The sequence below is a fragment of the Agreia sp. PsM10 genome (assembly GCF_030433855.1).
GTDB lineage: Bacteria > Actinomycetota > Actinomycetes > Actinomycetales > Microbacteriaceae > Agreia.
Window position 1 is genome coordinate 56,420 of the sequence record NZ_JARUXC010000001.1, and the last position, 389,029, is coordinate 445,448.

The window sequence follows — 389,029 nt, forward strand, 5'->3', positions numbered from 1 at the left end:
CAGGCCATCAACGCCGACGCTCCGCACCCGGCCGCCGCGCGCCTGTGGCAGGAGTTCCTCTACAGCGACGAGGCCCAGAACCTGTGGCTCGCCGGTGGCGCACGTCCCGTTCGCGCGGAGGCCATGGCCGAGGCCGGAACGATCGACGAGAAGCTCTTCGACGCCCTGCCCGAGACCCCGGACGAGACCGTCGTACCCTCGGCGAAGGAGTCCGAGGACGCCGCTGCGCTGCTCGGCAGCAACTGGGCCGCAGCGGTTCAGTAGCCCGGTAGAGACGATCATCTGATGGCTGACACCCTCGTGTCGGTCGTCGCTCCCCTCGAGGGCGTCGAGCCTGCAGCAGTGCGGGCTCGACGCCCCGAGTCGTCGCGACGGGCAGCCTTCACCGTGCCGAGTTTCCTCGGCCTCGTTCCCTTCGCGGCGTACATCCTCCTGTTCCTCGGGCTGCCCACCGCGATCGCCCTGTTCACCGGATTCCTCGACGGCAGCGGCTCGTTCTCGCTGACCAACATCGAGGCCCTCGCCGACCCTGTCGTGCTGAACACCTTCGGCAACTCGATCGGGCTCTCCGCTCTGACGGCCGTCATCGGTTCGGTCGTCGGCGCCGCCTGCTGCTACGCGCTCATCGGCACGAACCCCACCGGCCTGCTGCGCTCGGTCGTCGACTCCGCGAGCGGCGTGCTCGCCCAGTTCGGCGGCGTGATGCTGGCGTTCGCGTTCGTCGCGACCATCGGCATCCAGGGCATGGTCACCGTCTACCTGCGCGATTCGCTCGGCATCGACATCTTCGCCGACGGCGTCTGGCTCTACGAGCTGCCGGGCCTCGTCCTTCCCTACATCTACTTCCAGGTTCCGCTGATGATCATCACGTTCCTCCCCGCGCTCGAGGGCCTGAAACCCCAGTGGGCCGAGGCCAATGCCAGCCTCGGCGGATCGCGGGCGACCTACTGGTGGCGCATCGGCATCCCGGTGCTCACCCCGTCGTTCCTCGGCTGCCTGCTGCTGCTCTTCGCCAACGCGTTCTCGTCGTTCGCGACGGCGGCCGCCCTCACGAGTCAGGGCTCGCAGATCGTTCCGCTGCAGATCCGCGCCGCCCTCACGAGCGAGACCGTGCTCGGCCGGGAGAACCTCGCCGGCGCGCTCGCCCTCGGAATGATCGTGGTGATGGTCATCGTGATGACGCTCTACTCACTGCTGATGAAGCGGTCTGCGAAGTGGCAGCGATGATCGAGCCGCGGCCCCTCACCCGGTGGCTCATCCTCGGCGTCGTCGGGCTCGTGTTCCTCGTGCCGATCGTCGCCATGGGGGAGTTCACGCTGCGCCGCGGGCTCGAGGGCGGCTACGACTTCAGCCGGTGGATCGCCGTCTTCTCCGGGGGACTGACGGGGGAGTACAAGGGCGTTCTCACCGCGCTCGGCAACTCCGTCGTGCTCGCGGTCGTGACGGTGGCCGTGATGCTCGTCATCCTCGTTCCGACCATGATCCTGGTGCAGTTGCGCTTTTCGTACCTGCGTCGAGCCATGGAGTTCCTCTGCCTGCTGCCCATCACCATCCCGGCCATCGTGCTCGTCGTGGGCCTCGCTCCCGTGTACTCCGTGGTGGCGAAGATGTTCGGCAGCGGCGTGTGGACCCTGTCGTTCGCCTACGGGATCATCGTGCTTCCCTTCGCGTATCGCGCCATCCAGGCCAATCTCCAGGCGATCGACGTCGTGACGCTCAGCGAGGCCGCGCGCTCTCTCGGCGCCGGGTGGGCGACGGTGCTGGTTCGGGTCCTCCTGCCCAACCTGCGCCGCGGAATCCTCTCGGCGTCGTTCATCTCGGTCGCCGTCGTGCTGGGCGAGTACACGATCGCGGCGCTGCTGAACCGGGTCAACCTGCAGACCGCGCTCGTCATCGTGTCGAAGTCCGACCCCTTCGTCGCGGTGATCTTCGCCCTGCTGGCCCTCGTCTTCGCCTTCCTGCTGCTGCTCGCCATCGGCAGGGTCGGCGCACCCCGTAGAAAACGATCCCTTACCGGAGCATCCTCATGAGTCTCACCACCAGACCCGCCGCCCGAACCGACACGACATCACGCGGAGCCGGCGCCACCGTCGAGTTCCGCTCCGTCGTCAAGGAGTTCCCGGGGCACCGGGCCCTCGACGGCGTCGACCTCACGCTGCAGCCCGGCGAGTTCGTCGCGCTCCTGGGCCCGAGCGGCTGCGGCAAGACCACGGCCCTGCGCGTGCTCGCCGGCCTCGAAGACGCGACCGGCGGCAGCATCACGATCGACGGCGCCGACGTCTCGGGCCTGCCCGCGAACAGACGCGACATCGGCATGGTCTTCCAGTCGTACTCGCTCTTTCCTCACCTCACCGTGCGCTCGAACGTCGAATTCGGGCTCCGGATGCGCAAGGTTCCGAAAGACGAGCGGCGCACGCGTGCGCTGGCCGCCCTCGACATGGTCGGCCTCGGCGTGCACGCCGACCGCTACGCGCACCAGCTCTCCGGCGGGCAGCAGCAGCGTGTGGCGCTGGCCAGGGCCCTCGTGACGGAGCCGCGCGTGCTGCTGCTCGACGAGCCCCTGTCGGCACTCGATGCCCGCGTGCGGGTGCAGCTCCGAGACGAGATCCGGCGCATCCAGATCGACCTCGGAATCACCACCCTTTTCGTGACGCACGATCAGGAGGAGGCCCTCGCGGTCGCCGATCGGGTCGCGGTGATGCGGGCGGGCACGATCGAGCAGATCGGTGCTCCCGAGGAGCTGTACACCCGGGCGAGAACGTCGTTCGTGGCCGAGTTCGTGGGGCTCAGCAACCGTCTCGACGGCGTGGTCGACGAGTCGGGAGTCGTCGTCGTCGAGGGCGTACGGCTGCCCCTGATCGACACGACGACGCCCCTCGGCCCGGTCTCGGCCTACGTGCGTCCGGAGGACATCGTCTTCGCCGCCGAGGGAATTCCCGCCGAGGTCGTGTCGAGCAGCTTCCTCGGCAGCTTCCGCCGCACCACGGTGCGACTCTCCTCGGGCGCGCTGGTGCGCATCCAGCATGGCGCGACAGCGCCGGCGGCGGTCGGCGACAGCGTCTTCCTCGCACTCACCGGAGCGGCCGTGGCGGTGCAGCAGCGCGCCTAGAATGAGGACATGTCCGAGCCCGACGTGAACGATGCCGCAGTGCCTCCCGGACTCCGCATCGCGGGGGCCTGGTCGTGGCGACTGCTCGCCATCGTCGGCGCCCTCGGCGTGCTGTTCTTCCTGGTCTCCTACCTCAGGCTCCTCGTCATCCCGCTTCTCGTGGCGACCCTGCTGTCCGCGCTCCTCGTTCCCCTGAAGAACTGGCTCGTCGCGCATCGGTGGCCCAAGTGGCTCGCGATCACCGTGGCGGAGCTGGGAACGCTGGTCATCGTGGCGGCCCTCATCTTCCTCGTGGTCGCCCAGGTGCGTGCCGGTTTCGGCGACCTGCGCGATCAGACCGTCGCGAGCGTCCACGACCTCCGGGACTGGCTGACGCAGCCGCCGTTCAACGTCTCCGACAGTGATCTCTCCGCCTACCTCTCCCAGGCGCTCTCGTTCCTCCAGGCCGACTCGTCGGTGCTGCTCTCGGGAGCCGTGTCGGTGGGGTCGACGGTGACGGAGCTCTTCGCGGGCGTGCTGCTGACTCTCTTCTCGACGCTGTTCATCCTGATCGACGGGAAGGGAATCTGGGCGTGGATCGTGCGCGTCTTCCCGCGACGCGCACGCGCGGCACTCGACGGGGCGGGCAAGGCCGGATGGCTGACGCTGCAGAACTTCATCAAGGTGCAGATCCTCGTCGCCACGATCGACGCCATCGGCATCGGCGCGGGAGCCGCGATCCTCCAGCTGCCCCTGGCCATCCCCATCGCCGTCCTGGTCTTCCTCGGATCCTTCATCCCCGTGATCGGCGCCGTCGCCACCGGGGCACTCGCGGTCTTCATCGCGCTGGTCTACAACGGCTGGGTGGTCGCGCTCATCATGCTCGGCATCGTCCTGCTCGTTCAGCAGATCGAGGGCCACGTGCTGCAGCCCCTCGTCATGGGCACCGCGGTGAAGGTGCACCCCCTCGCCGTCGTCCTCGCCGTGGCCGGCGGGTCGGTCGTCGCGGGAATCCCCGGGGCCCTGTTCGCCGTTCCGATCGTCGCCGTGCTCAATGTGATGATCGGCTACATCGCCCGGGGTGACTGGCGACCTCCCCTCTCCACACCGAAAGACATCGTTCTCGAATGACTGACTCACTCACGCAGCCCGTGATCACCGCGGTTCCGACGCTCGACGACATGATGGATGCCCGCGAGCGGGTGTCCCGCATCGTCGACCCCACTCCGATGGAGACGTCGCGCTTCCTCAGCACGGAACTGGGTGCTCCTGTCTTCCTCAAGTGCGAGAATCTGCAGCGCACGGGGTCGTACAAGATCCGCGGGGCCTACAACCGGCTCTCCCGTCTCTCGCCCGACGAGCGGGTGCGCGGAGTCGTCGCGGCATCGGCCGGCAATCATGCCCAGGGTGTGGCCTTCGCCGCGCGCGAGCTCGGCATCTCGGCGACCATCTTCATGCCTCTCGGCGTTCCGCTGCCCAAGCTGCAGGCCACGAAGCAGTACGGCGCCGATGTCGTGCTGCGCGGCCACAGCGTCGAGGAGGCACTGCGGGCGGCGGCCGAGTTCGCCGAGACGACGGGCGCCGTCTTCATCCCGCCGTTCGATCACCCCGACATCGTGCTCGGACAGTCGACCCTCGGGCTCGAGATCCTCGATCAGGTTCCCGACGTCGAGACGGTGATCGTTCCCATCGGTGGTGGCGGCCTCATCTCGGGCGTCGCCTCGGCGCTCAAGCGGCGTGCAGAACTCGAGGGGCGCACGATCCGGGTCATCGGCGTGCAGGCGGCCAACGCCGCGGCCTACCCTCCCTCCCTGGCGGCGGGCGAGCCCACGCAGATCACGACTTCGCCCACCATGGCCGACGGTATCCACGTCGCCAAGCCGGGCCTGCTGAACTTCGCCATCGTCAAGGAGCTCGTCGACGAGGTCGTCACGGTCTCCGAAGCCGACATGGCGAAGGCGCTGCTGGTGCTTCTCGAACGCGCCAAGCAGGTCGTCGAGCCCGCGGGCGCCGTCGGTGTGGCCGCGATCCTGTCGGGCCAGGTCACGGCCACGGGGCCGACCGTGGTCATCCTCTCGGGCGGCAACATCGACCCGCTGCTGATGCTGAAGCTCATCAACTACGGTCTCGCCGCATCAGACAGATACCTGAAGATGCGCATCATGCTTCCCGACCGCCCCGGCCAGCTGGCGCGCATCTCCGAGCTGCTCGCCGGGGCCAATGCCAACGTGCTCGAGGTGCTGCACACCCGTCACGGCAAGGGACTGCAGATCAGCGAGGTGGAACTGGAGCTGAGCGTCGAGACACGCGGGCCCGAGCATCGGCAGCAGGTTCTCGACATGCTCCGCGACGCCGGATTCGACCCGCGCATCAGCGACGACTGATCAGGCGCGGTAGGTCTCGACCTTGACGATCTCGACGTCGATGTTGCGGCCGGTCGGGCCGACGAACGAGGTCTTGTCGCCGACCTTGAGTCCGAGGATCGCCTGGCCCAGGGGGCTCGACTCGCTCCACACGTCGAGGTCGTTGTCGCCGGCGATCTCGCGGTTGCCGAGAAGGAAGACCGTCTCGTCTCCCGCGACGAGCGCGGTGATGACGGTGCCGCCCTCGACGACGCCGTGGCTCTCGGGGATCTCTCCGACCTCGGCGGTGCGCAGCAGCAGGGTCAGCTGGCGGATGCGGGCCTCCATCTTGCCCTGCTCCTCTTTGGCGGCGTGGTAGCCGCCGTTCTCCTTCAGGTCGCCCTCTTCGCGGGCCATCTCGATCTTCTTGGCGATGTCGGTGCGGCCGAACCCACTGAGCTCCTCGAGCTCATTCGTGAGGCGGTCGTAGGCCTCCTGGGTCAGCCATGTGACCTGGGCTGCTTCGTCTGCCATGGGAACTCCCTCGTACAAATCAATATGGCCCGGGAAATCTCCCGGGCATCGAGGAAGAGCCTAGGTGAGCCAGCAGCGGTAAATCAAACCTGTGACCGACTGCTCGGTCGTACGGATCGTCTCCGTGATGCCTCGCGTCGCCTCGTCGGATGCGGGGATGTCGACGATCTTCCAGCCCACGATAGCGAATTTCGCGCTCTGCGCCTGCAGCGCGCAGCTCGCCGTGGAGCCCTTCGGAACGGTGAGCAGGAAGTCGATCGAGACCGAGTGCTCGTCGATGACCGTGTGCCCCGTGTCCTTCGCCTCGAGCTCCGCGCTGGAGTTGTCGAGCCCTGCCCACACCACCCAGCCGACCAGCACGACGGCGAACACGGCCGCCGTCACGAGCGCGATGAGGCGTGTGCGTCGCGAATGGGCGCGCGTTCGCCCGTAGCGGATGGCAAGGTCGTCACGCGTCACGGAATGGGTGCCTCTCGAAGCAGCGATTAGTCTTAGGTGTTGGTTAGATGTCTAGGCTAATCGGCAAAGCTGTGGAGATGAGACCGATGACGCTGCGCCTGATGGCCGTGCACGCCCACCCCGACGACGAATCGAGCAAGGGCGCGGCGACGTACGCCTACTACCTCGATCGCGGGGTCGAGGTCATGGTGGTGAGCTGCACCGGGGGAGAGCGCGGCAGCATCCTGAACGAGTCGCTGGCAGAGCGTCGTCACGCCGAGAGAGACATGGCGGGCCTGCGTCGTTACGAGATGCAGGCTGCCCAGAAGGCCGTCGGCTTCGAGCACCGCTGGCTGGGCTACGCCGACTCGGGGCTGCCCGACGAGGGCGAGCCGCTTCCGGCGAACGCGTTCGCGGCGATCCCCGTCGAGATCTCGGCCGAGCCTCTCGTGCACCTGATCCGCGAATTCAAGCCGCAGGTGCTGATCACCTATGACGAGAACGGCGGCTACCCGCACCCCGACCACATCCGGTGCCACGAGATCTCGGTGCGCGCGCTCGAGGCGGCATCCGATGCCGCGGCCTACCCCGACGCGGGAGAACCGTGGGGCGTCTCCAAGCTCTACTACGACCGCATCTTCAGCTACCAGCGCATGCGTGCCGTCTACGACGAGATCGTCGCGACAGACCCCGAGAGCCCGCTCATCGCATCCATGACCGAGATGCGCTCGTGGATGACGGAGAGCCCGTTCCTCGCCACGACCCAGGTGCCGGCCGGCCCCTTCTTCGACGTGCGCGACAACGCATTGAGGGCACACGCCAGCCAGGTGTCGCCCGACAGCCCGTTTTTCTTCTGGCCCAATGAGCTGCAGCAGAAGGCCTGGCCGTTCGAGGACTACCAGCTGGTGAGATCGACCGTCGAGACGACCATGCCCGAAGGCGACCTGTTCGCCGGAATCGAGGACGACGATGTACGGCTTTGATCACCTCGCTGCGACGGTCACGACCGCTCTGCTGAGCGCCGACGACCAGCCGCAGTTCGACCCCGACACCGTGACTCCCGGGTTCATCGGGTTCATCGCCACGTTCGGCGTGGCCGCCATCGTGATCCTGCTGGTGATCGACATGGTGCGCCGCGTGCGCCGGGTGAACTACCGCGAACAGGTGCGCCAGCAGCTCGAGCAAGAGGCTCGGGATGCCGACGGCACGAGTCAGCTGCCGTAGGCGGGCTTCAGCACGATCAGCAGGATCGCTGTCCAGTGGCAGAGGAACGCCACCAGGGTGAGCGCATGGAAGATCTCGTGGAAGCCGAACCGGCCGGGGAACGGGTTGGGCCGCTTGAGCGCGTAGACCACGGCGCCCACGGTGTAGCAGACGCCCCCGATGAGCACGAGCAGCATCATGGCGGCATTCGTGGCGAGCAGGTCGCCCAGATACATGACCGCGGCCCAGCTCAGCACGAGGTAGAGCAGCACGTACAGCCACCGGGGGGCGTCGATCCAGAACACCCGGAACCCGATGCCGAACAGCGCGCCCGCCCACACGAGGCACAGAAGAAGGATGCCCTTGTCGGGCGGGAGGGCCAGAACGGCGATCGGGGTGTAGGTTCCGGCGATCAGCAGGAAGATGTTGGCGTGGTCGATGTGCTTCAGGAGCCGCTTCATGCGCGGCTGCCAGTTGAAGCGGTGGTAGAGCGCGGAGTTTCCGAACAGCAGCAGTGACGTCGCCATGAACACGGCGCTGGCCGTCTTCGCCGCCGCTCCGTCCGCGAGCACGATGAGAACGATGCCGCCCACGATGGCGAGCGGGAAGGTGCCCGCGTGGATCCAGCCGCGCCACGTGGGTTTGATTTCGACGGGGTGTTCGAGGGCGTCGTCGAGAAGGGGAATCCTCGGAAGGTCGGGCTCGGGCATGGCACCAGCGTACGCGCCGGAAGACGGGTAGCGTATCCGTGTGTCCATCGAAGAGAATCCCCGGGGCAGCGGCTTTCTCTACGGCCTCTACCAGAAGCGGCTGCGGCGTGAACTCGCCGTCGAGGCCCTGCCGCACCACGTCGCGATGATCATCGACGGCAACCGCCGCTGGGCCAAGCAGCGTCTGCTCGGCACCGCTGCCCACGGGCATCGCGCCGGTGCCGCCAAGATGCGCGAGTTCCTCGTCTGGTGCGACGACCTCGGAATCAAGGTCGTGACGCTCTACCTGCTCTCGACGGACAACCTCACCAGTCGCAAGAAAGACGAGCTCGACGAGCTCGTCGACATCATCGCCGAGCTGGCCGGTGCCCTGTCGCACTTCAGGGACTGGCGGATCAAGCACGTCGGCAGCGATCTGGGCCTTCCTCCGACACTCGTCTCCGCCCTTGACGAGGCCGAGGAGCGTACCGCGGGCCACACGGGTCTCCACGTGAACCTCGCCGTCGGCTACGGGGGCCGCACCGAGATCGCCGATGCCGTGCGCAGCATCATCCGGGCCCACCAGGAGCAGGGCCACACGCTCGAAGACCTGGCGGAGAGCATCGACCAGGAGCTCATCGCCGAGCATCTCTACACCGGTGGCCAGCGCGATCCCGACCTGGTCATCCGCACCTCCGGCGAACAGCGACTCAGCGACTTCATGCTCTGGCAGAGCGCGCACAGCGAGTTCTACTTCATGGAAGCGCTCGGACCGGACATCCGCGAGGTCGATTTCCTGCGCGCCCTGCGCGACTACTCGCGCAGGCACCGCCGATTCGGCGGCTGAGCCCACGGCATCCGGCCCCCTTCGTTTACATGAACGTAACCGAACTCGGGGCGTGTCGTCACCTCTCGAAACACATCGGCACGTAGCGTCAAGTTTCATCAGGTATGGCACCTGGTCGAGTCGGCCACATAAGTACGACTCGAGGAAAACCTGAGACTTGAGAAAGGCTTAGGGGCCGACTCGCCACAGTGATCCGAGTGCATCGCGCTCGGGGTTGGAGTAGTCGTGGCCGATCGCAATTCCCACCAGTCAGCCGACACCGGAGTCCGCACGCGGACAACCGATGCGGCGCCGGCAGCCGTGAACCAGAAGGAACGCACCTACGTTCTTGACACCTCGGTTCTGCTGTCCGATCCCAAGGCGATCTTCCGTTTCGCGGAACATCCGGTCGTTCTGCCGGTCATCGTCATCACCGAGCTCGAATCCAAGAGGAACGACCCGGAGATCGGATACTTCGCCCGCCAGGCGCTGCGCAACCTCGATGAACTCCGCGTCCTGCACGAGCGGCTCGATTTCCCGATCGCCGTGGGCGACGGAGGAAGCCTCCGAGTCGAACTGAACCACTCCAACATGTCGGTGCTCCCGTCGGGGCTGCAGCTGAACGACAACGACTCGCGCATCCTCGCCGTGGCCCTCAACCTGGCCAACGACGGACTCGCCGTGACGGTGGTGTCGAAAGACCTGCCGCTGCGCGTCAAGGCCGCCTCCATCGGCCTCGCCGCCGAGGAGTACCGGGCCGAGCTCGCCGTCGACTCAGGCTGGACGGGGCTCGCGGACATCACCCTCGGATCGGACCAGATGTCGTCGCTCTACGACGCGGAGTCGATGGAGACCGACCTCGTCGACGGCATCCCCGTGAACACGGGTCTCGTCATCCACTCGGATCGGGGTTCGGCGCTCGGACGCGTCACCGGCAAGCGGAGCTTCCGTCTCGTGCGCGGCGATCGCGACGTGTTCGGACTCCACGGCCGTTCCGCCGAGCAGCGGGTGGCCATCGACATGCTGCTCGACCCCGAGGTCGGAATCATCTCGCTGGGAGGTCGAGCCGGAACGGGAAAGTCGGCTCTGGCCCTCTGCGCGGGACTCGAGGCCGTTCTCGAGAAGCAGCAGCACCGCAAGATCATGGTGTTCAGGCCCCTCTACGCGGTCGGTGGGCAGGAGCTCGGCTTCCTGCCGGGAGACGCGTCCGAGAAGATGAACCCGTGGGCGCAGGCGGTCTTCGACACCCTCGGTTCGATCGTGTCGCAGAACGTGATCGACGAGGTGATCGAGCGCAACATCCTCGAGGTGCTTCCGCTCACCCATATCCGTGGTCGTTCGCTGCATGACGCCTTCGTGATCGTCGACGAGGCGCAATCGCTCGAACGCAACGTGCTGCTCACCGTTCTGAGCCGCATCGGCCAGAACTCGCGAGTGGTGCTCACCCACGATGTGGCCCAGCGCGACAACCTGCGTGTCGGGCGGCACGACGGCGTCGCGTCGGTGATCGAGACGCTGAAGGGGCATCCGCTGTTCGGGCACATGACCCTGACGCGATCGGAGCGGTCGGCGATCGCCGCGCTCGTGACCGAGATGCTGGAGTCGAACGAACTGGCCTGACGGCCCTGACGCGGGGCGGTGCCCACGCGGAGTCGTCCCCTGTGGATAACTCCCGTCGGCCCGCCCCGCACCTCGTTACCGTGGGGGCCATGACAAGGACCCCCGCCCACGTTCTGGTCGTCTGCGTCCTGGGTATCCTCGCGTGGGCGGCCCTCGGCGGTGGTCCTGGATCGATCACCGCCCTGTGGCTCGCCCTCGTCTCCCCGAGCCTCGTGGTCATCGATGTGCGCCTGAGGCGCCTGCCGAACGTGCTCGTCGTGCCGGGCCTGGGGGCTGCGCTCATCGATGCCGGCTGGTTCGCCGTCGAATCCGGCCGATTCCCCGCCGCGGCCGTCCTCGCGACGTCGATTCTGGTCGCGGCGATGCTCGCCCTGAACCTCCTCGGCGGGCTCGGCATGGGCGACGTCAAGTTGACGGCGGTGATCGCCGGATGCCTGTCGCTCTTCTCGCCCTGGACTGCCGTCGCAGCCGTGCTGCTGGCTTTCATGCTGGGCGGCGTGTACTCGGCCGCGCTCCTGATACGACGCCGAGAAGGCAGGGCCGCACGCATCGCCTTCGGGCCCGTGCTCCTGCTCGCATTCTGGGCTGTGATCACGGCCCTTGCCGCGCAGGCTGCTTCGGTAGTGTCGGTGTCGTGACAGACCACTCGATGCCGATGCGTCGCCAGACCGTTCACCGCAACCCGTGGTTCGAGGTCGAGCACACCGAGGTCGGTCCGCTGGACTGGTTCGAGGTCACGCGTGCAGACAGCGCGATGGTGATCGCCGTCACCGAGGCCGGCTCGCTCGTGATCGTGCGAGGCCCTCGGCACACCACCGGAACCGACGCATTCGTCGAGCTGCCGTCGGGTGCCCTCGAGCCGTCGGAGAAGGCAGAGGCCGCGGCCCGCCGGGAGCTGCTCGAGCAGACGGGCTACTCAGTGGGCGAGCTGAGGTCGCTCGGCTGGTTCTTCGAATGCCCGGGCATCACGGAATCGAAGTGCTTCGTCTTCGCCGGCCCCGTCACAGGGTGGAGCACGGCGACCCTCGAGCCGGCGGAGCATTGGACGAGCGGCCTTGCGTCCCCCGACGAGGTACGTGCCGCGATGGCCTCAGGAGCAATCCGCGACGGGGGAACGCTTGCCGCGCTGGCCCTCTACTGGAACTAGGCCGCGGGCGGCGTGGTCATCGAGAGCACGTCGAGCGCGGAATCGAGCTGGTCGAGCGTGACCTCGCCCCGCTCCACGAATCCGAGTTCGATGACGGCCTCGCGAACCGTGACCTTGTTCGCGACGGAGTGCTTGGCGATCTTCGCTGCGGCCTCGTAGCCGATGATGCGGTTGAGCGGGGTGACGATCGACGGCGACGACTCGGCGAGTGCGCGGGCGTGCTCGAGGTTGGCCTCGAGGCCCGCCACGGCCTTGTCTGCCAGAAGCACGGATGAGCTCGACAGCAGGCGGATCGACTCGAGGAGCGCGGTGCCCATGATCGGGATTGCGACGTTGAGCTCGAATGCACCCGACGCGCCCGACCATGCGATGCTGGCGTCGTTGCCGATGACGCGGGAGCAGACCATCAGTACGGCCTCGGGGATGACGGGGTTGACCTTGCCGGGCATGATCGACGATCCGGGCTGCAGGTCGGGGATGTGCAGCTCGCCCAGGCCCGCGTTCGGGCCGGAGCCCATCCAGCGCAGGTCGTTGCAGATCTTGGTGAGGCTCACCGCGAGCACTCGCAGGGCACCGGATGCCTCGACGAGCGAATCCCGTGCGCCCTGGGCCTCGAAATGGTCGCGCGCCTCGGTGATCGGCAGGCCGGTCTCCTCTGCGAGCAGCCGGATGACCAGCTGGGGGAATCCGGCCGGCGTGTTGATGCCCGTTCCGACCGCGGTGCCTCCGAGGGGAACCTCGGCGACGCGGGGGAGCGCGGACTGCACACGCTCGATGCCGAGTCGGATCTGACGGGCGTAGCCGCCGAACTCCTGACCGAGGGTCACGGGGGTGGCGTCCATCAGGTGCGTGCGTCCGGCCTTGACCGCGGTCTTCCACAGCTCGGCCTTCGCCTCGAGGGCGACGGCCAGGTGCTCGAGGGAGGGAATGAGCTGCGTGATGAGCGCACCCGTGACGGCGATGTGCACAGAGGTGGGGAAGACGTCGTTCGACGATTGCGATGCGTTGACGTGGTCGTTCGGGTGGACCCGGCTGCCCAGGCGAGCCGAGGCGAGGGTGCTGAGAACCTCGTTCATGTTCATGTTCGACGAGGTGCCGCTGCCGGTCTGGTAGACATCGATCGGGAACTCGTCGTCGAGCGACCCTGTGATGACCTCGTCGGCTGCAGAGGCGATCGAGTCGGCGATGGCCTGGTCGAGTACGCCGAGCTGCGCGTTCGCCAGGGCGGCCGCCTTCTTGATGCGGGCGAGAGCCGCGATCTGGGCCGACTCGAGTCGGTCTCCGGAGATCGGGAAGTTCTCGACGGCACGCTGCGTCTGCGCGCCGTACTTGGCGTCGACGGGCACGCGAACCTCGCCCATCGTGTCGTGCTCGATCCGGAACTCGTCGGTTCCGTGCGTTCCGGTTGCTGTGTCCACCACTGTGTGGCCTGCCTTCCTGTGGGTTTCGCCCGGGTGGGCGGTGATTCGGAGTGTGGTGCCGAGGGTCAGACGGAGCCGATCACGAGATCGGCTACAGCCCTGCCCTCAGCCAGTCTGTAGTTCGCGCCGACGATGGCGAGCCGGCCGTCTGCGACGGCCTCGCTGATCATCTCGGAACTCTCGAGCAGTTCTCGCACGGTGTCGCGCAGGTGCAGGCGACCGACCTCGTGCGGGTCGACCGCTGCGGTCGCGTCGTCGCCGTGGTGTTCGGCGGCGTGCACGGCGGGCGTGATCTTCTCGATGATGCCGCGGATGTGCACGGGCAGCAGCGGCGCATCCGGACCGACGGATTCGATGGCTGCTGCGACGGCACCGCACTCGTCGTGGCCGAGGACCACGATCAGCGGCACGCCGAGCACGGCCACGGCGTATTCGAGGCTCCCGAGCACGGAGTCGGAGATGACCTGACCCGCGTTGCGCACGACGAAGAGGTCGCCGAGGCCTTTGTCGAAGATGATCTCGGCTGCGAGACGGGAATCGCTGCACCCGAAGAGCGCGGCTCGGGGAGCCTGCCCGGCGGCGATCTGGTGCCTGCGCTCGACGTCTTGCCGGGGATGACGCGGCGTGCCGTTGATGAAACGCTCGTTGCCGCGCACCATCTCGCCCCAGATCTTGGCCGGTGTTCGTGGTGAATCGCTCATGGTGTCGCCCCTGTGGTCTGTTGTTCGATCGCGTCGGTGATGGTCGACGCCAGCGCCTCTGCTTCTTCGGGTGTCGCCGTTCCGGCGACGATGAACGTGCTGCGGCCCGCTTCGGTGGTGAGAGCGTATTTCACATTCCCCACGTCACGGTCGGAATCGCGGTTGTCGTATACGGTCCACTCGATGCCGTCGATCGTGGCGGTGCCGGTCGGCGACGTCTGCTTCAGTTCGGTGACGAGCCAGCTCGGATTCGCGTCGATTCCCTGCGTGATCGACAGGAACTGCTTCGACGGCGTGATGAGTCCGACGAACCACGAGGTCACTCCGTCGAGGCTCGCCGTCCGGATCTCCGCGACGTTCGAGGTCCACGTGTCGGGGAGCTCGGGCACCGCGAGGGGCACGGGGAGCGTGCGCTGGGCGCTGACCGCCACCGCACGGTAGTCGACGGCCTGCAGCCGCGACGAATCGTCTCTCGGAACGAGGAGGACGATGAGGGCGACGATGCCGACGGTGACGCCGACGGCGACCCAGAGGTTTCGGATCGTCTTGCTGTCGCGGTAGTTCTTGGAGTTCTGCGCCTTCCGGGCTGCCTCTTCCTCGGGCGTCTCGGGTCGTCCGAGTTCCGCCACGATGGGGCGGGGTTTCGGGTCGCGGCGGGCCACCTCGTGCTACTCGGAGACCGACTGGCGGGCGGCGTCGAGCCGGGCCTTGGCGCCGATCAGCCAGTGCTCGCATCGCCGCGCGAGCGCCTCGCCGCGTTCCCAGAGGGCAAGCGACTGCTCGAGGGTCGACGAACCCTGTTCGAGTTCGGTGACGACCCGCACGAGTTCGTCGCGAGCCTGCTCGTAGCTGAGAGCATCGATGTCTTCTGTCGACGGAGTCGTCGCGGAGGAGGGCATGGTTCCAATCTTATTCTGCGGTGGAGGATGTGGCGGCGGCGAGTGGGCCTCGGGAGCCCGTGGACGTGGCGCCGATCGCCCCGTCGGAGACCGTGATCGTGAGACCGGCACCGCTCGGCGCGTCGTCTCGGCCGCGCACGATCGACCCGCCGTCGCGCTGCACGATGGCGTATCCCCGATCGAGGGTGCGTTGCGGCGAGAGCGCCCTCAGGTGGGCGACCAGCTGCCGGGTGCGGTCGTCTGCCCGCTCGACGATGCGTGAGGCGAGCTCGCTGCCCCGCGCCACGTAGCGGGTGAGTTCTTCGCTTCGCACGTCGATCAACCAGCTCGAGTCGGCGAGCACGGGGCGGCTGCGCAGCTGACCGAGCCTGTCGATCTCGTTCTTGATCACGTGGTTGATGCGCACGCCCAGTCTCGCCCTGGCCTGGAGAACGCGGGAGAGCTCCTCGGCCACGTCGGGCACGACGCGCTTGGCCGCGTCGGTGGGTGTGGAGGCGCGAAGGTCGGCCACCTCGTCGAGCAGGGGGCGGTCGGCCTCGTGGCCGATGGCACTGACGATCGGGGTGGTCGCGGCAGCGGCGGCACGCACGACGCCCTCATCGCTGAACCCGAGGAGGTTCTGAAAGTCACCGCCGCCTCGGGCGATGATGATGACGTCGACCTCGGGGTCGGCGTCGAGCTGTTGGATGGCGGCGGTGATCTCGCGGGGCGTGCGGTCACCCTGCACGGCCGCGTGCACCACGCGGAACTCGACCGACGGCCACCGGAGCTGCGCATTGCGCAGCACGTCTTTCTCGGCGTCGCTGTCTTTGCCGGTGATCAATCCCACGCAGTGAGGGAGAAATGGCAGGCTCTTCTTTCGCGAGGCGTCGAACAGGCCCTCGGATGCCAGTTGCCGCCGCAGCCGTTCGAGTCGCTCGAGCAGGTCGCCGAGCCCCACATGCCGCATCTCGAACACCTGCATCGTGAGCGTTCCGCCCTTGAGCCAGTAATTCGGTTTGACAAGGGCCACGACCCGGTCGCCCTGCTTGAGGTCATCGGGAATCCGGCCGCGCACGCTCGACCAGATGGTGAAGCCGATCGTGACATCGTCGGTGACATCGCGCAGTTTGCCGTAGACGTTCGCACCCGACACGCCCCACTGCGTGATCTGCCCTTCGACCCACGCGGTGCCGAGCCTGTCGATGTAGCCCTTGATCTTGCTGGAGAGGAGGGCGACCGGCCACGGATTCTCGAGAGTCGCCGGCGCGCCGGCCTGCGGGGCGTCTGTCATGCGGGTGCTCCCTGCGCGTGGATCTGTCGACGGCCGACCTCCCGGTTTTCACGGTTACCATGGAGGAGTGAGCCAAGCCACTATAAGTCTGCCGATGCCGAGGATTCCCGGCGTACGAAACAGGCTAAAGGATACCCCCGTCACCGGGGAGAAGAAGGTGCTGCTCGCAGCGCCCCGAGGCTACTGTGCAGGAGTGGACCGCGCGGTCGTCGCAGTCGAGAAAGCGCTCGAGCACTACGGCGCCCCGGTGTACGTGCGCAAGCAGATCGTGCACAATATCCACGTCGTGCAGACACTCGAGAAGCGCGGCGCGATCTTCGTCGAGGAGGTCGACGAGGTTCCGCCCGGCGCCCACGTGGTGTTCAGCGCCCACGGTGTCTCGCCGGCAGTCGTGCAGGGAGCCGCCGATCGCGGCCTCCAGGCCATCGATGCCACGTGCCCCCTCGTCACCAAGGTGCACCGCGAAGCCGTGCGCTTCGCCCGCGACGACTTCGAGATCCTTCTCATCGGGCACGAGGGCCACGAAGAGGTCGAGGGCACGGCCGGAGAGGCGCCCGAGCACACGACGCTCGTCGGCAGCCCCGACGAGGCCGACACCGTCGTGGTCCGCGACCCCGACAAGGTCGTCTGGCTTTCCCAGACCACGCTGTCGGTCGACGAGACCATGGAGACGGTGAACCGCCTGCGTGCGCGCTTCCCGAATCTCCAGGACCCGCCCAGCGACGACATCTGTTACGCGACCCAGAACCGCCAGGTGGCCATCAAGAAGGTCGCCAAGAATGCCGACCTCGTCATCGTGGTTGGCTCGGCGAACTCGTCCAACTCCGTGCGCCTCGTCGAGGTCGCGCTCGAGTACGGCGCCAAGGCCGCCTATCGCGTCGACTACGCGCACGAGGTCAAGCAGGAGTGGCTCGACGGCGTCAACACCGTCGGGGTCACGAGCGGCGCATCCGTGCCCGAGGTTCTGGTGCAGGATCTGCTCGATGAGCTGGCCGGAGCCGGCTACGGCGACATCGAGACGGTCATCACGGCCGAGGAAGACCTGATCTTCTCCCTGCCGAAGGAACTCCGCAAGGACATGACCGGCAAGAACGACGCCCGGGCCCTCGGCGGTCGGATCAGCTCGAACTGATCGACGTCAGGAGGCCGGGGTCCGCGACCAGGGCCAGCACGAGGCATCCGAATGTCACGATGAGGGCGAGTGCGCCCATCAGCAGCGGAACGGGCCACGATCGGCGGCGCTGACCGATCAGCCTCACCGTGATCCAGATGGTTGCCGCGAGAAGCACGAGCTGCGCGATCGCGGCTACGGCACCCGCGATGTCGACAGCCGATCCGCCGCCGTATTCGCCCAGACCTCGGTCTGCGTAGAACATGTCGATCGTGCTGCGCAGACCGAACAACGACGGAACGCTCGACGAGCTGAACATCACCGCAGTCACGAGCAGGAACACAGAGATCGATGCGTCGACGACGCGGTAGGGCTTAGCCGGAGTGCCCTCTGTGGCCTGCGGATCAGGGTCTTCCTGCTGAGTGTCATCGACCTCTGCAGCGTGCGGATCGGCTGGAGGCGACCAGACCCACCCCTCGGGTGCGAGTTCGCCGTAGCGAGGAGTGGGCCGGTCGTCTGCCATCGTTCGGGTGTCTACTTTCCCGAGTTGCCGGCGGAGCCGAGCTGGTGGGTGGACTCGATGACGCGGGCGGCCATGGCCGTCTCGGCCAGCTTGCCCCACGACCGAGGGTCGTAGACCTTCTTATTTCCGACTTCTCCGTCGACCTTGAGGAAGCCGTCGTAGTTCTTCAGAACGGTGTCGGCCACCGAACGGCTGAACGCGTACTGCGTGTCGGTGTCGATGTTCATCTTGATGACGCCGTTGGCCACAGCCTCCGAGATCTCCGCATCCGTCGATCCCGAACCGCCGTGGAAGACGAGGTCGAAGGGCAGCGGGCCGGTGCCGTACTTGGCCTGCACGCCGTCCTGGATCTCCTTCAGGAGTTCCGGACGGAGCTTCACGTTGCCGGGCTTGTAGACGCCGTGCACGTTGCCGAAGGTGAGAGCGGCCATGTAGCGACCCTTGTCTCCGAGTCCGAGGGCCTCGACCGTGGCGATCGCGTCGTCGACCGTCGTGTAGAGATGCTCGTTGATGTCGTGGCTGACGCCGTCCTCCTCGCCACCGACGACCCCGATCTCGACTTCGAGGATGGCGTTGATGGCGCGGGTGCGAGCGATGATGTCTTGGGCGATCTCGAGGTTCTCTGCGAGGGGAACGGCCGATCCGTCCCACATGTGCGACTGGAAGATCGGGTTGCGGCCGGCCTTGACCTCGGCCTCGGACGCGGCGATCAGCGGCAGGACGAAGCTCTCGAGCGCGTTCTTCGGGCAGTGGTCGGTGTGCAGTGCGACGGTGACCGGGTAGTTCTTGGCCACCTCGTGGGCGAACGCGGCGAAGGCGAGTGCTCCCGTGGCGCGAGCTCCGGTGCGCGTGTGGCCGGCGAAGTAGTCCGCGCCGCCTGTCGTGACCTGGATGATGCCGTCGGATTCGGCCTCGGTCAGTCCCTGGAGGACGGCGTTGAGGGTCTGCGACGACGACACGTTGAACGCGGGATACGCGAACCCCTTCGCTTTCGCGGTGTCGAGCATCTGGGCGTACTGGTCAGGCGTTGCGATGGGCATGGTTTCTCCTTGTGTCTACGCGACTTCATCCTAGGGGAGAGACCCACCGGTACTCTGGAGTAGCCAGGCGATGACGCGCGACAGGAGCCGTCACGTGGCCACGATTCAGTGAGGTCTGCAATGACGAATACCGATACCGACGCCCTCTACCTTCACCCCGATCGCAACCTGGCCATGGAACTGGTTCGCGCGACCGAGGCTGCCTCCATCCGTGCATACCCCTTCATCGGTCGTGGCGACAAGCTCGCCGCCGACGGCGCCGCCGTCGACGCCATGCGCGCCTTTCTCACCACGGTCAACTTCGACGGCGTCGTCGTGATCGGCGAGGGCGAGAAGGACGAGGCCCCCATGCTGTTCAACGGAGAGCACGTCGGCAACGGTCGCGGGCCGGCCTGCGACATCGCGGTCGACCCGATCGACGGAACCAGCCTCACCGCCGCGGGGCGCCAAAACGCTCTCTCCGTCATCGCCGTCTCCGACCGTGGCACGATGCTCGACGCGTCGAGCGTCTTCTACATGGACAAGATCGTCACCGGACCCGAGGGCATCGGCGTGATCGACATCGACCGCCCGATCGGCGACAACATCCGCGCCCTCGCCAAGGCCAAGGGCAAAGACGTCTCCGACATCAAGGTCGCGGTGCTCGACCGGCCGCGGCACGTCGGTCTGATCGAGGAGATCCGCGCCGCCGGTGCCGGCACCCGTCTGCTTCTCGACGGCGACGTCGCCGGCGGCATCAACGCGGCCCGCTACGAGACGCGAACAGACATGTGCGTCGGTGTGGGCGGGAGCCCCGAGGGCATCGTCACGGCGTGCGCCATCAAGGCTCTCGGCGGCCTCATCCAGGGGCGCCTGCTGCCGAAGACCGACGAGGAGCGCCAGCGTGCGATCGACGCGGGCCTCGACGTGGACCGCATCTACGAGGCCGACGATCTGGTCAGGGGCAACAACACGATGTTCGTGGCGACGGGTGTGACGGATGGCGGCCTGGTCGCGGGGGTGCGCAAGAAGGGCCCGATCATCCGCACGGAGAGCCTGGTTCTGCGCAGCCGCTCGGGCACCATCCGACGCATCGTCGCCGACCACATCGCTGACAAATGGTTCTAGGCCTTCGACGGTTCTAGGCCTTCGACGGTTCTAAGCCCTCGCCTCGGTCCTCTCCAGTTCGGCGACCAGTTCGAAGCTCGACAGCTCGCGGCGCTGCTCCTCGATCGTGGGGAGCACGCCGAGCACGGTCGACTCGTCGAGTGCGTTGAGCTTGCGCGCTGTCGGAAAGACCTGCCGTTCGAGCGATCCGACGAACGAGTTGTAGTCGCGCACACTGCGTTCGATCGATCGACCGAGCTTCTCGGCGTGCGTGGCGGTGGTGGCCAGGCGCGTGTACAGCTCCCGGCTCAGGTCGAAGAGCACCTTCGCGTCGTGCGTGAGCACGTCTTGCTGCCAGCTGTAGGCGACGGTCTTCAGCACCGACCAGAGCGTCACGGGGGAGGCGAGGGCCACTTTGCGTGAGAACGCGAACTCCATGATGCTCGGATCGGCCTCGAGCGCGCTCGACACGAGGGATTCGCTCGGGATGAAGGCGATCACCAGTTCGGGGGAGGCCTCGAGGCCGGACCAGTAGCTCTTGTTGCTCAAGCTGATGATGTGGTCGCGAACCGCTTTGACGTGGCGTTTCAGCAGGCGGTCTCGTTCTGCACCGTCGGCCCCGGTGGCCGTGGCCGGAATGAGGCTGGCCTCGAGATATGCGTCGAACGGAACCTTCGCGTCGACGGCGATGTTCTTGCCGCCGGGCAGATGCACCACCATGTCGGGCCGACCCGCGCCGCTCGACGAGACGATGCTGGTCTGAACGTCGAAGTCGACGCGTTCGATCAGGCCGGCCGCTTCGACGACGCGTCGCAGCTGCGTCTCTCCCCAGACGCCCCGGGTGCTGTTGGAGCGAAGCGCAGAGGCGAGCGACTCCGCAGTGCTGCGCAGGCGTTCTTCGGATTCGGTGGCGTGGCGCAGCTGTTCGCTCAGTTCGCCGTGCTGCTTCTGTCGCTGCTCCTCGAGCTCCGACACCTTGCGCTGAACCAGCCGCAGGCTCTCGGCGACCGGGCTGAGGGCGACCAGAACCCGCTCGTCCGAGCTGACCCTCTCTGCCTCTGCCTCGCTCATCTCACGGATTCGCTGTTGGAATTCTGTGATGCGCCCCAGCTGCAGCTCGAGCTGCTCGCGTAGTCCTGCGTTTGTGGCCTCGGCTGCAGCCGATCGAGCCTGCAGCTCGGCCAGCGGCCTCGGGTCGAAGGCCGGAATCCTGCTGGCGCGGAGCATCCAGCCGATGGTGCCGCCGAGCGCCACGCCGATGAGCAGACCGAGCACGAGAGCGAGTATGGGATCCATGCCGGAAGTCTCGCACCGGCCCCCGACATCGCCGGAAGGATCGGCCGCGCGTCAGATAACGGGTGCGACGACCGCCGGTCGCAGCTGCGAGATCTTCACGCCCGCGGCCCCGGCGAGGGTCTCGATCGAGTTCACCTCGTGACGGTCGGCCGCATGGATGATGATCGCCGCGCACGCCTCGGCATCCGCCAGCGCGTCGTGGTGCCGGAAGTCTTCGAAGCCCGCCGCCATGGCTGCCACCGGCAGACGATACGAGTCGAGCGAGTAGGTCTTGCGCGCGATCTGCAGGCTGCAGGCGTAGGCGTTCGGCGGGCACTCCACGCGGGCCGCCGCGCTCGCCGCGCGGATGACGGCCATGTCGAATGCCGCATTGTGCGCCACGAAATGATCGTCTCCGACGAAGTCGACGAGCTCGTCGAGCTGCTCCTCCCAACCACGGGCGTCTTCGACGTCTTCGCGGTAGATGCCGTGGATCTTCGTGTTCCACGGCAGGAACTCGTCGAACCCGATCTCGGGCTTGATGAACCACGAGGCCTCGTCGACGACGACGCCGTCGCGCACCTTGACCAGACCCACCGAACACGCGGACTCGCGATAGGAGTTGGCGGTCTCGAAGTCGATGGCAGTGAAATTCAGGGGCACATGTCGATGCTCTCACGGGGTACCGACCCCGGTTCCGAAGAGAGCCCGCGCGCCGGGCAAGTACGATGGATGCTCGTGGCTCTCACTATTGCAATCGTCGGTCTGCCCAATGTCGGCAAGTCCACCCTGTTCAACGCCCTGACAAAGAACCAGGTGCTCGCAGCGAACTACCCGTTCGCCACGATCGAGCCGAACGTGGGTGTCGTCAACCTTCCCGATGCGCGCCTCGCCGCCCTGGCCGAGATCTTCGGAAGCGAGCGCATCCTGCCTGCCCCCGTGTCGTTCGTCGACATCGCGGGCATCGTGAAGGGCGCGAGCGAGGGCGAGGGCCTCGGCAACAAGTTCCTCGCGAACATCCGTGAAGCGGATGCGATCGCGCAGGTCGTGCGCGGATTCACCGACGAAGACGTGGTGCACGTCGACGGCAAGGTCGACGCGGCCAGCGACCTCGAGACCATCAACACCGAGCTGATCCTCGCCGACCTGCAGACCCTCGAGAAGGCGGAGGCCCGCTTCGAGAAAGAGGTCAAGGGCAAGAAGGCCGACCCCTCGACTCTGGTGGCCGTCAAGGCTGCACGGGAGTGGCTCGACACGGGCAAGCCGCTCTCAGCGTCGACGATCGACCTCGAGCCGATCCGCGAGCTCGGACTGCTGACCGCCAAGCCCTTCATCTATGTCTTCAACATCGACGAGGGCGTGCTGAACGACAAGGCGAAGCTCGATGAGCTCGCGGCTCTCGTCGCCCCCGCCCACGCGATCTTCCTCGACGCCAAGCTGGAGTCGGAGCTGATCGACCTCGACCCGGCCGACGCCGCCGAACTGCTCGAGTCGACCGGACAAGAGGAGAGCGGCCTCGACCAGCTCGCCCGCATCGGCTTCGACACGCTCGGACTGCAGACCTACCTCACCGCCGGCCCCAAAGAGACCCGCGCCTGGACCATCCCGAAGGGCGCCAAGGCCCCGCAGGCCGCCGGCGTCATCCACACGGACTTCGAGAAGGGCTTCATCAAAGCCGAGATCATCGGCTTCGACGACCTCGTGGAGACCGGCTCGATCGCCGAGGCGCGCGCCAAGGGCAAGGCGCGCATCGAGGGCAAGGACTATACGATGCAGGACGGCGACGTCGTCGAGTTCCGCTTCAACGTCTGAGTGCCGTGATGTGCCTCGGTCGGCGAAGATGCTGAACAACCGAGGAAGGTTAGGCATGACAATCGAGTTCGAACGGTGAGCTCCGACGCGACGGTGGTTGCGCGCTACGACGAGGCCAAGCGAGCCGCCGGCGAGCAGACCCTACGAAGGCTTGTGCGCAAGCAGGGAATCCTTCTGCTGATCCTCGGGATGTTGTTCGGGCTCATGGCGCTGGCACCGTTCGTCGGCGTGGTTACCGACGGGTGGAGCGTCACCGCGGCCTTCGTCCTCGGCGAGATCGTGATGCTCGTGGTTCCCGTCGCAATCGGTGCGCTGGGAGTGCGACAACTTCGGCGGAAGGTGCACCTGCCCGAGGTCGCGGTCACGATCACTCCCATCGCCGTGCTGTTTCCTGCCATCGACCGGCCATCGGCGTTGGCACCTCGGATCCGTGCCGAGGAGTGGGCCCGGAGCGGAACGAGCGCCGAGATCTTTGCGGCGTCCGGCCTGGAGGCGGCACACGTGGTGTTCACCCGGCACGACGGAGGCAAGCGGCGCCGACGCATGATCGCCGCCGGCAACCTCGATCTCGACCCCCGGGTCCTCGTCGATGCACTGAGGAGCCCGTACACCTCATAGCGATGGCGAGCGGCGCCCCCTCGATGGCTGCGCCGCTGACGATCACACGATTTCCCTTTCTCCCTCCAGTAGGGTGTCGGAGGCGAGCGGGAGCTTCGCCGTCGTACGAAAGGGAGCCCAGACCATGACCGATAACCAGATCTTCGAACCCGATGCACGCGCGATCTCGTACGCGGTCGAGGGGAACGGCCCCGCGGTCGTTCTGGTCGCCGAGAAGGGTCTTCCCATCGACTACCTCGGCACGCTCGCCCACATCCTCGTCGAAGAAGACTTCCGCGTTCTGCGCATCGCCGCAGGCAGCGCCTCGGCGCACGAACTGGCTCAGGCCGTCGTCGACATCATGGATGCCGTGGGCGTCAAGGACGCCTGGCTGGGTGGCCACGGGTTCGGCGGCTCCGTCGCTCGCGCCGTGGCTCTGGACTTTCACGACCGCGTCAACGGCGTGCTGCTGCTCGGCGTCGAGGCGGGAGACCTGACGCTCGCCGAGGGCCTGCCCGTGCTGGTCATCCAGGGATCTGCCGACGAGACGACCCCGCCCGCGAACGGCGAGGCGCTGCAGGCTGCCGCTCCCGACCGGGTGAGCATCGTGTCGATCGATGGCGGCGGCCACATGTTCCCCTCGGAGAACGTGGGCGCGACCTCGTGGGCCATCGAGGACTACCTCGACTGGGACTGACCTTCTAAGTGCTGAACGCGCTGATTGCCGACCAGCGCGGTGGCCGCGCCACCGCGGTCGGCGAGAACTCCCGCGCTCGGCGCAAGGCAGAAAAACTCAGCCGAGCGCTCGTTCACTGTGCGGGGTCGGGCGGCACACCAGCACGGGGCACGGCGCGGAGTGCTGCACACGCGCGGCCGTGCTGCCGAGCAGGATCGTGCGGCTGAGGCCACGGCTGCCGGCGGCCATCGAGATCAGGTCGGCATCGAGATCCTCGGCCGCCCGGATGATCTCCTGGGCCGGTGATCCGCTGCGCACCTCCTTGTGGACCCGCGGCCCCCAGCCGTCGAATTCCGCTGCGACGATGTCGACGGCGGTCGAGGCATCCTGTCGAAAGCTCAGTTCGGTCTGGGCGGGTGGATGCTGTGGGCCCAGTTCATTGGCGAAGGGTGCGGCCGCGTAGGGACTCACCACGGCGAGAACGGTCACATCGGTGATCTCGCGACTGTCTGCGATCCACTTGAACTGGCGGGCGCCGACAAGGCTCGCCTGGGACCCATCGGTTGTGACGATGACATGCATTGGCTCAGACCGCCTTTCTCTTGCCGAAGAAGTTCTGCACGAGGTAGAGAACCAGCCCGACGGCCAGCAGCCCGGCGACCCAGAAGAGCGCATCCGGGTCATCGATGAGCGTGTAGACCAGCACCGCGAGGTTGCCGACGATGCCGATGATCAGCAGCGGGGTGTTCGCCCGGTAGGTGTCGTCGGTCTCATCCTTCCCGCGCAATTTCAGGCATGCCACGATCACCAGGGCGTAGATGAACAGAAGGAACACGACGGTGATCGTGGCCAGCCTGTCGACGATGTCGAGCTGCTCCTCGGCGGGAATCCCCGCCTGGCTCGACCTGATGATGGCACCGGCGACGAGAAGGGCTCCCACGACAACGGAGCCGAAGAGCAGGGCAACATACGGGCTGCGTCGGGTGGGATGCACCTTCGCGAAGACGGCGGGCACGACCTTTTCGCGAGCCATCCCAAAGAGGATGCGCGACTGTGCAACAACAGTGACCAGGGCGGTGTTGCTGATGGCGACCATCGCGATGAGGCCGAACACGACCAGCATGATGGCCGCGGGAATGAAGAAGAGGTCGGCCTCGATCACCACGAGCAACGTCTTGTCGGCCAGGTCCTTGATCGGCACGGCCAGAGCCGCGGAGATCGACACGAGCACGTAGACGACCCCCGCGGTGGCCATGCCGCCGACGAGAGCGCGGGGAAATGCGCGGGACGGGTTGATCGTCTCTTCGGCCACATTCGCCGCGTTCTCGAAACCCGTCATGGCGAAGAACGCCAGGGAGACCCCGGCAAGAATGGCCAGGACGGCCGAACCGGCGCCTCCTTCGGTGTTGAACTGCAGGAGGACCGACGGATCGTTGACTCCCTCGACCAGGGCGATGACGCCGATGATCACGACGATGACGAGCCCGCTGATCTCGACGAAGGTCATCACGACGTTGGCGACGACGGACTCGGTGATGCCGATGAGGTTGATCACGGTGATGAGGGCGACGAACGCCAAGGCGATGCCCGTGCTCGCCCAGATCGCGTCTTCGGGCAGGCCCACGAGGCCGCTGAAGTACCTTACGAAACCCGCGGCGAGCGATCCGACCGCCGCCATGTTCGCCGACAACATGCAGATAGTGATGAAGAACGTCAGCACCGGGCTGCGGAAGGCCTTGTTGATGTAGAGAGACGCTCCGGCGGCCTGCGGGTATTTAGTCACCAGTTCCGCATAGGCGAGCCCGGTGATGAGGGCGATGGAGACGCCCGCGAGGAATGCCATCCAGAAGGCACCACCGACGGCTGCTGCGACCAGACCGACGAGAACGTAGATGCCGGAGCCGAGCACGTCACCGACGACGTAGAAATACAGCTGTCTGGCCGTGATCGAGCGCTTCAGCTCGCTCCGGCTGCCGACGGGTTCTTCTGTTGTCGTCCCCATTTCGACACAGTACGGCAATCGCGTCGCGTTTCCACGAAAAACTTCGATCCGGGGCGGCGGGTAACCTTGAGGGTCGCTGGGCCGCCCGAGGCGCATCGCCGTCGAGAGGAACCCCCAATGAGCCTGATCCGCCTGAACGACGTGAGTGTGAAGTTCGAGAACACGCAGATTCTGCGCGAGGCGTTCTTTCGCCTCGAGCCGAAAGACCGGGTGGGGCTCATCGGTCGCAACGGGTCGGGCAAGACCACGCTGCTCAAGCTCGTGCTCGACCAGGTGCAGCCCGATCAGGGGACGGTGACGGTCGAAGCCGGAGTGAAGATCGGTTACTTCTCGCAGTTCTCCGAACTGGATGGAGAGCAGACCATCTCCGAGGTGCTCGACGCCTTGTTCGTCGAGGTGCACGCCGTCGAGGACGAGCTCGCGGCGATCGATGCCTCGATCGCCGCCGATCCTACGGGGGGAGCCGCGCTCGACGCGCTCATCGAGCGTCAGTCCGAGCTCTTCGGCGAGATGGAGAGGCTCGACGGCTGGGACTACACCCGCAAGATCGACCAGGCGCTCACGACCCTCGGCTTCGACGAACCGCATCGCACGTGCCCGATCGATGACTTGTCCGGCGGATGGCGCAACCGTGCCGCGCTCGCGAAGATCCTTCTCGAAGATCCCGACGTGCTGCTGCTCGACGAGCCCACGAACTTCCTCGACGTGGCCGGAGTCGAGTGGCTCGAGTCCTGGTTCCGCGACTTCAAGGGCGCCGCCATCATCGTGTCGCACGATCGCGCCTTCCTCGATGTCGTCGTGACCCGCATCATCGAACTCGAGAACTTCCACCTGCACGAGTACCCCGGGAACTTCGGCGAGTACATCGTGCAGAAGCAGTTCCGCTTGAAGACACTCGAGGCCCAGTTCGTTCACGAGAACGAGCTGCTTGCCTTCGAGGCCGAGGGCATCGCCGACCGACGTGAGGCGGCGAAAGCCTCGAGCAGGAAGCTCGACAAGCAGTTGTCGGGAATCAAGAAGTCTCGGGCGCCCCGCCCCGTCGACCAGATCATCACCGAGATCTACGGCGGCCTGCATATCAAAGACGTACTGTGCCGCGTCGAGGGACTCGAGAAGTCCTACGGTGACAAGATGCTGTTCTCCGGTCTCGGCTTCGAGATCCGTCGCGGCAACCGCATCGTGGTGCTCGGCGCGAACGGCAGCGGCAAGAGCACGCTGCTTCGCGTTCTCACCGGCGACGAGAAGCAGGATCACGGCCACGTGGACTGGGCCTCGGGCGCGAAGGTCGTTTCGTACAACCGGATGCTCGACGAGCTCGACCTCGACGACACGGTCACGCATGCCGTCAACGCCCTGCCCGACAGCCTCGCCCTCACCGCGACGCGCAAGTCGGTGGGACGGTTCCTGGCCATGTTCCAGTTCTCGGAGGCCGACCTGAAGAAGCGCATCCGCGAACTCTCGGGAGGGCAGCGCGCCCGCGTCGCCATGGCCCAGTGCCTGCTGTCCGGCGCATCCGTTCTTCTGCTCGACGAGCCGACGAATCATCTCGACCTCGCCAGCACCCAGGTGATGGAGCGCGCCCTCGTGCACTTTCCCGGCGCCGTTGTCGTGGTCAGCCACGACCGGTTCTTCACCGACAAGATCGCCACCAGGATGCTCGTGTTCGGAGCGGCGGGCGCGGAGCCCGGCGAGATCGACGTCACCGCCGCGTAAGTGCGCGTGTGTCACCCGATCATGTAGATCAAACCCCACCCGCGTTTCATCATGCTCGCGACGAACTGCTGAGCATCACCGAGAAGGTCAAGGATGTACTTTCTTTCCCCGTCGTCGTCGTCACGGCAGAGCTCAGGGTGCTCCTCGAGCAGGTGATCGACATCGGCCGCGGTCACCTGGTCGATGTTCTGGGCCACGGCTGTGACTTCGTCGGCATCGAGTACTCCAAAGTATGGAATCCATCCGCGGGGAGTCATCGTGACCGCTCCCCGAACCAGGTCGAATGAAGTGCGGAAGGGGCCGTCCTCGTCGCCGAACAACAATTGCAGCTCGCGCCAGCATTTGTCGAGGTAGAGCACCTCAGGCTGGGGCCGAGGTTCTGAATCGATAGGTTGACCAGTCTCGTAATCGACTTCGATCAGGCCCCACGCGTCTGCGAGGGGATCTCGAGACATGAAGGCTTCAGGCTCGAGGCGAGCGAACATGACTTGCGAATCGGGCAGTGGACAGGCGTAATAGCGGATTCCCATAAGTCCGAATAGTGCAGCACCCGCGCCCGTACCTGCTCGTGTTGTCAACAATGACCATCGCTCGTCCTCCACAGACCCTTGGTTGCTGACACCCACGTCTCAGAAAGGCGGCGCGTCGGTATCAGTCACCGGTGAGCCGGGTGCTCCTTCGTCGACCGTGCCGCGGTACCAGTTGCGGGCCGGTGGGTCGGCGTTGTCAGGTGCGTCGGGGAAGCTGATGCGTCGGGGCGCGGGCTTCGCCAGGGGTGGAGGTTCGTGCTGCCTCGTGCGGCCCGATGGCGATATGGAGACCAGGGTTCCGTCAGCTCGAGTGATGAACTGCCACGCTGTCTTGTGTTTGACCTTGTGGTGGGGCGCGCATTGCGGAACGAGGTTCGTGATCGACGTTTCACCCTGGGGAAATGGCACGTTGTGGTCTGCGTCGCAGTCGCGGGCGACTCGTGTGCACCCCGGGAATCTGCAGGTGACGTGGATGAGGTCGACCAGTTCACGCATCTTCGGGTCGGGTTTATAGCGGGTGATGCCGGCGGTGAGGACGGCCCCGGTGGCGGGATCGGTCAACACCCGTGAGAAGTAGGGTGCGTTGACGGTCAACCGGGTCGCGGTCAGCGCGTCGATGGGCCCGTATCCCTCGAGAGACGCGCTCTCATCGCTGAACCCCAGCAGCGAGAGTGCTGGAACGGTGACATAGATATGCGCGCGGACCGCGTGTGCCGGAGCGCCCGGCATGCTGAGATGACCGTTCAGGAGCAGATCCGATGCCACATCCGCGTGAAGCTGCGCGATCGTGCGGGGATCGCCCGCGGCCTTGAGTGCGAGCGCCAAGCGGTGGACGCGGTCGCGGATGGCCTCGTTCTCAACAGCGGGCTGCCTGATTCCGAAGACCGACATTCCGTCGTCGTCGTCGGCTGTGTCGACGAACGTGTTGCGTGTCTTGGCAGCATGCAGATGACGCTCCACCGCGTCCTCCATCGTGGCGGCTTTGGCTTCTCGACCGGCTCTCGTGCGAAGGATGTGCACGGGCTGCTTCTTGGCGAGCTCGAGCATGCGCAGTTCGAAGTCGAGTTGCTTCTCGTCGGGGAGGCAGCCGCCGAATTGCACGATGATCTCGGCGTGGCGGAGAGAGATGTCACCGGAATAGAGTGCGCGGTGAGTGTGCACGAATGTCTCGGCGAGTTCGGCACTGGTCTCGATGAGGGCGTAGGCCGCTCGCTCGCTGAGATTCTCTGAGGAGGCGAGTTCTGTCGTGAACTCGCGTCTCGCGACGGCCTCTGCCGACCACTGCGGGCCCCCGCCAGACCGGTCGACCGGGTTGAGCGCCTGACCGGCGGCCCGTGCAACGGTGACCAACCTCGCCCGCTCTGCCTGCAGCGAGGCGATCTGCCGGGACATCTCGTTCACGTCGTCGATCGCCGCGCGAAACGAGCTGACGAGGCGCGAGTCGGGCTCGGTGATCACGGCGTGCCTTTCGCGCGGTGTGCAATGTATTTACCACTCAAGTATAACATTGCGCGTCGAAAAGTCGAATACATGTTCGAGACTTTGTCGGCCGCGATGAACCGTCCGCATCACTGCCGACTCACTACGCTGTGTAGCACTACGCGTGACTCATCGATGCTGTCCGAAAGGCTGTCCATGAAAGCGACCCGCCCCCGCCCGCTCGACCGTGTGCGGGTGACCGTACTCCTCTGTGCAGCGGCCTTCGCGATGTCGGCGTGCTCCACGACAACCGACGCCACATCCGCGACACCATCCGCGACCGCCACCGAATCGCCCGCCGAGACGCACGCTCCCGTAGAGGCCGTCGATCTCGCGGCCGGCGAGCAGGATGCCCCTGTCGAGGTCTCCGTGTCGGGCGACCACGGCGTCGGGGTCACCTTCAGGGAGATAACGCTGGAGCCGGGTGCGACCACGGGTGTGCACTGCCACTACGGGCAGCTCGTCGCCGTGGTCGCCGAAGGGTCGCTCACCCACTACGCCGACATCTATCCGAGTGGCGTGCACGTCTACGAGACGGGAGACAGCATCATCGAAGGGGCGGGATACCGCCACGAGGGGCGAAACGAAGGCGATGAGAGCGTCGTTCTCTGGGTGACGTACATCATTCCCGAGGGCAAGCCGCTCGCCGAGACCGACCTGTCCCACTGCGACGCCTAGGCAGAACAGACAAGACAGAGCACATCAGGGGGAGACCGCACCATGACGCATCATCCGCACAGAAAGCTCATGCCTGACGTCAGGCTGTGGACGGGAATCGCGGCGATCGCCGTCGCGATCCTCACGGCCACCGAGTTCTCGGTGCAGGTCTTCGTGGTGGGTGCGCGTCCCAGCCTCGACGACGAAGTCGCCCTCGTCGACTTCATGACGCGCACGAGCGGCGGCACCCTGCTCACGATCCTCATCGATACCATGCTGATGGCCGCGCTCATCGTGTTCCTGGCCGGGTTCCGCCAGCTCATCACGCACGCCGAGGTGGCATTGCAGTGGGTCGCCGACCTGGCCTATGGCGCGGGCCTCGTCTTCGTGGCGGTCACCCTCGTCGGAGACGCCATGGAGGCCGGCACCGCGCTCGACGTCACGGGCATGACCGGCGACTACTCTGTGCTTCGCGCCCTGACCGTGGGGCACACGATTCTCTTCGGCTCGATCGGATGCGTGTTGACGGCTCTCGTCGCGGCCGCCAGCGGGTACGTGACGCTCGGCTCCGAGGCCCTGCCCCGGTGGACGGGCTGGCTCGCCTACGCGGTGGCGGCGTTGAACCTCATCGCCGTTCCCACGATGTTCGGGGGAACCGACCCCGCTTCATTCTTTGCCGCCGGCGGAGCGGGAACGGCGCTCTTCGCGACCTTCCCATGGCTGGTCTGGGTGACGGCGATTGGAGTCGTGACGATTCGCGACCGACGCCGGCCCTACGACGTTCCTGCCGAGGGCACTGCCGCGGCGACCTGAAGCGATGCGCGAGGTCGGGGCGCTGAGTGGCCAGGCACGTGGCCGCTCAGAGCAGCTGTCCTAGACCGAGGTCGTCGAATGGCGCCTCACGTATGTGCAGTCGAAGCTGGTGCCGATGATCGTTCCCTCGTTGTAGTACTCGGCGACATCGAGCATGACGTCGACGGTCTCGTCGATCATCCTGTCGGCCTCCCGCGGCGAGAGAGATCGCAGCCAGCCGCCATCGGAGAGGCTCGACTCGACAGCCAGTCGGACATCGTCTTCGCTCAGAGCCGTGTCGCGTACGAGCGCCGTGGTCGTCGCACGATGCGACGCGAGACCGGAGAAGCCTCGACTGCACCCGCACCCGTTGTCAGGGTCGCGCCGATCTCGATCGCAGATGAATCCGAAGGTGACGATCTCGCCCTCGAAGCACCAGTTGTAGTCGTCGCCACGCGCCCCGTTGTCGAGACTCGTCGCACACAGTATTTTCATTCGTCATCCTCTCAATCGATGTGCTGAGACCGTAGACGGAGCCTCCGACACCGCAGATCCGCAGGTCGGTCGGCTATCGTGAGGCGGGTGACTCGACGCCTTCTCGCCCTTCCCTCCGCGCTCGCCGCGACCGCCGTTCTCGGCGCGGCACTCGTGCTCGCCGGCGCATCCAGTGCCTCGGCGCACGACGCGCTCGAGTCGTCGGCCCCCGCGGCCGGCGAGGTGGTGACCGCCGACCCCACCGTCGTCGCGTTGACCTACAGCGACGACCTCCTCACGCTGGGCGGCGACACGAGCGCCTTCGCGATCCAGGTGACGGATGCGTCGGGCGCGTTCCACGAGAACGGGTGCGTCGTCGTCGACGGCCTCGTCGCATCCACCGGAGTCGCCCTGGGCGATCCGGGAACGTACACCGCGACATGGCAGGTCGTCTCGAGCGACGGACATCCGACGTCGGGCAGCTATACCTTCGAGTACCAGCCCGTCGACACCGCGAACTCGCTGCCCGGCATGACGGCGGCGCCCGTGTGCGGAGACCAATGGGCCGGCTCGCCGCGCGAGGGCTCCGCCCCGGTGGCGACGCCCGAGCCCTCGATGACGACGATGGCGGAGGCGCCGGTGCAGACCCTGTCGGCGACCGCCGACCCCGCTGTCGACGGCGACACGAGCGACGACGGCGGACGCATCGGTGTGGCCATCGCGGTCTCGATCGGAGGTCTGGCCTTGATCGTCACGGTCATCGTGCTCACCCTTCGGCGCACCCGGCGCGACCCGTTCGACAAGCCCGAGGGGCCGTCGAAGGAGGAGTAGCGGCTTCGACGGACTCAGAGCTTCGACGGGCTCAGCGAACGGTGTTCAGCGGCTCTGGCGACGCTTTCCGACCCGCGGCGCGCCTTTGACAGCGGGGGCGCGCCCCTTGCCCTTCGACGCCTTCGCCTTGCCTCCGGCCTGCGGAGCGGTGATGGTCGAATTGCCCGTCGACTTGGCGAGATCGGCCGCCGCCTTCTCCGCGAAGGCGACGCCCTCCGGCGTCAGCACGGTCGTCTCGGCGTCGTAGTCGAACAGGGGGTAGCCGAGGTTCTGCTCGAGCTGCTTGACGGCCGCGATCATGCTCGAACGCGGAATGCCCTCGAGCTTCGCCGCCTTGGCGAAGTGCAACTCCTTCGCGGCGGTGATGAAGAGCCTGTTCAAACGATGGTCCACGGGATCCGTTCTGACTGCGCGGTGCGCCCGGTCACTTCCGAGGTTACGCGCTCGCGCGGCACCCGTGCTCGCGACGTTGTTGCTAGGCTGGCCGCACAATCGAATATCGGGCCGACATCACGCGATGCGGGAGAGCCCGCCGGTCACCCCGGCAGGCACCGAAGGAGCAATTCTCCCCACCAATCTCTCAGGTACGTGTACCGCATCGAACAGGCCACTCTGAAAAGAGATCGCGAACGTTCGTTCGTTCGATCCGCCCACGGTGAAAGCCGCTGCCGATGCGCAGCGTCGAAGCTCTCAGGCACCGATGACAGAGGGGGAGTTCTTGACCGCGCGGCTTCGTACGCGCGCTTCGCAATACACACTGCGCACTGGAGAACTCGTGACCGATAGACATTCCCCGCTCAACGCCATCCACGTGGCCGCCGGAGCGAGTTTCACCGACTTCGCCGGCTGGCAGATGCCCGTGCGCTATTCGAGCGATCTCGCGGAGCACCACGCCGTGCGCACCGCCGCAGGCATCTTCGACCTCTCTCACATGGGCGAGATCTTCATCGTCGGCCCCGAGGCTGCTGACGCCCTCGACTACGCACTGGCGGGCAAGCTCTCGGCCACCACGATCGGCCAGGCCAAGTACAGCCTGCTGCTCGACCGGTCGGGCGGAATCATCGACGACGTCGTCGTGTACCGCACGGGAGACGACCGGTTCATGGTCGTGGCCAACGCCTCGAACAGAGAGGTCGTGGCCGCAGAGCTGACAGACCGCACAGCCCCGTTCGAGTGCGAGGTGTTCGACGAGAGCGATGAGCTCGCCCTCGTCGCCGTGCAGGGTCCGCGTTCACGCGAGATCCTCATCGCGACCGACGGTTTCGCCATCGAAGGCGGCCATCCCGACGGCCGCGACGTGGGCGAGAAGCTCTCCGAGCTCAAGTACTATCGCGCCCTGTCGGGCTCGTTCCGCACGCAGCCCCTGCTCATCGCCCGCACGGGCTACACCGGTGAAGACGGATTCGAGCTCTACGTGAGTCCGGATCACGCGGCGGAACTCTGGGACGCCTTGACCGAGGCAGGCGCTCCGCTCGGACTCGTTCCGGCGGGTCTCGCGAGTCGCGACACCCTCCGGCTCGAGGCGGGCATGCCGCTCTACGGTCACGAACTCGGCACCGAGACCTTCCCCGTGCAGGCGGGCCTGGGCCGCGTCGTCGTCACGGCGACGAAGGGCGACTTCGTCGGTCGCGAGGCCGTCGAGGCCGGTCCTGCTCCGGATGCGCGCACGCTGGTCGGCCTGGTCGCCGACGGCAAGCGGGCCGCGCGGGCAGACTACGAGGTCTTCGCCTCCGACGACTCGAGCGAGGTGATCGGCGTCGTGACGAGCGGCGCGCTGTCGCCGACCCTCGGCATCCCGATCGCCATGGCCTACGTCGACGCCGCCTTCGCTTCCCCCGACACGACCCTGAGCATCGACATCCGCGGCAAGCGCCTGAGCTACCGCGTCACCCCCCTCCCGTTCTACCGCGCGAAGAAGGACTGACCCATGGCTACCGAAAGCGAACTGCAGTACACGAGCGAGCACGAATGGGTGCTCGTCGACGGCAACACCGCCACCGTCGGCATCACCGCGTATGCGGCCGAGAAGCTCGGCGACGTCGTCTTCGTCGACCTGCCCGACGTGGGCACGACCCTGGCCAGCGGCTCGATCGTCGGAGAGATCGAGTCGACCAAGTCGGTGGGCGAGCTCTTCGCCCCCGTCGACGGAATGGTGCTCGAGAAGAACTCCGCCGTCGAGGACACGCCCGAACTCGTCAACAGCGACCCGCTAGGCGAGGGCTGGCTCATCAGGATCGAGTTCACCGAGCTGCCGCCGCTGCTGTCGTTCGACGAGTACACCGCACTGCTGGGGGAGTAGCACACCGATGTCGCTTCCCTTCACCGCGCGCCACATCGGCATCGATGACAGCGCGCAGGCCGTCATGCTCGCCCGCCTCGGCTACGACTCGGTCGATGCGCTCGTGCGCGCCGCCATCCCGGGCTCGATCCAGCTGAGCGAGACCCACCGCGCCGAGGCCATACCGGCCGCCGCCACCGAGCGCGAGACCATCGCGGAGCTGCGGGCGCTCGCCTCGCACAACACCGTGAACCGCTCGATGATCGGCCTCGGCTACTACGACACCATCACGCCCGCCGTGATCCGTCGCAACGTGCTCGAGAACCCCAGCTGGTACACGGCCTACACGCCGTACCAGCCCGAGATCTCGCAGGGCCGACTCGAGGCGCTGATCAACTTCCAGACGATGGTCGCCGACCTCACCGGCCTCTCGACGGCGAACGCATCCATGCTCGACGAGGCCACGGCTGTCGTCGAGGGCATGCTGCTCGCCCGTCGCGCGTCGAAGTCGACCTCGAACATCTTCCTCGTCGACGCCGACGCGCTGCCGCAGACGAAGGCGCTGCTGCGCTCACGCGCCGACGCTGTCGGCATCGAGATCGTCGAGCTCACCCTCGACAGGGTCGATCACCCGGCATCGCACGACCACCCCCTCGCCACCGGATTCGGCGCGTTCATCCAATACCCCGGCGCATCCGGCCGTGTCTGGGACCCGCGCGACGTGATCGAGGCGGTCCACGCATCCGGCGGCCTGGCCGTCGTCGCCGCAGACCTGCTCGCCCTCACGCTCATCACCTCGCCTGGCGAGCTCGGGGCCGACGTCGCCGTCGGCACGAGCCAGCGATTCGGCGTGCCCATGGGCTTCGGCGGGCCGCACGCCGGGTACATGGCCGTGCGCGCAGGGCTCGAGCGTCAGCTTCCGGGCCGCCTGGTGGGCGTCAGCCAGGATGCCTCGGGCCACCCCGCCTACCGGCTCAGCCTGCAGGCGCGCGAGCAGCACATCCGCCGCGAGAAGGCCACGTCGAACATCTGCACCGCCCAGGTGCTGCTCGCCGTGATGGCCGGAATGTACGCGGTCTACCACGGCCCCGAGGGCCTGCAGAGCATCGCCCTCGACGTCAACTCGATCGCGCGCCGGCTCGCCAGCGCACTCGAGGCGGCCGGCGCGGAGCTCGTTCACGAGGACTTCTTCGACACGATCCAGGTGCGCGTTCCCGGACGAGCGGCCGAGATCGCCGCCAAGGCCCACGCGGGCGGCTACCTGCTGAACGTCGCCGACGACGACACCATCGGCGTCTCGGTCGACGAGACGACCACGGTCGCCGACATCGACACCGTGCTCGCCCTGTTCGACGTCGCGCCCACGAGCGACGCCGAGCAGCTCGCCGAGAGCCTGCCCGAGCACATCCTGCGCACGAGCGACTACCTCACCCACGAGGTCTTCAACACGCACCGCTCGGAGACCTCGATGATGCGCTACCTCAAGCGCCTCGCCGATTACGACTACGCGCTCGACCGGGGCATGATCCCGCTCGGCTCGTGCACCATGAAGCTCAACGCGGCCACCGAGATGGAGGCCGTGACGTGGCCGGAGTTCGGTGCGCTGCACCCCTTCGCTCCGCGCGCCGACGTCGAGGGCTACCTCACGCTCATCTCGCAGCTCGAGACGTGGCTGGCCGAGGTCACGGGCTACGACTCCGTGTCGCTGCAGCCGAACGCCGGAAGCCAGGGCGAGCTCGCGGGGCTTCTCGCGATCCGCGGATACCACCACGCGAACGGCTCGTTCGACCGCACGGTCTGCCTGATCCCGTCGAGCGCCCACGGCACGAACGCCGCGTCGGCCGTGCTCGCCGGCATGAAGGTCGTGGTCGTCGCGTGCGACGAGAACGGCAACGTCGACGTCGACGACCTGCGGGCGAAGATCGAGCTGCACGCCGAGTCGCTGGCCGCCCTCATGATCACCTACCCGTCGACCCACGGGGTCTACGAGCACGAGGTCGCCGAGATCTGCCGCCTGGTGCACGCCGCCGGGGGACAGGTCTACGTCGACGGAGCCAACCTCAACGCGCTGCTGGGCTTCGCGCGCTTCGGCGACTTCGGTGGCGACGTGTCGCACCTCAACCTGCACAAGACCTTCTGCATCCCGCACGGCGGCGGAGGTCCCGGTGTCGGGCCGGTCGCGGCGAAGGCGCACCTCGCACCCTTCCTGCCGGGCCATGCCCAGGCGCAGGAGGCGTCGCATCCGCTCGCCGGAGGCGGCACCGTGGTGCACGCCGGCGGGCCGATCTCGGCCGCGCCCTACGGCAGCCCGAGCATCCTGCCCATCAGCTGGTCGTACGTGCGCATGATGGGCTCGCAGGGCCTCGCGGATGCGACGGGTGCGGCCGTCCTGTCGGCCAACTACGTCGCGGCCCGGCTCTCGGAGCACTTCCCTGTCTTGTACGCCGGCGACAACGGACTGGTGGCGCACGAGTGCATCATCGACATCCGCCCGCTCACCGCGTCGACCGGAGTCTCGGTCGACGACGTCGCCAAGCGCCTGATCGACTACGGATTCCACGCGCCCACGATGAGCTTCCCCGTGGCGGGAACCCTCATGGTCGAGCCGACCGAGAGCGAAGACCTGGTCGAGATCGACCGGTTCATCGACGCGATGATCGCCATCAAGGGCGAGGCCATGCAGGTAGCCGAGGGCGTCTGGCCCGCCGACGACAACCCGTTGCGCAACGCTCCCCACACGGCGCAGTCCGTCGTCGAGGGCGAGTGGAGCTACCCGTACGACCGCGAGACCGCCGTCTATCCGGTGCGATCGCTGATCCGTCACAAGTACTGGCCCCCGGTCAGGCGCATCGACCAGGCGTGGGGCGACCGCAACCTGGTCTGCTCGTGCCCGCCGCCGGAGGCGTTCGAGTAGCAGACAGCAACCGGTTCCTCGCGTGGGGTACCCTCTCAGCATGGCGAGACGAATTGCGATACAGCGCGGCCGAATGTCCCTGATTCTTGCGGCCGCGGGCGTTGTCGCTCTCGTCGCGGCTCCCGCCGCGTCCGCAAGCGCCGAGGTCTTCTACGACGAGGGCGGCTGCGTCGTGCAGCAGGTCACCGACGGTGCGCCGGCGGGCGGCAGCCAGTGTGCCGGCGTCGACTTCGGTGGCACGAGCATGGGCCAGGCCGCCTTCATGGACGCCAATCTCGTGGGCGCGAACCTGTCGGGGTCGAAGCTGCAGGCGGCGAACTTCACCGGGGCGAACATCGAGGGTGCGAACTTCACCGACTCGCAGGTCGAAGGCGCCGACTTCACCGATTCGGGAATCCTGCCGGGCACGATCACGGCGGAGGCCCCCGACGCGAACGGCGCTCCGATCGAGTTCGCGCCCGTGGTGCCGCTCGGTCTCACCGCGGGCGACTGCATGATCGTCGACGTTCCCGTCGTCTCGGGCACGGTCTTCCCCGTCGGGGACTCGGGCATGGTGTGCAAGTTCTCGTCGTCGAACGGCACCGCCATCGCGGTCGTCAAGATCCAGGTCACTCCGCACCCCGAGGCGACCGAGGCACCGGCGCCCCTGTTCACGGACGAGCCGACGACGACTGCAGGCGGAACGACGGCGTCGACGAGGCAGCCGACGGATTGGGGACTCATCGCGCTGGTCGGCGGCGGCGCCGTCGTCGTTCTGGCCCTCGGAGTCGTGGCCATGGTGATCTCCCGCCGCCGGCCGGCGATCGTCGGCGGCGAGGACCCCGCCGACGACACTGCGAAGTCAGCCGACTAGGGCAGCCGGAAGAGGTCGGGGAACGTCGCCACGGCCCAGGCGTAGCCGACGAACGACGCGATGTCGATGATCCAGTGGGCGATCACGAGAGGCATCGTGCGCCCCCAGCGGGTGTAGCACCAGCCGAAGACGATTCCCATGACGACGTTTCCGAAGAACGGCCCGATGCCCTGATACAGGTGGTAGCTGCCGCGCAGCACCGCCGCTGACAGGATGATCTGCCAGGTCTGCCATCCGAGCTGCCTGAGCCGCGTGAAGAGGTAGCCCACGACGATCAGCTCTTCGGTGAGTGCCGCCCTGAGCGCGGAGGCGATGAGCATGGGCACCGTCCACCAGTAGGCGTCGATGGGTGCGGGCACGACGTTCACGGTGATTCCGGCGGCGCGGCCGACGAAGTAGAGGGCGATTCCGGGTATGCCGATGACGAGCACGAGCAGCAGGCCGCGGCCGGTGTCCTTCACGGGGCTGTGCAGATCGAAGCCGAGTCGTCGGAACGGATTGCCCCCGGAGATCGCCAGGAGGTAGAAGACCAGAAGCACCGGCACGAGATCGAAGACGATCGCCAGGGCTTGATAGGTGAAGTCGAGCCACTCCCGAGTGCTCTGGGCGGCGTTCAAGCTGGTGGACTGGCTTGCGAGCGAGGTGTCCGCGGTGAGCTTGGCCACGAGACTCACGATCGAGTAGACCGCGGAGGCCCCGAGGGACAGGCCGAGCACGATCGCGATCTCCCCACCGAGGCGCCTTCGGCGGAGAGAGGGCCAGTCTGTCGGGGGAGCCTGAACCATGACTGCACTTTCTTGCGTCGGACGGCGCATTCATAGGGAATTGTGTGCGTTTCGCACAACGAATGCGGATTTTACGTTTCTAGTCTGTAACTTTTTGCCGGTGAATTTGGTCAGAATCCGGCCCCCTTTTAGGGTACTGGTTAGTCAGCCACGCGACTGATCACCTTTCGGGTGCCCCGTGCAGCAGTTCAACGGGGTCTCCGGCAGCCCAGGAAAGTCCTCAGGAGGAAAATTGAAAATCAGACGCATTGGCATCGGGGCTCTCGCCCTTGCCGCGGCGAGCACGCTTGTGCTCGCAGGATGCTCGTCGAGCGAAAGCCCGGCATCGACCAGCAGCAGCTCCTCGATCATCACCACCAACGGCTCTGAGCCGCAGAATCCGCTGATTCCGACGAACACCACCGAGACCGGCGGTGGAAAGATCGCCACGTCGATCTTTGCCGGCCTCGTCTCGTACGACGCTGATGGTGCGATCGAGAACGACGTCGCTCAGTCGATCGAGTCCGATGACAAGCAGCTCTGGACGGTCACTCTGAAGGATGACCAGAAGTTCTCCGATGGTTCGGCTGTCACAGCCAAGTCCTTCGTCGACGCCTGGAACTGGGGTGCCAACCCGAAGAACGCCCAGGGTGCCGCCTACTTCTTCGACAACATCGAGGGCTTCAGCGCCGAAGAGGGAGCAGACGTTCCCGAGCTCTCCGGCCTCAAGGTTGTCGATGACAAGACCTTCACCGTGCAGCTCAGTGCGCCCGAGGCCGACTGGACTCAGCGCCTCGGCTACACCGCCTACATGCCCCTGCCCGAGTCCGCGTACGACGACATGGACGCCTTCGGCGAGAACCCGATCGGCAACGGCCCGTACATGATCGACGGTGCCGACGGCTGGCAGCACGACGTGCAGATCGCACTTGTGACCAACCCCGAGTACAACGGCGTGCGCAAGCCCGTCAACGGCGGACTCACGATCAAGTTCTATACCACCCTCGACGCGGCGTACGCCGACGTTCAGGGCGGCAACCTCGACGTGCTCGACCAGATTCCCGACACGGCCTTCGAGACCTACGAGTCCGAGTTCGGCGACCGGGCCGTCAACCAGCCCGCCGCGATCTTCCAGTCGATCACGATTCCGCAGTACCTGCCGCACTGGACGGGTGAAGAGGGGGCCCTTCGTCGCGCCGCCATCTCGCAGGCGATCAACCGCGACGAGATCACCAAGGTGCTCTTCCAGGGAACCCGTACGCCCGCGACGGACTTCACCTCGCCCGTCATCAAGGGCTACTCCGACTCCCTCAAGGGCGCCGACGTGCTGAAGTTCAACCCCGACGAGGCAAAGAAGCTGTGGGCTCAGGCCGACGCTATCGCGCCCTACGGCGACACCGTGTTCGATATCGCCTACAACTCGGACGGCCCGCACCAGGCGTGGGTCGATGCTGCTACGCAGAGCATCGCCAACACCCTCGGCATCAAGGCGCAGGGCAAGCCGTACGCCACGTTCGCAGAGGCGCTCGCCGACCGCGATGCCGACAAGCTCACCGGTGCCACCCGTTCGGGATGGCAGGCGGACTACCCGTCGCTGTACAACTTCCTCGCTCCGAACTACCAGACCGGCGCCGGTTCGAACTACGAGGGCTACAGCAGCCCCGAGTTCGACAAGCTGCTCGAAGAGGGAAGCACCGCCACCGACGTCGACTCGGCGACCGCGAAGTTCCAGGAAGCGCAGGAGGTTCTGCTGAAGGACCTGCCCGCCATTCCGCTCTGGTACCAGAACGTCAACGGCGTCTCGTCCGAGAGTGTCTCCAACGTGGTCTTCGGCTGGGATTCTGTTCCGCTGTACTTCCAGATCACGAAGAACTAGTCACAAATAGAGTTCACTGAATTACCAGCCATTCGGCCCGGGGTCAGCGTAAGCTTCCCCGGGCCGAATGCTGGCTCGACACTGCAGCGTTCAACCGAACCCTCGACGATTGTGATTGTTTTGTTCCCGACCTCAACCACGACAATCTGATGTTCCGTTATATCGGACTGCGATTGCTCCAGCTGATTCCCGTCTTCTTTGGCGCGACTCTCCTCATCTACTTCATGGTCTTCTCCCTTCCGGGCGACCCCATTGCCGCCCTGTTCGGAGAGCGTCCTCCGCCCCAGAGTGTGATCGACACCATCCGTGAGCAGTATCACCTGAACGACCCGTTCATCGTGCAGTACCTCTACTACGTCGGCGGCATTCTCACCGGTGATCTCGGTACCACTTACTCAGGACGGCCAGTGTCGGACCTCCTGGGTCAGGCATTCCCCATCACGTTCCGGCTTGCGATGCTCGCCCTGTTCTTCGAGGCTGTCGCCGGCATCGCCGTGGGCTTGATCGCCGGTCTCCGTAAGGGCAAGTTCTTCGACGCGTCTGCACTCGTGGTCAGTCTCCTTTTGATCTCGGTACCGACCTTCGTGGTCGGATTCATCCTGCAGTACGTGTTCTCGATCCAGCTCGGACTTTTCCGAACCACCGTGGGCCCCGGAGCCCCGATCCAGGATCTGATCCTTCCGGCGATTGTTCTCGCGACGGTTTCGTTCGCCTACATCGTTCGATTGACGCGGGCTAGCGTTGCCGACAACATGCAGGCCGACTTCGTTCGCACCGCGACGGCGAAAGGCCTGACCCGTGGTCGCGTGGTCCGGGTTCATATCCTGCGGAACTCGCTCATCCCGGTCGTCACCTTCCTTGGAGTCGACATCGGCTCCCTCATGGTGGGCGCGATCGTGACAGAGGGAATCTTCAACATCAATGGCGTCGGTGGAACCGTTTACCAGGCCATTAAACGAGGCGAGGGTCCGACTGTGGTCTCCTTCGTCGCCGTGATGGTGATCATCTACATGCTGGCGAACCTTCTGGTCGACCTGCTCTACGCCGCCCTGGACCCGAGGATTCGATATGCAAAATAGTTCTTCAGGCCCAGGCCACTTCGTCGCACAACTCGACGACACCCCCCTGGCCGCCGTCGACAGCGTCGATGAGAGTGAGAAGGCACGAAGCTCCTTCGCCGACGCATGGGATGCCATGCGTGGCCGGCCCATGTTCTGGATCTCGCTCGTGATGATCGCGCTGATCCTCGTGGTGGCCGCCTTCCCCAATCTGTTCACGCAGACCAAACCGAACCTCGGCTGTCTGCTTCCAGACAGCAACGGGGGTCCGGAGGCAGGGCACCCGTTCGGCTTCACCAGGCAGGGTTGCGACATCTACTCTCGGGTGATCTTCGGAGCCCAGGCCTCCGTCACCGTCGGAATCCTCGCGACCGTGCTCGTCACGGTCTTCGGTGGCATCATCGGTGCTCTCGCGGGCTTCTATGGCGGTTTCCTCGACGCTGTCGTGTCGCGTATCGGAGACATCTTCTTCGCGATTCCGACCGTTCTCGGAGCAATCGTTCTGATGTCGGTGCTGCCGACCAGAACTCCGGTGACGGTGGCCTTGGTCCTGGCACTGTTCGCGTGGCCGCAGATCGCGCGCATCATGCGCGGATCCGTCGTGGCGGCGAAGAACGCCGACTATGTGACGGCATCTATCGCGTTGGGCGTTTCTCGCTTCCGCATCCTGGTGCGCCATGTCGTTCCGAACGCCATCGCTCCCGTCATCGTGGTCGCGACCACGTCACTCGGAACGTTCATCGTGGCGGAGGCGACGCTGTCGTTCCTCGGAATCGGCCTGCCGCCGGACGTCATGTCCTGGGGTAATGACATCGGCCAGGCTCGCGCATCAATCGCGACGGCTCCTATGGTGTTGTTCTACCCCGCGGCCGCCCTGTCGCTGACCGTCCTGTCGTTCCTCGTCCTCGGTGACGTGGTGCGCGACGCACTTGACCCGAAAGCGAGGGCCCGACGATGAGCAACGCCCCCAGCACGTCCCCGGCTGTCGATTCGAAGACGACGGAGAACCAGCCCCTTCTGCAGATCCGCGATCTCCAGGTCGGATTCAAGACCCAGCGCGGTTTCATTCCTGCGGTCAAGGGAGTGGATCTCACCCTCAACGCGGGTCAGACCCTCGCGATCGTGGGAGAATCCGGTTCGGGCAAGTCGACGACGGCGCAGGCCATCATCGATCTGCTGCCCGGGGCCGGCAAGGTCACCGGCGGCGAGATCCTGTTCGAGGGCCGCGACCTCACCAAGCTCTCTGCCAAGGCGATGCAAGACGTGCGTGGTCGTCTGATCGGCTATGTTCCCCAAGACCCGATGTCCAACCTGAACCCCGTGTGGAACATCGGATTCCAGGTCGAGGAGGCTATCCGAGCCAACGGAGTCGCCCAAGGCAAAGACGCGCGCAAGCGCACGATCGAAGTTCTGCAGGAGGCGGGGCTGAGCGACGCGGGTGATCGGCTCAAGCAGTATCCCCATCAGTTCTCCGGTGGAATGCGTCAGCGGGTCCTCATCGGCATCGGTTTGTCCGCACGGCCGAAGCTTCTCATCGCCGACGAGCCGACCTCGGCACTCGATGTCACCGTTCAGCGCACGATCCTCGACCACCTCGCCACGCTGACTCGCGATTTCGGCACGTCGGTGCTCTTCATCACGCACGACCTCGGTCTCGCGGTCGAACGTGCCGAACAGCTGGTCGTCATGTACAAGGGGCGGGTCGTCGAGGCAGGGCCCTCCGCCGAGATCCTCGCCAATCCGCTTCACCCCTATACGCAGAAGCTGGTGGCCGCGGCGCCGAGCCTCGCGTCACGTCGAATCCAGTCGGCTCGTCGTCCCGACACGACCAAAACGCTGGACATCTCCTCCGTCGGTGCCGCCGACAATGAGCTGATCGCCCGAGCGGATGCGCGCGAGAACACCCCTCAAAAGAATCTGATCACGCTGGAGTCGGTCTCGAAGATCTACAAGATCAGACAGGGCGGTTTCAAGACCAAGGAGTTGAAGGCCGTCGATGACGTGTCCTTCGCAATCCCTCGGGGCACCACGCGTGCGTTGGTGGGCGAATCAGGCTCGGGCAAGTCCACGGTCGCCAAGCTTGTGCTTCAACTCGAGGACATCACGTCTGGGCGAATCGACTTCGAAGGAAACTCTGTTGCAGACATCCGCGGCCGTGACCTTCTCGCTTTCCGACGACGAGTTCAGCCGGTGTTCCAAGACCCGTACGGTTCGCTCGACCCGGTCTACAGCGTCGGCGACACCATCGCCGAGCCGCTGGTTGCCCACCGTGTCGGCGATCGCAAGTCTCGTCAGGCTCGCGTGCGGGAGCTGCTCGACCAGGTCGCGTTGCCCCTGTCGACCGTGAACCGCTACCCGAACGAGCTGTCGGGAGGCCAGCGTCAGAGAATCGCCGTGGCCCGGGCCTTGGCGCTCAAGCCCGATGTGATCGTGCTCGACGAGGCGGTCTCCGCTCTCGACGTGCTCGTGCAGGGGCAGATTCTGACGCTGCTCACGGATCTGCAGGCCGAACTGGGGCTGACCTACCTGTTCATCACTCACGACTTGGCGGTGGTTCGGCTTGTAGCCGACACGGTGAGCGTGATGCAGAAGGGCAAGATCGTGGAATCGGCGACCACAGACGAGGTGTTCGACAATCCGCAGAACATCTACACCCAGAAACTGCTCGAGGCGATCCCTGGAGCGCACTTCAGCTTCGGCCGTTAGCCCGTCTGAGGAGAATGAGAAATGCGCCCGGCGACAACGCCGGGTGCATTTTTTTGAGTCAACCCACACAGTGGACGCCGAGTGTCATGGCGCGGACCTGAGCCCTGGGCCCATCCTTGGGGCCGCGACAACCGATGAGGTGTCCGAAAACCCGCGTGAGGAATATACTAAAGAGTTGCTTGATGCCATTCCCGGGGCGAACATACCCCTGGGCGTCTAGCCGTTCTGGGCGTTGTCGCCCGATATCCCACGCTGATAAGAGCCCGTAGAACTCCGGGTTCATCCCGATCCTCAAGGACTTTTTTCATGGCTGAAGCCACCCGCGCCGACCTGCGCAACGTCGCAATCGTCGCCCACGTCGACCACGGCAAGACGACTCTCGTCGACGCCATGCTCAAGCAGACCAACTCGTTCGACGCCCACTTCGAGGGCGACGACCGCATGATGGACTCGAACGACCTCGAGCGCGAAAAGGGCATCACCATCCTCGCGAAGAACACCGCGGTCACCTACAACGGCATCCACGCCGCCGAACACGGCGCCGGCGGACCGATCGTGATCAACGTGATCGACACCCCGGGTCACGCCGACTTCGGTGGTGAGGTCGAGCGAGGCCTGTCCATGGTCGACGGCGTCGTCCTGCTCGTCGACGCGAGCGAGGGCCCGCTGCCGCAGACCCGCTTCGTGCTCCGCAAGGCCCTCGAGGCCAAGCTGCCCGTCATCCTGCTCGTCAACAAGACCGACCGTCCCGACGCGCGTATCGACGAGGTCGTGGCCGAGAGCCAGGACCTGCTGCTCGGTCTCGCCAGCGACATGGCCGACGACGTTCCCGACCTCGACCTCGACGCGATCCTCGACGTTCCCGTCGTCTACGCGTCCGGTCGTAACGGAGCCGCCAGCATCAACAAGCCCGCCAACGGCGAGCTGCCCGACAACGAAGACCTCGAGCCCCTGTTCGAGGCCATCCTCACCCACGTGCCCGCTCCGAAGTACGACGACGAGCACCCCCTCCAGGCTCACGTCACCAACCTCGACGCGTCGCCGTTCCTCGGTCGTCTCGCCCTGCTTCGCATCTTCAACGGCAACATCAAGAAGGGCCAGCAGGTCGCGTGGGTACGCCACGACGGCTCCGTGCAGAACGTGAAGCTCACCGAGCTGCTCATGACGAAGGCGCTCACCCGGTACCCCGTCGACAGCGCGGGCCCCGGTGACATCGTCGCCGTCGCCGGCATCGAGGAGATCACCATCGGTGAAACCCTCGCAGACCCCGACGACGTGCGCCCGCTTCCGACCATCACGGTCGACGACCCGGCCATCTCGATGACCATCGGAACCAACACCTCGCCTCTCGTCGGCAAGGTGAAGGGACACAAGCTCACCGCACGCATGGTGAAGGACCGTCTCGACCGCGAGCTCGTCGGTAACGTCTCCCTCAAGATCGTCGACATCGGAAACCCTGCAGCCTGGGAGGTGCAGGGCCGTGGGGAACTGGCCCTGGCCATCCTGGTCGAGCAGATGCGTCGCGAGGGCTACGAGCTCACCGTCGGCAAGCCGCAGGTCGTCACCAAGCAGGTCGACGGCAAGACGTACGAGCCGATGGAGCACCTGACCATCGACGCGCCGGAAGAGTACCTCGGCGCGATCACGCAGCTCCTCGCCGCTCGCAAGGGCGTCATGGACGGCATGTCGAACCACGGCACCGGTTGGGTTCGCATGGAGTTCATCGTTCCTTCGCGCGGCCTGATCGGATTCCGCACGGAGTTCCTCACCACCACGCGCGGCACCGGCATCGCCAACGCCATCTCGCACGGCTACGGCCCGTGGACCGGACCGATCGTCACCCGTAACAACGGCTCGATCGTGGCCGACCGCTCCGGCGTCGTCACTCCTTTCTCGATCGTCAACCTGCAGGAGCGCATGAGCTTCTTCGTGGAGCCGACGCAGGAGGTCTACGAAGGCATGGTGATCGGTGAGAACTCTCGCGCCGACGACATGGACGTGAACATCACCAAGGAGAAGCAGCTCACCAACATGCGCCAGTCGACGTCTGACACGTTCGAGCGCATGACTCCGTCGCGCAAACTCACACTCGAGGAGAGCCTCGAGTTCGCCCGCGAAGACGAGTGCGTCGAGGTCACCCCCGAGTTCGTGCGCATCCGCAAGGTCGAGCTCGACGCCAATGCGCGCGCTCGCGCCACGGCGAACCTGAAGCGCGCCAACCAAGGCAAGAACTAAGAGCTAACGCGACGAACGGGCCGGTGGACAGTGCCACCGGCCCGTTCGCCTAGCCGAGGTTTCTACTGGTACAGGAAGACCCAGCCTGGTCCGAGGCCTTTGAGCCGGCAGGACTCAACGATCAGGTACCCCGCTTGCTGATACTGCCTCTGGGCTGCGGCGCACGCGGAGCCAGAGCCGTACACTCCTGAATACGTCGCGGCCTGCGCCGGAGCTGCCCCCGCGAGGACGCCACCGCCCACGACGAGTACTCCGAGAACTCCGGCCAACAGGCGAGATTTAATGGGTTTGTTCATTACAAGCTCCTTGCGTTATACGTGCTTAATGTACGTGCTTGCTTGCGTCGCCAGACTGCTTGGAACGGACTGCAGACAGTCCGTATACCGGCAGTCACTCTGGCGCTCGAGCGAGGATTGCAACCTCAACGTAACCCATTCACGGGGTGCTGAGCGCAATGAATGCTTCGTTTTTTGGCACTCGGAGTCTCTTCTTCTTGAGCCGCTCTTACGATATTGATGAGATTCTCGCCTCGCTTCTCGGCGAGTGTGAGGTGGGCGCACGGCCTGAAGCGTCGCCTGCGCCTCCTCTGGATCGGTTGGCACATACTTTGAGCGATTATGGCGCCTAGGCAATCACGACGTCGAAGCTGAGTAGCGAACACTCACGAGCGCTCGGACGCCGATCTCTACTGTCGGAGGTACCAGCAGATCTGCTGGTGGAACCTGACTCTGGAGAAAACAATGACTTTGTCACGCGCACGAATCGCCGTCCCCTTCCTCGCGCTCGCCCTGCTCGCGGGCCCCGCTCTGACCGGATGCTCGCCCCAGTCACTGACGGAAGGCATCGCCGAAGGGGTCGCCGGCGAGAACGGTCAGAAGATCGATCTGAACACCGATGGCGGACTGCCCGACGGTTTTCCCGAGAACATCCCTGTCGTCGACGGTGAGGTGATCTCCGGTGTCTCCGTGGGCGACGGAGAGACGCAGACCTGGACCGTGCAGATCGCCATCACCGATGCCGAAGCGGCATACAACGAGGTCAAGAGCGGTCTCGAGAAGGCCGGATTCACCTCGGACTTCACCGGGATGACCGACGGGCAGGGCTACGGCACCTTCGACGACGGAGTGCACTCGGTGGTCATCTCGACCGGCGACAACGGCACGGAGGTCATGGCGGCGACGTACATCGTGTCACAGACGATGCGCTGATCCATTGCTCAGGAGAAGAGTCCGGCGCCCACGTAGGAGCCCTTCTTGGCGCCGGGGGGAACGGCGAACAGGCCTGACCCGACGTGCCTGATGTACTCGTTCATCAGATCGTTCTTCGCCAGGTTCATCTGGATGTCGATGAACTGGGCGGGGGACCGCTGATAGCTGATGAAGAAGAGGCCGGCGTCGAGTCGTCCGAGGTTGTCGTTGCCGTCGACGAAGTTGTAGCCGCGGCGCAGGATCTCGGAACCCGCATTCGAGTCGGGATGCGCGAGCCGCACGTGCGAATCCGTGTCGATGAGCGGCTTGTCTGCGCGACCGAGCACCGAGAAGTCGGGGGCCGTGAACTCCGTTCCCCCGGAGAGAGGAGCCCCTTCGCCCTTGGTGCGCCCGATGATCTTCTCCTGCTCGCTGAGGGCTGTTCGGTCCCACGTCTCGATGGTCATTCGGATGCGCCGGGCCACGAGGTAGGAGCCGCCGGCCATCCAGGCGGGCGCGTCTGCCGAGTTCACCCACACCGACGTCGACACCTTGCCGGGCTCCTCGGCCTTGATGTTCGCGGTGCCGTCCTTGAACCCGAACAGGTTTCGCGGAGTGACCTGCGACGTGCTGGTCGACGAGGTGCGGCCGAAGCCCAGCTGCGACCAGCGAAGACTGGCCCGGCCGAATGCGATGCGCGAGAGATTGCGGATGGCGTGCACGGCGATCTGCGGGTCGTCGGAGCAGGCCTGGATGCACAGGTCTCCGCCCGTTCGCTGCGCATCGAGATCGTCGGCGGGAAAGTGCGGAAGCTCGGTCAGCTCGGTCGGCCGCTTCGACGCGATGCCGAAGCGGTCGGCGCCCGACGCGTCGACGAAGAGAGTCGGTCCGAAGCCGATGGTGATCGTGAGGCCTCCGGTCGGAAGGTCGAGGGCCTCTCCCGTGTCCTGCGGGGGAGCGTCGTACGGACCGTCGACCGCGCCGAACTCGCCCACGGGCTTGCCCTGGCACATGAGTGCGGCGGCGGTGCTCCAGTCCTGCAGCAATTCGATCAGGTCGGCCCTCGTGGCCGTCGACGACATGTCGAACGCAGCGAAGTGCAGTCTGTCCTGGGCGGGCGTGACGATGCCGGACTGGTGCGCGCCGAAGAACGGGTAGCTCGTGCCGCCCGTGGTGGATCCGCCGGCCGTCGCGGTCGCCGCAAGAACGCCGCGGTCGCCCGCGACGCCCACGCCGAGGCCCACGACCCCGGCGCCGGCCAGCCCGAGAAGCCCTCGTCGAGAGAGCTTCTGCGGGGCGGCCGGCGCCGAGTCGTCCGTCAGGGAGTCGTCTGTCATGTGACCTAGCCGACGAGGGTGGCGGTGAGCTCGCTGAGCGGCTCGCTCAGCGAGTTGACGCCGTCGGCCAGCTCCTTCACCTGGGTGGGGGTGAGTTCGTTGTAGTAGACGAAGCCCTCGTCGAGGCTGCCGTAGGCGGCGAGCTGCTGCTCCAGGTCGCCGAAGCGCGTGTCGAGCGTCTTCACGAGCTCCGGGTCCTTCGTCTCGACGATGTCGCGCACGCCCTCGTAGGCGACGCGTGCGCCTTCGAGGTTGGCCTGGAAGTCCCAGAGATCGGTGTGCGACCAGATCTCCTCCTCGCCGGTGATCTTGCCGCTCGCAACCTCTTCGAGCAGGCCGATCGCGCCGTTCGAGATGGCATCGATGGTCACCGTGTAGTCGCTCGCGTGCACGGCGTCGTAGAGCTCCTGGGTGTTCTCTTTCAGCTTGTCGGCGTAGTAGCTGCGCTCCTCGGGAGTGAGCGCGATGTACTCCACGCCCCCGTTGTCGGCAGCCGCCGGCGGGAACAGGTCTTTCTCGATGCGGTGCCAGCCGGTCCACTCGTCGCCCGGCGCCACGTCTGCCTCGCGGAAGTCGATCTCCGGGTCGAGGTCGCCGAACGACTCGGCCACGGGCTCGATACGCTCGTAGTTGGCGCGGGTCGTCGCATAGGTGGCGCGAGCGGTCTCGTCGTCGCCGGCCAGGTAGGCGGCGAGGAAGGTGTCGGTTCCTGTGACGAGCTGCGCCACCTGGTCCTTGATGTACGCGACGTAGTTCGTGGCGGCCGCGTCGACCTGCTCCTGCTCGTCGCCCGCGAGCTTCACCTTGTCGCCGGTCACAGCGAAGGCGGCGTTTCCGATGCCGTCTCCGATCATTCCCGGCTTGCAGACGGTGAAGTAGTCGCCGGGCTGCGCCTGCACGACGAGGTCGCGCGAGATGCCGGGGCCGACGTTCTCGACCTCTCCGACGATGCGCAGGCCGTCATCGGCGAGGAGATAGAACTCGGTCACCTGGTCGCCGGAGTTCGTGACCTCGAAGCGCAAGGTTCCGCTGGAGGCCGTGTTGGTGCTGACCGTGCAGGCGTCGGCGCTCGAGTCGACCGTGATGGCGGCCGAATCGGATGGCGAGGCGTTGGGGACGCAGCCGGTGAGTGCCAGCAGGGTCGCTGCGGCGCCGATCGTCGTGAGTACTGCTGTGGCTTTCACCGGGCTCCTTGGGGGGTTGGTCGGGCGGTGCTGCTGTCGGAAGCGGGTACCTGTGCTGCGGGTGCCTTGCGGCCGACGGCGCGGAGGAAGACGATCATCGTGGGAACGACGTAGAGGACCCAGGCGGCGGCCTCGAGCCACGTCGTTGCGGGGGAGAAGTTGACGGTGCCCTTGAGCAGGGTGCCGTACCAGCTGTCGGGCGGAATCGCGGCCGAGACGTCGAATGCCAGACTGTGCAGGCCGGGAAGGATGCCCGCCTCCTGCAGGTCGTGCACGCCGTAGGAGAGCACGCCGCCGGCGACGACGATGAGTACGGCGCCCGACCAGGCGAAGAATCTCGACAGGTTGATGCGCACCAGCCCGCGGTTGATAAGCCATCCGAGGAGAACGGCGACGACGATGCCGAGAGCGGCTCCGACGAGAGGAAGCGTGGTCGATCCCGTGGCCTGCACGGCGGCCCAGATGAACAGGGCCGTCTCGATGCCCTCGCGGCCGACAGCGAGGAAGGCGACGAGAACGAGGCCCCATCCGGCGCCCTCGAGGTGCTGGTCGACGTCGTGCTGCAGGTGGTGCTTCAGGTTCTTCGAGGTGCGGAGCATCCAGAAGACCATCCACGTCACGAAGATCGTGGCGATGATCGACAGGGACCCGCCGATCGCCTCCTGGGCCTCGAACGAGAGGCCGTAGGTGCCGAACGTGAGGACGGCGCCGAGAGACAGCGAGACCAGCACGGCCAGTGCCACGCCCAGCCAGATTCGCTTCAGCACATCGCGACGTCGGATCTTCACGACGTAGGCGATGAGGATGCCGACGACCAGCGCAGCTTCGAGTCCCTCACGCAGGCCGATGAGAAAGTTCGCGAGCAAAGGCAGGACCTTAGTATGAGGCGGCGCGATCCGCGCCGGAGGGAGGAGGCGGCCCACGCTGGTCGACTCGGAGATTCGGTAAGGCTTGCCTTACTGGATCCGACTGTAACTCGTCAGGTGTCGCCGTGTCCAGTCAGCTCGGCTGGAGATCGGCAGTGACTGGCCGATCCGCGCTGACGAGCCTCAGGGCGACGGCGATGACCGCCGTCGTCACGGTGAGGAGCAGAAGGCTGAGACCCCATTGGATCTCCGCCGCGAACACGGCGAACGAGATCAGCGCCGCGATCTGGATGCGCAGGGGTCCGGGGGTGCGCGACCCCGGCAGGGCGGGTGTCGGAGGGCGCTCCCAGCGCGCGACGACGAGGCTGAGCGCGGCGAGGATCGCCCAGACGGCGAGGACGAACAGGGGTCTGGTCGCCCACCAGACGCCGCTGCCCGGCACGCTGTCGACCCATCCGCTGAGGAAGAGGGCGCCGCTGAGGGCCACGATGATCGGCAGGTGCCACAGGTAGATGGTCATCGCGCGGCTGCCGACGAAGAACACCGCGATGAGCACAGGCTTGAGTGTCATCGCCACGCGGAGTGCGGGATAGAGGAGGTGCAGGATGCACACCTGGGCGACGCCGAGGAGTATCAAGGGCACGGTCGCGGGATTGAGGTTGGTCAGCATGTCGACCGGGTAGAGGTCGAGTCCGTAGGTGAGCGCCGCGAGGACTCCGTAGCTCGCTGCGGCCCCGGCCACCAGCTGCCAGCGGGCGCGACGCGCGAACCAGCCGTCGGCGTAGAAGAATCCGAGCTGCTGCACGGCGAGCCAGACGAAGACCAGGTTGATCAGACCGATCTCCTGGACGCCGCTCAGGATGCGTGCGGCGTCGACGATCGCCGACAGGCCGACCAGTACGGCGATCGTCAGCGCGGGGCGGGAGGCGTGGGCGCGATGGACGATCGGCAGGAACGCCTGGCAGGAGATGTACGCCGCGAGGAACCAGAGCGGCATCCCCACGCCGGCCGACACGACGTCGACGAGTGCGCGATCGACGCCGGCGACGACGAGCACCCAGAGCACGACCGTGAGGAAGACGAGAAGGGGGAGCGCGGGCCTCAGCAGGCGCACCAGTCGTGTGCGCAGGAACTCGGCGGGTGATGTGCCCCGCCGCGTCGCGCTTCGCCACGACACGGCGCCGGCGAACCCCCCGACGACGAAGAAGAGGGGCATGATCTGGCCGACCCAGGTGGCAAGGGCGAACCACTCCTTCGTCTGCAGGGGGTTGATCTGTCCGATGGTGTCACCGTCTCGATGGAGGCCGACCATCAGGGAGTGCATCATGACGACCGCGAAGACGCAGAAGACCCGGGCGAGGTCGACCACGAGGTCGCGCTTGCTGCGTGCGGCCATCTCGACGACATCGACGGATTCACCCTCGGGATTCGTGGCGGCCTGGCTGGACCTGTTCGACATCGAGCACCCTTTTCCGTTCGTGTCGATCATGATAGCGAGCAGGGGGAGCGGTGAAGCTCCCAGCCGGGCGCGGATAGTCTTGACGGGTGATCGAAGCACAGCCTGAGCAGCACCGCGCGGCGACCAGGGAGACCCTGTCGTCGCGAATCGTGTCGTGGGTGGTCGGCCTCGGCCTCGGCGTGCTCTTCGGAGTCATGGGCACGGCAGTGAGCCAGTCCACCTGGACGGTCGCGCCCGGGTTCAGCCTCCCCGTCGGCCTCATCGTGGCCCTCCCGGCGGTCCTCCTTCTGCTGGTGGGCCTCCGTCTCGTTCTGCGCACCCGCACGACGGCCATCGTGGCGGCGTTCGGCATCGTCGTCACGATCTTCCTCCTCTCGCAGCCCAGCGCGGGCGGATCGATTCTGGTGCCTGGCAACGCTCTGGGCGTCGTCTGGACCTTCGCGCCCACGGTCATCGCTCTCCTGGTGCTCGCGTGGCCGCGGTTCGGGAAGAATTAGACTTATCCAGTCGCACCACCTCCTGTGCGGCATGAAGGGAACGAACGCACTGTGACCTACGTCATCGCCCTGCCCTGTGTCGACGTCAAAGACCGGGCCTGTATCGACGAATGTCCGGTCGACTGCATCTACGAGGGTGAACGCTCGCTCTACATCCACCCCGACGAATGCGTCGACTGCGGTGCATGCGAGCCCGTCTGCCCCGTCGAGGCCATCTACTACGAAGACGACCTTCCCGAAGAGTGGGCCGACTACTACAAGGCCAACGTCGAGTTCTTCGACGACATCGGCTCCCCGGGAGGAGCGGCCAAGGTCGGCGTGATCGCCAAGGACCACCCGCTGGTCGCAGCGCTTCCCGCGCAGTCGCACGGCGAGCAGTAAGTGGCCCTCGGAGCGCTTCCCGACTACCCCTGGGACGCCATGCGGCCGTACGCCGAGACGGCCCGGCGTCATCCCGACGGCATCGTCGACCTGTCGATCGGCTCGCCCGTCGACCCGACGCCCGAGAAGGTGCGCGAGGCGCTGGCCTCGGCGACCGACGGGCACTCCTACCCTCAGACGGCGGGCACGCCCGAACTGCGCGCGGTCGTGTCGCGGTGGTTCGCCCGCCGCCGCAACGTGCCGGGCCTCTCCGATGACGAGGTGCTGCCCACCATCGGATCGAAGGAGCTCGTGGCCTGGCTCCCTCTGATGCTCGGCCTCGGCGAGGGCGACGTGGTGGTGCATCCTCGGGCCGCCTATCCGACCTATGCGGTGGGGGCGACGATCGCGGGCGCTCGAGCCGTCGCATCCGATGACCCGGCCGACTGGCCCGCCGAGACGCGACTCGTGTGGCTGAATTCGCCGGGCAACCCCGACGGCGCCGTGCTGGATGTCGACGGCCTGGCAAGGGCGGTCGCGCGGGCGCGCGAACTGGGCGCGGTCGTCGCGAGCGACGAGTGCTACGCCGAGCTGGGCTGGGACGGGCCCTGGCAGAACGATCCGGTACCGAGCGTACTCGACCCCCGCGTGACCTCGGGCGATCGCAGCGGGCTGCTCGCGGTGTACTCGCTCAGCAAGCAGTCGAACCTGGCCGGCTACCGCGCAGCGTTCGTGGCCGGAGACTCGCGCCTGATCGAGCGTCTGCTCACCGTGCGCAAGCACGCGGGCATGATGCCTCCCGCTCCCGTGCAGGCTGCGATGATCGCCGCCCTGTCCGACGACGAGCATGTCTCGGCGCAGAAGGAGCTCTACCGGGCGCGTCGCGCCATCCTGCGGCCGGCGCTGGTCGACTTCGGCATGCGCATCGACCGCAGCGAGGCCGGCCTCTACCTCTGGGGCACGAAGGGCGTCGACGCCTGGCAGACCATCGGCGAGCTGGCCGAACTCGGCATCCTGGCCGGGCCGGGCCCCTTCTACGGCGACCATTTCCCGCAGCACGTGAGGCTCTCGCTCACTGCGACAGACGAGAGGATCGCGGCCGCCGCCGCACGACTCGCCTGAGCTGCGGCCTTGTCGGCATCCTCCAACGACAACCGGCGGTTGCGTGTGGATGTCATGGTTGCCCCCATTTCGCCCTAGGCTGTAGGAGGGTCAACGCGGTCCGGGGTCACACATCCTGCGTCTAGCGTCCCGCCACTTACCATCAGGCAGGAACACTCGTCAGGAGGCGCCGTGACCGACGTCGGGCAGAACACTTCAGCATCAAACCCCGAAGCAGCAGAACCCCGCAAGGCGACGCTCTCCTTTCCCGGAGGCTCCGCCGATTTCCCCATTCTCGACAGCGTCGACGGAGCATCCTCCATCGACCTCTCGACGTTCACCAAGCAGACGGGCATGACGACCCTCGACTACGGGTTCGTCAACACGGCCGCGACGAAGTCGAACATCACTTACATCGACGGCGATCAGGGAATCCTGCGCTACCGCGGGTACCCGATCGAGCAGGTGGCCAAGGGCCTCAGCTTTCTCGAGGTCGCCTGGCTGCTCATCTACGGCGAGATTCCGACCGAGAGCGAACTCGACGACTTCGACCGGCGCATCCGCCGCCACACGCTGCTGCACGAAGACCTGAAGCGGTTCTTCGACGGGCTGCCCCACCAGGCCCACCCGATGTCCGTGCTCTCGAGCGGCGTGTCGGCTCTGTCGACGTACTACCAGGACTCCCTCGACCCGACGAACCCCGAGCACGTCGAGATCTCGACCATGCGCCTCCTCGCGAAGATGCCCGTCATGGCCGCCTACGCGCACAAGAAGAGCGTCGGCCAGGCCTTCCTCTACCCCGACAATAGCCTGAGCTTCGTCGACAACTTCCTGCGACTCAACTTCGGCACCATGGCCGAGCCGTACGAGGTGAACCCCGTGGTCTCGAGCGCTCTCGAGCGCCTCCTCATCCTCCACGCCGACCACGAGCAGAACGCGTCGACGTCGACCGTGCGTCTCGTCGGTTCGACGCAGGCCAACATGTTCGCGTCGATCTCGGCCGGCATCAACGCCCTCTTCGGCCCCCTTCACGGCGGCGCGAACGAGGCCGTGCTGAGCATGCTCGGAGACATCCAGGCCTCGGGCGAAGGCGTCGCCAAGTACGTGGAGCGTGTCAAGAACAAAGAGGCCGGCGTGAAGCTCATGGGCTTCGGGCACCGTGTCTACAAGAACTACGACCCGCGCGCCAAGCTCGTGAAGGAGAGCGCCGACGAGGTGCTCGAAGCGCTCGGAGTGCACGACGATCTGCTCGAGATCGCGAAGGAACTCGAACAGATCGCCTTGGCCGACGACTACTTCAAAGAGCGTCGCCTCTACCCGAACGTCGACTTCTACACCGGCGTCATCTACAAGGCGATGGGGTTCCCGACGCGCATGTTCACCGTGCTGTTCGCCATCGGCCGACTGCCCGGATGGATCGCCCACTGGCGCGAGATGACCTCCGACCCGCAGACCAAGATCGGCCGCCCGCAGCAGCTCTACTTAGGCCACGCAGCGCGAGACCTGCCCGGCGCTCAGTAGCCGCCGTCGCCCGTGGCGGGTGCGCCGGAGAGAACCTGCCTGGAGCTCGAGACTCCGAGGCGCGTCGCCCCGGCGTCGATCATCGCGAGCGCGTCGTCGTAGCTGCGGATGCCGCCGGATGCCTTGACGCCCAGTCGTGCTCCCACGGTCTCGGCCATCAGACGCACGGCGTGCACGGTGGCGCCGCCGGTCGGGTGGAAACCGGTGGAGGTCTTGACGAAGTCCGCGCCGGCGGCCTCGGCGGCCCGGCAGACGGCCACGATCTCCTCGTCGCTGAGCGCGGCCGACTCGATGATGACCTTCAGCACCCGGGGTGCGGGAATCTCGGCTCGCACGGCCGCGATATCGGCCTGCACGCGGTCGAAGGCGCCGGCCTTGGCAGCGCCCACGTCGATGACCATGTCGACCTCGTCGGCTCCCTGGCTCACCGACAGGCGAGCCTCGGCGGCCTTGATCTCCGAGTGGTGCTTGCCCGAGGGAAAACCGCAGACGACGGCGATCTTCAGCGACGAGCCGGAAGGCAGTTCCAGGGGGAGCATCGACGGTGAGACGCAGACGGAGTACGCGCCCAGGTCGTCGGCCTCGGTGACGAGTGCCGCGACGTCGGCGTCGGTCGCCTCCGGCTTGAGGAGCGTGTGGTCGAAGTAGTTCGCCAGCTCGGCGGTGCTGATCGGCTGGGGGTCGAGAGAGGTCACGATGAGTCCTTAGTGAATCGAAATCGAAGGGGAGTGCTGGGTTCAGGCGTGCAGCATGGCGTTGAGCTGGATGCCGGCCCCGGTGCGAGGCAGCACCTCGACGGCGCCGGTGAGCGAGTTGCGGCGGAAGAGCAGATTCGGAACGCCGGAGAGCTCCACGGCCTTCACCGTGCGGCGACCTCCGTCGGCGGTGGGCGCCGAATCGATGAGCACGACTTTGGTGCCGGCGGTCACGTACAGGCCCGCCTCGACCACCGAATCGTCGCCGATCGAGATGCCGATTCCGGAGTTCGCTCCGAGCAGGGCACGCTCGCCGATCGACACCCGCTGGGTTCCACCGCCGGATAGCGTGCCCATGATCGAGGCTCCTCCGCCGATGTCGGACCCGTCACCGACCACGACGCCCTGCGAGACCCGGCCCTCGACCATGGAGGTTCCGATGGTGCCCGCGTTGAAGTTCACGAACCCCTCGTGCATGACGGTCGTTCCCGGGGCGAGGTGGGCGCCGAGGCGAACGCGCGAGGCATCGGCGATGCGCACTCCCGCCGGGCTCACGTAGTCGAGCAGCCGCGGGAACTTGTCTATGCCGGTGCTCGCGATTCCGTGTCGCTGGAGAGACGGGCGCAGCCGGTCGAAGTCGTCGGGGTGCACGGGGCCGGCATTCGTCCAGACAACGATCGGCAGGTGGCCGAAGATCCCGTCGAGGTTGATGGTGTTCGGGCGCACCAGAAGGTGGGAGAGCAGATGGAGCCGCAGGTAGGCATCCGGTGTCGACGCGGGCGGCTCACGCAGGTCGATCTCGAGAGTCACGATGTCGACCGTCACGTTGCGTCGGGCGTCGGGCAGGGCGTGGGCCTCGAGCTCGGCAGGGGCGAGGTGCGGGTCGCGACCCTCGGGCAGCCGCCCCAACGCGGGGCTCGGGAACCAGGTGTCGAGAACGACTCCCGCGCCGGAGGTGGTGGCGAGACCGGATGCCCAGGCGAAATCGGGCGTGGCGGGGCTGATGGAATGCTCGGAACTCATGCACCGAGCCTACCGACTCGGCCGCCTGGCCCACCCTCGACGGTGTCGGCATCTAGGCTTGGACGCATGACGGATTCCGCTCCCGCCCCGCTCGTGTCTCTCGATCTCGGCGCCAGCTCGATCGAGTTGACGAGACAGCTCTGCGACATGAGGTCGGTCTCCGGAGACGAGACGGCCATCGCCGACGCCATCGTCGCGAGCCTGAGCGGATCGGACCACCTCGAGATCCATCGAGACGGAGACACCGTCGTCGCCCGTACGACGCTCGGTCGGTCATCGCGGGTCGTCATCGCCGGTCACATCGACACCGTTCCCATCAACGACAACGTTCCGACCCGTTATGAGACCCTCGAGCCGGGATCGCCGGCCGGTGCCCCCGGCGACTACCTCTGGGGTCGCGGCACGGTCGACATGAAGGGCGGAGTCGCCGTGCAGCTCAAGCTCGCAGCCGAGCTCACCGAGCCCGCCGTCGACATCACGTGGATGTGGTACGACAACGAAGAGGTGTCGAGCGAGCTGAACGGCCTCGGCAGGCTCGCGAGGAACGCGCCTGAGCTGTTCGAGGGAGACTTCGCGATCCTCGGCGAACCGACGAACTCCCTGATCGAGGGCGGCTGCAACGGAACGCTGAGGGCGGAGATCCGCACGAGGGGCCTGCGGGCGCACTCGGCGCGCAGCTGGGTCGGCGAGAACGCCATCCACGCGCTCGCACCCGTTCTCGCGACGCTGGCGGCCTACGAGCCGCGCCAGATCGAGGTCGAGGGACTCGTCTATCGCGAGGGTCTGAACGCCGTGGGCATCTCCGGGGGCGTCGCGGGCAACGTGATTCCGGATGCGGCGGTCGTGGAGGTCAACTACAGATTCGCGCCATCACGCTCCGGCGACGAGGCCGAGGCCCATATCAGGCAGGTCTTCGCGGGCTTCGACGTGACGATCGTCGACGTCGCGGAGGGTGCGCGTCCCGGACTCGACGCCCCCGTCGCGCGCCAGTTCATCGAGGCCGTCGGCGGCGACCCGCTGCCCAAGTACGGATGGACCGATGTGGCCCGCTTCTCGGCTCTCGGCGTTCCCGCCGTCAACTACGGCCCGGGGGACCCCCTGAAGGCGCACGCCGACGACGAGCGCGTGCTGCTCAGCCAGATCACCGACTGCGAGAACGGTCTGCGGCGCTGGCTCACCGGAACAGCGTCCTCCGCCGAATGATCACCCGCAGGCGTGCGGCGCTCGTGCGCTACCGGGTTCTTCCCTGGTGGGCGCGGGTCTCGCTGATCTACATCGCGGCACGCATCGTCAGCACCGTCATCATCCTGGCGATCGCCGCCGGGCAGGGCGCCAATCCCTGGACGGGCGCGCATCCGGGGTATTTCGATTTCGCGACCATCTGGGACGGCCACTGGTATTTCATCGTCGCCGTGACGGGATACCCCGACCAGCTGCCGATGACGGCCGACGGGCACGTCGGTGAGAACGCGTGGGCCTTCATGCCGGTGTACCCGTTCCTGGTGCGGGGCCTCATGATCGTCACGACGCTCTCCTGGCCCGTGGTGTCGGTCGCGGTCTCGGCGATCGCAGGACTCGGTGCGGCCCTCGTGTTCTACAAGTTGATGGTGCGTGTGCTTGCAGACGCGCAGACCGCGATGTTCTCGGTCGTGCTGTTCTGCGTCGCTCCCGTGTCGGCGCTCTTCCAGCTGTCGTATGCCGAGTCGCTCCACACATTCCTGCTCGTCGTAGGGCTCTACCTCGTCGTTCGGCGACAGTACGGCTGGCTGATCCCGGTCATCGCCGTCATGGCGTTCACGCGGCCGTCGGGTCTCGCGTTCGCCCTCTTCCTCGGTCTCCACGTGATCGTGCGATTCGTCACGCGCGACCGCGAGCCGTTCCCGTGGCGCGAGAGGATCGCGGTGAGCCTGATCGCCGTCTTCAGCGCGGTCATGGGCCTGGCCTGGCCGGCGATCGCGGCCCTGGTCACGGGAGACCCCACGGCCTACACGGACACCGAACTGGCCTGGCGATCGGCCTACATCGGCTACCAGCATCTGGTTCCTTTCGCGCCCTGGTTCCAATCGGCGAACTGGTGGCTCAACTCGCAGTCCGGTTTCCCGGTCGGGGGACTGGTCGTGGTGCTCCTGACCGCCGCGTTCGCGCTGAGCCTCCTGATCGCCCCGGTGAGACGACTCGGCGCAGATCTGCGCATCTGGGTGCTGAGCTATGGCGTGTACCTGCTCGCGGTCTTCTTCCCGCAGTCGAGCACCTTCCGCCTGCTGATGCCGATGTCTCCGCTTCTCGGAGCGGTCGCGCAGCCGAAATCCGTGGTCTACCGGGTGGCGATGGTCGGCGTCTTCATCGCCGCGCAGACAGGGTGGCTGCTGCTCTGCTGGGGTGTCGACGGGGCGGACTGGACACCCCCGTAAGGGAGCAGCACCGGCACGGGTGCGGCGGAAGCGTCGCGAAATAGCGGATAATAGAAGTTCACGACGAAAGGGAGCCGCATGGCCGCCATGAAGCCCAGGACCGGAGACGGACCAATGGAGGCTGTCAAAGAAGGACGCCTCATTATCGTGCGAGTGCCACTCGAAGGAGGGGGTCGCCTCGTGGTTTCGGTGAATGATGCCGAGGCGAAGGAGTTGCACGATGCTCTCGCGGGAGTAGTAACCCCCGCCTGATCCTGGCCGCGTCGAACCAGGCGCACCACGAATCGAAGCTCGGCGGCTGGTCCGACGGGAGAACGGGTTCACAACCCGCTCTCCTCGAAGGTCAGTCGCCGACTTTTGTTATCTGGAGAAGACCGTCTCCCGCAGGAGACAGCGCGACGAGAACAGCGTTCGACTTCGAGAGCTCGGTGATGAGCGTGCGGAAGTCGGTGGCGGTGTCATCGCGCTGGGCCGGGTCGGCGACGCGGTCTCGCCACAGGGCGTGGGGCACGGCGACGGTTCCGCCCTTGCGCACGAGTCGAAGCCCATGCTCGACGTACTCGATGACCGACTCCGTGTCGGCGTCGATGAGGACCAGGTCGTAGGAGTTCTCGTTCATGCGCGGCAGCACGTCGACCGCTCGTCCGGCGATGAGACGGAACCTGTTCGAGGGGATGCCCTCCGCGAGGAAGGCGGCGCGCGCGGCCTGCTGGTACTCGACCTCGGTGTCGATCGACGTGATGGACGCCTCGGGCGCACCCCGCAGCATCCACAGCCCCGACACGCCCGCACCCGTGCCGACCTCGATGATCGACATGGCGCCGGATGCCGCGGCGAGCACGCCGAGTTGCGCCCCGACGGCGGGCGACACCGGATCGATGCCCAGTTCGAGCGAGTGCGCGCGGGCCTGCGCAAGCCCAGCCGGCTCCAGGACGACGTCCTCGGAGTACTTCCAGTTCATTTCTTTACCTGACACGTCACTCTCCTCCGGGCAAGCATAGGTACTGGCGGCCCTGTCAGCCGCGAGCCACGCGGCGGAGGTAGTCTGTCAGGGTGTTCAACGGGTTGTCGTTCGAGAAGCTGCTGCTCGTCGGCGTCATCGCCGTCTTCCTGCTCGGCCCCGACAAACTCCCGAGCTACGCCGCGAAGCTGGGCCGCCTCGTCCGCACTCTGCGCGACTACGCCGATGGTGCGAAGGTGCGCATGAAAGAGGAGATGGGTCCGGAGTTCGACGAAGTCGACTGGAAGAAGCTCGATCCTCGGCAGTACGATCCTCGGCGCATCATCAGGGAGGCGCTGCTCGACGATGCGCCGGCCGCTGCCGCTCCCGTGGTGAAGCCGGTCTCCCGCCCCGAGCCCGCGTATCTCTCGCGCAAGAAGGATGCCGTGCAGCCGGATGCGCCGCAGGACCTGTCTACGCCGTACGACTCCGAATCCACCTGATCGGCAGTGTCGGCGCGTTAGATTGGTGTCATGACAAGCGACGTCGACGGCACCGATACGGTCACCTCACTGTTCTCCGGCGACGACGAACTGGTCGTGACGCCCGACACGGTGTCGGCGGACTGGACCTCGTCGCCCTGGACCCTCGCCGTGCTCGTGCTCATCGGGTGCGTCGCCGTGACCGCGCTCTTCGGCGTGGTGATTCCCGTTCTTGCGGATCTCGTACTCGGCTGGATGCCCCTGGTGTTCGTGCTCTGATCCGCTGAATCGGCGGATCGCCGACTCAGCGTGGCCCTCCGCCCAGGTCGAGCGAACCGTCCGGCCTCCAGATGGCCCTCATGGTCGACGGCACGACGCTGGTCGAGCCGTCTGCTGAGATGCTGGGCATCTCGCCCGACCATTCCAGCCTCACGCCGGTCGACGGGAACTCGTCGATCGTGACGCACGACATGGCGAAGGAGCTCCTCGGCTGCACGGCGAAGAGGCACACCATGTTGGCGGCATTGCGGCCGATGTAGAGCTGGAAGAACGGGTCGCCGATCGCCCGGATCGACTCCCCGATGATCGTTCCCGGCAGCGCCTGGTCTGGCAGGTCTGCAGCGATCTGGGGGCGGTCGAAGAGAGCCAGCGCGCCGCTGCTGTCGACGAGGGGGCGCGACGTCGTCGGCTCGCTCACGACGTCGGTGGGGGAGCCCGCGTAGAGGCCCACGGCGACTCCGACGGCCAGCGCGAGGAGGACGGCCGCGACACGTCGGGCGATCGCCCTGCGGGGCGCACGCTCGGCACCCTCGGGCGGGTCGTCGGATGCCGTGGGTTCGGCTGTCGGGGGCTGCGGCGCGGGGTCGATGTCGACGGCCTGGCCGGCAGACGTGTCGGATGCCTCGCGGAGGCGACGCGAATCGAGCAGCTGCAGCTGGCGAGCGGCGGCACGGGCGTCGGACGACTCGCTCGAGGCGGAGAAGACGCGACGCTGGAGCTCGCGTCTCTGCGCGTCGATCGAGGCCTGGTCATCGTTCACCTCTGCCCCTCTCGCGATCGGGAATGCGACCATACTCGCACGCCCGCGTGAGCGTCGGCGAGCGCCCGATCAGAACGTGATGCGCCACAGATATTCCGAGCCGTCGGGACGGAACCACCGCACGACGACGATGCCGCGACGAGGCAGCTCCTGGCCCGAGACGGTGAGCCTGACCTGCTGGCCCGGATCGAGCACGAGCGGGGCGGTCGTGCGCAGGAGGCCGGTGCCGAGAAGGCTGAACGACAGGGCGGTGAGACGTTCAGGGCTGCGGTTGGTGAGCACAAGGGAGTGCCGGGCAGTGCGGCTGGAGATGGCGAAGGGAACGGGATACGCGACGTCGATCATGCGGGCAGGCTAGGTGCAGCGACCGACGCCGGAGTCGTCTGCGGGCCCCTCGGGCCGGGGTGCTGTGGACGGATCGCTCGGCCGCGTTGCGGGGGAGGAGGAGCCGGTCAGCGCGGCGAGACTCCCAATCGTCGTCCCGCCAGCTGTCGGCCGCGTGTCGCGATCACGTCGGCGACCGAGATGATCGCTGCACTGGCCGGGTCGGACGGGTTCGCGAGCACCAGGGGTTCTCCCGTGTCGCCGCCCCGGCGGAGATCGAGACTCAGGGGCACGGACGCGAGCAGCGGCACCGGCGACTCCTGGCCCTGCGACAGGCGCCGGGCGACCTCGGCTCCGCCGCCGGATCCGAAGAGGTCGACAACCGATCCGTCGGGCTGCGTGAGAGGCCCCATGTTCTCGATCACGCCGAAGATCTTCTGCCCGGTCTGCCTCGCGACGATGCCTGACCGCTCCGCGACGTCCGCGGCAGCGGGCTGGGGTGTCGTCACGACGATCACCTCGGCGTTCGGAAGAAGCTGGCCAATGGAGATGGCGATATCGCCGGTGCCGGGCGGGAGATCGAGGAGCAGGACGTCGAGATCGCCGAAGAAGACGTCGGTGAGGAACTGCTGGATCGTGCGGTGGAGCATGGGCCCGCGCCATGCGACCGCCCCGCCCGACGCGCCAGACCCGGGGGCCGAGTCGATGAACATGCCGATCGAGATGACCTTCACATCGCGGCCCACGGGCGGGAGGATCATGTCGCCCACGCGCGTGGGCTTCACGGCCAGGCCGGTGTCGTCGACGAGACCCAGGATGGCAGGGATCGAGAATCCGTAGACGTCGGCGTCGACGATGCCCACCCGCAGCCCGCGGGCGGCGAGTGCGACCGCGAGGTTCGCGGTGATCGTCGACTTGCCGACACCGCCCTTGCCGCTCGTCACGGCGTAGATGCGGGTCAGGGAGTCGGGTCCGAACTGCACGGTGCGGTGGGCGCCCGGCCCCCGCAACTTCTCGACGAGCGCGCGTCGCTGGTCCGACGACATGATCGAGACGTCGACGTCGACCGTCGTGACGCCCGGAACGCCGGACGCGGCGACCCGCACATCACGCTCGATCGTGTCCGCAGCGGGGCATCCGACGATCGTCAGTCTGAGATCGACCGACGCGTGTCCCGAGTCGTCGACCGAGACGGTCCCCACCATGTCGAGCTCGGTGATGGGTTTGCGGATCTCGGGGTCGATGACACGCGTCAGCGCCTGCCTGACGGCGAGGTCGAGCTGCGGCGCGTCGGCCGTGTCAGGCACCGGGCGTTCCGGCGGCACGGCGACCATCGACATCCGATTCGGCGTCTCGATCGAGCTCGTCGAGGAACGCGCGCAACTCGGTGCGGATGAAGTCCTTGCTCGCCAGGTCCTTCATCGCGAGCCGCAGGGCCACCACCTCGCGCGCCAGGTACTCGGTGTCGGCGAGATTGCGTTCGGCGCGCTGTCTGTCTTGCTCGATCTGAACGCGGTCGCGGTCGTCCTGCCTGTTCTGCGCGAGCAGGATCAGGGGCGCTGCATAGGAGGCCTGCAGCGACAGGATGAGGGTGAGCGCCGTGAATCCGATGGCCGCATCGTCGAAACGCAGACCTTCGGGCGCGGTGGTGTTGTAGAACATCCAGGCGAGCACGAACAGGGTGAGAATGACCAGGAACCAGGGGGTTCCCATGCCGCGGGCGATGGCCTCTGTTCCCCGGCCGAAGCGGTCGCGGCTCTGCCGGTTGCGACGGGGGATGACGTTGCTGCGCAGGCCCTTGGGCGCGTCGAGACGGACGTCTGAACGGTTATTGCGTGCCATTGCCGGCCCTCCTTCGTGCGCCTATGCGTACTGGTCTCTTCGTGGGAACGGGAACTGTTCCGAGGCGTTCGGGAAAACGCGTCGGGGTGCGTTTCTCGTCGTCGCCGTCGTGACTTCGCCAGTCATCGGGCAGCAGGTAGTCGAGGACATCGTCAATGGTCACCACCCCGACGAGTCGGTGGTTGTCGTCGACGACCGGAACGGACACCAGGTTGTAGCTGGCGAGGATGCGCGACACCTCGGCGGCCGAGGTGTCGGCCGTGACGGGGTCGAGGCTCGAATCGAGCAGGGTGCCCAGTCGCTCGTGCGGGGGATACCGGAGCATGCGCTGGAAATGGACCATGCCGAGGAATCGGCCCGTCGGCGGTTCGTAGGGCGGAAGGGTGACGCAGATGGCGGCTCCCAGTGCCGGAGCCATCTCCTGACGCCGGATGAGGGCGAGCCCCTCGGCCACGGTGGCGTCGGCCGACACGATGATGGGCTCGGTCGTCATCAGACCACCGGCGGTGTCGGGCTCGTACGACAGAAGCATTCTCACGTCGTCGGCCTCTTCGGGCTGCATGAGGCTGAGCAGCGCCTCGCCGCGCTCGCCCGACAGCTGCGCGATGAGGTCGGCGGCGTCGTCGGGCTGCATCTGATCGAGCACGTCGGCGGCGCGGTCGTCGTCGAGCTGGCCGAGGATCTCGACCTGCTCGCTCTCGGGCATCTCTTCGAGCACGTCTGCGAGGCGCGCGTCGGGAAGTTCTTCGGCCACTTCGAGCATGCGTGCCTGCGGCAGGTCCATGAGGGTCGATGCGAGGTCGGCGGGCTTGAGATCGGAGTAGGTGGCGATCAGCTGCTCGGCGGACTGCGCTTCGCCGCCCTTGGTCTGCTCGACCACCTCGCGCCACTGCACGAACGACGTGGCGCCCTTCGCGAACGGCGAACCACCCGTCTTGGGGCGACGCACGAACAGCTGCGCCACCTGCCACTCACCGGGGCCGACCTCCTCGATCGCCACGTCCTCGACGGTTGCTTCGCCGCTGCCGTCGTTGAAGTCGAGTTTGCGGCCGAGCATCTCGGCGATCACACGCACCTCGCCGCCGCGCTGCTCGAAGCGGCGCACGTTGATGAGCCCGGTCGTGATGATCTGACCGCTGCCGATCGACGTCACACGCCCGATCGACAGGAAGACCCGACGCTTGCCCGGGATCTCGACGATGAGGCCGACGACACGAGGGGACTCGGTTCTGCGGTAGACCACGAGCACGTCGCGGACCTTGCCGAGGCGGTCACCGGCGGGGTCGAAGACGGTGCACCCGGCCAATCTGGCGACGAAGACTCTGGTGGCACTCACCTCTCTAACTTAGACCTTCATCAGGGCAGCCATGGGAGGATGGGCGGGTGAGCAATCAGAAGCCCTTCGGCGGCCGTGCCCCCAGCGATTCCGCCACGATTCCCCGGGGAGAGATCATCGCGAGCTACGAGTCGTACGGCGAGGCCCAAGCCGCTGTCGACACGCTCGCGCACGCCGACTTCCCGGTGGCGGAGGTGTCGATCGTGGGCAACGACCTCAAGAGCGTCGAACGCGTGATCGGCAAGCAGAGCTACGCCCGGGCGGCGATCTCCGGCGCGCTGAGCGGACTGTGGCTCGGCCTGTTCTTCGGCTTCTTCCTGGTGATCCTCTCGCCGACCGCGACGTCGCTTCCCTTCATCGCCGCCGCGAGCCTCATCGGTGCCGGATTCGGGCTGCTGTTCCGCATCGTCACCTACTCGATCTCGCGGCGTCGCCGAGATTTCACCTCCACGATGCAGGTCATCGCCACCAGCTACTCCCTCGTGGTGAGCCCCGACGTCGCCAATAAGGCCCGCAACGTTCTCGAGCGCTGAACGCGCCTGTCTCCCTACGAGAGCGACGCCATCCACGCCTCGACGTCATCGGCCGTGCGGGGGATGCCCGCGGAGAGGTTCTCGGCTCCATCGGCGGTCACGAGGATGTCGTCCTCGATGCGCACACCGATGCCCCTGAACGACTCGGGCACCGTCAGGTCATCCGGCTGGAAGTAGAGGCCCGGCTCGATCGTGAAGACCATGCCGGCCTCGACGATTCCGTCGAGGTACATTTCGCGTCGCGCCTGGGCGCAGTCGTGCACGTCGATGCCGAGGTGATGGCTCGTACCGTGCACCATGTAGCGGCGGTGCTGCTGGTTGTCGGCCTCAAGCGCCTCCTCCGCCGTGACCGGCAGGAGTCCCCACTCAGCCGTGCGACGGGCGATCACGCCCATCGCAGTGGCATGGATCTCGCGGAACCGGATGCCGGGCCTGACGATCGCGAAGGCCGCATCGGCGGCCTCCCGAACGGCCTCGTAGATGTCGCGCTGCACGGGGGAGAAGGTTCCGGAGATGGGCAGGGTGCGGGTGATGTCGGCCGTGTAGAGGCTGTCGAGCTCGACGCCGGCGTCGAGCAGCATCAGGTCGCCCGGCAGCACGGGGCCGTCGTTCCTCGTCCAGTGCAGCACGCAGGCATGCGGTCCGGATGCCGCGATCGTGTCGTACCCCACCGCGTTGCCGTCGGCCCGGGCGCGGGTGTTGAACACGCCCTCGACGAGGCGCTCGCCGCGCTCGTGCGACGAGATGCGCGGCAGATCGCGGATGACGTCGTCGAAGCCGCGCGCGGTCGCGGCGACCGCCTGACGCATCTGGTCGATCTCGAACTCGTCCTTCACCAGGCGCAGCTCCGACAGGTCGCGGGCGAGGACCGCGTCGAGTTCGTCGTCTGTTCCCTGCACCAGATCGCCGGCCGCCTCACGAACGACGCGGGTCGACGAACCCGCGGCCTCGCGCACGGCCTCGAAGTCGGCGATGCCCCTGGTGTCGATGCCGAGGTCTCCGGCCACCTGAGCCAGCGACGGGCGCGGACCGATCCAGAACTCGCCGATCTCGGAGTTCGCGTAGAACTCGTCGGAGTCGCGGCCGGCACGTTCGCGGAAGTACAGCGTGGCCGCGTGTCCGCCGTCCGAGGCGGGCTCGAGCACGAGCACGGCGCCGGGTTCGCTGTCGGAGCCCCAGGCGGTGAGCCACGAGAACGCCGAGTGCGCGCGGAACGGGTAGTCGGTGTCGTTGGAGCGCTGTTTGCGGTCACCCGCCGGGATGATGAGTGTCTCGCCGGGGTGGAGGGCGGAGATCGCCGCCCGGCGCGCGGCGGCGAAGGATGCCTCGGGTCGAGCCGGCGGGATGACGTCGGTGCGATCGGCCCAGCCGCTGGCGATGTAGTCCCGGAACGTCGTCGATCCAGGGGTCGTGCTCCTGTTGCTCGCTGCGGGGGTCTCGGGTGCGTCTGTCGTGTCAGTGTTCTGTGCGTCGGCCATCCATCCATTCTGCGCCCTTCTCCACCCCGAATTCGTGCGCCGACTATGTTGGAGCCATGCCCGAGGCCCGCGATCGCATTCCGTCGCGCCTCCTCGACCTCGCGGAGCGACTGACGCCGGCCGTCTACGTGGTCTCGGCGGCGGTCGTGGTGGTCGGCGCCGTGGCGGGATTCGGCGGGCTGGACACCGTCGCGGAGGCCCCCGTGGCCAGGGCGGACGCCGGTGAGGTCGTCGCGGGCAAGCAGCTCGACGTGTCGGTCGAGGACGCCTGGCTCGCCGACGGCTTCGACCCCTATTTCGAACCCGAGCCGGGCAACCGCTTTCTCGCCGTGCGGGCGGTGGTCACCAACGTGTCGGACACTCCCGTGAGCACGGTCGACGACAACGTGCTGGTCGAGGGCCTCGAGGGGACGGCGGGCGAGCCGCAGGCCGACCAGGTGATCAGGCTCGGAGAGTCGTCGTCGAGCCCCGTGCTACAGCCGGCCGTCGAGCAGGAGGTCGTGCTGCTGTGGGAGGTACCGGCGTCGGAATGGGAGGAGGGCTCGCGCATCTCGGTGCGTGTTCTCGACAAGACGCTCAGGGAGGGATTCCTGTTCGACGCCTCGTGGTCCGATCCCGTGGTCACGGCGGAGGTTCCGCTGGTGCTCGATGATCGCGGGTTCCAGTACGTCGCACGCGACGAGGTCGCACCGTGAGCCGCCGCATCCGCGTGACGAGGCGGACACTTCTGTCGACCCTGACGGTCGTCGTCGCCCTGGCGGCGACGGTGGTGGTCTACGGCATCACACCGCACGGCGACGACATCAACGCCCCTTTCAACGAACGGGGCACCCTCGGCGACGTCCTGACCGGGCGGACCCTCACCGGCTCCGTGACCGCGGTCAGCCTGGCGTCGAGCTTCGACGCGACAGAGGCCGGCGAGGAGTGGACGGGAACGACGACCGGCACCTGGGTCGTCGTCGAGGCCGAGTTCGCGGCCACGGTCGAGCCGTCGTCGCTCTACAGGCCGACCCTCACCATCGGCGACGCCACCTATTACGCCACCGAGCGTCTGTCACTCCTCACTCTCGACAACTCCCTGATGCGACCCGGCATCGCCTCGCGGGGCCTGATCCTCTTCGAGGTCGCCGACTCCGCGCTCGCGTCGGAGGCGGCCGGCCGAGCCGAGATCGGCATCAACGCCTCGTACGAATCCATCCTCGATTCGCGGCTGGCCTTCGATGTCGACCTGCGCGGTCTCCCCGTCGAATCGGATGTCGTCGTGTCGCGTCCCGTGGACGTGGTGCTGTGAGCGGCGTCGAGACCGAACCCGTCGCATCCGATCGGTCGTGGTGGCGGCGCAACCGGTGGCCCGTGCTTGCCCTCGCCGTGCTCCTTCCGGGAACCGTGATCCTCACGACGTCGAGCGAATGGTTCGATTACCAGAACGGCCTCTATTCGCACGCGATATCGGTCGCCGAGGGGAAGAGCGCCGTGTACGGAGGAACAGACTTCCGGGTCGACGACACCGTGATCGTTCGTGGCGGAACCGAGGGGGGAGACGAGCTCGAACTCGACCCGGACCTCGACCTCATCGTCGCGGTGCTCGACGTGACCCCCGGAGACGAACCGGTCGACTCGTGCGATCTGCAGATCTCGGCGACGAGCCCCGAGCATCCGGAGCGTCGCAGATGGAACGCCAACGTCGATCTTCCGCGGCAGTTCCCGCCGACGGGCGACTCCCAGACGACCTGCTCCGACACGGAGGGCGAGCCGTACCGCCTCGTCGTCGCGGCCACGATTCCGAGCGGAGCCGCAGAGACGGGCTCGTGGGTCGTGATCGAGAAGCTCGGGCTGGCCCCTGACTATCTCGAACTGGAGCTGTCGCCGTCCGAGGTCTCCAGTGCGTCGACGTCGGTCGACAGCTCGTCGAGCGCGGCGTCGGCCGCGCGGGGCGACCTGCGCAGGCAGAAATCGAATGCCACCGCGAGCAGACTGATGCGAACGGGCTCGACGAGAAGGTCGATGAGAAAACCGATCGGCTGATCCGTGGCCATCCACCATCTGTAGGGATGGGGGCCGATCGCCGCGTAGATGCCGGCCAGAACCCAGTCTCCGACGCTGACCCACAGGGCGTAGGCGAAAACGTAGACGGCCAGGAAGACGATGCCGCCGCGCCAGATGACCCGGGCGCTCAGAAGCAGGGGTTTCGCGATCTCGATGGCATCGTCGAACAGCGGCCGGGCCCGGCGGGCCAGGGCGACGGGTGCCGATGCCCACCGCGCGCCGAGCACCTGACTGCGAGGACGCTCGCGGCGGCGCACCTCGACCAGCGAGGTCGCCAGCGAGCGCACGTAGACGACCCCGGCGACGAGCAGCCATGAGAGGGCCAGGAAGACGATCTCACTGCTCGAGTTCCAGACCCAGGATGCGCCGTCCCAGGCGAGCCTGAGGGTCAGGGAGTTCTCGACGAGCGTCTGCCTCAGCTCGTCGAGAGACCGGATGAACTGACGGCTGTCGATCCAGTCGGGCACCACGCTGAACAGGCTCGACAGCACGTTCACCGCGATGAAGACCCAGACCGCCTCGAGGTACACCGTGATGATCGAGGTCCAGGCCGGCAGCCGCGACCGCAGGCGTTTCAGTGCGAAGCGACCGACGAAGGCGATGATCGCCACCGCGATCGACGCGGGAGTGGCCGTGACGGCGAGCACCGTGTTTCCCGAATCGGCGTAGGTGAAGAAGTTGTCGGATTCGATGGCGAGACCGGCGTATTTCAGCAGGTCCTGTCGCATGAGGTCCATCGCCGAGTACAGGGCGAAGAAGACGAGCACGCTCGAGAGCAGGATGTCGCGGAAGCCGAGGGCGGTCTCCTCGACGGAGCCGTCGGCGACGTTGCCGCGCGCGAGCCGGGTGAAGGTGGGCATCGAGTCGCGGAGCACGAGGAACATGCCGATGTACGACACCAGCCTCGCGAGGACGGCGATCGGCAGAACGATGAGTCCGAGCGTCGCGTCGATCGCGCCGAGCTCTGCGGCGATGCGGATGACGACCCAGCGAACGATCCACCCGCCGAGGAACCAGAGGAGCAGCAGCGGCCACGAGCGCCCGGCGAGCCTGAGCACCTCTCGCACCGTCGACCTCATGGGCTCATCGTAGCGGCGGGACCGCTTCGCTCGAACTCGTACGATGGGCAGATGGCTTCCGCATTCCCCTCAGGGCCGATCGACCTGCACGCCCACTCCAGCGCATCGGACGGCACGGAGACGCCCGCGAATCTGGTTCGAGCCGCTGCGGCCGCGGGTCTCGGCACCGTGGCGCTCACCGATCACGATTCGACTGCGGGCTGGGAGTCGGCCTCAGCCGAGGCCCGACGTTCTGGAATCGCCCTGATCCCCGGCATGGAGCTGTCGACCAGGCGGGGCTACGCGAGCATCCACATGCTCGCCTATCTGTTCGATCCCAACAGTGCCGGCCTCGTCGCCGAGACCGCACGCATCCGCTCTGCCCGGCTCACCCGGGCGGAGGACATGGTGCAGGCCATCGGCGCGGACTACGACCTCAGTTGGGACGACGTGCTCGCCCAGACGCAGGACGGCGCGACGGTGGGCAGGCCGCACATCGCGGATGCGCTCGTGGCCAAGGGCCACTCGCTGACTCGCAGCGACGCATTCGCCGGTATCCTGCACTGGCGAGCGGGCTACTACCTGCCGCACTACGCACCCGATCCGCTGACGGGGGTGGAGCTGATCGTCGCCGCGGGCGGCGTGCCGGTGATCGCGCATCCCGCGACCCGGGGACGCGACGGAGTGGTTACCGAGGGCGAACTCGCCCGGCTCGTCGACGCGGGGCTGTTCGGCCTCGAGATCGACCACCGGGAGAACACGCCCGACGGCAAAGAACGGTTACGCGAGCTCGCGGCGAAGTTCGACCTCGCGATCACCGGGTCGAGCGACTACCACGGAGCGGGCAAGCCGAACCTGCTGGGCGAGAATCACACTGCGCCCGAGGTGCTCGAGCGCCTCGTCGAGCGCAGCACCGGCTGGAAGCCGGTGCTGCCCGACTGACGATCGCGACTACTCCGCCGCGCGGGGCGTGCGACGACGCGTGCGGCGACGAGGCGCGCTGTTGCCGTCGTGGTGCTCGGGGCCGGTTCCCGTGTGCGTGCCGGCTCCGTCGACAGACGAGGTGCGCGGCGCGTTCGCCGTTCCCGACTCGTGCCCGGCGGACCGCGGCGCGCGTGAACGGGTGCGAGGCGGACGCGAGTCGCCCGCGCCACGCGGCGACCGGTCTGCGGCGGGCGCATCCGTCTTGGGCGTCGCGGGGCGCAGACGGCCCTTCGTGCCGGCCGGGATGTTCAGGTCGGAGAAGAGGTGGGGGCTCGACGAGTAGGTCTCGGTCGGCTCGGGCTGGCCGAACTCGAGGGCGCGGTTGATGAGGGCCCACTTGTGCAGGTCGTCCCAGTCGACGAAGGTGACGGCGATGCCGGTCTTGCCGGCGCGGCCCGTGCGGCCGACGCGGTGGAGGTACGCCTTCTCGTCTTCGGGGATCGTGTGGTTGATGACGTGGGTGACGTCGAGCACGTCGATTCCGCGGGCGGCCACATCGGTTGCGATGAGGATGTCTTTCTTGCCCGCCTTGAACGCGGCCATGGCGCGCTCGCGCTGCTCCTGGTTGAGGTCGCCGTGCACGGCTGCCGCGTTGAATCCGCGGTCGTTCAGCTCTTCGACCAGCTTCGCGGCGGCACGCTTTGTGCGCGTGAAGATCACGGTCTTGCCGCGGCCCTCGGCCTGCAGGATACGGGCGATGACCTCGTCCTTGTCCATGTTGTGGGCACGGTAGATGAGGTGGTTGATCTGGGCCTGCACCTGACCCTCGTCGGGGTCGGTGGCCCGGATGTGGATGGGCTTCGACATGAAACGACGGGCGAGGGCCACGATCGGGCCCGGCATGGTCGCGGAGAAGAGCATCGTGTGCCGCGTCGCGGGGGTCTGGGCGAACAGCTTCTCGATGTCGGCGAGGAAGCCGAGGTCGAGCATCTTGTCGGCCTCGTCGAGAACCATCTCGCGCACGTTGGCGAGGTTCAGCAGACGCTGTCCGGCGAGGTCGAGGAGCCTGCCGGGCGTGCCGACGACGATCTGCGCGCCGGCCTTCAGCTGTTCGATCTGGCCCTCGTAGGCCTTTCCGCCGTAGATCGACACGATGGTCGTGGGGCGGTTCGACGTGGCGAGCACGAGGTCTTCGGTCACCTGCACGGCGAGCTCGCGGGTCGGAACGACCACGAGGGCCTGCACGCCCGCCTCCGGGGTGAGCCCGAGGCGCTGGATGAGCGGGAGCCCGAATCCGAAGGTCTTGCCCGTGCCGGTTTTGGCCTGGCCGATGATGTCCTGACCGTCAAGAGCCAGCGGAATCGTCTGGGTCTGAATGGGGAAGGGCTCGAGGATGCCCTTGCTTGCGAGTGCGTCGGCCATGTCCTGGTCGACGCCTAGATCGGTGAAAGTCACTGTGTGATGCCCTGTCATGAATTATCGGGCTACGCCGCTTGGGGAGAATGGTCGCGGCAGGAGTTCGGACACCGAGGTGGTCTGTCCCCTGCGCGTCGGAGGCCGGCGATGGCGCCTGGCGGGCGGCGTAGACGCCCCGATTTGTGTCAGGGCTTCCCCGAGTTTACTGGATCCGCACCGATAAGGGTGCGTTGGGGCCATGGGCGGGTGCGGCGCGCCGCTAGGCTTACGAGGGTGTTCACGTTTCGCCGGCCCAAGGTGCGCCTCGAGGTGCCCCGCCTGAAGCCTCGAGGCGAGGCCGTTCAACTGCCGCGCGTGAACCTGGCAGAGCTCACCCCGGCCCTCCTTCCCTACCTGGGCCAGGCCGCGTACATCCAGCTCTCGCTCTTCGAGTCCCTCTCCCGCATCGTCACTCAGGCGCCCACGGTGGCGCACAAGGAGTCGATCGGCCCGGCGGCAGGGCAGGCCCTCGACAAGCACGAGCGGCTCGTCGCGGAGATCCGTCGGCACGTCGACGATCCGGCCGTGATCATGCAGCCGTTCGCCGCGGCCATCGACGCCTACCGCGAGGTCGTGGCCGGCGGCACCTGGTCGGAGGCGCTGACGAGCCTCTACGTGAGCGCGGGCATCCTCGACGACTTCTTCATCCACCTCGCCGCAGGCCTCGAGAACGGGTCCGGCCCGCGCATGGTGCAGATCCTCGATGCCGAGACCGGTCGCCAGGCCATCGCCACGATCCTGGCCGACAACATCGCCGCCGACCCGAAGCTCGCCTCGCAGCTGGCCATGTGGGGTCGCCGCGTCGTCGGAGACACCCTCCTCGTCGCGCGATCGGCTATCCACCACACCGACAACCGCAACTCCGACGAGCAGCGCATCGAACCGGTCTTCACCGAGGTCATCGCCTCGCACACCCGCCGCATGGACGGGCTCGGGCTCACCGCCTGACGAGCAGCTCGCGCACGGCCGCGAGGCCGTTCCACAGCTCGACGTGACTCGTCGACAGTGGCGACAGGCCCAGTCGCATGCCCTGCGGCGCGCGGAAATCGGGGATGACACCGCGACGCCAGAGCTCGGCGGTCATCTCTCTGAACGCCGGATGCTCGATGGTCACGTGACTGCCTCGGCTGCCCGGGAGGCGCGGGGTCGCGACCTCGACACCCCAGGATGCGGGCCAGTCGTCGACGACCTCGATGGCGAACCCGGTGAGCGTCTCGGATTTGCGACGGATGGCGGGCATGCCCACCTGGTCGATGAGGTCGACCATGTCCCGGAGGGCCTGCATGCCGACGATCGAGGGCGTTCCGCTCAGGAACCTCCGCATGCCGGGCGCGGGGGAGTAGCCGGGACCCATGTCGAAGGGTGCGGCGTGGCCCATCCATCCCTGGATCGGTTGCTCGAGGCTCTCCTGCAGCTCGCGTCTCACGTAGACGAAGGCGGGAGATCCCGGGCCGCCGTTGAGGTACTTGTACGTACACCCCACCGCGATGTCGACGCCCCAGCCGTCGAGATCCATCGGCACGCTGGCGACCGAGTGGCAGACATCCCACAGCACGAGCGCACCCGCCGCGTGCGCGAGGCGCGTCAGGGCCGGAACATCGGCGAGGAAGCCCGAACGATAGGCGACATGCGAGAGCAGCACGAGAGCGGTGTCGTCACTGAGGACGGCCTCCAGCTCGGGTGCCGTGACTCCGCCGCGGGTGTCGGACTCGATCCAGCGCACGACGAGGTCGCGCTCTGCCGCTATCGACTCGACAAGGTAGCGGTCCGTCGGAAAGTTGTCGGTATCGACGACGATCTCGCGACGACCGGGCCGGGCGTCGACGGCTGCGCGGATGAGTTTGTAGAGAAGCACGGTCGTCGAGTCGCCGACAACCACCTGGCCGGGCGCCGCCCCGAGGGTGACGGCTCCGATGCGATCGCCCAGCGTGAGCGGCAGGTCGAACCACTCCTCGTCCCAGCCTCTGATGAGGCGGGCGCCCCAGGCCTCGGGCACGAACTCGGCGAGTCGTGTCGCGCTGGCCCGGAGCGGGCGACCGAGCGAGTTGCCGTCGAGATAGGCGACGATGCCGGGGTCGTCCGAGCCGACGAAGAGATCGCGCCTCGACCGCAGGGGGTCGTGCGCGTCGAGCTCCTCGGCTCGGGCGAGGGATGCCATCGAGAGCTAGTTCGTGGCGGTCGACGAGCGGAGAGCGACGAAACGCGCGATGTCGGCGCGTTCGCGGTAGATGCCGATCATCGGATCCGCGATGCCGACCGCTGCAGCGGTAACGACGAGGCTGATCACCCAGATCCAGCCGCCGTCCCACGGAAGGCCGGCCCAGGTGAGGCCCACCCAGACGACGGCGGCGACCGCGGCTCCGATGGCGGGAACAAGGGCGACGCCGTGGTTCTCACGGTGAGCGAGGCTGTACCTGGCGATGAGGCCGAGGATCGCGCCGCCCAGCGTGATGAAGAGCAGTTCCATGGGCTAGAGAACGAAGCCGACGCGACGTGCCTCTTCGGCGCCGATCTCGACGTAGCTCAGCGTCGCGGCCGGAACGAGGTACACGGTTCCCTTGCTGTCGGTGAGCGACAGGTGCCCCGATGCTCCGGAGAGGACGTCGGCGACGGCCTTCTCGATGTCGGCCGGCGACTGGCTCGACTCGAAGCTGATTTCGCGGGGGGAGTGTGCAATGCCGATTCGAATATCCACCAGGACTACCTTTCACAAATGCTGCGGCCCGCTCTGGGGCCATGCGTCCAGATTAGGACAGAATCCCGGGCGGGCTTGCCGTTCGGCCCGGCCGGCCACTCGCCGAGAGCGAACAGCGCGCACGAGGGATGCACGCGGGTGTCGGCGGCACACGTTAGCTTTGCTGTCGTGGAAATTGATCGGCCCGAGAGCCTCGACCCCGGCCAGTCGAGCGTGCTGGCTCTCGGCGATTCGGTCAGCTGCGCGGTCATCGGCGCGCCGGGCACGGGCAAGACCACCGCCCTGGTCGAGCTGCTGTGCGATCGCGTGCACAACCGCGGGTTCTCGCCCGACGAGGTCTTGGTGATCACACCGACGCGCGCGTCGGCGACCGCCCTTCGCGACCGGTTGGCGTTGCGCATGGGCGTTCCGTCGAACGGGCCTCTCGCCCGCACGGCGAACTCGATCGCGTTCCAGATCGTTCGAGGCGTGGCCGCCGTCCGCGGCCAGGAGCCGCCCGTTCTGCTCACCGGCGCCGAACAAGACCAGATCATCTCCGAGTTGCTCGCAGGAGACATCGCCGACGCGACGGGCCCCGCGTGGCCCGACCACCTCTCAGAAGAGGTGCGGCGCCTCCGAGGTTTCCGCACCGAGTTGCGCGACCTCATGATGCGCGCGGTCGAGACGGGCACGGCGCCCGAGCGGCTGGCCGAGCTCGCTGTCGCGGCCGGGCGCCCGGAGTGGGCGGCGGCGGCGCGATTCATCGAGGGCTACGACCGCGTCAAGGGCAGCTATCGCGACCGCAGCTTCGACTCGGCCGAGCTTGCCCGCGAGGCCGCCGTGCTTCTTCGAGAGGGCGAATCGGCGCCCGACGAGCTCGAGGCCGCGGTCGGTTCGCTCGCCAGGCTCAGGCTCCTCGTGCTCGACGATGCGCAGGAGTCGACGCTGGCCACGCTCACCCTCGTCCGGGAGTTCGCGCGGCGCGGTGTCTCGGTGATCGCCTTCGGTGATCCTGACATCAGCACCGGCACGTTCCGTGGTGCCCATCCCGACACTCTCGGCCGACTCGACGACTACCTCCGGGTTCCCACGCAGCCGCCCATCGTGCTCGATGTCGTGCATCGTCATGGCCCTGCCCTTCGTTCGCTGGTCGCCGACGTCACGGCGAGAATCGGCACGGCGCGGGCGGGCAGCCAGCGACGGGCCCTGGCCGCCGGCACTCCGGCCCACTCACGAGCAAGGCCGGGCGTGTCCACCGTGCTCGCCACGAGCCCCTCAAACGAGATCGGAGTCATCGCGCGCAGGCTCCGTGAGGCGCACGTGTTCGAGAACATCGCGTGGGACGACATGGCCGTCATCGTTCGCAGTGGGGCGCAGATAGCGCCGCTCGAACGCGGCCTCGCCTCCTTCGACGTGCCGACCCGGGTCTCGCGTGCGCGCGTCGCGCTTCGCGACGAACCCGTCGTTCGGGCCTTCACGTCCATCCTCGAGGTCGCCCTCGGTCGTCGTGAGCTCATCGGCGACCTTGCGGAGACGCTGCTGCTGAGTCCTCTCGCCGGGGCCGACGCCGTGCTGCTCCGACGGCTGAAGCGGGCGCTGAGGCAGCTCGAGTTCTCCTCCGGCGGGCAGCGCACGGGCTCCGAGCTCCTCGTCGACGCCCTGCAGATGCCCCTTGTGCTCGCGCGCATCGAGCCGAGGGTCGCGCGCAAGGCACGCATCCTCGCGACGATGCTCGCAGAGACGCGCGAGGCGGTGGCGACAGAGGCGAGCGTCGAAGAGCTGCTGTGGCAGATCTGGCAGACAAGCGGTCTGGCCGAGCCCTGGCGTGCACAGTCGCTCGGCACGGGGCTCGTGGCCGACGAGGTCGGACACGACCTCGACGCCGTGGTCTCGCTGTTCTCCTCGGCGAAGAGATTCGTCGAGCGCTCGCCCGAGGCGCCCGCCACCGTCTTCCTCGAGCAGCTTCTCGATGTCGATGTTCCCGAAGACACGCTGGCCAGGGGGGCGACAGGCCGTGCCGTCACCGTGACCTCTCCGGCCGGTGCGATCGGCACGCAGTTCGTGCTCGTCGTCGTCGCCGGTGTGCAGGAGAACGTGTGGCCCAATCTGCGTATTCGAGGAACCCTGCTGGGTGCGGATGCCCTCGAGGGAGCCCGTCGCGGCGAGTCCTCTCCGGTGTCCGATCCGCGCACGGCTGTCCTCCACGACGAGTTGCGCATGTTCGCGCAGGCGGTCTCCCGGGCATCGACCGAGCTTCTCGTCACCGCGGTCGACGACGACGACCTGACCCCGTCGCCCCTGTTCCGGCTGCTGCCTGAGCCCGTTCCGGGAGCAGTGTCGCGAACCCCGCTGTCGTTGCGCGGACTCGTCGGCGTGCTCAGAAGAACAGTGTCGGCACGCGGCGATTCCCAGGCCGCGTCCGCCCTCGCGACGCTCGCACGCGAGGGTGTTCCCGGCGCGCACCCGGCCGAGTGGTACGGCCTGGCCGGAGCCAGTTCGTCGCAGCCCCTCGTCGATCTCACCGATGAGCTCGCTCGAGTGACGGTTTCTCCGTCGCGCATGGAGTCATTCGAGACGTGCCCGTTGAACTGGCTCATAGATCACCTCGGTGGCGGATCGTCGAACACGTCCTCCCAGGTCGGCACCCTGATCCACGAGGCCATGGAGACCACGACGACCTCGCCCGACCTCGACAGCAGCGAAGAATCGCTGATAGAGCTGGTCGAGTCACGCTGGAGCGAGTTGTACTTCGAATCGTCCTGGCTCAGCGAGATCAAACGCAGGGAGGCGAGACAGCTCGTCGCCCGACTCTCGAGTTACCTCTCCGACTTCGACCGCAGCAGGGGCGCCCTCCTCGGCGCCGAGTCGGGCTTCGAGCTCGAGGTCGACCGTGCGCTTCTGCGGGGAACGATCGACCGCGTCGAGCTCTATCCCGACGGCTCGGTCGTCATCGTCGATCTGAAGACGGGCAAACGGGCGTACACGGCCGGCGAGATCGGTGAGAACGCGCAGTTGGGGGCCTATCAGCTCGCCTTCGATGCGGGGCTGATCGCAGGCGTTCCCGACGATTCGACTCCCGGGGGTGCCCGTCTGCTGATCGTCTCCAAGACGAGCAGGGGCAAGAACTACGTCGATCACACTCAGGCTCCGCGATCCGAGTCGGAGCTCGAGGCGTTCAGGCAGCGCGTCATCGCCGACGCTGCGGGCATGGCCGGTGCCCACGTCGATGCCAAGATCGGTTCGCACTGCCTCGACCCGTGGTCCCACGGCGCGTGCCGCATCCACGTGATCCGGGCGGTGAGCGCATGATCGGCGCCTTCGAACTCGCCGATGCACTCGGCATGCCGCGGCCGACAGACGAGCAGCGCGCCGTCATCGAGGCCCCGCTCGTTCCGTCGCTCGTCATCGCAGGGGCCGGCAGCGGCAAGACGGCCACGATGGCGAACAGGGTGGTCTGGCTTCTCGCGAACGGTCTGGTGCAGGTCAACGAGGTTCTCGGGCTCACCTTCACGCGCAAGGCGGCCGGTGAGCTGGATGCGCGCATCTCCGGCCACATCGATGCTCTTCGGCGCGCCGGGCTCCTTCCGGCCTCGGCCGCCCGCGAGACAGGGCTCGACGGTGCCGCCGACTCGCGCGACCTGTTCGACCGACCGACTGTCTCCACCTACAACTCGTTCGGCAATTCGATCTTTCGCGACAACGCCCTCCTCGTGGGAAGGGAGCCCGAATCCGTGCTTCTCGGTGAGAACGCGGCCTGGGGCCTCGCCCGCCGTGTGCTGCTGGCCGAGGGCGATGACAGGCTGGTGCCGCTCGCAAAGGGCCTCGATCAGCTGGTCGACGCCGTGTTGAGTCTCAGCTCGGAACTCAGCGAGAACGTCGTCGATTCCGCCGGTGTGGCCGGGCTGGCCGAACAGTTCGGCTACCTCGTGGATCTGCCCTACACAGAGGGAAAGGCGAAGTCGTCGCCCTACGCGTCGGTGGCCTCCGCCGTCGAGCCCATCAGCGCGCTTCCCCTTCTGATCGATCTCGCGGGCGCCTACGCCCGTCAGAAGCAGGCCAAGGGGCTCGTCGAGTTCTCTGATCAGGTCGCCCTCGCCCTCGAGATCTGCATGCGCCATCCGCAGGTGATCGAGCAGTACCGCTCCCGCTTCGCGGTGGTGCTGCTCGACGAGTATCAAGACACGTCGGTCGTGCAGACGCGACTGCTCGCCAGCCTGTTCGCGGGCCATGGAGTCATGGCCGTGGGCGATCCCCATCAGTCCATCTACGGGTGGCGTGGCGCCAGCGCCAGCAACCTCGGCTGGTTCGGCAAGGATTTCGGCTCGGGCACCGTTCCGACCTATTCGCTGTCCACGAGCTGGCGCAACTCCCGGGCGGTGCTCGATGCGGCCAACACACTCGTCGAGCCTCTTCGGGCCGAGTCCCCGGTCGACGTGCACCGCCTCGAACCGAGACCCCAGGCCCCGGCAGGCTCGGTCGAGTACCGGTTCCTCGACACGCGCGACGAGGAGGCCGATGCGGTGGCCGACTGGCTGGCGCAACGGTTCGCCGATCATGCTGCAGCCCATCCCGATGGCACGGTCGAACCCCTGTCGGCGGCCATGCTGTTCCGCGTTCGAAGCCACATGGACTTCTTCGCGGCCGCCCTCGATCGACGGGGCATCCCGTTCCATATTCTCGGCGTCGGCGGACTGTTGAGCGCCCCCGAGGTCGTCGACGTCATCAGCGCACTCAGGGCCACGCATGACCCGTCGGCCGGATCGTCGCTCATCAGGCTGCTGTCGGGTGCCCGCTGGAACATCGGAGTGCGCGACCTCAAGGCGCTCGCCGAGCTCGCCGGCTGGCTGGCGACGCGAGATTCGTTCACCAGGCCTGTGTCGCCCGACGTCACGCGAAGCATGCGCGAGTCGGTCGCGCCCGACGACTCCGCGTCGATCGTCGATGCGCTCGACTTCGTCGCCGAGCATCCTTCCTCGCATCCGCAGCTCGAGCGCTTCTCCGAGAACGGGCTCGAACGGCTGAGGCACGCCGGCAGCACGCTGGCCACGTTCCGTTCACGCGGAAACCTGCCCCTGCTCGACTTCGTGCGTTTCGTCGAGCAGCAGCTCCTGCTCGATGTCGAACTCGCCGCCAACGAGCGGGTGAATTCGCGGGGTGGCAGTTCGCGGGGAGCGCTCGACGCACTGCACGACGAGATCGCGTCGTTCCTCGCGGGCGACGACGACGGAACCCTCGGCAGCTTTCTCGCCTGGCTCGACCGGGCCGAGAAGCGCGACGACTTGAGTCCGCGCACCGACGAACCGGAGCCCGGAACAGTACAGCTGCTGACGATCCACGGCTCGAAAGGGCTGGAGTGGGACGTGGTGGCCGTGCCTCGCCTGGTCGCCGACGAGATCCCTGCCCAGAGCAAAGAAGGCAAGGGATGGCTCCGATTCGGAGTGCTGCCGTACGAGTTCCGGGGCGACGCCTCGTCTCTTCCTGTTCTCGACTGGCGCGGTCTCGGCTCGCAGCAGGTGTTCGACAGCGCTGTCAAGACGTTCCAGGCAGAGCTGGCGGCGAAGCATCTCGCCGAGGAGCGTCGTCTCATCTACGTGGCCGTCACCCGTGCCCGCACCTCGTTGCTGCTCACGGGCTCGTTCTGGGCGACCCAGTCGAAGCCTCGCCGTGCCTCGACGTTCCTCGCCGAGCTCTCACGCGCCGACGTGATCGGCGATCTCCCCGAATACTCGGCTCATGAGACCAACCCCCTCGACACCGACGGCGTCACGGAGCGCTGGCCGCTCGACCCGTTGGGTGCTCGTCGGGGCCGCGTCGAACGGGCCGCCGACCTCGTGAGCGCGCGCATCCAGAGCCCCCAGCCACTCTCGGCTGGTCGCTGGCAGCGCGATCTCGATCTGCTGCTCGCGGAGCGTGATCGCGAGGCCGAGGCGGCCGGCGTCGCCCCGGTTCCCGACCGCATCGCGGCCTCCCGATTCAAGGACTACGTGACCGACCCCCAGGCGGTCGCCCGGGCGCTTCGTCGCCCGATGCCGGAACGGCCGTTCCGACAGACCAGGCTGGGCACGCGTTTTCACGCGTGGGTCGAGCACCGCTACGGCATGGCGGGCGGCGCCGAGCTCATCGATGCCACGACCGACGAGAGCGACTCCGCCACCGACGAGCTGCCCCTCGAGCAGTCCCAGCTCGAAGCCCTGCAGGCGACGTTCGAGGCGTCGGAATGGGCGAACAAGCGGCCGCTCGAGGTCGAACTCGAGATCCATCTCGTTCTCGGCAGGCAGGTGGTGGTCTGCAAGATCGACGCGATCTTCACCGACGGCGACCGGTACCAGGTCGTCGACTGGAAGACCGGCAAGGCGCCGACCACTCCAGACGACCTCGAGGTCAAGCAGCTGCAGCTGGCTCTCTACCGTCTGGCCTACGCCCAGTGGAAGGGCATCGATCCGCAGTTGATCGACGCCGTCTTCTACTTCGTCGCCGACGATACGGTCATCGCACCGGAGCGGCTGTTCTCCGAGCAGGAGCTGCTCGAACTGTGGCCGTTCTAGTGGACTGAGCCGGTTTAACGCACTGGCCGTTCTAGTCTTCGGAGATACCGCTCACCCGTGCGCTGTCGCGCGACGACGACGGATCGGTCCGAGGGGTTCGGCGCAGCATCTCCTCGACCTCCTCGACGGCCATGATCTGCCCGGTGTCGGTCGACAGAGGGTTGAGCAGGTCGGACTCCACGCTGACCGACAGACCCGCAAGCATCGTCTTGGCGTCGGCGACGATCGTCTCGTCGTGCTTCTCGGTGCCGTGCAACAGCCACTTGGCGATCTCGAGTTCGGCGTACAGCCGGGCCCTCTTGCGCAGCTGGCGGTCGACGGGGGTGCTGCGGCCGAGGTTGTACGAGCCGAAGACCCGGGTCGCCAGCTGCTCGCTCGGCGCGGAGCTGAGCCAGAACAGGTCGGCCGCTGGGTCGCCGACCTGCAGCTGGGACCAGCCCAGAACACCCGTCACCCGGTCTCCTGCGATGAGGAACGATTCGGGGGAGAGCGAGCCGTGAACGACTGTGGGCTGGAACTGCCAGAGCGCGCTGTCCTCCAGCGCTGTGGACCAGCGGGCCAGCAGGTCGGAGGGGACGGCGCCTGTCGCGGCCGCCCTGTCTTTCGTGATGCGGGCCACGCGTGCCGCATCGGCGGCGGTCTGCACGGTGAGGCCGGAGTCGGTGACCAGCGAGGTGGGCAGCGAATGAATGGATGCGATGGCGCGGCCGATCGATTCCGCCACGGGATCGGCGGCGTCGAGTTCCGCCAGTACGGCGGGGTCTCCGGGGATGTAGCCGTAGACGATGGCACGGGTGTTGGCCACCGGGGTCTGACCCTCGATCTCGGGCACGGCGAACGGCAGACGTCCTCGGAATCCTGCGGTGAGGGCGTTCAGCGCAACGAGGTCACGCGACTGCTCGGTCTCGGCGTCTTGGGAGGTGGGCACGCGCACGATGAGCTCGCTGCGGTCGCGCAGCGTGACGACGGCGGAGTCGTACCGGCCGCCCGTTCCTGTTCCGATCGGCCTGGTCGACACGATGTCAGCCCCGGGAACGGCCGCGGTCGAGAGCGCGGCTAGAGTGAAGTGGGATCTGGCCATACCAACAGGGTAGGGCTGGCGTCTTCTTAGCGGGGTGTTCGCCACGCACGATTGGTTCACATGTCTTCGACCTTCCTCTCGCACCTGCCTCTGTCTCGGCAGGAGATCGACCGCGACCACGAGGCGCGGGCGCGTCCGCAGCTCTTCGACGAGCTGTGGGCGGATCCCGCGACCCGTCTGCTGCCCCTGTGGAGGGGGCGAGCGCTCGCCTCGCACGACTTCAGTTCGCGACCCGGCCTGGCGCTCCTCTCCACAGATCAGGTGGCGGCCTTCGATCTCCGGGTCTACCTCGGCATCTCGCTGTCGACGTCGTCTCCCGAGCCGGCCGGAACACGCGTCGTGCTGGTCGTCGTCGACGACGACGAGGCCGAGCGGCTCGAGCCCGACGAGGCGCGCTGGCTCAACCTGCGCGACGTGGCGACCGTTCTGAGCGACCGCGATGCGGGCGCGTTCGTCGAGGCACTGGCCATCGCCGGATGGCACGCCTCGCACAGTCATTCGCCTCGCAGCGGTGCCGAGACCGTCGTAGAGAAGGGCGGCTGGGTCCGGCGCGATCCCGACCTCGGCGTCGAACTCTTTCCGCGCACGGACGCGGCGATCATCGTCGGCATCGTCGATGGCGAGGACAGGATCCTCCTCGGCTCGAACGCGATGTGGAAGCAGAACCGCTATTCGCTGCTCGCGGGCTTCGTCGAGCCGGGGGAGTCGTTCGAGGCGGCCGCCCAGCGCGAGGTCTTCGAGGAGTCGGGCGTGCGCATCCTCACGCCCGAGTATCTCGGCTCGCAGCCGTGGCCGTTCCCCGCGTCGCTGATGGTCGGGTTCTACGCCCGGGTCGACCCCGCATTCGCCGACGATGCGCTGCGGCCCGACGGCGAGGAGATCCTCGATCTGCGCTGGTTCACCCGTGCCGAGATCGCCGATCCGGCGACGGGCGTGGCGCTCCCCGGCCCGTCATCGATCGCGCATGCCATCCTCGAGCACTGGTACGGGGGCCCGCTTCCTGCAGAGGCGCTCGCCTGGTGACCGCCGGTTCAGTCGCCGACGGAGTGCAGTCGGAGAGCATCCTCGCCGCGCTCGACGACGATCAGCAGATCGCGGCTCGCGCTCTGATCGGCCCGGTCTGCATCCTGGCAGGAGCCGGCACCGGAAAGACCCGGGCGATCACGCATCGCATCGCCTACGGTGTCGCGACAGGTGTCTATTCGCCCAATCGCGTGATGGCGCTCACCTTCACCGCCCGATCCGCCGCCGAGCTCCGCACACGTCTGCGCCCGCTCGGCGCCGGCGGAGTCTCGGCCCGCACCTTCCATGCCGCCGCCCTGTCGCAGCTGAACTACTTCTGGCCTACGGTCGTCGGGGGCGACATGCCGCGCGTGCTCGAGGGCAAGGCCCGCCTGCTCGGTCAGGCTGCCGAAACCCTTCGGCTCAAGGTCGACACCGCCACCCTGCGAGACCTCGCCGCTGAGATCGAGTGGCGCAAGGTGTCGAGCATGGGGCTGGATGCCTACGAGCTGGCCCTGCGCACGTCGCGTTCCCTTCCGGGCAGCCTGTCCGTCGACCAGGTGCTCTCCCTGCACCAGAAGTACGAGGACATCAAAGACGAACGTCGCCAGCTCGATTTCGAGGACGTGCTGCTCGCCACGGCCGGCATGATCGAGCAGGAACCCGCCGTGGCGATGCAGGTGCACGAGCAGTACAAGTTCTTCGTGGTCGACGAGTATCAGGACGTGTCGCCGCTGCAGCATCATCTGCTGTCGCTCTGGGTCGGCGGGCGCAGCGACCTCTGCGTCGTCGGGGACGCCAGCCAGACGATCTACTCCTTCGCCGGGGCCCGGTCCGACTACCTGCTGTCGTTCGCCGGGGAGTACGACAACGCCACCACCGTGCGGCTGGAGCAGAACTATCGCAGCACGCCCGCGATCGTCGATGTCGCCAATCGCCTGATGAAGGGGCGCGCGGGCGCCCTGTCACTGCACGCCCTCGGAGACGAGGGCGTCAGCCCCGAGATCACCGCGTACCCGTCCGACGTGGCAGAGGCCAGGGGCATCGCCGCGCGCATCTCCCGGCTCATCGAGGAGGGCACCAGGGCGGAGGACATCGCCGTGCTCTACCGGGTGAATGTTCAGGCCGCCGCGCTCGAGACTGCGCTGGCCGACGCTGGCGTCAGCTACCAGATCCGCGGATCGAAGAGGTTCTTCGATCTTCCCGAGATCAAACAGGCCGTGATGTCGCTCCGCGCGGCCTCGGTGTCGATCACGGGGGAGCCGCTGTTCAAGTCGGTGAGCGACGTTCTGCGATCGCTCGGCTGGAGTCAGGACGCGCCGGAGGCGAGAGGTGCCGTGCGCGACAAGTGGGAGGCCCTCAACGCCCTGATGGCGCTCGCCGAGAGCCAGCCGCCATCGACGACCTTCCGCCAGTTCACCGACGAGCTCATGGAGCGACAGGGATCGGGTCACGAACCGACCATCCAGGCGGTGACCCTGGCGACCCTGCACTCCGCCAAAGGACTCGAGTGGCCGGTCGTCTTTCTCGCCGGGCTGTCTGAGGGCCTCGTGCCCATCAGCTACGCGTCCACGTTCGACCAGATCGACGAGGAGAGACGTCTCCTCTACGTCGGCATCACTCGCGCGCGCCGCCTGCTGCACCTGTCGTATTCGGAATCGGGAATGGGTCGGTCGCAGCAGCGGATGCCGTCTCGCTTTCTGCAGGAGGCACTCCCCGGCACGCGCAGTCGGGATGCGGGCTGAACGTTCTCTCGGAGACGTCGCCCGTTGCGCCGTCGACGATGCGGGCACGGGCACTCAGCCGGTGCCGACGAGACCGGGCCGCATCGGTCGCGAACCGGTCGAGCACGGCTCTGGCCACCAGAGGTGTGACCGTAGACACGGTGAGCGGGTCCTCTGTATGGGCTCCCCGAGCGAGCAGCTGACCGAGCAGGGCCGGCCAGTGCGGTTCGGCATCGATGCGAGCGCGGTCGAGGCAGTGCAGGCACGGGCCGGACCCGGGTTCGACGAGCGGGCCGACCCGCACCTCGGAGTCGCCGAAGACCACCGCGAGGTGCGGGATGTCGCGTCGGAGCCACGCGCCGGATGCCCGAGGATCGGTGCTGAACGTCGACACGATGATCGCCAGCTCGGCCGGGTCGGACTCGTCGACCAGGCGGGCGCCGAGGCCGGCCAGAACGGTTCGGATGGCGCTCGATGCGACGACGGAACCCGTGACCACCACGCCGAGGTTCTCGAGCCGTCGGCCCGGCACATGACTGCGCCTGAGCGCCGGAGCGACCCGCGCCAGCAGATCGGCGACGGCACCGGGCGTCGCTCCTACGGTCTCGCCGACCATGTCGAGCCCCGTCTTGCTGATTCCCTTGCGCAGGACCGCGATGAGATGCTCCTCGGCCAGTGTCACGTCGAACAGGGTGACGATCGGGCGATCCGCACCGATCTGCATACTCGTCGGCGTGCGCCAGAGAACGGGGTAGCGAGGATCGATCTGCAGTGCCATGCAGAGATGATGCCGGATCGCCCGCAGACGCCGTCTCAGTTATGCACAGGGCGAGGCAGGACTACTCGCCTTCGCCCCGGAGCAGGTCCTCGAGAGCCTGGTCCATCTCATCGGGGGCGGGCGCACCGGCCTGAAGCCGCGCGACCAGTGCCGCGGGGTCGTCGATGTCCTCCGGGGTCGGCACGAGGTCGGGGTGAGACCAGAGCTCGTCGCGTACATCGGATCCGACGGCGTCGGTGACGGCCTGCCACATGGCCGCGGCTTCGCGCAGACGACGGGGGCGCAGTTCGAGCCCGATGAGGGTGGAGAACGCACTCTCGGCGGGTCCTCCCGTGGCCCGTCGACGGCGCACCGTCTCGGCGACGGCGTCTCGCGACGGCAGCCGCGTCGTGGCCTGGGCGGTGACCACGTCGACCCAGCCCTCGATCAGGGCGAGCATCGTCTCGAGTCGGGTCAGAGCATGCTGCTGCGCCTCGGTCTTCGGCGGGATGAGGGCGCCCGACACGACCGCCTGACGGAGTTCCTCCGGGTTCGATGGATCGAACCCCTCGGCCAGTTCTTCGAGGCGTTCGGTGTCGATGCGGATGCCGCGGGCGAACTCGGTGATCGACGTGATGAGGTGCAGCCGCAGCCACTTCGCGTGGCGGAACAGCCTGGCGTGCGCGAGTTCACGCACGGCCAGATACAGCTGCACCTGGTCGAGCGGGATGTCGAGTCCGTCGCTGAACGACGCGATGTTCTGGGGGAGAAGTGCCGCCGTCTGGTCTTCGAAGAGCGGGATGCCGACATCGCCGCCCGAGACGACCTCGGTCGAGAGCTGGCCCACCACCTGGCCGAGCTGCACGGCGAAAAGGGCTCCGCCGAGATTGCGCATGAGCTTGGATGCGCCGGCCAGCATGCCGGCCATCTCTTCTGGCGCCTGGTCTTTGAGAACCGCCGTGAGGGCATCCGCGATGCTCAGGGCGACGGGTTCGGCCAGCTGGCTCCACACGGGCATCGTGGCCGTCGCCCACTGCTGGCGGGTGAGGTAGGCGGGAGTCGAGGCCAGCTCGGTGACGCTCGTGACCTCGTCGAGCCAGAGCGCGGCGATGCGCAGGGCCCCGTCGAGTTCGGTGCGCTGCGCGTCGGTGACGCTCAACGACGACTGCCCGGCGAATTCGTTCGCCTGCTTCGTGGCGACATTCCAGTCGATGCCATCGCCCGTGGTGCTCATCGCGTTCTGCAACTGCTGCATGAGCTGCTGCACCGCGGCCGGGTCGGACGGAAGCCCCGCCGCCGAGGCAAGCTTGGCCGGATCCATCTCGGAATTGCCCTCGAGGAAGCTCCGCAGCATGTCGCGGAAGTCGTCCTCCGGCTCCTTGGATGTGTCGTCGCTCATTTCGGGAAACCTCTTTCGCCCGGCAGTCGGCGAGGATCCGGTGTGCTCCATGCCCGCTGTCAGAATTGATCTCTACGCTAGCCCGTGGCCGATCGGCCTGGCTGGGATTTCCCATAGGCTGGGGCCTTCGGCCGTGCGCCCGTGGCGAACAGCGTCCACCCGCATCCGACCCCATTTTTCTCATCCCCCTAGGAGACACGTGAGCCTGTTCGGTCCTGATGACGCGGATCGCGTCGGCTCGCCGTTCGTGCTGCGCTCTCCCGAAGAGATCGCCGCGGAGCGCCGCACGGCCCGCCGCCGCACGACAGGATGGACCGTGCTCGTCGTGGCGCTGGTCCTGGGCCTCGTCATGAGCTTCCTCCCCACTCCCTACGTCATCGAGCAGCCCGGGCCCGTGTTCGACACCCTCGGCTCGCAGGAGGTCGACGGCACCGAGACCCCTCTCATCTCCATCGACGGCGAGACGACCTACCCCACCTCGGGAACCCTCGACATGCTGACCGTCTCGGTCGTCGGTTCGCCCGAGCAGACCCCCTCGTGGGCCGAGGTCGTGCAGGCCTACTTCGACAGCAGTAAAGCGGTCGTGCCGCTCGAGTCCATCTATCCGCCCGATGTCACGACCGAGGAACGCGACGAGCAGAACGCCGCCCTGATGGTCGACAGCCAGCAGGAGGCGATCGCGGCCGCCCTCAGCAGCCTCGGCTACGACTTCACCACCAGCGTCAGCGTCGGAAGCGTGTCGAAGGACTCTCCCGCCGAGGGCGAACTCGAGGCGGGCGATATCGTGACGAGCGTCAACGGGCAGGCCGTCGACTCGATCGACGAGCTCCGGGCGGCCGTCGCGGAGAACGGCACCGGCAAGCCCGCCGTCGTCGACGTGACGCGCGACGGAGCGCCGGTCGAGGCATCCATCACCCCGATCACCAGCGGCGACACGTCGGTACTGGGAATCGGCGTGCAGGCCAGCTTCGAGTTCCCCTTCGACGTGAAGATCCAGCTCGACAACGTGGGCGGGCCCAGCGCCGGCATGATGTTCGCGCTCGGCATCATCGACAAGCTCAGCGAGGGCGAGCTCAACGGTGGCGAGAAGGTGGCCGGCACGGGCACCATCTCGGCAGACGGCACGGTCGGGCCCATCGGCGGAATCCGCCAGAAGCTGTACGGCGCGCGCGACGCCGGTGCCGACTACTTCCTGGCGCCCGCGTCGAACTGCGACGAGGTCACGGGTCACGTGCCCGACGGCATCCGGGTCTTCGCCGTGGCGACGCTCGACGACTCGCTGGCCGCGCTCTCGGCGATCTCGAGCGGCGACGGCATGGATGCCCTGCCGAGCTGCGACACGACCACCGCAGCGGGGTAGTCGTACAGAGGCCGCGCGACCGGCCGTGTTCTCCCGAGGCGCAACGCCCGACGGGGGAGTTCTCAGCCTGCCTTGTCTAGGATGGTCGGACACCGCACCGCTGTAAAGAGGCCCCCACACGTGACTTCCCAAACCGCCGAGAAGCCCATCAGAAGATCCCGCGCACCCTTGGCGATCACCATCGCCATCGTCGTTGCTCTCGCAATCGCGTTCTTCGCTTTCTCCAATCTCTACACCGAAATCCTCTGGTACGACCAGGTCGGCTTCGTCGACGTGCTCACCACCCAGTGGGCCGCGGGCGGGGTGATGTTCTTCGTCGGCTTCCTCGCCATGGCCATCCCTGTCTGGGCGTCCATCGAGATCGCCTTCCGCTGGCGACCGGTCTACGCGAAGCTCAACTCGCAGCTCGACCGCTACCAGCAGATCGTCGAGCCGTTGCGTCGTCTCGCATCCATCGGTATCCCGGTCGTGCTGGGCATCTTCGCCGGTGTCGCCACGGCGTCACGGTGGCAGCTCACCCTGATGTACCTGAACCGCACTCCCACGGGCGAGACCGACCCGCAGTTCGGGCTCGACATCTCGTTCTTCCTCTACGACCTGCCGTTCTTCCGCGGCGTCGTCGGCTTCGCGTCTGCCGTCATCCTCGTAGCCGGCATCGCCGCGCTCGCCACCAGCTACCTGTACGGCGCCATCCGCGTCGCGGGTCGCGAGGTGCGCATCTCGAAGACGGCACGCATCCAGATCGCCATTCTCGCCGCCCTCTATCTTGCGGTGCAGGCGGCCAGCATCTGGCTCGACCAGTACTCCACGGTCACCAACGGCACGGGCAAGCTCATCACCGGTGCCACCTATGCCGACGTCAATGGAACCATTCCCGGACTGTCGATCCTCGCGGGCATCGCGGGCATCGTGGCGCTGCTCTTCATCGTCGCCGCCGTCATCGGCCGCTGGCGCCTGCCCATCATCGGCACGGTGCTGCTCATCGTGTCGAGCCTCATCCTCGGATCGCTGTATCCGTGGGTCGTGCAGCGCTTCCAGGTTGACCCGTCGGAGCGGTCGCTCGAATCCGAGTACATCCAGCGAAACATCGATTCGACGCGCGACGCCTACGGCGTGTCCGATGTCGAGGAGACCGAGTACGACGCCACGACCGACGCCACCGCGGGCGCACTGAGGCAGGATGCGGTCACGACCGCGAACATCCGCATCATCGACCCGGCTCTCATCTCCGACACGTACAAGCAGCTCGAGCAGTTCCGGCAGTACTACCAGTTCCCGCAGTACCTCGACGTCGACCGCTACAACATCGACGGCACCGTGCAAGACGCTGTCACGACCGTGCGCGACCTGAACCTCGACGGTCTGGGCACCTCGAACACCTGGTACAACCAGCACATCGTCTACACCCACGGCTACGGTCTGGTCGCCGCGTTCGGCAACCAGCGCTCGGTCGACGGGCAGCCCGTGTTCCTCGAGTCCGGCATCCCCTCGACGGGTGATCTCGGCGACTACGAGCCGCGCGTCTACTTCGGAGAGTCGAGCCCCGACTACTCGATCGTGGGTGGCCCCGAGGGCGGGCCCAAGAACGAGCTCGACTACCCGTCGGGTGAAGAGGGCGAGCAGCAGACGTACACCACGTTCGCCGGCGACGGCGGGCCGAAGCTCGACAATGTCTTCAACCGCCTCGTCTACGCGCTCAAGTTCCAGTCCGAGCAGATCTTCCTCTCAGACGGTGTCACCGATCAGTCGCAGATCCTCTACGACCGCGATCCCGCGCAGCGCGTGTCGAAGGTCGCTCCGTACCTCACCATCGACTCCGATCCCTACGCATCGGTCGTCGACGGCAAGGTCGTCTGGATCGTCGACGGCTACACGACGAGCGCGAACTACCCGTATTCGCGCACCGAGAGCCTCTCCGACGTGATCGCCGACACCTACACGCCGCGGCCCGCCTTCGCGGTCGACGACATCAACTACATCCGCAACTCGGTGAAGGCCACTGTCGACGCCTACGACGGCAAGGTCACGCTCTACGCGTGGGACGACACGGACCCGCTGCTCAAGACCTGGCAGAAGATCTTCCCGTCGACCCTCAAGCCCATGAGCGACATGAGCGGCGACCTGCTGAGCCACGTGCGCTACCCGGCCGATCTCTTCAAGGTGCAGCGAGCCATCCTCGGCGAGTACCACGTCACCGACGCGGGATCGTTCTACTCCAAGCAAGACGCCTGGACCACGCCGAACGACCCGACGGCGCCGTCCGCGAGCCCGACGCTTCAGCCGCCGTACTACCTGACCCTGCAGATGCCGGGCCAGGAGGCTCCGTCGTACTCGCTCTACTCGACCTTCATTCCGGTGAATACTGGCGAGGGCAGTCGAAACGTGCTGAACGGATACCTGGCGGTCGACTCGAACGCCGGATCCGAAGACGGCAAGGTCTCCGACGACTACGGCAAGCTGAGGCTGCTGACCCTGCCGAAGGACGACACGGTGCCGGGTCCCGGCCAGGTGCAGAACAACTTCACGACAGACCCGACCGTGTCGCAGGCGCTCAACCTGCTGCGGCAGGGCGAGACGGAGGTCAAGAGTGGAAACCTGCTGACCTTGCCGGTCGGTGGTGGACTTCTCTACGTGCAGCCCGTCTACGTGCAGTCGACGGGTGGCACGAGCTACCCGCTGCTGCAGAAGATCCTCGTTGCGTTCGGAGACAAGATCGCCTTCGAAGACACGCTCGACGCGGCTCTCGACGAGCTGTTCGGCGGCGACTCCGGCGCAGTCGCGGGCGACGAGTCCGTTCCCGTGACCGACAGCGGCAACACGGCGACACCCGACGACACGGCGGGCACGACACCGGATGCCGGCACGCCGTCCACCGATACGCCGTCCACCGACACCGGGGGACTCACCCAGGCACTGCTCGACGCGAAGGCCGCCCTCGCAGACCGTGACGCCGCGATGAAGGCCGGCGACTGGACGGCCTACGGCGAGGCGGACGCCAAGCTGCAGGCCGCTCTCGACCGGGCTCTGGCGGCCCAGGGCCAGTAGAGCCGGCACCGTGGTCTGAACCCCTCGAACCCTGTGTTAGTCTTAACAGGTAGCGCGGGGTGGAGCAGTTCGGTAGCTCGCTGGGCTCATAACCCAGAGGTCGCAGGTTCAAATCCTGTCCCCGCAACAGAAGAAAGGCCCGGAATCACTGAGATTCCGGGCCTTTTGTTTTGATTGTCTACATCTGCTGACTCGACGTGACAGTCAGGAAGACAGTCTTCGGGCACTCGCAGGCGATCGGTTCCGGCTGGGCTGATGTTCAGTCGAGTAAACAACGCGGGCGCGGTTTCCTCTCCAGTGCGTGCGCCGCCGTGGCCGTGCAGCAGCTCTCACCTCTCAGCTGGCGAGCATGTTGATGCCATGGACGAGCCGAGACGGAACCTCGCAGGCGCAATGTCCGGCGCCGCCCGCGTGACCGACTCGATGCTCGTGACCTTTCGAGGCCACGCGTCATTGCAATACGGACTGTGCTGGATTGCGCTAGCATCGGGTCTGTTGGGGGCAACTCAGAAGGAAACCATGTCTTCGTTCAGTACCGTCCGACGACTTCTCGTTGGAACAGCGCTCACAACAGCCGCCATCGTCGGCGTAACTGCCGCACCAGCTCTGGCACTTCACGCAACCGATCCCATCGACGGCGAAACGGTCACGCTAGCAACAACGAGCTACGACGCCGGCTCGTGGGGAGACGGCTTCGGTTTCACCGTCGAGGATGTCAACTTCGGGGAGAACGGGCTGCCGAATCACATCTTCGTTTACGAGATCGGCACCATGGACTTGGCCACCGGCGCGTACGGGCACGTCGAAGGAATGCCCGCCCATACGGTGCTGCGACAGGACAATTCGACGTTTTCCGTTCCTCCCTACACGCCGGAGGTGATGAACCACGTCCTCCCCGAGGGCCAGACTTGGGCACTCATCTACGGGTATTTCCCATCGTTCAGTCCGTACGGTGCTTACTACTCGGCAGTACCGTTCGACGTTGTCGGAGATCTCGCTTCTCCGACCGACCCACCCACTGAGTCACCATCGATCCCGGCCGCTGCGGACCACAGCGACGCTGTCGACGAGGTACCCGTACCTGCAGAGCCTGAATCCGCAGTGAAGCCGCAACTGGCGGAAACAGGCACCGACCCGGTCGCCCCAGTGGTTCTAGGCGGCATGACCCTGGTGCTCGGTGTCATCGTGCTGACGGCTCGCCGTCGCGTCCGCTCGTCCCGGTAGCCCGCCTCCGCTGTGTCCTTGGGCTGGGAATTCACCGACGTCCAGGGGTGGCTATCCGATGTCCAACTCGCCTACGACTATCCCAACTCCGGAGCATATGCGGACGTCCTCGCCGGTTTGTACGTGGATGTCACCTGCTCATCGGGCGGAGACGCCCATGCAGCGTCCAGTGAGGTGCTGAAATCCACCGCGATCACGAGCACCTAGCGGACTACAACACAGGCTCGATTGAGCCCCAGCGGTGGAGTGAACGCCCGACAGGTTGGCGGTCGATCCCGACGAAGAAAGAGGAACCCATGGATATGCAGGAGATGGAAGAGCGCATCGAATTGTACGACCTCATCTTCGAGGCGCTGACGTATGGCGGCCGAATCGTGACGGACGGTGGTGCGCCCGGTGTGTTCGTCTTCTCGGAGGACACGGAGAATAACCGCACCATGACACGGACAGCCGCAGGAAATCTGGAGGACGGACGAGAAGTTGCACGGGCGGCGCTTATGACGAGCGGCCCTGGGGTTCTTCGGGCCGTGCTCCTGGCTGACGGCTACATCACCGTCGGTGGTGTTCGCACGGACGCGTTGATCGCGGAGGGGTACGAGTCGGGCGACGCGCAGAGTGTGATCGTGGCGCAGGCGTATTCAAGAAAGCGTCGCTTTCTTCGGTTCGTTGCCAATCTGGATGGGAAGCCCGTCAAGATCGGGCGCGGCAATCGCCTCCTACCTCAGGTCTGAATCCGCGCAATGGACAACGTGACAAGACGTGCAGGCAACATTCGGGTTCTGATGGTTGTGGCCATTCTGCTGGCGGGAATTCACGCTCTCGTCGCGTTCGGTGTCGGCGTGCCAGTTGTACCGGGCGTGGGACCACAGTTCCAAGCACCAGCCGAGATCCGCGTGACGCTCACGTCGGGCGAATCGTTGACACTCACTGCGCGCTACGAGGGCGCTGAGTCTCTGGCGAAGATCGGATGGTTCGACTCTTATGACGAACTGGCTGGCCCTTTCCGCTTCACCTCGACTCGAATCGACGAAACGAACTACGTGGGGCAAACCGTTCCTGTGACGCTGCGGTCCGACTCCCGCGCTCGGACGCGGATGATACTCAGTTATTCGTCGGAACGTGACGGGGCCCGTCCACCGGTGATTGATGACGAGTTCAACGACAAATCAGTCCTGTACTTCAGTAATGAAGGTGGCCTTCCGAATGTATCCGAAGACGACCGGGTCGATGAAGCCCTCGACCATTCGTCAGAGCGTTACCCAGCGTTGGCAGAGGTGACGACATCGGATCCCGCTGTGGTCGCGATCGAAGCGCGTGGTGGTCCGCGGCCTGGGGATCTGGAGTTGATTCCTGGCGGCAACGCCGACACCCGGCTCTGGGCCGTCGTGTTCGACTACGCGGCCCTTCACCAAGCGGGGAGAACCAACTTGTCCTTCCCGCTGTCTTGGTACGGAAGTCCGCCACTCCAGTGGTGGACGCACAATGCTTGGTGGATTTGTGCGGCATTTCTCGGATTCACAGCTGTACTTTTGACAGCGGGCGGTGCTCCGGAGCGTCGACGCGAGCGTGCAAAAAAACGGGCGAGGCGCGAGCTGCCTCTAGCACCGTAGCCGAGATAGACAAGACCTGCCTCATGGGGGCCGTCAAGCTCTGCTGTGACGATCCAGCGCGAATCTTTCTCGCTGGTGTCGCACAGGCACGGAGCAACCTGTGAGCGCGTGGTTGGCTGACGTGAGTCGGCATGCGATCACGGCACGCGGAGGAGGATCGACGATGCTTCTCGAGCTGCGACGGGTCGAGGGCACGGTGCTCTTTCATGCGGCCACGGTGGCTGCTCGCACCGATGCTTCGGTAGGCACTCGGAATCGCATCTGATGCCGCGATCAGCGCCGTTGTACTGGGTGAGTTGATAGACAACTCGGCGATCTTCACGGAGCGGAGGCTGAGCGCGGTGAAGCCGGATGCGATTGCGCTCCGGTCTATGGGGATTTTTGCCCTGGTCGTGTGTCGAGTCCGTAGAACCTGCGCATCGGGCCGCCCGTCGCCTCATCATTCCTGCGCGATGACCGTCCACCCCGTCGACCGGGCGATGAGCGGCTGAAGCTCCGACACCGCGGTCCGGGCGTCCGCCTGGCTCTTCCAGTGCCAGATGGTGAGCACGAGCGGGTAGTGCGGGTCGACCTCGTCGACGTACACGTCAAGCGTGGTGTCGGATGTCGGCCGCAGGTACTCGGCGCCGTCGTCGTCGACCTCCAAAGGAAACCGGAGAATGGAGCCGAGCTCCAGGATCGCCTCGCGCCGCGTGATCCGCGCGTCGGCGCGCATGAATGCGGTCATGGCCTCCCCGTGGGCGCGATGGGGAGTCACGCGTCGGCAGGGGGCACGGAATCGGCCCCGGTCGCAGTCGCGAGTTCTTTCAGGTAGGCGTCGATCGTCCGAGGATCGAAGTCCGGGTCGACGACGAGAAAGGCGTCGTAGATGGCGAGGAAGCCGATCGCCGACGGAGCCCACTCGGTGGGCTCATCGGTGAGGGTCGGCGGGCCGAGGTAGAAATTGTCTGTGACGGCGGGGTTCGAGAGGTGGCGCACGGCGAGCCCCTCGACGATCGCGGACCCGAGAACGGCATAGAGGGTGAAACCGCCCGCGAAGTCGTCGCGCAGCTTGAAGCCCAACAATCGTCCCATGGCCTCGTGAAACGAGGCCATGGCTTCGACGAAGCGGTCGCTTCCGCGGCGGAGGGTCTCGGCAACCCTGCGCAGGCTCTCGCTGCCGTCGTCGGCGAGAAGGGCTGCCGAGGTGGCGAGGAACGACTGCCACGCTGCGGAGTCGATCGTGCTGTAGTAGTTCTGCTCGAGCACCACCCGGATGAGTTCGAGGATGAGCCTCCTTCGCCCGTCTGCCGTCGCGTGCAGATCAGGGCGGGAGGCGACGATCTCAATAGCCGTGCGCAGGGCGCGATCGTCGCTGAGCTGGTCGGCGAACGTGGCCGCCGCCTCGTTGAGGAGCTCTCCGATGAACGCGTCTCTCGACTTCCACAGCCGGTAGACCGAACTCTTCGACACGCCGGCCGCGGCGATCACGTCGTCCATCTGCAGGCCGGGGAACCCCAGGGTCATGCCGCGCGTGCCGGTCGTGGCCAGAGCGGCGTCGAACATGCGGCGCCGGATCTGCTCCGACGTCATCCGACCTTGCCGGGCTCGCTCGATCGAGGTGCCGTGATCGTCTGCCATGCGCATACTCCCCGTGGATCGTCCATCCTCCAGTCTCGCGGTCGCGAGGTCACGCCCGAAATGCTGGATGGGACGCGGAGTCCCAACGGGTCAGGAGAAGTCGGGATCGAGGGCGCGCAGCAGCGACTCCTGCACGAAGCCGACCCAGCCGTACACCTCGAGCACGAAGCGATCATCGGTGTCGATGAGCAGCTCGTCTCCGTCGTGCTCGATGCCCAGACCGGCCGCGATGGTGAGCCGGATGTCGGTGAGACTGCGCAACCATGCACTCGCGGCCGCCGCATCCAGATTCACCCGCACGGCGCCCGCCCACTCGTCACGCTCACCGAAGGCCTCGACCAGGAGCTCGGCATTGTGCACCTTGCGCTCGACGAGCCCTTCAGAGGTGAATCGACGGAACTCGGCATCGTTCTCGGCCCCATCGCCGTAGGCGGCAGGCAGCAGCCTGTCGAGGGCGCGGGAGCTCTGCGAGTCGGGATCGAGCGTGTCGGCGTCGGCGAGAAGCGAATGGACGTCGGTGGCGAGCGTCACGAGGATCTCGGCCTCAGCTCGCTCGAACGACGCACCGATGAGGTCGCCCTGACGAACGAACGGAGTCATGCGTCGACCTTCTGCAGCGTCGCCCACAGGCCGAATTCGTGCATGGCCTCGACGTGCCGCTCCATCTCCTCGCGAGTTCCCGTGGCCACGACCGCACGCCCCTCCGTGTGCACCTGCATCATCCGACGCTCGGCCTCGGGCTTCGAGAACCCGAAGTAGCTGCGGAACACGTACGACACGTACGACATGAGGTTCACCGGGTCGTTCCACACCAGGGTGATCCACGGAGAGCCGAGCTGCAGCTGCTCATCGAGTTCGGCCTGGTCGAGGGTCTGTGCCACGACTACGACGCGTCGACGGTCTCGTCCGACTCGATGTCGTCGAGGGCGTTGAGCACGCGTACGGCAGCGTCGTTCGCACCGATCGCGTATTCGTTGGTCTCGGTCTCGTCGACCAGTTCTTCGGTCGCGATCTGCTCGATGCGGCTGATCTTCTGCTCGAGGGCCGAGGTGGTCGACTGCACGAACTGAACCAGCCGCTGCTCGGGAGCGTTGTCCTCTGTCCAGTCGCCGACGACGTCGGCGTCGGCGAGAGCGGCCACGGTGAGCCGGAGCCGGTTCTCCCACTCGCCGCGCTGGGCGGTGACGCCGTCGAGTTCCTCGATGGCGGCGTCGCGCTGGGCGTCGCTGCGGTCGCGTTCTTCGCGCAGCGCCGCGATCTGCGCCCGGCTGGCCTCGAGTTCGGATGCCGCCTGCTCGGCTCGAGCGATGGCCGCGGCCAGATCGTCGTGAACGTCGGGCAGACCGCTGTCGGCGTGTGCCGAGCCCGCCTGCAGCTGAGCAGCCAGCGCCTCCTTCTCGGAGATCAGCTCGGTGGTCTGGCGCTCGTGACTGGCCGCGAGTTCGGCCACCTGTGCGTCGTGCGCCGCCTTCAGCTCGTCGATCTGCTGCTGGTGGGCCTCGTCGATCGCGCGGAGCTGCGTGTCGTGCTCCGCGGCCAGCGCGGTGACATCGGTCGTGCGGGTTCCCTCGAGCTCGGCCACCTGGGATTCGAGTCGCGCGGTGAGTTCGGCGACCTGCGCGTCGCGCTGGGCGCGGAGCTCGGCGAGTTCTGCGGTGAGCGAAGCGACCTCGGTCTCGCGCTGGGCGTGCAGGCCGGCGATCGTCGCGTCTCGCTCGCTGCGCAGGGCAGCGACCTCGTTCTCGCGCTGGCTCGTGAGAGCGGCGACCTCGGCGGCGAGTCGAGAGTTCAGCTCGGCGACCTCGGAGTCGCGCTGCTGCTGCAACGCGGCGAGATCGGCGTCGCGCTGAGTCGACAGCGAGACGAGCTCGTTCTCGCGCTGCTGGTGCAGGGCCGCGACGTGCGCGTCGCGCTCGTTCGAAAGGGCGGCCAGCTCGGCCTCGCGCTGCTGGTGGGCGGCGCTGACGTCTGCCTCGCGCTGGGCGGTGAGTGCGGCGACCTCGGCAGCCAGTCGAGTCGACAGCTCGCCGACCTCGAACTCGCGCTGCTGGTGCAGCCCCGCGACCTCGGCCTCGCGTTGCGCCGTGAGAGACGCCACCTGGTTCTGGAGCTCGGCACGCAGTCTGTCGACCTCGGCCTCGGCGGCCTCGGCCCGTGCGGTCTGGTCGATGAGCTGCTGCTGCAGATCGGCTGCGTGCGCCTGCGACTCGGCCAGCTGCGCCGACACGTCTGTCAGGTGGGCTTCGGCGTTGATCCTCGCCTCGTCGCGGGCCTGCCGGTCTTCGATGACGCTGTCGAGGTGCAGACGGATGATCTCGAGAGGGTCTTCGGTGGTCTCGAGGTTGACGATCGGTTCGAGCTCGGGCTGCACATAGGCCGGCTTGGCCGTGGGGTCGATGAGGTGGTGGCTGAAGAGCTCGTCGGTGACAGGACGGTAGCGCGCCTGGAAGTCCTCGGATCCCACCTTGACTGCAGCATCGATGAGCCTGATGGCGAAGCGGTCACGCCCCGAGAGCACCAGGGGCGAGTCGGTCTGCGCCGGCGCGGGCGCGCGGTTCGACTCGTTCTGGGGCGGGTTCTCGGGTTCGGGGGAGAGGGCGTCGAAAGTCATTGAACTCCTTCGGTGTCCGGGTCGAGCGGAAACCGTCGCGGGGTCGGGCAGGCCGTTTTTCAGGATACCGGGCCTCAGCCCGGCATGGGGTCAGGAATCGAAACCCAGCCCCACGGCATCCAGAGCCTTGAGGATGCCGTTTCGGCGCCCACCATGGTGATCGGCCCGGTCGAGCGACCATCTCGTCGTCTGGATTCCCAGGGAGGCCACCGGCTCCGGCGGAAACGGGAGTGGACGGCGGCGGACCATCTCGAGACTCGTGCGCTCCGTGACCTCGCCGTCGAGCAGATCGAGCATCACGTTCGCCGCGAAGTGCGTGGCCGCGACGCCGAGGCCGGTATAGCCCGCCGCATACGCCACGCGACCCTGCCGTGCCGCGCCGTAGAACGCGCAGAACCGGGTGCAGGTGTCGATCGCGCCAGCCCACCGATGCGAGAAGCGCAGGCCCTCGAGCTGGGGAAAGGTCGTGAAGAAGTGCTCCGCAAGTCGGCGGAAGGTCTCGGGACGGTCCTCGTAGGAGGGGCGGACCCGAGCTCCGTAGTGATAGATCGCGTCGTAGCCGCCGAACAGGATGCGGTTGTCGTGGGAGAGCCGGTAGTAGTGGAACTGGTTGGCGCCATCACCCAACCCCTGCCGGTTCGCCCAGCCGATCGAGCGGAGCTGCTCGTCGCTCAGCGGCTCGGTCATGAGCACGTAGTCGTAGACGGGCACCGTCGCGAGCCGGTTGCGACGGAGAAGCGATGGGAACACGTTCGTTCCGAGGGCGACCCGACGGGCGGTGACCCGGGCGTTGTCGGTGACGACGGTCACGGGCGCGGTGGGGGAGCCGCTGCTCGAGGAGATGGACCGCACGGGAGTGTTCTCGAAGATCTCCACGCCGAGCTCCTCGGCCACCCGCGCGAGTTCGGCGGCCAGTCGGGCGGGGTGCACCAGGGCGGAGGTGCGCTTCTCCCACAGGGCGGCGAGGTAGGTGGGGGAGTCGACCTGACGCCGCACGGCATCGGTGTCGAGAAACACCGTGTGCTCGTCGGTGGTCGCCGCGCGAAGGGCATCGACCTGGTAGGGCTCGACGGCGAGCGAGAGGGCCCCGTTGCGCTCGAAGTCGCACTCGAGTGCATACTCGTCGACCGCGCGTTCGATCTCGTCGAGATTCTCGAGGCCGAGCTCGATCAGGCGATCGATCTCGGAGGGAAAGCGACTGCGTCCGTTGTCGTCGCCGTGCGTGAGGCTCGCCTCGACGAAGCCTCCGTTGCGCCCGGATGCCGCCCAGCCGACCGTCTTGGCCTCGAGAAGCACCACCCGCGCATCCGGATGGCGGCGCTTGGCGAGGACGGCGGTCCACAGGCCGCTGTAGCCTCCTCCGACGATAGCGAGGTCGGCGCTGACAGGCGCGTCGAGGCGGTGCCTGCGCGGCTGGGTGATGTCGTCGATCCAGAACGGACGCTGCACGGCTGCGCTCAGTGCGTGCTCCACGATGCGTGCCGACGGTCGGGAGCGTTCGAATACGGTCTGCGCCATACCCCAGTATGACGCGGCGACGCCGGTTCGCGCGGTCAGGCCACGTCGTCGGTGAGAAGGTGCGCGGTGGGCTCGTCGATGATCAGATCGGTGATGAGACCTGCGGCCAGGGCCCCTCGCAGGGCCGGAAGCTTCGACTTTCCGCTCACGACACAGATGCGGCGGGCGACACGCGACACCAGTTCGAGGCTGGGTCCGCTGGTGCGGGAGTTCATGGGGATGTCGGTCGACGACCCGTCAGCGCGATAGAAGACTGTTGCGACGTCTCCCACGACGTCGGAGCCGGTCAGGGATGCGTAGTCGGACTCGTCGAGATAGCCGCCGATGTAGACGTGGCTGGGCACGTCGGCGAAGGGCGAGCCGAGGCCGAACAGCGCGATGTCCATGCGCTTCTGAATGTCGAGGACGCGCCGGATGGCGCGCTCGCGCCACATGGCCTGCTTCGTCTCGGCGTCATCGAAGAAGGCGGGAACGGGGAACTGCTGCACCGCAGCCCCGAAGGCCACGCCGAAACGCGTCATGATCTCGCTCGCGTAGACGATGCCGGTCGTCTGGTAGTTGGCTGCTCCGTTGAGCTGCACCAGTGTCGTGTTGTGGGTCACCTTCTCGGGAATGTGGCGGCTCACCGCGCTGATGGTCGACCCCCAGGCGATGCCCACGGTCATGTTCGAGTCGACGAAGGGGGTGAGAATGCGTGCAGCCGAGACGGCGACGCGTTCGAGCCGGTCGACCTCGTTCGTCGAGGCGGGCACGGGCACGATGTGCGCGGTCACGCCGTAGCGCTCGCGGATGCGCTGCTGCGATGTCGAGACGCGTTCGGCCGGCGACTTCACCTGGATCTCGACGAGCCCGGTTTCACGCGCGAAACTCAGCAGTCGGGAGATCGACGAGCGCGATGTGTGCAGCTCGTGGGCGATCGCCTCCATGGTGATGTCCTGCAGATAGTAGAGCTGGGCGGCGCGCAGGGCGTCGCGCGATTTCTCAGCGTGCTGGTCGGCCGAAGCGATGGTCATGCCGACATTCTTCCACGCCGTGCACGTCTGTGCATAACGCTTGAACAATTGTGTGCAGGTGTCAGACTCAAGGGGTAATCAAGGAACTTACTTACACGAAGGCGAGTACACAGTGAGTGCACCAGTCGTTTCCCCCTCAAGCCAGCCGGAACTCCGGCCCGATGTCGTCGGGCTCGTCGAGAACCCCCGAGCACAGGTGCTCGTGATCGGCGGTGGCATCAATGGAATCGCGACGTTCCGCGACCTCGCCCTGCAGGGTGTGGATGTCGTGCTCGTCGAGCGCAGTGACTACTGCTCGGGCGCATCCGCGGCCTCGAGCCACATGATCCACGGCGGCGTGCGCTACCTCGAGAACGGCGAGTTCCGTCTCGTGCGCGAATCGGTGCAGGAGCGCAACCGTCTGCTCCGCCTGGCTCCGCACTACGTGAAGCCCCTGCCCACGACGATCCCCATCTTCTCGACGTTCTCGGGCATCGTCTCGGCCCCGCTGCGCTTCCTCACCCACAAGCAGGGAAAGCCGAAGGAGCGCGGCGCGCTGCTGATCAAGCTCGGCCTGCTCGGCTACGACTCGTTCTCGCGCGACGGCGGATCCGTTCCGCGCCACCAGTTCGCCGGCCGCAAGAAGTCCCTCGCCAAGCTGCCCCAGTTGCGCCCCGACGTGAAGTACACGGCCACGTACTTCGACGCCGCCGTCGAGAACCCCGAGCGCCTCGCGCTCGATCTCGTCGAGGATGCCCGCGCAACCGGCACGCACGCCCGCAGTGCGAACTACGTCGAGGCGATCGGCGTGAGGGGCGACCAGGTCGTTCTTCGAGACACCGTTTCGGGTCGGGAGTTCAGCATCGCCGCCGACGCCGTCGTGAACACGACGGGGCCATGGACCGACCTCACCAACGACGCACTCGGCATGCCGAGCACGTTCATGGGCGGTACGAAGGGCTCCCACATCGTGCTCGACAACCCGGCCCTCTACAAGGCCTGCGCGGGCGGCGAGGTCTTCTTCGAGAACAACGACGGCCGCATCGTGCTGATCTACCCGCTCAACGGCCGTGTCCTCGTCGGAACGACCGACCTCGAGGCCGACATCACGAAGCCCGCCGTGTGCACGGAGGAGGAGGTCGACTACTTCTTCAAACTCGTGTCGCACGTTTTCCCACGCATCCCCGTCGACCGTTCGCAGATCGTCTACCGCTATTCCGGCATCCGTCCGCTGCCGAAGCACGACGACACCGCACCCGGATTCGTCTCCCGCGACTACCGCATCGAGCCGTCGCGCCTCGGTGGCGGTTCGAAGGTTCCCATGCTGAGCCTCGTGGGCGGAAAGTGGACCACGTTCCGTGCGCTCTCCGAGCACCTCACCAACGAGACGCTCGAGCTGATCGGTCGCACCCGCAGCGTCAGCACCGAGAAGCTTCCCATCGGTGGCGGAGTCGGGTTCCCGACCACCCCTCAGGCGAGCGATTCCTGGGTCGCGGCACACGCATCCGATCTGGGTGCCGACCGCGCCCGTGCCCTGCTGGCACGCTACGGAACCAAGGCCGACCGGGTCATCGGAGCACTGGCCGACTCCTCCAACGATGAGGCGCTCGCTCACGTCGCAGGATTCTCTGCCGCGGAGATCGCCTTCCTCGTCGAGAACGAGTTCGTCGTGCACCTCACCGACCTGGTGCTCCGCCGCACCATTCTGGCCTTCGTGGGAGATCTCGACCAGGCCGCGTTCGATGAGCTGAGTTCGGTCGTCGCAGAGGCGCTCGGGTGGTCGGCCGAGCAGCTCGCAGAGGAGCGCGCCGTCGCGGTGAAGGACCTCGCGCTGTTCCACGGACTCGAGCTCGACGCGTCGGCGACCGCTTCTGCGGCCGTCGTCGCGGCGGAGTGAGCGCGCGCAGTCTGAACAGACGTGCAGGCGAATCTGTTGTTGGACTCGACGACTGATCGCTAGCGTCATGGAGGGGCCGACGTCGGTCGGCCCCTCATTCTCATCAAGGTGACGTGGACGTCACACAAGGAAGGTCAACGTGGACAATCTCGGAGTTGTATTTCTCGCTGAACTGGTAGGCACGGCCCTGCTCGTTCTTCTCGGTTGCGGCGTCGTCGCCAACGTCGCTCTCGTGAAGAACAAGGGTTTCAATGGCGGGTTCCTGATGGTGAACATCGGGTGGGGCTTCGCCGTGTTCTCGGGTGTGATCGTGTCGTACAACAGTGGTGCGCACCTGAACCCCGCCGTGACCCTCGGCCTCGTCGCGAACGGCGCCACCGAGTTCGGTTCCGGCGTTCCCGTGAACATCGTGTCGATCCTCACCTACATCGCCGCCCAGCTGCTGGGTGCGATCATCGGCGCCGTGTTCGTCTGGCTCGCCTACAAGCAGCACTTCGACGAAGAGCCCGACGCGGCCAACAAGCTCGGCGTGTTCTCGACGGGACCGGCGATCCGCTCCTACGGGTGGAACTTCCTGACCGAGGTCATCGGCACGTTCGTGCTGGTGTTCGTGGTCATCGGCTTCGGTGGCGGCAGGCAGGGTGAGGGCGGCCTCGCGGCCCTGGGTGCTCTTCCCGTGGCGATCCTCGTGATCGCGATCGGCGCATCCCTCGGTGGCCCGACCGGGTACGCCATCAACCCGGCCCGTGACCTCGGCCCGCGCATTGCGCACTTCCTCCTCCCGATCAAGGGCAAGGGCTCCTCCGACTGGTCCTACTCCTGGGTCCCGGTCCTCGGCCCCATCGTCGGAGGCGTGCTGGCCGGCTTCGCCGCCGTACCGCTTCTCCCCATCCTCACGTAACTCACCATCCCGGCTCAGCAGAACCACATAACGAAGGAGTTAGTCATGAGCAAGTACGTCATTGCGATCGACCAGGGAACCACGAGTTCCCGCGCGATCATCTTCAACCACGAGGGCGGAATCGTCTCGACGGGTCAGAAGGAGCACGAGCAGATCTTCCCGAAGGCGGGCTGGGTCGAGCACAACCCGAAGGAGATCTGGGACAACGTCCGCGAGGTCATCGGCCAGGCGCTCTCCAAGGCCAACCTCACGCGCCACGACATCGTCGCGGTCGGCATCACGAACCAGCGCGAGACCGCCGTTGTGTGGGACAAGAACACCGGCGAGCCGGTCTACAACGCCATCGTCTGGCAGGACACCCGCACCCAGTCCATCGTCGACCGCCTCTCGGCCGACGGCGGCGGAGACCGCTTCAAGGACACGGTCGGCCTTCCTCTCTCGACGTACTTCGCGGGCACCAAGATCGTCTGGATCCTCGAGAACGTCGAAGGCGCCCGCGAGCGCGCCGAGGCCGGCGACCTCATCTTCGGAACGACCGACACGTGGGTTCTCTGGAACCTGACCGGCGGCGTCAACGGCGGTGTGCACGCGACCGACGTGACCAACGCGAGCCGCACTCTCTTCCTCGACCTCAAGACCCTCGAGTGGGACGACGAGATCCTGAAGGCGTTCGATGTTCCCAAGTCGATGCTCCCCGAGGTGCGCTCGTCCTCCGAGGTCTACGGCACCGTGTCCGACTCGAGCCTGCTGCGCGAGGTGCCCGTCGCCGGAATCCTGGGCGACCAGCAGGCCGCCACGTTCGGCCAGGCCGCCTTCGACAAGGGCGAGGCGAAGAACACCTACGGCACGGGAAACTTCCTGATCTTCAACACCGGCACCGACATCGTCAAGAGCGAGAACGGCCTGCTCACCACCATCGGCTACAAGCTCGGCGACGGCGAGACCCACTACGCCCTCGAAGGCTCCATCGCCGTCACCGGCTCGCTGGTGCAGTGGCTGCGCGACAATCTGGGCATCATCCAGAGCGCTCCCGACATCGAGGTGCTCGCGAAGACGGTCGACGACAACGGCGGTGCCTACTTCGTGCCGGCCTTCTCGGGCCTCTTCGCGCCGCACTGGCGATCGGATGCCCGGGGCGCGCTGGTCGGGTTGACCCGGTTCGTGAACAAGGGCCACATCGCCCGCGCCGCGCTGGAGTCCATCGCATTCCAGACGCGCGAGGTTCTGGATGCGGTCAACGCCGACTCGGGTGTGCCGCTCACCGAGCTCAAGGTCGACGGCGGAGCCACGGCCAACGACACCCTGCTGCAGTTCCAGGCCGACATCCTGAACGTGCCGGTCGTGCGTCCGGTGGTCGCCGAGACCACGGCCCTCGGCGCCGCCTACGCCGCCGGCCTCGCGGTGGGCTACTGGGACAACCTCGACGACCTGCGCAAGAACTGGCAGGAAGATCAGCGGTGGACGCCCAACATGGACGACGCCGAGCGCGAGCGCCTCTATCGCAACTGGAAGAAGGCCGTCACGAAGACCCTCGACTGGGTCGACGAGGACGTCGTCGAGTAACCGCGGCTCGACTGCACAGGCCGTTCCCTGAGCCTTGCCTGCGTGCATCCCTTCGACAGGCTCAGGGAACGAGTCCGTTAAAGGGCGAAGATCGTCCAACCGGCGGTGTGCTCCTCGCCCGGGTCGAGCACGACGAGGTCGGTGCCCGTGTTGAAGGCGTCGGGCGGGCAGGTCATGGGTTCGACCGCGAGCCCGAGCCTGTTGATCGCCGGCTCGGGCTGGTCTGCCGTGTGGATCTGGACCCACTGGCACTCCGTTCCCCAGCTGATGCCGACGCCTGACGAGCCGTCGTGGGTGGTGACCCGCACGGTGGCGAGTCCCGAGGCATCCCGCTCGAGCTCGGTGAATGCGTGGTCGATGAACGTCGAGTCGATGGGGCGGGATGCGACGAAGTCGAACGCTCCGTCGTCTTCGAGCTCGACGTCGGCGAGGTCGATGGGGATCAGCCGGTCGGGCGTGACGGTGAGCACGGCTCGTGCGGGCAATTGGAGCGACCAGTCGTCCACGCGGCCCGGCCCCGCGACGAGATACGGATGCGGGCCGGTTCCGTACGGTGCGGCATCCGGGCCCGTGTTCGCGGCCCGGATGGTGGTCGACAAGCCGTCGGCCGAGAGCTCGTAGCGAGCGATCAGGTCGATGCGGAACGGGTAACCCGTCTGGGCCTCGACGCGGAAGGCCAGTTCGACGAAGGCTTCGCCCGCCGCCACGAGCGACCACTCCTGCCAGGCAGCCAGGCCGTGCAGCGCGTGGCCGCGCTTCGGCTCGGTGAGCGCCAGCTCGTACTCGGTGCCACGGAAGGTGTAGCGGCCGTCGACCACGCGGTTCGGCCAGGGGGCGAGTACGGCGCCCCGAAAGGCCGGACGCACCTCGTCGGCGTCGAAGGGAACCACGAGGTCTCGGCCTCGATGGCGCAGTGTGCGCAGGCTGGCACCCACCCCCGCGATGTGCGCGGTGTAGTCGCCGAAGGTCAGTGCGTATTCGGTTCCTGACAGCGGGATGTCGGACCGGGTGGAGGCAGTGTTCATAGTGCCTCCACCGTAGTGGCTCGGGCTCAGCCCAGGTGAACCGCGTCGGGCACGTTCATCAGCTCGTCTTTCGACGGACGCACGAGGAAGAACGAGATCGGCGCGGCCAGCAGGATGAGCCCGGCAGCCCAGAGGAAGGCGGTGGAGTAACCGCTCACGAAGGCCTCGAGCTGCGCCGTCTCGGAGGGGGGATTCGCGGCCAGGTAAGCGGAGATCGCCGCGGTGTAGAGCGCGGTGAACAGGGCCGTTCCGATCGATCCGCCGATCTGCTGGGTCGCAGACACGGCCGCGCTGGCGACTCCGGCGTCGTGTTCGTCGATGCCGGAGAGCGCCACGTTCTGCAGGGGAACGAAGATGCAGGCGAGTCCGATGCCGAGCAGGATGACGCCGGGCAGAACCTGGACGACGTAGTCGCCCTCCACGGTGATGAACGACAACCAGCCGAGGCCGGCCGCGGCCACGATCGGGCCGACGGTCATCGGAATGCGCACGCCGATCACGGGCAGGAACCTCGAGAGAACCGTGGCGCCGATCATGATGGTGAACGTCATGGGCAGCGAGGCGAGGCCGGACTGCAAGGGCGAGAAGCGCAGGACGATCTGGAAGTAGAACGTGAGGAAGAGCAGGCCGCCGAGAAGCGCCGCACCGGTGAGGAGCGAGACGAGGAATGCCCCGCCGCGAACGCGGTTGAGGATGACCCGCAGAGGCAGGAGCGGGTTGGACGCCCGCGACTCGACCCAGACGAAGGCGGCGAGCAGAACGACGCCGAGGGCGAGGAAGCCGATCGTCTCCCAACGGCCCCATCCGTTCTCGGCCTGCGAGAAGCCGTAGACGAGCGAAGCGAGACCGCCGACGACGAGCACTGTTCCGGGGAGGTCGTAGCGCGTGTTGCCGTGTGCGCGGCTCTCGCGGATCAGGGGGAAACCAGCAACGATCGCGACGATGGCGATGGGCACGTTGACCAGCAGGCACCAGCCCCAGCTCGCGTACTCGGTGAGCACGCCTCCGAGCAGCAGGCCCACGGCCGCGCCGCCTCCACCGATCGCTCCGTAGACCGCGAAGGCCTTGATGCGGTCTTTGCCGTTGGGGAAGGTGATCGTCAGGATGGCGAGGGAGGCGGGGGCGAGAAGTGCCGCGAATGCGCCCTGCAGGCCGCGGGCGATGAGCAGCTGCTCGGTCGTCGCGGCGAATCCACCGATTCCGGAGGCGATGGCGAAGCCGATCATGCCGAGCATGAACGACCGCTTGCGACCCCAGTAGTCCGCGATGCGTCCGCCGAGCAGGAGAAGCGATCCGAAGGCGAGGGCGTAGATCGTGACGACCCATGTCCTGTCACCGTCGCTCATGCCCAGCTCGATCTGCGCGTCGGGAAGGGCGATGTTCACGATCGTGCCGTCGAGTACGACCATGAGCTGCGCGAGTGCGAGGACGGCGAGCAGCCACCACCTGCGGGGGTGTGCGGCGTGATCGTGGACGGCCTCGGTCGAGGCGGTGGAGGGGGACGTCATGAAGAAGCGGGATCCTATTCGTACGAACTGGTTGGTTGGCTTAGCTAGACTATCAGCCATGAGAAGCGATGGTGAAGCGACCAGAAGACGAATTCTCGATGCCGCACGCACGGAGTTCGCCGACTTCGGGCTCGCGGGAGCGCGAGTCGACCGGATCGCCGCGGCGGCCAGCGCCAGCAAGGAGCGGCTCTACGCCTACTTCGGCGACAAGGTCTCGCTCTTCCAACAGGTTCTCGAGCTCAACCAGCACGATGTCGCCGATGCCATACCGATCGACGTCGACAACCTGCCCGAGTTCGTGGGGCGGGTCTTCGACCACACGATCACGCATCCCGAGCATCTGAGGATGCTGCACTGGGCCCGGCTCGAAGGGATCTCGGCTCTGCTCGTCGACGAGGACCGCTCGCGACTCTTCTCCGAAGGAGAGCTGCTTCGCCGGGCACAGATCGACGGCCGCATCGACGACGAGTGGGAGCCGGAGGATCTCGTGGCGATGCTGTTCGGCCTGGCCTCCACCTGGGCGAGCGCCCCGGGGATCTTCGCCGACTCCGGGCTCGTCGTGACGCCGGAGGTCGTGGCACGGCGGCGCGCGTCGGCGGTTCGGGCCGCCGCGAGGCTGGTGCAGCCCGCTACGACGCCCCGAAATGCCGATCGAGCGAGAAGTTGAAGACGCCAGAGTCGAATGAGTTGTACGCCTCGTAGTCGAGAACCTCGTAGAGCCTCGCGCGGGTCTGCATCTCGGGCAGCATCGAGGTCAGCGACCCCTCCCGCGTGATCGTGTCGAGCCCCCTCTCGGCGGCGCCCATGGCGAGCCGGAGCAGGGACACGGGGAAGATCACCAGGTTGAGGCCGACGTCGGCGAGCTGCTGGGTGGTGAAGAGCTCGCTCTTGCCGAACTCGGTCATGTTCGCGAGGATCGGCACGTCGACGGCGGCACGAACGGCCGCGAACTCCTCGAGAGAGGCCATGGCCTCCGGGAAGATCGCATCCGCTCCCGCATCGACGAGAGCCTTGGCGCGGTCGACCGCGGCCTGTAGGCCGTCTACCCCACGCGCATCCGTTCTGGCCATGATGAGGAAGTTCGGGTCGCGGCGCGCCTCGACGGCGGCCTTGATGCGCTTGAGTGCGGTGTCGAGGTCGACGACCTGCTTGCCGTCGAGATGACCGCAGCGCTTCGGGTTGACCTGGTCCTCGAGGTGGAGCCCTGCGACGCCGGCGTCTTCGAGCGTCTGGACGGTGCGGGCCACGTTCATCGGCTCGCCGAATCCCGTGTCGGCGTCGACGAGCGACGGGAGATCGGTCATGCGGGCGATCTGCTGGGAGCGGCCGGCGACCTCGGTGAGGGTGGTGAGTCCGATATCGGGGAGGCCGAGGTCGGCGGAGAGCACGGCACCCGAGATGTAGACCCCGTCCATACCCTTCTCCTGGATCAGCTTCGCCGACAGGGGATTGAACGCGCCCGGGAAGAGTTGCAGTCTGCCGCTCGAGAGTCCCGCGCGGAGAGCGACGCGCTTGTCTGCCGCGGTGGTGGGGGCGTAGAGCATCAGAAGAGTCCCTTCGGGGTCGGGATGCCGCCGAACAGGCCGGGCCTCGCCGTGATCGTGAGGCCCGCGAGTTCGTCGGCGCGGAGCTCGGGCAGTCGAGCCGCGACCGAGAGGAAGCGCTCGATCTCGGCCTGTTCGAGCACGCCCTCGGCCAGCGTGCGGAACTTCGAGACGTACTGTTCGCGGGCGAATGGGCGAGCGCCGAGCGGGTGCGCATCGGCGACGGCGATCTGATCGGTGATGACCGTGCCGTCAGTGAGCAGGATCTCGACCCGGCCTCCGAACGCCTTCTCCTGGGGGTCGATCGAGTGGTACCGCCTCGTCCACTCGGAGTCCTCGACGGTGCGCACGGTCTTCCAGAGGCGCACGGTGTCATCCCGATTCGCGCGCTGCGGGGTGTAGGAGTCGACGTGGTGCCAGGCGCCGTCCTGCAGCGCGACCGTGAAGATGTAGGGGATCGAGTGGTCGAGCGTCTCCCTCGACGCGGTCGGGTCGTACTTCTGCGGGTCGCCGGCCCCCGAGCCGATCACGACGTGCGTGTGGTGGCTGGTGTGGATCGTGATGCTGCCGATTCGCTCGGGGTGCTCGACGAGAACCGGATGCTCGTGGTGCAGCTTGCGTGCCAGGTCGATCCAGGCCTGTGCCTGGTATTCGGCCGAGTGCTCCTTCGTGTAGGTGTCGAGGATTCCGCGCTTCGATTCGCCGGCGACGGGCAGCGGCACCTCGTAGGCGGCGTCGGGGCCGTCGAGCAGCCAGGCGATGACCCCGTCTTCGCCCTCGTAGATGGGTGTCGGGCTCGTCTCGCCGCGCATGGCCCGATCGACGGCCTCGACGGCCATCTTGCCGGCGAACGCCGGAGCGTGGGCCTTCCACGACGAGATCTCGCCCTTGCGGGACTGCCGCGTCGCGGTGGTGGTGTGCAGGGCCTGGCCCACGGCCTGGAAGATCGTCTCGACGTCGAGACCCAGGAGGGTGCCGATGCCGGCCGTCGCCGACGGGCCGAGGTGCGCCACGTGGTCGATCTTGTGGGCGTGCAGGCTGATGGCGCGAACGAGATCGACCTGGATCTCATAGCCCGTCGCGATGCCTCGCACCAGTTCGGCCCCCGTGCGACCGGCGTGCTGGGCCACGGCCAGAATCGGCGGGATGTTGTCGCCCGGGTGGGAGTACTCCGCCGCGAGGAACGTGTCGTGGAAGTCGAGCTCTCGCACGGCGACGCCGTTGGCCCAGGCCGCCCACTCGGGCGAGAATCGCGCATCCGATGCCAGGCCGAACACGGTCGAGCCGGGGGAGTAGGGGTGGCGTTCGGCCTGCGAGCGCGCCGACACGACCGGCCTGCGCGTGAGCGAGGCCGCGGCGACCGCGGCGTTGTCGATCACCCGGTTGATGATCATCTCGGTGACATCGGCGTCGACCGCAACCGGGTCGGCGGCGACCTCGGCGATGGCGTGCGCGAGCTGGTCGGCGCGCTCCAGGGAATCGGAACTGGGGTGGACGCGAACGGAGTGGAGCTTCACGGGATGCGATGTCCTTTCGAGAAAACGGCGCGGCCGTGCGGCGGCTACAAACAGGCTAGGCCACCCTCCCCGCCGTCGAGTCTCCTCAGCGGCGGTAGACGCGCACCTCCCACGGCTGGAGGGTCGTGTCGTTCCATTCCGCGTAGTTGCCGATCAGGCGCTCGCCGGCATCGGAGGTCAGCCCCGCAGGCAGGTCGAGCGGTTCGCCCGACCAGTTGCCGACCACGAGAAGCCGGTCGTCGCCGCGGGTGCGCGTGAACGCATAGAGCGTCGGATGCTCGGGCTCGAGCAGGGCGAATTCGCCCAGTGCCACGACCGGCAGCTCGTGCCGCAGCGCGATGAGGCGCCGGTAGTAGTCGAAGATCGACCTGTCGCCGGCCGCACGATCCATCTCGACGTTGATCGCGTCGGCGTTGCCGGTGACCTCGATCCAGGGGCGTCCCGAGGTGAATCCGGCCTCGGCCCCCGGAGTCCACTGCACGGGGGTGCGGGCGTTGTCGCGGCTGCGGAACGCCAGCTGCTCGAGCACCGACGCCGGGTCGGCCCCGGCAGCGACGACCTCGGCGTAGTGGTTCACGCTCTCGATGTCCTCGTACTGCTCGATGGCCGTGAATCCGGCGTTCGTCATGCCGATCTCGTCGCCCTGGTAGATGTAGGGCGTTCCGCGATGCAGGTGCAGGATCGTCGCGAGCAGCGTCGCAGCCTCGTATCGGTACTCCCCGTCGTCTCCGAATCGGGAGACGGAACGCGGCTGGTCGTGGTTGCCGAAGTAGAGGCTGTTCCAGCCCGTCGACGCGAGGCCCGTCTGCCACCGGGCGAGAGACCGCTTGAGCGCGAGGAGATCGAACGGGAGGTTGTCGAACTTGCTCGTCTCGCTGTGGTCGAGCCCGACGTGCTCGAACTGGAACACCATGTCGAGCTCCTTCCTGTCGGCTCCCGTGAAGAGGGCGGCGTCGTCGACGGTGACGCCGGGCATCTCTCCCACGGTGATCAGCTCGGCCTCGCGGCCGGCGAAGACCCGGCGGTGCATCTCCTGCAGATAGTCGTGGATCTGCGGCCCCATCGTCGGCCGCACACTGGTGCCGATCAGCTCCGACTCCGTCTTGGCGATGAAGTTGATCACGTCCATGCGGAAGCCGTCTACGCCGCGGTCGAGCCAGCGGTTCATCATGGCGAACACGGCGTCGCGCACCTCGGGGTTCTGCCAGTTGAGGTCGGGCTGCTTCGCGGCGAACAGGTGGAGGTAGTACTGGCCGGTCTGCGGGTCGAGATCCCAGGCCGGGCCACTGAAGGCGCTCGTCCAGCCGTTGGGCTCCGCTCCGTCGTGCCCGTCGCGCCAGATATACCAGTCGCGCTTCGGGTTGTCGCGCGACGAGCGCGACTCGACGAACCAGGGATGCTCGTCGCTGGTGTGGTTGACCACGAGATCCATCACCAGCTTCATGCCGCGCTCGTGCACCTCGGCCAGCAGCAGGTCGAACTCCGCCAGGGTGCCGAAGAGCGGGTCGATGTCTTCGTAGTCGCTGATGTCGTAGCCGTTGTCGGCCTGGGGAGAGCGGTAGATCGGCGACAGCCAGATCACGTCCACACCCAGCTGGGCGAGGTGGTCGAGCTTCGAGCGGATCCCGCCCAGGTCGCCGACGCCGTCGCCGTTCGAGTCGGCGAAGCTGCGCGGATAGATCTGGTACACCACGGCTCGGGTCCACCAGGCGGTCGTTGCCGGGATGGTCTCTGTACTGGTCACTTGACCGATCCTCTCATCACACCGGAGACGACCCACTTCTGCGCGATCACGTAGACCACCAGAAGGGGCGCCAGCGCCATCAGGTACGACGCGAAGGCGACGGTGTAGTTGGTGTTGAACTGGCCCTGGAAGACGAACTGGGCCAGCGGAAGGGTTCGCGCCGACGGGTCCGACAGGATCACGAGCGGCAGCAGGAAGTCGTTCCACGCCCAGACGCAGGTGAGGATGCCGACGGTCGCGTTCATCGGGGTCAGCAGCGGGAAGACGACCTTCCAGAAGACACCCCAGGTGCTCGCGCCGTCCATGCGTGCGGCCTCCTCCAGCTCGATCGGAATCGACTGGATGTAGGCCACGAAGATGAAGATGTTGAACGACAGTCCGTAGACCGTGTACAGCAGGATCAGGCCGACGGGGGTGTCGAGGCCGAGCAGCGCGGTCTCCTTCACCACGGGGAGCATGATGATCGGGAACGGCACGAAGATCGCCGCGAGGAAGTAGAAGTACAGCCCCTTGAAGAACTTCTTGTGCATGTTGCGGGCGATGGCATACGCCACCAGCGAGTTCGTCAGCAGCGTCAGAACGACCGCGCCCACCGTGATGAGCGCCGTGTTCATCAGGGCCTGGGGGAAGTTCGTCAGCTGGTAGGCGTCGGCGAAGTTCTCCCAGCGCACGCTGGTGGGCCACTCGAACCCCGTTCCGCCGAGCTGGTCGGGCGACTTCAGCGCCGTGATGATCGTGAAGTAGAGAGGAATCAGCACGGTCAACGAGCAGACCGCGATGAGGGCCGTCACCCACCAGTTGGTTCCGCCGTTCACGCTGCTTCGGCGGCGGCGCCGACGCGGGCGCGGGGTGGGTACGGTTCGAAGGGCTTCGGTGCCCTGGATTGCTGCAGTCATCAGTAGCTCGCCTCCCTACGCTGGAGGAAGCGCAGTTGAATGAATGACACGACGATGATGACGAACAGGTACACGACCGCGTTCGCCATCTGGTAGCCGTATTCGCCACCCTGGAAGCCGCCGCGGTAGATCACCATGGCGATGGATTCGGTGCTTGTTCCCGGTCCGCCGTTGGTGAGGGCGATGATCTGGTCGAAGACCTGCAGGAACGACTTGAACGACAGCACCATGTTGATGGTGAAGTACGCGCCGATGAGAGGGAACGTCAGCGAGCGGAACCGACGCCACGCCGAGGCGCCATCGATGCCGGCCGCCTCGTAGATCTCGCCGGGGATCGTCTGGAGCCCCGCGAGGTAGAGGATCACGTTGAACGCGGCCGCCTGCCAGACGGTCGTGATCACGATGCCGATCCAGGCGTAGTTCGGGTCGGCGAGGATGTTCCCCGACAGTCCGGAGAGCCCCAGGCTCTCGAAGACGGCCGGGAACGAGTTCGCGAACAGGTAGTTGAAGACGTAGCCGATGATCAGGATGGCGAGCACGTACGGAATGAAGAACACGCCGCGGAAGGCCGTCTTGAACTTGATCCGGGCGTTCAGCCCGAGCGCGATCGCCAGGGCGATCACGTTCACGAGAACGGTCGAGACGATGGCGAACCCGAAGGTGAACCCGTAGGAGTTCAGCACTCGGCTGTCCTGGAACAGGTTGATGTAGTTCGACAGGCCCACGAGGTCCCACGTGCCGTAGCCCGCGTAGTTAGTGAGGCTGAAGAACATGCCGGTGAGCACGGGGATGGTGTGCAGGCCGAAGAAGATCACGACGGCGGGGACGACCATCCAGAAGAAGGCCCTGGGGGTGCGTTCGATCCGGCACCTGGCCGGTGTGCGGGTGGTGCCGGATGCCGTGGGCGCGCTCATGACTTTCCCTTTCGCGACGTTGCGGTGCGGGCCGCGACCTTGCTCCACTCGGAGTCGAGGTCGGATAGGAAGCGCTCGGTGTTGCCGGTGAGCACGAGGGTCTGGAGCAGGTTCACGAGCGGGATCGACGCGGGGATCTGGTGATCGATGAAGCCGATGATGCGACCGTCGGTGAAGTACGGTTCGAGGCCGGCGAGGGCCGGATCCGAGTTCGGCACGGCATTCTCGAGAGGGGAGAACGTGCTCTGCGATTCGGAATAGGCCTGCACGACCTCGGGCGACATGAGGTAGTCCACGAATCTCTGTGCCTCGGCGCGGTGCGGTGTGTCCCGCCCGATCGAGATGCCGACGTCGACGCCCGAGACGACGACGCGAGAGTCCGCGTCGTCGGTGACCGGGTACGGGAACGTGGCGATCTGCGCATCCGGGTTCGTCGCGCGGATCGCGGGGATCGCGTACGACCCCTGCAGGTACATCGCCGATTCCCCGGCTGCGAACGCGGCGTTGCCCGCGTTGTAGTCGCGACTGGCGAAGTCGTCCTGGCAGTAGCTGTAGAGCTCGACCTCCTTCTCGACGGCGTCGCCGAAGTCCTTCGAGAACGAGGTCGTGTCGAGGTCTGAGCCCTCGGCGCGGAGATCGTCGAAGAAGCCCTCCGGCATGAGCACGCCGCCCAGGTTGACGAATGCGGGGCCTGCGGTCCAGGCATCCTTCATCGTGCAGTAGAACGGCGTCACGCCGTTCTGCTGGAACGTCTGCGCTGCAGCGATCAGCTCGTCCCAGGTGGTGGGAACCTCGACGCCGTTCTCCGCGAAGATCGCCGGGTTGTAGATGATGCCGGAGGCGTTGCTGGCGAACGGAAGAGCGTTGACCTCCGCACCGTCCCCCTGGTCGCAGCTGCCGAGATCCTGAACGATCTTCTGCACCGCCGGGTTCACCGTGTCGGCCGATGCCTCGCCGCTGAGGTCGGCGAAGACGCAGGCGCGGGCGAGCTCGGCGAAGTTGCCGCTCACATTGAGGGTGAGCACGTCGGGCACCTTGTTCTTCACAAGCAGGGTTCTGATCGCGGTGTCGGGATCGGGAACCGCGTTCTGCACGACGCGGATGTCGGGGTTCTCGGCCTCGAAGTCGTCGATGATGGCGGCGAAGTCCTTCACCGCCTCGGGCTTGAACTGGAAGAAGTCGAGGGTGACGACGCCGTCGTCGGAGCTCGAGCAGCCGACGAGCGCAGAGCCCGCGAGCACGAGCCCTATTCCCGCGGCCAGGACGCGCCTGATCGGGCGGCCGTTCCTCGTCGAGGAACGAGCGGGTGGTGGATGAAACACGAGAACGCCTCCTTGCGTCGTGCGTGACGCGATCCGGGGTCAGATCGCGGTGAAGTCGATCAGCCGAAGCTGCTCGGGAAAGAGAACGGGCGCCTGGATGCCGGTGGTCCGCAGGGCGAGGCCGGTCAGGGCGACGGGATGCTCGGCCCACGCGAGCGTGGACTGCCCGGACCCGCCGAGGCGAGTCGTCGGCGAGGCCAGCGAGACCCGGTAGACGCGGGAGTCGTCGAGGCCCGGGAACGTCATGGGTCCTGGCGGGTAGCTCGTGCTGGTGGTGACCTGCGTGTAGGTGTAGAGGGCGTGCGCGCCGTCGGGGGAGACGACGCCGCGCAGGTCCGCGGATGCGTCGGGCAGGTCGGCGTGCACCGCACGACCGGTGTGCACTAGTTCGCGCACGCGCTTGTGGGCGGTGACCCACTCGGCGAGTTCGTCGAGCTCGGCGTCGTCGAGCTCGGAGATGTCCCACTCGATGCCGAAGTGTGCGGGAAGGGCGACGCCCGCGCGCAGGGCCAGGTCGTGGCGGCGCCCTGTCGAGTGCGAGTGTGGCCCGCTGACATGGGCTCCCATGAGCTCGTAGGGCACGACGATGTTCGTGTACTTCTGGATGGTCAGGCGTTCGAGGGGGTCGATGCAGTCGCTCGTCCAGATGCGATCGGTGTGCTCCAGGATGCCCAGGTCGACCCGGGCGCCGCCCGATGCGCAGCTCTCGATCTCCAGGCCGGGGTGCCGAGCCTTGAGCTCGTCGAGCAGTCGGTAGAGCGCCAGAACACCGGCGTGCACCGCCGCTCTGCCCGTGGCCGTGCTGCCGGCGTCGAGCAGATCGCGGTTGTGATCCCACTTGAGATAGGCGATGTCGTATTCGGTGAGCAGGGAGTCGAGGCGCTCGAGCAGGTACTCGCAGACGGCGGGGTTCGACAGGTCGAGAACCTGCTGCTGTCGGCCCTCGACGGGCAGGGTGCCGCCCGCCTGGAGCATCCAGTCGGGGTGCGCGCGAGCGAGGTCGGAGTCGGGATTCACCATCTCCGGCTCGACCCACAGACCGAATTGCATGCCCAGCGAGGTGACGTGCTCGACGATGGGGCCGAGGCCGTCGGGCCAGACCGAGTCGTCGACGAACCAGTCGCCGAGGCCCGCCGTGTCGTCGCGCCGGCCGCGGAACCAGCCGTCGTCGAGAACGAAACGTTCGGCGCCGACCCGGGCACCGGCATCCGCAAGCCGTGTCAGCCGGTCGAGGTCATGGTCGAAGTAGACGGCCTCCCACGTGTTGAGGGTCACGGGCCTGGATGCGACGGGATGGTTCGGTCGGGCACGGAGCGATTCGTGGAACCGAGCCGACAGCGCGGTGAGGCCGTCGCCCCACGATCCGATCGCATCGGGAGTCGTGTAGCTCTCGCCCGACGCGAGGATGACCTCGCCGCTCGAGAGAAGTTCGCCGGCCTGCACGAGGGCGTGCGCGGCCACCGTGCGCTCCGCGGCGATGCGCTGGTTGCCGCTCCACGCGAGGTGGACGGCGTGCACCGTGCCGCGTTCGAAACCGAAGCCGGGCGTGCCCGCGGCGAGGAAGAGGGTGGAGTCGGCGCCGGGGCGGCCGCGGCGGCTGTCGCGCACGTGTCGTCCGGTCGTGAAGTCGTGCCGCTGGGGCGAGCGTTCGCGCAGGTGACGGCCCGTGGTGTCGAGGAGCTGCCTGGCCGTGTGCGGAACCGGGAAGGTGGCCACGAGCTGCTCGAGCCCATAGTCGTCGGATCCCAGGTTCGTGATCGTGTGGCGCTGGTGCAGCAATCCCGCCTCGTCGACGGAGAGCGTCGCGGTGAGGCGCAGCTGCGCGAGGTCGTCGTGGGCGACGAAGATCACCGTCGTCGCGCTCTGGTCGTGAACGTCGACGGAGCCGAGTCTCGGCGAGAAGTCGCGACCTCGGCGGGAGCCGATGAGGCCGGGCTCGTTCTGCCAGCCGGCCGACTCGAGCGGCACGATGGTGAGGCGCGGCGGTGTGTCGAGTGCACCGGATACGCGTTGCGGGCGGGCGGCGACGGCCAGGTCTGCGAGTCGCGGCCCGGCGAGGAGGCCCAGGTCGTGGCCCCAGTGGATGATCGCGGGGAATCCCGGGGTGGTGAGATCGATGACCACACTCGTGCCCCCGGCGCGGAGGTGGATGACGTCGCTGCGGCTCTGCATGAATAATTTCTACCGCGAAACTAATTACCGTGTCAACCGTGAGTTGTTTGGCGTTCCTGCTGTGTTCTTCTCGCGCGACGAGCCGATTTCGTTGATAATCGAAACAAATGAATGAGACGACCCGAGAATCCGCGACAAGAGATCCTGCACGCGAACTCGCTCGCGAGGTGCTGATCCACGGTCCGATCGCCCGCGGCGAGCTCGGCCGCAGGCTCGGGCTGTCGCCCGCGAGCCTCACCCGTCTCAGCCGTCCCTTTCTCGACCACGGAATCCTCGTCGAGGGGCAGGAGCGCCAGGACGGAGCCGTCGGCAGGCCCGTGAAACCCCTCGACGTGAGGGTCGACGCGCAGCGCATGCTCGGGGTCAAGATCACGGGGGAGCACGTCTTCGGCGTCGTCACCGACCTCCGTGCGACCGTCGGGGCGTCGGCGACCACACGGCTGGCCGGACACGGCGTCGACGACGTGCTCGACGGCATCCAGAAGCTGATCGACGACCTCGACGCGCACGACGTGGCCGCGATCGGCGCCAGTATCGGCGGCAAGGTGACCGGATCGTCGCTCGTCGTGCGCGCGCCGTTCCTCGACTGGCACGACGTCGACCTCGGAACCGCGATCGAGGAGCGCTTCGGTCGGCCCGCCACCGTGGAGAACGACGTGGTGGCGCTCACGACGGCCGAGCAGTGGTTCGGGCACGCCCGCGGAGTCGACAACTTCTCGGTGGTCACCATCGGAGCGGGCGTCGGATACGGGCTCGTCGTGCACGGACGCCAGGTGATCACCTCGGACACGGGACTCGGGCTCGGTGGGCACTTTCCCCTCGACAACACCGGCCCGCTCTGCATCGACGGACATCGCGGCTGCTCGTCGGCCATGCTCTCGATCGGCAGCATGTGCTCGTCGGCCGGCGTCGGCCTCGGACGATCCGTGGACTACGACGAGCTGCTCGCGCTCGCGGCCGAGGGCAATGCCGTCGCACGCCAGGTCGTCGAGACCTCGGCCCGGGCTCTCGGAAGACTGATCGCCGCCAGTGCGAACCTCGCCATGGTCGACATCGTCGTGCTCTCGGGGGAGGGCATCGGGCTGGTGGAGGTCGCCGAGGACGTCGTTCGCGCGGCCATCGAGTCGGATCGCGACCCCGATGCGCTTCCCGTGCAGATCAGGCGTACCGATGCGGACTTCACGTCGTGGGCCCGGGGCGCCGCGGCCGTCGCGATCGAGTCGGGGTTCGGTCTCATTCCGAGTGCGGCCACGCTTCGCTAGGGTGAGGGGATGACCCTCACCTCCGGCCCGGTGCACGAGATAGACCAGGCCGCCGGTCTCGGTGTCGCCATCGCCCAGTTCGCCCCCGGCGCCGACAAGGCCGCGAATCTGGCCGCCATCACGCGACTGGCCGAGCGCGCGGCGTCGCGCGGCGCATCCATCGTCGTCTTCCCCGAATACTCGTCGTACTTCTCCGATCCCTTCGGCCACGGCTTCCTCGAGAACGCCGAACCCCTCGACGGCGCGTTCGTCACGGCGCTGGGGTCCCTCGCCGCCCGCCTGGGCATCCACGTCGTCGCCGGCATGATCGAGACGACAGAGGCGGGCGAGCGATTCTCGAACGCCGTCGTCGCCGTCTCGCCGACGGGCGAGCTCGTGGCCTCGTATCGCAAGCTCCACCTCTACGACGCGTTCGGGTCGCGCGAGAGCGACTTCGTCGAACCGGGTGCCATCGAGGCTCCCGAGATCTTCACCGTCGGGCCCTTCACAGTCGGACTCCAGACCTGTTACGACATCCGCTTTCCCGAGGTGTCGAGGCGCCTCGTCGACGCCGGAGCCGACCTGGTGCTCGTGCCCGCCGAGTGGGTCAGGGGAGTGCTGAAGGAGCACCACTGGCGCACGCTCGTCACCGCGCGGGCCCTCGAGAACACGATCTATGTCGCCGCGGCCGACCACACCCCGCCGATCGGGGTCGGGGCCAGCCTCGTCGTCGATCCGATGGGAGTGACCATCGCATCCCTCGCCGAGAACGAAGACGTCGCCGTCGCCTCGATCGACCGAAACCGCATCGACGAGGTGCGGCGCGTGAATCCCGCGCTGGCCCTGCGCCGCTTCGGAACGCGAGAGCTGTAGCAGGCGATCGACGTGGCGGCGGAGCGGGAGAGCCTGCAGTTCTCGTCGCGTGACGAGTTCCGCGACTGGATGCTGGTGAATCAAGACCTCGAGGTCGGCATCTGGCTGATCGTGGCGAAGAAAGGTGCGCCCTTCACGACGGTCACCTATGCGGAGGCGCTCGACGTGGCCCTCGAATTCGGATGGATCGACGGGCAGTCGCGTTCACGCGACGAGCACACGTCGTTCCGCGGATTCACTCCGCGCAGGGCTGCCAGCCCGTGGTCGATGCGCAACCGCCTGGCTGCAGAGGCGATGATCGCAGACGGCCGGATGTCGTCCCGCGGCCTGGCCGAGATCGAGCGGGCGAAGGCGGATGGCCGCTGGGACAGGGCGTATGCGGCCTCGACCGATGCGCAGCCGCATCCGGATCTTCTCAGCGCTCTCGAACGGAACCCTGCCGCGAAGGCCTTCTACGCGACCCTCAATGCGCAGAACCGGTTCGCGGTGTACTACCGCATTCAGGCTCTGAAGACGGAACAGGGCCGGGCCCGCGCCATCGAGCGCATGGTCGAGAAGCTCGCGCGCGAAGAGAAGCCCGCGGGCTGACGTCAGCGGCTCTTAGCGCCCCGCGCGGGCGAGCTGGGCGGCAGCCCGCTCGAGCACGTCGACCTTCTTGCAGTAGGCGAATCGCACGAGCGACGAGTACTCGCCCGCGAGCTGCTCGCCGCAGAAGGCGCTGATCGGAATGCCGACGACGCCGGCGAGCTCGGGCAGGTCTCGGCACAGTGCCGCCGCGTCCGTGTAGCCGAGCGGCGCGGCGTCGGCCACCACGAAGTAGCCGGCCTGCGGGGTGAACACCTCGAAGCCCGCCTTGGCGAGACCGGTCGAGAGAAGGTCGCGCTTGGCCTGAAGAGTGCGGGCGATGCCGTCGAAGAAGTCGTCGCCCAGGCCGAGGCCCAGTGCGATCGCCGGCTGGAACGGAGCGCCGTTCACGAAGGTCAGGAACTGCTTGACCGCGAGGATCGCCGTGACCAGCTCGTGCGGTGCGGTCAGCCATCCGATCTTCCAACCGGTGGTGTTGAACGTCTTGCCACCCGACGAGATCGTGACGGTGCGCTCCCGTGCGCCGGCGAGGGTCGCCACCGGAATGTGCGGAACGCCGAAGGTGAGGTGCTCGTAGACCTCGTCGGTGACGATGATCGCGTCATGCTCGTGGGCGAGCTCGACGATGAGCTCGAGGGTCTCGCGCGGCAGCACCGTGCCGGTGGGGTTGTTCGGGTTGTTGATCAGGATGACGCGGGTGCGGTCGGTCACGGCCGCGCGCAGGTCGTCGTGGTCGGGCAGGAACGCCGGCAGCCGCAGGGGAACCGTGCGGTGGATGCCTCGGGCGAGGGCGATCACCGCGCCGTACGCATCGTAGAAGGGCTCGAGGGTCACCACCTCGTCTCCGTCGTCGACGAGCGCGAGGAGCGTCGCGGCGAGTGCCTCGGTCGCGCCGGCCGTGACGAGCACCTCGCGTTCGGCGTCGACCTCGAGACCGTAGAACCGCTTCTGATGGGCGGCGATCGCCTCGCGCAGAACCGGCATGCCGAGCCCCGGCGGGTACTGGTTCAGTCCGTCGCTGATCGCGCGGCGTGCAGCTTCGAGGATCTCGGCCGGGCCGTCCTCATCGGGAAAGCCCTGTCCGAGGTTGATCGCGCCCGTCGACGTGGCGAGGGCGCTCATCTCGGCGAAGATCGTCGACCGAATCGAGCCGTCGGGCGAAAGCAGGCCCGCTCCGCGCGCCGTGCGCTGCCAGGAACCAGAGATAGTCACGAAGATCAAACCTACCGCCAGCCACCATGTGGATAACTTCCCGCGTCACGCGCCGACATCCTCTACGGTGTTCCCATGTTCTGTCGGAAACACACTGACTCCATCCGCTGCGGACTTATGGGCGTGCTTGCGGTCAGTGTGGCTGCAGTTGCAGGCTGCTCACCGATCGTGGAGCCCGCTGAACCGACGATCGATACTCAGGTCACAACACCAACTACATCTCGTGAGAGTGCGGAGGCTCTCGCCACTGACGCGTACAAGAGCTATCTCGCGTTGAACGATGAAATCGCTTCCCAAGGTGGAACCGAACCAGACCGGATGACCGACGTGGCTCAGGGAGCGGCACTCGACGTGATCTACGAAAACATGCGCGAGATTCGTGAGGCTGGACTCAGAATTACGGGCTCTACGCGTCTTCAATCTCTCGAACTTTCTGACTGGACCGATAACCGAATTTCGGCCTATGTCTGCGAAGACGTGACATTCGTCGATCTGCTGGACCAGGACGGAAACTCTCTAGTTTCAGCGGACCGGGTCAACGTAACTCCTTTCGAGGTTGAACTAGAGCGCGACGAAACGATCCATTTCCTACTCTCCGAGAGGAAGGTATGGACAGGCACAAATTTCTGCGAATAGTGGCCGCGTGGACAATGGTCTGTTTCCTTCTTGCGCTTCCAGCTCACGTGGCAGCGGCAGCTGGTGGCGGATGCTCTCAAATTGATCAGTGGTCGACAGGGTGCGGGGCGGTTTCCGGGGGTGGGGTCGATGTGGAGGTCGGGAGCAGCCAGGGTGGCGGCGGCGGATCCGGCGAGGAGTCGAGCGGCGGCGGCGGCGGTGACTCCGGAGGCGGAGCCGACGGCTCCGGCGGGGACGGTGCGGAGGTGCCGTGCACCTCGACGAACGTCGAACTGTGCACCGAGCAGCGACGCGTCATTCCGAACCCCGGGGACGCTCAGACAGCGACGCCGGTCGTGACGACTCGGGAGGTCGCCCATCTGGTTCCCGGAGTGGCCGGGCAGGGGATGGAGCCGAACGGCTGGATGGTCGTCGGGCTCCCGACGAACTTCTATGCCGACGCGGCCCCGCGGGTCGTGTCGACGACCCTGCTCGGCAGTCCGGCCGAGGTTCGATTCACGCCGGTCTCGTTCACCTGGGACCACGGAGACGGGGCGTCGACGACGAGCGTGACGGGCGGAGCCACGTGGGCGTCGCTCGGTGTCGCCGAGTTCTCCGAGACGGCGACCAGCCATGTCTACGACCATCCGGGCGACTACACGATCAACCTCACGATCCTGTATGCGGCGGAGTACCGGATAGGCGGCGGTGAGTGGCGAGCACTGGCAGGAACCGTACCGTCGACGGCGCCGCCGATCAACGCGTCGGCGAAAGCGGCGAAGACGGTACTCGTCGCCGATGACTGCGGCCGACGTCGCGTGTCACCCGGGTGTTGACGACGCGGAATACGGTTCCCGAGTCGGCGGTTCCCAACTCCAAGCTTCGCCCGAGTGATACGGCAGTTCGTTTCCAGCCCACGCATAGACAACGTCCAGCTTCGATGGCGATGCTTACTGAGCTTGGAAGGAGCACCCATTGTCTGAGAACACCGACAACCCGATCAACCCGGCGGCAGCCGAGGGCATTGACCGCGACGACACCACGAACACCGGTTCGAGCCCCGCCGCCAGCCAGAACGCCCCCGCCTTCCCCCACTACGCACCCGGCGTCTCCGCAGAGACCCCGCCCACGACATCCGCGCCCGAGGCCACGAACGAACCGCGCACCCCGCAGGTTCCTGAGCGTCAGCAGACCACCCCGCAGGCAGAGCAGCCGGCCGCGCCTCAGCCGGCCGCGCCTCAGCCGACAACGCCTCAGCCGACGGCCGTCCAGCCCAGCGTCGCGCAATCGGCCGCCGCGCAGCAGCCGACCGCACCTCAGCCGTACAGCCCCGCGTACTCACAGGCCCCGGCACCACACCACTCGGCCGCCCCGAGCCAGCCGCAACCCCACCAGCCCCACCAGACGCAGCCGACGCAGCCCTATGCAGCGGCCCCGGGCAACTACGGCAACGGCGCCTTCGGTCAGCCGCCGCAGCAGCCGCCCGTCGCCGGCGGAGACACCGCAGGTTCGCGCGCCCCGAAGCGCCGAGGGGGCCCGGTTCTCATCGCCGCCCTGGCCATCGCCGCTCTCGTGGGCGGTGGATCCGGCGCAGGAATCAGCGCGTGGGTGATCAGCCAGAACCAGCAGTCCACCAACACCACGGCCACGGGTCCGCAGACGATCACGGTCAACAACGCCGACGACGCCTCGCTCGCAACCGCCGTGGCCGCCAAGGCCTCGCCGTCGGTCGTGACGATCTCGGTCAACGACGGGTCGTCGGGCGGCACCGGTTCGGGCGTCATCCTCTCTGACGACGGCTACATCCTCACCAACACCCACGTCGTCACCCTCGATGGCGCGACCGCCAACCCCACCATCCAGGTCACGACCAACGACGGACGGCTCTTCACCGGCACGCTCGTCGGCACCGATCCTGTCGCCGACCTCGCGGTCATCAAGCTCGAGAAGGCCAGCGACCTCACCCCGATCACCTGGGGCGACTCGACCAAGCTGAACGTCGGCGACTCCGTTGTGGCCATCGGCGCCCCGCTCGGCCTGTCCGGCACGGTCACCACCGGAATCGTCAGCGCCCTCAACCGCGCGATCACCGTCGCGTCGTCGGCCGCACCGAAGGGTGACGACACCGACTCGACGGCCCCCGATGGCAACGGCGACTCCGGAGACGGCTCGCAGGACAACCCGTACGACTTCTGGAACTTCGACATCCCGGGCCAGGACGGTTCGCAGTCGCAGACTCAGACGCAGGCCACGTCGAGCATCTCCCTCGCGGTCATCCAGACCGACGCCGCGATAAACCCGGGAAACTCGGGTGGAGCGCTGCTGAACGACAAGGGCGAGCTCATCGGAATCAACGTGGCCATCGCGAGCGCGGGCTCCACGAGCTCCGACAGCCAGTCGGGCTCGATCGGCGTGGGCTTCTCCATTCCCGCCTCGCTCGCGCAGCGCATCGCCGAGGAGATCATCAAGGATGGCTCAGGAAGCCACGGTCTGCTCGGGGCCTCGGTCGGCGACGCCAGTTCGGACCAGGCTCTCGCGAGCGTCACCGCCGGAGCCCTCGTGAAAGAGGTCTCGTCGGGCGGCGCGGCGGAAAAGGCCGGCATCAAGGCCGGTGACGTCATCACCGCGTTCAACGGCATCGCCGTGGCCAGCGCCACCGATCTCACGGCGCAGGTGCGCAGCCTCGCGGCCGGATCCGATGCCAAGCTCACCGTCTACAGCGACGGCAAGACCCAGGACATCGACGTGACTCTGGGAGAGCTCACCGAGTAGTCCGTAGAACGGCACACGATCCCCGGACGGCCTCGGCCGTCCGGGGATCGCTGCGTGCGGCACGTGGCGCCCGATCGATGCCTGGAGACGGCCCTGCGATAGGCTCTATCGGCCAGCGTCGGCGCAGCAACATCGAATCCCGCGTGCGACACGGCACCCGAACACAACGAGTGGATGCCATGACCCCGAACACCCCCGCGAGCTCCCTGCCCGGCGTCTCCTACGTCATGCCGGTGCTCAACGAGGTGACCCATGTCGAGGCCGCTATCGACAGCCTGCTCGCGCAGGACTACCGCGGTCCTTTCGACGTGATCGTCGCTCTCGGACCGAGCATCGACGGCACCACGGAACTGGTGGAGCGGCTCTCCCGGGTCGACCCGCGCATCCAGGTCATCGACAACCCCACCGGCTCGACGCCCAGCGGACTGAACGTGGCGATCAACGCCTCTCAGAACCCCATCGTGGTGCGGGTCGACGCCCACTCCGTCCTCCCCACGGACTACACGCGCATCGCGGTCGAGACCATGGCGAGAACGAACGCGGCGAATGTCGGCGGAATCATGCAGGCCGAGGGCACGACGCCGTTCGAGAACGCGGTCGCCACGGCCTACGGCTCCGCGATCGGTCTCGGCGGAGGTCAGCATCACGTCGGAGGTGCCGAAGGCCCGGCGGAGACCGTGTACCTCGGGGTGTTCCGCCGTGAATGGATACAGCGCGTGGGCCTGTTCAACGAGGAGATCCGCCGCGGCCAGGACTGGGAACTGAACCGACGCCTGCGCGAGGCCGGGGGAGTCGTCTGGTTCACTCCCAGACTCACCGTCATCTACCGTCCGCGTCCCACGCCCGAGAAGCTCGCGCGGCAGTTCTTCTCGACCGGGCTCTGGCGTGGTGACCTCGCGCGACGCTTCTTCAGCTCGAACGCACTCAAGTACTTCGTTCCGCCCGTCGCCGTGCTGTCGGTCGTGCTCGGCCTGCTGCTCGGATGCTTCGGCTACTTCGGGCTCGTCGGCAACGCCCAGGGGGCGGCGCTGGTGATCTCGTGGATCTTCACCGCCCTGTTCGTCTTTCCGATCCTCTACGTGCTCCTCGTGATCGTGGCCTCGATCGGCGTCGCCGCCCGCCGCGGTTTTCGCACGGGTGCGTGGTTTCTCGTAGTCTTGCCGTGCATCCACTTCAGTTGGGGAACGGGCTTCATCCTGGGGTTCCTGAGGCTCACGAGCAACATCACCGCGCACACCGGAAGGTAACCGTGTCACCGACGTCTTCGCGAGGACGACCGTCCTCGATCGCCGAGCTGCGTGCTGTCGCCCAGCCACCCGAGGTTCGGGGACGCCGCAACGCCGAGCACTGGACCGCGTCGCTCTATCTCCGCAACATCTCTCCGTACCTCACCTGGCTGCTGCTCAAGACGTCGATCTCCGCCAACGGCGTGACCGGCCTGATGATCCTCGTCGGCTGGTCGACCGCGGCTGCCCTGCTGATTCCCGGCATCGGCGGCGCCTCGCTCGCCCTCGTGCTCGGCCAACTGCAGATGCTCGTCGACTGCTGCGACGGCGAGGTCGCCCGGTGGCGCGGAACCTCGTCGCCCGCCGGCGTCTTCCTCGACAAGGTCGGTCACTACACGACCGAATCCCTGATCCCGATCGCCCTCGGCATCCGTGCGGCCGGGTTCCCCTTCGATGCTCCGGCCGACTATCTCTGGACGACCCTCGGATTCGCCCTCGCTCTCGTGATCGTGCTGAACAAGGCCCTGAACGACATGGTCCACGTGGCGCGAGCGAATGCGGGGCTCAGCAAGCTCGCCGACAAGCAGGGCGAGTCCGAGCCCTCGCAGCGCCTCGTCGCCCGCCTTCGCAGGCTTGCGCGATTCGTGCCGTTCCACCGGCTCTATCACTCGGTCGAACTCACGATGCTCGCTTTCGCGTTCGCTGTTCTCGGCCTCTTCATCGGCGGGCCGCTCGCCGACCGCATTCTGCTCGGGGCCCTTCTGCCGCTCGCCGTTCTGGCCCTCATCGGCCATTTCGTGGCGATCATGGCGTCGAAGCGGGTGCGCTCATAGCCGACGATGCTCTCGCCACGGTCGGAGTCGTGGTGCTCACCCAGGGCACCCGGCCAGACGACCTGCGCCGCGGACTCGAGTCGATCCTGGCCCAGACGGGCGTGACCCTCGATGTCGTCTGCGTCGGCAACGGATGGGTTCCCGCAGGGCTGCCCGAGGGCATAGCGACGCTCGCCCTGCCCGAGAACCTCGGCATCCCGGCAGGTCGGAACGCCGGCGTCGCGCAGGTCTCCGGCGAGTTCATCTTCTTCCTCGACGACGACGCGAGCATCCCGTCGCCCACCTTCCTGATCGACGCGATCGAGTTGATCCGCACCGATCCGCGTATCGGACTGGTGCAGCCCCGGGTCGTCGACCCCACGGGCGTCACCAATCCTCGACGCTGGACCCCGCGCATCCGCAAGGGCGACCCGACGGCGTCGTCGCCCGTCTTCTCCGTCTGGGAGGGGGCGGTGCTGCTGCCCCGAGCGGTGTTCGACGCCACCGGGGGATGGGCGGCCCCGTTCTTCTACGCCCACGAGGGCATCGAGCTTGCCTGGCGCGTCTGGAACGAGGGACTGGTGACCTGGTATGCGGGCGACCTGGTGGCGAACCACCCCGCGATCGAGCCCACCAGACACTCCTACTATTTCCGGCTCAATGCGCGCAATCGCGTGTGGCTCGCCAGGCGCAACCTGCCCGCGGTTCTCGTGCCGATCTATGTGGGCTCGTGGACCGGCATCCAGATTCTGCGCTGGGCACGGCGACCAGACCACCTGCGCGCCTGGTTCGGCGGCTGGATGGCCGGGTGGCGTGAAGACGCCGGCGAACGTCGGCCCATGCGGTGGCGCACGGTGCTCCGGATGACCATGGCCGGCAGGCCGCCGATCGTCTAGTTGCCGACGTGCCGGGGTGCGACGTGGCGCCTTCATCACGATTGGCTACCGGAACGGCCCCCCGGTCGGGGGCCCTCACAGACGCTGAGTACCCTTGAATCGTGGGAATTCTTCGTGACGCCAGACTCGGACTCAAGGTCGGACTCGACCTGCTGAAGTCGCGCCGCACGCGGGGCGAACTCGCCCACAAGCTCGCCGGACGACCGCCTTTCGCCCCGGGGACCTTCGAGATCGCGGTGTACTTCGCCGACGGTGACGTGAACCTCTACCAGCTCCGCCAGTGGTACGAACCGCTGGCCGAGCTGGCGAAGACGTGGCCCGTCGTCATCCTCAGTCGCAACCCGTCGGCCATGAACGCGCTTCTCGACGAGTCGCCCGTTCCCGTGGCGTACGTGCGCAAGGTCATCGACCTCGAGAAGATGATCGAGGAGCAGCCGCTCAAGATCGTCTTCTATGTGAATCAGAACGCTCGCAATTTTCAGATGATGCGCTACGGGCGCCGTTGGCACGTTTTCATCAACCACGGTGAGAGCGACAAGATGTACATGACCACCAACCAGTTCAAGGCCTATGACTACAGCCTTGTCGCGGGCGAGGCGGCGGTCGCTCGACTGAACCGCGTTCTGTGGGATTACGACTTCGACAAGCGGGCCATCCGCATCGGGCGGCCGCAGGCCGACCACTATTCGGGGCCGGTGCCGTATGCGCCAGACGAACGACGCGTGGTGCTCTATGCGCCGACGTGGGAAGGCGACAGGCCGTCGGCCGCCTACGGCTCGATCGTGACCCACGGGGTCACCCTGGTATCCCAGTTGCTCGCGACGGGCAAGCACCGCGTGATCTACCGGCCGCATCCTCGGAGCGGAGTCGTCGACCCCGGCTACGCCGCGGCGAACCAGCAGATCATCAGGATGATCTCCCAGGCCAACGCCGCAGATCCGCGGGCGCAGCACGTCTTCGACGATGGGCCCCAACTCGGCTGGCAGCTCGCGGCCGCCGACATGGCTGTCGTCGACATCTCGGCCATGGTCTACGACCGTCTCGCCAGCGGAAAGCCCCTTTTCGTCACGAGGCCGGCGAACGCCTTGGCCGAGATCGATTCGAGCGGGTACCTGTTCGAAGCCGAGTGGCTCGACGCCGACGAGTCCGCCGACATCGTGGCTCGGATCGACGCGTTGGAGCACGATCCCGAGGCGGAGGCGCGTCTCGCCTTCTGGGTCGAGCGTTATTTCGGAGACACGACGCCCGGTGCCACGACCCGCAGGTTCCATGAGGCCATCGACGGGCTCATGAGGCAGTGGCAGCACAATGCCGACCTCCACGCCGACGACGGCCCGGTCGACGAGCACGCTCCGGTCGCTGACGAGTCGCTGTAGCGGCGACTCTGCTCAGGTTCAGCTGTGCAGGTTCACCGGTCGACGCGGGCGAGGCGCATACGCACCAGCACGACCGCGACACCGATCACGACCAGGACGACAGCGGCGGCGATGAGCATGGGGACGAACGCCACTCCGGTGTCGGCCAACGTGGTGCTGACGGGAGTGATCTCCGTGGTCCATCGTGCGAACAGTGCTCTCACCCCGCCTTCTGCCTGCATGTAACGAATCGATAACTTCATCACAGCTTAGCAGTCGACTCTCAGCGATTCACCATAGAGGTGTGCGAGTCGCAAATACGGCGCAGAATAGAGACCATGATCGAGATCGCGGATACAGGCCGGCTCTACGAGTTGAGCATCGACGGCGAGGTCGTCGGTCGGTGTTTCTATCGCGACGCAGGGCCGCGCAGGGTCTTCCTCCACACCGAGGTCGACGCGCAGCACGCCGGACAGGGGTTGGCGACGAAACTGATCGAATATGCCCTCGGCGACTGCCGTACGCAGGGGATGCGCATCGTCTCGCGCTGCCCCATGGTCTCGGCGTACCTCGCGAAGCACGACGATTTCGATGACATCATCGACACACCCGCCGGAGTCGACGGGCCGACGCCCGGGCAGTGACATCGGTTGACGCCTATCGACTGACCGGGTGGCCGGGGTGCGGATCCGATCAGATCCGCACGTCCGGCCACTCCGAGCCCGGCGCATCCGGAGCCAGCACCTCGGGTTCGGATGCCTTCTTGGAGCGGGTGAGCATACGCGGCAGCCGCGACGGCTTGCCCGTCGTCAGCTCCTTCTGCTTCGGCGCCTTCTTCTCGCGGGGCACCACGACCTTCGGCTCCAGGCTCGCGGGGAAGAACGGCGGCGGAGGCCCGAAGGCGTAGCGGGCGCTGTGCACGACCTTGCGGCCGAGGATGTGGTTTCCGGTTCCACCGATGACGGCGCCCACGCCGAAGGGGACGAGGCGACCCACTGCTCCGGCGCCGGTGCGGGCGGCGAGGTGCTTGAGGAAGGTCGTCTTGAGCCGGTCGGCGATCGGTCCGACGGCGAACTGCGGGAGGCTGCGTGTGACGAGGGTTCCCCAGTACTGGGTTCGCGGTGCACCCGTTCCCGCCACCTGGCCCGCGAGCTGCCTCACGAGGTCGGCGCCGGCGGTGCCCATCATCATCGACATCACGAGGGTGCGTGCCCGGTCCGGATCGTCGACGGCGATGCCGTGCACCTCGGTGATCGACTGGGCGAACAGGGCGCTCGCCTCGAGGAAACCGGCTGTCTCGACGCCGGTCAGGGCCAGCGACACTCCCACCCCGATGCCGGGAATGACAGCACTGGCGCCGACCGCTGCGCCGCCTGTCGTGACCGCGGCCAGGTACCGGTTCTCGAGGATCTTGATGATCTGCTCGGTCGAGGCGTTCGGGTGCATCCTGCGGATGGACTTGATGTGCGCGATCACCACGGGTCGGTGAACGCTGAGCAGCCCATCGATTCCGCGGGTGAACTGCGGGTGCAGGTCGGGATCGTAGATCGTGGGGCCGGGTTGCGGTTCGCCGATCTGCTTCTGCTTCTTCGCCACTGATGATCCTTCGTTCGGTCGGTGGGGTGATCATCCTACGATCCGTACCCGGGAGAGCGTAGTTTCGACACATGAGCCCACGACCTTCGAACGCCCAGACGCCCGCCGACGGCCAGGAATCGGTGTGGGACTACCCGCGCCCGCCCCGCGTCGAGAAATCGACCGAACGCATCCGGATCACCCTCGGCGGGGTCGTCATCGCCGACAGCGTCGATGCGGTGCGCGTTCTCGAGACGAGCCATCCGCCCGTCTACTATCTGCCCCGCGCCGACTTCGCCGACGGTGTTCTCAGCTCGGCACCCGGCAGCTCGTTCTGCGAGTTCAAGGGATCGGCGAAATACGTCACAGTGCGCGGCGGCGACGTCGTCGCGGCCGGCGCGGGCTGGTTCTATCCCTCGCCGACCGCGGGCTTCGACGAGCTGCGAGACCGGGTCGCGGTCTACCCGGGGGCGATGGATGCCTGCACCGTCGACGGCGAGACGGTCGCGCCCCAGGAGGGCGATTTCTACGGCGGGTGGATCACGTCGCGCGTCGTCGGCCCGTTCAAGGGCGCGCCCGGCACCCTCGGCTGGTGAGGCCGACAGCTGCTCGGCGCTGCTCGGCGGCTACTCGGCGGTGACGAAGTCGATGAGCTGCTCTACCCTGCCGAGCAGCTGCGGCTCGAGGTCGGTGTAGGTCGATACGCGCGACAGGATGCGCTGCCACGCGCGCGCGATGTCGGCCTGCTCGGCGTGCGGCCACCCGAAGGCCTCGCAGATGCCGTGCTTCCACTCGATCGACCGGGGGATCACTGGCCACTCGGTGAGGCCCAGTCGCTGCGGCTTGACCGATTGCCACACGTCGACATACGGATGCCCGACCACGATCACGTTCGTGCCATGCGGTCCGCGCGCGACCTTCTCCGCGATGCGGCTCTCCTTCGAATTCGGCACCAGGTGGTCGACCAGCACGCCGACGCGTCGTCCGGGGCCGGGACGGAACTCCGCGAGCACCTCCTCGAGGTGGTCGACGCCCTCGAGGTACTTGACCACCACGCCTTCGGAGCGCAGGTCGGAACCCCAGACCTTCTCGACCAGTTCCGCGTCGTGGCGTCCCTCGACGAAGATGCGGCTGGCGCGGGCCACGCGGGCGCGTTCCTGGGGTCCGGCGATCGATCCGGAGGCGGTGCGGCCGAGTCCGGTCTGCTTCGTGCGGGGTGCGCGCACGGCCACGGGTGTTCCTTCGAGAAGGAATCCCGGCCCGAGGGGGAACATGCGGCGACGGCCCTTGCGGTCCTCCAGCTCGACCATGCGACCCTCGATGCGCACGACCGAGCCGCAGAAGTCGCTGGCGACGTCTTCGAGCACGAGGTCGGTGACCGCCTCGACGACCGGGAGGTCGATCCTGGCCGGGCGTCGTGAGAAGTCGGCCAGTACATCGGAGCCGTAGCGGTCGTCGTTGTTCATCTGATCGACGCTAGCAAGACGCGAGCCGCCGACCCGCGAGGCTCGCTGGGTGGTCGGCGGCGATCACAGCCAGACCGGCGCGTCGGCGCCGAGCGGATGCGCGGGGGCCGCGTAGTCGGCGAATTCCGTGAGGGCGGGTCGCGCCGTCGTGACATCGCCGTGCGTGACCACGACGTCGCCCTTCAGCGCTTGCCGCTCGGCACTGCTCGTGTACCGCTCGTCCCCGAGGAGCTCTGCGGCCACGCCCGCGAGCGACACCGAAACACGTCGACCCCGTGGATCGTCGAGCTGGTCGGTCAGCGCACGCACCACGGAAGCGGCGAGCCGGTATCCGGCGGAGTGATCGAGCGCCTGCACCGGCAGGGCACCGGGAACGGACGGCCCGGCTCCGGCGGTCTTCGACTCGATGATCGAGATGCCCGTGACGGCCTGTACCAGGCTGTCGAAGCCTCGTCGGGTGCGCCATCCTGGAACGTCGCCCCAGGCATCCACCGTGGCGTGCACCAGGCCCGGAGGAAGCTCGAGACCGAGAGCCTCGATCGCGTGCGGCCGGTAACCGCTGACGAGAACGTCGGCGTCGGCCAGCAGAGCGTTGATCGCCGTGAGCCCGGAGGCGGTCTTCGCGTCGAGGAGCGTGGATCTCTTGCCCTGGCCCGTGTCGACGTGCTGCACCGCGATCTCGGGCATCGTGGGCGGGTCGATGCGCAGCACGTCGGCGCCGAGCAGGGCGAGACTGCGGGTGGCCACGGGCCCGGCGATCACCCGGGTCAGATCGAGAACACGGATGCCGGACAGCGGCGCCTCCTGCCGGCCGTGCGGTCGCCGCGTGGTCGGTCGCCGCCCGGACGTCACCTCGCTGCCGCGGTGAACCGCGGAAGGCCTCCACTCGCCTGGTTCGCGCACCCGGACGGCCAGGGCGCCGACGGCCCAGGCGGCATCCTCGACGGCGTGAGCGTCGAGGGAGACGACGGCCGCAGCGAACTCGGCGGCGCTCGTGTCGTCCGACAGCCCCACGGCGAGACACAGGCGCCGGTGGTGGTGGGGATAGTTCGCGTGTGTCCTGATCCAGCCGTCGCGCGTGGGGAAGAATCCCGAGAGCTCGGCGAACATCGTGACGGGCTGACCCTGCAGGCGCAGGAGACGATCGCTGCCATAGGCGGCGGCGATGCGGTCGGCGTCCAGTACCCACGGTCGGGCTCGGCCACCGGAGGCGAGCAGGTGAGCGGATACGGCGCCGGCGAAATCGGCCACGCTGCGCGATGCCAGCCCCGCGACATCCAGGGCCGACGGCAGGAGTCGTCGAAGGCGCGCCTCGTCGGGCGGGATCACTTCGGTCTCTGGCGACGGCATGTCAGCACGCTACTCCGGTGGGGCCCGTGGGTCGGCCAGCACACGGCCCCGCACGAGGGCAACCCCCGCTCGCGTCGCTCGGCCGGATCGTAGCGTGGAGTGAAAACCACTGGGAAAACCCCTGAGAAAGGCGCATCGATGACACGGTTCGGTTACACCCTGATGACAGAGCAGAGCGGCCCGAAGGAGCTGGTGGGCTACGCGGTCGACGCCGAGCGGGCCGGGTTCGACTTCGAGGTCTCGAGCGATCACTACTCGCCGTGGTTGACAGAGCAGGGGCACGCGCCCTACGCCTGGACGGTGCTCGGGGCCGTGGCGCAGGCCACGGAACGCGTCGAGCTCGCGACCTACGTGACCTGCCCCACGATGCGCTACCACCCGGCCGTGATCGCTCAGAAGGCGGCGACGATGCAGCTGCTGAGCGACGGTCGCTTCATCCTCGGGCTCGGGTCGGGCGAGAATCTCAACGAGCACGTCGTCGGTGAGGGCTGGCCCTCGGTGGCGCCCCGCCAGGATATGCTCGAGGAGGCCGTGACGATCATCCGCGAGCTGCACACCGGCGAGCTGGTCACCTGGGAGGGCGAGTACTTCAGGGTCGACTCCGCACGCATCTGGGATGCTCCCGACGGCGGCGTTCCGATCGGCATCGCGGTGTCGGGCGAGAAGTCGATCGAGAGGTTCGCGCCGCTCGGCGACCACCTCATCTCGACGGAGCCGTCGGCGGACCTGATCGCCGGCTGGACGAAGGCCCGATCGGGCGGAGCGCCGTCGCGCTCGATCGGCCAGATCCCCATCAGCTGGGCGCCCGACAAGCAGGATGCGATCGCCCGGGCGCACGACCAGTTCCGCTGGTTCGCAGGCGGCTGGGCGGTGAACTCCGACCTGCCGACGCCGGCCGGTTTCGAGGGGGCGAGCCAATTCGTGCGGCCGGAGGACGTGGCCCAGCAGATCGCCTGCGGTCCCGACCTCGACGAGCTCGCCGAGAGCGCCCGACCGTTCCTCGACGCCGGATACACCGATCTGGCGATCGTTCAGATCGGCGACGAGCTGCAGCAGCAGTTCCTCGACGAGGTCGCCGAACCGCTGCTGGAAAAGCTCCGCGCGCTCTGACCCGGGACATCGGCGGAGGGGGCCTTCGGGCATAGAATCCCGATCGGAATGGTTGCGCCTACGTGGTTGCGAACCTGCACCCTCTTTTCGAAAGGCACCACCCGGCCTATGGCCCCCTCTACCGACGCCCCCGACGACTCCACCAACCAGACCCCTCGAGAGCGACGGCAGCGCGCGAGACTCGCCCGCACACCCAGCGAACGGGCGATCGTCTCCACCCTCGCACTCACCGGCCTGACGGCCGCGGTCATGCAGACCCTGGTCACGCCGATCACCCCCGAGCTCCCCACACTGCTCGACACCTCCAGCTCCAATGCCACGTGGGTGCTCACGGCCACCCTCCTGGCTGCGGCCATCACCACACCCATCTCGGGTCGACTCGGCGACATGTTCGGCAAGCGCCGCATCACGCTGCTCCTGCTGGCGATCACGGTGGTCGGTTCCATCGTCTGCGCGCTCGCCCAGGACGTCACCGTGCTGATCGCGGGACGAGCGCTCCAGGGCGTGGGGCTCGGCGTCATCGCTCTCGGAATCAGCATTCTGCGCGACGTGCTGCACCCCAAGCGGCTCGGCGCCGCCGTGGCTCTGGTGAGCTCGACGCTGGGGATCGGAGGCGCGCTCGGACTGCCTTTGGCGGCCTTCGTCGCGGACACCTTCGACTGGCACGTGCTGTTCTGGATGGCGACCGCGCTGTCTGCTCTCGCCTTCGTGCTCGTGCTGTCGATCGTCCCCGTCTCCACCCTCCGCACCGGCGGCTCGTTCGACTACATCGGTGCGATCGGATTCGGTATCGGGCTCGTGGCGATCCTGCTCGCGGTGTCGAAGGGCAATGAGTGGGGCTGGGCGACGCCGGGCACCATCGGCCTGTTCGCCGGGGGAGCCGCCGTGCTCGTCGTCTGGGGCGTCTACGAGCTCCGCGCATCCAACCCCCTGATCGATCTGCGGATCGCTGCGCGACGGCCGGTGCTTCTGACGAACCTGGCGTCGATCACCGTCGGGTTCGCCTACTTCGCCAGCGTCGCGGTGCTGCCCCAGCTGCTCGAGGCCCCCACCGATACGGGCGTCGGCCTCGGCCAGACGCTCTTCATCGCCAGCCTCTGCCTGATGCCCAGCGGAATCGTCATGTTCTTCCTCTCGCCGATCGCAGCGCGTCTGTCGGCGAGCAGGGGGCCGCGCACGTCGCTTGTGCTGGGATCGTCGATCATCGCGGTGGGCTACGTCGTCGCCGTCGGCCTGATGACCGAGGTCTGGCACGCCGTGCTCGTTGCTACCGCGGTGGGCTTCGGCGTCGGCTTCGCGTACGCCGCCATGCCGACGCTCATCATGCACGCGGTGCCCGCATCGGAGACGGCGGCGGCGAACGGATTCAACTCCGTGATGCGCACGCTGGGATCGACGATCGCCGCGGCGGTCATCGGCGTGATCCTCTCGTCGCACGTCGACATCGTGGGGGAGCGCGCCATCCCGACGGCAGCCGCATTCCAGTGGTCGTTCGGACTCGCAGCCGCGGTCGCCCTGGCCGGGGCCGTCCTCGCGCTCTTCCTGCCTCGGCGCGAGACGGTGTATCAGACGGCGAGCATTCCTGTCGTCTCTCCGGACAAGGCCTGATCACTCACTGCGCGCGGCGCCCGCCAGCCAGTCGTTGAGCTCGGCGGTCAGGTCGCCGTCGACCGGCATCGGCTGTGCGTCGAGGGTGTGCACGGCCACCGCCTGGCGCACGCTCGACACCAGCCAGAGCGCGTCGCAGTCGGCGAGGTCGCGGGCGCGGATGGGCGCGAACCGCGTTCGCAGGCCTCGTGACTCGAAGAACCGGAACGCCGTCGCCTGCGTCGTTCCGGCCAGGATCCCGCTCTCGACGCCCGGGCTCTCCACGACGTCGCCCCGTCGCACGAGCAGGCTCGACGTGGGCCCCTCGAGGGCGAGTCCGTCGGTCGACGTGAAGATCACGTCGTCGGCACCGCGACGGGATGCCTCGCGCAGCGCCGCTGCATTCGTCGCGTACGACAGGTGCTTGGCCCCCAGCAGCAGCCAGGGCGCTCCATCCGCCGCGTCGCTGGCATAGCCGCGATCGAGCGTGACGACCGAGACGCCGCTGCGCCGGATGCCGGTGAAATCGCGGGCGGGTCGGGCCAGCAGCCAGGCGGTCGGCGTGCCGTCGCCGCCCTCGATGCCCCGCGTCATGGCGAGAGTCACGGCCAGACGCTGCACCGGATCGTGCGCCTCGATCGACATCGCCAGCGCCTCCGTCCAGCGGGCGCGATCGATGACGGGCAGGTCGAGCGCCCTCGCCGAGGCCTCGAGGCGATCGAAGCGGGCGCCGAGCGGAGGCATCCGGCCGTCGATGATGCTGATGCTCTCGAAGACTCCGTCGCCACTGGTCGCCCCCCAGTCGGTCACGGCCAGCTGGGGCTGCCGGGGATCGACCTGTCTGATGCCCGACGGCTTGAGGAGAAGAACGACCGGAGTGCTCGTCACGACTGCTCCCTGTCGACGATGTGCAGCTCGACGTCGCGCAGCTCGCCGGAGTCGGCGACCGCGCTGAGATAGGTGCAATGGGGTTGGCGTCGACGATCGGTCGGCGACCCGGGGTTGAGCAGGCGCAGGCCTGTGGCGGCCGTGGTGTCCCACGGAATGTGGCTGTGGCCGAAGACGAGCACGTCGGCATCGCCGAACATGGCTGCCATGCGAGCTTCGCGGCCCGTCGCCGCGCCCGTCTCGTGGATCATGGCGAACCGCAGGCCCTCGACCTCGAACCGCGCAACCTCGGGCAGTCGCGATCGGAGGCCGTCTCCGTCGTTGTTGCCGTACACGCCCACGAAGCTCGTCGATCGGGCCTGCACGTCGTCGAGGGTCGCCTCGTCGACCCAGTCGCCCGCGTGGAGCACGAGGTCGGCGTCGTCGATGGCCTGCCACACCGGGCGGGGGAGAGCCTTCGCCCGTTTGGGCAGGTGCGTGTCTGCGATCATCACGATGCGAGTGCTCATCCGTTCAGTCTGACAGTGCGGGTGGGATTGAATAAGGGGGTGACTCATCCCCAGCGCGACCTCATCGCGGCCCTCCGTTCCGATCTCACCGCCGCGGGGTTCACCGTCTCCGCCCTGTCCGGACTCTGGGGCCCCGATGCCGACGCCGCCTTGCACCGCAATCAGCGTGTGCCCGCCCTGCGTGCGCTCGCCCGCCTGCGCAGCACCCTGGGGCGCTCGACGGCGACGGCGACGCTCGCCGAACTCTTCGTTCTGGGGCTGCCGGTCGCGCCTGCCCTGCTCGCCGAGGCGCTGCCGAGCCTGGGTCTCCAAGGCGCGGCGGAGCTCCGCCTGATCTCATCCGTCGACGAACGCGACGAGAGCGTGCGACCCGTGGCCGATCTGCGCCCCTACAGCTTCATCGACCAGCTCGGCGTCGGCAGCTGGTGGATCGTGTCGGATCTGGGGGAGCTCTCGCTCGGGCATGCGGTCGGCGAGGATCACGTGCTCGGCGTCGGAGGCGCATCCCTGACCCTGAGCGGACTCATGATCCAGCGCCCCGTCGACAGCGCTCTCGACCTCGGCACCGGATGCGGCATCCAGGCCATGCACGCCGCACGACACGCACGCCGGGTCGTCGCGACGGACATCTCCTCCCGGGCCCTCGACATCGCCTCGCTCAACGCCGAGCTCAACGGCTTCGAGAACATCGAGTTCCGCCTGGGCAGCCTCTTCGAGCCGGTCGCCGACGAGTCGTTCGACCAGATCGTCTCCAATCCGCCCTTCGTGATCACCCCGCGGGCAGAGGGAGTGCCGAGCTACGAGTACCGCGACGGAGGCATGGTCGGTGACGCCCTCGTGCAGCACGTCGTGCGTCACGCGGGAGAGCATCTCGCACCCGGCGGAATCGCCCAGTTCCTCGGCAACTGGGAGTACACGCACGCGGAAGCGGGGCTCGACCGGGTGCGCGGATGGCTCGACGACACGACTGATCCGATCGTCGACGCCTGGGTCATCGAGCGCGACGTGCAGCACATCGACGAGTACGCCGAGACCTGGATCCGAGATGGCGGCACGACGCCGGCCTCGCCCCAGTTCGATCGGCTCTACGGCGCCTGGCTGAACGACTTCGAGCACCGCGGCGTCGAGCAGGTCGGCTTCGGCTACGTCATGCTGAGGCGACCGGATGCGGCGACGCCGGCAACGCCGTCGCCACTCCGCCGACTCGAGCAGTTGCATGGCCCGCTCGGAGGCTCCGGCTCCGGTATCGGCGCGCACCTGAGCGACTGCCTCGTCGGCCACGACTGGCAGGCGGGGCGCAGCGACGCCGAGCTTGCGGCATCGACGCTGGTCGTCGCATCCGATGTGACCGTCGAGCGGCACTACTGGCCCGGCGACGACGACCCCACCGCCATGATCCTCAGGCAGGGCGGCGGCTTCGGTCGCCAGACCCCGATCGACACGGGCCTCGTTGCCCTCGTGGGCGCCTGCGACGGCGACCTCGCCATCGCCGCGATCTGCGGCGCCCTGGCCCAGCTGCTGTCGGTCGATGAGGCGGCGCTCCTCGACGAGCTGCTGCCGCGGGTGCGCGCGCTTCTCGACGACGCCATCCTGCTGCCGACGACCGAGGGCTGACAAGCCGGAAGACACGCCCGCGTGAACTCCCGTTCGCGGAAACGGCACCGATCGGTCGCGCGTTCGTCACCTCCCGTTCGTGTTCCCGGTGTGCCCTGAACAGGTGGCAATCCCGCCTCCGTCGATCAGGAGATCACACGCATGAACACACACTTCTTCCGGGGATCACGACCCCGGCGCCGAACCCTGGCCGGGGCCGCGGCCGTGCTCGTCGCCGCGAGCGTCATGGCCCCCGCGGCCGTCTTCGCCGCCGAACTGCCCGACAACGGCGGCGCTGCGCGCAGCGAGGGCGACAGCACCGCGGCCCTGCGCGCATCCATCGCCGACGGACCGGCCAAGAACGTGATCCTGCTCATCGGCGACGGCATGGGCGACAGCGAGATCACCATCGCCCGCAACTACGCCTACGGAGCCGCGGGAACCCTGCCCGGTATCGACGCACTGCCCCTTACGGGTCAGTACACGACCTACTCCCTCTACAAGGACGGCGCCAACAAGGGCAAGCCCGACTACGTGCCCGACTCCGCCGCAACCGGCTCGGCATGGGCGACGGGAACGAAGACCTACGACAACGCCATCTCGGTCGACATCGACGGCGCTCCGCAGCAGACGCTCATCGAGATCGCCAAGGCCAACGGCCTTCGTACCGGCAACGTCAGCACGGCGGAGATCCAGGACGCCACCCCCGCGGTGCAGATCGCTCACGTGGACGCGCGCAGCTGCTACGGCCCCGACTCCACCACGTGTGGAGACGACGCCCTCGCGGCGGGCGGTCTCGGATCGATCAGCGAGCAGCTGATCGACTCGCGTGCCGACGTCACGTTCGGCGGCGGTTCGACCTCGTTCGGACAGACCGCCAAGGCCGGAGAATGGAACGGCCAGACGTTGTTCAGCCAGGCGAGCGACCGGGGCTACCAGCTGGTCGACGACGCTACTGAGCTCGCAGCCGTCACCGAGGCCGACCAGCAGAAGCCCGTCCTCGGGCTCTTCACTCCGGGCAACTTCCCCACGCGATTCGCGCCGACCACGGCGACGGTCGGCGGCGCCGACGCGCCCGTCACCTGCGCACCGAACCCCGACCGTCTCTCGACCGATCTCTCGCTCGCCAGCCTGACGCAGAAGTCGATCGACCTGCTCGACACCCCCGACAGCAAGGGGTTCTTCCTGCAGGTCGAGGGCGCGTCCATCGACAAGCGCGACCACAGCGCCGACGCCTGCGGCCAGATCGGTGAGACGATCGACCTCGACGAGGCCGTGCAGAAGGCCCTGGCCTTCGCCGAGGCCGACGGCAACACGCTCGTCATCGTGACGGCGGACCACGCCCACACGAGCCAGATCGTCGACAGCACACCGCCGACGAGCCTGAGCACCGCCGTGACGACCGCCGACGGAACGGTCATGAAGATCTCCTACGGCACGGCCGCGGCCGGTGGATCGCAGCAGCACACGGGCACCCAGCTCCGTGTCGCCGGATACGGACCCGGCGCTGCGAATGTCGTCGGACTCATCGACCAGACCGACAACTTCTTCACCATCGCCAACGCCCTCCAGCTCGAGCGCGACACGGCATCGCTGAGCGGTGGTGCAGCGCTCACGCTGCCGAAGACGACATTCGCGCCGGGCGAGTCCTTCGATGCGATCGTCTCCGGCCTGGCGGGCGACCGCCAGCTCACCGGAACCGTCGCATCCACGACCGACCCCGCGACCGCGACCGAGGTGCCCAAGACCGACGTGATCGATGGCGGCCTGACCCTCGCCACGTCGGCGCCCGATGCGGTCGGCGAGTACACGATCCAGCTCGTCGGTACCCAGAGCCAGAAGGCCGTCTCCGCGACCTTCCAGGTCACAGCCACCGGCGAGGCCGCACCGGCCGCACCTGGAGCGAGCGTCCCGGCGGGCTCCACGGCCGGAGGAACGGGCGCAGGCGGCTCCGCGGTCGGCCTGGCCCTGACCGGTGCCCAGGTCTTCCCGTTCGTGGCAGCGGCCCTCGCCCTGCTCGCGGTAGGCGGAGTGCTCATCGCCCGTCGCCGTCGCTCGAGCACGATCGGCTAGCCTCGCCGAGGCGCACCGCGGCGGCGGGGGTCAGGGGTGTCGAGCCTCGACCCTCGCCGCCGCTATGAGTCCGAAGGCGATGAGCGCCAGCACGGAGCCGGCGACGACGAGCAACGGGGCCGACCATCCGTCTGACGCCTCGTGCACGCCGCCCACGATCGACGGCCCGGTCGCGGCGAGCAGATATCCGCCGCCCTGCACGAACGCGGACATGCCCCGAGCCTGGTCATCGCTCCGGGACATGCGCACGATGATGATGAAGACGATCGTGATGCCGCCGCCCTGCGCGGCGCCTCCGAGCACCGACCAGAGTGGCCACAGGCTCGGGTCGACGAGCAGGCCCACGGGCATGGCGAGCCAGAGCACTCCGACGAGCGCGACCACGGAGCCCGGGCGCCAGCGGCCTGCGAGCAGGGGGACCCCGAGCGCGCCGACCACCGCGAGGATCTGGAACACGGCGGAGCTGGCGCCCGCGGATCTCGCGTCGAGTCCCTGGAGGTCGTGCAGGATCGTGGGAAGCCAGGTGGTGATTCCGTAGTACGAGAACGCCTGTCCGCCGAACGCCAGCATCAGCAGCCACGCTGTGAGGCTCCGCCACGACGCCGAGTGCGCGGCCGGAGCGTCGAGAACGTCGGACGCCGGACCGCGTTCGCCGAGAACAGACCGGCGCCATCCGGCCGCCTGGCCCCAGACGATGATGGCGACGATGATCAGCACGGCCCAGGCGGTGATGGCCGCTCGCCAGCCCAGCCAGTCTGCAAGCGGAGCCGTGCCGATCGAGGTCAGCATCGCACCGACATTGAGAGTCGCCGTGTAGACGCCCGTCACGATACCGACCCGCGCGGGCGGGAAGTCGCGGCGGACAACGACCGGGACCACGACGTTGCCGATCGTGATCGCGACGCCGATGACGACGGTGCCGACGACGGCGAAGGTGAAGCCGCCCTGGGCGCGGATCAGCGTTCCCACGAGGATCCCCGCGAGCGAGATCAGTACGGCTCGTTCCGGTCCCGCTCGACCGATGAGGGCGGCAGCCAGGGGAGTCGCCAGAGCGAAGCACAGCACGGGCAGACTCGTGAGCAGCCCGGCGGTCGCGGCGGAGAGGTGGAGTTCGTCGCGGATCTGGCCGATGACGGGGGCGATGGCCACGATGGGCCCGCGCAGATTCAGGGCGAAGAAGACGACGCCGGCCAGAAGGAGCCAGGGCATCGCGCGGGAGGTGGTCAAGGGGCCGCGCGAACTGTTCACTCTCCATTATCTCGGATGCGCCCGGTTCAGGCAGGCCACAGGGACGGTCGCAAGAATGGATGCGCAGAGCCGATCGAAAGGACATCCCATGGGATTCATCGACAGACTTCTCGGACGCGAGCCGGAGCAGCCCTCATCCGCAGCCGGGCAGGCGGCTCCCGACTATGGAACGCCGCCCGGAACGGTTCAGGACTCTCGCACCTCCGCCCGCACCGAGGACGACATCGCGATCGAGCGCTATCGCTACCTGCTGCGCACCGCTCCGCCCGAGACGATCGAGCAGGTGCACGAAGAGGCCTTCGCTCGGCTGACGCCCGAGCAGCGTGCGCAGCTTTTCGCTCAGCTCAGTTCAGAGGCGCCGGCCGGCGAGGCTCCTCGCGATGAGAGCGCCCCGGCGCTCGCGCAGGCCGCCACCCGCTCCGAGCTCCGCAACCCGGGCACGCTCGAGCGTTCCCTCTCCGCACCGGCCCAGGGCGGCTTCGGAATGGGCATGGGGTCGATGTTCGCCGGTTCGCTGCTCGGCAGTGTGGCCGGCATCGTCGTCGGCTCCGCGATCGCACAGGCGTTCATGCCCGACCTGGGTGCAGGCGAAGCGTCGGGCGCGGATGCGTCGGCCGCGGATTCTGCCGGTGCGGATGCCGGCGGTGCCGATTCCGGAGGTGCGGACGCGAGCGGTGCCGATGCCGGCGGTGCAGACGGCGGGGGCTTCGGAGACTTCGGCGGAGGCGATTTCGGAGGCGGCGACTTCGGCGGAGGTTTCGACTTCTAGGACTGCTTCTTCGGAGCGACCGAGACGGGGTAGTCGGCGGCGTACCGGGCGAGAACGTCGGCCACCGGCGCATCCATGACCAGGGAACCCTTGTCGAGATACAGCCCGCGGGTGCAGAAGCGCCGCAGGTCCTTCTCGTTGTGCGACACGAAGAACAGGGTGCGGCCGCCGGCCAGCAGCTCTTCGATGCGCCGGTAGCACTTCTCGCGAAACGCTTTGTCGCCCACGGCGAGCACCTCGTCGACGAGGATGATCGGCTCTTCGAGCTGCGAGATGACGGAGAAGGCGATCCGCACCTTCATGCCGCTGGAGAGGTGCTTGTAGGGCGTGTCGAGGAAGTCGCCGATCTCTGCGAAGTCGATGATGCGTGAGAACCGCTCGTCGATCTGCGCCTTGGTCATGCCATGGAGGCCCGCTGTGAGGTAGACGTTGTCGCGAACCGACAGGTCGTCGACGAAACCTCCGGTGATCTCGATGAGTGGCGCGACCCCCTCGTGCACCCGCACTGCACCCTCGTCGGGCAGCACGACCTCGGCGACGAGTTTGAGCAGGGTCGACTTGCCCTGACCATTGCGCCCGATGACGCCGATCGCCTCGCCCTGCTGAACGGTGAAGCTCACATTGCGCAGGGCCCAGAACTCGCCGGGCCGTGATCGGCGGAGCCTGCCGGCGAAGAGGTCTTTGAAGTTGCGTCTCGAGCGTCGGTTGCGCTTGAACCGGATGCCGGCATCGGCCACGGTGATGACGGGGGAGTCGGTCATCAGATCTCCTTCAGCACGGCACGTTCGGTGCGTCTGAACACGAGGATGCCCACGAGCAGCAGAAGAACGGACATCGCCGCGCTCACACCGACGAGATACCAGTCGAGCTGCTCGGGAAAGAACGCGGCGCGGTAGAGCGAGAAGATTCCGCTGAGGGGGTTGAACGCGGCGACGACGTGCAACTGCTCGGGCAGGTCGGCCGTGCTGTAGATGATGGGGGATCCATAGAACAGGGCCCGAAGGGCGAGCTTCACGGCCCGCTCCAAGTCGCGGAAGAACACCACGAGGGGGGCCACGATCAGGCCGACGCCGACAGTGAGAATCGCCTGGATCAGAATGGCGAGGGGGAAGAGGAGGACCTCGACGTGCAGGGTCGCACCCGCGAAGATGGCGAACGCGGCGAGCACCGGCAGACTGGCGAGGAACTCGATGCCCTTGGAGAGCACGAGGCGGTTCACCCAGATCGTTCGGGGGATCTTGGTGGAACGGATGAGCTTCGCCTCGCGGAGGAATGCGCGCGTGGCGTCGGATGTCGTGCCGTTGAACCACATCCATGGCAGCAGGGCGGCGAGCAGGAAGACGATGTAGGGGTCTTCACCCACCGACTTCTGGAACACCTGGGTGAAGACGAACCAATAGATCAGCGCCATCACGAGGGGATCGAGGATCGACCACACGTAACCGAGGGCGGAGGTCGAGTAGCGGACGCGGAGATCGCGCCTGGTCAGCAGCCAGAGGGCGTTGCGATATCGCGCGAACGGGGTGCGCTGGTTCGGCCGCACCTCGCTGAGCGTCGTCGTCACGTGCCGTGTCTCATTTCTCTGGAATAACAACGCCTCACTCTATCCCGCAGACGAATCATGCCCCTCCGCCCCGATCGATGATCGGCGCGAAGGGGCATGGATTCACAACTGGTGCCCGAGAGGATTCGGGCGGAGCGACGCGTCAGACGAAGAGGTTGGCCCGCTCCAGGTCTTCGGCGAAGTCGACCTCGACCGCGTAGAGGTCTGAGATGTCGACGGGCTCGACGAGGAGCCGGTTCTGTTCGATGGCGAGCTCGAGGCCGCGCTCGAAGTAGTCCTGGTCGCCGACGACCTTCAGCTGGCGAAGCAGCGTGGACTTGTCTGCGGCGGAGATGTAGTTGATGCCGACGGCCTCGCCCAGACCGCCCTTGACGGTCTTCGACAGCTCTTTGATGTAGCCCTCGGCGCTGGTGGTGTACTTGACCTCTTCGTCGGAGACCTTGGAGGTGTTGACCGTGACGAAGGACTGCTCGCGGGCGATCATGGCGGCGGCGCGATCGAGGACTGCCGGGTCGAACACGACGTCGCCGTTCATCCACAGCACACCGCCGGGGCCCGAGGCCTGGAGGGCGCGCATGAGGCTCTTCGACGTGTTGGTCTGGTCGTACTGCTCGTTGTAGACGAAGGATGCCTGGGGGAACGCCTCGATGATGTGCTCGAGCTTGTAGCCCACGACGATGGTGACCTTGGCGCTGTTGCCGAAGGCGTGGTGGATGTTGTCGAACTGCTGACCCATGATCGTGCGGCCATCGCCCAGTTCAGTGAGAGGCTTCGGAAGGCTGCGGCCGAGGCGGCTGCCCATTCCTGCGGCGAGGATGACTACCTGGGTGGTCATGATGATCTCCTTGATGGTGCGAAAGTAATGAGGACAAGACTGCGCATCGGCTCGGCGTCGAAGATTCAGACACAGCTGAGAATTCAGAAGCCGTTAAGCCGATTAAGAGGCGCTGGACACTCCGTTATGTCGCACTTCACTGTATCGTGTCCCCCTTTTCGGGTCACGCGAGGATCGACCATCGTTTCGTGTTCGTGATATTACAGCCAGCTGATTCCCGGGGAGTGAAGTCGGGGATGAAAGCGCATCACTGTGTGTCCTTCATGAATGCGAGTGTCGGTCTCGGCTGATACCTTAAGTTCGGTGAGCTCAGAGTCAGACATTTCAACGACCGGGGGCGAAGGCAACGAAGAGTTGAACGAGGAGCTGAACTCCTCTGACGCAGAAGCCGTGGCCGGTGCCCGCACCGCACGTTCTGAGACCACGAATGCATCGACATCAGCACGAAAGCCTTCATCCACCCGAACATCCAAGCCTCGTTCGGCGGGTGCAGCGCAGTCCACCACGACGGTTCGACCGTCACGCACGGCGAAGCCGCGCACTCCAGTCCGACCGGTGAAGCCTGCCGACCCCGGCGTCGACAAGATCGGCGCAACCAGCGAAGAGGACGACGTGACACCCCAGTCTCCGACCGATGTGGCCGACAGCGACGTGGCCGACGACGCGCAGACGACCGGTCCGGGCAACACGTCCGAGCCGACCGGTGTCGACGGCGCCCCTGTTGAGACCGATACTTCCGGTGAGGCCGCCTCTCCCGACGAGGCCGGCACCAAGCCTCGTCCTGCTTCTCCGCGATCTCCCAGGGCGCGAAGCGCCGGTGCCACCAAGGCCGCCTCCGCTCGCGTGCCCTCCGCCCCGCGTGCCCCGCGCAAGCCGGCCGCGCCGCGGTCGAAAGCCGCACCGTCTGCATCCGACGCTCCGATCGTGCTCGATCCTTCAGCGACTCCGGTCAGCGCACCCGTGAAGAAGTCGACTCCCAAACCCGTGAGGATGACGGCGGCCCAGAAGAAGGCCGCCGCACTCGCCGAGGCCGAGGCCGCCGAGCGTGCCGCTTTCCGGGCCCAGCAGCCCGTCGTGCTCTCGATCGAACGACTGATCAAGAAGTTCGGCAGCACCATCGCCGTCGACGGAATCGACCTCGAGGTGCGGCAGGGATCGTTCTACGGAATCGTGGGTCCGAACGGGGCGGGCAAGACGACGACGCTCTCGATGGTCACCGGACTCCTGCGACCCGATTCGGGAACGATCTCGATCAACGGCCTCGACGTCTGGGCCAATCCGGCAGAGGCCAAGAAGATCATCGGCGTTCTTCCCGACCGCCTTCGCCTGTTCGATCGCCTGACCGGGCGCCAGATGCTCTACTACGCCGGCACTCTTCGCGGCCTCGACAACAAGGCTGTCAGAGAGCGCAGCGACGACCTGGCGGCTGCGTTCGGCCTGGAAGACGCACTCGGGCGCCTCGTCACCGACTATTCGGCCGGCATGACGAAGAAGATCGCTCTGGCCGCTGCCATGATCCACTCGCCTCGCATCCTCGTGCTCGACGAACCGTTCGAATCAGTCGACCCGGTGTCGGCGGCGAACGTCATCGAGATCCTGCAGAAGTACGTGGAGACGGGCGGGACCGTTGTTCTGTCGAGCCACAGCATGGACATGATCCAGCGGGTGTGCGACGGTGTCGCGATCATCGTGCAGGGGCAGGTCCTCGCTCAGGGCACTGTCGATGAGGTCAGGCGCGACGGCACCCTGGAAGACCGCTTCGTCGAGCTCGCCGGTGGGCGCAAGGCAGCGGAAGGCATGGAATGGTTGCTGAACTCCTCAAACTGAAGTTCGCGCTTCTCGCAAACACCTTCAACCGCACCGCCAAGCAGAACGTCGGCCTCGTCGTCTGGGCCCTGGTGGGCATCGCGCTGACCATCGCGTGCGTGATCGCCCTCTCCTCGCTCGACGCAGGTTCCGAAGGCGCCCGCATCGCGGTGATCCTGGGCGGCTCGGTCGTCGTGCTGGCCTTCATCGTCGTGCCCCTCGTCTCGTCGGTTCCCGACCCGCTCGACCCGCGCCGATTCGCTTTGTTCGGCATCCCGGCGGCCGCTCTGGCCAGGGGGCTGGCCGTCGCGGGTGCGGTCAGCATGCCCGTGGTTCTCACGTTCATTGCGGCCGTCTTCACGGTGCCGGTCTGGTCCGAGAACGCCGCCACCACGCTGCTCGCCGTTCTCGCCGCGTTGATCGGGGTCGCGACCATCGTGCTCGTGTCGCGCCTGGCTGCTCTGGTTGCAGCTGTGGGCCTCGCTACTCGTCGATCGCGCGAGACCGCCGGCCTGATCACCGTTCTTCTGATCGTCCTGGCCTCTCCTGCCGTCGTGCTCTGGTTCAGCGTCAACTGGGGTCGTGATGGTTCCGGCCTGATGGCAGCCGCCGCCGATGCCCTCAGCTGGAGCCCTTTGGGGGCCGCGTGGGCCCTGCCGGCCGACGTCGCAACGGGTGCCTCCGGCGGCGAGGTGACGATCAAACTCCTGATCTCGCTCGCATTCCTCGCTCTCCTGTGGCTGTCGTGGCGTGCTCTCGTCGCACGGGTTCTCGTCACGGCTCAACGGTCTGTGCCCGAACGCGAACACGCGAATCTCGGCTGGTTCGCCCGCACGCCCTCCACCCGGTCGGGCGCCGTCGCGGCTCGCAGCTTCACCTATTGGGCACGCGACGCACGGTATCCGGTGCCCGTGATCGGAGTCTTCGGGTTCCTCGTGGTGGTGTTCCTGGCGTTCGTCATCGCCGGCATCCCGCTCACCTACCTCGTTCTCCTCACCGTGCCGGCGCTCTGCGCAACCCTGGCCTTCTCGGTGCACAACGATGTGGCGCTCGACAACTCGGCGATCTGGCTGCACGTGTCTGCAAGCCGCGTCGGTTTCGCCGACAGACTCGGGCGCGTCGTGCCCGTCCTCGCCATGGGCGTGCCACTCATCGCCGTCGGCTCGGTCGCGGCGGCTTTCTTCGCCGACGATTTCGCGGCGCTCCCGGCGCTCCTGGGCGTCAGCACCGTGTTGCTCCTCGCAGGGCTGGGCGTCGGCAACCTGCTCTCCGCTCTCTTCCCTTATCCGGCCGTGCGACCGGGCGACGGGCCGTTCTCGCAGCCGCAGGTCGGCGGCGGAACCGGATTCGTGGTTCAGATCGCTTTCGTGCTCCTCACCGCACTCTTCGCGGCTCCTTCCGTCTACTACGCCATCCTCGGTCTCCTCGGCAACGAGTCGGCGTTCTGGCCATCGCTGTGGTGGGGTGCTGGGGCCGGAGTCGTGGTGCTCATCGTCGGCACCGTCGCAGGCGGCGCGATCTTCGACCGACGCGGCCCCGACATCCTGGCTGCGGCACTGCGCAACTGAACTTTCGCCTATCCGACACGAAGTGGCTGATTAGCCCCGATAGTATTCCCTCGGGTCGTGGTGATCCGGGGGAAGCGGGGGATGTGTGTTCAAGCAGGCGGCGGGACTATCGGTCGGTGTGATGATCGTGCTCGGATTCATCGGCGTCAGTGCGCCGTCCGTGCGGGCCGACGCGTTCCCCCAGACTTTCAGTCTTCATGTCCGGGTGGTGACTCCGCCGGTGTCAGGCGAGGTGAGCCCGCCGCCGATTACGACGTCTGTATCCTTTTACACCATGGGCGGGGCCTCACTGAACGACTCCAGGGCTGAAGACGTGCCTGAACTCGCGGCGGGGCGTTACCTGGTCAAGGCCGGCGCGATACCGCTCTCCGACGCCGGAACACCCCTTTCAGATGCGTGGTACGGCGACACTCCCTACCGTTCGCGCTCGACGCCGGTGGAGATCACGGATCACGACGTGACCATAACCATCCATCTCGTCCATGGCGGAGTGATCTCCGGACACGTGACCGCTCCAGGGGGAGGTATTGTCGCGGGAGGTTCGGCTGCGGCATTCCTCTACGACCCGATCGATGGAAGCTACGAGCTCGCGGGAAGCAGCCAGACAGACACGTCCGGCGCCTATTCGATCCACGTACCTCCCGGGAAGTTCGTGGTCCGTGGAGGTCAGGAGCCGATCAATGCGGGCTATGTGATTCCGGACTACGCCGACCGCCTCTACGGCGATGGAACCGTGGTCGAGGTCTCGGGGGACGAGAGGGTCGACGGCATAGACGTCGAGCTGCCGTCGTGGTCGACCACGACCGAGAGGATCGCGGGCGACGATCGTTTCGACACAGCGGTCACAGCCTCGGAGGCCGCCTTCTCCGCCGGAGTTCCTGTCGTCTACATCACGAATGGGTTGAATTGGCCCGACGCGTTGAGCGCGGGACCCGCCGCCGCCCATGAGGGCGGGCCGCTGCTGCTCACCGCCCCGTCTTCGATTCCGGCGGTGCTCGACGGCGAACTGCGGAGACTCCAGCCCCAGCGTATCGTCGTCGTCGGCGGTCCGGCGGCTGTGTCCGACCAGGTTCTCGCGCAACTGAAGGCCTACGCGCCGTCGGTGAGCCGAATCGGTGGTGCCGACCGATTCGAGGTGTCTCGCGCCGTTTCGACAGAGGTGTTCGGCAGCCGGGTGCAGTCGCGCACGATGCTCGTCGCCACCGGCGCAAACTTCCCGGACGCCCTGTCGGCAGGCGCCCTGGCGGCGAGGCTCGACGCTCCAGTGGTCCTGATCAACACCGGCGGTGACCGGATCGATGACGTCACCCGATCGTTCCTCTTCAGTGCCTCCCTCGTGGGTCTGTCCGCCGTCGGCGGACCGGCGGTCATCAGTGATGACTATGTCGATCAGCTCGGATACTTCACCAAATGGGGAGGGGCCGGACGCTACGGTGGTGCAGATCGCTTCGCGGTCAATCGAGTCCTCAACGGGGGCGACGGAGGAGCGTACCCGAGCGCGGAGTGGCAGTAGACCGCCTATCTCGTGAGTGCCCGGAACTACCCCGACGCGATGTCCGCGACAACCCTCGCGGCGAGTCAGAACGCGAGGGTCTACCTCTCCGAGCCCACGTGTGTTCCGCAACAGACACTCGACCTCATGCGAGGATCCCACATCAACAGGGTCGTGCTCATCGGAGGACCCGCGGCGCTCAGCGACGACGTCGCGCGTCTGCAGCCCTGCTGAATCGTCACGGTCACGGCCTCACCGGCGTTCGGTGAAATTAGACTGGATGCATGAGTCATCTTTCGTCTGCCCGCCCGTCAGCCAGCATCGCCGAGCCGGGCGGTCCCCGCGAGGGCGGTGGAACCTCGACCCTCGATCGTGAGCTCGAGGAGCTGCTCGAGCAGGAGCAGATCGAGCCCGGCGATCACGAGCGCTTCTCGCACTACGTCAAGAAGGAGCAGATTCTCGAGTCGGCGATGACCGGCAAGCCCGTCAAGGCTCTCTGCGGCAAGAAGTGGCTGCCGGGTCGCGACCCCGAGAAGTTCCCCGTCTGCCCCGACTGCAAGCGCATCTACGAGGGACTGAAGCCGGAGTAACCCCGGTCACACATACAGCGTCGGGATGACCGGCTCGCCGCGGCCCAGACGGAACGCCTGGTCGGGGAGCTCGCCGATCGCATCCGCTCTGTGTGCCCGGGCGCGCTCGACGCCACCCGGTCCGGTGAAGCTCTGGTCGACGACACCGTTGTCGATCAGGGTGACGAGCAGCTCGCGATCGGATGCCTCCGGCTGTGTGGCCTCGCCGACATGGATCGCCTCTGCCGTCGCGCGCCCGGACGAGTTCATTCGACGCACCGGATTCTTACGGCCCCCGACCGTGGCCTTCTCCGCGGACTTCTTGGCGACAGAGACCCACTCGCCGGCCGCGTCGGTGTGCGCGACGAGCTTGTAGACCATGCCGGCCGCGGGGGAGCCCGATCCGGTCACGACGGAGGTTCCCACCCCGTAGGAGTCGACCGGCGAGGCCGACAGTGCTGCGATCGTGTACTCGTCGAGGTCGTTCGTGACCGTGATCCTGGTGTGGGGGTTGCCGAGCGAATCGAGCTGTTCGCGCACGGCCTTGACGAGCGAGGGAAGGTCTCCCGAGTCGAGGCGAACAGCCCCGAGTCGATCTCCGGCGACCTTGACGGCGAGCTCGACGCCGCGGTGCACGTCGAACGTGTCGACCAGGAGTGTGGTCGACGGGCCGAGCGCGTCGACCTGCGCCTGGAATGCGGCCTCCTCACTGTCGTGGAGAAGGGTGAACGCGTGGGCCGCTGTGCCCATGGTCGGGATGCCCCAGCTGCGGCCGGCCTCCAGGTTCGAGGTCGCGCCGAACCCGGCGATGTAGGCCGCGCGTGCGGCGGCGACGGCCGACCTCTCGCCCGTGCGTCGCGATCCCATCTCTGCGAGGGGGCGACCGGCCGCGGCCGACACCATGCGCGACGCCGCACTCGCGACCGACGAGTCGTAGTTGAGCACGCTCAGAATCAGGGTCTCCAGAATCACTCCCTCGGCGAACGTGGAATCGACGACGAGGATGGGGGAGTTCGGGAAGTACACCTCGCCCTCGCGGTATCCCGAGATCGTGCCGCGAAAACGGTAGTCGGCGAGCCAGTCGAGTGCGGCCGTGCGCACTACGCCCTGCTCGGCGAGCCAGGTGAGTTCGGCATCGCCGAAACGGAAGGCCTCGATGAGCTCGAGGAGCCGGCCTGTGCCTGCCACGATGCCGTAGCGCCGGCCCTGGGGAAGGCGACGAGCGAAGGCCTCGAAGACGCATTCGCGCTCGTGGGTGCCGGCCTGGATGGCTGCATCGAGCATCGTGAGTTCGTAACGGTCGGTGAGAAGCGAGGATGCGGCGGTCACCGGGCAAGCATATCCGCGGCTCGTGCGCGCAGTAGTCTTGACGGGTGAGTGATGCGCCGATCGGAGTCTTCGATTCCGGTGTCGGCGGCTTGTCCGTGGCCCGATCCATCCGCGATCAGTTGCCCAGGGAGTCCATCACCTACATCGGAGACACCGCCCGATCGCCCTACGGCCCGCGTCCCCTCGCCGAGGTGAGGGAGTTCGCGCTCGAGGCCCTCGACACCCTGGTCGACCAGGGCGTCAAGATGCTCGTCATCGCCTGCAACACGGCATCGGCCGCCATGCTGCGCGACGCCAGAGAGCGGTACTCCGTTCCCGTCGTCGAGGTCATCCAGCCCGCCGTCCGTGCGGCGGTGTCATCGACGAAGAACCTCAGGGTCGGCGTGATCGGCACCGAGGGCACGATCCGCTCGAGGGCGTACAACGACGCGTTCGCCGCCGCTCCACACCTCGAGCTGTTCACCCAGGCCTGCCCCCGCTTCGTGGAGTTCGTGGAGTCTGGAGACACGACGAGCCGTGAGCTCTTCGCCGTCGCCGAGCAGTATCTCGCTCCACTTCGCGAGCATGACATCGACACCCTGGTGCTCGGGTGCACCCACTATCCCTTCCTCAAGGGCGCCATCTCCTACGTCATGGGCGACGGCGTCCGACTGGTCTCCAGCGACACCGAGACGGCCAACGACGTCTACCGCGAGCTCGTGAGCCGTGGCATCGAGCGCACCTCGGCCGCGCCCGCCGTGCACAGGTACGAGGCCACCGGAGACAGCGCCGACGAATTCATGCGCCTCGCCGATCTCATGCTCGGCCGACAGGTCTCGAGCGTCGAGCTGGTCGAGACCGGCGTCATCACACTTCCCCCCGCCCGCTGATCCACCAGGAGACCCCCATGTCGAACGACACCCGCAAAGACGGCCGCACCGCGCAGCAGTTGCGCCCCATCACGATCGAGCGCGGATGGAGCGACCAGGCCGAGGGCTCGGCCCTGATCTCCTTCGGAAAGACCCGGGTGCTCTGCACCGCCTCATTCACCAACGGCGTTCCCCGCTGGAAGCAGGGCAAAGGCCAGGGCTGGGTCACGGCCGAGTACTCGATGCTTCCCCGCTCCACGAACGACCGCATGGACCGCGAGGCCGTCAAGGGCAAGATCGGCGGACGCACCCACGAGATCTCCCGGCTGATCGGCCGCAGCCTGCGCGCGGTCGTCGACATGAAGGCGCTGGGCGAGAACACGATCGTGATCGACTGCGACGTGCTGCAGGCAGACGGCGGCACGCGCACGGCGGCAATCACCGGCGCGTACGTCGCCCTGGCCGACGCCATCGAGTGGGCGCGCACGAAGAAGTTCATCGGCCAGAAGTCGCAGCCCCTCATCGACAGCCTGTCGGCGGTCTCGGTGGGCATCATCGACGGCGCCCCCATGCTCGACCTCGCCTACGTCGAAGACGTGCGCGCCGAGACCGACATGAACGTGGTCGTCACCGGTCGCGGCCTGTTCGTCGAGGTTCAGGGCACGGCAGAGGGCGCTCCATTCGACCGCTCCGAGCTCGACGCCCTGCTCGACCTCGCTCTCGCGGGCACCGCAGAGCTGGCCCAGATCCAGGCGACGGTCCTCGGGTCGGGCGAATGAGCATCCGGGTCGTTCTGGCGACGCACAACGCGCACAAGGTCGAGGAGTTCCAGAAGATCCTGGCGGCCGAGATCCCCGAACTCGAGATCGTGGCCTACGACGGACCAGAGCCCGTGGAAGACGGTGTGTCGTTCGCCGACAACGCCCTGCTCAAGGCGCGTGCCGCTGCGGCCCACACGGGTCTGCCTGCCCTCGCCGACGACTCGGGCGTATGCGTCGACGTGCTGGGCGGCGCTCCCGGTATCTTCTCCGCACGCTGGGCCGGCCACGGCCGAGGCGCCAAGGCCAACCTCGACCTGCTGCTCGACCAGCTCGCCGACATCCGTGATCCGCACCGCACAGGCTGGTACGCCTGCACCATAGCCGTGGTCGTGCCCGAGCAGTCGGGTCGGCCGGCGAGCGAGCATCTCGCGGTGGGCGAATGGCGGGGCAGAATTCTGGATGCGCCGCGCGGCGAGAACGGGTTCGGTTACGACCCCGTGTTCATGCCCGAGGGGTCGGAGGTCTCGGCAGCAGAGCTGACGGCCGAGCAGAAGAACGCCGACAGCCACAGGAGCCGGGCGTTCCGCGAGCTGGTACCCGTGTTGAGAATGAGCGTCATTCCTAACTAGCGGCGGAGCTAGGCGTATCGCATCACAGGTGCCTACGCTGGAGGAACAATGGCTCAGGCAGACGCACACTCGCACGGATCGCACAGCCACGCCTCGGCGACCACGAACCGCACGCGGCTCGGCTGGGCGATCGCGATCGTCGCGACTGTGCTGCTCGTCGAGGTCGTCGGAGCCCTTGCGACGGGGTCGCTCGCTCTGCTCGCCGACGCGGGTCACATGGCATCCGATCTGATCGGACTGATCGTGGCGCTCGTGGCGACCGTCATCGCGGCGCGACCGGCCACCGAGACGCACAGCTTCGGTTTTCAGCGGGCCGAGGTCTTCGCCGCCCTGTTCAACGGGCTGCTGCTGATCGGCGTCGCCGTCTTCGTGGCCGTCGAGGGCATCTCCCGCCTGGTGTCGCCGCAGGAGGTGGACATCCCGCCCCTGCCACTGCTCGTCGTCGCGGTGATCGGCCTCGTGGCCAACTTCGGAGCATTGATGCTGCTGCGCGGGGGAGCGGCCACGTCGCTCAACATGCGCGGCGCGTATCTCGAGGTGTTCGGAGATCTGCTCGGATCGGTCACGGTCATCGTGGCGTCGATCGTGATCCTGACGACGGGCTTCGCCCCGGCCGACGCCATCGCGTCTCTCGTGATCGCGGCCATGATCATTCCGCGAGCCGTCTCGCTGCTGCGCGACGTCATCCGGGTTCTGCTGCAGCAGACTCCGGTCGACACCGACGTGGCGCAGATCCGCAGCCATATTCTCGAGGCCGAGGGCGTCGTCGACGTGCACGACGTTCACGTCTGGGCGGTGACCACCGGCAAGAATATCTTCTCGGCTCACGTCGTGGTCGACCAGCAGGTCTTCGAGGCGGGAGAGTCGGGTCGCCTGCTCGACCAGCTGTCGTCGTGCCTGTCATCGCATTTCGACGTCGACCACTCGACGTTCCAGCTGGAGCCGGCGGAGCACGCCAGACACGAGGAGCACCTGCACCCGTAGGCTCAGGCGTCCTCGTGCGGAGGGCTAATGCCCAAGGCTATTTCTGGGGCAGCGCCTGAACACCGAGGGTGCGGTACAGCTCGACCTGCTGCACCGTCTCGAGCTCTGCCGGGGCGCCGGTGAGCGGGTCGTTGCCGCCGCCGGACTTGGGGAATGCGATCACGTCGCGGATCGAGTCCGTGGCCGCCAGCAGCGACACGACGCGGTCGAAGCCCATGGCGAATCCGCCGTGCGGCGGCGCACCGAACGCGAACGCCTGCAGCAGGAAGCCGAACTTCTCCTGCGCCTCCTCCTGGCTGATGCCCATGATCTTGAAGACGCGCTCCTGCAGTTCACGGGTGTGGATTCGGATGCTTCCGCCGCCGATCTCGTTGCCGTTGCAGACGATGTCGTAGGCGTACGACAGGGCCGATTCGGGGTCGGAGTCGAAGGTGTCGATGAACTCGGGCTTGGGCGAGGTGAACGCGTGGTGCACCGCGGTCCACGCGCCGCCGCCGACGGCCACGTCACCGCTCGCGACCGCATCGCCAGCCGGCTCGAAGAGCGGGGCGTCGACCACCCAGGTGAAGGCCCAGGCGTTCGGGTCGATAAGGCCCTGGCGTGCCGCGATCTCGCCGCGGAGCGCGCCGAGAAGGGCGCGGGACGCCTTCACTGCGCCCGCAGCGAAGAAGATGCAGTCACCCGGCTGAGCCCCGGCGTGTGCGACGAGTCCGGCGCGCTCCTCTTCTGACAGGTTCTTCGCGACCGGGCCGCGAAGCTCTCCGTCTTCGCCCACGAGAACGTAGGCGAGGCCCTTGGCGCCGCGCTGCTTCGCCCATTCCTGCCACGCGTCGAGGGCGCGACGGGCCTGGCCTGCACCACCGGGCATCACGACGGCACCCACGTAGGGAGCCTGGAAGATGGCGAAGTCGCTGCCGGCGAAGTAGTCGGTGAACTCGACGAGCTCGAGGCCGAATCGCAGGTCGGGCTTGTCTGAGCCGAAGCGACGCATCGCCTCGGCGTAGGTCATGCGCGGCAGCGGGGTGGGAAGCTCGACGTCGATCGTGCGCCACATGGCCCGCAGCACCTTCTCGGCGAGAGCGATGACCTCGTCTTGATCGACGAAGCTCATCTCCACGTCGAGCTGGGTGAACTCGGGCTGCCGGTCGGCTCTGAAGTCTTCATCGCGGTAGCAGCGGGCGATCTGGAAGTACTTCTCGAATCCGCCGACCATGAGCAGCTGCTTGAACAGCTGCGGGCTCTGCGGGAGCGCGTAGAAGGTGCCCGGCTTCAGACGTGCCGGCACAAGGAAGTCCCGGGCGCCCTCCGGCGTCGAGTGGGTGAGCGTGGGCGTCTCGACCTCGACGAAGTCCTCATCGACGAGCACGGAGCGCACGGCCGCCGAGACCTTGGAGCGGAGCTTGAGGGGGTACGCGGCGTCCTCACGACGAAGGTCGAGGTACCGGTAGGCCAGGCGCGTCTCCTCGCCCGGTTCGTCGTCGAGCTGGAAGGGGAGCACGTCGCTGGCGGCGAGCACCTCGAGGCTCGTGGCCTGAATCTCCACCTCGCCGGATGCGATGGCCGAGTTGACGTTGCCGGCCGGACGTTCGCGAACGATCCCCTTCACGGTGACGACGGACTCGACGCGCAGGCTCTCCGCCGTGGCCACGAGCTCGTCGCGGAAGGTGACCTGGGCGATTCCGGAGGAGTCGCGCAGATCGATGAAGGCGACGCCGCCGTGGTCGCGGATGCGGGCGACCCAGCCGGAGAGCATGACGTCGAGTCCCACGTCCTGGCGGGTGAGCGAGGACGCGTAGTTGGTTCTGTACATAGGGTGGTGTGGTGCTTTCTAGGCCTCGGGCTTGTGGTCGAAGACGTCGGGATCGAGCGCCAGGTCTGCGTGGGGCTGGGCGGCCTCTGCAGCGTTGGCCTTTCGAGCCTTCATCGTCGACTGCACGTAGTGCCAGATCGTGGGGATGAGCGTCGCCGCGACTGCGGCGAGCAGGATGATGTCGATGTAGCTGGTGACGAAGTCCCTGACCGGGGGGATGTTGCCGATCAGGTAGCCGGCGAACGTGACGCCGGCACCCCAGACGAGTGCGCCGATGAGGTTGTAGAGCGAGTACTTGCGGTAGTTCATGTGCCCGATGCCGGCCGCGATCGGGGCGAAGGTGCGAACGATGGGAACGAAGCGGGCGAGGATGACCGCGAATGCGCCGTACTTCGTGAAGAACGCGTTCGTTCTCTCGACGTTCTTGATGCTGAACAGGCCGGATTCTTTGCGTTCGAAGATCTTGGGCCCGAATTTGTGGCCGATGAGGTAGCCGACCTCACCGCCGGCGAACGCCGCGAAGCCGATGGCCAGACACACCCACCAGATGTCGACGCCGATGCCCGGGCTGAAGGCGAGAACGCCGGTGATGATCAGCAGGGTGTCGCCGGGGAAGAGGAAGCCGATCAGAAGGCCCGTCTCGGCGAAGATGATCAGGCACACGCCGATGAGGGCGAACGGCCCGAAGCTCTGGATGAGCGTCTCCGGGTCGAGCCAGGGGATGAGTGCAGCGTGTGTCAAGTGGAGGCTCCAGTCGTCGGCGGGTCAGGTCTAGGCCGGTCGGCGGCGGACAAGGGGTATGTGTGCATCAAGAGTACCCCCGCAGCACACGCAGATCATGGAGTACGGGAGAAGGGACTTGAACCCTCACGCTCGAAAGCACAGGAACCTAAATCCTGCGTGTCTACCAATTCCACCACTCCCGCAGAACAGAAACAGTGTACCGGCGACGAGCTCGATCACGCTCTCCCGGGCACGAGCAGGCCGGACTCGTAGGCGATGATCACGAGCTGCGCCCGGTCGTGCGCGCCGAGCTTGCTCATCATGCGGTTCACGTGCGTCTTCGCGGTCTGAGGGGAGATCACGAGACCCGCCGCGATCTCGCCGTTGGAGAGGCCGCTGCCCACGAGGAGAAGGATCTGCCGCTCGCGTTCGGTCAGCAGGGCGAGCTCGTCGGGCACGGGCCGTGCCGCAGGCTCGGAGGGAGACAGGTACCGGTCGATCAGGGCGCGCGTGGCCTTGGGCGAGAGCAGCGCCTCGCCGTCGTGCACGGTGCGGATCGCCGACATCAGCGCGTCGGCCTCCGTGCCCTTGCCGAGGAATCCGCTCGCACCGGCCTGAAGCGCACGCAGCACGTACTCGTCGTCCTCGAAGGTGGTGAGGATCACGATGCGGGTGCCGGCGAGCAGGGGGTCGGCGCAGATCGCCTCGGTCGCCTGCAGCCCGTCCATCACGGGCATCCGGATGTCCATGAGCACGATGTCGGGGCGGGTCGCGCGAACGACATCCACGGCCTCACGACCATTCGACGCCTCTCCCACGACCGTGAAGCCCTCTTCGTGGGAGACGAGTTCGCTGACGGCGGTGCGGATCAGGGCCTGGTCGTCGGCGAGTACGACGGAGATCATGCGCGGCCCTTCGGGTCGGTGGTGGAGTGCGCGCTGCCGCGCAGGCCCTGGTCGGAGTCGTCGAAGGGAAGGTGCACGACGAAGCGGTGCACGGGCCCCGGGCCGAACGACGTCTCGAGGCTTCCGCCCACAGACGACACGCGCTCGCGCACGCCCACGAGCCCGTGACCGCTCTCCACGACGATCCTGTCGTCGCGTCGGGGTCGCGTCACGTTCGTGACCGTGATGCCCAGACCGTCGGTGCCGTAGTCGAGCTGAACGAGGGCGGTGCCGTCGCCGCCGTGCTTGTGCGCGTTCGTCAGGCCCTCCTGCAGAACGCGGTGGGCCACGATGTCGCGCAGGGAGTCGAGCTCGACCGGGGTGCCGACCGTCCTCTGCTCCACAGTGAGACCGGCCTTCGAGAACTCGTCGATCAGCTGGGGGAGATGGGAGAGGCCGGGCGTGGGCGCGAGCGTCGCCGAGTGCGCGTTGTCGGCCGATCGGAGCACGGTGAGCAGGCTGCCGATCTCGCCGAGCACGGTGCGAGCCGCCTCACGCACGGTGGTGAGGGAGCGTTCGGCGTCATCCGGTCGCGTGCGCAGCGCCTGCGAGGCCGACGCGGCGTGCAGGTTGATCACGGCGATCTGATGGGCCATCACGTCGTGCAGGTCGCGGGCGATGGCGAGCCGCTCCTCGGTCACCCGCCTCTCGGCCTCGGACTCGCGGGTCTCCTCGGCTCGCCGAGCACGCTCGGTGATGGCCTGGATGAACGCGCGGCCGTTGTACTGCGCCACGCCGCCCGTGGCGGCAAGCCCGACGAGGGCGACGAGCAGCACGAGCGATTCGATGCCGCGCGACTCGGGCGGAGGGGCGAGCAGCAGCACGCTGCCGATCGCCACGAGCGCGGCACCGGCCACGATGAGGGCCGGGGTGCGTCCCTGGCGGGATCCGACGCCGAAGACGGTGATCATCACCGTGAGGATCGAGGCGACGACCGGACCGGGGCCGACCAGTTCCAGGCTCGACAGCAGCACCGCCGCGCACGCCGCTGCGATCGCGACCGCCGCCGTGCTGCGCGGATACCGCGTGCGCAGTACGAGGGCGGCGACCAGAACGATCGCCACCACGGCGGAGGTCACCAGCACCTGGGTGGTGGAACCGGCGAGCGGCGTTGCGCTGTGGGATGCGACGACGACGGGAATGCAGACGACGATGATCGCCAGGGCCGAGGGTATCCAGCGCAGCCGCGGGGGCAGGGGAGACTCGAAGGGCACGGGGAACGCTCGAGAACCGGATCTCACGGGCGCACCTCCTTCTCTGCTTCCTTGCGTCTGCTCGTTGTCGTCCAGTCTCGCAGCACGCCCGTGCCCGACGCGTCCCACGTTCGTGGTAGCCGAAGATGCCGTGCCGGGGTGACGACCGGCATCCGGTTCGCGGCCAGTCTGGAGTGATCGTGCACATCGCACGAGCAGACAGCACAGGAGCGATCATGCCGGTTCCGGTTCTCGCGGCGCGAGACGTCAAGAAGTCCTACGGTCGAGGCGCGGCCCGCTTCGACGCCCTGAAAGGGGTGTCGCTCGACATCGAGGAGGGCGAGTCCATCTCGATCGTCGGCAAGAGCGGATCGGGCAAGTCGACGCTCATGCACCTGCTCGCGCTGCTCGACAAGCCGTCGACCGGAGCTGTGGAACTGAGCGGTCGTGACGCGGGCGCCCTCGGTGGCCGAATTCTCAACCGCACGCGCAACCAGACGTTCGGCTTCGTGTTCCAGCAGTTCTTCCTCACGCCCAACACCTCGGTGCTCGATAACGTGACGCTGCCGCTACGCATCGCCGGGGTCGGCGGTTCCGAACGGCGGCGTCGCGGAATGGAGGCGCTCGAGCGCCTCGAGCTCGCCGACAAGGCGAAGAACAAGGCCACCGACCTGTCGGGCGGCCAGAAGCAGCGCGTGGTCATCGCCCGCGCCCTGGTGAACGAGCCGCGCGTGATCTTCGCCGACGAGCCGACAGGCAACCTCGACACGGCCACGGGCGCGGTGGTCGAAGAGATCCTCTTCGACCTCAACCGGCGCACGGGCATCACGCTGATCGTCGTGACTCACGATGAGGACCTGGCGGCGAAGACCGATCGCAGCGTGTTCATTCGCGACGGCCTCGTCGTCGACCGGAACGGAGCGAGCGCATGAGCGGCCTCGACCTGATCCGTTCGGCGATCAGCAACACGTTCCGCAGCAAGACCCGCACGACCCTCACCGTGCTGGCCATCTTCATCGGCGCCTTCACGCTGGCGCTGACCAGCGGGGTGGGAACGGGCATCAACCGCTACATCGACACGACGGTCTCCTCGATCGGGGCGAATGACGTGATGACGGTCACGAAGACGGTGGAGGACACGGCGTCGGGGCCGGCGAAGTACGAGCCCGACACCACCAACGTCGAGAGCGCGACCGGCAGGCCGGGGTCGACGGTCGAGGCCATCACTGCGGCGGAGCTCGACGACATCAGGGCAGTCCCCGGTGTCGAATCGGTCGACCCTGTGCTGACGGCCCGGCCGAATTACGTGGAGTACGACGGGGGCACGCAGTACCAGGCGGCGATCGGCGGCTTCGTATCGGGCATGAGCCTCGATCTGGCCGCGGGCTCGGAGCCCTCGAGCGACAGCGACACCCTCGAGGTCGCGCTGCCCGTGTCGTACGTCGAGCCGCTGGGCTTCTCGAGCGATTCGGATGCCGTGGGCAAGACGGTGACGTTCGGCGTCACCGACCAGACGGGCGCGTCGAGCACCATCGAGGCCACGGTCACGGGCGTCGCCGAGGCCGGTCTGCTCGGATCCTCCAGCCTCACCGCGAACGACGCGCTGACCACCGCCCTCTACGACGCGCAGTCGGTGGGTCTCAGCTCGTCGAGCAAAGACAGCTACGCCTCGGTGAGCCTGCGCTTCGACCCCGCGTCGTCGGATGAGCAGGTGTCGGCGATCAAGAGCGACCTCAAGGAGCTCGGCTACGACGCCACCACTGTGGAGGACCAGATCGGTTCGTTCAAGACCATCATCGACGCGATCGTGCTGGTGCTGAACGGCTTCGCCGTGATCGCGCTGATCGCGGCCGGCTTCGGCATCGTGAACACCCTTCTCATGAGCGTGCAGGAGCGCACCCGAGAGATCGGGCTCATGAAGGCGATGGGCATGGGCGCAGGCAGGGTGTTCGGGCTGTTCAGTCTGGAGGCGGTGTTCATCGGGTTCCTGGGAAGTGCCATCGGCGCGCTCGGTGCGATCCTCGCGGGGACGGCGCTGAACGGCGTGCTGGCGAACGGGCTGCTGTCGGCGCTGCCGGGGCTCACGCTCATCGCCTTCGATCCGACGTCGATCGCGGTCATCATCCTCGTGGTGATGGGCATCGCGTTCCTGGCCGGCACGATCCCGGCGCTGCGCGCGGCGCGGCAGGACCCGATCGAGTCTCTGCGGTACGAGTAGTTCGCTCTGTCGTAGCTCGTTCGCCTGCCCGCCGGGGCCCTGTGGATAACTTCCACGGGGTTTCGGCGTTTCGGGGCACCAACTTTTGGCGAGCTCGCGACAATCGATGTCCACGGCATGGTGGCGTTCTCATCTGCCCAGACACGCTTTGTCGCGCGAGCGGGACGCTTATCGCTCCCGCAGCGGGCGACCGCCCCCGCAATATGCTGCTGGGCCTAAGGGTCGTGCGTCGACCGGCGATCGTTTCTCACATACCCCCAGTTCGGCCGCCCCCGGCCGGTGAACAGGTAGAGCACTAGTCTTTGCATGTGGCACAAGCTGAGAGCTCCGCTAGGCGGATCAAGCTGACCGGAGCGCGTTTCAATGGCGGCAGGCTTCCGGTCGACTCTCTCGTCGAGCTCGAGCGATACCAGGAGCTGCTTCGGATCGTGGCGCGTTCGTCTTGGCGGCAGGATCATCCAGGCGAAGATCTGCCTGCTGACTTCGACGATGAGGTAAGCCTCACGATCGAGTCCATCGAGGAGGGCAGCGCGGACGTGATGCTCGCCTTCGAGCGGCACGCGGTTTACCAGGAGTACCAGCGACAAGCTGACGACACGGTGAGCGACATGATCGCGGCGTCGTATGAGTCTCGAGAGCTACCCGAGTTCCCGGCTGCGATCGCGTCCGAGGTGCGCGAGCGCATCGTGCTCCTCGGAACGTCGCTCGAAGCGGGTCAATCAATCGAGGTCTACACGGCCGGCCCCTCAAACCCACCGATCGAGATTACGATCGAGAGCCGGCGCGAGGTCGTCCAGACCTTCGCGCTGGAGGACTTCATTTCTGCGCCCATGCCCGATGTTCATGGAGAGCTCCAGAGTCACTCCGAAACGATCGTCGGGCGGATCACGGAGATCGATGCCGAGAAGGCAACTTTTCGATTCGAAAGCCTACGACACGGCCGTCTGATCGGCCACTACGACGCCGAGGGACAGCTGTTTGACGATATCCGCAGCGTTCTTGACTCGCCCGCTGAAGCACCCATTCTTCGAGTCGAGGGGCAGCTGCAATACAAGCGAGACGGCAGCCCCTGGCGCTTCACCGAGACCTACGCAGTCGAGCAGTTCGTCCCCGGATCCGGATCCTGGGCCGAGCGTCTAATTGAGCTCGCTCAGCTCTCCACCGGGTGGGCCGATTCTGACAATGCGACACCGGTTGCAGTCGTGGCCCTCGAGGCGACGAACGCTCTTATGCAAGCGATCTCAGACGCCGGGCGGCAGCTCCCTAGCTTCTATCGACGGAGGAGGGTGGCATCATCCTCGAGTGGGCGACTCTCAGCGTGGTACGCAGCGTCGAGGTGACTAGCCAGGCGGACTTCGAGCTCTTCCTGAGGCCTGCCGCTGGCGGGGCATCACTCGTAGAGACAGCAAACCTTCAGGAGGCCGTCGACTTCGCGGTCGGTGATAGCGAGTGAGTCCCGTGGATTTTGAGCTGACGGACGGCGAGAGCCTGATGGCGAGCGAGCACGAGCTGATTTATCGGCAGATAACCGAGCACCTCATGCACGGGACTAACGTTGCGACCCACGCGTTCACCGGAGCTACGGCGGACGCCGGAAAGCCCTCCTACGCTCGGTCTGCCACAGTCAGCGCGCAAGAGAGCCGCGACTGGCACGCGGCCAACGCCAAGAGTGCGTCTCTCGGCGTTTGGGGATTGACGGTGGGTGAGGTGATCATCGCGAACTCTCATGTGATCGAAGATTCCAAAGCGCCCCTCAGCCAGGGGAAGGTGCGCTCGCCGGGTCACTGTTACGTCGATGCCCGCGAGCTCGACCGCCTGGCACTCAAGGACCTTCGCGCGCAGCTCTGGTCAGCTGCAATGGCTCGCAAAGAGATACCGACGAGGGAGCCACTTGCAGACGGCGAACTCGACATTGACATCGATCCGGCCTAGTGGCTGGCCCTCGCAGCCTACGGATCGACCGCTGGCAGGCGTGATCCTGCAATAGCTACTCGCTAGCAGGCGCGACGGTTCCTATATCATCCTGATTTCGGATGACGGCGATCTGCACGCGGATCGCGTCCTTCTTCCAATCCGGCATGTCGGGGTCATCAAGGGATAGTCGCAAGGCGGCTTCGCCTTCGATATGGCTGGCCCAGAGATATGGGAGCCGGCGCTCGCCGATGAGCCCTATGAGTGTCAAGGCCTCGGATCCCATTCGGGAGGCCTCCTCTGGGTCGGATGAGCCGCCCTTGTTGTAGTTCTCAAGCAGCTTGGCTAACTGCTCGCGCTCGACCATGAGACGCGTGAAGGCTCGATCTTGCTCTGCAACTCTCCGCGTGTTGCGTCTGTCGACAACGCCAAGAATGATCGCGATCACGCCCGTGGCGATAGCAACGACTACAGCAACGGCTTGAATCCAAAGCGCAACGGTATCTTCCACAAGCCCATCTTGCACGACGTGCGGACCACGGACGGCGGGCTAGGCGGTTTCTGTCTCGTAGTCGTACTTGAGCCTGCTGCTCTCTAGGCCAGCTGCACGCGCTCGAAAGGTTTGGTTCAGGTCGTAGCTGATGAGTTTGGAACGCCCGGCGTAGGGCAGTATGTCAAGGCCGCGTCTGACCATCTCGGCGTCGGGGGTCTCAAGAGGTACATGGCCCAAGTCGTCGGTGAGCAACGCAATAGTGGTCTGCTGGAAGCCACCACGTTCTTCGTAGGCGTGGCGCGCACTGTTCGAGTAAAACATCTCCTCGATGCGTTTGAGAGCGGCCCTGACCTGCGTGCGGACGAGCTCGCCGTGATCAGTCTTGTCGCGGCTCAGCTTCTTACCGTCGAGTTCCACAACGGCTGCCATTGTGACAACGACGTACAGCCTTACACTCGGGCGTTCGCCCAGCAAATTGTGCCATTCGGCATCAGCGAATCCGGCACCCATCGCGACGAAGACTGATGTGTCCGGCACAATCGCCAGAGCGTCACCTCTGCCCCAAGTTCGCGAATCGGAGTCGAAGGTTCGCAGCTCGCCATCGAGTGCCGCCTGTCGCGTTAGCACTTCATTCTGCACGGTCGTACTCAGCGTGCGGCCGTCGATGTAGTTCGAATTTGATCCAAACAACGACCAGTAGAGCCGACTCGTTATTAGACGGTCAATGTCGTCCTCGGAAATGAGCCCGCGCAATAGAACGCGCTGAGTAGCTGCCCAGGAAAGCCAGCGGTTGAACATGTCGCTCGGGTCGCTTCCGTTCATTACTTCGGTCGTAGCCCGACGGGCTTCCACCAAAGCAGCGCGAACTGTGGAGAGAGCGCCACCGGACAACAATTTCAGCATGCCTAAGGATAGATCTGTTGTGAGTCTTGGCGGGTGGGCGTGGACGTTCGAGAAGTGGTTCACACTCAGAGCGGGGCTGAAACTCGTTCCTCGGTCGCGCCACCGATTGCTAGTTGCTTCCAGAAGATTTCGGGGCTGCCCGGCGCATGCAGCATTCATGCCAGCAGTACACGAGACGCGTTGACCAAGCTATACAACCTGCCGATGCAGCCGGCTGCCCGATGGCGTTCGACCCCGCCTCGATCGCGGTCATCATCCTCGTGGTGATGGGCATCGCGTTCCTGGCCGGAACGATCCCGGCGCTGCGGGCGGCCCGGCAGGATCCGATCGAGTCGCTTCGGTACGAGTAGTCCGCTCTGTCGTAGCTCGTTCGCCTGTTCGCCGGGGCCCTGTGGATAACTTCCACGGGGTTTCGGCGTTTCAGGGCACCATGTCGGTCGGGGGTGAGCGACAGGAGTATCGACCGTGACGAACGCCGTGCAGGTGATCACCGAGCGTGTGCGCGACCAGGTGCGTCGCGAAGGCGTCGACCTGGCCTCCGATCACACGCTGGCGAGGCGGTTCGTCGACGACGAGGTGCGCAGCTATACGGAGCGGGCGTTGGGTGGCAGCACGCCTCTGCTGGCAGATGAGGCGGTGGCGGCTCGCGAGGTCGTGGCCTCGCTCACGGGGTTCGGTGCGCTGCAGCCCCTGCTCGACGATCCGGGCATCGAAGAGATCTGGATCAACGCGCCCGATGATGATTTATCAATCGACACTCAATTTAGGCTTGGACGATGAGCGCCGAAGACCTATACAGCGAGCTAAGGGAAACTCCCGAGGAGTGGCGCTGTCGAGAGATGCCAGACATTTTTGCGGGCCTCTCATGCGGGAGGCTGCGGGAGCACGAGGGTGACCATGCCGAGCTAGCCAAAGGCCACCCTCGTGCTGTGATCATCTGGCCGCAGCCCACTGACTAAAGGGGCTTATTCAAGCTGTCTTCCTGAACGTTACGTTTACGTACTGAGGCGCTGTAGTTACTGCCCCTTGGCTCTACGCTCGCAATTCTTCGCAGGCCCTTGTCTATCCATTTGATGTTGATTGCAACACCCAAGAATTCACGAGGAGGTGCACCCTTTGCTTCAGGCCAGTTCGCGCCCAAACAAGCTTTTATTGCCAGCCTCAGTACGGTCTCGATCTGCTGTATTGCTTGGCTAGGCTCCATGATTCAACTCTATGGCTGGCGAATCGATGGATCATTCGGGTGATGCGCTAAGTTCAGCCCATGCCAGAAGAGCACAATGTGGCCAAGCCCGACCGAGTGACTCAAGCTTTAATGTCTGCTCTGGGAATTGCGCAGGACGAAGTGGTGTCTCTCAATAGCGATCAATATATGAAGGTTCGGGCCGCCTACTCCGACGCACAGTCGGAAGACCGACGAGCGATCAACGAGTTGCTTGGGGAAGTCATTCTGACCTCCTCTGCAACGGACGAAGCCGTTAATTCGCTGATCGGCTATTTAGTTATGCGCGACGACGCCGCCCGTGCTGCTAGGGCTATTTCGACTATGAGTTTGGATCAGCGCCTGAAGCACCTCCACAAGCTGCTTCCAACATTCGCTGAAGGTACTGCGCTGCTAAGTCACCTGCACGATATGCGGCATTTTCGGAATCACCTAGCCCATGGTTCGGTCGAGACGTTCAGCGTCGTGGACGGCGAGATCGTTCCCGGTTGGAAGCTGCACTACATGGTGAAACGCAAAGGCCAGTCTGTCGAAGAGGTCGTACCAATCGATGCCGAGGCCCTGAGGGACAGGGTTCGCCGCGCTCGCGTCCTCCAGACCGTGATTCTCGACCTGCTCTATAACTTTGTTTTCTGCCGAACCTTGGGGATCGAGCTGAGGCTAGTTCCCTTTCTGGCCGTTCACGATTCGAACGCAACCTCGGGAGCCCCACGAGACGAGCCATGGTTCAGGCCCACCCTTGCCGCGATGTTCCCGGAGAGCAAGGCCAAGCCTTCTCGCTGACCGGGTAATCGAACTCGATGGCGATACGGTCTCCTGCTGCCCACGTGAACGGTGAGGTCACCGCATGGGGATGCGCTTCGTCGGGGACATCCTGCGTCAATGAGTGTTGGGGGCCGAGAACATGCCGTTGTATTTGCGGGATACAAATTGTAATGTTGGGATACGCATCCGAGCGAAGGGCAGTCTCATGAACCGTCTTATCCCGACTAGTACTTCTCACATCATAGAAAAATTGACGATGATCTGCCGTTGGGCAGTTGATGAAACTCTGGAAATCGCCTACGGCACCTCCCGCAGTCCCGGACTGGACCTCAATCTGAAGGTCGGGAGTCAGCTCTCGCACGGGGAGCAGTTAGATCTACTAGACGGGCTTCCGCAAGGGATGAACCCGTCACCGGCTACAGTCGCACGACTTTCGAAGTACGGCGCTCCGGCCACAAAAGAAGATATTCATGTGCACCAGTTCATTCAGGACAAGATCTCAGAATGGCTCACGGGCCTCATCTCGGCTATCGCCGGGGAAGAAGCCTCTCCTGAAGACTGGGCAGCATTCTTGGCGCTGGAGAAAGATGCGCTAGGTGTGATTGTAGATTCGGTCGATGGCACCACCAACGCTCGCGCGATCCGGAGCGGTTTTAGCTGCAACATCGGCTTGTACCGCTCACTCGGAAGTGGCAAGTTCAAGTTCCTCGGATCAGTGAGCACAAATCAGAGCCGCGAGACGCTGATCTTCGACGCGCGGAGCGGTTCGACATCCATGGTTAGCCCACGTAATAGCGAAGTTGCTCTCGGCCAGGCCACTGAGCCCGACTCCAGTCAAAACGTTCCCGGTACCTACGCTTCGGTGGCCGCTAGGGGAGACTCGCGGGCTGAGCTGGCAGCGTTCTTCGATACCGACACTTCTTTCGGGCTCAACCCCGTCACCTACGGTGGAGTCGTGGAGTACTCGCCCGCCCTCCATACATTCACCTTGGGCGGCGCTCCGGTGATGATTTCCTTCCCTCTTGGCGGTCTTGAGTACCTGCATGTCCCGCACGACCAGACGCCTTATGACGCTTTTCCGCTTGCTGGGGTGATCGCAGCAGGCAACTGCACTTATTTTCAGGCCGAAACGTTGCAGCCGGTAAGCCAAATCGAGATCGAAGACTGGCTCAGTACTGTGACGGGACCGGGAGGCTCAAATCCGCGCCCGGTGAAGGAAGGTCTTCTTGTTCGTGCTGGCGCGCGGCGTGAGACCACCCAGCACCTCCTTGCTGAGGTCCACAAAGCGTGGCGAGTTCGACAGACTATCTCAGCAGCCAATTCAGACACGGAAGGGACAGTGGCATGACCCCCTTACTTGCAGTGCCAGCCAATCAGCGTTCGCCGCACAGCCAGCTGGATGATGTGCTTGACGGCATCGTTGCCAACCGATCGGAACTGAAGGTTTGCAAGAATGTCAACTGAACCTATGACCAGGCCGATCGCGGTACGCGTTTCTATCGAGACACAATCAGCGCTGGAACAACTTTCGAAGATTCTGAGGACGACACTCGCCGAGCAGGTACGTCTCGCGGTAGACGCCTACGTACTCGATCGTTTGTCGAGACCGTCGCTTGACGCCGAAATTAAGGCAGCGAAGTCAAGGTTCGACCGCGCAATGCACGTCTTGACGAACGTCAACGGTCGTCCTGATTTGTCGACCGAAAGCAGGGCGACGGGCAACACCGGGAAGCAGGTCTCGCTGAGGCTAGGGCAGATCGCTCTCATGCGATTAACCTCTCTTGCGGTGCTCGACGACAACGCGGTGGCTGACCAATTGCGCGCCGCGTTTGACAAGTATGTCGAGCAAAGGATGAGTGAATCAGAGATCAGCGATGGAATGACGGCTCTGCGTCTGCTTGAAGGAGTCGATCAATTGGCAGCGGACTCGCCTAATTGAGTGCCAATAGAATCTGCGGGTTGCTTAGCTAGACGTTGGGCAACTGCATCGTCTCGACGGCCCTTGCGTTGAGTCGCCCACAGCTGTTCGCCATGGTGCCCCACTCTTGGACGACGAGTAACACCACGGGGAAGGCGCTGCTATCGGCTAGGGCCGGGCCGGCCGGTCTTGTAACCATGGAGACGCAAGCAGGCAGTTGTCTGCGACTATTGCCGCAGGCAGCCTCAAGCCTCTTAGGATGTCTGAGCCAGGAGCAGATCAACTTCGTCGTCGGATAGGCCAAAGAGCCCTTGTACGATCTCCTCAATCTCGAGATTCGCATAATCGTGTTGGTCTTGAATGAGTTGGCGCTCCTCCTCCATGACGGTGGTGGGCAACGCGCGTACTGCGTTCTCAATGATCACGGTCAAAGCTACAAGTCGGTCGTGAGTAGCGTCGCCTGGGCGTGATCGAGGGATCGGTAATTTCGACACTGTGTTTTCGTAATATTCCAGAACACCCCCGCCCAGGAGCTTTCCAATAAATCTGAACCGAGCTGTCAATAGGCGGCTGTTCAAGATTGCGAGTATGTATCGCAAATCTTCAGGCTGGCCGTTTTCGTAGAGGACGGTGGTGTCTGTCAGGCCGAGATATTTCCGGTGCTCGTCTAGGGCGAATCGGTTTTCGGTGGCTCGATAGGGAACAAAGATTCTGGGGCGATCAAACTTATCGCGGTGCAGCGGCCAGGTGTATTGCCACCATTCACAATTTCCTCGTTCGTACGCTGCCCTTTTCTTCAGCTCGCTCTCGAAGGACTCCAAATGCTGACGGACGTCGGTAGGGACGCGGGAGAGCGAGAGGTAGTTCTCGACGTAGATCATATTCACGCCTGATTCGCGAATTGAATAGCGTTGAATATCACTATTGCGCACCCGCTGGTAAAGGACTCGATCCCGGGTGAGCTCGGCAATCCGCGGTGCGTTGGCGTTGAATACGAATTCCTTATTTCGACCCGTTTGCATGCCCTCGCCGACGTGCAAAATCTTGCCAACTGGGGTACCGGCTAAATCCATGTTCTTCACGATCTTCTGGATATCCGCGTCGCCAAAGTTCCAAGCTGCAGAACCTAAGGATGCGCGGGGGACTTCAACCGTCTCGAAGAGTTTTACATCTTGAAGCGTGGCCGCAGTGTATGCAGTCGGCAGCTTCTTCTCGAGGTATCGAGAGAACAGCGATGTTGTCAGCGCCGTTGACTTTGAGAGCCTGATGATGGCTGTGTTGATACCGACCTTGGGAAAGACTGGTGCATGTCGAAAGTCCACGATGGAGCGGACGCGAGCGTTCTCGGCTAGCCAACCGCGCAGCTTCTGCGCCTTATCAGCCTCTAGGAACGACCTAGAAACAATGAACGAAATCTCCCCTTTGCTTATCTCTACTGCTTTGCGTAGGAAATAAAACAGCAGATCGGTCTTGTCCGCATAGACGCTCGAGTATTTGGTTTTCAGATAGCCCAACCGAGGATCTTTTCGCCCCCATGTTGCATCCACATTAAGATACGGCGGGTTTCCAATCACTGTGTCGAACCCGCCGCGGTTAAAGACCACCGGGAACGTTGCTTTCCAATCAAATGGATTAAACGCGAGCTGCTCTTCCCGTTCGAGCGCTAGGGGCATCTGAAAATCAAGTCCGATCAAAGAGTTACCGCATGCGATGTTGCTGTCGAGGTCGGGGAGAATCCGACCAATTTCGAGTTCCGTCTGGGTCTGGCCCTCGATGACCTTCAGTAGAAGCGACAGCTTGGTTACTTCAACTGCTTGGGGATCGATATCGACCCCGTAAAGGTTTGTCAGAAGGATTCGCTTGCGTTCTGATGTCTTTACTCGGACTTGATTGTCTGAGCCCTGCTCGAGAAACTTCTTAGCTAATGTCGGGCGCGATGCATAGTAATCCCGGTGCCAGTCCAGGAGGAATTGATAGGCCGCAATGAGGAATGACCCGCTCCCAGCGGCGGGGTCGACAATGGCCAGCTCAGCGACTTGGTTCAGGCTCTTACCACGTAATAGTGGTCCGAGTACTTCCTCAATCATGAAGTTAACGATTGGCGTCGGCGTGTAGTAGACACCCCCGGACTTTCGAAATTCAGGCTTGAGGCTGATGGTGGCCACGCGGTCGCTGGAGACCGTGATGTGTTCCCCGAGGAACTGCTCGTAGATCCGCCCCAAAATGTCGGCCGGAAGCACAGAGAACTCGTACGGCTCGGGAAAGTAGAGGCGACCCACGATGGTTCGAAGGATGTCGTCGTCCACGGCGAGGTCGAGGGCGATGCGATCAACTCTTTTGTCGCTTGGGCCGCCGATAAGATGGAAAAGACCCGAATTGTATCGATCGTCAGCCCGCTTGAAGAGCGTCAATAGCCGGCCATACAAACCTGGCTCGCTACTGGCGGCGAGCTGCAAAGCATTTCCTGCTTCCAAGCCACGTGATTCGGCGTTTCGTAGAAAGACGATTCGGTCAATCAGTGTCTGAACAGCGCCGTTGACTTCAAGCCCGCTAAGGCTGAGATTTTTGGCTGCAATGTCTGTAGCAAGAGATTTTCTCCACTGACGAATTTCGTCAAGGAACGCCTCGTCGATCGGTCGGGTGCCTCGCGGCGGTTTCGACTCGGCCGCAAGAAGATCGAGGATGCCCGAGGCAACGTTCTCTCGGCCAAACATTCCCCGAAGAAGATGCCAGTTCTCCGGCAGCTCGTTATATGTGAAGTATATTAAGCGACCGACGTGAGCACTGTCAGTCTTGTTTGGCATGGCACGGCAGTCGTAAATTGCGAACTCTTCGAAGTCCGTAACCAACCCGTAGGGCAAATCCGCGCTCCAGCAGTAACGTCGAATCTGGAACGCAGCTTCGCGCCCCTCCGCAATGTTCACTGCCGGGCGCTTCGCTTCAATGAAGAAGCGCCGTCGCCCATCAAGTATGAAGCCGTAGTCCGGCGCTTTCGTGGAACCGTCGATTGTGACGGCGTCCTCGTGCACGACATTTCGCTCGGAGTAAGCGCCGCCGTGCCTGTTGGTTGGGTCCCAGCCAAGCTCTTCGAGAAGGGGATTCAGAAACTCAGTTCTAAGAGCAAGTTCCTTGAAGTCGGCGCTTCTGTAACGATCCCGATCTGCGGTGAACTGCGTGATCTTATCGAGAATTCGCTGCGGGATCGTCGAGGCGTCTGTGACGGCTTCAACTTGCTCCTTGATTGTCTCAACCAAAACTGCGTCCCCTCGGTGCCAACGCTCCCATTGCGTGCGTCGCTGAGTCAAACCTACTCAACCTGGCAGGAATCGCTGTTCTGGCAGGGCCTGCTGATGTTGACGTTGCGAGACATAGTGCGTCGGCCGTGTTCAGCCTGTTTGTGAGTTCTGGTGGCGGTAGAACGTGGCACGGCTCCACCCGACGAGCTGCGCGGCTTCGGCCGCGGTCTTACCGGCGGATCGAGCCTGCGCGACGATCGCGAGTCTCTCGGCCACGACGGTTGGGTCGGATTTCGGGCGCCCAAACCGGTTACCGGCCTCCCTGGCGACGGCGATGCCGGCATTGACGCGTTCGACAATAAGCTCGCGCTCGTATTCTGCGAGGGTCGCAAGCATGTTCAGCATTAGCCGGCCCGTCGACGTCGCCGGGTCGATTTCGTCGGAGATGGATCGCACGTTGATCCCGGCTTCGCGGAGACCGTTTACGCTGTTGAGGACATCGATCAAGGATCGGCCAAGTCGATCGACTCGCCATACGACCACGGTGTCACCGGCCTCGGCATAGTCGACCAGCCGCTGCATCCCGGGGCGTGACGCGGCCGTCTTGCTGCCGGAGGTGACGTCAGAGAAAATGTCCCGCTTCTGCACCCCTGTGGAGAGGAGCGAATTGACCTGGAGCTGCGGATCTTTGCCGGCGGTACTGACGCGTGTGTAGCCAAGAAGTCGCGTACGGCAATCATGTCTCGCCAACCCAGGAACTACTAGCGAGACACGCGAGCGGCTGAGATTACTTCGTGAGACATTGACCATGACCGGGAATTCGCGGTAGGAGCGTGGTCGTCTCGGCCTCAGCCATGTGTCTCGTAAATCTATTGCTTTTCGAGACATGGTCTATGTTGCAAACACCGATAGCTCGGCCCTACTCCAGGAGCGGCGGAGATCGAGAGCGAAACATACGATTTGGTCACGTGCTTCTGGGGCGCCATGTTGACATGAATATGGTTATCGCCTCTCCTAAACCCCAATCCGCGCGCTACGTTGTGGGATATGACAGCCGAACCCAACCTTGCCCACCTCCAGCGTCTGGCCGCGGATCGTGGACAGGTCATCATTAAGGCGACCGACAACGACCTCTACGCACTCGTGACGCCCGACAATGCTGGGAAGGGTCTCGACCCGCGGGGGGAGCTGGGCGCGGCAAGTGCGTTCCGAGACGGCGTTGGTATGCCCCTGTCTGATGTCGCTGACTTGTTGGAGGGTCGGGCGTCCTAACCGCCCGCCCGTCCCGGCTTCGGACGTGAAGTTTTGGTGTCAGACCCCTGGCGTACTGAGATTGGGTGGAGTTGAGAGGTCAAGGAGTGGCTGTAGACGCGCGTACCGAAGTTATGGATCTCAGCGGGCGCATTCTTGCTGCGGTCCCGTCGGGCAGCACGATCCGCATCACGTACATCTCCGGCGCGCCTCGCGTGCAGCGGCGAGCTAAGGGGGGCCGCCAAGAGTGATGCGCTGATCGAGCAGGCGCGACAGCTTTGAGCGACTTCGGGCATTCCGTTCTGGTATGCGCTCTTCCTCGTGGGCGAGACCTTCTCGGGCACGTGGCGCCCTGCGATGCTCTCGCTCATCGTGCCGAACGGGTTTCCCATCAAGGTCACCTCTGTCGCTCGTTCGACATTCCGATGAAGACTGCGCAAGGCCCTCAGGCCACGCACAGCATCCGTGTAGCGTACGTGTCCATGACTTCGAGTTCACCGGCACCTCAGATCGAACTCACCGAGCGGGCGAAATGGCAGGCGTTCGCCGTGGCCGTCGGCGTTGCGGCGCTCACGATTCTCGACCTGTCGAAGGTCAACGTCGGGCTTCCCTCGATCGAGAAGGCGCTCGGCGCCGGACCTACCGAGCTGCAGCTGATCGTCGCCGGCTACGCCCTCGCCTTCGGGCTCGCTCTCGTTCCTGCCGGGCGGCTGGGCGACATCTATTCGCGCAAACTGCTCTTCTCCATCGGACTCATCTCGTTCACCCTCGCGAGTCTCGCCTGCGCGCTCGCACCGACGGTCGAGACCCTGCTCATCGCGCGCATCCTGCAGGGAGTCGCCGCAGGCATCCAGATGCCGCAGGTGCTCGGGCTCGTGCAGCAGCTGTTCCAGGGGTCGGCGCGAGGGCGCGCCTTCGGCATCTTCGGCGCCACCATCGGCGTCGCCACCGCGTTCGGGCCGACGCTCGGCGGGCTGCTGATCGCCGTCGGGGGAGAGACCGACGGGTGGCGACTGCTGTTCTGGATGAACATTCCGCTCGGCCTCATCGCCCTGTTCTTCGCTCTGCGCCTGTTGCCGACGAAGCCCAAGGGCACGACCGTGAAGACTCAGCTCGACCTCGTGGGCATCCTGCTGCTCGGCTTCTCGGTGTTCAGCCTGATGGTGCCGTTCGTCTTCACCACCGGCGGCCCCGACGACGACCCCAAGCGCTGGTTCTGGCTCGTCGGCTTCGCGCTCGGAACCACCGCGTTCCTTCTGTGGGAACGCGACTACGGCCGGCGCGGCAAGTCTCCCGTGGTGCACTTCTCGCTGTTCCGCATCGCGTCGTATCGCAATGGAATCCTCGTGGCCACCGCGTACTTCGCGGCGATTCCAGGCACCTTCCTGCTGACGACGCTCTACCTGCAGCAGGGGCTCGGCGCGCTTCCCGTGTTCGCTGGCATGGTGAGCATCCCGTTCGCCCTCACCTCCGCCGCCAGCTCGCTGATCGGCGGCCGCATCGTCGAGCGCTACGGCCGCAAGCTCGTCGTGATCGGCACGGTCACGGTCATCGTGGGCTTCTCCCTCATACTCGCCGCGGCGGTGCTCACCCCGCGCGACGAGACGATCTGGTGGATGGCCGCCGCCATGGCCGTCGCGGGAGCCGGAGGCGGCCTCGTGATCTCGCCCAACCAGACCCTGACGCTCGCGGAGGTTCCCGTGAGCGAGGGCGGGGTCGCGGGCTCACTCGCCCAGGTCGGACAACGCGTCGGCACCGCGATCGGCGTCGCAGCCGTCAGCTCCACCTTCTTCGCGACCCTCTACCGCGACAAGGCAGATGCCGACCAGCTCATGGCGTACCACGAGGGCTTCCGCAACGGCATCCTCATCGCCATCTCGCTCATCACGGTGTCGCTGATTGTGGGGCTCGTCGACCTGAGGTCGCGTGCGAAAGCCGCGAAGCGCGAGACCGCCGCATCCGACGCCTGACGAGCAGCGCGCCTGATCAGGCCGACTGCCTGCCCGGCCGCCGAGGAACGTAACGGGGCACGTAACGCAGCATCAGCCCCGCGCCCAGCACGCCGATGACCCCCATGATCGCCGTCGCGAGCGACAGCGTGGCCACGGCTACGACGAGCGACACGAGCAGGGGAGCGGCGGCCGTTCCCGCATCGCCGGTGAAGCGGAACGCACCCAAGAAGGGTGCGGGGTCGTCTTTGGGGGCGAGGTCGGCGCCGAGCGTCATGAGGATGCCGCTGCCGATGCCGTTCGCGAGGCCGGTGAGCACCGTGACCCCGATGAACCACCCGACCGCGTGCTGCAGGTCGTGGGTGAAGGCCAGCACGAAGAGCCCGATGCCCATGCCGAGCATCGACGGCACGACGCTCCACAGCCGGCCGAACCGGTCCATCACCTGGCCGCTGGCATAGAAGAGGGCGAAGTCCATCGCGCCGCCGAGGCCGATGATGAGAGCCGTCGTGCTCTCCGACAGGTCGAGACTCACCGCCCACAACGGCAGGATGACCGAACGGCTCGCGCGCAGGGCGCCCACGATCGCCACTCCCGTTCCGAGGCGAGCGAGAACCCCGCGGAAGTTCCAGACCGTGCGGAACAGCCCGTGCGACTCCTCGGCCACGAGGTGCTCGCCCTCGGTCTCGTGCGTGCCTTCGGTGGTCTGCGCGCGTGCTGCGGCCCCCGCGGTCGGGTCGGGCATCACGAGGAGGAGCACGATCACCAGCACGGCGCAGGCGAGGTGCACCCAGAAAACGATCTCGGCGTGCGAGGTGAGGGCGATCAAGCCGGCGGCGATGAACGGGCCGACGAACCAGCCCGCCCGGAAAGTTCCGCCGAGGGTGGAGAGGGCGCGCGCCCGGAACTGCAGCGGCACGAACGTGGTCATGAACGCGTGCCGGGCGAGGGCGAAGGTCGCGGTCGACAGGCCGAGCAAAAAGATGCCGACCCCGAGCATCCAGGGCCCGGATGCGACGATGCACGTCGTGACGCCGATGATCGACACGAGAGACGCACCCACCATGGCCCGCCGCTCGCCGATGCGGCTCACGATCCAGCCGCTCGGGATGTCGCCGATGAGCTCGCCGACCATGATCATCGCTGCGATGAAGCCGGCCAGGGCGAGACCGGCACCGAGATCCTGCGCGATCGCCGGAATGATGGGGATGATCGAGCCCTCGCCGATGGCGAAGAGCAGCGACGGGAGGAGGGCGGGGAGGGCGATGGAACGGAATCGGAACCCGGTCTCTGCATCGCTCATATCGCATCCACTGTACGCCGAGGGAGCGACCACGCCCGCCCGGTAGGCTGGGGGCACCATGCAGGAACTAGATTTCAGCGAGCAGATCGCCGCCCTCCGCTCCACCTTCCGCGACATCCTCTCGGTCATCGACGTCGATGAGTTGAAGACCCGCATCGACGACCTCAGTGCACAGGCCGGCGTTCCCGACCTGTGGGACGACACCGAGAAGGCGCAGAAGGTCACCAGCGCACTGTCGCACGCTCAGGCCGACCTCGCGAAGGTCACGAGCATCACCTCGCGCCTCGAAGACCTCGAGATCATGGTCGAGCTCATCAACTCCGAGGGCGATGAGGAGTCGGCGCAGGAGGCGCAGGCCGAACTCGAGAGCCTCACGAAGCTGCTCGGCGAGCTCGAGGTGCAGACCCTGCTCAACGGCGAATACGACCCCCGCGCGGCCGTCATCACGATCCGCGCCGGAGCGGGCGGCGTCGACGCCGCCGACTTCGCCGAGATGCTGCTGCGTATGTACCTGCGCTACTCCGAGCAGCACGGCTACTCGGTCACGGTTCTCGACACCAGCTACGCAGAGGAGGCGGGCATCAAGAGCGCCACCTTCGAGGTCGACGCTCCCTACGCGTTCGGAACGCTGTCGGTCGAGGCCGGAACGCACCGCCTCGTGCGCATGAGCCCGTTCAACTCGGCCGGCAAGCGCCAGACGAGCTTCGCGGCCGTCGAGGTCATTCCGCTCATCGCCCAGACCGAGTCGGTCGACGTTCCCGAGAGCGACATCCGGGTGGATGTCTTCCGCTCGTCGGGCCCGGGCGGCCAGTCGGTCAACACCACAGACTCGGCCGTGCGCATCACCCACCTGCCCACGGGCATCGTGGTGAGCTGCCAGAACGAGAAGAGCCAGATCCAGAACCGGGCGGCGGCACTGCGCGTGCTGCAGTCGCGCCTGCTGCTGCTGCAGCGTGACGAGGAGAACGCCAAGAAGAAGGAACTCGCCGGCGTCATCACCGCCAGCTGGGGCGACCAGATGCGCAGCTACGTGCTCGCGCCGTACCAGATGGTCAAAGACCTGCGCACCGACTACGAATCGAACAACCCGTCGAACGTCTTCGACGGCGAGCTCGACGGCTTCATCTCGGCGGGCATCCGCTGGCGCAAGCAGAAGGTCGCATAGGCGACGCAAGGCGTTCGTACAGACTGGCGCGTCAATCGGGCATCCGTGGCGAGTCGCGCGTCGAGTGGGTCGCAAGGCTGCTTAAGCTCAACCTGCCATGATTCGATTTGATCACGTATCCCAGATTTACCGGGGGACCAAGAAGCCGGCGCTGAACCGCGTCGACCTCGAGATCCTCCGCGGTGAATTCGTCTTTCTTGTCGGTGCCTCGGGCTCCGGCAAGTCGAGCTTCCTGCGCCTCGTGCTGAAGGAGGACAAGCCCACGAGCGGCAGCATCCACGTGCTCGGCCAAGACCTGGGCACGATCTCGTCGCGCAAGGTTCCCTACTTCCGGCGCAACCTCGGAGTCGTCTTCCAGGACTTCCGACTGCTGCCGAACAAGAACGTCTTCGACAACGTGGCCTTCACGCTTCAGGTCATCGGCAAGTCGCGGGGCTTCATTCAGGAGGCCGTTCCCGACGTGCTCGCCATGGTGGGCCTCAACGAGAAGGCGAACCGCCTTCCGCACGAACTCTCCGGCGGTGAGCAGCAGCGCGTGGCCATCGCCCGCGCCGTCGTGAACAAGCCCGCCATCCTGCTCGCCGACGAGCCGACCGGAAACCTCGACCCGCTCACCAGTGGCGGAATCATGCAGGTTCTTCAGCGCATCAACGCGGGCGGAACCACCGTGATCATGGCGACGCACGACAACGCCATCGTCGACCAGATGCAGCGTCGCGTGATCGAGCTCGTTCAGGGCGAGATCGTGCGCGACGAGCTGCAGGGCGGCTACGGCATGACGGCCGAGATCGCACTCCGCGACAGCGGAATGACGGCCGAGATCGGCATCCCCGGACTGGTGCGCGGCAGCAGAGGACCGGGTGCGAGTGCTCCCACGTTCTCGACTCCGGTCGTGAACACCCAGGGCCCGTCCGCGACCGAGGCCCCCGCGCCTGCGGGCGCCCCGCCCACGGCATCCCGTGTGCCCGTCGGCGAGCCCGCGCAGGCCGCGCCCGTCGCATCCACGACCCCCGCCCCGGTGTCGGCCCGCCCCGACGCCGCCGACCCCGTGACCGATCAGCTCGGCCTCGCAGAGAAGCTCGGGCTGCGTGCCCCGGGCGAACGCATCGACCCCCAGGACCAGAACGTAGGACCCACCTCGTGAGAATCGGACTCATCTTCGGCGAGGTCGGCACCGGCCTTCGACGCAACGTCTCGATGGTCACCTCCGTCGTTCTCGTGACCTTCATCTCGCTCACGTTCGTGGGCACGGCGATTCTGCTGCAGATGCAGATCGGCCAGATGAAGAACTACTGGTACGACAAGGCGCAGGTCGCCGTCTACCTCTGCACCGCCACGGACTCGGGGGAGACCTGTGGCAATGGCGACGTGACCCAGGACCAGATCGACGCCGTTCAGGCGCAGCTCGACGGGCCGACCCTGTCGCCGTTCATCGACAAGTACTATTTCGAGAACCACGATCAGGCCTACGAGAACTTCCAGTCGCAGTTCAAGGGAAACCCGGTCACCGACTACGTCACGCCCGACCTGCTTCCACAGACGTTCTGGGTCAACCTGAAAGACCCGACGCAATCGGCGGTGCTCGTCGAGAGCCTCTCGGGCTTCGCTGGCGTCGAGAGCGTCACCGACCAGCGCAGCTACCTCGAGCAGATCTTCACGGTGCTCAATGCGGCGAGTTACACCGCCATCGCCGTGGCTGCGATCATGCTGATCGCGGCGGTTCTGCTCATCGCCACGACCATCCGACTGTCGGCCTTCTCACGCCGCAGGGAACTCGGAATCATGCGTCTCGTCGGGGCATCGAACAGGTTCATCCAGACACCGTTCATCATCGAGGGCGTGATCGCGTCGCTCATCGGCTCGGCACTTGCGGGCCTGGCGATCTGGGCCATCGTGAAGTTCTTCGTGCAGGGATGGCTGCTCAACCAGCTGCCGTTCACGTCGTTCGTCTCCACGGGCGATGCGCTGCTGGTGGCGCCGATTCTGATCGTCGTCGGGGCCGTGCTCGCGGCGCTGTCGGCCAAGTTCGCGATCACGCGCTACCTCAAGGTCTGATCGCACCGGCGCGAGCGGCGCCGCCCACGCCCGGGTCGACCGGGCGTATACTGGACGGCTGCCGCACGCGAGGTGCGGCACCTAAGAATCGTCAGGAGCGCAACGTGCCCAAGGAGAGCGGTCAGAAGGTCGTCGCGACCAACCGCAAGGCTCGGCACGACTACACCATCGAGTCGACGTACGAGGCCGGGATGGTCTTGAACGGCACCGAGGTGAAGTCGCTCCGCATGGGTCGAGCGTCACTGGTCGACGGCTACGCCTTCATCGAGAACGGCGAGGCCTGGCTCGACGCCGTGCACATTCCCGAGTACACGCAGGGCACGTGGAACAACCATACGCCCCGTCGCAAGCGCAAGCTGCTGCTGCACAAGGAGCAGATCCTCAAGCTGCACAACAAGACCAAGGAGGGCGGCTACACGCTCATCCCGCTGCAGCTGTACTTCAGCGACGGCCGCGCCAAGGTCGAACTGGCCGTGGCCAAGGGAAAGCGCGAGTACGACAAGCGGCAGACGCTCCGCGAGCGTCAAGACAAGCGCGAGTCCGACAGGGCCATGTCGGCGAGGCGCAACCTCGGCGACTGACTTCGGTCACAGACGTATGGATGCGCCGGTCAGCTCTTCGGACAGCGCCCACAGGCGGGCGGCCACGGCGGGATCGCGTGACCATGCCTTGGCGGTGACCACACGCGGACGGCCCTTCAGCTGCTGCCAGCCGGCCGGACCCACGTATTCGCCTCCGCGCAGGTAGTCGTCGGTCGCGGCCATCACGATGGGCAGTGCCCCGGCGTCCTTGCCCTGGGCGAACGAGCCGAACACGGTCCGTACGATCGCAGCGGTGCTGCCATCCGGCGTGACGCCCGGGCGCGCCGGGGTCAGCTCGTCGACCGCGAATCCCGGATGCGCGACGATGCTGCGAGTGTCGTGTCCGGCGGCGCGCAGCCGACGATCGAGCTCGAACGCGAAGGTCATCACGGCCAGCTTCGATCTGCTGTAGCTGCGGAAGCTACGGAACCGCTCCGGGGTGTCGTGCGGCTCGAAATCGAGGGCGTGGAAACGGTGGCTGATGCTGCCGAGGTGCACGATCCGCGACGCGGGAGTCGCGAGCAGAGACGGCAGAAGCCCGGCGATCAGGCCGAAGTGGCCGAGGTGGTTGGTGCCGAACATGCTCTCGAATCCGTCGGCGGTCACGGAATCCGCGGTGCCCGAGGTGATGCCCCCGTTCGCGACCAGCACGTCGATGGCGGGCAGCCGCGAGAGTTCGGCGGATGCCCGAGCCACACTCGAGAGATCGGCCAGATCGAGCAGCACGAACGACGGCGCCTGGATGTCGGGGACCTCGCGCCGCAGGGACGTGATGGCGGCGCCGGCCTTGGCCTCGTTGCGCCCGGCGATGACGATGCGAGCACCCCTCCGGGCGAGCTGTTCGGCCGTGAAGTAGCCGAGCCCTGCGTTGCCGCCGGTGATGACGATCGTGCGGTCGATCAGATCGCGGTTCATGCGGACGCGGCGAAACGGGCCTCGACCGAGGCACTGATGACGACGTCGGCGGGCGTCAGGTCGAGGGGTCCGGATGCGCTGGCCTTGGCCATGTCGTGCGAGGCGAAGCGCGCGACGCCGACGGGCGAGGAGCCGCCTCCGCCGTCTCCGAGCATGCCGGGATCGGCCACGGCGAGGGGCCGGAGTGCGGACAGTCCGAGTGCCTCGGCGTAATTCTGGGCCTTCGACCGGGCGCTGACGATCGCGTTCTTCTGAACGTCGGACTCCAGGGCGATGCGCGTCGCTGTGGTGAGAGCCCAGTCGATCGAGGTCACGGTCACGCCGTCGCGGAACGCGATGGAATCGATCCACGTCGCCAGCGCCGAGAAGTCGCGGAATCGGGCTCGCACTGTGGTGGTCGCGTGATAAACGGGCGGAAGCTGCACGCCGTCCTGGTTCCAGGGGCGCTGGCCCCATACGCTCACCTGGTCGGCGCTCCAGCGCGTCACGGCGTCTGCTACGGGATCGCGGAGGGCCCGCAGGCTCTCCGACGTCTCGGCATGAAGCTGCCTCGTCTGTTCGAACACGCTCTGGCGTTCCGGTCCCTCGAAGCCGAGAGCGAGCTGCACGACGGCCCGCTCGGGGGAATGGTACGTGTCTGCGTACCCGGCCACGGTGATGATGGTCTCGCTCATGGGTCTCACCCTATCCGCGACCTAAAGAAGGCCCGCAGTGGCCATTGCCGTTTTTCTGTCGTAGAATTGGGGGCTGCATCCTTTCGGATGCCTGTGCGCAACACACAACTCAACAGTGCGTGATAGTGACCCGCTTGGGGATGATCGGTTTCGACATTGCCTGCGAAACTGCGAGAAGCGGGTCGAGGATTCAGGGTTATCTCGTTAACGATCTCTGAAAAACAATAAGTGCCAAATCAAACCGCACTGTCTCTGCTCAGGCAGACTTCGCCCTCGCGGCGTAGTTCTCTTCTAGGCACTAAATAGAGACCGTCAGTCCGGGAATGCTCTCTACCCGGGTTCTGGCGACATTCAGAGAGATTGCTTCCGCGTTACGCCTGAGGGCGCGGAGGGACTTGCACTCGGGCTGGGCCCGTCGAGCTAGATGCCTGTAGCAAAGCTCGGGGCCGAGTAGAACGACTCAACAGGATACGCCCGTAGAAGGCGCAGAATCACAGCAGTGGACCGGGGTTCAATTCCCCGCATCTCCACCATCTGAGGTCACTGTCACGCACTGTTCTGTTGCCCCCCTCGACAGGCTCAGGGAACGGGGTCTCCGTTCGCTGAGCCTGTCGAAGCGGCTCCAGCTACAGCACGAAGAGCATTTCCTGGTAGGTCGGCAGCGGCCACAGGTCGTCGGCCACGATGTCCTCGAGCGTGTCGGCGGCGGCGCGCACCGCGTCCATGGCGGGCAGAAGGGCGTCGCGGGCGTGCTCCGCCTCGGCGAGTGCCTCGTGACCGGTGTCGACGGCCAATGCCTGCTTGAGCGTGGACAGGGCGCTGCGCAGCTCGGCGAGTGGCGTCGACACCTCATCGAGGGCCGCCGTATCGGCATCCACTCCGGCAGCCTTGAGCGCTCCGATGTTCACGGCGAGCTCCGTCTGGTGACGCACGGCCGCCGGCAGCACGGCGGTGGCACCGATCTCTAGGGCCAGGCGCGCCTCGACGCCGATGGTGAGGGCGTACTGCTCCAGCCCGATCTCATAGCGGCTGTGCATCTCGCGGTGGTTGAAGACCCGGTACTTCTCGAACAGCTCCATTGCCTCCTCCGTGATGAGCTCGGGGAGGGCGTCGAGCGTCGTGCGCAGATTGGCGAGGCCGCGCTTCTCGGCCTCGATCGGCCATGCATCGGCGTAGCCGTCGCCGTTGAAGACGACCGCCCCGTGCTCGGTGATGATCTGCGTGAGCAGGGTCTGAACGGCGGAGTCGAAGTCTTCTCCCGCAGCCGTGGCGGCTTCGAGCTCTGTGGCGATGAAGTCGAGCGAGTCGGCCATGATCGTGTTGATGGTGGTCATCGGCCCTGCGACCGACTGCATGGAACCCGGGGCGCGGAACTCGAAGCGGTTTCCGGTGAAGGCGAACGGGCTCGTGCGGTTGCGGTCGCCGGGGTCGGTGGGCAGCACGGGCAGCGTGTCGACGCCGATCTGCATGCGCCCCTTGCCCTTGGACGACGTCGCAGGGCCCTTCGCCAGCTGCTCGAAGACGTCGGCCAGCTGGTCGCCGAGGAAGATCGAGATGATCGCCGGGGGAGCTTCGTTCGCACCGAGGCGGTGGTCGTTGGTCGCCGAGGCGACGGATGCGCGCAGCAGACCGGAGTACTTGTGCACGGCGCGGATGACCGCGGCGCAGAACACCAGGAACTGCGCGTTGTCGTGGGGCGTGTCGCCGGGAACGAGCAGGCTGCCCAGCTCCGAGTTGCCGAGCGAGAAGTTGACGTGCTTGCCCGATCCGTTGACGCCCTGGAACGGCTTCTCATGGAACAGGCACTCCATGCCGTGCTTCTTGGCGATCGTCTTGAACGTCGTCATCAGGAGCTGCTGGTGGTCGGCCGCGATGTTGCCTCGCTCGAACATGGGAGCGATCTCGAACTGGCCCGGAGCGACCTCGTTGTGGCGGGTCTTGGCAGGGATGCCGAGCTTGAACAGCTCACGCTCCGTGTCCATCATGAATCCGAGCACGCGCTCGGGAATGGCGCCGAAGTAGTGGTCGTCGAACTCCTGGCCCTTCGGCGGCTTCGAACCGAACAGGGTGCGACCGGCGTTGATCAGGTCGGGCCGGGCGAGGAAGAAGTGCCGGTCGACCAGGAAATACTCCTGCTCCGGCCCGCAGAACGACACGACGTGCTTCGGGTTGGTGTGCCCGAACAGCTTCAGGATGCGCTCGGCGTGTTCGCCCATCGCCTGCTGCGAGCGAAGGAGGGGCGTCTTGTGGTCGAGGGCCTCGCCGGTCATCGAGACGAAGACGGTGGGGATGCAGAGCGTGTTGCCGTTCGGATTCTCGAGCACGTACGCGGGACTCGTGACGTCCCAGCCCGTGTAGCCACGAGCCTCGAACGTGTTGCGCAAGCCGCCGTTCGGGAAGCTGGACGCATCCGGTTCGCCCTGCGTGAGTGTCTTGCCCGCGAACTCGGCGAGGGCCGTGCCGTCGCCGACCGGCTCGAGGAAGCTGTCGTGCTTCTCGGCGGTGAGACCGGTCAGCGGGTAGAAGACGTGCGCGTAGTGCGTCGCGCCCTTCTCGAGGGCCCAGTCCTTCATGGCGGAGGCAACGGCGTCGGCGACCAGCGGGTCGAGCATGGCGCCGTGGTCGATGGTGGCCATGACCGACTTGTAGACCGACTTCGGAAGGCGCTTCTGCATCACGATCTGGTTGAAGACGTTCTCGCCGAACACCTCTCCGGGGGTCTCGGTCGCTGTGAAGCTGACGGCGGGCGGCACGTAGGCCTCGACGTCTCTGATGGCCTGCAGACGGACAGTGTTTCCGGTCATTCTTACTCCCTCGTGACGGCGCCCGACCGCGGATCGATGCGGAACCCGGTGGCGCCACGATAGGAGACTCGTGTGGCGGGGGTGTTTCACCTGTGTGACACCCGTGGTTTTTTTCGATGCGACGTGAGGAGTAGTGCAGCAGACCGGCCGCGGTGTCAGTGGTGGCGCAGCCCCATCGAGAGCGGTATCGCGTGTCGCTGTCCGCCCGAGTGCACGACGTCGCCGTCGACGACGGTCAGCTGTGTGCGGTGCTGCTGGAGCGCCCGCGTCACTGCAGATGCCCGGTGGTCGAGGTCGAACCACTCCACATCGGAGCCGGGTTCGGAGACGATCTCGGCGAACGGCGTAGCCGTCAGGCGGCTCGCGGCCAGGACGGCCTCGTGGATTCGCACGTGATCGGGATGCCCGTAGCCACCGCCGTGGTCGTAGCTGACGATCAGGTCGGGATCGAGCCGCTCGATGAGCGCCGTCACGTCGCCGACGACCTGCTCGAGGGGCGCGAGCGCCAGCGCACCGGGTTCGACATCGGCGGCGGGACCGGCGAGTCCGGGCTCGATCCACGACATTCCCGAATCCCGATAGCGCACGGCCGGGTGCCCCGGGGTTCGCGCCGGGGCGGTGCCCAGCCAGTATCGCTCGGAGATGCCCAGCGAGTCGGCCGCGCGGCGCAGCTCGGTCTCGCGCAGCGCGCTCAGGCCGTCCGCATCCACCGCGTGATCGAGCGATCCCTCGACGATCTCGCCGCGCTCGCCACGCGTGGCCGTGAGCAGGCTCACCCGCACGCCCCGATCGACCAGCTCGGCGATCAGGGCGCCGGTGGCGAGGGTCTCGTCGTCGGGATGCGCGTGCACGAAGAGCGCGCTGTGCACGCCGTCGAGCAGGCTCACGCGACGGCGACGGACGAGACGAGACCCGTGTAGACGCCGAGGAGCGCGTCGGCCGAGCGTGCCCAGCTGAGGGTCTCGGCACGTTCGCGAGCCCTCGAGGACAGCTCGTCCGCCTGCTCGCCATCCGAGAGCAGGCGGACGATCGCATCGGCCCACACGGCGGGATCGCGCGAATCGAGCACGATGCCGGTCACTCCGTCGACGACAGCCTCGCGCAGACCGCCTGAGGCGGCCGCTACGACGGGAACGCGGCTCGCTGCCGCCTCGAGCGCGACGAGGCCGTAGGTCTCGGAGTGGGAGGGGATGAGAACGACGCGGGCCCCGCGCAGCAGTTCGGCCAGCGCCTGCCGGGATTGCGGACCGATGAAGTGCACGGACTCTGCAACGCCGCGTGAGCGCGCGAGCCGTGAGAGCTCGTCGATGTAGCCGTCGAAGTCGGCCGACGCATCGCCCGAGATCACCAGCTCGGGTCGGATGCTCCCAGGAACCGCAGCGATCGCCTCGATCGCGAGGTCGAGGCCCTTGAGCGGCTGCAGCCGGGCAGCGACGACAGCGTAGGGTCTGCGGGGCTCGTGCGACCCGAGAGTCGGTGCCGCCGGGGCGAACAGCTCGCTGTCGACGCCGGGGGAGACGACGGTGATGCGCTCAGGCGACCCGCCGAGACGCGTCTCGATCGTGTGGGCTTCGGCCTCGCTGATCGCGATCAGGGCATCGGACTCGCGCGCGAGCCACGATTCGCCGGCCATGCGCCCGGGCGACTCAGCACGCTCTCCGTCGGAGAGAGGCGTCGAATCGTCGGCCGCGATGCTGTGGAAACTCTGGACGTGGGGGATGCCGCGGGCGCGCGCGACAGGCAGGGCGGCCATGCCCGAGAACCAGTGGTGCGAGTGAAAGACGTCGTACGGTCCGAGCGCGCGCAGGGCCTCGCCGAATTCGGCGATGTAGAGCTCGTGGTCGCCCTTGGCCAGCGGATGCGCGGGGCCGGCATCGACGAATCGCAGGCGTAGTCGATCGCCGAAGCTCAGAACGGCCGGACCGCTCGGCGTGGACCGTCGCGTGATGATCTCGACATCGTGTCCGCGCGACGCGAGGGCCTGCGCCTGGTGCAGCACCACGACGTTCATGCCCCCGGCGTCGCCCGAGCCCGGCTCGTCGGCCGGCGATGTGTGGAGGCAGACGAGAGCTATTCGCAGCACTTAGACGAACACTCGGTAACCGTTGACGAACTTGTTGACCGGGGCGAGAAGGGCGACAAGTGGAACGAACATGCGCAGCAGGTAGACGATGACCGTGACCTGGCCTAGGTCGGCGAGAGCGAAGAGGCCGAGCGCGACGGCGCCCCAGCCGAGTGCGATCACGAGCGAGCGTCGGGTGGCGAGGAACGGTGCCGCCGTGCCGAGCGAGGCGAAGACGATTCCCGCATCGGCCACGAAGCCGCGGAGCCCGGGCTCCTCGAACTGGCCGACGAGGACCCAGAGCACGATGGCGATGGCCCAGAAGAGTACGAACAGGCCGCCACCGAGGGGCTTCGTCAGGTGTTTGGCCGGGGCGGATGTCTGGGCCGGGGCGGAAGTGGTGACCGGCGCGGAATGGGTCGTCATGACTCAAATTCTAGCCCGGGGCGTCGGACTCTGTGGACGGTGTCAGGGGCCGGTGCGAAGCTCGATCCATGCGCTGCACGATTGTTCCCCCGTACCTGCTCTCCCGCCTCGCCCGCCTCGACGAGGCCGGTCTCGGCGGTGTCGCCGCCGCGGCCCACCAGACCCTCATGCAGACAGAGCCTCTGCGCGAGACGAGGCAGGCCGTCGCACCCCGGGCCGCACCGCCGTCGACCGCTTCGCCGCGCCCCGAGCGCACGATCAGCGATGCCGGAGGTCGCGAGGTGCTGCCCGGCTCCGTCGTTCGGCGCGAGGGCGGCCCTGAATCGGGCGACGCGGCGGTCGACGAGGCCTACGACGGTCTCGGGGCGACCCACGCCCTGTTCGCCGACGCGTTCGAGCGTTCCTCGATCGACGGTCGTGGGCTCGGGCTCGACGCCACCGTGCACTACGGCTCGCGCTACGACAACGCCTTCTGGGACGGCGAACGCATGGTGTTCGGCGACGGCGACGGCGAGGTCTTCCGCCGATTCACCCTGTCGTTGAGTGTCATCGGGCACGAGCTCAGCCACGGGGTCACCCAGTACTCGAGCGCCCTCGAATACCAGGGCCAGTCGGGCGCCCTCAACGAATCGGTGTCCGACGTGTTCGGAGCGCTGGTCGAGCAGCACAGCCGGGGGCAGGCGGCATCGGAGGCCAGCTGGCTCATCGGCGAGGAGCTGTTCACCGACATGGTCGAAGGTGCCGCGCTGCGTTCGATGAAGGCGCCGGGCACGGCTTACAACGACGACATCCTCGGTGTCGACCCCCAGCCCGCCCACATGCGCGACTTCGTCGACACGCGAGACGACAACGGAGGGGTGCACATCAACTCCGGCATCCCCAATCGGGCATTCTTCCTCGTGGCCGATGCTCTCGGCGGCTATGCGTGGCAGCGCGCCGGCCGCATCTGGTACGACACGATCACCGCGGGTGGGCTCGAGCCGAGAGCCACCTTCGTGCAGTTCGCCCGCGCCACGGTCGAGGCCGCCCGAGCTCGATTCGGCGCCACCTCCGCAGAGCTCGACGCGGTGCAGCGGGCGTGGGCGTCTGTCGGGGTCGAGTTGTGAACATCACCGTCGTACGAAGCGGCGGGTTCGCCGGCATCCGCCGGACCTGGCGGGTCGTCGTGAACGACGAGTCGTCGGCCGCCGTCGACGAATGGCTTCACATCGTCGACGCGTGCCCGTGGTCCGACGCGGTCGATCTCGACGGCGACGGCGTTCCCGACCGTTTCGTCTTCGTCGTCACCGTCGAGGCGCTCCCACTCGAGTCCGCCTCGACGTCGCAGCTGCATGCGACCCTGCCCGAGTCGCGCGTCGTGGGGCCGTGGCGGCAGCTGATCGACCGGGTCCAGGCATCCGATCGCGCCGACACATAACGACGCCGAAACATGCCGTCAACACTTCGGCGCTAGTTTAGGTCGGTGACGATTTCTGCTGACACGACCCCTGGCAACCCCGACCTCAGCCGTCGGAGTATTCGCGACGAGGTAGACGCCGCATTGCGTGCCGACGTCCGACTGCTCGGCGCACTGCTGGGCAGAATTCTGACCGAGGCGGGCGGCTCCGAGCTTCTCGATGACGTCGAGCGGCTGCGAGAGCTCACCATCGACGCGTATGAGAAGCAGAACGACGCCTCCATCGAAGACGCCGAGAAGCTGGTCGACTCGTTCACTCCCGTGCGCGCCGAGCAGGTCGCCCGGGCATTCACCAGCTACTTCCACCTCGCCAACCTGGCAGAGGAGCACCACAGGGTGCGGGTGCTGCGAAGCCGGTATGTGTCCGCGAGCGATCCCGCGCCCGCCGACTCCCTTCCCGCCGCCATCGAGCGGCTGGTCGACGAGGTCGGGCGCGAGGAGGCGGCCGCGCGACTGGCCGACCTGAGGTTCCACCCCGTCTTGACGGCCCATCCCACCGAGGCCCGACGCCGCGCCGTCGCCTCGGCCATCCGTCGCATCAGCGACCTGCTCTCCGACAGAGACGCGGGTCAGCAGGGCGGGCTGGCCTCGGCCGAGATCGAGCGGCGCCTGCTCGAACAGATCGATGTGCTCTGGCGCACCTCGCCGCTCCGCACGACGAGGCCGACGCCCCTCGACGAGGTCAGAACGGCCATGAACATCTTCGACCAGACGCTTTTCCAGGTCGTGCCGCAGGTGTACCGCCTGCTCGACGACTGGATGCTCGAGGGCGACGCGGGCAAGGCGCCTGTGGTCGCACCGGCGTTCATGCGCCTCGGCAGCTGGATCGCCGCGGACCGCGACGGCAACCCCTTCGTCACGGCCGAGGTCACCGAGGAGGCCGCCGCGATCGCGAGCGAGCACATCCTGTTCGGCCTCGAGCATGCGGCGACCCGTATCGGTCGCACGCTCACGCTCGACTCGGAGGACACTCCGGCCAGCGAGGCCCTGATGGCGCTCTGGGGGCGGCAGCAGGCCATCGCCCCGCAGGTGACGAGCCAGATCGGCACCCGCTCGCCGCACGAGCCGCACCGCCGAGTGCTGATGGTGGTCGCCGCGCGCATCGTCGCCACGAGGCAGGGCACCGAGCTCGCCTACGGACTGCCCGACGAACTCATCTCCGACCTGCGTGTCATCCAGCAGTCTCTGCGAGAGGCCGGTGCCGACCGCAGCGCCAACGGTGAACTCCAGAACCTCATCTGGCAGGTCGAGACATTCGGGTTCCACCTGGCCGAGCTCGAGGTGCGCCAGCACTCGAAGGTGCACCGCCAGGCACTCGAGGAGATCCGGGCCGGCGGCGCAGTGAGCGAGATGACCGAGGAGGTCCTCTCCGTCTACCGCACGATCGCGACGCTGCAGAAGCGCTACGGACTGGCGGCGGCCCGTCGGTACATCGTGTCGTTCACCCAGTCCTCGGCCGACATCGCCACGGTCTACGCGCTGGCGGAAGCGGCCCTGGGGTCTGCCGAGGCGGCCCCCGTGCTCGATGCCGTGCCGCTGTTCGAGACCTTCGCCGATCTCGAGGCGAGCACCACGATTCTCGACGAGATGCTGACCCTGCCGCAGGTACAGCAGCGGCTGGCAGCCACCGGTCGTCGCCTCGAAGTCATGCTCGGCTACTCCGACTCCTCGAAAGACGTCGGGCCCGTCTCGGCGACGCTCGCCCTCTACTCGGCGCAGGAGCGCATCTCCCGCTGGGCCAAGGACAACGACATTGTCCTCACACTGTTCCACGGTCGTGGCGGCGCACTCGGGCGGGGCGGCGGCCCGGCCAACGAGGCGGTGATGGCGCAGCCCGGCGGCTCGGTCGAGGGCCGGTTCAAACTCACCGAGCAGGGCGAGGTGATCTTCGCCCAGTACGGCGACAAGGCGATCGCCGCCCGCCACATCGAGCAGATGGCAGCGGCCACCCTGCTCGCATCGAGCCCCTCGAACGAAGAGGCCAACAACACGGCCACCCGAGACTTCGTCGACATGGCGCGCACGCTCGACCTGCGTTCGCGAGAGCGCTTCTTCGAACTCATCAAGGCAGACGGTTTCGCCCCTTGGTTCGCACAGGTCACCCCGATGGAGGAGGTGGGCCTGCTCGCGCTGGGTTCGAGGCCGGCCCGCCGCGGCCTGTCCGTGGAGTCGCTCGAAGACCTCCGTGCCATTCCCTGGGTCTTCGCGTGGACGCAGGCGCGCATCAACCTCACGGGCTGGTTCGGGCTCGGCTCCGCCCTCGCCGCGGTCGGAGACGTCGACGTCCTCCGAGACGCCTACGCCCGGTGGCCTCTGTTCACCGCCATGATCAACAACGTGGAGATGTCGCTCGCGAAGACCGACGACAGACTCGCGGAGCGCTACCTCGCTCTGGGCGACCGCGACGACCTGGCCTCCCTGGTTCTCGACGAGATGGAGCTCACGCGCAAGTGGGTGAGGCGCACGACGGGTCACGGCGAGATCCTCGAGGGTCGTCCCGTGCTGCAGCGCGCGGTCAGGCTCCGCAGCCCCTATGTCGATGCGCTGTCGCTCCTGCAGCTCCGGGCTCTTCGCGCCGTGCGCAGCTCGGGCAGCGTCGACCCGGCCGACGACACCCACCGGCTCCTGCTCCTCGCCGTCAACGGGGTCGCTGCCGGCCTGCAGAACACGGGATAACCCGCGATGTCGGGGGCCCGGCGCTCCGTGTACCGGGTGCTGCTCGGCGATCGAGCAGATCGCCTGCAGCCCCAGCTGTCGGATTACATCGACGGCGTGGCGCGCGGAGAGGCGGGCGTCGGTCGAGGGGTGTACGAGTTCGCGGGGCCCTCGAAGGCATGGCTCATGCCGCTGTTCATGCTCGCAACGCGCGCGAATGCTCTGTTCGGGGAACGCGGTGAGAACGTCGGCCTGACCGTCGTGAACGTTCCCCACAGCGACGGCCGGGGCCGGGTCTGCCTCAGCTCGACCCGCAGCTTCGCCTTCCCGGGCGTGGTCCGCACGATGGAGGACACGATGCTGGCCGGTCGCGACGGCCTGCTGCACGATTTCCTCGGCAGACGGCGATTCCTCGAAGTGTCACTGCGGCTGGGCGTCTCGTCCGAGGGCTGGCTCCGGATGCGATCGGTCGGCACCTGGATCTGGTTCGGCCGTCTGCGCGTCCCGGTTCCTCGCGTCTTCTCCGCGCGGGTCGACCTCACCGAGCGCTGGGACTCCGCGACGGCGAGCCAGAGGGTGGAGGTGACCCTCACGCATCCGGTGCTCGGCAGTGTCTTCGAGTACCGCGGTTCCTTCACCTACGAGCCGCGGGGCGGATCGATCGATGCGGTTGACACCGCGGCCATCGATCGTCGGTTCTAACGCCCAGACTCGTGCCCGTCGGCGACGTCGCCGGGGGAGAGCACCTGGAGGGCCGCGTCGTGCAGGAGTCCGTTGGTGGCGAGGGCCGAACCCGACCATGGGCCGGGCGTGCCGTCGACCGACGTGAACCGGCCCCCGGCCTCGTGGATCACCGGTATGAGCGCCGCCATGTCATAGGGCTGCAGGTCGAACTCGCCTGCCACGTCGAGGGCTCCCTCGGCGACCAGCATGTACGACCACATCTCGCCGTAGGCCCGAGTACGCCAGACGCTGCGGCTCAGGGCGAGCAGGCTGTCGAGCCGACCGGCCTCGTCCCAGCCCTTCAGGCTGTTGTAGCTGACGCTCGCGTCGTCGAGGCGGGCCACACCGGAGACCGCGAGCCGGCGGGGGGCCGCCGACGGCGCGAGGGTGCTGTCCGTCGTCCACGCGCCCTGGCCCGGGGCTCCCCACCAGCGACGTCCGAGCGCGGGGGAGCTCACCACGCCGACGACGGGAACGCCGTCGACGACGAGAGCGATCAGCGTGGCCCAGACGGGCACGCCGCGCAGGTAGTTGGCCGTGCCGTCGATGGGATCGATGATCCACTGCCTTATCGAGTCGCCGGCCGAGCCGTACTCCTCGCCCAGGATCGCGTCCTCCGGGCGGGCGGCCGCGAGCCGGTCTCTGATCTCGCGTTCGACGGCCCTGTCCGCATCCGTCACCGGTGTTCGATCGGGCTTGCTCTCGACGACCAGGTCGAGCGCCATGAATCGATCGAGCGAGATCGCGTCGGCCGCGTCGGCGATGTCGAGGGCGAGGGCGAGGTCGGCTGCATACGGCTCGGTCATGCCTCAAGCGTAGCCAGCCGCGACGAGGAGGCGTGCCCGATCGTGCGACTAGCTCAACGAGCCCACGAGCTTCTGCAGCGACTCGATGCGCGCGATGCCGCTGGCGCCCAGTTCTCCCGCCAGCACCCTGTCGACGATCTCCCAGTCGTGCGCCTGGCTGAGCGGGATGCCGTCGGCCGGCGGGACGGACGACGGGATCGCCATTCCGGCGAAGGATTTCAGGACGTTCGCGGGGTCGACGTGGCCGAGTCCGAACGAGCGCACGCCCGGGGTGTCGATGATCCAGCCCGAGCGGCCCGCATCGTCGTGAACCCGCAGGCCCAGCGTCGACGACGAGGTGTGCCGCCCGCGCCCGGTGACGTCGTTGACTCGCCCGATCGCCCGATCGGTGCCGGGTACGAGCGCGTTCACCAGAGTGGACTTTCCGACCCCCGAATGGCCGACGGTGACGGTGGTGTGGCCCATCAGCAGGGACTTGAGCTCGTCGAGCGGCAGTTCGTCACGCTGCCCGGTGACCACGGTGAGGTCGAGGCACTCGAACTCGGAGAGGAACTCGCTCGGGTCGGCGAGGTCGGTCTTGGTGATGAAGAGGATCGGAGTGATGCCGGCGTCGAATGCGGCGACCAGGTAGCGGTCGACCAGTCGGGCGCGCGGTTCGGGATTGGCCGCGGCCACGACGATCAGCATCTGGTCGGCGTTGGCGACGATCACCCGCTCGACGGCGTCTGTGTCGTCGGCGCTGCGGCGCAGGAGGGTGGTGCGCGGTGTGAGCTTGACGACACGAGAAAGGCTGCCCTCGGCGCCGGAAGTGTCGCCGACGAGTCCGACACGATCTCCCGTGACGATGGCCGTCTTGCCGAGCTCGCGGGCCCGAGACGCGGTGATCGCGCGCTCGTCGGGGGTGTCCTCGTCGACGAGCACGCTGAAGCGGCCGCGGTCGACGGTGAGGATGCGCCCGGGAACCGCGTTGGCGTACTCCGGCCGGATCTTGGTGCGGGGCTTGTTGCCCTTCGGGTTGGGCCGGATTCGAACGCTCGACTCGTCGTATTCCGACTCGTCGTCGTCATCGTCGTCGTTCGCCCACCACGTCATGAGGTGCTCGCGGCCAACGCGCTCCAGAGCTCGGGGAATTCGGGGAGCGTCTTCGATGTGGTCGCGATGTCCTCGATCAGAACGTCGGGAACGACGAGGCCGATGATCGCGCCGGCGTGGGCCATGCGATGGTCGGCGTAGGTCTTCCACGTTCCGCCGTGCAGCGGGGCCGGCTCGATGCGCAGGCCGTCCTCCAGCTCTGTGACGGAGCCGCCGAGCCCATTGATCTCCGCCGCGAGGGCCGACAGCCGGTCTGTCTCGTGGTGACGGATGTGTCCGATGCCGGTGATCTCGCTGGGGGAGTCGGCCAGCGCTGCCAGGGCGACCAGGGCCGGGGCGAGCTCGCCGCCCTCGGAGAGATCGAGGGTGATTCCGTGGATCGACCCGTCGCCCTCGACGGTGAGCACTCCGTCGGCCTGGGTGACGGTGGCGCCGAACAGGGGCAGGAGCACGGCGAGATGGGCGCCCACCTGAGTCGTGCTCGACGGCCAGCCGCTGACGCTGACCCGACCGCCGGTGGCGACGGCCGCCGCGAGGAACGGCGCGGCATTCGAGAGATCGGGTTCGATGTCGACGGTGAGGCCCCGGATGCGCGAGTGCGCGACGATCCACACGCCCGGCTGCGGCTGCTCGACCTCGACGCCACGGGCGGCCAGCGCCTGGATCGTCATCTCGATGTGGGGCTGGCTCGGCACGCGCTCACCGGAGTGGCGCAGCACGAGACCGTCGTCGAATCGGCTTGCACTCAGGAGGAGGCCCGACACGAACTGGCTGGAGCTCGACGCGTCGATGACGATCTCGCCACCGGCGACGCGACCGGTGCCGTGAACCGTGAAGGGAAGCGACCCCGCTCCGTCATCGGCGATGTCGACGCCGAGGGAGCGGAGCGACGAGATGGTCGTGGACATGGGCCTGCGCCGCGCTGCCTCGTCGCCGTCGAACACGATGGGGCCAAGCGCCAGGGCGGCGACGGGCGGGATGAAGCGCATGACGGTTCCGGCGAGGCCGCAGTCGACCGTGGTGCTTCCGAGCAGCTCTTCGGCGGGGGTGATGAGCCAGTCGTCGCCGAAATCCCCGGTGCCGGAGACGGCCTCGATCGTGGTTCCCATCGAGCGGAGCGCATCGACCATCAGGGACGTGTCGCGCGAATGGAGCGGAGCCCGAAGGGTGGAGGGCGCTTCGGCGAGCGCCGACAGCACGAGTTCGCGGTTCGTCAGGCTCTTGGAGCCGGGAAGCGCCACCGTCTTGTCGATGGGTCCGCTGGCGGTCGGCGACGGCCACGGCGAGTCTGCCGGCGGCACGGAGGCGACCCCTGGCGTCTCGTCGTCGTACGGGGAGAAACGCGGATCGAGTTGGCTGATGATTCCCATTGCCCCCAGATTACCGCGAGCACGGAATAAACCGCGTTCCGATCGCGGTTGTTGATCGTACGGGCACCGAGACGGTGCATGGGCGAGCGAGAGGCAGGAGGAGCGCAGGTGGTGACGCAGGAGCTGGTGCGACCGACCGTCGTGTACTCAGGGCTGGCCTGGGCCGAACGCGCCCTCGCCGAAGTAGACTCAGGCTTGATGAGCACTCCCACACCTGACACCACTCCCGCGGCGACCTCGGATCCCCGGGACCTGTTCGAGGAACAGGCGATCCCGTTCCTCGACCAGCTCTACGGCGCCGCCCTGCGCATGACCCGCAATCCGGCAGACGCCCAGGACCTCGTGCAGGAGACGTTCGTGAAGGCGTATGCCGCGTTCGCACAGTTCGAGCAGGGCACGAACCTCAAGGCGTGGCTGTACCGCATCCTGACGAACACGTTCATCAACACCTATCGCAAGAAGCAGCGCGATCCCTACAAGGGCACCATCTCCGACATGGAGGACTGGCAGCTGGGCGAGGCCGAGTCGGCCACGGCGATGTCGAGCCGCTCCGCAGAGGCCGAGGCGATCGATCACCTGCCCGACAGTGCGGTCAAGGATGCGCTGCAGTCGATTCCCGAAGATTTTCGTCTGGCGGTCTATTTCGCCGACGTGGAAGGTTTCTCCTACCAGGAGATCGCCGACATCATGAAGACCCCTGTCGGCACGGTAATGAGTCGTCTGCACCGAGGCAGACGACTTCTGCGGGGACTTCTGACTGACTACGCAGCAGACCGCGGCATTCATGTCGCGGCGAAGACGGGGAGCACGAAGAAATGACCGATTGCGGTTGCGACAAGGCCAAGGCCGAACTCGAGGAGTATCTGCACAACGAGCTGTGCTCGACCGATGCAGAAGACATCCGTGAACACCTCGCCGGCTGCACGGACTGCGAGTCCGAGCTGCACGTCGGTCGTGTCCTCACCGAGGCTGTCCAGCGCGCGTGCCGCGAGACCGCGCCCGGCGATCTCCGCGACCAGGTTCTTCTGTCCATCCGCACCATCCAGGCCACGCACTAGCCAGCTGCCTTTCTGCCACATGAACGGCAGATTTCGGCGGCGTTAAACTCCGCCCCGACGATTGGCTTCGGCTCCGGTCAGTGCCATTATCGGCACGGTGACCCTCAGCAGCGATCTGCCCTCCCGCGTCAATCCCAGTGAACACACCACGCCGCACGTGGTCGTGCTGTTCGGAGCGGTGGGCGACCTCGCCAGGCGCAAGCTCATCCCCGGTATGGCCCATCTGGCGCTCTCCTCGCTTGCGCCCGACATCCGCATCGTCGGCACGTCATTGGAGGAGCACGACGACGAGTCCTTCCGCGCGTTCGCCAAGATCGCCTACAACGAGTTCGGCAGTCGGGCTCTGACGCCGGACCAGTGGGACCGCTTCGAGTCCAAGCTGAGCTACGTTCCTCAGTCCGCCGGCCCGAAGGCGCTCGCCAAGGCCGTTCTGGATGCCGAGAAGTCGCTCGGCCCCGACGTGCGGCGGCTGCACTACCTGAGCGTGCCGCCTCGCGCCGCGCTCAGCGTGGTGCACATGCTCGGCGAGGCAGAGCTGGTGGACCGCAGCCGCATCATCATGGAGAAGCCGTTCGGCACCGACCTGGCATCGGCGGTGGCCCTGAACGCCGAACTCCACGAGACCTTCGCCGAGGATCAGATCTTCCGCATCGACCACTTCCTCGGCAAGGAGCCCGCCCAGAACATCCTCGCGTTCCGATTCGCGAACGGTCTCTTCGAACCGATCTGGAACCGCAACTTCATCGACCACGTGCAGATCGACATCCCGGAGACCCTCGGACTCGACCGGCGAGCTCAGTTCTACGAGTCGACCGGCGCCTACAAGGACATGGTGGTCACCCACCTCTTCCAGGTGCTCGCGTTCATGGCCATGGAGCCGCCCACCGCGCTCGAGCCGATCGCCATCAGCGAGGAGAAGAACAAGGTCTTCCGATCGATGCGGCCGCTCGTCCCCGACAACGTCGTGCGCGGACAGTACATCGGCTATCGCGACGAGGAGGGAGTCGCTCCCGAGTCGGACACCGACACCTTCGTAGCCCTCAAGTGCGAGATCGACAACTGGCGCTGGGCGGGTGTTCCGTTCTACCTGCGCACCGGCAAGAAACTGGCCGAGGGGCAGCGCATCATCTCGATCGCCTTCCGCGAGCCGCCGAAGAGCATGTTCCCGCAGGGCTCGGGCGTCGGGGCGCACGGCCCCGATCACCTGACATTCGACCTGGCCGACGCGTCGAAGGTCTCGCTCTCGTTCTACGGCAAACGACCGGGGCCGGGAATGAAGCTCGACAAGCTGAGCATGCAGTTCGCCCTGCACGAGACCGGCCGGGAGGGCGATGTCCTCGAGGCATACGAGCGGCTCATCCTCGACGCGATGCGCGGCGACCACACCCTGTTCACCACGGCGGAGGGCATCGAACGACTGTGGGAGGTCTCAGCGACCCTGCTGCAGGACCCGCCGCCGGTGCGCCTGTATTCGCCGGGAACGTGGGGGCCCAACGCCATCCATCAGCTCATCGCGCCCCATGCGTGGCGGCTGCCGTTCGAGCGGGCCTGGCGCGACAAGAAGAAGTAGCGCCGGGCCCGCTCGCGGCCGGACTACAGGGTCAGTGCCCGCTCGATCAGTTCGGCCTGCTCCACGGCGTGACGCTTGGCGGATCCGGCGGCGGGCGACGCCGCCGCCGGACGGGAGACCACGCGCACGAAGCGACCGAGGTGCGGAGCGACCTCGACGGCCACGAACGGCCAGGCGCCCTGGTTCTCCGGCTCGTCCTGCACCCACACGACCTCTGCGTTCGGGTACTGGTCGAGAACAGATGTCAGTTCGTCGATCGGCGCTGGGTAGTACTGTTCGAGCCGCACGAGTGCGATCGCGTCGTCGGGCTTCTTCTGCAGCTCGTTCAGCAGGTCGTAGTGGATCTTGCCCGAGTGCAGCAGCACGCGGGTGACCGCAGCCTTGTCGGCGACGCGGGTGTCGTCGATCACGGGCTCGAAGGTTCCACCGGTCAGATCGGGCACGTCGGATGTCGCGCCCCGGAGCCGGAGCATCGCCTTCGGCGTGAACACGATCAGCGGCTTGCGCGGTCGGGCGTACGCCTGCCGGCGGAGCAGGTGGAAGTACGACGCGGGCGTCGAGGGGCGGGCGACCGTCATGTTGTTCTCGGCGCACAGCTGCAGGTAGCGCTCGATGCGCGCCGAGGAGTGGTCGGGGCCCTGGCCCTCGTAGCCGTGGGGGAGAAGAAGCACGAGCGACGAGCGCTGCGCCCACTTCTGCTCGGCCGACGAGATGAACTCGTCGATCACGATCTGGGCGCCGTTGGCGAAGTCGCCGAACTGGGCCTCCCAGAGCACGAGCGCGTCGGGCCGTTCGACCGAGTAGCCGTACTCGAAGCCCATGGCGGCGTATTCGCTGAGCAGCGAGTCGTAGATCCAGAAGCGGGCCTGGTTCTCGCCGAGGTTCGCGAGCGGGAGCCATTCCTGGCCGTTCTCGCGATCGTGCAGCACGGCGTGACGCTGCACGAAGGTTCCGCGGCGCGTGTCCTGACCTGCGAAGCGCACGGGAGTGCCCTCGAGCAGTAGCGAACCGAGAGCGAGGAGCTCGGCGAAGGCCCAGTCGATGCCACCCGACCGGCTCATCTCGAGGCGCTTGTTCAGAAGCTGCTGCAGCTTGGGGTGAACGGTGAAGCCCGCGGGCTTGTTCTGGAACGCGTCGCCGATCTGGCGGATCGTAGACTCGGACACCGCGGTCGAGAACGCCTCGGTCTCGGACGCGTCGTTCTGCTGGGCATCGGGCAGTTCGAGGTCGGCGACACTCGATCCATCGGGCGTGATGATCGGGATCGACGAGGTCTGCGCCGCGTGCGTCTCGGCGAAGGCCCGCTCGAGGCGGTCCTGGAAGTCGCGGTGAGCGGCCTCGTACTCCTCCTCGGTGATGTCGCCACGGCCGACGAGGGACTCCGTGTAGAGCCGACGAACGCTTCGCTTCGCCTCGATGAGGTTGTACATGAGCGGCTGGGTCATCGAGGGGTCGTCTCCCTCGTTGTGCCCGCGGCGGCGGTAGCAGATCAGGTCGATGAACACGTCGCGGTGGAACTGCTGGCGGTACTCGAACGCGAGCTGGGCGACCCGCACGACCGACTCGGGGTCGTCTCCGTTGACGTGGAAGATCGGGGCCTGGATCGTCTTGGCGACATCGGTCGAGTACACCGACGAGCGGGACTCGCCGGGGGGAGTCGTGAAGCCCACCTGGTTGTTGATGTTGATGTGGATGGTGCCGCCCGTGCGGTAGCCGCGGAGCTGGGACATCTGCAGCGTCTCCACCACGATGCCCTGGCCCGCGAGTGCCGCGTCGCCGTGGATCAGGATCGGAAGGGTCGAGAACGTGCCGATCGCCTTGCGGTCCTGCTTGGCGCGCACGATGCCCTCGAGCACGCCGTCGGCGGCCTCGAGGTGCGACGGGTTGGCCGCAAGGTAGACGGGGATCTCGGTGCCGTCGCTGCCGTGGAACGTTCCCTCCGTTCCCAGGTGGTACTTCACGTCGCCGGAGCCCTGGACGGTTCGCGGGTCCTGGGTGCCCTCGAACTCGCGGAAGATCTGTCCGTAGGTCTTGCCCGCGATGTTCGTGAGCACGTTGAGCCTGCCACGGTGGGCCATGCCGATGGCGACCTCGTCGAGGCCCTCGTCGGCGGCACCCTGGATGACCGCGTCGAGCAGGGCGATGGTCGACTCTCCGCCCTCGAGGCTGAACCGCTTCTGGCCGACGTACTTGGTCTGCAGGAAGGTCTCGAACGCCTCGGCCTCGTTGAGCTTCGCAAGGATGCGCATCTGCTCGTCGTGGCCCGGCTTGGCGTAGGGCCGCTCGATCTTGTCCTGGATCCACTTGCGCTGCGCCGGGTCCTGGATGTGCATGTACTCGATGCCGGTCTTGCGGCAGTAGGAATCGCGGAGCACGCCGAGGATGTCGCGGAGCAGCGCACTGCGCTTGGCACCGAACTCGCCGGTCACGAACTCCCGGTCGAGATCCCAGAGCGTGAGCCCGTGGCTCTCGATGTCGAGGTCGGGGTGGGTGCGCTGGCGGTACTCGAGCGGATCGATGTCGGCCATGAGGTGGCCCCGCACGCGGAACGCGTTGATCAGCTCCTGCACGCGGGCCGTCTTGTCGACGGCGTCGGAGAGGTCGACGCTGATGTCGGGAGCCCAGTGGATCGGGGCGTAGGGGATGCGCAGCTCGGCGAAGATGTTCTCGTAGAAGTTGCGTTCGCCGATGAGCAGCTCATGCACCTTGCGCAGGTACTCGCCTGAGCCCGCACCCTGGATGACGCGGTGGTCGTAGGTGCTCGTGAGGGTGATGATCTTGCCGATGCCCAGGTCGTTCAGGGTCTTGGGGCTGGTTCCCTGGAACTCGGCGGGGTATTCGAGGGCGCCGGCGCCGATGATGCAGCCCTGGCCCTTCATCAGCCGCGGCACGGAGTGCACGGTGCCGATTCCACCGGGGTTGGTCAGGGAGATCGTCGTTCCCTGGAAGTCGGCGGCGGTGAGCTTGTTGGCGCGAGCGCGGCTGACCAGCTCCTCGTAGGCGCCGAGGAACTCGTTGAAGCCCATGGTGTCGGCGCGCTTGATGCCGGGAACGAGAAGCGCACGCGTTCCGTCGGGCTTGGGGATGTCGATCGCGATGCCCAGGCCGACGTGGGCGGGGGCGACGACCGAGGGCTTGCCGTCGACAACGTCGTAGTAGACGTTCTGGCTGCGGAACTCCTTCATCGCCTGCACGAGCGCCCAGCCGATGATGTGGGTGAACGACACCTTGCCGCCGCGGCTGCGCTTGAGGTTCGAGTTGATGACGATGCGGTTGTCGATGAGCAGCTTGGCCGGGATCGAGCGCACGCTGGTGGCCGTCGGCACGGTGAGGCTGGCGTCCATGTTGGTCGCCAGGGTCTTGGCCATTCCGCGCAGCGGAGTGACCGTGTCCTTCTCGGCCTCCTCCTCGTCGGAGGCGGTCGATTCGGATGCGGCCTCGCGCTTGGGCGCGGAGACCGGTGCCTCTGCGGGGATGGGCGCCTGGCGGGCCTGGACGCTGGTGGTGCGGGCCTCGGGCTGCGTCTCGCGCTGGTCGGCGACGGATGCGCCCGAGGGCGCCTCGGTCGACACGGTCGCGACGGGTGACGTCGGCGGGGTGGTGGCCCCGGAGCCGGAGCCTTGCGCGATCTGCTCGGACTCGGTCGCGGCCGGAGGAGTCTGTTCGGCCGTCACGGCGGGAGCCGTCGGCGCGGCACCACCCTTGGAGACGACGGTCGAGTGGTAGCTCTCGAGGATCGGCCACCACGACTCGTCGACGGACTTCCTATCTACCTTGAACTGCTCGTAGAGCTCTTCGACGAGCCACTCATTGGCTCCGAACTCCGACGATCCTTCGTCGTTTTCCACTCCGGTCGTTTGGCTAGACAAGCCCGATCGCCCACTCTCTTCATCGTGCATCGACAATTCGCCTGAAATCAGTACATTCGTCACAGTCGTCAGCGCCCTGCATCGTTGCCGGAGGGCGCCCGACACGTTCGGAGTCAAGCCTAATCCCCTCAGCCCTGAGCGCCACCCGACCGGGGCCGCGTGGGCCGGAAGCGACTACCGTGGAGGACATGGAGTTCTATCACGCGACAGCGAGCCACGACCTCACGTATTCCGACGTCTTCCTCGTGCCCTCGCGCTCCCGGGTGACCAGCCGCCTCGACGTCTCGCTCGCCCCGAACGACGGCACCGGAGCAACGATCCCGATCGTCAGCGCGAACATGAACTCGGTCACCGGCCCTCGCCTCTCCGCCAGCCTCGCGCGGCGCGGAGGCCTCGGCGTGCTCCCGCAGGACATGCATCTCCAAGACCTCGACGCGGCGATCCGCTGGGTCAAGGCCCAGCCCGTCGAGTTCGACACCCCCTTCGACTTCGCGCCCGGCGACACGGTCGAGCAGGCGCTCCAGCAGATCCCCGCCGTCGCGGGCCAGGGAATCGTCATCCACGATTCGGCCGGCGGATACCTCGGCTGCATTCCGGCCGCCCGTCTCGCCTCGGCCCTGCCCGACGCACTGCTCGGCGACCTCCTCCACGGGCCCCTCACAGCGCTGTCGGCCGATGACATCGACTCGCCGCGACAGGCATTCGACGCGATGGTCGAGGCCGGCCTCGACTTCGCGCCGGTCATGCGGCACGGCTCCGTGATCGGAACGCTCAGCCGCACCAGCGCCCTGCGTTCCACTCTCTACACGCCGGCGCTCGATGCGCACGGCCGCCTGCGGGTCGCCGCAGCCGTCGGCATCAACGGCGACGTCGCATCCAAGGCCCGTGCGCTCGCATCGGCCGGAGTCGACGTGCTGGTCATCGACACGGCCCACGGTCACCAGGAGGGAATGCTGCGTGCCATCGAGACCGTGGCGAACGAGAACCTCGGGCTGCCCATCGTGGCCGGCAACATCGTGACCGCCGAGGCCGTGCGCGACCTCGTCTCCGCGGGAGCGTCGATCCTCAAGGTCGGCGTCGGTCCCGGCGCGATGTGCACCACCCGCATGATGACGGCGGTCGGTCGCCCGCAGTTCTCAGCCGTGCTCGAGACCGCCGACACGGCTCGCGAGCTGGGTGCGCACGTGTGGGCCGACGGGGGAGTGCGCTACCCGCGCGACGTCGCCCTCGCCCTGGCCGCGGGCGCGTCGAGCGTCATGATCGGCTCGTGGTTCGCCGGCACGATCGAGGCGCCGGGCACACTGAAGACGGATGCGACGGGTCGGCTCTACAAGGAGAGCTGGGGCATGGCGTCGACGAAGGCCGTCAAAGACCGCTTCGGCCGACTCGACGCCTACGAGCTCGCCCGCAAGACGCTCTTCGCCGAGGGCATCTCCTCGAGCAGCATCTACCTCGACCCGCTGCGCCCGTCGGTCGAGGATCTGCTCGACATGATCACCTCCGGCGTGCGCAGCTCGTTCACCTACGCGGGGGCCAGCGACGTCGCGGAGTTCCACGACCGCGCCCTGGTCGGAATCCAGTCGGCGGCTGGCTATGAAGAAGGAAAAGCGCTTCCCGTCAGCTGGTAGCGCCGGGTGATCGGCGGGATCGAGCCGGTATACTGACGAGACAATGGACGACCCTCCCTCAGCCCATCCCTCCCTTCTTCTGAGCAGCTCCGGTGGCACCCGTGCCTCTTGACTGGATCATGTTCGGCGTCGGTATCGTTCTCACCTTCGGTACCGGCATCTTCGTCGCCAGCGAGTTCGCGCTGGTCAACCTCGACCGCAGCGATCTCGAGGCGCGACAGAAGCGTGGCGACACCGGGCTCGGCCCCACGATCTCCGCCCTGAAGATCACCTCGACGCACCTCTCGAGCGCCCAGCTCGGCATCACACTCACCACGCTACTCACGGGTTACACGATGGAGCCGGCCATCTCGAATCTGCTCCGTGCGCCACTGACGGGTGTCGGCATCCCCGAGGCCGTGGTGCCCGGCGTCTCGGCGACCGTGGCCATCGTGTTCGCCACGCTGCTGTCGATGATCGTCGGAGAACTCGTGCCGAAGAGCTTCGCCCTGGCGCTTCCCCTGCAGACCGCGAAACTGGTGATCCCGTTCCAGCGGCTCTTCACGCTGGTATTCAAGCCGGCGGTCAGCCTGCTCAACAACAGCGCGAACGGTCTTCTCCGAGCCATCGGCATCGAGCCGAAAGAGGAGCTCTCGGGTGCCCGCACCGCCGAGGAGCTCTCGTCGCTGGTGCGACGCTCGGCCATGCAGGGCAGCCTCGACCTCGACACGGCGACCCTGCTCAACCGCACCCTCCTCTTCTCGGGGCACACGGCATCCGACGCCATGACACCGCGACCGCGCATCGCGAGCGTCAAACGCACCGACAGCGCCGAAGACGTCATCACCCTGACCCGCACGACAGGACACAGCCGCTTTCCCGTGCTCGACGACGACATCGACGATATCGTCGGCGTGGTGCACGTGAAGCAGGCCGTCAGCGTTCCCCGATCGCGGCGACGTGACGTGCCCGCGGCGGCCCTGGCCTCGAACGTGATCCGCGTGCCCGAGACCATGAAGCTCGACTCCCTGCTGGGGGAACTGCGCGGACGCGGCTACCAGATGGCGATCGTCGTCGACGAATACGGCGGAACTGCCGGCGTCGTCACGCTCGAGGACCTCGTCGAGGAGCTCGTGGGCGAACTCGACGACGAGCACGACCGTTCACGGGCCGGCGTCGTGAAGACGCTCAACTCCGTGTCGTTTCCCGGCATGCTCCGACCTGACGAGCTCGCCGACAGGGCGGGCATCAGCGTTCCCGACGACGGCCCGTACGAGACGGTGGGCGGTTTCATGATGAGCGAGCTGGGGCGGCTTCCGGTCGTGGGCGACACGGTCGAGTTGCCCACCGGGCAACTCGCCGTCGTGCGGCTCGACGGCCGCCGTATCGATCGCATCCGCTTCACCCCCACCGCCACAGACGAGGCCGCCGCTCCGGTCGACGCGCTGGCATCCGACGATTCCACCCGGGAGGTGAACGATCGTGGCTGATTGGCTGGGTATCGTCTGGCTCGTTGTGCTGCTTCTGGCCAACGCGTTCTTCGTCGGCGCCGAGTTCGCCGTCATCTCCGCGCGTCGCTCGCAGATCGAGCCCCTCGCCGAGCAGGGCAAGGCGAGTGCGAAGACGGCCCTCTGGGCCATGGAGCACGCGACGCTCATGCTGGCCATGTGCCAGCTGGGAATCACGGTGTGCTCCCTGCTGATCCTCAACGTGTCCGAGCCGGCCATCCATCACCTGCTCGAGATACCGCTGGAGCTCACCGGACTGCCCGAGGAGGTCATCGGCACGATCGCGTTCGTCATCGCGCTGCTGGTCGTGTCGTTCCTGCACGTCGTGTTCGGAGAGATGGTTCCCAAGAACCTCTCGTTCTCGCTGCCGGATCGCGCCGTTCTGCTGCTCGCGCCCCCGCTGGTCTGGCTCGCGCGCGTGTTCAAGTTCGTGATCGTCGCCCTCAACGCGACGGCGAACTCGATTCTGCGGCTGTTCGGGGTGGAGCCCAAAGACGAGGCGGCCAGCGCGTTCACGCTCGACGAGGTGTCGACGATCGTGTCGCAGTCGACCCGGGAGGGTGTGCTGAGCGACACGACGGGCGCACTCAACGCGGCCTTCGAGTTCACGTCGAAGACGGTGAAAGACGTCGCCGTGCCGCTGGAATCGCTTGTGAGCCTCTCGGATCACGTGACGCCTGCGGAGATCGAGCATGCGGTCGCCAAGCACGGCTTCTCCCGCTACATCGTGGTCGACGAGGAGGGCCGCCCCGACGGCTATCTGCACCTCAAAGACGTGATCGACCTCGACGAGGACGAGGTCGACCGCCCGGTCCCCGCGAAGCGGATCAGACAGCTGGTGTCGATGTACGACGGCACCGAGCTCGAAGACGCCCTGGCGAGCATGCGGCGCACGAACGCGCACCTGGCCCGCACGTTCTCCGAGTCGGGGCGAACCACCGGTGTGCTCTTCCTCGAAGACATCATCGAGGAGCTCGTCGGCGAGGTGCAGGACGCCACCCGGCGCATCTGAGAACTAGGTCGTCGAGCCGGTCGAGTCGTCGGATGTGCCGGAGTCGTCGTTCGTGCCGGAGTCGTCGTTCGTGCCTGAGTCGTCGTTCGTGCCTGAGTCGTCGTTCGTGCCTGAGTCGTCGCCCTGCCCGGGGAGGACTCCATCGGGCGGCGCCTGACCCGGAGTGAAGCCGTCGGGGAACCGTCCGTCCTGCATCTGGCCGGGACCGGCATCGCCCGGCAGGTTCGCGCCCACGGCCATGCCGCCGCCGAACGCGAGCGCGAGGATGACGACGCCGCCGGCGACGATCGCCACGATGCGGCCGGTGCGCCGCCGCGGGTGTGCGGGCTCGACGTTCTGTCGTGGGGCCGACTCGACGCTCGGGGAGTGCGGCGTCGGCTCGACGTTCTGGGGAGAAGGGGTGAAGAGTGTCATGGCAGACAGTGTTCACGCCGACGCTGACCGGCCGGTTCGACCGGACTATGAGTTGGGTAAGAGCGTCGGCTCGATGCGCCGGAAGCGGGTGGCAGTCAGTCGTTCCGACACCGCGCATGACTTGCTGTCGCGTGCACCGGCGACGCGGAGGGTCTCCCGCACGGCGGCCTCGCCGAAGGTCGCATCCCGCCCCTTCGCATAGATCGCCCACAGGGGGAGAGGCCCGCACGCCACGAATGCCGACAGGAGGTCCTCCCGGTTGTCGGCGCGAACGATCACCATGGAGGCCTCGTCGACACGGTCCGTCTGCACCCCGTCGAGGGCTTCGGCCAGCGCCGGGTCGTCGCAGGGGCCGATGAGCAGGGCGCGGGTGCCACCACCGAGTCCCAGCTTCTCGCGGAGAGTGGGCGGAGGCGTGCTGATGGCTTTCGCCCAGGATGTGGCCGCTCGTGCACCGAGATGGAGCGCGACGGATTCGTTCTCATGGCGGAATCGCAGCACCTCGCCGTCGACTTCGAGCTTCTGAATCGCCGCCGTGGCGAAGCGACGACGGATCTCGCCCCGGAGGATCAGGTCGCGGGCTTCCAGGAGTGCGGTGACGTCGCCCGTCTCGTCGTCGACCTCGGCGCGCACCCGGGCTTCACGTCCCATCGGCATCTCCGAGGGCGGCGACCGCGACTGCGACAGCGGCCAGCCGGGCCGTGTCCGTCGAGTACATCCAGTTCCGTCCTCGCCGATCGAGGATGAGCAGCCCGGACTTGCGCAGCACCTTCAGATGCTCCGATACCGACGGCAGTGACAGCGTCGAGACCTCCGCGAGATCGCCGGCGGACCGCTCGTCGTGCGCGCACGCTCGAACGAAGGCGCGCCGGTCGGGATGCGAAAGCGCGCGCAGGGCCTCACTGAGGTCGACCTCGATCACTTCTGTATCAGCGTCAGCACGTTGCCGGCCGGATCTGCCACCTGCGCCTTGCGCACCCATCCGTTGTCTGTGGCGGGCATCACGACAGAGCCACCCGCGGCTGCTGCGTCGAGCAGCGCTGCGTCGAGGTCCTCGACGACGACCCCGAGTGTCAACGACGACTCGGGTGCCTCGACCAGAGCGCCTCGCAGTGACGGAGTCTCAACCTGTGCATACCCGGGTCCGCGATCCTCGACCGCCCAGCCGAGCACCTCTCGATAGAAGCTGGAGAGGCCAGCGATGTCTCCGCCCGAGATATCGAAGTGCCCGATGACTCCCTGCGCTGCGCTCATGCTGTTCTCCCTGTGCTCTAAGTCCTCCACTGCGCCCATATTATTTCGGATAAACCCGAAATGTCAACAGTGCAGTCGAGGCTGCCGCTACTCGGGCCAGCTGGCGCGGATGTACTGCGACGGCCAGTAGTCGATGGCCACGCCCAGTTCATGAGCCGCTCGCAGGGCGAAGTGCGGATCTCGCAGCATCTCCCGGCCGAGCATCACCGCGTCGGCCCGACCCTCGTCGACGATGGCGGCCGCCTGCGCCGGGGTGGTGATGAGACCGACGGCGCTCACGGGGACATCTCCGTTGGTCGCCACGAACTCGGCCAAGGGCACCTGATAGCCGGGGCCGACGGGGATCGTCACTCCCGTGGTGTTGCCGCCGCTCGAGATGTCGAAGACGTCGGCGCCGCTGTCGCGAGCCCAGGCGGCGACGGCCGACGTCTGCTGCTCGTCCCACCCGTCGAGCGCCCAGTCGGTGGCCGAGAACCTCACGAGGAGGGGCACGTCGTCGCCCACGGCCTGTCGCACGGCCGAGACGACGCGCAGGAGAAGCCGAGCCCTGTTCTCGAGGCTGCCCCCGTATTCGTCGGTGCGCTCGTTGCTGAGGGGAGACAGGAACTGGTGGAGCAGGTACCCGTGCGCCGCGTGGAGTTCGAGCACGTCGAATCCCGCGCCGATCGCGCGGACGGCTGCCGCGACGAAGTCGTCGACGACCCCGTCGATGCCTGCAGGATCGAGCTCGACCGGGGCCGCGTAGCCGGGGAATGCGATGGGCGACGGGCCCATGGACTGCCAGCCACCGGCATCCACCGGCACCGTGCCGCGTTCGCTCGCCCACGGGCGGTACGTCGAGGCCTTTCGACCCGCGTGCGCCAACTGGATGCCGGCCGCGGCGCCCTGGGAGTGCAGGAAGTCGGTGATGCGCCGGAAGGCCTCGGCCTGCTCGTCGTTCCAGAGACCCAGATCCTGAGGCGAGATGCGCCCCTCGGGACTGACGGCCGTGGCCTCGGTGATCACGAGTCCCGCACCGCCCTGCCCGAACGATCCCAGGTGCACGAGGTGCCAGTCGGTGGTCATGCCGTCTTCGGCGTCGGCCGAGTACTGGCACATGGGTGCCACCCAGATGCGGTTGCGCAGGCTCACGCCGCGGATCGTCAGGGGAGTGAAGAGGGCGGTGCCGGTCATCGTGGTCTCTCTGGTCGTCATGCGGATGCGAGCTCGGCCTTCTCGTCGAGGTAGGAGCGCAGGAGCTCGGCCGTGGTGAAGACGTGACCGTCGATGCCGAGAGCGGCGGCTCCGTCGATGTTCACGGCCTTGTTGTCGATGAAGATCATGTCGCCCGCCTCGATGCCCAGGTCGTCGAGCACGTCTCGATAGATGGCCTGCTCCGGCTTGAGCCTGCCCATCTCAGCGCTCACGAAGATGCGCTCGAACAGCGATCCCATGGGGCCGTGGCGGAAGTAGCCGCCGAAGTCGAATCCGGCGTTCGAGAGCAGTGCCATGCGGGTGCCGCCCTCGCGCAGGGCGAGCAGCACGTCGTAGGTGTCCGGGTTGACGCTGAGCCAGCTGCGATGGTCGGCGATCCACAGCTGCTGGATGCGCGACTCGCTGAAGTCGACGCCGGCGTGCCGCGCGATCTCGAGCCAGTACTGCCGGATGCTCATGGTGCCGGCGTCGAGGGCGTCGCGATTCTTCCAGTAGGGAGGCCAGAACGAATCCTCGGGCACCCGGGCTATCGACAGGAGCGCCTGTCGGTCGCTGTCTGACGGCGAGAAGGAGATGACCTCGCCGTAGTCGAAGACCACGACCTTGCCGGGAATGCTGATGGGCATGGAGACTCCACGGATCGTAGAAGCAGGGGGCTCATCCAATCTATCGTGGAGAGGTGAGCGACCAGAGCGAGGACAACGCCGACGAGGCGAAAGCGGGCCGCGGTCCGACGCACGAGTGGACGGCGGCCGACGCCCGGCGCTATCTGCGGGTGCCGCGAGCGACCGACGACAAGTACAGCCGAGGCGTGCTCGGAATGCGAACGGGATCGGAGGCCTATCCCGGTGCGGCCGTGCTCGGTGTCGACGCCGCGTCGCGCACCGGTGTCGGCATGCTTCGTTACCTGGGTCCCGAGACCCCGACACGACTGGTGCTGCAGCGCAGGCCGGAGGTCGTGACGGCGTCGGGCAGGGTGCAGGCCTGGCTCCTCGGATCGGGCATGGATGCCGAACAGAGATCGGATGCGCAGACCGCGTCGCTGAGGGACGCCCTGGGGGAGGGCCTGCCGGTGGTTCTCGATGCCGGCGCGCTCGACCTCGTGCAGGATGCCGGGGCCGACACGGTCATCACACCGCACGCCGGCGAGCTGGCGTCGGTCTGGGCCCGCATCGGTGTCGCTGTCGACAGAACGACGATCGCGGCGCATCCGGTTCACTGGGCGGTCGAGACCGCGGAGCGATTCGGCGTCACCGTGCTGCTGAAAGGCGCCCGCACCGTCGTCGCCGGCCCATCGACCCCCACGATCACCGTGACCGCCTCGTCGAGCTGGGCCGCGACCGCCGGCTCAGGCGACGTTCTCGGCGGAATCCTCGGGGCTCTCCTCGCCACGAACGCCGAGTTCCTGCCCGACGAGGGTACGGGCATCCTGTCTCGAGTCGCGGCCACGGCCGCGTTCCTGCACCAGGCTGCGGGCGCCCGCGCATCCGGTGGCGGGCCTATCGTCGCTCTCGACATCGCGGAAGCCGTCGGCAGGACGATCGCCGACCTGCTGGGACAGCAGCCCGACTGACGATCAGCGCGGTGCGACCGCGAGGGTGAAGTCGATCGAGCCCGCGTCGTCGACCCGGACGAAACCGAGATCGATGGGGGAGATCCCGTAATCGTCGAAGACGACGGGAACGCTTCCGGCGACGACCAGGCGTCCATTCTCCATTCGCGCGGTCAGATCCACGTGCACGGCGTGACTCACGCCGTGCAGGCTCAGCTCACCCGAAGCCGCAACAACCACGGGCTGGCCGTCGAGCAGCTCCCCGTCGAGGGCGATGGGCGACGACAGGGTGAACAACGCGGTCGGGTAGTCGGCCGCGTCGAGCGCCGGGCCCCTGAAGTAGGCGTCGCGGGTCGCGTTGTCTGTCGTGATGCTGGCCACCTCGACGACGATGGTGGCGCTCGTGAGCACGCTGTCGTCGACGGTGGCCGACCCGCTGACATGGTCGGTCGTGCCCGATACCGTCAACGGAGAGCCGTTGACCACGGCGCCGACCGTGTACCCCGCGCTCGAGCCGTCGGCGATGTCCCAGGCGCCCGAGAGCTCGGCGATGTCGTCGAAGGCGACCCGGGGCGACACCTCCCGCACCGTGGGCATCACACTGGGAACCTGTGCCGCAGGACTCGACGCCGCACTGCCGTAGATGATGGGCCCGGCCACGGCGGCCATGGTGCCGACGGCGAGCACCGACGCCGAGACGCCGATCGCGATGCTCACAATTCTCTTCATGGTCCGTCCGGGGTCAGTGGGTGAGCGACCAGCCAAGCAGGCACAGGTGACTCCTTGCTGGGAGGCTCCGGAGAGCCGCCTGTGTGCCGGTCGCAGGCCCGGTGGAGAACGGTCGGCCTAGTATGGGCGTCGTGCGCATGATGCTGGAGACGACGGTGAGACGACCCGTCGTCCTGTGGTCGGCCTTCCTCCTCGTGCACGCGTGGCTCGGTTTCGTGGGGCTCACCCATCCCACGCTGCCCTGGGGCGATGTGACCCTGCAGTACAGGCCGTGGGTGCAGAACGCCCTCGCTGGAGACATCGTCGGAGTCTCCCACCCCTGGGTGTATCCGCTCGTCGCGCTCGTTCCGATGCTCGCCGCGATGGTGCTCGGACCGGAGCTCTACGGAATCGGATGGCTGCTGGTCGTCGTGGTCACGGATGCCGTCGTCCTCGCCTTCCTTCTCTCCCGCACGGGTCCGAGCTCACGGCTCCACTCGCCGCGGATCGTGGCCGCCTGGTGGTGGATCGGCTTCCTCCTGCTTCTCGGGCCAGTCGCTCTCGGGCGCATCGATGTGACGACCGTGGCCATCTCGATCATCGCTCTGCTCGTGGCCCAGCGTCGCCCCGTGGTGGCGGGAGCGCTGCTCGCCGTCGCCACATGGATCAAGGTGTGGCCGGCGGTCCTCGTGGCCGTGATCGTCGTGGCGGTGCGCGGGCGCGGCCGTGCCGCGCTCGCCTTCGCCGCGACGGCCGTCGCCATCGGCCTCATCGTGCTCGCCCTCGGCAGCGGGGCGAACAGCCTCGGATTCATCTCACAGCAGTCCTCTCGCGGGCTTCAGATCGAGGCGCCGATCAGCACGGTCTGGATGTGGATCGCCTTCGTCGACCCGACGGCGGCGGCAGTGCAGTACATTCCTGATATCAACACGTTCCAGGTCGTGGGATCGGGTGTCGACCAGGCCAGTGCCCTGATGACCCCGCTCCTCGTCGTCGTCTCGGCGGGGCTTCTTTTTCTCGGGGCGATCGTCAGCCGCAGCGGAGCACGGGCCGTGCACCTGCTCGCACCCCTCGGTCTCGCCATCGTCGTGGGCCTGCTCGTCTTCAACAAGGTCGGATCCCCGCAGTTCGTCCTGTGGATCGCCGCTCCCGTCGTGCTCGGCATCGCGACGCAGGGCAGGAGGTTCCGTGCTCCCGCGATTCTCGCCCTCGGCATCGCCGCCGTCACCCAGCTCATCTATCCGTTCGGGTACGACGCGCTCCTGGTCCTCGAGCCGGGGATGCTGCTGGTGCTGACCGCACGCAACATCGCGCTCGTCGTGCTGTTCGGCATGGCCGTGCGGATGGTCTGGCGACTGAGACGCGGATCCAAGCCCCTCATTCCGCTCCGAACCTCACAAGAAAGACAGGTCACCTGATGCTCGTCGCCTTCTCTGTAGCGCCCTCCGGCTCCGGCAACGAAGACGGTTCGGTGCACGACGCCGTCGCGGCCGCCGTGAAGGTCGTTCGCGACTCGGGCCTGCCGAACCAGACCGATTCGATGTTCACGACCATCGAGGGCGACTGGGACGAGGTCTTCGCGGTCGTCAAACAGGCGACGGAGGCCGTGGCCGCGTTCGGCAGCCGGGTCTCGCTCGTGCTGAAGGCGGATATCCGCCCCGGCTACAGCGGCGAGCTCACGGCCAAGGTGGAACGGCTGGAGGCCGCGCTCGACGACCTCACTCCGTGAGGTCGGTCTCCGAGGTGCGGTGGAAGTCGACCTGCACGAGGAGCCCGTCCTGGATCGCCCTCTTGCGCAGCGCGACCTTGGTTCCGACATCGATGCCGGCGACCCGGTACTTCTCTCGGATTCGCTTCAGGTAGGACTTCGCGGTCTCCTCCGAGATGTCGAGGGCCTGCGCCACCTGCTTCACCGGTTCGCCGCCGCCGTAGAGGGCCATGACACGGCGCTCCTGCGCGGACAGCTTGGGCGCGCCTCCGACCTCGTCGGCCGAGAGCGCGAGGTCGAGTTCGCTCGAGATGAAGGGCTTTCCGGCGTGGGCCGCCCGGATCGCCTCGACGATCATGCCCGCCTCCTCGCTCTTGACGAGGTAGCCCAGAGCGCCGGCGGCGATGGCCTCCCTGATGACCGCGGGTTCGGAGTAGGTGCTCATGAGCACGGTCTTCACCCCGGTGGTCTTGAGGGTGCGGAGCTTGACAGAGATCGGCAGCGAGTCCTTGAGGTCGAGATCGAGCAGCACCACGTCGACGGGGAACTCGGGGTGGGTGAGCAGATCGGGCCAGGTCGTGACGGCGGCCACCATGTCGATGTCGTCCGCCGCGTTGCGGATCCACTCCGTCAGCGCTCCGAGAAGCATTCGGTGGTCGTCGACGATCGCAAGTCGGATCGGTGCTGCGGAGTCTGTCACGGTTGTCCTCCCGGCCGCCTACCCGGCGGCCTGCTGTGCCACTGTTCGTACTGAGGTCACGATCGTCATGCTTCCCCCCGCGATCATCTCCGAATGATCACCGACGCGATCGAGTGCCGGCCACACGGCGGGATCGATACGACGCCGCGGGACGCCGTCGACCGTGAGTGCGACCGGGAACCCAATCCTACTGGCAGCAGTCGCATCCGCCTCGACGTTCCGCGGACCTATCGTGATCTGGAGCGTGGGCTGCAGTCGGACGGACTCGGCGACGAGAAGCCAGACCGCGGAGAGCAGTCCCTCCCGTTCACTGGCGTCGAGGAATCCGGCGAGTCCCTCGGGATCGGTGAGGGTCACCACCGGGCCCAGGACCTCGGACTCCTCGATCGCGTGATGCAGCCACGTGTCGTGCCGTCCCGCCACGAGCAGCAGGCGGAGTTCGGTGGCGATCGACGATGCACCGGCCGCGACCTTCGGGTCGAGGGGCAGGTGGATGCTGCCGCTGGCCACTCCGTCGAGGATCCTCTCCGCATCGAGGTCGAGACGCGCCAGCTCGTCGGACGCGCGCATGCCGAACGCGAATCTCGGCGCCAGCAGCGTGCTCTCGACCGCGGAGCGGTCCAGCTCGAGTTGCACGAGTGTGCCGAATCCCTGCACGACGAGTGCTCCGATCAGCGGGGGCAGGAGGGCTGTCGCCGCCATCTGCACCGAGGGCCCGGATTCGAACGACCCGGACGCGATGCCCGCGCCCACCATGGCCGCGATCACGACCGCGAACGCGCTGTCGGCCAGGAGCAGCTCTCGCGCCGGGCGGGATCCGACCAGCGCGAGGAGGGTCGCACCGACTCCGTAGATCGTCGAGGAGTGGAGGATCGGCTGCGGGGTGCCGAGGACGGCGATCGTCTCGATCAGCAGCGCGAGCGAGAGAAGAACCATGGCCGAGCTGAAGACGAGCGCCGGGTGACGCCCGTGATGGCGTCGGGCGAGCAGAGACGACCCGACGAAGGCGACAGCGAGCAGCGCCCACGCGATCACGCGCAGGGGCGTCGAGCCCGCCGGGGACTCGCCGACGGCGTCGACGACGAACGCCGCGAGTCCGCGCAGGAACAGGAACGATCCGATCGCGAGCGCGCCGATGCCGAGGTAGCCGTACCCGAGCCGGGAGTCCTGCGCCAGGTCGTCTCTCAGGGCCGAGACGGCGCGCGGGCCGATCTGGCGCGCCCGCACGAGGCGGCTCAGAACGGTCGGGTCCTCACCGGGGAGGGGCGCGCCGGGCGCCGTCGTCTCGCTCACAGCTTGGGCACCTCCAGCACGACGGTGGTGCCCGAACCCGGGGCGGAGAAGAGTCGGGTTCTTCCCCCGACATCGCGGATGCGCGCGATGACGGATTCGGCCAGACCGAGTCTCGCCGAATCGACCTGATCGAGATCGAAGCCGACGCCGGTGTCGGTCACCATGGCCCGCACGGTCGTATCGTCCTGCGTGATGGTCACCTCCGCGTCGGCGACGCCGGAGTGCCGCCGCACGTTCTCGAGGCACTCGGCCAGCGACAGCAGAAAAGCGTCGAGCACATCGCTGGGCAGAAGCAGTCGGCCGGCGCCGTGCCACGACACGGTGAGTCCCATGCGATCGAAGCGCTGTTTCACGGACTCGAGGGTGTGTCCCAGATCGCTCGTCTCGGTCGCCTCCAGCGTGTATGCGCCGGAGGACTGCGGCATCGGGGTGCCCCCGAGTCGCAGCTGCCTCAGCAGGCGTGCATCTTCGGATGCCTGGGCCCGCAGCGCGTCAGGACTGACGCCGACTCCGGAATGCGCGAGAAGCGTGAGCGTGGCGAGCACGGTGTCGTGCAGGAGCCGGGCTCCCTGTCGGCGCTGCGCCTCGGTCTCCGTCGCATGGCGCTCGGCCAGGTGCGCGCGCCCGAGCCGTGCGATGCGGGCGAGGGCGCGCGAGATGCTCACCGACAACCAGACGGATACGCCCACGAGCGCCGCCCATCCCACGGCGAAGGAGAGCACGCTCCGAACCGGGGTGATCGCATCCGCTGTTGCGACGATGGTCGTTGCCAGCGCAAGCACCGCGCCCAGTGAGAGGGTGACGATGCGCGCGGGGCCATCGAGGTTGCAGACGAGAAGTGCAGGAAGCGCACCCGATCCGAGGAGGATGGCGGCACTGGAGGTGGAGCCCGAGCCGCCCCCCAGGGCGTCGAGACCGAGAAGAAGGATCGTCGCCGCCCCGAGGACAAGGACGGACGCGGACCAGAGGAGGGACCGGGTTCTGCCGATGATCGTGAATCCGGCGGCCATCGCCGCGTAGAGCGGAACGGTCACGGCGAGCACGTCGAGGTTGGCGGGAACGTCGAGCAGCAGGGCGAGGTGCGAGGCGGCGAGGAAGGACAGTCCGATGAGCCGGGCCGTGCGGGCCAGGAATCGGGGCTGCCCGCCCGCGCTCAGCGGCACGAGAGGGGCAGGTCGAGAACGGAGGGTCGACGGTCGATCACGCTCGACATGCTAGCCGCTCTGTGCCCTGAAGTGGGGGACCTGCACATCTGGTATTGCACATGCCGTCGGCGTAGCCTGAGTGAACCGCTTGGGGGGAACCGCCGGGAGTGTCGTTGGCAAGGCGACGCTCCCGGCTTTTTTTCTGCGCGACGCGAGTCGCACGCCCGAATCCGTCACGCATCCAGCAGTCGTCTGAGGTGTCGACCGACGGCCTCGCTCTCGATGAGGAACCCGTCGTGCCCGAACGGCGAGGACAGCACGACCGCATCTGTCCCGTCGATGTTGCCGGGCACATGGCGGGCGATCTCGAACTGATCCTCTATCGGGAACAGCCGGTCGCTGTCGATGCCGATCACCACGGTGGGGATGGTGACCCTCGAAAGCGCGCTCGACAGGCCTCCCCGCCCGCGACCGACGTCGTGCGAGTTCATGGCCTGCACGAGGGTGACATAGGAGTTCGCGTCGAACCGCCGGGTGAACTTGTTGCCGTGGAAGTCGAGGTAGGACTCGACGGCGAACCTGCCGTCGCGTCCGAGGGGGCTGATGCCCGACTGCCAGCTGCGCCCGAACCTGTCGTTCAGCTCCGACGGACTCCGGTAGTTCAGAAGGGCCATGCGCCGGGCGAGGGCCAGGCCTCGATGCGGCCCCTCGCCATCGGCCGCGTCGTAGTACTGCCCGCCCGAGAAACGGGGATCGATGTGGATCGCCTCGACCTGTACGGAGTTGAGCGCCACCTGGTCGGCGCTCGACCTGGCCGGGGCAGCGATGACGGCGAGCCGGTCGATGCGCTGCGGCTGCGTGACACCCCACTCGATGGCGTGCATGCCTCCCATCGATCCGCCGACGACGGCCGCCCAGCGATCGATGCCGATCGCCTCCGAGAACGCGACCTGCGCTCGAACCTGGTCTGCGACGGTGGTGTACGGGAACGACGCGCCCCACTCCGTTCCGTCGGGGCCGAGGGATGCGGGACCCGTGCTTCCCTGGCACCCGCCCAGCATGTTCGGGCTCACCACGAACCACCGGTCGGTGTCGATCGCGAGCCCGGGACCGACGATGCCGCTCCACCAGCCGTCGGTGGGATGCCCCGGCGACGCGGTGCCCACGAGGTGGCTGTCGCCGGTCAGGGCGTGCAGAACCAGGATCGCGTTGTCGCGGGCGGGCGACAGGGTTCCGAGCGTCTCGTAGGCGATGCGAACGTCGGGGAGGGTCGTTCCGATCTCGAAGTCGAACGATCCGATCGACACGAACCGTCGGCATCCGACGGGGTCGCCGTCGCGCCAGGCGCCGGATGCGGGGGGCTTGCCCAGGATGGAGCGGATCTGCGCGTCGGTGATGAAGCCGCTCGGGACGGTGTCTTCGGGTGTCTGCCAGTCCATATCAGCTCATTCTCGCGTGCAGAAGGCGACCCGGCCCGAATGTTACGTCGGACCGGGTCGCCGGTTGGATCGGAGCGGGGGACTAGACCGCGGCGTTCGCCCGCGCGACCTCGCGTGCGGCCGTGAGGCCCGCCTGCAGGTCGGCCTTGATGTCGTCGATGTTCTCGAGCCCGACAGACAGGCGCACGAGACCGGGCGTGACGCCCGACGTGAGCTGCTGCTCGGGCGTCAACTGCGAGTGCGTCGTCGACGCCGGGTGGATGACGAGACTCCGCACGTCGCCGATGTTGGCCAGGTGGCTGAACAGCGTGAGGTTGTCGACCAGCGCGCGCCCGGCATCCACCCCGCCCTTCAGCTCGAACGACAGCACGGCGCCGACACCCTTGGGCGCGTACCGGTTGGCAGCCGCGTACCAGGGGCTCGACGGCAGGCCGGCGTAGTAGACCGTGGCGATGTCGTCGTGGGCGTCGAGCCACTCGGCGACCTCCTGGGCGTTCTGCACGTGGCGCTCGATGCGCAGGCTGAGCGTCTCGATGCCCTGGATGAGCTGCCACGCGCTGGCCGGAGCGATCGAGGACCCGAGGTCGCGCAGCAGCTGCACACGCGCCTTGATGATGTACGCGATGCCGTTGCCGAGCGCTTCGGAGTAGTTGACCCCGTGGTACGAGGGGTCGGGGGAGGTGAGACCCGGGAAGCGGTCGGGGTGCTCGCTCCAGGCGAACTTTCCTCCGTCGACGATGACGCCGCCGATGACGGTGCCGTGACCGCCGAGGAACTTCGTGGCCGAGTGCACGATGATGTCTGCGCCGTGCTCGAACGGGCGGATCAGGTAGGGCGTCGCGATCGTGTTGTCGACGATGAGCGGCACACCGGCTTCGTGCGCCACATCGGCCACGAGGCGGATGTCGAGGATGTTGATCTTCGGGTTGCCGATGGTCTCGGCGAAGAAGAGCTTCGTGTTCGGGCGCACGGCGCGACGCCATTCCTCGGCGTCGTCCTGGTTCTCGACGAACGTCGTCTCGATTCCGAGCTTCGCGAGGGTGTACTTGAAGAGGTTGTAGGTGCCGCCGTAGATCGAGGCGCTCGACACGATGTGGTCGCCCGCCTCGGCGATGTTCAGCACGGCGAAGGTCTCCGCGGCCTGACCGGATGCCACGAGCAGCGCCGCCGTTCCTCCCTCGAGGGCGGCGACCCGCTCCTCCACGACGTTCTGGGTGGGGTTCTGGATGCGCGTGTAGATGTTGCCGAACTCGGCCAGGGCGAAGAGGTTCTTCGCATGGTCGGAGTTGTTGAAGACGTACGAGGTCGTCTGGTAGATGGGTGTCGCGCGGGCGTTGGTCACCGGGTCGGGTGCCGCGCCCGAGTGGATCTGCTTGGTCTCGAATTTCCAGCCGGCGTCGTTGTCGCTCATGAGTCCTGCCTCCTTGGGGCGAATGCGAGAGCTGATCGCTCCTGAGGCGAGCCTAGGAACCGGGTTCCTTGGCGTCAACGGAGGGGGACACACGGCGTAACAGCCATCGCGGCTTGGGCTCGACCAGGGGACGGAAGATCTTCTGCACGGGCCTCGAGGCGAGGAGGAAGGTGACGACGATCGCGAAAAGGATCATGGCCGGGAGGTACCAGAAGGGAGTGTCTCCCTCGAGAATGCCCGACTCGCGGAACGGATACAGGACGAAGGTGTGCAGCAGGTAGATGTACAGCGTCGCCTGGCCCAGGTCGGTGAAGATCGTGCGACGGCGCGGCACCAGCACGAGAAAGGCGAAAGACAGGATGACGGCCACGACGATCACGGCGAGCCTGACTGCGCCGGCCCACCACTCGTCGTACCCCATGGCGGGGTAGGACTCGTCGAACAGGAGGAACCGTCGGACGCCGATCTCGCGCCAGAAGTCGATGCCCGTGAAGGCGACGAGCGCGACCGCCGCGAACACCAGTACGGCGCCCGCGCGCCACACGGCGACGGTCGCCGGCGACCACGACAGCCACCGGCGGGTCAGATCGCTGCCCCGCAGACGCCAGCCGAGCACGAAGAAGGGAAGCAGGCCGAGCGTGCGCGAGACGGCGAACTCCGAGGTGATGGCGCCGATGTACCCCGCCCATACCGAGATGATGACGCTGATCAGCAGCGGATAGCGCAGCTGCGCGAGGTACGGCAGCGCCACGCGCCACGCGATCAGCGACAGGATGAACCACAGTGTCCACGACGGCTGCGCCAGGTCGAGGTTCAGTGTGCCGACGACGGCCCAGCGCACCAGAGTCCAGATGGTCTCGAAGATGACGTAGGGCAGCACCAGATCTGTGACGAGGCGCTTCAACTGTTTGACCCCGGGAGGGCTCGACTTGGCGAAATACCCGCTCACGAGCACGAACACGGGAACGTGGAACGCGTAGATGACGAGGTACACGCTGTACGACGTGTCGGAGGCGGAGATGAGACGCAGGATGGCGTGACCGATGACCACGAGTGTGATGGCCAGATAGCGGGCGTTGTCCCAGAGCGGCAGGCGCACCTTCGACCCGGTGGCGGGGGCATCCCTGCCCGGATGGCGGGGCACAGGCAGAGAAGTCACGGCGCCCAGCCTAGCTTCGGGCCGATTCACTCCGAGGCGCTTGCGGTCGGAGCCGTGGTCTGGGAAGGACTAGCGTTGACACCCAGTGCTTACCGGGGTTGGGAGATGCAGGGAATGATTCGTCGCGCAGTGGTCACGGGTGCGAGCTCGGGCATCGGAGAGGCCACGGTCACCGCATTGCGTGCCGGCGGATGGGACGTCGTGGGCGTCGCCCGACGCCAGGATCGACTCGAGGCGCTCGCGGCCCGCACCGGCGCCCGGTTCTTCGTGGCCGACCTGACCGTTCAGAGCGACGTCGACGCCCTGGCCGCGTATCTCGCGGAGACGGGAGGCGTCGGGACACTCGTCAACAACGCCGGGGGCGCTCGCGGGCTCGACTCCATCGAGAACGGAGATGCCGACGACTGGGCATGGATGTTCGAGGTCAACGTGCTGGCCGTCAAGAGGGTGGTCTCCGCCCTGCTTCCCCTGCTGCGCGAATCGACCGCCGACGGCGGCGTCGCCGACATCGTGACCGTCTCCTCGATCGCGGGTCACACCGCATACGAGGGCGGCGGCGGATACAACGCGGCCAAATTCGGCACCCACGCCATGCTCGAGGTGCTGAGGCTCGAGGTCAGCGGAGAACCGATCCGGGTGCTCGAGATCGCGCCCGGCATGGTCTACACCGAGGAGTTCTCGTTGAACCGCTTCGGCGGCGACAAGGAGCGAGCCGAGAGTGTGTACGCGAACGTTCCCGACCCGCTCGTCGCCGACGACGTGGCGCGCGTGATCGTCTCGATGGTCGAGCAGCCCTCGCACGTGTCGCTGGATCTCGTGGTGATCAAGCCCGTGGCGCAGTCCGCCGCGTACAAGGTGCATCGGGGCGCCCTGCAGGCACGGCCGCAGGATCACCGGGCCTGATCTGCCGGCAGACCTGATCCGACTGCACCGTCGTCGGGCGCCACGGGGTCGGCGAAGGCGAGGCGGGGAACGAAGAAGAGCAGCACGGCGGCGACCAGAGCACCGGCACCGCAGATCGTCCACACCATCATGTAGCCGAACAGGCTCGACGCGGTCGCCGTCACGGTAGACGCCCCGGCGAACAGAACGACACCGAAGACCGCCGAGGCGAACGAGCCGCCGATCGTCTTCGTGGTGTTCGTGAGCGCCGCTGCGATGCCGGTCTGCCCGCGCGGGGCCGCGGCGGCCGCCGCAGCGGGCAGGGCTCCGACGAGCGCCCCCGAGCCGAGGCCCGCCACGACCATGTTGACGACCACCTGCACGGCCGAGTCGTGGAACGGCAGGAACAGAAGGTATCCGATGGCGACGAGGAACGCCCCGCCCAGGAGGGCGACCCGCGGCGTCGCCCACGACGACACGAGCGGGAAGAGGATCGCTCCGACGATCATCGAGACGAGGTACGCCCCGATGAGGTTGGAGATGTCGGCAGCTGCGAGTCCGAGGCCGTAGCCGTTGACGGGGTCGGTGCCCGCGAACGTGCTGAGCGGGGCCTGCGCACCGAGCAGGCTTATTCCGATGAGCGCGGCCGTGAGCTGCACCGGCCACATGGTGGGCTGCGCCAGCACCCGCATGTCGATCGCAGGGTCGGGCTGCCGTCGTTCGTAGCGAACGAAGGGGACGAACACGAGCGCGCCGAGAGCGATGAGCGCCCACACCCACCACGTGCCGGGGCCGTTGATCCGCAGGAATGTGAGGCCCGAGGTGATCAGCAGGAGTCCCAGGGCGAGAATCGAGAAGCCCACGATGTCGAGAGATCGACCCGGCAGAGGGGTCGACTCCGGAACGCCGACGAGTACCACGAAGAAGACGAGCGTCACGGCGATGGCGGGGATCATCAGGGTGGGGGAGACGCTGTCGCCGAATGCGGCGAACACGCGTCCGCCGGCCAGCGCTCCCAGGATCGCGCCGGCCTCGAGGGCCACGACCAGGAGTCCCGCCGCCCGGCGGGTCTGCGATGCCGCCCGGCCGGTGCGGCGTCCGCGGTCGAAGATGAGGGCGACCTCGAGGGGGAGCCAGACGACGTAGAAGCCCTGCAGCGCCCAGGCGAGGAGAAAGGAGACGAAGTCGTCGGCGAAGACGAGCCACCAGCTCGCCGCCGCGGTCAGAACCGTCGTGATCAGGAGCATCCGCTTGTGACCCCACATGTCGCCGAGCTTGGCGATGACGGGAACGACCAGGGCGGCCACCAGCAGCTGGGCGGCCTCGAACCAGTTGAAGTCGGCGTCCACGATTCCGAGGTGACGCACGAGGTCGGGAATGAGGGGGATGTAGTAGCCCTGCAGGATTCCGCTCGTGATCTCGACGAGGAACAGGTAGCCGATGAGGCTCGCCGTGATGAAGCGTCTGCCGGTGGGTTCCGTCGTCATGACCGGATGCTACCCGCGTCGAGGCATCCGGGAAAACCGGTACCGTTGACGCATGGTTCGAAGTGACGAGACGACAACTGCCGACGAGGCCCCCGCGGCCGAACCCGAACGCGAAGTGCTGGGGTGGCTCGAATTCGGAGACGCCTCGCGCGACCTGGCTCGCGACGTGCTCGGGAGCGGTTTCGTTCCCGATTTCGTCATCGCCATCGCGCGCGGCGGACTGCTCCCGGCCGGCGCCCTCGCGTATGCGCTCGGAACGAAGAGCTGCGGCAGCCTGAATGTCGAGTTCTACTCCGACATCGAGACGACCCTGCCCGAGCCGATCCTGCTGCCTCCGATGCTCGACAACACCGCCCTCATCGGCAAGAACATCCTGCTCGTCGACGACGTGGCCGATTCGGGTCGCACGCTCGCCCTCGTGGTCGGGCTGCTCGAGAACGTCGGAGTCATCGTGAAGACGGCCACCCTCTACTCCAAGCCCCGATCCGTGATCGAGCCCGACTTCTTCTGGCGCAAGACCGACCGGTGGATCGTGTTCCCGTGGTCGGCCCATCCGCCGGTCAGCGTCTGATGTCGATCCATCTCGCCGGAGGAGGCTGGCCCTTCGACGACGACGGCGCGGTGTTCCGTCCGTTTCTCGACGAGGCCACCGAGCGGGCGACCGCCGCGGGTCGACTCGATGGTCCGCGGCTCGCGATCGTGCTGGTGCGCGACGGCGACGGCCCGGAGAAGTTCGTCGAGCTCTCCACCGTGTTCGGCACCCTGGGCAAGATCGATCCGATCGCCGTGCTGGCTCCGGAGGGGGCCCCGATCGACGACACGCTGCTCGACGACATCGACGGCCTGGTCGTCTGGGGCGGGCTCGTTCCCGCCTATCGGGAGAGCCTGAAGGGGGCGTTCGCGACGATCCGGGCGATCGTCGAATCCGGCGTTCCCTACTTCGGCATGTCGGCAGGTGCGGCCGTGGTCAGCGACGGCGCACTCATCGGAGGCTGGAAGATCGGTGAGGTGCAGGTCTGCCCGGTCGAGGCGTCGCAGGAGCTCGAGCAGGTCACGATCGCCGAGGGCATCGGACTCATCGACACGGCGATCGACGTTCACGCCGCCCAGTGGGGCACCGTCGCGCGCCTCATCGCCGCGACCGAGGCGGCCGTGGTCGACGGCGGGCTCGCCATCGACGAGCACACGGCTCTTATCGTCGGCGACGGAGGCCTGCGCGTGGTCGGCTCGGGAAGTGTCTGGACGGTCGCACGCGACTCGGGCTCCGTGCGGGTCTCCACGATCGGCGTCGGCTGACCGTCGTGTCCGACACGATCGAGCTCCTCTCGGAATCGCAGCGGATCGACCCCGCGTGGGCGGAGGCCCTGGCGGCCGAGGCGGGCACCCTCGAGCAGATCGAGCGGTTCCTCTCGAAAGAGACCGCCGCAGGCAGGGGTTTCCAGCCCGACGTCTCTCGCATACTTCGAGCGTTCCGGCTGCCCCTCGCCGACGTGCGGGTCCTCATCGTGGGCCAGGACCCGTATCCGACGCCCGGGCATCCGATCGGCCTCTCGTTCGCGACCGAGGCGCACGTGCGACCCCTTCCGCGCAGCCTGCAGAACATCTACCGTGAGCTGCGCGACGATCTCGGCGTTCCGACGCCTGAGCACGGCGATCTGTCGGCCTGGTCCCGGTCCGGCGTGATGCTCCTCAACCGTGTTCTCACGGTCAGGCCCGGCGATGCGGGCTCCCACCGCCGCGTGGGCTGGGAGCGCGTGACCGACCTCGCGGTGCGCACCCTGGCCGCCCGGGAAGCCCCGCTGGTCTCCATCCTGTGGGGCCGGGACGCGGCCGCCGTCAAGCCGCTGCTCGGAACGACGCCCACGATCGAGTCCGCGCATCCGAGCCCGTTGTCGGCGAGCCGGGGATTCTTCGGATCGCGCCCGTTCAGCCGCGCGAACGCGATGCTGGAGGCCCAAGGCGCGCCGGGCGTCGACTGGTCGCTCGAGCCCCTGCCGCAATAGGCTTGCACAATGCTTGAAGAGGAGTACCAGCCGAGGCGCAGACTGCCGCCCGCGTTGCGCCCGAAGTCGCCGCCGCCACCGAAGTTCGAGTATTCGATCCGCGACGCGACCACTCGCGACCTGCCCGACATCCGCGAGATCTACAACCACTATGTCGCGAACAGCACCGTCACGTTCGACGAGGATCCGATGTCGCTGAAGGCGTGGCGGTCGAAGTTCGCGTGGGTCGCGAAACTCGGATTCCCGTTCCTCGTCGCGGTGTCGCCCAGCGGCAACGTGCTCGGTTTCGCCTACGTCGCGCCGTGGAAGGAGAAGGCCGCCTACCGGCGCACCGTCGAGAACTCCATCTACCTCGGTCCGGCGGCGACGGGCAAGGGGCTCGGCAAGGCGCTGATGGGCGAACTGCTGACCCGCGCCAAGGCGGCGGGCATCAAGGAGGTTCTGGCCGTCATCGCCGACCAGGGCGCGGAGGCGTCGCTGAAGATGCACGAGGGGTTCGGCTTCAAGGAGGTCGGACGCCTCGGCAGGGTCGGGTTCAAATTCAACCGCTGGCTGGGAACGGTCATGCTGCAGAAGTCGCTCAAGTAGCGACCCGCCGCCAGGCGCGTTCTACTCGCCTGTCGCCCCGTCGAGCATCTCCCGCAGGATGTCGATGTGCCCGATGTGGCGCGCGGTCTCCTCGATGAGATGCACCGTGATCCAGCGGAGCGTGAATCTGTTCTCCCGCCCGTGGCAGAGATCGTCGAAGGCATACCGCTGCTGCACGGCCCGCGACTCGGCGACCGCGTCGAGGTAGTCGGCGAGGATCGCGTCGAGGGAGTCCGCCTCCGTGATTCGGAACTCCCCATCGGGATCCTCGTCGCTCCAGCGGTAGGCGATGCCCTGTTCGCCGTCCATGACCTCGCGGAACCACGACCGCTCGACGTCGGCCAGGTGCCGGATGAGCCCCGACACGGTGGTGAGCGACGGGAGAAGCCGGCGCGCGGCATCCGAATCGCTGAGGCCCGTGGCCTTGTAGACGACCGTGGCGCGCTGGAGCTCGAGGAACCCGTCGATCGTCGCACGTTCGTCGCCGTCGCCGGGAGGCTCGGGCCTGTCATCGGGGGGAAGGGTGCCGGTGCTTGTCGAGGTCACGACACCCAGCCTAGAACTAGGCTCGAATCATGACGTCGCCGCACGAGCTCTCCGCCCTCGACCAGTACCGGTCCCTGCAGCGCCGCGAGCTCGGGGTCGTGGAGCTGACCCGGCACTATCTCGATCGGATCGAGTCGCGCAACGCCCAGCTCGGCGCGTTCTTCACGGTGACGCCCGAGCTGGCGCTGCAGCGGGCCCAGCATGTCGAAGACGCCGTAGCCCGGTCGACGAGGCTGTGGGGTCTTCCCTTCGCAGACAAGGACCTCTGGCGACGACAGGGGGTGCGCACTACGTTCGGTTCCCGCGCGTTCGCCGACGTCGTGCCCGAGACGACCGACGAGATTCCCCGTGTGCTCGATGAGGCCGGCGGCGTCAGCCTCGGAAAGACGGCGACGCCCGAGTTCGGCATGACGAGCCACACCGAGACGGACATCGCTCCACCCGCGCGAAACCCATGGAACATCGAACTCTCACCCGGTGGGTCGAGCGGGGGAGCGGCAGCCGCGGTGGCCGCGGGCATGCTGTCGTTCGCGCCGGGTTCGGACGGTGGCGGCTCAATCCGCATCCCCGCATCGGCCTGCGGGCTCGTCGGTCTCAAGCCCTCTCGCGGCCGGGTGCCCGGCCTGTCGGGAATCGACGCGCTCGGAGGCCTGCCGGTGGCGGGGCCGATCGCGCGCAGCGTCGTGGATGCCGCGTTCCTGCTCGACGGCATGATCGGTCGCCGGGGTTCCGTCGTCGACGACCACTTCGCGCTGCGGGCCCCCGCCCAGGACGACGGCGACTTCCTCGGCTTCGCGATCCGGGGTGAGGGACGGTTCCAGATCGGCGTCTCGACCGACTCGCCCTGGTCGTCGTCGCACGACATCGTCATCGACCCCGAGATCACTGCGGCGCTGAACGAGACGGTCGGTCTTCTCTCCGACCTCGGGCACGGAATCGACGACGCGATCCTCGAGCCGATGCCCGGGTACGGCTCCGCCTTCACCGCCGTATGGCAGGCGGGCGCGGCGCAGATCCGGCTCGGTACGGGTGACGCGGGCACCACGGGCGAGCAGGACGTCGACGGCGGGCTGGAGCCTCTCACCTCCTGGCTGCGGCGGCGCGGTCGTGAACTCACTGCCGTTCAGCTGGCCGACGCCCTCGCAGAGCTGTCTCGGGTGGAGCGTGCCGTCATCGCCGGGTTCGCCGGGTTCGACGCGGTTCTCACGCCGACTCTCGCCCAGCTTCCGCGGCCCGTCGGCTGGTACGACCCCGTCGATGCGGAACGCAATTTCTCGCAGCAGGTGGAGTACTCGCCGTTCACGTCGTTCGTGAACGTCTCCGGCCTTCCCGCCATCACCCTGCCGGTGGCGATGAGCGAGAGCGGCCTGCCCATCGGCATGCAGCTCATCGGTCGTCCGGGAGGAGAGGCGACGCTGCTCTCGATCGGCCGTCAGCTGGAGAGAAGACTCCGCTGGGAGCACAGGCATCCGCCGATCTGGACGTGACCGTTCTCATCGGAGGTTAGGTATGCCTATACTAAATTCGATGAGAGTCCTGATGACCGAGGCGGGAGCCATGCCCACGACCGCCGGGCGCGTACTGCTGGCCGGCGATTCGTCGATCATCCCCGTGATCCGCGGTCTCATCGAGACGCTGCCCGACACGGCCCGCGGCCAGATCTTCGTCGAGGTGGCCTGCGCTGAAGACATCACCCCGCTCGAGACGCCGGAGCGCATCACGGTCAGCTGGCTGGCACGCGACGTGCGCGGCGCGGCCCCCGGCGAGGTGCTCGACCAGGCCGTGCGAGCCTGGGTCAGCGAGATGACCACAGGCGACGTGGCCGTCGACGGAGCCGACCTCTGCGTGTGGCTCGGCGGCGAGGCCGCTCGCATCGACGCACTTCGCTCGGAGCTCGCCGAACGACTCGGCTCGAGTCGCGAGACCCTGGCCCGCTGACTCGGGGCTCGCTGACTCCGGGCTTGCTGACTCCGGGCCCGCTCCGTCAGAAGTACGTGTTGGCGTAGACCGGTGCTGCCGGTGCGAGCAGGCGCTGAAGAGTCGAGGCGGCAGCGGGTGTGAACTCCCGAAGCGCGCCCGCCCCCGCGGCGACCCGGGCATCCGCTCCGCCCAGATAGAGGGCGCCGAGAACCCAGGCGTCCATCTCGAGGTCGACATGCTCGTCGTCGATGCGCTCGAGTGCGCCCGAGCCCGACCCGGTCGTCAGGCGGAATGAACCCGATGCGAATCCGAGCTCGTCCACGACTCGGAACGAGACGCTCCCCGAGTCGGAGTACCCCCGGGCGGTGAAGGCGGCGATGGGGTCGAGGATGCGCAGCCAGATGCGGTCCTCGACGTTGGTGACGCTCAGCACGCGGGGGTCGACGAGCGCCCAGCGCAGGGCGTCGTCGGGGGAGCCGCCCGAATAGGTGACCCGGCTGCTCAGATCGATCGACGCCAGGAACTGCCAGAGTGCGAGGGAGGCCGAGGGCACCGCCGCCACGAGGTCGGTGACCTCGATCGTGTGCGGCCTCGACTCCCAGCCGCCGAAACGGTAGGTCACGTAGCCGTCGACGGCTCCGTTCTCGTCGTAATGGACGGCCGCCCGCCTGGCCCGATCCTCGTCGCCCTCTTCGGTGACCCTGCCCGATATGCGGTCGCCGTACTGGGCGTGTCTGCCGATGGAACCCGGCTGTCCGGCGTGGAAAGCATCGAACACGGCAGGGGCGAGAGCGGGGATGTCACGGGGGTCGACGACCGCGCAGTGGCCGGCCGGGGTCGTCGTCAGCTCGAAGCGTGAATCGGTCTGCACGGCGATGTCGTGCACCCACGTCGCCGTGCCGAATCCGAAGCGTCGGTAGATCGATGCCTCGCTCGCGGTGAGAGCGGCGACCGCGTAGCCCGCCTCGGCGGCCCGGCCCAGGTCGTCCGTCATCATGCGGCGCAGGATGCCACGGCGCCGGTGCGTGGCCCGGACGGTCACGGACGAGATGAGGTGGGCGGCGATCTGCACCCCGGGGCTGACCGTCAGCGACTTCTCGAACGAGGCGAACGTGGCGACGGGGATGTCGGGGCGAAGCGAATGGGCGGGGGAGGCGGTGTCATACACCCCGGTGAGGGACTGCCCGTCCTCGACGAGATACGCCGCCATGGCGGCGGCGTGCGCGCTCGTGGGGCGGCGCGCAAGAAAGCCCAGCATGTCGGCCTCGAGCCAGCCGGCGGTCGCCGCATCCGGTGCATCACCGTCGAGGGCGGCGGGGAACGTGCGGAATTCGAGGGACTGTGTCGAGGTGCTCACCCGTCCACGCTAGCGGACGGCGCTCGGGTTCTCAGTCGACGGGTTCTCAGTCGATCGGTTCGAGCAGGCCCGCCTCCGACGTATCGAGCGAGATCGTCGGGAGCGACGACGTGATGACGCTGCCATCGGCGCGGAGGTTGCCCTCGACGTCGGCGGCACGGGGGGCACCGGGCAGTCGCGGTCCGTGATGGTCGAGTCCGATGAGCACGGGCTCGCCGGCCTGCACGGTGACGCTCTCGCCGCGCACGAAGACGGTGGCCCTGTCGCCCTCTTCGACCGTGAGTTCGATGTCGCCCTGGCGGAGGTCGACCCGAACGCGCGTGCCGCGCAGGGTGATGCGGTAGCTGAGCCCCTCCCATTCCTCGGGCAGGCGGGGATCGATCGTGATGCGCCCACCGTGGTCGCGGAACCCGCCGAATCCGTACACCAGGGCGCTCCACACGCCGCCGGTCGACGCGACATGCACGCCGTCGGCAGTGTTGTTGTGCAGGTCGGCGAGGTCGACGAACAGACCCGAGGTGAAGTACTTCAGAGCCAGGCTCGAGTATCCGACCTCGGCCGCGATGATCGACTGCACGACGGCGGAGAGCGTGGAGTCGCCGGTGGTGATCGGGTCGTAGTAGTCGAAGTCGGCCCGCTTCTCGGCGGCCGTGAACTGATCGCCCTGCAGCAGCAGGGCGAGCACGACATCGGCCTGCTTCAGCACCTGGAAGCGGTAGATCACCAGGGGGTGAAAATGCAGAAGCAGGGGGCGCTTCTCAGGAGGCGTGTGCGAGAGGTCCCAGCGCTCCTTCTCGAGGAACTGGGCGTCCTGCGGGTGGATGCGAAGGTTGTCGTCGAAGGGGATGTGCATCGCCTCTGCGGCGCGCGACCACTCGTCGATCTCGGCCTCGTCGAACGAGACCCGGGCGACCATGCGGTCGTAGGCCTGCGGATCCTCCTCGCGGATGCGGGTGACCGCCGCCGCTGCGGAGCGCAGGTTCGACCTCGCCATGACGTTGGTGTAGAGGTTGTCGTTGACCACGGTCGTGTACTCGTCGGGCCCTGTGACGCCGTGGATGTGGAAGATGTCGCCGCCGTTGGCGCGCCAGAATCCCAGATCCGCCCACATTCGTGCGGTCTCGACGAGGATGTCGATGGCCTCCCGTGCCAGGAAGTCCTCGTCTCCGGTGGCGGAGACGTACTGGGTGAGGGCGTGCGAGATGTCGGCGTCGATGTGGTACTGAGCCGTGCCGGCCGCGTAGTAGGCCGACGATTCGAGGCCGTTGATGGTGCGCCAGGGGAAGAGGGCGCCCAGCTGGTTGAGCTCCGTGGCCCGCATGCGCGCGTGATCGAGCATCGCGTGTCTGAAGCGCAGCGCGTTGCGGGCGGCGATGGGCGAGGTGTAGGTGAGGAAGGGGAGGACGTAGACCTCGGTGTCCCAGAAGTAGTGCCCGCCGTAGCCCGACCCGCTGACGCCCTTGGCCGATACTCCCTGGCCGTCTGCGCGCATGGATGCCTGGGCGAGCTGGAAGAGGTTCCAGCGGGTGGCCTGCTGCAGCACGGGCTGTCCGGGGAGTACGACGTCGGTGCGAGCCCAGAAGGCGGCGAGCCATTCCCGCTGGCGCTCGACGAAGGAGTCCATTCCCTCGTCGTGCGCCCGATCGAGCGTGCGATCGCAGCGGTCCGCGAGCTCACGCGTGGGCACACCGGACGACGTGTGATAGCTCACGGTCTTGGTGATGCGGATACGCTGGCCCTGCTTGGCGCGGATGCGGTAGACGTGCTTGGCGAGATCGTCGCCGATCTGCGACGACTCCTCGAACTCGTTCTCGGTCTCGATCGTGTGGTCTGCGCCGCAGGCGATGGTCATGCCCGAGTTGGTGCACCGGTAGCCCAGCACGTATCGGCCGTCGACTGCGCGCTTGTAGCGCGGCTGGAGAACGCGGTCGGTGAACGCCTCGGCCTTGCGCGGGTCGAAGTCCTTCGATGCCGCGGCAGGGGCGTGGTATTCGTCGATGCCGTCCTGACGGTTGAGGATCTGGCTCGAGATCACGACGGACGCGTCGGCATCGAGCAGTGTGACCTCGTAGTCCATGAACGCGAGGTGCCGATCGGTGAACGACACCATTCTGCGCGAGTCGATGAGCACTCGCTTGCCCGACGGCGTGCGCCACTCGAGAGAGCGGCGGAGCACACCGTCGGCGAAGTCGAGCCTGCGCTCGTACATCGGCAGGTCGGCCTCGGTGAGCACGAGCGGTTCGTCGTCGACGTAGAGCCGGATGATCTTCGCGTCGGGCGCGTTGACGATGGTCTGGCCGACCCGGGCGAAGCCGAAGGCCTCCTCCGCGTGCCTGATGGGCCAGGTCTCATGGAATCCGTTGATGTAGGTGCCGTGCTCGTGGCCGTCGCGGCCCTCGTCGACATTGCCGCGCAGTCCGAGGTAGCCGTTGCCGATCGCGAAGAGAGTCTCGGTTCGGCCCATGTCCTTCGAGCTGAAGTCGTTCTCGACGAGAGCCCACTCGTCGAGCGGGAAACGGTTGCGATCGAGCGGATCACGAGAGATGAGGTTCATTCGGGTTCCCCAGGGGTCGGAGTCGAGGAGGAGTGGGAGGAGAGGGGAAGCAGCACGTCGAGGTCGTCGACGACGATATCGGCTCCGCTTTCGAGGAGCTCTGCGACGCCGGCGCCGCGGTCGACCCCGAGAACGAGACCGAATTTACCATCGCGGCCGGCCTGCACACCCGAGTGCGCGTCTTCTACGACGACGCACTGCTCGGGGAGAAGCCCGAGGAGGTGCGCGCCGTAGGCGTAGGTCGCGGGGGAGGGCTTGCCCGCCAGCCCCATCTCGGCCGCGACGAGGCCGTCGACGACCACGTCGAATCGGTCTCGGATGCCGGCTGCGCGCAGTACAGGATCGGCGTTGCGCGAACTCGACACGACGGCCACGAGAAGTCCTGCGTCGACCACGGCGTCGAGGAAGCGGAGCGATCCCGGGTACGGCGCGACCCCGTCGGCCTCGAGGGACTCCGTGAAGGCGGAGTTCTTGCGGTTTCCGAGCCCGCAGACGGTGTCGAGCTGCGGCGGGTCGTCAGGTGTGCCCTCCGGCAACGAGATCGATCGCGACGCGAGGAACGATCGCACGCCGTCGTAGCGCGGCTTACCGTCGATGTAGGCGAAGTAGTCGGCGTCGGTGTACGGCTCGGCGATGCCTCGCGAGGCGAGATACGGCGAGAAGAGTCGCGCCCACGCTGACATGTGCACGTCGGCGGTGGGGGTGAGCACGCCGTCGAGGTCGAAGAGCACGGCCTTCAGCGACAGCAGCCGCTCGCGGGCGTCGGTGGGAGAGAGCACCGGAATCGGGGCAGAAGTCACAGGAGTCCTTGTGGGTACCGAGGGGGGATCGGGCGGAGAGAGTCGTGGGGTGCAGCGATGTATTTCCGCAATCGTAGCGGCTGCATGGAAACGTTTCCGCAACCGCGCGTCAGGGTGTGGACAGCCACGGACGGACGAGAGATTCCGATACCTCCCAGAGGCGGGCCGCGAGCGCGTCATCTCGGGCCGCCCGGCTTGCTCTCCCGTCGGGATGCAGCCCGTCGAAGTAGGTGCCGCTGGGTGCCGACGGAGCGGCGGCCGACACCAGCTCGACCAGCGGCACGGCCCCGGCCTGCGGGGTGAGGCCGAGCCCGCCGTTGCCGAGCGCGTTGCCGACCCGCAGCATCCATGACGACGCACCGAACGACGTCGTGACGAACCCGGGATGGAACGAGTACGCCGTGATTCCGCTGTCGCGCGTTCTGCGGGCCAGCTCCCTCGTCGTGAGCAGCACAGCGGTCTTGGCCGACCCGTAGGCCTGCCATCCGCCGAGCCAGGGCCACGTGCGGCTGTCGAGGTCGTCGAGCCTCAGTCGCCCCCAGCGGGTGGCCACGCTGCCGGTCGAGACGATCGTGACCGGGTGCCCCGCGGCCGCGGTCTCGCGCAGCCTCGGCAGCAGGAGCTCGGTCAGAAGGAAGGGGGCGAGGTGATTCACCTGGATCGTGCTCTCGTGCCCGTCGACGGTGCGTGTGCGCCGGGAGAACAGCCCGCCGGCGTTGTTGGCGAGTGCGTCTATGCGGCCGTAGCGGTGGAGCAGTTCGTCAGCCAGACGGCGGACCTCGGCGAGAGACGCGAAGTCGGCCACGAACGCCTCCGCGTCGTCGATGGATGCGGCGACGTCGTGCGTGCGGCCCGGATCGCGCCCGACGACGGCCACTCGGGCGCCGCGTCTGCCGAGCTCGAGGGCGGCCGATCGGCCGATTCCCGAGCTGGCGCCGGTGATGACCACGGTCGTGCCGGCCAGGGATCGGCCGGAGTCGGTCACCGGTAGTTGCCCTTCTCGAGTCCGGCCTCGATCTCGAAGCGGTTCGTCAGCGCGTTGCGCCCGGCGAGCATGTAGAGCACGGGGAAGACCATGCCGTACTTCTTCCACTGCTCGCGGTGCACGGCCTCGTGTTCGAGCACAGCCGGTTTGGCGTTGTCGTCGGTGAGGTAGACGCCGCCCACGCAGGAGCCGCCCCGGGAGAACGCCCACGTGGGCAGGCCGCGGAAGACGAAGAGGCCGTCGACCCGACGGACCTTTCCGGTGCTCAGCGCGAACCCCCAGACGAGAGCGACCGCCGTGGCGTACAGGTAGCCGGCACGGGCGAGCGGGGGAGCGAGCAGTACCGACTTCGCCGCCCTGGTGAGCGCCGTATCGGGAATGGCGATCGGCTTCACGCGCCGACGGGCCGACCGTAGGTCTCGAGCAGACGGAGCCAGACCTCGTTGATGGTGGGATACGCGGGAACCGCGTGCCAGAGCCGATCGAGAGGTACCTGGCCTGTCACCGCGATCGTGGCCGCGTGCAGCAGCTCGCCCACGTCGGGGCCCACGAAGGTGACCCCGAGCACGACCGTGCGGTCCTCGTCGACCACCATGCGGGCCGTGCCCTTGTAGCCGTCGGCGTGCACGCTCGCGCCGGCGACGTTGCCGATCTCGTAGTCGACGACTCGCGTGCGGTAGCCGGCCTTCTCGGCCGCCGCGGCGGTGAGGCCGACCGACGCGACCTCGGGGTCGCTGAAGGTGACCTGGGGCACGGCCTGGTGATCGGCGGTGGCGACGTGCGCGCCCCACGGCTGATCGAAGACCTCTCGCCCTGCGGCGCGGGCGGCGATGACGTCTCCAGCGGCACGTGCCTGGTACTTGCCCTGGTGCGTGAGCAGCGCCCGGTGGTTCACGTCTCCGGTGGCGTAGAGCCAGCCGCCGTCGGACGGCTCGCCGTCGTCGCCGACCACCCGAAGGGTGTCATCCACAGTGAGCCAGTCGCCGGGTGTGAGCCCGATGGTCTCGAGGCCGAGGTCGTCGGTGCGAGGCGTGCGGCCGGTGGCCACGAGCAGTTCGTCGGCGACGACGGTCGAGCCATCGTCGAGGCGCACGACGACGTCGCCGCCGCCCAGCCTCTCGACGCTCGTCGGCGACGTGTTCAGGTGCAGCGACACCCCGAGGTCTTTCAGGGAGGCCCCGACGAGCTCGCCCGCGAACGGCTCCATCGTGGCGAGGATCCCTCCGCGCGAGACGAGCGTCACCACGGAGCCGAGGCTGGCGTAGGCCGTGGCCATCTCGACGGCGACCACGCCGCCGCCGATGATCGCGAGTCGTGGTGGAATCGACTGCGCGCTCGTCGCCTCACGACTCGTCCACGGGCGCGCATCCTTCAGCCCGGGAATGTCGGGGAGCAGTGCTGCAGACCCCGTAGACACGGTGATCGCGTGTGTCGCCGAGTACCGGGTGGTCTGCCCGTCGGTGCCGGTCACCTCGATCTGTTTCGGGCCGACGAACCGCGCGTATCCCCGGATCAGGTCGATGCCCGCGCCGGCGACCCACTCCGCCTGGCTGGAGTCGTTCCAGTCGCTCGTGAACGAGTTGCGTCGCTCGAGCACGGCGGCCACGTCGATCTCGCCGGTCACGGCCTGCTTTGCGCCGCCGACGGCTCGGGCGGCGCGCAGAACGGTTCCACTGCGGAGAAGGGCCTTCGACGGCATGCATGCCCAGTAGCTGCATTCGCCCCCCACGAGTTCGCTCTCGACGAGCGCCGTGCGCAGCCCGCCTCTCACGGCCCGGTCGGCGACGTTCTCGCCGATGGCTCCGGCCCCGATGACGATGAGGTCGTATTCGGTCGTTGTCATGATGGTGTCCTGACGTCAGTGGCCGGTGAACCGGGCCGTGGTTCGGGAGGCGAATGCCTCGAGGCCGATGCGGGCATCGTCGCTGGAGGCGAGTCGCACGAGGGCGGGCTGGAGCTCGGCTTCGGCAGCCTGGTCGCCCGAGCGCACCGCGAGGCGTGCATTGGCGAGCGCCGCCTGAACGGCCAGCGGGGCCTGGGCGGCGATGCGTTCGGCGAGTTCGAGCGCCCGGTCGAACTGGATGCCGTCGGGCACGACCTCCTGCACCAGGCCGATTCTCAGTGCCTCGGCCGCATCGAACATGTCGCCGGTCAGAATCCAGCGCATCGCGTTGCCCCAGCCGACGGCACGAGGGAAGCGGAGCGTGGCGCCGCCGAACGGAAGGATTCCCCGGCTCACCTCGAGTTGGCCGAACCGCGTCGAGTCGGCCGCGACGACGATGTCGCTGGCCAGCATCAGCTCGATGCCGAGAGTCAGGCAGATTCCCTGCACGGCCATGACGACGGGCTTCGTCAGCGCCCGTCCGGACACCTGCCACGGGTTGATGCCGTCGGCATCGACGTAGTCGATTCCGTCTGCCGTGATGCGGGGGCCGATGTCGGCGAGGTCGAGCCCGGCGGTGAAGTGGTCGCCCGCGGCGTGCACGAGGCCCACGCGCAGCTCTGGATCGGAGTCGAGCTCGCCGTAGGCCGCCGAGAGCTGCTGCAGCATCGAGAAGTCGGCCGCATTGCGCTTCTCGGGCCTGTCGAGCCGGATGAGCAGCACGTGCCCCCGGCGCTCGGTCGTGATGCGCACGGGTTCTGCAGGGGTTCCTGTGTCGGTCACGGGGTCGCCTCCTCTGATCGCTGAATCGGCCGGGTGAGGGCCGAGATGATGCGGAGGATGCTGGGCAGGTCGTCGGAGGCGGCCTCCGGCGTCGAAGGGGCGAACTCCGTGATTCCGGCACCCACGAGCGGATACGACGTACGGATCTCCGAGATCGCCTGCACCAGTTGCTGCACGGACAGGCCGAACGGTTCGGGGTATCCCACGCCGTCGATCTCGGCAGGATCGAGCACATCGAGATCGACGTGGATGTAGACCCGGCTCGCGCCCGTCTGTGCGATCGCCTCGACCAGGGAGCCGGGCTGCTGCAGCGCGGTCGGTGCGACCATTCGAAGGCCGGAGGCTTCGACGAATGCGGCCTCGTCGTCGTCGAGCGAACGCGTTCCTGCGAGCACCACCTGCGCCGGCGACAACGGGGAGCCGGGCACGAGCGCCTCGGGGCCGTCGCCGAGCAGGGTGCGCAGCACCATGCCATGGAAGGCATGCGAGGGCGACGACTCGGGCGAGTTCAGATCTCCGTGGGCGTCGAACCACACGACCGCGGTCGTCGAATCTGCGAAGCCTGCGAGCGCATGCGGAATGGAGCCGAGCTCGACGGCGCAATCGCCTCCGATCGTGATCACCGGTCCGGTAGTGCCCGCGAGCACCCGCTGCTGGTTCGCGAGCACCGACTGGAGCGCCGTGAAGCGGAGGACGCCGGTTCCCTGCGACTCGCCGGCGCCGACGGGCACGTCGACGGTGCGGGTCGCGGCGGCCGGAAGGTCGCCCTGGATCGCCGAGGCCCCGTCGACGAGACGCATGGCGCGCGACGAACCGGACCCCTGCCACTGCGGCACGATCACGAAGGTTGCTGGCACGTACTCAGTCTTCCACGGTCTTCGGCGCGGGGGAGCGGATGCTATTCGACCGGAGCGTCGATGGGGCGGGGAGGCTGGTTCTTCGCCTTCAACTGCGCCAGGCGGGCATCCACCTCGGTGAGCTCGCCGATGTCGTCGAGGCTCTCGAACTGCGCGTCGAGGCTCGACGCGGCCAGCTCCTCCTGGCCTCGCACCTTGGCCTCTTCGCGGCGGATCTTGTCTTCGAACCTGCCGAGGTCGCTCGTGGGGTCGAGAACGTCGATGCTCTTCAACGCGTCGTGAACGGCGCTCTGCGCCTCGACGGTCTTGGCGCGGGCGGCGAGCTCGTCCCGCTTGCGGGTGAGCTGGCCGAGCTTCTCCTTCATCGAGTTGAGTCCGGACTTGAGCTTCTCGACGATCTCGGTCTGCGACGCGATCGACGGCTCGGCGTCGCGAGCCTCGTTCTCGCTCTGCAACTGGCGCGTCAGGGCCACCTTCGCGAGCGCGTCGAACTTGTCTGCGTCGACCGTGTTGCCGGCGACGCGCAGTTCATCGCCCTTCTGGCTCGCAGCGAGGGCCTTGCGACCCCAGTCCTCCGCCGTCTTCACGTCTTCGCGGTGGTCCTCTTCGAGCAGGCGCAGGTTGCCGATGGTCTGCGCGATCGCGTTCTCGGCATCGGCGATGTTGTCGCTGTAGTCGCGCACGAGCTGGTCGAGCATCAACTGGGGATCTTCGGCCTGGTCGATGAGCGCGTTGATGTTCGCCTTCGCGAGCTGGGTGATGCGACCGATGATGGACTGCTTTGCCATGTTCTTCTCCTTGGGGTGTAGCCGTGGTTTGTGCGTCTTCTAGAAGCGTCCGCCGCCGCCGCGCCGCCCGCCGGAGCGTCCCGACGACGAGCTCCTGCGTGAACCCGACGATCGCGAGGAGCCCGATGAGCGAGAGGAGCCGGAGGAACGTCCGCCGCCGCCCCAGCTCGACGAGCCGCCGAACATGCCTCCGGAGTAGGAGCGCCGCGACGACCCGCCGCCGGAGAGGAGCCCGCCGAGAAGGCCCCCCAGCATCGCCGAGCCATCGATCCCCGAGCCGCCCTGCTCGTAGCCGCCTTGCCCGGAGTACGTGCTGAAGGCATCCACGTCGATGCGCGCCGCCTGATCGGCGGCCTGTGCGAACTGGTACGCCTGGGTCGCCGACGACAGGGCGCGTTCCGGATCGGTGGACTGCAGTCCGTATGACTCGTTCAGCAGCCGTTCGGCCTCGGCGATGCGAGTGCGGGCGTCGACGCTCACCGCTCCCCGGCGGGTCACCACGTATTCCTTGACGGCGGTGATGGTGCTGGATGCCGCGGTGAGGGTTCTCGACAGCTGCTCCTGCGTGCGGGCGGTGCGTTGGGCCTGCTCGCGCACTCCCGCGAGGGCGGCGTCGAGGGGTGCGTTCGCGCGCTGCAGGGCCTGGAGGGCGGCCACGGGATCGGCCGCCCCCGATTCTCGTGCCTGGGTGACCGCGGAGTCGAGGGTCGCGACGAGGGGAGAGAGCTCGGCGCCTCGGGGAGCGCCCTGCGGCGTGGCGAGGAGGGACCGGGCTTCGACGATGTCGTCGGTCGCCTCGGTGACGGCGCTCGCCAAGGCGGCGGCCGCGTTCTGGAGCGCCGATCCGAGCGTGCCGACGGCAGCGAGAAGCGTCTCGGACTGGGCCACGGCGGCCTGGGCTCGTTGGATGCTCACGGCTGCCTCGCTGGCGCGCCCGCCCGAGATCAGGCCGGGAACCGCCGTCGCCGTCGTGTCGGCGTAGGCGAGGAGCTTCTCGGCCTGGGCCGGGTTCTCGAGGACGGTGGCGAGGGCATTCGCCGAGTATGTCGCTCTCAGCGACTGCAGTGTCTGCACGGCGGCAGGGATGTGCTGCCGGGCGGTCGCGACGCCCGATGCGATGGCGTCGAGCGAGGGCTGGGGGTTCTTCTCGAGTTCGCGCAGCGCGGCGAAGGCGTCGGCCTGGGCGTCGAGCTCGGCGTCGGCACTGGTGCACAGCTCGATGATCTTCAGCGACCAGGCCCGCCTGTCTTCTGGGCTGTCCGGGGTGCGGTCGTCGAGGTTCTGCTTGAGCGCGAAGCTCTGGCGCACCTTCTCCTTCGCACTGTCGAGCGCCTGCACGAACGCCGCCGTGGCGTCGTCGCCGAACTGCGCGATGGCGAAGCCCAGCTCCTGCTCGCTGCTCTTCACCGCGTCGTCGAGCTGGACCAGGAGCCGGCCGACCTCCCTGTCGAGTTCGAGCTGGCTCGGGCCGTCGGTGCCGGATTGGGCCTCAGCCGCCTTCGCCTTCGACCGCTTGCGCAGGTAGACGGCGCCGACGACCCCGGCCACCACCACGACCGTGCCGCCCAGAGCCCAGGTCAGAACGGAGGATCCTCCGCCGGCCGTGCTCGCGGCTTCACCCGGGGTGATCACGGGTGGCGACACGCTCTCGCCGTCGAGCAGTTCGGAGAGCCCCGACGCGGTGTTGATGGCGGCCCCCGCCCAGTCGTTCTGGCGGAGGGACGGCTGGATGGAGGTGGTCTCCAGCTCGCTGAGCTGCGCATCGGTGAGCGCGAAGTCAGGATCGACGGACAGCTGGTAGAGACGGTCGTCGGTCGAGACCGCCAGCAGAACGTCGTTCACTCCGAGATCGTTCTTCGTCGCGGTGTCGTCGGCCCAGGCCTCCCTGTCGGCCACGCCCGTGAAGCTGTCGACGTAGACGACGAACAGGTTCGTGCCCTCTGTCTGCGAGAGCTCGTCGAGCGCATCCTGCACTTCGGCCGCACGGGTGCCCACCACCCCCACGCGATCGACGACATAGGCGCCGCCGAGGTTCACCGGGTCGGTCGCCTGGGCGGCCTGCGGCGCCTGCAGGGCGAGCAGGGCGAGCACGAGTCCGGCACCGGCGACGAGGCCGGATCGGAGAGGGGAATATCGTCGTCGATCGGTTCTGGACATCGCAGGCAGTCTAGAACAAGGGCCTGCGCCGAGCCTATGACCACGTATGTGTCGTCTCGTTACGACGGGGCTGGGGAGGAGCGTGGAGATTCAGCATGATGGGTTCATGGCCACCCGTTCGGAGAAGCGACTCAGCGTCGTCGAAGTGACCCGGTATCGCCCTCGCGACGTCGACTACCACGCCTATGTCGAGGTGCTCAACTCCCGGGCGGTTCGGGCCGCCGAGGATGCCGGATGGATCGTGAACCGGGTCGCCGCGGCCGACGTCGGCACGGCCTCCCTGCTCGCCCTCACCGACGCGAGCGAGGCCATCATGCTCATGGGCGGAGAGGACATCTCACCGCGTTTCTACGGCGGCGACGAGGACTACCCCTTCGAGAGCCAGCATTTCGAGACGGCCGACGAGGGGCAGATCGCCCTCGTGCATCGAGCGATCCGCAGGGGAACCCCACTTCTGGGCGTGTGCCGTGGACTGCAGATCATCACCGTGGCCCTCGGAGGCGACATCGTTCAGGATCTCGGCACCGACACGATCCACAAGAACCTCGGAGCCCCTATCCGCGACATCATGGCAGCGCACCCGGTGGCCCTCGACCGCTCCTCGAGGCTCGCCGCAGACCTCGGCACACGCGAACTCGTCGTGCAGAGCGCGCATCACCAGGCCGTCGGCCGGCTCGGCGACGGACTCGTGGCCGTGGGCACGGCCCCCGACGGTGTCGTGGAGGCGGTCGAGCATGTCGATGCTCCGATCACCGGCGTGCAGTTCCACCCCGAGGACCCCGGTGCGCCAGCCGGCCAGCTGGCCTCCCTCGTCGCCAGGCTGAGCGCCCGCGAGGCGGCGTTCGCCTGAGGCCGAACGCCCGCAGTCGGTCGGTCAATCGGTCGAGCGGGTCGCCGCCGCGATGATCGCGGTGAGAGACGCCTGCATGGCCTGGAGTTCGGAGACGGGCATGCCGAGCTGCTCGATCATCGTCTGCGGAATCGACTCCGCCCGCGACCGCAGCTTCCGTCCCTCCGGCGTGAGCGTGACGTCGAGACGCCTCTCGTCCGTCGCGCTGCGCCGACGATCGATCAGACCGGATGCCTCGAGCCGCTTGAGCAGGGGAGACAGGGTCGCGGGGTCGAGTTGCAGCGCGGCGCCCAAGTCCTTCACCGATCTCGGATCCTGCTGCCACAGAGCGAGCATCACCAGGTACTGGGGATGGGTCAGTCCGAGCGGCTCGAGAACGGGACGGTAGAGAGCGATGACGCTGCGAGAGGCGACTGCGAGGGCGAAGCACACCTGATTCTCGAGTGCGAGCACATCGACGTCGTCGGTCACGCCCGCCCCCTCCACCGTGCGTTTCGCACGAATCAATAGGGCACTAAGTATATGGCGCCTACAGGCCGGGAACGTGCCGGATGTTGGACCGCGCGAGCTTGACGGCCTCTCCGACACCGCCGTTCAACACGAGCTTCGACATCGCGAGACCGAAACCGCTGACCTGCTTCGCCGTGATCGTGGGCGGCAGCGACAGCGCCAACGGGTCGGTGCTGATGTCGACCAGAGCCGGGCCGTCATGGGCGAACGCCTCGCCGAGCGCATCCTTCAGCTGCCCCGGGTCGTCGACCCGGCGCGCGAAGAAGCCGAGCGCCGTCGCAACGGCGGCGTAGTCCACGCCGGGCACATCCACGCCGAAATCGGGATAACCGTCGACGAACATCTCGAGTTTCACGAGACCGAGGGTGGAGTTGTTGAACACGACGACCTTGATCGGCAGTCTGTAGGCGGCGATGGTGACGAGCTCACCGAGCAGCATCGACAGCCCGCCGTCGCCCGAGATCGTGACGACCTGCCTGCCGGGATACGCCGACTGTGCTCCGATCGCCTGCGGAACCGCGTTCGCCATCGATCCGTGCAGATACGACCCGATCAGCCGCCGCCTGCCGTTGGGCGTGATGTACCGCGCCTGCCAGACATTGCCCATGCCGGTGTCGGCCGTCACGATCGCGTCGTCGGAGATGAGCTCGTCGAGCACGGTCGCGGCGAACTCAGGGTGAATCGGCACCGCCCGGTCGACGTCGGTGTACTTTCCGACCACGGAGTCGAGGAGCTTGTGGTGCCGCTTGAGGGTCTTGTCGAGGAACGACCGGCTTCGCTCGCCCCGGATCAGGGGCGTGAGGGCGGCGAGGGTGGATGCGACATCGCCGTGGATCGCGTGCGTCACACTCGCCCTCCTGCCGAGGTGCGAGGCGTCGGCGTCGATCTGTGCGATCACGACTTTGCGACCGTCGGGCAGGAACTGCTCGTAGGGGAAGTCGGTGCCGAGGAGGATGAGCAGCTCTGCGTCGTGGATCCCGGCGTGGGCGGCGCCGTAGCCGAGCAGGCCCGTCATGCCCACGTCGAAGGGGTTGTCGTACTGGATCCACTGCTTGCCGCGAACGGTGTGGCCCACGGGAGCGGCGAGGAGATCGGCGAACGCCACCACCTCGTCGTGCGATCCCTCGACGCCCGCGCCGGCGAAGATCGCCACCGTCTTCGCCTCGTTGATCGCGGCGGCAAGCGTCTCGACGTCGGCCGAGTCGGGCACGATCGCGGGGGTCCGGGGCAGAACGAATGCGGGGGCCGAGCCCTCGGCATCCAGTTCTGCGACGTCGCCGGGCAGCGACACGACGGCCACGCCGCCCAGGCCTGTGGCATGACGGATGGCCGAGTTCACGACGCGGGGCGCCTGCGCGGCCGTCGAGACGAGTTCGCAGTAGTTCGAGCACTCGACGAAGAGCCGGTCGGGGTGCGTCTCCTGAAAGTAGGAGCTGCCGATCTCGACGCTCGGGATGTGGCTCGCGATGGCGAGCACGGGAGCGCCGGATCGATGCGCGTCGAACAGGCCGTTGATGAGGTGAAGGTTGCCGGGCCCGCAGCTGCCGGCGCAGACGGCGAGGCGGCCGGTGAGCTGGGCCTCGGCGCCGGCGGCGAAGGCAGCCGCCTCCTCGTTGCGCACGTGGATCCAGTCGATGCCGCCGTGGGCCGAGCCCCCGGTGCGGCGAACGGCGTCGACCACGGGGTTGAGGCTGTCTCCCACGATCCCGTAGATGCGGTGCACCCCCGCGTCGATGAGCTGGGCGATGAGCTGGTCTGCAACGGTTCTGGCCATGGGCCCAGTAAACCCTGCTCGGCTGGACGGGGCCTAGGACGCCTGTCGAGTCTCGGCTGCGGTGCGCGGCCATCGCCGGGAGATCCAGAGCACCCCGGCCGCGGTCAGGCCGATGACCGCGGCGATCAACACCACGTAGAACGCGACCGACACGTAGCCCTGAGGCGAGGTGTTGGGGTTGAGGAACGGGTAGGGATACCAGTAGTCGGTCGAGGCGACCTGGTCGACGACGAAGGGAGCGCGGACGAGCGTGTAGACGACCCAGGCCAGGGGATAGATCAGGATGATGCCGATGCGTCGCGCCCCGAGCGGCCGGCGGCCGGGCGCGAGGATCCAGTCGACCAGGAGGTACGCGGGGGCGACGGCGTGCAGGATCTCGTTGGACCACCCGAGGGTCGCGCCCTGGGGCAGCTCGATGCCGCGCAGAAGCAGGTTGTAGACGATGCCGGTGACGACCATGTAGGTGACCACCGCGGAGCGCGTCACCTGGAACCATTCGGGATCCGCGCCGCGTCGTGAGACGAGAAGGCATGCCCCGATGGCGAGAACCACGGTCGCGGCGATGTTCGACTCGATGGTGAAGAAGCTGAAGAAGTTCACGATGTTGCTGCCGACGTTCGTGACGCCCCTCGACGACCAGAACGCGAGGCTCGTGATGAGCTGGCCGACGATGGCGGCGATGATCGCGACGGCGATGGCGGAGCGGAAGACCGCGAAGAGGATTCTCATGCCGGTGTCATCCCCTTCGACGCGACCGAGGTGTAGCTGGAGACGCTGTGTTGCGGAAAACCGTGTGCACTCCAGGGGAGCCGTGTGCCCTCGACTGGATTTGAACCAGCGACCTATTCCTTCGGAGGGAAGCGCTCTTCCGCTGAGCTACGAGGGCGTACTCCAGAAAACCTACCAGAAGCGGCGCACAGTAGCGCGCTTCGGCGGCTGCACGCAACGGCCGCACGGGCAACATCATCCGGAAACATTCGGATGACATGATGCTGCTCATGAAGCGCTCCGTCTCCGCCCACATCGCCGTCCGAATCGACAGCCCGGTGACCATGGTCTTCGCCGCATCCGTGGCCGAGGGCATCACCCGGGAGGTCGAGACACTCGACTTCCGCTACGGGGGAAGCAGCATCACGCCCGTGGAGATCAGCGACCTGCACGGCACCCGCCTCCATCAGTTCACCGTGGGCGCCGGCACCCTCACCATGGACTACTGGGCCACGGTGACGGGGGAGGCCGTGCCCGCCGAGATCACGGCCATCGATCGCATCACCTACCTCAAGCCCAGCCGGTACTGCGAGTCCGACATCCTGTTGCCGACCGCCGTGTCGGAGTTCGCCGGGCTGAAGGGCAGGGCTCTCCTCGACGGAGTCAGCTCCTGGGTCGGCGACAAGCTCAGCTATGTGCCGGGCTCGAGCCTGCCCACAGACGGCGCCGTACGCACTCTGCTCGCGCGACAGGGGGTGTGCCGCGACTACGCCCATCTCGTGGTGGCGCTGCTGCGCGCCCTCGACGTTCCGGCGCGACTCGTCGCGGTCTACGCGCCCGGGCTCGATCCCATGGACTTCCACGCCGTGGCCGAGGCGTTCATCGACGGCGCCTGGCACATCGTGGATGCGACGGCCCTGGCGCCCCGACAGAGCCTCGTGCGCATCTCCACGGGTCGCGACGCCGCCGACACCGCCTTCCTCACCAACCACGACGGGCTCCTCACCCTGACCGAGCTCGAGGTCACGGCGACGGTCGACGAGCTGCCCACCGACGACGTGACCCAGCTGGTGCAGCTGCGCTGACCGGGGCGGCGGCCCGCGCAGACGGGCCGGCACGGCCCGAACGGTAAGATCGACGCTCGTGACTCCCGAACAGCTCTCCCTCGCCCTCTTCGACATCGTGACCGCCCGCATCGAGCGGCGCCGTGCAGCCGGAGAGGCCGTTCCGGACGGCGCCGTCACGATCGCCGACCTCGCGCTCGAGCGTCCGCGCAACCGCGACCACGGAGACTGGGCGTCGAACGTTGCCATGAAGTTCGCAGGCCGTCTCGGCACGAACCCTCGCGCGTTCGCCGCCGAGATCACGCCCGAGATCGAGGCGATCCCCGGCGTGGCGTCGGTGGATGTCGCGGGTCCCGGATTCATCAACATCACGCTCGACGTCGCCGCGGCCGCCGAGATCGCCCGGCAGATCGTCGATGCCGGAGACGAGTACGGGCGCAACGACTCCCTTGCAGGCCTCTCGGTCAACATGGAGTTCGTCTCGGCGAACCCGACCGGGCCCCTGCACCTCGGGCACACCCGGTGGGCCGCACTCGGCGACGCGATCGCCCGCGTGCTGCGCGCATCCGGTGCCGTGGTCGCGACCGAGTACTACATCAACGACGCCGGCAACCAGATGGACAACTTCGGCCTCTCGATCCTTGCGGCCGCCAAGGGCGAGCCGACGCCCGAGAAGGGATACCCCGGCGCCTACATCGGCGAGCTCGCGAAGCACGTGCTCGAGAGCGTGCCGAACCTGCTCGAGCTTCCGCTCGACGAGGCCGTTCCGCTCGCCCGCGACCTCGGCTACCTGAAGCAGCTCGAGGAGATCAAGGACTCCCTCGAACGCTTCCACGTGCACTTCGACGTGTTCTTCTCGGAGCGCACCCTGCACGCGGGCGACCCCGCGACCGGCCGGAGTCTCATCGACGACGCGGCCGACCGGCTGCGCGCCCAGGGCCACGTCTTCGAGGCCGACGATGCGGTGTGGGTGCGCACCACCGACTTCGGCGACGACAAGGATCGTGTGCTGACCCGTGGCAACGGCGTCGTCACCTACTTCGCCGCAGACGCCGCGTACTACCTCAGCAAGAAGGACCGCGGCTTCACCGAGAAGATCTACCTCCTGGGCGCAGACCACCACGGCTACGTGGGCCGCCTCAAGGCCCTGGCCGCCGCGGCGGGTGACGACCCGAACGTGAACATCTCGGTGCTGATCGGCCAGCTGGTGAACCTCAACGGAGCCAGGCTCTCGAAGCGCGCGGGCAACATCATCGAGCTCGACGACCTGCTGGAATGGGTCGGCGCCGACGCCCTGCGGTACTCGCTCGCCCGGTATCCTGCGGATTCGCCGCTGTCGCTCGACGGAGACGTGCTGCGGTCGAAGACCAATGACAACCCCGTCTTCTACGTGCAGTACGCCCACTCGCGCACCCGTTCGGTTGCACGGAACGCGGCCGCGGCCGGGGTCGAGCGCTCCGCGTTCGATCCATCGCTGCTGTCGCACGAGTCGGAGACCGAACTGCTCGGATCGCTGCAGGAGTTCCCGCGCATCGTGCAGAAGTCGGCCGAGCTGCGCGAGCCGCATCGCATCGCCCGGTACCTCGAAGAGGTCGCCGGCCACTACCACCGCTGGTACTCGCAGGCCCGCGTGCTGCCGCTCGGCGACGAGCCGATCAGCGACCTGCACCGCACCCGCCTGTGGCTCAACGACGCAGCCGGCCAGGTCATCCGCAACGGACTCGACCTCCTCGGTGTGTCGGCCCCGGAACGGATGTAGCGGAGCATCGTGGGGGAGTCGACGTACCCGACCGAGCCTGTTCCGCGCCGCCGTCGCCGTGGTGTCGGGGTGGTGATCGCCCTGGTCGTGGTGGTGGTTCTCGCCGTCGGCGTGGTCGTGGCCGACGTGTCGCTGCGGGCCTACGCCCAGGATCGCGCGGCCTCCGAGATCGCTGCGAGCCTGCCCGACACGGTCGAGGGCGACATCGATGTGTCGATCGACGGGTTCTCGTTTCTGCAGCAGTATCTCTCGGGCACATTCGATCGGGTGGAGCTCGACGCTCCCGCCCTCACGGTCTCCGGGGTTCCGGTCGACGCGCACGTCGTCGCCACGGGGGTCCCCACCGATCTGTCGAAGCCTGTCGGCGCGGCGTCGGCCACCCTCACCCTCAGCCAGGACGCGGTGAACAGCGTTGTCGAAGTCCCCGGAGCCGCGACCCTGACACTCGATGATCAGGCTGTCGGCTATGACGGATCGATCTCGTTCCTCGGTCTGAGCATCGACTACCTGGTCACGGCCTCCGTCTCGGTGACGCCCGATTCGGTCGTGCTGTCGCCGCAGAAGGCGACTCTGACGGCCGGCTCGGCCGTGGTCGACGCCTCCGACGCGCTCGACGCGGTTCTCGACGAATCGATCCCCCTCTGTGTCGCAAGCTACCTGCCGCAGGGCGTCGAGCTCGCCGACCTCACGATCACGCCCGGCCAGGCGACCGTCGTGCTCCGGGCATCCGATCTCTCGATCGACGAGACGAGCCTGAGCACTCTGGGCGTCTGCCCGTGACCGACCCCCGGTTCTCGTTCCACGACGTGGGCGCGTCGCCCGGCGGCGCGCGTGCCCTCGCGATCACGGCCGATTCCGCGGTGTGGTGTGTCGACGGCTCTGCCGCCGTGCTGAGACGGTCGGTCGACGGCGAGCTGAGCCGGTTCGATCTCGGGCAGGCGACCGCAGAACCGCGCTCGGTGGCCGCGGCGACCCGAGACTCTGTCTGGGTCACCGATCGCGGCACCGATCGCATCCTCCGACTCGATCCCTCCGGCGTCGTCTGGTCGACGCGGGCTCCGACAGCGCATGCCGGGCTCGCCGGCATCGTCGGCCTCGACGACGGCAGCGCCTGGTTCGTCGAAGAGCGTGCGGATGCGATCGGTCGCGTCGACATCCTGGGCCGCGTCACCGAGTTCGCCCCGGGAGCCGTCGGGGGAGAGCCGTCCTCGATCGCGTCCGACGGCACATCGGTGTGGTTCGGACTTCCCGGGGCGCGCGCCATCGCCTACGCCCGGGGCGGCGACTCGCAGCCCGGCCTGGTGCGCTTCGACGACCCGCTCGCCGCTCCGACAGACGTGAGCGTCGGCGACGACGGATGCCTGTGGTTCGCCGATCCCGGACGTGGCGTCATCGGTCGCCTGGACCGCGGCGGCGAGGTGACCGAGTTCGCTCTCGCCGAGGGCCTTCGCCCGATCCGCGTCGGCGCCGACCCTCGGGGCGGCTGCTGGTTCACGATGCTGCACCGCGCCTCGATCGGTCGAGTCGACGGCGACGGCCGCATCGCCACGGTCGACATCCCCGGCGATCGAGGCGCTCCCGTTGCGATGGCTTCTGCTTCCTCCGGAGACCTGTGGCTCGCCCTCGAGCGCGGCGACCTCGCGCGCTTCGCCGACCCCGGAGACCCGGCCGACGGCATCCAGTAGTATTTCTGCTGTCGCCCTTCTGCGGGCGTGCACAGGCTTCAGGAACCAATCCGGGTTCGCTCGCCCCCACCCGACCACTGGTCCCGTGCCGGGACGATCGATCTCATCCGAGGATCCTCAATGACCTCCGTCGCAAGTCCCCTCGCGCCCGACTGGCTGGCCGTGCCCGCCGACCCGAATGATCTCCCCGCATCGGTGTGGCCGTCGAGCGTTCTCCGCGATCGGCACGGCGTGCTCTCGATCGGCGGCGTTCCCGCAACCGATCTCGTGCAGCAGTTCGGCACTCCGCTGTACGTGGTCGACGAGGAGCACGTGCGTGCGCGTGCCCGCGAGACCCTCGACGCGTTCACCGGTCAGTTCGAGCGCATCGGAACGCGGGCGAAGGTCTACTACGCGGGCAAGGCGTTCCTCAGCACCGCCGTCGCGCGCTGGGTGAGCGACGAGGGGCTCGGCGTCGATGTCTGCACGGGCGGAGAGCTCGCCGTCGCACTGGCGGCGGGGGTCGATCCGGGCCGCATCGGCATGCACGGCAACAACAAGTCGCTCGACGAGATCGAGCGGGCCGTCTCCGCCGGGGTCGGAACGATCGTGATCGACAGCGAGATCGAGATCGATCGCGTGGCCGCGGCCGCCGCCCGGCTGGGCCGCGTTCAGGGCGTGAGACTTCGCGTCAACAGCGGGGTGCACGCGCACACGCACGACTTTCTCGCCACCGCCCACGAAGACCAGAAGTTCGGCTTCCCCCTCGACCGCGCCGAAGCCGCCGTCAGGTCGATCCGTTCGCACGCCGCTCTCGAGTTCCGGGGGCTGCACTGCCACATCGGCTCGCAGATCTTCGGTGCCGACGGCTTCGCGGAATCGGCGGCACGTCTGCTCTCCCTGCACGCGAGACTGCTCGAGACCGGGCCCGTGCCCGAGCTCAACCTGGGAGGCGGATTCGGTATCGCGTACACGACCGCCGACGACCCCACTCCCATCGCGGAGCTCGCCGCCCGCATCGCGAGCATCGTCGAGGCGGAGTGCGCGGCTCTCGGCATCGCCCTTCCGGTCGTGGCCTTCGAGCCGGGACGCTCGATCATCGGCGGCGCGGGAGTCACCCTCTACAGTGTCGGCACCATCAAAGACGTCGATGTCACGCTTCAAGGCGGTTCGTCCGACGCCACCGCGCCGCGACGCTATGTGAGCGTCGACGGCGGCATGAGCGACAACGCACGAACCGCCCTCTACGGTGCCGACTATTCCGTGCGTATCGCGAGCCGCGCATCCGATGCCGATGCGGCCCTCGTGCGCATCGCGGGCAAGCACTGCGAGTCGGGCGACATCGTCGTGAACGCCGATTACCTGCCCGCCGACGTGACACCCGGCGACCTGCTCGCCGTGCCCGCGACCGGCGCCTACTGCTGGGCCCTGGCAAGCAACTACAACATCGTCGGTCGACCGCCTGTCGTCGCCGTCGCCAATGGCGAGGCGCGTCTGCTCATCCGCGGCGAGACCGAGCACGACCTTCTCGCGCGCGACACGGGTTTCGCGCCGACCGCACCGGGAGCATCATGATCGCCTATCGCAACCTCCGAGTCGCCCTCCTGGGAGCCGGTTCCGTCGGCGCCCAGGTGGCGACGCTGCTCACCGAACACCACGACGAGCTCGCCTCCCGGGTCGGAGCCGGTCTCGACCTGGTCGGCATCGCGGTGCGCGATGTCGACGCACCCCGCTCGGCGCCACTCGATCCGGCACTGCTCACGACCGACGCGATGAGCCTCATCGAGTCGGCCGACATCGTGATCGAGCTGATGGGCGGCATCGAGCCGGCCCGCAGCTACATCCTGCACGCGCTCAATTCGGGTGCCGACGTCGTCACCGGCAACAAGGCGCTCCTCGCCGCCCACGGGCCCGAGCTGCAGGCCGCAGCCGAGCAGGTCGGTGCGCAGGTCTACTACGAGGCCGCCGTTGCGGGGGCGATTCCGATCATCCGTCCCCTGCGGGAGAGCCTCGCCGGTGACCGCGTCAAGCGGATCCTGGGCATCGTCAACGGCACCACGAACTTCATCCTCGACAAGATGGACGTGGAGGGCGACACCTTCGAGAACGCCCTGGCCGTGGCGACGGAGCTGGGCTACGCCGAGGCCGACCCCACCGCCGACATCGAGGGCTACGACGCCGCGCAGAAGGCGGCCATCCTCGCCCGGCTCGCCTTCCACACCGACGTTCCCGTCGAGGCCGTGCACCGTGAGGGCATCACGACGATCACCGCGGCACAGGTGAGCCAGGCCCAGAAGGCCGGCTACGTGGTCAAGCTGCTGGCAATCTGCGAGCGGCTCACCGACCCGGAGACCGGCGTCGAGGGGGTCTCGGCCCGCGTGTATCCGGCCCTGATCTCCCGCCAGCACCCGCTCGCGGCCGTCCACGGCGGCAAGAACGCGGTGTTCGTCGAGGCGGAGGCCGCCGGAGATCTCATGTTCTACGGCGCGGGAGCGGGCGGCATCGAGACGGCCTCGGCGGTTCTCGGCGACGTCGTCTCCGCGGCTCGACGCCACGTCGCCGGCGGTCCGGGCGTGGCGGAGACGACCCACGCGAACCTCACCATCCTGCCGATCGACAGCGTGAGCACCCGTTATCAGATCACCCTCGAGGTCTCGGATGCGCCGGGCGTGCTCGCGCGCATCGCCTCGCTGTTCAGCGAGCACGGCGTCTCCGTCGAGGCCGTGCAGCAGTCGGTCGCGTCGGTGGGGCCGGATGCCGTGGCCGCGGGAACGACGGAGGGCTCCGGCACCGCTACCCTTGTCATTGTCACCCACGAGGCCAGCGAGCGCGCACTGTCGCGCACGGTGGCCGCCATCGCCGACCAGAAGGTCGTCGTGCGGGTCGAATCCGTTCTGAGAGTTGAAGGAGCATGAATCCCGTGAGCACCACACGAGCATCCCGCCAGTGGCGCGGAGTGCTGCACGAGTACGCGGACCGTCTCGACATCTCGGAGGCGACCCCCATCGTGACGCTCGGCGAGGGTGGAACGCCCCTCATCCCGGCGCCCGCGCTGTCTGCTCGCACCGGAGCCCAGGTCTACGTGAAGTTCGAGGGCATGAACCCCACGGGCTCGTTCAAGGACCGTGGCATGACCATGGCCATCTCGAAGGCCGTCGAGCATGGCGCCAAGGCCGTCATCTGCGCGTCCACGGGCAACACGTCGGCGTCTGCCGCGGCCTACGCCACCCACGCGGGCATCACGGCCGCGGTGCTCGTGCCGGAGGGCAAGATCGCTCTCGGCAAGCTCAGCCAGGCCATCGCGCACAACGCCGAGCTGCTGCAGGTCCGCGGCAACTTCGACGACTGCCTCGACATCGCCCGCGACCTCGCCGAGAACTACCCCGTGCACCTGGTGAACTCGGTGAACCCCGATCGCATCGAGGGCCAGAAGACCGCCGCGTTCGAGGTCGTCGAGGTCCTCGGCGACGCTCCCGACTTCCACATCGTTCCCGTCGGCAACGCGGGCAACTACACGGCCTACTCGCGCGGCTATTCAGAAGAACTCGTGCGCGGCGAGACCACCAAGCTTCCCCGCATGTTCGGATTCCAGGCGTCGGGCAGTGCACCCATCGTGCGCGGCGAGATCGTGCGCAACCCCGAGACGATCGCGTCGGCCATCCGCATCGGAAACCCGGCGTCGTGGGAGCTCGCACTCGCAGCACGCGAGGCGAACGACGGATACTTCGGCGCCATCGACGACGACAAGATCCTCGAGGCCTACCGCATCCTCTCGGCCGAGGTGGGCATCTTCGTCGAGCCGGCGTCAGCCATCAGCGTCGCCGGCCTGCTCGAGCGTGCCGACGCCGGCGTGATCGGCAAGGGGGCCGTTGTTGTGCTCACCGTCACGGGCCACGGACTGAAAGACCCGCAGTGGGCTCTCAAGACGGCCGACGGCTCCGATGTGACGCCCACCTCGGTCGCCGTCGACACCGACGAGATCGCCGGCGTGCTCGGACTCTCGAAAGCCGACTCGTGAGCCTTGCGGGCCGTTCGGTCACGGTCAAGGTTCCGGCCACGACCGCCAACCTCGGCCCGGGCTTCGACACCCTGGGCCTCGCGCTCGCGCTCTATGACGAGCTGACCGTCACGGTTCGCGATGAGCCCGGAGCGACGGTTCAGGTCACCGGTGTGGGGGAGGGCGAGGTTCCCACCGACGAGTCCAACCTCGTCGTGCGCGCCATCGCGCACGCCTTCGCCGCCTACGACCAGCCCCTGCCGGGGCTCGACCTCGTCGCCCGCAACGTCATTCCCCACGGCCGCGGTCTCGGATCGTCGGGCGCTGCGATCGTCTCGGGGATCATGGCCGCCAAGGGCCTGCTCGAAGGCATCGTCGACATCGACGCGCTCGGCCTGCTCGCCCTGGCCACCGAGATGGAGGGGCACCCCGACAACGTGGCGCCCTGCCTGTTCGGCGGGCTCACGATCGCCTGGGTCACCGCCGAGGGACCCCAGTTCAAGAAGCTCATCGTGCACAGGGGAGTCTCGCCCCTCGTGCTCGTGCCTCAGGCCACGATGTCGACCGCCCTCGCCCGCAGCCTGCAGCCGGAGTCCGTTCCGCACGCCGACGCGATCTTCAACGTGTCGCGGTCGACGCTTCTGATCGCGGCGCTCATCCAGAGCCCCGAGCTGCTGCTCGCGGCAACCGAGGATCGCTTGCACCAGAACTATCGCGCCGAGGCCATGCCCGACACGTCACGACTGATCGGGCTCCTGCGCGAGCAGGGGTTCCCTGCCGTCGTCTCCGGCGCAGGTCCCAGCATCCTGGTGCTGTGCAGCGATCCCGCCCAGCGCCTCGCCGCCGTCGAACTGGTCGAATCGCAATCCGCGACGCCATGGACATCGCTCGTACTGGCTGTCGACTTCAAAGGTGCTACAGTGGTCACGCATCCGGTTGAAGCGGCTTGATCCAAGCTCGTACCCGGTAGCAATCTCACACTCATCGCTGCCCCGCGACTTACGCGTACTGGCTCAGCACCTCTCGCCCATACGCCTCGTACACGGACAGCTCTCTGTATAGAACCGCCTGCGTAGTACCGACCCGGCCTCAGGTCAGGAGCGGACAGCAGTGGAAGGAACCCCACACACGTGACTGACGTCAACCTCCGCGCCCCGGGCGCGGAAACCCGCTCAGACCTCGCCGGCCTCAAGGTCGCCGAGCTCCAGGCTCTCGCCAATGCCCTCGGCATCACCGGCGCCGCTCGCCTCCGCAAGGGCGAGCTCGTCCAGGCGATCACCGACCACCAGGCCGGCGATTCCGCATCGCCCGCATTCTCCGCCGACGGGACCATCGTCGCCTCCCCAGAAGAGGAGCCGACCGCGCAGCCCGCCCTGGTCGACCTCCCCTCGAACGACGCCGCGGAACCCGCGTCCGACACCGAGGCCGTCGCCGATGACGCCCCCGCTGCCGCGCCGCGCGATGACGCCGCATCGGTCGAACTCCCGCAGATCGAACTCCCCTCTGTCGACACGTCTGCGCCGCGCAAGCGCGCTCCGCGCCGTGCGAAGTCGGTCGACGGCGCAGGAGCCGTCGAGTCCGAGACGAGACTGCCCGCCGTCTCGCACGTCAACGCCAAGAGCGACGAGCTCTCGGCTCTGCTGCCCCCCGTCACCCGTGGCCGCGCCGCCGACAAGGACGCACGGTCGTCCGAGTCCCGCTCGACCGACTCCCGCTCATCGGAGAGCGGCTCGTCGGACGACACCGAGGAGCAGCGCTCCGAGCAGCCCCGCGAGCAGGGCGGCCGACAGGGTCGCAACCGCAATCGCAACCGCGACCGCGGCGGCAACCAGCAGGAGCGTCAGAACGCCCCCGAGCAGGCCGTCGACGCGCCGCAGCAGAACGAGCGCACGTCGGATCGCTCCGGCGGGGCACGCACTCAGAACGAGCGCGGCCAGAACGAGCGTGGCCAGAATGACCGTGCGCAGAACGAGCGCGGTCAGAACGAGCGTGGCCAGAACGAGAACGGCCAGAACGGTCGGGCTCAGAACGGTCGCAACCAGGGCGATCGCGTTCAGAACGAGCGCCTGCAGGGCGACCGTCCGCAGAACGACCGCTCCGACGCCAACGGACCCTCGCTCGACGACGACGGTCGCAACGACCGCAGCGCCCGCAACCGCTACCGCGATCGCAAGCGTCGCGGACAGACCGGCAACGACGAGCTCGAGCCCGAGATCAGCGAAGACGACGTCCTGATCCCGGTCGCCGGAATCCTCGACATCCTCGACAACTACGCGTTCGTGCGCACGAGCGGCTACCTGCCGGGCAACAACGACGTCTACGTCTCGCTCGGCCAGGTCAAGAAGTACAACCTGCGCAAGGGCGACGCCGTCGTCGGCTCGATCCGCCAGCCTCGCGAGGGCGACGGCAACGGACGCCAGAAGTACAACGCGATCGTCAAGATCGAGTCCATCAACGGGCTCCCCATCGACGAAGCGGCGAACCGCGTCGAGTTCAACAAGCTGACGCCGCTCTACCCCCAGGAGCGTCTGCGTCTGGAGACCGAGCCCGGCAAGCTGACGCAGCGCATCATCGACCTGGTCGCGCCGATCGGCAAGGGTCAGCGCGGGCTCATCGTCGCGCCGCCGAAGGCCGGCAAGACGATCGTCCTGCAGCAGATCGCCAACGCCATCTCGACGAACAACCCCGAGGTGCACCTCATGGTCGTTCTCGTCGATGAGCGTCCCGAAGAGGTCACCGACATGCAGCGCACGGTCAAGGGCGAGGTCATCGCCTCGACCTTCGACCGTCCCGCAGAAGACCACACCACTGTCGCCGAGCTCGCCATCGAGCGTGCCAAGCGCCTGGTCGAACTGGGACACGACGTCGTCGTGCTGCTCGACTCGATCACCCGCCTCGGACGCGCGTACAACCTGGCCTCGCCGGCATCCGGACGCATCCTCTCGGGCGGTGTCGACGCATCGGCGCTCTACCCGCCGAAGCGCTTCTTCGGTGCCGCGCGCAACATCGAGAACGGCGGCTCTCTGACCATTCTCGCGACCGCGCTCGTCGAGACCGGGTCGAAGATGGACGAGGTGATCTTCGAGGAGTTCAAGGGCACCGGCAACAGCGAGCTGCGCCTGTCGCGCCAGCTCGCCGACAAGCGCATCTTCCCGGCCGTCGATGTGAACGCATCGTCCACCCGTCGCGAAGAGCTGCTCATGGGCGTCGACGAGACGAAGATCACCTGGAAGCTGCGTCGCGCCCTCGCCGGTGTCGACCAGCAGCAGGCGCTCGAGATCGTTCTCGGTCGCCTCAAGGAGACCACGTCGAACGTCGAGTTCCTCATGCAGGTGCAGAAGACGATGCCGGCTCCCGCAGGTCACAACGGACGCGACCTGGAGAAGTAGGCCATGTTCGAGTCAGTTGAAACACTGCTGACCGAGCATGACGAGTTGCAGGAGCAGCTCGCCGATCCGGCGTTGCACTCGGATCCCGCCCGGTCGAAGAAGGTCAATCGTCGCTACGCGGAGCTGAGTCGCATCATCGCGGCCTATCGCCAGTGGCAGCAGCTCGAGAGCGACCTCGCGGCCGCACAGGAGATGGCCGCCGAGGACGCGTCGTTCGCCGAAGAGGTTCCCGGAATCACCGACGACCTCGCGGTCGCCGAGGAGCGGCTCCGCCGTCTCCTGATTCCTCGTGACCCGAACGACGGACGCGACGTGATCATGGAGATCAAGATGGGCGAGGGCGGCGCCGAGTCGGCGCTGTTCGCGGCCGATCTCCTGCGCATGTACCTGCACTATGCCGAGAGCAAGAAGTGGAAGACCGAGATCATCGAGCAGACCTCGAGCGACCTCGGCGGAATCAAGGACGTTCAGCTCGCCATCAAGGGCTCCTCGTCCGACCCGGCGCAGGGCGTCTGGGCGCACCTCAAGTACGAGGGTGGAGTCCACCGCGTGCAGCGCGTTCCCGCGACTGAGTCGCAGGGGCGCATCCACACGTCGGCAGCCGGCGTGCTCGTCTTTCCCGAGGTCGACGAGCCCGAAGAGGTGGAGATCAGCCCCAACGATCTCAAGATCGATGTCTACCGGTCCTCCGGGCCGGGCGGGCAGTCGGTCAACACGACCGACTCGGCCGTGCGCATCACACACCTTCCCACCGGCATCGTCGTGGCCATGCAGAACGAGAAGAGCCAGCTGCAGAACCGTGAGGCCGGTATGCGCGTTCTGCGCGCGCGCGTCCTCGCGCGCCAGCAGGAGGAGATCGACGCTGCGGCATCCGTGGTGCGCAAGAGCCAGATCCGCACGATGGACCGCTCCGAGCGCATCCGCACCTACAACTTCCCGGAGAACCGCATCGCAGATCACCGCACGGGATACAAGGCGTACAACCTCGACGGCGTCATGAACGGCGCCCTCGAGCCCGTGATCGAGTCGTGCATCGCCGCAGACGAGGAGGCACGCCTCCTGGAGCTCGGGGGAGCGGCGGAGTAATGAGCACCACGCTCCTCGAACCCACCGGAATTCTGCGGCCCCCCACTGTTCGGAGCATCCTCGAGCACGGCGTCTCCGTGCTCGCGCGCAGCGGCATCGCCGACCCCCAGGTCGACGCCGAGCTGCTGGTGGGCTTCGTGCTGGGAGCGAGCCGCGGTCAGGTGCAGGCCATGACCGTCACCGACAAGGCGCTCGGCGTCGAGGATGCCGTGGCGATCAGCGAGGCGATCGAACGCCGAGCCGCGAGAGAGCCGCTCCAGCACATCACCGGCGTCGCCTGGTTCCGCAATCTCGAACTCGAGGTCGGACCCGGCGTGTTCGTGCCGAGGCCCGAGACAGAATTCGTGGCCGGCCTCGCGATCGACTCCCTGAGATCCATCGTCATCGATCCGCGCCGCGAAGACGGCCCCATCGCCGTCGACCTCGGAACGGGCAGCGGCGCCATCGCCCTGTCGCTGGCCACGGAGGTGCCGCACGCCCAGGTGGTGGCCGTCGAGAACAGCTCGGCGGCCTTCGTCTGGACCAAGCAGAACTTCCGCCGGATCGGCGCAGAGAACGCGCGTCTCGTGTTCATCGACCTGCTCGACGCGGTTCCGGAGCTGGACGGCACCGTCTCGGTGGTCGTGTCGAATCCGCCGTACATTCCGGCACGCGCGATCCCGCGCGACCCCGAGGTCCGACTCTTCGACCCGGAGCACGCGCTCTACGGCGGCGAAGACGGTCTCGACGTCGTCAGGAACGTATCCCGGACCGGACTTCGCCTGCTGCACAAGGGCGGCGTGCTGGTGATCGAGCACGGCGAGCTGCAGGGCGGCGAGATCAGGCGGTTGCTGGATGCCGACGGCTGGCACGCCACCGCGACGCACCGCGACCTCACGGGTCGCGATCGCGCCACGACAGCGCTTCGCTGACGCCGCCGCTAAGCTGAGGCGGCGGAGGACCGAACCCGATCCGCGCCACCTCGAGAAACTGGAGTGATCATGGAACCGATCAGTGCAACCATCGGTGGCATCGTGCTGTTCGTCATCTTCGTGGCGACGGTGATCTCGATCGTGCGCAACCCGAACCACGGTTTCGTCGGCAAGCTCGTCTGGTTCATCGTGGTGCTCCTGCTGAACCTCGTCGGCTCGATCCTCTGGCTGCTCTTCGGTCGCGGCAAGGTCACGCGGTAGGGCTCCGCCCTTACCCCGAAGCGATGCCGAGGCTCGAGGCCGAGAGCGAGTCGACCTCTCGTCGGGCGCCGCTGATCGGTGCACTGACGGGCATCCGCGCGGTGGCCGCCTTCTGGGTCTTCCTGCGCCACTTCAGAACCGAGATCGTCGACGCGCTGGGCCCGGGCCCCGTCACGCAGCTCGTGATCCACATATCGTCGGCCGGCTACCTGGGCGTCGACCTCTTCTTCATCCTCAGCGGCTTCATCCTGACCTACACGCACCTCACGACGATGACGACGGGATACGGCTGGCGCAAGGCCGTCGGCTTCCTATGGCTTCGCCTCGCCCGGGTCTGGCCGCTGACGGCGTTCGTCCTCATGCTGTTCGGGGCATACTTCATCGCGCAGGCCCTGACGTCGGGCGATCCGTCATACCTCGCGCAGGCCGATCCCGGCCGTCTGCTCATGCACCTGACACTCCTGAACGGGTGGTTCCCCTCGACCCTCGACTGGAACGGGGTGGACTGGTCGGTGAGCGCCGAATGGATGGCATACCTGACCTTCGCCGTGGGTGTCGTCGGCCTCTCGCGATTCGCGGCCGTCGCATCCCGGCGCGTGATGATCACGGTGATCGTGCTGCTGATGCTGCCCGTCCTCATCGTCGGAGCCAGCATGCAGGACGACACGATCTTCCTGTTCGCGAACGACAGCTACGTCACGGCGGCGGGCGTGCTCCCCATCAGGGTGCTGGGGGAGTTCTGGATAGGCGCCGTGCTGTCGCTTCTGCTGCATCGCCACCTTGCCTCCGCGGCCCGGTCCGGCACCACCGGCCGGGTCCGACGTCTGCCCCTGGCCAGCCTGACCGCCGCGGCCTCGATCGTGGTGCTTCTCGTCGTGGCCTACAACGATCCGCTGACCTTCATGCGCGCCGGGCAGCAGGAGTTCCATGACGGCATCGACATGATCGCTCCCGCCGAATCGATCGTCGTGCTGCCGCTGTTCGTGGTGCTCATCGCCACGCTGGCCATCTGTCCCCGGGATCCGCTGTCCCGGCTCCTCAGCACGCGACCGCTCCTTCTCGCGGGTCGCGCGTCGTTCGCGTTCTACCTCGTGCATCCGCTGGTGATCGGAGCCGGTCTCCTCGCCGCGTCCGTCCTCGGCGCCGAGTCGGGTCCGCCACTGCTGCTCGTCGGCATCGGCACGGCCGCAGCGGCGTGGTTCAGTGCCTGGATTCTCTGGCGATTCATCGAGGAACCGGCCAGGAAACTGCTGCGTCGCATGCTGCCCGCTCACATCCGGGTCTGACCCGCCAGCGAAGCCTGTCGGGCCCGCGCAGACTCTGCGGCTATCATTGGGGTCGATATGGCTGCCCTCTATGACTGCTCGGTTCCGTCCGAGCTCCTGACGGGAATGCGACTCGCCCGCTCTGCGATCGGCCGTGGTGCCCTCGTCGTCATTCCGACCGACACCGTGTACGGCATCGCCGCCGACGCATTCAATCCCGTCGCGATCCAGGCCCTCCTCGACGCCAAGGGCCGCACCCGCAGCTCTCCGCCGCCCGTCCTGGTGCCCGGCGTCGCCACCCTCGACGCTCTCGCCGAGACCGTGAGCCAGCCCGTGCGCGACCTCGTCGACGCTTTCTGGCCCGGCGGACTCACCATCATCGTTCCCGCCCGTTCGTCCCTTGCCTGGGATCTCGGCGACACACGAGGAACGGTCGCCCTGCGGCAACCCTCCGACCCGATCGCTCTCGAGCTGCTCACCGAGGTGGGTCCGCTCGCCGTGTCGTCTGCGAATCTCACCGGACAGCCTGCGGCGACCACGGCATCCCTCGCTCTCGAGAGCCTCGGCGACAGCGTCGACGTCTACCTCGACGGCGGAGAGACCGAGACGGTGACCTCGACCATCGTCGATGCCAGTTCATTCGCCGCCGACGGCTCGATCCGCATCGTGCGTCACGGCGCCGTGTCGGAGGTCGAGCTGCGCGCCGTTCTGGGCGATGTGCTGCTCGGTTCCGATCGGCCCGTGGATCGACTGGACGGCTGATCCGTGCGGATCTACCTGCTCGTCGCCGCGATCTCGGCCGTCGTCACCTTCGGACTCGCCCTCGTCGTGTACAAGCTGAGCCACCGTTTCAGGCTCTACCCGAAGATCCGCGAACGCGATGTGCACACGCGGCCCACACCGCGCCTCGGCGGCATCGCCATGTTCATCGGCATGGTCGTGGCCTTCGCCGTCGCATCGCAGGTCGACGGCTTCCGGCTGGTGTTCGTCAATCCCGGGCCCGTCTTCGCCATCCTCGGGGCGGCCCTGATCATCGTGGTGATCGGCGTCATCGACGACCTCATTGACCTGGACTGGACGATCAAGCTTGCCGCTCAGATCATCGCGTCGTGGCTGCTGGTGTGGCAGGGGGTCGCGATCGTCTCGCTTCCGATCGCCGGCACGCTGGCCGTGGGATCGGGCGTCATGTCCCTCGTGATCAGCCTGTTCGCCGTCGTTCTGGTGATGAACGCCATCAACTTCATCGACGGTCTCGACGGCCTCGTGGCCGGCGTCTGCCTCATCGCCAACGGCGTGTTCTTCCTCTACACGTTCCTGTTGATCCAGGAGGGGTCGGCGACCGACTACTTCAACCTCGCCGCGCTGATCTCCGCCATCCTGATCGGAGCCTGCGCGGGATTCCTGCCCCTCAACTGGCACCCGGCCAAGCTCTTCATGGGCGACGCGGGAGCGATGCTGGTCGGGCTGCTGATGGCGACCAGTGCCATCGCGGTGACCGGCGTCATCGACCCGGCCACCTTGGGACGCCGTGAGCTGCTCCCGGCGTTCATCCCCATCCTGCTCCCGTTCGCCATCCTCGTGCTGCCGCTCCTCGACTTCGGGCTCGCCGTCTTCCGGCGCCTGCGGGCGGGAAAGAGTCCGTTCAGCGCCGATCGCAAGCACCTGCACCACCGCCTCCTCGACATGGGTCACTCGCACTTCCACGCGGTTCTGATCTTCTATGCCTGGACCGCGGTCGTCTCGGTCGGATGCCTGCTCTTCTTCCTCGTGCCCACGGGCTACGCGGTCGTCTTCCTTCTCGTCGGACTGATCGTGTGCACGGTCGTGACGCTCGCACCGCTCAGCCGTCGGAAGGTCGTCGAGGCGACGGCCCAGTCGACGGAGCCCGAGAGCCCGGAGGCGCCGATGGCGGCGTCCCTCGACCCGCTCGATGCCGCATCCGAATCCCTCTCACCCCCCGCCGAAACGAAAGGCGCCTAGCGTGTCGACTCCCTCCTCCCGAGCCACACCTGCTGTCACCGGCTCATCGGCACGACCCGTGTTCGTGCGCATTCTGAAACTGGGGGCGATCCTCGCCGTCGCCATCGCGGTGATCGGGGGAGTCGTCGGCTTTCTCGTCGATGGCGAACGCGGTCTGCTGAGCGCCCTGGTCGGCACGGCCATGGCCATTCTGTTCACGGGACTGACGGCCGCATCGATCCTCGTGGCCAATCGGTTCTCCGGCACGGAATTCTTCACCGCCATCTTCTTCGCCGTCGTGATGGGGGCGTGGATCGTGAAATTCGCGATCTTCCTCGTGCTCGTCTTCCTCCTGCGCGACGCCGAATGGATCAACCCGACGGTGATGTTCATCTGCATCATCGCCGGCGTGCTCGGCTCCCTCATCGTCGACGTCGTGGTGGTCGCTACATCCCGAATGGGGTATGTGAGCGACGTGACCCTGCCCGGAGAGTGAAAATCGGCCGCCGAGAGCCCTTCTGCGGCGTGAATCCGGCCTCTCGATTGGTCAGGCACCCCTAACTCTTGATAGGGTTATGAAGATCGTTCCGCTGCCTCCTTCGGGTTCTCACCCGCTGGCAGCACCCCCCATCATTCGTCGTCGCGAGAGCTTCGCTCCACGCCCCGAACCAGGAGATAGCGCTGTTAGCTAACGCTCTGAACTTGCTTGTGCCGTTGGCTGCCGATGATGGTGAATTCCACGGTCCGTCCATCGAGGAATTCTTCCCCGAAGTCATCTTCTTCCCCGGTACCCCCTTCGAGATCAACAGGGTCATCCTGATCCGCTTCATCGCTGTCGCGGCCATCCTGATCCTCTTCTGGCTCGGTACGCGAAAGATGAAGCTGGTTCCCACACGGGGCCAGAGCATCGCCGAGATGGCCCTCGACTTCGTGCGCGTCAACATCGCCGAAGACCTTCTGGGCAAGAAAGACGGCAAGCGCTTCCTGCCGATCCTGACCACGATCTTCTTCATGGTCCTGGCCATGAACCTCACGGGCATCATCCCGTTCCTGAACCTGGCCGGCACATCGGTCATCGGTGTTCCGCTCGTTCTGGCGGTGGTCGCCTACGTGACGTTCATCTACGCCGGAATCAAGAAGCACCCGGGGGCATTCTTCAAGAACGCGCTCTTCCCGCCCGGAGTCCCGCCGTTCCTCTACATCATCGTCACGCCGATCGAACTGGTCTCGACCTTCGTCCTGCGCCCCGTCACGCTGACCCTCCGACTGCTCATGAACATGGTCGTCGGTCACCTGCTGCTGGTGCTGTTCTTCGGCGCCACCTGGTTCTTCTTCTTCACGGCCGGTGGATGGTTCTCCCTCTTCGGTGTGGGAACCCTCGCCTTCGGCTTCGTCTTCACGCTCTTCGAGCTCCTCGTCGCCGTACTCCAGGCCTACGTCTTCACCCTGCTCACCGCTGTCTACACCCAGCTCGCGCTGGCTGAGGAACACTAAACGAATTAGGCGCCCGCCTCGTTCGACATCACGGAAGGAAACACACGTGGACGCAACAACCGTTCTCGCCGAGATCAACGGAAACATCGCGACGGTCGGTTATGGTCTCGCAGCCATCGGCCCGGCCATCGGCGTCGGTATCGTCGTTGGAAAGACCATCGAAGGTGTCGCCCGCCAGCCCGAGCTCGCAGGCCGCCTGCAGGTTCTGATGTACATCGGTATCGCCTTCACCGAGGCCCTGGCCTTCATCGGTATCGCGACCTACTTCATCTTCACGAACTAGTCCGTTTCACTCACTAACAGATAGGAGGCTGGAGTGCTTCACGCATTTCTAGCTGCCGCAGAGGAAACGGCCGAGACGACGAATCCGCTCATCCCAGAGGTCTACGACATCGTCTGGTCGGCGCTCTGCTTCGTCATCATCCTCTTCTTCTTCTGGAGGATGGTGCTTCCTCGCGTCAAGACGATGCTCGACGAGCGGTCCGCCGCCATCGAGGGCAACATCGCCAAGGCCGATGCCGCACAGGCACAGGCTGAGGCTGCACTCGAGGAGTACACGGCGCAGCTCGCCGAGGGTCGTGCCGAAGCCGGCAAGATCCGCGAGCAGGCACGTGCCGACGCTCTGAAGATCGCTGCGGACATCAAGGAGCAGGCCCAGGTCGACGCGGGTCGCATCCAGGCGCAGGCCACCAGCCAGATCGAGGCCGAGCGCCAGGCGGCCGTCGTGTCGCTGCGCGCAGAGGTCGGCAGTCTTGCACTCGACCTCGCGTCGGGAGTCATCGGGGAGTCCGTGAAGGACGACGCGAAGGCCGCAGGCATCGTCGATCGCTTCCTCGCCGACCTCGAGGCGTCCGAGGCATCAGCCCCGAGCGCCGGAAACAAGTAAGCACATGGGATCAGCGACCAGAGAAGCGATCGCCGGAGTCCGGGCCAGACTGGCCGGGCAGGGCGGTTCCGCCACCCTTGCCACGGGCGAGCAGCTGCTCTCCGCAGGTCGTGCCATCGGAGGTTCGTCGGCGCTCCTGTCTCTTCTGGCAGACCCGTCGGCCGACCAGGCATCGAAGTCCGGCGTCGTCGCCGAACTCTTCGGCTCCAAGCTCGACGCCGAGGCTGTTCGCATCCTCACCGACGTCGCGGCGAGCCGCTGGTCCAGCCACGACGATCTGCTCGAGGCGATCGAGGAGCTCGGTTTCCGTGTCCTCGCAGACTCCGCGACGAGCGCCGAATCGATCGAGGCAGAACTCGCCCGTTTCGGCGAGGCTGTCTCCACCAGCGACGAACTCGAGCTCGCGCTCGGGTCCAAGCTCGGTGCTGTCGATGCGAAGCTCTCGCTGGTCGACGCACTGCTCGACGGCAAGGCATCGCCCCAGACGGTCGCGATTGTTCGCCAGCTCGTCGCCCAGCCTCGAGGCCGCCGCATCGGCGAACTGCTTCGGGTGGCCGCCGGCATCGTGGCCGACCAGGCCGGCAAGTCGATCGCCACGGTCACCAGTGCCGCTCCCATCGCTCCCGCGCAACTGGAGCGACTCGAAAAGGGTCTGTCGGCGCTGTACGGACGTCCGCTGTCCGTGAACCAGCAGATCGATCCCGCCCTCATCGGCGGTCTTCGCATCCAGGTGGGAGATGATGTCATCGACGGCAGCGTCTCCGCCCGCATCAACGATTTGAGACTTCAGCTCGCTGGCTAGCCCCTCCCGGCTCGCTTGCTACACGCCGGAGCGAATCCTTCGGCAGAAAAAGGAAAAACGATGGCAGAACTATCGATCAGCCCCGACGAGATCCGTGGTGCTCTTCAGGACTTCGTGAAGTCCTACGAGCCCGGCAAGGCGACCAAGACCGAGGTCGGTTACGTCACCGACGCCGGCGACGGCATCGCGCATGTCGAGGGTCTTCCGGGCGTAATGGCCAACGAACTGATTCGCTTCGCCGACGGAACGCTGGGTCTTGCCCAGAACCTCGACGAGGACGAGGTCGGTGTCATCATCCTGGGCGAGTTCTCGGGCATCGTCGAGGGCATGGAGGTGCAGCGCACGGGCGAGGTCCTCTCGGTTCCCGTCGGCGACGCATACCTCGGCCGCGTGGTCGACCCCCTGGGCAACCCGATCGACGGTCTCGGCGAGATCGTGTCTGAGGGTCGCCGTGCTCTCGAGCTGCAGGCGCCCGGCGTCATGCAGCGCAAGAGCGTGCACGAGCCCATGCAGACCGGCATCAAGGCGATCGACGCCATGATCCCCGTCGGTCGCGGCCAGCGACAGCTCATCATCGGTGACCGCCAGACGGGCAAGACGGCGATCGCGATCGACACGATCATCAACCAGAAGGCCAACTGGGAGTCGGGCGACGTCAACAAGCAGGTTCGCTGCATCTACGTCGCGATCGGCCAGAAGGGCTCGACCATCGCCTCGGTGAAGGGCGCCCTCGAAGACGCCGGAGCGCTCGAGTACACGACGATCGTCGCCTCGCCCGCATCCGACCCCGCCGGATTCAAGTACCTCGCCCCCTACACGGGTTCGGCCATCGGCCAGCACTGGATGTACGGCGGCAAGCACGTGCTCATCATCTTCGACGACCTGTCGAAGCAGGCCGAGGCCTACCGCGCCGTGTCACTGCTTCTTCGCCGTCCGCCGGGACGCGAGGCATACCCCGGTGACGTGTTCTACCTGCACTCCCGTCTGCTCGAACGTTGCGCCAAGCTCTCCGACGAGCTGGGTGCCGGATCGATGACGGGTCTGCCGATCATCGAGACCAAGGCGAACGACGTCTCGGCCTACATTCCCACGAACGTGATCTCGATCACCGACGGACAGATCTTCCTGCAGTCCGACCTCTTCAACGCCAACCAGCGCCCCGCGGTCGACGTCGGCATCTCCGTGTCGCGTGTCGGTGGCGATGCTCAGGTGAAGTCGATCAAGAAGGTCTCGGGAACGCTCAAGCTCGAGCTGGCCCAGTACCGTTCGCTCGAGGCATTCGCGATGTTCGCATCCGACCTCGACCCCGCTTCGCGCCGCCAGCTCGCTCGTGGAGCCCGCCTGACGGAACTCCTCAAGCAGCCTCAGTACTCGCCGTACCCCGTCGAAGACCAGGTCGTCGCGATCTGGGCCGGCACCAACGGCAAGCTCGACGAGGTCCCGGTCGAGGACATCCTGCGCTTCGAGCGCGAGCTCCTCGACTATCTCGCCCGCAACACCCAGGTGCTCACCACGCTGCGCGAGTCCAACGTGCTGTCGGACGAGACGGCGTCGCTGCTCGATTCCGAGGTCGACAAGTTCAAGCTCGAGTTCCAGACGGGCGAGGGCAAGCCGCTCGCCTCTGTCGGGCGCGAGGAGTTCACGGCGACCAAGGTTGAGGACGTCAACCAGGAAAAGATCGTGAAGGGTCGCCGCTAACTTATGGGAGCGCAACTCCGCGTCTATCGGCAGAAGATCAAGTCTGCCCAGACGACCAAGAAGATCACCAGGGCCATGGAGCTCATCTCCGCGTCGCGCATTCAAAAGGCGCAGGCTCGGGTTGCGGCATCCACCCCGTATTCGCGAGCGATCACCCGCGCGGTGTCGGCCGTGGCGTCGTACTCGAATGTCGAGCACATCCTCACGACCGAACCCGAGAAGATCGAGCGCGCGGCGATCGTCATCTTCTCGAGTGACCGAGGCCTGGCCGGTGCCTTCAACAGCAACGTCCTGAAGGAGTCGGAGCAGCTCGCAGAACTGCTGCGGAGCCAGGGCAAGGATGTCGTGTACTTTTTGGTCGGCCGCAAGGCGAACGCGTACTTCGCGTTCCGTCGGCGGGCGTCCGAGAAGACGTGGCAGGGCGGCACCGACAACCCCGAGTTCGAGACGGCGAAGGAGATCGGGGATGCGATCCTCGAGTCCTTCCTGAAGCCGGCCTCCGAAGGCGGCGTCGACGAGATCCATATCGTCTACAACCGCTTCGTGTCGATGCTCGTGCAGGTTCCTGAGGTTGTTCGCCTGCTTCCGCTCGAGGTGGTCGAGGGTGTCGAGGAGCCCGACTCGAAGGCGGTTCTGCCGCTCTACGAGTTCGAGCCCGATGCCGCGTCCGTTCTCGATTCGTTGCTTCCCGTCTACATCGAGTCGCGTCTGTTCAACGCCATGCTCCAGTCCGCTGCCGCCAAGCACGCTGCGACGCAGAAGGCCATGAAGGCTGCAAGCGACAACGCGGATGGCCTCATCCGCGACTACACACGGTTGGCGAACAATGCTCGCCAGTCCGAGATCACCCAACAGATTTCCGAGATCGTCGGCGGCGCCGACGCGCTGAGCTCGGCAAAGTAGCGCGAAAGAAGAGAGAAGCAATGACACTGACCGCACCTGAAGCTGCGACGACGACTGCGCCCGGCGCTGTCGGCCGCATCGCCCGCGTCACCGGCCCTGTCGTGGACATCGAGTTCCCCCACGACTCGATCCCGGGCATCTACAACGCCCTCAAGACCACGATCGCCATTCCGGGCGCTCCCGAGACCGTGCTCACCCTCGAGGTCGCACAGCACCTCGGAGACGACCTGGTTCGCGCCATCGCCCTGAAGCCGACCGACGGTCTCGTCCGCGGCCAGGAGGTCACCGACACGGGTGAGCCCATCACGGTTCCCGTCGGCGACGTCACCAAGGGCAAGGTCTTCAACGTCATCGGCGAAGTTCTCAACGCTGAGCCGGGCGAGAAGATCGAGATCACGGAGCGCTGGCCCATCCACCGCAAGCCCCCGGCGTTCGACCAGCTGGAGTCGAAGACGGAGCTCTTCGAGACCGGCATCAAGGTCATCGACCTCCTGACGCCGTACGTGCAGGGTGGAAAGATCGGCCTGTTCGGAGGCGCCGGCGTCGGCAAAACCGTTCTGATCCAGGAGATGATCCAGCGCGTCGCGCAGGACCACGGTGGAGTGTCGGTGTTCGCCGGTGTCGGTGAGCGCACCCGTGAGGGCAACGACCTCATCGCCGAGATGGAGGAGGCCGGTGTCTTCGACAAGACGGCCCTCGTGTTCGGCCAGATGGACGAGCCGCCGGGAACGCGTCTGCGCGTCGCCCTGTCGGCGCTGACCATGGCGGAGTACTTCCGTGACGTGCAGAAGCAGGACGTGCTGCTCTTCATCGACAACATCTTCCGCTTCACTCAGGCCGGTTCAGAGGTCTCCACGCTGCTCGGCCGCATGCCGTCCGCCGTGGGATACCAGCCGAACCTCGCCGACGAGATGGGAATCCTGCAGGAGCGCATCACCTCGACCCGCGGTCACTCGATCACCTCGCTGCAGGCGATCTACGTTCCCGCCGACGACTACACCGACCCGGCCCCGGCCACGACGTTCGCGCACCTCGACGCGACGACCGAGCTGTCGCGTGAGATCGCGTCGAAGGGCCTGTACCCGGCCGTCGACCCGCTGACGTCGACCAGTCGCATCCTCGACCCCCGCTACTTGGGTGAGGATCACTACAACACCGCGGTGCGCATCAAGGCGATCCTCCAGAAGAACAAGGAACTCCAGGAGATCATCGCCATCCTCGGTGTGGACGAGCTGTCCGAAGAAGACAAGATCACCGTGTCGCGCGCCCGCCGCATCCAGCAGTTCCTGTCGCAGAACACCTACATGGCCAAGAAGTTCACGGGCGTCGAGGGTTCGACGGTTCCGCTGAAGGACACGATCGAGTCGTTCTCCGCGATCGCCAACGGTGATTTCGACCACGTGGCCGAGCAGGCCTTCTTCAACGTCGGTGGCATCAACGACGTCGAAGAGAAGTGGGCCCAGATCCAGAAAGAGAACGGCTAGTCATGGCTTCGCCGCTCAGCGTGAGTGTCGTCTCGGCCGACCAGGAAGTCTGGTCGGGCGAGGCGACGATGGTCATCGCCAAGACCGTCGAAGGCGAGATCGGCATCCTGGCCGGGCACGAACCCCTTCTGGCCATCCTGGCCGAAGGCGAGGTCCGTGTGACCCAGTCGTCGGGTGCTCGCATCACTGCCCAGGCCGACGACGGATTCCTGTCGGTCGAGAACAACACCATCACCATCGTCGCGCGCAACGCGGCACTCGTTTAACCTAAGCAGGCAGTCCACCTCGTGCTCATCCTCCTTCCGCCGTCCGAGACGAAGCGGGAGGGGGGTGACGAGGGACCGCTCGATGTATCCCGGTTGCGGTTTCCGTCGCTGACGGCGACGAGGCGACGCCTCCTGCGTGAAGTGCGCACTCTGTCTCGCGACGAGGCCGCGAGTGTGAAGGCCTTGAAGATCAGCGCCCGCCAGCTGCCCGAGGTGGCGCGGAATCGCAGCGTGACGACCTCCCCGACCATGCCCGCCATCGACCGGTACACCGGGGTCGTCTTCGATGCACTGGATGCGCAGAGTCTCACCCCGGAGGCGCGGTCTTTCGCGGCGTCCCACCTCGTGATCCAATCGGCCCTGCTCGGGCCTATCGGTGGCCTGGACGAGATCCCGGCATACCGACTCTCCCACGATTCGAAGCTGCCCGGCGTGCATCTGGCGAAGACGTGGGCGCCGCTCGTGCCGGCGGAGATCGGCGCCGGTGACGAGCTCGTGCTCGATTGTCGTTCCGAGGCCTACGTCGCGCTGTCGCCTCTGACAGGCCGCACGAATTGCTGGTTCCTGCGCGTCGTCACGGAGTCCGACGACGGCAGCGTGCGTGCGCTCAACCACTTCAACAAGAAATCGAAGGGGCTTCTCACTCGGGCTCTGCTGCTGCACGCTCGAGACCTGGTGTCGATCGACGAGGTGATCGCTGTGGCGCATACGGCCGGCATGCGCATGGAACGTGGTGGACCGGGCGAGGTTCTCCTCTACGCCCCCGCGCCCTGACTAAGCCCCGCCGATCTCCTCGTCGACGGAATCGCGGTGACGCTAGTCTTGCTGCATGACCTCGACCTATGACTCCGACGGTTCCGCGTCAGGCGCTGCCGCAGCTCTGCTCATCACCATTCTGTTCTCCGCGTTCTATGTCGTGATCTTTGCGGCCGTCTATGTGGTCTCGTCATGGTTTCTGAGCAAGATCTTCGTGAAGGCCGGGGAGCCCGCTTGGAAGGGCTGGGTGCCCGTGTACAACTCCTGGACATTCCTCGAGCTCGGGGGTCAGGCGGGGTGGTGGGCTCTGGTCGCGTTCGTGCCGTTCGTGGGCATCGCATCGACGGTGTTCCTCTGCATCGCCGCTTACAACATCGGTCTGCGGTTCGCCAAGTCCAGCGCATGGGTGGTCCTGTACATCTTCGTTCCGTATGTATGGTGGGGCATCCTCGCGTTCGACCGCTCGGTCTGGAACCCGCAGCCGCTCGCGGGCATCTTCGTGGCTCCGGACTGGGCCAGGCCCACGAGCGCCATCCTGCGATACGTGCCCCAGGCCCGGCCTGTCTACGCGCCCCAGCCACAGCAGCAGCAACCCCAAGACCCGCAGAACCCTCAGGGCCCGCAGAACCCGATGTACTGACTCAGTGTCGGCTCGCCGCCAACTCGTCTCCTCGGGCGCAGCCGACGGCGTGGTCGTTGATAAGTCCCGCAGCCTGCATGAGTGCGTGCATCGTCGTCGGCCCGACGAATGAAAGGCCGAGGCGGCGGAGCGCCGTGCTGAGGGCCGTCGATTCGGCGGTGACCGACAGAACCTGATCGATGGTCTCCGGGCGGGTGTGCGAGGCGGGGGCGTGGCCCCAGACGAGGCGGTCGAGGGCACCCGGATCGTCTGAGATGAGGTTCTCGACCACCCTCGCGTTCGTGATGGTGGCCAGAATCTTCTGGCGATTGCGGATGATCGAGGGGTCGCCGGCGAGCTCGTCGGCCTTCGCCTCGTCGTAGCGGGCCACACTCGCGATCGAGAAGTCGTCGAAGGCGGATCGGAAGGCCGCCCGCCGCCGCAGAATGGTTATCCACGAGAGTCCGGCCTGGAAGCCCTCGAGTGCGATCGTCTCGAACAGGGCCTGATCGCCGTGGAGAGGCATCCCCCATTCCTCGTCGTGGTAGCGCCGATATTCGGGATCGTCGGAGACCCAGCCGCATCGTGCAACGCCGTCGTCGGCGGTCGTGATCAGTTCTCGTGTCATGGTTCCGACAGTATCGCCGGACCTCGCGATCGTGCGGGGCGCCGGAGCCGCCGTGCATCGGGGAGCCCTGGTCTGGCACGCGTGGAACTCTTCGAAAACGCTCCTCCACATCGGTGGCAGTCGGTGATCGCTCCCCAGAGAGGCGACTCGGTGCACCGCCCCTGCACCGAGCGGGCCATCGTTTCGGCCATGACTTCAGTGGTGAAAGCAAAGAATCCAGCAGACTTCCTCATCGCGCTTCCGCGAATCCTGGGCTACACGCCCACGAACAGCATCGTCGTGCAGACGTTTCAGAGCAGACGCACCGCGGCCTCGTTGCGGGTGGACCTTCCTCCTGACGAGAGGTCCGCCCCTCCGACCGCCGTCGCCGACGCCATCATCAGATTGATCAGCCGCGTCCCGGGCATCGACGCCGTGCTCGTGGTGATCTACACCGATGAGGAGTGGGGGCAGCCCGACCGGCTTCCGCATGCGGCCGTCGTGGAGTCGATCGTCACGCGGATGGCGTCGGCCGGTCTCGGCATCGTCGACGCGATGTGCTGCTCCGCGGGTGGCTGGGCGTCCTACCTCGATGCCGAACACGGCGTCATCGACGAGCAGCAGACATCCCGTATCTCGACCGAGCTCGACGCCGCGGGCGCGCCGCACGATGTCGTCGGAATCACGCAGGGAGCTCACCCGATAGCTCCGATGCCGCCGGAGCAGCGCGCAGAGGTGGCCGACTCGGCCACGGCGATCACGCACGACGTGCACGAGCGGGAGCGACTGTGGGAGTGGTCCGAGGCATCCACACTCTGGGCCGACGCGATCGAATCCGCCCCGTGCGACATCCCGCCCGAGGCGATGGCAGCCCTGCTGTGGAGCATCCGGGACAAAGGGGTGCGAGATTGCGTGCTGATGTTCCTCGCGTGGGGTGGCGACGCCGGCGACCGGGCATCGGTCGACACGCAGCTGCTGCAGCGAGGCGTTCCGGTATCGTCCGGCTCCATTCTCGAGACGTTCGTCGGCGACGGACGCACCGCGCCCGACGGGCTGCGCCTCGAGGGCGCCGTGCGACTCCTCAGACACCTGGTGTCGCTTGCTCCGCGCCCCTGGCAGCTTGCACCCCTCACCATGCTCGCCTGGTTCGAGTGGGCCCGGGGTCAGGGCTCGGCCGCGGGGGACTACCTCGACGATGCCCTCTCGATCGGACCTGGGTACGAACTGGCCCGACTGTTCGAACAGCTGATGAGAACCGGGCGGGTGCCCGACTGGATCGGCAGGTCGCCGAACTAGACCTCGGTCAGAGTCGACTCCACGCCTCGGTGAGCACGCCACGCAGGATCTGCTCGATCTCGTCGAATTCGGGCGCACCGATCGTCAGGGGAGGGGCGAGCTGAATGACCGGATCGCCCCTGTCATCGGCGCGACAGTAGAGGCCGGCCTCGAAGAGCGCCTTCGAGAGGAAGCCCCTGAGCAGTCTCTCGGACTCCTCGTCGTCGAACGTCTCCTTGGTCGACTTGTCCTTCACCAGTTCGATTCCGAAGAAGTATCCGTCGCCGCGCACGTCGCCGACGATGGGCAGATCGCTCAACTTCTCCAGCGTCGATCGGAAGAGCGGCGAGTTGGTACGGACGTTCTCGTTGAGCTTCTCGTCTTCGAAGATGTCCAGGTTCGCCAGTGCGACGGCGGCCGACACAGGGTGTCCACCGAAGGTGTAGCCATGGGCGAACGAGGTCGAACCGTGGCGGAACGGCTCGTAGATGCGGTCGCTGACGATCGTCGCGCCGATGGGGGAGTACCCGCTCGTCATGCCCTTCGCGCAGGTGATCATGTCGGGCACATACCCGTACTCGTCGCAGGCGAACATGTGGCCGATGCGCCCGAATGCGCAGATCACCTCGTCGCTGACCAGCAGCACGTCGTAGCGGTCGCAGATCTCGCGCACCCGCTGGAAGTACCCGGGCGGCGGGGGAAAGCAGCCGCCGGAGTTCTGAACGGGTTCGAGGAAGACCGCCGCAACCGTGTCCGGTCCTTCGAACTGGATCATCTCCTCGATGCGGTCTGCGGCCCAGATGCCGAACGCGACAGGATCGTCGCCATGCTCCATTGCTCGATAGAAGTTCGTGTTCGGCACACGGAAACCGCCCGGCGTCACCGGCTCGAACATCGACTTCATCGCCGGAATTCCGGTCACCGCCAGTGCGCCCTGGGTGGTGCCGTGGTAGGCAACGGCCCGCGAGATGACCTTGTGCTTGTTCGGTCGTCCCTGCAGTTTCCAGAACTGCTTCGCCAGCTTGAACGCCGTCTCGACCGCCTCGCCGCCGCCGGTCGAGAAGAACACCCGATTGAGATCACCGGGCGCGTAGTGGGCCAGTCGCTCCGCGAGTTCGATGGCGTTCGGATGCGCGTACGACCAGATAGGGAAGAAGGCCAGTTCCTCAGCCTGGCGCGCCGCGGTCTCGGCCAGTCGCCGACGGCCATGGCCGGCGTTCACCACGAACAGACCAGACAGCCCGTCGATGTACTTTCTGCCACGACTGTCCCAGATGTGATGACCCTCGCCACGCGTGATGATGGGCACTCCGGCCCCGGACTCCATCACCGACTGACGGCTGAAATGCATCCACAGGTGCTCCGCCGCCTTTCGCTGCAGCTCGGCCTCATCGGCGTCGGAATAGGCATCGTTGTTCATCGGGTACCCCAGTTGTAGAGCTGCTTGTGCAGCTTCAGATAGACGAACGTCTCGGTCGAGATGACGCCCTCCAGATGCCTGATCTGCGAATTGAGCAGGCTGATGAGATCGTCGTCGCTCTCGCACACGACCTCGGCCATGATGTCGAAGGTGCCGGCGGTGAGCACGACGTAGTCGACCGCCGGTATCGCCGCGAGGGCATCGGCCACGATGCGCGTGTCTCCCGAGACCTTGAGCCCGATCATCGCCTGCCTGTAGAACCCGAGCTGCAGGGGATCGGTGACGGCGACAATCTGCATCACTCCCGAGTCCGTGAGCTTCTGCACACGCTGCCGCACGGCGGCCTCGCTGAGACCGACGGCCTTGCCGATCTCGGCGTACGAACGTCTGCCGTCCACCTGCAGCTGCTCGATGATCGCCTTGGACGTGTCATCGAGATGGGTCTGTCGCGACTTCGGGGCCATAGTTCGATTCTGTCAGCGGTTTGACCGGTCGGCAAATGAATCCGTCGTTGTTCGTTGTTGCAGCCGCGAAATCGGTTGAATCGTTCAGGGGCGCGTGGCACAGTGGTGCGATGGACACGTACGAGCTGAGGAACTTCGTCAATGGCCGTGAGGCCGACCCGTCGGGCGACGAGCGGCTCGAGCTGGTCGACCCTTCCACCGAGCGGGTCTACGGAACGACACCCATCTCCTCGGAACAGGAGGTCGAGGCCGCCTATCGCGCGGCATCCGACGCATTCGATGGATGGCGCGACAGCACACCGTCGACGCGTCAGCTCGCGCTGTTGCGGATAGCGGATGCCATGGAAGCGCGCGCCGACGAGTTCGCGGATCGCGAATCGCTCGACACGGGCAAGCCCCGCGGCACTCTCGTCGCCGACGAGATCCTGCTCTCGGTCGATCAGATCCGATTCTTCGCCGGTGCCGCTCGGCACCTCGAGGGCCGCAGCGCCGGCGAGTACATGACGGATCACACGTCATTCGTGCGCCGCGAGCCGATCGGAGTCGTGGGGCAGGTCACCCCGTGGAACTACCCGCTGAACATGGCCGTCTGGAAGTTCGCCCCGGCCATCGCCGCCGGAAACACGACCGTGCTCAAGCCGTCGGACACGACGCCTCTCTCGACACTGCTTCTGGCCGAGGTCGCCGCGGAATTCCTTCCGCCGGGAGTGCTGAACGTCGTGCTCGGAGACAGATCCACCGGTGCCGCCATGGTGGCGAGTCGGGTTCCGCAACTGGTCTCGATCACGGGGTCGGTGCGAGCGGGAATGGAGGTGGCTAAAGCCGCCGCCGTCGACCTGAAGCGAGTGCACCTCGAGCTCGGGGGCAAGGCGCCCGTCGTGGTGTTCGACGACGCCGACATCGCCAAGACCGTCGCAGGCGTCGTGGCGGCGGGCTACTTCAACGCCGGCCAGGATTGCACGGCGGCGACGCGGCTTCTCGTGCAGGAGGGGATCCACGACGAGTTCGTGGCCGCGCTCAGCGAGTACGCCCGCAGGAACGCGCGCACTGGCGCCCCCGACCGTGACGACGTGCTGTTCGGCCCCGTCAACAACGCCTCCCAGCTTGCGCAGGTCGAGGGATTCCTCGCTCGCCTGCCCGACCATGCGACCGTCGAGCTCGGGGGACACAGGCAGGGCGACACGGGCTTCTTCCACGAGGCGACGATCGTCTCGGGGCTTCATCAGAGCGACGAGATCATTCAGAACGAGGTGTTCGGCCCCGTGATCACCGTGCAGTCCTTCGTCGACGAGGCCGAGGCGATCAGGCGGGCGAACGGTGTCGACTACGCATTGGCATCCAGTGTCTGGACCACCGACCACGGTCGTGCGATGCGCATGGCTCGGCGGCTCGATTTCGGATGCGTGTGGATCAACACCCACATTCCGATCGTCGCCGAGATGCCCCACGGCGGATTCAAGCATTCCGGCTACGGCAAGGACCTGTCTGTCTACGGCTTCGAGGACTACACCCGGATCAAGCACGTGATGTCGTTCATCGGCGATTAGGCTCGACGGGTGACAGCAGTTCCCGAGACGGTCGGCAGGGTGGTGTACGAGCCCGCCTCGTCACGGCAGCAGGTGCTCCTCGTCGCCCCGGGACTGGTCGCCCTGCTGGGCGGTGCATGCACGCCGGCCGTGCTCTCGCGGGTGTGGGCGGAGCTGTCGAACGCATCCCCGTCGCTCGAGAAGGTCGTGGAGTCGATTCCCCTGCTCGGGCCCGACGGGGTAGCCTCCTTCGCCGTCGCCGCGCTCGAGGGCGGCGACACGCATCCTCTGCTCGTCTCGGTCGTCGCTCGAGGCGACTCGGTCGTCGACCTGTACTCGACAGACCGGCCGCCCCGCAGATTCTCGTCACAGGGACTCCAGCCCTGGCACCTCGCATCGTTCTCGCTGGTCTCGGGCATCCGTTTCGCGTCCGGCCCGTCGATCGATCCGGTGGCAGATGCGCCCACCGTCTCGGGAGCGGAACTTCCCCTCGTGTTCGGCGCGGCATCCGCCTCATCGGTGCTGTGGATGCTCGACGACAGTCACGCGGTCGTCGATCGTGGCGCGCGGGGCGGCCTTTCGGAGCCACTCTCGAGCGAGGCCGGCCGGGACGACGACGAGATCACCCTCGAACGGGCTCCCGAGCGGCGTCGTGCCCGACACGGCGGACCGTCCGAGGCGGCGGATCCGCCGGCGTCGAAGCCTGTGCGCAGGCGACCCAGCCGGGTGAGGATCGGATCGCAGGCCCCGTTCGAGCTTCATGTTCCGGTCTACATCGGCCGACGGCCGCGAGGGCCGCGTCAGATGGGCGGAGAGCAGGTGATGCTGATCGAGGTACCGTCGCCCACCCGCGAAGTCTCGGCATCGCACATTCTCATCGAGCAGCGCGGCCGAGAGGTCGTCGTCACCGATCTGAAGTCCACGAATGGCACCGCCGTCACTCTGCCCGGTTCCCCTCGGATAAAGTTGAGGCAGGGGGACTCGATCGTTCTTCCCCCGTACAGTCGGATCGAAATCGGTGACGGCACCGTCATCGAGATACTTCCCGGTGCGGATTGACCGTGGATGACGGCCCGCACCAGCACAGGTGCCCGTGCCTGCGCGAGAACAGCATGTCGAGGAGAAGAGTCCCGTGACCCAGATCGGTGACAGCAACGCCCATGTGAGCGTTGTCCTTCCCGGCGCCGCCGATACGACGCTGACCCTGACCTGGTCTTTCCAGTCAGACCGAGGAAACAAGCGCGCCGTCAACGAGGACAGCGTCGTCGCCAACCCTCCTCTGTTCGCGGTGGCCGACGGCATGGGCGGCCACTCCGCGGGCGACATCGCCAGCGCAGCCGTGGTGACCCGTCTCGGAGATATCACCGGCAGGGCATACGTCGACGCCGACACGATCGACGAGGCCCTCGAGTCCGCCCTCGCCGACATCGACCGGGTGGGCGACGAGAGCCTCCTCGGCACGGGAACGACGGTCACCGGTGTGGCCCTCACCATCGTCGACGACGCGGCGCAGTGGGCCGTCTTCAATATCGGCGACTCCAGGGTCTATCTCTACGCCGACGGCACGCTGGAGCAGATCACCACCGATCATTCCGTCGTGCAGGAGATGGTCGCGGCCGGGCTGATCACCCGTGAGCAGGCAGACGTCCATCCTGACAGCAACGTGATCACCCGGGCCGTCGGCTTCCACGAGAAGCCGGTGCCCGACTACTCGCTCATCCCCGTCGAGCCGGGCCAGCGCATCCTCATCTGCTCCGACGGACTGACCAAGGAGCTCACCGACCACGGCATCCGGCACTACCTGGCGACGACGGAGTCGGCGGAGCGCGCGGCCAGCGAGCTCGTCGCCGCATCCCTTGCGAACGGCGGCAGGGACAACGTGACCGTGCTGGTGCTGGATGTGGCGCTTGCGGTCGACGAGGTCGAGTCGACACGGCCGAGCGGGCGCACACGATGACTCCCGTGAGATGCAAGACGTGCGGCACGGCGCTTCCCGAGGGGGCGATGTTCTGCGGCGAGTGCGGCAGCTCGGTCCTCGCGGCCTCGGCGCTCAGCGACACCCAGCATGTGGAGCCGCTTCCCGTCGCCGGCCGGCGCGAGGCCCTGACCGCACCGGCCCGTGTGCCGACGAGGGCGAGCGCGGCCAAGGCGCTGTTCCGCCTCGTCTTCAGCACGGGGGAGAACGTCGTCGTCTCCGGGCCAGGTCTGATCGGACGCAATCCGGTGCCCGGGCCATCTGACGGGCCGCTGGAGGTCGTACGCATCGTCGATCCGCAGCTGAGCGTGTCGAAGACTCACGTCGAGTTCGGAATCGAGAACGGACTGTTCTGGGTCAGCGACAGGCACTCGGGCAACGGCACGTCCATCTCGGTGGCGGGTGAGGAGACCCTGCACGCCGTGCCCGGAGAACGGTACGGTGTCGCGCGGGGCACCCGCGTCCGCATCGGCGAGCAGTTCTTCGACATTCTCTGACACCGCGTTCACCACCGCCTCTTCACAGCGACGATTCACCGCGCGTTCTCCACGGCCGGCGGTTCCGCTCTCCGGCGGCAGTCCTGCGCGAGGTGTAATCGGTGCATGACCCGGCGTTCCCCTCTTCCGTTCGGCGCCGATCCCACGCCCCACGACGAGGTGCTCGATGTCGACGAGGTGCTCGTCATTCCGCGGCGCGCCGATCCACCCGCTAGAGCACCGTTTCCTCTCGTCGGTTCGCTTGCACCGCTGGCGGTCGCGCTCCTCGTCTGGCTCGTTCTGCAGTCGCCACTCGCGTTCCTCTTCGCGCTCCTGTCACCCGTCATGGCTGTCGCCGGACTCCTCGATCGACGAGTGGGTGCGCGCCGGGCAAGACGACGAGATGGTGTCGAGGTCACGCGGAGGCGTCAGGCGTTCCGTCTCAGGGTGGCCGCATTCCACGCACGGGAGATCGAGGCGCTGAATCGACGGGCGCCGTCCGCCCGCACCATTCTGGAGCGCCCGGCGAACCCGTTCACCGCCACGGCACCGGGCCGGGCTGTCATCTCCCTCGGCTCCGGGCACGTCAGGAGCGGAGTGCGTGTGGAGGGGGGTCTCGACGAGGACGATCCTGATGCGCGACGCCTGCGCAGCGAAGCGCTGGTGCTGGCTCGAGCCCCTGTGCTGGCGTCGCCGCCCGTGCGTGTCGCCGTGGTCGGCGCGAGACCCCTCGCGGACGCCGTGGCCCGCGGCTACGCCGTGCAGCTCGCGGCTGCCCTGTCGCCGCCCGCGGCCGCCTTCGTGGTGGCATCGGCAGAGCGCGACGAGAGCGCCGAGCACTGGGACTGGGCTCATTGTCTGCCGCACTTCGGAGACGACGAGGTGCGACTCGGAGCTGTCGGCGATGCGCGGACGCCGCTTCCGTCGACGTTCGTGGTGGTGGCCGAGTCGCTCGACGAGGTGCCGCCCGAGGCGACTGTCGTCGTCGCCGCCGATTCGATCGCCCGGGTCACGGTTCTGCGCCACCCGACGCTCGCGTCGCCGCTGGCCATCGACGGCGAGTTCGTGTCGGTCGTCCAGGCCGAGGCGTTCTCCGACCGGCTGCGACGGCAGGCGAGCGCGGTCCTCCCCTCCGCGGGGTTGCCAGGCAGTATCTCGTCTACCGAGCTCGAGAATCTGCCGGATGCGCGCGCGCCCCGCACGGGGCCGCAGCCGTCGGCGGGCCTCAGCGCCCCGATCGGAGTGGGGGAGGACGGCGCCGTCTTCAGGCTCGACCTCGTGGAACAGGGGCCCCACGCGGTGGTCGCGGGAACAACGGGGAGCGGCAAGAGCGAACTTCTCGTCACCTGGGTCGCTGCGCTCGCCCGGGCATACGATGCGTCAGAGTTCACGGTTCTGCTCGTGGACTTCAAGGGCGGATCCGCCTTCGATGCCCTGACCGGCCTCGAACAGTGCGTGGGACTCATCACCGATCTGGATCCGGAGGGCGCCGGACGCGCGCTCTCCAGCCTCAGGGCCGAGATTCGGCGACGGGAGACGATCCTCCGGCACGCCGGAGCCCGGGACATCGCCGATGCCCGTCTCGCCGGTCGGTTGCCGCGCCTCGTGATCGTCGTCGACGAGTTCGCCGCCATGCTGTCCGAGTTTCCGCAACTGCACGACGTGTTCGCCGACATCGCCGCACGCGGGCGCTCCCTCGGACTGCACCTCGTGCTGTGCACCCAGAGGCCATCGGGCGTCGTGCGGGATTCGCTGCTCGCGAACTGCGAACTCCGGCTGTCGCTGCGGGTGAACAACGCGGTCGACTCCGTGGCGATCATCGGCAGCGATGCAGCGTCGACCCTCTCGGCCGCCTTTCGCGGCCGGTGCTTCGTCTCCGCAGCAGGTCGTGCACCGGTGCAGGTTCAGGTCGCTCACACCGATCCATTCAGCATCGCCGCCCGCCCCGGACGGAGGGGTGAGAGCGTGCGGGCGCCCTGGCTGCCGGCGCTGCCACGCCTGATCAAGCTCGCCGACGTGCCGACGCCCTCGTCGGGTATCGCGATCGGACGGTTCGATCTTCCTGAGGAGCAGACTCAGCCGGTCGCGCTGTACGACCCCGTCGAGCACGGGCACCTCCTGGTCCTCGGGTCGGCGAAGTCGGGCAAGTCGACCCTGCTCGAGACGATCGCCCATCAATCCGCGTCGGTGACGGTGATCGGGCCAGGGATCGAGGACTCGTGGGACGCGCTGCATGACATCGTCGAGCTGTGCCGCACACGACGGGAGCAGGGCGGAGAACACGCGCCACTGGTCGTCGTCGTCGACGACATCGATTCGGTGCTGCGTCGCTTCGATGCGGAGTACCAGACCGAGCTGACCGCAGCGCTCACGATGCTGCTGCGGGATGGCCCGTCGAGCGGCATCACATTCGTGGCCGCGGCGCAGCGGCTCGCGGCCCCGCTCAGTGCGCTCGCGCCACTCTTTCCCGAGCGCATCCACCTTCGCTTCGCCTCGCGGCAGGAGTACATCGTCGCCGAAGGCGCCGCGCACGATCACGACGCTCGACTCGCCGCCGGGGGCGGGCACTGGAGGGGTGCGCGAATGCAGGTCGCCGTCGCCGACTCCCCGCTCCGGTCGCGAGCCGGTGCGGCGCGCGACCATCGCGCACTCGAAGGCTCCTCGCCACCTCCGCGGCTGCTGGTCGTCTCGTCGCGTCCCGCGCCCTTCCTCGACAAGAGCAATGGCGCCGTTCCCGCTGCGACACGGCTGATCGACGCGGGCGATCGAGCGGCTCTGGCCGAGTTCTCGTCACGCGCCGGCGAGCAGACCTGGATCGTCGGCACTCCGGACGCCTGGGTCGCGGCCTGGACGACCTTCTCAGCGCTGAGGACGACGACCCCCGTCTACTTCGACGGCTGCACACCGGGTGATTTCCGGTCGCTCACGCGCCGACGCGATCTGCCCCCGCCCGTCGAGCCCGGCCGCGCCGGCGGGTGGCTTCTCGACCCCGGCGGCGCGATCGCCCGATTCCGTCCTGCGGAGGTTTCCGCCCGCCAACGCCCCGAAACGAAGCGGATTTCGTGAAGATCATGTTTCGAGATCGACGTTCTGCCCCTCTTTTTCCCCATGACGCGATGTGCTGTGCCACTATCAGACCACCCTGACGACAGCAGAGTTCGGAGACCCACTAGTCATGAACCCATCACTGCCGCACGACCCGATGATCCGGCAGGCCATCGCCTATGCGCGATCCATGCAGCGCGCGAAGCAGATCTCGCTCTCGCGCCGATCGGTGCTCGCGGGGGCGGGAATGGGGCTGGGGGCGCTGGCCCTCGCCGCCTGTTCCACCGGTCCTCGGCCCGCTCCGTTGGCCGCCGTCGATTTGTCCGACACCGACAAGAGCCTGGTGTGGGACAACTGGCCGGCCTATCTCGACGAGGACGACGACGGAAAGTACCCGACGCTGATCGGATTCGAGGAGCAGACCGGAATCCAGGTGACCTACAACGTGGCGGTCGACGACAACAACACCTATTACGGCAAGGTCAAAGACCAGTTGGCCCTCGGACAGGACATCGGCGCCGACACGGTCTGTCTCACGGAATGGATGGTCTCCCGACTTGTGCGCAAGGGATACGTGCAGGAGCTCGACGCGGCGAACATCCCGAACAAGAAGAACCTCCTGCCGTCTCTCGCGGAGCCGGACTTCGATCCCGGCCGCAGCTTCTCTCTTCCGTGGCAGGGCGGCTTCGCGGGAATCTGCTGGAACAAGGAGCGACTTCCGAAGGGGCTCAAGTCGGTCGACGACCTGTGGAATCCAGAGCTGAAGGGTCGAGTCGGCGTGCTCAGCGAGATGCGAGACACGATCGGCGTCATCATGCAGTCGCAGGGCACCGATATCTCGGGCGACTGGGGCGAAGGCGACTTCATGGATGCCGTCGATCTGTTCCGCAAACAGGTCGACGACGGGCAGGTGCGCAACATCAAGGGCAACGCCTACCTCAACGATCTGCAGAACGAGGACACCCTGGCGGCCATCTGCTGGTCGGGCGACATCACCCTCATCAACGCGGAGGCGGGGGACAAGTGGGAGTTCATCCTCCCCGATTCCGGCGGCACCCTCTGGAACGACACCTTCGTCGTGCCCATGGGCTCGACCCGCAAAGCGAACGCCGAGGCGCTCATGAACTACTACTACGAGCCCGAGGTGGCCGCAGAGGTGGCGGCCTGGGTCAACTACATCACTCCGGTCGTCGGGGCCAAGGAGGCGATGGAGGCCATCGATCCCGAACTGGCGGACAACCAGCTGATCTTCCCCGACGAGACGACCCTTCGAGACGCGCACGTATTCCGAACATTGACAGCAGAGGAAGAGAAGACCTTGGGCACCGAATTCCAGAAAGTGTTGTTGGGCATCTGATGGCGGCCATGGGCACGTTCGCCGAGGCGGGCGCCGATCTCGAGTTCATCGACATCAGCAAGAGGTTCCCCGGATTCACCGCCATCGAGAACCTCAACCTCACGATTCCCGCCGGCTCGTTCTTCGCCCTGCTCGGCCCCTCGGGCTGCGGCAAGACGACCACGCTTCGACTGGTCGCCGGCCTCGAGGAGCCGTCCGCAGGACGCATCCTCATCGGCGGCACGGATGTGACGCAGACGAAGTCATTCCAGCGTCCGGTCAACACGGTGTTCCAGTCGTACGCCCTCTTCCCGCACATGACGGTGCTCGAGAACGTGGCCTTCGGGCTCCGTCGGCGCAAGATCGACGACCCCCTCGGCAAGGCGCACGAGGCACTCAGGCTCGTCGAACTCGACCATGTCGCTGCGCGCCGGCCCGCCCAGCTCTCGGGCGGACAGCAGCAGCGCGTGGCCCTGGCGAGGGCGGTCGTGAACCGCCCGGCCCTCCTGCTCCTCGACGAGCCGTTGGGCGCCCTCGATCTCAAACTGCGCAGGCAGATGCAGCTCGAGCTGAAGAGCATCCAGACCGAGATCGGCCTGACGTTCCTTCACGTGACCCACGACCAGGAGGAGGCCATGACGATGGCCGACATCGTGGCGGTCATGAACAAGGGAGAGATCGAACAGATGGGAGCTCCCGAGCAGCTCTACGAGCTCCCGCGAACGGCGTTCGTCGCCAACTTCCTCGGCCAGTCGAACCTCTTCACCGGTCCGGTCACGGGCTCGACCGCAGACGCCATCACGGTCGACATCTCGGGCAGGGGCATCGTCGTTCCCCGCACGCGCGCACAGCGGCACGCAGGCGAGGTGACGATCGGAGTGAGGCCCGAGAAGCTCCTGCTCCACATCGAGGCTCCCTCCGCGGATGCCGGCACCAACGTGCTCGGCCCGGGCAGGGTCACGGACGTCTCGTTCTCAGGGGTCAGCACGTCGTACATCGTGCAGATCCCCGGCCTCGGGGCCGTGACCGTGTTCGCCCAGAACATGGTCTTCGGCCCCGTTGTCAACGAGGGCGCGGAGGTCTGGGTGAGCTGGACGGTCGACCACGGTTTCGGACTCGAGGACGAACCCGCGCACGGATCCCGGTTCCCGGCGGACTCATCGACGAACGCGATCGCGGTGCAGCGTCGAGCCGATCTCGAGACAGAACTGGAAGGGGCCTAGCCCGTGGCCTTCGCCGCCTTCGCCTCGACAGACGCGGCCGTCACGAAACCGGCCAGGCGGGCCTCGACGGTCGCGCTCGTGCTCCTGCTGCCCGGCATCCTGTACATGGTTCTGTTCTTCCTGACGCCGCTGATCTCGCTTGTGATCACCTCGTTTCAGGCGGAACTGCCCGGCGGCGATATCGGCGACTACATTCCGGGCCTGCAGTGGCAGAACTACGTCGACAGCGCCAGCGAGTACCTGCCCCACATCCTTCGCGCTTTCGGATACGCGCTGGCGGCGACTGTGTTCGCCCTCGTCATCAGCTATCCCATCGCGTACTTCATCGGGGTGAAGGCTCGTCGATGGCCCCTGCTCCAGAGCCTCATGCTGACCCTGGTGATCGCGCCGTTCTTCATCAGCTTCCTGCTCCGCACCCTCGCGTGGAAGCAGATCCTGTCCGACGAGTCGCCCGTCGTGCTCGCACTCAAGGCCGTCGCCATACTGCCGGCAGACGGTCACCTGACGGGGACGCCTTTCGCCGTCATCTTCGGCCTCACGTACAACTTCATCCCGTTCATGACACTTCCGCTCTATACGACGCTGGAGCGTCTCGACATCCGCTTCCTCGAGGCGGGAAACGACCTCTACGCGAGCCCGGCCACGACCTTCCTGAAGGTCACGGTTCCGCTGTCGATGCCGGGAATCATCTCGGGAACCCTGCTCACCTTCATTCCCGCGGCGGGCGACTACATCAACGCGAGCCGCGACTTTCTGGGCTCGAGCAAGACGGCGATGCTCGGCAACGCCATCGAAGCCAACTTCCTCACCCTGCAGAACTACCCGGTCGCGGCGGCGCTCTCCATCATCCTGATGGCCGTGATCCTCATACTCGTCGGCGTCTACGTGCGCCGCAGCGGAACGGAGGACCTGCTGTGACAGCCTTGCCCCTCGACACGGCGAACCAGGCCGGTCCCGATCACGTACCCCCGCGCCGCCCGCGCCGTGGATTGGCCGGTCTCGGACTCCCCGTCTACGTGGCCCTGGCGCTCGTGTTCCTGCTCATTCCCATCGGCTACACGTTCGCCTTCTCGTTCAACGACTCCGCGAAGTCGAACCTGGCCTGGCGCGGCTTCACTCTCGAGAAGTGGCTGACCGTCTGCAACGAACCCGGGCTCTGCGAGGCGTTCGGCAACAGCATTCTCGTCGGGGTGGTGGCCACGGTGCTCGCCACGGCTCTCGGCACGGCGATCGCCATCGCGCTCGTGCGGTACCGGTTCCGGTTCCGGTCGAGCATCAGCCTGCTGCTGTTCCTGCCGATGGCCACGCCCGAGGTGGTGCTCGGTGCGGGCCTCGCAGCCCAGTTCCTGGCGCTCGGCACGCAGAAGGGCATCGTCACGGTGATCCTCGCCCACACGATGTTCTGCATCAGCTTCGTCGTCGTGACGGTCAAGGCACGGGTGGCGGGGCTCGATCCTGCGCTGGAGGAGGCCGGACGCGACCTGTACGGATCTGCTGCGCAGGTGTTCTGGCGCATCACATTTCCGTTGCTGCTCCCAGGCATCCTGGCCGCGGCGCTGTTGTCGTTCGCGCTGAGCTTCGACGATTTCATCATCACGAACTTCAACGCGGGGTCGGTCGACACCTTCCCGAAGTTCATCTACATCGCGGCGGCCCGAGGCATCCCTGCCGAGGCGAATGTCATCGCGTCGGCCGTCTTCATTCTCGCGATTGCGATCGTCGTCGTGAGCCAGGTCGGTCGAGCCGCACGGCAGAAGAGACTCGACCGGCTCTCGTGAACGGGGCCTGCGCCGCGACCCGTCGATTCAGGCGGTGACCCTGATCGTTCCGACGGGCCTGCCCCCGCCGAGCACGGTCAGATCGAATCGTGCGACAAGGGTGTCGACGTCGCCGCGGTCCATTGCTCCCGCACGCACCAGGAGCTCGAGCGCGACGAGTGCGGCCGCGCGAAGGCTGCCATCGAGGATCTTGAGTGCCACCGCCACACCGGAGAGCGTGGACATCACCATGACCCCTTCGGCGCCGAGCTTCGCGAAGATCTGCAGCTCGTCGATCACCATCGTGTTCTGTTCGCCGGGCGCGTCTACCGCCCACCCATTGGCGAGGACCGAATCGACGAGCCATTCGGAATCGGGCGTGGTGCGCTGCGCGATGCGTGACACGCCGCGGGCGAGGCCTCGCAATGAGATCGCGTGCACGGGTGCGCCGCATCCGTCGACGCCGGATGCCACGATCGTCTCGCCGGTCTCCCGCTCGATGACCTCGCGCACGCGCAGCTGCAGGGGATGGCCCGGGTCGAGGTAGTCGGCCGTGCTCCAGCCCTGCTGAACACACGCCAGCAGCATGGCGGCGTGCTTGCCCGAGCAGTTCATGAAGACACGCTGCACCCCGGCATCGGCGCGGACCACCGCGTCGCGGGCGGCCCTGTCGCCCGGCCAGTCCGCCGGGCATCCGAGGTCGGATTCGCCGAGAGAGGCGAGCGAGAGGATCTCGCGCACGACCTCGACGTGCGCCGAGGTGCCTCCATGGCTCGCCATCGACAGGGCCGTCTGCAGGGGACTGAGGTGCACGCCCGCCTCGCGGATGGCCAGCGCCTGAAAGGGCTTGAGGCTGGAACGCGGAAACACGGGAGCACCGGCATCGCCCAGCTCGGCGATGATCGCGCCGTCGGCTGCGACCACGACTGCGGCGCCCACATGACGCGACTCTATGAACCCGCTGCGCTCGAGAACCGCCAGCTCGACGGCCGCGGCGATCGTGACGGCGCCTGCTGCCGTCGACGTCATCGCAGGGTCGCCATGGCCTCGTCGATCACGCCGAGCGCGTCGGTGAGGAGCGCGTCGGAGATGGCCAGACTCGGAAGGAAACGCACGATGTTGCCGTAGGTTCCCGCATTCAGGACGAGGACGCCGTGCTCGGCCGCGTAGGCCACGATGGCGTCGACGGCCTTCGGGTTGGGCTCCTTCGTCGTCGCTCCGGTTCCGGGCTGCACCAGCTCCATCGCGATCATGGCGCCGACGCCCCGGATGTCGCCGATGATGTCGTACTTCGAGGCGAGGGTCTCGAGGCCCGAGACCAGCGTCTGCTCGATGCGTGTCGCCTCGGCCAGCAGGTCGTCGTTCTCGATCTGCTCGAAGACGGCGACGGCCGCCGCAGCGGCCACGGGGTTTCCGCCGAACGTGCCGCCCAGGCCGCCGGGAAGTGCTGCATCCATGATCTCGGCGCGACCGGTGACGCCGGCGAGGGGGAGACCACCCGCGATGCCCTTGGCGCTCAGCACCATGTCGGGCACCAGCCCGAAGTGCTCGCTGGCGAAGTACGCACCCGTGCGGGCCATTCCGCTCTGGATCTCGTCGGCGATGAAGACGACCCCGTTGTCAGTGCACCACTGCTGCAGTGCCGGCAGATAGCCGTCGGCAGGCACGACGAAGCCGCCCTCGCCCTGGATCGGTTCGACCACGAGGCAGGCGAGGTCATACGCGCCGACGGTCTTCTCGAGGTAGTTGATGGTGCGCTCCGCCGCCTCGGCGCCGGAGAGGCCGTCGTGGTAGGGGTACGAGTTCGGCGCGCGGTAGACGGCGCCGGCGAGAGGGCCGAATCCGGTGGCATACGGCGCCGCCTTGAAGTTCATGGCCATGGTCAGGTTCGTGCGGCCGTGGTAGGCGTGCTCGAGCACGGCCACACCCGTGCGACGTGTGTACTTGCGCGCGATCTTGACCGCGTTCTCGACGGCCTCGGCGCCCGAGTTGACGAGGACGGTCTTCTTCGCGAAGTCGCCCGGGGTGTGCTCGGCGAGCAGCTCTGCGACCCGCACGTACTCCTCGTAGGGAGTGACCGTGAAGAGGGTGTGCGTCACCTTGCCGAGCTGGGCCGTCGCCGCCTCGATGACGCGGGCCGAGGTGTGCCCGACCGTGGTCACTCCGATGCCGGCACCGAGGTCGATGAACTGGTTGCCATCGACGTCGACGAGGATGGCGCCGTTGGCCTTCTCGATGTAGACGGGAAGAGCCGTGCCGACCCCCACCGGTACAACGGCCAGTCGTCGCTCGTGCAGTTCGATGCTTCGAGGGCCGGGGATCGCCGTGACGACCTTCCGCTCCTGGGCGACGGTGTAGGAAGAACTCAGCGTGTCAGTCATGATGCGAGCAAGTTTACCGCCGGGTCGCACGGCGCCCGGTTAGGCTGATCGCGTGAAAGCGCAGCATTCCTACACGGTGACCGTAGAGTGGCTTGGAAATCGGGGCACGGGCACGAGCAGTTACCGCGACTACGGGCGCGAGCATCTCGTGCGTGCCGAGGGCAAGCATCCGATCGAGGGCAGTGCCGACCGCACCTTCCACGGCGACGTCGACCGCTGGAATCCCGAGGAGATGCTGCTCGCGGCGCTCAGCCAGTGCCACATGCTCTCGTATCTGCACGTCGCCGTGCTGCACGGCGTGGTGGTCACGGGATACACCGACGAGGCGACCGGCACCCTGGCCCTCGACCGCACGGGCGGGGGTCGCTTCACCTCGGCGACGCTGCATCCGAGGGTCGAGCTCGCCGATCCCGCCCAGGCTGAGCTCGCGCAGACTCTGCACGCCGAGGCGAGCGAGAAGTGCTTCATCGCCAACTCGGTGAACTTCCCCGTACTGCACGAGCCGCAGGCCGGATGACGACCAGCCACGTGCGGGTCGTGCTGGAACCGGCACCGGCACTCGACGGGCTCGAACGGGCCGTGGCATCCGTCGCCCGCGTTCGGGCCGACCAGGTGGTCATCGACTCGTCGTGCGACGACTGCGGAAGGCCGCACGGCAAGCCGCGGGTGTCGTCGCCCCGTGCCCCGGACGGCTCGGAGATCGTGGTGAGCAAGAGCTCGGCCGGTGGTCTGGTCGCGATCGCCGTGTCGATGGATGCGGCGGGTCGAGACCTCGGGGTCGATGTGGAGTCGCGCACGAGCGTCTCGCGAGCCCGCGTCGACGAGGTGGCGTTCTCCGACGCGGAACGCGACCTCATCGACGACGAGCCGGCCGCGAGCCGTGCCCTGCTGCGCACCCGCCTGTGGTCTCGCAAGGAGGCCTATCTCAAGGCGACCGGCCGCGGCGTGCGCCTCGACCTCACGACCGTCGATCTCGCATCCGGTTCAGCGGCCGACGCCGTCATCGTGGATGTGCCCGTGAACGACCCCGACCTGGTGCTCAGCGTCGTGCTGCTCGGCACCGGGCCCGTGATCGTCGACCTGACCGACTAGTCGGCGGAGCCGACGGACCGAACGGCCGACGTCACCGTCAGTGCGGAAGAACCGGCAGCCGTTCGGAGAAGAGCCACGTCTCGAACAGCTCGTCGAGGTCGACAGGGCTGCGGTCGTTGGCATGAAGGTAGAAGCCCTCGGTGGTGACGTTGCCGTAGCGGTTCTCTGTCGCCCACGAACTGATCAGCTCGAAGAACGCGTCGTCTCCGACCGTGAGGCGCAGGGCGTGCAGGGTGAGCGCTCCGCGCTTGTAGACGCGGTCGTCGAACATCAGCTCGGGGCCGGGATCGCCGATGGCGAGGTCCTGCGGAAGGTGCGAGAGCCGGGCCCAGTGCTGGTGGGCGAGCCTGTCTGCCGAGAGCCCTCCCGACTCCTCCGACCACAGCCACTCGGCATAGCACGCGAAGCCCTCGTGCAGCCAGATGTCCTTCCAGGTGGTCGCAGTGAGGCTGTTGCCGAACCAGGAGTGCGCGAGCTCGTGCGCGATGAGCCGCTCCGAGCCGCCGAGGCCGTCGATGTGGTTCCTGCCGAACACGGCGAACCCGTGGGCCTCGACGGGGATCTCGAGGTCGTCGTCGGTCACGATGACCGAGTACTCGCCGAACGGGTAGGGGCCGAACGAACGCTCGAAGAGCGCGAGCATGCGTTCCTGGTCTGCGAAGTCGCTCTGCGCCCGTGCGACGATCGCGGGCGGCACGAACACGGTCTGCGGCACGGGGATGCGCGCCAGGACGATCTCGCGATACGCACCGATCTGGATGCTGGCCAGGTAGGTGGCCATGGGTTCGACGGTCTCGAACGTCCAGGTCGTACGGCTGGCCCGCCGCACCTTCGAGAGGAGCCGGCCGTTGGCGAGAACCGAGTACGACGACTCGGTCGTGATGCGGATGCGGAAGGCGGCCTTGTCGCTCGGGTGGTCGTTGCACGGGAACCAGCTGGCCGCGCCGCTCGGCTGCGAGGCGACCAGCACGCCGTCGCTGAGCTCCTCCCAACCGAGTTCGCCCCACGGGCTGCGCACGGGATGGGGAGAGCCGCCGTAGCGCACCGTGACGACGAACTGCTCACCGGCCGGGATCGTGCGAGCCGGCGTGATGGTGAGCTTCCTCGCCGATTCGACGAGCTTCGAGGGTGCGACGCCGTCGATGGAGACGCGGGTGGCGACGAGTCCGCAGAAGTCGACGCTGAACCGGCTCAGGTCATGGGTCGCCGTGGCGGTGATGACGGCGGTGGCGGCGAGGCGGTTGTTCGCGACGCGGTAATCGAGGTCGAGGTCGTACGACGAGACCGTGTATCCGCCGTTGCCGCTCGAGGGCACATAGCTGTCGCCTATCGAGAGCGATCCGTGACTGGGGTGAAAAGGTGTGTGCGGCATCGGTCGCTCAAGTATTCCACGGGGCGATGGGGTTGCCCGTCCACCGGCTGGCCGCCGGCACGACCTCGCCCCGCATCACAAGGGAGGCGGGGCCGACGGTCGCGCCGTCGTCGATGCGCGCCGCGGGCAGGATCACGCTGTGCGGTCCGAGGGTCGCGCCGGCTGCGATCGCCACGCTGTCGAGCGACATGACCCTGTCGTGGAAGAGGTGGGTCTGAACCACGCAGCCGCGGTTCACGGTCGACCCGTCGCCGAGGGAGACGAGATCGGCCTCGGGCAGCCAGTACGTCTCGATCCAGGTGCCCGCACCGATGCGGGCGCCGAGGGACTTCAGCCAGAGGGCGAGGGCCGGAGTACCCGTCGCCGCCCGAGCGAACCACGGCGCGGCCACCATCTCGACGAAGGTGTCGGAGACCTCGTTGCGCCAGATGAACGACGACCAGAGCGGATGCTCGGTGGCGCGGATCCGGCCCACGATCGTCCACTTCGCGACGGTCGTGACCGAGGCCGCCACCGCTCCGGCTGCCAGCATCACGGGCCCCGACACGGCGATCGTCCAGCCCAGACCCCAGGCGACGAGCGCGGCCTCGAGAGTGAGCAGCACACCGAGCCCGATGGCCACCGTGACCATGACCGGCACGAGTCGACCGAGCTCCCACAGCGCACGGGCGATGCGCAGCACGCGGGACGGTTCGTAGGTGCGGCTCTCATCGAACTCGGCCACGGCTCGGCGAAGGCGCACCGGGGGGTTGCCGAGCCATGACGATCCGGACTTCGCCTTGCGCGGCGTCGCCGACAGCACGGCCACGAGTCCGTTCTTGGGCACCGTGCGCCCCGGTCCCGTCATGCCGCTGTTGCCGAGGAACGCCCGCCGGCCGATCTTGGCCTCGTCGATGCGCATCCAGCCGCCGCCGAGCTCGTAGGAGGCCACCATGGTGTCGTCGGCGAGAAAGGCGTGGTCGGCGATCGTCGTCATGGCCGGCAGCAGAAGCACCGTCGATGCCTCGACGTTCGACCCGACCTTCGCTCCCAGCAGACGGAGCCACACCGGAGTGATGAGACTCGCATAGAGAGGGAAGAGCATGCTGCGCGACAGATCGAGCAGGCGCTCCGTGGCCCACACCTGCCAGCCGACGCGCGAGCGCACCGGATAGTGCCCCGGGGCGAGGCCGATTCCGAGGAGACGGACGCTGCCCACCACGAGCGCCGCGAACACGAGGCCGGCGGCCAGCGTGGCGAGCGGAACCGAGGCGAGCGCACGCAGGGCGAGCTCGCCGAGCGAGTCCGAGCCCCGCACCATCGCACCCGTGACGAGCGCGCCGACCGCGAGCGCCACGAGGGGGAGCAGCGACAGCACCACCGAACCCGCGCCGTAGGCGGCGACCCAGCCGGATGCGCGCGGCGGCCGTTCGGCCGGCCAGCCCGGGCGGGCCTTGCCCATCCGTTCGGCCGGCGAGCCCGCCCAGCGCTCGCCGCCGGGCACCCGGCCCGACACCGATGAGCCCGCGGCGATCTCGGCGCCGCGACCGACCCTGGCGCCCGGAAGCATGGTGCTTCGAGAGCCGATCGTCGCGTCCGCCCCGATCGTGATCGTGCCGATGTGCAGCACGTCGCCGTCGATCCAGTACCCCGAGAGGTCGACCTCGGGTTCGATGGCGACTCGGGCTCCCAGCTTGAGCATTCCCGTGACCGGCGGCAGCGAGTGAAGATCGACGCCCTCGCCGATGGTGGCCCCCAGAGCGCGCGCGTAGTACGAGATCCACGGTGCTCCCGCGAGGCTGGCCGCGCCCACGAGCCCGGCGACCTGCTCGGCGAGCCAGAGGCGCACGTGCACGTGCCCTCCGCGCGGATACGACCCGGGCCGCACGCCACGCAGCAGGATGCGGGCGGCGACGACGGAGACGGCCATGCGGCCGATGGGCGTGACGAGCACGAGGAATCCGACGATCAGCCACCACCAGGAGACCTCGGGCAGCCACTCGATGCCGGCGAACGCGCCGAGGAGGAGATTGGCCGCGAGCAGGTAGACGCTCCAGCGGGCGCCCACGATGATGTGGAGCGGGATGCCGAGGAGGGTCTGGGCCCACCGGGTGGAACGCGGGGTGGGAACGACGGTGCGGGGCTGGGCCGCCTCGCGCGGAGTGCGCGAGTCGAGTTCTGTGGCCAGAGCCCCGATGCGGGGATGGTCGTAGATGTCGGACACCCGCGCCTCGGGGAAGCGGGCCCGGATCATGCTCGTGAGCTGCGCCGCGGCGAGGCTGCCCCCGCCCACGGCGAAGAAGTCGTCGGAGGAGTCGGACACGGCCGTTCCGAGGACGTTCGTCCAGAGTTCCGCAAGCCACCCGGCGGTTCCCGTGAGCTCTGCCGTCGAACCGGGCTGACCGGTGCCGCCGCTCGCGGGCAGGGGCCACGGCAGCGCGGAGCGGTCGACCTTGCCGGAGATGCGCGTGGGAATGGACTCCACGACGGCCAGCGCCGGCACCAGTGCGGCCGGCAGCTCCTCACGGAGCCGGGCCACGGCCGCCGCGCGGTCGAAGTCCGACTCGGCGATGCTCGCATCGAGCGCGAGATAGCCGACGAGCACCTGGTTCCCCGCGCCGGATGTCTGCACGACGGCGGCGGCGCCCGCGACGCCCGGCAGCGCCTGCAGGGCCGCCTCGATCTCGCCCAGCTCGATCCTGCGGCCGCCGAGTTTGATCTGGTCGTCCGCGCGGCCCTGGAAGACCAGCCCCGCCCGCTCGAACCGCACGAGGTCGCCGCTGCGGTAGGCGCGCGGCCAGCCGAGGCTCGGCATCGGCGCGTACTTCTCCGCGTCCTTGGCCGGGTCGAGGTAGCGGGCGAGTCCCACGCCTCCGATGATCAGCTCGCCGACCTCGCCCTCGCCGACGGGGTCGCCGGCCGCATCGACGACGGCCAGGTCCCAGCCGTCGAGGGGAAGGCCGATGCGCACGGGCGTCGATCCGTCGAGGAGGGCGCCGCAGGCCACGACCGTCGCCTCGGTCGGCCCGTAGGTGTTCCACAACTCGCGGGCCGGAGTGGCGAGCCGTGCCGCGAGCTCGGGCGGGCATGCCTCGCCGCCGAAGATGAGCAGGCGTACGTTCTCGAGCGACTCGGCGGGCCACAGACCGGCCAGGGTCGGAACCGTCGAGACGACGGTGATGCCGTGCGCGATGAGCCACGGTCCGAGGTCGGCGCCCGAGCGCACGAGCGATCGGGGTGCGGGAACCAGGCAGGCTCCGTGCCTCCATGCGAGCCACATCTCCTCGCACGACGCGTCGAAGGCGACGGAGAGCCCGGCGAGCACCCGGTCGCCCTCGTCGAGCGGTTCCGAACGGAGGAAGAGGCGGGCCTCCGCATCGACGAAGGCGGCGGCCGAGCGGTGGGTGACCGCGACCCCCTTCGGCACTCCGGTCGAGCCGGAGGTGAAGATGATCCATGCGTCGTCGTCGGGGGTGGGCGAACCGAGCGTCGTGATCGTCCCGGTTCCGGTGCGTACGGGCTCGAGGCCGACGCTCGGTCGGCTGTCGAGCCGGCGGGTGCCGTCGGCCGAGGTCCGGGGCACGATCGTGCCGTCGGCCCCGATGAAGCCCACGACGTCGGCCTCGCCGAACACGAGCTCGGCCCGCTCCTCCGGATCGTCGGCGTCGACGGGCACGTAGGCCGCACCGAGCACCAGAACGGCCAGGATCGAGACGTACAGCGTGCGACCGCCCGAGGGGATTCGGATTCCGACCCTGTCGCCGCGGCGGACCCCCGCGATTGAGAGCGCGACGGCGGCCTGCGAGACGAGCCGCATCAACTCGCGGTAGCTGATCGATCCGTTCGCGTCGGCCAGGGCCGCCGATTCCGGATGCCTGTTGGCCGATTCCCGAAGGATGTCGACGAGGGTGCGCTCCGGCGGCGTCCGCTCGCTGCCCAGGAGGAGTCCGCGGTCGGCGGGGGAGTCGGTCACGTCAGTCTCCTGGTGTATCGGATGCCGCGCGCCCACGCGGCGCTCGAACCATAGGGGCCACAGGTGGACGAGAGGTTAACGACCCGAATGGGAACGGATTCGCCGCGGGTGCAGTTAGCTAGGAACGTGTCCACACCTCCCACCCCCGTCATGCAGCGCCTGGTGCTGATCGTCGCCGTGCTCTCCGCCTTCGTCGCGTTCCTCGACGGTACCGTCATCACGGTGGCGCTCCCGGCCATCACCAGGGAACTCGGCGGCGGCATCGTCACACAGCAATGGGTGATGGATGCTTACCTCATCACCCTCGGCTCCATCATCCTGCTGGCCGGCTCGCTGTCCGACGTGTTCGGGCGCAAGCGGGTGCTGTTCTGGGGAGTCGTCGGGTTCGGCGTGTCGTCGTTGATCTGCGCAGTGGCTCCCACGGCCGGAATCCTCATCGGGGCGCGAGCACTTCAGGGAGTCGCAGGCGCGCTTCTGGTTCCCAGCTCCCTCGCACTGATCCTCTCGGCGTTCTCCGGCCCGGCCCAGGCGAAGGCGATCGGGTCGTGGACCGCGTGGACGAGCACGGCTTTCCTCGCCGGGCCGCTGATCGGGGGCCTCCTGGTCGACCTCGTCTCGTGGCGCCTCGTCTTCGCCATCAACGTGATTCCGATCGCCGTGACCCTCCTCTTCCTCGCCCGGCTTCCCCACGATCATCCGGCCGCACCCGGCTCCCGCGTCGATCTTGTCGGCGCGGCACTCGGCATCGTCGGCCTGGGTCTGCCCGTCTTCGCGCTCATCGAGCAGTCGCGGTTCGGCTGGACGAGTCCCGTCATCATCGTTCCCGCATGTCTCGGTGTCGTCTCGTTCGTTCTCTTCATCCTGCACGAGCGGCGCACGGCGCAGCCGATGATGCCGCTGTCGCTGTTCCGGGTGCGCAACTTCTCGGTGGGCAACGTCTCGACGTTCCTCGTCTACGGCGCGCTCTCGCTGGGAACCTTCCTCCTCGCCGTGTTCCTGCAGCAGGTGGCCGGCTACACCGCGACCCTGGCCGGCCTGAGCATGCTCCCCACCACCCTGATCAGCATCGGCCTCTCGACCCAGGTCGGCCGTCTCGCCGGAAAATACGGATCGCGGTTCTTCATGCTGATCGGTCCGATCGTCGCGGGGGCCGGGTTCTTCCTGCTCCTGCGCCTCTCGAGCTCGGCCGACTACTGGAGCGAGGTCTTCCCCGGAATCGTCGTGTTCGGACTGGGCATGACCATCACGGTCGCGCCGCTGACCTCCGCCATCCTCGGATCCATCGAGCCGTCCAGAGCGGGCATCGCCTCCGCCGTGAACAATGCGGTCTCCCGGGTCGCCGGCCTCATCTCGGTCGCGGCCGCCGGTCTCATCGTGGGGGCGAACCTTGATGTCGACGGCTTCCATCGCGCCGCGATCGTCACCGGCGTTCTCCTCATCGCGGGCGGCATCGTCTCGGGAATCGGCATCGTGAACCCCCGTCGTTCGGATGCGGCGGAGAAGTCGACGACCGCCGCATGACGTCACCGGACGTGCGGCTGGTCTTTCTCGGCGACGAGGTCTACGCCCTGCTGCAGGGCGGCGATCTCACCGGGGCGTCGCTGCGCGCGGGCGTCGAACTGCCGCGGCCCTTCGTGACGACCGAATCGTGGCTGTGGCCCGTCTTCCGGGCCAAGCTCGCCGCCGACCCGTCGGCGGAACGTCTTCTCGTCAGGGCGATCGTCGACCGGCAGACAGGCGTCGTCGTCGGTCATGCGGGGTTCCATGCCTCTCCGGATGCCCGGGGCATGGTCGAGATCGGATACACCGTTCTCGAGGACCACCGCCGGCGGGGATACGCCACGGCGGCGGCCGCCCTGCTGCTTCGTGAGGCCGCCTCGCGCGGAGCCCGTGTCGTGCGGGCGAGCGTCAGTCCGCAGAACGAGGCCTCGCTCTCCGTCGTTCGTCGCCTCGGCTTCGTTCAGGTCGGGCATCAGGTCGATGAGGAGGACGGGCTGGAGCTCGTCTTCGAACGCGACCCCGTCGGCGTCCTGGACGAGACCCCTCCCAGCCGCTGAACAGGAACGCGCGAGGTCGATGGTCCAGACTGGGCGACAGTCATCCGTCGCGCGCCGTGCCGTGCGATCTCGTCATCCCCGTCACCCTGTGAGGCCCGCTCGTGCGCAAATTTCCCGTCATCCTCGCCGTCTCGGCACTCGCCCTGACCCTCGCCGGATGCTCCGGTTCGCCGTCGCCCAGCTCCACGCCGGATGCGAGTGCGACCTCTGCGCCCCAGGCCGAGGCGGGTTCGTGCACGGAGACGCCGAGCGGCGACGCCTCCGATTCGATCTCCGTCACGGGCGACGCCGGCACCAAGGCAGCGGCGACGTTCGATTCGCCCGTCGACATCGACACGACCCAGCGCACCGTTCTCTCCGAGGGCGACGGAGTGAAGGCGAACATCGGCGATCTGGGCATCCTCAACTTCACCCTCTTCAACGGAACGTCCGGCGACGAGGTCTTCTCGACCTACGACGAGGGATCGGCGGGACTCAGCATGGTCGTCGACGCGACCCAGTTCCTTCCCGGGCTCGTCAAGGGCGTCGAGTGCCTCAACGGCGGCTCTCGGATCGCTGTGGCCGTGCCGGCCTCGGAGGGCTTCGGAGACGCCGGCAACTCCTCGCTGGGCATCGCCGCCACGGACCCGCTCGTGTTCGTGGTCGACTTCGGCCAGGTCGTCTCCGTCACCGACCCCGACCAGCTGAAGGCGAACGGGGCAGTGCAGCCGGTGGTCGACGGTGTGCCGACCGTCGTCGACGCCGAGGACGGAACCCCGACCGTGACGATCCCCGACGCCGCGCCGCCGGCCGACCTCACCGTCACCGTGCTCAAGAAGGGCGACGGCAAGGTCGTCGAGTCCGGCCAGCCGTCGATCGTGCAGTACCAGGGCAGCATCTGGGGCAGCAAGAAGATGTTCGACCAGAGCTGGGGCAAGACGCCCTTCGCTGTGCAGCCGGGCGGCACCGTCCAGGGCTTCGAAGCGGCGATCACCGGCCAGACGGTAGGGTCCCAGGTCATCGTCTCGATCCCGCCGGCGCAGGGCTACGGCGACGCGGGCCAGGCCGACGCCGGCATCTCGGGCACCGACACGCTGGTGTTCGTCATCGACATCCTCGCCGCGTAGCTCAGCGCGCCCTGCGGGCCGGTCGCAGCCAGGTGCGAGGATAGCGATGTGAAACGCGTAGTCATCCTTGGTTCAACCGGCTCGATCGGCGTGCAGGCGCTCGATGTCGTTCGCTCGAATCCCGAGAGATTCGAGGTGGTCGGCCTCGGGGCTGGACGCAATCGGGAACTCCTCGACGAGCAGGCCGCGGAGTTCGGAGTCGCCGACACGGCGCTGGGCGCCGACGAGGCCTCGCAACTCGTGCGTGACATCGACGCCGACGTCGTCCTCAACGGAATCACGGGCTCCGTCGGGCTCGGACCGAGCGTCGCGGCTCTGAAAGCCGGACGCGTCCTCGCCCTGGCGAACAAGGAGAGCCTCATCGTGGGCGGCGACCTTCTGAAAGACCTCGCTCGCCCGGGTCAGATCGTTCCCGTCGACTCGGAGCACTCCGCGATCGCCCAGGCGCTGCGTTCCGGAACTCCGGAGGAGGTCGAGCGCCTGGTGCTCACCGCCTCGGGCGGGCCGTTCCGCGGGCGGAGCCGGGCATCGCTCGTCGGCGTGACCCCCCGCGAGGCCCTCGCGCATCCGACCTGGGACATGGGGCTGGTCATCACGACCAACTCGGCCACGCTCGTGAACAAGGGCCTCGAGGTCATCGAGGCGCACCTGCTGTTCGACGTCGCCTACGGCCGGATCGATGTCACCGTGCATCCCCAGTCGATCATCCACTCGATGGTCGAATTCATCGACGGCTCCACCATCGCGCAGGCATCGCCGCCCGACATGAAGCTGCCCATCTCCCTGGGTCTCGACTGGCCGAACCGGGTGCGCGGCGTCGGCCGCCCACTCGACTGGACGTCGGCGCAGACCTGGACCTTCGAGCCGCTCGACTCCGAGGCGTTCCCCGCCGTCGAACTCGCGAAAGAGGTGGGCAGGGCCGGAGGCAGCTATCCCGCGGTCTTCAATGCGGCGAACGAGCAGGCCGTCGCGGCGTTCCATGCGGGCAGCATCGGATTCCTCGACATCGTCGACACCATCCGCAGCGTCGTCGAGAAACACGACGCGCCGGCCGAGATCTCTCTCGACTCGCTGGCGGCGACGGAGGAGTGGGCGCGGCGCGCGGCCGATGAGCTCATCGCAAGCTGACTGACGGCTGCAATACGGCCGGCGTCCAGCGAAACGCCAGCAGTGGAACGACACGGCGCTGTAACGTGTGCACGTGGAAACGGTCCTGCAGTTCATCATCGGCGTGCTCGTCATCGTCCTGGGCCTCGCCGTCTCCATCGGCCTGCACGAGGTCGGACACCTCGTTCCGGCAAAGCTCTTCGGGGTCAAGGTCACGCAGTACATGATCGGTTTCGGCCCCACCCTGTGGTCCCGGCGCCGCGGCGAGACCGAGTACGGGCTGAAGGCCATCCCCATGGGCGGCTACATCTCGATGATCGGCATGTTCCCGCCCGCGAAGACGGGCGGCGCCGTGCGCAACGCGAGCACCGGATTCTTCAACACCCTCGTGCAGGACGCGCGGGAGGTGAGTGCCGAGACGATCGGCGACGACGACGACCGGTCGTTCTACAGACTCCCCGTGTGGAAGCGCATCATCATCATGGCCGGCGGCCCCGCCATGAACTTCGTCATCGCCATCGTGGTCTTCGCCATCGTGCTCTGCGGCTTCGGCTTGTCGACCACCACCATCGGGTCGATCAGCCAGTGCGTTCTCCCCGCCACCAGCGAGCGGCAGACGTGCGAGCCATCCGACACCCCGGGTCCGGGCGTCACGGCCGGCTTCGAAGAGGGCGATGTCATCACCGCCATCGACGGCGTTCCGGTGGCCGACTGGAACGAGTCGACCGCCATCATCCAGAAGTCGCCGGGCAAGTCCCTCTCCGTCGACGTGCAGCGCGATGGAGAGCAGACGACGCTGACCGTCGTTCCCCTGCTCGCCGAGCGCTACGTGCAGAACGCCGACGGCGAGCAGAAGCTCGACGCGGACGGTCAGCCCGTCACGCAGAAGGTCGGCTTCGTCGGCATCGGTCCGAAGCAGGAGCTCGTACCGCAGAGCCCTGCCGCGGTGCTGCCCTTCGTGGGTGAGAACATCGCCAATGTCGTGAACCTCATCCTCCACCTGCCGCAGAGGCTCGTCGATGTGGCCAACGCCGCGTTCGGGCCGGGGGAGCGCGATCCCAACGGCCCCATCAGCGTGGTCGGGGTCGGGCGCGCCGCGGGAGAGATCGCGAGTATCGAGCAGGTGCCCCTGGGCTCCAAGGTGGCGAGCCTCCTCGGGTTGGTGGGCTCCCTCAACGTCGCGCTCGGAGTGATCAACCTCGTTCCACTCATGCCGCTCGACGGCGGGCACATCGCCGGCGCTCTCTGGGAGGGCATCCGACGCGGCTTCGCGAAGCTGTTCAAGCGCCGGGATCCCGGCCCCGTCGACACGGCCCGTCTGATGCCGCTCACCTTCGGTGTGGTCATCGTGCTGGGCGCGATGAGCGCGCTTCTCATCTACGCGGACATCGTCAAGCCGATCAATCTCTTCGGCTGAGCGCCGTCGTCCTCCCGACGGAGCCGTACTCCCGAGGGAGTATGGGCCGGCGCACCGCAGGGCGGACGACGGCGGGGTGACCGCTCGCTAGCATCGAGATCATGAGCCCGCAGCGACCGCCGCACGATCCGAATCCCCGGGGCCGTGACGACTGGGGAGCGCCGGCCTGGCCGCCCGGCCCCCACGGCCGGTTCGGCGACGGGCGACGCCATCCGCACGGGCCGCATTCCGGATGGCGAGGCGCGTACGGCATCGGCCCGCGGGGCCCGTTCCTTCCGCCGCAGGCCCGGCTCTGGCTGCCGGTCATCGTGTCGCTCGTCGTGCAGTTCGCCGTCGCCACCGCTCAGCTCTCGGCGTCGTCGCCCGCCACTCGGCCTGCCGGCGCCGCCCTCGCGCTCCTTCTCTCGGTGCTGGGCCCTGCCGCTCTGATCGGCGCCCGCCGCTTCGCCGGGCCCGTCGTCGTCGTCGTGACCGTGGTCGCGGTGGCGGACGCGCTCGTCGATCCCTCGGTCTTCTCCGCCTACGTGGCCGTCCTGTTCGCCGCGGCCCTCGCCTTGGTCCGCGGCGCGGGCGTGTGGGCCGTCGCATCCGTCACCGTGGGATGGGCCGTGAGCTTCGTGGGGGCAGGGCTTCTCGGAATCGCGTGGGAGCCGGTGCCGGTGGTGCTGCTGACGGCGGGGCTCGTCGTCTCGCTCGGCTTCGGCTCGTCGATCCGATCCCGACGGGAGCGCTTCGCGCAGTTACGCACTCTGCAGAGCCGGCGCCGCGTCGACGCGGCGCAGCAGGAGCGGGTGAGGATCGCCCGCGAGCTGCACGATGTGCTCGCGCATTCGCTGTCGTCGATCAACGTTCAGGCCGGTGTCGGACTGCATCTTCTCGATTCCCAGCCCGAGAAGGCGGGAGAGGCTCTGGCCGCGATCAAGGCCACGAGCAAGCAGGCCCTCGACGAGGTTCGGAGCGTGCTCGGCATCCTGCGCGGTGACGCCGACGAGTCGGACGCGCCGCTCGTGCCCGAGGCCGATCTCGCGAGCCTGCCCCGGCTCGTCGAGAACACCCGGTCGGATTCTCTCGCCGTCGACCTCGACTCCGACGTCCGCTCGGCCCCGTCGGCGGCGGTGCAGCTCGCGCTGTACCGCATCGCCCAGGAGAGCCTCACGAACATCGTGCGGCACTCCGGAGCGACGTCCGCCCGCGTCGAACTGCGGGAGGCCGGCGACGACCTGATCCTTCGGGTGAGCGACGACGGCAGGGGAGTCGCCGACGATCTCGGCGATGTGGTGGGAAAGGGCCTCCTGGGCATGCGGGAGAGGGCGGAGCTGCTCGGAGGACGCCTCGAGGCGGTCACCCTCGACCCGCATGGCTTCGCCGTCACCGCGACCATTCCGCGGTCGACGGAACACCCTGCGCCCATGGCAGGCAGCCGATGATCAGGGTCGTGGTCGCCGACGACCAGCAGCTCATCAGGGCCGGCTTCGCGGCGCTTCTCGCCAGCGAGGCCGACATCGACGTCGTCGGCGAAGCCGCGACCGGCGCCGAAGCCGTGGAACTCGTGACGCGACTGCGCCCCGACGTCGTGCTCATGGACATCCGGATGCCCGATGGCGACGGTATCTGGGCGACCCGGCGGATCGTGGCCGACCCCGAGAACGCGGCGACCCGCATCGTGATCGTCACCACGTTCGAGCTCGACGACTACGTGGTCGACGCGATCCGGGCGGGCGCCTCGGGCTTTCTCGTCAAGGACACCGAGCCGGTGGAGCTCATCAGGGCGGTGCGAGTCGTGGCGGCGGGCGACGCGCTGCTGTCGCCCGGTGTGACGAAGCGGCTGCTGGGGCGGGTCGCCGGCGGCCTCTCGGCGGTCGTCGACACCGAGACCCTCGCCGTGCTGACCGATCGGGAGCGCGAGGTGCTGGCCCTGGTCGGGCACGGCCTCACGAACGAGGAGATCGCGGCGAAGCTGTTCCTCAGCCCTCTCACAGCGAAGACCCACGTGTCGAGGATCATGCAGAAACTCGGTGCCAGGGACCGTGTGCAGCTCGTCGTGACGGCCTACGAGACGCACCTCGTGCGCACCGGCTGGAGCGGCGGATAGGGCGAGGCAGGCTCGGGCCGTTCGGGTCACGCCTACACTGGATGACGTGGCTGCTATCAATCTGGGAATGCCGAAAGTGCCTGAGACCCTCGCACCTCGGCGCAAGTCCCGTCAGATCAAAGTCGGCAAGGTCCTCGTAGGCGGTGACGCTCCCATCAGCGTCCAGTCGATGACCACCACCCCGACTCCGAACATCAACGCGACTCTCCAGCAGATCGCCGAGCTCACCGCGTCTGGATGCGACATCGTGCGCGTGGCCGTGCCGAGCCGCGACGATGCGGAGGCGCTGCCGATCATCGCGAAGAAGAGTCAGATCCCGGTCATCGCCGACATCCACTTCCAGCCCAACTACGTCTACGCGGCCATCGATGCCGGCTGCGCGGCGGTTCGCGTGAACCCCGGAAACATCCGCAAGTTCGACGACCAGGTCGGCAAGATCGCTGCGGCGGCCAAGGCCGCGGGCGTCTCCATCCGCATCGGCGTCAACGCCGGGTCGCTCGAGCCATCGCTTCTGCAGAAGTACGGAAAGGCGACGCCGGAGGCCCTCGTCGAGAGCGCCGTCTGGGAGGCCAGCCTCTTCGAGGAGCACGACTTCCACGACTTCAAGATCTCGGTCAAGCACAACGACCCCATCATCATGGTCAAGGCGTACCGCCTGCTCGCCGAGCGCGGCGACTGGCCGCTGCACCTCGGAGTCACCGAGGCCGGCCCCGAGTTCCAGGGCACCATCAAGAGCTCCACCGCGTTCGGCATTCTGCTCTCCGAGGGAATCGGCGACACCATCCGCGTGTCGCTTTCTGCGCCGCCGGCCCAGGAGATCAAGGTCGGACTGCAGATCCTGCAGTCGCTCAACCTGCGCGAACGCAAGCTCGAGATCGTGTCGTGCCCCAGCTGCGGGCGCGCCCAGGTCGACGTGTACAAGCTCGCCAACGACGTCACCGACGGCCTCGAGGGCATGACCGTTCCCCTGCGCGTCGCCGTGATGGGATGCGTCGTGAACGGGCCCGGCGAGGCCCGCGATGCCGACCTGGGCGTCGCATCCGGCAACGGCAAGGGTCAGATCTTCGTGAAGGGCGAGGTCGTCAAGACCGTGCCCGAGTCCGAGATCGTGTCCACGCTGATCGAAGAGGCCAACCGACTCGCCGCCGAGATGCCCGCGACCGACACGTCGACCGGCAGCCCCGTCGTGACAGTCGGAGCCCGATGAGGCTCGAGCCTCTCACCCCGACCGAGATGGAGCGGGCGGGCACCGTGGTGCACGCCATCGAATCGTCCTATTCGGCGACCGTCGTCGGGCAGGTTACGTTGCGTCGCGCGCTGCTCGTCGCCCTCGTCGCCGGCGGCCACGTGCTCCTCGAGAGCGTTCCGGGCCTGGCGAAGACGACCGCTGCCACGACCCTCGCCCGGGCCATCCATGCCCAGTTCACCCGCATCCAGTGCACCCCCGACCTCCTGCCCAGCGACATCACGGGCACACAGGTCTATGACGCCCGCACCAGCACATTCGAGACCCAGCTGGGCCCGGTGCACTCCAACTTCGTGCTCCTCGACGAGGTCAACCGTTCGAGCGCGAAGACGCAGAGCGCCATGCTCGAGGCGATGCAGGAGCGCCAGACCACCATCGGCGGAACCGTGCATCCCCTGCCGGAGCCGTTCCTCGTGATGGCGACGCAGAACCCGATCGAGCAGGAGGGCACGTACCAGCTGCCCGAGGCCCAGATGGACAGGTTCCTGCTCAAGGAGATCATCGACTATCCGACGATGGAGGAGGAGCTCGAGGTGCTGCGCCGCCTCGACGCCGGCGTCTTCGATGCCTCGAGCCAGCACGAGGGGTCCGTCTCTCTCGACGACGTGCTCTTCCTGCAGGACGCGGCCTCCCGGGTCTACGTCGACGACGCCATCCGCAACTACATCGTGTCGATCGTCTACGTGACGCGCAATCCGCTCAACTACATCGGCGAGGAGCTGGCAGGCTACGTCGAATACGGGGCGAGCCCGCGAGGCACGATCGCGTTCATGCAGGCGGCCCGTGCGCTGGCCCTGCTGTCGGGCCGGTCCCACGTGGTGCCCGACGACGTCAAGGCCATCCGTCATGCTGTGCTTCGGCACCGCGTGATCCTGAACTTCGAGGCCGACGCGGAGGGTGTGCGTCCCGAGGCCGTCATCGACGCGGTCTTCGCGTCCGTCCATACGCCCTGACCCGATGGACGGTCTGCTCGTGCGAATCAAGTCGCGGATGTTCATCCATGCGCATCGCAAGGCGCTGCATCTGCTCGACGGCGAATACGGCTCTCTCGTCACGGGTCGCAGCATGGACTTCGAGGACCTGCGCAGCTACGTGGCGGGCGACGAGGTGCGCGACATCGACTGGAAGGCCACGGCCAGGCACGGCTCGACCCTCGTCAGGCGCTACACGGCCCTCCGGCGTCAGACCGTGCACTTCGTGCTCGACACCGGGCGCAACATGGCGGCCAGGGCGGCAGACGGCGAGGCGAAGAGCGACGTCGCCCTCACCATCGTCGGCGTGCTCGGCTACCTCGCCGTGAGGCACGGCGACGAGGTCTCGCTGCTGTCCGGAGATTCCGAGCGCACGATCCGGCTTCCCGCCCGATCGAGCGAGAACCACCTCGAGCGGGTGCTGCGGGCGATCGACGCGGCCCACGGTCTCGACGCCCCGCCGAGCGACATCGATCGCGCGCTGCGGCTCGTCGCCCGCATGGTGCGTCGGCGGGCGATCGTCGTGGTGGTCACCGATGACACCCTTCTCGGGCCGGAGCAGACCAGGCTCGTGCGACGACTGCGTGCGCAGCACGAGCTGGTCTGGGTCACCGTCGGCGATCTCGACCCGCTGAGATACGCGGGCGCCGCAGCCGTCGACGACGGCTGGCGGATCCCCGAGGCGCTCCGCGGGGACCGGCGTCTCACCGCCGAGCTCACCCGGTCGATAGACGACGAGATCCGCGCACGGCAGGAGATGTTCGACGATCTCGGCGTCTCGCACCGCCGCATCGCCCGAGTCGACGACGTCGTGCCGTCTCTTCTGCACCTGCTGAAGGCGCGGTCCCGTGCCTGATACCGAACTCATTCCCCCGATCGGCTACGGGGGCGGTCTCCTCGTCATCGGCATCGTCCTGCTGGTTCTTGTCGTCGTCGCGATCCTGCTCATCGCACTACTGCGCCGTCGCCGGCCTGCGCCGTCACCGGTCCCCATGCGGCCGGGCGGTCTCGCCGGAATCAAGGCGGATCACCACGCGAGGGTCAGCGCCATCGAGGCGGAGTTCGCGGCGGGCACCCTGTCGGCTCGCCGTGCCCATCACCGGCTCAGTGCCGTCGTGCGCGATTTCGGTCGGGCCGTCAGTGGAATCGATGCCCCGGTGATGACGCTCACCGAGCTGCAGTCCGTATCGCTGCCGACGGTCACCACGGCGGTCGCCGAGTACTACCCGGCTGCATTCGAACCCGAGGACCGCGCCGACATCTCCTCCGCCGTCGCACGGGCGAGGCAGGTGATCGAATCGTGGGCCTAGCCAACGCCTGGATCCTCATCGGTCTCGTTCCCGTCGTCGTCGCGATCATCGTCGTATCGCGACTGGCGCGTCGTCGACGCCCATCGGATGCCGCGGTTCCGGTCGCGCACACGGGTCGCCTCACCCGGCTCCCGGGCTTCATGGCGGCCCTGTCGAGGATGCGCGCCCTCTCGATCGCTGCGATCGTTCTGGTCTCCCTCCTGGGCGCAACGGCAGCGGTGCTCGCGGCGCGACCCGTCGTGACCTCGACCGAGAAGCCGGCCACGTTCACCCGTGACGTGGTGCTCTGCCTCGACGTGTCGGGCTCGATGACCGATGTCGACATCGACGTGCTCGCGCGCTTCACCGAGCTCTCCGAGGGGTTCGAGGGAGAGCGCCTCGCGCTCGTCATCTTCAACTCCTCGGCCGCCCAGGTGTTTCCGTTGACCGACGACTACGACTACATCGCAGAGCAGCTCGAGGCGGTACGGTCGAGCCTCGACGGCACCGGCACGTTCAGTGACGCGTTCGGCGGAACCCTCACGGGCGAGGGCGCCTCGCTCATCGGTGACGGTCTGGCGTCGTGCGTGCTCACCTTCGACAGGACCGACGAGGAGCGCTCCCGATCCGTGGTTCTGGCCACGGACAACGACATCAACGGCACCCCCATCATGACCCTCGACGAGGCGGGCGCGTTCGCGAAGTCCCGCGATGTGCGGGTGTACGGCATCGATCCGAGCGTCTCGAACCCGGGCGATTCGGAGGATTCCGCCGAGTTCCAGCGGGTCGTCGACTCGACCGACGGCGACTACTTCGTGCTGGAGTCGGCCGATACGGTGCCCGCCATCGTCGACAGCATCGAGGCGACGGAGGCGGCCCTGGTCGACGACGAACCGCAGCTGCTCGTCACGGATCAGCCGACCATCTTCGCCATTCTCGCCCTCGCACTTCTCGGAGCACTGCTGATCGTGGTCTGGAGGGCGAGGCTGTGACCCTCTCTCCCGTGATGCCGGTGCCCCTGCTCATCGTCGTCTTCTCCGTTCTGCTGGCCTTCGTGGTGTGGCAGCTCGTCTCGCGCGAGAACCGGAGCCGCAGACTCTCGTGGTCGCTCCGGGGCGCGATGGTCGTGCTTCTGTTGCTGGTGGCCCTGCGCCCCGGAGTCTCCGGCGGCGGCGGCAACGAGGCGACGACCGACGTCGACGTCTTCTTCGTGGTCGACACGACCACGAGCATCGTCGCCGAGGACTACGACGGCTCCGACCCGCGACTCGACGGGGTGAGGTCAGACATCGTCGACCTCGTCGAGGCCTACCCGGGAGCGAAGTTCGCCCTCCTGTCCTTCGACAGCTCGGCGATCGTGCGGGTTCCGCTCACGTCCGACGCCACCGCGATCGCCAACGCGTCGGAGGTTCTCGCCCCCGAGATCACCATCTACTCGACGGGAAGCAGTATCTCGCAGGCGAACGAGCTGCTCGCCTCGACCCTCGAGAGGGCGGAGCAGGCCGAGCCCGACCGCTCCCGCATCGTGTACTACTTCGGCGACGGAGAGCAGACCTCGTCGGCCCCTGTCGAGAGCTTCGAGGAATCGGCGCAGTTCGTGAGCGGCGGATACGTCTTCGGCTACGGCACCGAAGCCGGCGGCCCCATGCGCGAGCAGACGGGGTACTACGACGATGACAAGACCGACGACGGGTACGTGACCGACGATTCGGGTTCGCCGGCGCGATCCGTGATCGACGAGCAGAACCTGCGCGCCATCGCCGACCAGCTGGGCGTCGAGTACGCCCATCGGACTGCTCCAGGGAGTACGCCCCTCGCCGAGGCCGGCTCCTCGTCGATCCGCTCCGACTCCGATCCGTCCCGGGGAGGCGTGGTCGAGTTGTACTGGATTCCGGCCGCCGCCCTCGTGCTGCTGCTGGCCGTCGAGGCCGTCGTCGTGCTGCGCCGGCTTCGCGAGATCCGCGCGGCCGCCGATCGGCAGGGGAGCGGGGCATGATGCGCAGACGCACGAAGGCCGGCCTGATCGCGCTGCCCGCGACGGTGATCGCCACGGTGGTCGCCGTGAAGCTGATCGGCGTGGTGCTCGTGTCCGGACAGGTGGCCGCGGCGTACGAACGGGAGGACTACGTCTCCGCGACGGCGTCGGCCCGGTGGCTGACCGTGCTCAACGTCATCGAGCCGTGGAAGGCCCACTTCGCCGTCGGCGACGGGCTCGCGGGTCAGGGCCTCGATGCGGATGCGCAGGCCGAGTTCGAGCGGGCGCTCGGCATGGCCGCTCCTGCAGACCAGTGCCCCGTGCGGGTGAACCTCTCGCTCGTGCTCGAGCGGCAGGGGGACGCCGTGATCGCGGCCGATCCGGCGAAGCGCGACGAGGCATCCTCGTTCTACGACCAGGCGCTCGAGGTCATCGACGAGGCGGACGAGTCGTGCACCCGGCCGCCGGAGAACGGCGAGGACGGTACCGACGACGAGCTGTCGGACTCGGAGCAGCGGCTCACCGACAAGAAGGAGGCGCTCGAGGAGCCCTCCGAGGACGAATCCGACCCGGGCGACGACCAGCCGTCCGACGACGGTTCGCCGAGCGACGCCACCGTGGAGCAGCTCGAGGAGAAGCTCCGCGACGCCGGGCAGGACCGCAGCGACCAGCAGACCGCGGAGCGCACCCCGTCGAGTCCCGACTACGTCGACAAGCCCTGGTGATCGAGGCGCCGGGCGGTCTCACGCCGCGAACACAGGGAATTCCGAAGTTCACTCGCTAGTTTCAGGAACCTTGCCGACTTCCCTCCGGGGCCCGACACAGGAATCCGATTCTCATCAGCTCGTTACGCACCTCGTCATCCATCGCTCCGCGACACGGCCGCCTCGGCAACCGATCCAGCTTCTGGGCGGTCATCCGGCTCGTCGCGATCGTCGCCGTCGTCGGCGTCGTGAGCACGGTCTCCATCGCGGCCATCGCCGTGAACAGCCTCGCCACCGAGGTGCAGGCGAACACCGTCGACCTCGGAAACGAAGACGACGTGCAGCAGCTCGTCGATGTGGGAGCGATCGAGGGCGGAGTCAACGTGCTGATCGTGGGCAGCGACACCCGCATCGATCAGCTGGCCACGCCGGGTGACGACACCGACGGTGCCCGCAACGACGTGACCATGCTGATGCACATCAGCCAGGATCACCAGAACGTCAGCGTCATCAGCTTTCCGCGCGACACCATGGTCGACATGCCCGAATGCACCGACCAGGGCGACGGCGAGGTCAAGCCGGCCCAGAGCTACCAGCAGCTGAACACGGCCCTCGGCAAGGGCGGCCTTCCCTGCGTCGTGTCGGCGGTCGAGCAGATCACCGGCCTCACGATCCCCTACGCAGGCGTGATCGCCTTCGACGGAGTCGCCGCCATGACGAGCGTCGTCGGGGGAGTCGATGTCTGCGTCTCGCAGGCCATCAACGATCCCTACAGCCAGCTCTCCCTCAGCGCGGGCGTGCACACGCTGTCGGGAACCGAGGCCCTGGCCTTCCTTCGCACCCGCGAGGGGGTCGGCGACGGCAGCGACCTCGCCCGCATCAGCTCGCAGCAGGTGTACCTGTCCGCCCTCGTGCGCAAGCTCCTCTCGAGCGACACGCTCACCAACCCGGTCACCCTCTACGGCATCGCGCGTTCGGCACTCACCAACATGCAGTTCTCGACGCAGCTCGCCTCTGTCGACTCGATGGTCTCGATCGCGAAGGCGCTCCAGGGCGTGCAGCTCGACAAGGTCGCGTTCCTGCGGTATCCGGTCATCGGCGATCCCGACGATCCCAACCGGGTGGTGGTCAACGAGTCCGACTCCGAGATCCTCAACCTCGCCCTGGCGAACGACACACCGCTCGACCTCAGCCAGGTCGCCACGGCCGACTCGGCGACGTCGGCCGACGGCACGGATGACGCGCAGGCGACCGATCCCGCGACCGACCCTGCGACGGACCCCGCGGCCGATCCGGCCGCCACGGCGACACCGGATGCCGGGGGAGCCACCGTGCTGCCCGACTCCTTCACGGGTCAGACGGCGGCCGAGGTCACCTGCTCGGTGGGCAACTGACCCCGCTGGCGGGTCGACGCCGCTTCGATCAATAGACTGGTGGGCGTGTCAGTCCGTCTCAGCAACTATTTCCTCCGTACCCTCCGCGAAGATCCCTCCGATGCGGAGGTCGCCAGCCATCGCCTGCTCGTGCGCGGCGGCTACATCCGCAGGCAGGCTCCGGGCATCTTCGCCTGGCTGCCCATCGGCCTGCGGGTCAAGGCGCGCATCGAGAACATCATCCGCGAGGAGATGACCGCCGCCGGCGCGCACGAGGTGCATTTCCCCGCGCTTCTTCCCAAGGAGCCCTACGAGGTCACGGGTCGCTACACCGAGTACGGCGACGGCATGTTCCGGCTCAACGACAGGCACGAGGCCGGCTACGTCCTGGCCCCGACACACGAAGAGGTCTTCACCCTCCTCGTCAAAGATCTGGTGAACAGCTACAAGGATCTGCCCCTGTCGATCTACCAGATCCAGGACAAGTACCGCGACGAAGCGCGTCCGCGGGCGGGCCTGCTGCGCGGGCGCGAGTTCACCATGAAGGACGCCTACTCGTTCGATGTCACCGACGAGGGGCTCGAGGCCTCCTACCAGGCCCAGCGCGCGGCATACGAGCGCATCTTCACAAGGCTCGGCCTCGAGTACGTCATCGTGAAGGCCGACGCCGGGGCGATGGGCGGCTCGAAGAGCGAGGAGTTCCTGCACCCCACCCCCATCGGAGAGGACACCTTCGTGCGCAGCGCCGGCGGCTACGCGGCGAACGTCGAGGCGTTCACCACGACGCCCCCCGCACCCCGTTCCTACGACGGCCTCACCCCTCCCGATGTGCACGACACCCCGGACACCCCCACGATCCAGACCCTCGTCGACGTCGCGAACGCCAACCACCCCCGTCCCGACGGACGTTCCTGGACCGCCGCGGACACGCTGAAGAACGTCGTCCTCGCCCTCCGCAACCTCGACGGCACCCGCGAACTGGTCGTGGTCGGCCTTCCCGGCGACCGCGAGGTCGACCTCAAGCGCGCCGAGGTGGCCTTCGCGCCCGCCGAGGTCGAGGCCGCGATCGACAAGGACTTCGTCGCGAACCCCGGCCTGGTCAAGGGCTACATCGGCCCCTGGTCTGTCGAGGGCCCCGTGCTGGGCACGACCGGCAGCACCGGCATCCGCTACCTGCTCGACCCCCGCGTCTCCGACGGCAGCGGCTGGATCACGGGTTCGAACCAGCACGGGCGTCACGTCTTCGGTCTCGTGGCCGGACGCGACTTCTCGTCTGACGGCACGATCGAGGTCGCCCAGGTGCTCGCCGGCGACGACGCGCCCGACGGCTCCGGCCCCGTCGAGCTCGCGCGCGGCATGGAGATCGGCCACGTGTTCCAGCTCGGACGCAAGTACGCCGAGGCGCTCGGCCTCAAGGTGCAAGACGAGAACGGCAAGCTCGCGACCGTGACGATGGGCTCCTACGGCATCGGCGTCACGCGCATCCTCGCCATCATCGCCGAGCTCAACAACGACTCCAAGGGGCTCATCTGGCCCAAGGCCGTGGCCCCCTTCGACGTGCACGTCGTCGCCACCGGGCGCGACGCGGCCGTCTACGAGACCGCGGAGACGATCGTCGAGGCGATCGAGGCATCCGGTCTGGAGGTTCTCTACGACGACCGGCCCAAGGTCTCGCCCGGGGTCAAGTTCGGCGACGCCGAACTGCTCGGCGTTCCGACGATCGTCATCGTCGGCCGGGGCGCCGTCGACGGCGTCGTCGAGCTGTGGGACCGCGCATCGGGCGAGCGTACCGAGGTGGCGGTCACGGAGCTGGTCTCCCGGCTCCGCTGATTCCTCCGGGCGGTACCGCGGAGCCCATCCGTCGGGTAAATTGGTCTGTTGGACCTGACGCCATCCGCGTCGGGGGACCACGAACTTAATACAGAAGAAGGAGGCCGGGTTATGGACATCGACCTCAGCGTGCTCAGGCTCTTGGAGCGCGAGCGGGAGATCCCGTTCGACGAACTGGTGGAGATCATCGAACAGGCGATCCTGACCGCCTACATCAAGCACACCACGCCCGTTCTGCCGGCCGATGCGCCGAAGGACACCCCGGTGCCCGTCGCGAAGACCGCGCGGGTGCACCTCGATCGCAAGAGCGGACACGTCAGCATCTACGTGCCCGAGCTCGACGACGAGGGCGCGGTCATCGGCGAGAGCGAGGACAGCCCGAGCGACTTCGGCCGTATCGGTGCATTCGCCGCGAAGCAGGTCATCAACCAGCGCCTTCGCGACATCGCCGACGACGCCGTTCTCGGCGAGTTCAAGGGTCGCGAGGGCGACATCGTGGCCGGCATCATCCAGCAGGGCCCGAACCCTCGGATGATCCACGTCGACCTCGGCACCATCGAGGCCATCCTGCCGCCCGAGGAGCAGGTGCCGGGCGAGGACTACTCGCACGGCTCGCGCATCCGGGTCTACGTGACGAGCGTGTCGAAGGGCACCAAGGGCCCGTCGATCACGGTCTCGCGCACCCACCCGTCGCTCGTGCGCAAGCTGTTCGCGCTCGAGGTTCCCGAGATCGCATCGGGAGCCGTCGAGATCGTCTCCCTCGCCAGAGAGGCCGGCCACCGCACGAAGATCGCCGTGCGTGCGACAGAGCCCGGCATCAACGCCAAGGGTGCGTGCATCGGCGAGCTGGGCCAGCGAGTGCGCGCCGTCACGAGCGAGCTGGGCAACGAGAAGATCGACATCGTCGACTTCTCGACCGACCTGCCGACGTTCGTCGCGAACGCCCTGTCACCCGCCAAGGTGTCGAGTGCGTTCGTCATCGACGAGTCGTTGAAGGCGGTACGGGCCCTGGTTCCCGATTACCAGCTCTCCCTCGCCATCGGCAAGGAGGGCCAGAACGCCAGGCTCGCCGCGAAGCTCACGGGTGCCAAGATCGACATCCAGCCCGATTCGGTGATGGACGAGGCCTGAGGCCGCGTCATCACAGGGATCGATTCGGGGGAGGTGTAGTATGGAACCCGTAAGAACGTGCGTCGGTTGCCGCGCGCGTGCCGATCGATCCTCACTTCTGAGGGTCGTCGCCCGGATTCCAGTCGTGGTCGTCGATGAGACGGCCGTTCTGCCCGGTCGGGGCGCGTGGGTGCATCCCCGCATCGAGTGCGTCTCCACAGCGCGAACACGCAAGGCCTTCGGCCGGGCGTTGCGCGTCACGACGGCACTCGACACGTCTCCTGTCCTCGAATTCCTCGAGCGGGAGACGACTCATCCATCAATCCGCAGACATTCAGTTTCTACAGAACAGGCTGAAACGTACATCGTGACCAACTAATGAGTGACAACTAATGAGCGGCTCCAAATGAGCCCCGCGCACAACTAATGGTCTGCCCCTGTTTGGGAGCGGATCCCAGACAGGAGAATTGTGGCTGCAAAACCACGCGTACACGAAGTCGCCGCCGAACTCGGCGTCGACAGCAAGATCGCCCTCGCGAAGCTGAAAGAAATGGGTCAGTTCGTCAAGGGCCCCTCGTCGAGCATCGAACCGCCCGTCGCCCGTCGCCTGAAGGAAGCCCTTCTCGCCGACGGTGCAGGTAGTGCGACACCGACGCCCGCCCCGGCGAAGGCCGCCCCGTCGCCCGCCCGCCCCGGCGGAGCTCGTACGACGGCGACCCCCGGCCCCGCTCGTCCCGCTGCTCCGGCAGCGCCGACCCCGGCTGCTCCGGTCGTCGAGACCCCCGCGGCTCCCGCGCCGGCTGCCACGCCGGCGGCCCCCGCCGCTCCGGCAGAGGCTCCCGCCGCGGCCCCGACCCCCGCTCCCGCGGTCGAGACCAGCCAGCCCGCGGCCCCCGTCTCCACCGGTGAGACCGCACCCGCCGGAGGTGCGCCCCGTCCGGGTGCCCCGCGCCCCGGCAACAACCCGTTCGCCAGCCAGCAGGGCATGCAGCGTCCCGGTGCCCCGCGCCCCGGCAACAACCCCTTCGCCAGCCAGCAGGGCATGGGCACCACCCCGGCACCCCGAGCGGGTACCGGCGGCGGCTCCACCGGCGCGATCCCGCGTCCGGCGGCTCCCCGTCCCGGTGCACCCCGCCCGGGCGCCCCGCGTCCCGGCGGTGCAGGCCAGGGCGCACGTCCCGGCGGATTCGGACAGCGTCCCGCAGGCGCCGGCGGCGGATTCCGTCCCGGTGGAGCGGGCGGCGCCCGTCCCGCGGGCGGCGGCTTCCAGCGTCCCGGCGGCGCTCCCGGAGCGACTCCCGGTTTCGGCGCTCCCCGTCCCGCGGGTGGTGGCGGCCGTGGTCGTGGCCCCGGTGGCGGCACGGCCGGAGCATTCGGTCGTGGCGGCGGTCGTGCCAAGGCACGTAAGTCGAAGCGCACGAAGCGCGCTGAGTTCGAGCTGCGGGAAGCCCCGTCGCTCGGAGGCGTCAGCGTTCCCCGTGGTGACGGCTCGACCGTGGTGCGACTGCGCCGCGGAGCATCCATCACCGACTTCGCCGACAAGATCGACGCGAGCCCCGGAAACCTCGTGACCGTGCTGTTCCACCTCGGTGAGATGGCGACGGCCACGGAGTCCCTCGACGAGGCGACCTTCGACATCCTGGGCGAAGAGCTCGGCTACAAGATCCAGATGGTCTCCCCGGAGGACGAGGATCGCGAGCTGTTGAGCGGCTTCGACATCGACATCGACCAGGAGCTCGAAGACGAGACCGACGAGGATCTCGAGATCCGTCCGCCGGTCGTCACCGTCATGGGTCACGTCGACCACGGTAAGACCAGGCTCCTCGACGCCATCCGCAGTGCCAACGTGGTCGCCGGCGAGGCCGGTGGCATCACCCAGCACATCGGCGCCTACCAGGTTTCGGCCGAGCACGAGGGCATCGAGCGCAAGATCACCTTCATCGACACCCCGGGCCACGAGGCGTTCACCGCCATGCGCGCCCGTGGTGCGCAGGTCACCGACATCGCCATCCTGGTGGTCGCGGCCGACGACGGCATCATGCCGCAGACGGTCGAGGCGCTGAACCACGCCCAGGCGGCGAACGTGCCGATCGTGGTCGCGGTGAACAAGGTCGACAAGGTGGGCGCGAACCCCGCCAAGGTGCGCCAGCAGCTCACCGAATTCGGCCTCGTCGCCGAGGAGTACGGCGGAGACGTGATGTTCGTCGACGTGTCCGCGCTCAACAACATCGGCATCAAGGAACTCCTCGACGCCGTGCTGCTGACCGCAGACGCCGGACTCGACATGCGGGCCAACCCCAACAAGGATGCCCGCGGCGTCGCCATCGAGGCGAAGCTCGACAAGGGCCGTGGTGCTGTCGCAACCGTGCTCATCCAGTCGGGAACGCTGCGCGTCGGCGACCCGATCGTCGCCGGAACCGCCTACGGCAAGGTCCGGGCCATGCACGATGAGGATGGAAACATCGTCACCGAGGCCACGCCCGCCCGCCCCGTGCAGGTGCAGGGACTCTCGACGGTGCCCCGCGCCGGCGACACGTTCCTGGTCACCGAAGACGACCGCACCGCTCGGCAGATCGCCGAGAAGCGCGAGGCCGTCGAGCGCAACGCCCTGCTGGCCAAGAGCCGCAAGCGCATCTCGCTCGAGGACTTCACCCGTGCACTCGAAGAGGGCAAGGTCGAGTCGCTCAACCTCATCATCAAGGGTGACGTCTCCGGTGCCGTCGAGGCACTGGAAGAGTCGCTGCTCAAGATCGAGGTCGACGATTCGGTGCAGCTGCGCATCATCCACCGTGGTGTGGGTGCCGTCACCGAGTCCGACGTCAACCTGGCAACGGTCGACAACGCGATCATCATCGGATTCAACGTTCGACCCGACACGAAGGCGCGCGAGCGCGCCGCTCGTGAGGGCGTCGACGTTCGTTTCTACTCGGTCATCTACTCCGCGCTCGAAGACATCGAGAACTCGCTCAAGGGCATGCTCAAGCCCGAGTTCGAAGAGGTCCAGTCGGGTGTGGCGGAGATCCGCGAGGTGTTCCGTTCCTCCAAGTTCGGAAACATCGCCGGTGTCATCGTGCGCTCGGGAACCATCACGAGGAACGCCAAGGCGCGGGTCATCCGCGACGGCGTCGTGGTCGGCGACAACCTGGCCATCGAGTCGCTGCGTCGCTTCAAAGACGACGTCACCGAGGTTCGTACGGACTTCGAGGCCGGTATCGGTCTCGGCAAGTTCAACGACATCCAGATCGGCGACGAGATCGAGACCATCGAGATGAAGGAGAAGCCGCGCGTCTAGTCCTCACGGACAAAGATTCGCGTCGGCTTCCGACGAGAGAACGGAAAGCACCGTGGCTGATCCCGCCCGCGCCAGAAAAATGGCGGAGCGAATCCAGGTCATCGTGGCGAAGACGCTCGAGCGGGGGTTGAAAGACCCCCGCCTGGGCTTCGTCACCATCACCGACGTGAAGGTGACGGGCGACCTGCAGCACGCATCGGTCTTCTACACGGTGTACGGCTCAGACGAGGAGCGCGCAGACAGTGCGGCCGCTCTGAAGTCGGCCACGGGCATGCTGCGGAGCGAGGTGGGCAAGAACATCACCGCCCGCCTCACCCCGAGTCTGGAATTCATTCCGGATGGCATTCCCGAGAACGCCCAGCTGATCGACGGCCTGCTGGCCGAGGCGCAACAGCGTGACGCTGAAACGCTCCGGCTCGCCCGCGAGGCGAAATTCGCCGGCGACGCAGACCCGTATGTGAAGCCCCGGCAGCTCGACGACGATGACGACGAGTTCGACGGCGACGACGAAGACGGTGAGCCGGCGACGGCTCCCCGTCACTAGCTCAGCAGTTCACGGAACACGGCGGCGACTTCCTCGACTTCGAGGAAGTCGCCGCTTTTCTCTACCCGGTGCACCAGCTCGGTCAGCATCTCGTTGAGAGGGGCCGACATTCCCGCGGCGTGTGCGGCGCGCACCACCGCACCGTTGAGGAAGTCGATCTCGGTCGGCTGCCCACGGCGGATGCTCTGCAGAGTGGATCCCGGATTGGGTGCGTCGCCCATGCGCCTCGCCATCACGCGCGGAAGAGCGCGCGCGATCGCGATCGGCGCGATCGAGAACGCGCGCAGCAGGGGCTGGCTGAGACCCTGCAACGAAGCGAAGTGCACGTGCGACGCGAATCCGATGCGCACCGCCTCCCGCATGCTCGCGGCCACGATGCCGCCGAGGACCGGATGCCGCAGGGTGGCCTGGGCCGAGAGGCCCGTGATGGCGGGCATCGCGTTGACCTGGTTGACGATCAGCTTCGACCACTGCGCACCTCGGAAGTCGCGCACGAGCCGCGTCGGCATGGCAGAGCCGAGCACCGTCTCGACCTCGTGGGCGACGCCCTGCCGTGCCGCGTCGTCGACGCCGACGAACGTGGGCCCGGCGGCCGTGACATCCACGTGCCCGGCGCGAAGGTAGCTGGCCGCGTACAGCGCGATCGCGCCGACGACGGGGGAGCCGGGCAGCAGCTCCTCGGCGATCCGCACGCCGTCGAGACCGTTCTGCACGATGACCACCGGCACTCCGGCGAGCCGGGAGGCGTTCGCCGAGATCGCGTCGGCCGCATCCTGCGCCTTCGTGCACACGAACGCCAGCTGCGGCGACTCCTCGAGCACGGCGGATGCGCGGGGGCGCGCCGTGTGCTCGCCCCAGCCGCCCGAGATCTGCAGGCCGGATGCCCGGATCACCTCGAGCTGTTCGCCCCGGGCCGTGATGGTGACGTCGTGCCCCGCACGGTCGAGGAGAGCCGCGATGGTGCCTCCGATCGCACCGGCCCCGATCACGGCGATTCGCATACGGCCAGCCTAGGCGCTGGGGTGCGCCGGCCTAGCCCCACACATCAGTGACGAGTGTGTCCATCAGGTTCGGAGTCGAGACGTTGGCCTGGCTCACGCGGATGAACACGCCGTCGCGCACGAGAACGGTCTGACCGACCTCGACGTTGTACTTGCTCTCCGTCTCGAACTTCGCACACGTCTGGGCGGAACCCTCCTGGGTGCAGCTGAACCCCTCGGCCGGCAGCGACTGCAGGTAGGGGGCCGAAACGGCGGGATCGACCTCGCCGATCTCGACGGACAGGTTCGTGATGTCGGCCTGCGGGTCTCTCCACACGCATCGGAGTTCGGTCGCCGACAACATCGCCTCGAGCAGCGTCGCATCGCTCGGTGCGGGGGTCGGCGAGATGGAGCCGGACGGCGTGTAGTACGGCCCATCCGGGGTTCCGACCACGGCAGGGTCGTTCAACGGCCAACTCCCGAACGTGGACGTGAAGGGCGTGGAGGCGATGAGCGAGGCGCAGTCGGTCGGGATCGTGTATGCGGCCCGCTCGGGAGCCGGGGGCGTGGTCTCGGGAACGGCAGGTTCGGCGCTCGACGTGGGGGGTGCTGCCGAGGCCGGGGGTGTCGTCGCCTGGCCGTTCGACGGTGCCCCCGCGCATCCGGTCAGCACGACCGCGAGAAGGGTGACCGAAACGCCGAGCAGAGCTCTCACTGTGTTACCGCTTTCGTCAATCGACCTGATGGCCAGCATAGGCCCGGTCACGAGGGCAGCGCGAAGCCGTCCGGCGTTCGGGCGATCAGGCCGTCGCGGACGAGCCCGTCGACGGCCCGCTCGAGCTGCACGCCGTCGTGCCAGACCGCATCCACCGCACCGACGGAGACGCCGTGGGCGCCGTCGCTCGCGCGAAGGAGCGCGAGAACCAGACCGCGCACCTGGCGGTCGGAGCCCTCGAACTTCTTCTGCACCTTCTTCTTCGGCCCACCCGTCTCGGGGAAGCCAGCCTGCAGCCAGGCGCAGGAGGAGCGCACGGGGCAGATGTCGCAGTCCGGTCGGCGCGCCGTGCACACCACGGCGCCGAGCTCCATGATGGCCGCGTTGAATCGACGGGCGTCGTGCTCGTCGTGGGGCAGCAGGCGCTCCATGGCCTCGAGATCCCGACGCGCACTCGGCGGCCCAGCGTCGTCGCGTCCTTCGATCGAGCGGGCGATGACGCGGCGGGTGTTCGTGTCGACGACCGGATGCCTGTCGCCGTACGCGAAGACGGCCACGGCTCTCGACGTGTAATCGCCGATGCCCGGCAGCGCCCGTAACGCCCCGACGTCGGACGGCACCACGCCGTCGTGCGTCTCGGTGATCGCGACAGCGCAGGCATGCAGCCACAGGGCGCGTCGCGGATATCCGAGCGACTGCCACGCACGCACGGCCTCGCCGGGGGAGTCGGCGGCGAGGGCCGCGGGTGTCGGCCAGCGCTCTAGCCACTCCGCCAGGCGCGGAACGACCCTCACCACGGGTGTCTGCTGCAGCATGAATTCACTGACCAGGATGCCCCAGGCCCCGAAGTCGGGAGCGCGCCACGGAAGGTCGCGGGCAGAGGCGTCGAACCACTCGATGAGGGCCCTTGCGTAGTCGCTCGTGCCGCTGTCATGTGTCGACCCTGTGGCACGGATGTTCGCATTCACCTCAACAGCCTAGGTGCCGTCTCATGCTCATCGCCGGCGGACGCCGCAGGGCGCGGCAACGCTGGACGCTAGATTCTGTTCTGACGGAACCTGCATTCATTGACCACAGGGGGAGCGGATTGTCCGAGGTGGATGGAGGGATCGAGGCCAGCTTCGATCGCGAGTGGCAGACCTGGCTCGAGCAGAAAGCCGTTCGGCTGCGGGAGCGGGACGACCTGTCAGCCGAGCGAGAGGTCGTGCACACCGTGCTGTTCGAACGACGGATGTCTGCGAGACGTGCCGTGAGGATCATCCGCCGATCCCGATCGGTGCGCCTCACCCGCACGAACGGTCGACCGAGGTGGGTTCTGGACGCTATTGCGAGCGATGATCTGACCGACGAATCCGTTCGGCACTCCATCAAGTTCATGTTGACTGTCGCTGACGCGTGCAAGGGAGACTACGACGGCTTCGGTGCAATGGTCGTTCTCCCGGAGTAGACCGCAGCTCGCACGCCCCGCCCTATCGACCCGGCCGGGCGAGGGCGTGCCTACACTGGACGAGTGCCCCTCGACGCCTCATACGACCATGCTGCAGCACGTCAGTTCTTCGACGCCCAGGCTTCGGAGATCGCCCACAACTACGGGAGGGGCCGAGCCGTCGTCGCCGTAGACGGAGCGGTCGGTTCGACGGAGTTCGGTCGCGAACTCGGAGCCGCCTTGGCCCGGGCGGGGCACACATCCGTGTTCGCGTCTATCGATGATTTCGTGTCGTCGCCGGCCGACCGCATCGGTGCCCGCCAGACCCCGTCGGAGTACTACGAGCAGCGCTACGACTACGCGACCTTCAGACGAGTCCTCATCGACCCCTTCCGGCTGGGAGGCAGCACCGGTTTCGTCGTGGCCGCCTTCGACGAGGGGGCCTCGCGCAGCATCGAGCCGGTCTGGCGAACGGCGCCGCCCGATGCGATCCTCGTCGTCGCCGGTCCGTTCCTCGCGCGGCCGGAGCTGCGAGGCACGTTCAACTACACGATCTATCTTGAGACGCCGCGGCGACCGCGCGATCTCGTGCTCGACGAGGCGCTCGACCACTACGCCGGCGTGGCCGAGCCCCGCTTCACGGCCACGGCCATCGTCGACACCACGGACCCCGAGCTTCCGCGTCGGGTCTTCGCCGACAGCTGCTGAGCCGTCGGGGCCGGCCCTGCGTCTAGGCTTGTCGCGTGCCAGATCCGTTCACCCGCCCTCGAGCCGAGCCGTCGACCCGAAGCGGCATCCTGCTCGTCGACAAACCCGGCGGCATGACGAGCCACGACGTGGTCTCCGCCACCCGACGTCTTGCAGGCACCCGCAAGGTCGGACACGCCGGCACCCTCGATCCGATGGCCACAGGGCTTCTCGTGCTCGGCATCAACAGCTCGACGCGTCTTCTGACGTTCGTCGTGGGACTCGACAAGGAGTACCTGGCCACCATCCGGCTCGGTGAGGGGACGACGACCGACGACGCGGAGGGCGAGGTGACCTCGACCGCCGCGGCGGGGGTCGTGGCGGGTCTCGGTGACGATGCGATCGGAACGCAGATCGGCCGGCTCACGGGCGACATCGTGCAGGTTCCCAGCACGGTGAGCGCCATCAAGGTCGACGGCAAGCGCGCCTACGCTCTCGCGCGGGAGGGCGTCGACGTGCAGTTGAAGGCCCGTCCCGTTACCGTCAGCGAGTTCGAGGTGCTCTCGCGAACACCCGCGACGAGCGCGTCCGGCACCCCCGTCGTCGATCTCGAGGTGCGCGTCGTCTGCTCCTCGGGAACCTACATCCGAGCCCTCGCCCGCGACCTCGGTGCAGCCCTCGACACGGGCGGCCACCTGGTCGCGCTGCGCCGAACTCGAATCGGTCCATTCTCGGTCGACGCGGCGGCCGAGCTCGACACCGTGGTCGTGGCCGACGCGCTGCAGTCGCCCTCGCAGGCCGCGTCGGAGCTCTTTCCGACGCTGCGGCTGAGTGAGGAGCAGACGATCGACCTCGGGCACGGCAAGAGGCTCGTGCTGGGCGACGTTCCGGATGCGTCGGGCCCGGTCGCCGCGATCGCACCCGACGACAGACTGGTGGGTCTGGTTGCGGTATCGCATGGCACAGCGAAGATCCTTGCCAACTTTCCGTCAGATGAACCCCAGACGAAGCCGGACGACGCATGATCGAGTGGTTCACCACGGTGCAGGTCGTCGTCGCCGTCCTCGCCGGGGTCCTGTGTCTCGTGCTGGGCTTCGCCAAACGCGCGCCCAACGACATCACGCTCGGGGCGACGGCCCTCGTCGAGCTCCTGCTCGTCGTGCAGCTCGTGGTGGCGATCGTGGCTCCGGCCGTGGGCAACCCGCCGAGCGGGGATCCTCTCGAGTTCTACACCTATCTGGTCTCGGCGCTGCTGCTGCCGCTCGCCGGCGGTTTCTGGGCGCTCGTCGAGCGCAGCCGCTGGAGCACGGTGGTGCTGGGCGTCGTCTGCCTCGCCATCGCCGTGATGGTCTACCGCATGAACGTCATCTGGTTCGTGCAGCTCGCGTGATCGGTGCATCGGGCGCATCCAACGCGCCGGGCAGGGCCGCGGCACCGGTAAACTGAATCGGCCATGGCACAGGACAAGACAATCGCACAACGCACAGGCCGCTCCTCAGGAGTCGGACGAGTGCTCATCGTGGTCTACGGCATCCTCGCTCTCGGAGCGACGGGCAGATCGTTCGTTCAGATCGCCGGTCTTCTCCGCGACTCCGAACCCGTGTCGCTCGCCTATTGGCTCTCGGCTCTGGCGAGCGTCGTCTACATCGTGGCGACGATCGCCCTCATCGCACCGGGCCGCGCGTGGTATCGAGTCGCCTGGGCGACGATCACCTTCGAGCTCGTCGGCGTGCTCGTGGTCGGAACGCTGAGCCTCACCCACCCCGAGTACTTCGCCCGGCCGTCGGTGTGGTCCTGGTACGGCAACGGCTACCTCTTCATCCCCCTGGTGCTGCCGGTGCTCGGCATGCTCTGGCTCAGGGCTCACCGGCCGTCCCGCGAGCCGGAGGGCACCGCGTCGTGAAGATCTTCACCGACCTCGCGTCCGTGTCGATCGACCGGGGGCGTTCCGCCGTCACTATCGGCAAATTCGACGGTGTGCACGCAGGCCACCGGGCCGTCATCCGGCAGCTTCTCGACGTCGCCGCACGAAACGACCTCAGCAGTGTCGTCGTGACCTTCGACCGTCACCCCCTCGACCTGCTTGCGCCGGGCAACTGTCCCGCGACTCTCGTGGGCACCGAGCGCAAGCTCGAGCTGTTGTCGTCGACGGGGGTCGAAGCGGCACTGGTCGTGGCGTTCGACAGGCCGTTCGCCGACCAGACACCCGAGGAGTTCGTGTCGCGCATCCTCGTCGACGCCCTGCATGCCAAGGTCGTGCTCGTGGGCAGGGACTTCCGCTTCGGGGTGCGCGGCACCGGTGATGTGGACGCTCTGCGACGCCTCGGCAAGGAGAACGACTTCACCGTCGAACTCATCGAGGACGTGCGGCTGGAGGACGACCGCCGCGTGTCGTCCACGTGGATCAGGGAACTGCTGCGCGACGGCGATGTCGAAGGGGCCGCCGGCCTGCTCGAGCACACTCCCACCGTGCGCGGCGTCGTGGTGCACGGCGCCGCCCGAGGGCGCGAACTGGGATTCCCCACGGCGAACCTGTCTCCCGAGTCGCAGGGTCTGATCCCGGCCGACGGCGTCTACGCCGGATGGCTGACCGACCAGGGCGTGCGCTACAGGGCGGCGATCTCCGTCGGGAACAATCCCACCTTCACCGGCGTTCCGCAGAAGCAGGTCGAAGCCTTCGTTCTCGATCAGGACATCGACCTCTACGATCACGTCGTCGACGTGGAGTTCACCCATCGCATCCGCGGCATGGTCAAGTACACCGGCGTCGGGCCGCTCATCGAGCAGATGAACGACGACGTGCAGCAGGTCAGACGACTGCTCGCCTGATCGGCCGACGCCGTGTCGGTCAGACCGAGCGATAGACGAGGGCTGCGGCACCGATCAGCGGACCGTCGGTGTCGAGACCGGTGGGAAGCACCTCGACGCGGCGTGCGTAGTCGAAACGCGAGTACCGGTCGATCGCCGTGCGGATGATGTCGAACAGGTCGGGGGAGACGCGCGCGAAACCGCCCCCGATCACCACGACCTCGAGGTCGAGCAGCGTCGAGACGGATGCGATCGCGCGCCCGATGGCCGTTCCGCTGCGTGTCACGGCCGCCACGGCGATGCGATCCTTCGCCGCGTAGGCTCGGGCGAGGTCCTCTCCGGTCTCGCCCTCGAAGCCTCGGGCCTGCGCCCACGCGACCGTGTGCGGACCGGCGGCGATCTCCTCGAGCGTGCACGGGGCATCCACGTCGGTGAAACCGGGAACCTCGACCTGCCCGATGTGGCCCGCGTTGCCGGAGAACCCGGCGACCACGGAGCCGCCGGAGATGACGCCGCCACCGACACCGGTCGACACGATCATGCCCATCATGTTGTCGCGGCCCCGGCCAGCGCCCACCCAGTTCTCGGCCAGGGTGATGCAGAGGCCGTCGAGGCGGAGCACGGCCGGGGCCGAGTGTCCGAACTCGCGGGCGACCGCGGCGACGGTGTCGCGCAGCGGAAAGTCGCGCCACACCTGGAGGTTGACGGGGGAGACGAGCCCCTTCTCGCGGTCGATCGGCCCTGCGGCGCCGATTCCGATGCCACGAAGGGAGAGTGTGCCGGGGAGCGCCTGGAGCGAGGACCTGCAGACGGAGGAGACGGCCTCGGCGAGTTCGTCGGCTGATCGGTCGCGGCCCGTCGGATGCCTGAACCGGCTGCCCTCGAGGAGGGTTCCGGTCTCGTCGACGAGTGCGGACTCGACCTTGGTTCCGCCGAAGTCGACGGCGAGCACGACGCTCGTCGAGTGCTCTGTCGGCTCGGAGATCGACGCGGTCGGATTCAGGCTCTCTGCTGGCACCGAACCAGCCTAGGGCACCTCGCCCGCCACACGGTGAAGCCCGAGCCGGGGCTGGGTGTCGACGCCAGAGTGTCGACGCCAGAGTGTCAATGCCTCGCCGTGCTCGCCGACGCGCCGTACCGTGAGGAACATGGATTCCTCCGCGCTGCCCCTCGTTCTCGTCACCGGTGCAACGGGGTACGTCGGAGGCAGGCTCGTGCCCCGCCTCATCGACGCCGGGTTCCGGGTGCGCGTCCTGGTGCGCGACCCCCTCAAACTCTCGGACGTTCCGTGGGCCTCCGACGTCGAGATCGTCACAGGCGACCTCGACGATGCATCGACGCTGCCCGCGGCCACCGATGGCGTCGAGGTGCTCTACTACCTCGTGCACTCCATGGGCAGGCCCGGCCACTTCCGCGAGCAGGAGGAGCGCGCTGCGCTGAACACCGCCCGCGCGGCGAAGGCCTCGGGGGTGAAGCGCATCGTCTATCTCGGCGGTCTGCACCCCGTGGAGGGCCGCCTGTCGGAGCATCTCGAGAGCCGCAAGCGCGTCGGCGAGATCCTGCTCGCCTCGGGCGTGCCCACGATAGCGCTGCAGGCCGGGGTCATCATCGGCTCGGGATCGACCTCGTTCGAGATGGTGCGCCATCTGACCGACGTGCTTCCCTACATGCCGGCCCCGCGCTGGGTGCGCAACCGCATCCAGCCCATCGCCGTGCGCGACGTGCTCTACTACCTCGTCCACGCGGCCTCCGTACCATCCGAGGTCAATCGGGCGTTCGACATCGGCGGGCCGGATGTGCTCCGGTACGGCCAGATGATGAACGGATACGCCCTGGAGGCGGGGTTGAAGCAGCGGCCGATCGCCGCTCTGCCGGTGATGACCCCGTGGCTCGCGTCGCAGTGGGTGAACCTCGTCACCCCGATTCCGCGTGCTCTCGCGGTGCCCATCATCGCCTCGCTGCAGTTCGACTGCGTGGCGCACGACGACGACATCCGGCAGCTGATCCCCGATCCCGAGGGGGGACTCACCTCGTACCGTCGTGCTGTTCGTCTCGCGCTCGGCAAGATGAAGGCGGGCGAGGTCGAGACGAGCTGGCAGAACGCCGTCGTGCGGGGCGCGGCGAGCGATCCGCTGCCCTCCGATCCGGAATGGGCCGGACACACCGTGTACCTCGATGTCAAACAGCGCAGGAGCAGTGCAGGCGCCTCCGAGCTGTGGAAGGTCATCGAGGGAATCGGCGGCGACAACGGGTGGTACTCGTTCCCGCTCGCATGGGCTGCCCGCGGGTGGATGGACAAGCTGGTCGGTGGCGTCGGTCTGCGTCGCGGCCGTCGCAGCGCCACTGAACTGCACAGGGGAGACGCGCTCGACTTCTGGAGGGTGGAGGCGATCGAGCGGGGGTCGCTCCTGCGGCTTCGAGCGGAGATGAAGGTTCCCGGCCTCGCCTGGCTCGAGATGCGCGCCTCCGAAGCAGACGACGGTCGTGGGTCCGTCTACGACCAGCGGGCGGTGTTCTTCCCCCGCGGCCTGGGAGGCCGTCTGTACTGGTTCGCCATCCTCCCGTTCCACGGCGTGATCTTCAACGGCATGGCGAATCGCATCACCGCGACGGCGGAGAAGGCGACCCGTGATCGGCGCAGTCCGGCCTCGCCTCCGCGGGAGGCTGTTCCCTCCCCCTGAAAGGGGTGCCGCGTATCATGGCTGGAGAGCACTTACGGAGGCACGATGACTGACAAGCCTGTGACCGCATTCGTCGGAGACAGCATTACCGCAGCAGGAGCCTGGCAGGAGTGGTTCGCCGATGTCGATGCCCGCAACTTCGGGGTCGACGGCGAGACGACCGACGGGCTTCTCGAGAGACTCGATGCAGTGATCGAGAGCGACCCGCAGACTGTCGTGCTCCTCATCGGCACGAACGACCTGGCGGAGCGTCGCGGCATCGAGCGCATCGTCCGCAACATCGAGAGCGCCCTCGTGCGCCTGCACCAGGAGCTGCCGGACGCACGCATCCTGCTGCAGTCCGTCCTTCCCCGCGGGCGAGAGTACGCCGAGAACATCAGAGAGATCAACCGCCACATCTGGCAGTTCGCTGCAACCCAGAGAGTGCACTACCTCGATCTGTGGCCGGCGATGGCCGACGCCGACGGCGAATTGAAGGCAGAATTCACCGATGACCGTCTGCACCTCAATGAGGCCGGGTACGACGTCTGGCTGTCGGAGCTCCGGCCCGCATTCGAGAGGGTGAACGATCTTCCCCCCATGTCTCGTCCGATCAGGCTGCCCGACCTCTCCGCGCAGTGACGCGCGCCCGGCAATCGGAGCACAGGCCATGACCGTGGATCGTCGCACGTTTCTGGTGGGCGCAGCGACCGGCGCAGCCGTGCTCGCCCTCTCGGCCTGCGTCGGTCCGCCCCGGCCGACACCCACCACGGCCACGGGAACACCCACGCCGACACCGGGTGCGGTTCCCAGTCCGAACGGATTCATCCGCTCGAACTGGTCGGCGGACCCCTTCTCGCTCGGCAGCACCAGCTACCTGCCCACGGGTTCGGCTCCCGACGCCCGCGAGGTGCTCGGCGAGAGCGTGTCCGACAGGATCTTCTTTGCCGGCGAGGCCACCAGCACGGAGTTTCCCGGCACCCTGAACGGTGCCCAGAGCTCCGGCGCGCGGGCGGCCGCCGACGTCCTTCAGGCGGCGTCCGACGGCGAACGCATCGGCATCATCGGCGCAGGGCTCGCGGGCGCGGCGGCAGCCAGGGCGCTCGTCGCTGCGGGTTACGAGGTCCTGGTGTTCGAGGGCCGCGACCGGGTGGGCGGCAGGGTGGATGCGCACGGGCCCGGAGACTGGCCGGTGGTCGTCGACCTCGGCCCGTCGTTCGTGCGGGGCGTCGACTCCTCGACCCTCACGGACTCCCTCGCAGAGCTCGACGTGGTGACCGTTCCCGTCGACGCGACCTCGCGCGTGCAACTGACCGTCGCATCCGATGCCGTGCCCGACAATGCCGTCGGACCGGATGCGCTGGCCGCTGCCGTGACCTGGGGCGCGATGCAGAGCAGAGACCCGAGCCTCAGCGCATCCCTCGCCGGTTCGGGCGGTTCGTCGGTCGACGGCACCGCCGACGAGATCGGAGTCAGCCCTGCATCTCGCGTGGCCGAGTACGTCGACCGCACCGTCGTCACGGTGCTCGGAGCGGACGCGGTCCAGCTGTCGACCTGGTACGGGCTCGATGACGCGGCGCAGGGGGAGGGCGGCGACGCCTTCGTCGTGGGCTCGGCCCTGCCTCTTGTGACAGAGCTTCTCGACGGAGCAGACGTGGCCCTGTCGACGCCGGTTCGCGAGGTGTCGGTCGACGACGACGCGGTTCGCCTGAAGATGGCCACCGGCGAGTCGCTCCGGGTCGACCGAGTGATCGTCACGGTGCCGCTCGGCGTGCTGCAGTCGGACTCCATCACCTTCGACCCCCCGCTTCCCTTCGCCCACAGATCCGCGATCGCCTCCCTCGGATCGGGCACCGTCGAAAAGGTCTGGCTGCGCTACGACACCCCGTTCTGGACCGAGGAGGCAGCCTTCTGGAGCCTGGTGGTCGATTCGCCCCCGTACGGTGCCGACGAGGCGCCCTCGCCGGCCGCGACGCCGACGCCTGATACTGAGGACTCGATCCTGATCCGTCAGTGGATCAACCTCATGCCCCTGACAGGCGATGCCGTGCTGATCGGCCTGATCGGGGGCAGCGACGCGCTCGCGCTGTCGGAGCTCGGCGACGACGACGTTCGGGAGATCGCCCTGGCGAGTCTTCAGCCCTTCCTTCCCGCGTCCTGACGGCCTCTCCTCGAGAGTGCGATCAGACCGGCCGCGAGGCCCATGATGACGAGCAGGATGGCGCCGGAGTAGGCGGCGAATTCCAGAGGGCCGGACACCTGGCCGGGGTCGAGGAAGAAGTAGGGGTACCAGCCCACGATCGCGCCGCGGATCATGGTGAATCCTCCCCACACGAGCGGGTAGATGAGCACGAGCCAGAGTCGTCTCCAGGCGATAGGGGAGCGTCCGGGAGCGAAGATCCAGTCGATGATCACGTACGACGGAATCCAGAAATGCAGCAGCTGGCTCGACCACGGAACGACGATCCGGTAGTTGTAGTCTCCGGCCTGGCTCACGATGAGCCCGAAGACGATGCCGGAGATGATCGTGAAGGTGGCCGTGAGCATCCGGGCCGTCATGATCCAGCCCGGGTCGGTCGATCTCCTGAATGACAGCCAGGCCCCGAGGCACATCACCACGACTCCGGCCGCATTGCTCTGGTTGGTGAAGTACGCGAAATAGTTTGCTTTGGAGAAACTGCTGAACCCAAGGATGTACTGGTAATCGCCGACGAGGGCGACGATTCCCACGATCGCCACGACGACGCGCGCCACCCCGAAGGCGGTGCGCGCTCTGCTCTGGCCGGAAGTCGGCCCGGTTCGACGCCGCACGCCGACTAGAGTCGCTCGATCAGGGTTCTGTAGAACCGGATTCCGGACAGGAACGTGGCCACGTGCATCCGTTCGTCGATGGCGTGCAGGGTCGCGCGCTCGTCGGAGGACATCTCGAAGGGCGTGAATCGATAGACGAACGGGCTGATCGCAGTGAAGTGTCTGGCGTCGCTCGCCCCGAGCATGACGTAGGGCGACACGATCGCGCGCGGGTAGACGGCGGAGACGGCCTCGGAGATGAGCTGCCACGCCTCACCCGACGAGGGGGAGACGGGGGACGGCTCGCTCGGCGTGCTCGCTGCGACCACGACGAGAGGGTCGTGGATCGCGCGCCTGATATGCCTCAGGGTCTCGTCGACGGTGGAGTCTATGGCGATGCGGGTGTTGACCACGGCGACGGCCCTCTCGGCCAGCGCGTTGGCGGAGTCGCTCGCACGCAGCTGCGTCACCGCCGCGGTGGTTCGCACCATAGCGTTCGTCTCGTCGCTGAGACGGGCGAAGAGGGCGAGCAGGGGGCGCCTGAAAGTGTCGACGCGGGTGAAGACGAAGCGCAGCAGCGGCGTCGAGTGCGCCCCGATCGTGCGGATCATCTCGATGTTGGGAGCGGTGAGCGATGCGGGAAAGCGCCGGGCGTTCAGACGCACGAGTGCCCGGGCCAGCCGGGCGGTCGCCGTCATGCGCGGGGGAGTCGATGCGTGTCCGCCGGACTGCTCGACCGTCAGCGAGATGTTCGCCATGCCCTTCTCGCTGACCCCGACGACCGCGCTCGGGCGATGGACCCCCGGGAACACCTTCTCGATGACGGCACCGCCCTCGTCGAGAACGAGACGGGGGCTGACACCCCTTCTCGCGAGTTCGGCCACGAGGCTCGCCGCTCCGGAGCCCGCCGTCTCCTCGTTGTGCCCGAAGCTGAGATAGATGTCGTGTTCGGGAACGAAGCCCGCGCCGAGGAGCTGCTCGACCGCTTCGAGGATGGCGGCGACCGCTCCCTTGTCGTCGAGGGTGCCTCGCCCCCAGACGATCGCATCGGCACCCGCGCCGGTGACGACCGCGTCGAACGGCGGATGCGTCCAGGCCGTCGGATCGTCGGCCGCGACCACGTCGTAGTGGGCCATCAGCACGGCCTCCCGCCCGGACTTTCTGCCCGCCCAACGCATGAGGAGGGCATGGCCGTCGACCACATCGACGACGAGTTCGCGGTGCACGAGCGGATACAGCTGCCCGAGCGCGCCGATGAACTCGTCGAACCGCGCCCAGTCGATGCGTGATTCGTCGAGCCGAGAGACGGTCGGGATCCTCAGGAGGGTGCGCAGGTGCTCGAGCGCATTCGCGTCGTCGTGCCGCCCGGTCGCCTCGTCTTCCACACGACGACTTTACGCGGTGGGCCGGGGCCTCGCTCCGATACTCGACACGGCGAGGGCGGCGGCATCGAGGCCTGCCGACAGCGCCCGCGAGAGAACGTCTGTTTCTCGCGACGATTCCCGGAGCAGGACGGCGAGAAAGGATGCGCAGAACGCATCGCCCGCGCCGGTGGTGTCGAGCGCGGAGACGGCCTTGCTCGAAGCGGTGAGTCGGATGCCGTCCCGCGTTCCGAGCGCCACCCCGTCGCGGCCCAGCGTGAGGGCAACGAGCGGAAAACGGGCGACGAGCGCGTCGAGCATCTCGGCCGGATCGTCTTCTCCGGTGAGCGCCCGACCCTCGTCGAGGTTCGGAACGATGATGTCGCTGCCGTCGATCGCCTCGAGGAATCTCTCGCCGCCGAAGTCGCCGATGAACCCCGCCGACCCCGGGTCGACGCTGACCGTCACACCCGCATCGTGCGCGCGGCGGATGAGGTCGGGGAAATCCTCCACCCGCGGATGCCGGAACACCGAGTAGCCGGTGAAATGCAGGTGACCGGCCCTCGAGAGGCGGTCGGCGCCGATGTCGCGGGGAGTGAGCGCGGCGTTCGCGCCACGCTGGGTGAGCATCGTGCGCGCACCGTCGGCCGAGACGATCACCACGATGGCCCCGGTGGGGAGGTCGGGTTCGCCCAGGAGGTGAGGGCTGACTCGTGCCTCGACCAGAAGTGCGCGGTGCCTGTCGAGATCGGTGACGTGCACGCGGCCGATGAAGTCGACATGGCACCCGGCCCAGGCGAGCCACGCGGCAGAGTTGGCCGCGGAACCTCCGGCCGTTCGAACGATGCTGGCGGGCGTGTCGGTGTCGGGCCGGATGTCGCCGGTCGGCGTCACGATGATGTCGTCGATGACGTCGCCGAAGACGATCACCCGCGGAGATCCCGCGGCGGCGTGCGCGGAACCGTGCTCAACCACGGACGGGCGCACCCTCGCTCCACGCCGTGGCGATCTCCGCGGCGAGTCGAACGTTGTTGCGTGCGATGTCGAGATTGACCTCGAGGCTTCGTCCGCCCGAGGCGTCGACGATGTAGCCGAGCAGGAAGGGCGTGACCGCCTTGCCGTGAACGCCGGCGGCCTCCGCGGCCTCGAATGCCTGGGCGAGGACGCGGTCGTGCTCCTCCGGGTCCCACTGCTGCTCGAGGGGGATCGGATTGGCGACGACGATGCCCTGGCCGTGGCCCAACGCATCCTGATTGCGCATGACCGCGGCGATCTCGGCCGCCGAATCGACCGACCAGTCGATCGTGTGGCCCGACTCTCGGAGCCAGAAGCTCGGGAAGTTCGTGGTGCGGTACCCGATGACGGGGACCGACAGGGTCTCGAGCCGCTCGAGAGTGGCCGGAATGTCGAGGACGCTCTTGACCCCCGCCGACACCACGGCCACGGGCGAGATCGCCAGCGCGGAGAGATCGGCCGACTCGTCGAAGGTCTGGTCGGCCCCGCGGTGCACACCGCCCAGCCCGCCCGTCGCGAAGACACGCACGCCCGCCTTCGCCGCGAGATAGGCCGTGGCGGCGACCGTCGTCGCTCCGCTGATGCCCTTGGCGGCCAGAATCGGCAGGTCGCGTACGCTCGCCTTCGCCATGTCCTCCGACGCGATGCGCTCCACGCCGTCGGCCTCGAGGCCGATACGGGGGATGCCGTCGAGGACGGCGACCGTGGCCGGGGTGACGCCCTGGGAGAGAAGGATCTGTTCGAACTCCCTTGCGGCCGCGAGGTTGCGGGGTCGCGGGAGGCCGTGCGAGATGATCGTGGACTCGAGCGCGACCACGGGGCGCCCGTCGGCCAGTGCCTCGGCGACGGCAGGGGAGACGATGAACGGCGAGGTCATGCCCCGGGTCAGCCGAGTCGGCCGCGCAGCGCGGCGACGGGGTCGGCGGCCTGCAGGACTCCCGGACCGAAACGCAGAACCGTGACCGTGTGGGAGACCGGGCCTGCGCCGGCGGAGAGACGCGTGGCGATGGTGGCGCGCTCCCAGGTGAGGATCGCCTCCTGGGCGAGCTGCACGGTCAGGGCGAGGGGCTGCGTGTTGCCGACCCGCTGGGCCGGGAGGGTGTAGCCGCCGAGGGCCGCGAGGGCGTCGTAGATGTCGGACACCTCCCTCTGGGGCAGCGGTGCGGATGCCTGCGGCTGGAACACGGCGACGAACAGGCGGGCGGCGAGTTCGACGGGGTCCGCGTTCCAGACGCCTTCCGGGCCGGAGAACAGGGCGGGGGACGGGGCGCCGAAGGGCACAGGAGAGGTCATAAGGAAAACCTAGCGTCGTGGCCCGCCGTGGACAATCGTCGTGACGGTGAATGTCGCCGCCGTCGTCCAGACTGGTGTCATGACTCCCGAAGCCTCAACCGTTCACGACCCGGGCCGTGCAGTGATCGCCGGGGCCGGGGGATTCATCGGCCAGGTGCTGCAGCGTGAGCTCCGGTCCGAAGGCTACGAGGTCGTGCTCATCGGCCGATCGGGGTCGGCGGTCAGGTGGCACGACACCGCCACGATCGACCGTGCCGTCGACGGGGCCGCGCTCCTGATCAATCTGGCGGGCAAGAGTGTGAACTGCCGCTACACGGAGCGCAACCGGGTCGAGATCAGACGCTCGCGCGTCGAGACCACGAGACTGCTCAGGCAGTCCATCGCCCGCGTCGCCTCCCCGCCGCCGCTCTGGCTGAACTCGAGTACGGCGACCATCTACCGGCACGCAGAGGATCGACCGCAGACCGAGGCGAGCGGTGAGATCGGCTCGGGATTCTCCGTCTCGATCGCCACCGACTGGGAGCGCGAGTTCTTCGACGGAGACCTTCCGAAAACCCGGCGGGTCGCCCTCCGCATGGCGATCGTGCTCGGACGGGGCGGCGCCCTCGAGCCGCTCGAACGCGTCGCTCGGCTCGGGCTCGGCGGCACCCAGCACGACGGCTGGTGGTTCCGGTCTCTCTTCGGTTCGGCCGCGCGTCGTCGGGCGGGCGTCTGGCATCAGAAGCAGGGAACCAAGGGCCTCCAGAAATTCAGCTGGGTGCACATCGACGACGTCGTCGGTGTCGTCCGGTTCATCCGCGACAGGCCGAACATCTCCGGCGTCGTCAACGTGAGCGCCCCGGAGCCGAGCGACAACAAACGCCTCATGGCCCTGCTGCGCCGCAACGTCGGAGCTCCTGTGGGCCTGCCCGCCTATCGCTGGATGCTCGAGCCGGCGATGTGGCTGCTCCGGACCGAGACGGAGCTCGTTCTGAAGAGCCGTTGGGTGCTGCCCGAGCGACTGCAGAACGCGGGCTACGTGTTCCGGCACAGCACTCTCGAGCAGGCGCTCGACGAGCTCGCGCGGCCCGCTTCCCGCGCGACGCGTTAAGCTGACGGCACGATGTCGCAGCGCTATCCGAACCCGTCCTTCGCCCGCCTCGCCCTCGCGCCCGGACTCCTGGCGGCGATCCTGCTGCTCGCGGGTGTCGCTCTGGTCGAGAGCGACTGGTTCACGATCTTCCGTTACGCGATCAGCATTCTGGCGGCCATCATCGGCGTCTTCGCGTTCCAGGCCCGCCAGTGGTGGTGGCTTCCCGCGCTTGCGGCCATCGTGGTCGTGTGGAACCCCATCGTTCCCCTGCAGCTGGAGCTGCTCGTGTGGCAGATCCTCCACCTCGTGGCGGCGGTGGTGTTCGTGGCCGCAGGTCTGCTGATCAAGGTGCCCCAGGCGCCAGACCCCGCGTCCACGCGGCGCTGACCGCCCCGAGCGGCCGTGTTCGCGGCCGTGTTCGCGGTGTCGTAGACTTTGTCGAGGCCGGGTTGCATCGCTCTCCCCGTCGACCGTGACCATGTCATGTTGCTCGACGCCCACACCCGGCCCGCACGACCTCACCGATCCCGGCTCGGGATCGTTATTGAAGCCTCGTCGTCCACTGAGGGAGCACGGACGGCGGAGCCCACACTCCACAGGAGGAGCATGTCTCGATCCGGCGGACGCCGATCACCCAAGAGCGTCGACAACACCGGCCTCATTCCGATCCTCGCGCGCAAGGTGCGGGAGGTCGAAGCGGCGGCGCAACGCGGCAAGGTCGCGCCCTCGAACCGCACGAAGTTCCTCGTCGTCGCACTCCTCGCTCGCGAGGAGCGCACAGCCGTGCGAAACAACCCCGACCTGGCCGAGTCCGACCGCGCGGAGCAGATCAAGCGTCTCGACGGCATCGGTTCGATCCTCGCCAAGACGGCGGCCCGCGACACCTCGTTGATCACGCTGCTCGAGAACGATGCGCCGATCTCTCCGGTCGCGCAGAAGCTGCGACGCCAGTACCTCGAAGATGCCGGGATCGACGTGCCCGACGAGGTCGTCGAAGCGCCGAAGCAGACCACGATGCTGCCGCCCGAGCTGGCGGAGCGCCAGGTGATACCCCAGTCGGTCAAGGCGCGTCAGCTCGCGAATCCGTTCCTGGCACCCGATTTCGCGTCGTTCGAGACGCAGAAGCACTCGACGCACGGGCGACTCTCGAACTGGGAACTCCTCGGACCCCTTTTCCGCGCATTCGAGTACGGCGCGGGCGGCCAGGTGGCCAGCATGGAGCTGCCCGAGGCGCCGCGCATCGATCGGCTCTCCCCGCCCGGGCAGGAGCTCATGCGCCACCAGGCCCGCTTCGTGGCGAGCGTCGCCCAGGGGCACCGATCCTTCCTGCTTGCCGACGAACCCGGCCTCGGAAAGACCGCGCAATCCCTGCTGGCCGCATCCGTCGCCGATGCCTACCCGCTGCTCGCGGTCGTGCCCAACGTCGTGAAGATGAACTGGGCGCGTGAGGTCGAACTCTGGACTCCGCACCGTCGTGCCACGGTCATCCACGGCGACGGTGCCGGACTCGACGCCTTCGCCGACGTCGTGATCGTGAACTACGAGGTGCTCGACCGGCACCTCGCGTGGCTCAGCACGCTCGGATTCCGCGGCATGGTGGTCGACGAGGCACACTTCATCAAGAACCTGTCGTCGCAGCGGTCGAAGCACGTGCTCGCCTTGGCCGAGCGCATCCGGTCGCAGGCGCCCGGCGGAAACCCGCTCATGATGGCGCTCACGGGAACTCCGCTCATCAACGACATCGACGACTTCCGGGCCATCTGGCAGCTTCTCGGCTGGATCGACGGCACCAAGCCGACTCCGCAGCTGATGGAGAGACTCGAGGAGACCGGGCTCACCCCGGCGGACTTCGGGTTCTTCTCCGAGGCGCGCGAGGCGGTCATCGACATGGGGATCGTGCGGCGACGCAAGCTCGACGTCGCAGCCGATCTCCCGGCGAAGAGGGTCGTCGACCTGCCTGTGGAGCTCGACGACGACCTCGGTCGCTCGATCCGCGAGGCGGAGGCGGAGCTCGGTCGCCGGCTCGTCACCCGGTACACGCGGCTGCTCGCCGCTCGCACGAAGTCGGATCCCGACGCCGACGTCTCGACCGAGAACCTCATGCGCGCGGTCGCGAGACAGGAGATCGAGGAGTCCAAGGCCCAGGGCGGAAGCGGGGACAACGTCTTCACGATGGTGCGGCTCATCGGCCAGGCCAAGGCGTCGCTTGCCGCGGATTACACGGCTCAGCTCGCCCGATCGGTCGGCAAGGTCGTGTTCTTCGCCAAGCACATCGACGTCATGGATCAGGCCGAGGAGGCATTCGCCAAGGCAGGCCTGCAGACGGTGTCGATCCGTGGAGACCAGTCGGCGCTGCACAGGCAGAGGGAGATCGACGCGTTCAACAACGATCCCTCCGTCGCCGTCGCCGTCTGCTCCTTGACCGCCGCCGGAGTGGGACTGAATCTGCAGGCCGCGTCGAACGTCGTTCTGGCAGAACTGTCGTGGACCGCCGCGGAACAGACCCAGGCGATCGACCGGGTGCACCGCATAGGCCAGGAGGAACCGGTCACCGCGTGGCGCATCGTCGCCGCCCAGACCATCGACGCGAAGATCGCGGAGCTCATCGACAGCAAGCAGGGCCTCGCCGCCCGAGCCCTCGACGGAAGCGACGAAGAGGTCTCGTCGGGCGACAGCGTGCAGCTCGACGCGCTCGTGCACCTGCTGGAGCAGGCGCTCGAGAACTGAACCTAGACCAGGTCGGGCACGCGTTCGCCGGCCGGAGGCGGGGGCGGCGGAGTGCCGTCTCCGAATGGGCGGCCGCCGAGACTCTCGCGACCCGACGGCTCGAGCCAGCCCGTCGCATCCGGCCCTACGGGCACGATCTGCGTCGGGTTCAGGTCGGTGTGCACGATGTAGTAGTGCTGCTTGATCTGCTCGAAGTCGATGGTGTCTCCGAAACCGGGGGTCTGGAAGAGGTCGCGCGCGTAGGCCCAGAGGACGGGCATCTCGGTGAGCTTCTGCCTGTTCGTCTTGAAGTGGCCGTGGTAGACCGCGTCGAAACGCACGAGCGTCGTGAACAGCCGGATGTCGGCCTCCGTGATCGTGTCGCCCACGAGATACCGTCGGCGGCTGAGGCGGTGCCCGAGCCAGTCAAGCCGTTCGAAGAGCGTGCGGTAAGCGCGCTCGTAGGACTTCTGCGAGCCCGCGAAGCCGCACCGGTAGACGCCGTTGTTCACGTCGGAGAACACCACGGCATTCACCTCGTCGATCTCCGCGCGCAGGTGCTCGGGGTAGAGGTCGGGAGCTCCCTCCCGGTGCCAGGCCGTCCATTCCGTGGCGAAGTCGATGGTGATCTGCGGGTAGTCGTTCGTCACCACCTTCCCGGTCGGCACGTCGACGAGGGCGGGCACGGTGATGCCGCGGGGGTAGTCGGGGTACCGGGCGAGGAAGGCGTCCTGCAGGCGCGGGATCCTCAATACGGGGTCGAGACCGTCGGGGTCGAGATCGAAGCTCCAGCTGCGCTTGTCGTGCACAGGGCCTGCGATGCCCAGCGAGATGGCGTTCTCGAGTCCGAGCAGGCGCCGCGAGATGACGGCGCGATTCGCCCACGGGCAGCCCCGGGCGACGATCAACCTGTACCGGTCCGCCTCGGCGGGCCACAGCATCCGGCCCTGGGCGTCGTGGCCGGACTCCGTGCCCGAGGCGGTGATGCGGTCGTCGATGTAGTTGGTGTCGCGGGTGAACTCCGATCCGGGGGTCACGTAGGAGCCGGCCGTGCTCAGGTCGTCGTTCATATCTCGTTCACATCCATGTGGCAAGGTTAACCGCCCTTGCCGGGGTATGTGCTGGAGAGGTGACTATGAAAAAGCCGAGTGTGTCGCAGGCCCTCCGGGCGATGTCGTCTCTCCGACCGGGTTCGCATACCCCCGCACCTCCCGCGCCGCCGCCCAGTGCGGAGCCGCATCCCAAGCACAACAGCACCGTCGACAACGCCGTGTACGCCGAGGGGCGTCGCGTGCTGTCGCCGACCAGCCTCGAGGACACTCTGGCCGGATGCTCCCGGTACGCCTCGTCGATGGCCTGGATCGGACTCTATCGGCCCGACGAAACCGAGCTCGCAGCCATCCAGAAGGAATTCGACCTGCACCCGCTCGCCGTGGAGGACGCCATCGGAGCCCACCAGCGGCCCAAGCTCGAGCGCTACGGCGACACCCTCTTCGTCGTCCTCCGGGCTGCGAGCTACTCGGATGAACGCGAGGAGGTCGACTTCGGCGAGCTCCACCTGTTCGTCGGCCCCAACTTCGTGGTCTCCGTGCGGCACAGCGAATCGCCCGACCTCGCCGTTGTGCGCCAGCGCATGGAGGCGGAGCCGGAGCTGCTCGCCCTCGGCCCCGTCGCCGTGCTGTACGGCATTCTCGACGCTGTCGTCGACCAGTATCTGCCCGTCGTGTCGGGTCTGGAGAACGACATCGACGAGATCGAGGCCCAGGTCTTCGCCGGCGACGCCGAGGTGTCGCGAAGGATCTACGAGCTCTCGCAGGAGGTGCTCGATTTCCAGAGGGCGACGCTGCCCCTCGTCGGGATGCTCGAGACGCTGAGAGAGGGATTCGACGCGTTCGAGACGAACCTCGAGCTGCGACGCGCGCTGCGAGACGTGGCCGATCACGTGGCTGTCGTGAACGATCGGGTCGACGGGTTCCGCAGCACCCTCCGTGAGATCCTCGCCGTGAACGCGACCCTGGTCGCCCAGCGTCAGAACGAGGACATGAAGGTTCTCGCCGAGGCCAGCAACCGGCAGAACGAGGAGGTGAAGAAGATCTCGGCGTGGGCGGCCATCTTCTTCGCGCCGACCGTGATCTCCGGCATCTACGGTATGAATTTCGAGGCCATGCCCGAGTTGCAATGGCAGTTCGGATACCCCGTCACGATCGGCGTCATGCTGATCGCGATGACCGGGCTCTACGTCATGTTCAAGCGTCGAGGGTGGCTCTGACGCCACCGAGCGACGCGGGCGGCCGCGCACGATAGAATTATTGGCAGCACAGACTGGGGCCGCCTGGGTACTGCTCAGAAAGGCTTGATATCTACTTGACCGGAAGCTCCGCCACTCACAACATCGACCTCGACGAGAGCGTCGAGGCCTTCACCCCCGAAGAGCTCTTCACCGCAGCCACGGGGGTGCACGGTGCACCCCGCTCATGGCCCGAGCTGCACGGCAGGCCCGACGTCGTCGTCAAGAAGGGTCTCGCGACCCTCATCAACACGTCGCTGACCCCTCACCAGGCGCTCGTCGAAGACCTGCTCTTCATCCGCGACGCGTTCATCGCGGCCGGTATCGATTTCGTGCTGGTTCGCGGCAACGACGAACGGCCCGTCCTCGTGGTGGATGCGCCGCTGAGGCGCCGGGTCGAGAAGGCCCTCGCGGTCGCGTGCGCGAACGAACCGTTCTACTCCCGAACGGTCGGCGGTCGGCGCAGGCCGCCCGTGCTGCTCGGCGACGGCCTGCTCTCCGAGAAGCGCAAGGCGAAGATCTTCCGCCTCTTCCGTCCGAGGCTCGAGCCGCTCGGCGGCCTCGCCTACGGCTCGTCGACCGGCATCGAGCTGCAGTTCTGGAGTATCGAGGGCGACGACTACATCTGCCCCGTCGAGAATTCCCTGACCCGCCGGGTGCTCCCGCTGGTCGAGGCGATTCCCGCCACCGTCGAGCTGTTCGGCCGCAGCTGGGACACCTTCCAGGGCATGTTCGAACCGCACGCCACAGACGTGACGTTCGACATCGACGTGGTGTTCTCCTGGGTCGACGGCAACGACGTCGAGTACCAGAAGGCGCGTGCCGCGCGCATGGAGGGCGTCGTGGTCGGCGAGGGCGACGAGGCGGATGCTCGCTACCGCCAGGTCGACGAGCTCAAGTACGCCCTCCGCTCGGTCTACCTCTTCGCGCCCTGGGTGCGCAATATCTTCATCGCGACCGACTCGCCTCGACCCGCCTGGCTCGACGATCACCCCCGCGTGCAGCTCATGCGCAGCGAGCAGTTCTTCGCCGATCCTTCCGTCCTGCCCACGCACAACTCGCAGGCCGTCGAGAGCCAGCTGCACAACATCCCCGGGCTGAGCGAGCACTTCCTGTACTCCAACGACGACATGTTCTTCGGCCGTCCGGTTCAGCCCTCCCTGTTCTTCTCGTCGGGCGGGGTCACCAAGTTCATCGAGGCGACCACGCGCATCGGACTGGGATTCAGCGATCCGAGCCGCAGCGGATTCGAGAACTCCGCTCGGGTCAACCGCGACCTGCTGCAGAAGAAGTTCGGGCACGTGATCACGCGCCACCTCGAGCACACGCCCGCGCCGCTGCGCAAGAGCGTCATCTCGCTGCTCGAGGCCGACTTCCCCGAGGAGTTCCGGCGCACGGCGGCGAGTCGTTTCCGCTCGAAGTCCGACATCTCGGTCACGAATTCGCTGTACCACTACTACGCACTGCTCGAGGGGCGCGCCGTGACCCAGGAGGACGCGAAGGTCCTCTACGTCGACACCACGCTCAAGAGCGGCCTGGGCCGACTTCCCGCACTTCTCCGTCGTCGTCAGTACGACCTCTTCTGCCTCAACGACGGCAGTTTTCCCGAGGTTCCCGCTCAGGAGCGTGCCGCGCTGATGGTCGATTTCCTCGAGAAGTACTTCCCGATCGCCGCCCCGTGGGAGAAGACGACCAACTGATCGACCCTGCAGGCCGCCCAGCCGATCTGCACGATCAGGGAGTCAGCGCCGGCTCCTGTGCGACCAGCTGCGGAACGGTGAGGACCTCGTCGACGGGCAGCGCGACCGCGCGGGCGGGCCGGATGACGACGTTCTCGCGTTCGAGGATGCGCGCGGTCTCCTCCGCCGACGTGTACGACGTCGTGCTGTAGGAGCCGATCGGCACGACCGTGTGCAGGATGGTGTTCTCGTACACGTGCACGAGGTTGAATCCCTGCGCCCCGTCGCGTGCCCGGGTGCCGCCGACGGGCACGTTGAGGTCTTGCGTGTAGCAGGTCGCCGACGCAACCGAGACGGGGATGCCGGCGAACGTGGCCGTGCTCGAGTAGTGCAGGTGGCCCGCCAGAATCGATCGCACGTCTGTTCCCTCGAGCACCTCGGCCAAGGCCGACTGGTCTCGCAGCTCCACGAGCACGGCGAGGTCGAGAACGCTCGGAACGGGAGGGTGGTGCAGTGCGAGGATCGTGCCATGCGGCGCGGGGGAGGAGAGCTCCTCCGCGAGCCAGTCCAGCTGCTCGGGGGCGATCTCGCCGTGGTGGGCACCGGGAACGCTCGAGTCGAGGGCGATGATCCTGAGGCCGTTCACGTCGTGCACCCGGTCGACAGGCTTCATCGAGGGCAGCTGACCGAGCAGGCCGGCGCGGAAGGACGCCCGGTTGTCGTGATTGCCCATGACCCAGATGAGCTGGGCGCCCAGTCTTGCGGCGACGGGCTCGACCATGGCGCGCAGCTTCTCGTACGCGCGGGGGTCGCCCTTGTCGGCGAGATCGCCCGTGAAGACGATGGCCTCGGGGCGGGCTTCGGAGCTCTCGAGTTCTTCGAGCAGCTGCGCCAGGTGCGCCTCGGCGTCGACGGCGCCGTAGAGCAGGCCGTCACCGCCGATGAAGTGCGTGTCACTCAGGTGCAGGATGAAGTGATCGGGGCGGGAGTACTCGGCGGTTCTGACAGGCATGTCAACCTCGGGTGTATGCCGGAGGTTCGCTCGACCTCCGTGCGGTTGCACCTAATTAACCATGTTCGACTGAACGATGGGTAAACGGCGCGCAGATTCGGCGGTATTTCAGAGCGGCCGTGCGGTTGCCAGCCCGAGTCGATCGAGCACCCAGGCGTATTCCTCGGCGACCTCTTTCCAGCGCTCGTAGCGCCCGCTGACGCCGCCGTGCCCGGCTGTCATCTCGGTGAGCAGCAGCACGGGCGCACCCGCCTGTCGGAGCCTCGCGGTCCACTTGGCGGGCTCGACGTACAGCACCCGGGTGTCGTTGAGACTCGTCACGGCCAGGATCGGGGGATAGGCCACGTCGTCGCGCACGTTCTCGTAGGGAGAATACGACTTCATGTACGCGTAGACATCGGGGTCGTGCAGCGGGTCGCCCCACTCGTCCCACTCGATGACCGTCAACGGAAGCTCGGGGTCCAGAATCGAGGTCAGGGCGTCGACGAACGGTACCTGGGCCAGGATGCCCGCGAAGCGGTCGGGGGCCATGTTCGCGACCGCGCCCATGAGCAGTCCACCCGCGCTTCCTCCCTGAGCGACCATGAGCTCCGCCGTCGTCCTGCCTGAACGGATGAGTTCGTCGGCGACGGCGACGAAGTCGGTGAAGGTGTTCCTCTTCGTCAGGGTCTTGCCCTGCTCGTACCAGTGGCGGCCGAGCTCACCCCCTCCGCGAACGTGCGCGATGGCGAAGACCACTCCTCGGTCGAGGAGCGACAGGCGCGGCACCGAGAAGCCGGGGTCGATGCTCGCCTCGTACGAGCCGTAACCGTACAGGAGCGTCGGCCGCGGCATCCGGGGCCCGTCGACGCGACGCCGCACGATGGAGACGGGGATGCGTGCGCCGTCGTCCGCGGTCGCCCAGACGCGCTCCTGCTCGTAGTCGAGCGGGTCGTAGTCGCCCTGAACGGCCTGGCGCTTCAGCAGCGTCATCGAGCCGTCGGTCACGGAGTAGTCGAAGACGGTCGACGGGGTCACGAACGAGGTGTAGCCGAGCCGCACCGTGTGCTGCGTCCACTCTGGGTTGCCCCCGGTGCCGACCTGGAAGAGGGCTTCGTCGAAGGGGATCTCCTCGATGGGACCGAATGGATGCTCTCCCTCGCCGAGCCGGATGACGGCGACGCGCGTCAGGCCGTCGCGGCGATACTCGAGCGTCAGGTGATCGGCGAAGGCGTCGACCTCCTCGATACGCAGGCCCGGGCTCGGCGCGACCACCGTGCGCCGTGCCGCCTCGTCGCGCGGGTCGGCCACGGGCACGTCGACCACCTGGAAGTCCTCGGCTCCGTCGTTGTGCACGATGAGCAGGCGGTCCTCGCCCGACACCACCGCGTGCTCGACCTGGTACTCGATTCCCTCGCGGCGGGGCCACACGACCTGGAACTCGCCCTCGATGTCACTCGTGTCGAGGATGCGCACCTCGCTCGTGATCTTCGAGGCGATGTCGAGTACGAGGTAGCGACCGCTGCGGGTGAGCCCGACGCCGACCCAGAACCTCTCGTCGGGCTCGGTGAAGACCGCGACGTCGTCGGAGGGATCCGTGCCGACCGTGTGCCGCCAGATGGTGTCGGGGCGCCACGAGTCGTCGACGGTCGGGTAGAAGACGACGCTCGCGTCCGGCGAGAACGTGGCCCCCGGGAAGGTGTCGGGCACGATGTCGGCACGGTTCACGCCCGTGTCGAGATCCCGGATGCGGAGTGTGTAGCGCTCGTCGCCCGTGGTGTCGACCGAGTAGGCGAGCAGGCGTCCATCCGTCGACACGTCGAAGCTGCCCAGCGAGTAGAAGTCCGTTCCCTCCGCCTCGATGTTGTCGTCGAGCAGCACCTGTTCGCGGTCGTCGTGCGCCGCGAGGTCGGGTGGCGTCCAATCGTCGTCGCCGGAGATCGGGATGCGGCAGTGGATGCCGTACTGCCGGCCCTCGACGGTGCGGGAGTAATACCAGAACCGGCCATGACGCACCGGTACCGACAGGTCGGTCTCGAGCGTGCGCGCCTTGATCTCGTCGAAGATCGACTGTCGGAGTGCCTCGAGATGCGCGGTCGACGCGCGGGTGAATGCGTTCTCCGCGTCGAGATAGGCGCGGACCGCGGGGTCGTCCTTCTGGCGCAGCCATTCGAACTCGTCGATGACCGTGTCGCCGTGGTGGGTGCGCTCCGACGGGCGGCGCTCCGCTCGAGGAGCGTCGGGGAGGCGCGTCATATCAAGGCGACCAGTCTCGAGATGGCGGTCACGGGGATCGGCAGCCAGGCGGGGCGGTTGCGCGCCTCGTAGATGGATTCGTAGAGGGCCTTGTCGATCTCGAAGGCGTCGAGCAGGACCCGGAAACGCTCGATGTCGACGCCGGCCCGGTCGGAGTATCCCTCGAGGAACGCCGTGCGAGAGGCCTGCGCCCAGCTCTCGGCGGACGCGCCGGGGTGCGACTGCTCGAAGGACCCGGCCACATAGTCGAACGATCTGAGCATGCCTGCGACGTCGCGCAGCGTCAGGTCGGGGCGCGATCTCTCCGCCAGCGGCCTCAGCGGCTCGCCTTCGAAGTCGAGGAGAACCCATCCTCGATCGGGCACCGCGACCACCTGTCCCAGGTGATAGTCACCGTGGATGCGCTGGAGCCTGGGCCACTCGGCGGCCTCCGCTCCCGCGATGATCGCATCGACCGCCGACTCGTACACACCGAGCTCGGGCACCTCGGCGACGGCGGCGCCCAGGCGGCGGCGCATGCGGGATGCCACTCCCGCCCGCTCCTCGGCCGTCGCGGCCACCGTCGGCATGATGTCTGCGAGAACGGCGTGCACCTCGGCCGTCGCGGCCCCGAGGCTGCGAGCTCGATCCGAGAAGTCCTCGTTCTGCTCGACCGCGTCGAGTGCGACGCGCCACGCGTCGCGCACTCCGGGGAGGAACCGCTGCGCGAATGCGAGGTGGCCGCCGTCGACCGGCGAGTCGGGTGATGCCTCAGCGCGCCAGGTGCCCGAGACGAAGCCCACCGACGGCGGAACCAGTGTGCACCCGGCCTCCGCGAGCGCCGACTGCACGATGATGTCGGGGTTCTCGCCGTGGTGCAGCGTTCTGAAGACCTTGCAGATGATCGGAAGAGATGGCTGGCCGGACGCGTCGACCGTATCGAAGATGATCGAGGTGTTCGACTGCTCGCCCCGAAGGACCTGCGAATGAGCGAACGACGAGTGCGAGGCCGTGGGATGGCGATGACCTGCCGCGGAGGCTCCGGCGGACCGATCGTTCTGCGTCCCGACGCCTCCGTCGAGGATGAACGCCAGAAGGGCGGCGCAGTACGCGGGATCGTGCGGGGCGTCATAGACCCAGAGCGGGGCCGGCGCATCGTCTACGCTGCCGTCGACCGTGCCTACGAGAGTCGCCTCCGACGCATCCGGTCGCGGCGCCGAGCGGTAGGCGAGAGGCACCTGGTACAGCGTGGATGCCGCGCCTGAACTGTCGCGCAGCAGATGCGTGACGAAGGCGGTGCCGTCGGGCCCGGGCGGCAGAAGCCATTCGCCCACGAGCACGAGGTCGGGATTCGACCCGGCACTCTGGTACCAGCGTTGACGCGCGACCCATTCGGGGAGGGTGTTCGGACGGCGATCAGGACGGACAACACCAACGGTCATTCCTTGACCCTACCTCGGCCGCCTCCGTGGTCAGGGGGGCTTGCCCGCACGGGATTAGGCTCGAATCATGACGAGTGCACCCTCACACCTGCTGGCCGATGGCAATCACCTCCCCTCCGTGGGGCTGGGAACCTACCCGCTCACGGGTCCGGATGCGGTCGCCGCCGTGAGCGCGGGGCTTCGGGCCGGCTATCGACTGGTCGACAGCGCCGTGAACTACGGGAACGAGGACGCCGTCGGCGAGGCGATCCGAACCGCCGAGATCCCGAGGGATGAGATCGTCGTCACGACGAAGCTGCCCGGACGAGACCAGGGCTATGAGAGCACTCTCGCGTCTTTCCAGTCTTCACTCGACAGGCTCGGGCTCGAGCGCATCGACCTCTACCTCATCCACTGGCCGAACCCCGGCGACGACCGGTATGTCGACAGCTGGCGGGCCATGGTGCATCTGCACGAGCAGGGCCTCGCCCGGTCGATCGGGGTCTCCAACTTCACCGAGGAGTACCTGACACGACTCCAGTCCGAGACGGGCGTCCTTCCCACGGTGAACCAGGTGGAACTGCATCCGTACTTCCCGCAGCTCGCGCTGCGCGAGTTCCACGAGCTGCACAACATCCGCACCGAGTCGTGGAGCCCCCTCGGCAAGGGCTCCGATGTGCTCGCCTCGCCTGTGATCGTTCGCGCGGCACGGACCCACGGGGTGACGGAGGCCCAGGTCGTTCTGCGCTGGCACGTGCAACTGGGCAGCGTTCCGTTGCCGAAGTCGGCAGATCCCACACGTCAGGACCAGAACCTCGACATCTTCGGCTTCGAGCTCACGTCTGAGGAGATCGCCGAGATCACCCTGCTGGGCAGGCCGGACGGCCGGCTTTTCGGGGGAGACCCTGTGACTCACAGCGAGCAGTGACAGCAGGCCCGCTCAGTCGAGCGAGCCGATGATCGCCTCGATGATTGCGCGGGCCTCGTCGCCCGCCGACCCCGACGTCATGGCGAAGACGTGGTCGGCACCCGTGAAACTCGTCAGCTCGAAGTCGAGGCCGGCCGCCTCGGCCCGGGCCTCGAGAACGAGCGTGTCCGGATACAGGATGTCGTTGGTTCCGGCGAGCACGGTCGTCGGTGCGAGGCCCGTGAGAGTCCCGTTCACCGGGCTCAACCGGTATCCGGAGGGATCGTCGCCGTGGGCCCAGGCGAGGCCGTTCGGCACCAGCGCCTCGCGGTCGAGCAGCACGTCGGTCGCGTCGACGGCCGGGATGGCGGGGTTCGTGAGGGTCAGATCGAGCCAGGGCGAGAGCAGAACGATGCGATCGGGCTGGGCGATTCCCTGCTCGAGCAGGCTCTCCGCGAATCCGAGCGCGAATCCGCCGCCGGCGGACCCTCCCATCAGCACGATGGGCGAATCGGGATGCGATCGGCGCAGCTCGAGGTAGACATCCATGATCTGTTCGTACGCCACCCGGTAGCCGTGCTCCGGTGCCAGCGCGTAGATCGGCATCGTGACGGTCGCGTCGACGGTGTCGAGGATCTGCTCGAAGAACGGGGCGTGCAGTGCCGACGCCTCGTGCACGTACGAGCCCCCGTGAATGAAGAGGACCTGCACGTCGGAGGCCTCCTCCGCGCTCGAGAACACCTCCGAGGTCACGCCCGCGACGAGGACCTGGTCGGGCGGCTGCGCTGCGGATGCGGCCGCGACGCGATCGGCGTCGTCGCGGCCCTGCCACGCCTGCCCGCAGGCCACCACCACGAGGGTGACCAGGAGCATTCCACACAGAGCGACGAGAAGACGACGCATCGGCGATCCAGTCCATCTGCTCGGGACCCGCCGCAGAAGTTGACCGTGCGGATCGAAGAATGCCAGTATCGACATGCCCGTGAACAGGGCAACCCTAGACACCCTAATAGTGTGTGAACTCATCGCGAACGAATGCGGTGTTATTCGTCTTACGCGAACGTGTGTGCACCTCTAGAGAGAGTCGCTGGTGGATCTCACCCTCATCGTTGTCCTGGTCGTCGTTCTGGCCCTCTTCTTCGATTTCACGAACGGTTTTCACGACACCGCGAACGCCATGGCGACGCCGATCGCGACGGGTGCGCTGAAACCCCGGATGGCCGTCGGGCTCGCCGCCGTTCTGAACCTCGTCGGTGCGTTCCTGAGCACGGAGGTGGCCCGCACGATCTCGGGCGGACTGATCAGGGAGGGTGACGGAGGCATCCAGATCACTCCGGAGATGATCTTCGCCGGGCTCATCGGCGCGGTCTGCTGGAACATGGTCACCTGGTTGTTCGGTCTGCCGTCGAGTTCGTCGCACGCCCTGTTCGGCGGACTCATCGGGGCCGCGATCGTCGGAGCCGGCGTCGGCGCAGTGGATTTCAGCGTCCTGGTCTCCAAAGTCGTCCTGCCCGCGCTCGTCGCGCCCATCGTGGCCGGATTCGTGGCCTTCGCCGCGACGCGGCTCGCCTACGCGATCACGCGTGACCCTGCCACGGGCCGCGGGCTCGGAAGAGGCAACTTCCGGTACGCGCAGATCTTCTCCTCGTCGCTCGTCGCGCTCGCCCACGGCACGAACGACGCCCAGAAGACGATGGGTGTGATCACCCTCACCCTGATTGCGACCGGCTCGCAGGCCGTCGGCACGGGGCCGGAGTTCTGGGTCATCGCGGCCTGCGCCCTGGCCATCGCACTCGGCACCTACACGGGCGGCTGGCGGATCATCAAGACGATGGGAACCGGACTCACCGACATCAAGCCGGCACAGGGCTTCGCGGCGGAGACGTCGACCGCCGCCACCATCCTCGCCTCGAGCCACCTGGGCTTCGCGCTCTCGACCACCCAGGTCGCCTCGGGCTCCGTGATCGGCTCGGGACTCGGACGCAAGGGTGCCTCCGTGCGCTGGCGCACCGCGGGCCGCATCGGGGTGGGATGGCTGCTGACGCTGCCCGCCGCTGCCGCGGTCGGTGCGATCGCCGCCCTGCTCGCCACCATCGGTCCGGTCGGCATCGTCATCGACGCCGTGCTCGGCCTGGGAGTGATCGTCGCCATCTTCGTCATCTCGTCGCGCGATCAGGTCACGAGCGGCACGGTCGTCAGCGAGGTCGACGCGGCGGTGGGCGCCGTACGCACCCCCAAGGCCACGCGCAGGAACCTCAAGAAGAAGAGGCAGGCAGCCGAATGATCGACTGGGCAGCATTCGCCATCGTGGCCGCGGCCGCGCTCGTGTCGGCGTCGGTCGTCGTGAGCCTGTTCGCCTTCGGGCTCCGCCTCTTGAACGTGGGACGAGGTGTCGACGCCGACGACAGTCCGGGCGCCAGCGAGACCACCGCATCCGGCTCGGTCTCGGTCGTGCCCGCGCAGCAGGAGGGCCGTCCCCGGTGGGCGACGTTCGCCGCGGTGATCTGTTTCGGCCTCTGCATCCTGGCCGTGCTCTTCGGCATCTACCTGATCGTGCCGTTCTTCCACGCAAGCTGAGGCGAGGAGCGCTAGTGTCGGGGCCATGGATTCCTCGACGGCCATTCCCGATCTCGTCGCCGCCGTTCGCGGCCGTTTCGATTCGGGTCGCACGCGCTCTCTGACATGGCGGCTCGAGCAGCTGTCGGGTCTGCGCGACTTTCTGATCGAGCGCGGGCCGGAGCTCGAGAAGGCCCTTCGTTCCGACCTGGCGAAGAACCCGAGCGAATCGCAGCTCACCGAGATCGGCGTCGTTCTCTCCGAGGTGACCCACACCCTCTCGCAGCTTCGAACATGGCTGCGGCCACGCCGAGTGGGGGTGCCCCTCGCCCTGGCGCCGGCCACCGCGTCGGTGATGCTCGAGCCGTTGGGCGTGGTGCTCATCATCTCGCCGTGGAACTATCCGGTGCAGCTCCTGCTCGCGCCACTGGTCGGTGCCCTCGCCGCCGGCAATGCCGTCGTGCTCAAGCCCAGCGAGCTCGCTCCCGCGACGTCGGCCGTGATGGCCCGGTTCCTGCCGCGTTATCTCGACGATCGCGCCGTCGCGGTGGTCGAGGGGGCGGTCGACGAGACCACCGAGCTGCTCGCGCAGCGGTTCGACCACATCTTCTACACCGGCAACTCGCGGGTTGCACGAATCGTCGCGCAGGCCGCGGCGAAGAACCTCACTCCCGTCACCCTCGAACTCGGCGGCAAGTCGCCCGTCTACGTCGATGACACCGTCGACATCAACGCCGCGGCCAAGCGCATCGCGTGGGGCAAGTTCCTCAACGCCGGGCAGACGTGCGTGGCGCCCGACTACGTTCTGGCGACGCCGGATGTCGCGGCTCGCCTCGTCGACGCCCTGCGCGTCGCGATCTCCTCGCTCTATGGCGAAGACGCGCACAAGACCGCCGACTACGGGCGCATCGTCAATGACGCCCAGTTCGCGCGGCTCACCGGTCTCCTGCATGATCGGCAGGCCGCCATCGGCGGTCGATCCGAGGCGACGGAGCGGTACATCGAGCCGACGGTGCTGGTCGATGTCGGCCTGGACGACGAGGTCATGACGCAGGAGATCTTCGGACCTGTCCTGCCGATCGTGACCGTCACCGGTCTCGACGACGCACTCGCCGTCATCCGTGCCGGCGACAAGCCGCTCGCGCTCTACGTCTTCAGCGATGACAAGGATGCCCGCCGTCGGTTCCTGACCGAGACGTCGTCGGGCGCCATCGGCTTCGGGGTGACCGTGGCCCATCTCAGCGTGCCCGGGCTGCCGTTCGGCGGCGTGGGGGAGAGCGGCACGGGCAGCTATCACGGTCGGCGGAGCGTCGAGACGTTCAGCCACGAGAAGGCCGTGCTGTCGAAGCCGCTCGCGCCGGACACGCTCGGCCTCGTGTATCCGCCTTACACGCCGAAGCGCAGCTCCTTCATCAGAGGCCTGCTGCGCAGGCTGAGTTAGGGTTGTTGCCGGCGGCCACGAGCCTCCTTCCCAAGCAATGGAGCTGATATTCACATGACGAATGCCTCGACGACCGCGCCCACGACGGCCGCAGAGAGACTGGCCGCGCAGACCTCCGCAGAGACGGCCGCGCACCCCTCGAAGGCCACCCGCTTCCGCACCGAGACCGACTCCCTCGGAAGCGTCGACATTCCGTTCGACGCGTTCTGGGGCGTGCACACGGCCAGGGCACTCGAGAACTTCCCCATCAGCCGTCGCCCCATCTCCGTATACCCCGATCTGATCGACGCACTGGTGATCGTGAAGCAGGCGGCCGCGCGGGCGAACGTCGAGATCGGCGTGCTGACCGCCGAGAAGGGCGCGATGATCGACGCCGCCTGCGAGGCGATCCGCCAGGGGGAGTACCACGACCAGTTCGTCGTCGGCGTGATCCAGGGCGGCGCGGGCACGTCGACGAACATGAACACGAACGAGGTCATCGCCAACGTGGCCCTGCAGCTGGCCGGTGAGGAGAAGGGGCGCTACGACCTGCTGCACCCCCTCGACGACGTCAACCGCAGCCAGAGCACGAACGACACCTACCCCACGGCGGTCAAGCTCGCACTCGTCTTCTCCCTGCAGCGGCTGCTGGTGGAGCATGCGCTGATGCGCGACTCGTTCGGCGCCAAGGGCAAGGAGTTCGCGGGCGTCCTGAAAGTGGGTCGCACCCAGTTGCAGGACGCCGTGCCGATGACGCTCGGCCAGGAGTTCCACGGCTTCGCCACCACCCTGACCGAAGACCTCGAGCGCATGGAGGAGACCGTTCCCCTGCTCTGGGAGATCAATCTCGGCGCCACGGCCATCGGCACCGGAATCACCGCCGATCCTCGCTACGTCGAATCGGTGCGCGCCCACCTGAGCGCGCTCACCGGTTACGAGCACATCACCGCCGTCGACCTCATCGAGGCCACCAGCGATGCGGGCGTGTTCATGCAGCTCTCCGGCATCCTCAAGCGCAGCGCAATCAAGCTCTCGAAGATCTGCAACGATCTGCGGCTGCTCTCCAGTGGCCCGCAGGCCGGATTCGGCGAGATCAACCTTCCCCCCAGGCAGGCGGGGTCGAGCATCATGCCGGGCAAGGTGAACCCGGTGATCCCCGAGGTCGTGAACCAGATCGCCTTCTCCGTCGCGGGCGCGGACCTCACCGTGACCATGGCGGCCGAGGGCGGCCAGCTGCAGCTGAACGCGTTCGAGCCCGTCATCGCCCATTCCCTGCTGCAGAGTCTCGCGTGGATGAGGCAGGGATGCCGCACCCTGCGTATCAACTGCATCGACGGCATCACGGCCAACCACGAGAGACTCGACGCCATGGTCGCGTCGAGCGTGGGCGTCGTCACCGCCCTCACCCCGTACATCGGATACGCCGCAGCCTCGTCGCTGGCGCACGCCGCCCTGCTCACGAAGCGCAACATCGCCGACCTCGTCGTCGAGGCGGGCCTCATGGATCGGGAACGCGTGCTGAAGCTGCTCTCGCCCGCCCGGCTCTCCGGCCTGGAACCCGTGACCGACGTGCTGCAGGTGATCGCGCAGGCCGAAGCCGAAGCCGAGGCCTCTACTCGCCAGGAGCCGTAGAGCGCGCCTCCGCCTCCCGCAGCATCTGCGAGAGGCGGCGCAGCTCGCGGCCGTCCGAGAGGTCGGCCGACCAGCGTCGGGCCAGGATGCTGTTGCGCGCGGTGTCGCGCAACGGCACCTGGATCGTCTCCTCGGCCGGCAGCCCGGCCAGCAGCTGACGCGCCCGGGTGAGCTCGGCATCCACCTCGACGCCGATCATCAGCACGACCGACGAGATGTACAGCCAGATGAGGGCCGCGATGGGAACACCGAGCCAGCCGTACAGCCGGTCGTAGTTCGCGAACGTCGCGAGGTAGAGGCCGAAACCGACCGCTGCCAGGGTCCAGATGGCGACGGTGAAGGTGGCCCCGACCGACAGCCAGCGCAGTCGCGGGCGATGCAGGTTGGGCGTGCCGTAGTACAGGAACCCGACCGTGAAGATGGCCACGAGCGCCAACGGAATCCACTTGAGTGCCGACCAGAGGTCGGCGACGATGCCGGGCCAGCCCAGGGAGTCGACGAGCGCCCCGGCCACGGTCGGCGTGAGCCCGACGATGACGCCGATCACGAGGTAGCACGCGATCAGTCCCGCGGCCACGCCGAGCATCAGGATGCGGTTCTTCGTGAGCCGGCGCCCTTCCTCCACCTCGTAGACATTGTTCATGGCGCGGCCGAACGCCGTGGCGAATCCGGAGACGGTCCAGAGAGTCAGCACCGTTCCGATGAGCAGCGCCCACCCCGAATTCGGCAGCAGCGAGAGCTGGTCGAAGATCGCGCGGACGGCCTGCGACGTGTCCGGCTGGGAGAGGCGCCCGACCACGTCGAGGATCAGCTGGATCGTCGCATCCCCGTTGTCGAACAGGGCCAGGCCGGAGACGATGGCGAGGGCGGCGGGAAAGAGAGACAGCGCGGAGAAGAACGTGATCGCCGCAGCCGCGTCGATGTCACGGTGAAGGATGAATCCGTGCCAGGTGCGGCGGATGGCGTATCGGGTGGCCCTGCGATCGAGCTGCCTGCGGGTGAGAAGGGGATCACCCGCGCGCGTCATGATTCGATAGTAGAGGCGCCCCGCACAGCGCCGTGACACGGCCTAGCATGGCCGTATGCACGTTGCCGAGACCGCGCCGCAGGCGATCCTCGATCTGCTCGATGCCGAGGTGGGCGAGGCCGTGTCGACGGATCCCGCGCTGCTGCAGTCCGTTCGCACAGACAAGTCGGGCTGGGTCGCGCCGGGCACACCCCTCGCGGTCGTCCGCGCACGCACTGTCGATCAGGTGCAGGCGGCCATGCGCATCGCCGCGCGGTTCCGCATTCCTGTCGTCCCTCGCGGAGCAGGCACGGGCCTGGCAGGGGGAGGCGTGGGCACCGACGGAGCGCTCGTCATCTCGACCGAGCTCATGACCGACGTCGTCGAGGTGAACCTCGCCGATGAACTCGCCGTCGTGCAGGCCGGCGTCGTCAACCAGCACCTGAGCGACCTCGTGGCGCCGCACGGTCTCGTCTTCTCTCCGGATCCCGCATCCAAGGCCATCTCGACGATCGGGGGCAACATCGCCACGAATGCCGGCGGGCTCCTGTGCGCGAAGTACGGGGTGACCAGGGAGGCGATCCTCGGTCTTCTCGTTGTGCTGCCCGACGGGTCGCTGCTGCGCACCGGCCATCGCAGCGTCAAGGGCGTCACGGGCTACGACCTCACGGCCCTCTTCACCGGCTCCGAGGGCACGCTCGGCATCATCGTCGAGGCCACGGTGCGGCTCCGGCCGATCCCGCCGGGCGACGTGGTGACGATCGGCGCGTTCTTCGCCGACCTGGCTGCTGCCGCCTCCGCTGCCGCGGCCATCACCGCCGCCCGCATCAGGCCGGCGGTCATGGAGCTCATGGACTCCGCCTCGCTCATCGCGATCGACGCATACTCCGGCACACGGCTGGCCGACGGCGGCGCGGCGTACCTCCTCGTGCAGACGGATGCCCGCGGTGCGGCCGACGAGGCGTCGGCGATCGCCGAGATCCTCACGCGGGCAGGGGCGGAGGTGAGGCTCGCACGCGACGCCGCCGAGGGCGAGGCCCTGCTCGCCGTGAGGCGCAACTTCCATCCGGCCCTGGCCGCCAGGGGAGAGGTGCTCATCGAGGACGTCTGCGTTCCCCGCTCCCGGCTCGTCGAGATGTTCGCGGCCATCGAGGACATCTCGAAGCGCCACGGCATCTCCATCCCGACCGTCGCGCACGCGGGCGACGGCAACCTGCATCCGAACTTCGTGCTTCCCGAGCGGCCGGCGCACCCGATCGACGGCCCTGCCGGCGGCGGGGTCGGCGTCGACGAGCAGTGGGTGCCCGATGCGGTGTGGGCGGCGGCCGACGAGCTCTTCCAGGCGGCCGTGGCGCTCGATGGCACGCTGACAGGAGAGCACGGGGTGGGGGTTCTTAAAAAGCGATGGCTCGAGAACGAGATCGGCCCTCATTCCCTCGCGCTCCAGCGCGGCATCAAGGCCGTGTTCGACCCGCAGTCGATCATGAATCCCGGCGCGGTGTTCTGACGCATCGGCCTCCCCGAATCATCGCCGTGCCGCTAGGCTCGGTGGCCTGTCCCCGATGAGGAGTCCCGTGACCCAGCATTACCAGCCCGGCTACTACCCGCAGCAGCAGGCCGCCCCTGCCTTCGCCCCCGCTCCTCAGCAGGCGGTGAACCCCGTGTACGCCGACCAGGCGGTGTGGAGCGCGCCCACCCCTCCGACGCAGAAGTCGACGGGCCTCGTGCTGTCGATCATCGGCATCAGCGTTCTGGGCTTCATCTTCCTCGCCGTTCTCGTCTACATCCTCATCGGCCTCGGCCCGTTCGCACTCTTCGTCTGCGGTCTCGTGGCGCTCATCCCGCTCGCCGTCGTCATCCTCACCATCACGTGGATCGACCGGTGGGAGCCGGAGCCGCGAGGGGCCCTCTGGTTCGCCTTCCTCTGGGGTGCGGCCGCATCCGTCGCCATCGCCCTGCTCGTGGGTCTCGGGGTGCAGCTCGCGGTCTACTACGCCACCCAGGGACAGGGCGGCGTCGGCGACTTCTTCTCCGCTGTCATCCAGGCGCCGTTGGTCGAGGAGAGCGCGAAGGGGCTCGGCGTGCTGATCCTGTTCTTCGTGCTGCGCCGTCACTTCGACGGACCGGTCGACGGTCTCGTCTACGGGGCCACGGTCGCAGCCGGCTTCGCCTTCACCGAGAACATCCTCTACTTCGGCTCGTCGCTGATCGAGTCCGGGGGCATCGGACTCGGGTTCACCTTCTTCCTGCGCGGCATCATGTCGCCCTTCGCCCACGTGATGTTCACCGCATGCACCGGCGTGGCCCTCGGCTTCGCTTCGCAGAAGAAGGGCTGGCTCCCCGGCATCGGCTTCTTCTTCATCGGGCTCGTCCCCGCCGTTCTGCTGCACGCCCTCTGGAACGGGTCGTCATTCATCGTCGAGGGCCTGGGCGGCTTCTTCCTCGTCTACGCGCTCGTGCAGGTTCCCCTCTTCGCCCTGGCCATCGTCGCCGTCGTGTTCCTGCGCAAGCGCGAAGCCGCACTCACGCGGGTTCGACTCGACGAGTACGCGGCGGCCGGATGGTTCACGCCCGAGGAGGTGGCGATGCTGTCGACCGGCACAGGTCGGCGGCAGGCACGCACCTGGGCGAAGGCGCAGGGCGGAGACAAGGGCACGGTCATGCGACGGTTCACCCAGGATGCGACGCGCCTGGCCTTCGCGCGCCAGCGCGTCGTCACAGGCCGCGACGGAATCGGGGGCCGCCGAGACGAGGCCGACCTTCTGCAGGCCGTGGCCGCAGACCGCGCCGTGCTGCTGTCGACAGGGCCCCAGGCGGCGGTGCTCCCGCCGCAGGAGCAGTATCCGCAGTCTCCCGGGCAGTACTCGCCGCCGGCCGCGCCGCCGCAGCAGCATGGACAGCAGGGCCCGCCCGTCATCTGACGGCGGGGGCGGCGCCCCCGGAGCCGAGTAAACTGGTTGGCCGCTGTCAAGGAGTGTCAAAAAAGTGGTTTCAACCGAGCTCGCCCAGGAACGTCGCTATGTCGAGGGGCTGTACACCCGCCTCGACGCCCTGAGGGCCGAGGCGCGCACGGCGCTCGAGAGGGTGCGGCGCGAGAGCGTGGGCGGCAACCACCAGAGCCGCTCCGAGCGGGATGCCTACGCCCGGCTCTACGAGGACCGCATAGCTCAGCTCGACGAGGTCGACGACCGGCTGGCCTTCGGACGGCTCGAACTGGTGGACGCCGACACCGCCGACGCTGCGGACGACCCCGACGACAGCTCGCCGTTCCGCTACATCGGTCGCATCGGTCTGCGCGACGAGCAGCTGAGGCCGATCCTGCTCGACTGGCGGGTGCCGCAGGCCGCGGCGTTCTACCAGGCCACCGCCGCGACGCCGCTCGGTGCCCGTGCCCGACGGCACCTCATCACCGAGGGCCGAACGGTCACGCGCATCGACGATGAGATCTTCGACGCGGAACTGCTCGTCGAGCAGGCCGACTCGCTGCAGGGAGAGGCGGCGTTGCTCGCCGCCCTCACCAGCCAGCGCACGGGCCGCATGTCCGACATCGTCGCCACGATCCAGGCCGAGCAGGACAGGATCATCCGGTCCGAGCTCGGGGGAGTGCTCGTCGTGCAGGGAGGCCCCGGCACGGGAAAGACCGCCGTGGCTCTTCACCGCGCCGCCTACCTGCTCTACTCCCACCGCGAGCGACTCGCGTCATCCGGTGTGCTCGTGGTCGGCCCGTCCAGGGCCTTCCTGCAGTACATCGAGGCCGTGCTGCCGAGCCTCGGCGAGACGGGTGTCGTCGTCTCGAGCGTCGGCGGCCTCTATCCGGGCCTCGAGGCGACGCACGACGACGCCCCCGAGACCGCGCGGGTGAAAGGTGCGGCCGAGATGGCCGCTCTCATCAAGCGGGCCGTGCGCTCGCGCCAGCGCGTGCCCGCCGAGGCGATCGACCTCGAGGTCAACGGCGAGAGGCTCACCCTCGAACCGGGGCTCATCTCCTCTGCGATGCAGCGGGCGTGGGAGAGCCGTAAGCCGCACAACGAGGCGCGGGTCGTCTTCGTCAAGAGCGCACTCAACCAGCTGAGCCGGCTCCTCGCCGACCAGCTGCGCTCGCACGGCAACACCGTCGACGACGCCGACCAGGCCGTGCTGCGCGAAGACCTGCGCACGTCGCACGACGTGGTGGTGGCGCTCAATACGGCCTGGCTGCCGCTCACGCCCGAGAAGCTTCTCCAGGACCTCTACGCCCGGCCCCAGTGGCTGGCGTCGCTGACTCCGTCGTGGAGCGAGGCCAGGCGCGCCCTTCTGCGCCGCGACCGCGATGAGCCGTTCACCATCTCCGACGTGCCGCTGCTCGACGAGGCCGCAGAGCTGCTCGGCGAGTACAACGCTCAGAACGCCGCCCTGAAGCGCGAGGAGAAGCTGCAGAAGAAGCGCGACATCGAGAACGCCGAGAACGCGATCCGCAACATGCAGGTCGAAGGCCTCGTGCACGCGGAGGATCTGGCCGCGGGATTCGCCGAGCGCAGTGTGCGCGGCACGACGGCCGAGCAGGCCGCCGCCGACAGAACCTGGACCTATGGGCACATCGTCGTCGACGAGGCGCAGGAGCTCTCGGCGATGCAATGGCGTGTGCTCGCCCGTCGCTGCCCGTTGCGCTCCTTCACCGTCGTGGGCGACATGGCGCAGGCGAGCGCGGCGGCCAGCGCCCGCAGCTGGCAGGACGCCGTGCGGCCGCTCGTCGGCTCGTCACCGCTCGGAGAGAGATGGCGGCTCGAGGAGCTCACGGTGAACTACAGGACGCCGGCGCAGATCGCGGCCGAGGCCGAGCAGATGGCCGAGCGCAACCACCTGCCCATCACGCGTGCCACCGCGGTGCGCGAGAGCGAGTGGCCCGTCACGACGACCACGGTGGAGCTCAGCCCGGCTGGGCGCCCCGCCGATCCCGACGCGCTCGGCGACGCGGTGATCACCGTGATCGAAGACGACCGCGACATCGATTCCCGGGGCACGGTCGCGGTGATCGCGACCGAGGCGACGGTGGATGCGCTGTACCCCGCCCTGTCGGAATCCTTCGGCCGCGACATCGGGCTCGGCGCCCAGGGCCTCAACCGATCGATCGCCGTCCTGACGGCGCAGGACGCCAAGGGCCTGGAGTTCGACGCGGTCGTCGTCGTGGACCCCGACGGCATCCTCGCCGAGTCGACCCGGGGGGCATCCGGCCTCTACGTCGCGATGACCAGGCCCACGCAGCGGCTGCACCTCGTGCGCCCGGTGTGACACACGCGATTACCCCGTGAGAGAACGCTTTTGACCGGCGCACCCGGGAACGGTTGGATGGTGTCATGACCGAAAACATGAACACCAAGCCCGAGATCGATTTCCCCGAAGGTCCCGCTCCGACCGAGCTCGTCATCGAGGACATCGTCGTCGGCGACGGTGCAGAAGCGACGCCCGGCGCAACCGTCGAGGTGCACTACCTCGGGGTCGAGTACGAGACCGGCGAGGAGTTCGACTCCTCGTGGGGTCGCGGCGAGACCATCAGCTTTCCGCTGAACGGCCTCATCGCGGGCTGGCAGGAGGGCATCCCGGGAATGAAGGCCGGCGGCCGACGCAAGCTCACCATTCCGCCGCACCTGGCCTACGGTCCCGCGGGTGGGCACTTCCTCGGCGGAAAGACCCTGGTCTTCGTCATCGACCTGATCAGCGTTCCGTAACCAGCGATCGTGGCCGGGCTACGCGAGCAGGGGAGCCAGTGAGCGTCCCGAACTCGCGAGTTCGGCCACGATCCGTTCGGGGCTCTCGATGCGCGTGCGGGGGCCGGAGAAGCAGAGCCCGGCCACAAGCATGCCGTTGGAGTCCCTGATCGGCACCCCGATGCATCCGAAGCCGGGAACGAATCGCCCGATCTGGCTCGAGTAGCCGCGGGCGAGCGCCGCGGCGAGATCGTCGTCGATCCCGCGGCCCGCATGAGCCGCCCGGGCACTGACACGGCCGAGGCTCCTCTGCTCCGCGAGCAGCAGCAGTCCGATGGCCGACGCGTCGAATTCGCGCAGCACTCGCAGCTCGTCGCTGAACGGGAAGTCGGGGTCGCTGTCGACGATGCTGATGCTGTCGTCGCCGTAGCGCACGACATGCACGCCGCCGCGCATCCGCTGGCGCAGCTCGGCGATCACCTCGCGAGCCGCCTGCGGCGGGCGCGCAGGCGCCACCTGGCCGACGAGCTCCGCCACCTTGCGACCCAGCGCGAAGCCGCGCAGGTCGGGCATGCGCACGAGGTACTCGTCCTGCACCAGCAGGTTGAGAAGCCGGTAGGTCGTGGCCCGGGGCAGGCCGAGGCCCTCGGAGACCTCCCGCGCGGTGACGCCGGCGCCCGCCCTGGCGACCTCCTCCAGCACGGTCAGCGCGCTGTGGATCGCCTTCGGCTGCCGCGCCCGGAGTTCGCCGGATGCCCCGAGAGGATCAACCACCGAGCACGTCCTCCCTCGTGGGCTCGTCGTACGCGCCCACGCTGCGACGCCGGTCGGGATACCGGACTCCGAGCAGCGCATGACCGGTCACGGCGAGCAGCACGATCGCGACGACGATGACCACGCCGGGCCACTGCGGTGTCGCCAGTTCGGCGACGAGGTAGACCGTGAGAACGACAGCCAGGGCGACGGCGGCCGCCGACGCGCGCACGAACGGCCACACGGTAGCCTCGCCTATGCGCGCGAGGAAGACCGGCACGGCCGCGCACACGAGGATGTAGGCCGCGATGTACCCTCCGGCGGCCCCGACGATGAAGAAGCTCATGGCCTGCCAGGCGTCGTTGCCCGCGGCGATCACCAGCACGGGAACGAGGGTGAGGATCGGCAGGGTCACGCAGATCGCGACGATCGGCGTCGAGAATCGGCGATGCGTGCGTCCGAACGCGGAGGGGAGGAGGCCCTCCCGGCCCATGGCGAAGACGACGCGAACGAGCGCCGTGGTGGAGCTGACGGCGCAGGCGAAGAACGACGCGGCGATGCTCAGGTCGAGCAGCAGCCCCATCCATTCCACGCCGTACGCGGTGGCAAGGTCGTTCACCGGCGACCCGCTGTCGATGAAGTCGCGGCCCAGGCCGGAGAAACCGACGAATTGCGTGTACGAGGCCACGAGGTAGAGCAGGCCGGAGACGATCACGGTCCACACGATCGACCTGGGGATCGTGGCGAAGGGCCGGCGGGCCTCGACGCCGAGCGTCGCGGAGCTCTCGAACCCGACGAAGGCCGTGATGGCCAGCACGGCTCCGATGGCGAAGTCGCCGGGAGTGGTATCGCCGAGCGAGAGCAGGGACCAGTCGATTCCGGGCCCCTGCGTCGACAGCAGGGCGACGACCAGAACGAGGATGATGCCCACCGACAGCGTCTCGACCAGAAGTGTCACCCTGGTCGAGATGCGGATGCCTCGGGCGAGCACCACGAACGAGAGGCCGCCCATGGCGACGATCAGGATGCTCACCAGCAGGCCCGACGATTCGGCTCCGGGCACGAAATGGCCGACCAGGATGGCCAGGTAGTACCCGGCGCCCGCGAGGGAGAACATGGCGATGAAGCCGTAGCCGATCAGCAGCGTGACACCCGTGACGAATCCGGCGCCGCCGCCCAGACCCTTCGACACGAAGGTGAAGAGCGAGCCCGGCGCAGACAGACGACGGGTGAACTGATTGACGGTCGTGGCGACCAGCAGACACAGGAGCAGGGCGGCGAACAGCGCCAGAACCGTCGCCTTGCCCGCGGCGGCGGCGACCATGAGCGGAACGGTCGTCGCTGCGGCCGACGGAGCGACCGCCGACACCGACTGGGCGAGCACGTCGTAGAAGCCGACGCTCCTCCGAGCGAGTCCGGCCATGGGGGAGTGATCGCCCAGGCCCTCGACGGGGCGGGGATCGGCGATCGCGCGTTCGAGAGCTGTCACGGACCGACGCTAACCCGCACGCGTTGCGCACACGTTCCGATCGTGTTTCGGCTTCGAGTTGTGCAAATGAGACACCGCGGACCCGGTGTCTCGTTTCGGATGCGGAGAGCTTCATCCGAGCGGAACGCGTCGGCAACGAGCCCCGGCGATGCTGGATCGCGGACGAGCGAATCGTTCCATCCGAGACCACCACCAGACACGTCCTCACCCAGGGAGCACATCGACATGACCTCAACACGCGATCAGGCAGAGGCAGGCCTCGGCGGCCTGCCTGCCACCAGACAGAGTCTCAGCGGATCGCTGGGAGTGGGGTCCATCGTCTTCATGGTGGTGGCCGCCGCTGCTCCCCTCACGGTCATCGGCGGTGCCGCCCCGCTCGGCATCCTGCTCGGCAACGGTGTCGGCTTTCCGAGCCTCTACGCCGTCTCTGCGGTCATCCTCGTGTTCTTCGCCGTCGGCATGGTGGCGATGACGCGCAAGGTCCCCAAGCCGGGAGCGTTCTTCACCTACGTGGGCTACGGCCTCGGCAAGCCCGCAGGACTCGCGACGGCCTACCTCGCGCTGCTGACGTACACCACCATCCAGATAGCCGTGCACGGCTACGTCGGATACATCCTCGAGGTCACGGTGGCGGGCATCGGGGGACCGGACATCCCCTGGTACGTCTACTCGATCGCATCCATCGTCATCGTGGGCGTGCTGGGCTATCGGCACATCGATCTCAGCTCGAAGGTCCTGGGCGTGCTGCTCGTCGCCGAGGTGGGCATCGTGCTCGTGCTCGTGGGCGCGGTCGTCTTCTCGGGCGGCGCGGCAGGCCTCTCGCTCGAACCGTTCGAACCGAACAACGTCTTCTCGGGATCGCCCGGAGTGGGACTCATGTTCGCCATCGCGGCGTTCATCGGGTTCGAGGCGACCGCCATCTTCCGCGACGAGGCCAAGAACCCCGATCGCACGATTCCCCGGGCCACCTACACCGCCGTGATCGGCATCGGCATCTTCTACACGCTGGCGTCCTGGGCGATCGTGATGGCCTGGGGCCCGGACAACGTGCTCGCCGCCGCGGCCGAGGATCCGGGTGCGATGGTGATCGTGACCACCCTGAACTACCTCGGCGTTGTCGGGGAGATCGTCATCAACGTGCTGCTCATCACCAGCATGTTCGCCTGCGTGCTGTCGTTCCACAATGTGATCACGCGCTACCAGCACACCATGTCGAACGCCGGGCTGCTCCCGGCCCGGGTCGGTGCGGTGCACTCCCGGCACCTGTCGCCTCATCTGTCGTCGCTCGTCCAGTCGGGCACGGCGCTCGTGCTGATCGTCGTGTTCGCGCTGCTCGGCCTCGACCCGGTGCTCCAGGTGTTCACCTGGTTCTCCGGCGTGGCCACACTCGCGATCGCCCTGCTCATGGCCCTCACCAGTGTCGCGGTGATCGTCTTCTTCGCCCGCACGAAGTCGGACAGGCGGCTCTGGAACACCGTCATCGCTCCGGCCATCGGCTTCCTCGGCCTCATCGGCTCGGCCGTCGTGATCGCTGCGAACTTCCCGATGCTCGTGGGCGATGTGGATGGCGACGGCGCTCCCGCGTTCGGCGTCATCAGCGCCGTGCTGCTGGCCCTCATCGTCATCTTCCCGCTCATCGGGGTCGTGCAGGCGCTCGTCCTCCGCAAGCGGAGCCCCGAGACCTACGACGCGATCACCGACGCGATCGCCTGACGCCCGACCCCGGGCATCCGCTCCTCACCACAACGACCCGCCCCAGAACGACACAGAAAGACGGCATCATCATGACCCTGATCGAACCGAAGACCGACTCGTCGGCTCCCTCGACGACCCCGTCGCCCGGCCCGCTCGCCAGCCTCGGCACCGACGAATTCGCGCGCATCCAGCAGATCGTGCTGGGCAGCGGCCTCACGACGCCCAGCACCCGGTTCGCCTACGTGGGCCTCGAGGAACCGCACAAGAACGAGGTGCTCGCATTCCAGGCGGGCGACGGCCCCAGACCCGATCGGCGCGCCCGCGTCATGCTGCTCGACATGACCACGGGGCACTCCACGGACTCGGTGCTCTCCGTGACCACGGGCGAGATCCTCAGCACGACGGTGCTCGACGGAAGCACGGGCCAGCTGCCCATCCTCATCGAGGAGTTCGACGCGATCGGCCCGATCGTGGCCGCCGACCCGAGGTGGGTCGACGCCCTTGCGGCCCGGGGATGCACGGTCGAGAGCGTGATGTGCGTGCCGCTGTCGGCGGGGTCCTACGGATTTCCCGAAGAGCAGGGACGGCGCATCGTGCGCGTCCTCGCATTCCGTCAGGACTACCCGGAGGATCACCCGTGGGCGCACCCGGTCGACGGTCTGTGCGCCTACGTCGACGTCGCGGCCCGCACGATCACACGACTGATCGACAGCGAGATCATGCCCATCCCCGCCGAGGGAGGCAACTTCGACGACCCCGCCCTGCAAGGGGAGCCGCTCACGACGCTGAAGCCGATCGTCATCTCGCAGCCGGAGGGACCGAGCTTCACGGTCGACGGCGAGACGGTCAGCTGGGCGAACTGGACCTTCCAGGTCGGCTTCGACTCCCGCGAGGGACTCATTCTTCGCCAGCTCAGCTACACCGATGCGGGCCAGGCGCGCCCCGTGATCTACCGGGCCTCCATCAGCGAGATGGTCGTTCCCTACGGCGACCCGTCGCCGGTGCGCTTCTGGCAGAACTACTTCGACACGGGCGAGTACCTCTTCGGACGGTTCACGAACTCCCTGGCCCTCGGATGCGACTGCGTGGGCGAGATCCACTACTTCGACTGCGTGCTCTCAGACGAGCTGGGCAATCCGTTCACGATCGAGAACGGCATCTGCATGCACGAGGAGGACTACGGAACCCTGTGGAAGCACAGCGACATGTTCACGGGCTCGAACGAGGTGCGCCGGCAGCGCCGCCTCGTGATCAGCTTCTTCACGACGGTCGGCAACTACGACTACGGCTTCTACTGGTATCTCTACCTCGACGGCACGATCGAGTGCGAGGCGAAGCTCACCGGCGTGCTCTTCACATCGTCGTACCCCGGAGCCGGGTACCCGTACGCGAGCGAGGTCGCACCCGGCCTCGGCGCGCCGTATCACCAGCATCTCTTCAACGCACGGCTCGACATGATGGTCGACGGCCTGGCCAACGCCGTCGACGAGGTCGAAGCCGTGCGGCTGCCGGTCAGCGAACAGAACCCCCACGGGGGCGCTTTCACCAACAGCACCACCAGGCTCACGGAGCCGTCCGACGGCAGGCTCGCCAGCTCGTCGACCGGGCGCGCCTGGCACATCGTGAACACCGAGAAGACGAACAGGCTCGGGGGCCAGACGGGCTACGTGCTCTATCCGGAGGAGAACCCCACGCTGATGGCCGACCCGTCGTCGTCGATCGCGCAGAGGGCGGCCTTCACCACGAAGCACCTGTGGGTCACGCCCTACGACCCGAGCGAGAAGTACGCCGCCGGCGACTTCGTGCACCAGAACCCGGGCGGCGCCGGGATTCCGGCGTACACGAACACGGATGCCTCGATCGACGGGCAGGACATCGTGCTCTGGCACACCTTCGGCCCGACCCACTTCCCGCGCCCGGAGGACTGGCCCGTGATGCCGACCGACTATGCCAGGTTCACCCTGAAGCCCTACGGCTTCTTCGAGCGCAATCCCACGCTGAACGTTCCCGCCAACGAGCCGGTGCACGCGTGCTCGCACGGGCACGACCAGACGGCGCACGTCGAGCATGCCGGGCACGACCACGAGGCGCACCCCCACACGGCGCACGATCACGCGGCGCACGGATGATCGAGGCGCTGCACGTCGGAGCCCTCCTCCCCGCGACGGTCGGCCTGTGCTGCACCGCGGCCTCGCCACGGCAGCGGGGCCTCTCCGCCGCCGCGAACTGGACGCCGGCCGTCGTGATGACCGCGGCGATGGCCGACGTCGCTCTCGGCTCGCGTCTGATTCCGGTGGTGCTCTGGACCGTCCTGCTGGTGGCAGCATCGGTCATGCCCGCGGTTCAGCTGAGACGCGACGGCGGGCGGGCAGGCCGGCCCGTGGCGAGGCACGCGACGGAGATGGCCGTCCACCGCTCTCTCGGAACCCTGCTGATGGGCGGCCTCATGCTCGTGATGGCGACCCCGGCGTCGGGCGCGGGCGTCGCGTCCGCCGCACACCATGCCGGCGGGGGCGGCGGCGTCGAGTGGATGCTCGGTGCCGCCTCGATCGCGTTCGTCGCGCTGAGCGCGTGGCTGCTCGGCCGGGTTCTGCGCGCGCCCCGGCCGGCCCGGATCGTGGTGCTGGAGGTCGTCTCGATGTCGCTGTCCGTCGGCACGACGGCCGTGGCACTGCTCGTCTGAACCGAGCGTTACGGCGTGGGTGCGAGGGCGTCGTACTCGCGGAGCGACCGGTGCAGCGCGATGGCGGCGAGAGAGAACACCACGACCACGACGCCGCCGAGGAGCGGTGGAAGCCACAGGAGCGCGGTTGCCGCCGCCAGCCCGACGTAGGCGTCTCCGAGTCTCGGCCCTCCGGTCACGACCACGGTGAACACGCCCTGGATGCGACCGCGCATGATGTCGGGAACGGCGGACTGCATCATGGTCTGCCGGAAGATGGCGCTGACGTTGTCGGCCGCACCGGCGCCGGCCAGGGCGATGCTCGCCAGCGCGAGCGCGGGAAGATTCGCGTCCTCGAAGGCCGACGTGATGCCCTCGACAGGCCCGTGGTCCATCACGAGCAGCACAAGACCGAACGCAGCGATGAACGCGCCGTACACCGCCACGGCACACCCGATGGCCCTGCCCTGCAGGCGCACGTGTCCGAGCCTTCCGGAGAAGACCGACGACAGCAGCGCTCCCACCGCGAAGGCGGCGGAGAGGATGCCCACGGTGATCGCGCCGCCGCCGATCAGCAGGGCACCCACGGCCGGAAAGACGACCCGCGGCATGCCGAAGGTCATCGCCACGATGTCGATGAGGAACGACATGCGGATGTTCGGGGCCCGCTTCAGGAACGCGAGGCCCTCCCAGACGGCCGCGAAACCGGCCCGCCGGCTGCCTCCCTCCGGAACGATGCGAGGCAGCGTGACCACACCCGTGAACGCCGCGATGAACAGCACGACGTCGACCGTGTAGGTCCACTGGAATCCGACGGTGGCCACGAGCACGCCGGCGAGAGCCGGGCCGACGGTGACCTGCACGCCGAAGCTGATGCCTCCGAGCGCGGAGGCTGCCGGAAGCAGATCGGGCGTGAGCAGCCGGGGCACGATGGCCGAGCGCGTGGCGCCGATGACCGTGGTGGCGACGGCCGTGACGGTGGTGAGCGCGTAGAACATCCACAGCTCGTCGATGTGGTTCCAGGCGAGCAGAGCGAGCCCGACGGTGGAGCCCCACGCCAGGAACTCGGCGACGAGCACAACGGTCCGCCGGTCGAAGCTGTCGGCGAGCACCCCGCCGTACACCCCGGCGATGATCATCGGAACGAGCGCGAAGACCCCGACGAGCGAGACCGCGGTCGTCGAGCCGGTGATGTCGTAGATGTGAAGGCCCACGGCGATGACGGTCATCTGGCCGCCGATTCCCGCGATCAGGCCTCCGAGCCACAGCCGGAAGAACGCCGGGCTGCGGCGGAACGGGGCGAGGTCGACGAAGTGGGTGCGGCGGTTCTGCGTCTCCGACGGGGGAGACGCTTCTGAGGAGGGCTTACTCACTGCGGCGGGGATCCGATCATCTGTGTTCTGTCCATCCTGCACGACGATCGGCTCACGCCGTGCGGTTGAGTGTGCGGCCCATGATGGCCGAGATGAGCGCGTCGACCGGCTCGGCCGGTGCCGCGGGGTTGCGCAGCAGCGTGAGGTCGACCTCACCGAGCACGGGCAGGGCGAAGCGCGTGCCGACGACGACCAGGTCGTCGGGGATCAGCGAGCGGGGGAACACGGCGACGCCGAGGCCGGCCCGTACGGCCGCGAGCAGGCCGTTCACCTCCCGCGTATTGCAGGTGATACGCCACCGCCGGCCCGCCCGCTCGAGCGCCTCGATCGCGCTGGTGCGGCTGACGGTCGTTCCCTGGTAGGTGATGAGGGGAACGGGAGCACCGAGTTCGACGATCGTCTTCTCCTGTCCCACCCAGACGAGCTGGTCCCGCCGCACGACGGTGCCGTCCGTGGTCTCCGGCTTCTGCTTGATGAAGATGAGATCGAGCGACCCGGCGTGCAGCTTGCGGAAGAGCGGGGCCGACTGGTCGACGGTGAGCTCGAGGTTGATCTGCGGGTAGAGCTGGCGGAAATGCCTGAGGATGCGGGGGAGCTGGGTGATGGCGAGGTCGTCGGCGGCGCCGAACCGCAGCTTGCCCTTCATGGCCGAGCCGCTGAAGTAGTCGTCGGCCGCGCTGTGCGCCGCCAGGATCGTGCGCGCGAATCCCGCCATCGCATCCCCGTTGTCCGTCAGGGACACGTCACGGGTGTCGCGCGCCACGAGCAGTCGTCCGGATGCCTGTTCGAGCCGCCGGACGTGCTGGCTGACCGTGGGCTGGCTGATTCCCAGACGCTGGGCCGCCAGGGTGAAGCTCGATGTCTCGGCGACGGCGAGGAAGGTGCGGAGAAGGGTGGGGTCGAACATACGCCTCATTCGAAAAGGTAATGGGAGTTATAGGGTCAATTTACTCGGGGAATGATCGGGCGGGGCAATAGCGTTGAGGAATCGGATGCCCGGCATCCGCACCCATACGAAACCGCCTCCTTCATCTCGCACCTGGATTACTCGTGACACCGCCTCCCTCCGACCCGTTTCCCGTTACCGCTCCCATGCCCGTCCTGGCCTCCGCCCCACCGTGGAAGGACACGTTCTCGTCGCTGAGGGTGCCGAACTTCCGCCTCTTCACCTCCGCGAACATCGTGGCCATGACCGCACTCTGGATCCAGAGGATCGCCCAGGACTGGCTCGTGCTCGAACTCTCCGGCAGCGTCGCCGCTGTCGGAATCACCGTCGCCCTGCAGTTCGCGCCGATGCTCTTCCTCGGCCTCTACGGCGGCGTCCTCGTCGACCGGTACTCCAAGCGGATGCTCCTGGCGATCACGCAGAGCGTGTCGCTCCTCGCGAGCGTCGCCCTTGCCGTGCTCGCGTTGACCGGGGTCGTCGAGGTGTGGCACATCATGCTCGTCGCCCTCATCGTCGGTCTCGCGACCGTGATCGACAACCCCACCCGCCAGGTGTTCGTCAACGAACTCGTCGGTCCGAAGTACCTGCGCAACGCCATCAGCCTCAACTCGTCGGTGTTCCAGCTCGGAGCGCTCATCGGGCCCGCGATCGGAGGCGTGCTCCTCGTGTCGGTCGGCGCCGGCTGGTCGTTCGCGATCAACGCCGTCGCCTGCCTGGGTGTGGTCATCACCGTGCTGATGCTGAACCCGAAGACCCTGTATCCCGCACCGGTCGCGCCCCGGGCCAAAGGCCAGCTCCGCGAGGGCCTCTCCTACGTCTTCGCCAAGCCCACCATCCTCTGGACCGTGGTGATGGTGGCGTTCGTGGCGGTCTTCGCGCTGAACATGCCCGTACTCCTCGCGGCGTACGCGTCCGACGTCTTCGACACGGGCCCCGGTGGCTACGGTCTCTTCAACTCCCTCGTCGCGGTGGGTGCGCTCGCCGGAGCCGTCCTCTCGACGCGACGCACGAGCATCCGGCTTCGCGCCGTGGTGATCACGGGTCTCGCGTGGGGAATCGTGCAGGCGATCGTGGCAGGCGCGCCCTCCGAGCTCGTCGTCGGCATCCTTCTCGTGCTCGTCGGGTTCTGCACGCTGCAGTTCCTCACCGGAGCGAACCAGCTGATCCAGCTCTCGAGCAACGTCTCGATCCGAGGCCGGGTGATGTCGGTGTACGTGCTCGTACTGCTGGGAGGACAGGCGCTCGGTGGGCCGCTCATGGGATGGCTCGTCGAGAGCTACGGCCCACAGTTCGGCATGCTCGTGTCGGGCGTCGTTCCGGCCGTCGCCGCCCTCGTCGTCGGAATCGTGCTGGCCAGGAGCGGCAGGCTCACCGTGCGGCTGCGCCGTCGGCTGCCGATCGTGGCCATCGTGCAGCATTGAGCAGCATCGAGCGGCGCGAATCGTTCTTCTGCTAGAATCTCAAGGTTGCCGTCTGACGGCCGCGGATAAAGAGAGCCCGCACATTCTGTGACGGGCACCGCGCAATGAGGAGAAAGGGGATCACCAACTATGGCTCTTGAAGCTGATGTCAAGAAGGCGATCATCGAAGAATACGCAACCCACCCCGGTGACACCGGATCCCCCGAGGTCCAGGTCGCGATGCTCACGCGTCGCATCAAGGACCTCACGGAGCACCTCAAGGAGCACAAGCACGACCACCACTCGCGTCGTGGCCTCCTGCTCCTGGTCGGACAGCGTCGCCGACTGCTGGGTTACCTGGCCGATGTCGAGATCGAGCGCTACCGTGCTCTGATCGAGCGTCTCGGCCTGCGCAGGTAGTCAGTACCCGCGTCGATAGTTAGCCGCATTTCTTGACGATGGGCCGTTCTCCTTCACAGGAGAACGGCCCATTCGCGTTGTGCGGCCGCGCTGAGGATCAGACGCGGTCGTCGTCGCCGAGTTCGGCCGCGCTCTCCGCCTCGTAGTCCTCGTCGTCGAGGTCGTCGTTCGTCTCGTCGGGATCGTCGATCTGCAGGGTGTCGATGTCGTTCTCGACACCGAATTCGGTGTCGGCGCCGTCGAGCAGTCCCTCGTCGAGGCTCTCCTCGTCGTCGACCGACGGGTCGCCCGGATTCGTGAACTCGGCGTCGCCGCGACCATCGAGTTCGCTCGACACCTCGAGCAGGTCTTCGTTGCTGTATTCGTCTCGCTCTTTGTCAGTCATATCTCGACTCTAGAACAGCGGATGCACACGATCCACCAAGACTCGTGCGGCAGGATCGACACATGTTCCGACGTCACCCCGTGCTCTCCGTGCTCACGGTGCTCTACCTCGCGGGGGTCGCCTGGGTGACGCTGGGGCCGGAGCCCTACGACTCGGACACGAGCGGGGTGCTGTGGCGTTTCCTCCATTTCTTCGCCCGGTACGAGGCCACCGACTGGATCACGTTCGATCGGGTGGAGTTCACGGCCAACATCGCCATGTTCGTCCCCCTGGGAATCTTCTTCGTGCTGCTGTTCGGTCGGCGGAACTGGTGGCTCGCCATCCTTCTGTGCGGTGCGCTGTCGTGCGCGATCGAGGTCTCGCAGGGCGCGCTGCTTCCCACCCGAGTCTCCGACCTGGCCGACGTGATCGCGAACACCTCCGGCGGCGCGATCGGCGCCGTCCTGGGCGTCGTGTTGATGTCGATCTCCCTGGCCCGTCGCAGCCGACGCGGTCGTGTTCGCGCGAACGCCGCGCACGCGCTTGGATAGGGTCATGAGATTCTTTTCGTTCGGTCGACTCAACGATCCGCACCTCGCGAAGACCGATCAGGGCACGGGCTCGCTCGACGACTACCTCTACGACCTCGTGCCTCGCAGCAAGCGCGTGCGCATCCAGCTCGCCGACAGCGACCCCTGCCAGGACGCGCTGCGCACCGTGATCGAGCAGGGCGTGACAGAGACCGAGGCGTTCATCACGCGCCGGAGCGCGGCCGACGAACGAACGGATGCGCCGACGCCGGTGCGCCTGTTCGTGAACCAGCGGCCGACCCCGGTCGTCGGATTCGTGCCCCGCGGCCTCGAGGCGCCGGTCGAGGCCGCCCTCGGGCGCCTGGCGGACTCGGGAAAGTCGACGCGCATGGAGGCGACGATCCGGGAGACCAAGAACGGGCTCAGGGTCGACCTCGCCATCGGCCTCACCCGCTGAAGCCCGACTCCTCAGAGCCTGCTCGATCGCGCATCTTCCCTCCTGCGCCGCGGAGGGGTTGAATGGCGATATGGTCATCGGCGATCCTCGGAGCTCGGGCGCTCCCGACAGGCACGACGCCGGTACGGGCTCGTTGGCCGATTACACCTACAACCTCTTTCCCCGGTTCACGAGCGTGGTGCTGAGGGTGGCCGGCAGCACTCCGTTCCAGTCCGAGCTGCGCGAGCTGCACGAATCGCCGTCGCCGCCGCATGAGGCCTTCGTCGAGCGGAGGCCCCCGGCCGAGGATCGCGTCGATGCACCGATGCCCGTGCGCCTCTGGATCGGATCCGAGCTGAGCGGGATGGTGGGGTACGTTCCTCGGGGCCTCGAAGCGCCCGTCGACGCGTGCCTGGGCCGACTCTCCGACAGAGGCAAGGGGCCGCGCATCCCGTGCACGATCGTCTCGACCCGACACGGACTGAGGGTCGAACTCGGCATGGGGCGGGCGTACTGACGCGTCGGTCCCTCCGACACGGACGTGCTTGGATTGACGGATGCATCCCCGTCCTCGCAAGCTCCCTCTGTTCTCCTGGGAGCCCTTCCTCCTGGGCGTCGTGATCCTCGCGGCCCTCACCGCGTCGCTCACGGTGAGGCTCGTCGTGATCGGAACGATCGTGGGAGTGCTCGCCGCGCTCGTGGCCCTGCCCGTGATCGTGCAGCTCGTCAGGCTCGGGCTCAGGTCCGGGGGAGACCGCAACTCGTCGTCGAGACTCGTGAACCTCGACGGATTCGTCCTGCGCGCTGTCGCCACAGACGGAACCCTCATGCTCGACGAGACGAACAGGCGCCAGGACTCGATCGACCTCGCCCTCGGATGGACCGAGCGCTCCTTCACCGTCGTGCTCTGGCCCTCGGCCACCCGGTGGCTCGGTCGCGAACTGCGCACCGAGGCGTACTTCATCGGGGGTCCGCGACCCGCCCGGGCGGGATTCCTGCCCCGCGGAACCGATGCATCCATCGGCGAGGCCCTCGAGCGCCTTCGTGATTCGGGCGTGCTCGTCACCGTGGACGCTCGCGTCTTCGGCGACGGCAAGCTGCCCGATCCCACGCGGCCGTTCACCCGTCTCGCCCGGCCACTCACCGTCGAGGTCGGCCGGCCCGTCGACGACGCACTGGCAGACATCCGGCCCTGATCAGCCCCCGCCTGCTAGGATCGGCTTGTTGCTCCTCTGTGAGCAGCGCGAATAAATCAATACACGAGCACCAATGCGGAGCAGGCCGGCAGGACGCTGGTCACCGGTGGTGGGTTTCGGAACGCGACGCGGTCCGAGGTTTTCTACTGTTGGCCAGACATGCGCCCCTACTCTCAGGGTTCCAATGCGCGTACGTGCACGGGTCTCGCAATCGGCGAGCACCCCCATGTCGCTCTGTCACCCCACTCCGCTGTACGCATCGCGAGAGCCCACACGGGGCCGCGAATCCCCTGGGCCTGCATGGCAGGGGGAGACAAAACAAAAGGAGAAACCCCCATATGGAGGGTCCAGAAATCAAGTTCGCCGAAGCCGTTCTCGACAACGGCAAGTTCGGCACCCGCACGGTCCGCTTCGAAGCGGGCCGTCTGGCTCAGCAGGCACAGGGCGCAGTCGCGGCCTACCTCGACGAGGAAACCATGCTGCTGAGTGCCACCAGCATCGGAAAGCACCCGAAGGACAACTTCGACTTCTTCCCGCTCACCATCGACGTCGAAGAGCGCAGCTACGCCGCCGGAAAGATCCCCGGATCGTTCTTCCGCCGCGAGGGCCGCCCCTCGACCGAGGCCATCCTGGTCTGCCGTCTCATCGACCGCCCCCTGCGCCCGTCGTTCGTCAACGGCCTCCGCAACGAGGTCCAGGTCGTCATCACGGTGCTGAGCATCGCGCCCGACGAGTTCTACGACACCCTGGCGATCAACGCGGCCTCCGCGTCGAGCCAGATCTCGGGCATCCCGTTCTCGGGTCCCATCGCCGGCGTGCGCCTCGCGCTCATCGGTGACCAGTGGGTCGCCTTCCCCAAGTACTCGCAGCTCGAGGAGGCCGTCTTCGACCTCGTCGTCGCCGGCCGTGTCGTCACCGACGCTCAGGGCAACGAAGACGTCGCGATCATGATGGTCGAAGCCGAGGCCACCGAGAACAGCTGGAACCTGATCCAGGCCGGCGCCACGAAGCCGAACGAGGAGATCGTCGCCCAGGGCCTCGAGGCCGCCAAGCCGTTCCTCAAGCAGCTCGTCGCCGCCCAGGCCTCGCTCGCCGCGCAGGTCAACAAGGCCGTTCGCGACTACCCCGTCTTCCCCGCCTACAGCCAGGCCGGATACGACGCCGTCGCGGAGCTCGCCTACGACGAGCTCGTCTCGATCTACCAGATCGCCGACAAGACCGAGCGCCAGGACGCCGACGACGCTCTGAAGGAGCGCGTCAAGCTGGCGATCAACGACAAGGTGACCGCGGGCGAGCTGTCCGGCGACATCCCGCCGATGGTCTCCGCCGCCTACAAGTCGGTCACGAAGACGGTCGTCCGCGGCCGTATCCTCACCGAGGGCATCCGCATCGACGGTCGCGGCCTGGCCGACATCCGTCCGCTCGACGCCGAGGTGCAGGTCATCCCGCGCGTGCACGGATCCGCCATCTTCCAGCGCGGTGAGACCCAGATCCTGGGCGTCACCACGCTGAACATGCTCAAGATGGAGCAGCAGATCGACTCGCTGAGCCCGATCAAGAAGAAGCGCTACCTGCACCACTACAACTTCCCGCCATACTCCACCGGAGAGACGGGTCGTGTCGGTTCGCCGAAGCGTCGTGAGATCGGGCACGGCTTCCTCGCCGAGCGCGCGATCGCGCCGGTTCTGCCGAGCCGCGACGAGTTCCCTTACGCGATCCGCCAGGTGTCCGAGGCTCTCGGATCCAACGGATCCACGTCGATGGGCTCCGTCTGCGCCTCCACCCTGTCGCTGCTGAACGCCGGTGTGCCGCTGCGCGCACCCGTGGCCGGAATCGCCATGGGCCTCGTCTCCGACACCATCGACGGAGAGACCCGTTACGCGGCGCTCACCGACATCCTCGGTGCAGAAGACGCGCTCGGCGACATGGACTTCAAGGTCGCCGGAACGAGCGAGTTCATCACCGCGATCCAGCTCGACACGAAGCTCGACGGTCTGCCCACGAGCGTGCTCGACGGCGCCCTGAAGCAGGCGAAGGCCGCGCGTACCGCGATTCTGAACGTCATCAACTCCGCGATCGACGCGCCCGACGAGATGGCACCGACCGCGCCCCGCGTGATCAGCGTCCAGATCCCCGTCGACAAGATCGGCGAGCTGATCGGCCCGAAGGGCAAGACGATCAACGCGATTCAAGACGAGACCGGCGCCGACATCTCGATCGAGGAAGACGGCACCGTGTACATCGGCGCCGTCGATGGTCCCTCCGCCGAGGCTGCGCGTGCGCAGGTCAATGCGATCGCCAACCCGACCAACCCCGAGGTGGGCGAGCAGTTCCTCGGAACCGTCGTGAAGATCGCGACGTTCGGTGCATTCGTCTCGCTGCTCCCCGGCAAGGACGGCCTGCTGCACATCAGCGAGGTCCGCAAGCTCGCCGGTGGCAAGCGCGTCGAGAACGTCGAAGACGTGCTCGGCGTCGGCCAGAAGATCCTGGTCGAGATCACCAAGATCGACGACCGCGGAAAGCTGTCGCTCGCTCCCGTGGTCGCCGACGACGCAGACACCGAGGGCTCCGCTGCCGCCAGCGAGGGCCCCGAGGCTCCGGCCGAAGGCTAGTCACCCGTCAACGAATGCCCGTCCCACTCCGGTGGGGCGGGCATTCGTCGTTCGTGCATTCGTCCTTCCGGGCTGCGGCCCAACTACACTGCCTTCATGACGCCGAACAACGACGCCAGTACCTCTGCGGCCCTGCCGCCTGCCCGATTCCGGCTCGCGATCGACGGCAGCATCTTCGGATGGGCCTCGGGAGTCGAGGCCACGGCCGCCGTTCTCGACGCGTTCCACGACGCGGGCGGTCGCCTGATCTCCACGGCAGACCACTACGCGGGCGGCCGCAGCGAGGTGATGATCGGCAACTGGGTGCGTACGCGCACCGTGCGTTCGCAGGTGTTCCTCGCCACCAAGATCGGTCGCCATCCGGATGCGCCGGGGCTGAGCGCCCACAGCATCGCAGCGGCGGCCGACGCCTGTCTCGAACGACTCCAGACCGACCACATCGATCTGCTCTCGTTCGATGGAGATCATCCCCAGACGCCTCTGGAGGAGAGCCTCACCGCCGCCGCCGCTCTCATCGACAGTGGCAAGATCCGCGCCCTCTCCGCATCGTCGTACTCGGGCGCGCGCCTGCTTCAGGCCACGAAGGCGGCCGACGAACTCGGACTGCCTCGATTCAGGGCCGTGTTCAGCCCATACAGCCTCATGACCCGTCGCCCCGTCGAGAACGACCTGCTCCCGGCCGTGTCGACCCTCGGCATAGGCATCTTCGCGCGGCTGCCCCTCGCGAACGGCTTCCTGACCGGCGCCTACCGCAGCCACAACGATGTCCCCGAGTCCATCATGTTCGCCGATGCAGCCCAGCATCTCGGTCGGGCTGGCTTCAGGGTGCTCAAGGCGCTCGAGCAGGTCGCATCGGAGCAGGGTGCATCGCTCGGCGCATGCGCCCTGGCCTGGGTGCGCTCCAGACCCAACGTCATCGCACCCGTGGTGCGGGCGGCGTCGGCCGATCAGGTCGCCGAGCTCGTGGCATCCATCGATCTCGTTCTGCAGCCGCACCAGCTCGCCACCCTCGATCGCGCGTCGGAGTGACATAGGCTGGGGCGCGATGAACACCGCCGTGCCTCTGCCCTTGACCCTGCCTGAACTCCGCGTCGAAGCCTCGGGCGGTTCGCTGGTCCGCCGCACGATCCTCCCGTCGGGCGTGCGCATCCTCACCGAGAAGATGCCCGGCGCCCAGAGCGCCACGGTCGGCTACTGGGTCGCCGTGGGCTCGCGCGACGAACGCGGCAGCGTGCTGGCGGGGCCCACGGCGGCCGCCGTTCCCTCGCGTTTCGGCTCGACGCATTTTCTCGAGCACCTGCTGTTCAAAGGAACGCCGACGAGATCGGCTCTCGACATCGCCGTGGCCTTCGACGCCGTGGGCGGCGAGCACAACGCCGCAACCAGCAAGGAATACACCTGCTACTACGCCAAGGTGCGAGACCAGGACCTGCCGATGGCGATCGACGTGATCGCCGACATGCTCACGTCCTCCCTGATCGAGCACGGCGAATTCGAGACGGAACGCGGCGTCATCCTCGAGGAGCTGGCCGAGGCATCCGACGACCCCTCCGACGTCGCGGGCGAGCGATTCTTCGAGGCCGTCCTGGGGGATCATCCGCTCGGCCGACCCGTGGGAGGCAGCGCCGAGACCATCCGCGCCGTCACCCGTGATGCGGTCTGGCAGCACTACCTCGAGAACTACCGCCCTCAAGACCTCGTCATCACGGCCGCGGGCGCCGTCGATCACGACGAGCTCGTGTCGAGGGTCACGGCGGCGCTCACCGCCGCGGGATGGGATCTGGAGCGCACCGCCGATCCTGTGGCCCGTCGCGAATCGACGGGAGCCGTCGTGCGCCGGGGGTCTCCTCTCGTGGTGGTTCAGCGCCCGAACGAGCAGGCGAGCCTCATCGTCGGCACCTCTGGTTTCACGGCGAACGACGAGCGCCGCTCCGCGCTCAGCGTGCTCGGCTCCGTGTTCGGCGGAGGCATGTCGTCGAGGCTCTTCCAGGAGATCCGCGAGAAGCGGGGGCTGGCCTATTCGGTCTACTCGTTCGCTCCGTCGTACTCCGACGCCGGACTCTTCGGCATGAACGCGGGCTGCACCCCGGCGCGTGTCGGCGAGGTCGCCGAGCTGATGATCGACCAGCTCCACCTGCTCGCCGACGACGGGATCACGGCGGAAGAACTGCGGCGCGCACACGGGCAGCTGTCCGGTTCCGCAGCGCTGGCGCTCGAAGACTCCGACACGCGGATGTCGCGGCTCGGCCGCGCGGAGATCACCCAGGGCGAGTTCGTCGATCTCGACGAGGCCCTGCGACGGCTCGACCGGGTCACGCCGAGCGACGTGCAGGAGCTGGCCCGCGAGATCGCCTCCCGTCCGCTCTCCATCTCCGCCGTCGGAGCCATCGCAGACGGCGCGTTCGACGGCCTCGAGGCGACGCTCGCGGGAGCCGCATCGTGAGCCGCACGCTCTACCTCGTGCGGCACGGCGAGCAACAGGATGCCGAGTACGGCATGGACGACGGCCCCCTGTCGCCGCGGGGCCAGCGGCAGGCGCGGCTCATTGCGGAACGCCTCGGGGGCGTGCCCTTCACGAACGTCTGGCACTCGCCCCTCCAGCGTGCGGAGGACACGGCCGCGATCATGGCCGAGCATCTGCCGTCGCTCCAGCCCGAGTCAACGGCGCTGTTGTTCGACTGCATTCCCACGGGTTACTCGCCCCAGATGCCGCACGCGTTCCAGCCGTTCTTCAACTCCGTGACGATCGAACAGGTCGACGCCGGCCGGGCGCAGATGGCCGACGCCGTCTCGGAGTTCCTCTCACCGACCCGTGAGACGACGAACGACCTGCTCATCACGCACAACTTCGTCATCGGCTGGCTCGTGCGCGAGGCGATGGGCGCTCCCGATTGGCGCTGGGTCGGCGTCAACCAGGCGAATTGCGGCCTCACGATCATCAACATCAAGGCCGGCAGGCTTCCGGAACTCGTCACGCACAACGACCTGGGCCACCTCCCCGTCGAGCTGCGCACCGGCCTTCCCGAGGCCCAGCCGTACTGACCCGCTACCGGGCGGGAGGCAGCTGCTTCGCGTACCAGACGGTGGCGTTGGGGTTCTCGTTGTACTGCTCGACGCGCTCATAGCCTCGCTTGGAGTACAGCCGGCCGGCGTCGGTGAGGGTGTGATGGGTGTCGAGAACGACCACCTCGGCCCCGAACTGCCGCGCGCGGGACTCGAGCTCGGACATCAGGGCACCGGCCACCCCCTGTCCCCGACTCTCCGGCGCCAGCCAGAGATGCTTGACCTCGAAACGCACCCGGCCCTGCTCGTCCGGCGCGATCCGGCGGATACCGCCGCATCCGACGGCCCGGTCGTCTCCGGCGAGGAGAAACACCCCGTCGGGCGCCAGGAACGCGTTCGGATCGGGGTACACCACGGTGTACGCACCCTGCAGCGGCGGGAATTCGGCGGCCCTCCACGTGAAGTAGTCGGTGAGCAGCCGGTGGGCTTCGGGGGAGTCCGTTCTCGCCTCTCGTATGGTCATGGGACAAGGCTAGGCGAGGTGCCGCGACTTGGTAGGTTGGTTCAATGACTACGAAGGTCGCCGTCGTCGGCGCATCCGGCCGCATGGGACGACTCGTCTCGAAGATCGTCACCGAGACGCCGGGCTTCGAGCTCCACGCGCAGATCGGATCGACGGGCGACCTGTCCGAGATGCTCGGCGCCGACCTCGCCGTCGACGTCACCATTCCTGCCGTGTCGCACACCATCGTCGAGTTCGCCGTCTCCCATGGCATTCCCGTGCTGGTGGGCACCTCGGGGTGGTCCGCGGACCGCATCCGGGCGCTCGAGAGGCGCTTGGTCGACACGCCCGACCTCGGGGTGGTCATCATTCCCAACTTCTCCGTCGGGTCCGTGCTCGCCACCTCGTTCGCCGCCATGGCGGCGCGATTCTTCGACTCGATCGAGATCGTCGAGGCGCACCACGCCACGAAGATCGACTCACCCTCGGGCACGGCGGTCAGAACCGCCGAGCTCGTCGCCGCCGCTCGAGGCACGCTCGGTCCCGTCTCGGCTCCGCACACGGATCAGCGCGCGCGCGGCCAGCAGGTCGCCAGCGTTCCCATCCACAGTCTCCGCCTGCAGGGTGTCGTGGCCAAGCAGGACGTGATCCTCGGGGGAGTGGGCGAGGTGCTTACGATCAGTCACGAGACCCTGGCTCCGAGCGCATACGAGGCCGGCATCGCCATCGCCCTGCGCGCGAGCATCGAGGCGCGCGGTGTGGTCGTCGGGCTCGACAGGCTCATCGACCTCTCGGCGGGACAGGGCGAATGATCGCGGCGTTCGACGTGCTGTCCCACCGGGCCTCCCGATGAAGGGGCGCATCGCCGCGTGGTCGATGGCCGTGCTCCTGGCCCTGTACCTCGTGCTCGTCGCCGATCGCGCGGTGCGCCTCGTCGCGACGGGGGAACCCGTGGCCATCGGATTGGGCGTCGCGCTCATCGTCTTCCCTCTCATCGCAGCCTGGGCGCTGATGCGCGAACTCCTCTTCGGCATCCGCACCGAGCGACTGGTCAAAGACCTCGCGGCAGAGCATGCCCTGCCAGAGGACGATCTGCCCAGGCGTCCGAGCGGTCGCCCCGACAGGGAGGCCGCCGACGCCGAGTTCGATCGGTATCGGGCAGAGGTCGATGCCGCACCCGAGAGCTGGCGCGCCTGGTTCAGGCTCGGTCTGGCCTACGACGCGAGCGGCGACCGGCGCCGGGCTCGAGCGGCCTTGCGGCGAGCGATCGCCCTGAACCGACAGTCCGCCTGATCCGTCGGGAGCCGGCTGCTCTCCCTGTGCTTCTTCGACAGCGCGCTTCTTCGACAGCGCGCTTCTTCGACAGCGCGCTTCTTCGACAGCGCGCTTCTTCGACAGCGCGCTACTTCGACAGCGCGGCGCTCAGACCCTGGTCGACGCTCTCGTCTCGGAACGAGAACCCGTCTGCCACGAGCAGCTGCGACGACACGTTCTGATCCGACAGCAGCAGCTCCTTGCCTGCGTCGGCGAGGGCGGCCTTGATGGCCCATCCCGGTGCGGGAAGCCAGAACGGTCTGTTGAGCTTGCGCGCCAGGGTCTCGGAGAGCTCGGTGGCCGTCACCGGATGGGGTGCCGCGAGATTCACCGGCCCGACCAGCGACGACTGGAGCGCGAGGTGCATGATGGCCGCGGCCTCGTCGTGGAGGCTGATCCAGGGCCAGATCTGGGTGCCGGCGCCGAGCGGACCGGCCACGCCGAGTCGGGCGAGGATCTCCAGCGGCTTCAGGGCACCGCCGTCGCCGAGCACAAGACCGGTGCGGGCCATCACGACGCGCGTGCTCGGCGAGGCCTTGGATGCTGCGCGCTCCCACGCCTCGACGACTTTCGCGAGAAATCCGTCGCCCTGCGCCGAGCTCTCGGTCAGGATCTCGGCTGGACGATCGCCGTAGAAGCCCACAGCCGACCCGTTGACGAGCGTGTGCGGGGGAGAGGACGATTTGGCGATCGCCGCCGTGATCGTGCTCGTGGCCTGGATGCGCGACGACAGGATCTGCTTCTTGTACGGCAGGGTCCAGGGCAGTCGCGAGATGGATGCTCCCGACAGGTTCACGATGACGTCGGCGGCATCGACGGTGGCCACGTTCAGCCACGAGACCTCCGGGTCCCACTGGCGTTCCCTGGGGTGATGGGTGGGGTGCCGCACGAGGCGGATCACCAGGTGACCGGCCGCCTCGAGCTGGCGCGTCAGTTCGGTGCCGATCATGCCGGATGCGCCGGCGATGACGATGGTCTGCTGTTCAGGCATACGGCCTCCCCTTTGTTCCAGCCTAACCGCCTCGTCTGCTGCAGCCCTGAACGTCTTCGCCGGCGTGGGCAATCGGTGCTACCGTTGCAGCATGTTGTTCGGTCTGCTCCTTCTTAGCTGCCGCGACGAGTCCTAGTCTCAGGCCTTCCTCGTCGCGGAGTTCGCCGTTGGCTGACCATCTAAGACTCAAGAGGAACCAGACCGTGAAGAACAATCAATCAGCGTCGGCCATGCCGATTCACAAGTACCGCCCGTTTCATGAGCAGATCGTCGTCGATCTGCCCGACAGAACGTGGCCTGCGAAGCGCATCACCGAGGCGCCCCGCTGGTGCGCCGTCGATCTGCGCGACGGAAACCAGGCTCTCATCGACCCGATGAGTCCCGAACGCAAGCGCGTGATGTTCGATCTGCTCGTGCGCATGGGCTACAAGGAGATCGAGGTCGGGTTCCCGAGCGCGAGCCAGACCGACTTCGACTTCGTGCGCAGCCTCATCGAAGAGAACGCCATCCCCGACGACGTCACGATCCAGGTGCTGACGCAGGCTCGCGAACACCTCATCGCTCGCACCTACGAGTCGATCGCCGGCGCGAAGCAGGCCATCGTGCACCTCTACAACTCCACCTCGATCCTGCAGCGCGACGTCGTCTTCCGCAGCGACAGGCAGGGCATCATCGACATCGCCCTGGCCGGCGCCCGCCTGTGCCGCCAGTACGAGAAGACGATCCCCGAGACGACCGTGTACTACGAGTACTCGCCCGAGAGCTTCACGGGCACCGAGCTCGAGTTCGCTCTGGATGTCTGCAACCAGGTCATCGAGATCTTCGAACCGACCGCAGACCGCAAGATCATGATCAACCTGCCGGCCACCGTCGAGATGGCGACGCCCAACGTCTACGCCGACTCGATCGAGTGGATGAGCCGCAGACTCGCCCACCGCGAGAACATCGTGCTGTCGCTGCACCCCCACAACGACCGGGGAACGGCCATCGCCGCGGCAGAGCTCGGCTATCTGGCCGGCGCCGACCGCATCGAGGGATGCCTGTTCGGCAACGGAGAGCGGACGGGCAACGTCGACCTGGTCGCGCTCGGCATCAACCTCTTCACCCAGGGCATCGATCCGCAGATCGACTTCTCCGACCTCGACGAGATCCGTCGCACGGCCGAGTACTGCAACCAGCTGAAGGTCCCGGAGCGCAGCCCCTGGGCCGGCGACCTGGTGTACACGGCGTTCAGCGGCTCCCACCAGGATGCGATCAAGAAGGGCTTCGAGGCCATGGCCGTCGACGCCGCCGCACAGGGCAAAGACGTCGACGACCTGGTCTGGGCCGTGCCGTATCTGCCCGTCGACCCCAAAGACCTGGGTCGCAGCTACGAGGCGGTCATCCGCGTCAACTCCCAGTCGGGCAAGGGCGGTGTGGCCTACCTGCTGAAGAACGACCACGCGCTCGACCTGCCGCGCAAGCTGCAGATCGAGTTCTCCGGCGTCGTGCAGGCGAAGACCGACGCCGAGGGCGGCGAGGTCACGAGCGAGCAGATCTGGGAGATCTTCCAGGACGAGTATCTGCCCGCGCCGGCCGAGCTGGCGGAGTCGAAGTGGGGCCGCTTCGAGCTCACCCGCACCCGCACGGCCAGCGACATGTCCGGCAGCGTCTCCCTGCAGGTCGAGCTGCGCATCGGCGACGAGACCCTCGACACGCAGGCGTCCGGCAACGGCCCCATCGCGGCGTTCCTGAACGTGCTGTCCGAGCAGGGCATCGAGGTGAAGCTCTACGACTACGTCGAGCACGCGCTCAGCGCCTCGGGCGACGCTCTCGCCGCCGCCTATGTCGAGCTGCAGGTCAACGGCACTCGGCTCTGGGGTGTGGGCATCGACGCCGACATCTCGACGGCGTCTCTGAAGGCCGTCGTCAGCGCCGTGAACCGCGCCATCCGGGTCTCTGACGCTGATCGCGAGCTCGCCGCGGTCTGATCGGGCCCGGCGCCGCTGTCAGCCCTGTCCCGGCTTCGCCGTTCGGCGGAGTCGGGGCCAGCGCGGCCGCAGGGCGGCGCGGGAGATCCGGGGCATCCGCCGGATGGCGCGCTGTTCGGGGAGGCTCCACCCGTAGCGCACGGCGAGCAGCCGCACCACGGTCGTGACGATGACGCAGATGATCGCCGCGACGGTGATGTCCATGCCGCCGGCCCAGAATGCGACCAGCACGGCCGATCCGGCGCCCGCGGCGACGGCGTACAGCGATCCCACGTGCATCAGGGCGATCGGCATGGCGAGCAGCACATCGCGCACCACGGAACCGCCGACCGCCGAGACGACGCCGACGAAGATCGACGGGATGACCGGAAGGCCGAGCGACAGCGCCTTGGTCGTACCGATCGCTCCGAAGAGACCGATGGTGAGGGCGTCGAGCACCGTGATCACGGTGTCGAGCCTCTCGAAGAGGCGCACCAGCAGCATGCCGAACAGCGCCGAGAGCACGGCGACGCTCAGGTACCAGTTGGTGTGAAGGGCGACCAGTGGCACCACGAGGAAGATGTCGCGGAGCAGACCTCCGCCGAGTCCGGTCGCCACGCCGATGATGGCGATGCCGAGCAGGTCGAGGCGCCGATCCCTGAACTGGGAAGCGAACATGGCGCCCTGCAGGCTGCCGATGCCGACGGCCAGGAGATCGGCCCAGAGGGGGATGGAGAAGGGCTCGGCTGCTGACACCCTCAAGGTGTACCACGACCGCGCGTGCGCCGGGCATTCACGTGGCCGAGGGTCGATAATGGATCGTGCCTGTTTACCGTGACGACTGTGTGGTGCTGCGCACCCACAAGCTGGGTGAGGCGGATCGCATCGTCACCATGCTCACGCGCCAGCACGGCAAGGTTCGGGCCGTCGCGCGCGGAGTGCGCCGTACGGGGTCGAAGTTCGGTGCGCGTCTCGAGCCGTTCATGGTCGCCGATGTGCAGTTCTACGAGGGCCGGTCCCTCGACACGGTCACCCAGGCCGAGACGATCTCCTCGTACGGGGCCGCCATCACCGCCGACTACGCCAGCTACACGGCGGCCAGCGCCATGGTCGAGACCGCCGACAAGCTCAGCGAGGCCGAGGCCGGCCTGCCGCAGTACCTGCTGCTCGTCGGGGCGCTGCGCTCGCTCTCCCGCGGCGAGCACGGCGCGAGCCTCACTCTCGATTCCTATCTGCTGCGGGCCCTGTCGATGGCGGGCTGGGCGCCCAGCTTCCACGACTGCGCGGTCACCGGCGAGCCCGGTCCCCATTCCGCCTTCGTCGTGCAGCTCGGAGGAGTCGTGAGCGACTCGGTGGCTCCTCCCGGCACTCCGCGGCTCGACGCGCAGACCGTGGGTCTCCTCAGCGCACTGCTCACGGGGGACTGGGCGAGCGCGGACGCGTCAGACCAGGCATCCCGCTCGAAGGCCAGCGGTGTCGTCTCGGCCTACACGCAATGGCACTTGGAGCGGGGTCTGCGTTCTCTCGAGCACGTCGACCGCTCGGCGCAGAAGCAGCGGCGTCAGGAGGCCGCGTCATGAGCAGATCCCGAGCGTCGGACGTTCCCGAATTCCGCCCCCTCGACTGGACCGGCGTCTACCCGCCCGAGATTCCGCGAGGCCAGGTTCCCGCCCACGTGGCCGTCGTGATGGACGGCAACGGACGCTGGGCGAATTCGCGGGGCCTCACCCGTGTCGAAGGACACCGAGCGGGTGAGGCGGCGCTGCTCGATGTCGTGGCCGGCGCCATCCAGATCGGCGTCAAGCACCTCAGCGTCTACGCGTTCTCCACCGAGAACTGGAAGCGTTCGCCCGATGAGGTGCGCTTTCTCATGGGCTTCAATCGGGAGGTGCTGCACCGTCGCCGCGACCAGCTCAACGAGTGGGGCGTGCGCATCCGGTGGGCCGGGCGCAAGCCCAGGCTCTGGGCGAGCGTCATCAAAGACCTGCAGCTCGCAGAACAGCTCACGGCGTCGAACAGCACGATGACGCTGAGTATGTGCGTCAACTACGGCGGTCGCAACGAGATCGTGGATGCCGTGACCGCCATCGCCGAGGAGGTACGGTCGGGCAGGCTCAAGCCGTCCGGCATCAGCGAGAAGACCATTCAGAAGCACCTGTACCTGCCCGACCTGCCCGACGTCGATCTCTTCGTGCGCAGTTCGGGGGAGCAGCGCACCAGCAACTTCCAGCTCTGGCAGTCGGCCTACGCCGAGATGGTGTTCCTCGACAGGCTGTGGCCCGACTTCACCCGGGCCGACCTGTGGCAGGCGATCGAGCACTACACGGGCCGCTCCCGTCGGTTCGGCGGCGCGGTCGACGCCCCCTCTGCCCCGACCCGCTGAATCGGGCGAAGCCCGCTAGCCTGACAGCATGTCGGATCTCACGCGCGTTGACTCTTACTCGGTGTCGCAACCCGAACCTCCGTTGGTGGTCATCGGCGAGATAGCGGTGACCAGCAGTTGGCTCGTCACCCCGGCCGGAACGGTGCCTCTTGCCGGTACGGAGTTCTTCGTCACCGACTTCACCCGCGTGGAGCAGAAGACTCCGACCTGGGCCATCGTGCTCGCCATCGTGGGGTTCTTTCTCGTCTTCGTGCTCAGCCTCCTCTTCCTGCTGGCGCGCGAATCCCGGTTGACCGGATACGTGCAGGTGACAGCGCGCAACGGTCACCTGCAGTACCAGAGCAATGTGCCGGTGACGAGCGCGGCGACGGCCCCGGATGTGTTCGGTCGCGTGCAGTACGCCCGTCACGTCGTATCGCTGGCCGGCTGAGGCGGCACACCCGATCCAGGCGGCCCACCCGATCCAGGCGAGGCCGGTAGACCACGCGGCGACGAAGGGTCGCCGATTCGCCGGTCTCCAACGGATCACTGATCAACGCGGTCACCAGGGTCTGGCTGTTCGTTGCTGTCCGGCGGGTCGGGGTGTTCGGTGCGGGTCTTGCCAGCTGGGTGGTTTGACGTGCGGTCTGCCGTGGATCATGACGAGTTGCCATGCCGAGGTGTGGATGGTGGCGTGGTGGAACGGGCACAGCAACACCAAATTATCGATGTCGGTTCGTCCGGGCGGATAGTTCTCACTCACCCACGGGGTGACGTGGTGCGCCTGACACCGTGAGGGTGGTGCGGCACAGCCGGGGATGACGCATCCGCCGTCGCGGGCGGCGAGGGCTCTGCGTTGCCTGCGGGTGGCGAGACGTTTCGTTTTGCCGTGGTGCAGGATCTCGCCGTGCTTGCCGAAGAGGGTGGTGATGGTGCCGCCGTGGCAGCGGAGGTGGTCGACGGTGCTGATGGGGATGGGTTCGGTGCTGCCGTCGATCCACGCGGCTCCGTGCCCGGTTTGGAGGTCGTCGAGGGTGACGTGCACGTTCACGGTCGGTGCCGCCCCGTTCAGCAGCGACGCGGTCGGCGACGTCGCGGCCATCTCGATGAGGGTCATGACCGCGTCGAGGAGCTTCTGCTCCGCCGTACGCGCGTCGATGACGGCATGGTCGCCTGACGTGTCGCCCTGTGGTGCGGGTTCGTGCGAAGAGAGGTCGTCGGTCGTCGACGGGCCGTCTGGTTGGTCTTTGGTTTCGCCCAGATCCCCGTTGTTATCGACAGTGGTGTGACCGAGATCAGTTGCGTCTGGGTCTGCCGCGTGAGGTGCTGCATTCGGTGTGTCGGGGGTGCGGGGGCTGAGGATCGAGTCGACCGCGGCCAGGAACAGACCCAGCTGCAGCGGAGGGAGCGCATACCGGCCCCTCGCCATGCCGTCCGCGCCGACCTTCGGGTAGCTGAACCCCCGCAGCGACTGTTTCACCGCGTCGCGGGGTTCGGCACCGTCGGGATCGAGGTGTTCCCGGATCCGGATCGCGAGCCGGCCGATCTCCTCGACCGTGTACCGCCTCGGTACCCGCCACAGCGCATCACCATCGCCCGTACCGCCGCCCTCGTCGACGCCTGCATCCGCGTCGGCATCAGAATCGGGGCCGGGATCGGATGCGGCATCGGAGTCGGGGTCGGCATCAAAGTCGGGGTCGGCGATGGTGGCCATCGCGGCGGCGACGAGATGCCGTTCCGCCTGATCCGTGGCATCCGACCAGCCGGTGCGATTCACCACCTCGGACAGGGTGCGGCAGATCACCGCCGCCGAATCGACACCGACCTGACCGGCGAAGAACGCCGCCTCCACGACCGGGAAGAAACTCGGATTCGGCGTTCCCGACAAAGACACCGACGACCGC

364 protein-coding genes, 3 tRNA genes, 1 other RNA gene, 1 pseudogene and 2 riboswitches (1 of these 371 only partly in view) are annotated in these 389,029 nt (G+C 67.3%); of the genes and pseudogenes, 221 read left to right on the forward strand and 148 right to left on the reverse strand.

Annotation, left to right across the window (positions count from 1 at the left end; translation table 11 throughout):
* The 6 genes in view from QCD70_RS00265 to ilvA are tightly spaced (at most 21 nt apart) and all read left to right on the forward strand, a layout consistent with a single transcriptional unit that may run on beyond the window.
* Nucleotides 1-264: the 3' end of an ABC transporter substrate-binding protein gene (locus QCD70_RS00265; RefSeq protein ID WP_301213067.1), read on the forward strand. It extends 873 nt beyond the left edge of the window; the window shows 264 of its 1,137 coding nt (coding positions 874-1,137); the start codon falls outside the window, past its left edge; the stop codon is at nucleotides 262-264.
* Between the two features lie 21 nt (nucleotides 265-285).
* Nucleotides 286-1,227, forward strand: a complete 942-nt coding sequence (locus QCD70_RS00270; protein ID WP_301213068.1) for an ABC transporter permease — start codon at nucleotides 286-288, stop codon at nucleotides 1,225-1,227.
* Nucleotides 1,224-2,030 carry an ABC transporter permease gene (locus QCD70_RS00275; RefSeq protein WP_301213069.1) on the forward strand — a complete coding sequence of 269 codons (807 nt, stop codon included), beginning with the start codon at nucleotides 1,224-1,226 and terminating at the stop codon, nucleotides 2,028-2,030. The genes QCD70_RS00270 and QCD70_RS00275 overlap by 4 nt, the downstream gene beginning before the upstream one ends.
* A complete protein-coding gene (locus QCD70_RS00280) occupies nucleotides 2,027-3,109 on the forward strand; it encodes an ABC transporter ATP-binding protein (RefSeq protein WP_301213071.1) in 1,083 nt (360 codons plus the stop codon). Before QCD70_RS00275 ends, QCD70_RS00280 begins: the two co-directional genes overlap by 4 nt.
* 9 nt (nucleotides 3,110-3,118) lie before the next feature.
* Nucleotides 3,119-4,219, forward strand: a complete 1,101-nt coding sequence (locus QCD70_RS00285; protein WP_301213072.1) for an AI-2E family transporter — start codon at nucleotides 3,119-3,121, stop codon at nucleotides 4,217-4,219.
* Nucleotides 4,216-5,472 carry a threonine ammonia-lyase gene (ilvA, locus tag QCD70_RS00290; RefSeq protein ID WP_301213073.1) on the forward strand — a complete coding sequence of 419 codons (1,257 nt, stop codon included), beginning with the start codon at nucleotides 4,216-4,218 and terminating at the stop codon, nucleotides 5,470-5,472. The genes QCD70_RS00285 and ilvA overlap by 4 nt, the downstream gene beginning before the upstream one ends.
* On the opposite strand, the gene greA is transcribed toward ilvA, so the two are convergent.
* Both greA and QCD70_RS00300 read right to left on the reverse strand, forming a co-directional pair.
* On the reverse strand, nucleotides 5,473-5,964 hold the full coding sequence (gene greA, locus QCD70_RS00295) for a transcription elongation factor GreA (RefSeq protein ID WP_055930046.1): 492 nt from the start codon (nucleotides 5,962-5,964) through the stop codon (nucleotides 5,473-5,475).
* Nucleotides 5,965-6,024: 60 nt separating this feature from the next.
* Entirely contained in the window at nucleotides 6,025-6,423 is a 399-nt protein-coding gene (locus QCD70_RS00300; RefSeq protein WP_301213075.1) for a DUF4307 domain-containing protein, read from the reverse strand.
* A gap of 86 nt (nucleotides 6,424-6,509) precedes the next feature.
* Between QCD70_RS00300 and mca the strand changes: the two genes are divergently transcribed.
* Both mca and QCD70_RS00310 read left to right on the forward strand, forming a co-directional pair.
* Nucleotides 6,510-7,385, forward strand: a complete 876-nt coding sequence (mca, locus tag QCD70_RS00305) for a mycothiol conjugate amidase Mca (RefSeq protein ID WP_200920368.1) — start codon at nucleotides 6,510-6,512, stop codon at nucleotides 7,383-7,385.
* Entirely contained in the window at nucleotides 7,372-7,626 is a 255-nt protein-coding gene (locus QCD70_RS00310; RefSeq protein WP_301213076.1) for a hypothetical protein, read from the forward strand. Before mca ends, QCD70_RS00310 begins: the two co-directional genes overlap by 14 nt.
* Here the strand turns inward: QCD70_RS00310 and trhA are convergent.
* Nucleotides 7,614-8,315 carry a PAQR family membrane homeostasis protein TrhA gene (trhA, locus tag QCD70_RS00315; protein ID WP_301213078.1) on the reverse strand — a complete coding sequence of 234 codons (702 nt, stop codon included), beginning with the start codon at nucleotides 8,313-8,315 and terminating at the stop codon, nucleotides 7,614-7,616. The two genes, QCD70_RS00310 and trhA, sit on opposite strands and share 13 nt — an antisense overlap.
* 40 nt (nucleotides 8,316-8,355) lie before the next feature.
* Here trhA and QCD70_RS00320 point away from each other — a divergent pair, with 40 nt between their 5' ends.
* The 4 genes from QCD70_RS00320 (at nucleotide 8,356) to QCD70_RS00335 (ending at nucleotide 11,887) form a co-directional block, all read left to right on the forward strand.
* Nucleotides 8,356-9,141 (forward strand): isoprenyl transferase, encoded by a 786-nt coding sequence (locus tag QCD70_RS00320; protein ID WP_301213080.1) that lies wholly within the window; start codon nucleotides 8,356-8,358, stop codon nucleotides 9,139-9,141.
* Between the two features lie 300 nt (nucleotides 9,142-9,441).
* Nucleotides 9,442-10,740, forward strand: a complete 1,299-nt coding sequence (locus QCD70_RS00325; protein WP_055948429.1) for a PhoH family protein — start codon at nucleotides 9,442-9,444, stop codon at nucleotides 10,738-10,740.
* Between the two features lie 89 nt (nucleotides 10,741-10,829).
* Entirely contained in the window at nucleotides 10,830-11,378 is a 549-nt protein-coding gene (locus tag QCD70_RS00330) for a prepilin peptidase (RefSeq protein ID WP_301213081.1), read from the forward strand.
* A complete protein-coding gene (locus QCD70_RS00335) occupies nucleotides 11,375-11,887 on the forward strand; it encodes an NUDIX hydrolase (protein ID WP_301213082.1) in 513 nt (170 codons plus the stop codon). The genes QCD70_RS00330 and QCD70_RS00335 overlap by 4 nt, the downstream gene beginning before the upstream one ends.
* Here QCD70_RS00335 and QCD70_RS00340 read toward each other — a convergent pair.
* From QCD70_RS00340 to xseA, 5 genes are all read right to left on the reverse strand, one after another.
* Nucleotides 11,884-13,308, reverse strand: a complete 1,425-nt coding sequence (locus QCD70_RS00340) for a class II fumarate hydratase (protein WP_301213083.1) — start codon at nucleotides 13,306-13,308, stop codon at nucleotides 11,884-11,886. The genes QCD70_RS00335 and QCD70_RS00340 overlap by 4 nt on opposite strands.
* A gap of 65 nt (nucleotides 13,309-13,373) precedes the next feature.
* Nucleotides 13,374-14,009, reverse strand: coding sequence for a carbonic anhydrase (locus QCD70_RS00345; RefSeq protein WP_301213085.1), 636 nt, complete (start codon nucleotides 14,007-14,009; stop codon nucleotides 13,374-13,376).
* Complete coding sequence (locus QCD70_RS00350; protein WP_301213086.1) at nucleotides 14,006-14,671, reverse strand: DUF4245 domain-containing protein; 666 nt, start codon at nucleotides 14,669-14,671, stop codon at nucleotides 14,006-14,008. The genes QCD70_RS00345 and QCD70_RS00350 overlap by 4 nt, the downstream gene beginning before the upstream one ends.
* 6 nt (nucleotides 14,672-14,677) lie before the next feature.
* Nucleotides 14,678-14,908: an exodeoxyribonuclease VII small subunit gene (locus QCD70_RS00355; RefSeq protein ID WP_055930016.1), complete on the reverse strand. Its 231-nt coding sequence runs from the start codon at nucleotides 14,906-14,908 to the stop codon at nucleotides 14,678-14,680.
* Between the two features lie 10 nt (nucleotides 14,909-14,918).
* Nucleotides 14,919-16,181: an exodeoxyribonuclease VII large subunit gene (xseA, locus tag QCD70_RS00360; RefSeq protein ID WP_301213087.1), complete on the reverse strand. Its 1,263-nt coding sequence runs from the start codon at nucleotides 16,179-16,181 to the stop codon at nucleotides 14,919-14,921.
* A 94-nt stretch (nucleotides 16,182-16,275) separates the two neighbouring features.
* On the opposite strand from xseA, the gene QCD70_RS00365 reads away from it, so the two are divergent.
* The gene (locus QCD70_RS00365; RefSeq protein WP_301213476.1) at nucleotides 16,276-17,313 is read left to right on the forward strand and encodes a 4-hydroxy-3-methylbut-2-enyl diphosphate reductase; all 1,038 of its coding nucleotides are present in this window, start codon (nucleotides 16,276-16,278) and stop codon (nucleotides 17,311-17,313) included.
* On the opposite strand, the gene QCD70_RS00370 is transcribed toward QCD70_RS00365, so the two are convergent.
* Entirely contained in the window at nucleotides 17,300-17,815 is a 516-nt protein-coding gene (locus tag QCD70_RS00370; protein WP_301213089.1) for a DUF6264 family protein, read from the reverse strand. The genes QCD70_RS00365 and QCD70_RS00370 overlap by 14 nt on opposite strands.
* Before the next feature lie 11 nt (nucleotides 17,816-17,826).
* Nucleotides 17,827-18,855: a class II fructose-bisphosphate aldolase gene (fbaA, locus tag QCD70_RS00375; RefSeq protein ID WP_055930005.1), complete on the reverse strand. Its 1,029-nt coding sequence runs from the start codon at nucleotides 18,853-18,855 to the stop codon at nucleotides 17,827-17,829.
* A gap of 120 nt (nucleotides 18,856-18,975) precedes the next feature.
* Here fbaA and glpX point away from each other — a divergent pair, with 120 nt between their 5' ends.
* Entirely contained in the window at nucleotides 18,976-19,962 is a 987-nt protein-coding gene (gene glpX / locus QCD70_RS00380; RefSeq protein ID WP_301213090.1) for a class II fructose-bisphosphatase, read from the forward strand.
* A gap of 30 nt (nucleotides 19,963-19,992) precedes the next feature.
* Here glpX and QCD70_RS00385 read toward each other — a convergent pair whose 3' ends face one another.
* Together QCD70_RS00385 and QCD70_RS00390 are read right to left on the reverse strand one after the other, a co-directional pair.
* On the reverse strand, nucleotides 19,993-21,237 hold the full coding sequence (locus tag QCD70_RS00385; RefSeq protein WP_301213091.1) for a DNA recombination protein RmuC: 1,245 nt from the start codon (nucleotides 21,235-21,237) through the stop codon (nucleotides 19,993-19,995).
* A gap of 51 nt (nucleotides 21,238-21,288) precedes the next feature.
* On the reverse strand, nucleotides 21,289-21,879 hold the full coding sequence (locus QCD70_RS00390; protein ID WP_301213093.1) for an exonuclease domain-containing protein: 591 nt from the start codon (nucleotides 21,877-21,879) through the stop codon (nucleotides 21,289-21,291).
* Between the two features lie 75 nt (nucleotides 21,880-21,954).
* Here QCD70_RS00390 and ychF point away from each other — a divergent pair, with 75 nt between their 5' ends.
* From ychF to QCD70_RS00405, 3 genes are all read left to right on the forward strand, one after another.
* The gene (ychF, locus tag QCD70_RS00395) at nucleotides 21,955-23,028 is read left to right on the forward strand and encodes a redox-regulated ATPase YchF (RefSeq protein WP_301213095.1); all 1,074 of its coding nucleotides are present in this window, start codon (nucleotides 21,955-21,957) and stop codon (nucleotides 23,026-23,028) included.
* 75 nt (nucleotides 23,029-23,103) lie between these two features.
* On the forward strand, nucleotides 23,104-23,646 hold the full coding sequence (locus QCD70_RS00400; RefSeq protein WP_301213097.1) for a hypothetical protein: 543 nt from the start codon (nucleotides 23,104-23,106) through the stop codon (nucleotides 23,644-23,646).
* A 124-nt stretch (nucleotides 23,647-23,770) separates the two neighbouring features.
* A complete protein-coding gene (locus QCD70_RS00405; protein ID WP_301213099.1) occupies nucleotides 23,771-24,322 on the forward strand; it encodes an alpha/beta fold hydrolase in 552 nt (183 codons plus the stop codon).
* 96 nt (nucleotides 24,323-24,418) lie between these two features.
* Here QCD70_RS00405 and QCD70_RS00410 read toward each other — a convergent pair whose 3' ends face one another.
* Together QCD70_RS00410 and QCD70_RS00415 are read right to left on the reverse strand one after the other, a co-directional pair.
* Nucleotides 24,419-24,883: a universal stress protein gene (locus tag QCD70_RS00410; protein ID WP_301213101.1), complete on the reverse strand. Its 465-nt coding sequence runs from the start codon at nucleotides 24,881-24,883 to the stop codon at nucleotides 24,419-24,421.
* A gap of 4 nt (nucleotides 24,884-24,887) precedes the next feature.
* A complete protein-coding gene (locus QCD70_RS00415) occupies nucleotides 24,888-26,303 on the reverse strand; it encodes an APC family permease (protein WP_301213102.1) in 1,416 nt (471 codons plus the stop codon).
* 117 nt (nucleotides 26,304-26,420) lie between these two features.
* Here QCD70_RS00415 and QCD70_RS00420 point away from each other — a divergent pair, with 117 nt between their 5' ends.
* Complete coding sequence (locus QCD70_RS00420; protein ID WP_301213103.1) at nucleotides 26,421-28,016, forward strand: ABC-F family ATP-binding cassette domain-containing protein; 1,596 nt, start codon at nucleotides 26,421-26,423, stop codon at nucleotides 28,014-28,016.
* An 11-nt stretch (nucleotides 28,017-28,027) separates the two neighbouring features.
* On the opposite strand, the gene QCD70_RS00425 is transcribed toward QCD70_RS00420, so the two are convergent.
* Both QCD70_RS00425 and QCD70_RS00430 read right to left on the reverse strand, forming a co-directional pair.
* Nucleotides 28,028-28,546 carry a hypothetical protein gene (locus QCD70_RS00425; RefSeq protein WP_301213104.1) on the reverse strand — a complete coding sequence of 173 codons (519 nt, stop codon included), beginning with the start codon at nucleotides 28,544-28,546 and terminating at the stop codon, nucleotides 28,028-28,030.
* 99 nt (nucleotides 28,547-28,645) lie between these two features.
* Nucleotides 28,646-30,004: an HNH endonuclease signature motif containing protein gene (locus QCD70_RS00430; protein WP_301213105.1), complete on the reverse strand. Its 1,359-nt coding sequence runs from the start codon at nucleotides 30,002-30,004 to the stop codon at nucleotides 28,646-28,648.
* A gap of 177 nt (nucleotides 30,005-30,181) precedes the next feature.
* On the opposite strand from QCD70_RS00430, the gene QCD70_RS00435 reads away from it, so the two are divergent.
* Nucleotides 30,182-30,703 (forward strand): cupin domain-containing protein, encoded by a 522-nt coding sequence (locus QCD70_RS00435; RefSeq protein WP_301213106.1) that lies wholly within the window; start codon nucleotides 30,182-30,184, stop codon nucleotides 30,701-30,703.
* Between the two features lie 69 nt (nucleotides 30,704-30,772).
* Nucleotides 30,773-31,495, forward strand: a complete 723-nt coding sequence (locus tag QCD70_RS00440; protein WP_301213107.1) for a hypothetical protein — start codon at nucleotides 30,773-30,775, stop codon at nucleotides 31,493-31,495.
* 60 nt (nucleotides 31,496-31,555) lie between these two features.
* On the opposite strand, the gene QCD70_RS00445 is transcribed toward QCD70_RS00440, so the two are convergent.
* Nucleotides 31,556-31,969, reverse strand: a complete 414-nt coding sequence (locus QCD70_RS00445) for a DUF7715 family protein (RefSeq protein WP_301213108.1) — start codon at nucleotides 31,967-31,969, stop codon at nucleotides 31,556-31,558.
* Nucleotides 31,970-32,056: 87 nt separating this feature from the next.
* Between QCD70_RS00445 and QCD70_RS00450 the strand changes: the two genes are divergently transcribed.
* Nucleotides 32,057-32,779, forward strand: a complete 723-nt coding sequence (locus tag QCD70_RS00450) for a copper resistance CopC family protein (protein ID WP_301213109.1) — start codon at nucleotides 32,057-32,059, stop codon at nucleotides 32,777-32,779.
* Nucleotides 32,780-32,824: 45 nt separating this feature from the next.
* On the opposite strand, the gene QCD70_RS00455 is transcribed toward QCD70_RS00450, so the two are convergent.
* Nucleotides 32,825-33,172, reverse strand: coding sequence for a LysR family transcriptional regulator (locus QCD70_RS00455; protein ID WP_301213110.1), 348 nt, complete (start codon nucleotides 33,170-33,172; stop codon nucleotides 32,825-32,827).
* Nucleotides 33,173-33,289: 117 nt separating this feature from the next.
* Nucleotides 33,290-33,385, forward strand: a riboswitch (glycine riboswitch).
* A riboswitch (glycine riboswitch) is annotated at nucleotides 33,386-33,496 on the forward strand.
* A 58-nt stretch (nucleotides 33,497-33,554) separates the two neighbouring features.
* Between QCD70_RS00455 and gcvT the strand changes: the two genes are divergently transcribed.
* The 4 genes from gcvT (at nucleotide 33,555) to QCD70_RS00475 (ending at nucleotide 38,824) form a co-directional block, all read left to right on the forward strand.
* The gene (gcvT, locus tag QCD70_RS00460; protein ID WP_301213111.1) at nucleotides 33,555-34,703 is read left to right on the forward strand and encodes a glycine cleavage system aminomethyltransferase GcvT; all 1,149 of its coding nucleotides are present in this window, start codon (nucleotides 33,555-33,557) and stop codon (nucleotides 34,701-34,703) included.
* 3 nt (nucleotides 34,704-34,706) lie between these two features.
* Nucleotides 34,707-35,078 (forward strand): glycine cleavage system protein GcvH, encoded by a 372-nt coding sequence (gcvH, locus tag QCD70_RS00465; RefSeq protein ID WP_301213112.1) that lies wholly within the window; start codon nucleotides 34,707-34,709, stop codon nucleotides 35,076-35,078.
* Between the two features lie 7 nt (nucleotides 35,079-35,085).
* The gene (gcvP, locus tag QCD70_RS00470) at nucleotides 35,086-37,971 is read left to right on the forward strand and encodes an aminomethyl-transferring glycine dehydrogenase (protein WP_301213114.1); all 2,886 of its coding nucleotides are present in this window, start codon (nucleotides 35,086-35,088) and stop codon (nucleotides 37,969-37,971) included.
* Between the two features lie 73 nt (nucleotides 37,972-38,044).
* A complete protein-coding gene (locus tag QCD70_RS00475; RefSeq protein ID WP_301213116.1) occupies nucleotides 38,045-38,824 on the forward strand; it encodes a pentapeptide repeat-containing protein in 780 nt (259 codons plus the stop codon).
* On the opposite strand, the gene QCD70_RS00480 is transcribed toward QCD70_RS00475, so the two are convergent.
* Nucleotides 38,821-39,609: a CPBP family intramembrane glutamic endopeptidase gene (locus QCD70_RS00480; protein WP_301213118.1), complete on the reverse strand. Its 789-nt coding sequence runs from the start codon at nucleotides 39,607-39,609 to the stop codon at nucleotides 38,821-38,823. The genes QCD70_RS00475 and QCD70_RS00480 overlap by 4 nt on opposite strands.
* 232 nt (nucleotides 39,610-39,841) lie before the next feature.
* Between QCD70_RS00480 and QCD70_RS00485 the strand changes: the two genes are divergently transcribed.
* The 6 genes from QCD70_RS00485 to QCD70_RS00510 all read left to right on the forward strand — a co-directional run bounded on the left by QCD70_RS00485 (nucleotide 39,842) and on the right by QCD70_RS00510 (nucleotide 48,671).
* Entirely contained in the window at nucleotides 39,842-41,464 is a 1,623-nt protein-coding gene (locus tag QCD70_RS00485) for a peptide ABC transporter substrate-binding protein (protein ID WP_301213119.1), read from the forward strand.
* 149 nt (nucleotides 41,465-41,613) lie between these two features.
* A complete protein-coding gene (locus QCD70_RS00490; protein WP_301213121.1) occupies nucleotides 41,614-42,543 on the forward strand; it encodes an ABC transporter permease in 930 nt (309 codons plus the stop codon).
* Nucleotides 42,533-43,480, forward strand: coding sequence for an ABC transporter permease (locus tag QCD70_RS00495; protein WP_301213122.1), 948 nt, complete (start codon nucleotides 42,533-42,535; stop codon nucleotides 43,478-43,480). The genes QCD70_RS00490 and QCD70_RS00495 overlap by 11 nt, the downstream gene beginning before the upstream one ends.
* Nucleotides 43,477-45,228, forward strand: coding sequence for a dipeptide ABC transporter ATP-binding protein (locus tag QCD70_RS00500; protein WP_301213124.1), 1,752 nt, complete (start codon nucleotides 43,477-43,479; stop codon nucleotides 45,226-45,228). The genes QCD70_RS00495 and QCD70_RS00500 overlap by 4 nt, the downstream gene beginning before the upstream one ends.
* Before the next feature lie 306 nt (nucleotides 45,229-45,534).
* Nucleotides 45,535-47,463: a translational GTPase TypA gene (gene typA, locus QCD70_RS00505; protein ID WP_301213126.1), complete on the forward strand. Its 1,929-nt coding sequence runs from the start codon at nucleotides 45,535-45,537 to the stop codon at nucleotides 47,461-47,463.
* Between the two features lie 740 nt (nucleotides 47,464-48,203).
* Nucleotides 48,204-48,671 carry a hypothetical protein gene (locus QCD70_RS00510; protein ID WP_301213128.1) on the forward strand — a complete coding sequence of 156 codons (468 nt, stop codon included), beginning with the start codon at nucleotides 48,204-48,206 and terminating at the stop codon, nucleotides 48,669-48,671.
* An 8-nt stretch (nucleotides 48,672-48,679) separates the two neighbouring features.
* On the opposite strand, the gene efeB is transcribed toward QCD70_RS00510, so the two are convergent.
* The 4 genes from efeB to QCD70_RS00530 all read right to left on the reverse strand — a co-directional run bounded on the left by efeB (nucleotide 48,680) and on the right by QCD70_RS00530 (nucleotide 53,496).
* The gene (gene efeB / locus QCD70_RS00515) at nucleotides 48,680-49,987 is read right to left on the reverse strand and encodes an iron uptake transporter deferrochelatase/peroxidase subunit (protein ID WP_301213130.1); all 1,308 of its coding nucleotides are present in this window, start codon (nucleotides 49,985-49,987) and stop codon (nucleotides 48,680-48,682) included.
* A gap of 5 nt (nucleotides 49,988-49,992) precedes the next feature.
* On the reverse strand, nucleotides 49,993-51,171 hold the full coding sequence (gene efeO, locus QCD70_RS00520; protein ID WP_301213132.1) for an iron uptake system protein EfeO: 1,179 nt from the start codon (nucleotides 51,169-51,171) through the stop codon (nucleotides 49,993-49,995).
* Nucleotides 51,168-52,037, reverse strand: a complete 870-nt coding sequence (efeU, locus tag QCD70_RS00525) for an iron uptake transporter permease EfeU (RefSeq protein WP_301213134.1) — start codon at nucleotides 52,035-52,037, stop codon at nucleotides 51,168-51,170. The genes efeO and efeU overlap by 4 nt, the downstream gene beginning before the upstream one ends.
* Nucleotides 52,038-52,170: 133 nt before the next feature.
* Entirely contained in the window at nucleotides 52,171-53,496 is a 1,326-nt protein-coding gene (locus QCD70_RS00530) for an acyltransferase family protein (RefSeq protein ID WP_301213136.1), read from the reverse strand.
* An 86-nt stretch (nucleotides 53,497-53,582) separates the two neighbouring features.
* Between QCD70_RS00530 and QCD70_RS00535 the strand changes: the two genes are divergently transcribed.
* From QCD70_RS00535 to QCD70_RS00550, 4 genes are all read left to right on the forward strand, one after another.
* A complete protein-coding gene (locus QCD70_RS00535; protein ID WP_301213138.1) occupies nucleotides 53,583-53,993 on the forward strand; it encodes a hypothetical protein in 411 nt (136 codons plus the stop codon).
* A gap of 51 nt (nucleotides 53,994-54,044) precedes the next feature.
* Nucleotides 54,045-54,374 (forward strand): ferredoxin, encoded by a 330-nt coding sequence (gene fdxA / locus QCD70_RS00540; protein ID WP_301213139.1) that lies wholly within the window; start codon nucleotides 54,045-54,047, stop codon nucleotides 54,372-54,374.
* On the forward strand, nucleotides 54,375-55,475 hold the full coding sequence (dapC, locus tag QCD70_RS00545) for a succinyldiaminopimelate transaminase (RefSeq protein ID WP_301213141.1): 1,101 nt from the start codon (nucleotides 54,375-54,377) through the stop codon (nucleotides 55,473-55,475).
* A 171-nt stretch (nucleotides 55,476-55,646) separates the two neighbouring features.
* Nucleotides 55,647-56,975: a citrate synthase gene (locus QCD70_RS00550; RefSeq protein WP_301213143.1), complete on the forward strand. Its 1,329-nt coding sequence runs from the start codon at nucleotides 55,647-55,649 to the stop codon at nucleotides 56,973-56,975.
* Here the strand turns inward: QCD70_RS00550 and deoC are convergent.
* Both deoC and dapD read right to left on the reverse strand, forming a co-directional pair.
* The gene (deoC, locus tag QCD70_RS00555; RefSeq protein WP_441004901.1) at nucleotides 56,969-57,673 is read right to left on the reverse strand and encodes a deoxyribose-phosphate aldolase; all 705 of its coding nucleotides are present in this window, start codon (nucleotides 57,671-57,673) and stop codon (nucleotides 56,969-56,971) included. The genes QCD70_RS00550 and deoC overlap by 7 nt on opposite strands.
* 39 nt (nucleotides 57,674-57,712) lie before the next feature.
* Nucleotides 57,713-58,693 (reverse strand): 2,3,4,5-tetrahydropyridine-2,6-dicarboxylate N-succinyltransferase, encoded by a 981-nt coding sequence (dapD, locus tag QCD70_RS00560; protein ID WP_301213147.1) that lies wholly within the window; start codon nucleotides 58,691-58,693, stop codon nucleotides 57,713-57,715.
* Nucleotides 58,694-58,759: 66 nt separating this feature from the next.
* On the opposite strand from dapD, the gene dapE reads away from it, so the two are divergent.
* From dapE to QCD70_RS00575, 3 genes are all read left to right on the forward strand, one after another.
* Complete coding sequence (gene dapE / locus QCD70_RS00565) at nucleotides 58,760-59,896, forward strand: succinyl-diaminopimelate desuccinylase (RefSeq protein ID WP_301213149.1); 1,137 nt, start codon at nucleotides 58,760-58,762, stop codon at nucleotides 59,894-59,896.
* A complete protein-coding gene (locus QCD70_RS00570; protein WP_301213151.1) occupies nucleotides 59,893-61,104 on the forward strand; it encodes a mannosyltransferase family protein in 1,212 nt (403 codons plus the stop codon). The genes dapE and QCD70_RS00570 overlap by 4 nt, the downstream gene beginning before the upstream one ends.
* Before the next feature lie 78 nt (nucleotides 61,105-61,182).
* Entirely contained in the window at nucleotides 61,183-61,356 is a 174-nt protein-coding gene (locus tag QCD70_RS00575; protein ID WP_078714890.1) for a DUF3117 domain-containing protein, read from the forward strand.
* A gap of 91 nt (nucleotides 61,357-61,447) precedes the next feature.
* Here the strand turns inward: QCD70_RS00575 and QCD70_RS00580 are convergent, their stop codons facing one another.
* Nucleotides 61,448-62,080: an O-methyltransferase gene (locus QCD70_RS00580; RefSeq protein ID WP_301213156.1), complete on the reverse strand. Its 633-nt coding sequence runs from the start codon at nucleotides 62,078-62,080 to the stop codon at nucleotides 61,448-61,450.
* 77 nt (nucleotides 62,081-62,157) lie between these two features.
* Between QCD70_RS00580 and QCD70_RS00585 the strand changes: the two genes are divergently transcribed.
* Both QCD70_RS00585 and QCD70_RS00590 read left to right on the forward strand, forming a co-directional pair.
* Nucleotides 62,158-62,547, forward strand: a complete 390-nt coding sequence (locus QCD70_RS00585) for a twin-arginine translocase TatA/TatE family subunit (protein WP_301213158.1) — start codon at nucleotides 62,158-62,160, stop codon at nucleotides 62,545-62,547.
* Nucleotides 62,548-62,577: 30 nt separating this feature from the next.
* The gene (locus QCD70_RS00590; RefSeq protein ID WP_301213160.1) at nucleotides 62,578-62,805 is read left to right on the forward strand and encodes a hypothetical protein; all 228 of its coding nucleotides are present in this window, start codon (nucleotides 62,578-62,580) and stop codon (nucleotides 62,803-62,805) included.
* Between the two features lie 25 nt (nucleotides 62,806-62,830).
* Here QCD70_RS00590 and QCD70_RS00595 read toward each other — a convergent pair whose 3' ends face one another.
* From QCD70_RS00595 to QCD70_RS00615, 5 genes are all read right to left on the reverse strand, one after another.
* Nucleotides 62,831-63,565: a hypothetical protein gene (locus QCD70_RS00595; protein WP_301213162.1), complete on the reverse strand. Its 735-nt coding sequence runs from the start codon at nucleotides 63,563-63,565 to the stop codon at nucleotides 62,831-62,833.
* A gap of 69 nt (nucleotides 63,566-63,634) precedes the next feature.
* Nucleotides 63,635-63,910 (reverse strand): hypothetical protein, encoded by a 276-nt coding sequence (locus tag QCD70_RS00600; RefSeq protein WP_301213164.1) that lies wholly within the window; start codon nucleotides 63,908-63,910, stop codon nucleotides 63,635-63,637.
* Nucleotides 63,911-64,017: 107 nt separating this feature from the next.
* Nucleotides 64,018-65,223: a P-loop NTPase gene (locus QCD70_RS00605; RefSeq protein ID WP_301213477.1), complete on the reverse strand. Its 1,206-nt coding sequence runs from the start codon at nucleotides 65,221-65,223 to the stop codon at nucleotides 64,018-64,020.
* Entirely contained in the window at nucleotides 65,189-65,731 is a 543-nt protein-coding gene (locus tag QCD70_RS00610; RefSeq protein ID WP_301213165.1) for a DUF1003 domain-containing protein, read from the reverse strand. The genes QCD70_RS00605 and QCD70_RS00610 overlap by 35 nt, the downstream gene beginning before the upstream one ends.
* Nucleotides 65,718-67,067: a magnesium transporter MgtE N-terminal domain-containing protein gene (locus tag QCD70_RS00615; protein WP_301213167.1), complete on the reverse strand. Its 1,350-nt coding sequence runs from the start codon at nucleotides 67,065-67,067 to the stop codon at nucleotides 65,718-65,720. The genes QCD70_RS00610 and QCD70_RS00615 overlap by 14 nt, the downstream gene beginning before the upstream one ends.
* A 47-nt stretch (nucleotides 67,068-67,114) precedes the next feature.
* Between QCD70_RS00615 and QCD70_RS00620 the strand changes: the two genes are divergently transcribed.
* Nucleotides 67,115-67,600, forward strand: a complete 486-nt coding sequence (locus QCD70_RS00620; protein WP_301213169.1) for a general stress protein — start codon at nucleotides 67,115-67,117, stop codon at nucleotides 67,598-67,600.
* A gap of 14 nt (nucleotides 67,601-67,614) precedes the next feature.
* On the opposite strand, the gene QCD70_RS00625 is transcribed toward QCD70_RS00620, so the two are convergent.
* Nucleotides 67,615-69,078: an aminopeptidase P family protein gene (locus QCD70_RS00625; protein ID WP_301213171.1), complete on the reverse strand. Its 1,464-nt coding sequence runs from the start codon at nucleotides 69,076-69,078 to the stop codon at nucleotides 67,615-67,617.
* 56 nt (nucleotides 69,079-69,134) lie between these two features.
* Here QCD70_RS00625 and QCD70_RS00630 point away from each other — a divergent pair, with 56 nt between their 5' ends.
* Both QCD70_RS00630 and QCD70_RS00635 read left to right on the forward strand, forming a co-directional pair.
* Nucleotides 69,135-69,773 (forward strand): hypothetical protein, encoded by a 639-nt coding sequence (locus QCD70_RS00630; RefSeq protein ID WP_301213173.1) that lies wholly within the window; start codon nucleotides 69,135-69,137, stop codon nucleotides 69,771-69,773.
* Nucleotides 69,770-70,369 (forward strand): hypothetical protein, encoded by a 600-nt coding sequence (locus QCD70_RS00635; RefSeq protein WP_301213175.1) that lies wholly within the window; start codon nucleotides 69,770-69,772, stop codon nucleotides 70,367-70,369. The genes QCD70_RS00630 and QCD70_RS00635 overlap by 4 nt, the downstream gene beginning before the upstream one ends.
* 553 nt (nucleotides 70,370-70,922) lie before the next feature.
* Here the strand turns inward: QCD70_RS00635 and QCD70_RS00640 are convergent.
* The gene (locus QCD70_RS00640) at nucleotides 70,923-72,203 is read right to left on the reverse strand and encodes a hypothetical protein (RefSeq protein ID WP_301213177.1); all 1,281 of its coding nucleotides are present in this window, start codon (nucleotides 72,201-72,203) and stop codon (nucleotides 70,923-70,925) included.
* Nucleotides 72,204-72,254: 51 nt separating this feature from the next.
* On the opposite strand from QCD70_RS00640, the gene QCD70_RS00645 reads away from it, so the two are divergent.
* Nucleotides 72,255-73,124, forward strand: coding sequence for a PHP domain-containing protein (locus QCD70_RS00645; protein ID WP_301213179.1), 870 nt, complete (start codon nucleotides 72,255-72,257; stop codon nucleotides 73,122-73,124).
* 9 nt (nucleotides 73,125-73,133) lie between these two features.
* Here the strand turns inward: QCD70_RS00645 and QCD70_RS00650 are convergent, their stop codons facing one another.
* The gene (locus QCD70_RS00650) at nucleotides 73,134-74,528 is read right to left on the reverse strand and encodes a DEAD/DEAH box helicase (RefSeq protein ID WP_441004893.1); all 1,395 of its coding nucleotides are present in this window, start codon (nucleotides 74,526-74,528) and stop codon (nucleotides 73,134-73,136) included.
* 267 nt (nucleotides 74,529-74,795) lie between these two features.
* Here QCD70_RS00650 and QCD70_RS00655 point away from each other — a divergent pair, with 267 nt between their 5' ends.
* The gene (locus QCD70_RS00655) at nucleotides 74,796-75,509 is read left to right on the forward strand and encodes a ferritin-like fold-containing protein (RefSeq protein ID WP_301213182.1); all 714 of its coding nucleotides are present in this window, start codon (nucleotides 74,796-74,798) and stop codon (nucleotides 75,507-75,509) included.
* Here QCD70_RS00655 and kynU read toward each other — a convergent pair.
* The 3 genes from kynU to QCD70_RS00670 are packed head-to-tail and all read right to left on the reverse strand — an operon-like array spanning nucleotide 75,499 to nucleotide 77,256.
* Entirely contained in the window at nucleotides 75,499-76,719 is a 1,221-nt protein-coding gene (gene kynU, locus QCD70_RS00660; protein WP_301213184.1) for a kynureninase, read from the reverse strand. The genes QCD70_RS00655 and kynU overlap by 11 nt on opposite strands.
* A 6-nt stretch (nucleotides 76,720-76,725) precedes the next feature.
* Nucleotides 76,726-77,028, reverse strand: coding sequence for a hypothetical protein (locus QCD70_RS00665; RefSeq protein ID WP_301213186.1), 303 nt, complete (start codon nucleotides 77,026-77,028; stop codon nucleotides 76,726-76,728).
* 3 nt (nucleotides 77,029-77,031) lie between these two features.
* Nucleotides 77,032-77,256 carry a DUF3107 domain-containing protein gene (locus QCD70_RS00670; RefSeq protein ID WP_055929849.1) on the reverse strand — a complete coding sequence of 75 codons (225 nt, stop codon included), beginning with the start codon at nucleotides 77,254-77,256 and terminating at the stop codon, nucleotides 77,032-77,034.
* A gap of 168 nt (nucleotides 77,257-77,424) precedes the next feature.
* On the opposite strand from QCD70_RS00670, the gene QCD70_RS00675 reads away from it, so the two are divergent.
* Both QCD70_RS00675 and QCD70_RS00680 read left to right on the forward strand, forming a co-directional pair.
* On the forward strand, nucleotides 77,425-80,544 hold the full coding sequence (locus tag QCD70_RS00675; protein WP_301213190.1) for an ATP-dependent helicase: 3,120 nt from the start codon (nucleotides 77,425-77,427) through the stop codon (nucleotides 80,542-80,544).
* Nucleotides 80,541-83,780, forward strand: a complete 3,240-nt coding sequence (locus tag QCD70_RS00680) for an ATP-dependent DNA helicase (RefSeq protein WP_301213192.1) — start codon at nucleotides 80,541-80,543, stop codon at nucleotides 83,778-83,780. The genes QCD70_RS00675 and QCD70_RS00680 overlap by 4 nt, the downstream gene beginning before the upstream one ends.
* A gap of 31 nt (nucleotides 83,781-83,811) precedes the next feature.
* Here the strand turns inward: QCD70_RS00680 and QCD70_RS00685 are convergent, their stop codons facing one another.
* On the reverse strand, nucleotides 83,812-84,861 hold the full coding sequence (locus tag QCD70_RS00685) for a phosphotransferase (RefSeq protein ID WP_055950795.1): 1,050 nt from the start codon (nucleotides 84,859-84,861) through the stop codon (nucleotides 83,812-83,814).
* 60 nt (nucleotides 84,862-84,921) lie between these two features.
* On the opposite strand from QCD70_RS00685, the gene nudC reads away from it, so the two are divergent.
* Nucleotides 84,922-85,884 (forward strand): NAD(+) diphosphatase, encoded by a 963-nt coding sequence (nudC, locus tag QCD70_RS00690; protein WP_301213194.1) that lies wholly within the window; start codon nucleotides 84,922-84,924, stop codon nucleotides 85,882-85,884.
* The gene (locus tag QCD70_RS00695) at nucleotides 85,881-87,608 is read left to right on the forward strand and encodes an ATP-dependent helicase (RefSeq protein WP_301213196.1); all 1,728 of its coding nucleotides are present in this window, start codon (nucleotides 85,881-85,883) and stop codon (nucleotides 87,606-87,608) included. Before nudC ends, QCD70_RS00695 begins: the two co-directional genes overlap by 4 nt.
* On the opposite strand, the pseudogene QCD70_RS00700 reads toward QCD70_RS00695, so the two are convergent.
* Nucleotides 87,592-88,365 (reverse strand): annotated as a pseudogene (locus tag QCD70_RS00700) (TOMM precursor leader peptide-binding protein); the annotation flags it as partial. The gene QCD70_RS00695 and the pseudogene QCD70_RS00700 sit on opposite strands and share 17 nt — an antisense overlap.
* A 61-nt stretch (nucleotides 88,366-88,426) precedes the next feature.
* Nucleotides 88,427-89,743 carry a zinc-dependent metalloprotease gene (locus QCD70_RS00705; RefSeq protein WP_301213197.1) on the reverse strand — a complete coding sequence of 439 codons (1,317 nt, stop codon included), beginning with the start codon at nucleotides 89,741-89,743 and terminating at the stop codon, nucleotides 88,427-88,429.
* A gap of 247 nt (nucleotides 89,744-89,990) precedes the next feature.
* Here QCD70_RS00705 and QCD70_RS00710 point away from each other — a divergent pair, with 247 nt between their 5' ends.
* The 6 genes from QCD70_RS00710 (at nucleotide 89,991) to QCD70_RS00735 (ending at nucleotide 96,982) form a co-directional block, all read left to right on the forward strand.
* Entirely contained in the window at nucleotides 89,991-91,103 is a 1,113-nt protein-coding gene (locus QCD70_RS00710) for a YlbL family protein (protein WP_441004902.1), read from the forward strand.
* Nucleotides 91,104-91,184: 81 nt separating this feature from the next.
* Nucleotides 91,185-94,148 carry a UPF0182 family membrane protein gene (locus QCD70_RS00715; RefSeq protein ID WP_441004894.1) on the forward strand — a complete coding sequence of 988 codons (2,964 nt, stop codon included), beginning with the start codon at nucleotides 91,185-91,187 and terminating at the stop codon, nucleotides 94,146-94,148.
* A gap of 53 nt (nucleotides 94,149-94,201) precedes the next feature.
* Nucleotides 94,202-94,275 (forward strand) — tRNA-Met (locus tag QCD70_RS00720).
* Nucleotides 94,276-94,667: 392 nt separating this feature from the next.
* The gene (locus QCD70_RS00725) at nucleotides 94,668-95,372 is read left to right on the forward strand and encodes a hypothetical protein (RefSeq protein ID WP_301213200.1); all 705 of its coding nucleotides are present in this window, start codon (nucleotides 94,668-94,670) and stop codon (nucleotides 95,370-95,372) included.
* A 296-nt stretch (nucleotides 95,373-95,668) separates the two neighbouring features.
* Nucleotides 95,669-96,103 carry a hypothetical protein gene (locus QCD70_RS00730; protein WP_301213201.1) on the forward strand — a complete coding sequence of 145 codons (435 nt, stop codon included), beginning with the start codon at nucleotides 95,669-95,671 and terminating at the stop codon, nucleotides 96,101-96,103.
* A gap of 9 nt (nucleotides 96,104-96,112) precedes the next feature.
* The gene (locus tag QCD70_RS00735; protein ID WP_301213202.1) at nucleotides 96,113-96,982 is read left to right on the forward strand and encodes a hypothetical protein; all 870 of its coding nucleotides are present in this window, start codon (nucleotides 96,113-96,115) and stop codon (nucleotides 96,980-96,982) included.
* 439 nt (nucleotides 96,983-97,421) lie between these two features.
* On the opposite strand, the gene QCD70_RS00740 is transcribed toward QCD70_RS00735, so the two are convergent.
* From QCD70_RS00740 to QCD70_RS00770, 7 genes are all read right to left on the reverse strand, one after another.
* Nucleotides 97,422-97,709: a hypothetical protein gene (locus QCD70_RS00740; protein ID WP_301213203.1), complete on the reverse strand. Its 288-nt coding sequence runs from the start codon at nucleotides 97,707-97,709 to the stop codon at nucleotides 97,422-97,424.
* Nucleotides 97,710-97,735: 26 nt separating this feature from the next.
* A complete protein-coding gene (locus tag QCD70_RS00745; RefSeq protein WP_301213204.1) occupies nucleotides 97,736-98,602 on the reverse strand; it encodes a TetR/AcrR family transcriptional regulator in 867 nt (288 codons plus the stop codon).
* Nucleotides 98,603-98,692: 90 nt separating this feature from the next.
* Nucleotides 98,693-99,202, reverse strand: a complete 510-nt coding sequence (locus tag QCD70_RS00750) for a DUF2017 family protein (protein WP_301213205.1) — start codon at nucleotides 99,200-99,202, stop codon at nucleotides 98,693-98,695.
* A complete protein-coding gene (gene clpS, locus QCD70_RS00755) occupies nucleotides 99,199-99,483 on the reverse strand; it encodes an ATP-dependent Clp protease adapter ClpS (protein ID WP_301213206.1) in 285 nt (94 codons plus the stop codon). Before clpS ends, QCD70_RS00750 begins: the two co-directional genes overlap by 4 nt.
* Nucleotides 99,484-99,485: 2 nt before the next feature.
* The gene (locus QCD70_RS00760; protein WP_301213207.1) at nucleotides 99,486-101,213 is read right to left on the reverse strand and encodes a hypothetical protein; all 1,728 of its coding nucleotides are present in this window, start codon (nucleotides 101,211-101,213) and stop codon (nucleotides 99,486-99,488) included.
* 90 nt (nucleotides 101,214-101,303) lie between these two features.
* Nucleotides 101,304-102,731, reverse strand: coding sequence for an NAD(P)/FAD-dependent oxidoreductase (locus tag QCD70_RS00765; protein WP_301213209.1), 1,428 nt, complete (start codon nucleotides 102,729-102,731; stop codon nucleotides 101,304-101,306).
* Nucleotides 102,732-102,766: 35 nt separating this feature from the next.
* Nucleotides 102,767-103,744, reverse strand: a complete 978-nt coding sequence (locus tag QCD70_RS00770; protein WP_301213210.1) for a sugar-binding transcriptional regulator — start codon at nucleotides 103,742-103,744, stop codon at nucleotides 102,767-102,769.
* 112 nt (nucleotides 103,745-103,856) lie between these two features.
* Between QCD70_RS00770 and QCD70_RS00775 the strand changes: the two genes are divergently transcribed.
* The 3 genes from QCD70_RS00775 (at nucleotide 103,857) to glpK (ending at nucleotide 108,084) form a co-directional block, all read left to right on the forward strand.
* A complete protein-coding gene (locus QCD70_RS00775) occupies nucleotides 103,857-105,620 on the forward strand; it encodes a glycerol-3-phosphate dehydrogenase/oxidase (RefSeq protein ID WP_301213211.1) in 1,764 nt (587 codons plus the stop codon).
* 139 nt (nucleotides 105,621-105,759) lie between these two features.
* Complete coding sequence (locus QCD70_RS00780; RefSeq protein ID WP_301213212.1) at nucleotides 105,760-106,521, forward strand: MIP/aquaporin family protein; 762 nt, start codon at nucleotides 105,760-105,762, stop codon at nucleotides 106,519-106,521.
* A gap of 45 nt (nucleotides 106,522-106,566) precedes the next feature.
* On the forward strand, nucleotides 106,567-108,084 hold the full coding sequence (gene glpK, locus QCD70_RS00785; protein WP_301213213.1) for a glycerol kinase GlpK: 1,518 nt from the start codon (nucleotides 106,567-106,569) through the stop codon (nucleotides 108,082-108,084).
* A 77-nt stretch (nucleotides 108,085-108,161) separates the two neighbouring features.
* Here the strand turns inward: glpK and QCD70_RS00790 are convergent, their stop codons facing one another.
* Together QCD70_RS00790 and QCD70_RS00795 are read right to left on the reverse strand one after the other, a co-directional pair.
* A complete protein-coding gene (locus QCD70_RS00790; RefSeq protein WP_301213214.1) occupies nucleotides 108,162-109,109 on the reverse strand; it encodes an aldose 1-epimerase family protein in 948 nt (315 codons plus the stop codon).
* 26 nt (nucleotides 109,110-109,135) lie between these two features.
* Nucleotides 109,136-110,617 (reverse strand): MFS transporter, encoded by a 1,482-nt coding sequence (locus tag QCD70_RS00795; RefSeq protein ID WP_301213215.1) that lies wholly within the window; start codon nucleotides 110,615-110,617, stop codon nucleotides 109,136-109,138.
* Between the two features lie 58 nt (nucleotides 110,618-110,675).
* Here QCD70_RS00795 and QCD70_RS00800 point away from each other — a divergent pair, with 58 nt between their 5' ends.
* On the forward strand, nucleotides 110,676-111,284 hold the full coding sequence (locus tag QCD70_RS00800) for a TetR family transcriptional regulator (protein WP_301213216.1): 609 nt from the start codon (nucleotides 110,676-110,678) through the stop codon (nucleotides 111,282-111,284).
* Here QCD70_RS00800 and prpB read toward each other — a convergent pair.
* The 7 genes from prpB to QCD70_RS00835 form a co-directional block, all read right to left on the reverse strand.
* Nucleotides 111,247-112,161, reverse strand: coding sequence for a methylisocitrate lyase (gene prpB / locus QCD70_RS00805; RefSeq protein ID WP_301213217.1), 915 nt, complete (start codon nucleotides 112,159-112,161; stop codon nucleotides 111,247-111,249). The genes QCD70_RS00800 and prpB overlap by 38 nt on opposite strands.
* Nucleotides 112,161-113,678, reverse strand: a complete 1,518-nt coding sequence (locus QCD70_RS00810) for an MmgE/PrpD family protein (protein ID WP_301213218.1) — start codon at nucleotides 113,676-113,678, stop codon at nucleotides 112,161-112,163. Before QCD70_RS00810 ends, prpB begins: the two co-directional genes overlap by 1 nt.
* Before the next feature lie 85 nt (nucleotides 113,679-113,763).
* Nucleotides 113,764-115,422, reverse strand: coding sequence for an alpha-glucosidase (locus QCD70_RS00815; protein WP_301213219.1), 1,659 nt, complete (start codon nucleotides 115,420-115,422; stop codon nucleotides 113,764-113,766).
* Nucleotides 115,419-116,318 (reverse strand): carbohydrate ABC transporter permease, encoded by a 900-nt coding sequence (locus tag QCD70_RS00820; RefSeq protein WP_301213220.1) that lies wholly within the window; start codon nucleotides 116,316-116,318, stop codon nucleotides 115,419-115,421. The genes QCD70_RS00815 and QCD70_RS00820 overlap by 4 nt, the downstream gene beginning before the upstream one ends.
* Nucleotides 116,318-117,232, reverse strand: coding sequence for a carbohydrate ABC transporter permease (locus QCD70_RS00825; protein WP_301213221.1), 915 nt, complete (start codon nucleotides 117,230-117,232; stop codon nucleotides 116,318-116,320). The genes QCD70_RS00820 and QCD70_RS00825 overlap by 1 nt, the downstream gene beginning before the upstream one ends.
* Nucleotides 117,229-118,554, reverse strand: a complete 1,326-nt coding sequence (locus tag QCD70_RS00830) for an ABC transporter substrate-binding protein (protein ID WP_301213222.1) — start codon at nucleotides 118,552-118,554, stop codon at nucleotides 117,229-117,231. The genes QCD70_RS00825 and QCD70_RS00830 overlap by 4 nt, the downstream gene beginning before the upstream one ends.
* 39 nt (nucleotides 118,555-118,593) lie before the next feature.
* Nucleotides 118,594-120,726: an alpha-galactosidase gene (locus QCD70_RS00835; RefSeq protein ID WP_301213223.1), complete on the reverse strand. Its 2,133-nt coding sequence runs from the start codon at nucleotides 120,724-120,726 to the stop codon at nucleotides 118,594-118,596.
* Between the two features lie 107 nt (nucleotides 120,727-120,833).
* On the opposite strand from QCD70_RS00835, the gene QCD70_RS00840 reads away from it, so the two are divergent.
* The 3 genes from QCD70_RS00840 to QCD70_RS00850 are packed head-to-tail and all read left to right on the forward strand — an operon-like array spanning nucleotide 120,834 to nucleotide 123,428.
* Nucleotides 120,834-121,988 (forward strand): ROK family protein, encoded by a 1,155-nt coding sequence (locus tag QCD70_RS00840; protein ID WP_301213224.1) that lies wholly within the window; start codon nucleotides 120,834-120,836, stop codon nucleotides 121,986-121,988.
* A gap of 9 nt (nucleotides 121,989-121,997) precedes the next feature.
* Nucleotides 121,998-122,840, forward strand: a complete 843-nt coding sequence (locus tag QCD70_RS00845) for a carbon-nitrogen hydrolase family protein (RefSeq protein WP_301213225.1) — start codon at nucleotides 121,998-122,000, stop codon at nucleotides 122,838-122,840.
* 12 nt (nucleotides 122,841-122,852) lie between these two features.
* A complete protein-coding gene (locus QCD70_RS00850) occupies nucleotides 122,853-123,428 on the forward strand; it encodes a YdeI/OmpD-associated family protein (RefSeq protein ID WP_301213226.1) in 576 nt (191 codons plus the stop codon).
* Nucleotides 123,429-123,440: 12 nt separating this feature from the next.
* Here the strand turns inward: QCD70_RS00850 and QCD70_RS00855 are convergent, their stop codons facing one another.
* Complete coding sequence (locus QCD70_RS00855; RefSeq protein WP_301213228.1) at nucleotides 123,441-124,637, reverse strand: aminotransferase class I/II-fold pyridoxal phosphate-dependent enzyme; 1,197 nt, start codon at nucleotides 124,635-124,637, stop codon at nucleotides 123,441-123,443.
* Between the two features lie 117 nt (nucleotides 124,638-124,754).
* On the opposite strand from QCD70_RS00855, the gene QCD70_RS00860 reads away from it, so the two are divergent.
* The 7 genes from QCD70_RS00860 (at nucleotide 124,755) to QCD70_RS00890 (ending at nucleotide 132,334) form a co-directional block, all read left to right on the forward strand.
* Nucleotides 124,755-125,273, forward strand: coding sequence for a hypothetical protein (locus tag QCD70_RS00860; RefSeq protein ID WP_301213229.1), 519 nt, complete (start codon nucleotides 124,755-124,757; stop codon nucleotides 125,271-125,273).
* Between the two features lie 131 nt (nucleotides 125,274-125,404).
* On the forward strand, nucleotides 125,405-126,088 hold the full coding sequence (locus tag QCD70_RS00865; RefSeq protein ID WP_301213231.1) for a PKD domain-containing protein: 684 nt from the start codon (nucleotides 125,405-125,407) through the stop codon (nucleotides 126,086-126,088).
* Between the two features lie 139 nt (nucleotides 126,089-126,227).
* Nucleotides 126,228-128,024, forward strand: coding sequence for a S1C family serine protease (locus QCD70_RS00870; RefSeq protein WP_301213232.1), 1,797 nt, complete (start codon nucleotides 126,228-126,230; stop codon nucleotides 128,022-128,024).
* A 179-nt stretch (nucleotides 128,025-128,203) separates the two neighbouring features.
* The gene (locus tag QCD70_RS00875) at nucleotides 128,204-129,271 is read left to right on the forward strand and encodes a glycosyltransferase family 2 protein (protein WP_301213233.1); all 1,068 of its coding nucleotides are present in this window, start codon (nucleotides 128,204-128,206) and stop codon (nucleotides 129,269-129,271) included.
* Between the two features lie 2 nt (nucleotides 129,272-129,273).
* On the forward strand, nucleotides 129,274-130,083 hold the full coding sequence (locus QCD70_RS00880; protein WP_301213234.1) for a CDP-alcohol phosphatidyltransferase family protein: 810 nt from the start codon (nucleotides 129,274-129,276) through the stop codon (nucleotides 130,081-130,083).
* A gap of 29 nt (nucleotides 130,084-130,112) precedes the next feature.
* Nucleotides 130,113-130,958 carry a glycosyltransferase family 2 protein gene (locus tag QCD70_RS00885; RefSeq protein WP_441004895.1) on the forward strand — a complete coding sequence of 282 codons (846 nt, stop codon included), beginning with the start codon at nucleotides 130,113-130,115 and terminating at the stop codon, nucleotides 130,956-130,958.
* Between the two features lie 101 nt (nucleotides 130,959-131,059).
* Complete coding sequence (locus tag QCD70_RS00890; RefSeq protein WP_301213235.1) at nucleotides 131,060-132,334, forward strand: hypothetical protein; 1,275 nt, start codon at nucleotides 131,060-131,062, stop codon at nucleotides 132,332-132,334.
* A 32-nt stretch (nucleotides 132,335-132,366) separates the two neighbouring features.
* Here the strand turns inward: QCD70_RS00890 and QCD70_RS00895 are convergent, their stop codons facing one another.
* Nucleotides 132,367-132,537 carry a hypothetical protein gene (locus tag QCD70_RS00895; RefSeq protein ID WP_301213236.1) on the reverse strand — a complete coding sequence of 57 codons (171 nt, stop codon included), beginning with the start codon at nucleotides 132,535-132,537 and terminating at the stop codon, nucleotides 132,367-132,369.
* Between the two features lie 114 nt (nucleotides 132,538-132,651).
* On the opposite strand from QCD70_RS00895, the gene QCD70_RS00900 reads away from it, so the two are divergent.
* Complete coding sequence (locus QCD70_RS00900; RefSeq protein WP_367316683.1) at nucleotides 132,652-132,957, forward strand: GNAT family N-acetyltransferase; 306 nt, start codon at nucleotides 132,652-132,654, stop codon at nucleotides 132,955-132,957.
* A gap of 49 nt (nucleotides 132,958-133,006) precedes the next feature.
* Here the strand turns inward: QCD70_RS00900 and QCD70_RS00905 are convergent, their stop codons facing one another.
* A complete protein-coding gene (locus tag QCD70_RS00905) occupies nucleotides 133,007-133,909 on the reverse strand; it encodes a hypothetical protein (protein ID WP_441004896.1) in 903 nt (300 codons plus the stop codon).
* Nucleotides 133,910-133,980: 71 nt separating this feature from the next.
* On the opposite strand from QCD70_RS00905, the gene QCD70_RS00910 reads away from it, so the two are divergent.
* Nucleotides 133,981-134,484: a DUF427 domain-containing protein gene (locus QCD70_RS00910; RefSeq protein ID WP_301213239.1), complete on the forward strand. Its 504-nt coding sequence runs from the start codon at nucleotides 133,981-133,983 to the stop codon at nucleotides 134,482-134,484.
* Between the two features lie 30 nt (nucleotides 134,485-134,514).
* On the opposite strand, the gene QCD70_RS00915 is transcribed toward QCD70_RS00910, so the two are convergent.
* Both QCD70_RS00915 and QCD70_RS00920 read right to left on the reverse strand, forming a co-directional pair.
* Nucleotides 134,515-135,354 carry a DUF3097 domain-containing protein gene (locus QCD70_RS00915; RefSeq protein ID WP_301213240.1) on the reverse strand — a complete coding sequence of 280 codons (840 nt, stop codon included), beginning with the start codon at nucleotides 135,352-135,354 and terminating at the stop codon, nucleotides 134,515-134,517.
* 63 nt (nucleotides 135,355-135,417) lie between these two features.
* Nucleotides 135,418-136,704 carry a CoA transferase gene (locus QCD70_RS00920; RefSeq protein WP_301213241.1) on the reverse strand — a complete coding sequence of 429 codons (1,287 nt, stop codon included), beginning with the start codon at nucleotides 136,702-136,704 and terminating at the stop codon, nucleotides 135,418-135,420.
* 138 nt (nucleotides 136,705-136,842) lie between these two features.
* Between QCD70_RS00920 and QCD70_RS00925 the strand changes: the two genes are divergently transcribed.
* Nucleotides 136,843-137,814, forward strand: a complete 972-nt coding sequence (locus QCD70_RS00925; protein WP_301213242.1) for an LLM class F420-dependent oxidoreductase — start codon at nucleotides 136,843-136,845, stop codon at nucleotides 137,812-137,814.
* 108 nt (nucleotides 137,815-137,922) lie between these two features.
* Nucleotides 137,923-139,422, forward strand: coding sequence for an MFS transporter (locus tag QCD70_RS00930; protein ID WP_301213243.1), 1,500 nt, complete (start codon nucleotides 137,923-137,925; stop codon nucleotides 139,420-139,422).
* Here the strand turns inward: QCD70_RS00930 and QCD70_RS00935 are convergent, their stop codons facing one another.
* Together QCD70_RS00935 and QCD70_RS00940 are read right to left on the reverse strand one after the other, a co-directional pair.
* Nucleotides 139,423-140,289: an aminotransferase class IV gene (locus QCD70_RS00935; RefSeq protein ID WP_301213244.1), complete on the reverse strand. Its 867-nt coding sequence runs from the start codon at nucleotides 140,287-140,289 to the stop codon at nucleotides 139,423-139,425.
* Nucleotides 140,286-140,798, reverse strand: coding sequence for a metallophosphoesterase family protein (locus tag QCD70_RS00940; RefSeq protein WP_301213246.1), 513 nt, complete (start codon nucleotides 140,796-140,798; stop codon nucleotides 140,286-140,288). The genes QCD70_RS00935 and QCD70_RS00940 overlap by 4 nt, the downstream gene beginning before the upstream one ends.
* A gap of 39 nt (nucleotides 140,799-140,837) precedes the next feature.
* Between QCD70_RS00940 and QCD70_RS00945 the strand changes: the two genes are divergently transcribed.
* Together QCD70_RS00945 and phoA are read left to right on the forward strand one after the other, a co-directional pair.
* Nucleotides 140,838-142,412, forward strand: coding sequence for a DUF7059 domain-containing protein (locus QCD70_RS00945; protein ID WP_301213247.1), 1,575 nt, complete (start codon nucleotides 140,838-140,840; stop codon nucleotides 142,410-142,412).
* 141 nt (nucleotides 142,413-142,553) lie between these two features.
* Nucleotides 142,554-144,464: an alkaline phosphatase gene (gene phoA, locus QCD70_RS00950; protein ID WP_301213248.1), complete on the forward strand. Its 1,911-nt coding sequence runs from the start codon at nucleotides 142,554-142,556 to the stop codon at nucleotides 144,462-144,464.
* Between the two features lie 30 nt (nucleotides 144,465-144,494).
* Here the strand turns inward: phoA and QCD70_RS00955 are convergent, their stop codons facing one another.
* Nucleotides 144,495-145,691, reverse strand: coding sequence for an MFS transporter (locus QCD70_RS00955; RefSeq protein WP_301213249.1), 1,197 nt, complete (start codon nucleotides 145,689-145,691; stop codon nucleotides 144,495-144,497).
* Between the two features lie 109 nt (nucleotides 145,692-145,800).
* On the opposite strand from QCD70_RS00955, the gene QCD70_RS00960 reads away from it, so the two are divergent.
* Nucleotides 145,801-146,481: a hypothetical protein gene (locus QCD70_RS00960; RefSeq protein WP_301213250.1), complete on the forward strand. Its 681-nt coding sequence runs from the start codon at nucleotides 145,801-145,803 to the stop codon at nucleotides 146,479-146,481.
* Here the strand turns inward: QCD70_RS00960 and QCD70_RS00965 are convergent.
* From QCD70_RS00965 to QCD70_RS00975, 3 genes are all read right to left on the reverse strand, one after another.
* A complete protein-coding gene (locus QCD70_RS00965) occupies nucleotides 146,478-147,242 on the reverse strand; it encodes an ABC transporter ATP-binding protein (RefSeq protein ID WP_301213252.1) in 765 nt (254 codons plus the stop codon). The genes QCD70_RS00960 and QCD70_RS00965 overlap by 4 nt on opposite strands.
* Nucleotides 147,242-148,045, reverse strand: coding sequence for an ABC transporter permease (locus tag QCD70_RS00970; protein WP_301213253.1), 804 nt, complete (start codon nucleotides 148,043-148,045; stop codon nucleotides 147,242-147,244). The genes QCD70_RS00965 and QCD70_RS00970 overlap by 1 nt, the downstream gene beginning before the upstream one ends.
* A gap of 142 nt (nucleotides 148,046-148,187) precedes the next feature.
* Complete coding sequence (locus QCD70_RS00975; protein WP_301213254.1) at nucleotides 148,188-148,880, reverse strand: phosphocholine cytidylyltransferase family protein; 693 nt, start codon at nucleotides 148,878-148,880, stop codon at nucleotides 148,188-148,190.
* Between the two features lie 555 nt (nucleotides 148,881-149,435).
* On the opposite strand from QCD70_RS00975, the gene QCD70_RS00980 reads away from it, so the two are divergent.
* The 5 genes from QCD70_RS00980 to QCD70_RS01000 all read left to right on the forward strand — a co-directional run bounded on the left by QCD70_RS00980 (nucleotide 149,436) and on the right by QCD70_RS01000 (nucleotide 154,336).
* Complete coding sequence (locus tag QCD70_RS00980; RefSeq protein ID WP_301213255.1) at nucleotides 149,436-150,707, forward strand: ABC transporter ATP-binding protein; 1,272 nt, start codon at nucleotides 149,436-149,438, stop codon at nucleotides 150,705-150,707.
* Entirely contained in the window at nucleotides 150,683-152,254 is a 1,572-nt protein-coding gene (locus QCD70_RS00985) for a hypothetical protein (protein ID WP_301213256.1), read from the forward strand. The genes QCD70_RS00980 and QCD70_RS00985 overlap by 25 nt, the downstream gene beginning before the upstream one ends.
* Before the next feature lie 313 nt (nucleotides 152,255-152,567).
* Nucleotides 152,568-153,767 (forward strand): cell wall-binding repeat-containing protein, encoded by a 1,200-nt coding sequence (locus QCD70_RS00990; RefSeq protein WP_301213257.1) that lies wholly within the window; start codon nucleotides 152,568-152,570, stop codon nucleotides 153,765-153,767.
* Between the two features lie 12 nt (nucleotides 153,768-153,779).
* Nucleotides 153,780-153,980: a cell wall-binding repeat-containing protein gene (locus QCD70_RS00995; protein WP_301213259.1), complete on the forward strand. Its 201-nt coding sequence runs from the start codon at nucleotides 153,780-153,782 to the stop codon at nucleotides 153,978-153,980.
* A gap of 50 nt (nucleotides 153,981-154,030) precedes the next feature.
* Nucleotides 154,031-154,336 (forward strand): DUF3039 domain-containing protein, encoded by a 306-nt coding sequence (locus QCD70_RS01000; RefSeq protein ID WP_301213261.1) that lies wholly within the window; start codon nucleotides 154,031-154,033, stop codon nucleotides 154,334-154,336.
* A gap of 6 nt (nucleotides 154,337-154,342) precedes the next feature.
* Here QCD70_RS01000 and QCD70_RS01005 read toward each other — a convergent pair whose 3' ends face one another.
* A complete protein-coding gene (locus tag QCD70_RS01005) occupies nucleotides 154,343-155,644 on the reverse strand; it encodes a nicotinate phosphoribosyltransferase (RefSeq protein WP_301213262.1) in 1,302 nt (433 codons plus the stop codon).
* Nucleotides 155,645-155,688: 44 nt separating this feature from the next.
* On the opposite strand from QCD70_RS01005, the gene murI reads away from it, so the two are divergent.
* From murI to QCD70_RS01025, 4 genes are read left to right on the forward strand one after another with little or no spacing between them, the layout of a single operon-like run.
* On the forward strand, nucleotides 155,689-156,513 hold the full coding sequence (murI, locus tag QCD70_RS01010; protein WP_055929662.1) for a glutamate racemase: 825 nt from the start codon (nucleotides 155,689-155,691) through the stop codon (nucleotides 156,511-156,513).
* Nucleotides 156,514-156,530: 17 nt separating this feature from the next.
* Nucleotides 156,531-157,271 carry a ribonuclease PH gene (rph, locus tag QCD70_RS01015; protein WP_055948679.1) on the forward strand — a complete coding sequence of 247 codons (741 nt, stop codon included), beginning with the start codon at nucleotides 156,531-156,533 and terminating at the stop codon, nucleotides 157,269-157,271.
* Nucleotides 157,268-157,882: an RdgB/HAM1 family non-canonical purine NTP pyrophosphatase gene (gene rdgB, locus QCD70_RS01020; RefSeq protein WP_301213263.1), complete on the forward strand. Its 615-nt coding sequence runs from the start codon at nucleotides 157,268-157,270 to the stop codon at nucleotides 157,880-157,882. The genes rph and rdgB overlap by 4 nt, the downstream gene beginning before the upstream one ends.
* Before the next feature lie 48 nt (nucleotides 157,883-157,930).
* Nucleotides 157,931-158,866, forward strand: a complete 936-nt coding sequence (locus QCD70_RS01025; protein WP_301213264.1) for a cation diffusion facilitator family transporter — start codon at nucleotides 157,931-157,933, stop codon at nucleotides 158,864-158,866.
* A gap of 37 nt (nucleotides 158,867-158,903) precedes the next feature.
* Here QCD70_RS01025 and aspS read toward each other — a convergent pair whose 3' ends face one another.
* The 5 genes from aspS to QCD70_RS01050 all read right to left on the reverse strand — a co-directional run bounded on the left by aspS (nucleotide 158,904) and on the right by QCD70_RS01050 (nucleotide 163,584).
* The gene (gene aspS / locus QCD70_RS01030) at nucleotides 158,904-160,676 is read right to left on the reverse strand and encodes an aspartate--tRNA ligase (protein WP_301213265.1); all 1,773 of its coding nucleotides are present in this window, start codon (nucleotides 160,674-160,676) and stop codon (nucleotides 158,904-158,906) included.
* 18 nt (nucleotides 160,677-160,694) lie between these two features.
* Nucleotides 160,695-161,417 carry a DedA family protein gene (locus QCD70_RS01035; RefSeq protein ID WP_055929648.1) on the reverse strand — a complete coding sequence of 241 codons (723 nt, stop codon included), beginning with the start codon at nucleotides 161,415-161,417 and terminating at the stop codon, nucleotides 160,695-160,697.
* Nucleotides 161,418-161,520: 103 nt separating this feature from the next.
* A tRNA-Leu gene (locus QCD70_RS01040) sits at nucleotides 161,521-161,602 on the reverse strand.
* A gap of 33 nt (nucleotides 161,603-161,635) precedes the next feature.
* The gene (locus tag QCD70_RS01045) at nucleotides 161,636-162,304 is read right to left on the reverse strand and encodes a response regulator transcription factor (RefSeq protein WP_301213267.1); all 669 of its coding nucleotides are present in this window, start codon (nucleotides 162,302-162,304) and stop codon (nucleotides 161,636-161,638) included.
* A complete protein-coding gene (locus QCD70_RS01050; protein WP_301213268.1) occupies nucleotides 162,301-163,584 on the reverse strand; it encodes a sensor histidine kinase in 1,284 nt (427 codons plus the stop codon). The genes QCD70_RS01045 and QCD70_RS01050 overlap by 4 nt, the downstream gene beginning before the upstream one ends.
* Nucleotides 163,585-163,772: 188 nt before the next feature.
* Between QCD70_RS01050 and QCD70_RS01055 the strand changes: the two genes are divergently transcribed.
* The 4 genes from QCD70_RS01055 to QCD70_RS01070 all read left to right on the forward strand — a co-directional run bounded on the left by QCD70_RS01055 (nucleotide 163,773) and on the right by QCD70_RS01070 (nucleotide 167,686).
* Nucleotides 163,773-164,468, forward strand: coding sequence for an ABC transporter ATP-binding protein (locus QCD70_RS01055; protein WP_301213480.1), 696 nt, complete (start codon nucleotides 163,773-163,775; stop codon nucleotides 164,466-164,468).
* Nucleotides 164,465-165,754 (forward strand): ABC transporter permease, encoded by a 1,290-nt coding sequence (locus QCD70_RS01060; RefSeq protein ID WP_301213269.1) that lies wholly within the window; start codon nucleotides 164,465-164,467, stop codon nucleotides 165,752-165,754. Before QCD70_RS01055 ends, QCD70_RS01060 begins: the two co-directional genes overlap by 4 nt.
* A gap of 308 nt (nucleotides 165,755-166,062) precedes the next feature.
* A complete protein-coding gene (locus QCD70_RS01065; protein ID WP_301213270.1) occupies nucleotides 166,063-167,094 on the forward strand; it encodes a hypothetical protein in 1,032 nt (343 codons plus the stop codon).
* A 118-nt stretch (nucleotides 167,095-167,212) separates the two neighbouring features.
* Nucleotides 167,213-167,686: a hypothetical protein gene (locus tag QCD70_RS01070; protein WP_301213271.1), complete on the forward strand. Its 474-nt coding sequence runs from the start codon at nucleotides 167,213-167,215 to the stop codon at nucleotides 167,684-167,686.
* Between the two features lie 55 nt (nucleotides 167,687-167,741).
* Here QCD70_RS01070 and QCD70_RS01075 read toward each other — a convergent pair whose 3' ends face one another.
* Both QCD70_RS01075 and QCD70_RS01080 read right to left on the reverse strand, forming a co-directional pair.
* Entirely contained in the window at nucleotides 167,742-168,176 is a 435-nt protein-coding gene (locus QCD70_RS01075; RefSeq protein WP_301213272.1) for a hypothetical protein, read from the reverse strand.
* Between the two features lie 39 nt (nucleotides 168,177-168,215).
* Nucleotides 168,216-169,061, reverse strand: coding sequence for a hypothetical protein (locus tag QCD70_RS01080; protein WP_301213273.1), 846 nt, complete (start codon nucleotides 169,059-169,061; stop codon nucleotides 168,216-168,218).
* Nucleotides 169,062-169,282: 221 nt separating this feature from the next.
* Here QCD70_RS01080 and QCD70_RS01085 point away from each other — a divergent pair, with 221 nt between their 5' ends.
* From QCD70_RS01085 to QCD70_RS01105, 5 genes are all read left to right on the forward strand, one after another.
* Entirely contained in the window at nucleotides 169,283-169,411 is a 129-nt protein-coding gene (locus QCD70_RS01085; protein WP_301213274.1) for a hypothetical protein, read from the forward strand.
* Nucleotides 169,412-169,526: 115 nt separating this feature from the next.
* Nucleotides 169,527-169,841, forward strand: a complete 315-nt coding sequence (locus QCD70_RS01090; RefSeq protein WP_301213275.1) for a hypothetical protein — start codon at nucleotides 169,527-169,529, stop codon at nucleotides 169,839-169,841.
* 484 nt (nucleotides 169,842-170,325) lie between these two features.
* Nucleotides 170,326-171,066: a hypothetical protein gene (locus tag QCD70_RS01095; RefSeq protein WP_301213276.1), complete on the forward strand. Its 741-nt coding sequence runs from the start codon at nucleotides 170,326-170,328 to the stop codon at nucleotides 171,064-171,066.
* Nucleotides 171,067-171,253: 187 nt separating this feature from the next.
* Nucleotides 171,254-172,396, forward strand: coding sequence for a hypothetical protein (locus QCD70_RS01100; RefSeq protein ID WP_301213277.1), 1,143 nt, complete (start codon nucleotides 171,254-171,256; stop codon nucleotides 172,394-172,396).
* A 120-nt stretch (nucleotides 172,397-172,516) separates the two neighbouring features.
* The gene (locus QCD70_RS01105) at nucleotides 172,517-172,987 is read left to right on the forward strand and encodes a hypothetical protein (protein WP_301213278.1); all 471 of its coding nucleotides are present in this window, start codon (nucleotides 172,517-172,519) and stop codon (nucleotides 172,985-172,987) included.
* Between the two features lie 233 nt (nucleotides 172,988-173,220).
* Here QCD70_RS01105 and QCD70_RS01110 read toward each other — a convergent pair whose 3' ends face one another.
* On the reverse strand, nucleotides 173,221-176,220 hold the full coding sequence (locus tag QCD70_RS01110; protein ID WP_301213280.1) for an Eco57I restriction-modification methylase domain-containing protein: 3,000 nt from the start codon (nucleotides 176,218-176,220) through the stop codon (nucleotides 173,221-173,223).
* 132 nt (nucleotides 176,221-176,352) lie between these two features.
* On the reverse strand, nucleotides 176,353-176,952 hold the full coding sequence (locus QCD70_RS01115; RefSeq protein ID WP_301213281.1) for a recombinase family protein: 600 nt from the start codon (nucleotides 176,950-176,952) through the stop codon (nucleotides 176,353-176,355).
* Nucleotides 176,953-177,935: 983 nt separating this feature from the next.
* Between QCD70_RS01115 and QCD70_RS01120 the strand changes: the two genes are divergently transcribed.
* Nucleotides 177,936-179,423 (forward strand): MFS transporter, encoded by a 1,488-nt coding sequence (locus tag QCD70_RS01120; RefSeq protein WP_301213282.1) that lies wholly within the window; start codon nucleotides 177,936-177,938, stop codon nucleotides 179,421-179,423.
* Between the two features lie 16 nt (nucleotides 179,424-179,439).
* Here the strand turns inward: QCD70_RS01120 and QCD70_RS01125 are convergent, their stop codons facing one another.
* Nucleotides 179,440-180,705 carry an MFS transporter gene (locus QCD70_RS01125; RefSeq protein ID WP_301213283.1) on the reverse strand — a complete coding sequence of 422 codons (1,266 nt, stop codon included), beginning with the start codon at nucleotides 180,703-180,705 and terminating at the stop codon, nucleotides 179,440-179,442.
* A gap of 58 nt (nucleotides 180,706-180,763) precedes the next feature.
* On the opposite strand from QCD70_RS01125, the gene prfB reads away from it, so the two are divergent.
* The 4 genes from prfB to smpB all read left to right on the forward strand — a co-directional run bounded on the left by prfB (nucleotide 180,764) and on the right by smpB (nucleotide 184,506).
* Complete coding sequence (gene prfB, locus QCD70_RS01130) at nucleotides 180,764-181,870, forward strand: peptide chain release factor 2 (protein ID WP_301213284.1); 1,107 nt, start codon at nucleotides 180,764-180,766, stop codon at nucleotides 181,868-181,870.
* 97 nt (nucleotides 181,871-181,967) lie between these two features.
* The gene (gene ftsE / locus QCD70_RS01135; RefSeq protein ID WP_301213285.1) at nucleotides 181,968-183,014 is read left to right on the forward strand and encodes a cell division ATP-binding protein FtsE; all 1,047 of its coding nucleotides are present in this window, start codon (nucleotides 181,968-181,970) and stop codon (nucleotides 183,012-183,014) included.
* Nucleotides 183,011-183,925, forward strand: coding sequence for a permease-like cell division protein FtsX (gene ftsX, locus QCD70_RS01140; protein ID WP_301213286.1), 915 nt, complete (start codon nucleotides 183,011-183,013; stop codon nucleotides 183,923-183,925). The genes ftsE and ftsX overlap by 4 nt, the downstream gene beginning before the upstream one ends.
* Nucleotides 183,926-184,029: 104 nt before the next feature.
* Entirely contained in the window at nucleotides 184,030-184,506 is a 477-nt protein-coding gene (gene smpB / locus QCD70_RS01145; RefSeq protein ID WP_055780595.1) for an SsrA-binding protein SmpB, read from the forward strand.
* Between the two features lie 6 nt (nucleotides 184,507-184,512).
* On the opposite strand, the gene QCD70_RS01150 is transcribed toward smpB, so the two are convergent.
* Together QCD70_RS01150 and QCD70_RS01155 are read right to left on the reverse strand one after the other, a co-directional pair.
* On the reverse strand, nucleotides 184,513-185,421 hold the full coding sequence (locus QCD70_RS01150) for an SDR family NAD(P)-dependent oxidoreductase (protein WP_301213288.1): 909 nt from the start codon (nucleotides 185,419-185,421) through the stop codon (nucleotides 184,513-184,515).
* Nucleotides 185,418-186,095 (reverse strand): SIMPL domain-containing protein, encoded by a 678-nt coding sequence (locus tag QCD70_RS01155; protein ID WP_301213289.1) that lies wholly within the window; start codon nucleotides 186,093-186,095, stop codon nucleotides 185,418-185,420. Before QCD70_RS01155 ends, QCD70_RS01150 begins: the two co-directional genes overlap by 4 nt.
* A 136-nt stretch (nucleotides 186,096-186,231) precedes the next feature.
* Here QCD70_RS01155 and ssrA point away from each other — a divergent pair.
* Nucleotides 186,232-186,628, forward strand: a transfer-messenger RNA (tmRNA) gene (ssrA, locus tag QCD70_RS01160).
* 93 nt (nucleotides 186,629-186,721) lie between these two features.
* On the opposite strand, the gene QCD70_RS01165 is transcribed toward ssrA, so the two are convergent.
* From QCD70_RS01165 to QCD70_RS01180, 4 genes are all read right to left on the reverse strand, one after another.
* Nucleotides 186,722-188,899 carry a glutamine synthetase III family protein gene (locus QCD70_RS01165; RefSeq protein WP_301213290.1) on the reverse strand — a complete coding sequence of 726 codons (2,178 nt, stop codon included), beginning with the start codon at nucleotides 188,897-188,899 and terminating at the stop codon, nucleotides 186,722-186,724.
* Nucleotides 188,900-189,054: 155 nt separating this feature from the next.
* On the reverse strand, nucleotides 189,055-189,786 hold the full coding sequence (locus QCD70_RS01170; protein WP_301213291.1) for a PIG-L deacetylase family protein: 732 nt from the start codon (nucleotides 189,784-189,786) through the stop codon (nucleotides 189,055-189,057).
* A complete protein-coding gene (locus QCD70_RS01175) occupies nucleotides 189,783-190,982 on the reverse strand; it encodes a glycosyltransferase (protein ID WP_301213292.1) in 1,200 nt (399 codons plus the stop codon). The genes QCD70_RS01170 and QCD70_RS01175 overlap by 4 nt, the downstream gene beginning before the upstream one ends.
* The gene (locus tag QCD70_RS01180) at nucleotides 190,983-191,387 is read right to left on the reverse strand and encodes a hypothetical protein (protein WP_301213294.1); all 405 of its coding nucleotides are present in this window, start codon (nucleotides 191,385-191,387) and stop codon (nucleotides 190,983-190,985) included.
* Between the two features lie 68 nt (nucleotides 191,388-191,455).
* On the opposite strand from QCD70_RS01180, the gene QCD70_RS01185 reads away from it, so the two are divergent.
* The 4 genes from QCD70_RS01185 to QCD70_RS01200 are packed head-to-tail and all read left to right on the forward strand — an operon-like array spanning nucleotide 191,456 to nucleotide 196,200.
* Complete coding sequence (locus QCD70_RS01185) at nucleotides 191,456-192,493, forward strand: M4 family metallopeptidase (protein ID WP_301213295.1); 1,038 nt, start codon at nucleotides 191,456-191,458, stop codon at nucleotides 192,491-192,493.
* Nucleotides 192,490-192,804 carry a protealysin inhibitor emfourin gene (locus tag QCD70_RS01190; RefSeq protein ID WP_301213296.1) on the forward strand — a complete coding sequence of 105 codons (315 nt, stop codon included), beginning with the start codon at nucleotides 192,490-192,492 and terminating at the stop codon, nucleotides 192,802-192,804. Before QCD70_RS01185 ends, QCD70_RS01190 begins: the two co-directional genes overlap by 4 nt.
* A 51-nt stretch (nucleotides 192,805-192,855) precedes the next feature.
* Complete coding sequence (locus QCD70_RS01195; RefSeq protein ID WP_441004903.1) at nucleotides 192,856-195,519, forward strand: phosphoenolpyruvate carboxylase; 2,664 nt, start codon at nucleotides 192,856-192,858, stop codon at nucleotides 195,517-195,519.
* Nucleotides 195,520-195,525: 6 nt separating this feature from the next.
* Complete coding sequence (locus QCD70_RS01200; RefSeq protein ID WP_301213297.1) at nucleotides 195,526-196,200, forward strand: DUF4166 domain-containing protein; 675 nt, start codon at nucleotides 195,526-195,528, stop codon at nucleotides 196,198-196,200.
* On the opposite strand, the gene QCD70_RS01205 is transcribed toward QCD70_RS01200, so the two are convergent.
* The 3 genes from QCD70_RS01205 to aroA are packed head-to-tail and all read right to left on the reverse strand — an operon-like array spanning nucleotide 196,197 to nucleotide 199,489.
* Nucleotides 196,197-197,027 carry an inositol monophosphatase family protein gene (locus QCD70_RS01205; RefSeq protein ID WP_301213298.1) on the reverse strand — a complete coding sequence of 277 codons (831 nt, stop codon included), beginning with the start codon at nucleotides 197,025-197,027 and terminating at the stop codon, nucleotides 196,197-196,199. The two genes, QCD70_RS01200 and QCD70_RS01205, sit on opposite strands and share 4 nt — an antisense overlap.
* A gap of 48 nt (nucleotides 197,028-197,075) precedes the next feature.
* Complete coding sequence (gene rsgA, locus QCD70_RS01210; protein WP_301213299.1) at nucleotides 197,076-198,119, reverse strand: ribosome small subunit-dependent GTPase A; 1,044 nt, start codon at nucleotides 198,117-198,119, stop codon at nucleotides 197,076-197,078.
* Complete coding sequence (gene aroA / locus QCD70_RS01215; RefSeq protein WP_301213301.1) at nucleotides 198,116-199,489, reverse strand: 3-phosphoshikimate 1-carboxyvinyltransferase; 1,374 nt, start codon at nucleotides 199,487-199,489, stop codon at nucleotides 198,116-198,118. Before aroA ends, rsgA begins: the two co-directional genes overlap by 4 nt.
* Nucleotides 199,490-199,687: 198 nt before the next feature.
* Here aroA and QCD70_RS01220 point away from each other — a divergent pair, with 198 nt between their 5' ends.
* The 3 genes from QCD70_RS01220 to zwf all read left to right on the forward strand — a co-directional run bounded on the left by QCD70_RS01220 (nucleotide 199,688) and on the right by zwf (nucleotide 202,117).
* Complete coding sequence (locus QCD70_RS01220) at nucleotides 199,688-200,308, forward strand: sigma-70 family RNA polymerase sigma factor (RefSeq protein WP_055930806.1); 621 nt, start codon at nucleotides 199,688-199,690, stop codon at nucleotides 200,306-200,308.
* Nucleotides 200,305-200,547, forward strand: a complete 243-nt coding sequence (locus QCD70_RS01225; protein ID WP_055948758.1) for a zf-HC2 domain-containing protein — start codon at nucleotides 200,305-200,307, stop codon at nucleotides 200,545-200,547. The genes QCD70_RS01220 and QCD70_RS01225 overlap by 4 nt, the downstream gene beginning before the upstream one ends.
* Nucleotides 200,548-200,644: 97 nt before the next feature.
* The gene (gene zwf / locus QCD70_RS01230) at nucleotides 200,645-202,117 is read left to right on the forward strand and encodes a glucose-6-phosphate dehydrogenase (protein WP_441004897.1); all 1,473 of its coding nucleotides are present in this window, start codon (nucleotides 200,645-200,647) and stop codon (nucleotides 202,115-202,117) included.
* Nucleotides 202,118-202,140: 23 nt separating this feature from the next.
* Here zwf and QCD70_RS01235 read toward each other — a convergent pair whose 3' ends face one another.
* Nucleotides 202,141-205,986 (reverse strand): multifunctional oxoglutarate decarboxylase/oxoglutarate dehydrogenase thiamine pyrophosphate-binding subunit/dihydrolipoyllysine-residue succinyltransferase subunit, encoded by a 3,846-nt coding sequence (locus QCD70_RS01235; RefSeq protein ID WP_301213303.1) that lies wholly within the window; start codon nucleotides 205,984-205,986, stop codon nucleotides 202,141-202,143.
* A 188-nt stretch (nucleotides 205,987-206,174) separates the two neighbouring features.
* On the opposite strand from QCD70_RS01235, the gene QCD70_RS01240 reads away from it, so the two are divergent.
* The 3 genes from QCD70_RS01240 (at nucleotide 206,175) to QCD70_RS01250 (ending at nucleotide 210,113) form a co-directional block, all read left to right on the forward strand.
* Complete coding sequence (locus tag QCD70_RS01240) at nucleotides 206,175-207,614, forward strand: GuaB1 family IMP dehydrogenase-related protein (RefSeq protein ID WP_301213304.1); 1,440 nt, start codon at nucleotides 206,175-206,177, stop codon at nucleotides 207,612-207,614.
* A gap of 119 nt (nucleotides 207,615-207,733) precedes the next feature.
* Nucleotides 207,734-209,083, forward strand: a complete 1,350-nt coding sequence (locus tag QCD70_RS01245; RefSeq protein WP_301213483.1) for a hemolysin family protein — start codon at nucleotides 207,734-207,736, stop codon at nucleotides 209,081-209,083.
* Nucleotides 209,076-210,113, forward strand: coding sequence for a hemolysin family protein (locus QCD70_RS01250; protein ID WP_301213305.1), 1,038 nt, complete (start codon nucleotides 209,076-209,078; stop codon nucleotides 210,111-210,113). The genes QCD70_RS01245 and QCD70_RS01250 overlap by 8 nt, the downstream gene beginning before the upstream one ends.
* 3 nt (nucleotides 210,114-210,116) lie before the next feature.
* On the opposite strand, the gene QCD70_RS01255 is transcribed toward QCD70_RS01250, so the two are convergent.
* The 6 genes from QCD70_RS01255 to QCD70_RS01280 all read right to left on the reverse strand — a co-directional run bounded on the left by QCD70_RS01255 (nucleotide 210,117) and on the right by QCD70_RS01280 (nucleotide 213,601).
* Nucleotides 210,117-210,527, reverse strand: coding sequence for a hypothetical protein (locus QCD70_RS01255; protein ID WP_301213306.1), 411 nt, complete (start codon nucleotides 210,525-210,527; stop codon nucleotides 210,117-210,119).
* Between the two features lie 45 nt (nucleotides 210,528-210,572).
* Complete coding sequence (locus QCD70_RS01260; RefSeq protein WP_301213307.1) at nucleotides 210,573-211,178, reverse strand: hypothetical protein; 606 nt, start codon at nucleotides 211,176-211,178, stop codon at nucleotides 210,573-210,575.
* Nucleotides 211,168-211,449 carry an ArsR/SmtB family transcription factor gene (locus QCD70_RS01265; protein ID WP_301213309.1) on the reverse strand — a complete coding sequence of 94 codons (282 nt, stop codon included), beginning with the start codon at nucleotides 211,447-211,449 and terminating at the stop codon, nucleotides 211,168-211,170. The genes QCD70_RS01260 and QCD70_RS01265 overlap by 11 nt, the downstream gene beginning before the upstream one ends.
* Nucleotides 211,446-211,781, reverse strand: coding sequence for a VOC family protein (locus QCD70_RS01270; RefSeq protein WP_301213310.1), 336 nt, complete (start codon nucleotides 211,779-211,781; stop codon nucleotides 211,446-211,448). Before QCD70_RS01270 ends, QCD70_RS01265 begins: the two co-directional genes overlap by 4 nt.
* 87 nt (nucleotides 211,782-211,868) lie before the next feature.
* Complete coding sequence (locus tag QCD70_RS01275; protein ID WP_301213484.1) at nucleotides 211,869-212,954, reverse strand: NADH:flavin oxidoreductase/NADH oxidase; 1,086 nt, start codon at nucleotides 212,952-212,954, stop codon at nucleotides 211,869-211,871.
* A gap of 17 nt (nucleotides 212,955-212,971) precedes the next feature.
* Nucleotides 212,972-213,601 carry an HAD family hydrolase gene (locus tag QCD70_RS01280; RefSeq protein WP_301213311.1) on the reverse strand — a complete coding sequence of 210 codons (630 nt, stop codon included), beginning with the start codon at nucleotides 213,599-213,601 and terminating at the stop codon, nucleotides 212,972-212,974.
* Nucleotides 213,602-213,654: 53 nt separating this feature from the next.
* On the opposite strand from QCD70_RS01280, the gene QCD70_RS01285 reads away from it, so the two are divergent.
* On the forward strand, nucleotides 213,655-214,548 hold the full coding sequence (locus QCD70_RS01285; RefSeq protein ID WP_301213312.1) for an ADP-dependent NAD(P)H-hydrate dehydratase: 894 nt from the start codon (nucleotides 213,655-213,657) through the stop codon (nucleotides 214,546-214,548).
* A gap of 3 nt (nucleotides 214,549-214,551) precedes the next feature.
* Here QCD70_RS01285 and QCD70_RS01290 read toward each other — a convergent pair whose 3' ends face one another.
* Nucleotides 214,552-215,244, reverse strand: a complete 693-nt coding sequence (locus QCD70_RS01290) for a YceI family protein (RefSeq protein ID WP_301213313.1) — start codon at nucleotides 215,242-215,244, stop codon at nucleotides 214,552-214,554.
* Between the two features lie 149 nt (nucleotides 215,245-215,393).
* Here QCD70_RS01290 and QCD70_RS01295 point away from each other — a divergent pair, with 149 nt between their 5' ends.
* Both QCD70_RS01295 and QCD70_RS01300 read left to right on the forward strand, forming a co-directional pair.
* Nucleotides 215,394-216,653 carry a glycosyltransferase 87 family protein gene (locus tag QCD70_RS01295; protein ID WP_301213485.1) on the forward strand — a complete coding sequence of 420 codons (1,260 nt, stop codon included), beginning with the start codon at nucleotides 215,394-215,396 and terminating at the stop codon, nucleotides 216,651-216,653.
* Nucleotides 216,653-216,964, forward strand: coding sequence for a thiamine-binding protein (locus QCD70_RS01300; RefSeq protein ID WP_301213314.1), 312 nt, complete (start codon nucleotides 216,653-216,655; stop codon nucleotides 216,962-216,964). Before QCD70_RS01295 ends, QCD70_RS01300 begins: the two co-directional genes overlap by 1 nt.
* Here QCD70_RS01300 and QCD70_RS01305 read toward each other — a convergent pair.
* The 6 genes from QCD70_RS01305 to QCD70_RS01330 all read right to left on the reverse strand — a co-directional run bounded on the left by QCD70_RS01305 (nucleotide 216,954) and on the right by QCD70_RS01330 (nucleotide 224,090).
* Nucleotides 216,954-217,643 (reverse strand): response regulator transcription factor, encoded by a 690-nt coding sequence (locus QCD70_RS01305; protein WP_301213315.1) that lies wholly within the window; start codon nucleotides 217,641-217,643, stop codon nucleotides 216,954-216,956. The two genes, QCD70_RS01300 and QCD70_RS01305, sit on opposite strands and share 11 nt — an antisense overlap.
* An 18-nt stretch (nucleotides 217,644-217,661) precedes the next feature.
* Nucleotides 217,662-218,936 (reverse strand): hypothetical protein, encoded by a 1,275-nt coding sequence (locus QCD70_RS01310; RefSeq protein WP_301213316.1) that lies wholly within the window; start codon nucleotides 218,934-218,936, stop codon nucleotides 217,662-217,664.
* Nucleotides 218,933-220,099 carry a sensor histidine kinase gene (locus QCD70_RS01315; protein ID WP_301213317.1) on the reverse strand — a complete coding sequence of 389 codons (1,167 nt, stop codon included), beginning with the start codon at nucleotides 220,097-220,099 and terminating at the stop codon, nucleotides 218,933-218,935. Before QCD70_RS01315 ends, QCD70_RS01310 begins: the two co-directional genes overlap by 4 nt.
* 215 nt (nucleotides 220,100-220,314) lie before the next feature.
* A complete protein-coding gene (metX, locus tag QCD70_RS01320; RefSeq protein ID WP_301213318.1) occupies nucleotides 220,315-221,520 on the reverse strand; it encodes a homoserine O-acetyltransferase MetX in 1,206 nt (401 codons plus the stop codon).
* Nucleotides 221,521-221,602: 82 nt separating this feature from the next.
* A complete protein-coding gene (locus QCD70_RS01325) occupies nucleotides 221,603-222,931 on the reverse strand; it encodes a bifunctional o-acetylhomoserine/o-acetylserine sulfhydrylase (RefSeq protein ID WP_301213319.1) in 1,329 nt (442 codons plus the stop codon).
* A 52-nt stretch (nucleotides 222,932-222,983) separates the two neighbouring features.
* Complete coding sequence (locus QCD70_RS01330) at nucleotides 222,984-224,090, reverse strand: acyltransferase family protein (protein WP_301213320.1); 1,107 nt, start codon at nucleotides 224,088-224,090, stop codon at nucleotides 222,984-222,986.
* A 114-nt stretch (nucleotides 224,091-224,204) separates the two neighbouring features.
* Here QCD70_RS01330 and QCD70_RS01335 point away from each other — a divergent pair, with 114 nt between their 5' ends.
* Nucleotides 224,205-224,993 (forward strand): SDR family oxidoreductase, encoded by a 789-nt coding sequence (locus tag QCD70_RS01335; protein WP_301213321.1) that lies wholly within the window; start codon nucleotides 224,205-224,207, stop codon nucleotides 224,991-224,993.
* On the opposite strand, the gene QCD70_RS01340 is transcribed toward QCD70_RS01335, so the two are convergent.
* Nucleotides 224,981-226,459, reverse strand: a complete 1,479-nt coding sequence (locus QCD70_RS01340) for an MFS transporter (protein WP_301213322.1) — start codon at nucleotides 226,457-226,459, stop codon at nucleotides 224,981-224,983. The genes QCD70_RS01335 and QCD70_RS01340 overlap by 13 nt on opposite strands.
* Nucleotides 226,460-226,511: 52 nt before the next feature.
* Here QCD70_RS01340 and QCD70_RS01345 point away from each other — a divergent pair, with 52 nt between their 5' ends.
* Genes QCD70_RS01345 through QCD70_RS01360 form a run of 4 tightly spaced genes read left to right on the forward strand, consistent with a single transcriptional unit; the run spans nucleotide 226,512 to nucleotide 229,050 of the window.
* Nucleotides 226,512-227,030: a phosphoribosyltransferase gene (locus tag QCD70_RS01345; RefSeq protein ID WP_055929504.1), complete on the forward strand. Its 519-nt coding sequence runs from the start codon at nucleotides 226,512-226,514 to the stop codon at nucleotides 227,028-227,030.
* On the forward strand, nucleotides 227,000-227,755 hold the full coding sequence (locus QCD70_RS01350; RefSeq protein WP_301213323.1) for a peptidase S51: 756 nt from the start codon (nucleotides 227,000-227,002) through the stop codon (nucleotides 227,753-227,755). The genes QCD70_RS01345 and QCD70_RS01350 overlap by 31 nt, the downstream gene beginning before the upstream one ends.
* A gap of 5 nt (nucleotides 227,756-227,760) precedes the next feature.
* Entirely contained in the window at nucleotides 227,761-228,462 is a 702-nt protein-coding gene (locus QCD70_RS01355; protein WP_301213324.1) for a uracil-DNA glycosylase, read from the forward strand.
* A 9-nt stretch (nucleotides 228,463-228,471) separates the two neighbouring features.
* The gene (locus QCD70_RS01360; RefSeq protein ID WP_301213325.1) at nucleotides 228,472-229,050 is read left to right on the forward strand and encodes a GNAT family N-acetyltransferase; all 579 of its coding nucleotides are present in this window, start codon (nucleotides 228,472-228,474) and stop codon (nucleotides 229,048-229,050) included.
* A 21-nt stretch (nucleotides 229,051-229,071) separates the two neighbouring features.
* Here the strand turns inward: QCD70_RS01360 and QCD70_RS01365 are convergent, their stop codons facing one another.
* A complete protein-coding gene (locus tag QCD70_RS01365) occupies nucleotides 229,072-229,596 on the reverse strand; it encodes a DinB family protein (RefSeq protein WP_301213326.1) in 525 nt (174 codons plus the stop codon).
* A 29-nt stretch (nucleotides 229,597-229,625) separates the two neighbouring features.
* Between QCD70_RS01365 and QCD70_RS01370 the strand changes: the two genes are divergently transcribed.
* A complete protein-coding gene (locus QCD70_RS01370) occupies nucleotides 229,626-231,083 on the forward strand; it encodes an amidase (RefSeq protein ID WP_301213327.1) in 1,458 nt (485 codons plus the stop codon).
* A 40-nt stretch (nucleotides 231,084-231,123) separates the two neighbouring features.
* Nucleotides 231,124-231,534, forward strand: a complete 411-nt coding sequence (locus QCD70_RS01375; protein WP_301213328.1) for a siderophore-interacting protein — start codon at nucleotides 231,124-231,126, stop codon at nucleotides 231,532-231,534.
* Nucleotides 231,535-231,580: 46 nt separating this feature from the next.
* On the opposite strand, the gene QCD70_RS01380 is transcribed toward QCD70_RS01375, so the two are convergent.
* From QCD70_RS01380 to QCD70_RS01425, 10 genes are all read right to left on the reverse strand, one after another.
* Nucleotides 231,581-232,873: a GNAT family N-acetyltransferase gene (locus QCD70_RS01380; protein ID WP_301213329.1), complete on the reverse strand. Its 1,293-nt coding sequence runs from the start codon at nucleotides 232,871-232,873 to the stop codon at nucleotides 231,581-231,583.
* Nucleotides 232,874-232,919: 46 nt separating this feature from the next.
* A complete protein-coding gene (locus tag QCD70_RS01385; RefSeq protein ID WP_301213330.1) occupies nucleotides 232,920-235,427 on the reverse strand; it encodes a glycoside hydrolase family 65 protein in 2,508 nt (835 codons plus the stop codon).
* Nucleotides 235,424-236,227 carry an HAD family hydrolase gene (locus tag QCD70_RS01390; protein ID WP_441004898.1) on the reverse strand — a complete coding sequence of 268 codons (804 nt, stop codon included), beginning with the start codon at nucleotides 236,225-236,227 and terminating at the stop codon, nucleotides 235,424-235,426. The genes QCD70_RS01385 and QCD70_RS01390 overlap by 4 nt, the downstream gene beginning before the upstream one ends.
* 109 nt (nucleotides 236,228-236,336) lie before the next feature.
* Nucleotides 236,337-237,212 (reverse strand): SDR family NAD(P)-dependent oxidoreductase, encoded by an 876-nt coding sequence (locus tag QCD70_RS01395; protein ID WP_301213331.1) that lies wholly within the window; start codon nucleotides 237,210-237,212, stop codon nucleotides 236,337-236,339.
* The gene (locus QCD70_RS01400) at nucleotides 237,209-237,598 is read right to left on the reverse strand and encodes a Fe-S oxidoreductase (protein ID WP_301213487.1); all 390 of its coding nucleotides are present in this window, start codon (nucleotides 237,596-237,598) and stop codon (nucleotides 237,209-237,211) included. The genes QCD70_RS01395 and QCD70_RS01400 overlap by 4 nt, the downstream gene beginning before the upstream one ends.
* A 5-nt stretch (nucleotides 237,599-237,603) precedes the next feature.
* Nucleotides 237,604-239,055 carry a dihydrolipoyl dehydrogenase family protein gene (locus QCD70_RS01405; protein ID WP_301213332.1) on the reverse strand — a complete coding sequence of 484 codons (1,452 nt, stop codon included), beginning with the start codon at nucleotides 239,053-239,055 and terminating at the stop codon, nucleotides 237,604-237,606.
* 15 nt (nucleotides 239,056-239,070) lie between these two features.
* The gene (locus QCD70_RS01410) at nucleotides 239,071-239,877 is read right to left on the reverse strand and encodes a crotonase/enoyl-CoA hydratase family protein (protein WP_301213333.1); all 807 of its coding nucleotides are present in this window, start codon (nucleotides 239,875-239,877) and stop codon (nucleotides 239,071-239,073) included.
* On the reverse strand, nucleotides 239,874-240,734 hold the full coding sequence (locus QCD70_RS01415) for an arginase family protein (protein ID WP_301213334.1): 861 nt from the start codon (nucleotides 240,732-240,734) through the stop codon (nucleotides 239,874-239,876). The genes QCD70_RS01410 and QCD70_RS01415 overlap by 4 nt, the downstream gene beginning before the upstream one ends.
* Before the next feature lie 41 nt (nucleotides 240,735-240,775).
* Nucleotides 240,776-241,522, reverse strand: a complete 747-nt coding sequence (locus QCD70_RS01420; protein WP_301213335.1) for a PspA/IM30 family protein — start codon at nucleotides 241,520-241,522, stop codon at nucleotides 240,776-240,778.
* Nucleotides 241,523-241,561: 39 nt separating this feature from the next.
* The gene (locus QCD70_RS01425; RefSeq protein WP_301213336.1) at nucleotides 241,562-243,679 is read right to left on the reverse strand and encodes a TPM domain-containing protein; all 2,118 of its coding nucleotides are present in this window, start codon (nucleotides 243,677-243,679) and stop codon (nucleotides 241,562-241,564) included.
* Nucleotides 243,680-243,785: 106 nt separating this feature from the next.
* Here QCD70_RS01425 and QCD70_RS01430 point away from each other — a divergent pair, with 106 nt between their 5' ends.
* Entirely contained in the window at nucleotides 243,786-244,529 is a 744-nt protein-coding gene (locus QCD70_RS01430) for a gamma-glutamyl-gamma-aminobutyrate hydrolase family protein (protein ID WP_301213337.1), read from the forward strand.
* A gap of 24 nt (nucleotides 244,530-244,553) precedes the next feature.
* Here the strand turns inward: QCD70_RS01430 and QCD70_RS01435 are convergent, their stop codons facing one another.
* The 4 genes from QCD70_RS01435 to QCD70_RS01450 form a co-directional block, all read right to left on the reverse strand.
* Nucleotides 244,554-245,000: a MarR family winged helix-turn-helix transcriptional regulator gene (locus QCD70_RS01435; protein WP_301213338.1), complete on the reverse strand. Its 447-nt coding sequence runs from the start codon at nucleotides 244,998-245,000 to the stop codon at nucleotides 244,554-244,556.
* Nucleotides 245,001-245,058: 58 nt separating this feature from the next.
* Entirely contained in the window at nucleotides 245,059-246,813 is a 1,755-nt protein-coding gene (locus QCD70_RS01440) for a pyruvate dehydrogenase (RefSeq protein WP_301213339.1), read from the reverse strand.
* Between the two features lie 33 nt (nucleotides 246,814-246,846).
* Nucleotides 246,847-247,542 (reverse strand): Pr6Pr family membrane protein, encoded by a 696-nt coding sequence (locus tag QCD70_RS01445; RefSeq protein ID WP_301213340.1) that lies wholly within the window; start codon nucleotides 247,540-247,542, stop codon nucleotides 246,847-246,849.
* Between the two features lie 85 nt (nucleotides 247,543-247,627).
* Nucleotides 247,628-247,699: transfer RNA gene (locus QCD70_RS01450), tRNA-Arg, on the reverse strand.
* 112 nt (nucleotides 247,700-247,811) lie between these two features.
* Between QCD70_RS01450 and QCD70_RS01455 the strand changes: the two genes are divergently transcribed.
* The 26 genes from QCD70_RS01455 (at nucleotide 247,812) to QCD70_RS01580 (ending at nucleotide 273,805) form a co-directional block, all read left to right on the forward strand.
* Nucleotides 247,812-248,606 carry a transglutaminase-like domain-containing protein gene (locus QCD70_RS01455; RefSeq protein WP_301213341.1) on the forward strand — a complete coding sequence of 265 codons (795 nt, stop codon included), beginning with the start codon at nucleotides 247,812-247,814 and terminating at the stop codon, nucleotides 248,604-248,606.
* Between the two features lie 58 nt (nucleotides 248,607-248,664).
* On the forward strand, nucleotides 248,665-250,344 hold the full coding sequence (gene argS / locus QCD70_RS01460; protein ID WP_301213342.1) for an arginine--tRNA ligase: 1,680 nt from the start codon (nucleotides 248,665-248,667) through the stop codon (nucleotides 250,342-250,344).
* Between the two features lie 9 nt (nucleotides 250,345-250,353).
* Nucleotides 250,354-251,124, forward strand: a complete 771-nt coding sequence (locus tag QCD70_RS01465; protein WP_301213343.1) for an LmeA family phospholipid-binding protein — start codon at nucleotides 250,354-250,356, stop codon at nucleotides 251,122-251,124.
* The gene (locus QCD70_RS01470; protein ID WP_301213344.1) at nucleotides 251,121-252,029 is read left to right on the forward strand and encodes a Vgb family protein; all 909 of its coding nucleotides are present in this window, start codon (nucleotides 251,121-251,123) and stop codon (nucleotides 252,027-252,029) included. The genes QCD70_RS01465 and QCD70_RS01470 overlap by 4 nt, the downstream gene beginning before the upstream one ends.
* A gap of 120 nt (nucleotides 252,030-252,149) precedes the next feature.
* The gene (lysA, locus tag QCD70_RS01475; protein ID WP_301213345.1) at nucleotides 252,150-253,583 is read left to right on the forward strand and encodes a diaminopimelate decarboxylase; all 1,434 of its coding nucleotides are present in this window, start codon (nucleotides 252,150-252,152) and stop codon (nucleotides 253,581-253,583) included.
* Nucleotides 253,580-254,923, forward strand: a complete 1,344-nt coding sequence (locus tag QCD70_RS01480) for a homoserine dehydrogenase (protein ID WP_301213346.1) — start codon at nucleotides 253,580-253,582, stop codon at nucleotides 254,921-254,923. Before lysA ends, QCD70_RS01480 begins: the two co-directional genes overlap by 4 nt.
* Before the next feature lie 5 nt (nucleotides 254,924-254,928).
* A complete protein-coding gene (gene thrC / locus QCD70_RS01485; RefSeq protein WP_235497216.1) occupies nucleotides 254,929-256,026 on the forward strand; it encodes a threonine synthase in 1,098 nt (365 codons plus the stop codon).
* A complete protein-coding gene (gene thrB, locus QCD70_RS01490) occupies nucleotides 256,023-256,955 on the forward strand; it encodes a homoserine kinase (protein WP_301213347.1) in 933 nt (310 codons plus the stop codon). Before thrC ends, thrB begins: the two co-directional genes overlap by 4 nt.
* Nucleotides 256,956-257,135: 180 nt before the next feature.
* Nucleotides 257,136-259,394 carry a transcription termination factor Rho gene (gene rho / locus QCD70_RS01495; protein ID WP_301213348.1) on the forward strand — a complete coding sequence of 753 codons (2,259 nt, stop codon included), beginning with the start codon at nucleotides 257,136-257,138 and terminating at the stop codon, nucleotides 259,392-259,394.
* 3 nt (nucleotides 259,395-259,397) lie between these two features.
* Nucleotides 259,398-260,480 (forward strand): peptide chain release factor 1, encoded by a 1,083-nt coding sequence (gene prfA / locus QCD70_RS01500; protein WP_055929431.1) that lies wholly within the window; start codon nucleotides 259,398-259,400, stop codon nucleotides 260,478-260,480.
* On the forward strand, nucleotides 260,480-261,391 hold the full coding sequence (gene prmC / locus QCD70_RS01505) for a peptide chain release factor N(5)-glutamine methyltransferase (RefSeq protein ID WP_301213351.1): 912 nt from the start codon (nucleotides 260,480-260,482) through the stop codon (nucleotides 261,389-261,391). Before prfA ends, prmC begins: the two co-directional genes overlap by 1 nt.
* Before the next feature lie 69 nt (nucleotides 261,392-261,460).
* Nucleotides 261,461-261,652 (forward strand): PLDc N-terminal domain-containing protein, encoded by a 192-nt coding sequence (locus QCD70_RS01510; protein WP_301213352.1) that lies wholly within the window; start codon nucleotides 261,461-261,463, stop codon nucleotides 261,650-261,652.
* Nucleotides 261,653-261,675: 23 nt separating this feature from the next.
* A complete protein-coding gene (locus tag QCD70_RS01515; protein ID WP_301213353.1) occupies nucleotides 261,676-262,938 on the forward strand; it encodes an acyltransferase family protein in 1,263 nt (420 codons plus the stop codon).
* 57 nt (nucleotides 262,939-262,995) lie between these two features.
* A complete protein-coding gene (locus QCD70_RS01520) occupies nucleotides 262,996-263,679 on the forward strand; it encodes an L-threonylcarbamoyladenylate synthase (protein WP_301213355.1) in 684 nt (227 codons plus the stop codon).
* Nucleotides 263,680-263,682: 3 nt separating this feature from the next.
* The gene (locus QCD70_RS01525) at nucleotides 263,683-264,897 is read left to right on the forward strand and encodes an MraY family glycosyltransferase (RefSeq protein WP_301213356.1); all 1,215 of its coding nucleotides are present in this window, start codon (nucleotides 263,683-263,685) and stop codon (nucleotides 264,895-264,897) included.
* Nucleotide 264,898: 1 nt separating this feature from the next.
* Nucleotides 264,899-265,372 carry a hypothetical protein gene (locus QCD70_RS01530; protein ID WP_301213357.1) on the forward strand — a complete coding sequence of 158 codons (474 nt, stop codon included), beginning with the start codon at nucleotides 264,899-264,901 and terminating at the stop codon, nucleotides 265,370-265,372.
* A gap of 200 nt (nucleotides 265,373-265,572) precedes the next feature.
* Nucleotides 265,573-266,370, forward strand: a complete 798-nt coding sequence (atpB, locus tag QCD70_RS01535; protein WP_301213488.1) for a F0F1 ATP synthase subunit A — start codon at nucleotides 265,573-265,575, stop codon at nucleotides 266,368-266,370.
* A 46-nt stretch (nucleotides 266,371-266,416) separates the two neighbouring features.
* Nucleotides 266,417-266,653, forward strand: a complete 237-nt coding sequence (atpE, locus tag QCD70_RS01540; protein ID WP_079728361.1) for an ATP synthase F0 subunit C — start codon at nucleotides 266,417-266,419, stop codon at nucleotides 266,651-266,653.
* Nucleotides 266,654-266,686: 33 nt separating this feature from the next.
* On the forward strand, nucleotides 266,687-267,256 hold the full coding sequence (locus tag QCD70_RS01545; RefSeq protein WP_301213358.1) for a F0F1 ATP synthase subunit B: 570 nt from the start codon (nucleotides 266,687-266,689) through the stop codon (nucleotides 267,254-267,256).
* Between the two features lie 4 nt (nucleotides 267,257-267,260).
* Nucleotides 267,261-268,058, forward strand: coding sequence for a F0F1 ATP synthase subunit delta (locus tag QCD70_RS01550; RefSeq protein WP_301213359.1), 798 nt, complete (start codon nucleotides 267,261-267,263; stop codon nucleotides 268,056-268,058).
* 60 nt (nucleotides 268,059-268,118) lie between these two features.
* Nucleotides 268,119-269,756, forward strand: a complete 1,638-nt coding sequence (gene atpA / locus QCD70_RS01555; RefSeq protein ID WP_301213360.1) for a F0F1 ATP synthase subunit alpha — start codon at nucleotides 268,119-268,121, stop codon at nucleotides 269,754-269,756.
* 3 nt (nucleotides 269,757-269,759) lie between these two features.
* A complete protein-coding gene (locus QCD70_RS01560) occupies nucleotides 269,760-270,659 on the forward strand; it encodes a F0F1 ATP synthase subunit gamma (protein ID WP_301213361.1) in 900 nt (299 codons plus the stop codon).
* A gap of 20 nt (nucleotides 270,660-270,679) precedes the next feature.
* The gene (gene atpD / locus QCD70_RS01565; RefSeq protein WP_044438700.1) at nucleotides 270,680-272,143 is read left to right on the forward strand and encodes a F0F1 ATP synthase subunit beta; all 1,464 of its coding nucleotides are present in this window, start codon (nucleotides 270,680-270,682) and stop codon (nucleotides 272,141-272,143) included.
* A gap of 2 nt (nucleotides 272,144-272,145) precedes the next feature.
* Entirely contained in the window at nucleotides 272,146-272,409 is a 264-nt protein-coding gene (locus QCD70_RS01570) for a F0F1 ATP synthase subunit epsilon (protein ID WP_301213362.1), read from the forward strand.
* Between the two features lie 21 nt (nucleotides 272,410-272,430).
* Nucleotides 272,431-273,183, forward strand: coding sequence for a YaaA family protein (locus tag QCD70_RS01575; protein ID WP_301213363.1), 753 nt, complete (start codon nucleotides 272,431-272,433; stop codon nucleotides 273,181-273,183).
* A 55-nt stretch (nucleotides 273,184-273,238) separates the two neighbouring features.
* On the forward strand, nucleotides 273,239-273,805 hold the full coding sequence (locus QCD70_RS01580; RefSeq protein WP_301213364.1) for a DUF5684 domain-containing protein: 567 nt from the start codon (nucleotides 273,239-273,241) through the stop codon (nucleotides 273,803-273,805).
* A gap of 1 nt (nucleotide 273,806) precedes the next feature.
* On the opposite strand, the gene QCD70_RS01585 is transcribed toward QCD70_RS01580, so the two are convergent.
* The gene (locus QCD70_RS01585; protein ID WP_301213365.1) at nucleotides 273,807-274,412 is read right to left on the reverse strand and encodes a DNA-3-methyladenine glycosylase I; all 606 of its coding nucleotides are present in this window, start codon (nucleotides 274,410-274,412) and stop codon (nucleotides 273,807-273,809) included.
* Nucleotides 274,413-274,601: 189 nt separating this feature from the next.
* Here QCD70_RS01585 and QCD70_RS01590 point away from each other — a divergent pair, with 189 nt between their 5' ends.
* Nucleotides 274,602-275,687: a DUF4192 domain-containing protein gene (locus QCD70_RS01590; protein WP_301213366.1), complete on the forward strand. Its 1,086-nt coding sequence runs from the start codon at nucleotides 274,602-274,604 to the stop codon at nucleotides 275,685-275,687.
* 7 nt (nucleotides 275,688-275,694) lie between these two features.
* Here QCD70_RS01590 and QCD70_RS01595 read toward each other — a convergent pair whose 3' ends face one another.
* Together QCD70_RS01595 and QCD70_RS01600 are read right to left on the reverse strand one after the other, a co-directional pair.
* Nucleotides 275,695-277,086, reverse strand: a complete 1,392-nt coding sequence (locus tag QCD70_RS01595; RefSeq protein WP_301213367.1) for an aspartate aminotransferase family protein — start codon at nucleotides 277,084-277,086, stop codon at nucleotides 275,695-275,697.
* Entirely contained in the window at nucleotides 277,083-277,550 is a 468-nt protein-coding gene (locus QCD70_RS01600) for an Lrp/AsnC family transcriptional regulator (protein WP_301213368.1), read from the reverse strand. The genes QCD70_RS01595 and QCD70_RS01600 overlap by 4 nt, the downstream gene beginning before the upstream one ends.
* A 110-nt stretch (nucleotides 277,551-277,660) precedes the next feature.
* Here QCD70_RS01600 and QCD70_RS01605 point away from each other — a divergent pair, with 110 nt between their 5' ends.
* The 9 genes from QCD70_RS01605 to QCD70_RS01645 all read left to right on the forward strand — a co-directional run bounded on the left by QCD70_RS01605 (nucleotide 277,661) and on the right by QCD70_RS01645 (nucleotide 288,909).
* The gene (locus QCD70_RS01605; RefSeq protein WP_301213369.1) at nucleotides 277,661-279,097 is read left to right on the forward strand and encodes a gamma-aminobutyraldehyde dehydrogenase; all 1,437 of its coding nucleotides are present in this window, start codon (nucleotides 277,661-277,663) and stop codon (nucleotides 279,095-279,097) included.
* A 9-nt stretch (nucleotides 279,098-279,106) separates the two neighbouring features.
* On the forward strand, nucleotides 279,107-280,135 hold the full coding sequence (locus QCD70_RS01610; protein WP_301213371.1) for an FHA domain-containing protein: 1,029 nt from the start codon (nucleotides 279,107-279,109) through the stop codon (nucleotides 280,133-280,135).
* Nucleotides 280,136-280,208: 73 nt separating this feature from the next.
* Nucleotides 280,209-281,033: a protein phosphatase 2C domain-containing protein gene (locus QCD70_RS01615; RefSeq protein ID WP_301213372.1), complete on the forward strand. Its 825-nt coding sequence runs from the start codon at nucleotides 280,209-280,211 to the stop codon at nucleotides 281,031-281,033.
* A gap of 5 nt (nucleotides 281,034-281,038) precedes the next feature.
* Nucleotides 281,039-281,548, forward strand: a complete 510-nt coding sequence (locus QCD70_RS01620; protein WP_301213373.1) for a zinc-ribbon domain-containing protein — start codon at nucleotides 281,039-281,041, stop codon at nucleotides 281,546-281,548.
* A gap of 105 nt (nucleotides 281,549-281,653) precedes the next feature.
* Nucleotides 281,654-284,593 carry an FtsK/SpoIIIE domain-containing protein gene (locus tag QCD70_RS01625; RefSeq protein ID WP_301213375.1) on the forward strand — a complete coding sequence of 980 codons (2,940 nt, stop codon included), beginning with the start codon at nucleotides 281,654-281,656 and terminating at the stop codon, nucleotides 284,591-284,593.
* Between the two features lie 109 nt (nucleotides 284,594-284,702).
* Nucleotides 284,703-285,929: an ABC transporter substrate-binding protein gene (locus QCD70_RS01630; protein WP_301213376.1), complete on the forward strand. Its 1,227-nt coding sequence runs from the start codon at nucleotides 284,703-284,705 to the stop codon at nucleotides 285,927-285,929.
* Entirely contained in the window at nucleotides 285,929-287,131 is a 1,203-nt protein-coding gene (locus tag QCD70_RS01635) for an ABC transporter ATP-binding protein (RefSeq protein ID WP_301213377.1), read from the forward strand. The genes QCD70_RS01630 and QCD70_RS01635 overlap by 1 nt, the downstream gene beginning before the upstream one ends.
* Before the next feature lie 3 nt (nucleotides 287,132-287,134).
* The gene (locus tag QCD70_RS01640; RefSeq protein WP_301213378.1) at nucleotides 287,135-288,049 is read left to right on the forward strand and encodes an ABC transporter permease; all 915 of its coding nucleotides are present in this window, start codon (nucleotides 287,135-287,137) and stop codon (nucleotides 288,047-288,049) included.
* 71 nt (nucleotides 288,050-288,120) lie between these two features.
* The gene (locus QCD70_RS01645; RefSeq protein ID WP_301213490.1) at nucleotides 288,121-288,909 is read left to right on the forward strand and encodes an ABC transporter permease; all 789 of its coding nucleotides are present in this window, start codon (nucleotides 288,121-288,123) and stop codon (nucleotides 288,907-288,909) included.
* A 27-nt stretch (nucleotides 288,910-288,936) separates the two neighbouring features.
* Here QCD70_RS01645 and QCD70_RS01650 read toward each other — a convergent pair whose 3' ends face one another.
* The gene (locus tag QCD70_RS01650; protein ID WP_301213379.1) at nucleotides 288,937-289,917 is read right to left on the reverse strand and encodes an asparaginase; all 981 of its coding nucleotides are present in this window, start codon (nucleotides 289,915-289,917) and stop codon (nucleotides 288,937-288,939) included.
* A complete protein-coding gene (gabT, locus tag QCD70_RS01655) occupies nucleotides 289,914-291,269 on the reverse strand; it encodes a 4-aminobutyrate--2-oxoglutarate transaminase (RefSeq protein ID WP_301213380.1) in 1,356 nt (451 codons plus the stop codon). The genes QCD70_RS01650 and gabT overlap by 4 nt, the downstream gene beginning before the upstream one ends.
* 52 nt (nucleotides 291,270-291,321) lie before the next feature.
* Between gabT and QCD70_RS01660 the strand changes: the two genes are divergently transcribed.
* On the forward strand, nucleotides 291,322-291,786 hold the full coding sequence (locus QCD70_RS01660) for an OsmC family protein (protein WP_301213381.1): 465 nt from the start codon (nucleotides 291,322-291,324) through the stop codon (nucleotides 291,784-291,786).
* Nucleotides 291,783-292,361, forward strand: a complete 579-nt coding sequence (locus tag QCD70_RS01665; RefSeq protein WP_301213382.1) for a 4'-phosphopantetheinyl transferase family protein — start codon at nucleotides 291,783-291,785, stop codon at nucleotides 292,359-292,361. Before QCD70_RS01660 ends, QCD70_RS01665 begins: the two co-directional genes overlap by 4 nt.
* Nucleotides 292,362-292,398: 37 nt before the next feature.
* On the opposite strand, the gene QCD70_RS01670 is transcribed toward QCD70_RS01665, so the two are convergent.
* Nucleotides 292,399-293,733: a M1 family metallopeptidase gene (locus QCD70_RS01670; protein WP_301213383.1), complete on the reverse strand. Its 1,335-nt coding sequence runs from the start codon at nucleotides 293,731-293,733 to the stop codon at nucleotides 292,399-292,401.
* Nucleotides 293,734-293,740: 7 nt separating this feature from the next.
* Nucleotides 293,741-297,685, reverse strand: coding sequence for a Pls/PosA family non-ribosomal peptide synthetase (locus QCD70_RS01675; RefSeq protein WP_301213384.1), 3,945 nt, complete (start codon nucleotides 297,683-297,685; stop codon nucleotides 293,741-293,743).
* Between the two features lie 126 nt (nucleotides 297,686-297,811).
* Between QCD70_RS01675 and QCD70_RS01680 the strand changes: the two genes are divergently transcribed.
* The 20 genes from QCD70_RS01680 (at nucleotide 297,812) to rbfA (ending at nucleotide 319,798) form a co-directional block, all read left to right on the forward strand.
* Entirely contained in the window at nucleotides 297,812-299,206 is a 1,395-nt protein-coding gene (locus tag QCD70_RS01680; protein WP_441004899.1) for a DHA2 family efflux MFS transporter permease subunit, read from the forward strand.
* Entirely contained in the window at nucleotides 299,203-299,742 is a 540-nt protein-coding gene (locus QCD70_RS01685) for a GNAT family N-acetyltransferase (RefSeq protein WP_301213386.1), read from the forward strand. Before QCD70_RS01680 ends, QCD70_RS01685 begins: the two co-directional genes overlap by 4 nt.
* Before the next feature lie 101 nt (nucleotides 299,743-299,843).
* Nucleotides 299,844-300,848 (forward strand): FKBP-type peptidyl-prolyl cis-trans isomerase, encoded by a 1,005-nt coding sequence (locus QCD70_RS01690; RefSeq protein ID WP_301213387.1) that lies wholly within the window; start codon nucleotides 299,844-299,846, stop codon nucleotides 300,846-300,848.
* Nucleotides 300,849-300,896: 48 nt separating this feature from the next.
* On the forward strand, nucleotides 300,897-301,976 hold the full coding sequence (dxr, locus tag QCD70_RS01695) for a 1-deoxy-D-xylulose-5-phosphate reductoisomerase (RefSeq protein ID WP_301213388.1): 1,080 nt from the start codon (nucleotides 300,897-300,899) through the stop codon (nucleotides 301,974-301,976).
* Between the two features lie 73 nt (nucleotides 301,977-302,049).
* Entirely contained in the window at nucleotides 302,050-303,372 is a 1,323-nt protein-coding gene (locus QCD70_RS01700; RefSeq protein ID WP_301213389.1) for a M50 family metallopeptidase, read from the forward strand.
* Between the two features lie 101 nt (nucleotides 303,373-303,473).
* Entirely contained in the window at nucleotides 303,474-304,799 is a 1,326-nt protein-coding gene (locus QCD70_RS01705; protein ID WP_301213390.1) for a sensor histidine kinase, read from the forward strand.
* Complete coding sequence (locus QCD70_RS01710; protein WP_301213391.1) at nucleotides 304,796-305,464, forward strand: response regulator; 669 nt, start codon at nucleotides 304,796-304,798, stop codon at nucleotides 305,462-305,464. The genes QCD70_RS01705 and QCD70_RS01710 overlap by 4 nt, the downstream gene beginning before the upstream one ends.
* 46 nt (nucleotides 305,465-305,510) lie before the next feature.
* Nucleotides 305,511-306,671: a flavodoxin-dependent (E)-4-hydroxy-3-methylbut-2-enyl-diphosphate synthase gene (gene ispG / locus QCD70_RS01715; RefSeq protein ID WP_301213392.1), complete on the forward strand. Its 1,161-nt coding sequence runs from the start codon at nucleotides 305,511-305,513 to the stop codon at nucleotides 306,669-306,671.
* Nucleotides 306,668-307,663 carry an AAA family ATPase gene (locus QCD70_RS01720; protein WP_301213393.1) on the forward strand — a complete coding sequence of 332 codons (996 nt, stop codon included), beginning with the start codon at nucleotides 306,668-306,670 and terminating at the stop codon, nucleotides 307,661-307,663. The genes ispG and QCD70_RS01720 overlap by 4 nt, the downstream gene beginning before the upstream one ends.
* Nucleotides 307,664-307,667: 4 nt before the next feature.
* Nucleotides 307,668-308,537, forward strand: a complete 870-nt coding sequence (locus QCD70_RS01725; protein ID WP_301213394.1) for a DUF58 domain-containing protein — start codon at nucleotides 307,668-307,670, stop codon at nucleotides 308,535-308,537.
* Nucleotides 308,530-308,991, forward strand: coding sequence for a hypothetical protein (locus QCD70_RS01730; RefSeq protein WP_301213395.1), 462 nt, complete (start codon nucleotides 308,530-308,532; stop codon nucleotides 308,989-308,991). Before QCD70_RS01725 ends, QCD70_RS01730 begins: the two co-directional genes overlap by 8 nt.
* Entirely contained in the window at nucleotides 308,982-309,962 is a 981-nt protein-coding gene (locus QCD70_RS01735; protein ID WP_301213396.1) for a vWA domain-containing protein, read from the forward strand. The genes QCD70_RS01730 and QCD70_RS01735 overlap by 10 nt, the downstream gene beginning before the upstream one ends.
* A complete protein-coding gene (locus QCD70_RS01740; RefSeq protein ID WP_301213398.1) occupies nucleotides 309,959-310,966 on the forward strand; it encodes a vWA domain-containing protein in 1,008 nt (335 codons plus the stop codon). Before QCD70_RS01735 ends, QCD70_RS01740 begins: the two co-directional genes overlap by 4 nt.
* Complete coding sequence (locus QCD70_RS01745) at nucleotides 310,963-311,670, forward strand: hypothetical protein (RefSeq protein WP_301213399.1); 708 nt, start codon at nucleotides 310,963-310,965, stop codon at nucleotides 311,668-311,670. The genes QCD70_RS01740 and QCD70_RS01745 overlap by 4 nt, the downstream gene beginning before the upstream one ends.
* Nucleotides 311,671-311,897: 227 nt before the next feature.
* Nucleotides 311,898-313,043 (forward strand): LCP family protein, encoded by a 1,146-nt coding sequence (locus QCD70_RS01750; protein ID WP_301213400.1) that lies wholly within the window; start codon nucleotides 311,898-311,900, stop codon nucleotides 313,041-313,043.
* 45 nt (nucleotides 313,044-313,088) lie between these two features.
* Nucleotides 313,089-314,852, forward strand: coding sequence for a proline--tRNA ligase (locus QCD70_RS01755; RefSeq protein WP_301213401.1), 1,764 nt, complete (start codon nucleotides 313,089-313,091; stop codon nucleotides 314,850-314,852).
* 111 nt (nucleotides 314,853-314,963) lie between these two features.
* Nucleotides 314,964-315,983, forward strand: coding sequence for a transcription termination factor NusA (gene nusA, locus QCD70_RS01760; protein ID WP_301213402.1), 1,020 nt, complete (start codon nucleotides 314,964-314,966; stop codon nucleotides 315,981-315,983).
* A gap of 40 nt (nucleotides 315,984-316,023) precedes the next feature.
* Nucleotides 316,024-316,341: a YlxR family protein gene (locus tag QCD70_RS01765; RefSeq protein ID WP_301213403.1), complete on the forward strand. Its 318-nt coding sequence runs from the start codon at nucleotides 316,024-316,026 to the stop codon at nucleotides 316,339-316,341.
* Between the two features lie 90 nt (nucleotides 316,342-316,431).
* Nucleotides 316,432-319,254 (forward strand): translation initiation factor IF-2, encoded by a 2,823-nt coding sequence (gene infB / locus QCD70_RS01770; RefSeq protein ID WP_301213404.1) that lies wholly within the window; start codon nucleotides 316,432-316,434, stop codon nucleotides 319,252-319,254.
* 52 nt (nucleotides 319,255-319,306) lie between these two features.
* Entirely contained in the window at nucleotides 319,307-319,798 is a 492-nt protein-coding gene (gene rbfA, locus QCD70_RS01775) for a 30S ribosome-binding factor RbfA (RefSeq protein ID WP_301213405.1), read from the forward strand.
* Here the strand turns inward: rbfA and QCD70_RS01780 are convergent.
* Genes QCD70_RS01780 through QCD70_RS01790 form a run of 3 tightly spaced genes read right to left on the reverse strand, consistent with a single transcriptional unit; the run spans nucleotide 319,795 to nucleotide 322,461 of the window.
* Nucleotides 319,795-320,799, reverse strand: a complete 1,005-nt coding sequence (locus tag QCD70_RS01780; RefSeq protein WP_301213406.1) for a ketopantoate reductase family protein — start codon at nucleotides 320,797-320,799, stop codon at nucleotides 319,795-319,797. The genes rbfA and QCD70_RS01780 overlap by 4 nt on opposite strands.
* A gap of 31 nt (nucleotides 320,800-320,830) precedes the next feature.
* Nucleotides 320,831-321,493 (reverse strand): hypothetical protein, encoded by a 663-nt coding sequence (locus QCD70_RS01785; RefSeq protein WP_301213407.1) that lies wholly within the window; start codon nucleotides 321,491-321,493, stop codon nucleotides 320,831-320,833.
* 47 nt (nucleotides 321,494-321,540) lie between these two features.
* Complete coding sequence (locus QCD70_RS01790; RefSeq protein WP_441004900.1) at nucleotides 321,541-322,461, reverse strand: A/G-specific adenine glycosylase; 921 nt, start codon at nucleotides 322,459-322,461, stop codon at nucleotides 321,541-321,543.
* Between the two features lie 23 nt (nucleotides 322,462-322,484).
* Here QCD70_RS01790 and QCD70_RS01795 point away from each other — a divergent pair, with 23 nt between their 5' ends.
* The 6 genes from QCD70_RS01795 (at nucleotide 322,485) to QCD70_RS01820 (ending at nucleotide 326,435) form a co-directional block, all read left to right on the forward strand.
* Nucleotides 322,485-322,940 carry a ribonuclease E inhibitor RraB gene (locus tag QCD70_RS01795; RefSeq protein ID WP_301213408.1) on the forward strand — a complete coding sequence of 152 codons (456 nt, stop codon included), beginning with the start codon at nucleotides 322,485-322,487 and terminating at the stop codon, nucleotides 322,938-322,940.
* Nucleotides 322,941-323,003: 63 nt separating this feature from the next.
* A complete protein-coding gene (locus QCD70_RS01800) occupies nucleotides 323,004-323,627 on the forward strand; it encodes a hypothetical protein (RefSeq protein WP_301213409.1) in 624 nt (207 codons plus the stop codon).
* A gap of 35 nt (nucleotides 323,628-323,662) precedes the next feature.
* Nucleotides 323,663-324,631: a tRNA pseudouridine(55) synthase TruB gene (gene truB / locus QCD70_RS01805; protein ID WP_301213410.1), complete on the forward strand. Its 969-nt coding sequence runs from the start codon at nucleotides 323,663-323,665 to the stop codon at nucleotides 324,629-324,631.
* Nucleotides 324,628-324,996: a hypothetical protein gene (locus QCD70_RS01810; RefSeq protein ID WP_301213411.1), complete on the forward strand. Its 369-nt coding sequence runs from the start codon at nucleotides 324,628-324,630 to the stop codon at nucleotides 324,994-324,996. Before truB ends, QCD70_RS01810 begins: the two co-directional genes overlap by 4 nt.
* A gap of 63 nt (nucleotides 324,997-325,059) precedes the next feature.
* On the forward strand, nucleotides 325,060-325,509 hold the full coding sequence (locus QCD70_RS01815; protein ID WP_301213412.1) for a hypothetical protein: 450 nt from the start codon (nucleotides 325,060-325,062) through the stop codon (nucleotides 325,507-325,509).
* The gene (locus QCD70_RS01820) at nucleotides 325,506-326,435 is read left to right on the forward strand and encodes a bifunctional riboflavin kinase/FAD synthetase (protein ID WP_301213413.1); all 930 of its coding nucleotides are present in this window, start codon (nucleotides 325,506-325,508) and stop codon (nucleotides 326,433-326,435) included. Before QCD70_RS01815 ends, QCD70_RS01820 begins: the two co-directional genes overlap by 4 nt.
* A gap of 19 nt (nucleotides 326,436-326,454) precedes the next feature.
* Here QCD70_RS01820 and QCD70_RS01825 read toward each other — a convergent pair whose 3' ends face one another.
* On the reverse strand, nucleotides 326,455-327,432 hold the full coding sequence (locus tag QCD70_RS01825; RefSeq protein WP_301213415.1) for an ROK family protein: 978 nt from the start codon (nucleotides 327,430-327,432) through the stop codon (nucleotides 326,455-326,457).
* A gap of 130 nt (nucleotides 327,433-327,562) precedes the next feature.
* On the opposite strand from QCD70_RS01825, the gene QCD70_RS01830 reads away from it, so the two are divergent.
* Genes QCD70_RS01830 through QCD70_RS01840 form a run of 3 tightly spaced genes read left to right on the forward strand, consistent with a single transcriptional unit; the run spans nucleotide 327,563 to nucleotide 331,235 of the window.
* On the forward strand, nucleotides 327,563-329,095 hold the full coding sequence (locus tag QCD70_RS01830; RefSeq protein ID WP_301213416.1) for an SDR family oxidoreductase: 1,533 nt from the start codon (nucleotides 327,563-327,565) through the stop codon (nucleotides 329,093-329,095).
* Nucleotides 329,096-329,140: 45 nt separating this feature from the next.
* Nucleotides 329,141-329,716, forward strand: a complete 576-nt coding sequence (locus QCD70_RS01835; RefSeq protein WP_301213418.1) for a GDSL-type esterase/lipase family protein — start codon at nucleotides 329,141-329,143, stop codon at nucleotides 329,714-329,716.
* A gap of 28 nt (nucleotides 329,717-329,744) precedes the next feature.
* Entirely contained in the window at nucleotides 329,745-331,235 is a 1,491-nt protein-coding gene (locus tag QCD70_RS01840; protein ID WP_301213419.1) for a flavin monoamine oxidase family protein, read from the forward strand.
* Here QCD70_RS01840 and QCD70_RS01845 read toward each other — a convergent pair.
* Genes QCD70_RS01845 through QCD70_RS01865 form a run of 5 tightly spaced genes read right to left on the reverse strand, consistent with a single transcriptional unit; the run spans nucleotide 331,211 to nucleotide 335,532 of the window.
* Entirely contained in the window at nucleotides 331,211-331,885 is a 675-nt protein-coding gene (locus QCD70_RS01845; RefSeq protein WP_301213420.1) for a Pr6Pr family membrane protein, read from the reverse strand. The genes QCD70_RS01840 and QCD70_RS01845 overlap by 25 nt on opposite strands.
* 5 nt (nucleotides 331,886-331,890) lie before the next feature.
* Nucleotides 331,891-333,249, reverse strand: a complete 1,359-nt coding sequence (locus QCD70_RS01850; RefSeq protein ID WP_301213421.1) for a M20/M25/M40 family metallo-hydrolase — start codon at nucleotides 333,247-333,249, stop codon at nucleotides 331,891-331,893.
* 9 nt (nucleotides 333,250-333,258) lie between these two features.
* Nucleotides 333,259-334,200: a carbohydrate kinase family protein gene (locus QCD70_RS01855; RefSeq protein ID WP_301213423.1), complete on the reverse strand. Its 942-nt coding sequence runs from the start codon at nucleotides 334,198-334,200 to the stop codon at nucleotides 333,259-333,261.
* Nucleotides 334,193-335,116 (reverse strand): pseudouridine-5'-phosphate glycosidase, encoded by a 924-nt coding sequence (locus QCD70_RS01860; protein ID WP_301213424.1) that lies wholly within the window; start codon nucleotides 335,114-335,116, stop codon nucleotides 334,193-334,195. Before QCD70_RS01860 ends, QCD70_RS01855 begins: the two co-directional genes overlap by 8 nt.
* Before the next feature lie 8 nt (nucleotides 335,117-335,124).
* Entirely contained in the window at nucleotides 335,125-335,532 is a 408-nt protein-coding gene (locus QCD70_RS01865; RefSeq protein WP_055929259.1) for a hypothetical protein, read from the reverse strand.
* Between the two features lie 79 nt (nucleotides 335,533-335,611).
* On the opposite strand from QCD70_RS01865, the gene QCD70_RS01870 reads away from it, so the two are divergent.
* The 3 genes from QCD70_RS01870 to QCD70_RS01880 all read left to right on the forward strand — a co-directional run bounded on the left by QCD70_RS01870 (nucleotide 335,612) and on the right by QCD70_RS01880 (nucleotide 339,331).
* Nucleotides 335,612-336,622, forward strand: coding sequence for an epimerase (locus QCD70_RS01870; protein ID WP_301213425.1), 1,011 nt, complete (start codon nucleotides 335,612-335,614; stop codon nucleotides 336,620-336,622).
* A gap of 12 nt (nucleotides 336,623-336,634) precedes the next feature.
* Complete coding sequence (locus tag QCD70_RS01875; protein ID WP_055929256.1) at nucleotides 336,635-336,991, forward strand: DUF6804 family protein; 357 nt, start codon at nucleotides 336,635-336,637, stop codon at nucleotides 336,989-336,991.
* Between the two features lie 219 nt (nucleotides 336,992-337,210).
* Nucleotides 337,211-339,331 carry a DEAD/DEAH box helicase gene (locus QCD70_RS01880; RefSeq protein ID WP_301213426.1) on the forward strand — a complete coding sequence of 707 codons (2,121 nt, stop codon included), beginning with the start codon at nucleotides 337,211-337,213 and terminating at the stop codon, nucleotides 339,329-339,331.
* 2 nt (nucleotides 339,332-339,333) lie between these two features.
* On the opposite strand, the gene QCD70_RS01885 is transcribed toward QCD70_RS01880, so the two are convergent.
* The gene (locus tag QCD70_RS01885; protein WP_301213427.1) at nucleotides 339,334-340,380 is read right to left on the reverse strand and encodes a glutathione S-transferase family protein; all 1,047 of its coding nucleotides are present in this window, start codon (nucleotides 340,378-340,380) and stop codon (nucleotides 339,334-339,336) included.
* A 65-nt stretch (nucleotides 340,381-340,445) separates the two neighbouring features.
* Here QCD70_RS01885 and QCD70_RS01890 point away from each other — a divergent pair, with 65 nt between their 5' ends.
* Nucleotides 340,446-341,579: a magnesium and cobalt transport protein CorA gene (locus tag QCD70_RS01890; protein ID WP_301213429.1), complete on the forward strand. Its 1,134-nt coding sequence runs from the start codon at nucleotides 340,446-340,448 to the stop codon at nucleotides 341,577-341,579.
* Between the two features lie 95 nt (nucleotides 341,580-341,674).
* Nucleotides 341,675-343,297: a stealth family protein gene (locus QCD70_RS01895; RefSeq protein ID WP_301213430.1), complete on the forward strand. Its 1,623-nt coding sequence runs from the start codon at nucleotides 341,675-341,677 to the stop codon at nucleotides 343,295-343,297.
* Between the two features lie 34 nt (nucleotides 343,298-343,331).
* Here the strand turns inward: QCD70_RS01895 and QCD70_RS01900 are convergent, their stop codons facing one another.
* From QCD70_RS01900 to QCD70_RS01910, 3 genes are all read right to left on the reverse strand, one after another.
* On the reverse strand, nucleotides 343,332-344,288 hold the full coding sequence (locus QCD70_RS01900; RefSeq protein WP_301213431.1) for a phosphodiesterase: 957 nt from the start codon (nucleotides 344,286-344,288) through the stop codon (nucleotides 343,332-343,334).
* Between the two features lie 108 nt (nucleotides 344,289-344,396).
* Nucleotides 344,397-346,523, reverse strand: coding sequence for a S9 family peptidase (locus QCD70_RS01905; protein WP_301213433.1), 2,127 nt, complete (start codon nucleotides 346,521-346,523; stop codon nucleotides 344,397-344,399).
* Complete coding sequence (locus QCD70_RS01910) at nucleotides 346,520-347,944, reverse strand: maltokinase N-terminal cap-like domain-containing protein (protein WP_301213434.1); 1,425 nt, start codon at nucleotides 347,942-347,944, stop codon at nucleotides 346,520-346,522. Before QCD70_RS01910 ends, QCD70_RS01905 begins: the two co-directional genes overlap by 4 nt.
* A gap of 67 nt (nucleotides 347,945-348,011) precedes the next feature.
* Between QCD70_RS01910 and QCD70_RS01915 the strand changes: the two genes are divergently transcribed.
* Nucleotides 348,012-348,851 carry an aldo/keto reductase gene (locus QCD70_RS01915; protein ID WP_301213436.1) on the forward strand — a complete coding sequence of 280 codons (840 nt, stop codon included), beginning with the start codon at nucleotides 348,012-348,014 and terminating at the stop codon, nucleotides 348,849-348,851.
* Between the two features lie 12 nt (nucleotides 348,852-348,863).
* Here the strand turns inward: QCD70_RS01915 and QCD70_RS01920 are convergent, their stop codons facing one another.
* Nucleotides 348,864-349,733: an alpha/beta hydrolase gene (locus QCD70_RS01920; RefSeq protein WP_301213438.1), complete on the reverse strand. Its 870-nt coding sequence runs from the start codon at nucleotides 349,731-349,733 to the stop codon at nucleotides 348,864-348,866.
* 187 nt (nucleotides 349,734-349,920) lie between these two features.
* Here QCD70_RS01920 and QCD70_RS01925 point away from each other — a divergent pair, with 187 nt between their 5' ends.
* The 4 genes from QCD70_RS01925 to QCD70_RS01940 are packed head-to-tail and all read left to right on the forward strand — an operon-like array spanning nucleotide 349,921 to nucleotide 354,438.
* A complete protein-coding gene (locus QCD70_RS01925) occupies nucleotides 349,921-351,114 on the forward strand; it encodes an inorganic phosphate transporter (RefSeq protein WP_055949062.1) in 1,194 nt (397 codons plus the stop codon).
* Nucleotides 351,111-351,407 carry a hypothetical protein gene (locus tag QCD70_RS01930; protein ID WP_301213439.1) on the forward strand — a complete coding sequence of 99 codons (297 nt, stop codon included), beginning with the start codon at nucleotides 351,111-351,113 and terminating at the stop codon, nucleotides 351,405-351,407. Before QCD70_RS01925 ends, QCD70_RS01930 begins: the two co-directional genes overlap by 4 nt.
* A 25-nt stretch (nucleotides 351,408-351,432) precedes the next feature.
* Nucleotides 351,433-352,827, forward strand: coding sequence for an aldehyde dehydrogenase family protein (locus tag QCD70_RS01935; RefSeq protein ID WP_301213440.1), 1,395 nt, complete (start codon nucleotides 351,433-351,435; stop codon nucleotides 352,825-352,827).
* Nucleotides 352,828-352,881: 54 nt separating this feature from the next.
* Complete coding sequence (locus QCD70_RS01940) at nucleotides 352,882-354,438, forward strand: aspartate ammonia-lyase (RefSeq protein ID WP_301213441.1); 1,557 nt, start codon at nucleotides 352,882-352,884, stop codon at nucleotides 354,436-354,438.
* On the opposite strand, the gene QCD70_RS01945 is transcribed toward QCD70_RS01940, so the two are convergent.
* Entirely contained in the window at nucleotides 354,419-355,465 is a 1,047-nt protein-coding gene (locus QCD70_RS01945) for a YihY/virulence factor BrkB family protein (RefSeq protein ID WP_301213442.1), read from the reverse strand. The genes QCD70_RS01940 and QCD70_RS01945 overlap by 20 nt on opposite strands.
* A gap of 55 nt (nucleotides 355,466-355,520) precedes the next feature.
* Between QCD70_RS01945 and QCD70_RS01950 the strand changes: the two genes are divergently transcribed.
* The 4 genes from QCD70_RS01950 (at nucleotide 355,521) to QCD70_RS01965 (ending at nucleotide 361,149) form a co-directional block, all read left to right on the forward strand.
* Nucleotides 355,521-356,951 (forward strand): FAD-binding oxidoreductase, encoded by a 1,431-nt coding sequence (locus tag QCD70_RS01950; protein WP_301213443.1) that lies wholly within the window; start codon nucleotides 355,521-355,523, stop codon nucleotides 356,949-356,951.
* 67 nt (nucleotides 356,952-357,018) lie between these two features.
* On the forward strand, nucleotides 357,019-358,365 hold the full coding sequence (locus QCD70_RS01955; protein ID WP_301213444.1) for a PrsW family intramembrane metalloprotease: 1,347 nt from the start codon (nucleotides 357,019-357,021) through the stop codon (nucleotides 358,363-358,365).
* 64 nt (nucleotides 358,366-358,429) lie between these two features.
* Nucleotides 358,430-360,712 (forward strand): HelD family protein, encoded by a 2,283-nt coding sequence (locus tag QCD70_RS01960; RefSeq protein WP_301213445.1) that lies wholly within the window; start codon nucleotides 358,430-358,432, stop codon nucleotides 360,710-360,712.
* 65 nt (nucleotides 360,713-360,777) lie between these two features.
* Nucleotides 360,778-361,149: an FKBP-type peptidyl-prolyl cis-trans isomerase gene (locus QCD70_RS01965; protein ID WP_200920223.1), complete on the forward strand. Its 372-nt coding sequence runs from the start codon at nucleotides 360,778-360,780 to the stop codon at nucleotides 361,147-361,149.
* Between the two features lie 18 nt (nucleotides 361,150-361,167).
* On the opposite strand, the gene QCD70_RS01970 is transcribed toward QCD70_RS01965, so the two are convergent.
* Entirely contained in the window at nucleotides 361,168-361,902 is a 735-nt protein-coding gene (locus QCD70_RS01970; protein ID WP_301213446.1) for an IclR family transcriptional regulator, read from the reverse strand.
* Nucleotides 361,895-363,370, reverse strand: a complete 1,476-nt coding sequence (locus QCD70_RS01975; RefSeq protein ID WP_301213447.1) for an APC family permease — start codon at nucleotides 363,368-363,370, stop codon at nucleotides 361,895-361,897. Before QCD70_RS01975 ends, QCD70_RS01970 begins: the two co-directional genes overlap by 8 nt.
* 225 nt (nucleotides 363,371-363,595) lie before the next feature.
* Between QCD70_RS01975 and QCD70_RS01980 the strand changes: the two genes are divergently transcribed.
* From QCD70_RS01980 to QCD70_RS01990, 3 genes are all read left to right on the forward strand, one after another.
* On the forward strand, nucleotides 363,596-365,083 hold the full coding sequence (locus tag QCD70_RS01980; RefSeq protein WP_301213448.1) for an APC family permease: 1,488 nt from the start codon (nucleotides 363,596-363,598) through the stop codon (nucleotides 365,081-365,083).
* A gap of 71 nt (nucleotides 365,084-365,154) precedes the next feature.
* Complete coding sequence (locus QCD70_RS01985; protein WP_301213449.1) at nucleotides 365,155-367,194, forward strand: primary-amine oxidase; 2,040 nt, start codon at nucleotides 365,155-365,157, stop codon at nucleotides 367,192-367,194.
* Nucleotides 367,191-367,748 carry a hypothetical protein gene (locus QCD70_RS01990; RefSeq protein ID WP_301213450.1) on the forward strand — a complete coding sequence of 186 codons (558 nt, stop codon included), beginning with the start codon at nucleotides 367,191-367,193 and terminating at the stop codon, nucleotides 367,746-367,748. Before QCD70_RS01985 ends, QCD70_RS01990 begins: the two co-directional genes overlap by 4 nt.
* An 8-nt stretch (nucleotides 367,749-367,756) precedes the next feature.
* On the opposite strand, the gene QCD70_RS01995 is transcribed toward QCD70_RS01990, so the two are convergent.
* Together QCD70_RS01995 and QCD70_RS02000 are read right to left on the reverse strand one after the other, a co-directional pair.
* Nucleotides 367,757-369,100 (reverse strand): MFS transporter, encoded by a 1,344-nt coding sequence (locus QCD70_RS01995; RefSeq protein ID WP_301213451.1) that lies wholly within the window; start codon nucleotides 369,098-369,100, stop codon nucleotides 367,757-367,759.
* A gap of 52 nt (nucleotides 369,101-369,152) precedes the next feature.
* A complete protein-coding gene (locus QCD70_RS02000; RefSeq protein WP_301213453.1) occupies nucleotides 369,153-370,007 on the reverse strand; it encodes a LysR substrate-binding domain-containing protein in 855 nt (284 codons plus the stop codon).
* Between the two features lie 143 nt (nucleotides 370,008-370,150).
* Between QCD70_RS02000 and QCD70_RS02005 the strand changes: the two genes are divergently transcribed.
* Nucleotides 370,151-371,467 (forward strand): MFS transporter, encoded by a 1,317-nt coding sequence (locus QCD70_RS02005; protein ID WP_301213454.1) that lies wholly within the window; start codon nucleotides 370,151-370,153, stop codon nucleotides 371,465-371,467.
* Between the two features lie 129 nt (nucleotides 371,468-371,596).
* Nucleotides 371,597-371,866 (forward strand): 30S ribosomal protein S15, encoded by a 270-nt coding sequence (rpsO, locus tag QCD70_RS02010; protein ID WP_044438586.1) that lies wholly within the window; start codon nucleotides 371,597-371,599, stop codon nucleotides 371,864-371,866.
* Between the two features lie 97 nt (nucleotides 371,867-371,963).
* Here rpsO and QCD70_RS02015 read toward each other — a convergent pair whose 3' ends face one another.
* The gene (locus QCD70_RS02015) at nucleotides 371,964-372,251 is read right to left on the reverse strand and encodes a hypothetical protein (RefSeq protein WP_055929192.1); all 288 of its coding nucleotides are present in this window, start codon (nucleotides 372,249-372,251) and stop codon (nucleotides 371,964-371,966) included.
* A 62-nt stretch (nucleotides 372,252-372,313) separates the two neighbouring features.
* On the opposite strand from QCD70_RS02015, the gene QCD70_RS02020 reads away from it, so the two are divergent.
* From QCD70_RS02020 to QCD70_RS02055, 8 genes are all read left to right on the forward strand, one after another.
* A complete protein-coding gene (locus QCD70_RS02020) occupies nucleotides 372,314-372,781 on the forward strand; it encodes a VanZ family protein (protein ID WP_301213455.1) in 468 nt (155 codons plus the stop codon).
* Nucleotides 372,782-372,785: 4 nt separating this feature from the next.
* Nucleotides 372,786-373,217 (forward strand): hypothetical protein, encoded by a 432-nt coding sequence (locus QCD70_RS02025; RefSeq protein WP_301213456.1) that lies wholly within the window; start codon nucleotides 372,786-372,788, stop codon nucleotides 373,215-373,217.
* Between the two features lie 70 nt (nucleotides 373,218-373,287).
* Nucleotides 373,288-373,713 (forward strand): hypothetical protein, encoded by a 426-nt coding sequence (locus QCD70_RS02030; protein ID WP_301213457.1) that lies wholly within the window; start codon nucleotides 373,288-373,290, stop codon nucleotides 373,711-373,713.
* A 40-nt stretch (nucleotides 373,714-373,753) separates the two neighbouring features.
* Complete coding sequence (locus QCD70_RS02035; RefSeq protein ID WP_301213458.1) at nucleotides 373,754-374,392, forward strand: hypothetical protein; 639 nt, start codon at nucleotides 373,754-373,756, stop codon at nucleotides 374,390-374,392.
* 338 nt (nucleotides 374,393-374,730) lie between these two features.
* The gene (locus QCD70_RS02040) at nucleotides 374,731-377,004 is read left to right on the forward strand and encodes a polyribonucleotide nucleotidyltransferase (RefSeq protein ID WP_055929176.1); all 2,274 of its coding nucleotides are present in this window, start codon (nucleotides 374,731-374,733) and stop codon (nucleotides 377,002-377,004) included.
* Nucleotides 377,005-377,100: 96 nt separating this feature from the next.
* Nucleotides 377,101-378,033, forward strand: coding sequence for an aldo/keto reductase (locus QCD70_RS02045; protein ID WP_301213459.1), 933 nt, complete (start codon nucleotides 377,101-377,103; stop codon nucleotides 378,031-378,033).
* 16 nt (nucleotides 378,034-378,049) lie between these two features.
* Nucleotides 378,050-379,447, forward strand: coding sequence for a M16 family metallopeptidase (locus QCD70_RS02050; protein ID WP_301213460.1), 1,398 nt, complete (start codon nucleotides 378,050-378,052; stop codon nucleotides 379,445-379,447).
* Nucleotides 379,444-380,046: a histidine phosphatase family protein gene (locus QCD70_RS02055; RefSeq protein ID WP_301213461.1), complete on the forward strand. Its 603-nt coding sequence runs from the start codon at nucleotides 379,444-379,446 to the stop codon at nucleotides 380,044-380,046. The genes QCD70_RS02050 and QCD70_RS02055 overlap by 4 nt, the downstream gene beginning before the upstream one ends.
* Nucleotides 380,047-380,050: 4 nt before the next feature.
* Here QCD70_RS02055 and QCD70_RS02060 read toward each other — a convergent pair whose 3' ends face one another.
* Nucleotides 380,051-380,530, reverse strand: coding sequence for a GNAT family N-acetyltransferase (locus tag QCD70_RS02060; RefSeq protein WP_301213462.1), 480 nt, complete (start codon nucleotides 380,528-380,530; stop codon nucleotides 380,051-380,053).
* Between the two features lie 44 nt (nucleotides 380,531-380,574).
* Here QCD70_RS02060 and dapB point away from each other — a divergent pair, with 44 nt between their 5' ends.
* Together dapB and QCD70_RS02070 are read left to right on the forward strand one after the other, a co-directional pair.
* On the forward strand, nucleotides 380,575-381,321 hold the full coding sequence (gene dapB, locus QCD70_RS02065) for a 4-hydroxy-tetrahydrodipicolinate reductase (protein ID WP_301213464.1): 747 nt from the start codon (nucleotides 380,575-380,577) through the stop codon (nucleotides 381,319-381,321).
* A gap of 37 nt (nucleotides 381,322-381,358) precedes the next feature.
* The gene (locus QCD70_RS02070; RefSeq protein ID WP_301213465.1) at nucleotides 381,359-381,802 is read left to right on the forward strand and encodes a tetratricopeptide repeat protein; all 444 of its coding nucleotides are present in this window, start codon (nucleotides 381,359-381,361) and stop codon (nucleotides 381,800-381,802) included.
* 109 nt (nucleotides 381,803-381,911) lie between these two features.
* Here the strand turns inward: QCD70_RS02070 and QCD70_RS02075 are convergent, their stop codons facing one another.
* The gene (locus tag QCD70_RS02075) at nucleotides 381,912-382,814 is read right to left on the reverse strand and encodes a TIGR01777 family oxidoreductase (protein WP_301213466.1); all 903 of its coding nucleotides are present in this window, start codon (nucleotides 382,812-382,814) and stop codon (nucleotides 381,912-381,914) included.
* A gap of 203 nt (nucleotides 382,815-383,017) precedes the next feature.
* Between QCD70_RS02075 and leuA the strand changes: the two genes are divergently transcribed.
* Nucleotides 383,018-384,784: a 2-isopropylmalate synthase gene (leuA, locus tag QCD70_RS02080; protein WP_301213467.1), complete on the forward strand. Its 1,767-nt coding sequence runs from the start codon at nucleotides 383,018-383,020 to the stop codon at nucleotides 384,782-384,784.
* 18 nt (nucleotides 384,785-384,802) lie between these two features.
* On the opposite strand, the gene QCD70_RS02085 is transcribed toward leuA, so the two are convergent.
* Nucleotides 384,803-385,519 carry a trimeric intracellular cation channel family protein gene (locus QCD70_RS02085; RefSeq protein WP_301213468.1) on the reverse strand — a complete coding sequence of 239 codons (717 nt, stop codon included), beginning with the start codon at nucleotides 385,517-385,519 and terminating at the stop codon, nucleotides 384,803-384,805.
* 65 nt (nucleotides 385,520-385,584) lie between these two features.
* Here QCD70_RS02085 and recO point away from each other — a divergent pair, with 65 nt between their 5' ends.
* The 3 genes from recO to QCD70_RS02100 are packed head-to-tail and all read left to right on the forward strand — an operon-like array spanning nucleotide 385,585 to nucleotide 387,576.
* Nucleotides 385,585-386,343, forward strand: a complete 759-nt coding sequence (gene recO, locus QCD70_RS02090) for a DNA repair protein RecO (protein WP_301213469.1) — start codon at nucleotides 385,585-385,587, stop codon at nucleotides 386,341-386,343.
* Entirely contained in the window at nucleotides 386,340-387,146 is an 807-nt protein-coding gene (locus tag QCD70_RS02095; RefSeq protein WP_301213470.1) for an isoprenyl transferase, read from the forward strand. The genes recO and QCD70_RS02095 overlap by 4 nt, the downstream gene beginning before the upstream one ends.
* Before the next feature lie 28 nt (nucleotides 387,147-387,174).
* Nucleotides 387,175-387,576 (forward strand): hypothetical protein, encoded by a 402-nt coding sequence (locus QCD70_RS02100; RefSeq protein ID WP_301213471.1) that lies wholly within the window; start codon nucleotides 387,175-387,177, stop codon nucleotides 387,574-387,576.
* A gap of 111 nt (nucleotides 387,577-387,687) precedes the next feature.
* On the opposite strand, the gene QCD70_RS02105 is transcribed toward QCD70_RS02100, so the two are convergent.
* A partial coding sequence (locus tag QCD70_RS02105) for an HNH endonuclease signature motif containing protein (RefSeq protein WP_301213473.1) occupies nucleotides 387,688-389,029 on the reverse strand: 1,342 nt, incomplete at its 5' end.

Coding starts and splice junctions, on each gene's coding strand:
- QCD70_RS00270 (WP_301213068.1), top strand. CDS start 286: ATGGCTGACACCCTCGTGTCGGTCGTCGCTCCCCTCGAGGGCGTCGAG.
- QCD70_RS00275 (WP_301213069.1), top strand. CDS start 1,224: ATGATCGAGCCGCGGCCCCTCACCCGGTGGCTCATCCTCGGCGTCGTC.
- QCD70_RS00280 (WP_301213071.1), top strand. CDS start 2,027: ATGAGTCTCACCACCAGACCCGCCGCCCGAACCGACACGACATCACGC.
- QCD70_RS00285 (WP_301213072.1), top strand. CDS start 3,119: ATGTCCGAGCCCGACGTGAACGATGCCGCAGTGCCTCCCGGACTCCGC.
- ilvA (WP_301213073.1), top strand. CDS start 4,216: ATGACTGACTCACTCACGCAGCCCGTGATCACCGCGGTTCCGACGCTC.
- greA (WP_055930046.1), bottom strand. CDS start 5,964: ATGGCAGACGAAGCAGCCCAGGTCACATGGCTGACCCAGGAGGCCTAC.
- mca (WP_200920368.1), top strand. CDS start 6,510: ATGACGCTGCGCCTGATGGCCGTGCACGCCCACCCCGACGACGAATCG.
- QCD70_RS00310 (WP_301213076.1), top strand. CDS start 7,372: ATGTACGGCTTTGATCACCTCGCTGCGACGGTCACGACCGCTCTGCTG.
- trhA (WP_301213078.1), bottom strand. CDS start 8,315: ATGCCCGAGCCCGACCTTCCGAGGATTCCCCTTCTCGACGACGCCCTC.
- QCD70_RS00330 (WP_301213081.1), top strand. CDS start 10,830: ATGACAAGGACCCCCGCCCACGTTCTGGTCGTCTGCGTCCTGGGTATC.
- QCD70_RS00345 (WP_301213085.1), bottom strand. CDS start 14,009: ATGAGCGATTCACCACGAACACCGGCCAAGATCTGGGGCGAGATGGTG.
- QCD70_RS00355 (WP_055930016.1), bottom strand. CDS start 14,908: ATGCCCTCCTCCGCGACGACTCCGTCGACAGAAGACATCGATGCTCTC.
- xseA (WP_301213087.1), bottom strand. CDS start 16,181: ATGACAGACGCCCCGCAGGCCGGCGCGCCGGCGACTCTCGAGAATCCG.
- QCD70_RS00365 (WP_301213476.1), top strand. CDS start 16,276: ATGCCGAGGATTCCCGGCGTACGAAACAGGCTAAAGGATACCCCCGTC.
- QCD70_RS00370 (WP_301213089.1), bottom strand. CDS start 17,815: ATGGCAGACGACCGGCCCACTCCTCGCTACGGCGAACTCGCACCCGAG.
- fbaA (WP_055930005.1), bottom strand. CDS start 18,855: ATGCCCATCGCAACGCCTGACCAGTACGCCCAGATGCTCGACACCGCG.
- glpX (WP_301213090.1), top strand. CDS start 18,976: ATGACGAATACCGATACCGACGCCCTCTACCTTCACCCCGATCGCAAC.
- QCD70_RS00385 (WP_301213091.1), bottom strand. CDS start 21,237: ATGGATCCCATACTCGCTCTCGTGCTCGGTCTGCTCATCGGCGTGGCG.
- QCD70_RS00405 (WP_301213099.1), top strand. CDS start 23,771: ATGACCGATAACCAGATCTTCGAACCCGATGCACGCGCGATCTCGTAC.
- QCD70_RS00410 (WP_301213101.1), bottom strand. CDS start 24,883: ATGCATGTCATCGTCACAACCGATGGGTCCCAGGCGAGCCTTGTCGGC.
- QCD70_RS00415 (WP_301213102.1), bottom strand. CDS start 26,303: ATGGGGACGACAACAGAAGAACCCGTCGGCAGCCGGAGCGAGCTGAAG.
- QCD70_RS00420 (WP_301213103.1), top strand. CDS start 26,421: ATGAGCCTGATCCGCCTGAACGACGTGAGTGTGAAGTTCGAGAACACG.
- QCD70_RS00425 (WP_301213104.1), bottom strand. CDS start 28,546: ATGGGAATCCGCTATTACGCCTGTCCACTGCCCGATTCGCAAGTCATG.
- QCD70_RS00435 (WP_301213106.1), top strand. CDS start 30,182: ATGAAAGCGACCCGCCCCCGCCCGCTCGACCGTGTGCGGGTGACCGTA.
- QCD70_RS00440 (WP_301213107.1), top strand. CDS start 30,773: ATGCCTGACGTCAGGCTGTGGACGGGAATCGCGGCGATCGCCGTCGCG.
- QCD70_RS00445 (WP_301213108.1), bottom strand. CDS start 31,969: ATGAAAATACTGTGTGCGACGAGTCTCGACAACGGGGCGCGTGGCGAC.
- gcvH (WP_301213112.1), top strand. CDS start 34,707: ATGGCTACCGAAAGCGAACTGCAGTACACGAGCGAGCACGAATGGGTG.
- gcvP (WP_301213114.1), top strand. CDS start 35,086: ATGTCGCTTCCCTTCACCGCGCGCCACATCGGCATCGATGACAGCGCG.
- QCD70_RS00475 (WP_301213116.1), top strand. CDS start 38,045: ATGTCCCTGATTCTTGCGGCCGCGGGCGTTGTCGCTCTCGTCGCGGCT.
- QCD70_RS00480 (WP_301213118.1), bottom strand. CDS start 39,609: ATGGTTCAGGCTCCCCCGACAGACTGGCCCTCTCTCCGCCGAAGGCGC.
- QCD70_RS00490 (WP_301213121.1), top strand. CDS start 41,614: ATGTTCCGTTATATCGGACTGCGATTGCTCCAGCTGATTCCCGTCTTC.
- QCD70_RS00495 (WP_301213122.1), top strand. CDS start 42,533: ATGCAAAATAGTTCTTCAGGCCCAGGCCACTTCGTCGCACAACTCGAC.
- QCD70_RS00500 (WP_301213124.1), top strand. CDS start 43,477: ATGAGCAACGCCCCCAGCACGTCCCCGGCTGTCGATTCGAAGACGACG.
- typA (WP_301213126.1), top strand. CDS start 45,535: ATGGCTGAAGCCACCCGCGCCGACCTGCGCAACGTCGCAATCGTCGCC.
- QCD70_RS00510 (WP_301213128.1), top strand. CDS start 48,204: ATGACTTTGTCACGCGCACGAATCGCCGTCCCCTTCCTCGCGCTCGCC.
- efeB (WP_301213130.1), bottom strand. CDS start 49,987: ATGACAGACGACTCCCTGACGGACGACTCGGCGCCGGCCGCCCCGCAG.
- QCD70_RS00530 (WP_301213136.1), bottom strand. CDS start 53,496: ATGTCGAACAGGTCCAGCCAGGCCGCCACGAATCCCGAGGGTGAATCC.
- dapD (WP_301213147.1), bottom strand. CDS start 58,693: ATGAGTTCCGAGCATTCCATCAGCCCCGCCACGCCCGATTTCGCCTGG.
- dapE (WP_301213149.1), top strand. CDS start 58,760: ATGACGGATTCCGCTCCCGCCCCGCTCGTGTCTCTCGATCTCGGCGCC.
- QCD70_RS00570 (WP_301213151.1), top strand. CDS start 59,893: ATGATCACCCGCAGGCGTGCGGCGCTCGTGCGCTACCGGGTTCTTCCC.
- QCD70_RS00575 (WP_078714890.1), top strand. CDS start 61,183: ATGGCCGCCATGAAGCCCAGGACCGGAGACGGACCAATGGAGGCTGTC.
- QCD70_RS00590 (WP_301213160.1), top strand. CDS start 62,578: ATGACAAGCGACGTCGACGGCACCGATACGGTCACCTCACTGTTCTCC.
- QCD70_RS00600 (WP_301213164.1), bottom strand. CDS start 63,910: ATGATCGACGTCGCGTATCCCGTTCCCTTCGCCATCTCCAGCCGCACT.
- QCD70_RS00605 (WP_301213477.1), bottom strand. CDS start 65,223: ATGGTCGCCGTGCCGCCGGAACGCCCGGTGCCTGACACGGCCGACGCG.
- QCD70_RS00610 (WP_301213165.1), bottom strand. CDS start 65,731: ATGGCACGCAATAACCGTTCAGACGTCCGTCTCGACGCGCCCAAGGGC.
- QCD70_RS00625 (WP_301213171.1), bottom strand. CDS start 69,078: ATGGCCGACGCACAGAACACTGACACGACAGACGCACCCGAGACCCCC.
- QCD70_RS00630 (WP_301213173.1), top strand. CDS start 69,135: ATGCCCGAGGCCCGCGATCGCATTCCGTCGCGCCTCCTCGACCTCGCG.
- QCD70_RS00640 (WP_301213177.1), bottom strand. CDS start 72,203: ATGAGGTCGACGGTGCGAGAGGTGCTCAGGCTCGCCGGGCGCTCGTGG.
- QCD70_RS00645 (WP_301213179.1), top strand. CDS start 72,255: ATGGCTTCCGCATTCCCCTCAGGGCCGATCGACCTGCACGCCCACTCC.
- QCD70_RS00650 (WP_441004893.1), bottom strand. CDS start 74,528: ATGGCCGACGCACTCGCAAGCAAGGGCATCCTCGAGCCCTTCCCCATT.
- kynU (WP_301213184.1), bottom strand. CDS start 76,719: ATGGCATCCCTCGCCCGAGCCGAGGAGCTCGACGCGCACGACCCCCTG.
- QCD70_RS00665 (WP_301213186.1), bottom strand. CDS start 77,028: ATGGAACTGCTCTTCATCACGCTGGGCGGCGCGATCCTCGGCCTCATC.
- QCD70_RS00680 (WP_301213192.1), top strand. CDS start 80,541: ATGATCGGCGCCTTCGAACTCGCCGATGCACTCGGCATGCCGCGGCCG.
- QCD70_RS00685 (WP_055950795.1), bottom strand. CDS start 84,861: ATGGCCAGATCCCACTTCACTCTAGCCGCGCTCTCGACCGCGGCCGTT.
- nudC (WP_301213194.1), top strand. CDS start 84,922: ATGTCTTCGACCTTCCTCTCGCACCTGCCTCTGTCTCGGCAGGAGATC.
- QCD70_RS00705 (WP_301213197.1), bottom strand. CDS start 89,743: ATGAGCGACGACACATCCAAGGAGCCGGAGGACGACTTCCGCGACATG.
- QCD70_RS00715 (WP_441004894.1), top strand. CDS start 91,185: ATGGTCGGACACCGCACCGCTGTAAAGAGGCCCCCACACGTGACTTCC.
- QCD70_RS00725 (WP_301213200.1), top strand. CDS start 94,668: ATGTCTTCGTTCAGTACCGTCCGACGACTTCTCGTTGGAACAGCGCTC.
- QCD70_RS00730 (WP_301213201.1), top strand. CDS start 95,669: ATGGATATGCAGGAGATGGAAGAGCGCATCGAATTGTACGACCTCATC.
- QCD70_RS00735 (WP_301213202.1), top strand. CDS start 96,113: ATGGACAACGTGACAAGACGTGCAGGCAACATTCGGGTTCTGATGGTT.
- QCD70_RS00740 (WP_301213203.1), bottom strand. CDS start 97,709: ATGACCGCATTCATGCGCGCCGACGCGCGGATCACGCGGCGCGAGGCG.
- QCD70_RS00745 (WP_301213204.1), bottom strand. CDS start 98,602: ATGGCAGACGATCACGGCACCTCGATCGAGCGAGCCCGGCAAGGTCGG.
- QCD70_RS00750 (WP_301213205.1), bottom strand. CDS start 99,202: ATGACTCCGTTCGTTCGTCAGGGCGACCTCATCGGTGCGTCGTTCGAG.
- QCD70_RS00760 (WP_301213207.1), bottom strand. CDS start 101,213: ATGACTTTCGACGCCCTCTCCCCCGAACCCGAGAACCCGCCCCAGAAC.
- QCD70_RS00765 (WP_301213209.1), bottom strand. CDS start 102,731: ATGGCGCAGACCGTATTCGAACGCTCCCGACCGTCGGCACGCATCGTG.
- QCD70_RS00770 (WP_301213210.1), bottom strand. CDS start 103,744: ATGACCATCGCTTCGGCCGACCAGCACGCTGAGAAATCGCGCGACGCC.
- glpK (WP_301213213.1), top strand. CDS start 106,567: ATGAGCAAGTACGTCATTGCGATCGACCAGGGAACCACGAGTTCCCGC.
- QCD70_RS00790 (WP_301213214.1), bottom strand. CDS start 109,109: ATGAACACTGCCTCCACCCGGTCCGACATCCCGCTGTCAGGAACCGAA.
- QCD70_RS00795 (WP_301213215.1), bottom strand. CDS start 110,617: ATGACGTCCCCCTCCACCGCCTCGACCGAGGCCGTCCACGATCACGCC.
- QCD70_RS00800 (WP_301213216.1), top strand. CDS start 110,676: ATGAGAAGCGATGGTGAAGCGACCAGAAGACGAATTCTCGATGCCGCA.
- prpB (WP_301213217.1), bottom strand. CDS start 112,161: ATGCTCTACGCCCCCACCACCGCGGCAGACAAGCGCGTCGCTCTCCGC.
- QCD70_RS00820 (WP_301213220.1), bottom strand. CDS start 116,318: ATGACTGCAGCAATCCAGGGCACCGAAGCCCTTCGAACCGTACCCACC.
- QCD70_RS00825 (WP_301213221.1), bottom strand. CDS start 117,232: ATGAGCGCGCCCACGGCATCCGGCACCACCCGCACACCGGCCAGGTGC.
- QCD70_RS00835 (WP_301213223.1), bottom strand. CDS start 120,726: ATGCAGAGCCGCAGCGACGTCATCCACCTCCGCGCCGGGGGCACGAGT.
- QCD70_RS00840 (WP_301213224.1), top strand. CDS start 120,834: ATGAATGAGACGACCCGAGAATCCGCGACAAGAGATCCTGCACGCGAA.
- QCD70_RS00845 (WP_301213225.1), top strand. CDS start 121,998: ATGACCCTCACCTCCGGCCCGGTGCACGAGATAGACCAGGCCGCCGGT.
- QCD70_RS00860 (WP_301213229.1), top strand. CDS start 124,755: ATGGGCGTGCTTGCGGTCAGTGTGGCTGCAGTTGCAGGCTGCTCACCG.
- QCD70_RS00875 (WP_301213233.1), top strand. CDS start 128,204: ATGACCCCGAACACCCCCGCGAGCTCCCTGCCCGGCGTCTCCTACGTC.
- QCD70_RS00900 (WP_367316683.1), top strand. CDS start 132,652: ATGATCGAGATCGCGGATACAGGCCGGCTCTACGAGTTGAGCATCGAC.
- QCD70_RS00910 (WP_301213239.1), top strand. CDS start 133,981: ATGAGCCCACGACCTTCGAACGCCCAGACGCCCGCCGACGGCCAGGAA.
- QCD70_RS00915 (WP_301213240.1), bottom strand. CDS start 135,354: ATGAACAACGACGACCGCTACGGCTCCGATGTACTGGCCGACTTCTCA.
- QCD70_RS00920 (WP_301213241.1), bottom strand. CDS start 136,704: ATGCCGTCGCCAGAGACCGAAGTGATCCCGCCCGACGAGGCGCGCCTT.
- QCD70_RS00925 (WP_301213242.1), top strand. CDS start 136,843: ATGACACGGTTCGGTTACACCCTGATGACAGAGCAGAGCGGCCCGAAG.
- QCD70_RS00930 (WP_301213243.1), top strand. CDS start 137,923: ATGGCCCCCTCTACCGACGCCCCCGACGACTCCACCAACCAGACCCCT.
- QCD70_RS00940 (WP_301213246.1), bottom strand. CDS start 140,798: ATGAGCACTCGCATCGTGATGATCGCAGACACGCACCTGCCCAAACGG.
- phoA (WP_301213248.1), top strand. CDS start 142,554: ATGAACACACACTTCTTCCGGGGATCACGACCCCGGCGCCGAACCCTG.
- QCD70_RS00960 (WP_301213250.1), top strand. CDS start 145,801: ATGGGATTCATCGACAGACTTCTCGGACGCGAGCCGGAGCAGCCCTCA.
- QCD70_RS00965 (WP_301213252.1), bottom strand. CDS start 147,242: ATGACCGACTCCCCCGTCATCACCGTGGCCGATGCCGGCATCCGGTTC.
- QCD70_RS00975 (WP_301213254.1), bottom strand. CDS start 148,880: ATGACCACCCAGGTAGTCATCCTCGCCGCAGGAATGGGCAGCCGCCTC.
- QCD70_RS00985 (WP_301213256.1), top strand. CDS start 150,683: ATGGTTGCTGAACTCCTCAAACTGAAGTTCGCGCTTCTCGCAAACACC.
- QCD70_RS01000 (WP_301213261.1), top strand. CDS start 154,031: ATGAGTCATCTTTCGTCTGCCCGCCCGTCAGCCAGCATCGCCGAGCCG.
- rph (WP_055948679.1), top strand. CDS start 156,531: ATGTCGAACGACACCCGCAAAGACGGCCGCACCGCGCAGCAGTTGCGC.
- rdgB (WP_301213263.1), top strand. CDS start 157,268: ATGAGCATCCGGGTCGTTCTGGCGACGCACAACGCGCACAAGGTCGAG.
- QCD70_RS01025 (WP_301213264.1), top strand. CDS start 157,931: ATGGCTCAGGCAGACGCACACTCGCACGGATCGCACAGCCACGCCTCG.
- aspS (WP_301213265.1), bottom strand. CDS start 160,676: ATGTACAGAACCAACTACGCGTCCTCGCTCACCCGCCAGGACGTGGGA.
- QCD70_RS01045 (WP_301213267.1), bottom strand. CDS start 162,304: ATGATCTCCGTCGTACTCGCCGACGACCAGGCCCTGATCCGCACCGCC.
- QCD70_RS01055 (WP_301213480.1), top strand. CDS start 163,773: ATGCCGGTTCCGGTTCTCGCGGCGCGAGACGTCAAGAAGTCCTACGGT.
- QCD70_RS01060 (WP_301213269.1), top strand. CDS start 164,465: ATGAGCGGCCTCGACCTGATCCGTTCGGCGATCAGCAACACGTTCCGC.
- QCD70_RS01080 (WP_301213273.1), bottom strand. CDS start 169,061: ATGCTGAAATTGTTGTCCGGTGGCGCTCTCTCCACAGTTCGCGCTGCT.
- QCD70_RS01085 (WP_301213274.1), top strand. CDS start 169,283: ATGGCGTTCGACCCCGCCTCGATCGCGGTCATCATCCTCGTGGTGATG.
- QCD70_RS01095 (WP_301213276.1), top strand. CDS start 170,326: ATGCCAGAAGAGCACAATGTGGCCAAGCCCGACCGAGTGACTCAAGCT.
- QCD70_RS01100 (WP_301213277.1), top strand. CDS start 171,254: ATGAACCGTCTTATCCCGACTAGTACTTCTCACATCATAGAAAAATTG.
- QCD70_RS01105 (WP_301213278.1), top strand. CDS start 172,517: ATGACCAGGCCGATCGCGGTACGCGTTTCTATCGAGACACAATCAGCG.
- QCD70_RS01120 (WP_301213282.1), top strand. CDS start 177,936: ATGACTTCGAGTTCACCGGCACCTCAGATCGAACTCACCGAGCGGGCG.
- QCD70_RS01125 (WP_301213283.1), bottom strand. CDS start 180,705: ATGAGCGATGCAGAGACCGGGTTCCGATTCCGTTCCATCGCCCTCCCC.
- prfB (WP_301213284.1), top strand. CDS start 180,764: ATGCAGGAACTAGATTTCAGCGAGCAGATCGCCGCCCTCCGCTCCACC.
- ftsE (WP_301213285.1), top strand. CDS start 181,968: ATGATTCGATTTGATCACGTATCCCAGATTTACCGGGGGACCAAGAAG.
- QCD70_RS01150 (WP_301213288.1), bottom strand. CDS start 185,421: ATGAACCGCGATCTGATCGACCGCACGATCGTCATCACCGGCGGCAAC.
- QCD70_RS01155 (WP_301213289.1), bottom strand. CDS start 186,095: ATGAGCGAGACCATCATCACCGTGGCCGGGTACGCAGACACGTACCAT.
- QCD70_RS01165 (WP_301213290.1), bottom strand. CDS start 188,899: ATGACCGGAAACACTGTCCGTCTGCAGGCCATCAGAGACGTCGAGGCC.
- QCD70_RS01180 (WP_301213294.1), bottom strand. CDS start 191,387: ATGACGACCCATTCCGCGCCGGTCACCACTTCCGCCCCGGCCCAGACA.
- QCD70_RS01185 (WP_301213295.1), top strand. CDS start 191,456: ATGCGCTGCACGATTGTTCCCCCGTACCTGCTCTCCCGCCTCGCCCGC.
- QCD70_RS01200 (WP_301213297.1), top strand. CDS start 195,526: ATGTCGGGGGCCCGGCGCTCCGTGTACCGGGTGCTGCTCGGCGATCGA.
- QCD70_RS01205 (WP_301213298.1), bottom strand. CDS start 197,027: ATGACCGAGCCGTATGCAGCCGACCTCGCCCTCGCCCTCGACATCGCC.
- rsgA (WP_301213299.1), bottom strand. CDS start 198,119: ATGACGTGGTGGGCGAACGACGACGATGACGACGACGAGTCGGAATAC.
- aroA (WP_301213301.1), bottom strand. CDS start 199,489: ATGGGAATCATCAGCCAACTCGATCCGCGTTTCTCCCCGTACGACGAC.
- QCD70_RS01220 (WP_055930806.1), top strand. CDS start 199,688: ATGAGCACTCCCACACCTGACACCACTCCCGCGGCGACCTCGGATCCC.
- QCD70_RS01225 (WP_055948758.1), top strand. CDS start 200,305: ATGACCGATTGCGGTTGCGACAAGGCCAAGGCCGAACTCGAGGAGTAT.
- QCD70_RS01240 (WP_301213304.1), top strand. CDS start 206,175: ATGGAGTTCTATCACGCGACAGCGAGCCACGACCTCACGTATTCCGAC.
- QCD70_RS01245 (WP_301213483.1), top strand. CDS start 207,734: ATGTTCGGCGTCGGTATCGTTCTCACCTTCGGTACCGGCATCTTCGTC.
- QCD70_RS01255 (WP_301213306.1), bottom strand. CDS start 210,527: ATGACACTCTTCACCCCTTCTCCCCAGAACGTCGAGCCGACGCCGCAC.
- QCD70_RS01260 (WP_301213307.1), bottom strand. CDS start 211,178: ATGGGACGTGAAGCCCGGGTGCGCGCCGAGGTCGACGACGAGACGGGC.
- QCD70_RS01270 (WP_301213310.1), bottom strand. CDS start 211,781: ATGAGCGCAGCGCAGGGAGTCATCGGGCACTTCGATATCTCGGGCGGA.
- QCD70_RS01275 (WP_301213484.1), bottom strand. CDS start 212,954: ATGACCGGCACCGCCCTCTTCACTCCCCTGACGATCCGCGGCGTGAGC.
- QCD70_RS01280 (WP_301213311.1), bottom strand. CDS start 213,601: ATGCCCATCAGCATTCCCGGCAAGGTCGTGGTCTTCGACTACGGCGAG.
- QCD70_RS01295 (WP_301213485.1), top strand. CDS start 215,394: ATGATGCTGGAGACGACGGTGAGACGACCCGTCGTCCTGTGGTCGGCC.
- QCD70_RS01300 (WP_301213314.1), top strand. CDS start 216,653: ATGCTCGTCGCCTTCTCTGTAGCGCCCTCCGGCTCCGGCAACGAAGAC.
- metX (WP_301213318.1), bottom strand. CDS start 221,520: ATGGACTGGCAGACACCCGAAGACACCGTCCCGAGCGGCTTCATCACC.
- QCD70_RS01325 (WP_301213319.1), bottom strand. CDS start 222,931: ATGAGCGACAACGACGCCGGCTGGAAATTCGAGACCAAGCAGATCCAC.
- QCD70_RS01335 (WP_301213321.1), top strand. CDS start 224,205: ATGATTCGTCGCGCAGTGGTCACGGGTGCGAGCTCGGGCATCGGAGAG.
- QCD70_RS01340 (WP_301213322.1), bottom strand. CDS start 226,459: ATGACGACGGAACCCACCGGCAGACGCTTCATCACGGCGAGCCTCATC.
- QCD70_RS01345 (WP_055929504.1), top strand. CDS start 226,512: ATGGTTCGAAGTGACGAGACGACAACTGCCGACGAGGCCCCCGCGGCC.
- QCD70_RS01360 (WP_301213325.1), top strand. CDS start 228,472: ATGCTTGAAGAGGAGTACCAGCCGAGGCGCAGACTGCCGCCCGCGTTG.
- QCD70_RS01370 (WP_301213327.1), top strand. CDS start 229,626: ATGACGTCGCCGCACGAGCTCTCCGCCCTCGACCAGTACCGGTCCCTG.
- QCD70_RS01375 (WP_301213328.1), top strand. CDS start 231,124: ATGAGAGTCCTGATGACCGAGGCGGGAGCCATGCCCACGACCGCCGGG.
- QCD70_RS01385 (WP_301213330.1), bottom strand. CDS start 235,427: ATGAACCTCATCTCTCGTGATCCGCTCGATCGCAACCGTTTCCCGCTC.
- QCD70_RS01405 (WP_301213332.1), bottom strand. CDS start 239,055: ATGACAACGACCGAATACGACCTCATCGTCATCGGGGCCGGAGCCATC.
- QCD70_RS01420 (WP_301213335.1), bottom strand. CDS start 241,522: ATGGCAAAGCAGTCCATCATCGGTCGCATCACCCAGCTCGCGAAGGCG.
- QCD70_RS01425 (WP_301213336.1), bottom strand. CDS start 243,679: ATGTCCAGAACCGATCGACGACGATATTCCCCTCTCCGATCCGGCCTC.
- QCD70_RS01430 (WP_301213337.1), top strand. CDS start 243,786: ATGGCCACCCGTTCGGAGAAGCGACTCAGCGTCGTCGAAGTGACCCGG.
- QCD70_RS01440 (WP_301213339.1), bottom strand. CDS start 246,813: ATGGCCAGAACCGTTGCAGACCAGCTCATCGCCCAGCTCATCGACGCG.
- QCD70_RS01445 (WP_301213340.1), bottom strand. CDS start 247,542: ATGAGAATCCTCTTCGCGGTCTTCCGCTCCGCCATCGCCGTCGCGATC.
- QCD70_RS01455 (WP_301213341.1), top strand. CDS start 247,812: ATGAAGCGCTCCGTCTCCGCCCACATCGCCGTCCGAATCGACAGCCCG.
- lysA (WP_301213345.1), top strand. CDS start 252,150: ATGACCTCCGTCGCAAGTCCCCTCGCGCCCGACTGGCTGGCCGTGCCC.
- QCD70_RS01480 (WP_301213346.1), top strand. CDS start 253,580: ATGATCGCCTATCGCAACCTCCGAGTCGCCCTCCTGGGAGCCGGTTCC.
- prfA (WP_055929431.1), top strand. CDS start 259,398: ATGTTCGAGTCAGTTGAAACACTGCTGACCGAGCATGACGAGTTGCAG.
- prmC (WP_301213351.1), top strand. CDS start 260,480: ATGAGCACCACGCTCCTCGAACCCACCGGAATTCTGCGGCCCCCCACT.
- QCD70_RS01510 (WP_301213352.1), top strand. CDS start 261,461: ATGGAACCGATCAGTGCAACCATCGGTGGCATCGTGCTGTTCGTCATC.
- QCD70_RS01515 (WP_301213353.1), top strand. CDS start 261,676: ATGCCGAGGCTCGAGGCCGAGAGCGAGTCGACCTCTCGTCGGGCGCCG.
- QCD70_RS01520 (WP_301213355.1), top strand. CDS start 262,996: ATGGCTGCCCTCTATGACTGCTCGGTTCCGTCCGAGCTCCTGACGGGA.
- QCD70_RS01550 (WP_301213359.1), top strand. CDS start 267,261: ATGGGATCAGCGACCAGAGAAGCGATCGCCGGAGTCCGGGCCAGACTG.
- atpA (WP_301213360.1), top strand. CDS start 268,119: ATGGCAGAACTATCGATCAGCCCCGACGAGATCCGTGGTGCTCTTCAG.
- QCD70_RS01560 (WP_301213361.1), top strand. CDS start 269,760: ATGGGAGCGCAACTCCGCGTCTATCGGCAGAAGATCAAGTCTGCCCAG.
- atpD (WP_044438700.1), top strand. CDS start 270,680: ATGACACTGACCGCACCTGAAGCTGCGACGACGACTGCGCCCGGCGCT.
- QCD70_RS01570 (WP_301213362.1), top strand. CDS start 272,146: ATGGCTTCGCCGCTCAGCGTGAGTGTCGTCTCGGCCGACCAGGAAGTC.
- QCD70_RS01580 (WP_301213364.1), top strand. CDS start 273,239: ATGACCTCGACCTATGACTCCGACGGTTCCGCGTCAGGCGCTGCCGCA.
- QCD70_RS01585 (WP_301213365.1), bottom strand. CDS start 274,412: ATGACACGAGAACTGATCACGACCGCCGACGACGGCGTTGCACGATGC.
- QCD70_RS01590 (WP_301213366.1), top strand. CDS start 274,602: ATGACTTCAGTGGTGAAAGCAAAGAATCCAGCAGACTTCCTCATCGCG.
- QCD70_RS01595 (WP_301213367.1), bottom strand. CDS start 277,086: ATGAACAACGATGCCTATTCCGACGCCGATGAGGCCGAGCTGCAGCGA.
- QCD70_RS01600 (WP_301213368.1), bottom strand. CDS start 277,550: ATGGCCCCGAAGTCGCGACAGACCCATCTCGATGACACGTCCAAGGCG.
- QCD70_RS01605 (WP_301213369.1), top strand. CDS start 277,661: ATGGACACGTACGAGCTGAGGAACTTCGTCAATGGCCGTGAGGCCGAC.
- QCD70_RS01625 (WP_301213375.1), top strand. CDS start 281,654: ATGACCCGGCGTTCCCCTCTTCCGTTCGGCGCCGATCCCACGCCCCAC.
- QCD70_RS01630 (WP_301213376.1), top strand. CDS start 284,703: ATGAACCCATCACTGCCGCACGACCCGATGATCCGGCAGGCCATCGCC.
- QCD70_RS01635 (WP_301213377.1), top strand. CDS start 285,929: ATGGCGGCCATGGGCACGTTCGCCGAGGCGGGCGCCGATCTCGAGTTC.
- QCD70_RS01650 (WP_301213379.1), bottom strand. CDS start 289,917: ATGACGTCGACGGCAGCAGGCGCCGTCACGATCGCCGCGGCCGTCGAG.
- gabT (WP_301213380.1), bottom strand. CDS start 291,269: ATGACTGACACGCTGAGTTCTTCCTACACCGTCGCCCAGGAGCGGAAG.
- QCD70_RS01665 (WP_301213382.1), top strand. CDS start 291,783: ATGACGACCAGCCACGTGCGGGTCGTGCTGGAACCGGCACCGGCACTC.
- QCD70_RS01670 (WP_301213383.1), bottom strand. CDS start 293,733: ATGCCGCACACACCTTTTCACCCCAGTCACGGATCGCTCTCGATAGGC.
- QCD70_RS01685 (WP_301213386.1), top strand. CDS start 299,203: ATGACGTCACCGGACGTGCGGCTGGTCTTTCTCGGCGACGAGGTCTAC.
- QCD70_RS01705 (WP_301213390.1), top strand. CDS start 303,474: ATGAGCCCGCAGCGACCGCCGCACGATCCGAATCCCCGGGGCCGTGAC.
- QCD70_RS01710 (WP_301213391.1), top strand. CDS start 304,796: ATGATCAGGGTCGTGGTCGCCGACGACCAGCAGCTCATCAGGGCCGGC.
- QCD70_RS01720 (WP_301213393.1), top strand. CDS start 306,668: ATGAGGCTCGAGCCTCTCACCCCGACCGAGATGGAGCGGGCGGGCACC.
- QCD70_RS01725 (WP_301213394.1), top strand. CDS start 307,668: ATGGACGGTCTGCTCGTGCGAATCAAGTCGCGGATGTTCATCCATGCG.
- QCD70_RS01745 (WP_301213399.1), top strand. CDS start 310,963: ATGATGCGCAGACGCACGAAGGCCGGCCTGATCGCGCTGCCCGCGACG.
- nusA (WP_301213402.1), top strand. CDS start 314,964: ATGGACATCGACCTCAGCGTGCTCAGGCTCTTGGAGCGCGAGCGGGAG.
- QCD70_RS01765 (WP_301213403.1), top strand. CDS start 316,024: ATGGAACCCGTAAGAACGTGCGTCGGTTGCCGCGCGCGTGCCGATCGA.
- QCD70_RS01780 (WP_301213406.1), bottom strand. CDS start 320,799: ATGCGAATCGCCGTGATCGGGGCCGGTGCGATCGGAGGCACCATCGCG.
- QCD70_RS01795 (WP_301213408.1), top strand. CDS start 322,485: ATGCTCATCGCCGGCGGACGCCGCAGGGCGCGGCAACGCTGGACGCTA.
- QCD70_RS01810 (WP_301213411.1), top strand. CDS start 324,628: ATGATCGAGTGGTTCACCACGGTGCAGGTCGTCGTCGCCGTCCTCGCC.
- QCD70_RS01815 (WP_301213412.1), top strand. CDS start 325,060: ATGGCACAGGACAAGACAATCGCACAACGCACAGGCCGCTCCTCAGGA.
- QCD70_RS01830 (WP_301213416.1), top strand. CDS start 327,563: ATGGATTCCTCCGCGCTGCCCCTCGTTCTCGTCACCGGTGCAACGGGG.
- QCD70_RS01835 (WP_301213418.1), top strand. CDS start 329,141: ATGACTGACAAGCCTGTGACCGCATTCGTCGGAGACAGCATTACCGCA.
- QCD70_RS01840 (WP_301213419.1), top strand. CDS start 329,745: ATGACCGTGGATCGTCGCACGTTTCTGGTGGGCGCAGCGACCGGCGCA.
- QCD70_RS01860 (WP_301213424.1), bottom strand. CDS start 335,116: ATGACCTCGCCGTTCATCGTCTCCCCTGCCGTCGCCGAGGCACTGGCC.
- QCD70_RS01865 (WP_055929259.1), bottom strand. CDS start 335,532: ATGACCTCTCCTGTGCCCTTCGGCGCCCCGTCCCCCGCCCTGTTCTCC.
- QCD70_RS01870 (WP_301213425.1), top strand. CDS start 335,612: ATGACTCCCGAAGCCTCAACCGTTCACGACCCGGGCCGTGCAGTGATC.
- QCD70_RS01875 (WP_055929256.1), top strand. CDS start 336,635: ATGTCGCAGCGCTATCCGAACCCGTCCTTCGCCCGCCTCGCCCTCGCG.
- QCD70_RS01880 (WP_301213426.1), top strand. CDS start 337,211: ATGTCTCGATCCGGCGGACGCCGATCACCCAAGAGCGTCGACAACACC.
- QCD70_RS01885 (WP_301213427.1), bottom strand. CDS start 340,380: ATGAACGACGACCTGAGCACGGCCGGCTCCTACGTGACCCCCGGATCG.
- QCD70_RS01890 (WP_301213429.1), top strand. CDS start 340,446: ATGAAAAAGCCGAGTGTGTCGCAGGCCCTCCGGGCGATGTCGTCTCTC.
- QCD70_RS01900 (WP_301213431.1), bottom strand. CDS start 344,288: ATGCCTGTCAGAACCGCCGAGTACTCCCGCCCCGATCACTTCATCCTG.
- QCD70_RS01905 (WP_301213433.1), bottom strand. CDS start 346,523: ATGACGCGCCTCCCCGACGCTCCTCGAGCGGAGCGCCGCCCGTCGGAG.
- QCD70_RS01910 (WP_301213434.1), bottom strand. CDS start 347,944: ATGACCGTTGGTGTTGTCCGTCCTGATCGCCGTCCGAACACCCTCCCC.
- QCD70_RS01915 (WP_301213436.1), top strand. CDS start 348,012: ATGACGAGTGCACCCTCACACCTGCTGGCCGATGGCAATCACCTCCCC.
- QCD70_RS01920 (WP_301213438.1), bottom strand. CDS start 349,733: ATGCGTCGTCTTCTCGTCGCTCTGTGTGGAATGCTCCTGGTCACCCTC.
- QCD70_RS01930 (WP_301213439.1), top strand. CDS start 351,111: ATGATCGACTGGGCAGCATTCGCCATCGTGGCCGCGGCCGCGCTCGTG.
- QCD70_RS01935 (WP_301213440.1), top strand. CDS start 351,433: ATGGATTCCTCGACGGCCATTCCCGATCTCGTCGCCGCCGTTCGCGGC.
- QCD70_RS01940 (WP_301213441.1), top strand. CDS start 352,882: ATGACGAATGCCTCGACGACCGCGCCCACGACGGCCGCAGAGAGACTG.
- QCD70_RS01945 (WP_301213442.1), bottom strand. CDS start 355,465: ATGACGCGCGCGGGTGATCCCCTTCTCACCCGCAGGCAGCTCGATCGC.
- QCD70_RS01950 (WP_301213443.1), top strand. CDS start 355,521: ATGCACGTTGCCGAGACCGCGCCGCAGGCGATCCTCGATCTGCTCGAT.
- QCD70_RS01965 (WP_200920223.1), top strand. CDS start 360,778: ATGACCGAAAACATGAACACCAAGCCCGAGATCGATTTCCCCGAAGGT.
- QCD70_RS01980 (WP_301213448.1), top strand. CDS start 363,596: ATGACCTCAACACGCGATCAGGCAGAGGCAGGCCTCGGCGGCCTGCCT.
- QCD70_RS01985 (WP_301213449.1), top strand. CDS start 365,155: ATGACCCTGATCGAACCGAAGACCGACTCGTCGGCTCCCTCGACGACC.
- QCD70_RS01990 (WP_301213450.1), top strand. CDS start 367,191: ATGATCGAGGCGCTGCACGTCGGAGCCCTCCTCCCCGCGACGGTCGGC.
- QCD70_RS02000 (WP_301213453.1), bottom strand. CDS start 370,007: ATGTTCGACCCCACCCTTCTCCGCACCTTCCTCGCCGTCGCCGAGACA.
- rpsO (WP_044438586.1), top strand. CDS start 371,597: ATGGCTCTTGAAGCTGATGTCAAGAAGGCGATCATCGAAGAATACGCA.
- QCD70_RS02015 (WP_055929192.1), bottom strand. CDS start 372,251: ATGACTGACAAAGAGCGAGACGAATACAGCAACGAAGACCTGCTCGAG.
- QCD70_RS02020 (WP_301213455.1), top strand. CDS start 372,314: ATGTTCCGACGTCACCCCGTGCTCTCCGTGCTCACGGTGCTCTACCTC.
- QCD70_RS02025 (WP_301213456.1), top strand. CDS start 372,786: ATGAGATTCTTTTCGTTCGGTCGACTCAACGATCCGCACCTCGCGAAG.
- QCD70_RS02030 (WP_301213457.1), top strand. CDS start 373,288: ATGGTCATCGGCGATCCTCGGAGCTCGGGCGCTCCCGACAGGCACGAC.
- QCD70_RS02035 (WP_301213458.1), top strand. CDS start 373,754: ATGCATCCCCGTCCTCGCAAGCTCCCTCTGTTCTCCTGGGAGCCCTTC.
- QCD70_RS02040 (WP_055929176.1), top strand. CDS start 374,731: ATGGAGGGTCCAGAAATCAAGTTCGCCGAAGCCGTTCTCGACAACGGC.
- QCD70_RS02045 (WP_301213459.1), top strand. CDS start 377,101: ATGACGCCGAACAACGACGCCAGTACCTCTGCGGCCCTGCCGCCTGCC.
- QCD70_RS02050 (WP_301213460.1), top strand. CDS start 378,050: ATGAACACCGCCGTGCCTCTGCCCTTGACCCTGCCTGAACTCCGCGTC.
- QCD70_RS02060 (WP_301213462.1), bottom strand. CDS start 380,530: ATGACCATACGAGAGGCGAGAACGGACTCCCCCGAAGCCCACCGGCTG.
- dapB (WP_301213464.1), top strand. CDS start 380,575: ATGACTACGAAGGTCGCCGTCGTCGGCGCATCCGGCCGCATGGGACGA.
- QCD70_RS02070 (WP_301213465.1), top strand. CDS start 381,359: ATGAAGGGGCGCATCGCCGCGTGGTCGATGGCCGTGCTCCTGGCCCTG.
- QCD70_RS02075 (WP_301213466.1), bottom strand. CDS start 382,814: ATGCCTGAACAGCAGACCATCGTCATCGCCGGCGCATCCGGCATGATC.
- QCD70_RS02095 (WP_301213470.1), top strand. CDS start 386,340: ATGAGCAGATCCCGAGCGTCGGACGTTCCCGAATTCCGCCCCCTCGAC.
- QCD70_RS02100 (WP_301213471.1), top strand. CDS start 387,175: ATGTCGGATCTCACGCGCGTTGACTCTTACTCGGTGTCGCAACCCGAA.